The following is a 369,200-nucleotide window of genomic DNA, read 5'->3' as shown; positions in this document are numbered from 1 at the left end:
TCAATTTACTAGCAAAGATCACTCTTCGTCATCTTCATAAACATCTTCATAAACGAGTTCGGTGATAATCTTAGTACCACATTTTACACACTCGCCTTCGATCCAAGCACGATCACCCGCTTCAAACTCTTGTGGGTTCTTCATCCCTAGATCCATTTCCATACACTCGTTACACCAAGTCTGCTGTAAGAAGTCTTGTTGCTCTTCAACTGGTCGAGCATAGAAGTCTTTTAACACTGGCTTCGGTTCGGCTTCATTGGTCATTAGTTACTACCTTTACCTACATATTGATATTCAACCGCTGGCGCTAAATCTGGTGTCATAGCGATGACTGGCTTAGGCACCAACATGCTGTTTAACGCGACACTGTTTCTAAATTTATCAGCCGTGCCATTCAACACGACATTAAACACCACTTGCCCATCAACAATGCTGTTCAACTGAATCTGTTGCACTACCCCAATAGACGCTAAATAGTTTTTCAAAGCAGCCATGGCTTGGTAATCATGCACACCATCGACTTTGACATTCAATTCACTTTGCGCTGTGGTTCTAATCGATGCGTATCGTTCAGACAACATAGCAGAGAGGCCCTTAAGCACATCGTGAATAGCTTCATTCTTACTGCCACGGGTTGCCGAAATAGTACGAGACGCTTGATTAGCTGATAGCAACATGGCCTCAGCAATGGCATCGCCACGGTATTCACTTAGACGTAGCGCTAATACCACATCCGTCTCATAACGCTGACTGGCATTTAAAATATCACTTTCAAAGAAGCCCCATAAGGCGCTGCCATTCAACGCATTACGATCTACATCGTCCACTAATGGCGCATAGACCGGCAACCCATAGCGCTTAGCTTCATCAAAAACAACAGACAACTCTCGTGCTGGGCGATTGGTGCCCAACATTTGTCTGGTGCCAGTACTGTCATCAATCATCCACACCAAAATACTTGGGCGTTCATTGCTCCAGACTGGCAAGCCTTGCTCAAATAGAAAGCGATCCACAGACTCTTTATAGAAGGTAACATTGACCTCTTTAGTCGCTTCTACACCCTCTAACACGTCTTTCACGGAATGCTGAGCGACCCAACTGGCTGCCGAATTGTGCGCCATATTCAGCACACTACTAGACAATTGATTCTCTTGACCGGAAACGCGCACCAAGACATCGTCAATCGCTTGACTAAATGCTCGATTCAACAATTGTTGATCGCCCAGACTGGCTGGCACCTGCACTACTGACGAATATAAATTGGAGACCTGTGCCGCGTGACCGAGCGAGGACAGCATTAACAGCCAAAATAAGAAAATACGCTTCAAAATAATCCCCTTGCTTGTCGTATTTGCTCTATTCTACTGTCTTCTATGCAAAGAACCATAGCCCTTATTCTCCACTGTGTTAAAATGCCGTTTTTCCCACACCATGATAAGGCTTAGGCAATGACCGAATCGAAAAAAACCTCGATTAGTTACAAAGACGCAGGCGTAGACATTAATGCCGGCAACGAACTTGTTGAGCGCATTAAAGGCGTCAGTAAAAAAACACGCCGCCCTGAAGTACTAGGTGGGCTTGGCGGCTTTGGCGCGCTAACTCGTCTACCACAAAAGTACAAAAACCCAGTATTGGTTTCAGGTACTGACGGCGTGGGCACTAAATTGCGTTTGGCAATGGATCTAAACAAACATGACACAATCGGTATCGACCTTGTGGCAATGTGTGTCAACGATCTAGTGGTTGCAGGCGCAGAACCTCTACTTTTCCTTGACTACTACGCGACTGGCAAACTAGACGTAGATGTTGCGGCTGACGTTGTAACCGGTATCGGTGAAGGCTGTCTACAATCTGGTTGTGCACTTGTGGGCGGCGAAACAGCTGAAATGCCTGGCATGTACCACGATGGCGACTACGACCTAGCAGGCTTCTGTGTGGGTGTAGTTGAAGAAGATCAAATCATCGATGGCAGCAAAGTTGAAGCTGGCAACACCTTGATCGCGCTAGGTTCATCTGGCCCGCACTCAAACGGCTACTCTTTGATCCGTAAAATCCTAGAAGTAAGCGGTGCGAAGCTTGAAGAAGAAGTTGGCGGCGTAGCTCTTAAAGATGCCCTAATGGCTCCAACGAAAATTTACGTTAAATCTATCCTTAAATTGATGGAAACAGTCAACGTAAATGCTTTGGCACACATCACGGGTGGCGGTCTACTAGAAAACATTCCTCGTGTATTGCCAGAAGGCGCGGCTGCTTACATTGATGCAGCAAGCTGGACTCGTCCTGCGATCTTCGACTGGCTACAAGAGCAAGGCAACGTTGAACAAGAAGAAATGTACCGCGTGCTAAACTGTGGCGTAGGTATGGTTCTAGCAGTTAACGCAGCTGACGTTGATAACGCACTAGCTATTCTTACCGCTGAAGGCGAAAACGCTTGGGTAATCGGTGAAATTCGTGAGAAATCAGGTAAAGAGGTTGTAATCTCTGACCTTGAGGCGTCTGCATGAGTTTTCCCGTCGTTGTTTTAATTTCAGGCAGCGGCAGCAATTTGCAGGCTTTGATTGATCAAAGTCTGCAAGGTAATCTCGATATCGACATCAAAGCCGTGATCAGCAACAAGGCGTCCGCTTACGGGTTGGAACGCGCGAGTAATGCTGGCATCACAACGCATGCATTAGATCATAAGCAGTTTGAAAGTCGCGAAGCGTTCGATCAAGCTCTGATGGCTCTAATTGACCAGTATCAGCCTAAGCTGGTTGTACTTGCGGGCTTTATGCGTATTCTAACGGAAGAATTTACGCGTCACTATGAAGGTCGTATGTTAAACATCCACCCTTCATTGTTGCCAAAGTACAAAGGATTAAATACTCACCAGCGTGCCATTGACGCGGGTGAAGCGGAACATGGTGTGTCCGTTCATTTTGTTACTTCGGAACTGGATGCTGGCTCTGTGGTCTTACAGGCAAGCACCGAAATATCGTCAGATGAAACTGCTGACTCGCTGGCTCAGAAAGTTCATGCACTTGAGCACATCATTTATCCCCTAAGCGTTAAATGGTTTAGCTCTGGTCGCTTAAGTCTAGAAAACGGTCAAGCCGTACTAGACGGAGAACCTTTACCTGAGTCAGGTGTGCGTTATACAACGGATTTAAGCGAACACTAGGAAATATTAAGATGGGTATTATCAGAAACCTTACCGCAATCGCATTATTATTTCAGATAATACCCTCTTACTCAGCCACGACTGAGCAATTGGCTCACACTGCTTCAAAACCCGCTACTAAGACAGCCACTGCGCAAGCAACAGTTGCTAAAAGCACTGAGTTTTTCAGCCCATACCGCGCCGTTTACAGCACTGTCTACAAAAAAGGCATTACTTTAAAAGTAGAAGGTAAACAGACGCTTACCGAAACTGCTAACCATCAATATAAGTTTGATTTTGTAGTCGATACCTTACTTGCCAGCCTTAAAGAGTCGAGCCAGTTTATACTGCAAGGCGATAGTCTACGCCCGACAGAGTACCACTACGCTTCCAGCGTGCTGGGCAAGCGCAAAGATGTCATAGTTACGTTTGATTGGGACGATATGAGTGCCATCAATACGGCTAAAGGCAACTCTTGGTCAATGCCCATCAATGACATCACTCTTGATCGGCTGACACTACAACTGCAACTGAGATACGATTTAAAAAGCCATCGCGAGCAACTCGATTACAATATCGCCGATGGTGGTAAACCTAAGCTGTATTCGTTTGAAAAGCGTGATCAAGAGACGATCAACACCAAGCTAGGTCAGCTTGAGACAATCAAAGTCGTACGTACCGACAATCTAACGGACAAGCGCCATCAATATTTCTGGTTTGCCCCTAAGTACGACTACTTGCTGGTAAAGATGGAACACTTTGAAAAGGGTGAGTCCTACACACTTAACCTAGATAAAATCACTCAACTAGCCACACCTACCCCAAAACAGTAACTAAGGCTCTAGTTGCTCGAGATAGTTGATATTGACTAACTCTTCGTCCTTGTCCCAGTGAACTGCATTTCTACCGATTAATTTATAAAAACTCATCACGCCATAATACTCAGCTTGCGCTAAGAATTCCGGTAAGTGTTGTTTAAGCGCCGCCACGGGCAATACCGCATGCAACGGCTGAGGCCCTGACTCCGTTTCAATAAAGTGAACACGTTCCGGAAACTGCTCTGCAGTGACCAATAAATGTTGCAGAGCCGCTGCAGAAAAACGCGGGGTGTCACAGGGTAATAACAACAGATGACTGGTATTCAGTTTATCCAACGCGGCATATAAGCCGCCCAGAGGTCCGATACCCTGCCATGGAGCAACATCTGTAATGACATCATCAACTAACGTTTGGTAACGCTCAAGGTTACGGTTAGCACTGATAAATTGCTGTACGGACACTGGTTTTACTAATGTCATCATGCGCTCGATTAGCGCTTGCCCCGCGAACAACTGCCAACCTTTATCCACTCCCCCCATGCGCTGGGCTTCACCGCCCGCTAATACCAACGCCGTCACATCAAACTTGTCGCTCATGCCTTTCTAAATTGCCTTCCAGTACCTAAGATAATCTCGCTGACGCTCATCCCAGATTTTCTGCGCTAAGTTTAGGCAATAAATCTGATCGTCTACGTCGTAGATCAATCCTAACACGGAGGCCAGAGTCTGTAGCACCGCTTTTTCGCCAAACGGATCACTTTGCTCACCGGTCCAATGCTCAATCATACGGCGTAACGACAAATTACTCTTATTACGGGTATGGTCCTGCCCAATGCGACGCCACTGCTCCCAATGCAGAGTAGAATGTTTGACCTTGGCTAAGGTCACTTCTCGTTCAGGATTCACCTCGGCCTCGCCATTGCCACCGCGAAAAATCAGTACCGAGGGATCATTTAATTGCAAACATGAGTGGGCATGAAGATCATCGTAGCCCTTATGAAACACTCCATGGACACTGTGTGCCGCTTGATAAGGGTTCATCATGCGCACCACAGTATTCACCGGAGAGCGCAAGCCAAGGATCAATTTTAAGTCCATCATTTGCGCCAAAGGCTGACTAATCGTTTCCAATGGTACATACAAAAAATTATTACGCGCCAAATACTCATCCACGCGCGCGCCATTGATCTTAGGTAAATAGGGTAAGCTCAGGGACTTTACGACCTCATCCACATAGATGCGGTCCTCTCCTTTAAAGGAATGACCATGCATCACGACTTTGTAGCCCGCATCCGCCAGAGCTAAGGCAGCTAATAAGAACCAAGGGAGCTCATTGCGTTTCCCGGCATATGCAGGCCAATCAATATCAATTTTTGTGGTGATGGGATTTTGTTGTTTAAGAAAGGCCCGCACGGCTCGCGTAAAGCCGACGGTTTCTTCGACCGTTTCCTCACGAATACGTATCAGCATCCAAAACGCCCCCACCTGCTCTGGTGCGGCTTCCCCATGCAACATCATAGTCATGGCTATTTGCGCTTCTTCAGTCGTCAGTGGACGTGAGCCTTTTTTACCTCGCCCCAAAATTTGTACAAAACGCGAGAAGAATTCACTCATAACACCACCTCCATCACTGGGATAAATTGTTTGATTTCAGGAATGCAGGAACCACAATTAGTCCCGCACTTTAAAGTCTTACCTAACTCACTGACTGAGCTGGCTCCGGCATTGACGGCTTGCTCGATCTGCTTTGCTCCCACTTGAAAACAGGAGCAGACAATGGCGCCCTTGTCCTCAACATTCACCGCTCGACCTGCGAGCAAGGCCATGCGCTGCATTTCAGTCATAGCGCCGCAGCTAAACAGCTGCTCTTCTAACCATGTCGAAGACGGTAATTGAGGAGAAGGCTGTAGCAAGACAAAGGCCACCACTTTTTCATCGACGATATAAACGCGGCGCTGCTGTTGTTTTATGGGATTTTGATAGCTGAGCCACTGCCCCGGCGGCCACTGATGTTCGATTTGTCGGCACAGCTGTTCGATCATGGAAGGCTGACGGCAAGCCACTTCTAGGCGCTCGCCTTGCTCCAGGGTGACTCGACACCAGTAATCCAATTCGGGCATATCCGGCAGTTTTTTAGAGACCACATAACCATACTGTAAACCTTGAATGGCATTCACATTAACGATGGCATGTTTGGATTCTGGCTGGCCCGATAAAGCATCACAGATTTGCGGGATTAATGACGAAACGATGGACTGGCTGGCAAACTGGCGTGTCCAATGAATCGGCGCGAATAGATTTTTCGGTCTCACTTGAGCGGATATTTTCGCCCTTAATTTTATGCTTTGCAGTGAGGACGAGACTTGCACCAATGCATTGTGCTGAATCTTAAGCTCAGCAGCATCCTCTGGGTGAATTTCCAAATAGGGCTCGCTAATATGATTCGCCAGAATGGCAGCATCGCCCGTTCGGGTCATGGTGTGCCATTGATCACGCACACGCCCCGTATTGAGCACAAAGGGGAATTCCTCGGTAGTGTTCGCAACCGGTTTTTCTGGACAAATAGGCACAAAGTTCGCCTTACCGTCCAAGGTAAAAAACTGACCATCGCCAAACATCCGAGCACTGCCGTGAGGCTTTTCTTTGGTCACCGGCCATTGAATCGGCGCTAACGCTTGGTACGCCTCAGCGCTGATTTGACTGAAATAGCTGATATCAAAATCGCGCTTGCCGTTATTTTCAAAGCCAGATAAAGCCGCATGTTCACGGAAAATGTCATCTACTGAACGGTAAGCAAAACCGCTGTGATAGCCCATCGCTCGGGCGACTTGGCAAATCGACCACCAGTCTGGCTTGGCTTGCCCAAGTGGTGGCAACAGCCCACGTTGACGTGAAATACGACGTTCTGAATTTGTAACTGTGCCATCCTTCTCACTCCAAGGCAGTGCTGGCAAGAGTACATCCGCGTAGGCCGTGGTATCCGTATGGGCTTTGCAATCACTGACAATCACCAATTCACACTTTGCTAACGCCCGTCGCACTTGCTCAGTGTCTGGCAGGCTCACCAAAGGATTGGTCGACATAATCCAAAGCACTTTGATTTTACCCGCCTCAATGGCTTGAAACATATCCACGGCTTTGAGGCCATTTTCTGTCGCCATGTTCGGTGCCTGCCAAAAGCGTTGCACCAGATCTATCGCACCAGGTGTGGCGAAATCCATATGGGCTGCCAGCTGATTCGCTAGCCCGCCCACTTCGCGCCCCCCCATCGCATTCGGCTGGCCCGTGATGGAAAATGGTCCCGCACCTTCTTTACCGATGCGCCCCGTAGCCAAATGACAATTAATAATGGCGTTACATTTATCCACCCCAGAAGAGGACTGATTCACCCCTTGGGAATAAAAGCTGACGGTTTTTTCGGTGTGACACCACCACTCGGACAGCCTTGCTAAATCCGCTTCAGAAACATCACAAAACTTGGCCACGGCGGCAATATCAGGCTGATGCTTTTGTGCCGTCCACAGGGCGTTAGCAAAACCCTTGGTATGCTTTTTAATAAATTTCGCATCGAGGATTTGCTGGCGCTGTGACTCCAACAATAGGAAGTTAAAAATCGCCGCATCACTACCAGGCTCGATCGCCAGATGTAAGTCGGCAATATCACAGGTCGCGGTTTGTCGCGGATCAATCACTACCACTTTCATCTCAGGACGCTTGGCTTTCGCTGCAGCAATGCGTTGGAACAGAATAGGATGCGTCCAAGCCGCGTTCGAGCCAACCATGATCAATAAGTCACAAAGCTCTAAATCTTCATAACTACAAGGCACGGTATCCGAGCCAAACGCTCGCTTGTAGCCCACCACGGCAGACGCCATACACAGACGTGAGTTGGTGTCGACATTGGCGGTGCCAAGAAAACCTTTGGCAAACTTATTGGCCACATAATAGTCTTCGGTCAGGATTTGGCCTGACAAGTAGAAGGCAAAGGCATCTGGTCCGTGTTGGGCAATCGTTTGCGTGATTTTCTCGGCAATATGATCCACCGCATCCTGCCACAACACGTCTTGACCGTGTATTTTCGGCTGTAACAAACGATCCTCTTGAACGAGGGTTGCCGCCAAGTTACTGCCTTTGACACACAGTTTGCCAAGGTTCGCTGGATGACTGTCATCACCTTCTAAGCGGGTAAAACCTTTAGCAGGATCCTCAGCGATCGTCACCTTGACGCCACAGCCAACACCACAGTAAGGACAGGTTGTTTTTGCGATCATACTTTCCTCTACCCATAAAAAAAGCCCTGCCTCCCATCTTGCTTACAAGAGGAAAGTCAGGGCTACATTGCCAATCACCAGATACCCAACACTGGATAGTCTGAGGTAAGTTAACTACTGCAAATTGCAGGCCAGCTTATAAGGGCTAATTCCGGTGAAAGGCCATCCAATTCAGCAATTATGTGCGCTAACATGAGGCTAAACGCACCATTTCAGAACACTTACGCACTAGAGTGCGATATACACCTCGTTATCCACCATCTTGGCAGACCATACTTTTAAGGCAATGTCCTGTTCCAAGCATTGGCCTGTGGCGAGATTAAAGTGCTGCTTATACAGTGGGCTCGCAACCACCCATTGGTCCTGTAGGTGTGCCGTTAGTCCTCGCGACATGACATTGGCTTTGCCAATCGGATCCCAGTTGCTCACCGCGAACACCTTGTCTTCCGCTTCAGGTAAAAAGAAGATCGCCACCTGCTCGCCATTGACCATGGCCGCAACGCCGGCGTCTTCCACTAAATCGTCTTTGCTACAAATTAAATTCCAATTCATGGGATGCTCCTAACCAGCTTTGGCAATCAGTGTTACTTTCTCTTCATCGGTAGCTGGGCGAATTTGATTTCGCTCTTCGACAAAGACCACGTTTTCGTCTTGACCATCATGATTTACAAACTGACGGAAGGTCTTAAGGGCTTTCTCATCATTAACGGTCGTTTTCCATTCACACTGGAAGGTATCGACGACATGCGCCATTTGCTGCTCAAGCTCCTCACAGATGCCTAATGCATCATTGATTACCACGTCTTTTAGGTAATCAAGCCCCCCTTCTAAACCGTCCATCCAGACCGAGGTACGCTGCAAGCGATCCGCTGTTTTCACATAGAACATCAACACACGGTCAATGTATTGAATCAGTGTTGCATCATCCAGATCGGTGGCAAATAAGTCCGCATGGCGTGGTTTCATACCGCCGTTACCACAGACATAGAGATTCCAACCGCCTTCGGTGGCGATCACACCAATGTCTTTGCTTTGCGCTTCGGCACATTCACGGGTACAACCGGATACGGCAAACTTCAATTTATGGGGCGAACGCAAGCCTTTGTAGCGATTCTCTATCTTGATCGCCATGCCGACACTGTCGTTCACGCCGTAGCGACACCAGGTACTGCCAACACAGGATTTAACAGTACGAACCGACTTACCGTAGGCCTGACCGGTTTCAAAGCCTGCATCAATCAGACGTTTCCAGATCTCAGGTAGTTGCGGCAGGGTCGCACCAAATAGGTCGATACGCTGACCGCCGGTGATTTTGGTGTAGAGATTGTAATCTTTCGCCACCTGGCCAATCACAATCAATTTGTCAGGCGTGATTTCACCGCCTGGAATGCGTGGCACCACAGAATAAGTCCCGTCTTTCTGCATATTGGCCAAGAATCGATCATTGGTATCCTGCAAACCGATATGTTCTTTGGCAAGCACATAGTCATTCCAAACCGAGGCTAAGATAGAGCCCACCGCCGGTTTACAGATTTCACAGCCATGACCTTTACCATGTTTATGTAAAAGCTCTGAATAGGTACGAATGCCTTCAACTTTGACAATGTTATAAAGGTCTTGGCGCGTATGAGGGAAATGCTCACAAATGTCGGTGCTGACTTCGATGCCTAACGCGGTCAGCTCATTGTCCACGACCTTCTTCAGTAACGCCGCACAACCGCCACAGCCCGTCGCCGCTTTGGTGGCACTCTTAACATCACCCACGGACATAGCGCCCGCCGCTACCGCATCCGCGATACTTTGCTTGGTGACGTTATGACAGGAACAAATAGATGCCGTAGCAGGCAAGGCATCTACCCCAAGACCAACAGATTCACCATTACTAGCCGGCAGAATCAAGGCTTGCGGTTGTGCCGGTAAATCAATGCCGTTTAAGTAGTATTGAATCAAGGTATCGTAGTAGCTGTTATCGCCCACCAAGACCGCACCAATGACTTTCTTGCCATCTTCGCTCACCACCAACTTACGGTATTCTTGATTCATCTGGTCTTGATAAACAAAGCAGCGTGCCCCTTGGCTAGTGACATGGGCATCACCGATCGATCCCACATCACAACCCAACAACTTCAGTTTTGTACTCATATCGGCACCGGTGAAGGCGGCCGCGGCATTTCGCATAAGATGCCCCGCCACCGTTTTCGCCATCATGTAACCTGGTGCCACCAAACCAAAAATTCGACCATCCCACAGAGCACATTCGCCAATCGCATAGACACTGTCATCACTGGTGATACATTGGTTATTGATCACGATACCGCCACGCTCACCCACTTCAAGCTTGGCTTGGCGCGCCAATTCATCCCGTGGACGAATCCCAGCCGAGAAAAGAATCAGATCCGTTTCCAAGTGCGAGCCATCAGCAAAATTCATGCGATGGTGAGCCGATTCACCATCAACGATCTCATTGGTAGCCGTCGCGGTCAGCACCCTTACCCCCAAACCTTCGATCATTTCACGCAGCAAGGCACCACCGGTTTCATCCAGTTGCACCGGCATTAAACGCGGAGCAAATTCCACCACACTGGTTTCAAGACCTAGGTTTTTCAATGCGTTGGCAGCTTCCAAACCTAGCAGACCGCCCCCCACGACCGTACCTGTCTTAGCGCTTTGCGCGCAGGCTTTGATCGCATCAAGATCTTCTAGTGTCCGGTAAACAAAGGTATTGCCGCGGTCATGACCAGGCATAGGCGGCACAAATGGATAAGAACCCGTCGCCAGCACCAATTTGTCGTAAGCCAGCTGCTCCCCATTTTCAAGGGTTACCACTTTAGCGTCACGGTCCAGCACCACTACTTTGCTACAGGTATTAAAGGCAACATCATGCTCTGCATAATATGCGCTAGTGGTCATAGCAAGATCCGCAGCGCTTGCGCCATTAAAGTAGTCGCTCAAATGAACTCGGTCGTAGGCTAGGTTCGCTTCTTCACCAAATACGGTGACGCGGTATTCGTCCATACCACCAAGCTCAATCAGCTGCTCGACAAAATGATGGCCAACCATGCCATTGCCGACCACAATAATGTGCTGTTTTGTCTCATCGTTTGAATGTGTAAATGACGTCATCATGTTCCCCTTTCTAAGCCTTGCGGCCAGCAACATCTGACGTTGGAGTTCTAAGCGTTAACAGACTGGCAGTACGCTTCGCCAAAGGCCAGACACTCCAACATTTCAGAAATATTGGTTTGGTTCTGAATCAGCTGGTGATACCAGCTGCCATCGGCGACGTTGCCATAAAGAATTGCGCCCACCAGTCGGTCACCATTGACTACCAGTTTGCGATAATGATTAAGACCAGGATCCAGTAATGTAATTTCTTGATCCGGTTCGGCGTTGATTTGCCCCACCGAGTAGAGATCAACACCCGAAACTTTTAACTTGGTGGGTACTGGTTTGATATCAAACTTAGCCTCTTCGCCAAGTAAGGTGTGCACCAGTACTTCCAATTGATCCCAAATAGGAGCGACTAAACCAAAGGTATGTTGGTCAAATTGACTGCATTCCCCTAATGCATACACATCTTCAATCGATGTCTGCATGTTCGCACTCACTAAGATCGCTCGGTCAACGCTCACACCCGCATGCTTAGCAAGCTCTACTTCCGGTGTAATCCCCGCAGCGACCACCACCATATCGACATCGATACAGCCTTTATCAGTCACCACGGCACTTGCACGTTTACCGTCTTGATCCATTGAAATCTGCACAGGTGAAGTCTCGGTTAAAAACAATACACCCCTGCTTTCAAGATTCTCCTGCAAGTACTGTGCCGATACTCGATCAAGCTGACGGTTCAAAATGTATTCTGAGCGCTGAATCACCACCGGTTGATGGCCATTTTTCGCCAACCCCACCGCTGCTTCAAGCCCTAATAAACCACCGCCAATCACCGCTACCTTTGCCCTAGAAGGCAGTGATAGCAAGGCTTTCACATCATTCCAATCGCGAAACCCCACCACATTGTCAGCTCCGACTTGAGCCCACTCAGGTAAGAATGAACGCGCCCCCGTAGCAAACACTAAACGATCGTAACAAAGCTCTGCACCACTGGCTAAAAACACTTGTTTGCATTCTGTGTTAACGCTCACAACCGGATCACTGGCGATGATGTTTGCACCATTCTGTGTCATAAAAGACACATCTACTAGGGCGATATCTTGCTCATCCATTTCCTTAGATAAAACAGAGGACAACATGATACGGTTATAGCCCACCTGTGCCTCTTCACCGACCAAGGTCACATCAAAAGGCGCTGATGGCAAAGATACCAAGGCATGGGCCAGCTTTGAGCCCGCCATCCCCGCGCCAATAATGACAATATGCTCTTTGCCCATATCTATACCCTATTAACCATTGACTGCCAGTTTCGGCTCTTTGCTTTTGCTGTCAGCCGTTGACTTAGAAATCGGCTCTACCTTGCGTTGTTTTTCATACAAGAAGGTCAGCACTTGAGCACGGTAGTCCACGTATTTTGGATCATCCGCTAGCGCCAGACGGTCGCGAGGACGCTCTAGATCCACCGTTAAAATTTCACCTACCGTTGCGGCTGGGCCATTGGTCATCATCACAATCCGATCCGACAATAAAACAGCTTCATCCACATCGTGGGTAATCATAATCACGGTATTATTAAGATCTCGCTGAATCTCCATTAGGGAGTCCTGCAGGTGCGCACGAGTCAGGGCGTCCAACGCACCAAACGGCTCATCCATCAGAAGCACACTTGGCTCCATAGCCAAAGCACGGGCAATACCGACACGCTGTTTCATACCACCGGAAATCTCAGAGGGACGCTTATCAGCCGCATGAGTCATGTGCACCAGCTCAAGGTTATGCATGATCCAATCGTGCATTTCTTTCTTAGACTTCTTGCCCTTGAACACCTGTTTCACCGCCAACTCAACATTCTGGTAAGAGGTTAACCAAGGCAGCAAAGAATGGTTCTGGAACACCACCGCACGCTCAGGCCCCGGTCCACGAACTTCTTTTCCATCTAACAAAACCCCCCCTTCAGTGGCATCATAAAGGCCAGCGACAATGTTCAGCACGGTCGACTTACCACAGCCTGAGTGGCCAATCAGCGAAACAAACTCGCCTTTGGCGATTTTTAGGTTTACCCCATCGAGCGCCTTGAAGCTTCCCTTTGGGGTCGGAAACTCAATTGAAACCTGACTGATATCTAAATGTGTCATCGTATCGCTCCTAATTAACGAAGAATCTGAGTTTTGTCCCAAGAGAAGTAACGCTGCGCAAACAGCATGGCACGATCTAATAAGAAACCAATAAAGCCAATCATCAGCACCGCCACCATGATACGTCCAAGTGAATCCGAGCTGCCGTTTTGGAATTCATCCCAAACGAATTTGCCAAGACCAGGGTTTTGCGCCAGCATTTCTGCTGCGATCAACACCATCCAAGCAATCCCTAGCGACAACCGCAGACCGGTAAACATCATTGGCATCGCCGATGGAATGACGATCTTCAGCACGTGGGTTAACCAGTTCAGGCGCAGCACTTTAGAGACGTTTAATAAATCCTGCTCAATCGCAGCCACACCCACCGCGGTGTTAATCAAGGTTGGCCACATGCAACACATGGTCACGGTAAACATGGAGGTTAAAAAGGATTTCGAAAACATCGGATCAGCAGATACATAGGTCGCACTGACCACCATGGTCACCAATGGCAACCACGCCAACGGTGACACGGGTTTGAAGATCTGAATCACCGGATTCAATGCGCTGTACACCATGCTATTAAGGCCTACCAAGATACCCAACGGAATAGCAATCAAGGTTGCCAAGCCAAAGCCCGCTAACACGGTATAGAGACTGGTAAAGATCTGATCAAAAAAGGTTGGCTTGCCGGTATATTCACGGATTTTAGGCTCATAATTCGGGTCTTTTGCTACGCGATCTGCATTACGTTCATCCTGGCGCTGGTAGAAAGTCGCTTCTTTGTCACGCTCGCGCTGATGATCACTGAGCAACCCTTGCCACTGTTCATACACGGCAACAGGACCTGGAAACTTACCCAATGACGTATCGATTCGATCCGCCCCTACCTGCCAGATAAACAGGAACACTATGATGCCAAGCATTGGCATCAGCAGATTCTTAAGACGAAACTCTGACAGCTTCTGTAATCCAAAGGATTTCATTGATAGCACGATAGCGCTCATAATCCATTCTCCCATTTCGCGGGAAGACACTGTGTCCTCCCCGCTGTGTCTAACGCGAAACACTGTTACAGTGTTTCATCACCTTTTAAGCCGATTGCGAAGCTATTGATGTAGTCATTTGGCTTATGACCATCGAACACCACGCCATCAATAAAGTCCGATTGCGGGGCTTTGAAGCCATCTTCTTTTGTGAAATCAGGGAATTCAGATGCCGCCATCACACCGTCTTCAATTAAGGATTTCGCTGCTTCAGCGTAGATATCTGGACGGTAAACCTTCTTAGCCGTTTCCATGTACCAGTCGTCTGATTTGCCTTCCGCAATCTGCCCCCAACGACGCATTTGTGTCAGATACCAGATGGCATCGCTGTAGTATGGGTAGGTCGCGTTGTGACGGAAAAAGACGTTGAAGTCTGGCACGTCACGTTTATCGCCCTTCTCGTATTCAAAAGTACCTGTCATCGAGTTAGCAATGACGTCGGCGTCCGCTCCCACATACTCAGAGCGAGATAAAATATCAACCGCCTCAGGGCGGTTGGCATTGTTGTTTTCATCCAACCACTTCGCCGCGCGAATCATGGCTTTCACCACACGGATATGAGTATTTGGGTACTCATCGGCCCACTCTTTACTCACCCCAAACACTTTCTCTGGGTTGTTTTTCCAGATTTCGTAATCGGTAATGACTGGCACACCAATGCCTTTAAAGACCGCTTGCTGGTTCCAAGGCTCACCCACGCAGTAACCGTAGATAGTACCGGCCTCAAGGGTGGCTGGCATTTGCGGTGGAGGCGTCACCGAAAGCAATGCATCGGCATCTAGCTGACCACTGATGTCGCCTTTTGCTGGCGCGTAATAACCTGGCTTAATCCCCCCTGCGGCTAACCAGTAGCGCAACTCATAGTTGTGTGTAGAGACGGGGAAAACCATGCCCATATTGAACGGTTTTCCTTGGGACTTATAAGAATCCACTACCGGTTTTAGCGCCGAAGCCGAAATCGGATGTACCACCTTGCCGTCTGGCCCAACAGGGATGTTCTTCTTCATTTCTTGCCAGACATCGTTGGAAACTGTGATGCCATTGCCGTTTAAGTCCATGCTAAAAGCAGTAATGATGTGAGCTTGAGTACCAAAACCAATAGTCGCACCCAGCGGTTGGCCAGCCAGCATGTGCGCACCATCTAGTTGGCCGTCAATCACACGATCAAGCAGCACTTTCCAGTTGGCTTGAGCTTCCAAAGTGACATACAGGCCTTCATCTTCGAAATAACCCTTTTCATATGCAATCGCTAAAGGCGCCATATCCGTCAGCTTAATAAAGCCAAACTTCAGCTCTTCTTTTTCTGGGTAGCCCAGTTCTGCAAAAGCGTGAGTCGCCAATACAGAACTTAGTGCTACCCCCAAAGTCGCTACTTTGACTGCACCCATTACCTTAGATAGTCCAAGTTTTGTCTCAAATACTGCTTTCATTCGCCGTTACTCCAATCCCGTTTATCAAGCCCAGAAACGAAAAAGGCGCCTGCAGCGATGAAGCTGCAGGCGCCTTTGCCATATCTTTCTAATTGATTAAGCCAATCCTAAATACCACGCCATTGCGGTAAGCATTGATTAGCTAAATTGATAACCATTATAAAGCATATCCTGTGCCAACTTGGAAAAATAACGTTAAATCAAAGAGTTATATGAAATATTAGGAGGCCTTAAGAAAAAGCGAGGCGGCTAATCGCACAAAAAGTGTTCACACCACATAGGGCATGAACCTTTTTAAGGCGATTTATTAGGAATTTGCGAGGGCGTCGTCCGCCTCAGATGGGCCGCGTTGCACTAATAACGCCAACGCTAGGCGATCTTTGATATGTAGCTTTTTAAAGGTCGCAGTTAAGTGCGCTTTAATCGTACGCTCGGTTACATCTAGTTCACGGGCAATCTCTTTGTTAGAAAGACCTTTGGCAACGCGATCAACCACATCCAATTCACGTTCGGAAAGCAGATCAGCCCCAGTAAAAGCATGGATGTCAAGTTTCACTTCTGACTGATTGGCAGATCGTTTAATCAGTTGTTGTATTAACTCTTTACCGCCCCAGATTTCGCCTGAATCCACCACAGACAGCACCAACCCCAATTGCTCTTTGGCAATATAAGGCGAACACTGTGCATTAACCCCCATAGACAACATACGGATTGCAGCAGACTGACTGCGCAAATAGGGGAAAGCGACAATTTTTATATCGGAGAATTTTTCACGCAATTGAACGACGAGTTCAACTCTCTCAGAGAAGGCATCGTTATCAAGGTAGACAAAGCAATAGTCAAAAGAGCCACTAGCCAACTGGCTAAGCGTTTCTTCAAACTCCTCGCTTTGGACTAAGCTTGCACCTGACGGAGCAACCTTCTTCCAATGTTCGAAGACTGAACCATTTGCGTTCCAGCACAATACTTTCAAGATCCGCTCCTTAACATCTAACGATACAGAATAGTCATTCAATTATATTAGTGCGACCTAATGGCAATCGTTAACTTTTGTAAATAACTTCCTATCTAAATCAATGATTTGTAACTACCTTTCACGAAGAGCATTCTGTCGAGCTTTGAAAATTGGTTTTAGTATGTAATCTAGTATTGTCTTTTTACCGGTGATGATATCCACCGATGACTGCATACCTGGAATGATAGACAACGGCGAATCGTCAGAACCCAAGTGACTTTTTTCCGTCCGAACCCTAACGACGTAGAAGCTATTGCCCTCTTCATCAAGAATAGTATCCGCCGAGATATTTTCCACCTTGGCTTCTAAGCCACCGTAGATTGAAAAGTCATAAGCCGTCAGTTTTACCACTGCAGGAAGCTCTGGTTTAATAAAGCCAATGTCTTCTGGGCGTATCTTCGCTTCAATTAATAAAGAGTCTTCTACTGGGACAATTTCCATCAGGCTCATACCAGGCTTAATTACACCACCTACGGTATTAATTTGTACTTGCTTTACGATCCCTTTGACTGGTGAGCGCACCAGGGTACGTTCTACTTTATCCGCCAATGAGACGCTGGCTTCTCTTATCTGATCGAGCTGTGAACGCACATCGGTCAGCTGCTCTTGAGATTCGGCACGAAACTTAGCTGTACTCTCTGCCAGTTTGGTACGAGCCTCTTCTAGCGCAGATTGAGCCCTTGGCAAAGCTAAACGCGTCGCCTGTAAGTCACCCTGTAATTGGTTAACTTGTCGTTCCAACTGCAGTAATTCCACGCGTGATACAGCGCCTCGCTCAAAGGCAGGACGCGTTAATCTTAACTCTTCATTAGCCAATTCATAGCTGTCTTGGAAGTTGCCAAGCTTGGCACGTTGTTCGACGATTTCTTGCTGTCGCTGGGCAATTTGCTGCTCAAAAATCGCCTGATTCGCACTTAGAGAAGCCAATCGGTTACGATACAAATCCATTTCACGATTGATTACCTCTGGGTAATCTTTCTGGATAAATTCAGCAAAAATAGGTTCTTCACCATTCGCTTCAGCATCCAAGCGCGCCGCACGGGCCATCAAATTGGCACGCTCTACCTGACGCTCTCGCAACGATGACACCGCTTCCGTATTCTCGATGGTCATCAGCAATGCGCCCTGAGCGACAACTTGTCCGACTTTGACATTGATCTCTTTGACGATCCCCCCTTCCAAGTTCTGAATGACCTGAACTTGGCTAGAAGGAATCACCTTACCTTGGCCAACCGTCACTTCATCAATAGAAGTGTAATGGGCCCATACTAAAGCACAGATAAGGAAAGCAAATACCCCCCAGAGAATAATTCGCCCTCCTTGAGGTGCTTTCAACATAATGGCGGCGTTGCGATCTGTGAGAAATTCCAAATCTGCCTGATCAACTTTATTACGTTCGTTACTTCTAGACATCATTAGCTCACTTTTAATTTACCTTGGCGCAATGCTTCAAACACATGCTCTTTCGGTCCGTCAGCTACGATACGGCCGCTATCCATGACAATCAGGCGATCCACTAGATCCAACATCGACGATTTATGAGTAATTAGGATTAGGGTTTTATCATCGATAATTTTCGCTAAGCGACGGCGCATTCGTGTTTCCGTGGTGTTATCCATGGACGCAGTTGGCTCGTCCAGCACAAGGATATTCGGATCAAACAAAAGCGCTCGAGCAATCGCTACGCTTTGGCGCTGTCCACCCGATAAATGAAGACCTCGCTCACCGACAATACTGTCTAATCCTGCAGCTCGTAGGTTAGCGAACTCAGAAACCCCCGATAATTCCGCGGCACAAACAATGGCCTCATCTTCAATATAGGGCACTCCAAAACAAATGTTTTCCTTGATAGAACCATAAAACAAGGTTACATCCTGCGATACTGCACCAATACTTCGCCTTAAATCGACAGGGTTAATTTGTCGTAAATCAATGCCATCGATGCGTACTGATCCTTCTTTTGGCTCATACAAGCCCATCATCAATTTACCAACTGTGGTTTTACCAGAGCCAATACGACCGATAATGGCGACTTTTTCACCAGCCTTAATCTTTAGATTAATATGAGAGACCGCCATTTGGTCTTGGTCTGGGTAGCTAAATGCTACATTCTCAAATTCAAAGCTGCCATCAAAGCGGTCTCGATGAACAAACTTGACATCGTCAGGTTGTTCTACTGGCGAGGCCATAATCGCATTTAAGCCATTAAATGCAGACTTAGCGTGATTATAACGAGCGGCTAATGCCGCAAACTGTGCCATCGGTCCAAGTGCTCTGCCGGTCAACATGACGCACGCTACCAATGCACCCATACTCATTTCCCGTTCAGAGATCATATATACCCCAAACACTACCATGGCCACAGTGGTCATTTGCTGCGCGACCATGGCAAAAGAAGAACAAGACTGCGCCAACTGACGAGTTTTCAACCCCCAATCAGCAATGTTGCCAACCGCTTGCTCCCACTGTTGCTGCAATGCGCCTTGAGCATTATTGATTTTGACGCTCTCGGCATTGGATAAGCTTTCTATCAGCACCGCATTTTTCTGGGTCGCGGTTTTTTGGCCTTCTTCAATAGAACGTTTCAATGGTTTCTGAATCGCGAATGAATACACCAGTACCGCTAAAATCGTAACAATTGGGATCAAGCCTAACGGACCACCAATCAAATAAATCACTGCCACGATCAAAAACATAAATGGAATATCGACCAAGGTAGTAATAGACGCCGAAGTAATAAAATCACGAATACTGTCGAAGTCTTGTAGATTCTTGGCAAAACCACCGACGGAGCGAGGACGAGACGCCATGGTAATATTGTTAACCTTGGCAAAGATGTTCGAGGAAATCAGTATATCGGACTTTTTACCGGCTATATCGATAAAATAAGCGCGCAATATTCTTAGCAAGAAGTCAAAGAAGTAAACCACACTGACACCAATCGCCAGCACCCAGAGGGTTTCAAAGGCATTATTGGGCACCACTCGGTCATACACGTTCATCACAAACAACGGGCTGACTAAAGCAAATACGTTAATCAGTAATGAGGCGATAAATACATCACGATAAATGCGCCAAGAGGCTGATAGCGTCCCCCAAAACCAATGTTTATGGTCTTCTTGTGAGGCGTCAAAGTCTGAACGCTTATCAAAACGAAATTGAGGGCGAATAAAGAAACAGTAACCAGAGTACAGCTCTTGCAAGCTAGACAAAGGCAAGGTGACTTCACCATCACCGGATTCTGGCATCAAGACAGTGGCACTGTCCGCTTGATGATCAATACTCAACAACACACAGGCGCTTTTACCCTTTAGTAAAAGTACGACTGGCATCAATTCTTGGGCAATTTTATTGATTGGGCGTTTCACAAATCGTGACACAAAACCAATACGTTTGGCGGCGCGAGTAAACACTGATGGTGTCATGCCCTCACTAGAGGTCGGCAAGCCAGACAAAATACCTTCTGCCGTATAAGGGTTATTATAAAACTTTGACAGTAATACCAAGCAATCTAGTAAAGGATCAACGCTGTCTAATTGATCGGAATAATCTTTCCAAGAAGACCCATCTCGGACTTTCGAATCTTGCTCTGGTGCTGACTCAAGCTCCGCTTGATCATATTGTTGATGCTTAGTTGAATCATGATCTTCAGTATCTGAAGCCACTGTCGCTCCTTTGATTGTTAATGTGGATGTATTTTTTGGTTTAAACTCATTATTGGCTGAAGCGATTCTAGAAACATCCTTGCTATCTTCAACATGTGAGTCTGTATCCAAATTACGAGCGGCTTTGCTCTCAACAAAAGCTGTTTGGGGGGAGTGTAATGACTCGGATTGAGTCTTCTGATCAAGATTGGCTTGTTTCAAATGTTCTTGTTGCAGCCATACATTCGCATTTTCCTTAATGCGGTCATCCTGTGACACGTTTTGCCCCCTATCGCTGTGACTCTTACTTTTCCGAAATAGTGGCATAAAGAAAGACTCTCTAAAAGACTATATCCAGCTGAACTTAGATAGATAAAAGACAACATAAATATAATACTATGGTTTAAAATCAGCCAAAGCGCTCAACAATTCGAGGAATTATTCATGCTCTATGCAAAAGTTAATGAATTAGGTGACATTATTGATGTGGCACCCTACCAAAATAACGATTACAAGACGCTAGTTTCACCGAACGACCCGCATGTCGCTGAAATTCTTGCTCGGAAACTCGATCATGACTCTTCTCAAGAACTGCTTTCCTCATCTGATCAAGAAATGATGCGCGTTCTAGAAGACTTGATTGATCTTCTGACTGAAAAACATCTTATCCATTTTACTGAGCTACCGATGGCCGCTCAGAAGAAACTACTTAGCCGTAAATTCGTACGTGGCATTCACTCTGGTAACAATGACATTCTAATCGGTGACATTCGTGACGATGACGCTTTAATTTAAGCGTCATCGTTGCAAACCTTACTCCCCAAACGCTACTGGACGCCCAACCCCGTAACCTTGTACCCCACTGATATCAAAACGTTGCAACACTTCCACTTGTTTGTCCGTTTCAACACCTGTTGCGATGACATCAATATTCAAGCTGTTAAACATTTTACACAGCGTATGCATAAAGAAAGATTCGGAATCTTTACCCACAGCTAGTTTTGTATAAGACGGATCTACTTTGACATAATCAGGCATCAAGGTTTGTAAATATTGGAAAGCAGAGAACTGCTTCCCTACGTTATCGATACCAAATTTCACTTGGTGTCTTTTCAAGGTTTGTACCAGTAAAAACGCATGATCTTCAGCCGCAAGCACACTTTGCTCAGACACCTCAAACGCTAGCTGTTGTTTCACTTTATCCGGCAGACCCTGCAGTAATTTGTCCAACCAACTTACAAATGACATCTTGGCATAGGCAGATGTCGACAAGTTGACCACAAAAGGTCCCGCCAGATTGGTGGTCTTAATGGTCTCAATAACGTGTCGAATAATGACTTGGTCAACCTGTTCACCTAAGTCAAATTGCTCCGCCAAACCAATAAAGTAACCAGCGTGATATTGCTTACCTTCAAATTCTAGACTGGCGAATAATTCTTGTTGTAACAATTTGTTACGATCATTCGCCGCCGCCACTGGTTGGCGTCGTAGAACGAAACTACGATGCTCTATGGCATATTCCAACATCTCTTTCCAAGCGATACGACCAATCGCCATTTTTTGACCGGTTTCAGAATCGAACACACTAAATTGGTTCGCACCGGCTTGCTTCGCCGAACGTAGCGCCGCATCGGCCTGGGCCATGGCATTGGAACGATCCACAGTCGCATCAATCACCACCGCACCAATATTGGCGACGGCTTCGGAATAACTAGCCCGAGCACTGGCGAGATCTTGAAGATCCAGCATGGCGCCAGCCACTAGTTCTTTCAGGCGAGCTATTTCAATATTTGGGACCAAGGCGACAAAGTCCGCACCACTTAAACGGGCTAACGTGGCATGTGGAAAACTGGACAAATGAGTTTCCAAAATGTTGGCGGTACTACGAATAAAGTTATCCGCCGCTTCATAACCCATTTCATTATTAAGTTTGGCCAAGTCAATCAAACTCACCAGCATCAAACCATCGAACGTTCGGTCTGACTCTGCGAAGTGAGCTGAGGCTTGGCTTTCGAAAAAGTTACGATTGCCTAGGCCACTGACAGGATCTTTGAAGGCTTTGGCCTGCAACCACTGAGCCGTTTGCGCTTCGGCGGCGAACTCTCGCTCTAGATTGGCCGCCATACGGTTCATAGATTCAACTACCGACTTCAACTCACGGGTTTTAGGTAGTTTTTTCATTTGAATAAAGCGGCGCTGTTGAATAGCTTCTGCTTGTTTTTCCACCTCAGAAAGGGGCTTAAACAACCAACGCAGTAATAATCCGCCCAATAAAATCGAAACAGCACCAATTGCAAGGAAAGACAGCAATAGATCTCGGCTTGCTAACCACAATTGGTAATAGCCATAACCTGCACTACCTGTGATATAGACTTGCCCCAATTCATTCCAACCGTTGGAAATTACAGCATTGGCGGTTGGCACATCAAAATCAATGGCACTAATGAACCAATTTGGTACCCCTGAAATCTTGGTAATGTTAGAACGTGCAATGTCCTGATCTGTCGCATAGGCATGCACGCGCACTTCGGAAAAGTAACCACTGTCAAACACCGCATTGACATAGCTTTCTACCGAGACGTAATCATTCAGGGCCATGTAATCTGACACCTGCATACTTAACGAGGTAGCAGAGTCTTGAGTGGTTGAGCGTAACTGTTCAATCAAATAACTCTTGGTTGTTTGAAAGTTAATCAGCATAACCACCATGAGCATGAGAGACAGCAGCAAAACAATAGTCAAAAGTAATTGTCGGAATAGTGTCACAGTAAGTCTCCTAGCCCTCTAAATCCGTTAATCGGTTATTTAAGTCCGTCCATAAACTCAGACGAGATGAGCCCCCTACTAGCTGACCGCGACCTTTTTCTTTGGCCAACCATAAGTTCTCTGCGTTAAATGAGTATATCGGTAATAAATCGTTGCGCTGAATCGCTGGTTTGATGGTTTTATCGAGGTTATCCAGCAGCACAGGGACAGACGTCGGTGTATGGTAATAAGCCAGCACCATATGGTGTTGATTCAATCTTAGGGCTTTAACGTACACTAACCTCAGTTTTGCATCGGGCACACCCAGCTCTCGTAAGGCAAAATATTTAGCGATGGTAAAATCTTCACAGTCGCCACCACCAGTGCCCAGAAACTCAATAGGCGTTGCCCAGTAATCGTTCTTGCCCCAATGAATTTGGTCATCAACAAACTGCATCATGTTGAAAAAGTTATTAATATTCTGCAGTTGCTGCTCAACCGCGAGTCCTCTGGACTCCTCAATGGTACGGCGCCAAGCCATAATGCGCAGTTCGGCGCGGGGGCCGTATTTTGCGCCCACACGCTTCGCTAAACTGACGTATTTTTCAGAAATATCGGCGATGAGCCAAGAAGATGCCCCCATTGTGCTAAGCAAAAGGGAAAGCGCCAGCCCGTAACCAAGCCAGTAGCGCATTTTCCTTAACACCAATGGGAACTGTTTGAGCATGACATCACTCAGCAGGTGCGTTTTTCGCGAAATCAGCCAATTGTTCAGAAGTCGCCTCACGCTGATACTTAGTTTTCCACTCTGCGTAAGGCTCTTTGTAGATCACTTCACGTGCTTGTTCGTAATCCATTTCAACACCACGCTCTTGAGCGGCTGCTGCGTACCATTTACTTAAACAGTTACGGCAAAAGCCCGCTAGATTCATCAAATCGATGTTTTGTACATCTTTACGCTCATCCAGATGCTCCACCAAACGACGAAAGGCCGCCGCTTGAACTTCCAATTCTGTTTGCTTATCCATAATAACCTCAATTAAGAGCGATGTTTGTGCTCTTCTGGTTGCTTAGACCATTGTAGTGCGATTGCGTTACTAAAAAAGTGTCTAATGTTAGAAATTTGTAAATTACCCAAACATTCTAAGGCATACACGGCCGCTTCGAGGGTCGATAATGCCTCGCCGTTGGGGGATTTACGTATTTCGTATTGCGAACTGGGTGCATTGGCAAACTTGCCCTGCTCAAATTGCGTTAAGCGCTCATCGACGAGCAACATTTTCTTTGCCTTGGGCCAAGTGCCATCCAACAACACCAGATGTTTAATTACGGTTCGCTCCGGTGGCGTCAGTGCCTCTAAGGCAACAGCCTCTGCACTGGGATACAGCAATAAAGTACTTGCAGGATCCAGCTCCGCAAAAAATGCGGACATTTGCACTGCATCGGCAAAGCACACAATACGAGTGTTGTCATAGCATAAAGCAAATAAACGCGCGCTATTCTTAGCGTGCTTCGCTTCCTGCTTATCTTGGATCACCCAAACCGTCACCTCACCTGATACTTCTTTAATCAGATGACAGACACACTGCCCAAGTGGATAACGGCAGTGTGTACACAGTGATCGTTTTATAAGCAGTTGGCTCAAGCCAACTGCTCCAAGTATTTCTTCACCACATTGTCCCAGCCAAATTCTAGCGCTTCTATAGTCAAAGCATGGCCGATCGACACTTCAGTGATACGCTTTTCACCACACAGTAAACCCACGTTATCAAGGTCTAGATCATGTCCAGCGTTCGCTCCTAAACCGGCATCAAGGGCAGCTTGCGCGGCTTCTTGATAAGTAGCATTTACTTGATCACGTTGTTCCGTATGGTAGGCATTGGCATAAGCCTCAGTGTACAGCTCAACACGATCCGCACCGATGTTTTTCGCTAACGCCATATTCTCCGCCACAGGATCCATAAACAGCACCACGCGGATGCCCTTCTCCTGAAGTTTAGCAATGACTGGGCGTAATGCATCTTGATCACGGCCAATATTCCAACCATGGTCAGACGTCAGCTGGTTTGGATCGTCTGGTACCAAGGTACATTGATCTGGTTCAACTTCGAGCACTACTTCAAGAAATTTTGCATCTGGAAAGCCTTCGATGTTCAGCTCACGACCTGGATATTGCTTTAACAATTCTTTTAAATCGTAGGCATCGCGGTAAGTAGCATGACGTTGATCTGGACGTGGGTGAATTGTAATACCAAACGCACCAAGCTCTAGGGTACGTTGTGCCATGGTCAACATATTTGGGTAATCACGGCCACGAGAGTTACGTAACAGGCCGATCTTGTTTAGGTTTACACTTAGGTGGGTCATGGTACTTCCTATCAGTAAATTTACCCTCAAAGTATACGCGATAGCCCCCTAGAACTTTAAGAATTAAATTTGACGGATCAACCGCATAGCTCGAGCTATGTTACAATTGCGACCTAGTTAAGGAGCTTATTGTGACCTACGAACCTTTTGACCATATTTATCAACGAGCGGTCACGCGCTTTCATAGCGAGTCACTGCTTAAAGCCAGTTTAGCTACCCCAAAAACGACGCAAGAGCTCTCGAGCATTGGCGATGATCGCTGGCTCGCGGCATTCACCCAAAAAGTGTTTCAGTCCGGTATGACTTGGCAGGTGGTACGCAACAAATGGCCCAATTTTGAAACCGCCTTCTTTGGTTTTGATGTGGAAAAGATGCTCTTGATCCACGATGAAATGTGGGAAGAGAAAGCCAAGGACCCAAGCATTATTCGCCACCTTGGCAAAGTCATGACCATTCGCGATAACGCCATTATGATGGCAGAAGTGCAAGCCAAGCACGGTAGCTTTGCTAACTTCGTCGCCCAGTTCCCAAGCGATAACATTATCGAGCTTTGGCAATACTTGAAAAAGCATGGCGCCCGCTTAGGCGGCAACACTGGTGCCTATACCTTACGTATTATGGGCAAAGATACTTTTTTACTCAGCAAAGACGTGGAAGGTTACTTGCGCCATCAGGGCATTATCAGCACTGGGCGCGATACGCAAGCCGCACTAAAAGCTGCCCAACTCGCCTTTAATCATTGGCACGAACAATCTGGCTTGCCCTACTGTCAAATCAGTCAGTGCATCGCCTACAGCGTTAATTAACGGAGACATTATGGCCGATTTAACCATCGATATCGTTGCAGACCCAGTATGCCCTTGGTGTTACTTGGGCTACACACGTTTAAAAGCTGCTATGGAGCATTTGGGCGACGATTTCCGCTTTGATATCCACTGGCTGCCTTTTGAATTACACCCTGAGGTCGCTAAGGCAGGCGTTTCTCGTTCCCAGTACCTGGGCCAGAAATTTGGCAGCCAAGAGAAGCTGAATGAAGTAACCCATGCGCTACAAAACGTCGGTATTGAAGCGGGGCTTGAGTTTAACTTTTCTGATAAAGATGTAATCCCGAATACCAAACTGGCGCATCAGTTTATTGCTCAAGCGAGCCGTATGAACCTTGCTACACCTATGATGATGGCGCTGTTTTATGCTTACTTTACTAAAGGCGAAAACATCGGTGATCAAGACATTCTGGTGCGTATTGCCAAAGAAGTCGGTTTGCAAGAAGAAGACATTGAAGACGCTCTATCACGTGAAGCCGAGCTGCTGGTAGAAGAGAAAATGGAGCGTTTAGCCAAGCTTCAGATTCAATCCGTGCCTACCTACATCATCAATGAGAAGTTTTTGGTTCAAGGTGCTCACCCACCAGAAACCTTCGCCGAAATCCTTACCGATATCACCAAAGAAGATGGCGCTTAAAGCGCCATTTTTATTCTACTTTAGCAAACACTTATTTATTAGAGAAAATCTATTAAAGACAACACTTAAATAAATAATATTTTGTTGATAACCATTATCACTCCACATAAAATCGATATCAAATCGAATTGAGAGTGATTTTCATTTTATGTACGTTTGTCTTTGTAGTGCTGTATCAGATAAAGCGATTAAAAAATCCATCGCCAATGGTGCCACCACCATGCGTGACCTTTACCGCGAGCATAATTTGGGTAACCAGTGCGGCAAATGCTGTAAAGATGTGAAGGGAATTCTAAACGAGGAGCTAATCAAACTAGCGGACGAACTCCTCGTTCAAGTGGCTTAGTCGATCGACGACTCGCCCATTTGTGACTGTAGGTAGTTCTGAAGACCTGCAGTCTGAATCAAACTCTGTTGCGTTTCCAGCCAATCAATCTGCTCTTCTTGCTCGTCTTGGATCTTCTCCAACACATCACGACTGATAAAATCTTTCTTCGCCTCACAAATTTTGATGCCCGCTTGTAAATCAGGCAAGGTCGCCATTTCAAACACTAGATTTGAATCGATCATCTCTTGAGCATCTTCGCCGATACGCAGACGACCTAGATCTTGTAGGTTTGGCAAACCTTCTAGAAACAAAATACGCTCGATCAAACGATCGGCATTTTTCATCTTTTGGATAGAGGTTTTGTAGTCCGCTTTATCCAGTAAATCAAAGCCTTGGTCTTTGAACATACGCGCATGCAAGAAGTACTGGTTAATACCTACCAATTCATTTGCTAGTACCTTATTCAGACTAGCAATAACGTCACGATCACCTTTCATGATAACTCCTGCTTACATTTGTGATTGAATGTAGTTTTGCTCACCGATGGTATCCATCAGACGTAGCTGCTTTTCCAACCAGTAAACGTGATCTTCTTCGGTATCAAACAGCAGTTTCTCAAGCATCTCACGAGTTTGGTAGTCACCTTCTTGCTCACAAGTAGCGATCACATCGCGTACCGCTTCCACGACTTCAAGCTCTAGGGTTAGATCATTTTGCATGATCGAACGAACGTCTGTGCCCACCAGAATATCACGGCGCTTCGTTAGACATGGCGTGCCTTCTAGGAACAAAATACGCTTGATCAACCAATCACAATGATCTTTTTCTTCGTCCATTTCATGGTTTAAGCGCTCGTACAACTTACTCAAACCCATGTCTTCATACATACGAGAGTGAATAAAGTATTGATCGATGGCTGCTAGTTCGTTTTCCAATAGCGCGTTCATGCTATCAATGACTTTTTGACTACCTTTCATTGGGGTATTCCTCTTTTTTGTAATAGCTACTTATAACGTAGCATGAAAATATTTCTATGCGAGTTGCGCTTAGTAAAGCTTACGACTCGCTTGCCTTCCCTTCGCCCACTTTTACTTCAAGCTGGTCAATACGCTGGAAACCGCGTGGCAATTTCAGACCACGGCGACCACGTTCACCAATGTAGTCATTCAGCTCTTTCTCAGTAAACGAGGTAAATCGCTTACCGCTGTGCGCCAGTAGCAGATCCTCTGGCTGTACTGAGGCCATGGCACACACCCATTCCTCACGATCTTTAGCTCGTGCGGCCGAGATGCTGAGCATCTTATTGCCCTTACCTTTCGCCATCTGTGGCAAAGAAGCCACATTAAAGGCCAGCATACGCCCTTCATTTGACACAACAATAGCACGCGCCGTTTCTGGGTCAGCAATTTTCACTGGCGGTAATACTTCAGCATTGGCTGGCAAGCTCAACGTCGCTTTACCGGCTTTGTTCTTCGCATGCAGGTCGCCCAATTTCGACACAAAACCGTAGCCAGCATCGGAGCCTACCAAGTAGTAGGCGTCATCATTATCCAATGCCGCCGCAACAATATGGGTACCCTTTTCTAAACTGATACGCCCAGTAATGGGTTCACCTTGGCCACGAGCAGACGGCAAGGTGTGCGCTTTTACGGAATAAGTACGGCCATTGGATGCAAACAATACTAGGGTTTGGTTAGAGCGCCCTTTGGTCGACAATAAGAACTCGTCACCTGACTTATAACTCAAACCGCGCTCATCAATATCGTGGCCTTTCGCAGCACGAATCCAACCTTGTTTCGATAGCACCACCGTAATCGGATCATTCGATAACAGATCTTCTTCACTAAACGCTTGCGCTTCTTTTCGCTCAATGATTGGTGTGCGGCGATCATCACCAAAGTCGTTAATCGCTTCTTCGATTTCACCAATAATCAATTTTTTCAATTTCGCATCGGACGCTAGGTAAGCTTCCAGCTGCTGACGTTCTTTCTCTAGCTCGTCTTGCTCAGCACGAATGCGCATTTCTTCAAGCTTGGCCAAGTGGCGCAATTTCAGCTCAAGAATAGCTTCCGCTTGGGTGTCCGTCAGGCTAAAACGCTCCATTAACACCGGCTTAGGCTTGTCCTCGTTACGGATAATTTCGATCACTTCATCGATATTCAGAAACGCGATCAATAAGCCTTCTAGGATATGCAGGCGGTTTAACACCTTGTCCAAGCGGTACTGAATACGCTTGCGCACCACTCCAATGCGGAAACGTAACCATTCGCTGATAAAGGTGGTTAGCGGTTTCACTTGTGGCAAACCGTCCAAGCCGATCACGTTCATATTAACGCGGTAAGACTTTTCTAGATCCGTGGTGGCAAACAAGTGCGTCATCACACCTTCCACATCAACACGGTTGGATTTCGGTACGATCACTAAACGCGTTGGGTTCTCGTGGTCTGACTCATCGCGCAAATCCACCACCATTGGCAGTTTCTTCGCCTGCATTTGTGCCGCGATTTGCTCTAGGATCTTGCTGCCCGACACCTGATGCGGCAATTCGTAAACAACGATTTCACCTTCTTCGACCTGATAGCGCGCACGGGCTTTTACTTGGCCTTTACCGGTTTCGTAAAGCCTACGAATGTCACTGCGTGGGGTAATGATTTCACCACCGGTTGGAAAATCAGGGCCTTGCACATATTCTAAAAGATCATCCAGCTCCGCTTTAGGATGCTTCAGCATATGGATACAGGCTTGCCCCACTTCACGCAGGTTATGGGGCGGAATGTCCGTCGCCATCCCCACAGCGATGCCTGTGGTGCCGTTTAATAATAAGTTCGGTAAGCGCGCCGGTAATACAGAAGGTTCATCTAGAGTACCGTCAAAGTTTGGCACCCAATCAACCGTGCCTTGATTAACTTCCTTTAACAGAACATCGGCATATTTTGATAGGCGCGATTCGGTATAACGCATCGCTGCGAAGGACTTCGGATCGTCTGGTGCGCCCCAGTTACCTTGACCATCGACTAATGGGTAACGGTAAGAGAATGGCTGCGCCATTAAGACCATGGCTTCATAACAGGCACTGTCACCGTGTGGGTGGAATTTACCCAACACATCCCCGACCGTACGTGCCGACTTTTTATACTTAGCGGTGGCTTTTAAGCCCAGCTCACTCATGGCGTAGACAATACGTCGTTGTACAGGTTTCAATCCATCGCCGATATGCGGTAACGCTCGATCCAGAATGACGTACATGGAGTAATTTAGATAAGCTTTCTCGGTATAATCTTTTAGCGAAAGCGTTTCATTGGCTTCAAAGTTTGTCATGTCACTCAAAAGCGTGGTCCTTTCTTAAACGGGGAAGTAGGCGAAAAAGCCTAAACATTTCGATAACTTAAATATTGCCACCTACTATAATCAGGCACCTTTTAGCCTGCAACCGTTGTGCGAGATGAAATACAGATTAGTCGTTTTTTTCTTTCCGATATACACTGATTGGTATCAGTGTTAAGACAGGACACGTCAATGAAAGCAACGCTTGGTAAAGACAGCTGGCAAAAAATCGTACATCACTCGGATATTTTGCGCGTCTATGAGGTGCAGCTCGCGATGAATGAGCATGCCAATCACAACTTTTGTTTTCCTTTTGACAGTCTACTCACCGTCACGGAAGGACAGGTATTTCTCGAATCCCCGCACGAAGAAACTAGTTTAAAGGCCAACCAAGCCGTATGGCTCAGCCACAATCAGGCGATTCGCTGTGTGGCAGTGTCTCCTATCGCCCATGTCTTTGTCGTGGTGTTTATGGGGCAGAGTATTCGTCAACAAGATCGCTTTGAGCGTTTCGCTAGTGGTACCGAGCACAAACATGAATGTTCCAGCGGCGTGACCCACTGGCGGGTCGATAACAAAGATTTTGCCAAGATTGAATGGGTCATGTTACCAGCGCAATACCATGAACCTACTTACTATGTGAAAGAGTCGGAAGAGTTTATTCTGCCGCTAAATCATGATCACTCGTTGTGCATCGCCTTTGAAGAAAGCGAGTTAGCAGCCATCGGTGAAAGCGGCTTGGTAGTCACACAAGGCCGCTCTCGCAGCCTGGTTAACACAGCCAATAAACCCATCACCTATTTGAGTGTGGTGTCGCCCTACCCGAAACACAGCCGCATACTAAAGTTAAAGGCCCATCATTCTTAAATTAGCGCAGGGTCAGTGCCGTGAGGACATGGTCTTCCCACTGACCATTGATCTTAAGATAGTTGCGCGCCATGCCTTCTTTCTCGAACTTTAACCTTGCCAATACAGCAGCGCTCTTTTGATTACGCGGCATATAACAGGCCTGAATACGATCGATATTCAGCTCTTTGGAAATGTATTCAATCCCTGCTTTGAGGCATTCCTGCATATAGCCTTGTCCCTGAAGATCTTGCGCCAAGCTATAGCCTAATACACAAGATTGAGACACGCCGCGGGCAAACTGCGAATAGTTGCTGTAGGCCAGCATGCGTTCCTGTTTTGGATCGAGCAAACACAGCACACAACCGCGATCTTCAATGAAGTCTCGACGCATCTCTTTGATACGCAGTCGACAGGTATCTTCGCTGTAAAAGTCTTCAGTACGCAGGGGTTCCCAAACCGCCAAATGCTCGCGCTGCTCATTCACATAGGTTTTAAGCAACCCAACATCATCGTGATCTAATAGTTTCAGCACTCCCCTTGGTGTTTTAATCATGGGAAAGCGAGCGTTATCGCGCCAACCTTGAGGATTCAAAACCACCTTCTCCTTATGCACTTCCATCAATTTTAAACTGTAACGATCAAACCAGAATTGACTACCAATCGACAGGGTTCGGTTCATCATGGTGTGATGCATCCATGCTTCTGCCTGAGATTTTTCACGCCAGTAAAATGCCAATCTAGAGGCTTCTTCCGCCACCCATTCGTAATACAGAAAGCCATCTTGCTCTGCCGCCAGCTCAATAACTTTCTCAGTCATTACACGATACATAACATCGTCACGTAGAACCGATGTATCAATACAGACCGCGTAATATGGGGTCGCAAATTCATTGCCCATCTAGCCATTCCCTTAAACACTTTATAAATAATAAACCCAGACTCACCAAGCTTGACTATACTAAAACAAGCTGAGAATAAGGATAGTGAGCTAAGTCTCAGCTCAGGCTGACACCTAGTACAGTATGTTTGTTACAGCCTCGGATTCAGGTTAGCTCAATCATGCATTCGGCGCTTACTCCCCTTAGCGCCAAATACGGATAGCTTTTCAGCCCGCCTAAACAATCAAGGCGGGCTTTTTTATGCCTTCATTTCAATAAGATACAAAAAAAGCGAGGTGTTTGACACAACCTCGCTTTTATTAAGTCCAGATAGCCTGACTTACGACACTCGCTCACCGTGCGCTTGCTTGTCGGCATGGTACGAAGAACGTACTAGCGGACCACAGGCAGCATGTTTGAAGCCAAGTTCTTTTGCCACTTGTTCGTAGCGCTCAAACTCTTCTGGATGCACAAAGCGATCCATCGGGAAGTGATGTTTCGAAGGCTGCAAGTATTGACCGATAGTCAACATATCTACGTTATGGGCACGTAGGTCTTTCATTACTTCAACGATCTCTTCAAAAGTTTCACCCATACCCACCATCAAACCAGATTTAGTCGGTACGTCTGGGCAACGCTCTTTAAATTTCTTCAATAGGTCTAACGACCACTGGTAATCAGAACCTGGACGAACCTGGCGGTACAAACGCGGAATCGACTCTAGATTGTGGTTGAATACATCTGGTGGTGCCACTTCAAGAATGTCTAACGCCACATCCATACGACCACGGAAGTCTGGCACTAGAGTTTCGATTTCAATGTTCGGGCTTTGCGCACGTGTTTCGCGGATACAATCAACAAAATGCTGAGCACCACCGTCACGAAGGTCATCACGGTCAACCGAGGTGATCACTACGTATTTCAAACGCATGTCGCGAATAGCAACCGCTAGCTCTTTTGGCTCATCTTCACTTAACGCGTTTGGTCGACCGTGAGCCACATCACAGAACGGACAACGACGGGTACAAATATCACCCATGATCATAAAGGTCGCTGTACCGTTAGAGAAACACTCGCCTAGGTTCGGACAGTTCGCTTCTTCACAAACGGAAGCCAGTTTATGCTCACGCAAAGTACTCTTGATACGAGCGATCTCTGGCGATGCAGGCATGCGCACACGCAACCAATCCGGTTTACGTGGAATTTCTTCCGTTGGGATAACCTTGACAGGAATACGTGCCATCTTGTCGGCACCACGAAGTTTTTCACCCTGTACAACTCGCTTTTGCTGAGTAGTCATTCTTATTCACCCTTGTTGGATAATCGGATGAGAGTATCCGAGACGTTCAGCCAATACGTTTGCCAGCTGAACTTTAACTTGCGCCATCTTGGTTTCAGGCTGCAAGCGCTTCATATCAATCATCTGTAGACCTTGATAGCCACACGGATTAATGCGCAAAAATGGGGACAAATCCATATCAACATTTAATGCCACGCCATGGAACGAGCAGCCTCTTCGTACTCTCAACCCTAAAGAGGAAATCTTCATACCATTCACGTAAACGCCCGGTGCATCCGGCTTGGGGTAAGACTCAATGCCGTGCTCTTTACAAACATCGACGATTGAGTTTTCGATAAGTGTTACCAGATCACGTACACCGATGCCCAGACGTTTAAGGTCAATCATGATGTAAGCAATCAATTGCCCTGGACCGTGATAAGTCACTTGACCACCGCGGTCGGCTTGAACCACGGGGATATCCCCCGCGTCCAACAAATGCTCTTCTTTACCAGCTTGTCCCTGCGTGAATACAGGTGGGTGTTCTAGCAGCCAAATTTGATCAGGATCGTCTTTGGTTCTCACTTGAGTGAAGTCTTTCATCTTCTCCCAAGTGGATTCATAAGGCACCACGCCAAGATCGCGGCACAGGATAGTTTCTGGCATCGGTTACATAACCATTTTAACCGCTTCAACCACCATTAGGTCTTTGTGCAAGCGAGCCAATTGGTCTTCACTTTCAGCATTGATGCGGAAGCTAAAGCTAACAAAGCGTCCTTTAGAAGACACATTTTTACTGATCAAGGATTCATCGAAGTCAGGTGCGTGCTTAAGCACGCACTCAACTACGCGAATGTGGGTATCATCAGCATCCATCGCCACAACTTTAATCAGGTAGTTGGCGCAAGGAAACTCGATTTTAGGGGCATCAGGCGCATCCTTGGCAACAACACCTTGTTTATTAATTAAAGTCATATTTCTTGAATTACCGTCTTTTAAAACAAGTTCATAAAGAACAATTTAACTTTGTCGAATAGGCGCTTAAAGAAACCGCCTTCGGCAACTGGCTCAAGTGCCACCACATCACGCTCTAGTAGGATATTGTCAGGCGTACCAACAATAATCTTACCTAGCACATCGCCCGCATTGATTGGGGCTTCAATTTCAGATTTCAACTCTAGAGAAGCTGGAATTGAATCTGCGTTTTGACGCGGCATAGTGACCAACACGTCTTCCGCAAAGCCGACTTTGACACTATCAGCTTCACCGCCCCAAACTTGGGCAGTGCTCAGCACCTGTCCAGCGCTGTAAAGCTTACGTGTTTCGTAGTAACGGAAACCGTGGTTTAACAGTTTCTGCGTTTCAGAAGCACGGGCTTCATCTGAGCTTGTACCCATTACCACAGCGATCAAACGTGTGCCGTTGCGTACCGCAGACGCTGCTAGACAGTAGCCTGCTGCTTCCGTGTGGCCTGTTTTTAGGCCATCAACGGTGTCATCGCGCCACAATAGCTTATTACGGTTTGGCTGACGGATATCGTTGTAAGTAAAGTATTTCTCAGAATACATTTTGTAGTTTTCTGGGAAATGAATAATGGTCGCACGAGCCAACAAAGCCAGGTCATACGCACTTGAATAGTGATCTTCCGCTGGGAAACCCGTTGAGTTCATAAAGTGCGAGTTATTCATGCCTAGCAGCTTGGCGTGTTGGTTCATTAGATCAGCAAATGCCGATTCGCCACCGGCGATGTGTTCCGCCACAGCGACACTAGCATCGTTACCTGATTGGATAATAATACCGCGCATCAGATCTTCTAGATCAACTTGTGTGCCTTCACGAATAAACATTCGTGAACCTTCCATACGCCAAGCTTTCTCACTGATGGTTACTTTATCATCCAGTCTGATGTTGCCTTTCGCCAACTCAAACTCCGTGATGTAAGCCGTCATCAGCTTAGTCAAACTCGCTGGAGGTAATTCCTCACGACTATTATGTTCAACCAATACATCACCGGTGTACGCATCCAATAGCACATAGCTGCTGGCTGAAAGTTGCGGTGGTGCTGGAATCAATGAAGGTGCGGCGTGCACCAAGGAAGTCATTAAAGAAATAGTAAAAATAAAAAGTGATAACAGTCGTTTCATAGTTTTAAACGTCTTAGTCAAATCCGTGAGGCCTGCATGATACTAAAGGGAGCTTCGAATCTCTAGCCTAGTTAAAGTTTACTCTAGGGAGCTAACGCGACTTTTACACTTTTGCCAAAGCCCGCTTGTTCCAATTTCTGTTGCCAAGTTTGTAGCATTTGATCGTTTTCATAAGGACCAACCACTACTTTATAGAGTCCATCCGGAGCATGCACTACTTCGATGTTGATCGATGTGTCAAAGTTTTCAAATAATCTTTTCTGCAAGCTACTGGCCGATTCTTGTTTTGAAAAAGCCCCTAATTGCAAATGACTAAACAATAAGTCATTTTCGGGTGCCGATACTGCAATAGGTTTGACTGCTACAACTGGCGCTGGAGTCGGTATTACGACTGGTTTTATGGGGGTGGTTTTAGTCGCATTGGAAGCCTGATAACGCTCTCCTGGCTTGGGCGTAATCGCCTCCACCCGTACCCGTGCTAAACCCTTTTTGTGGTAGCCCAGTCGCGCGGCCGCGGCATAAGATAAGTCAATCAGACGATCACCGTGAAACGGACCACGATCGTTAACTCGGACAATCACTGAGCGCTGGTTATCAAGGTTGGTTACCTTCAAAAAAGTAGGCAACGGCAGAGACTTATGGGCTGCTGAAAACGTATACATGTCATAAGTTTCCCCATTTGAAGTTCTGTGACCATGAAACTTCTGACCATACCAAGAGGCCGTGCCTTCTGCAGCATACCCCTCAGCCGAATCCATTACGTAGTACTCCTTGCCCCAAACTTCATAGGGAGACTTATTGCCGCCACGACTCTTCGGCTCGTATCTCGGAATCAAGTCAGGTAGATGATCTACCTTTATGTCACCGCTTGGCGCATGATCCTGCAAAATGCTGTAACGCCCACCACCCGATGCTTTGTCATAGTCGATCGAATTTGTATGATCAGTGCTGGCACAGCCCGTCAAACCGACGACTGCAATTACTCCCAGCCACTTAGTCACCTTCATGCTGTGCAATCCTATTTGCTAATTCTAAAACGGACATAGCATAGCGGCGACTTGGGTTGTAATCCATGATGGTGAAGAAGTTATCATAGGCTAACCAATAATCCACTTCCGTTTCACTCTCACGCAGCCCTATCAGACCCGCTTTGCCGGCATTGTAATTTGTCGTTGCCCAAACGCCCTTGTCACCCCATTCATTCATAGTATGTAACGGGGCACGGCCTTTGTTGACTAACTCTTTTACCGCCTCAGGTTGATCGACTCGTGCCGTTACCGCAGCAGTCTGTTTATACTGCCAACCATGATGACGTAAGTAGTTGGCAATGCTACCAATGGCATCCGCTTCGGACTTCCAAAGATCAATACGTCCACTTTGGTCATAATCGACTGCCAACTTGATATAGTTACTCGGCATGAACTGCACCATGCCTAGCGCACCACTGTACGACCCTTTGGTTTCGCCAACTTGCCAACCTTGATTACGAGCTAACAGCAGATACGCTTCCAATTCACTTTTGAAGTAACTGCCACGACGTGGGTAGTCAAACGACAAGGTGGTTAAAGACGTAAACACGTCGCGATTACCGGTGACCTTACCATAAGCGGTTTCTACACCGATGAGCGCCACAATAACCTGCCAATCAACGCCGTAGTCTTTTTCTGCTCTGTCCAACCACTGTTTATTACGTTTGGCAAACGCAACCCCTTGTTTGACACGCACAGGGTCAATAAAGTTCGCGCGATATTTGTGATATGGCACTAATACTTCAGGTTGATTATCAGATTTAGTAATCACCTGCTCACGCTTGTAGGTATTGGAAAACATTTGCGTGAGCAGTGTACGATCGTAGCGGTGTTTAGATTCCATCTCATCGATGAACTGACGCACTTCTGGAAGCTCAATATAGGGCACCGCTTTAACTGCTTTTGTGACCGTCGGCTTGGCTTCTACTTGATCACCAACGCTAGAACATCCATACAACCCTAACGCCAAACCTATGGCTAAAATTCTTGGAAACATTACCTTGCCCTTTTATGAGTTTGAATCGACATTAAGATCCCGAATGTCGCCATGATGGTGATGATTGAGGTGCCACCATAGCTCACAAGAGGTAACGGTACACCGACAACCGGCAAGATCCCAGAGACCATGCCAATATTTACAAACATGTACACAAAGAAGGTTAAAGTAATACTTCCGGCCAATAAACGTGCATAGTTATCTTCCGCATTCGCCGCGATGTATAAGCCTCGGGCGATAACCAGTAGATACGCACACATCAACAAGCCACAGCCCAACATGCCAAACTCTTCTGCCAATACGGCGATGATAAAGTCGGTATGACTTTCAGGTAGGAAGTCCAGTTGTGCTTGGGTCCCTTCAAGAAACCCCTTACCATAGAGGCCACCTGAACCAATGGCTGTTTTGGATTGAATAATGTTCCAACCCGACCCTAATGGGTCACTCTCAGGGTTCAGGAACGTCAGTACCCGCTGCTTTTGATAGTCGTGCATCACATGCCACAAGCTATATGCTGCGGCCGGTGCGATGGCTGCCGCGCCTAGGATATAACGCCAGCCAATACCCGCTAAGAAGAGTGCAAAGATACCCGAAACACCCACCAACAATGCCGTACCCAAATCCGGTTGCTTCGCCACCATCAATGACGGCACCGCGACGATCACTAATACCGTGACAATTTCTTTTAATGTCGGTGGCAATGGGCGGTTAGCAAAATACCAAGCCACCATCATCGGCATGACAATTTTCATTAATTCCGAAGGCTGAAAACGCGGACCGCCCGGAATTTGTAACCAGCGCTGGGCACCTTTCGCCCCCACACCGAACAACAATACGCCAATCAGCAAGGCAACAATTACAGCAAATAAGAATGGCGAGGCACGACGCATGTATTTGGGGGGCAATTGGGCGAGTATCAAACACACCACCATACCCACACCTAAACGAAATACCTGACGCTCAACCATTTCAATATCTTGGCCGGATGCTGAGTATAGAATGGTTAACCCACCCGCCATGAGGAGCAACAGCGCCATCAGCAATAACACATCGACGTGTGTTAAGCGCCATAATCGGGCATTGGTAAAAGCGATGATGCGCTCATAAATCGGCATATTCATCGACCTTGCTCCTTAAAGTAATCGTACTCAGCAGGATAATTGTCATACAGGTAGGCATCAAACAGTGCCTTAGTCAGATCGGCTGGCTTTGAACTACTACCACCGTTTTCAAAGATGGCAAACACCGCAATTTTCGGTTTATCTGCTGGCGCAAAGCCGATAAACAAGGCATGGTCATGTAAACGCTTATCTAGATTATCCGCATTGTATTCTTGGTCATCCGCCAAACTGAATACCTGCCCAGTCCCCGTTTTACCGGCAATTTGATACTCAGTGCCCTGTAAACGTCGCCCTGTACCATGGGCATCAGTGACGACCTTTTTCATTGCATTGATCATGCGCTCCCAGTTGCGCTGATCCTTTAAGGTGATCTTATGCTCCACACCCTCATTATCCTCAAAGGTAGCGGGCAGATCATTGATGGTTTGCACCATGCGCGGGTAATACATATGGCCACGAGCCGCCATCGCCGCATTCGCCGTGGCAATCTGAATCGGTGTCGCCACCATAAAGCCTTGGCCGATCCCTACGTTGACGGAGTCTCCTGGGTACCAAGGTTCTTTATAACGGGCTTTTTTCCATTCATTAGAAGGCAGCAAACCTGGGCTGGCGCCATTAAGGTCCAAAATCGAGTTTTGCCCATAGCCAAATTTTGACAAGAAAGTATGAATCGGCGTAATGCCCATTTTATGAGCTAACTGGTAGTAGTAGGTATCGACCGATTCAATAATGGAGCGTTCTAGATCAATCATGCCATGGCCGCCACGCTTCCAGTCTCGGTAACGACGTCCATTCGGATTAATTTGATAGAAGCCACGGGCATAGTATTTTTCAGTCCAGGAAGAGAAACCGTACTCAAGCCCCGCTAAGCCCATAAAAGGCTTAATGGTAGAAGCAGGTGGATAACCGCCGCGTAATGCGCGGTTAAACAAAGGCAGGCGCTTGTCATCACGTAGCTCTGCATACTGATCAAGGGAAATACCGCGGACGAACAAGTTGGGATCAAAGCCTGGCTTAGACACCATCGCCAGTACGCCACCATTGTTAGGATCAATGGCCACTACTGAGCCCTTATAAGTGCCCAACAAATCGTAGGCGTACTGCTGTAGCCGCGCATCCATATACAGATGCAAATCTTGTCCAGGCGTCGGGTTCTGGCGTTCGATTTCAGACATGATGCGGCCACGGGCATTCACTTCGACTTTTGAAATACCAGGTTTACCGAATAAGGTGGATTCGTAGTATTCCTCAACACCCGTTTTACCGATAAAAAGCGCCCCTTGGTAAGACAAGCGGTCAACACGCTCTAAATCTTTTGCGGTAATGCGCCCCACGTAACCAATCGCGTGAGCGAAGGCTTCGCCATAGGGGTAATAGCGTGTTAATTGAGCTTCAACTTGCACACCGTCAAGCTTGTACAAATCCACCGAGACACGAGACCACTCCTCATCAGAGAGCTGCGTTTTCAAGGTAAGCGATTGATACGGACGACGATATTCTTTTAGGCGATCTTCATAGTCCGCCCACTCCTCGTCGCTAATGTCGATCAAAGGATTGAGCAGCTCTTTCAGCTCAGGCAGTTTCGCCGCACGTTCCGGAATCACCGTTAAACTGTGTATGGGACGGTTATCCGCCAACACCACACCATTGCGGTCATAAATCAGTCCCCTTGGGGGCGGTTCAGTGACCAGCATGACGCGGTTATCATTGGCCTTGGTTTGATAGAGCTCAAACTCCATCACCTGCAGATAGAATAAACGCGCCATCAATACGCCCACCAACAACAACACGAAAATGGCGGCAACGATTACCCTACGCTTAGTTAGGGCATGTTCCTGACGGTAATTACGAAAGACCTGATGATGCTTGCCCAAAACAGAACCCTAGCGGTGGTATGGGTGATTATTCATTAGGGTCCAAGCACGGTAAATCTGCTCGGCCAAAAGAATGCGTACCATAGGATGAGGCAAGGTAAGCTTGGACAGTGACCAAGCTTGATCTGCGCGGGCAGTACAGCGTGGATCTAAACCATCTGGACCACCCACTAACAGGGAGATGTTGTGGCCATCCATGCGCCATTGTGCAGTTTGCTCAGCCAATTGCTCGGTACTCCAGGTTTTACCCAGTACTTCTAGGGCAATCACCTTGTCTCCTGCGGGAATCGCCGCCAACATCGCATCACCTTCCTTTTGGATGGCCTTGGCAATATCGGTATTCTTACCGCGAGGTGACATTTGAAGTTCAACCAGCTCTAACGAGAAGTCTTTGGGCAAACGTTTGGCGTACTCTTCGTAGCCTTCCGTCACCCATTTTGGCATTTTCGTACCCACTGCAATCAATCTAACGCGCATGTCTAAACCTTAACGTTTCTCTGGTTTGATATCCCAAAGTTTTTCAAGGTCGTAGAATGAACGAGCTTCTTCAGTCATCACATGAACAACCACGTCATATAGGTCAACAAGAACCCAGTCGCTGCCCATATCACGACCTTCACTGCCTAGTGGCTGAAGACCTTTGCTTTTCGCGTGTTCAACCACGTTTTGACCCAGAGAGTTCACGTGACGCTTAGACGTACCCGTACAGATGACCATGTAATCCATCATGTCAGTTAGTTCGCTAACGTTAAGTACCGTGATGTTATCGCCTTTAATATCCTCTAGTGACTCGACAGCAATTTCGAGAATTTGATCGGCAGATAATTGAGTTTGGCTCATAGTTTCGGATAACCCTATTTATATAAAGAATGTGCTTCGATGAAGCGTTGTATTGTTTCTGGAACCAAGTAGGCTATAGACGCGTTTTTGCGGCAAAGGTTTCGTACTTGGCTAGATGAAATCGCAAGAGGCGTGAAGCTCTGCATCCAAATCTTACCAGCGGGCGCGGATTGTAACTCAGCCGCGCTCTCGGCTCGATGTTTTTCATAAAAAGACTCTAGCGTAGAAATAAAATCAGGTTCCCACCCAGGTCTTGAGATCACTAAAATGTGCGCCACGTCGAGCAACTCCTGCCAACGGGCCCAGGTTGGTAAAGACAAGAAACTGTCCATACCCACCACCATGATCAGTGGTTCCTCATCCCCCAGCTCTTCACGCAGCTGGATCAAGGTATCAATGCTGTAACTACGTCCTTCCCGAAGTATTTCCCGCGCGTCGACACTTAAGCGTGAATCCGCTTGAATACCAAGCTCCACCATTTTTAGGCGTTGCTCAGCACTAACACTCGGCTCCCCTTTGTGTACCGGTTGGTAACAAGGGATCAAACGTAGCGTTTCAAACTGGAAATAATCGAGGATATCGACCGCAGAACGCAAATGGCCGTGGTGAATGGGATCAAATGTCCCCCCCATCACGACCGTTCCTTTTTTTGCTGTATTTGACAACTCAGTTGTCACGGGTGTGACCATCCCCTAACACCACGTATTTTTGGCTGGTCAGACCAATCAGACCCACAGGGCCACGGGCATGAATTTTATCAGTAGAAATACCAATTTCTGCCCCTAGACCGTATTCGAAACCGTCGGCAAACGCTGTTGAAGCGTTGACCATGACGGAAGACGAATCCACTTCTGCCATAAAAGCACGTGTTTTCGAGTAGTTCTGTGACACGATAGCATCAGAGTGATGAGAGCCGTATTTATTGATGTGGGCAATCGCCTCATCCATATCCGCGACCACTTTAATCGACAACTTCGGTGCTAGGTATTCCGTGTACCAATCATCTTCCGTTGCTACCGCGGCATCAATAATGGCGCGAGTTTGCTCACAGCCTACTAGCTCCACCCCTTTTTCAGCCAAGGCATCCGCTAAGCGAGGAAGGATGTCTGCTGCCACAGCAGCATTCACCAGCAATGACTCCATGGCGTTGCAGACACCGTAACGACGAGTCTTTGCATTCATAGCAATTTTAAAGGCTTTGTCTAGATCCGCTTGGTCATCAATGTAGACATGACAGTTACCGTCTAGGTGCTTGATGACTGGCACACGTGCATCTTTACTAATACGCTCAATCAAGCCTTTACCACCACGTGGCACAATCACATCAACAAACTCAGGCATCGTAATTAACAAACCAACCGCTTCACGATCGACCGTATTGATCACCTGCACCGCATCTTCTGGCAAACCCGCTGTTGCAAGACCAGACTGAACCGCTTCGGCAATGGCTTGGTTTGAGTAAAAGGCTTCACTACCACCGCGTAAGATAGTTGCGTTGCCAGACTTCAAACATAGACTCGCCGCATCAATGGTTACGTTTGGACGTGATTCGTAAATGATACCAATGACACCCAGTGGCACTCGCATTTTACCCAGCTGAATACCCGATGGACGGTACACCATATCAGTGATTTCACCGACTGGATCTGGCAAGGCTGCTACTTGCTTAAGGCCTTCGATCATACCGTCGATGCGCGCATCGTTCAGTTCAAGGCGATCCAATAAAGCCGCATCTAGCCCTTTTTGCTTACCATTTTCTAAGTCCTTAGCATTCTCTTCTTTCAATCGAGGTCGTGCGTGCTCCAAAGCATCGGCCATGGCAAACAAGGCTTTGTTCTTTTGCTCAGTGGTAGCACGAGTCAATTGGCGTGACGCAGCACGAGCCTTTTGACCAACTTCGTTCATGTAAGATTCTAAGGACATTCGTTTCTCTCTTCTTTATCCAGCGATGTCTTTTCCCTTTATGGGACGCTATAAAAATAGATAAGCGGTATACTAACACATCTTATTCAATCTGATTCTCAAATATTCAACGTCCTAACGATTAATTTACCCATGACCAGCACCTTTCAATTTCAGCAAATCGGCGTCGTTCACTCTTGTTACAAACAGAAATTTGGCATTCCTCGCCAACCAGGACTGGTCACCGAAGCTTCAGCCTCAATTGAGCTATTACCACCTTTCAACCGTCTTGATGTACTCGACGGTTTGGATGGATTCTCACATATCTGGGTTCATTTCATTTTTCATGAGTGCATGACCGACAACTGGAAAGCGAAAATACGCCCACCACGTTTGGGCGGCAAAGAAAAAATGGGGATTTTTGCGACGCGCGCCACGCACCGCCCTAATCCACTAGGCTTATCAGTCGTGGAAGTCAAAGGCGTACGCAAAGAAGGTAATCGTGTCTTTATCGACATTATTGGTGCTGATTTACTGGATCAAACGCCGGTGGTCGACATCAAGCCTTACCTACCTTACGCCGATGCCTTGCCAAACGCTAAAGGTGGCTTCGCCCCACTCCCCACTACGCTAAAATCCGTGCACTTCTCAGAACTAGCGCTGCAACAGGCCAACAGCTATAAAGAAACGTATCAACGAGATTTAATGCCACTGATTGAGCAAGTTATTGGTCAAGATCCACGCCCGTCTTATCTGGTTGGCTCAGAAGGTCGTGACCACGGCAATCAACTGTGGAATGCTAATATTAAGTGGACCGCGAAAGAGGATTACTTTCTCGTGACGCAAATAGAATTTCCAATAGGTGAGTCCAATGAACAAGTCAAAGATGCTTAATGCCTACAAGACTGTGAATAACTTGAAAAAGACTCAGGCAAGTGAGGTCGACTCCAGCCAAAATAGTCCCAAACTGTATCGCTCGGAATACGATGAAAAGTTGATAAAAGACTACCATTTTGCCAAATTTCAAAAGAATTTAGACCAGATTCAAAACAACCCTGATCTGACTGAATTACTCGAAAAACCTGAATGGAATGAAGAAGATATCAAAACACTTTTAGCCAATTTTCGCTAACCTAAGAGCTATACCCACGTTTATCCACATCTTCTGTGTATAGTTTATTTGTCAATCCGATCTTAAAAAAAACATAAAAAAAGCGGACCCAAATGGGTCCGCCTTTTAAAACATATTCTATTAAGCGTTAGCTCAATAAAACTTAGTTTTGGTTCTCAAGTTGAGCTTTGATTAGGTCACCGATTGTAGTCGGACCGCTAACTTCAGCTTGTTGCTTCTCAGCGTGAGATTTAAGAGCAGCTTTCTCTTCAGATGCATCTTTCGCTTTCACAGAGATAGCGATAGTGCGTGCTTTACGATCAACGTTAGTGATCGCAGCTTCTACAGAGTCACCTTCTTTAAGTACAGAAGTCGCATCTTCTACACGGTCACGGCTGATTTCAGAAACTTTCAAGTAAGCTTCAACGCCTTCAGCTAGAACAACTGTAGCACCTTTCGCGTCAACTTCAGAAACAGTACCGTTTACGATAGCGCCTTTGTCGTTTTCAGCAACGAAAGCAACGAATGGATCTTGCTCAAGTTGTTTAACGCCTAGAGAGATACGCTCACGTTCAGCATCGATAGAAAGAACAACAGTTTCTAGAACGTCACCTTTCTTGTACTTACGTACGGCTTCTTCACCAGCTTCATCCCAAGATAGGTCAGATAGGTGAACAAGACCGTCGATACCACCGTCAAGACCGATGAATACGCCGAAGTCAGTGATAGACTTGATTGCGCCAGAGATCTTGTCGCCTTTGTTGAAAGAAGTAGCAAACTCTTCCCATGGGTTCTGAGTGCACTGCTTGATACCTAGAGAAATACGACGACGCTCTTCGTCGATGTCTAGGATCATAACTTCTACTTCGTCGCCGATTTGAACAACTTTAGATGGGTGGATGTTCTTGTTCGTCCAGTCCATTTCAGACACGTGAACAAGACCTTCAACACCTTCTTCTAGCTCAGCGAAGCAGCCGTAGTCAGTTAGGTTAGTTACGCGTGCAGTAACTTTAGTACCTTCTGGGTAACGAGCTTTGATTGCTACCCATGGATCTTCACCTAGTTGTTTCAGACCTAGAGATACACGGTTACGCTCACGATCGAACTTAAGAACTTTAACGTCGATCTCGTCACCTACAGCGATGATTTCGCTTGGGTGCTTGATACGTTTCCAAGACATGTCAGTGATGTGTAGAAGACCATCAACACCGCCCAAGTCAACGAACGCACCGTAGTCAGTAAGGTTCTTAACGATACCTTTAACTTCTTGACCTTCTTCAAGGTTAGCAAGAAGAGATTCGCGCTCAGCACTGTTAGTAGCTTCCATAACAGCACGACGAGAAACAACAACGTTGTTACGTTTTTGATCAAGCTTGATAAGTTTGAACTCAAGTTCAACACCTTCAAGGTGAGATGTGTCACGGATAGGACGAACATCTACCAAAGAACCTGGCAAGAAAGCACGGATGTTAGCGATATCAACAGTGAAGCCACCTTTAACTTTACCGTTGATAATACCTTTAACGATTTCACCTTCTTCGTATGCTTTTTCAAGCACAGACCAAGTTTCAGCGCGCTTAGCTTTCTCACGAGAAAGTTTAGTTTCACCGAAACCGTCTTCTACAGCATCAAGAGCAACTTTAACTTCGTCGCCGATGTTTAGAGTGAATTCGCCGCTCTCGCTTAGGAATTGAGAACGTGGGATAACGCCTTCAGATTTAAGACCTGCGTGAACAGTTACCCAGTCGCTATCGATGTCAACAACGATACCAGTAACAATCGAGCCTGGCGCCATTTCTACGCTTTTTAGGCTTTCTTCAAACAGTTCTGCGAAGCTTTGAGTCATTGTGATTCCTATATACATGGAACAACTAAATGTTCCCTACCACATCGCCAGCTTATGTGGGGTTAATTTGCATTGATTGCGACTTGGCAAGAGCTGGCGCCAAATCGACTTGTTTAATCGATCTATTTTAGCACAAAGTTTGAACATAAATACAGATCAAACTGCAATGTATGATGCTTTTGCTGCTTCCGTCATAATCACGTCGACAACTTGATCAATGGTCATATCGGTACTATCGATCACTAGCGCACCAACGGCCGGTACTAATGGGGCAACCGGACGGTTAGCATCGCGCTCGTCACGCTCTTTGATGGTTTTGACTAACTCATCCAGCTTCACTTCATCGCCCTTTTGCTGCAATTGCATCAGGCGACGTTGAGCGCGCTCTTCTGGGCTAGCGGTTAAAAATACTTTTATGCTCGCTTCTGGGAACACCACTGTGCCCATATCACGACCATCGGCAACTAATCCTGGCGTTTGCACAAAGGCACGCTGGCGTAATAAAAGCCCGTCACGAACATCTGGAATCGCTGCCAATTTTGAGGCTTGATTACCAATAATTTCAGTACGGATCGCTTGGGTAACAACTTCCCCCTCCAATACAATCTCGACTTCATTAGTATCCGCTTGCAAGAATTGGATATCTAAGTGCTCTGCCAATACTTTGAGCGCTTCCACATCATCCGTTTGAATACCGTGATGAGAAGCGGCCAAAGCCAATAAACGATAAAGCGCACCACTATCAAGCAAATGCCATCCCAGCTTCTCGGCGACCAACTGACTAACTGTACCTTTACCGGCACCACTTGGGCCATCAATCGTAATAACTGGGGCTTGATTCATCATAACTGTTCCTCTTATTTAGCTATGCACTGAACACTTGAGGCCCAGCACAGTCGCAATTTCTTCTAAGTTTGGAATTTGCGCTAACAATTTTTGACAATCCCTGACTGTCGCACCATTGCGGCAACGTGCTGCAAGTAGTAGAAAAGCTAATGCCACTAACTCGTTCCCTGCACTGTCCAAATCCCCACCCTGAGGGGGACATCCTTTTATTATTAGTGTTCCGGCCTGCCACTCAATGGCACCACCGATATGATTCACACCATCCATCAATGTGGTGATGCGATCTTCGTAGAAATAAGGCAATTGAGGAATACCCTCGAACTGACTTTCACCTTCCGCATACACCGCTAGAACCGCCAAAAGAGAGACGAATTCACGCAACTCATAAGATTGTTCCGCCGTTAATGCAAAGGCTTTTAAAGGCGCGAAACTGACTCGCAACGTTTGAGTATTAAAGACCCCTAAAGGTTCACCCAACCAGACAAACTTAGCGCCCGCCTGCTGCAACACCTTCAGCAGAACATTCATGCGCCCATGACGCGCCACACCTTCTAATTGCAAAGCAGAGCCCGGTAAAATGGTGGCTAGCAAGACACTCCATAGCGCCTGTTGCATATCCGCCGGTAACTCAAGATTAGCCCCCACAATACTTTCATGATGCACTGTAAAGCTTGCCTCACCCTTAACCTGCACCCCAAAAGATGCAAACAGCGCTCGCACTTGTTCATCAAAAGGCAGTGCAGACTCAAACTGGCCATCTTGATCAGCAAACAAACTCACAATCACCGCCGAAGACATGAGGCGCGAGGACGCTGGCCCAGGCAATGTCGTTGACAAAGGAGATAATTGAGCAGGCGCAAATTTAAACGGCAAACAATCCGCCGCCGCCGACACCACATCAGCATCGACACTTTTCAGCAAGGCCAATAGATGTGTGAACGGGGTATTGAGTAAAGAGTCTTCACCGACTACCTCAACAGGGAATGTCTGCCCTGCTAAAACTGGCGCCAACAAATACAAGCTGGTGGCAGAGTTATGGACATTGATTGGCGCGATCGGAGCACGCAACCCTTTGCGCCCCACACCATGCACTCGCACTGAGCCATAGCCGAATTCCTCGATCACTACCCCCATATCACGCAGGGCTTGCATGGTCACTTTTACATCACCAGCTAGATCGATATTAACTAATTCACTGACGCCATGCGCTAGGGCGGCCATTATAAGCGCTCTATGTGACAAAGATTTGTCACCGATCAACTTAACGTCACCGTTAATCGCCGATGCAGGGCTCACCGAAATCGAAACTTGCTTTTCTTGGGGCTTACCTAAGGTACGCTGCTCGAGCAAACGCAAGAAGTGATCACGAGCCGACTTAGCACGAGTAAATACACCGTACATAGAGGCTCCATCGCCATCGACGATAGCCTGACGCATCTCCGCCAAACGATCTGTAAACAGGTCTAACGTCGTCAAGGTCGCGTCTTTATTGGCCAAGAACACATCACGCCACATCACCGGATCACTCGACGCAATACGGGTGAAATCACGGAAGCCACCGGCCGCAAAACGGAAGATATCTTGACTGCGTTCCGCATTCGCCAAGGCATCCACTAAGGTGTAAGCCAACAAATGAGGCAAGTGACTAGACGCCGCCAACACATGATCGTGATGATCCACATCCATACTCACGACATCCGCACCTACAGCACGCCATAGGCGGTGCAGTCGGTCGAGCAATTCAGGATCGGAATAAGGCAATGGCGTAATAATCGCCATATGCTTTTCAAATAAATGAGGGTTGGCCGCCAGTACGCCGCTTTTCTCCGCTCCGGCAATGGGGTGCCCAGGAATGAAATTAGCAGGCGCCTCACCAAATACTTTGACCGCAGCGGCCACCACACTACCTTTGGTAGAACCGACATCGGTCACCAAAGTAGTTGGCTTAATAAATGGTTTAATTTCAGATAACACAGACTCCATGGCGCGCACTGGCGTCGCTAGGATAATAATGTCCATGTTTGAAATAGTCGCTTCATCCAGCTGAGCAGGATGATCAATTACGCCGGTCGATACCCCCAGCGTCAGCTCTCCCGCGCGACGATCCGCCCCATACAAGGTCGCCAGACCTTGTTGCTTTAGACTTTTCGCGAACGAGCCACCAATCATGCCCAACCCAACGATTAGAACATTACCAAACTCTTTTTTATTGTCTTGCATAGTAAGCGCCTTATAACCGAACAAACTTAGCGCTTACAGCACTGCAACCGGGTAAGAACCCAGCACTTTCACTTCCGATGCACGTTCACGCAGTTCATCAATCACGGTCTTGCAAGCACCCTCTTCACAATGCCCCCAAAAGTCGATGTAGAACACATAGCCCCACTTACTGATCAAAGAAGGACGAGTTTCAAGGCGTGTCATATCCACACCGTGACGCTCGAATGACTCAAGCAAACGGTACAGAGCACCTGGCTCATTCTTAGCGCTGACCAATAAAGAAGTTTTATCTTTACCGCTTGGTGGCGTCTTCTCGTTACCGATAATCAAGAAGCGCGTGGTATTTTCTGGGTGATCTTCAATGTTCGCCGAGACGATTTCTAGATCGTACAGCTGACTGGCGATCTCGCCAGCAATGGCCGCAACTGCTTTACCATTGCGACCCGCTTCAGCCGCTAGACGCGCACCTTCCGCATTTGAACTCACGGCAACACGCTCTGCGTGGGGCCAGTAACGATCCAACCAGGCACGACATTGCGCTAAAGACTGCTGGTGCGAGTAAATATGCGTGACATCATCAGGATTGATATTTGGCGCCACCAACAAGTTGTGGTGAATACGAACCTCGACTTCACCACAAATTTTCAAACGTGAACCACGGAAGCTGTCTAGCGTGTGATTGACCACACCCTCGGTAGAGTTCTCAACCGGAACCACACCGTAGTTGGCTGCACCCGACTCCACTTCGCGGAACACTTCATCAATGGCCGCCATCGGCGCACTGACAATCGACTGACCAAAGTGCTTTAGCGCCGCTTGCTGTGTGAAGGTGCCTTCCGGACCCAAGAAAGCGATGCGCATTGGGCGCTCAAGTGCTAAGCAAGAAGACATGATTTGACGGAAGATCTTCGCCATCTCTTCATTGCCTAGCGGACCTTTATTACGCTCCATCACACGACGCAATACTTGGGCTTCACGCTCCGGACGATAAAACACGACTTTCTCATCACCTTGCTCGGCTAGCTTTACCTCAGCTACCTTTTGCGCACAAGCTGCGCGCTCATTTATCAAATCTTGAATCTGCGCATCAATTGCATCGATTCGATCACGTAGCAGAGGCAACGTCATCGGGATAGTATCGTTTTTTGTCGTCATAGAGCGTGTGTCCTAATTACAATTAGCCGTAGCGTTTTTCGAATGCTTGCATGAAGTCTACCAATGCCTGCACACCTGCAAGAGGCATAGCATTGTAGATACTCGCACGCATACCACCGACTGAACGGTGACCCGCAAGGGTACGAAGCCCGACTTCTTCTGACTCTTTTAAGAAAGTCTTTTCAAGTGATTCGTCCGCCAATACAAATGGCACGTTCATACGTGAACGGTAACGAACATCGATTGGGTTGGAGTAAAAGCCGCTGTTATCAATCGCGCTGTATAACAACTCAGCTTTTTCAATATTTAGTTTTTCCATAGCTGGAACGCCGCCTTGAGCGTCCAACCACTCAAACACCAAGTCTGCCAAGTAAATCGCAAACGTTGGCGGCGTGTTAATCATGGAATCATTTTGTGCAAGGCTTTCGAAAGACCACACACTTGGCAACACATCATTATTACTGCGCGCCAACAGATCTTTGCGAATGATATTAATCACCACACCGGCTGGGCCAATGTTCTTTTGTGCTCCGGCATAGATCATGCCGTACTTAGACACGTCCAATGGACGAGACAAGATAGTCGAAGACAAGTCCGCCACAATTGGTAAATTTGTTTCCGGCAGATCCGCAAACTCCAAACCACCAATGGTTTCGTTAGGCGTTAGATGCAAGTAAGCCGCTTTTTCATCCAGATTCAGTGTCGCGAAATCTGGCACCGTGGTGTAGTTCACATCTTTTGATGAGCCAGCCACCACAACATTGGTGTATTTCTTCGCTTCTTTTAGAGCCTTGCTCGACCAAGCACCGGTATCTAGGTAACAAGCCGACGCAAAACCATTGCTTAGGTTAGCCGGAATTTGTGCGAAGGACGTGGAAGCACCACCTTGAGTGAAGACAATTTCATAATCATCAGAGATATTCAGTAGCTTGCTTAGACGCGCTTTAGCCGATGCTAGGATCGACATAAACTCATCGCTACGGTGGCTCATTTCCATCACTGACACACCGGTTCCGTGCCAATCAAGAAGTTCTGCTTGCGCTTTTGCTAGTACAGCTTCTGGAAGCGCGGCGGGACCAGAACAAAAGTTGTAAACTCGGCTCATTCTGCCTTAAACCTCATTTAAAAATGTGTCTTACAACACAAAAGAAGGCGCACTCAAGGTGCGCCTAGGATTTTATTCTTCAGAGCTTGGGGGATTGCTCGTCAGTTCATCCGTTGTGTCGACTTGCTCAACGCCCACATCAACCTGCTCGGCTTCTGCTTCCGCATCATCGTCCTCCACAACACGTTCAACACCGACCAAACGCTCACCGTTTGATAGACGAATCAATGTCACACCTTGAGTGTTTCGACCTTGGCATGAAATCTCAGAAACGCGCGTACGTACCAAGGTACCCATATCGGTAATCAAGATCACTTCGTCCGACTCTTCAACTTGCGTCGCACCCTTAACTGGGCCATTACGCTCGGACACTTGAATACCAATCACACCTTGACCACCACGACCGTAAACTGGGAATTCACTGATCATAGTACGTTTACCGTAACCATTTTCACAAGCCATTAGTACCGCTGTATCTTGGTCTGCGCTTGGCACAATCAGAGACACCACTTTGGCATCTTCAGCCAGCTTGATACCGCGCACACCCGCTGCGGTACGACCCATTGGACGCACATCCGTTTCTTTAAAGCGGATCGTCTTACCTGAGCTCGACACCAACATGATGTCATCGTTACCAGACGTTTGTGCCACACCAACCAGTGCATCACTTTCATCCAGTTTCAACGCGATCAGACCACTTGTACGTGGACGAGCAAAGTGCTCCATGGCCGTTTTCTTAACGGTACCGTTGGCCGTCGCCATAAAGATGTAGCTGCTTGCAACAACGTCGTCACCGTCTTCTACATCCACTTCCACATCGCTGTCTACATCGGTTTTCTCTGGCGCAGTCAATGGTAATAGCGCAGAGATATGCTCACCTTCTGCCAATGGCAATAGGTTCACGATTGGACGGCCCTTAGACGCTCGGCTACCAACTGGAATTTCAAATACACGCAACCAGTACACTTTACCGAAGTTACTAAACAGCATCACGGTATCGTGACTGCTGGTTACCAACAAGTGACTGATATGGTCTTCATCTTTCATACCCGATGCTGACTTACCACGACCACCACGACGTTGAGCTTTGTACTCTTCTAGCGGTTGAGTCTTGGCATAACCGGTATCAGAAATGGTCACTACCATGGCCGCTTCATCAATCAAGTCAGCAATGGTTAGATCTTGCTTAGAAGTTAGAATTTCTGTGCGACGTGCATCGCCGAACTGATCACGCGCTTCTTCAAGCTCTTCACGAATCACTTCCATTAGGCGGTCAGGGTTGCCCAGAATTTCTAGCAACTCAGCAATCAAGTCGATCAAAGACTTGTATTCGCCTAGTAGTTTTTCGTGCTCAAGACCTGTTAGGCGATGTAGACGAAGATCAAGAATCGCTTGCGCTTGCTCTGGTGACAAACGGTAAACACCGTCATTGAAACCATACGCTGCATCTAGGTCATCTGGGCGACAGGCATCCGCACCAGCACGCTCAAGCATGGCCATAACATTGCCAGGCTCCCACGTCTCAGCGATCAGTTTTTCTTTCGCTTCTGCTGACGTTGGCGACTGACGAATCAACTCGATCACACGATCAATGTTAGCCAAGGCAACCGCTAGACCTTCAAGAACATGGCCACGTTCGCGGGCTTTACGCAGTTCGAAGATAGTACGGCGAGTCACCACTTCACGGCGGTGTTTGACGAAGCACTCAAGTACTTGTTTTAGGTTCAACAACTCTGGGCGACCATCTACTAGGGCCACCATGTTGATACCAAACACAGACTGTAGCTGAGTTTGCGCAAAGATATTATTCACTACCACGTCAGCATTTTCGCCACGACGCAGTTCGATCACGATACGCATACCATCTTTATCAGATTCGTCACGTAGCTCGCTAATACCTTCGATTTTCTTCTCTTTTACCAACTCAGCGATTTTCTCGATCACTTTTGCTTTGTTAAGCTGGTAAGGAATTTCAGTAAAGACGATCGCTTGACGATTGCCTTTTTCCATGTCTTCCACATGGTGGCGGGCACGCATATAAATACGGCCACGGCCAGTCTTGTAGGCTTCAACAATGCCTGCACGACCGTTAATAAATGCGCCTGTCGGGAAGTCTGGACCAGGAATGTGCTCCATCAGTTCATCGATGGTCACTTCTGGGTTATCAATGACATTCAAACAGCCATCGATCACTTCACCTAGGTTATGAGGTGGAATATTGGTCGCCATACCGACCGCGATACCCGCAGAGCCGTTAACTAGCAAGCCTGGGATACGTGTTGGCAACACTTCCGGCATAAACTCTGTACCATCATAGTTAGGTACAAAATCCACCGTTTCCTTTTCCAAATCCATCAGCATATGGTGCGACATACGCGCCATACGAATCTCGGTATAACGCATAGCTGCCGCGCTATCGCCGTCAACCGAACCGAAGTTACCTTGGCCGTCGACTAGCATGTAACGCATTGAGAATGGCTGCGCCATACGGACGATGGTTTCGTATACAGCAGAGTCACCATGAGGGTGATATTTACCGATCACGTCACCGACGATACGAGCGGATTTTTTGTAGGGCTTATTCCAGTCGTTCTTAAGTTCGTTCATCGCGTATAAAACACGACGGTGAACCGGTTTCAAACCATCTCGAACATCAGGCAATGCACGCCCGACGATTACGCTCATCGCGTAATCAAGATAAGAACCTTTCAGCTCATCTTCGATACTGACGGGAATAATTTCTTTGGCTAATTCACCCATAGATACTACCGTTCCTTATGTTTGGAGCGAGGCGACATGGCAACACGCTCCGGCCATCTTTTTGTAAGCGCGGCATTATACCACAAGCAAATCCTGAACACCCATCATCTATCGCGCTTTTATTTTTCGACAAACGTGCCACAGACACTGCACAAAATTCACGCAAGCTCTTGGTTACGATCAAAATTACGTAAAAAGCGACTCAGCATTGCAGTTCCGAGTTTGTCGCCAACAACAGAATCGCTATAATGCTTTGATCCACTTAGCGGCGATCGCTCGAATACTAGGAATAGACCTAATCGTTAACGCAGTAGCCACGATACAATAGGAAAAAGAGATGACCTCAAACCAGAACAACTCCACCAATGTCGATTTAGATGAAGTCGCTAAATTTGAAGCCCTAGCAAGCCGCTGGTGGGACAAGAACAGTGAGTTCAAACCTCTTCATGACATCAATCCACTACGCGCTAACTACATCAATGAGCGTGCTGCGCTGAACGGTAAAAAAGCCATTGATATCGGCTGCGGCGGCGGCATCTTGTCCGAAGCCTTAGCGCAAATGGGCGCGACCGTTAAAGGTATCGACATGGGCGAAGCACCACTGGCGGTGGCAAAACTTCACCTAGAAGAAAGCGGTCTTGAAATCGACTACGAGCGCATTACTGCAGAAGAAATCGCTGAGCGTGAAGCGGAACAATATGACGTCGTCACCTGCCTAGAAATGCTTGAGCACGTACCTGATCCTGCTTCCGTTATTCGCGCATGCATGAAACTTTGCAAACCTGGCGGCCACGTATTCTTCTCAACCATCAACCGCAACCCGAAGGCTTACCTGTTTGCCATTGTCGGTGCGGAATACGTCCTAAAAATGCTGCCAAAAGGCACCCACGATTACGCTAAATTCATTCAACCAGCGGAGCTTAGCAACTTTGCCCGCCAAGCAGGCCTTGATGTCACACACATGACCGGCATGACCTATAATCCATTAACTAAGGTTTATAAATTGAATGACCGTGATGTATCCGTTAACTACTTGATGCATACACAAAAACCGTCACAAAACTAGGAGGTCTACGATGCTGGATTACCAAGCACCGAGCGATTTATTGCAAGACAAAGTTATCCTAGTCACTGGCGCCGGAGACGGCATTGGTAAGCAAGCAGCGTTAAGCTACGCGGCTTGCGGCGCCACAGTGATTTTATTGGGACGTACGACCAAGAAACTGGAAGAAGTGTACGATGAGATCGAAAACCTAGGCTATCCACAAGCGGCAATCGTACCGTTAAACTTGGACACGGCGGTTGAGCACGATTACATCGACCTAGCCAACACCATTGAAACAGAATTTGGCCGTCTTGATGGCATTTTGCACAATGCCAGTATGCTGGGTGCTCGTACACCGCTAGCTAATTTTGAACCCAGCACCTTCGAGCAGGTAATGCGCGTCAACGTAACGGCAGCGTTTTTGTTAAACCAAGCTCTTCTGCCTCTACTACAAAAAGCCCCTAGCGCATCCATCATTTTCACTAGCTCAAGCGTTGGCCGCAAAGCCAAAGCTTACTGGGGCGCGTATGCGGTTTCAAAATTTGCTACAGAAGCCATGATGCAGCTATTGGCCGATGAACTGGAAAATATCTCCAACATTCGCGTCAACGCCATTAACCCTGGCGCTACTCGCACCAATATGCGTGCCCACGCCTACCCAGCGGAAGACCCCAATACACTCAAAACCCCAGAGGACATCATGCCACTTTACCTATACCTAATGGGTGAAGATAGCGTAAAAGTGAACGGCCAATCACTTGATGCTCAAATCAAATAATTAAAGGGCTTGCACTTCATCATGGGATCAGGCTAATCTGTGCCCATGATTAAATTTCGACCAATATTTCGCCCCCCATTCCTAGCGCAAATTTTATTAATTTGCGCTTCGTTTATTAGTCTTTCTGCTATAGCTGTACCCATGCAACTTATCCTAGGTAAAGGTCAATCAGACCAACACGAATACGCACGCCTCACTCTCGATAACGGCCTCACTGTCATTTTAGTTTCGGACCCGATGGCAGAGCGCTCTGCTGCGTCTTTGGCCGTTAAAGCAGGCAGCTATCAAGATCCTAGCAAGCACCTTGGCTTAGCCCACCTGCTTGAACATATGCTATTTTTAGGCACAGAAAAATACCCTGAAGCAGGAGCCTATCAAGAATTTATTCGTCAAAGCGGTGGTTCACATAACGCATTTACTGGCGCAGAGATCACCAATTACTACTTTGATACGCTCCCCGTGTCGTACCCAGAAGCATTGGATCGTTTTGCCCAGTTTTTTATTGCTCCGACTTTGGATCCGCAATACATAGAGCGTGAAATCAACGCCGTAGATTCTGAATATCGCGCTAAATTAGACGATGAAAGCCGCCGTAGTAATGAAGCCATCAAAACGCTTTACTCCGACGAACATCCTGCTGCGCGCTTTACCGTGGGCAATAAGGATACGCTTGGCAACGTTCCCGCAGAGCAGCTGCAGGACTTACTTTTAGGCTTTTACCATCGCTACTACACACCAGAAAACATGGCGCTTACCTTAGTCGCGAACCAACCATTGGAAACATTGGCCGCCTACGCACGCAACTACTTCGATGCGATTGAGCAACGCTCTACAGCAGAAAAAGCACCGCTACCAATGATTACAGCGCAAGCTGGCAAGGTGCAGTTATTCAAAACCCAAACCGAGAAAAACGTCGCCAAATTCTCATTCCAGATTCCTAGCCAGACCCTTAACTACGCCACGCAACCGGCACGCTACCTATCCTATGTACTAGGTGATGAATCAGAGAATTCACTGTTTGCCAATCTAAAGCAACAGCACTGGGTTCAAGCTCTTCACGCAGGCACCAATCTAGACGATGGTCAGCACGCCTTCTTCACCATCACCATGTCGCTAACAGAAGATGGCGTAGAGCATCGCGATGAGATTCTTGAGCGTCTCTTTAAAACCATTGCTAACTTGCAGCAAGCCCCTATTTCTCAGCAATACCTAGCAGAAACCAAAACCCTAAGCTTGCTAAACTTTGAATATCACGACTACCTGCAGCCAGTAAAACTGGCGCAGATTCTGTCTGGTCGTGCATTGGAAATTCCGGCTGACCAACTTATGCAAAGCTTCCACATTGCAGAGAACGCCAGCGAACAGGACATTCGTGGCCTGATGAATTATCTGCAGCAAGACAACCTAATTGTCCAGTGGCTAAGCGATAAACACTTCCCGAGTGATTGGATCTCTGGAGAGATTAACTGGTCAACTGAGCCTCTTTACGAGAGCCAATATGCCAACGGTGAGATGGCTTTTAAACAAGCTGACTTGGTGGCACAGAGCACTCTGTCTTCGGATTTTGGCTTACCGAATGCCAACCCATTTATGCCAGTCAACCTTGACCTGTACGCGCAAAACAAGAGCGCTGAGCCAAGCAACATTGACAGCAAAAAGGGCTATGACTTCTGGTACAAACCAAACACGCAGTTCGACAAACCGACCGGCATGATCTTTGGCTACTTCGGCTTCCTAAAGAATCCGGATAATCGCGATCGCCTACTGCTACAGCTTTGGGCGCGCCTATTCAATGACGCCGCAGGTGAAAGCACCTACCAACCTTATATGGCGGGATTGGGTTATGAATTGTATGCCCACAGTAACGGCCTGACGCTGCGCACCAGTGGCTATAACGATAAACAAAGCGACTACTTCTACTCACTTGTCGATAAAATGATGACGTTTCGCGCATCCGATAAACGTCTTGAGATTGCCAAATTAGATGTATTGAAAGGCCTGAACAACCTAGACAGCCAACCACCTTACGCCCTAGCGCGCCATTACTTTAGTCAAACGGCGATTAAAGGTAATGCACCTGTAGACGTGTTGCAGGGCTTGATTGCTGACATTTCCCTAGACGAAGTAAACGCCTTTATCGAGCAACACGTCACACGCTTCCAATACGTCGGCTACATGACGGGCAACTTCAGCAAAGACGATGCCCAGTTGCTGTCCGCCAAACTTGGGGACAAGGTAAAAACCTGCCTTGAAAAGCACTCTTACCGCCCAGTGGAACTAAAAAACTTTGGTTCGCAACAGAACTATCTGTACAACTTTGATACACGCAGCGCTGACAACACAGTGCTATACAGCCTGATTGCAACGGATAACAACGACGCTTCTTATACTCAGCGTGCCTACGTACGAATCTTAGCGCAGTTATTGGGCGCCAAGTTCTACAACGAATTTCGCACAGAGAAGCAGTATGGCTACATCGTAGCCGTTACCAACCAAACCATTGAACGCACACCAGCGATTGGCTTCTTAGTGCAATCTCCAAACACCAGTACTCAAGTACTGGTAAGCGAGATCGAGCGTTTTATTCAATCCACCAAATGGGGCGAGCAAGACGTAAGTGACAAGGAATTTGAACAAGCTCGTCAGGCGGTGTTGGCCGCTTACATGAAGCAACCTAACAACCTAAAAGAAGAAGCGCTAGAAGAATGGCCACATATTGTGGAGCCTGATCACAACTTCAATGACCGCAAAGAATGGGTCATAGCGCTTGAAGAGCTAAGCAAAGCTGATTTCTTGGCTTTTATGCGTGAGAAGATCGAGCAAAACAAAGCGGCACGCCTGCTAATCACCAATAACTGGCAGGACACTAAGGCATGGACCGCTTTACATATTGAATAATGAAGGAAAGGTTAACCACCAATGAGCTGTTCTAATTTCTGCTCATTGGTGAGTTCCGCTTGATTCACCGGTGCAGTGGCAGTGTCAGGCGTTTGAGCAGCTGGCTGTGCCGCAGAAGGCTGGATACGATTCCCCGGCACCACTTCCGTAAATTCACCTTCATCCAAAGCTGAATTATTCTCGGGATGCAACGCTGATTGATCCTGCTCTAACTTATCCTTTTGATCTCCGAAGATACCGATTTCTGGCATCATGCTGAGACGCTTCTGCTGAATTTCTTCTGGGATATGGCCGGTAAATAGCACCGTAAAAGGCGAATCTTTGGTGCGCTGATTCACTTCGCGATAGATTTCTTGCTCACGTTTAGCAATGGCCGATTCTTCTAAATAAGACAACTTTTTGGGATTGGCCGATATCACCATATTGGCAAGCATATTGTTCTTAGGCTGTTCTGCGGGAATGATGGTGACATCTTCAGGAGAGCTGAGTACAACCTGATGTTCACCATGATAAATCTGATTACCATACATTATCTCCACCGGCTCTACTCGCACCGTTTGCGCATATACAGGCACAGCCACAGAAGATACGGTTAACATACTAACAGTCGTGATTTTCTTTAAAAACATTCAAGCGCTCCTAAGACTTCCACCACTATAGAAGAATCTTTAAACAAAAAAAAGGAGACCTATGGTCTCCTTTGTTTATCGTCATGTTAACGAATGTCTTAAAGTGTAATTACGTCAAATTCCACTTGCGGGTCAACTTCCGCTTCGTAATCCACACCGTCTACACCAAAACCAAACAACTTCAAGAACTCGTCTTTGTAAAGTTGGTAATCAGTTTCAGCAAATAGATTTTCGTCTGTCACTTGTGGCCATAGGTCGCGACATGCTTGCTGCACATCATCACGAAGCTCCCAGTCATCTAGACGTAGACGGTTTTTGTCATCGACCAATTCCGCTGGATTGTTGTCGTTGTATAGACGCTCAGCGAACATGCGGTAGATTTGGTCCATACAGCCTTCGTGTAGACCTTTCTCACGCATTACCTTAAATACCATAGATAGGTAAAGCGGCATCACAGGGATCGCAGAAGACGCTTGCGTCACTACTGACTTCAGCACCGCAACGTTAGCACCGCCACCCTGCTTAGCAAGTTCAGCGTTGATAGCGTGAGAAGCACGATCCAAATCTTCTTTTGCTTTACCTAGAGCACCGTGCCAGTAGATTGGCCAAGTGATGTCAGAACCGATGTAAGAGTAAGCAACCGTACGTGCACCCTCAGCAAGAACACCTGCTTCAGACAGTGCAGACATCCATAGCTCCCAGTCTTGACCACCCATTACCGTCACCGTTTGAGCCACTTCTTCTTCGGTTGCCGGTTCGATTTCCGCATCGATGATCACATCACGGTTTGTATCAATCGCGGTTGAACGGTATGGTTCGCCGATTGGCTTAAGCACTGAACGAATCACTTCACCAGACTCAGGCATTTTGCGCACAGGAGATGCTAGGGAATAAACCACTAGGTCAATCTCGCCTAGGTCCGCTTTGATTAGCTCAATGACCTTGTCACGGGCTTCGTTAGAGAAGGCATCGCCGTTGATGCTTTTCGCGTAAAGACCTGCTTCGTGGGCCGCCTTATCAAACGCCGCCGCATTGTACCAACCCGCTGTACCTGGCTTCTTATCAGTGGCCGGTTTTTCAAAGAACACACCAATGGTTGCTGCGCCAGAGCCAAATGCAGCAGCGATACGAGAAGAAAGGCCGTAACCGCTTGATGAACCAATCACCAATACTTTTTTCGGGCCGTTTTTGATTTCGCCGTTAGCTTTCGTTTTAGCAATCTGATCTAAAACGTTTTTCTCACAACCAGTTGGGTGAGTAGTCGTACAAATAAATCCACGAATTTTCGGCTTAATGATCATAGTTAAGTCTCAACGTCATGTTTCCATAGCATGCTGCTGCGTCCTGTAGATGGGCAACAACACAAAGTTGGCGCCCATGATACAATACCCTGCAATACTTGTCCCTTTTCTTTATTTCTCTATAGATCAATCACTCGCCTTCTATGAATATTTTAATTATTGGTTACGTTTGGCCTGAGCCAAACTCCTCCGCGGCAGGCAGTCGCATGATGCAACTTATCAAAACCTTTCGCGCCCAAGACTGGCAGGTTGAGTTTGCTTCCCCTGCTCAGATCAGCGAACACATGGAAGACTTATCTCAATATGGCGTGAGCACTGCCGCGATTGAGCTCAACAGTGATAGCTTTAATGAGTATATTGCCGCATTGCAGCCAGAGATGGTGGTGTTTGATCGCTTTATGATGGAAGAGCAATTTGGCTGGCGGGTGGAAAAATTTGCACCGGACGCGCTACGGGTGCTGAATACCGAAGATCTGCACTCTTTACGTGATGCGCGCCACACCGCAGTCAAACAAAGCCGCGCCTTTGCACAAGCGGATATGTACAGCGATCTGGGAATTCGTGAAATTGCGGCGATTTATCGTAGTGATTTGACCCTGATGATCTCGGAATATGAAACGGAACTGTTAAAAACCGAGTTTAACGTCCCCGAGACACACGTTATGCATTTGCCGTTTATGCTCGACACACAAACCCTCAGTGCCAAGCCTTTTAGCGAGCGCCAAGACTTCGTCATCATCGGCAATTTCCGCCACGCGCCAAACTGGGATGCGGTATTACAGCTAAAACAAGTGTACTGGCCGAAGATACGTCAACGCTTACCCGAGGCAAAACTTAACATCTACGGCGCCTACCCGCCGCCGAAAGCCACTCAGCTACACAATGAAAAAGAAGGCTTCCTTGTCAAAGGCTGGGCAGACAATGCCTTTGAAGTAATTGAAAACGCGCGCATTATGCTCAGCCCGGTTCGCTTTGGTGCTGGCATCAAAGGTAAATTAGTGGAAGCCATGCAAGTGGGCACACCGAGTGTTACCACTTCAGTGGGCGCAGAAGCCATGCATGGTGCACTGCCTTGGAATGGGGTTGTCACAGATGATGTAGAAGAGTTTGTTAATGCTGCTGTCAGCTTGTACCAAGATCAGCAAAGCTATGAGCTGATGCAGCATAACGGGCATGCGATAGTAAAACAGCGTTATGAGCAAACACACTGGCAAGAAAAGCTGGTGGCACGATTAAAAGTTCAACAGCAGTTAAAACAGCGCTTACGGGAACACTTTTTCTTAGGCAAACTGGTGCGCCATCACTCAATGAAAAGCACCCAGTATATGTCTCAATGGATCACCTTAAAAAACGGCCAAGCGGTTAACACCAGCACTGAAACACAAGATTAATTCACAAAGCCACTTTCGCTTTCACGCTGGCGGACCTTATTCATCACCGCCAGCTGTTCCTCACGACTCATCTTGCCCCAGCGGCTAATTTCCTGTCCGGTGCGGTAACAGCCGACACAGACATTATCATCATTCAGTTCACAGATATTAATGCAAGGTGAACGGACCGCCTTTTGTTTGGCGGTGGCTTTTTTACGGTTCGTGTTTTTCATCTTGATTCTCGCTGGAGGACTCTGACTGAGTAACGGCTTGCAGCGCCTGCTGCTGAGCGTTCCATTCACGCAACGCTTCATTATAAGTATCCCAAACACATGGGCAGCACTGGCTTTCACAGCATTCCCAGTCTTCTGGTGGAATTGGCTTATTTTTCATGAGCTACTCCTAAAACAAAAAATCCCCCGTATCATTGATCATACTGCCATAGCAGCACCATCTAACACGGGGGATTTCGCGACGGACGATTAGAATTCAGCGTTGTGGTATACGCGCTGCACGTCGTCTAGGTCATTTAATAGATCAAGGAAACGTTCGAATTGATCAACGTCTTCACCTGAAATTGCAGTCGTCATTTGTGGGATAAATTGAATTTCATCCACTTCAAAGTCAACGTCACCGAACGCATCGATGATGGCTTGGCGAGCTTTACCGTATTCCGTGTTAGGCGTGAATACTGTTACTTTGCCATCTTCAGACTCGATATCAGAAACATCTACGTCTGCTTCTAGTAGCGCTTCCATTACCGCATCTTCGTCTGCCGCAGCAAAAACAAAGATCGCAGAGTGGTCAAACATGTGTGACACACTGCCTTGAGTACCGATTTTGCTCTTAACTTTGTTGAAACAAGTACGAACATCACCGAAGGTACGGTTTGGGTTATCAGACAGACAGTCCACGATCACCATGGTGTTACCTGGGCCAAAACCTTCGTAACGAGCCGTATCGAAGTCTTCACCGCCGCCGCCTTTAGCTTTATCGATGGCTTTTTCGATTACGTGCGTTGGTACCTGGTCCTTTTTAGCGCGTTCGATCATGCTACGCAGTGCTAGGTTACCCGCTGGGTCAATACCACCTGATTTTGCACATACATAAATTTCACGTCCGTACTTACTGTAAACCTTGGCTTTTTGATCCGAGGTTTTCGCCATGGACTCTTTTCGGTTCTGAAAGGCTCTGCCCATTAGATATTCCTACTCTATTAAGTCGTTTAGAAAGCGGAAATTCTAACGCTTAGCGCACACTTAGGAAACTCCCTAAACCCTTTTTCACGAACATTTACCTTGTTTAGTTCACCATTTCTGCTATGCAACACATTACAATGGCACCAACAAAGAAACTTTCCGTAACAGCTGATCTTAGCAAAGCATTCGTGGTATGATATTTTTTATTAAACACTCATTTAATAAAAATCATTCTGCGTAAACATTAACATTGGAGATACGCGATGTCCCAAACCCTGCATAAATGGCTGCCTTGGCTTACTTTTGTTAATAGTTCCAACGTAAAGGCAGATTTCATTGCGGGGATTACCTGTGCCTCCATGTCGATTCCACAGGGCATCGCCTTTGCCGCCATTGCAGGCTTACCAGCAGAATACGGTTTTTACAGTGCGATGGTAGCGCCCATCATCGCCGTTTTGTTTGGTTCCTCATGGCACATGGTATGCGGCCCAGCCACGGCCATTTCTGCCTTGCTGTTCTCCTCACTTTCGGGGCTATACGCACCGGGATCGGCAGAGTTTATTCAGGCAGCACTTGCTATTACCTTCTTAGCTGGACTGATACAGCTGGCGCTAGGGCTTGCGAAACTTGGCAACCTGACCAACTTCGTTTCCCATGCGGTGATGGTCGGCTTTATTACCGGGGCCGCATTCTTGATCATGCTAAGCCAAATACAACACGCCTTAACCGCTGACCTGCCGCGACCAGAAAACCTGCTGAGCTTTATCAATGCATTGCTTCATGTGGGTTCTCAGGTCAATTTATACTCTTTGGCGATCTGTGCCGTGACCATTGTTTCAGCCATCTTGATTCGCCAGATATCCAATAAATTGCCCCATTATTTGTTGGCATTAATTGCAGGCAGTGTGTTCGGCTACTTAATGCAAGCAGGTAGCCATGGGGTGCCCTTGGTGGGCGAATTAAACGAAGCCATTCCGCCGTTTGCACTGATTGAGCTATCTGGAACCACCTTACGAGAATTAGCACCAGGAGCAGTCGTATTGGCTCTTATTGGCCTTCTAGAAGCAGCGTCTATATCCAAAGCGATAGCCCTAAAAACCCATCAAGAAATCGATACTAACCGCGAGTTTATCGGTCAAGGTATGTCCAACGTGGTGGGCAGTTTATTCTCAAACTACATGAGTTCAGGCTCATTCACACGTAGCGGCATTAACGTTGAAGCCGGCGCGCGCACGCCGCTTGCGATTATTTTTTCAAGTGTCTTTCTACTATTGATCTTAAGCCTGATCGCGCCACTCTTCTCGCATCTGCCCATCCCTGCTATGGCTGGGATCATTATGTTGGTCGGTTGGCGTTTAATTGAATTCAAAGAGCTGGTTCATTACGCCAAAACCAGCCGTGCTGAAATCAGCATCGCTTTAGTGACTTTATTCAGCACCATTGGTATCAGTTTAGAGTTCGGTATTTTGGTGGGGGTGGGTCTAAGTCTAGCGCTGTTTTTAAACCAAACCGCCAAACCTAATGTGCGCATCCTCGCACCCATGGACACTGAGGAAGGTCGCTACTTCCATAACATCATGCACTTTAATTTGGAAACCTGTCCGCAGATTCACTTTATCCGCTTGGATGGCCCGCTGTACTTTGGTTCCGTGGATTACATGGCGAAGCAATTCCAAAACATCGAGCATGACCTACCCCATAAAGACCATTGGGTCATCTTATGTCGCGGTTTATCAGCCATCGATATGCAAGGGGCGCACTTCCTCAAACAATTAGTTGATCAGCGTCGCGAGTCAAATACTCAAGTACATCTAGTCGTTCGTTATTTATGGCAACTAGAATTGCTCAAGCAATTTGGCGTGCTGGATAAAGTGGGAGCAAGCCATACTTACCCAGGCAAAGGCATAGCGATTGAAAAAATTGAACGGGACATGGATATGTTGCAATGTGCTCAATGTGACAAGAACGTATTCAAAGAATGTCATAGCCGCAAGCAAAAAGGCTTCGATCTCATTGCCAAGGAACCGCTATCAAAGGATGGAAACTAATAGTTACTCCTCATTATTTACTAAGGTAATGAATAGTCACCATCTTGTTATCATTATACTATTATCAAACGATAGGTTAGATTTCATATAACTCTTATGACAATGATGATCCGTACTTTATGATTGGTGCAAAAGGTTTTCAAATCCGACACAAGTTATTCCTCGTGTTTGTGTTGAGTAACATTTTGTTGATCGTCTCCATGTGGCAAGTATTCCAATGGAGCTTCGACCGAGGCTTTGTTACTTACGCAACCGAGCGTGACCGCGACTTTTTGCAACAGATGGCGAACCGCACCGCCAATCTCTATATTTATTACGATGATTGGTATTTTCTGGTTCAAGAAAGTCGTCTAGAAAAAGAATGGCAACAAGCCAAGCTGGAAAATATCCGCGACCTTATTCCACCGCCAAGCACGCCGAATTTGGATTTGATTTATCCGTCGCAATATTACCGTCAGCGCTTCTTACTCTTCAGTAAGGACAAGTTACCGCTGATTGGCGATATCAAGTTTGATGATGCGGAAACCCACGCGGTGGTGGTAGACGACAAGCTCGTAGGTTATGTGGGGCTACGCTCTATGCGAGCACTGGTACAAGACCAGACCTTGCGCTTTGTACGTCAACAGGGGGAAGCCTTCCTATTGATTTCGGCCTTTATGCTGACCATCGCCGCACTGCTAACTTGGCCTTTGGCCCAATGGTTAAGTCGCCCTATTTGCACCGTTCGCCAAGCCACTAAACAGCTGGCGGCGGGAGAGTTTGAGACTCGCATCAAGATCAAAGGCACCGATGAGCTAGCCGACCTAGGTCGCGACTTTAACAACCTAGCGTCCACCCTTGAGCACATGCGTGACGCACGTAAAAAGTGGGTTGCGGATACTGCCCATGAATTGCGTACGCCAGTAGCCATCTTGCGTGGGGAAATCGAGGCCATGCAAGACGGTATTATCAAGGTCACCGACAACTCACTGGCTTCGCTACAACAAGAAGTGGTGCACATTGCGCGATTAATTGATGACCTTAACCAACTATCCATGCATGATATGGGCAGTTTGAGCTACCGCATGGAAGAAGCAAGCCTTAACGAGATTCTTGAGCAGACCGTTTCCTCTATGCAGCTGCCTTATGACGAAGCCGGTTTAGAGTTGGAGCTTGTAATCGACAAAAAAGCACCAATTATCATTACCGGTGACCATGACCGATTGCATCAACTGTTTGCCAATCTCATGAATAACACACTGAAATACACTAACGCGCCAGGCAAATTGACCGTGACCCTGACCCGTGAAGGTAAAACCGCTGTGGTCTTATTAGAAGACACGCCGCCGGGTGTCAGTGACGAAGACATTAAACATATATTTGAACAATTTTTCCGCGTGGAAAACTCACGCAACCGTGCGACTGGCGGGCGTGGCCTTGGCCTTGCCATCTGTACGAATATTGTCGATGGACATCAAGGCTCTATTTCCGCTTACCACTCTCCTTTTGGTGGGTTGGGGATACGTGTGGAATTCCCTTTAAATTGATATGGAATCGATAACTATGAGCAAAGTACTGATTGTAGAAGACGAACCAAAATTAGCTGAGTTGATGGCAGCTTACCTAGAGCAAGCTGGTTACGAACACCACCATATTGATCGTGGTGATCAGGTAATTGATTACTTAAAAAACAACCAAGCTGATCTAATGCTGCTAGACCTTATGCTTCCTGGTCTAGACGGCGTTGAAGTATGTAAACAAGTTCGTCAGTTTAGCGGTATGCCAATCATCATGGTTACAGCAAAAGCTGAAGAAATTGACCGTCTGATCGGTCTAGAGATGGGTGCTGACGATTACGTATGTAAACCATTTAGCCCACGTGAGATCGTAGCGCGTGTGAAAGCAAACCTACGTCGCGTTGAACTAGACCAAACAGAAGCGCCGAAGACTGATGGCTTCGACCTTGATGCTGACCGTCTACGCGCAACTTACAAGGGCGAGCTGATCGATCTGACGACGGTAGAGTTCCAATTGCTACAACTATTGATCAAAGAACCAGGCCGTGTATTTGGCCGTGATTTGATCATGAAGAGCATCTATACCGATAGCCGTGTAGTCAGTGACCGTACTATCGACAGTCACATCAAGAAGCTACGTAAGAAAATCGCAGCAGTTGCACCAGAGCTTAACGTAATCCATTCGGTTTATGGTGCAGGTTACCGCTTCGAAAATAACGACTAATTTTATTAATCGTTACGTTTTATATTTGTTTGAAAATTAGGCAGTTCTCATGGACGACTTTTTAGCCGTAGTGGAGTTTTCACTCTCCATTACCGCCCCGATCTTTCTAGTGCTTATCGTTGGTGTGGTATTAGAAAAAATTGGCATGATCAATGACAACTTCGTTGAAGTTGCCTCTAAGATCACCTTTAACGTGTCCATGCCTGCCTTAATTTTCATCAATATGACACAGCGCAGCACAGATCCAGGTAATCACCTGTCGTTGATGCTGTATGCGCTATTTGCCACATTAGTCACCTATTTTATCCTTGAAATTCTTGCTGCTAAGCTGATCAAAAAAAGAAGCGATCGCGGCATTGTTATTCAAGGTGCCTTCCGTTCTAACATGGCCATTATCGGCCTTGCTTACTGTGTTAACGCCTATGGCGATGAAGCCCTTGCCGTTGCCTCCATGTACCTAGGTGGTGTCATGGTGCTGTACAACGTACTGGCGGTGATCACCATCAACCGTTCGATGAATGCCAATAAAAGCATCGGCGATTCGCTAAAAGCGATTGCGAAAAACCCGCTGATTATTGCCATTGTCGTCGCTTGGATCGCGAATCAGGTCAACCTGCAGCTACCAGAAATTGTCACCCAGGCCGGTAACTACTTTGCGCGTATGACACTACCGTTGGCACTTTTATGTGCCGGTGCCTCGTTACGCTTTAAAGAGCTGAAACAAGACATCACACCTTCACTTTATGCCACACTGGGCAAACTGGTGGTGATTCCTTTCGCACTGACCTTCGGCGGCTATTTCATTGGTTTTAGAGGCATCGAGCTTGGCGTACTGTTTTTATTGTCCTCTGCTCCGTCTGCATCAGCTGGCTACATTATGGCACGCGCCATGAACGGCAATGCTGTGTTGGCCGCTAACATCATTGTTTTAACCACGCTTTTCTCACTGCTCACTACCAGCCTTGGTGTCACTATTTTGCGAGGCTTAAACCTCATTTAAAAATAATTTCACTTTTTAAATGAGAAGCACTTGCATTTAAGAATCAAAGGCTTTTAAATAGTAATCATTCTCAGGATTGAACGGATGATTACTCATGATCGTACAAGCAAGCCAACTTTTTGAAGCCAACGGCATGACCGACCAAAGCTACGCCTATTGGTTATCCGGTCGTCAGCAGGTACAAAAGCCTCTGCTTGGCGTTCATCTTATCCAACAACAGCTGCATGTGTTCGAGCCAGTGACGATTCAAGAACGCGTCCGCGCCGGTGTCTACGTAACGTTTAACAACACAGCTAACCCTGAGAAATCACAGAATAGCTCGCCTATCCAAGTACTCCCCGTTTACGAAGACGCGCAGGTGGATTGGGAAGTCACGCAACAAGCACAATTCAATTGGACTCAGCTATACATCAGCTGGGATCAGCTTGCGGCGATCACCGGCGAGGGCGAGCAACAGGTACAAGCCTTCTTCATGCGCCATGTGAGTAAGCAAACTGGCACACCTCTAACGCTAACGCTGACCACGACACTAAGTCATGAATTTCAGCAACTGATCAAGCGTGAAGGCAAACAGTTAGCGCTGGTTGGCAAGCTGTACAGCATCATTTTGCAAACCATTGAGCATGTACAAATCCAGCAGCATATCAGTCAATGCGATGACTGCCAGAAAAAATTATATGCCAGCCAAAATGCCATCGAAGCAGAGCAATTCAGTAGCACTGAAGCCCTAGCGCGAAAGGTTGGACTTACGCAAACCGCATTAGAACTGGGCTTTACCGTCATTACCGGAATGAGCATTGCGGAATACCAAATTGAAGTGGCGTTTCGCAAAGCGCTGGCGCAACCACAAACAGGACAATCTCTGGCCACTCGTCTCAACGCAGACACAGGTTGGAGCAAACAAGACATTGAAAAAGCCTGCCTAAAGCGTTTTGGGGTGATGAGCCACCAGCTTGGCAGTATGCAGTAACCTCGAGGAATTTATGAGCAATAGCATCGGCCTGTTTTATGGCACAGATACATCCAATACCGAAATGATTGGCCAAAAAATTCAGCAGCAATTCGCTGAGTTAGGCAGCACGGTCGAACTACACGACGTAAAAGACACAGACATTCAAACCCTGTTGGATTATGAGTTTCTGATTCTTGGTATTCCAACTTGGGATTTTGGTGGCATTCAAAGTGACTGGGAAGACATTGGTGACGCCCTGTCTGAACTTAATCTAGAAGGCAAAGTGATCGCCTTTTATGGCCTAGGTGATCAATTTGGCTACGGCGATTATTTCGTCGATGCCATGGGCTGGTTGCACGAAAAACTATTGAATACTGGCGCTACCTTTATTGGCCAATGGTCAACAGAAGGCTACGACTTTGAAGCCTCGCGCGCCGCGAATGAAGATAAATCGGAATTCATCGGCCTTGCCATCGATGAAGACCAACAGTTTGACCTAACTGATCAACGTGTTGAACAGTGGGTGATACAGCTTTATGCAGAGCAGGCACTGGCAGCCGCCTAAGGTTAGATAGACTGGCTCACGACTTTGCACACGACTCGTTTGGCTTCCACTCATTCGCTGCCCCGAATGACCAAATTCGTGCAAATAGTGATTAACCAAAGGTTAATTTCTGCATAAAACGCGCTTCCCCTTTCTCTCTCCTGCTTTTGGGGAAGCGTGTTTTCTTTTTTTCCATCCTTTTGTAAGCTTGCTGATCTAGCCAAACGATGACACAGCATGAATCTCACACTTCTCGATACCACGCTTATTTTTATTACCTTTATTCTGGTCCTGCTGATCTGGCAGCATTTTAAAGTACGCGAATTCACACTGCGGCGAGTGAAACAGCAGTGCGAAAAAATGGAACTACAAATGCTCGACGATTCTATCTATGGCAGTTACTGGTGCCCAGCCTTTGTTAATGGGCAAGTAAAGGTACGTCGACGCTACCGTTTTTATTTTACCTCAACCGGTGAAGGGCGCTATGAAGGGGAAATTGAAATGCTAGGTATGCAGCAAACACATATCTATTTTGAGCCTCATGCCTTTTAAAGCATAGGCTTTCACTTACAATAAAAAACAATTCCCCCCTTTTTCGCCCAGCTATTTACAAAAGTTACATTACGTTAAATACTCTAAGCTCAATCAGGGTATTGCCTGAAATAACTATAAATATAAATAATCATAGGTGGAATAACATGCTGGCGAATCTAAGTTTTAGAGCCAAATTATCGGTATTACTGACGTGTGGCGTATTGGGTTTTGTCATCGTTACCGTTGTTGCATTAAACGGTATGAGTGCCCAAACTTCAGCGTCTGAACGCTTTGAAGTGATGTCCAAAGTTCAAAATGACCTCTCCTCTTTGGTCATTTCTAATATGACACTGTATGAAAAGCTCGATCGTTTGAATAACGACTCCTATGGAGCTTTTGTCAGTGAACTCAATCAGAATCAAGAAGACTTTTCTAGCTTAATTCAGCAGGACCTTGAAGCGGTTGATCAAGCAGAGATTAAAACCGCGCTTTCTAATATCAATAGCTTGTTGGAACAATATTCTTCAACGCTTTTAGAGCTGGTCTCTCTTAACCAAACCCTTGGCTTTACCGCGAACTCAGGTTTAAAAGCCGATATTGGTCTAGTGGGTGAAGACGTGGTCGAAAAGGTTTCCTTTTTGAGTCTGGTTAAACAAGAATTTTTGCCGGTTCGCGAAGCAGAAAAGAACTTTTTGTTTGAACCGACTGCCGCCAATAAAACCGTGTTTGAAGAGCGTTATGAGAAGTTTTACCAACGCGTGGTGAACTTCGGTTTAGAAGAACGCTTTGCCGATGTCATTAAAAGCTACCACAGCAAGGTACAAGAGTACGATGTCGTCGTAGCAAGCTTAATTACTCAACAACAGAGCTTTGATTCACTGCGCGCAAATTACAATCAGGCCACTAACGATACGCAAAAATTGCTAAAACAAGCGGTCACCAATGCTCGTCAGCAAGCCGCAAGCCAGTCTCAAAAAGCCAGTGTCAGCGTAATTGTCGTGAGTGTGATTGTGGCTGTGATTGCCGGTCTAATGATGATGTGGATCGGCCGCAGTGTGAACACCACACTAAGCCAAATCATGCGCGATCTTGGTAAGGTAAAAAGCGGTGATTTGACCGCTCGCCTGTCAATCAACCACAAGCGCAATGACGAGTTCGACGCACTGTGTGGCTCTGTTAACGAAATGACTACTGGGCTAGGCTCTGTGATTGGCGACGTGGTCTACACCACCAACGATGTTAGCAACATGGTGAGTAAGCTTAATAGCGCAGTAGTCAATATTGCCGACAGTAACCGCTCAGTGAGCGAACAAACTAACTCTCTTGCAGCGGCAACCGAACAGATTTCCACTACCATCAGCAGCATTTCTCACACCACTGAAGAACTCAGTGAACAGTCGAAAAATACCTACGAGTCAGCGCGCGTCGGCGCCGATACCATTAAAGGTGCGCTATCTAACTTAGGACAAACCATTGAAGTGGTGAACCAAACGGGGCGTCAACTAAACGAGCTAGGACAGCTGTCTAAAGACATTGATAATGTGATTGGCATGATCAATGACTTGGCTAACCAAACTAACTTGCTTGCTCTAAACGCGGCAATTGAAGCGGCTCGTGCCGGTGAGGCAGGTCGCGGCTTCTCAGTAGTCGCGGATGAAGTCCGTTCATTAGCAGAAAAAACCGTGGACGCCACGGCCAAGATCACTGATATCGTGGGCACCATTCAAAGCTCAACTCAATCCGCTATTTCCACTATGAGCAGTGGCCAAGAAAACCTTCGCTCGATTGAGGAATACAGTGAAAAAGCGGAATTAGCGATTCGTGAGATCGAACAGAATGCACGCACCAGCTCGGCATCGTCTGTCGACATGGCGCGTTCGATTCAAGAAGTCGCGAAAACTGCGATTCATATGAGTGAAGAGATGGACCGCATTGCCCAGCAATTACAGCGTGACAGCTCGGACATCGGTAGCATTGAAGGCAACACACGTCATATTCATGACCAGGTTTCCACGCTTGAGAAGAAAACCAGCGTGTTCACCACTCAAGCCTAATCTGATACCCCATAAAAAACCGGCCATTGGCCGGTTTTTTTGTGTTTGCTAAAAGCTTAGAGATTTTTAAATCGCAGACCTTATAGCTCAGCGAATTCTTTTTCCCAACGCTTGGCTTCTTTCTTAGACGGACCACCCATTTCATTCACCGCATGGCGAAGACGGGCACGGGTCATATCTGGACCAAGAATGCTCATAGAGTCAAACACTGACACAGACGCTGTCGTTCCCGCTACTGCAACAAACAAGGGTGCAAAGAAGTCTTTTGGTTTGATATCCATTGCTTGAGCAAGGGATTTCATTTCAGCGAAGATCTTGTCTTTTTCCCAAGAACGCAGCGCTTCCAGTTTCCATAGGGCGAACTGCAATGCCTTACGTAGCGTCTCTTCTTCCATCTTGATCTCAGCAAAAGACGCAGCGGTCACGTTTAGTTGACCTTTGAAGAAGAAACCAGCGACGTCTGCCACATCAGAGAAGGTATCAATACGTGGAATGATCAATGGAAGGATCGCATTCACGTATTCGCTGTTTAAGCCCCACTCAGCAAACTTCTGTGCAAAATCCGCTACTGATAGGTCTTCACGAATCCAAACGCCGTTCAGCCATTTCAGTTTTTCAACGTCAAATACTGGACCGCCCAAGGAAACACGTTGGATGTCAAAGTGCTCAATCATTTCAGACAAGGCAAACTTTTCACGCTCATCTGGCATTGACCAACCCATACGGCCTAGGTAGTTGATCACTGCTTCTGGCAAGAAGCCCATGCGCTGGTAGTACAGAATAGACGTTGGGTTCTTACGCTTAGACAGTTTAGATTTGTCTGGGTTACGCAACAGCGGCATGTGGCACAGTGTTGGCATTTCCCAACCGAAGTATTGGTACAACAAAATGTGCTTCGGCGCGGAGTTGATCCACTCTTCACCACGGATCACGTGAGTGATTTCCATTAAATGGTCATCGACTACGTTCGCTAGGTGGTAAGTAGGTAGACCGTCTGCTTTTAACAGAACTTGCTGGTCAATTTGCGCCCAATCGATTTCGATGGTGCCACGCAACATGTCTTGTACCACACAGGTACCTTCTTCAGGCACCTTCATACGAATAACGTATGGCACCCCCGCTTCCAGCTTAGCTTGCACTTCTTCTTGAGTAAGCTTTAGGGCACGGCCGTCGTATTTCTGCGGTAGACCTTGCTCTTTTTGCTCGGCACGCATTTGGTCTAGTTCTTCAGGTGTTTCAAAAGCGTAGAACGCATGGCCTTTTTCAACTAGCTCTAGAGCGTAATCTTTGTAAATGTGGCCGCGCTCACTTTGACGGTATGGGCCGTGTGGACCGCCGACATCTGGACCTTCAGACCATTCCAATCCCAACCAACGCAGAGCATCAAGGATCATCTTCTCCGATTCTGGGGTACTGCGTGTTTGGTCAGTATCTTCGATACGTAGAATAAATTCACCGCCCATTTTTTTGGCAAAAGCCATGTTAAACAGTGCGATGTATGCAGTACCAACGTGAGGGTCGCCAGTTGGAGAAGGCGCAATACGAGTTCTTACCTCAGACATATCCTATCTCATTAATCGGGTGAATAATGGTGCGTATTATATGCCTGTTAACCAGTATCGGTAAGGGCTATTCACTATCTTTTCTGCGTTAGCATGCAACTAATAAGATTTTCCCGCTGTGCACCAATTCAAATCACCACCAGCACTGGCATTGCACACAATGTGCACATTGAGATTCCACTGTTCTCCTCTTAGCATCGGATACAAGCGTCTAAAAATATTTTTATATCATTGATATTTATTGACTTTATCAAGTATCCAAGACGTTAACGAAGCCTTACATTCGCACCCAGCCCTCTGGCCTAATTGTTGCTAAATCATTGAAAACACTAATAACAAAACACGCTTTGCCAATCCATAGAGGACCCATCGGATGTTACTAACACCAGGAACCTTACTGATCTCAGTACTGCCCTATTACGCTCGCTTAGCCCTGTTTCTTTTACTTGGAAGCATTGGGCTCATCAGCCTTTTCAGCTTACACAATTCCCCCTTTCTAACCCCCATACTCAGCAGCAGTTTGCTGTTACTGACTTACCTAAGCCTGTCACACATCACCTTGACCAAACTTCGCATTGAAGAAGTGCTAACCATCGAAACCGCTGATTCAGACAATAACTTACATCTGTCTCACAGTGACCGAGAGTTTAATCATGTTGCCAATCTGATCAATTCCTTAAAACGCGCCATCGGCGTTAAAGAAGAACTGCTAAAAAGCTGTGCCACCGAAGCCCAATACACCGCCAAAGAATTACTTAGTTCTTCCGATGAAGTGGCCCAAGGTGCTAAGAAAGAAGCCGCTGCGCTAGATGAACTGGCCTCCACCAGCGAGGAAATGAGTGTCACCATCAATGATATTGCCACTCGCTTAGGCACCACCACAGAGATGGCCGTTCAAACTTTGCTACGTTCAGACACTGGCTCCAAAGCATTGTCAGAGCTCGCGGATAAAATCGAGCAAATGAATCAGGCGGTTTTGAATAACCAAACTCAAATGCAAACTCTCACCCAAGCATCCGCCAACATTTCCGCCTTTGTCGCCCGTATTGGTGACATTACCGAACAAATTAACTTGTTGGCACTCAACGCTGCGATTGAGTCGGCACGGGCAGGTGAAGCGGGCCGAGGCTTTGCTGTCGTGGCAAACGAAGTACGCACTTTGGCCTCAAATACCGAAACTGTTACTCAAGAAATCTCAGGCCTAGTAAAAACCATGAATGAGCAAGTTAGCCTGTCTAGTCGCAATAGTGATGCCATGATTAATGAGGCTCATATGGCGCGGACTTCATTGCAAAGCGCCCAAGCAATGCTGGGAGAGATTGCTGATGCTGCGAAACAAACACAAGAGCAAATGGAACAATCGCGCAGCACAGTGTTTGAATTTCAGTCCGCCAATGACGGCCTTTGCCAGCGTTTACAAGAGATCGCCAATGTCAGCGAAAAGCAAAATCAAAACAGTCAAAACGCTAAAGATATGGTGCGCTACCTAGAGTGGCTGTCGACACGCTTAGCGTCTTCGGAGATGTAATATGCTGATGATTATAACCTGTGTGGCCTTATGTATTCTGTTATCGGGCATTGCCACGACTAGATATTACTTTGCAATGAAGGCCTCCAGAGCCATGAGTATCAGAGGACTAGATGGCTTACGACAACTGCTGGAGATTATTAAGTTAATCCAACAACACCGAGCTTTGCATGGTGGCTTCATCAATGGCAACCATGAGTTTGCCCAGAAGCTGAGTCTACTTGAAGCAGACTTAAACCACCGTTTTAACCAATTAGAGCAACTGCAAGCCCAGTCCAACCTGCCCTACGAATTGGGCACAAAATCCCTAAACGCCAAATGGCAGCACCTGCTTAACAGCTCTTTTCAATCCAGTGAACAAAGCTTTGCCGCTCATTCCACCCTGATCAGCCGCGCTCTAGACGGCCTTTGGGAAATTGCCGACAAATTCTCATTAACCACTAGCCAAGACGACGAAGTGAGAAATTTATCCAGCCAAATGGTAAAAGCACTGCCTGAATTGACCGAGTCTCTAGCACAAATTCGAGGACTGTCCGTGCAAGTAGCCGCGCGCCATGAAATCAGTGCCGATAAAAAGCTGCAACTCATGTATATCCTCAGTCGGATTGATGAACGCTTATCAGCCCTGCAGCATTACTTTCCCGAAACCAATCAGCAGCAACTTAACGCCTTTTTAAACATTATTCGTTCGGGCACGGAAAATGCCAACTTGGGTGATCAAGACCCCGATTATTTGTTCAAAGAATCGACCCAGGTGATCGATAAACTCTACGAGTGTATGTTAGAAGGCTTCCAAAACATCCATCGAAAAGTCAGTGCTTAAGCTGTAGTTGAGATAGGCGAATGCCTATCTCAACATCTAATTTAAGCGTCACCATGGTACGAGCAAACTGGCAATGCTCTAATTGTCCATCGAGTAATTTCTGGAACTTTTCTGGATAGACAGATAAGTCCGAAAACACCTCTTCAAGGCTCTGTTTATCTTTTAAAATCTCGACCGAGGATTTAGGGCCTATGCCTTTGACACCTGGAATATGGTTGGTGGTATCCCCGACTAAGGCCCAATAATCTGGCAATAACTTGGGTTTTACACCGTACTTTTGCTCCACCCAAAAAGCGTCGTAGCCAAGCTTAGCAAAATAGTCGTATTGCAGGATATGCGGGTACTGCAGTAGCTGGGTATAGCCTTTATCGGTGGAGATAATCATGGAAGGAATATTATGCTGGCTCGCTTTAAAGGCCAGAGTGGCCACCAAATCATCCGCCTCCCAACCGGTTAAGCGCAAACATGGCCAGCCATTAAAACGAAATACTTCAGCAAAGCGTGACATGGACTCGAGCAAGCTGTCGTCCATCGGCGCTCGGCCAAGTTTGTATTCTGGAAACACCTGATGGCGCCAAGTTTTCGCGGGCGAATCAAACACAATCGCCATGTAATCAGGTTCAAACTGATGTACCAGCTTAGCCAAGGCATCAATACAGAGACTCTGGGTGCGTTCAATACGTCTAACATCGTCGCTTTCACTGTCCAGTGCTGCGTGTAAACGTCTTATCAAGTTTAAGCCATCAATGAGTAAAAGCCCGTTTTGCACTGCTACCTTCCACTTTGTGTCCTACATATAGCGATACATTCTACGTTATTCTCAAATTGAATTGGGAGTTTGCAAGCCCACGTATTCCATGTTCAACAGAGGAAAAGTTATGGACACTAAAACAATTCTAACCAGTGCCACTGTCACTGGGTTGCTACTCACCTCCATGTCTACTCTCGCCGCACCAGAATCGATCGTGATTGAGCGCGATGGCAGCCAAGTGACCGAAAACCTCAGTAAAGCAGCAGAACTCAGCTTTACTCCCGTGGCTGGTTCCATCATTCCGATTGGCAAAAACTACGCACCATTTCAATTACCAGAGCTTTACAATACTGAACGCCGTAATTGGAGCGATCATTTGGGTCAACCCGTGCGTGTTGAGCATAGAAGCCGCGATCTATCCTTAGAAGGTACCCTAGAAGCGGTCAATGATCGTTACTTTACTTTGAGTGTAAAACGCGTATCAGCCGATTATCCACTGAGCGACTTCTATTTGGTGCCCACATTAGCCGCCTCAAAAAGCCGCACTAGCTTAAATTATCAAGGCCTGCTGACTTACCAAACGTCAGACATTCTTTGGCAACCAGAGCTGACCATGATTATCGATGATCAGGACATTACCTTGGTGCAGCAAGCAAACATCCAAAATAACTCTTCCATCGATGTCGACCTTGATTCAGCGCTGCTGCACTACAGTCAGAATCCTAATGTGATTCGGCCGATGATGATGAAAAGCGCCATGGCCAGCGATATGTCTATGGAACGCAGTGCCCCTGCGACAGAATATAACAACAGTGAAATCAGCCTTGAGTTGAATAAACTGGCTCTACCCGCTGCATCGCAAACTTTGGTAGACCTAGGTAAAACCAATAGCCGCATTAGCAGTCGCAGTAACGTCAGCTCGGTATACAGCTACCCATCTTCTTCCAAACTGAACCTCAGTTTTAATCAGCAAATCCGTTTTGACAACCCAAAAGATTTGATTCCTGGCGTGTACCAAACCCTGTGGCATAAAAAGCCCTATTATCTACAAGGTAATCCGGTAACCTTACAAGACACCCGTGAAGGCGCGGAAGTCGAGGTAATGCTGAACCGCAGCTTGGATTTGACGGGAGATATTACTTTGATTACAGCATCGAAAAGTAATCAAGGGGCTACTCAGACTTGGGAACTGACGTTAAAGAACCTGTCAAAACAGCCGCAAAACTACGCCATTACTCACCGTTTAGACGCGCCAATTCGAGAGCTGTCGTTACGTTCGCTTGAACAAATTGATGCGCAAAGTGTCGCGTTAAAAGGCACTATTGCCCCGAACACCACTTATCAAATCCGCTATACCGTGGAGCTGGATCAAACTCGATAAGCCGCTCAATGCCTCTTTACCACCTAGAGCTCAGGTGCGGGCTCTAGGTCCCATATAGAATTATTTACACAATAGGTCAGGTCGTTTTTGTGAATGGGTATGATATGGTCAGTAGTCATACAAGATATAACAAAATTGACAGTATTCAGTGTTTGCACCCTCAGGTAATATAAATTTATTTCATATCGAGGCAGAAAAGGAACCTATGAAAAAGCAAATCATCGCATCGATTATTGCGACAGCGGCGACCCTACCCGTTGCGCAAGCAGAAACCCTAAGTCAAGTATACGATCTAGCCAAAGCACACGATCCAAGCCTACGAGCAGCCAATGCATCGTACCGTGCGGACAAAGAACAGGTTGATGTAACCCGTGGTAACCTGTATCCAAACATCAGCTTCAGTGGCAACTTGGGCTACACTAATACCGACCCAGACAATGGTGAATCGTTTAACAACAAGCAAAACCAGCTTGCCCTAAACCTAGATTACCCGATCTATTCTCCAGCGTTAAACTACGGCGTTGACGCGGTAGAACTGACCTTCAAAAGTTCTGGCGTAGCATTTGAGCAAGCACAAGAGCAACTTATCTTCAACACTTTGAACGATTACTTTGCGGTCCTAACCGCACAAGCGACGTTGGATACCACTCGCTCACAAGTGAAGAGCTACGCAGGTCAACTTGACCGTGTGAAGAAACAATACGAAGTCGGCCTAGTATCGATTACCGATTTGCAAGACGCACAAGCGGCTTATGACTCTATCCTAGTAACGGAGCTAAATGCCGAAGCCCAGCTTACGATTGCACTAGAAGCGCTTTACCAGCGTACTGGTAAGAGCATCGAAAGCATCCCGCGCTTGTCTGAAAACTTCCCTATTCAAGTGGATCCAAACTTGAATGCGAACGACTTGATTCAACGTGCGATGACAGCGAACAAAAACGTGCGCATTCTGGATCTTTCGGTTGAATCCGCACAAAACAACATCAACATTCAAAAAGCCAGCGGTCGCGTTCCAACGGTTGCCATCACTGGCTCCCTTGCACGTACGGACAACGACTACTCGGTGGAAACCTCGTCTCGTACAGATGGCGTAACCAATACTTCTTCGATTGGCCTAGGCGTGAACATCCCACTGTACAGTGGTGGTGCGATCAATGCCTCGGTTCGTCAAGCGACGGCGAGCGCCGAAGCAGCGGTAGAAACACGTGCTAACTCAATCCAAAACATTGAGCTAAGCATCCGTAGTGCGGTACTTCAGTTGAAGACCCTAGCGGCTCAGGTGAAAGCTCAGAAGCAAGTAATCGTTTCTTCTGAAAGTGCCTTAGAAGCCACTCAAGCAGGCTACGATGTGGGTACACGTAACATCGTTGAATTGCTAGACGCACAGTCGACTTACTTCGATGCGAAGAACACTTACGAGCAACTGCGCTACAGCTTTGTACTACAGCAAATCACTCTAGATCAGCTAACTGGCGATCTGGATGAAGCGGACATTGCTGCCTTGAACCAATGGTTGATCTAATCAGCACGATTTAATCAAGCAGCCATAAAAAATGCCCAGCCTAAGCTGGGCATTTTTGTATGCATTTACGACGCAGGCTTTACTTCGTAATTAACTGCTCACGCTTGGCAAATTCCACTAGGATTTTGTACAGGTTAAAGGCATCGACACTGCCCGCTAGCTCACGGATCGAGTGCATCGCGAACGTTGGCAAACCGATATCTAGTGTCGCCACCCCAATCTCACCTGAGGTGATGGGACCAATGGTACTGCCACAAGCCATATCACTGCGCACGACGAAGGTCTGAGCTGGTAAACCAAGTTCGTTAGCAATGTCTTTATAAACCGCGGCTGTCTCGCTGTTGGTAGCATAACGCTGGTTATTGTTTACCTTAATCACCGCCCCTTGGTTAATCAAAGGCGCATGCAATTGATCATGCTTGATGGCGTAGTTCGGATGCATCGCGTGAGCATTGTCCGCTGAGATCAACATCGAATGCTGCACCGTTTGCGTGTATTGCTCTGGAATGGGCGTTAGACGACGTAGCACGTCCTCTAGGAAGGGACCATTGGCGCCACAGGAAGACAAGCTACCCACTTCTTCATGATCAGTACAAATCAAGAGTGTTGGTCGACCTGAATCCGCGTTTAATAGGGCTTGCATGCCCACATAACAGCTCAATAGGTTATCCAAGCGCGCAGCGCTAATGTAGTCACCATGTAAGCCCGTAATCGCGGCTTTTTGCACGTCGTACAGGCTTAATTCAAAGCTCAACACAGATTCCACAGTCACATCGTTATGTTGACGCAGAATTTGCTCTGACAGCAGTTTCTCCAATTCAAAGGTGTGCTCCACACCGCATAAAATCGGCAGGATTTCCTCTTGCGGATTCACTTTAAAACCATCCGTATTCACACCACGGCATAAATGAATCGCCAAGTTTGGCACTACTGCAATCGGGTCTTTAAAGTCTACTAGACGGCTTTTTAACTCACCGCTTTGGGTTTTAAAGGTGACGCGACCAGCAATGGATAGATCGCGGTCTAGCCAAGTATGCAACAACACACCGCCGTACACTTCAACCCCCAATTGGTGATAGCCAAAGCGCTCCACATGGGCATTGGGCTTCAATTTTAAGCAGGGACTGTCAGTGTGCGCACCAATCATGCGAAAACCCTGATGGGCGAAATCCAGGGTTGGCGTGGTGAAGGCAATGATGGAGGAATCATTACGGGTGACGAAATATTTGCCACCTTCGCTGATCACCCACTCTTGTTGTTCATCTAACGCTTGGTAACCTGCGGCCAGCAGATCACGCTTCATCGTCGCAACGGCGTGAAAAGGTGTGGGGGAATCATCAAGAAATGACAATAAAGAATGATTAAAGCTGGCTTGATTCATATTTTCCTGCTGAGTCAATAAGATAAAAAACGACTTTTTCACCACTGGACTGGTCTTGTCGATACGAGTCTAATATGATTTTAGCAATCACAGACAAATCAGTTTAAGGGAACCAATCGCGGATGATCTACAAACGCCTGTTGTTAAGTTTACTTCCAAGTATCGCGTTAGCCAGCGGTTCCGTTTCGGCGTATGAAAAACTCGAACCACCACACGATTACGACCAAGTCGCACAAGAAATCGTATCAACACTGGAAAGCGTTCACTATAACAAAACTCTGATCGACGATGAAATCTCAGAGCAAGCTTTTGATAACTACTTAGATGCGCTCGACCCATCCCGTAGTTTCCTTTTGAAAAAAGACGTGGAAGGCCTATCTAAATATCGTGATGCCTTTGACGATGCCTTGCGCAACGGTAATTCGCAAGTTGCCTACGATATCTACAACCTTTACCTAGAGCGTGCTGAAACACGTCTAGAGAAAGTCCTAGCAGGCATCCCTGAGATGGTTAAGGGCTTTAAATACGATGTGAATGAAAGCCTCAATGCGGACCCTGACAAACTGGTTTGGGCTGAGACCGAAGCCGAGTTGGATGACTACTGGCGTAAGCGCATCAAAAACCGCGCACTAACACTGAAGCTTAATGGTGAGACGCAAGAAGACATCATTGATGCCATCGAACGCCGTTACAAAAGTCAGCTAAAGCAAATCGACCAAACTAACGCAGTGGATGTATTCCAGAGCTTCGCTAACTCAGTGACGGCAGTACTCGATCCACATACCAGTTACTTTGCTCCACGTGCATCCGAAGCCTTTAATATTAATATGAGCTTGTCACTGGAAGGCATTGGTGCTGTGCTGCAAATGGAAGATGACTACACCAAAGTGGTACGTCTCATCCCTGGCGGTCCAGCTGAAGCCAAAAACGAATTGGCACCGAATGATCGTATCATCGCCGTGGGCCAAGAAGGCGAACCCATGGTGGACGTGATCGGTATGCGCTTAGACGATGTGGTCGATATGATCCGTGGTGAGCGTGGTACCAATGTCATTTTGGAAATTATTCCGGCTAACAGCAGCTCGCAAAACAGCAAAAAAATCACCATTACCCGTGAAAAGGTAAAGCTGGAAGATCAATCCGCACAAAAGAAAATTGTTGAAGTAACACGTGGTGGCGAGACCTTCAAAGTAGGCGTAATCGAACTGCCCACCTTCTACTCTGACTTTGCTGCGATTCAGCGTGGTGATCGTGATTACAAGAGTTCGACTCGTGATACCAAAAAGCTGATTGAAGAACTGCAAGCAGAAGGCATTACCGCACTGATTCTTGACCTGCGCAACAACGGTGGTGGTTCGCTACAAGAAGCCAACTCACTGACAGGCTTGTTTATCCCAGCAGGCCCTGTAGTACAAATCCGTGATGCCTCTGGCCGTGTCAGCATTCTAGGGGATCAGGATCGTGACGTGACCTATAGCGGTCCAATGGCGGTGATGGTTAACCGCATGAGCGCTTCCGCGTCAGAAATCGTTGCCGGTGCGTTGAAAGATTACGGCCGTGCCATCATTGTCGGTGACCAGACCTTTGGTAAAGGCACTGTGCAAGTGCTGCAAGAGCTGGATAAGGGGCAATTGAAGATCACACAAGCCAAGTTCTACCGTGTATCCGGTGAAAGTACCCAGCATAAAGGTGTGATGCCGGACATTAACTTCCCTTCCTTGATTAATACTCAAGAAGTGGGTGAAAGTGCCTTGGAAAAACCATTGCCATGGGACAAGATTCACGAAACACGTTACCCAGTGTACTGGAACTTTGACGAATACGTGGCGGATCTAACGTCACTGCATGAAAAACGCATTAAGCAGGATGCCAACTTTGTTGCCCTAGAAGATCAGATTGCTTACGTCAAAGAGCAAACGGAAAACTTCAAATCCATTTCATTGAACGAGAAGACCCGTGAGCAACAGCGCGAGCAAAACGAGCAACAGGAACTGGATCGTGAAAACAAACGTCGCAAGGCGCTAGATCTGCCGACGATCGATAACGTCGACGATATTGAAGCCCCTGAAGAAGATGTTTATGCCCACGAAGCCGCAGAAGTCATCCTAGACTTCATCGGTCTTTATCAGCAAAACCACTAAAAATCGGACATCTGTTTAGACTATCTGGTGATAGTCTAAACAGATCCGCCAAGAATTAGCTCAATCACCACACCTTTTAGCACAAAAGCTAGCATTCCAAGGCCCAAACCGCCGATAATAATAAAGGTGCCCAGTTTTCCGGCATTCGATTTACGAGCTAAGTCCCACATGATGAACAACATAAATAGGCAAAAGCCTGTAATTAGCACCGTCATCATAATGGATTCAAATTCTTCTATTTCCATTTACCACCTACAGATTAGATATTCGATTTAAGTTATGGCTAAAGCTTCTTCTGACCGCAATACCATTGACCTATTTGGCACGGTTCGCGGCCGCCCCCGTACTCACCCACTGCCACGTAAAGACCAACTTAAGGCCAACAAACGCGCGCAGCGTGTAAAAGAAAAATCGCTAGGGATGAAGCGAGTCGAATTAGTTGTCGACGAGGATACCGTAAAAAAGCTCGATGTGCTGTGTGAAATGTCAGGTATTAAGCGCGCAGATTGGTTAACCATGCAAGTGGCCTTGGCATTCAATAAAGCCAAAGTGCCCAACAAAGAAGGCTAACCCCCTGATGGCAAAGCTCTACTACTATTATTCGGCAATGAACGCGGGCAAATCCACGACCCTACTTCAGTCAGCCTACAACTATCAGGAACGTGGTATGAACACCTTGCTTCTGACCGCTGCACTGGACGATCGCTACAACCAAGGTAACATTACCTCCCGCATTGGCATTGCTGCAGCAGCAGAGCTTTTCCATGCCCACACCGAGCTGTACCAGCTGATCGAGCACAGCCACCAACAAGCCCCTCTTGGCTGCATCTTGGTGGATGAAGCGCAATTTTTAACCAAAGAGCAAGTCTATCAACTGTCCGAGGTGGTAGACCGCTTACACATTCCCGTATTAGCCTTTGGCATTCGTACCGATTTTCAAGGGGAATTGTTCCCCGGCAGCCAAGCCCTATTGGCTTGGTCTGATAAACTGATCGAACTAAAAACGATCTGTCACTGTGGTAGCAAAGCCACCATGGTTATTCGAGTCGACAGTGAAGGTCATGCAATCAAGGAAGGCACGCAAATCGAAATCGGCGGTAATGATCGATACATTTCCGTGTGCCGCAAACATTTTAAAGATGCGATGAAGGACTGATACATGTGGTTTAAGAACTTACAAATATTCCAACTCAAAGACACAGAAAACTTCAGTAGTAACGATTTGATTGCCAAGCTTCCAGAGTACCCACTGCGTGAATGTGGCTCTCAAGAAGAGTTTACCTTTGGCTGGATGCCATTAATTCGTAACAGCGAACAATGGTCAGTGGCCAGTGACCTGTGCCTACTGATTCGAGCGGGTAAAGAAGAGAAAGTCCTCCCTAGCGCTGTGGTGCGTGAAGAACTCGAAGCCAAGGTGGCTGAGATCGAAGTCGTCGAAGGTCGTAAAGTCGGTCGCAAAGAGAAAGCCGACATCAAAGACGAGTTGGTATTCAGCCTGCGTCCTAGAGCCTTTGCCAAACGCACCGACATCTGGGCCTACATTGATTTAAAAGCAAAATTATTGGTTCTCAACAGCACCAATGCGGGCATGACTGAACAATTGTTTAAATTGCTGCAAACCACATTAGGTAGCTTCCCCATGGTGCCGCTGCAAGCGCAAGTCTCCCCAGCCATGATCATGACTGACTGGCTGATGAAAAATGAAGTGCCTGCAAGCCTTGAAACCGGCGATGAATGTGAGATCGAAGACTCGTCAGAGGACAAAGCCAAAATCCGCTTTAAGTCCCTTGAGCCACTGTCTGAAGACGTGACGCGTCACCTTGAACAAGGCATGAGTGTGAAAAACCTTGCCCTGCGCTGGACCGACAAAATGTCCTTCGTGCTTAACAGTGACTTAACCTTGAAAAAGGTAAAATTCGACGACACCCTCAAAGAGTCGGCGTTTAATGATTCACAAGGTGGCGCCTTGTCCGACATGGACGCCAACTTCTCACTTATGTCGTTAACCATTCGTGAGTTTTTTGAGTCATACAAATTGTGGTTTGAGATCGTCGACGAATAACAGTTTTCCACAGTTTGGGTGGATAACCATGGGGAGAACGATGGCAATGCTAGCATTGGTAAGCACCCACCTTCTTTCTCCCCTAACAAGGCTTTATTTGAGCTAACAAACTAGACAAGGTTAACCCCGCGTAGGACTCATCTTCATGTCAAGAATGCAACAAGAAAAGGAAATAGCTCAACGAGTTACCGTCGTCGGAGCGATCTGGGACACCTTGCTCGGCATTGCCAAGATCATTGCTGGCTGGCTTTCTCAGTCACAAGCTTTGGTGGCCGATGGCATCCACTCATTATCGGATCTGGTGACCGATGTATTCGTGGTGGTGGCGTCCAATAACGCTCGTCAAGCGCCTGATAAAAACCATCCTTACGGGCATCTACGTTTTGAAACCCTAACCACGGTTATTCTCGGTATCGTGTTGGTGGTGGTCGCCACTGGCATTGTGTTTGAATCTTTCAACAACGAAAGTTCACCGACCACCACTTGGTACGGTGTGACCGCGGTTATTCTGACGATTGTCATCAAGGAAATCATTTTCCACTACACCAAACGTGCGGGGGAAGAGATCGGTAGCAAACTATTGGTTGCTAACGCTTGGCACAGTCGTAGTGATGCCCTGTCATCGGTGGCGGTATTGGCAGGCTTAATTGGCGTGTATTTCGGTTACGCTTGGGCGGACCGTGTGGCGTCTGTGGTCGTAGGCTTTTTCATCGGTAAAATTGCCGTGGAAATGATCTGGGATAACTTAAAAGAGCTGGTCGACACGGCTCCCGATCCAAAAACCATTGAACAAATCCGCGAAACGGCTGCTGGCTTGAAAAACATTATGGCGCCGCACGATATTCGTGCACGCTCCATGGCCGGTAAGATTTTCCTTGATATGCACATTCACGTGCCAGCCCACGCTACCGTTAGCGAAGGCCACTATCTAAGTGATTTGGTGGTGTACACCATCAAAAAAGCCCATCCGCAAGTGCAAGATGTGATGGTGCACGTGGATACCGATGATCATATCCAAGCGGAAGATACCTTGGATCATGAGCACACCGGCCGACCACCCGCGTTACAACTGCCAGCTCGCGATCAAATCTTGGCAGATTTAGGCTTTATGCTGCGCACACACCGCGACTACTTAGACCTTGAGCTAACCCAGCTACATTATCTGAATAAGACGCTAAACATCCATATCATTGCCAAAGCCTCAAAAGCGCCAAGCACGGACTTAAGCAAGGTGACGCAAAGCATTTTGTTTGACCTACAAAACATTCCTTACGGCAAAGACCATAAGGTACTGTGGCTGCAGGACTAGTCCTCAGCCTCATCACTAAAGTCTTGATCGTCTTCTGGGAGCGCCAATTGTTTGTTGGTTTTCGCTCCCATAAGACGCAAGCGCTCAGCACGACTCAGTAAATTCCCGCGCCCTACGGTAAGCTTCTTCATCGCCTGCTCGTGAGTACGCGATAACGCATCAATACGCGTGCCGATCTCATCCATATCCTGCACAAAACCCGCGAACTTGTCGTACATGGCCCCTGCTTGGCGGGCGATTTCCAAGGCGTTTTGACTTTGTTTTTCATTACGCCAAATGTTTTGCACGGTGCGCAAGGTGGCCAATAAGTTCGACGGTCCAGTAATAATAATGTTGTGTTCAAAGGCCTCCGAGAACAGACCATTTTCCGCTTGCAAGGCTAGGCCGTAAGCCGCTTCAATCGGGATAAACATAATCACGAAATCCAGCGACGTGATGCCTTTCAAATCATGGTAGTTCTTCGCACTCAGCTCTTTCATATGGCGGCGAATGGCCTCCAGATGCTGACGCAAGGCTTGTTGTTTCTGCTGTTCGTCTTCCGCTTCCACATAAGCCAAATAGCTGACCAACACCATTTTTGAGTCAATGATGATTTGCTTGCTCTCAGGCAAGTGCACGATCACATCGGGCTGATAACGCTTACCTTCTTCGGTATTGAGCGACACCTGCACTTCGTATTCACGGCCTTTCTCAAGTCCTGAACGCTCCAAAATACGCTCGAGAATCACCTCACCCCAACCACCTTGAATTTTATTTTGACCTTTTAGCGCTTCAGTCAAACTCATGGCATCGTCGCTGATGCGTTGGTTAAGCATTTGTAGATTTTTAATTTCTTTGACGAGCGAGAAGCGCTCGCGAGCTTCTTGATCGTAGCTTTGCTCCACACGCTGCTGGAATTCATGGATTTTTTGACCCAGCGGCGTCAGTAAAGCATGCAACTGACGTTCGTTTTCATTAGCCAAGCGAGCCCCCTGTTGCTGCATGATGTCTTGCGCGAGTTGCTTAAACTGCACCTCATTCTGACGCTTTTGCTGCTCTAAGAATTGCTCTTTTTGTTGCCAGATTTCCTGCGCTGCAGCGAACTGCTGCTCCAGAGTCAGGGCCTCTTTTTCTAACTGATGTACTTCTTGCTGTGAACGTTCCAAAAGCTGTCGCGTTTGAAGCAATTCCTGCACAGAATTTTCATGCTCAGCCTGCCACTTACGCTGGATTCTCTGTACAATACTTGCCGCGATGGCGGTCGTGATGGCAACACCTACAACACATCCCAAAGCAATCCACACAGATTGTTGCAACCAGTCTGTCATTTTATTCAACCCGCCACTTTACGTTTAAAAACAATCGCTAAGCGAAGTTTACATGGATTACTACCAGAGCCCAACACACGAACAGCGCTTTGATCTGGAAATTAAAAATAGCCAGTTCATCACTACCGTGCGCCGCACCCGTGGCCGCGAGGAAGCCAAAGCGTTTATTGAAGCAATGAATCTGCGCTATCCAGACGCCAACCATAACTGTTGGGCGTTTGTCGCAGGCGCGCCGAATAATGTGCACTTGTGGGACCAAAGTGACGATGGTGAGCCTAAGGGGACCGCCGGAAAGCCGATGCTGAACGTATTACAGCATTCTAACTTTGGCGAAATCACTGTGGTGGTGACCCGTTATTTTGGGGGAATTAAGCTGGGCGCTGGCGGTCTGGTGCGAGCCTACAGCCAGGCGGTGGTGGAAGCGCTAGACAAACTTGAATGGCAAGAAATTTACCCACGTCAAACCGTTTTCATCAAGATCGCCTATCCTTTGTTAGGTAAGGTGGACTATTGGTTAGAGAACAGTGACATCGATGTGGATGACAAACAATTTTCCGAAGACATCGAAATAACGCTCGCGGTAATCGAGCGTACTTGGCCAGAACAAAGACAGGCTCTGATCGATTTATGTCAGGGCAACATTAAGATTATTGAAGACGACAAAGAGTAGTTATGTACCAAATTGGACAACGTTGGAGCAGCCGAAACGAACCTGACTTGGGGATCGGCATCATTATTGAATTACAACCTAAATCTTTTGTCTTATATTTTTCCGATGCTGAAAGCGAGCGTAACTACGCCGTTTCACAAACCAGTTTAGTGCGTCGCACCCTAACCCCTGGTGATCAATTAATTTTTGATGGGGAAGCACACACCGTTGAGGAAGTGCGCGAATTTGATTCCTTGATGGAATACAAAATTGGCGACGAATGGGTCGACGAATCCGAAATCCAATTCCCGCGCAATGACAAAAACGAATTGGATTCTATCTTGGCGTTGTCCCCAGCCCGCCGTATGTGGTTTGACCTGCGTCGTAAAACCCTTGAGCACCAAGCAGCTCATTCCGCCAGCCCAGTGCGCGGTTTAATGGGTTTGAAAGCAGAACTGCTACCACACCAAATTTACTTAGCTCATGACATTGCCAACCGTCCTGCGGCGCGTGCCTTATTGTGTGACGAAGTGGGTATGGGTAAAACGCTGGAAGCCGGCCTGATCCTGCACCATCGTGTGCTCAATGGCTTGTCTGAGCGTGCTTTGATTTTGACGCCAACTAACCTTCAGCACCAATGGTTGGTGGAAATGCTACGCCGTTTCAACCAGCCGTTTACGCTGATTAATGAAAGCGTGTACGAAGACTACATGGATGGCGACGACAATCCATTTGAAGGCCAACCATTTGTGATCGCGCCAATCGACTTTGTTTCCAACAATGGCAAGGTAGCGAAACACATGCTATCGGCGGAATGGGACATGGTCATCGTCGATGAAGCCCATCACTTGGCTTGGGATCCTGATACTCCAAGCATTGCTTATCAATTAGTGGAACAATTGGCGCACACTTCCGAGTCGCTACTGCTATTGAGCGCCACCCCAGAACAAACCGGTGAACGTGAACATTTCTCGCGCCTGCAACTGTTGGATCGTGAGCATTACCATAGCTTTGAAGTCTACCAAGCGCAGCAAACTGAGTTTAAACGTGCTGCGGAATTGGCGGAAAAGATCCTCCCCTTCACCGAAGTGAACGCAGACATTGCGCAACCGGATTGGAGTGAAATCTTTGCCGACTACTTCCATGATGTGCAGTCAAAAGATTGGTTCTCTGACCTGATTTCGGGCCAGCAAGACAAGCTTCTAAGTGCCGCCCAAGACGCCGTAAACTGGCTGATTGACCGCCATGGTACTGGCCGTGAAATGTTCCGTAACACACGTGCAGCAATCGGTGGTTTCCCTGAGCGTCAGTTAAACGCTTACCCATTGATGAACAATGAAGCCTTTGCCAGCGCTGAGCGTCATATCTTGCCAGAGTATGAAGTTGACCATGGTTTCTGGGAAGCGGACCCTCGCTGGCATTGGCTAAAAGAATTCTTAGGCGATCAAAAAGCCAAAACTAAGGTGCTGGTGATCTGTCATACCGCTGACACGGCACGCTGGCTAAACGATCAGCTAACCTTCGCTGGTTTCCAAAGTGCGGATTTCCATGAGCAAATGCCACTGATTCACCGTGACCGAGCAGCGGCTTACTTTGCCGACCCAGAAGGGGCGCAGGTGTTGGTCTGTTCTGAGATCGGCAGTGAAGGTCGTAACTTCCAGTTCAGCCATAACTTGGTCATGTACGATCTACCTGAACACCCAGATCTGCTAGAGCAACGTATTGGTCGTTTGGACCGTCTAGGCCAAACCAGCACAGTACAAATTCATGTGCCTTACATCGAAGGCAGCGTACAAGAACGTTTGTACCAGTGGTACCACAATGCCCTGAATGCGTTTAACCGCACCACAGGCTCAGGCGACAAGGTAAACTCAGCTTTCAGAGAACAGCTGCAAGCCTTCTTGTTTGGCAACGATGACGACAAAGCCCTGCTAGAAGAAGCCTACATTTACCATGAAGCGCTGTTAAAACAGATGGAAGAAGGCCGTAACCGTCTATTGGAAATGTCTTCTTGTCGTCCAACAGTGGCCAAAGCCTTGATCGATCAAATCAATGAACAAGCGACTCACGGTCTGCATAATTACATCGAGCAAGTGACCCATGCATTCAATATTTACGCGGATTGTGTCAATGATGTAGCGGAGCAAGGCGCGTGGTTTATTCGTCCGTCGACGGACATGATGCTAGAAGCACTACCAGGCATTGAAGAAGAAGGCAAAATGCTGATGCTGGATCGTCGTCAAGCGAGCCAGCGTGAAGACGTAGCCTTTGCCACGTGGGAACACCCGTTGATCACCATGTTGATGGATGAAGTACAAGGCTTCGATTCCGGTAAGCTCACGTCTGCGATCCTGCCGATTGCAGCACTGCCAGAAGGCACCGTATTGGTAGAAAGTATGTTTGTGATTGAGGCAACCGGTCACCCACGCTTGAAGCTGGCGCAAACCTTGCCGCTGACACCTATTTGGCAACTTTCAGATGCCAACGGTAAATTCTTACACGGTCAATTTACTGCCGACAAATGGGCGGAAAAGCTAAAAGGTGTACCAAACCGCGTCGCGGAGCAATGGGTCGCAGCCCTGCGTTCTCAGCTACTGGATATATTGCAAGGCCACCAGCTAAAGGCTCAAGACCAAGCGCGCCCGACGGTGCATGCAGCAAAAGAAGCTTACCAGCGTAAATGGCAGGCAGAGATTGATCGTCTACGTGAATTACAACAGCAGAACCCTGCGATTCGAGATGAACACATCGCCGAATACGAAAGCTACCTAGCGGAAGGTCTGGTACGTATTGATGAACACCAAATTCGCTTGGATGCGATCCGTATCATCTTGACCACGAAGCCAGAGTAATTTGCGTACGTGTTAAACATTCTCTATGAAGACCAATGGCTGGTAGTCGTCGACAAACCAGCCAAGTGCCTATCAGTCCCCGGTCGCGGGGCTGATAAGTATGATTCAATCGTGGCTCGGGCGGAGCAGCTGTATGGCGAAGCCCATGCCATCCATCGATTGGATTACGCTACTTCCGGCCTGATTTTGATTGCCAAAGACCTAGAATGCCAAAAGCGTATGTACGCGCAATTCCGCGAGCGTCATGTGCAGAAGGAATATCGCGCCATTATCCGCGGAGAAATCAAAGGTCAATGGGGCGAGGTACGCAAACCACTGCGCTGTGATTGGGAACGACGCCCACGACAAATGATCTGCACGGAATGGGGCAAAGATGCCATCACGCAATGGAGGCCTTTAGGTGTTGAAAATGGTCACACGCGAGTCAGTTTAAAACCCATTACCGGTCGTTCGCACCAGCTACGGGTGCATATGCAGAGTTTGGGACATCCGATTTTAGGAGATGAGTTTTACGACTTTGAGCCAACCGCAGAGGAAGAGCGCCTGCTACTGCATGCTTATCGGGTAGAGTTCTATCATCCTTTTACCAATGCCTGGGTCAAGTTCGTCGCGCCCTGCCCGTTTTAGCCCCTCAGCGAGATAGGATTCACACTAGATAGCCTCGATTATCTAGTGTGAACTTAACGACTACAACTTCTTAGCCACTTCAAAAAAACTGTTCAAATGACCATCGCTCGAAGGTGCTTTTGCGTGCACTCGCTCTCCTTGTTGCGCCTGCGCTTCTAACGCTACGCACTGTTGGCAAATGCAGGCTTTGCCACGAGCGGCTTGGGGAATTTTCGCCAGCAAGGTTTTATCAATCACAATATCCGGCTGATGACACCAGCAGGTGGAAGGATCTTGACCTAGGGTCACGGCGCAATGGTTGTCTTTGCCGCACAAAGGGCAACGGGTTGGATCGATCGAGCTCATAGATTTACTACTCACACCAATTAGTCTTAATGAGTATATCGTTACCTTGAACAATAAATTTAGCGTTATAAGCAACAAAATCTGACAAAAGCTTATTTAATAAACAATTACAAAACCGTTTGTAATGTTATGTTACCAAATTGCTTTATACTAGAAGGCCATTTGTGACAACAAGGCAACTAGGACGCTATGCTTAAAAACACACCGATCGAAAAACCTTGGGAACTTATTCAGTTAGCTCGTGCCATCGTTCCTCCTCTGGGTATCGCAGGTGTCCTATTTGGCTTAGTCGCGCTAATTGGCTACGGTTCTCGCATAGAAGTGCTGTATCGCCCCTTTACCGACGGTCCTGCCACCCACCCTCTTACAGCGTTATGTATTTTGCTCATTGGCCTCAGCTTTTGTTTAAAGAACACTAATGCCAAGCTGTTGCAGTTAGGCTTGGCTTGTATTGTTCTTCTAATCACAGCTACGCGTTTTGCTGACCTAGGCCTGCACACAAATCTAACCGAGCTAGTTTCACCTTTTCACGATCAAGTTTTGCTCGATATCGAACAGGGTCAAAACAACAGTATGGGGCTCAATACGGCGATTATGTTTTTCTTTATTGCCCTGAGTCTGCTGTTGTATAGCCGCAATGTCTTAGCCTTATCGCAAGTTGTCGCTTCGATTGCCGTTGCCATTCCAACCATTTCCCTGACCGGCTACGCCTACAACCTCACGAGCTTTTATGGACAAATGTCGATGCTCACCACCATTGCTGGAGGAGCATTGGCGATTGCGGTGCTTTGCTTAACCTCACACTATGGTGGGTTAAGAGCCATTTTAAGTCCTTATTTAGGCGGTAAAATTGCCCGCAAGCAGACCATTGTCGGGTACTTAGTGCCCACCGTGTTTGGCTTTATGGTGGCGGAATCTTTTGCCGCGAATAAAGCGAATGAGTTTGGCATATTCGTCGTCGCCATCTGTTGGTTTATTATTATCATGGTCAGTGTATCCGCTATTTATCAGGAACGTATTGATAGCAAGCGCCGCGCTAGTGAGCGCATGTTAGTGCAAGCCGCCCTTAACGACCCACTCACCAATCTTCCCAACCGCCGCATGTTTAATGACTTTGCCGAGGCTGAGTTAGCACGAGCGCAAGGTCAAGCGGAGACTTTTTGGCTGCTGATTCTGGATATCGATCACTTTAAGAACATTAATGATACCGCTGGGCATGATATGGGCGATGAGGTTTTGGTGGCTTTAGGGCAGTGCCTTAAAGATTCGGTTCGAGAGTTAGACCTCGTCTGTCGGATGGGCGGTGAAGAATTCTCGATTATTCTATCTGGTAACTCACGCCAAGAAGCAGAAGTCGTGGCTGAGCGTATCCGACAGAACGTTGAAAAGCTTGATGTTAAAGGCTGGACCGATCTACACAGCCCTATTACCACTTCAATCGGCTGTGCAACTAATGGCACTCAAAGCACACTAGAAGACATGATTAAAAAGGCCGACTCAGCCTTATACAGGGCAAAACAGCAAGGGCGAAATCGAGTGCTATTCGCTTGAGCACCCTGGGAAGCATTGCACACAAAAAAGCCGCACCCAAGGGCACGGCTTGATCAAATATCTGTGCAGCTTACTGCTTTAGCGTGGCAATAAACTGATTCGATTCATCAATGGCTTTACTCATATCGCTGATCAGACCAGAGATGTCTGTTTTAAGGTTGGCAAACTCACCCTTAATGGCACTCACCGCTGCGGCATTCAAATTATGTTTCAAGTACAACACATTGTCATTCAAGGTTGCTAACACAGGCGCCATTTTCGATTCCGCCTGATGCATACTACGTAGCATCTGGTTGAACTGACGTTTGGTTTCATTCAATTTAGTTTCGCTGGCACGACGTAATTTGGCATTGGTGTACTGATCTAGTTCAGCTTCCCATTCATCAAACAGGTCTTCGGCTACTTCTTCAACATCATCAATGCGCTGTGTGACACGATCGGCAGCACTCTTGCTACTTTCATAATCACTGGCAAGATCATCGTATACATCCTCTAAATCACCGCCATCAAAATCGGTTAGCATCACCAAACGCTGGTAAGCACTTTGAAACTCTTCTTGGCTGTCTTGTTGACTATCACGCACATTCTCTACTCGATCCACCAAGATATCGCGTTTATCAATCCCGATCTTCTCCATGGCACCGTAGTAGGCAGTTTGACACCCGGCCAGAGACATGAGTAAAAGCGCACCAGCGGCTTTGATTGCCAGAGACTTCATATTGGCTTCCTTATAAATGATTCGACAAAGCCTTCATTTTTGCGGCTGTTGCTTAGGATTACAACCTTAACAAGCGAGATCCTTGTGAAAAAAACACCGGACATAAAAAAGCCCCACTCAATCGAGCAGGGCTTAAAGTTTGGGACGGCTCATTGCATGGCTTGGGCAAACCAATCTTCTAATTTGGCTCGCTCTGAAGCTTGCTGCTTGCTCTGGCCTATTTGCTGAATACTTCGCTCTAGCGCACCATCCAGTTCTTCTAGCCGGTTTTGGTAATCGTCTAATAGCGTCAGCGCTTCCTCTAACAACATTTGATCAGACATCACAAAGGGCTTCTTTTGCATATCTATCTCACCTTGATTAGGGGTTAAAGACTTTGAGGTTTTCATCACACATCCCTCCCGCTGGCAGTCAAGTAAGCTTAGCAGGCAATTTTTAATTGTGTTAATGGCTAAAATTCAAACAATCAAGCTGTTGCGCTAAATCAATTTCCTTTACTCAGCGAAAAAACCTATAAATCAATGTTATACCTGACGACAGCCACGAATGGGTTTATGCTGATGAGAATTTCTACTGATCAATGAGCGTTACATGAAAAAAGTTGCCCTGTTTGTCGATGTACAAAACATTTACTACACCACACGACAAGCCTACCAAAGCCATTTTGACTACTACGCCTTTTGGCATCAAGCGACCGATCAAAGACAGGTGGTACAGGCCTTTGCCTATGCCATTGATCGTGGTGACGCGAAACAAAAGGCGTTTCAGAGCATCTTGCAGAATATCGGTTTTGATGTGAAAACTAAGCCTTATATTCAGCGCGCCGACGGTTCAGCTAAAGGAGACTGGGATGTGGGCATCACGTTGGATGTCATGGAATACGCACCCGATGTTGATGTGGTGGTGCTGGCATCAGGAGACGGTGACTTTGATTTGTTGGTGCAAAAGGTACGAGAAAAACTTGGCAAGTCCGTTGAGGTCTATGGTGTCCCCACCTTAAGCGCCAACTCACTGATTCAAGCCGCCAGCCAATTTATCGCAATCGACACTACGCTGCTGAGACGCCAAAAATGATTCGCTCCCTCAAATGAAATATTAACCGCCCATGCAAAACATTAGATTTGCATAATATTTCGTAATGTGATCAATTTGTCATGTTAACTGTCTAATATTGCGATAGTTTTTCGTTCCAACAACATAATAACAAAAGGATTTGCGGTGCAGGTCGAGAACATTTTTAACCATTTAGCGCTCCATTCAGACAAAGAGCACTTTGCAGACTTAGTTAAAGCAGAAAATATTCGTATTGAAAGAATCGTCTCACCCGCCAACTGCGCATTAAGCAGTGAATGGTACGATCAAACGGACAATGAGTGGGTAACCGTAGTACAAGGCTTTGGCGTGATTGCATTTGAAGATGCACGCATTGTAAAGCTAGAAGCCGGCGATCATCTGTTGATCAAAGCCCACGAAAAACACCGAGTCATCAAAACGTCGACGCTAGAAACCACCATTTGGCTAGCGGTCTTCTTTTAGAGTACAAACTAGACTTTTATATCAATCAAGGTGCCAAGCATATCATCCGCGGCACCAATGACTTTGGCACTGGCCTGTTGCAGAGTATCTTGGCTACGCTGTAAACCAAGTTGACCATAGTAGGCGCTACTGCCGCTAGGAATTTGCATGGATCAATACCTCAATTACGTTTCATCAATAGGCCAATAGTAGTCTTGTCTGAGGGCATGTCTACGATCTTTGCATTCTAGATACAAATTGCTACCTAGCCTTACGCGCTTGCCAAACCTCACTGGCAGCCTGATGTAGCAAACTGTGGCGCATGGCCACTTTGCGATGATCATGGTCGTAGCCACCACCAATCACACAGGCAATCGGCACATCTACCGCCATCACTTGATCAATCACATAATGATCTCGATCCAAGATGCCCTGATCGCTTAATTGCACATGTCCTAATCGATCGTCTCGATGCACGTCAGCACCCGCATCATAGAGAACAAAGTCGGGCTGATGCCGCGCGAGCAATGTCGGAATATGGGACTGCAACAGGTCCAAATATTCAGTGTCATTGGTGCCATTGGGCACGGGAATATTAATGCCCCCAGACTGCTTCGTCATGGGGTAATTATCGTCACAATGAAACGAAACAGGGATGACACTGGGATCCTGATCAAAGAAGGCAATGGTGCCATCTCCTTGATGTACATCGCAGTCAATGATCAGCACCTTCTTCGCTTTTCCAGAGTGCACTAACGATTTAGCAGTCACAGCCAAATCATTAAAAATACAGAAGCCTGCGCCTCGATCGGGAAAGGCATGATGCGTTCCGCCGGCTAGATGACAAGCTAAACCATACTCTAAAGCGAGATCCGCGGTTAACAAGGTGCCAGACACCGCACGCAAGGTTCGCTCGACCAGCCATTCGCTCCAAGGCAAACCGATGTCTTTTTCTTCTTGTGAAGTCAGTTGCCCACGAATAAAGCGATGCACATATTCAGGGTCATGGGCTTGCATTAAAGTCTTGAGCGATAAGGGAGCCGGCTCATAGCAATTGCTGTCTTGCAATAATCCGAGCTCACGCAAATGTTCCGCGAGCAGACGAAATTTTGCCATCGGAAAGCGATGGCGTTCAGGAAAAGGAATGCTGTAATGGGGGTGAAAAACCAGAGGTAACTTCAAAATAACCGATCTTGCTTGGTAAAACGTTGCCTTACCTTAGCGCTAACGACGTTTGGCGACCAGTAGTTTTCGCACCGCACGGTTAAAGGCATCCACTAAGTGCGGCGGTAAACCTTTACCACTTTCAGAATTGACCTTTTGAATGGCGCGCATGGCGCTTTTCTTATACTCATCACCGGATTTGCCCCAGACCACGTCAATAAAACGCACCGCCATGGACAACACAAAAGCGCCTTGCGGAATCATGCCACCAACTAGACCTTCAGGGTAACCCGAGCCATCAAAACGCTCTTTATAGGTAATCACCATTTCTGAGGCTTGATCCCAGCCATCGTGCTTACTCAGTAACTGTGCACCCACCATAGGATGGTTATGTTCAGCACGCTGTTTTGCCTCTTCGTCATCACCACATTTTAGAATCATGGCCATGCCCATATTGTGCATGTACGCCGCTGCCGCAAGCTGTGCCTTGTCGACAGGATCAGAGCATTCTTGGTTAATCAGCTGACTCAGCTTTAGGATGCGCTCGCCGCGCTCTGGGGAATAACCGAGTAGTTTATTTAAACGATAACTAAGCTGACGAAAGTGTTCGATGTCCTGTTGCTGACGTTCATCAAACTCTACCTTGACGACCAAGCTCTCTGGCTCTTGCTTGGCTTTCTCTTCCTCTGCCGCGTCTTTGTCGTTCATTTTGGCTAAGAAACTTTCTGCGTGCTGAATGCGCAACGCGGGATCTTCTTCCCCATAGATTTGATCAAGATAAGCCTGTAAGAAATTCAGTAACGCCGTATCAGCACCATGAAATTGATGCAGCTGTCGTAAGAGGTGCAGGATTTTATCCAGCACTAGGTTAATTAATTCCCCCAATACCGAATCATAGGCGATGTAGCCGCCGCGCATACCGTCGACAATTTCTTCTAATCGATGCAAGGCATCCACCAAGGGATCCAGGAAGCAGACCGAACAGTTGCCTTTCATACTGTGCAAGGAACGGAACAGGTTATCGAGTTTCTCATGGGAAAAACCCGACGATTCGATGTTATTGACGATCGCTTCGATTTCTTGCTGCGCTTCTAGGTAGCACTCCAACAAGTCATCTTTGAGTTCTTTATCCAATCCGGAAAACTCTTTACAAGCAAACTGCCCCATATCTCTTCCAACCACACTCATACAAGGGTTATTCATTAATACTCTGAATTGTAGAGGCTAACCTTGGCTTAATGAATAAAATCTATGTATCTTTCTGCAACGTCCACCACTGAAATAATGAGGAAACATGGCTGTTTGGTTAATGAAATCTGAGCCAGATGAATTTTCAATTAACGATTTGAAACATCGAAAACAGGAAAATTGGGATGGCGTGCGTAACTTCCAAGCACGAAACTTTATGCGCCAAATGGCGCTTGGGGATACGGTGTTGTTTTATCACTCCAGCTGCAAAGTGCCTGGCATTGTCGGTACAGCAACCGTCTCAAAAACGGCACACCCAGATCCAAGCTGCTGGAACCCTGAGAGTCAGTATTTTGATGAAAAATCGACGGCGGACAAACCACGCTGGGACCAAGTGGAGCTGACCTTTGCTGGAAAGCTGAAGCGCCCTATTACCTTGACGGTTTTAAAAGCCATGCCAGAGTTGGAAGGTTTTGCTCTGGTACAAAAAGGCAGTCGTTTGAGCGTCATGCCAGTAGATGAGCTCTACTGGCATGCCATTCAAGGAAAAATGCAGTTTGAATAACCGCGATTAGGCGCTAGTGAAAGAAGCGGTCACGCTCTTTGATAGTGAAGCTACGGTCAAAGTAATAACGTAACTCCGCACCTAAATAAGGAAAACCAGCGCCCTTGCCATCACGGAAGATGGCGCCGTATGCCACCCGCTGCTCAAGTGTTTGCGGTTGCATAAATGCCTCCACACGCCAGCCCGTACCACGCTCTTGATCTTCGGCGTACAGCGCCAAGCTGCGATTGTCATCAGGGTACCAAACCGCCCCTAATTCCATCGACACGGCGCGATCAAAGTCTTCGTTGTAGTTGGCATAGTTCCAATTCAAGGTCACATCATCCCAGTAATAGGCAGCCAACAAATGACCTATGCCGACACGATCAGAGGCGAAGGAATCATCGCGTGATTCTTTTTCCAACACGCCAAAACCACCACCAACACGCCAACTCTGTTGACGATAGAAACCAATGGCGTTGAATTCAGAGGTGGAGTAGTCCTCATAAATTGGGTCATCAAAGACATAATCACTGTCTAAGTTGATCTGAGCTGAGAACCGTTCCGATATCGGAATATTAATCGTCAGGTCTATATTGAAGGCCGGTTCATCTTTTGCGATACCACCACCTAATGCCACCTCAAAATTGGGCAAGTCTGTGTCCGCATACAAATTCGGTGTTAAGGCCACCAAGCCAACTAATAGAGAGGATTTTAGGTACTTCATAGGTTACTTTTGTCTCTGTGAATACACTCAAGCATCAATAAAACGCTACTTTTTAGCGCTTGCGATCTGCCATAGATTTAGAAAATCCTATGGCTGCATTTCGACACCCTATGGGAATCGAGTCAAAACCTCAATATAATGTGCGCCAAAGTCACACGACGCACAAATTTATTAGGTTTACTTTTTACAATGGCGAAAAAACTCTTTATCCAAACGCACGGCTGTCAGATGAACGAATACGACTCATCTCGTATGGCTGACCTACTTGGCGAATCCCACGAAATGGAACTGACGGATAACCCAGAAGAAGCGGACGTTCTTCTGCTTAATACTTGTTCTATTCGTGAAAAAGCGCAAGACAAGGTTTACCATCAGCTTGGCCGTTGGAAAAAGCTTAAAGAGAAAAACCCAGATCTTAAGATCGGTGTGGGCGGCTGTGTTGCCTCTCAAGAAGGCGATAACATTCGTAAACGTGCTAAGCACGTCGACATGATCTTTGGCCCGCAAACCCTGCACAAACTTCCAGAAATGGTGGATGCCGCAGCCAAATCGATTCCAATTACCGATGTTACCTTCCCAGAAATTGAGAAATTCGATCACCTGCCTGCACCAAAAGTAGACGGTGCCGAAGCCTTCGTTTCGGTGATGGAAGGTTGCAGCAAGTACTGTACTTTCTGTGTGGTGCCTTACACTCGTGGTGAAGAAGTGAGCCGTCACTTTGAAGACATCATGAAAGAAGTGGTGCAACTGGCAGAGCAAGGCGTGCGTGAAATTCACCTACTTGGCCAAAACGTAAACGCTTACCGTGGTGAGAACGAAGACGGCGATGAAATGGATCTAGCAGATGTGATCCATGCAGTAGCTCGTATTCCTGGGGTTGAGCGTATTCGTTTCACTACCTCGCACCCTGTAGAATTTACGGACAGCCTGATTGAAGCGTTCCGCACGGAGCCGAAACTGGTAAGTCACTTGCACCTACCGGTTCAAAGTGGTGCCGATGCTGTGTTGTCCAACATGAAGCGTGGTCACGACCGTCAGTTCTACATCGACAAGATCAACCGCATTAAAGAAGCGCGTCCAGGTATCAGCTTGTCTTCAGACTTTATCATTGGCTTCCCAGGGGAAACTGATGAGGACTTTATCGATACCATGAACCTGATCCAAGAAATCGGCTTCGATCACTCTTTCAGTTTCGTATACAGCCAGCGTCCGGGCACACCAGCTGCGCAGCTAGAAGACACGACACCAGAAGAAGTGAAAAAAGAACGTCTAGCGATTCTTCAGCGTCGCATCATCCAGCAAGCTTACGACATCAGTTTGAGCATGGTGGGTAACATCGAGCGTATTTTGGTCAGCGGTTACTCTCCGCGTGATCCAGGCAAGCTACAAGGACGTACTGAAAATAACCGTATCGTCAACTTCCCAGCGGACAATCCAGCGCTGATCGGTAAGTTTGCCGACGTCGTCATTTCAGATGCTTACCCGAACTCATTGCTAGGCGAATTGGTCGGCTCTGAGTTGGACGCAGATTTCGAATTAACTAAATAAGGTCTATTTTGGACACATCATCTGTAATTTCTCAACAAATTCGTCTGGAGCCTGCGGAGGCTCCAGCACTGGCGGCACTGTGCGGTCAATTCGATGAACATCTAAAGCAAATCGAACAACGCCTAAGTGTGACCATCTCTCACCGCGGTGAACTGTTTGAAATCACTGGCGAAGACAACGAGCGTGTTGCAGCGACCAAGGTGCTACTTGAAAGCATTTACCGTGAAGCCCTAGCGCAAAAAGAAATCACCAAAGAAGCGATCCACCTGTACCTTCAAGAAAGTGCCATCGAGTCCCTTTCCAAAGGCAAAGCGGATAATGGCCAAGTGGTGATCAAGACCCGTAAGGCTTACATCAAACCTAAGGGTAAGAACCAACAAAGTTACGTGCAGCAGATTCGCAAGCACGACATCAACTTTGGTATCGGCCCTGCGGGTACGGGTAAGACCTACCTAGCGGTAGCCTGTGCCGTTGAAGCTCTAGAAGCCGATCGCGTCGAACGCATCATGCTAGTGCGCCCTGCGGTAGAAGCGGGTGAAAAACTGGGCTTCTTACCAGGTGACCTATCACAGAAAATCGACCCTTACTTACGTCCTCTATACGATGCCTTGTACGAAATGTTGGGCTTTGAATTGGTCGACAAGCTGATCGAAAAGAACGTCATCGAAATCGCTCCTTTGGCGTTCATGCGTGGTCGTACGCTGAATAACTCTTTCATCATTTTGGATGAAAGTCAGAACACCACCCGCGAACAGATGAAGATGTTCCTGACCCGTATCGGCTTTGGTTCAACCGCCGTGATCACCGGTGATAAGACCCAGGTCGACTTACCACGCGGCACCAACTCTGGTTTAGCACATGCCATGCATGTACTAGACAACGTAAATGGCATCAGCATGACTCACTTCTCCTCTTCTGACGTGGTGCGTCACCCATTGGTGCAACGTATCGTGGAAGCCTACGACAAGTTTGAAGAAGAAGCGGAAGCTGAGCGCAAAGAAAAAGAAGCGCAACGCCGTGCTGAACGTGAAGCTCAACAAAACGAGCAAGGTCAATAATCGTGGCAGAACTGTTTTTAGATCTTCAAATCGCAACTGAAAGTGAAGCTGGCCTCCCAAGTGAAGCTGACTTCGAAGCTTGGGCACAGGCCGCCTTACCAGACCAAGGTGAGTTTGAGATGACCATCCGTTTGGTGGATGAAGCCGAAAGCCATGAGCTTAATCATGAATACCGTGGTAAGGACAAACCAACCAACGTGTTGTCTTTCCCATTTGAAGTGCCAGAAGGCATTGACCTGCCCTTGCTAGGCGACCTGGTAATTTGTCGTCAGGTGGTTGAGCAAGAAGCAGCAGAACAACAAAAACCCTTACTGCATCATTGGGCACATATGGTTGTACACGGCATATTGCATTTACGCGGTTATGATCATATAAAGGATGATGAAGCAGAGGAAATGGAAGCGTTAGAAACGCAAATTCTGGCGTCGCTTTCCATTCCTGACCCTTATTTTGTTAACGAGTGAGTTTCACCACTATGAGCGAAGACCGATCGGGAAGTTCTAACGATCAACAGAAATCTTGGTTTGAACGATTAGCACAAGCCTTTCATGACGAGCCACGCAACCGTCAAGACATCATTGAACTACTGCAAACAGCGGTAAAATCAGAAGTCATTGACCGCGATGCCTACACCATCGCCGAAGGCGCATTGGAAGTCTCTGAAGTTCAGGCCCGTGACATTATGATTCCACCATCGCAAATGGTGGTGATTAAGTCAGAAGATGATCCTAAAACGTCCATCCGTAAGGTAATTGATTCTTCTCACTCACGTTTCCCTGTTGTCGGGGAAGACTCTGACGAGATTTTAGGCGTCCTACTAGCGAAAGATTTGCTGCCTTTGCTATTCAAAGAAGGTGACATCACCTTAGAAGACATTCTCGACCGTCTGCGTCCAGCAAACTTCATCCCTGAAAGTAAACGTCTGAACGTACTGCTGAATGAGTTCCGTACTAAACGCTATCATATGGCTATTGTTTTGGATGAATATGGCAGTGTCTCGGGTCTTGTGACCATTGAAGATGTCCTAGAGCAGATCGTTGGTGAGATCGAAGACGAAACCGATCGTCTGGAAAACGAAAACATTCAAACGACTACTCAAGAAGGCGTTTACCTAGTGCCGGCATTAGTCTCTGTCGAAGATTTCAACGAATACTTCCATGCGAATATCAGTGAAGAAGAATTCGACACTATCGGCGGTATCATAGTGCAGCAGTTCGGCCACGTACCTTCACGTGGTGAAGAAATCACCTTCGAAAACTTCCATTTTAATGTAGTGAAATCCGACGGACGTCGCGTCAAAACACTACAGGTTTCCAAAGTAAGCGAAGACTCAAGCCTTTAATATGACCTACAACGCCACCTTAACAACGGATGTAACGGGGTGGCGTTTACGCCTCCTACAATCGTTTGCAAACCGCCCCGCTCTGCATTGCCTTGGTTTACTAATCGCAGGCGCATTATCTACCCTGAGCTTTGCCCCCTTTTACATCTGGCCGATTTATATTCTGGCCGCAAGTTACTTAATGCTGGCTTGGCAAGGCGCAAACACCACTAAGCAGTCTTTTGGTTTTGGCTTTAGCTTTGCTCTAGGACTGTTTGGCAGTGGCATTTCTTGGGTCTATGTCAGTATTGCCAACTTTGGCCAAGTCGGCATTGTCATCTCCCTATTGATCACCTTAGGCCTGATTGCCGTTGCCGCCTTGTATTGGGGATTGGCGGGCATCGCCTACAGCAAGCTACGCCAGCACTTGAGCCTAGGCTTTCGCATCCCTTTATTTGTTGTCTTGGTCTTAGTGTTTGAATGGCTAAGAAGCACTTTATTTACCGGCTTCCCTTGGCTACTCCCAGGCTACATTGTCGAGAAAAGTTGGCTGTTTGAAATGTTGCCCATTGGTGGCATTTGGTTTACCAGTGCGTTAGTTGCTCTTACCTCTGCCGTATTTGCTATGACAGTGCTGATGAAGAAAGATTTTCGCTACTTTGCGCTTGCCGCTCTGTTATGGCTAGTTGCTGGTATCTTGAATATCAACACACCGAGCTATGTCACGGAAAAAGAAACCCACAGTGTCACTTTAATCCAAGGTAATGTGGCGCAAGATGTGAAATGGCTTCCGGAAACCGCCGCACCAACGCTGACCTATTATCAGCAAGCGACCTTTGAAAATATCAACAGTGATATTGTAGTCTGGCCAGAAACGGCCATTACCTATGTGCTGCACCAAGTAGAGCCTTATCTAAAGCCTTTTTCTGAAGACTTAGAAAAGCAAGGCACTACGGTCATCACAGGGGTGCCTGTATGGGATAAACAACGCAACAGCTATTTCAACAGCGTTTGGGCCACGGGCAATGGCTTTGGTGTGTATGAGAAACAGAAGCTGGTACCATTTGGTGAATACGTACCGCTCGAAGAGTGGTTTGGTCCTATCTTTGATCTGTTCGGTATGCCCATGTCCCAGTTCCGTAAAGGTCCAGCCAATCAGCCGACGCTGCAAGCAGGTGAACTGAGCATAGCGCCGTTTATTTGTTATGAAGTGGTCTATCCTGATTTGGTGCGCTCAATGGTGCGTGACAGCGATGTGTTACTGACCATTAGTAACGACGGCTGGTTTGGTCACTCGATTGGCCCGTTGCAGCACCTACAAATCGCACAGTTTCGCGCTAAGGAAGCTGGCCGCTATATGATTCGCGCCACCAATACTGGAGTAAGCGCCATTATTGATAGCAATGGCCAGATCGTTAGTGAATTGCCGCAGTTTGTACGCGCCACTTTAACCGGCTCTATCGCTACCGTGGATGGCAACACACCGTATGTAATGAATGGCAACCTAGCCCTTTGGCTATTGCTGGCTTTATTGATCGGTCTTGGCGTATTGCCAAGTTTCACATTATTCAAACGTAAATAACATCTAGTCGTACGACCCGATTCCAATCGGCGATGCAATGCTTTATCGCCATCAGGAGATGGCTCGTACGACCTGATTCCATTGGGGATAAAAGTCTCTTACTCGCCTTGGTAGTACATAACACCGTAATGACAGACTTCACAGGTGTTCAACATGCCGCCTGCGTGGCTGTTTTCATGACCACAGTCCATACAAATATAACGCCCTGCTTGGGCCTCTTTGCCAGCAACCACACATTTCTCTAGCGGTACTGGGTTGTTGTTGGCGTGGTTAATCAACCAAAGCAAGGCAATGTCTTCTTGCTCGTCCAGATCTTCTACCAGCTCTTCGCTCTGATCCATCACTAAATGCCAGTTAGCATCGACCCAAGCTTCCATATAGCCCATTTTGTCGTGCCAATAGGCTTTCATTAGCTCGACATCTTCTAGCAGCCAATCTTTGGCCCCAATTAGGGTTTTCTTGGCTTCTTCCACTAAATCTAGGTCTTGATCAGTATCTTTTTTCATAGATTGTACAACTCCATCGTTATGCGCCTTCTATTGTGCGCCTCATCTATATAAAATAGCGGATATTTCATTTTTCTGTTGGCGAAACTCGCAGCAAAGCGATGTACAGTATTGATTCGCCAAACAAACTTAACGCCTATTACGGGATGATCAAAGCACATGCAAGAACAATATAGTCCGCAGCAGATTGAAACCGCTGCACAAAGCTATTGGGATGAAAACAAAGTATTTAAAGCGGTAGCGGATTCGTCTAAAGAAAAATACTACTGCCTATCCATGTTCCCTTACCCAAGTGGTCGACTCCACATGGGCCATGTGCGTAACTACACCATTGGTGATGTGATCTCTCGCTACCAGCGTATGCTGGGTAAAAACGTAATGCAACCAATGGGTTGGGATGCATTCGGTATGCCAGCAGAAAACGCTGCGATCAAAAACAAAACTGCACCAGCAAAATGGACCGATGAAAACATCGCCTACATGAAAGGCCAGTTGAAAAAACTAGGTTTTGGTTACGACTGGGATCGCGAAATCGCGACCTGTAAACCAGAATACTACAAGTGGGAACAGTGGTTCTTCACGCAACTAGTCGAAAAAGGCCTAGCGTACAAAAAAACCTCTGCCGTGAACTGGTGTCCAGAAGACCAAACCGTTCTTGCTAACGAGCAAGTAGAAGACGGCGGCTGCTGGCGTTGTGGTACACAAGTGGTACGTAAACACATTCCACAATGGTTTATCAAAATCACGGATTACGCAGAAGAGTTGCTTAACGATCTAGACAAACTAGACGGTTGGCCAGAAAAAGTGAAAGCCATGCAACGTAACTGGATCGGTCGTTCTGAAGGCCTAGAATTCAGCTTTGGCGTGGAAGGCAAAGAAGAACGTCTATCGGTTTACACCACTCGTCCAGACACTGTAATGGGTGTCACTTACGTGGCAGTTGCGGCAACACACCCACTTTCTCTAGAAGCGGCTGAGTCTAACGCTGCACTGGCCGACTTCATCGAAGAAAGTAAACACACTTCTACTACGGAAGCAGACCTTGCTACTGTTGAGAAGAAAGGTATGGACACTGGCTTTAAAGCCATTCACCCAGTCACGGGCGAATCTGTACCCGTTTACGCGGCCAACTTTGTATTGATGGATTACGGTTCAGGCGCCGTGATGTCTGTACCAGCTCACGATCAACGCGACTACGAATTTGCTGCGAAATACGGCCTACCCGTTAAGCAAGTGATCCAGCCAGCCGGTGACGAAGCCATTGATCTAGCCAAAGAAGCCTTCACAGAGAAAGGCATTCTTTGCAACTCAGGTCAATTCGACGGTCTAGACTTCACAGCAGCCTTCGATGCCATTGCAGCCTTCATGACTGAAAAAGGCATTGGCGAGCGTAAAGTAAACTACCGCCTACGTGACTGGGGTGTTAGCCGTCAGCGTTACTGGGGCGCGCCAATCCCAACCATTAACCTAGCAGACGGTTCTGTGGTCACAACACCACATGATCAATTACCAGTGGTTCTCCCAACTGATGTTGTCATGGATGGTGTCAACTCACCTATTAAGAACAACCCAGAGTTCTCGGCAACGACTTACAATGGTGAGCCAGCTGAGCGTGAAACAGACACCTTCGACACCTTTATGGAATCGTCTTGGTACTTCGCACGTTACTGCTGCCCTGAGTCTGACGATGCCATGCTAACGGAAGAAGCGAACTACTGGCTTCCAGTTGACCAATACATCGGTGGTGTTGAGCACGCGATCCTACACTTGTTGTACGCGCGTTTCTTCCACAAATTGCTACGTGATGCGGGCCTAGTTAAGTCTGATGAACCATTCACTCGCCTACTAACTCAAGGCATGGTGAATAAAGACGGTACTAAGATGTCGAAATCTAAGGGCAACACGGTTGACCCACAAGAGATGATCGAGAAATACGGTGCCGACACAGTACGTTTGTTCATCATGTTCACTGCGCCACCAGAGCAATCACTAGAATGGAACGATGCCGGTGTAGACGGTGCGTCACGTTTCCTACGTCGCCTATGGTCTTTGGCTTACCGCCACAATAATGCTGGCACACCAGGCAAACTGGACGCAGAAGCATTGAATGGTGATCAAAAAGCGCTGCGCCGTAAAACGCACGAAACCATCAGCAAAGTAAGTGATGACATTGAGCGTCGTCAGACTTTCAACACGGCAATCGCTGCAGTGATGGAACTTTGCAATGAGATCAGCAAGTTTGAAGACAAGTCTGAACTTGGCCTAGCGGTTGAGCGTGAAGCCCTAGAAGCTGCAGTACTATTGCTGTCGCCAATCGTGCCACACATTTCTCACCAACTATGGAGTGAGCTGGGTCACGGCACTGATGTTATCAATGTACCATGGCCACAAGTGGACGAAGCAGCTCTAGTCAAAGACGAGCTAATCATCGTTGTTCAAGTACTAGGTAAGAAACGTGCTGAGATCACAGTATCAGCGAGCGCTGATGACAAAGAAGTGGAAGCTCAAGCACTGGCAAACCCGAATGTTCTAAAATTCATCGAAGGTAAAACAGTCCGTAAAGTGATCGTGGTACCAGGACGTTTGGTCAACATCGTTGCTAACTAAGTGACACAAGGGGTGGCTTAGGCCATCCCTTTTTGTATGGAATTGATATGATTTTGCACGCACGTACTCTTTGGTTTATTCCGGTTCTGATTTTGGCATTATTACTGTCTGCCTGTGGTTTTCAGTTACGCGGCCAAACTCACGTCCCACCACAATTGCAATCCTTGACCTTGGCACTGGGTACTGGCTCCCAGGACTTTGATCGTGATTTACGCATCGCCTTGGCGCAAGCTGGTATTCATATCGTGGAAGGTAAGCCAAGCGAGAACTTGTATGAACTTAAGGTCAATCCTCTGGAAATGGATGACACCGTTATGGCCCGTGCGGCCGACAACGACATTACTCAAGTGGAACGTCGCATCAGCGCCACTTACTTTATTCGTAATGAACAAGGTAAAGCCCTTTGGGGCCCACGCACTATCAGCCTATCCATCATGCTGAATAACCAAGACGCGGAACAAAGCCTTAAATCCGCTTACAATGCGGAACAAATGCAACGTGCCAGTAGTCAGCTTGCGGACGAATTAGTCTACGACCTGAACTACGCATCGTTCTAATCATGAAAATCCGTCCCGATCAGCTAACGCAGTCCTTAGAGAAAGGACTGCAACCCATCTATATTGTTTCCGGCGATGAAGTACTTCTGTGCCAAGAAGCTTGTGACAGTGTCCGCCGCTTTGCCATGCAACAAGGCCTAGATGAGCGCTTACGCTTTGTCGCCGATGCTCAGTTTGATTGGCAAGAAGTGATCAATGAAATGCAGGCCTTATCTCTGTTTTCGTCGCGTCGTTTGTTTGATATCCAAATCGATAAATTGGGCGAAAAGCACAGTAAAGCCCTCGCACAAGTCGTGCAATTACTAAGCCTAGATAATGTGGTGTTGCTGTCATTACCGAAAGTAGATGCCAAAACACAAAAAGCAAAATGGTTCAGTGCCCTCGAGCAAGCTGGCGCGTTTGTACAAGTCTGGCCAATTGAGAGCAATCGTCTACCCGCTTGGGTACAACAACGAGCCAAATCGTTAAACCTGACCTTATCACGTGAAGCAGCGGCGATTATGTGCGAACGGGGTGAAGGTAACCTACTTGCCCTGTCACAAGAACTGGAAAAACTGCTGCTCAGTCATGGCCCAGGTGCACAGCTGGACGAACAAACCATCGCTGAAAGTGTGGCCGATTCTAGCCGCTACTCCATTTACGATTTAAGCAATCGCCTGTTAACCGGCAAGCTTAAAGACGCCCTACACTGCTTGAGCCAACTTCGTGCCGAAGGGGTCGAAGACAGCATCATGTTGTGGCTGTACAACCGAGAACTGACTTCTTTAGTTCAGCTAAGCCAGTTAGCTCAACGCCAAGGCCTGCGCCAAGCTTGCCAGCAACTGCGTATTTGGGATAAACGCATTCCTATTTACGAAAGTGCTTACCAGCGTTTACCACTAAATAGTTTGGCATACATGCAGCGCTACATTGCCTTGCTAGATCAGAGCATTAAAGGGCTTGATGGCCCAGATATTGAGCTAGGCTTTCGTAACCTCACTCTGATGTTCTGTGGTATCAAACCGGTTACAACCGAGTTAGATTTCGCTTAACCAAGCCCCATATTTGATTCGTATCAAAAAGCCACCTAAGTTTACACAAAGCTTATAGGTTTAGCTTTTCGTGACTCGTACACTGAAATAAAAGTTTTACTTATATCAGGATGAGCAAATATGGCTTGGTTTAAACGCACTTCACTAGTTGAGCAGCAAACATCGAACAACGAGTTCTCCAATTTAGTCCAGATTTCTTCACACCAAATCAGTCATGAAGCCCTGGCTCCTTTAGCGTTTAAAAGCGCCCAAACTCAATTAATCATTGCTTACATTTCGCCACATATTAATTTTGAGTCTACTGTAAACAAAATAAAGTCTGCTGCCCCCTTCTGCTCAAAAATCGTCGGCGTCATGACCGCGGGCGAGCTGAATAGCTGCAAAGCGAATATGTATCAGGCCGCTGACAGCAGCTGGGACAACATTGTGCTACAAAGCTTTAGCAGTGACCTGTTTGAAAGCGTGAGTATTCATTCGGTACCTTTACACTGTGAAGACCTTCGCTCCGGCAATATTAAACTTTCCAAAGAGCAGCGCATTAAAGCCATTCAAAATGAACTGACTAAAGTAAAACTGCCTTTTCCAGTTCATTTCAATAACACCATCGCACTGACCTTTATTGATGGTTTATCCTCATCCGAAAACTTTTTCATGCAAGCCATGTATGCCACGGATGAGTTTCCATGCCACTTTTTAGGCGGCTCTGCTGGGGGTAAATTAGACTTCCAACAAGCCCTAGTTCACGATGGCAGCAAAGTTGCCCATAATTGTGCCGTCATTGCTTTTGTAAAAATGAAAGAAGACGCTCGCTTTGGTATTTTAAAAACCCACAACTTTGAAAGCACCAATGAAGCCTTTGTCATTGCCGAAGCGGATGCCATGCGCCGTAATGTACGCAGCATCATCAGTAAACAGACTGGGCAGTTAGTCAATATTGTCGATCATCTCAGCCGTTACTTTCACTGCCAGCCCCACGAACTCGAAAGCAAATTAGTGGGCCACACCTTTGCCGTTAAAATTCGTGGCGAACTCTTTATCCGCTCCGTGGCAGCCATCGATACCAACGAAGGCTTAATCCATTTCTTCTGCGACTTGGATTTCGGTGACGAATTGATTTTAGTGAAATCCAAGGACTTTGCAGGCTCCACTGAACGTGCGTTCCAAGATTTTATGCGCGATAAGCCTTCAGCACCGGTTGCCATGATCGCGAACGACTGTATTTTACGTCGTTTAAATAACCCAAAAGAGCTCAATAAGATCACCAGTTTTAAAGACATTAAGGCCGCAGGCTACTCAACCTTCGGTGAGATTTTGGGCATTCATATGAACCAGACGCTAACCAGCTTGTTCTTCTTTAAAGTGGCAAAAGGACAAAGCTTTAAAGATTATTTCGTCGACAAGTTTCCTGTGCATTACGCAAATTTTCGCGAGTACTTCCTGCTCACTCAGCTGAACAGCAGTCAACAGCTGAATAAGCTTCAAGATAATTTAATCAATCACCTCTCTGAATACCGTCCTCTTTTACAGGAAGTGACCGGCAGTTTTGAGCGTGTCACTAACTATTCGGGATCGACTCAAGCGGTGGTTTCAGGGGTGACTTCTGAGTTTTCGAGTTTTAGCCAAGCCATTCATGCTCAAGAGAAAGATAGAGCCGAAATGGTCGCCAATGTAAAAGAACTGAAACAAAATGCCGATCGCGTACTGAGTATTTTGAAAGTGATTTCCGGCATTGCCGATCAAACCAACTTACTGGCTTTAAACGCAGCTATTGAAGCCGCTCGTGCAGGCGAAGCTGGTCGCGGCTTTGCCGTGGTTGCAGACGAAGTACGTCAGTTATCGCAAAATACGCAACAGAGCTTAAATCAAACTGGAGAAACCATTCACGCGGTCGACGCATCGGTGGGTTCGATCGAGAAAAGCATTGAGAAAATTGATGCCTTTATGAGCCATTTATTAGACAGCACCTCGACGTTGTCCGCTCAGATCAGTAGTTTGAGTGATACCTCTGCGATGGCCAGCCAAGATGTTCAAAGTAGCATCGCCTCAATTCAGAGCATGAGTGATCGTGTAGAAGAAATTAACAGTGAAGTAGATATGATTGAACGCTTAAAAGCGAATAACAATCTGTCCATCTAAGCGTTGCAGGTGAAATAAAAAAGGGAAGTTAAAAGGCTTCCCTTTTTAGCTACTGAACACATAGACAAATGAAGCAAATGCTATAACTCGCGCTCAGACTCACTACTGTACACCTGGATCAAGTTATCACCGTCCCAAGACTCCACTCGCACATCGAAGCCCCATAGGCGCTTAAAATGTTTCACCACTTCAACGGTGTCGTCATTCAAAGGACGTCCACTGTCCATGGTATGCTTCAAAATCAAGCTACGATCACCATATAAGTTGACCCTTTGTACTTGGATATTCGGCTCACGATAACTTAAGTTGTATTGCTGAGCGAGACGCTGACGTAAGCCTTGGAAGCCGCTGTCATCATGGATTTCTTTGATTTCCACGTAAGGTTCTAGGACATCGTTTTCAATACCAAAGAAACGAAAATCCCGCATTACCTTGGGCGATAGGAACTGCAAAATAAAGCTCTCATCTTTAAAGTTACGCATGGCAAAATCGAGCACTTCCACCCAAGGTTTGCCAACAATATCAGGAAACCATTCACGGTCTTCGTCGGTTGGGTTTTCACACATCCGCTTAATGTCGGAATAGATCGCAAACCCTAACGCATAGGGGTTAATTCCTGAATAGTAAGGGGTATCAAAACCTGGCTGATAGACCACATTGGTATGTGACTGCAAAAACTCCAAGATAAAGCCTTCGTCCACTTTACCTCGGTTATACAGTTCATTCATCAGGGTGTAATGCCAGAATGACGCCCAACCTTCGTTCATCACTTGAGTCTGACGCTGAGGATAAAAATACTGCGCCATCTTACGCACAATGCGAATGATTTCTCGTTGCCAAGGTTTTAGCAAAGGCGCATTTTTCTCAAGAAAGTAAAGTAAGTTTTCTTGCGGCTCGCTCGGGAAAATTCGCTCCTTTTTCTTCTCGACTTCGGCATGATCCATTACCGGTATGGTACGCCACAAGTCATTTACCTGCTGTTGCAGCACTTGCTCGCGTTCATCTTGGCGGGCTTTTTCTTCAGTCATTGAAATGGGCACAGGACGCTTATAACGATCCACCCCAAAGTTCATTAACGCATGGCAGGAGTCGATGGTATTTTCAACTTCCTCAATGCCGTATTTCTCTTCACAATCGAGGATGTATTTCTTTGCGAACACCAAATAATCAATAATGGCCGTCGCATCGGTCCAAGTACGGAACAGGTAGTTACCCTTAAAGAAAGAGTTATGACCGTAGCAAGCATGGGCAATAACCAACGCCTGCATCATCATATTGTTCTCTTCCATCAAGTAAGCAATACATGGCGAAGAGTTAATCACAATCTCGTAGGCTAGCCCCATACGACCGCGCTTGTAATTCTGCTCCACCTCTAAAAATTGCTTACCATAAGACCAATGATGGTAACCCAAAGGCATACCGACCGAGGCGTAGGCGTCCATCATTTGCTCAGAGCTAATAATTTCAATTTGGTTCGGATAGGTATCTAAACCGAATTCAGCGGCGATCTTACCGATCTCTTCGTCGTACTTTTGAATAAGGTCAAATGTCCAATCCGGACCATGAGACAGATAGTCGGTTTTCTTGCTAATTACTCGACTCATGTGGCCTCCTTTGGAATAAATCTCGGAATACTGGATAAATATCTCCGACTTCCACTATATGACGCATGGCAAAACTTTTAGGATGATTGGCCTGAACTTGCTCATAGGCGTGCCACAAACTCTGGTGGTCCCGCGGCGTGATTTCTATGTAGGTAAAATACTGCACCAAATCGACCAACTCTTCTTCCATCAACTTACGACAGATACGAGAATCATCATCCCAGTTATCTCCATCTGACGCCTGTGCGGCGTAAATGTTCCACTGATCTGGGGAATAGCGATCTTTGACGATCTTTTCCATCAGTTTCAAGGCACTGGACACTATGGTTCCGCCCGTTTCTCGAGAATAGAAAAACTCCTCTTCGGTCACCTCTTTGGCACTAGTGTGGTGGCGAATAAACACCACATCGATCTTTTCATAATTTCGATTTAAGAACAGATATAAAAGAATGAAAAATCGCTTCGCCACATTCTTAGTTTCTTGTGTCATAGAGCCAGATACGTCCATAATGCAAAACATCACTGCTTTACTACTGGGACGAGGTTCTTTGACATGATGGTTATAGCGCAGATCATAGGTGTCTAAGAAAGGGGTGCGCTCAATTTTCTGCTTCAGCAATTCAATTTGCTCGTCTAACCAAGCCAATTTCGCCTTATCTTCAGGGGTTGCCGAACCGTCTGCTAAAATGGCATCCCGCTCAGCTTCCGCCTCCGCGAGCTTCTTTCGCGAACCACTGCTCATCACCATGCGACGCGCATAAGCATTGCGCATCGAGCGCACGATATTCAATTTAGAAGGGGTACCTTCTGATACGATCCCTGCATGTTTAAGGTTAAATTCTTTGATTTCTTTGAGATCTTTGCGCACCAGATTCGGTAAAGCTAAGTCCTCAAACACAAAATCTAAGAACTCTTCTTGGGAGATTTGGAAGACAAAATCGTCTTCCCCTTCCCCTTGATTGGACGCATTGCCCTGACCAGAGCCTTGGCCACCGCCACCATCCGGCTTAGGAACTCTATCGCCGGTGGTGAATTCCTTGTTACCGGGATGAACGACTGAACCAATTCCGCCTTTACCATGGCCAAAGTTCGGTTCATGGATATCACGTTTAGGGATCGTGATTTGCTCACCACGATCCAGATCTTGAATACTGCGTTTGTTGACCGCTTCTTCGACAGCTTTACGAATATGCTCTCGATAGCGGCGTAAAAAACGCTGACGGTTGACGCTACTCTTGTGCTTCCCATTCAGGCGGCGGTCAATTATGTAAGACATGCTCGCACCTCCTCTCTCAACCTATTTAGGTAACTGCTTAACTTCTACCTACTGGGATTTACGCACACGTAGATACCATTCTGACAATAAGCGCACTTGTTTTTCAGTATAGCCGCGCTCAACCATTCGTTTCACAAACTCGTTATGTTTACGCTGATCTTCTTTAGAAGATTTCGCACTGAAGGAAATAACCGGTAGTAAATCTTCGGTGTTAGAGAACATTTTACGCTCAATCACCACACGCAATTTCTCATAGCTTAACCAACTAGGGTTGGAGCCATTGTTGTTCGCTCGAGCACGTAACACAAAGTTCACCACTTCATTACGGAAGTCTTTTGGATTACTAATGCCCGCTGGTTTCTCGATTTTCTCCAGCTCATCATTAATCGCTGAGCGGTTTAGAATGTCGCCCGTTTCTGGATCTCGATACTCTTGATCCTGAATCCAGAAATCCGCATAGGTAACATAACGATCAAAAATATTCTGACCGTACTCGGAGTAAGACTCTAAGTAAGCGGTTTGAATCTCTTTACCAATAAACTCCACATAACGTGGCGCAATGAACTCTTTCAGTGCTCGCAAGTAGCGGTCATGACGTTCTTGATCGAACTGCTCTTGTTCAATCTGCTGCTCTAGTACATACATAAGGTGCACAGGGTTAGCCGCCACTTCGGTTGGATCAAAGTTGAACACGCGCGATAAAATTTTGAAGGCAAAACGGGTTGATAGACCGTCCATCCCCTCGTTCACCCCAGCCGCATCCTTGTACTCTTGTAGCGACTTCGCCTTAGGATCAATATCTTTCAGTGATTCACCATCATAGATACGCATTTTTGAGAAGATGCTAGAGTTTTCTGGCTCTTTAATACGTGACAACACTGAGAACTGCGCCAACATTTTCAATGTGTCTGGAGCACAAGGAGAATGATTCAACGAAGAGTTTTCAAGCAGCTTTTGGTAGATGCTCATTTCCTCTGTGACACGAAGACAGTAAGGCACTTTCACTGTGTAAACACGGTCAATAAAGGCTTCGTTAGTCTTATTGTTTTTAAAAGACTGCCATTCGGATTCGTTAGAGTGGGCCAAAATAATTCCGTCAAATGGGATACCACCTAGGCCTTCAGTACCGTTGTAGTTACCTTCTTGGGTGGCGGTCAATAATGGGTGTAACACCTTAATCGGCGCTTTAAACATCTCCACAAATTCCATCAAACCGCGGTTACCACGGCACAGACCACCAGAGTAACTGTAAGCGTCGGCATCGTTCTGTTCAAAGTACTCCAATTTGCGAATATCAACCTTACCGACTAATGCTGAAATATCTTGGTTGTTTTCATCGCCCGGTTCCGTTTTTGAGATGGCGATCTGTTTGATCGCCGATGGGTAGACCTTGACCACACGGAACTGCTGAATATCACCGTTGTATTCTTTAAGGCGTTTAGCCGCCCATGGGGACATCACACCTTTTAGGTAACGTCTCGGGATACCGTACTCTTCGGCAAGTATGTCTCCATCTTCATTGACGTCAAATAAGGACAATGGTGACTCGAACACAGGTGAGCCTTTGATGGCATAGAAAGGCACGGTTTGCATCAACTCTTTCAGTTTTTCCGCCAAAGAAGACTTACCGCCGCCGACCGGACCTAGCAGGTACAGCACCTGTTTCGATTCCTCGAGACCTTGAGCAGCATGGGTTAAGAAGGACACGATGCGCTCGATCGCCTCTTCCATGCCGTAGAAATGCTCAAACGTTGCATAACGTTTGATGACTTTATTAGAAAAGATACGGCTACTTCGTGAGTCTTTGGACGTATCGACGACTTCTGGCTCACCAATCGCCATCAACAAGCGCTCTGAGGCAGAAGCGTAAGCTGAAGGGTCTTCTTTACAAAGGCTTAGGTACTCGTCGAGTGACATTTCTTCTTCTTTTTGAGCATCAAAACGAGATTGAACATGATCAAAAATACTCATCGCGGTATCCCCTTATATACAGTCTATGGGCACGCACAAGTCGCAACGGCCACCCTGGATGTCAACCAGACGTTCTGGTCATTAAGCAGTAAAAAGTCATAGAAGATTATTAAGGTGTAGCATAGTCTGGCGACTACTCAAGTAAGAATGAGCAGGTTTTACAAAAATAAATCTTTGCTAAAACAAAGTGATAAAAGTTTAACTGACTGATAATTAAACAATTCAAATGGGGATTTTTGAAAAAAGGATTTTCAGCCAAAAGCAAGGCATCGCAAAGTGCTTGCGCTCACCTTAAGTCCGTAAAAATCTATTGTTAGACGAGAATCGGCCTTTCCCAGCACGGGATGTTTATAGTAATTTAATTACATCAATGCGGCTTTTTGGACGACTAGTGCCGCCCCTGAATCGATGTCTCTGGGAATAATTTTTGCATCCACTACTAGACGTCACCACGCACATCAAGTGCTGCTGTCATTCACACTGTCATAATTTTAGATCAGTATGAATAACGATTTTTTTAACGCCAACACTCGTCATCAAGGTGGTTTAATGGATTTATCGAACTATGTGAGCGCACTTCCTTTTATGGATAAAGCCTCAAAGCAGGTCATTCAAACCCTTAATGAGCTTGCCCAGATCAAGGAACTTAGTGCTGGTGAAATGCTGGCGCAACAATTTGAAGTCGGTCACTCGCTGTATATTTTAATTTCCGGTGAAGTCTCTATTTCTATCCCATTACAAGAGTCAGGCAAGTCCTATCATGTGGGGCTTATTAATCGTCAATATACTCCGATTGGCTGGTCAGCTTTTCGCCAGACCTCGCGCTATGCCACCAGTTTTCAAGCCACCAAAACTACCGAGTTAATAAGCTGGCCAATCACAGAATTACAAAAACTCCTCGATGACGATGTCGAGTTTGCCGAGCATTTTCTAGCCTTTGTCTATCGAGAATCTTTACCGGTCCTCACGGGCATCCAGAACCAGACACGCCCTTTCTTTGCTAACGAGTCATTAGCGTTCGAAGAAACACGTCCACTCATTGAGCCTGAGCTGCAAAAACAATCCATAAAGCAATCGGTAGCACTCTTAGCAAATACGGCTTTCTGTGAAGGCTTCACCCAAAACGAGATGCATGCCATGGGCAAGCATGCACATATTATTTTGGCGCATCAAGGGGACATTCTATCGCAGCAGGATCAACCCGAAGATGGTTTGTATTTCTTAGTAAAAGGTAAAGCGGTGGTCAGTTATCAAACTGAGGCGGGCGAAATCATTACCACACGCACCATTTCTCGATCTGGTACTGTGCTGGCTTGGTGCACCAATGGCGTTTCGCAACGTAATCGCTCCACCATCATCAGCTCCCGTGATACTACTGTGCTCTTTATCTCACGGGATGACTTATTGTCTTTGTTTGAAGAGATGCCTAAGTTCGCCATCAAATATTGGTACCGCTTAATTTGGCTGGTGGGCACCCACCTGGTGTCGGCTCGCATGCGTTATCTATCTCAAATCGCCAGCGATGAAGTACTGGCAGTAAACAGCATGATCGAGCAAAACGCAGCCGTCTTGCCCGTCAGCTCACCGTTGTACAAGGTAGGCGCTTTACTAAAAAATGCCGTGACCACCGATGAAGCCTTTGGTGTTTTATACCGCAGCTTGCACTATGGTACTCGTCTGGAGCGCACCATCTCGGGGATGAGCTTAGATATTCTCAAAGACCTGCAACGTGAAAATGCCTTCTATCGCAAGCTGGCACATATATACGATGCGGTCAGCACTCTGCCCACGGAACTCAATTCCACTGATGTTCGACGTTTCGCTACCGAGCAATTTACGCAAGCTTTCAAACAGGTGCCCTACATCATCAAGGGCATGGAGAACCTACCGAAGAAGCAAGGCTGTTTGTTTATTTACAATCACCTCCTTGGCTCGTCTAGTAACCAACTTGCCAATGGTTTCCGCTTCTCTTTGGATGCCCAATTTATTAGCTCGATGATCATTTACAAGCAATACGGGATTGCAGCACAACGTGTGGTGCGCCGTAGTAAAAAATTCGAGTTCTGGCGAGATGCCTATTATGAGCGCTTCGGAAATATTTTTGTCGATAGCTGGAGCGCGCTACAAGCGGGCACGGAAGCTCATGAAAAGTTCTTAAAAGATGGTCAAGCAACGTTACGTGCCGATATGCCGCTGATCATTTCGCCAGAAGGGAAAAGTTTCGCTACCAATGAATCACCTGGAGAGTTGCTGCCCTACGTCTTTGAGCTTGCAGGATCATTAAAAGGACCCGACGAACCTTGGATCGTACCGATTGCGGTGGCGAATTTTGATAAACGCGCCGATCACAATATCTATACTGCGGTAATCAAACCAGCGTTCCGCATTTCTGATCGTGTTGACATCGAAGATCCTGAAGCTGTAGCAAAATTCTTAATGGAATACCAAGAGGAATTCCGCCAGACCGTAAAAGAAGCCGAAGAGCTGGCGCAAGAAATTAAGAAATACCCTGTACTCAGTCGACGCCAAGGCTGTATTTCCAACGTTCGTAGCGTGAACCAGATCGACGTCGAATTTGAATCCGATGTACGTGAGCTGGAGTTCCGCCAAGCCTACCGTCGCTTTGACAATCGTCCGGTCGCCTTTTATGGCAGCTCTACGATCAAAAATTGGGCCGATTACGAGGCGCCATTTGATAGCAAAGACACCGTCAACCTAGGCTTTAACGGTGCTACCATCGACGCCTGCGTGTATTACTTCGAGCGAATTGTCTTACCCTACAAGCCGCGCTCACTGGTGCTCTATGCGGGTGATAACGACATTGGTAACAAGCACAGCAGTAATAAGGTCATCGACCGTTATGTGAGTCTGCTGGAAAAAGTTGACCGTCATTTGCCTGGTATCCCAGTGACGATTTTAGGCGTCAAGTTGAGCCCTACTCGCCAGAGCATGCGCAATACCGTGGACAGCACTAATAAGATGCTGCAACAGCTGGCGCGAACTCGCCCAAATACTATCTTCGTCGATAGTAACGAGATCCTGTCGGATAAACAGGGCAACGTCGATGAGAGCTTCTTTGAAGACGATCGTTTGCACTTAAATGAAAAAGGCTATCAAAAGCTTGGCGACACCTTATCTAAATACACCGATCACATCTATACCCAGCACTGACTGTTGATCATTCATAAAAAAGCTCACTGAATTTCAGGGAGCTTTTTCTTTTTTAGCGGTCAAGTAAACACTTCGTCTAGCCATCTTATTTCTAGACCTCCCGCCTATGATCAAGATAGCGACAGATACCCACCAACCATCATTCATTTCGCTTATTGTTGTGCTTGGGCCTGCAGTGGGCGCAGGTAGTAACTTTCGATATCTTGGGCACAATGGGGACGGGAAAAGAAATAGCCCTGCAAATACTTACAACCAAAGGATTGCAGCATTTCCCATTGATCCTGTGTTTCTACCCCTTCGGCCACCACATCCATCGACATGCTTGAAGCTAAGGCAATGATGGCCTTGGCTACGTCCCGATCGGAATGATCATAGGTAATGCCATCAATAAAGCTACGATCAATTTTAAGCGTATTGGCATTCAGTTTTTTTAAATAGCCCAAGGAAGTATAGCCCGAGCCAAAATCGTCCACCGAGGCTTTAATGCCCCAAGCGCGCAAGGTATTTAACACCACCGTGGCTTGGTCAGGGTCTGCCATGATGGCGGTTTCCGTTAACTCAATCTCTAGGCACTGCGCTAAATAAGGGTACTCATCGAGTAAACTGCGGAATAAATCCACCAAACCAAGACGCGTCACATGGGCCGCAGAAACGTTTACCGATACTTCCAGTAACGGTAGCCCGAGCTTACGCCAGTTGCTCATTTGAATCGCCACAGCATTTAGCACCCAACGATCCAACTCAATGATGAGGTTGGACTCTTCCGCAATGGTAATAAAACGGTCAGGATACACTAGACCAAGACGAGGATGATTCCAACGCACTAAGGCTTCCAAGCCATACACCTTGCCAGAATCTGCCTCGACTTTGGGCTGGAAGTGGAGCACCAACTCATCTTTTAAAATCGCTTCGCGTAACTCTGACTCTAGTTGTACCCGCTCTGGCGTCGAGCCTTTTAAGAACTCCCGCTGCCAAAATACGTAGCAACCTTTGCCTGATTTTTTCGCTTCGTATAAGGAAATATCGGCATAACGCATGGCCGTCACTCGATCACTGGCATCACTAGGCAAGTTCACCACACCAATACTGGCACCGATGTAAACTTGCGTATCAAGCACCGTAAACACTTCCGACAGTTGCGCAATCAAATGCTCAGCGATTTGCTCTTGCTGCGAACGATTAAGCTGTCCCGTCAATAACATCACAAACTCATCGCCCCCTTGACGTGCCACTAAGGTCGCATTCGGCACCGCGGACATTAGCCGTTGACCCACTAAATACAACAGCTGGTCACCTGCATGATGGCCTAGGGAATCATTAACAAACTTAAAGCGATCCAAGTCCAAATAGAACAAGGTCATAGGGTGATTAACGATGTTGGGAGCGGACAGTTTTTGATTTAAAAATTGTTCAAATTGGAAACGGTTGGGCAAAGCCGTTTGCGAATCAAAATACGCCATATGATGCAGTTGCTCTTGGGCATTTTTCGACTCAGTAATGTCATTGAAGATGGCAATGAAGTTGACCACCTTACCTTGGTTATCGCGTAACGCCTCCAACGATAACCAAATGGTTTTATCAACCAGTTCGGGACAGGTGAAATACACTTCCCCCGCCCAATGGTTGGTTTCTATGACCGTACGCCAAATGTCATTGATTGACATCTCGTGGGTCCACGCAGTCGCCAAACGCTCAGTAATGCGCTGCGAGAATTCCCAAGACGACAATTTGAAAATACCGCAAGCCACATCGTTGAAGTCTAGAATCTCTCGATGACGCCCCATCAGCACATTGCCCTGCATCGACGACTGGAAAAAGTGTGACGATATTTTCACCAGATGCTCTGAGGTACGCAAATCGGAAATATCCTGTAATACCCCTTGGATCACGTCGACTTCACCATTGCTACCCACTTTTAGGCGACCACGCAAAATAACGTAGCAATCCCGTCCCTCAAAGATAAACTGTAGCTCCGCTTGTATCGACTCACCGTATTTTTGGCATTTGTAAAATTGGCGACGCACATCACTTCTGTGCTCGTCATCTAGCACCTCTAGAAAGCTCTCTAGAGACAAGTATTTGTGATCCTCTGATAGACCAAACAGCTCAAGGGTATCATTTGAAAAGGTGAACGTCTGCTGTGCACAGTCAAACGTCCACTCGCCCATTTTGGCTAGCTCATGGGCGTGTTTTAACTCTTGTTTGAAGTCAGCTATTTGACGCTCGGCTTGTTTCTGACTGGTGATATCTGCCAGCGTCCAAAGACGCCCTACCATCTCACCGCCACGCACAATCGGCTTCACATGATAGCGTAGCCAACGTCCTGCTTTGAGAAGTAACTCACCATCGAAGGACAGATGATTGTCATGACTATGGCGTAAAAAGCTAAGGAAGTTTTCTGGATGCTCTAGCTGGCTCGATAGGTTGGCAAGAAAGTCTGTCATTCTTATTTCGCCATCAAAGCCGCTAGGAATAGTCAATAATTCACCCAGCGCAGCATTGTAACGTAACAGCTCTTTTTGGAAGTCAACGATTAACAGGGCTTCCGAGGAGGAGCTAAACGTCTTCTCAAACAGCTCTTGATGTTCCGCCGCCACATCCTCACGTTCCGACATGGCATCCGATGCCAAATCGATAGAACGCTCTAGCAGCGTAATTTCATTTTCTTGCTGTCGAAACATGAGATCCAGTTCTGACGCCAACATTTGCAGTTTGCCCGTCCTGGTCTCTTCTGGAAAATGTTTATCGAGTAACTGTTTAATCTTTTGATGCATAGAATCATTCTAACCGCATGTTTCAACGTAATTTTTAGCCGAAGCTGAGGGAAATTTATGCTAATGAATTTCCCCTTTAATTACTAATCAAAATGCCGTTAATTGCATATTGACTATGGCCTAAAAAACCTTCAGCATGACATAAATCGTTTTTACTGAAATAGACATTCCGAAATGAACACATTTGCATTCACGAACAAGCGCAACGGCGATAAACGTAAGGGTAAGAAACCTTGCGACGCTGGCGTGTGGATGTAACATTAACAAATCCCCCGGCAGCATGTTTGCCGATGGGGAAGCCTCCTTCTTGCCGAACATGTTGCTGATACCAAACTAGAGGTAACAGTATGTTCCAAGGCGCCATTACAGCTCTGATCACACCTTTTGCAAACAATCAGCTCGACGAAGCTGCACTGCGTCGTATCGTGCGCTGGCAAATTGATTCTGGCATTAACGGTCTTGTCCCTGTAGGTACCACAGGTGAAAGCCCAACCCTTAGTGAAGCTGAACATAAACGTGTGATTGAGATTACGGTTGAAGAAGCCAACAAGGCTGTACCGATCATCGCGGGAGCAGGCTCTAACAACCCCATCGAAGCGGTTGAATATTCACAACATGCCGCAGAAGCAGGTGCTGATGCCACTCTGCATGTGGCAGGCTACTACAATCGCCCGAATCAGCGCGGTCTGTATGCGCACTATGAATACGTGCACAACCACACTGAGCTACCGATCATTGTTTACAATATCCCGCCACGCGCAGTGGTGGGTGTAGAGGTCGCAACAATGGCTGAACTAGCGAAGCTAGAACGCATTGTCGGTGTTAAAGATGCCACCGGCGATCTAACACGCCCGATTCGTGAACGCGCCGTGATCAACAAACCTTTTAGTTTCCTAAGCGGTGATGATGTGACTTGTGTGGCCTATAACGTTAGTGGCGGTAACGGCTGTATTTCGGTGACATCTAATATTGCGCCAAAACAGGTCGTGGAAGTTCATCGCCTGTGCCGTGAAGGTGAATACGTGGCCGCGGCAGCCCTGCAAGACAAATTATTTGCGCTGCACTCAGCGCTATTTATCGAGCCAAACCCAGCGGGTCCTAAATACGCTATGTCGCTCTTAGGTTTCTGTTCTGAAGAAGCGCGTCTTCCTATGATGCCTTTGCTCGACAGCACCAAAGAAACCATTCGCAACGCTATGAAAGCGTTAGACTTAATCTAATCTGAAGGATTTAGTCATAAAAAAAGCAGCTCACTCGAGCTGCTTTTCATTTTCAAATCAAAGCAAGTAACCTACTCGCCAATATGCCAGCCGTTGGTAATAGGGTAACGGCGGTCACGGCCAAAACCACGTTCTGTCACACGCACGCCTGTCGGAGCTTGACGACGTTTGTACTCATTTAGGTCTACTAAACGAAGCACTCGGTAAACGGTTTCGCGATCAAATTCGTTAGTCGCAAGGATGGCTTCTGCACTCATATCTTTTTCGATGTACATGTGCAAGATTTTGTCCAATACATCGTAACTTGGCAAAGAGTCTTCATCCACTTGGTCTGGTGCCAATTCCGCACTAGGTGGTCGGGTAATAACACGCTCAGGAATCGCATAGCCCAACGTATTGCGGTAACGACTTAGACGGAAGACTAGGGTTTTGAACACGTCTTTCAACACCGAGTAACCGCCGACCATATCACCGTATAGAGTTGCATAGCCCACCGCCATCTCACTCTTATTACCCGTGGTCAGCACCATGTAGCCCTTCTTATTAGAAATGGCCATCAAGGTCACGCCGCGGGTACGAGCTTGTAGGTTTTCTTCCGTTGTATCACGGGCGTAGCCTTCAAACTCTGGTGCCAAGGTATTCATGAATGCCGTCACCATAGGCTCAATTGGCAGCACGCTGTATTCAACGCCTAGCAATTTGGCTTCTTCTTCCGCATCTTCCAAACTCATGGAAGATGTGTAGGTGTAAGGCATCATTACAGCCTGTACACGATCCGCACCGATGGCATCTACCGCCACTGCCAATGACAGAGCTGAGTCGATACCGCCGCTTAAGCCCAACACGATACCTTTGAAGCGGTTCTTCTCAATGTAATCACGCAAGCCAGTGACCATGGCTTGGTACACACTGGCTTCCACGTCTAGCGTTGGCGCAATCTCACCCGCTAATACTTCTACACGTTGCTGACGATCTTCTGCCACCGTGAAATCGACGCAGTACAAACCGGTTTCGTACCAAGGTGCCTGACGTACTTTATGGCCTTGGGCGTTCACCACAAATGAGCCACCTTCATACACTAGCTCATCCTGCGCGCCCATGTAGTTCACATACACAATCGGCAATTGGTTTTCGCTGGCACGACGTTGTAGCAACTTCTCACGTACGCCCATTTTTTCTATATGGTAAGGCGATGCGTTTAGGTTCAAGATTAGCTCAGCACCCGCTGCTTTTGCTTGCGCAATCGGCTCTGGATGCCAGATATCCTCACAGATACTTAAACCAACTTTGGCACCTTTGATGTCGACGATACAAGGCGTGTTGCCCGCTTGGAAGTAACGCTTGTCATCGAAGACTTGGAAGTTTGGCAGTTTCTGTTTGCAGTATTCACCGAGGATTTTGCCTTGGTAAAACACACCGGCGCAGTTAAATAATTCGCCATCAATTTCACGTGGATAGCCTACGACCACATAAATGTCATGAACTTGGTCTAGAATATTTGCCAAGGCCGCTTCGATGCGTGGCGTCAAACTTGGACGAAGTAGAAGATCCTCTGGCGGATAACCGGTTAGGGTCAACTCAGGAAAGACGATCACATCTGCTTTTTGCTCGTCTCTTGCAAGAAGAGACTGTGCAATCACAGATTCCGTGTTATTTTTGATGTCGCCAACCAGCATATCCAGTTGGGCCATGGCTACTCTAATAGTCATTACGTTGCTATCTCAGACACTCTGTTAGATGATATGGGTGTTATTGTCGTGGAATTACAAGGCTAAGGTAAAGGGCATGATTGTACGTTTATTATTTTTTATTCTGGTTTTTGCCATTGGCTGGATAATTTATCGACAATTTGCCAAGGCGATCATGGCAAAATCCAAATCCGTGAAGAAGCAAGATAATAAGCCGCATGAAGAAGCTATGGTCAAATGTGCCACCTGCGGTACCTTTGTTCCGACTAGTCATGCAATCTATGATCAGAATCAGACACCGTTTTGCTGCGTTGAACACAAACTAGAGCATAAGCCATAACTTCGCTAATACTCTAACCACAGCATCGTTTGCTCGCCGCTATCAAAATGCCACCAGCAGAGCACCCGCTGCTGGTCTCGGGTAGCGCACCAACGCTCAACTTGGAGCAGGTCAATTCTTTGTTTTTGCAGCCAAGCCACGCCCGATGCAAATTGTTGCATCTGCCAGCCCCCATTTTTCGGATCGCAAAAACCCGTGCAATCAGGCTTATCTCCAGCGACTGCCGACATGCTAGATAAGTGTTGATAAATTTCCTGCCAAATAAGCTGGGGTTGTTGCAAGGCTCTTTGGGTCTGCCATAAATGCTCTTCACTCAGTGATCGCTGATGACGCACCAACAGTACACTCAGCATCAGCACCATTAAGAGCACGGGAACCGACACCCATCCATGATCACGCCTCATTGCTGTTTACCTACCGAAGTAAGCAGCTTCCCCACTTTAAGACACACGCCATCATAGAGCCATTGATCCCCTCTTAAGGTCTGATAAGACTGAGGTTGAGCATCTAGCTCACAGCCTGCCGCACCGTATAAATACTCCACCAGAATCCCCACCACCTGCGGCGTGGGCACAGCGCCATAACGGACAAAGATTTCATCGGCTTCACCGTCTAGATCGCGATCCAATACGGGGTAAAAACGAACACGCTCTAATCCAGTCATTAACTCTAGGGCATTGCCTGAAGCTTCAGGTCGACGCCAAAAGGCGTTGCTGGCCGACTTGCCTAGTTTCACAAACCAGTAAAAGTCCTCGACACTGTACACCAAGACTTCACCGGTTAATTCAGGGCCAGAATGCCAGGCTTGCAACACACCATTATGGCTCGATAAAACCTTGGCTGGCGTATTTTGCTGACAACTGCTGACATAGACAGTATCTCCCACATCAAGACCATCGCACGCCATGCGAACCTCCACAGTTTGTGCCGCTGACCAACCGTAAGCGGCGCATGATCCAGCATCCGTGCCGTATAGCCAATCAGAACCAGCGTCAAGCTCATCCGCATGTAAACGAGTTGGCTTTGACTGGTGATTGCCTACCAGCAAGTGGGTTGTTGCACTGAAACAGCCGACACTGCCCAAACGCTGGAACTGCGCTTGAAACTGATCCGCTAAGGATAAATCCTGCGCCATTAACTCCAGCATTCGCTGGCGCTTAGCCAAACTGCTTTCCATACTTTGAATAAATGGGATTACAATGCCAATCAATGCGCTCAGCACAGCAATAGCAATTAGCGCTTCCAGTAGCAAAAAACCAGATTGAGCCGACTTCACCATTGGCTTAACTCGTAGCGTAGCACTTGTTGCAGTTGTGCGCCTCGACATTGCTGACAGTTCGGTGGCGAAACCTGTGTCACACTAACACTTGGCGTCTCAGCAAAGACCTTACTCATTTGCTCTTGTAAGGCTGTCTGTACCCCTAGTTGATGCTCGGTCTGCAATTCGAGCATTTGTTGCGTCAGTTGATTAAGCTGGTATTGCGTGGCACTGAGCACAAACGCTACACACACCATGGCCAGCATCGCTTCTAGTAACAGCCAGCCGTGCTGAGTACTGCGTTTCATAAGCACTCCTTAGCATCGTAATATTGGCCATCTAGATAGGCACGACCACTTTGATTGACCAAGATGCGCATGGCTTCCGCTTGCGCTCGGCAAAGATAAAAGGAACCATTTTGATAATTCGATAATCCGTTAGGCAGAAATTGCAGATAGGCGCGCTGGGTAGGAAAACCACGCCAAATAATCGAAGTGTCAGGGGAGAATTCTTGGAGATCTAAAATGCCATTGTTATTGGCAAAACGGATAAATGCCTGTTGCTGCCAATCCCCATTACAATCGGCACCACCGCACAGCATAACAGGTTGCTCACTGCGCATGGCTAGGCTTCTGGCGCGGGAAATCAGTGTTAATAAGGCACTGACATCTTGTGATAAGACATTACGCGCTTGCCAGCGCTGGTAATAATCCACCACTCTCGAAGAAAGAAAAGCCGAAGAGACAATTGAGATCATAGCGATCACAACCAGCAACTCCGGCAGGGAAAACCCCTTGCAGGAATTCATGACACACTCCTTATGTCATTGACGGCCAGCATCCGTGCCAGCCAATCATTAATGCTATTCTAATTAGCTGTTGCTAGGGTTCGGCTCAGCATCAGCCGTACTGGCATCTGCTACTGCATCATCCGGTCCATTGATCATATCTGACGTAGTCTGCGTTTCTTCCGGCATCAACCACTGACTGATGCGATCGATCATCTGTTGTTGATATTCAAACACCTGCTGCATATCCGCCATTTTTTGCGCTTGCTGTTCACGCATGGCCATAATATCCGACATGGTGCTTTCCACTACTTGTCGATAATCATCAAACAACTCTGAGGTTTTCTTAACCGCTTCTTCTAGCGCTTGGCGATACTCACCTAATGGCGCTTGAATAGAACGCATCCCTGGATTCTGGCCATAAGCCGACACCGCTTGTGAGGACTTCATTGTTTGACTGGTTTGTAGCGTCATCGAGAAGCTGGCCAGTTGCGAGGCATCAAAGCCCATATCGAACCCTTTTTGCAAGGCACCGGCAATATCGCCATCGTAAAACAGATCCGATACTTTGCCGACCGACTTCATCATGTCTTGAATGGCGGCTAACTCATCATCGTTCAAATCGCCCTCGACACTAAAATCAAAGGCGAAAGATTGGCTCGAACTCTCATAACGAGAGTAAGTCAGACCATTTTCACTCATACTAGCCGACTCTCCCTGAGAGCTAGCATTAAGCGAATACAAATTCAATTTCACCACGTCCCCTTGCTGGGTGGTCATTTGAATTTGCGAGTAATCTTCACGGCGATAGCTCATTTCTGAAACCATGGACACTTGCGACGCTGCATTTACATTCGCAGGTTCAAAAAAGGATTGCCTTAATGCTTCAAAGCCTTCGTCTAACAGACTCTGTGTTTCATCAATTCCTTCTTGTACGCCACCGTTCATCAACCAACCGAGCGCATCTAGCTTTTCTTTGGCATCATCCATGCCTTTTTGCACGGCTTCTTTCGCCGTATCAAACACTGCCGCTAAGCGTTCGTCATTGGCGCCATTCTTCTGCAGCTTTTCCATGTAATTGCCCACATGGGACATAATTCGTTGTGCAACTTTTTCTGGTGAGAAATCATTGTCGCTTTTACTGGTCGCTGTCGTGGCTTGCTCTGAGGCCTCAGCATTAGGCGCGCTAAAAGAAGCCGCTAGCCTTGCTGACAAAGACTGCTGAATAACGCCCATGGAGCGATAAGAAGACGAAGAAGGCACATAACCATCCGCGCCCCACTGCTTCGCCGCTTGGGCTTGATCAGTTGATGAAGTTTGGTTGTGGTTATTCGCTCTAAATGAAGGCATGGCATGACCAAGGCCTTTTAATGGATCAGACATACTCCTTCCCCGTTTAAAAAATTCACCGCTGTATAATTATCGACCAACAAAATTAAAACTTAAGCAAAAATTTCATCTTTTTATGCAAACCAAGCAGACAGGTACTTAGCGATCTGACGAGGCTTTTGAAATGGCAATGAATGATCACAACCAGTCACCACCTTATGCTGCCAACCCGCTCGCTGTTGCGCCAATTCATCATAGTGGCTGCGCAGTAGTTCGTGACTCAATTCTCCAGATAATAGAAAAACTTGATCCGCTTGTGCCAACATCTCATCTCGTAGGGCAACATCTTTCGATACACGTTCCACCCAGTCGGTCACCGCATCTAACGCATAACTAAAACCAATCGGGCGATGGGCTAAGCGGCTTTGCGTGGTGGCTTCCGCAACCGGGTGCTTACGTCGATTGGGGGCCACACCATCCATAAAATGGGCGATGCCCAGCTCGACATCGCCAGTTTCACGAATGGTTTCTGACGCCACGCGATAGCGCTGACGTACTTCCGCTAAGGTATCAACACACTCGCGCTCTAAAGAAGCCGGCTCCATTAACGCTAAACGATGAGTTCTAGCATGCTTACGCTTTAATTGGGCATTCAGATGCAATGCCACCAAGCCCCCTAACGAATAGCCGATAATATCGAACGCTTGCCAGGACAGGTGCTCAAGTAGCTGCTCAATTTCTGCCGACAATTGATCAATGCTGAGTGGTGCCTCTTGCTGACCGTGGAAAAATGACTGTCCCATACCCGTCAGATCTGGAATCAAAATCCAACGCCAATGATCCAAATACTCTAACATCGGAGCATAGGTCAGCTCCCCAGCAACCCCTGCCCCATGGAGCATTAAACAAGCGCCATCGGTCTTACTATTGGGCACTTCAATCAAGCGATAGGCCAGCTCGGTGTTGGCTAATGGCAAAATTTTTGTCTCGAACACTTTAATTCTTCCTACTCGTTCCCACATTTCAGGGTAAAATAGCGCTATTAAACGCTTGAAAACTCTTTAAATATACGTGGTTCCTAATTATGGCAGAAGTCAAACTCATTAGTTTGCCTTATGAAAGCACCCTAACTCGTCTGTTCCCTAAGTTCAGCGATCTTCCTTACCCAATTCTGTTCGACAGTAACTTTGAGTCATTCTCTGACACTCGCTGGGACATTTTAAGTGCGGCACCACTGGCGGTACTGGATGCACAAGCGCAGAAGTTTGCACTGAATTGGTCGGTTGAACCCTTGTTTGACACTCAAGTAACGGACAACCCAATGGTGCTACTAAGCGAGCTGGTGGACATTCTGACCAGCCAACCTTGGGCAGACGATAGCAGCTTGGTCTTTAATGGCGGTCTATTAGGATACTACGCTTATGAAGCGGGTCGTTATGTGGAACGCCTGCCAGAAAACGTGATTGAAGACGTCCAGCTACCCACCATTCTATTGGGACTTTACGGCTGGGCCATCGTCACAGACCATCTTAAAAAAACCACCTCTTTGGTGCTTACGCCATGGTGTCAATTCAGTGAGTCTGAGCTTCTAGAGCGCTTAGCTCAAGAGGACGATCCGGAACTGGCCAAAACGTTCAGTTTAGAGGCGGTTTTTGAAGCCAATATGAGTGCTGAAGGTTATGCAGAGCGCTTCTACAAGGTTCAAGAATACATCCAAGCAGGTGACTGCTATCAAGTAAACTTAACGCAACGCTTTAGCGCGCCTTACAGTGGCCAAACTTGGCAAGCGTATCTAGCCGTTAAAGAAACGTGTCCAACTCCTTTTGGCGCTTACTTTCAGCTACCCGATGGCCGCGCCGTGTCTTCACACTCACCTGAGCGCTTTATCTTATGCGATAACGGCCGTGTCGAATCCAAGCCCATTAAAGGCACTCGTCCTCGTGGATCGAACCCTGCTGAGGACCAAGCCTTTGCCGACGAATTGATGGCCTCGGAAAAAGACCGTGCAGAGAACTTGATGATCGTTGATCTTCTGCGCAATGACCTCGGTAAAAACTGCATTACGGGTAGCGTTAAAGTGCCTAAGCTGTTCGATTTAGAAAGCTACGCCAATGTGCATCATATGGTGTCCACGGTGGAAGGCCGCATTGACAAGAAAAGTGATGCGTTAAAAGTCTTTCAAGAAAGCTTTCCAGGCGGTTCCATTACTGGTGCTCCGAAAGTACGTGCCATGGAAATCATTGATGAACTAGAACCTCACGAGCGCAGTGCTTATTGCGGTTCTATGATCTATTTCGGCTGTAATGGTCAAATGGACTCCAGTATCATGATTCGTACTTTGATTGCCGACGGTCAAAAGATACACTGTTGGGCAGGTGGCGGCTTGGTTGCGGACTCGGATTGTGAAGAAGAGTACCAAGAAACCTTTACCAAAATTGGCCGCTTAACCCATACTCTAGAGAAGGAATTCCTCAGGTAGTGACTTATGGTGGACGTCTCAACATTTTTAGAATCACCCCCGATAACGCCGACCATCGATGAAATTCGCGCGGCGTTGGATAATGAGACGTCTGCGCAGATTTACAATCCGGATCAGGACATTGCGCCCCATGCTTATCGACACGATTACCGTGCCGCGGCCGTTTTGATCCCCATTTACAACTGTCCGATCGATGAGGAGCTCAAAGTCTTACTGACCCAACGCTCCTTACACATGCGTAATCATCCGGGTCAAATCGCCTTTCCTGGTGGCAAACACGATCCCGAAGATGCCAGCATTCAGTACACGGCGTTACGTGAGACTCTGGAAGAAGTTGGTCTTGCTCCAGATTGTTTTGAACTGCTCGGTGAGTTGGGTGAATACCGCTCTATTTCCGGCTTTTGCATTAAACCCGTGGTGGCAGAAATGACACGAATGAGTGAACTCAGCATCAGCGAAGATGAAGTGGAACAAGTCCATTGGGTGCCGTTAAATCACCTTCTTAACCCGCAGAATTTCACTTACGTGGAACGAGAAATTGGCGATTTAAAACGTGGCTATTTCGAAATCTCTTACCATGGTTTACGCATCTGGGGGGTCACCGCGGGCATTATTTTTGGACTCTACCAAGCGATTGAAAATCATTCTCGCAGATAATGGGATTGCATTATAAGGTTAGGCGGCATTTGTATTTTATATCCCGCCTTGAACTTGCTATGGTACAGCCAAATTTGATCAAGACTAGGATAGGAAACCATGTCCAACTTTGACCTAGAAGCCTTTATCAACAGCCACAAGGCGGATGAAGCTCAAAAGATTATTCACAGCGCACTAAAAGAATTTGACAACATTGCTATCTCTTTCAGTGGCGCTGAAGACGTTGTACTGATCGATATGGCCGTGAAAGCCAAAAAAGATGTGCAAGTCTTTTCTCTCGATACCGGTCGTCTGCACCCAGAGACGTACAAGTACATTGAAGCAGTACGCAAGCATTACAATATCAAAATTGACATCATGTCACCGGATGCTGAAAAGCTAGAAGCCTTCACTAAAGAAAAAGGTTTGTTCAGCTTCTACGAAGACGGTCACAAGGAATGCTGTGGCGTTCGCAAAGTGGCGCCGCTACGTAAGAAACTGGCTACATTGGATGCTTGGATCACTGGTCAGCGTAAAGACCAGAGCCATGGCACACGCAACCATCTTGATTTTGCTGAGTTGGATGGTGCTTTTGGTACCGAAGAAAGCCCGCTTTACAAGTTTAACCCACTGGCAAATTGGTCTTCTGAAGATGTATGGAACTACATCAAGGTGTTTGAAGTACCATTTAACGAACTGCATCAAAAAGGCTTCACCAGCATCGGCTGTGAACCATGCACTCGCCCAGTACTACCAAACCAGCATGAACGCGAAGGCCGCTGGTGGTGGGAAGAGTCAGAACACAAAGAATGTGGTCTGCACATCGGTAACCTAATTCCGACTAAACAAGCTTAATAAAAGCGCCTAAAGAGAACTCTTTAGGCGCTTTTTCTTGATGGGCTTGCCGTCTCTTTGTGAGCTACATAGCTCTGCCATTGACTAACAAACGCTTCGTAGCAGTTACCTAAATCCTGTACATGCTTGTACAGTACTTCCCCCGCTTCAGTGAGTTCTGTCGAGCGCCCATGACGAATCAATAGAGGCTCACCGAGTCCTTTTTCTAGCTTTTGAATATGCTGACTTACCGCTGGCTGAGTGAGCCCCAGCTTACGGGCCGTCTGCGTGAAACTTCCTGTTTCGACTAGCGTTCTGAATGTGATGAGATGTTGAGTATTTAGCATAATGTTTCCTTATGATGGTGAACATTATGCCCCCTACCGATGAGTCAGGCATTGACCTACATCGTATTTTAATGAAAGACTCAAAAGACAGTATTATCAGAGCAGTAAAGCATGATGAACGACAAATTTGATCTAGCCACTTGGATGACACGCCGCTCAGGCCCTCGTACCGAACGCAGCAATGATCACCGTGATGTGTACCAGCGTGATCGGGCGCGTATTATCCACAGTGCCGCGTTTCGCCGCTTACAGTCCAAGACGCAAATCCTTGCTATCCGGCAAAATGATTACAGCCGTACACGCCTCACCCACTCCTTAGAAGTGGCTCAAATCGGCGGCGGGATTGTTTACCATTTACAGTCCTCGCACCCCTCCGAAGCAGGCTTTCAACCTTGGCTTGCCAGTGACTCCCTAATGGAAACCATTTGTTTAAGTCATGATATCGGTCACCCACCTTTTGGCCATGGGGGCGAGGTAGCCCTCAACTTTATGATGACGGAATACGGCGGCTTTGAGGGGAATGGGCAGTCGTTACGAATCCTCGGTAAACGGGGCTCTTATTCAGAACACTACGGCATGGATGTTTCCCGACGCACCATGCTTGGGGTATTAAAGTACCCGGCCCTACACGACACAGTGGTGGGTCAGTATCCAGAGAAGCCCACTAGCCTGCGTCAATTTAAAGCACAGGACTGGCACCCACCAAAATGCATTTACCAGGAAGAAGCGGAACTACTCGACTGGATTCTAGAACCCTTTACAAAAACTGATCGAGATACCTTAACCACCGTCAACCGAACCAAACCCAGTGCCCACGGCCGAACGCAGCATTCGGGCTTTGATACCTCCATTATGGATTTGGCAGACGACATTGCTTACGGCGTACACGATTTAGAAGACGCTATTGTGCTGGGTATGGTGACTCGGGATATGTGGCAACAGCATTTGCAACCTAAACTCAACGCCCTCGATTGCGATTTTTTAAATGAGAATCTTGAGCGGCTAGAAACCCAGTTATTTAGTAAGCAAAGCCATCTACGCAAAAAAGCCATAGGTGACTTAGTCAGCTGGTTTATTACCGCCTGCTTTGTCAGTGAAAAGTCTGAATTCGAGCATCCTTTATTGCGTTATCAAGCTTCCTTACCTGAGGCAGAGCGCGCTGCACTGGACATTTTAAAAGCCTTTGAGATGCAACATATCATCATGCGCCCAGAAGTGCAGATGCTGGTCTACAAGGGGCAGCAAATGTTGCTAGAAATGTTTGAAGCGGTAGCCGCCGATCCGGCGCGTTTACTGCCAAAAGACCTCGCTAAAGAATGGCTGAAAGCCTCACAAAGCGGGCTCAACAGCCAGCGCATCATTTGTGATTACATGGCTTCTATGAGTGATGACTACGCCAGCCGTATGTACAAAACGCTGTTTGTACCAAGCTCAGGCTCTGTGTTCGAGCCCATCTAGCTATTCTTTGGCTATCTCAGCTAACTTAATTGGCGACCAAGCAATGCGAGGTCGCCTTGTACGCCACCACTTCTAGCGATCTTAGGTAAACGCCCCCACGGCTCAAAGCCATTCTTTAAAAAGAACGCATGACTCTTCTGATTGGCCATTAAGACGTACGCCACCAAGGTATGTATTTCCAAGCGACTAGCCTTGTTAGCCACATAATTCAATAACCAATGACCACAGCCTAAACGCTGGTAAGATGCTTGGATATAGATGGCGATTTCCACTGCCCCATCAAAAGATGGCAGACCGTAAAAGCTTTCAAGCGAGCACCAACCAACCACAGTCTGATCGTGTTCCAATACCCACAGAGGACGCAATGAGGTCGCGTTTTCAATCCAATCCATAACACTGATTAAATCGATACCGCTTTTAAAATCGGCTTGAGCTTCCGATTCAAGGAAAATAGAGAGGATCATCGGTGCGTCCTCTAACTCTGCAGGACGCACCGATAAAGACAAAGGCTGCATATTAGCCTTGTTCTAGCAACCTGATTAGGTCGATCATTTGCGCGTTAGCACGAGACATGTAAGAAGCCATGACCAACGAGTGGTTAGCCAACAAGCCGAAACCACTGCCGTTTAGAATCATTGGCGACCAAACCGTTTCCTGAGTCGCTTCCAATTCACGAATGATTTGACGCAGGCTTACTAACGCGTTTTTGCCTTCTAGCGTGTAAACAAAGTCCAATTCAACTGCTTTAAGGATATGCAGCATGGCGTAGCTCGCGCCACGTGCTTCGTAGAAAACGTTGTCCACTTGAGTCCAAGGTGTTTGTACGTTCTGAACAGCGGCAGCATCGGTTGATTGACGTGCCGTCGTATCACCCGCTAAATCTGTGTTTTCACGTTCTTTAGCAACACTTGCTGATAAACGCTGAGATAGGCTACCAAGACGTGTCGACATATCAGACAGATAATCCGCTAGGTTATCGGCACGGGCATAGAACTGTGCGTTGTCGTCTTTTTTCGCTAAACGATCTAGGTATTTAAGCAACTCAGCGTTACCACGGCGGTACTCGCTTTCACTAGAAGGTAGCGCCCAGCTACGAGTATCAAAGTTGTACTGTGGCTCGGCAAGTTTTAGGTTTTCGTCTTCCGTTGACTGAGACTGGCTACGGCTAAACTCTTTACGCAGGGCACGGGCTAAATCACGCACTTGCACCATCACGCCAAATTCCCAAGACGGCATGTTATCCATAAACACACCTGGCGGCATGATGTCGTTAGAAATAAAACCACCGTTCTTTTCCAACATGGTATCGACTAGCGTGTACAAAGTGTTGGTCATGGTGTAACCCGTCACCAGCTGCTTGCTGTTGTTCAGATAACCACGATCCTCCGCGCGCGCTTTGGCTTCCGCCACCACATCAAATTGGTCTGGTTCAGTGTCCCAATATACGCCTAAGCCAAACAAGAAGATGACCAGTAATACCACTGCAACCGCAACAGACTTGCCCATTTTTGGTAAGCCTGGCAGAGAGAAGGCTATCTTATCGAAAAATTTCGCCATTGATGTGTTCCCATGTTAATTAACTTTAACTTCAATTAAGCGTCGAGAGCTGTTAAATGTCATTGCTCTGACCCGAAAATCAGGCGTTCTGCTGTTGATAATCTGATACAGCAGTCGACCTTCCTTATCATTCGGCCAATAGATCTCAAGCGAACCTTTGGTCAGTTCTACTCGATCAATAATAGGCTGAATTTGCGCGAGAATCTTCTCTTCACTCAATTGAAAAAGATTATCGGACAAATAAAACAGATTTCCCGAATTCATTGGCTGTGTTGCGACCGCGATTTGTTGACGCTTGCTTTGTGCTTGAATCTGCTGAATACGAGCTTCAGTTTCTCCAATTAAAGGGTCTCGTGGATTAACCTGTTTCGCCGCGGCAATATAGGCCTGCGCACCCGCAATGTTTTGTGCGTTGGCTGCATTGACCGCCCAAGTCAGATAACGTTCCACAATTGTCGCAATGCCCATTGTCGCCTGATAGTTACCAGGATCTCGTCCTAACGCCGCCTGGAAAAACAAGTTGGCATTATCGCCTTCTGGTTTTAACAGACGATTTTCAGACAGAGCGATGAGACCCATTTTCACCAGATCCGCGGTGACGGGATCTGCAACAGTTCTCAACTGACGCGACACGCCGACATTATTGTCATGTGTCTGCTGGATTGGTGCTTGCCTATGTGCGTCATTTTGGTTTTGCTGGGAGGGCATGGGCTCATCAATATGCCACCAGTTTGGCCCAGATATAGTCGTACAGGCTGACAAAAACATTGACGAAGTAAGTAAGAAAAGCGCTTTTTTTATCAAGAGAACTCCTAGGCATTTGGAAACTTTCACCGGCGTTGGTAGTCTATAGCGCCTTTATTCCCGAAGAAACCATCGTCGCACAAAACGAGCCTTGCCATATGATGCGATTCATCGCTGCGTTATTAATCCTTATTTCTACAAGCTACAGTTTGGCGTTCAACTTTAGCTCGCCTTTTAACTCTGAGCCTGAGTTTCTTCCAGTCGATCAGGCATTTAGCTTGTCGGTAAACAGTGACGCTGCAGGCCAAGTATGGGCAACATGGCACATTAGCGACGGCTATTATCTGTACCGTCATCAACTAAAAATCGATAGCCAAGAAGAGCCATCGTTAGTGTTTGCCGACATCCCTGAAGGGGAGATTAAACAAGACCCTTATTTCGGCGAAGTAGAAGTGTATCACCACCTATTAAAACTGCCATTACAGGTCAGTGATAACGAGCTTCCTAAGCAAATTAATTTCACTATCCGCTACCAAGGCTGTGCGGAAAAAGGCTTATGCTACCCGCCTCAGGCCGTGCCCATGTCAGCTGAGTTTAGCAAAGTGATCAGCTCACGCTTAGAGAATGACGTCGAAGCATCAGCCCCAGCGACGGCTTTTAAACCCTCTGAAGCACAGCAAGTTACCAACCTAATTAGCCAAGCCACTTTTACAAAAATGTTAATGGTGATGTTTGGCCTTGGCTTACTGTTGTCCCTAACGCCCTGTGTCTTACCCATGATCCCCATTGTCAGTGCCATCGTAGTGGGTAGCAAAGCCAAAGGTTGGAGTGGCTTATACTTGTCAGCTGTCTATGTGCTGGCCATGGCGCTAACTTATGGCTTAATTGGCGCCCTAGCAGGCTGGTTTGGTACGCAATTGAATTTGCAAGCCGCACTACAAGATCCGATTATTTTACTATTTAGTGCCGCCCTTTTCGTCACGCTTTCGCTAGCCATGTTTGGCGTGTTTGATCTGCGTTTGCCGAGCTCCCTACAAACGCGCCTCGATGATCTATCTAACCGTTCGCAAAACAGTCATTCTAAAATTCTAGGTATTTTTCTAGCCGGCATTTTTGCCACGCTGGTTGTATCACCCTGTGTTTCTGCACCACTGGCTGGTGTAGTGCTTTATATCAGCTCCACTTCGGATCCACTTTACGGTGCGGCGGCGCTTTTTAGCATGGGGCTTGGCATGGGCTTACCGCTGCTTTTGGTCGGCGCTTTAGGTAGTAAGGTTCTCCCCAAAAACGGTGCTTGGCTGGAAGATATTAAAAAGCTGATGGGCTTTGGCTTGCTTGGCCTTGCCGTATGGCTGGCGAACCGCTGGTTAGCAGAAGATTATCACCTATGGCTATGGGGACTGCTGAGCTTAGGCATTGCCTCCTACTTCTTACATCGCACTTTGACTGGGCATTCCCACCCAGCCCGTTGGTTATTGGCGTTGAGCGCCATCATTATTGGTTTTGTCGAAATCATAGGTGCGGCTTCGGGTAGCTATACTCCCATGACGCCTTTAAACCAGTTATCACTCAATAACTCGGAAGCAGCTAACCCTCGTGCAGAAATCCCCTACTACCGCACCATTGGTTCGCTAGAAGAGCTAAAGCAGATTCAAAATCAAAGCACACTACCTGTGGTCATCGATCTTTACGCGGATTGGTGCATTAGCTGCAAAATCACTGAAGAAGAAGTTTTTAAACACCCTGATGTGCTGCCACTCTTGCACCAAATCACCTTTGTGCAAGTCGATGTGACCGATAATACCTCTAGCAATCAAGCCTTCTTGCAGCACTTTGGTTTATTTGGTCCACCAGCCATGCTGTTTTTCAATCACCAAGATGACTTATTAGACAACTATTCCCTAGTCGGAGAGCCGACCAAGGAAGAGGTAGAAGCGCGTTTACAGGCCTTATTGTCAAACGACAACAATGAAAAAGTTTACTAATGAGTGTTTTTTAAACTCATTTTCCAGTTATAGGTTTTTTATCTACAAAACTGGACAATTTCGCGGTTTTTACTGATAATTTCCGGCTAATTGGATTTCCAACTGGCTATCAATGGATGTGTAAACATACTCTTTCATAGCCAGTACCGCCTGCTAACGAAAGTTTCGCTAGCAGTTACAGACTGAATACATAGACAGAAAAAGAGAGTCAACATGGACATTCGCAAAATCAAAAAGCTTATCGAACTACTAGAAGAATCTAACGTTTACGAGATCGAAATCAAGGAAGGTGAAGAGGCAGTTCGAATCAGTCGTGGCGGAGCTCCAGTAGCAGCCCCTCAGGTTTACGCGGCTCCAGCACCTGTAGCAGCACCAGCTCCTGCAGCGACTCCAGCAGAAGCAGCACCAGCGGAAGCAGCAATTGTTGGTCACACTGTTAACTCTCCAATGGTTGGTACTTTCTACCAGTCTCCAGCACCAGGCGCGAAATCTTTCATCGAAGTTGGCCAAAAAGTAAACGTTGGTGACACTATCTGTATCGTTGAAGCGATGAAAATGATGAACCAAATCGAAGCTGACAAAGCCGGCACAATTGGCGCCATCCTTGTATCTGATGGTGAGCCAGTAGAATTCGACCAACCGCTTGTTACTATCATTTAATTCACAGCCAAAGGTTTAATCATGCTAGATAAAGTATTGATTGCTAACCGAGGCGAAATTGCACTGCGTATCCTACGCGCTTGTAAAGAACTCGGTATCAAGACAGTTGCGGTTCACTCTAAGATTGACCGCGACCTACTACACGTGCGCCTTGCAGACGAATCGATCTGTATCGGCCCTAACCCATCAAAAGACAGTTACCTGAACATTCCAGCACTGATCAGTGCGGCGGAGTTGACAGATACGTCTGCGATCCACCCAGGTTACGGTTTCCTTGCGGAAAACGCTGACTTTGCAGAGCAAGTTGAGCGCTCTGGCTTTACCTTCATCGGTCCAAAAGCTGAAACAATTCGCCTAATGGGTGACAAAGTTTCTGCGATCAAGGCGATGCGTGAAGCAAACGTACCAACGGTTCCTGGCTCAAACGGCCCAGTACCTGCTGACCCAGAAGAATGTATGCGCATTGCTCGCGAAATCGGTTACCCAGTCATCGTTAAAGCGGCAGCAGGCGGTGGTGGTCGTGGTATGCGCGTTGTACACAACGAGGGCAGCCTACTGAAATCAATCAGCGTTACGCAATCTGAAGCAGGTTCTTACTTCGGTGACAGCACGGTTTACATGGAGAAATTCCTAACTAACCCACGTCACGTTGAAGTTCAGGTTCTTGCCGATGGTCAAGGCAACGCTATCCACCTTTACGACCGTGACTGTTCACTACAGCGTCGTCACCAAAAAGTATTGGAAGAAGCACCAGCGCCACTACTAGATCCTGATGCACGTGCACAGTGCCTACAAGCCTGTGTTGATGCATGTATCAAGATTGGTTACCGCGGTGCAGGTACATTCGAATTCCTATACGAAGATGGTCGTTTTTACTTCATCGAAATGAACACTCGTGTTCAGGTAGAACACCCTGTAACGGAAATGGTTACTGGCATCGACATCGTTAAAGAGCAACTACGCATTGCCAGCGGCCTACCTCTTTCTATCAAACAGGAAGATGTGAAGATCAAAGGCCACGCGGTAGAAGCTCGTATTAACGCGGAAGATCCAAAGACCTTCATGCCAAGCCCAGGTAAAGTAAACTACTTCCATGCACCTGGCGGCATGGGCGTTCGAGTTGACTCTCACCTATACAGTGGCTACTCAGTACCACCAACGTACGATTCCATGATCGCGAAAGTGATCTGTTTTGCGGACTCTCGTGAAGGCGCTCTAAAACGCCTAGAAGTGGCGCTAGATGAAACCTTCATCGACGGCATCAAAACTAACATCGAACTACAAAAAGATTTAGTGACTGATACCAATTTCATTGCTGGTGGCGTCAACATCCACTACTTGGAAAAGAAACTGGGCCTATAATTGCGCTCAATTACTACACCTCCGCTCGGAGGTGTAGTACCCTCCTTCTAATCGCATTAACCCGACTTTCTTGAGTCATAATAGGACTTTATTCCCATGCCTTGGCTGCAAATCCGCGTTCATACCACGCCAGATCACGTCCCTGCATACGAAGATGCCATGCTTGACTGTGGTGCATTGGTCGTCACCTTCGAAGACGTGCACGACGATCCGGTTTACGAACCAGACCTAAACACCACACCACTATGGAAACATACTCGTGTCACAGGTCTATTTGAGGCCGACGCAGATCTAGAACTGATTCGCAGCGTCATTGAGCACAAGGCGGAGCACCTTAGTGAACCCAATATCGATCTGAAAATTGAGATTCTTGAAGATAAAGATTGGATTCGCGAATGGATGGACAGTTACCATCCCATCCAATTTGGTAAGCGCCTATGGGTTTGCCCAAGCTGGCGTGAAGTCCCAGACGCCAATGCCGTCAACCTGATTCTTGACCCAGGTTTAGCGTTTGGCACTGGCACTCACCCCACCACAGCACTGTGCTTAGAGTGGCTAGATTCTATCGATTGCCAGAACAAGAGCATCATCGATTACGGTTGTGGCTCTGGCATCTTAGGCATTGCAGGTTTGTTATTAGGCGCTAACAACATGGTCGGCATCGATATTGACCCACAAGCAGTTGAAGCTACTCAAGCCAACGCTGAGCGCAACAGCATTGCGCCAGATCGTTATGAAGTAAAACTGCCACCGTATGAAGGTGACCTGCAGGCCGATATCGTAGTAGCAAATATTCTGGCAGGTCCGCTAGCAGAGCTTGCAGACACCATTTCAAAGCTGGTAAAACAAGGTGGTATGCTGGCACTTTCTGGTATTCTAGAAAGCCAAGCACATTCCGTTGTCGAAGCCTACAAACCTTGGTTTAAAATCGAATCCATCGTAGAGAAAGAAGAATGGGTTCGTATTGTGGCGAAAAAGTTGTAGCCCATAAGGAAAATTACGGCTTATGTCAGAAAGCATGATCACGCGTTGCCCTAAATGTTCAACCACTTTCCGCGTCACGCAGGAAGTGCTTAATATGGCCAAAGGCAAGGTACGCTGTGGTCAATGCTTTCATATCTTTAGCGCCAAACCTGCTGCCAGCACTCCAGAGTCAAAGCCTAAGACAGATAGCCCTACTAGCCAGCCAGCACAACCAGCTGCGACCAGCAAACCAGAGACACCTAAGCCGACAATCGCTGTAGAACAACCCACGACAACACAACCTTCAGCCGCACAGCCACAAGAGCAGGAAACGCCGCAACGCCCCGCTCAACCAGCGCCTGCTGCCGAGACTATTCAGGAAGATGGTAACGTTAACCCAGAGTGGTTAGACACCCTCTTTAACGAAGAAGATCTAGAGCCTTACACGCCACCAAAGGACAGTAGCGCACGCTTTATTGGCAGCCCGATTGACGATGAACTGTTCGACGATTTAGACACGCCAGCACAACCAGCTGCACCACAAAAGCCTACGCCACAAGTTGCTCGCCCAGCTCAGACGCCACGCCCCAACCCGGAGCCTACACCTGAACCGATCAAGCCAGCAAGCACGGAAGAGCTAGCACCATGGGAAGTCGAATTAGCGGAACTGGAAGCGCAATTTAGTGAACAATCACCTGAGTCTGAGCCGATTTTCAGCGAATCACTCACAAAAAAGGCCAACAAACCAGAACGCCCAATCATTAAGCCTTATTCTAACCCTCTGAACAAACCATACGCACCTGAGCCAGAAGAAGATGATGATGAACCTGACTATATGCAGGCGCTTCACTCCTTAGCACAAGATGTGTCGAAACACGGCAGCCTAAGCGATGCGGACTACTCCTCCCAAGAGTCCATGAAGCAACTAGCGGCTGAGTATAGCCTCGCCACCCTAACGGGATCAGACCAAAAGCCGAGCAAACGTGCTCGTAAAAAAGGTAGATTCACCTGGCTCTGGACGCTAGCCTCGTTACTGGCTTTCGTTGCCCTAGCCGCGCAAGTGGCCACAGGTTACTTTGAGCAAGGCAGCCGTTCACCGGAGTTTCGCTCCTTTTACAAGGCGGCTTGCTCTTACTTAAGCTGCACTCTACCAGCCTTTGAAGACGTTACTGCCGTTGAAATTGAGCACGTGCGCATTCAAAGTCACCCTTCACTCGCCAATAGTTTGCAAGTAAATGCGATCATGACCAACCGCAGTAGTTTTGCGCAAGCCATGCCAAAGCTTGCGCTGGAGTTCTACGACTTAAACGGTCGCCCTGTGGCCGCACGCCTGTTCGCACCACAAGACTATTTACATAAAGACTTCTTAGACATCACCTTTATGCCACCCAACACCCCGATTCACATCGTGATTCCAATTCAGGATCCTGGCGCACGGGCAGTAACACATCAAATTAAAGTCTTTGCCAACAATACTCAGTCGTACTAAATGTGCATTTATTGAACATCCTGTAAATAAGCACAAATTTTAGCCAATTTCTGAGTTGTCAAGACTTCAAAAAACCGAATCCCCTAGGTATTATTCACGCCCGCTCGACGGTGTAGCAGATCTTTAACAACAGATTCGGTATTTAGACACATCATGGCCTTTAGTATTGGCAATTACAGCATCGAAAAGCCCGTTATTCTTGCTCCGATGGCAGGCGTAACCGACTTACCCTTTCGACGCCTTTGCCATCAGCATGGTGCCGGTTTAGTAGTCTCAGAAATGGTCACATCTGATGTGCGCCTATGGGACACCAACAAAAGCCGCATGCGCCTAATCCATGATGCGGAAGTGGCACCTCGATCCGTACAAATTGCTGGCTCAGACCCTACTATGATGGCCCAAGCGGCCCGTCAAAACGTAGAACTTGGCGCTCAAATTATTGATATCAATATGGGTTGCCCCGCTAAGAAAGTACTCAACAAAGCCGCTGGTTCCGCTTTGTTGCAAGATGAGCCCCTCGTTCAGAAAATACTCGAATCCGTCGTTAGTAGTGTTGATGTTCCGGTAACGCTAAAAATCCGCACCGGTTGGTCGCTAGATCAGCGTAACGGACTCGCGATAGCGAAAATAGCCGAGCAGTCTGGCATTCAAGCCCTCGCTGTGCATGGCCGCACACGTGCTTGTAAATTCAAAGGCGAAGTAGAATACGACACCATTGCTGAAATTAAACAGGCGATCTCCATTCCTGTGTTTGCCAATGGTGACATTCAAACTGCCGAACACGCCAAGCAAGTATTAGATTACACGCAAGCCGATGCGGTAATGATTGGTCGCGCAGCTCAAGGACGTCCATGGATCTTTCGGGAAATCAATCACTACCTAGAGCACAACGAGCTTTTAGCGCCTCCAGCAACGGATGAGGTCAAGACTATCGTAATCAATCACGTTAAGGCGTTACATGATTTTTACGGCAGCTTCATGGGAGCAAGAATTGCTCGTAAGCACGTTGGCTGGTATCTGCAAACACTGGCAGACACAACGCCGTTTCGTAGCCAGTTTAATCGCATCGACGATGCACAAGAACAGCTCGATCTGTTGAATGAATTCTTTGTTTCTTAGCATTTTAAGAAGCATTTCTGGTACCTGAATGAGATTGCGAGATTACCCATCTCACGCACGTCTATTCAAAAATGGTTAGCTTTAAAATAGAAGGTTACTCTGTGGTAGATCAAACACATACTCAAACGTTTCAAACAGCTTCAACTGAGCAATCGCAAACCCTACGCGACAATGTTGAAAAAGCATTGCAGAACTACTTTGCTCACTTAGACGGCCAACCTGTTACTGATTTGTACCAACTAGTGTTAGCTGAGGTCGAGGCACCTTTGCTAGAGTCAGTCATGAACTACACTAAAGACAATCAAACCAAAGCATCCGCGATTCTAGGTCTAAATCGTGGTACGCTACGCAAAAAGCTGAAGCAGTACGGTATGCTGTAAGTAAAAAAGGGCGCCCTCGCCCTTTTTTCGTTTTACCCGTTCCCCAAACTTTATAAAACGTTAATCACATTGCGAGAAGCATAATGGCAAACACAACTCCAATTAAACGCGCTCTTATCAGCGTTTCTGACAAAACTGGCATTGTAGAATTTGCACGCGAATTGGCTAGCCAAGGCGTTGAAATCCTGTCTACTGGCGGTACTTACAAACTGTTGCTAGAAAACAACGTAGCAGCGGTAGAAGTATCTGACTACACAGGCTTCCCTGAAATGATGGACGGTCGCGTTAAGACCCTTCACCCGAAAGTACACGGTGGTATCTTGGGTCGTCGTGACATCGACGGTGCGATCATGCAAGAGCATGGCATCCAAGAAATCGATATGGTTGTGGTGAACCTATACCCATTTGAAGCAACCATTGCTCGCCCTGATTGTGATCTACCGCTAGCGATTGAAAACATCGACATCGGTGGCCCAACAATGGTTCGTTCTGCTGCGAAAAACCATAAAGATGTAGCGATCGTTGTAGATCCTGCAAGCTACCAAGGCATTCTAGCGTCTTTGCAAGCAAACGGCGGCCTAACCTACGATCAGCGTTTCGATCTAGCGGTGAAAGCATTCGAACACACGTCTAACTACGACGGCAACATCGCTAACTACCTTGGTAAGAAAGTAGAAGGCGGCAGTGAAGATTTCCCACGCACGTTCAACTTGCAATTCAACAAGCAAGAAGAAATGCGTTACGGCGAAAACCCACACCAAAAAGCAGCGTTCTACGTTGAAGCTAACCCACAAGAAGCCTCTATCAGCACAGCGAAACAGCTTCAAGGTAAAGCCCTTTCTTACAACAACATCGCTGACACTGACGCAGCGCTTGAGTGTGTGAAGAGCTTCCAAGAGCCAGCTTGTGTGATCGTTAAGCACGCCAACCCATGTGGCGTTGCAACGGCAGCGAACCAACTTGAAGCTTACGACCTAGCGTTCAAAACAGATCCAACTTCTGCGTTCGGTGGCATCATTGCTTTCAACCAAGAGCTAACGGCTGAAACAGCACAAGCCATCGTTGATCGTCAATTCGTTGAAGTCATCATTGCGCCTAAAGTGAGCGCAGCAGCACTTGAAATCGTTGCAGCTAAGCAAAACGTTCGTCTTTTAGAATGTGGCGAGTGGTCAACTAACAAACCAGCTGCGCTGGATTACAAACGCGTAAATGGCGGCCTATTGGTTCAAGATCGTGACGACGGCGCTATTGAACTGGGTGATCTTAAAGTTGTTTCTAAACGCCAACCATCTGACGCAGAGTTGAAAGACTTACTATTTGCTTGGAAAGTAGCGAAGTTCGTGAAATCTAACGCGATCGTATATGCTAAAGCAGGCCAAACAATCGGCGTGGGCGCAGGTCAGATGAGCCGCGTTTACTCTGCTAAGATTGCAGGCATTAAAGCGGCTGATGAGAACCTACAAGTAGAAGGTTCTGTTATGGCATCTGACGCATTCTTCCCATTCCGTGACGGCATCGATGCAGCGGCTGCGGCGGGCATTACGGCAGTGATCCAACCAGGTGGTTCCATGCGTGATGACGAAGTCATCGCTGCAGCAGACGAAGCGGGTATGGCGATGGTATTCACTGGCATGCGCCACTTCCGTCACTAAGATAGGCATAGGAAACAAGCATGAACGTTCTTGTAATTGGTAACGGCGGGCGCGAACACGCGCTTGCTTGGAAAGCAGCTCAATCTGCCGACGTAGAAACCGTTTACGTTGCTCCAGGCAACGCTGGTACTGCGCTTGAAGCAAAAGTTGAAAACGTAAACATCGGCGTTGAAGACATCGATGCCTTGGTTGCTTTTGCAAAAGACAACAACATTGGTCTAACCATCGTTGGTCCAGAAGCACCCCTTGTGATTGGTGTCGTGGATGCATTTGATGCGGCGGGTCTACCTATCTTTGGCCCAACCAAAGCAGCAGCTCAACTAGAAGGCTCTAAAGCCTTCACTAAAGATTTCCTAGCACGCCACAAAATCCCAACGGCTGGCTACGGTAACTTTACTGAGATCCCAGCGGCAGTTGAGTACATCAAACAGCACGGCGCACCCATCGTTGTTAAGGCTGACGGCCTAGCAGCAGGTAAAGGCGTTATCATCGCTGAGACAGAAGCCGAGGCGATTGCCGCAGTGGAAGACATGCTAGCAGGCAACGCTTTTGGTGATGCAGGTTCGCGTGTTGTGATCGAAGAATTCCTAGTGGGCGAAGAAGCAAGCTTCATCGTAATGGTTGACGGTGAAACCGTTCTACCAATGGCTTCAAGCCAAGACCACAAGGCGCGTGATAACGGCGACACTGGCCCTAACACGGGCGGCATGGGTGCCTACTCTCCTGCTCCTGTAGTCACGCCAGAAATCCATGATCGCATCATGAACGAAGTGATTATGCCGACAGTGAAAGGCATGAACGCAGAAGGCAACCGTTACCGCGGTTTCCTATACGCAGGTGTTATGGTAGCCGCTGACGGCACACCAAAAGTACTTGAGTACAACTGCCGCTTCGGTGATCCAGAAACACAACCAATCATGATGCGTCTACGCTCGGATCTAGTGTCCATGTGTCTAGCCGCCATCAATGGTGAACTTGACTCTGTTGAAGCAGATTGGGACCCACGCGCAAGTCTAGGTGTTGTGCTAGCCGCAGGTGGTTATCCAGCGTCTTACAACAAAGGCGACGTGATCTCTGGTCATGATGCAGCACTGCCTGCACACCAGAAAGTGTTCCACGCGGGTACCGCTTCAAAAGATGGCAACGTTGTCACGAATGGCGGCCGTGTACTTTGCGCGGTATCACTGGGCGATACAGTGGCTGAAGCGCAAGCGGGTGCGTACGAAGTGGTTAAACAAATCTCTTGGGATAAAGTTTACTTCCGTACCGATATCGGCCACCGTGCTGTATCACGCGAGCAAGCAAAATAAGTTAGCGTCTCAATTAGAGCGTTAGAGCAAAAAGGCCACAGATGTGGCCTTTTTTATGCGTTAAATAAATGACTATTTTTTACCTAAGCCCGCCTGCTTCTTATCCAGCCAAGCTTTAAACTTCTTACCGACTTCCAATACGATCAAACCGAAAATTACTCCGCCCATCCAATCTAAATCCAACAGAAAGCCTAGCGCACCGAGCATGGCGTAACCGTATAAAAAATTACTGCGCGTTTGCCCCTGATGCACACGGGTAAACCAAGTCACCACTAATAGTGCAAGACACCACCAGACATAATATTCCACCAAGATTGGATATAGCATTTCACACCCTAACTAGTTAATAATGTAAGCCTCATGGAGGCCGCTTTGATAAAACACAGCATACGAACGCTCATTTTACTCACTATCATGCATCTGACCAACATCGCCTATGGCGCACAGATGATGGCGTTGCTTGATGAAGAGAACCATAGCGTAAACATTGGCAGCGTCGGCAGTTACTTTATCGACGAAACCAGCCGTTTAACGCTGAGAGACATTGACTCTGAGCAGCTACGTAAGCGTTTTGTTCCCCTAAAACGAGAGTTTCCACAGTTTGGCCTCGTCAAAGGTAATATTTGGATCCGTGTCGAAGTGGCTCAGCGACTCCCTGCCGGGGAATCAGCTGCACTCCATATCAAGGCACCTCGTGCGCAGGTTGTCGATGTCTACACTCCGAATCTATTAAACAATCAAATCTTTTCTGAAATGGGGGATGCTCGCCCCTACCGTAATCGCATCATTGCTTACCCAGACTACATTGTCCCACTGCCCAGTTCCGCTCCACCGCTTTATACCGTGTACATTAAGGTTAGCTCACGCCTGCCGGTTAACTTATTTATGGAGGTGAAAACCTTCTCAGAACTCACCAACGACATTCAAAAAGACACCTATATTACCGGTTTCCTAATGGGGGTTTTGCTGCTATTACTGGCCAGCAATGTGTTCTTCTTTGTACGCACACGACACCCCATGTATTTGCTCTACAGCACCTTATTAGTCGGCATTGCCTGTTTGCACTTTGCACTGCACGGTTTTGTCTATCAACTGTTTCCAAGCTTAATGGGCTTACAGGAACGGGTATATAACTTCTCAGCCCTAGCCTGTGCAGCGTTAATTACCTATTTCACGCGCTTCTACATTGATACCAAGGAAAACTTACCTAAGATCGATAAGTTATTGCTATTAATGATCCTCGGTAATGCTTTCTTAGCCGTTATTTACGCCCTAGCACCGCAAGAATTAAACATTGCCTTTCTCAGCATCAGTGCCGTCAGTACCTTACTGGTGCTGCTTTTTGTCGCCATTTATAGCGTTTACAAAAAAATCCCTTACGCCTTTTACTATCTCACTGCACGACTGACTCTGACCGTCGGCCACAGTATTTGGATTCTCGCTACCTATGGCGTACTCTCTTTGCCATTCTGGTACGAATGGGGGCTGACCACATCAATTATTTTAGAAGCCCTAGTCCATTTTAGTGGCATTATTACACGCCATACACCGACTCATCTCCACACCAGCAAAGCCGATGATATGCCGCGCTACGAGCTGCTGACGGAGATTGCTTCACGTATTAAACGCCAAACCGCCGTCATTGATCATCAGTACAGTCTGAACGAGCCCAGAGCCGATGAGTTGAAACAGGCCTATAAAAACCTGTCCAACATTGCCGAACGCCTCTCTTTTATGCAAAGTTTGCAAAGCAAAAACGCTTATCATCGCACGAATGCACCTACTAACTTACAGCTGCTTATTGATCAAGCCACGATCGACTTTTTTACCCTTGATCAAAGTGATGCCGAAATTGAAATGCAATACGATCAGACCGTGGGGTGGGAGCTGCTCTCTAACAGCTATATGATCAAGCACCTCTACCAAGTCATTATGGAGGAGCTGCATCACCACACTGACCAAGTCCTGAACATTGAAAGCGATGTAGTGATTAATGAGCGTGATGGGCAGCGCCTATTGCATATTCGTGTCTACCCTATGCCAAGCTCCATCAGTCTTGAAAAGGAACATTATTTCGGGCCGCGCTACCTACGCGATCTCGTTGAGGCTTTAGAAGGGGAAATCACGATTTCAGGCGAGGGTCGCGCCCGCGCCTTGAGCTGCCGTATTCCGGTAAACATCAAACAAATCGAAGCCAGCGAACTGGCTAAGCAAACTCAGCTAGAAAACATCATTCTGGTGATCATCGGCCATCAGGATTCAGAGCTGATTGAGCGCACCAGTAACTTCCTTCACACCCGTTTATTTGCCCTGACTCATATCGATTCGGTGACAGACCTTCATACCCTTCTCAATCAGCGCAATGGCAAAAGTCGTTTTGTGATTTTGCTGTTTGAGGATGAGAAAAACTTCGGGGCATCGGATTTAGCCAGCTTTGTCAGTGCGCTACATGAAACCGATTCATGCCTACTGATTTCAAACAATGTTAATATGTCGCAAGAATATGCCAGCGCACTGGGCTTTCATGACTTTGTCTACAGCTCGCAAATTGAAACCAAGCTATTACCCGACATCGAACAGTTACAACGTGAAACACCAAGCTCGATGTTGCCTAAAATCAAGAGATACTCTCAATCCACTTGAGATTTATGAACGTAATTAAAATAATGAACACCGCTATAGGAGACTTTAATGGACTGTTTATTTTGTAAACTGGTCAACGGTGACATCCCGGCCAAAATTCTTTACAAAGACGATGATGTCATCGCCTTTGAGGACATTGCACCTCAGGCTCCTACTCATTTTTTAGTGATTCCAAAGCGCCATATCAGCACCCTAAATGATTTGACGGCTGAAGATGCCGCGTTAGTGGGTAAACTTCCTATTACGGCCGCTAAAATTGCTAAAGAGCTAGGCATTGCTGAAGACGGTTTCCGTGTAGTGATGAACTGCAATGAAATGGGTGGCCAAACGGTTTACCACATTCACATGCACGTACTTGGCGGTCGTGCCATGACTTGGCCACCAGGCTAATAGAAGGTAGCAACGATGCTTCTAACAAAACTTGATAAGGCGGTCATGCAATTTGATCGTGCATTACAAACGCTGGTTCCTAAAGCGGCCAAAGCGGCACGCCCGTCCCCAGCATTACAGCATCCTGAAGCCTCATTAGAGTCGGCAGAGAAACGCCATGCTGTTGGCTTAATGCGCATCAACCACACAGGTGAAGTCTGCGCCCAAGCGCTGTACGCAGGGCAAGCCACCACAGCCAAGCTAGAAACAGTGCGAGCTGAAATGGAACATGCAGCCGATGAAGAAATTGACCATCTTGTGTGGTGCGAGGAGCGTCTCTACGAGCTTGGCAGCCGTCCAAGTGCGCTAAATCCTTTGTTTTATGGGGTATCATTCTGCATAGGCGCTGGTGCAGGTCTTATCAGCGACAAGCTTAGCCTAGGCTTTGTCGCTGCGACCGAAGATCAGGTGTGTTTGCATCTTGATAAGCATATGGCCGCGCTACCTGAGCAAGACCAACGCTCTCGTGCCATTTTAGAACAAATGCACATCGACGAAGCTAAACATAAGCAAATGGCGCTGGATTCAGGTGGCTATGAATTTCCGCAGCCTGTCATGCGCGTCATGACATTAGTTTCTAAAGTAATGACTCACTCAACTTACCGGATCTAACTTATGAATCGTGACCTACAATCACTTCGCCGTGATTATCAATTTGATGACCTGACCGAAGAAAAAGCTGGCTCAGATCCGTTGGCACTGTTTGATGCTTGGCTTGGTCAGGCGATTGAAACCTGCCCAGATGATCCAACAGGCATGCTGCTCAGCACAGTCGATGCAGACAACAAACCGCACTGCCGTACGGTTTTACTAAAACAACGGGACGCTGGCACTTTTACCTTCTTCACTAACTACAACAGTGACAAAGGCCAAGACATTGCCAACAACCCAAACGTGTCATTAACCTTTTTCTGGGCACCACTTTCACGCCAAGTACGTATTGAAGGCGTTGCTAAGAAGGTTTCCCGTGAAGTGTCTGAAGCCTACTTCGCGACACGCCCTAAAGGCAGTCAAATTGCCGCAAGCGTTTCTCGTCAAAGCCAAGTAGTGGCTTCACGTGATGTTTTGTCAAAGGAGTTTGCAGAGCTTGAGCAGCAATACCTAGACAGCGATGTTCCTTGCCCTGAAAACTGGGGTGGCTACGCGGTAGAAGCTTCCTCTATTGAATTCTGGCAAGGTCGCCCAAGCCGTTTACACGACCGTATTGTGTTTACCTTAGACGACCAAGGTACTTGGCAAGCAGTGCGTAAAGCGCCTTAGCCGCCCTTAAGTCATATTAAAAAGCCATCGTTGCGATAGCCTAGCCTATTCGTAGCGATGGCTTTTTTATTGTTGAGCAGAACTTTATATGCCCTCGTCCCAAGCTCGATTTAACTTTCTCGATAGCTATCGCGGCCTCGCTGTGGTGCTGATGATCCTGTTCCACTTTTGTTGGGATTTAAGAGACTTTGGCTTTGTCACCTTTGATGACCGCAGCGATTTTTGGCTGAACTTTCGTAGCCTTATCGTATTTATGTTTGTCAGCGCGGTGGGCTGGTCCAGCTACTTAGCCAGACAAAACAAGCAGCCTCTAAAACGCTTTAGCAAGAACCAAGCAAAGGTCGCTTTTGCAGCGCTGCTTATCTCCCTTGGTACCTACATTGGCTTACCGGAACAATGGGTGTTTTTCGGTATCTTGCACTTTATCTTTGCGGCGGGGTGGATCGTTCGCCCCCTATCAGTGCACCCTTTTATTTCTTGTGCATTGGGTCTTGGTCTAATTGCCGTTAGTCAGTTTTATGGCATTAATGCAATGGCTGCACACCGCTGGTTTATCCACACCTTTTCCGCACCCAGCGCAACCTTAGACTTTATAAACCCTCTGCCTTGGTTAGGTGTGGCACTGATTGGCCCGATATTTGGATACCTCAGGCTACACACCGTCATATTGCCTCAAAATTTCGGTGTTAACCTACTGGCATTCTTAGGTCGACATGCACTGTTAGCCTATTTAATACACCAGTTGATTCTCTACCCGATCGTCATCGGCGCTTACTTTTTGTGGCACTAGATGACAAGTGATCACTGAGCAATCAACCGTAGCCAGTAAACAAAATTTCTTATTTTTGTGTTGCAATTACGCATTCAAGAACTTTTGGGCATGCTCACGTAAGTGATCACTTCAGGGATTGATAAGGCGCAAAATTTTGAATTTTTCAAGCCTTGATTTTCATCCATATGAGCACTATTGTTCGTGCCATCAAATACAAATTACACTACATCTAGTATCAAGCAGTACCTCGAAATACTATATACAGTATATCCACAGGTTTTACTGCAGAAATGGGAATCTAAGGCATGAGCACTCTGACAGTTACCAAGCGGAACGGCAAAACCGAGAAAATTAACCTGGATAAAATCCACAAGGTTGTCACTTGGGCTGCTGAAGGTTTAAACAACGTTTCCGTTTCTCAGGTAGAGCTTAAAGCTCAAATTCAGTTCTTCGAAGGCATCCGCACCACGGACATCCACGAAACGCTAATCAAATCTGCGGCAGATTTGATTTCTGAAGACACGCCTGACTACCAATACATGGCTGCGCGTCTAGCGATCTTCCACCTGCGTAAGAAAGCCTTCGGTGAGTTCGAGCCACCACACCTACACCACCACGTACGTAACTTGGTTGAGCAAGGCCGTTACGACAAAGAGATCCTAGACAACTACAGCGCAGAAGAGTTGGATGTGATCAACGGCTTTATTGACCACTCACGCGATATGAACTTCTCTTACGCGGCAGTGAAACAGCTAGAAGGTAAGTACCTAGTTCAGAACCGTGTGACGGGCCAAATTTACGAAAGCCCTCAGTTCATCTACATCTTGGTAGCGGCTTGCCTATTTGCCAACTACGATAAACAAACACGACTTGATCTAATCAAGCGTTTTTACGACGCGGTCTCTCAGTTCAAACTGTCTTTGCCAACGCCGATCATGTCGGGCATTCGTACCCCAACACGCCAATTCAGCAGCTGTGTATTGATCGAATGTGGTGATTCCCTAGACTCGATCAACGCGACGTCTAGCGCGGTCGTTAAATACGTGAGCCAACGTGCAGGTATCGGTATCAATGCTGGTGCCATCCGTGCCCTTGGTAGCCCAATCCGTGGTGGTGAAGCGTTCCACACGGGTTGTATCCCATTCTACAAACACTTCCAAACAGCGGTTAAGAGCTGTTCTCAAGGTGGTGTGCGTGGTGGTGCGGCGACTGTGTTCTACCCAATTTGGCACTTGGAAGTTGAAAACCTTTTGGTTCTGAAAAACAACCGTGGTGTCGAAGAGAACCGCGTACGTCACCTAGACTACGGCGTGCAATTCAACCGTTTGATGTACCAACGTCTTATCAAAGGCGGCAACATCACATTGTTTAGCCCATCAGACGTACCTGGCCTTTACGATGCCTTCTTCGCAGATCAAGAAGAATTCGATCGTCTGTACGAACTATACGAAGCGGATGAAAGTATCCGTAAACGTACTATTAAAGCGTCTGAACTATTCACTCTGTTTGCGTCTGAGCGTGCCAGCACGGGTCGTATCTACCTACAGAACGTTGACCACTGTAATACACACAGCCCATTCGATCCAAAAGTCGCGCCGGTTAAACAAAGTAACCTGTGTCTAGAGATCGCTCTACCGACTAAACCACTGAACCGCATTGACGATCCAGAAGGTGAAATCGCCCTATGTACACTGTCAGCGTTTAACTTGGGTGCACTGGAAAACCTAGACGAGCTAGAAGAGCTGTCTGAGCTGGTCATTCGAGCCCTAGACAGTCTATTGGATTACCAGAACTACCCAATCTTAGCCGCTCAGCGTGCGACAGAAATGCGCCGTACTTTGGGTGTGGGTGTGATCAACTACGCCTACTACCTAGCGAAGAACGGCGTACGTTACTCTGATGGCAGCGCCAACGAACTGACACACAAAACATTTGAAGCGATTCAGTACTACCTATTGAAAGCATCGAACAAGCTAGCGAAAGAGTTTGGCCCATGTAAGGCATTTAACGAAACCACGTACGCTCAAGGTATCCTACCAATCGATACCTACAAGAAAGAGCTAGATAACGTTGTTTCGGCTGAACTGCAATACGACTGGGAAGCGCTACGTCAAGAAATCAAACAACACGGTCTACGTAACTCTACTGTGACCGCGCTGATGCCATCTGAAACCTCGTCTCAGATCAGTAACGCGACTAACGGTATCGAGCCGCCACGTGGTTTCGTATCAGTGAAAGCTAGTAAAGACGGCATCTTGAAGCAGGTTGTGCCAGAGTTTGAACGTTTGAAACAGAACTACGAGCTACTATGGACCATCCCTTCGAACGATGGTTACCTACAACTTGTGGGGATCATGCAGAAGTTCGTTGACCAAGCCATCTCTGCCAACACAAACTACGATCCATCGAAGTTTGAAGCGGGCAAGGTACCAATGAAAGTCATCTTGAAAGACTTGTTAACCGCTTACAAACTGGGCGTCAAAACACTGTACTACCACAACACTCGTGACGGTGCAGAAGACAAGCAAGACGATATGGTTGATGATTGTGCAGGCGGCGCTTGTAAGATCTAAGTTACAATGCCCTACGTACTCGTGACGTAGGGCTTTTTACCCTATTCATGTTTTTATCTATTCGCGATCATTAAGGATCCTTTTCGGCAATGAGTTACTCTACTTTTAACCGCAAGCAATTTGACAGTCTGCAAGAACCGATGTTTTTCGGGGAAAACGTGAACGTAGCGCGCTACGACCAACAAAAACACCCTATTTTTGAAAAGCTAATCGAGAAGCAACTGTCGTTTTTCTGGCGCCCAGAAGAAGTAGATTTATCCAATGACCGCAAAGACTTCCTAAAGCTGGAAGAGCACGAACAGCATATCTTCCTGAGCAACTTGAAGTACCAAACGCTACTAGACAGCGTGCAAGGTCGTTCACCAAACGTTGCCCTACTACCAATCGTGTCGTTGCCAGAGTTGGAAACTTGGATTGAGACATGGTCCTTCTCAGAGACGATCCACAGCCGCTCTTACACGCACATCATTCGCAACATCGTTAACGATCCTACGAAGGTGTTCGATGACATCGTCGTCAACGATGAAATTGCAAAACGTGCCATCAGCGTGTCGAAATACTACGACGATCTAATTGAGCTAGTGAACCTGTACAACACGCTTGGCCTAGGCACTCACCACGTGCCAGAGCGCGGTGAAGTGGTAGTGTCAATGAAGACACTGAAGAAAGCGCTTTACCTAACATTGGCATCCGTAAACGTACTGGAAGCGATTCGTTTCTATGTTAGTTTTGCCTGTAGTTTTGCTTTTGCTGAACGTACCCTGATGGAAGGTAACGCTAAGATCATCAAACTGATCGCCCGCGATGAAGCCTTGCATCTAAACGGCACACAACACATGTTGAACCTAATGATGTCAGGCCGTGACGACCCAGAAATGGCTGAAATTGCTCAAGAGTGCCAGCAAGATGTAATCAACATCTTCGTTGAAGCGGCACAGCAAGAACGTGAGTGGGCGCAATACCTATTCAAAGACGGCTCTATGATTGGCTTGAACGCACAAATCCTAGGCCAATACGTGGAATACATCACCAACGTGCGCATGCAAGCCATCGGTCTTGAGCCTCAGTTTGCCACTAAGAACAACCCAATTCCTTGGATCAACGCTTGGTTGGTGAGCGACAACGTTCAGGTTGCGCCACAGGAAGCAGAGATCAGCTCTTACTTGGTAGGCCAAATCGACAACGATCTAGACGGAGCGGATTTTGACGACTTTGATCTCTAAAACTGAGCATCAAGATCGAGAAGTTCACCGAGTATTGTTGGGCAAAAAGCAGATTCTCGTTACTGAAGACGAGCCTCTGCTGCCACAACTCGAGCGAGCTGGCGTACAGGTGGAGTACCAATGCCGTGAAGGCTACTGCTCCTCCTGTATGATCAAACTGTTATGGGGCAAAGTCAGCTACCCTGTGGAGCCCTTAGCTTGGGTTAACAGTGGCTATATGCTGACCTGCTGCGCCATCGTTAAAAGTGATATTGAGATAGCCATGCTCTAACGAGCCGTTATTTGCTGCTAAGCATCCTGTAAGCGGCAAACACTCTCGTCGCTGTAGTAATCCAGCACAACCCGCCAAACACCACAGCCAACAACACAAACTGACTTGGCAATAAACACATCAATACAAAACAGGCAATGGTCTCACTGCCTTCGGTGATGCCGCCTAAAAAATACAGTGATTTCTTACCGTACTCGAGCTGTTCGATATTGTGCTTGGCCGCCATGATAGCAAAAGCCAAAAAGCTACTTCCCGTGCCAATAAACGACCAAATCAAAAACGCCGCCGCCAAGGCATTCTGCTCGGGGTTCGACACGGCAAAGCCGAATACCACTGCAGAATAAAAGATAAAGTCCAACACTATGTCTAAATAGCCACCCGCATCTGAACTGGTTTTGGTCGCCCGCGCCACAGCACCATCCAAGCCATCACATAAGCGATTTAGCACAATCCCAACTAAGCCCAACACGTAAAAACCGCCCGCCAGTGCCAGCGCTGCCAGCATCCCCATCACAAAGCCCGACAGAGTGATTTGATTGGCCGTCACTCCTCGTTTGATCAATGGCTGAGCCAGCTGCATTAAGGGCGCCTTTATGAGCGGAATAAAAAACTTATCAAACACAAGAGCTCCTCACTGACGATTATCTGGGCCGACTTTACTTATACGATCACTAGTCGTTGTTTGTTACTATAGCCAACAGATTTATTGGCTCGATAAAGGAAAGACTTCATGATCCATGCAAAGCAGTACGGTGAAAATCTGCCACCACTGGTTGTTATTCACGGTTTATTTGGCAACGCCGACAACTGGCACTCGATTGCACAGAAATGGGCAGAGAATTTTACTGTGTACTGTTTGGATCTGCCCAACCATGGTCGTTCATCCTACTTAGAGCCTGTTACCTTCCCGGCTATGGCTGATGCCATTAACCAATGGCTAGAGGAAAACAACCTCAGCAATATCTACCTGCTTGGTCACTCTATCGGCGGTAAAGTTTCGATGCAACTGACCAGCGATCACCCTGAAAAAGTTGCCAAGTTGATTGTGGCAGATATTGCCCCAGTAGATTACCAGCCCAGCCATAGCGAGATATTTAAAGGCCTACAAGAAATCAATCGCCAAAAGCCTGCCAGCCGAAAAGCGGCTGATGAGTTACTCGCCCAATATGAAAGCAATATGGGCGTGCGTCAGTTCCTATTAAAAAACTTAAAACGTACCGATCAGGGACATGTGATTGATTTAGGGCTGGAACAACTGCTCGCTGGCTACGACACTATTCTACGTAAACCAGAATTAAAGGATGGCATTCAGACGCCAACTTTATTTATTAAGGGTGAGCATTCCGACTACATTCTGCCAAAGTATCAAGATGTATCACTTCAGCACTTCCTTAATGCCAGCGTGAAGATGATTCCTGAAACAGGCCATTGGCTGCATGCAGAAAAACCGACCACCTTTGCCAGCCTAGTTAAGCGTTTCCTCACAACCTGATTCAGGGCACAGACCAAACTCACTCAATAGAAAGCGATCGGTCGGCAACACCAGACCGTACATGCGAATCAGGTACGGGTTAAAGCCGATACGTAAAGGCGTCGGATAAGTCGGTGGCATCAAGGTGCCACTGGCTTCATAGACTTTGATATAGGAAGTCACCAACTCGAGCTTTTCTTGTGACGTGCTGTACAGGGCAAACAGAGCGCCCGCTCTAACTAATTGCAGTGAATGTGCAGCTAAGGCTTTCTTCTTATGAAACATGAGACGAATGGCGTCTTTGGAAAACTGCGTATCAAACAACGCTGAGTCATACAATGACATGACTAAGTTAGAGCTTTCCAACACATCCGTTAGCTGCTTCAGCTTTTCCTCGCGCCCTTCTTCGGCGACTGGATAAGAATACACTTCAACATCTTGTAGCTTTGCTAAACGCAGGCTGCGCTCGCTGAGCGATAAAGCGTCGCTGTGAACGATAGCGATCGGCGCTCGATCTTCCCAAAACGACTGCAACACCTTCAAGCGAAGATCTAGCGGTGCCCCAGAAAAAACCGCCGTGCTGGGTTTAGAGCAGTGCGCACGCGCAACGTCAAATTCTTCTTCCCCCAAAAACAGCGTGATAATCGACACCTTGGCAGGACTTTCACAGATGCGCGTATAGCTATGCTGGCCAACGGTAATCACCAGATCACCGTCTTTCAACTGGGTATTAGGATTATTTAAAACAGGTACCTGATACGACGAAGACGCCGACAAGGACATAGATAACACCCGTGAGACCGTTTCTCGCCCATCATGGAATACGAAAGTGCCGGCTTGAACCAGCACGCTCGCAAGTAATCCAATGATGAGCAAAAAAATCCGTTTCATAATGAGTGCAATACAGAGTTAAAACGACAGGTTAGCAAACATAAAATAGCTGGTTTTCTTTTCAGTGACGTTATTCACTCGAATATAGGGCTCATTATCTAAGCGAACATTCGCTCCCAAGCCAGCCGTCAATGTAGTCGGTCCCGCCACGCGGCGATATGTCAGCCAAAGTCCTAAGGCTTCATAGTCGTAAGTGGCCACTTCTTTACCATCAATATAGCGACTATTTATAGAAAAACTATCGTTTAGTGGTGTGCTAACAAACAAGGTCGTGATAAAAGGCGCCACACTCTCCGAGATATTTTTATCATCCGCCTGAGTATCTTGATACGACATGGTCGCACGCACCAAGGTATCTTTCGCTGAGCGCCAATCCAGCTCCGCCTCTACCCCTTCAATGGTGGCGGTTAAACCAGAATCTGGTGTCAAAATGCCACCGTCCTCAATCGCATCAGTATATTTTTTATTGGATGCCACTAAGTTGGTTAAGTTCTCACGGTAGGCAGACAAATCAAACGACAACCCTAATGTCGGAATGTTTTGATAATAACCCACTTCATAGGAAGTGATCTTTTCTGCTGGTACGCCCGTTGAATAGGCAGGAATCGAGCGAAGGCCATTGAACACATACGACCAGCTGGCCTTTTGGTCATACAAATCCGGCACTCGATAGGCCTGAGATATGTTGGCACGCACCGATGACTGCGGCGTTAGCTTGTAGGTCGCACCAACCTGTGGTGAGGTATAATCGCCAGCAATCTTGCTACGCTCATACATCAGGCCCGCATTGATGATCAAAGGATCCAACGCTCGGTAACTTAAGTTAGTGGACACTCGTGCCAGCTCATCTTTGTAGTCACCATCGAAATACGTCTTTGAATGCACTGAGTCTTGACGGTAGGACACGGCATTGACCCAACGGTAATCTGAATTTGGTGTCCAAATACTTTGCAGCTCAATATCATGACGCTGCTCGTCTAAGTCTGACGTCAGATGCCCTTCAAATACTTCCGTATCAGGTAGGCTTTGTGCAAATAATTGATTCAGCACCTGACCATAAACATCCACATCATGGTCTTCAATACGTTCCGAATTATCGAAGTAGTATTGAAGTTTCACCGTATGTGTCGGGGATTGCTCAACTTCCCAACCCACTTTGATGTGCTCACGATCGCGTTCCAATGTTGGACGCGTACCGTCATAGCTCACACCAGGGACTTCGTAAAACTCGACGTCAGCGTCTAGGTTAGTCGCACCGATATCAATATCTAGTTTTTGCCCAGGTTCTTCATAAACAAAAAACATATTGCCCGACGTTTGCGTATGGCCATCGTTACGCGGATCCCCATCGCCTTTGAGATCATAGCCATCGACAGTGCCACGGGAAGCCGATACTCGATAGCTCCAATTATCCGATAAGCCACTGTATTGTCCATACATACGACGGTTACCCTGATCATCGGAGGTGACATACACATCATTACCTAAGGTATCTAATGGACTGCGAGTAATGATGTTAATAACAGCTAAGAAAGAGTTGCTACCGTAGCTGGATGCATTGGGGCCACGGTTGATTTCGACACGTTCCACATCTTCGATATTAAGCGCCAGACTTGGCCAATCCACACGAGCATAAACTGAGCTATAGACCGAACGGCCATTGACGAGCACCTGAATCCGACGGAAACGGTCCAGCTCCGTACCGTGATACGCCACTACTTTACGGTAGGAGTTCCAATACGGGCCGACAAAGAAGCCAGGGACATGAAACAGTAAGTCTTCAACATACTGAATATTAGAGCGGCGAATAAACTCACCAGATAACACCGACAAGGTAGAAGACACTTCAACTCGGGGCTGAGCCACACGAGCAGGAGTCACCACCGCAGGAATGTCACCTAGCAGCATATCATCTAGCCCTGCTAGCGAATCATCAACGCTGTCAGCGTTTGCTATACCAACATATGTTGTCAGTAATGCGCTGGTTATGAAACGAATCATAAAATCCTCACTTTCGGAAGTCATCCGCATAATATGTCCCTAGTATGCGTACTTCCTCGGAAAAGAATCGAAGCTCCTCTAGCGCTGCCTGCATTGCTGGAGATTGAAAATGGGCTTCTACATCAACGTAAAATTGGGTCGCCGTAAATTGGCCATCAAGCATGTAACTTTCAAGTTTGAGCATGTTGATACCTTGGGTAGCAAAGCCCCCCATGGCTTTATACAGTGCTGCGGGAATATTGCGAACCTTAAACAGAAACGAAGTAATATAGCGCTGCTCTGGCTCAAAGGTTGGCATTTTTTGCTGCTGAGCAAACACCAGAAAGCGCGTGGTATTCCCTTCAACATCATTAAAATGCGGCTGTAGTATCGGTAGGCCATAAAGATCTGCTGCCAAGGAGGATGAGATCACCGCTAAACCCGCTTGCTTGGATTCCGCTAGATGCTTGGCCGCACCTGCTGTGTCGTACATGGCAACTGGCTTTGCCGCAAGCTTTTTGATGTTTCGATCACATTGAGCCAATGCCTGAGGGTGGCTACCCACACTTTGCACGTCTGCTAAGGTCATACTTGGCGTGCCAATCAAACAGTGGTTAACAGGCTCGAAGTGCTCTTTGACCACATAGAGCTGCGTTCCCTTAAGCTCGCGGTAGATCTCTTCTACTCGTCCAGCGGTCGAATTCTCGACAGGGATCATAGCGTAATGGGCTTCACCGTTTTCCACTTTTGCCAAAGCTTGGCTAAAGCTGGCGCAGTTCACCATTTGCCAATCTGGGAAACAATGCTTGCAAGCGAGGTGGGAATAGGCCCCAGGCTCCCCTTGATACGCTACAATATGATCGGCATTGATCGAAACGCCAGATTGGGTCATGATGCTCACACCATTTATTGAATATAAAAGACTCTGAACCTTACCAATTTTTGGCGTTTTCCAACACTAAAATTGACAGTCAAAGCCAAAAATCATCCGATCAGACGAGTTTTATGAAGCAATTTTTTATCAAATTTATTCGTTTCTATCAGTATCTACTGAGTCCGTTGCTGGGCAATAACTGTCGCTACTACCCGACTTGCTCAGCCTATATGATTGAAGCGATTGAGCGCTTTGGTGTGATCAAGGGTATTTGGTTAGGCTTGAAGCGCTTAGGACGCTGCCATCCTTTTCATGAAGGAGGGATCGATCCGGTGCCGGAGAAGAAGTGCGACTCACACAAACACCATGAGCCGCATAATAAAGAGCGCTAGTTAAGCTGCAAATTAAGATCGCTAACCACCAACACCGCCTGCGTACGGTTATTGATGTTTAGTTTACGAAAGATCGCGGTAATATGTGCTTTGACTGTAGCTTCTGAGATATTCAGTTCGTAAGCAATCTGCTTGTTTAATAAGCCTTCATGTAAATAACACAACACCTTGTATTGTTGTGGTGTCAGTTCTGCCACACGGCGTTGCATATCGAGATCTGGCGTCGGTTGCTGCTCTAATTGCTCAGACATGCCATCTGGCAACCAAGTATCACCATCTAAAATCGCGCCGATGGCCTCTAAATACACGGCTGGTTCGCTGGTTTTAGGGATAAAGCCTAAAGCACCCGCTTCAATGACATTGGCTACCACAGCCAGATCATCACTGCCCGAAATCACCGCCACAGGAATATCAGGGAAGTCTGAGCGGATACGTATTAATCCATATAAATCACCGCTGCCTGGCATATTTAAATCCAGAAGCAACAAATCCACATCAGGATTCGCCTTGAGGCTTCCCAATGTGGATTCGAGGTCATGTGATTCTTGGATCTCTACTTCACCGAGTTGATCGCGAAGCGCCCCCGTGAGAGCGCTGCGAAATAAAGGATGATCATCAGCGATAAGAAGTGAAATCACTAGGTTTCCTTAGCATGAACGTATGATTTACTTATTTAACCTGTTATCGATCAAATCATCAACCACACTTGGATCTGCTAATGTACTCGTATCACCTAACGCATCATGTTCGTTCGCGGCAATCTTACGCAAAATACGGCGCATAATCTTACCAGAGCGCGTTTTTGGTAGACCCGTTGTCGCCCAATGCACTAGGTCTGGCGTCGCAATTGGCCCCACTTCCTGGCGCACCATCATCTTCACAGACTTAGTCAGCTCGTCATCAGGTTCAACGCCTGCAACCGGAATAATGTAAACGTAAATACCCTGGCCTTTTAGATCATGTGGGTAACCAACGACTGCCGCTTCCGCAACTGCTGGATGCGCCACCAAAGCACTTTCAATTTCAGCTGTACCCAAACGGTGACCGGATACGTTTAATACGTCATCCATACGACCTGTGATCCAGTAAGCACCATCAGCATCGCGACGGGCACCATCACCAGTAAAGTATTTACCTTCGAAGGTGCTGAAGTAAGTCTGCTCGAAACGTTCATGGTCGCCATAAACGGTACGTGACTGGCCTGGCCAAGAATCTAGAATCACTAGACCGCCTTCCACTTCAACGCCCATTTCAGTGATCAGATTCCCCTCAGCATCCACCAATGCTGGCTGAACACCGTACAGAGGCGCTGTACAGGAACCTGGTTTTGGATTGGTTTCCGTCACACGTGGCGTCATCATTAAGCCACCTGTTTCCGTTTGCCACCAAGTATCAACGATTGGGCACTTACCGTTACCGATGTTCTTGTGGTACCAAACCCATGCTTCAGGGTTAATCGGCTCCCCCACACTGCCTAGTACACGTAGCGAATCACGTTTGCTCGTTGCGATTGGCTCATCACCTTTCGCCATCAAGGCACGGATTGCCGTTGGTGCAGTGTACAACTGAGTAACATTGAACTTATCGACTACGCGACCGATACGGCCAGAATCTGGGTAAGTCGGTACACCTTCAAATAATACGCTAGTAACACCATTCGCTAATGGTCCATAAACCATGTAGCTGTGACCTGTGATCCAACCCACGTCAGCCGCACACCAGTACACATCATCTGGCTTAATATCAAATACCACTTCATGGGTAAGCGAAGCATACACTAGGTAACCACCGGTAGTGTGCACAACACCTTTTGGTTTACCGGTTGAGCCAGACGTGTACAGAATGAATAGCGGATCTTCTGCATTCATTGGCTCTGGCGCGGCTTCTGTGCTTTCTTGCGCAGCCAATTCTGCCCAATCTAGGTCACGACCTTCTACCCAATTCACATCAGCCTTGGTGTAGCGGTACACCACGACTTTTTCAACCGATGGGCAAGCATTGTTGTCTAGGGCTTTGTCGACGTTGTTTTTCAGCGGCACTAGGTTGCCGGCACGCTTACCTTGATCTGCTGTTAGGACCAGTTTTACTTCACAGTCATTGAGACGGTCCGCGATCGCAGAGGCAGAGAATCCACCGAAAATAACACTGTGAATGGCACCGATGCGAGCACAGGCCAACATGGCATAGGCCGCTTGAGGAATCATTGGCATGTAGATGGCAACACGATCACCCTTCTGCACACCTTGTTTGCGTAGCACGTTGGCAAGACGACCCACTTCATCGTGAAGTTCTTGGTAAGTCACCACACTGTCGTTGCCTTCCACGTCCCCTTCCACATAGAACGCCACTTTATCGGCTTTTTCGGGTAGATGACGATCAATACAGTTGTAAGCCGCATTCAATTCGCCGTCTTCGAACCATTTAATGCTGACATTGCCACGTTCAAAGCTGGTGTTCTTCACTTTGGTGTAAGGTTTTGACCAAGCCAAACGAAGACCTTCTTTGCCCCAAAATGCATCTGGGTCAGTGATCGATTCTTGGTAACGTTGTTCGAATTCGGCTTGGCTAACATTGGCGTTGGAGTAGGTGTAATCCATCTGCTCCGTGTATTCTGAATGTGACATGACTCGCTCCGTTGTTATTTTTTATAAGGATGCTGAAACTTACTATATCGCTTGCTCTAGGACAGGCTATCCCACTTTAGTCTAACCCTCTGATAACACTCAGTTATCAAATGAGCCCGCGTATAAGAAAAATGGTAGACGCGCCGGCACCTTTTCTAACGGGTTTTTCCAGACATATTCGATTTCTTTCTCCGCCTCTTTAATCATGAAATCACCATGTTTTTCCATCATGATTTGTGACGCCGACCAAGAACGCATAAAGGCAAAGGCCTGGGACATGGTCCAATGGCATTCCAGCTCAAAAGTTGGCGTTTCGATGGCGGTAAACGGAAATTCAACCGCGCTATATTGACCACGCAGCAAGGCGGTTTTTTCCGGCCAGTAAGGCTGTAGAATCGGTAAAAGATGCTCTTTGATGGCTTGATCTAGAGTGTTGTCGAATTGCACCCAGTTATAGCCCCAAATAAAGAGTTTACCTTCTGGCTTAAGTACGCGGCGCACTTCTGCCCAAAAACTGTCTAGGTCAAACCAGTGCAAGGCGTGCGCGACACACACGGCATCGAAATAGTTATCAGGGAAATTGGTGTGCTCTGAAGGCTGTACCGAGTAATTCACCTTGCGATGGGGCGTGGCTTTAGCAATTTGTGCTTCAGAAATGTCCGTGGCTTCCACTTGATTGAAGTAAGCAGCTAAATCAATAGAGGCCTGCCCAGTGCCACAGGCACAATCCCAAACTCGCTCGGTTTGTTTGACTTGGTGACTCAGCCAGTAATACAACTCTGGTGGGTACGTTGGCCGAACTCGAGAATAATTGGCCGCCGAGGAGGGATCGAAAGTACGCATATCTCTTCCAAATTGATTTGCACAAAAGAATAGTATCTACCTAATTACCCCATATGTATAAAGGATTTCTCGTGCACTTGCGATACCTTTGACTTGTTCCGCTTGTATCCCTTTTGTAAGCGCCCCTTCAACATTAACTCGATTGTCATCTAAAAACAGGATTTCCTCTGGCTCAACACCTAACTCATTGACCACATAGTCGAAAACTTCCAAGTCAGGTTTCACCAAGCCCATTTGATGAGAGGCAAAGTAGCTGTGAAACAAACCTGACAACTTCATCTCATCCATTAATCGCCCCCAATGAGCATCATTGGTATTCGATAATACGGCTCGATGGTAATGAGAAGGAATGCTTTGCACCAACTCGATCGCCCCTTCAAATAACCCTTTTGGCCAGCTGATAAAGTTATCCTTAAAACTCTGCGGATCTACTTCACTACCGGTTTCTTTTAATAGCCGATCAACAAACACTGGCAACGGGATTTGACCGCTGTCGAAGGCCTTCACCGACGGTGATTTAAGCCACATTTCCCACAGCTGCGACTCACTGCCCGCTTCGACTTGGAACACCTTAGCGAAATCTGCTTGTGTGCCAAGGTCAACCAATACATTGCCTAGGTCGAAAAGCACTACCTTGATCATTGACCATCCTCTAAAACTGATATAAATCAAACTTACTATTTGACACAAAAATTACTTACTAGGATTGAACAAGCCTCTTATAACATGGTTAACTGATGTTAACTTTGCAGTTAAATATTTCTGGCAGACTTTTAAGAAGAAAATTTAGAAAAAGTTAATCTCCCTAAAGGTCACATCAAAAGTGCCGCTAAACGATTTGTGTAATTACATATTAAAAGGAATACACATGAAGAATTTTCTTAAACTTTCAAGTTTAGCTACCCTGGTAGCATTGTCGGGAAATTATGCCTTAGCAGAAACTGCGACAGGTACGGCTTCAGTGACCGTATCGAATGCGTTTACACTGGCACAAACAACCCCTTTAACTTTTGGTACCATTCGCGCTCAAGTATCCAGTACAGACGGTACTCCAAACGTTGTCACTATGACTCTGCCAGCAAACGGTACTAACCCTAGTGTTGCTGAAACGGTTGCGGGTACAGGTAACACGACGGATGCCAGCATTAATATTATTACTCCTGGAACACCTGGAACGTTTAGTGTTTCGGCGGCTGCACCAAACTCCGTATTGACTATTACCTTTCCGGCGTCTGCATTTGATTTAACAACGGCATCAGGTGGCGCTACTTTCTCAGCCGCCATCAACGATGCTTACATCACTTCTGGACCAAATGCGAACAGAACTTACAATGCAACAACCGACCCATTACTAACAGATGGGACTGGCGCAGTCACATTCAATGTTGGTGGTACACTGTCAACACAAGCTGGCGGCTTCGCTACAAACTACCGTGACCAGACTTATTCTGGCTCCTACACCATGACCGTCAATTATTAATCTGCCGTTAGTAATGCGATCAACAAAGAAGTTATTTCTTTGCTGCACTACTCAAGCTCTTACTTTTGCATCATTCAGCAACCATGTTATTGCCGATGTTGTAGAAGCTAGGAGCTTGAGTTTTGGTTCTATTGCAATCATTTCCAACGACAGCCAAGAGTTTGTCAGAATTTCCCATACCGGAAATGTAAGTACGTCTACCCATGTTATGGTCGTTACTCCCCCGGTTACAGGCGAATTCATCTTGTCTAATTTTCCTGCTAATCAGCGCTTAAGCATTTCCGGTCAGGCTATCTTACCTTCAAGTATCAGCTCTCAGTATTCATCGGAGCAATTTAGTTTAACGGACGTTGATGTTCCCAGTGTCATCTTCAGTGATGCCAGCGGTTCCGCTATATTGCCAATTGGAGGTACGCTTAGCACTTCTGGTTCAGGAAGCAATTCTTATATCGATACCGATTACACCATCCGATACCAAATCTCGATTAATTATTAAAACGAAGATACCTATGCCCACACTTTTTTCTCGATTTTTGATTACTGCATTTGCCTTTTTTTTATCCTTCAACTCATATGCAAACCTACTGATCTCACCGCTGAGAGTTGTGCTAGACAGTCAACAAAGATCAAGTAGTGTCACTTTGATTAACTCAGGCAATGAAACCAGAAGCTACCGAATCAGTTGGTCGCAAAAAATTGCCCTGTCTCAAGGTGGATACCGAGATTTAACCGAAGTCGAACAACAGAACTATGCTGGATTAGAGAGAATTGTTCGAATAAGTCCTAAGCAAGTAACCCTCTCTCCTGGTCAACGCCAGTCGGTGAAACTATTATTGCGAGACCCTGGCACGCTCCCGAGTGGAGAGTATAGATCACACCTAACTTTCACCGCCTTGCCTGTACAACAAAATGGGGGTGAACAAAATAGCTCAGGTCAAACAGGGATCAATATAAATGTTTTGATGGGATATACCATGCCTGTCATATATAGAACTGGTGCCGTAAATATCGCCCCTATAATTAATGATTTATCTCTGGTGACCATTAAGGAAACTGGAGCTACTTTTATCAAGGTTCAACTATCACATAATGATTTATTTAGTTCATCTGGTCGCCTAGTCGCCTATTGGACAGCTAACGGCCAACAGCCCCAGCAAGTTGGACTGTTAAATGGATTTAACTTCTATCCTGAAACAAAGACTGCCGAAGTCAAAGTTCCTTGGAATAACTTTAAATTAGAAGCAGGAACACTGGAAGTTCGCTATGAAGGACAACAGGAATTTAATGGACTACTATTGGCTCGACAGATTCTGGAAATTACCCCAGCAATGGTTCGTTCAGTTCAATAAGGTGATCGCCTGATGCGTTTAATTCTTATTAGCGCTCTAGTACTGAGCGCTAATTTTTCTTATGCTAATGAAATTCTTGATCGTCTTAAAGCACGCTATAAAGCGATTGAACAAGGCGAAGTTGCACTGCCTAATTTAAAGGAGTCCCCCAAAGCCCCATTACCCACCTCGACAAAACCAAGCGACGTTATTCAACTAGATTCTTCTGATGTGCTCATACCCACTGGCGAAGAATTAATTGTCACACTGTATTTTGACAAATATTCGCTTGGCGATATTTTTGGCGTAAAAACCGATTCCGGCGCTGCATTTAGTCTTGCGGACATTGCAACCGTATTAGACTTTCCAATCACAACTCAAGCAGAAGCACCTCAAGCCTATGGCTGGATTCGCACACCGGAAAATACATTTGATCTGACCATAACCGATGGTAAGGGCACAGTTTCATTCGCAGAACAAAGCTATCCTATAGATAAAAACGCAATTGTTAATATCGATGAACTTTATGTTGATCAGACCGCTTTAGAGCAGTGGTTTGACATAAAAATCGACATCAATTACCAAGAACTGAAAGCCTATATTTCATCTACCACCCCCTTACCTGTGCAAGAAAAGATCGCACGTCAAAGCAGGTCGGGCTTGATTCAAGCAACAGCCAACGTGGCGCAAAAACCCTTGGCAAAAAATGAATACACTCCACTTTCGCTTCCGCTAGTTGATGTTCAAGCGTCAACTAGCTGGGCGCAGAATCGAAGTCAGAGCAGTAATCTATCGGTATTAGGCGGTAACGATCTCGCCTACTTTAATACCCAATACTATTTAGCAGCTAACTCTGAAATTGGCCTAACGGGAGCACGCTTTCAAGCCAGTAAAACAGCCTCAGACGCTAGCCTACTGGGGCCTCTAAACGCCAGCGTTCTTGAAATAGGCGATATTCGTGCGACACGAATAAGCAGTACCTTAAACTCAAGTAACGCTGTTGGTATGCGAATCAGCAATGAAAAAATTGGTACCGTAAATAACTCCACCATTGATCTATTTGGTGACATCCAACCAGGATGGGACATTGAAATCTATCGCAACAATTTGTTGATCGCTAGCGATACCAATATTGAGAATGGTCGTTATAGCTTTGATAACTTACCTCTTGTGTTTGGCGCCAACACGGTCGAAATCGTTTTCTATGGGCCGCAGGGCCAAGTCGAACGTGAAGTAGAGAACTACTATATCGATAACACTGGACAAAGTGCTGGCAGCTTCACTTATGACATAAGCCTTTACGAAGATGGTAAAGAGCTGTTTGATAGCTTCTTGGACAGCCAAACCGAAAGTCAGTCCTATGGCACGACCCTCGCGGGTCGAGGTGTATTAGGCTTAACAGATTGGATGAGCATTAACTTTGGCCAACAAACTCACCTAGACAATGAATACCGTGAATACGATCGGCAATCTGTCGGATTCACCACCTCTATTTTCGGTCAAGCGCTATTCTCAAGCGATTACATAGTAGCGCCTGACAGTTCATCTACTGAAGAGCACAGTATTGCCACCCAAATACTTGGTCAATCACTTGATTACTCTATTTCAAAGAGCACATTCCGTGATGAGTCAACCCAAGAATGGCGTAATAGCCAATCAGATGAGCTCACCCTTTCTGGTAGGGTTGCCCCTCTTAATCTCTCCTACCAACAAGATATTGAGCGCAGAGAAACAGAAGGTAAGACCGATTACCAATATAGAAACCAAGTCTCAACCAGCATTAAGGATATCTACCTTAACCATGAGCTCGAATGGGGATCGCTTGATGACTCTAAAGAAGGCCGCTGGCAGCTACAGAAATATATTGATGGTTATTTTGTTCGGGTAGGCAGCAGCTATACAATCAACCCAAACTTTCATACCAATGGCATTTCTACTGAGATCAGTGGTGCGCCTTTTGAAAACATACAAGCCCAAGCAAGCTACTCTAGAAACCTAGACACTAAAGTAAATAATATTGCTTTAGCCACAAGTTGGCGTCCTAACGACTTCAGCTTACGCTCTCGGATCGCCTACAACGATCTTCTAGGTTGGAGTGCAGACCTATCAGGCCAAGTCAGTATTGGACAGATACAACAGGGCTACTTTATCTCAAACCGATCATTGGTTAGCCAAGGATCTTTGTCTGTTTTTGTCTATGAAGACATCAACAACAATGGCATTTTTGATAATCAAGACAGAGCGCTTCCTGAAATTGACATTCTGAGTAAACAAAGTTTTCGACGCGCTAAGACAGATAAAAACGGCATAGCGGTCTTAGAATCACTACCAAACTATCGCCAGACTGATATTGAAGTAGATGAAGGAACCGTACCTAACCCATACTTAATCCCAAGGGGCAAAGGTGTCTCTGTCATCCCTCGCTCAAGTGTGGTTCAACATATTGAAATCCCAATGATCAACTCTATTGAGATTGAAGGCAAAGTAGCTGAGCTCACCTCAGATAATCAAACACGCCCAATGGCCTTCGTTCCAGTTCAGTTACTGGATGAATTTAATAAAGTGATTGATGAGGTCAACACCGAGTTTGATGGCTACTTTGTCTTTACCAAAGTAGCGCCTGAGCCGCATTCCATTCAAATAAAGCCGAATTATTTGGAGCAAAGAAGCTATTTACCCCAAACTGCTAAGAAAATTGATCAAACGCTTGCGGTGGACAACCTCATTCTTGGAGAAAATTTATTTATCCGAAAAAGCAACGAGATCAATGGCTTTAGCAGTGAGATTAGAAGCTTTACTTCATTGGGGGCATTAAGAAGCTATTGGAGCATACTGAGAAAAAAACAACCTCAAGTCATCAACTACAGCTACTTCTATAAGCAAAACAACCAAGATTACACTCTATACATAGGCTTTTCTCCGGATCAAAGGCAAGCCCAAACCATATGCGGTGAATTAACATCCATAGGCTTAGATTGTAACGTACGGGCCATCACTCGCCGCTAGTCTCATTGACTAGCGGCATTCTCACTACAAGGATAGGAAAGGATCCCCCTTATAACGGGTTACCAAGCAATCGTGCTGCATCTGTTTTAGCTTATTACAAAAATCGACGCTGTAAGCTTTTTTCAAAAAAGGCCCGACGATGAGCTGGTAGTAAGTTTTGCCCTTCACTTGGTGACGGTTAATCAAAGGTGCTGTATCGGCGAACTCTTCAGCGTATCGCTGAGTGATGGACTGCCAGCCTTGGATCGCTTGGCTCTCAGAACCATAGGCGGCCAACTGAACGCCATAGTATTGAGCATTGGCACTGGCATCCGCTTTAGTTTTAGTGCCACCTTGGAACTCAGCCGTCACGGCATTACTCGGTGGTGCTTGACGAAAAGGTTTATCAGGACGAGCCGTTGAGGAAATAGGAGCGGTTGCCATCGCTGGTTTTGCATTAATGTCTGCCAATGCGGCAGATGGCATTACGGGGGCTTGATTGGCTCGTTGTGCGGCTTGCGCAGCAGGCGCCATTTCTTGAGTTAAGCTTTCGCTCGACTCAGGTACCATATCCAGTGTTTCCACCAACAGTTTTAAATCGGACTCAAGAGCAAGGATGCGCTGCAGCTGGGGCTTCATGTCCTCCCATTCTTGCTGCTGAGTTTGTAACGCTTCCTGCAACTCGGCATTGGTCATAGTGCCTTTTTTCTCAGGTGTTAGAGTACAACCCGCTAACCAAAGCGCCCCTATACAAACCACTAATAACTTCAGTCTCATACATCCCCTCCATCAATTGAGACATCTTACGATAACACTAGGGCGTTTGTCCCCCAAACTAATACTCCGTAGCGTAGGCATTTTCCGAGCAATATCCAAAGCGCCGACGACAGCCAATGTAGCCTTGCCACACCCGCCGCCAAACACAATGCATCGCCCACAATCGGTAACCAACTGAATAATAAGATTGGCTGACCAAACCGCTGGATCCACTGTTGTACCTGATGTAAACGCTTCGGCGCCACCGGAAACCAACGTCTATCCTGAAAATGCAGCAGGTATTTGCCCAGCCACCAATTGGTCATGCCACCTAAAGTATTACCAAGTGAAGCGGTTCCCCAACCTAATAACGCTAATTCAGGATAACGGGCGACAAATCCTAGCAACAGTAACTCTGACCCCAGCGGCAACAAGGTCGCCGCCAGAAAGGCAATAAAAAATAAGCCGACTAACTCAGGTGCCGCCTCTAATACTATATTGATATGAATTCACCTTTACATCACGCTTTACGTAAAACAACCGAGATACACATTATTAGGCCTCGGTTTTGCGTCCCGAACATAGTACTTTTAATGGTTATCTAACATACATTTTTATGACAGCCTAACAAGATACTGTCATGAAACCTGAGTATACTGCTTATTACTATTAAGGCCTTAAAATTGCATAAGCAAATAAACGCTCTCAGCCATAAAAGGGATCTTTTATATGCCGTTTGATATTCCAACCGAGCTCGACTCCCTCTACCATCATATTGATAAGGTAATCCTGTCTCGACAACACCCTGTGACTGGGCTTTTTCCGGCCAGCACCAGTATTAATACCCACGGCGATTACACTGACGCCTGGGTTCGAGACAATGTCTATTCCATTCAAGCGGTTTGGGCCCTTTCACTGGCCTATAAGCGTGCCTCAAATCCGAACAACCGCGCACATGAATTAGAGTATGCCTGCATTAAAATGATGCGTGGTTTGTTGTTTGCCATGATGCGTCAATCCCATAAGGTGGAAGCCTTTAAAGACTCTTTGGACCCCAAAGACGCCCTGCACGCTAAATACGATACCAAAACCGGATTAGAGGTGGTGGCGGATGATGCTTGGGGACACTTGCAAATCGATGCGACTAGCTTGTACTTGCTGACCATGGCACAAATGACCAAGTCCGGTAGCAGCCTGATTTACTCGCGCGACGAATTTAATTTTATCCAGAATCTGATTTACTACATTTCACGAACCTATCGTACCCCTGACTTTGGTATTTGGGAGCGTGGTAACAAGGTCAACAACGGTAAAGCGGAAATCAACGCCAGCTCAGTGGGTATGGCCAAGGCCGCCTTGGAAGCCCTTGATGGTTTAAACCTGTTTGGTGAGGACGGTCCAGAATGGGCGGTCGTGCACTCGTTCGCGGATGCAGTGGCACGTGCCGGCTCAGTATTGGAGTCTTTGCTACCCAAAGAATCTCGTTCCAAAGAAGTAGACGGCGCCCTATTAAGCATCATCAGTTACCCTGCTTTTGCCGTAAACGACGAAAAATTAAAACGCAAAACACGCCAAGAAATTCTCGACAAATTGGGCGGTAACTACGGTTGTAAACGCTTCCTACTCGATGGCCACCAAACCGTGATTGAAGACCACAGCCGTATTTATTACGAATACGACGAATTGATCAATTTCGAACACATTGAGTCCGAATGGCCGCTATTTTTCACTTACCTCTACATTGACCGTTTATTTGCTCGAGATTGGGAAAGTGCCAACTACTACCGTTATCGTCTAGAAAGCCTGATGGTGGAAAAAGACGGTGAACGCTTATTGCCTGAGCTGTATTACGTTCCAGAAGAGCACATCCTCGCGGAAAAAGCGGCTCCGGGCACCCAAGCTCGGGTTCCAAACGACAACTTACCCTTGGTATGGGCGCAAAGTCTTTACCTTGTTGGTCGCATGCTCGATGACGAGCTGATCACCACGGAAGATTTGGATCCGTTAGGCTTGCACAAAAAGCAGCATATCCATCGCAATGTCAATATTTCCCTCGTGGTGTTGGCCAAGAACAACAAGATCAAGCAGCAGCTACTCGATGCCGGATGCCTATGCCAAACAGTGGATGAAATCGCACCGATTCAGATCGTCACGTCGGAGCAATTAATTGAGCTGTATCGTAATGTAGGTGCTTCAAAAGCACTCGGCTTAAGCGGCCGTCCGAGCCGTGCGCTCAACAGCCTCGCCATTGCGCAGCCGTTTGTGGTCAACGATCAACGCTGTTTATGTCTGCCTTGGTTCCAAAATGCTGACCGCGACTACCGTAAAGCTGATCCGGCCTTGTTTGAGCAACATATTCGCAACGAGTTATCGGTGATTTCGGAAAGCTGGTACTACCCTGCTAACGCGGTATTTGCCGTGTTAATTGATGAAGCGCTGGCGGAAATGAAAGGCGCGGCCAAGCTGTTTGAATTTTTCCGTGGTTTGCAAAAGCGTGAATTCAGCGAGTTTCGCGTGATTCCACAATCGGCGAAAAACGCTTTTAAATCCGGCAGTCGTCGCCTGATGAACTTTGACATGCCCCATGGCTATAAATTGGGCACTCAGCTGCCGGTCTATGAAGCGCCATGGCCGATCTCAAGTGTGGTTGATCAGACCATCTATGACTATCAGCATTGGAGCATCAGTCAGCTGATGCAACATTTACAAGAACTGCCAACGCTAGAAGATGCCACAGAGATTCTGCTGCAGCTGGGCCGACGTCACGCGCTACATGAGCAAGTGACTGAAAAGAACGGCGAGCCGATCACGGTACGCAATGTCTTGGATTCGGTGTACACCAATGCCTTGATTCACCGTAATTGGTATTGTGTGCGCCAACTGTACTCACTGATGCTCAAGCCCACCACAGATATGGCGACTCATGCCGCGGAAATCACCGTGCGTCAACGGGTATTGATGATCGGTCAGCGTTCAGAACAGCAAATGAGCATCACCACGCCATTGCATCACAAAGATGTGTTTAAGGCGATTGCACAAAGCTCAGACTCGCTGTTGGCGCAAGTGGTTTACCATGAACTGCTTTCCATCACCGGCACCTTGATGAAAATCCATCCCGAGTATTTTGCCGGTGTGCGAACCATTCGCTTACATAACTTAGGTTTGCTCTGTGCCCATAAGTTTGTTGAGGATGACGAGTGTGACAACATCGATGTCATTAAAACCCTCGCCTCGCGCTCGCCCATGGCGCTGTACGAAACACTGCGTCGCGTTTTGATTGAGAAACACAAGGAGTTTACTCACGTGGTCGCCAGTGTGCGCTACCACCAACGAGTGGATTCTCAAGCGGGGCGCACCAAAGACATCGATTGGTTTGAGTGGCGTACTGGCCAAGGCCTGATTACCAAGCTGCCTGAAGCCATGTTGCTACAGCTATGGGACAGTCTCGCGCAAACCAACCACATTGTATTTGGTGACCCGCAAAGTAATACCATTCTCGACTGCAAACGTACGCTGAGTTCAATGACCCCTGGGGAAGATACGTTTGCGCATTTGATTGAGTCCCTGACCTTTGATATTTCGCCAAGCTGGTATAAGTGCCTAATCTTTGAAGGTTTGTATGCCTTTATCCAATTTTGCCAGAAACATCCGGACGGGGATTTTATTGACGAAGTAAATTTACCAGTTTTGGTTTCCAAAGCAGCGATGGATCATGTAAAACAATATAAGACAGACCACCCTGAGGTGGATAACTACGACATGGCCTTGGATGAATTTGCCCAGTTAACCCCCAACAAAGTGAATCATTACTTAAGTTGGGCCGTTACCAAGCTCCACAGTCAGCAACGTCATACATTAAAAAAATCGTAATTGGTTGGAGAAGTAAATGGATCTTCTGAACGACGTCATCAACGCTCGCTGTTCCGACCCCTTTAAATGTCTTGGTTTGAAACCCAATCAAGACAAAGGACTGACATTAACGGCATGGCGTCCCGACGCCACCAAAGTCGAAGTACTAGAAATTGATTCTGATACGCTTATTGGCACCATGAGCGCAAGTAAAGACGCTGGCGTGTTTCTGTTTGAATGGCCAGCTAAACGCGCGCAAAGTCACTACCGCCTAAGAGTGTATTACGACGATACCCACTTCACCATCGTCGACCCTTATCAATTTGCGGAGGCGACCTTTGCCGATCCGGACTACCACAGCGCTAGTCTTTACAACAAAGAAGGTGCCCTGCTTCGCTCTGCCCAGGTAAACGATACACTGGCAATCAAAGGCACACGTTTTGCCGTGTATGCCCCAGCAGCGCGTTCTGTATCTGTGGTTGGTGATTTCAACAACTGGGACGGTCGCTTACATCCTATGTCGAGTAATGGGGACGGGGTTTGGCGACTTTTCATCCCAGATGTCATTGCTGGCGCACGCTATAAATATGAAATTCGTGCCAAGAATGGCGACATCCTGCCGCATCGAACCGATCCATTTGCCAAAACCATTGAGCAGTTTCCCTCCTTTGCCAGTGTGGTCTGTGACAGCTCTTATACTTGGCAAGATGAGCCATGGACCAGCCGTGAGATCCAAGATATCTACGAACAGCCAATGAGCATCTATGAGGTGCACCTTGGTTCTTGGAAAAAACAAGTCGATGGCAAATCCCTAAGCTATGCCCAATTGAAAGAGCAGCTGGTGCCATATGTGGTAGAAATGGGCTACACCCACGTAGAACTATTACCAGTGATGGAATTCCCATTTGATGGTTCTTGGGGTTACCAACCGATTGGCTTATTTGCGCCCACCTCGCGTTACGGCACCGCCGATGATTTTCGTGCGTTAGTCGATGCTTTCCACCAAGCAGGCATTGGCGTGATTATGGACTGGGTTCCAGCTCACTTCCCAACCGATAGCCACGGTTTGGCCAACTTTGATGGGACCAAACAGTACGAATATCCAGATCCGAAAAAAGGCTGGCATACGGAATGGAACTCACTGATTTATGACTTTGGTAAAGATCATGTAGTCGATTATCTGATCAGTAATGCCAATTACTGGTTAGAGGAATTCCATATCGACGGTCTACGGGTGGATGCGGTGGCATCTATGCTGTACTTGGATTACTCACGCAAAGACGGTGAGTGGGTCCCTAACGTCGATGGTGGTAACCACAACTACGAAGCGATTGAGTTTATCCGTAAACTGAATGAAACCATTTATCTCAATCATCCTCGCTGCTTTACCGTGGCTGAAGAATCGACCGCCTTCGCTGGCGTATCTAAACCAACCTATATGGACGGCCTAGGATTTGGTTTTAAATGGAACATGGGCTGGATGAATGACTCGTTAAGTTACATCAGCAAGGATCCAATTTACCGCCAATATCATCAAGGCAATCTGACCTTTTCTATGGTCTATGCCTACGACGAGCAGTTTATCTTGCCAATTTCCCACGACGAAGTGGTACACGGCAAAGGCTCAATGATTGCTAAAATGCCCGGCGATGCCTGGCAAAAGTTTGCGAACCTGCGCGCTTTTACCAGCTACATGTATTTCCATCCAGGCAAAAAGCTTAACTTCATGGGTAATGAGTTGGCACAAGGCCAAGAATGGAGCCACGAACGCTCTCTCGATTGGCACCTACTCGATGTGGACTACCACGCAGGCCAGCAACGAGTGACCAAAGCGCTAAACCATTTGTACAAAAATGAACCAGCACTACACCTAGACCACTCGGCAGGTGGCTTTGAGTGGATTAGTTTAGATGACAGCGCCAACTCAACCTTAGCCTTTGTTCGTCGTGAGAAAGAGTCCGCAGAGCATTTGCTGATTCTGGTGAACTTCACCCCCACCCCACATGGCAATTACCGCATTGGCACGCCACAAAAGGGTCGTTATGAAGTGGTGTTTAACTCGGATGAAACTGGCTATACCGGCAGCGGCTATCCGATCAAAGACAGCTATAAAACCGAGTCGATCAGCAATCACGGTAGAAAGCAAAGCATTGAAGTGCAACTACCACCGCTGAGTACCATTGCCTTGAAATGGCATGAAAAATAATGGTTAGGAGCAAAGTATGACCCGTAACTGGCAGATCAATGTGGGCTTCCCGCTACCGCTAGGCGCCACACCGACTCCAGATGGGGTCAACTTTGCGGTGTTCTCTGAGCACGCCCAACAACTGTTTCTGTGCTTATTCAATGAACATGGGGACGAGCTAGCGCGTCTCCCTTTTCAAGAGAAGCATCGTGGTATCTGGCATATGGAAGTGGTGGGGCTCAAGCAAGGTCAGCACTATGGTTTACGCGCTGAAGGTGCTTTTGATCCCGCCAACATGCTGTTTTTTAACCCAAATAAATTGCTGCTTGACCCATACGCCAAGCAATTGAGTGAGCGTTTGGTGTTCCACGAAGAGCAAATTACTCTAACCGCGGACGGACAAGCTGACCCGCGCGACTCAGCGGCCTTTGTGCCCAAATCCGTGGTAGCCTTACCTCAACCCCTGCCGCATAAGCGACCGAGCAAACCTCGTGGTGCCCAGCGCAGCTTGTATGAAATGCACATCAAAGGCTTTAGTCAGCAGTTAGACATTGCGCCTGAATTACAGGGAACCTATCTCGGGGCTTGCAGTGATGCCGCCATTGAGCATCTGCAACATCTTGGCATTTCTACGATTCAGTTAATGCCTTGCTTTGCCTTTGCTGATGAAATTCACCTGCAAACCAAAGGCTTAAGCAACTATTGGGGCTATAACCCTATCAACTTTTTTACCCCAGAACGCCGCTATGCTCTAGAAGATCCCGTGAGTGAATTTCAGCAGATGGTGGCACGCTTTCACGAAGTGGGCTTCGAAGTCATTCTCGACGTGGTCTACAACCATACGGCAGAAAGTGAATTGGATCACGGCACCACCTGTTACCGAGGTCTGGATAACCAAGTTTATTACCGTCACCAAGATGGGCAGTACCTGAACTACACCGGCTGTGGTAACTGCGTAGATACTTATCATCCAGCAACGGTACGCCTTGTTTGTGACAGCATGCGTTATTGGGTTGAAGTGATGGGGATTGACGGCTTCCGCTTTGATCTAGGGGTTGACCTTGGCCGTGAGCAACACGATTTTTCCCCGACCGCACCGTTATTACAGGCGATCCTACAAGACCCCGTTTTAAGCCAAACCACCTTGGTAATGGAGCCTTGGGACATTGGACCCAATGGCTATCAAGTGGGTCATTTCCCGCGTGGTTTTTTAGAGTGTAATGATAAATATCGCGATACCGTAAGACGCTTTTGGCGCGGCGATGCCAACACCATTCAAGAGTTTGCTACCCGTTTGATGGGCTCACGAGATCTGTTTCACAAGGGCCACAAGTGCGCCTTACATTCGGTTAACTATATTACCTATCATGACGGTTACACCTTGCATGACTTGGTGGCCTACCACCGTCGCCATAACCTAGCTAACCTCGAAGACAACCGTGATGGCCATACGGACAATATCAGTCAGAACTTTGGTGTCGAAGGGGAAACCGATGATGCTCGCATTCTCGCTGCGCGTTTAACGCAACAAAAATGCTTTATGGCAACACTGCTATTTAGCCAAGGCACGCCGCATATTCTTGGCGGTGATGAGCTGTCTCACACGCAACAAGGCAACAACAATGCCTACTGCCAAGATAACGAAATCACTTGGCTAAGTTGGCAGGCATCGGACGAACGCGATACGCTGACGGGCTTAATTAAAGATGCTCTATCATTGCGCCAGCGCTACCCGATTCTAGCGGAAGCCTTTCTGCCTGATGATCCACTTTACCAACATAAAACCAGCGATACGGTGAACTGGTTTAACGAATCAGGTTTACCCATGTCGATTGAGGACTGGCAGCATCCAGAGCGAGACTATTTGTCATTGCAACTAACAGATGCCAGCAATAATGCCAACCTTTGGTTAATTTTCTACCGTGAGGATCAACCTATTAGGGTGCACTCTCCTAATGGCTCTCGGATCAAAAGCGTGTTATTTTCAACCGACGAGACAAATCAAATTCAAGGACAAGAATTTGATCTGAAAACGCGCTCGGTGGTGCTGTTGGAGCTTCAGTCCTAGCGTTGATGCCCGTTTAGGCGGGCTTGAGTTATAAAGGAGTAACTGTCTAAGTGGCTGATATTAGTGTTCCTGACTTTAAAAAAGTCGAATCCCCAAAAGAAACCTCGCGAGAATCTCTTGCTAATAAACGTGTTTTGATTGTTGATGACATTGGCGAGATGCGATTCATGCTCAAGTCGCTGATGACCAGCTTAGGCTACAGCAAAATCGACATCGAATCCGCGGGACAACCCGCGTTAAAGCGTATCCTAGCGGGTCACTACGACATCGTACTGTCCGATTACAACCTTGGTGGCAGCATTGATGGTCAACAACTGTTAGAAATCACCCGCAAAACTTACGCTCTCGATCACTCAACGATCTTTATGATGATCACTGCGGATACGGCCTATGAGGCCGTGGTGAGTGTGTTGGAATACCAGCCAGACAGCTACTTGGTGAAACCCTTCCCGCCAGAAGCTTTTATGCGCCGTTTAGGCCGCGTGATTCAACAGAAAAAGGCCTTTCATAACTTGAACCAAGCACGCCGCCGTCAAGATTGGGATAAGGTGATTGAAGAAGCCAAGTACATCATGTCAAAGCATGCGCCTTACGCCAGCCTTTGCCTGAAATCCATTGGTGAAGCCTTGTATGCTAAAGGTGAATACAAGCAGGCTAAAACCCACTACATGCTCGTGACACAAAAGCATAAGAACTTGGCCTGGGCTTATTACGGCATCGCCCAAGCAGAAATGGCCCAAGGCCAATATGGTGGTGCGGCGAAAAATCTTGAAACCACCATCAGCTTAAGTCGCCATTTCCTGTCGGCTTATGACTTACTAGCAGATGCTCACGAGCAAATGGGCAATCTTAACTTAGCGCAGAACACACTTCGTGCGGTTTTGGATGTCTCACCGCGCTCGCCGGAGCGCAGCAAACGTTTGGGTGACATCAGCATTAAATTGAAAGATTGGGCGAGCGCAGAACAAGCCTATGCACGTATCATTCGTCTCGAGCGGGAAACCATTAACGAAACGGCTGATATGTACTACGATCACTTGCAGGCCATTACCAACCTGATTGCCTCAGGCCAAGAAAGTGATAAGACTCTGAATGAAAAATTTAAACGCTCGCTAACGCGTTTACGTATCATCGGCAAAGAAAGTCCCATTGTGGTCACTAACTCGTTTCGAATTGAAGTACAACAATACGTGACACGTAATCATCTTGGCGAAGCCATCAAGGCATGGCAGAACTGGCACCGCCTGATTCAACAAGGCAGAGCTTCGCCGCTCACTGAAGCCCAAGAATACACTCTGAAAAAGCGTCTTGGTCTGATTTAATTTTTTATAAGTACCTTTATGTCAACTGACTCCAGTCTCCACCCTTACAGCACCCTAACACCAGACACCATCATGGATGCAGTAGAAAGCTTAGGCTTCTACTGCGACCATCGTCTGTACCCACTGAACAGTTATGAAAACCGCGTCTACCAAGTCGGCGTTGAAAATTCAGCGCCTTTGATTGCTAAGTTCTATCGCCCGAAACGCTGGACAGCTGAACAAATTCAAGCAGAACATGATGCCACCCTAGCGCTGAAAAAAGCCGGTGTAGACGTGGCAGCCCCCTTAGTGATTCGGGGTAAAAGTCTGTTTCAGCACCAAGGATTTTTCTTCTCTTTAACCCCTAAAGTGATGGGTGAAGCGCCAGAACCTGGCAATCTAGATCAGCTGTTTCAGATTGGCGAAGTCATTGGTGCCATGCACCAAGCATCAAAAGACTGGCAAATAGAGCAACGCCCTTATATCTCGGCCGATGCGCGAATAGAGCGTGCCAGTCAGATCGTGGTCAACAGCCCCTATTTACCCAAGTCCATGCGTGTTGCCTACGTCAAAGTAATTGAACAATTACAGCTACGCATTCATCAAACATTAAAGTCCCATTCGAATAACAGCATCCGCTTTATTCACGGCGACTGCCATCGCAGCAATATTATTGCTCATGATGGCAGCATGACCTTATTGGATTTTGACGATTGTCGCATGGGCTATGCGGTACAGGATTTATGGCTACATGTGAGTGATGCCAACGAAAAACGCGCTCAGCTCAGTGAGTTGATTGAAGGTTATGAAAGCCAGTGTGATTTTGATACCCGCGAGCTCGATTTGATCGATGTGATGATGGCGGATCGTACCGTGGTTTATACCGCGTGGATCGCTGAGCGTTGGAATGACCCAGCCTTTCCAACCATTTTCCCGCACTTTACCGGGGAGGAATTTTGGCGTCAGCACATCCAAGACTTAAATGACATCTTGGCCACATGGGGACAATGGCGTTAGTGCTTCAATAGGGCTTTTTGCTCTTCACTTGAATCAGATTACGGTCCAAGTCATACATCAAAAATAGGACGTAGTCTCCTTGATCCACCGGCCCTTCGAGTAACTCTACCTGTAGTTGCTCGAAGTGCATAATCAGCTGTTCAGCCGTTAAGTCGCTGAGCAAAGAAATATGTCCAGAGCCTTCCAACGCATGGTGGCGCAATTCATCGCCAATCTGCTGAAACATGATTTTCTCATCGCCAAACGACACACCTATGCCCAATTCAAGCGGTAAGGGTTCCATATTAAAAACCGTTTTATAAAACGCTTGGGAACGAACCACATCGGCCACCGTAAGAACAATCAAATCAAAACGTTTTATCATTCCTTAACCCTATTTCTCGACAGACTGGCTTAACTCTTGGTCTTGGCTAACGGTAAACAACTCTGGAAACAGCTCAGCGAGCTGCAATGAGCCTAACACCAATTTATCCTTAGTACGACGCGGCAGTCGTTTCACACGGTACTCTAATTGCATCGCTTGCTGTTTGCTGCTGACTGACTGATGCCAAACCAAGGTCAGTGGCGCTTTACCACGTAAATAACGCGCTCCTTTGGTTTTGCTCTGACAATGCTCAAGAAAACGACGCTCCACATCCGTCGTCACCCCAGTATACAGAGTATCTAAACGGGTTTTGATCATGTAAACAAACCAAGGTGATATCATGTCACTCAACTTACAAAACGCCCATTAAGCCGCTTTTAACCTATCTAACTGATCTAGAATATACCTTACTAAACAAGGTTTTAACCACCCATCAAAGCATTTATCTAGGCGTCAAGAAAAGATTTTGTGCGCTTCATAAATCGGTTATGAGACTATGTAAATCTATGCAAAGACCATAGTCATTGTGGGCGCATTCATTAATATTCGATTACATTCTACCTTACTTATTTAACGGACAATCGATGATGCTCTGTTCGAGGTTTTTCCCTCTTCTCATCAGCACCTGTGTGAGCGCAGCTTTAGTCGGCTGTAGCACGCCTGCAAGCGAGCAGCAAGCTTATTACCAAAACGCCGACACACTACTCAGCACGGAAAACCAACGAGTGTTCTCCACTGCAGGACAGCAGCAAGCCAACATTCAGCTACTGGATTTGATCCCAGATCCAACCCTTGCGGCACTGATCCAAACAGCCCTATCAGGCAACCCAAGCCTACAAAAAACGGCGTTATCTCTAGAGGCAAGCCGCTTAAGCTTAACCAATGAACAAGCAGACCGCTTACCACAGGCCAATCTAGGGCTTTCTGCCAGTGACTCCGAAAATGGCAATGGCCAATTCTCCGCCAATGCCAACATCAGCTGGGAACTCGATTTGTGGGCACGTTTAGCCGATGCGCAAAACGCCGCTGAAAAAAACGTCGCCAGTGAATACGAACTGTTTCGAGCGAGCCAAGCCAGCCTTGCTGCCAGTGTGATGAAGAACTGGTTACAGCTGGTCGCTGATCAGCACTCAATTCAAATTGAGCAACAGCGACTGGCGCTATTGGAAACCAACGAGACCCTGATCATGCAACGCTTTCGTAATGGCTTAGGCACACTCGAAAGTCTTGATGAAGCGAAAACGTCTACCTCTCAATCACGAGCCGATTTAGCGCAATATCGTGAAGACTTGGCCAGCAATCTTAGAGCCTTGCGTCTGTTACTTGGCGACAATCAAGCAGCGCAAATGCCACTACCTGAGCAATATCCAGAGGTCTGGTTAGACCTAACGCAACTGCCTAACCAAGATCTTGCCCTGCGCCCTGATTTACGCGCTGCGTATCTTGACATCGAAGCAGCGGATTACGAAGTCAGCGTAGCTTACAAAGATATGCTGCCATCGTTTGATCTAAGCGCCAGCCTAAGCGATGCCAGTAGCAGCTTGCGCGATGCCCTGTTTGTATCGCCGGTATGGTCTTTATTAGGCCAACTCAGTGCGCCCATTTTTCAAGGTGGTCGCCTAAAAGCCAATCACGAGATTGCCAAACTCAATATGGCTCAAGCCTACCAAGATTATCGTGAAACCCTACTAACCGCGGTAAACGAAGTCGAAAACGCCATCGGACAAGAGTCCGTTTTAGGACAACGTCGTCAACACATCAACAATGCGTTAAACAGTGCCGAAAGCAACCGCCAACAATACGAGCGTAAATACCGCTCAGGCCTGGTCGAATTAAGCGACCTAATCAATGCCCAGCAGGCGGTGTTCAACCTACAAGCTGAATTGGACAATTTGCAATTTCAACAACTGAGTAACCGTATAGATTTAGGCCTAGCCCTAGGATTAGGAATCGCACAACCATGAAACGATCATTAAATTGGATTTACTTCGGGCTTGCCGTGCTCATTTTGATTGCGGTGTTGGTATACATCCAATACGCCATGGCCGCCAATGAAGCGGCCGTAAGCCAACAGCGTCCAGCCACTAAAGAAAGCGCTTTAGATGTTTCCGTAGTCAAAGTCAGCTCAGGAGCACATTCAGCTGCCATTCAAGCGGTGGGCGTTGCCAACGCCAATCAAAATCTAGCGCTTACGACTCAGGTAAGCGGTGAAGTGATTGAGCTATCCCCCAGCTTCGAGGTCGGCCAGCAAGTCAAAAAAGGCCAACTGTTGTTACGTTTAAAGAACATCAGCGTGCAAGCCGATCTAGCCAGTGCGAAAAACACCCTAGCCAATGCTGAATTAACCTTGAAAGAAGAACAACGCCAAGCGGATCAGGCCAATGCCGAATGGCGTGCCGCTGGTTTAAGCGGTGATCCTGCTTCCGACTTAGTGCTTCGTGCACCACAATTAGCCGCGGCTAAGGCCGATCTCACGGCGGCGCAAGCGGCGCTAGCCCTAGCCCAAGACAACGTTAAACAACTTAGCGTGCGCGCCCCATTTGATGCCATCGTCGTATCCAAAGACATTGCCTTAGGCGCTTACCTTGGTAGCAACACTCAAGTAGCGACTCTGTACAGTACTGATCAGGTGGTGGTGGAACTGCAACTGAGTTTGCTCGATTGGCAAAAGCTTCCTAGCGCCAACACCATGTTAAAAGAGCATTGGCCAGCTAAGGTGAATTCCGTTAACAGCTCAGACGTTTGGCAAGGTTATGTCAAACAAGCGGGCTTGCACGTGGACAGTGAATCAGGGCTACGTAGCCTGTTTATTGCTGTCGATCAGCCGCTGCAGCAATCTCCAGCCTTAATCCCGGGTAGCTTTGTCAAAGTGCACCTCGCGGGTGCAACGCTTGAGAACCTGTGGCAGCTGCCTAACTCCGCCTTAAGCCAGAAAAGTGAAATCTGGTATGTGGATCAAGACCATCGTTTAGCCAATTTTGATGCCACACCCAAATTTGTCGACCAAGAGTTTGTCTACATCGAAGTGCCAAAATCACTTCAAGGCACAGCTCAGCAAGTGCTGACACAGCCTTACAACAGTTACCTAAAAGGCATGTTGGTCAATCCTCAAGAACGAGGTAATCCATGAACACGGAACAAGCTCGCGGCATTATTCCTTGGTTTGCCAACAACCCCGTGGCGGCCAACCTGTTATTGGTATTAGTGATTTCCCTTGGCGTCATCAATATGGACGGCCTTAACAAGGAAGCCTTTCCTAGCCTGACCCCCAACCAGGTATCGGTGTATATTGAATACGACAGTGGCTCAGCTCAGGCCAGCGAAGAAGGCGTGGCCATTCCGGTTGAACAAGCCTTACAAGATGTCTTAGGCATCAAAACCGTGACCACCACGTCTAACTCCCGTGGCGTCAATGCGCGCATTGAAATGCAAGACGGTTATGACATTGATGCGTTACAAAAAGACATCAAAGATGAACTCGATCAAGTCACCTCGTTCCCAGACGAAGCGGAGCCTCCGGTGGTCACCAAAGCCATGCGTGAAGAGCATGCCATTTGGATTCAGCTCTACGGCGATACCGACCGTCGCACGTTGCAGACCTTAAGCAAAGACCTAGAGTCCGATTTGCTTGAGCACCCGAACATTAACTCAGTCAAAATCACCGGCTGGCTCGATCCAACTATGTTGATTGATGTCGACAAAAGTAAGCTGGAAGCCTACGGTCTCACCTTGTCCGATGTGGCCAGCGCCATTAACAATGAGTCCAGCCCAGAACGTGTCGCAACGCTGCGTAACGAAGACATTTACCTACACGTACGCGCATCGCAACAGGCTTATGTAAAGCAAGCCTTTGCCAACATCCCGATTCGCAGCAACAGCTCTGGTTCGGTATTACGCTTACAAGACATTGCCACCATTACCGATGCGTTTGATGACGATGACTTTATGCTGTCACGCTTTAACGGTGAATCGAGTCTTGCCCTGCAAGTCATCACCACCGGCCGTGACGACATCAGTAAATCGGCCGAAGCCGCAAAAGGCATTGTTGAGCAGTGGAAACAAAGTGGCCGTTTACCACAAGGAGTTGAGCTCGATACCTGGTACGACCGCAGTGAATCGATTAATGGTCGTTTGTCTCTAATGGTGACCAACGCCATCACCGGTATCGTGCTGGTGTTTATCATGCTGGCCATTTTCCTCAACTTAACGGTCGCGTTTTGGGTCGCGATGGGCTTGCCGTTTATCTTCTTCGGCACCCTGTTTGTCATGGGACTCGACAGTGTCGGCCTGACCCTCAACCTATTCACTACCTTTGGCTTTATTATGGCGTTGGGTATTGTGGTCGATGATGCCGTGGTGATCGGGGAAAGTGTTTACAGTGTGCGCTCCAAGGAAGGTGATACTCTAGCCAATACAATTAAGGGCACCATGCGTGTCGCCGTGCCCACCTTATTTGGTGTCTTTACCACCGTAGCGGCCTTTTGGGCCCTGTCTAATATCGAGGGTCGTTTAGGTCAACTGTACGCGCAATTTGCTGCTGTCGTGGCCATCTGTTTGATTCTGTCGGTGATTGAATCCAAACTGATTTTGCCAGCCCATTTGGCGCACCTAAATACCCATCGCAAGCCACGTAAAAACTTACTGGCCCGCGCTTGGGCTAAAGTTCAGCATGGTGCGGATGCCTCACTACAATGGTTTAATGAACGTGTCTACGCCAGTTTAATCGAGCGTGCTATCGAGTTTCGTTACGCAGTCTTGGTACTCTTTATCGCAGTGTTTGCGCTAGTGATTTCCATGCCTATGACGGGAGCGATTCGTATGAGCTTCTTCCCGAACATTCCTGGAGATACCATTCGCGCCACCCTAACCATGCACAGTGATGCCAGCTACGGCCAAACTCACCGTGTACTGACACTGTTGGAAAATACCGCTCGAGCAACCGATAAAAACTTAAGCAAAGGGACGGATATTCAAGGTATCGACCATCTTCAAGTCACCGCCAGTGGTGATCAGGCTGGTAGCCTGCGCATTGAGTTATCTGCCGATGCCCCCTACACCGCAGCGGATTTTGCCCGCACTTGGCAGCGTTTATCTGGCTCCCCAGAAGGCGTGAGCAATCTGCGTATTCGTAGTGCCCGTGAGTCAGTGGACGCACTACGAGTGGAGCTGCGCGGTCGTGACAACAATGTTTTAGATGGAGCCATGGAAGAGCTGATCACTAAACTTGGCTCAGTGCCAGCGGTGCGAGGCATCGAGCAAAGTGATTCCGCCAGTGAATCGCGTCTGGTGCTTCATCTCAATGAACAAGGTCGCGCATTAGGACTCTCAACTAATACTCTAGCATCACAAATCATGGGCAACTTTGATGGTCAAGTGGTGCAAAAGTACCAACGTGACAACGCGGAAATCGAAGTCCGCATTGGTTACCCGGATGATCAGCAAGAAAGCCCAGCCAATATCCTTGGCACCTTGATCACCCTCGACAATGGCAGTCGTGTGCCGCTTTCTTCGGTGGCGAGCCTAGATCAGGAGATTGCGCAAACGAAGGTAACGCGCATCGATGGCAAACGTTCCGTGTATTTATCTGCGGAAGTGGACAAGGATCAGATGTCCTCCACTGAGGTAGTAGAATACCTGAAAAGCGCCATTGAACCAGAAATGAAGCAGCGTTTCCCTTCGGTTGATATGTACTACTCTGGTGAGGCGGAAGAGCGCGAAGAAACACAATCGTCGATGATTCAGATGTTCGGCATTGCCATGTTAATCATTTATGGCTTGTTGGCGATTCCGTTGAAATCCTACAGTCAGCCGATCATCATTATGATGGCGATTCCGTTCGGCATTGTCGGTGCCCTGTTAGGTCACTGGTTTAATGGTTTGGCTCTGGGTATTTTCTCACTCAATGGCATCATTGCCCTCTCGGGCGTAGTGGTAAATGACAGTCTACTGCTCACCGCGCGCTTTAATGAGCTACGCCGCGAAACCAAACATTTGCACCGCGCGGTTATTGAAGCCTGTCAGACCCGTCTTCGCGCGGTGCTACTAACGTCGATCACGACCTTTGCAGGCTTGATTCCTATTCTTTGGGAAACCTCACGCCAAGCTCAAGTCATGGTGCCTGCGGCCATCTCCTTGGCTTACGGAATTTTATTCGCCACCGTGATCACGCTGATCTTGATCCCAGTGCTATTGATGATCCAAGAAGACATCAAATACCTGGGGCGTCGTATCAAGGCCTTGTTTAGCGACAACGAAACCGAGTTAGCCACTAAGACATTGGACTAATTTATTAGTGCTTTGCAACAATAGCCTCTTTTAAAACGCCAGAGACTTACTGACTCTGGCGTTTTTTATTGCCCATAAAAAACTTACGTTTGGTGTTTTTTTGTACTCTTCGACTAAAGTCGCAATTCTTCTTTACATGCACACTGCTACATTCAATGTGCAAATAAAAATAACAAAGGAGTCGACTATGTCGGATCATACTCAAAACCAAGAAAACTACTGGAAGGCGAACGTCAGATTAATTTTTGGCTGTTTGATCGTATGGGCACTGGTGTCCTACGGTTTTGGCATTCTTCTTCGTCCTATGCTTGCAGGGATTGAAGTCGGGGGGACAGATTTAGGATTCTGGTTTGCTCAACAAGGTTCCATTATTAGCTTTATCATTTTGGTGTTCTTTTACGCTTGGCGTATGAATGCTTTAGACAAAGAATTCGGCCTTGAGGAGTAATCATCATGAGTCAATTTACGATTAACTTGTTGTTTGTAGGGGCGTCCTTTGCCCTCTACTTTGGTATCGCAATCTGGGCTCGTGCAGGCTCTACTAAAGAGTTCTACGTTGCCGGTGGCGGTGTCCATCCTGTAATGAACGGTATGGCGACGGCCGCTGACTGGATGTCTGCAGCGTCTTTCATTTCTATGGCGGGGTTGATCGCTGCTGGTGGTTACGCTAACTCTACCTTCCTAATGGGTTGGACTGGTGGTTACGTATTGCTAGCCATGTTGTTGGCACCTTACCTACGTAAGTTCGGTAAATTTACTGTGCCAGACTTTATCGGTGATCGCTTCTATTCACGTACTGCGCGCTTAGTGGCGGTTGCGTGTTTGATTATTGCCTCTGTGACTTACGTAATCGGTCAGATGACTGGTGCTGGTGTAGCCTTCTCTCGCTTCCTTGAGGTAGACAACAACACAGGCCTTATGATCGCAGCCGTGGTGGTATTCTTCTACGCTGTACTAGGTGGTATGAAAGGTATCACTTACACTCAGGTGGCTCAGTACTGTGTATTGATCGTGGCCTACACGATTCCAGCGGTATTTATCTCTCTACAACTAACTGATACTTTCATTCCAGCGATTGGTTTGTTCTCAGAACACACTCAATCTGGCATGCCATTGCTACAAAAACTGGATGAAGTAGTACGTGAGCTAGGTTTCCGTGATTACACGGCTGACGTAGACAATAAGGTAAACATGGTGCTGTTTACTCTGTCTCTAATGATCGGTACTGCAGGTCTTCCGCACGTAATCATTCGTTTCTTCACTGTTCCTAAGGTAGCTGATGCCCGTTGGTCTGCAGGTTGGGCGCTAGTTTTCATCGCTTTGCTATACCTAACTGCGCCAGCAGTAGCATCTATGGCGCGTTTGAACCTACTGACTACTATTTACCCAGACGGTCCAACGGCTGATGCCATCAATTACGCTGAGCGTCCAGACTGGATCCAAACGTGGGAACAAACAGGTCTAATTCAATACGAAGATAAAAACGGTGACGGTCGTATCCAGTTCTACAACGACACACCAGCGTTTGCTGAAGAAGCAACAGCACGTGGTTGGGCGGGTAACGAACTGAAAGTTAACGGCGACATCCTAGTATTGGCGAACCCTGAGATTGCTAACCTTCCAGGTTGGGTAATCGGTCTAATCGCAGCAGGTGGTCTAGCGGCCGCACTGTCTACTGCAGCGGGTCTACTACTAGCGATTTCATCTGCGGTAAGTCATGACTTGATCAAAGGCTCCATTAACCCTGACATTACAGAGAAAGGTGAATTGTTAGCCGCACGTATCTCGATGTTTGTTGCCATCGTTGTAGCGACTTACTTGGGTATGAACCCACCGGGCTTCGCAGCACAGGTAGTAGCATTAGCCTTCGGTATCGCGGCAGCGTCGATCTTCCCTGCATTGATGATGGGTATCTTCTCGAAACGAGTGAACAGTAAAGGTGCGGTACTAGGTATGCTAGCAGGTCTAGGTTCTACTCTAGTGTACATCTTCACTTACCTAGGCTGGTTCTTTATCCCAGGTACCAACCAACTTGCGAACACACCTGATAACTGGTTGTTCGGTGTGTCACCGCTATCATTCGGTGCCATCGGTGCAGTAATCAACTTCGCAGTTGCCTTCATCGTGTCAAGCATGACCGAAGAAGTGCCACAAGATGTACAAGACCTTGTTGAAAGCGTACGTTACCCTAAAGGTGCGGGCAGCGCGATCGACCATTAATCGTTAGCTTAGCTAACCATGGCTAGCTCCTTTGGAGCTAGCCAACTTAATTCAACAGAATTCGCACAATACAATAATAAGAAGGTGACTTTATGCTTTGGGAATTAATCGCGACCATCTGTGCAGGCCTAGCTGGTGCGGGTATCGCCCTATTCATCCGCAAGCTGTCGTTAAAGAAAGCACCCAAATGGCTGGTTCCTGCTTTCGCAGGTATCGGTATGCTTAGTTTTCAGATTCAAAGTGAATACAGCTGGTATTCCCACCAAGCTAGCTTATTACCAGAAGGCGTGGTGGTGGTAAAAACCGTAGAAGAGCAAACCCCATTACGTCCATGGAGCATGGTCTACCCACAAACCACTCGTTTTATCGCAGCTGACATTAACAACGCGGCGCAAAATGACCTGAACAAAGATGTTTACCTAGTTGACCTGTATTTCTTTGAACGCCGCTTATCCGCAAAGCGTGTCACCCAAGTGGTTCATTGCGGTGCCAACGCACGCACTAATTTTACCAACAAGCTAGATCTACCAACGGGAAATCAAGTGGATTCACGTGAATGGGTTTCCCTATCCGGTAATGACCCATTAATTGAAGCAGTGTGCCATAGCCACACTTCTTGAAAGTCGCTCAACTTCACGCGCTAAACTGTATTTGCGCTGTGTTATTTTTTTACTGACAATACGGGGCTCTAAATTCGGAGCCCCGTATGCATTTTCAAGCCCATCATCGTGACGCCCTATACGATATTATTTTTAACCGCCGCGATGTGCGTCGAGACTTCTTAGCAACACCCGTTCCTGAAGATGTGATTCAACGTTTGCTCACCGCTGCACACCACGCGCCGAGCGTAGGCTTCATGCAACCATGGGATTTTATTGTGATTAAAAATCCTGCCACACGCGCCAAAATTAAAGACGGTTTTCTTGCTGCCAACGAAGCCTCAGCCAAGATGTTTGAAGGCCAACGCCAAGAGTTATATCGCTCTTTGAAGCTCGAAGGAATCGAAGAAGCCCCGCTGGGCATTTGTATTACCTGCGACCGCTCACGTACTGGCAGTGTGGTATTAGGGCGTACCATCAAGCCCGAAATGGACCTCTATAGTGCTGTCTGTGCAGTGCAGAACCTGTGGCTTGCGGCCCGTGCGGAAAACCTTGGCATGGGTTGGGTGAGTATTTTAGAAGATCAAGTACTGTATGAGGCGCTCAACATTCCAGAGCATTTAGACATCATCGGCTACTTCTGCATTGGCTATGTAGAAGCCTTCCAAACCACCCCCGATTTAGAGCAATTTGGCTGGCAAAACCGTCGTCCGCTAGAGCAAGCGATTCATTATGAAGGCTGGTAGCAAGATAGTTGAGTTTTTCTCAACTGACCAGAGAATTTATATCGTTTGTGGTTCTAAAGCTCCCTACCTATCATAGGTACTGTAAGTTAAATCTTTGAAGGAGCTACATTATGAAAGCCAAAACACTTATGGAATTACTAGAGTCTGTTGACACTTCTTACCTAACTGAATCAGAAAAAGCCGAAGCCATCGCTCGTGCTCAAGCCTCTGAATACACAGTAGAATTGATTGCTTCAGCTTTTGCTTGGGTGAAAAAAGTTCTAGTGGGTAAACGCACAGTAATGAATACATCTAATCACTCTCACGCTTAATCCGCTCCGGCTTAACGATTAGGTTATAGGCGCTGAAAATAACATAAAAATGCGCTTACCTAGCCTCTTCTGCTTTTCTCTCCTTGCTCTAAAATCTCAAGTTTTTTCCCTGTAATATCGCTTTCTCAAGCATCTGTTCTAACTATTGAAATTCTCAGGCATAAAAAAAGGCCACCTAATTCGGCAGCCCTTCTTATTGATCCTAGGATCTTAGTGGTGGTGACCACCTTCGCCGTGTACGTGACCGTGCTGAATTTCTTCTTCAGTTGCTTCACGAACGTCAACGATTTCAACTTCAAAGCTTAGTGGCTTGCCCGCTAGAGGGTGGTTACCATCTAGTACGACACCATCTTCTTCAACGCCAACTACAACAACTGGCTGTTGGCCGTTTGGTGTTTGCGCCATGAACTGCATGCCAACTTCGATAGTATCAACGCCTTGGAAGTTTTCACGTGGCACTTTTTGGATCAGTTCTTGGTGAACTGGGCCGTAACCTTCTTCTGGAGTTACGTCTACTTTCAATGCATCGCCAGCTGATTTGCCTTGTAGAGCGTTGTCTAGACCATCAATGATGTTGCGCGCACCGCTAAGGAATACTAAAGGCTGTTGACCTTGAGATGAATCTAGAACTTCACCTGATTCATCAGTCAAAGTGTAGTGCATGCTCACAACTGTGTTTTGTGCGATTTGCATTGTTTTCTCCTAAGTTTGATTTCAGGAACAAAGGTCAGCTAAAGCAAGGCTATACCTGCCTTAACAACTCTTTTGAACCCTAAGTTTAAATACTCCACCATGGTAACGAAGCCAAACTTAGATGACCACCATCTAGGGCGTTTTCTCTTTAAATTCTGCAGATTTGCTTAGCTTTTAGGCAAAAATTGGCGGATATCTAACTCATGGCACTTACCTAACCACGACGCCCCTTGAGTATGGTCGTACAATTCATCGCCACTTAGCGGATGAAACAGTACATCTAGATCGCCACGGTTCACCATCAGCCAAGGAATCACCTTATCGAAGACATCTGCATTGAAGGCAACTTGCACACTCCACATGGGGTGTGGACCGACCTTTTTCTCATGAAAGCGACCTACTACCACGTCATATAAAGAGGACAACTGCTGCGCAATTTTTTGTGCAAACGCACGCCCAGCTTGATCATCGTAATATAGGTGAGCATGGTACGCTTTAATCTCTTCTACCTTCATAGTCATCTCTTCTCAATCCAACCTTTCTGACGCTTCATGACTCCATTTTAACATTGTCTTTAGATGAAACAGACTAGGGAGCTCGCAACTCAGTATTTCACTTACTGAAATGTTAAAGTCACGACCATAGTCTAAAGGCAAGGTGCCGCGGCTGTGCTAAATTAAGCGCAATATCATTTAGTTACTGACGATAAGAGTGCCAGCATGACGGCTTTTTGGGTAATACTCGCGATTCTTTATATTTTAGGTCTGTTTTGGATTGCCAATTGGGGCGACAAAGACAGCCCGATTGCTAAGCGACTTACTCGTCATCCATTGGTGTATAGCCTTTCGCTTGCTATCTACTGTACCGCTTGGACCTTTTACGGTGCCATTGGGGAAGCCACTCGTTCCGGCTGGAGCTATTTACCTATCTTGCTTGGGCCCGTACTGCTCTATCTATTTGGCTTTGGCCTGCTGCGAAAAATGATTTTTGTTAGCCGTCGTCAGAACATTACCTCGGTGGCTGACTTTATCTCCTCCCGTTATGGAAAACGTCCATTGACGGCCCCAGTCGTCATTCTAATCTGTATGTTAGCGGTGATTCCCTACATCGCCCTGCAACTTAAAGCGATTGGCTCAAACTTCGCCCTATTCGTGAACCAAGATGAGAGCTCCGCAAGTCTAGTAGTATTTATCGCCACGGTTTTAATTGGCATTTTCGCCATGCTGTTTGGTACACGAAAAGTGGAAGTCACGGAATACCGCTCCGGCATGATGCTGGCGATCGGTAGCGAGTCCCTATTTAAACTGATGGCCATTATTGCCGTCGGCATGGTGGCGATTTTCGCCGTGCCTCATAGTAGTTTTACTGAGTTTATTGCCGATGCCGATTTAGAGGTGTGGAGCAGTGACACCTTCTCTTCATTCCCATTTATCATGCAAACGCTGATGGCCGCCGCTGCGGTGATCTGTTTACCTCGTCAATTCCACGTGACCGTGGTCGATCATCAGAATGAGCGCCAATCTAATACGGCACGCTGGGTCTTTCCGCTTTATCTCGCTATCTTTGCCATGCTGATTCCGCCCATTGCGATCGCGGGCCAAAGCCTGTTTAGTAGCGATATCAATGGCGATACCTATGTGATTCAACTGGCCTTGGAATCAGAGAATTTGCCCCTGCAAATGCTGATGTTTTTAGGCGGTATGTCTGCCACCACGGCCATGGTAATCGTCGCGACCTTCGCCTTAAGCATTATGATCAGCAATGATGTGATCCTGCCCCTGATGCTGGCGCGCAACAACAATCAAAATCAAGGCTTACCCACTTACAACCGCAAAATCTTACTGGTACGACGCATCGCCATGTTGGGGATTTTGGCCCTATCGTTTGTGTATTACCAAGAAATGGCCAACAGCGAATCCCTATCCAGTACCGGTCTGATTGCCTTTTCGTTGGTCTTCCAACTGGTGCCGGCGGTTATCGGTGGCTTGTATTGGAAGCGCGGCCACGCCTACGGTGTTTACGCTGGGCTGACGTTGGGCTTTTTATGTTGGTTCCTTTGGATGCTATTACCCATAACAGGGAACTCTGAGCTAACCTTAGGCAACTACGAATCCCGCGCCGAGTTAATTAGCTATGGGGCCTTAATCAGTCTAATCGCTAATATTATTGGCTATGTGTTTGGCTCCTTGCTGGCAAATGAGCGCTTGGTCGATCGTATTCAAGCCACTGCGTTTGTCACGCCCACCTCGGAAGTAGAAAACCGCTTCTTTAAACCCAAAAGCAAAGCCATCAACAGCGATTTATTTGTCTTACTTGAAACCTTCTTAGGCCAACAAAAATGCGCTGAGGTGATTAATAACTTTAAGCAGAACTACGCCGAAGAATTACCCAATAACCAACGTCCCACACGACTCTTTATCGAATACTGTGAACGGGTTCTCGGTGGCGTGTTGGGGGGCTCGTCTGCTCGCACCATCATTAACTCTTTGCTAGTCGACAAGCAAATCAAGGTCGAAGAGATGGTGACCTATTTGGATGAAGCCACACAGGCGATCCAATTTAACCAGAATTTGCTGTTTATCTCCTTGGACAATCTCGACCACGGCATCAGTGTGGTCGATAAAGAGCTGCGCATGGTGGCTTGGAACAAGACCTATACTTCGCTCTACCCCTACCCAGAAGGTATGTTAAAAATCGGTCTGCCGGTAGAGGAATTGATTCGCTATAACGCCGTTAACGGCGAGTGTGGCGTGGGCGAGCTGGAAGAATTGGTCAACAAACGACTTGAGCATTTGCGCAAAGGCACCGGCCACCGTTTCTTACGCCGCCGTGCTAATGGTCGCGTGATTGAGATGGTCGGCAACCCGCTCGCCAATGGCGGCTTTGTTACCAGTTTCACCGATGTCACTGAACACATTGAAAGCCAGCAAGCCTTGAAAGATGCCAACATTGATTTGGAAAAACGTGTGGTGGCACGCACCCAAGAAGTACAAGGCATTAACCAAGAGCTGATGCAGGAAATTGAGCGCCGTGCCCAAGCTGAGCAAGAATTGATGGATGCCAAAGCCGAAGCTGAGCGCGCCAACGCCTCGAAAACAGAATTTTTGGCGTTAGCCAGCCACGATATTTTGCAACCATTGAATGCCGCCAAACTTTACCTGGGGGCATTACAAGACAGTGACTTTCCCGAGGACTCAGCGAAAACCCTGAATAAATTAAGTGACTCATTAGAATCCACCGAGACACTGATTTCGACCCTGTTGGAAATTGCTCGACTTGACCAAGGTGCGATCAAACCCACGCTAGTGGACACAGACATACAACCCATTATCGAACCGATTGTGGCAGAGTTTGGTATGATCGCTGAAAGCAAAGGTCTCAAGCTGAGCACTCATATTCGTCCCAGCCGAGTGCACAGTGACCCGATTTATCTGCGCCGGATTATCCAGAACTTTGTCTCTAATGCGGTGAAATATACGGAGAAAGGTCGCGTGCTGATTTCCGTGCGCCCAACAAAACAACATGTACGTATTCAAGTCTGGGATACTGGGGTCGGTATTCCTGCCGCGGAGCAGCAAAAGGTTTTCGACGACTTCTACCGCTGGGAAAATAACCGTGAACCAGGCATGGGCTTAGGCTTAGGCTTGGTACGCCGTATGCAAAAGCTGCTGGGCGTTTCTACCCAAGTTCGCTCTAAACCACATAAAGGTAGCTGCTTCACAATTCTGGTACCGCATGCGCGACAAAATGCCCAACCTGCGACTAAGCCTGAGACCATCACCTTAACAAAGATTAATAAAGCCTTGGCCATGTGCCATATTTGGTGTGTTGATGACGATCCCAATAACCTAGAAGCCATGAGTGCCTTGCTGGATAAATGGCACTGTACCTACCGAACCTTTAGCCGTTACGAAGATGCCTTGGCGGCCGAGGACGAGACCATCCCAGAATTGTTGTTAATGGATTATCAACTCAATGATCAACAGGATGGCGTGGAATTGATTGAACGCTTACGTCAGCGTTTCCAGCACGATATTGCCGCGGTACTGATTACCGCAGTGCGTACCGATGAGTTGGCGGAGTTGTGTGAGAACAAACAGATTTCCTATATGCCAAAACCAGCAAAGCCCGCAAAATTACGGGCTTTGGTACAGCATATTATTACGCAGAGAAGCTAAGCCGATTAGGCTTGGCGCACTGGTGGTGTTAAACCACAACCACGTAGAATGATTTCGCTTAAGGTATCCCCGACACGATGTAGATCTGCTTCGTCGTATTGCTCTTTACCTGTCAAAGCAAAGATCTGGGCCTCGAAGTCCGCGTAATGCTGGGTTGTTGACCAAATCATAAAGATCAAGGCGACAGGATCCACCTTACGCATTTTGCCCGTATCGATCCATTGCTCAATCACACCGACACGAGATTGCAACCAAGGGCGCAGATCTTCTTTTAGGTAGTCGCCAATGTATTGCGCACCTTGAATGACTTCTTGGGCAAAAATACGAGAAGAGCGACCATTTTCAAAACTTTGGCGAAGCTTGGTGCGTATAAAACTGTCTAACACCAGCGCAGGATCGTCACTGGCCGTGGCTTTATCAAACAAGTCATTCCAGCTGTCAGCGATGTTATTTAACACCTGCTTGTACAGATTCGCTTTGGAGTGAAAGTAGTAAACGATATTCGGCTTAGGCAACCCAGCTCGCTCTGCGATGTGCTGCAGACTCGCTCCACCAAAACCTTTCAGCCCAAATTCAATTTCAGCCGCTTCTAAAATACGCGAAAACACTTCTTCACGGTTGGCTTGACGCTTACTCATGAGTCTTCATATTCCTTCGATTTAACCACGTATAGGATCTAACTGATCCGATACGAGTGTGTTTGGAGCCAGCTCATAGGCTCGCCCGAAACCTTTAACAAAACGCCCACTACGTGGACTTAGCTTAAACATTTGAAAGTCACCCAATTGCAGCAGCTGGGCTACAATGTCACCGTGACGCTGCAACAGTGCTTCTCCAATGATTTGCCAGTGTTCGCTATCTCGAACCACAGACTCGACGACCATGTCGTACTGTAAACGTCTTCTGGCGTATACAGTATCGCAATCGGCTTCATCAGCAATGATCAAGACCGACGCATTGTTAGCATTTCCCAATGCTGCAGTGTGATGCGCGAGCGCACTCACCAAAATATAGAGGTCCCCTTGGTGCGCCACAAATGGCGCGTAAGAAGCGATCGGTAAACCTTGCGCATCAACTACGGCTAACATCAGAGACCGCTTGGCCTCTAAAAATGCCGCTATCTCTTGCTCTAATTCCGTCGCCAAGCGCTGATTTTTCAAAGTTTACCTCACCCTAGTTAACTCAATCTTAGGCGTCGGCTAACAGTGCCTTTAATTCAGCCGCACTGCTTAACTTGCCTTCATCTTCAATGTTTGGGAACACAGCGATAGTGATGTTGTCTTGCTCTAGACTTGGCAACCACATGCTCTGGAAGGTTTCCAATGACACCTCTACTGGCTCGCAGTCATCCCATTCGTCAATCGCCCATTGCGCGGCAAAGTCCGCATCCGGCCAAACCATGACGCAATCGCCTTCATCGGTTTCTACCATGACAAAGCCGTCTTCGTTACTCAAACTCCAAACAACCTTGCTGTCTTTCACACTATTCACAAAATACTCCAAACGTACATCATCTGGAGAGGCTAATAGCTGAATTCGTTGATCTAGGCTTAATTCTTCGCTCATTTTGGGGTCTCTAATCAATAGTATTAAATCAATGTATCGGCTTAAAACAGCGCCACTTCGTCTGCCGTTAGCGCTCGGTACTGGCCTTCTGCTAAATCACCTAGCGCCAACTCGGCAATCGCCTCACGGTGTAAACGCTCAACCTTGTTACCAGTGGCCGCTAACATACGCTTCACCTGATGGTATTTGCCTTCACTAATGGTCAGTAAGATCTCATTGCTGGCGATACGCTCGGCTTTAGCAGGTTTGGTTAAACCTTCTTCGCTTTTTAACTGAACGCCCTGCTCCAGTTCGGCTAGCGCGGCATCACTGACTTCCTCAGCGGTCCAAACACGGTAGCGTTTTGGGCAATCGCTCTTGGGCGAGGTAATGCGGTGCAACCATTGACCATCAGTGGTCAACAGCAGAAAGCCTGTGGTATCCATATCCAAGCGGCCCACCACGCGTAGATCCTTTTGCTCATGTGCCGCGATCAAATCCAATACCACAGGATGCTCACCATCTTCCGTGGCACACACATAGCCTGCAGGCTTATTCAACAAGAAGTACTTTTCTTGTGGCCAAGCTAATAGCTCATCACGACAATGAATAACATCCGATTGTTGCACTGAATGGTTGGCTTTTTTGACTTGCGCGCCATTAACGCTTACCTGGCCCTTGCCAATCATTACTTTGGCTTCTTTTCGGGACAGACCTAGGGTATGGGACACATAAAAATCTAAACGCACAACGGCATCGGTGAAAGGTTTTGACATAGGAATTTGGCTGGCTCATTCGATTGGAATAAAAAATAACGCGCGTTTGCTGCACGCTAAGCCGCCATAAAGCGACGTTGCGAGCCATAACGGCATGATGACCATCATACCTGACCCGCAACGTTTAAGAAATGAAGATTAGAAAAGCTGTTTAGAAGCTGACGCTGTAACGACCTGGCTTATGGTTCATCACCAACATAAAGTTCAGAATCACAGCCCCTAGAATCGAAATCGCCAGCAGTTCAAGGTCTACGACAAAAATAGAGGCAAATACCACGGAACAATCGACCGCCATCATGAATTTACCAATCGGTACACCACGGGTTTGGAACAGGTAGCGCGCTAGGATATTCAAGCCACCTAGACTGGCGTTATGACGAAACAACACCACAAAACCCACCCCAATCAAGAAGGCACCGGTCACCGTCGCATAGACAGGATTGATATCCTGTAATTGCAAGAACATCGGCGTCAGATCGGTAAAGGCCGAAACTAAGAACACTGATGCAAAGGTTTTTAAGGTAAATTCCCAGCCAATACGGCGAATCGCCAACCAGTAAAACGGCAGATTGATGACAAAGAAAATCTGACCAAAGGTAAACGACGTCAGATAATTCAATAGGAACGCAATCCCCGCTGTGCCGCCCGTCACTAAGCCGACTTGATTGTAAAAGTTAATCCCCAACGCAATCAGCATAGTACCGGTGAGGATACCTTGAACATCTTCTAACTTAGTATGTCGCTGAATATTCGCCACCGCTGATGACATGGAAACCTCACACTCAATAAATCAATAGAGTGTGTATTTTAGTCGCTGCCATGTCCCTACTCTATGGGCTGTAGATTCTGAAAAGGAATCGGCCATCACAAAGTGTCTACATTTATGTACACCTTAATGTGATTGGAGCAAACACCAGACCTGCCAGCAGAGCATGGCGCCTAGCACCAACATTAGCGCATCAGTAACCATAACTGACCTGCCATTCTGGTGCTGGTTGAGTCCGCTGTTTCAGCCAGTTGATTCGATGGCTGCGTTTTGCCACGGCCAGTTTATTGCCGTAAGTCTGTGAGAACAGCTCCCATTCAAAACGAATATGGTTGGCCGTTTGCTCGATAAGATCACGATGCTCCGGCTGAAGATTGGGAGTGACTATGATGCTTTGCAAAAAATGAACACCTTGCTCAAAGTATTCATTGGCTTGCAGCCACTCTTTCATAGAAATGGATGTTTCCGCTAGATTCAAGTAACTGACAATCACAGCAGATACAGCAGACTCAGCATCGTTAGCAAAGTCATCTTTAAAGGTCGCTTCGGCGCAGGCTAACGCTTTGCGCCCCAGCTCTAGGGCATCGGAGTATGCGGCACGAGAATGTGCTGCATTTGCTTGACGAGTTAAATGCTGCCAGTAAATCATGGAATCCTCCTTCCCTATTGATAGGAATGATTATCATCTAGAAAAGAAGAGAAGTCCAATTAAATGAGAAATATTCTCATTTTACCATTCAATACCTGGTTGTGCTTTTACGCCAGACTCAAACGCATGGCGCTCGTTAGCGATTTTGCTGTGGGTATCAACACTGTCTAATAGCTCTCGTGGAGCGGTGCGGCCTGTCATCATCACGTTTTGATGAGCTGGACGCTGGGCTAGCGCTTGAATCAAATCTGCTACTTCAAGATAGCCGTACTTGTACATGTAGGTAATTTCATCCAGCAGTACAAAGTCGATGTTCTCATCCGCTAGGGCCTGCTTTGCGACTTCCCAGGCCTGATTGGCGGCCTGTTGCTCTAACTCTGGATCACGGGTTTCCCAAGTAAAGCCATGGCCCATCACATGAAAATCGACTTGCGGGTGCTGGCCGAAAAACAGCTGCTCACCGGTTTCCTTACGGCCCTTGATAAACTGCACCACGGTCGCTTTGTGGCCATGACCTAACGCACGCGCCATAGTGCCAAACGCGCTCGAGCTTTTACCTTTGCCATTACCGGTTAGCAAAATCGACACGCCACGCTCTTCGGTGGCCGCGGCAATTTTCTTATCCACCACTTCTTTTTTCTTCAAGCGCTTGGCCATCTCGATTTGCGCTTGCTGTTCTGGGGTTCTCTCCATTGTTATGAATCTCTTTTTTTGAATAGTAACCAGCTTGGATAATACAAGCCTTTATGAATCGCGAGGATTCTCAGTATAAAGATAAGGAAGGTGGCGTAAATCGAGTTATATTCATGCCAAGGCAGATTTTGTTCCAGTAGCACCACCAACATGGCCCCTAAAAACGCAGGCGTGGCGTAGAACTCTTTACCCAAAACGAGCGGCGCACGGTCACTCAGTAAATCTCGAATAATCCCACCGGCGACACCCGTAATCACCCCCATGGTAATGGCGATAATGGGGGAAAATCCCTGGCTTAATACCTTCTCCGTGGCGACCACCGTAAATAGCGCCAAACCGAAGGAATCGGCATAGTGGAACACGCGCTGACGGTTCTCAATCACTCGCACGCCAAAGAAGGCAAACATCGACGAGACGATCGCTACCCATAAGTAAGAGGTGTCCTCGACCCAATATACCGAGTCCATTCTTAGCACCACGTCTCGAATGGTACCGCCCCCTAGAGATGCCACCATCCCTAATAAAACGATACTAAAGATGTCCATATTGCGCCGCCCGGCCGAAATCACGCCGGTGATGGCAAACGCCGCAATACCAATCATGCCCAGCATATAGAGCAACATATTAAGCTCCTATTTTACCCAGTCCCCTGCGCCTAAACGATTGAGCATGGCATAGCCGTCGCCAATGTCCAGCTCAGTAATGCTTGAATAACTAGGATTGAAACGAAAACATTGTGCTAACGGCATGTCACACAAAGACGCGACCAATACCTTAATCACCCCTGAGTGAGTGACCAATACCGTGTCTTGGTCAGCCTGCTTAATACCTTCAAACCAAGTCATCACTCGCGCTAGTAACTCGACCAAGCTTTCTCCTTGATAGGGCGCCCCATCCACTAACGCCTCTAGCCAAGCATCAATCTCCGCTTTTGGAATATCACTCCAAAGGCGATTTTCCCAAGTGCCAAAATCCACTTCTTTTAACGCATCCACTGGCGCTGAATCTGGATTCAGCGCCTCTGCCAGCAATCGCGTACGCTGCAACGGACTATGGTAAAACTGCCAAGACTTTTCCGGAAACTGCTGCGCCAACCAAGCCTGAATCGCCTCAGCATCCTGCTGCCAATCGGTCACCAGCGGCACATCCGTTTGACCATAACATAAGCCTTGTTCGACATTCGGCTTCGGATGACGCAACAGCAACAACTTCATTAAGCTTGCCATCCTAGCAAGGTAAACAATACCAAGATCTCGCCAATTTGTTCCACTGCGCCCAAGGTATCGCCGTTATAGCCATTGATGCGACGCCACAGATACAAGCCACAGGCAAAGCCAGCCATTACCAATACCGACAAAATAGAGAACCAGGCACTGATACCAATGAGCGTGATAATGAAAGCCATCGATAGGGCTATCCAGACAGCTCCGCGAATGTTGATATCAGCAATCATGGACTGTGCTTTGCTCTGCCCTAAACTGACATAATTCATCGTGGTCATGATGCCTAACGGCAACCAGCGCGCGGCCACATGCACAGTGATCCAACCGAGTAACACAAACAACATGCCGTCTTGCCAAAGTGACTTGGTAATCCACTGACTCAGTAACCACCATTTGATGGCGAAACAGAAGATGCCCGCCAACACACCGTAACTGCCCACGCGGGAGTCTTTCATAATGGTTAAGCGTTGTTCTTGATTCCAGCCACCGACTAAGCCATCACAGGCATCCATCAAGCCATCTTCATGAAATGCACCCGTGAGCAGCACCGCGCTTAGCATCATCAGTAGTGCTTGGAATTCTGGCGACCAGCCACTAAACAACAGTGGCCAAGCGCTGAACAGTGCTACCCAAGCGCCCACCCATGGCAAAAAGCACACGCTTGGCGTGTGCTTTTTAGTGGTATCCCAATCGATGTTTAATGGGATTCTCGTGTAGGTCGCCAGTGATCGTTTAAAGCCTTGCCAATCCAGATCAAGACGCATTACTCACTCCTGCTGATTCAAAACTGGCCATTTCATTAAAGAAGGCCACGGCACTTTTGATAATCGGATAACTTAAGATGGCACCTGAGCCTTCCCCTAAACGTAGATCCAATTTCAGAATCGGTTCCGCGTTAAAGTACTGCAACAAGGCTTGATGGGCCTGCTCGTTAGATTGATGGGCAAAGATGGCATAATCCGTTACCGCCGCCTGTAATTTACTAGCAAACAACAGCGCCACGGTACAAATAAAGCCATCCACCACAAACGGCTTACCCAGCTCCGCTGAACGCAGCATGGCACCTGACATAGCGAGGATTTCTAAGCCCCCCACCTGTGTTGCCACTTCCCAAGGTGCCCACTCACCCACCGGTTTGTTTAGCGCTTGCTCGGCACGCTTAAGAGACGCAGCGATAATCTGCGCTTTTTTTGACACGCCCGCTTCATCTAGACCGGTGCCACGACCTGCGGTTTGCTCTGGCTGGGTGCCAGTGATTGCACTCATCATGCAAGAAGACACGCCGGTATTACCAATGCCCATTTCACCGAACAATAAAATATCGGCGTTTTGACACGCATCGACTTCCTCAGCCCCTGCCGCTAACGCTTGATTCACTTCATCGAGCGTTAAAGCCGCCTGTTCGGAGAAATCTTGGCTGGCGTAAGCAACCTTACGCTTTGACAGCAAAGGATGATCGGGCATATCGACTTTCACACCCACATCCACCACTTTTAGCGCCACATCATGTTGACGACAAAATACGCTCACCGCTGCGCCACCGGCTAAAAAGTTCGCCACCATCTGTGGTGTCACTTCTTGTGGAAAGGCACTGATGCCTTTGTCCACGGCACCGTGATCTGCGGCGAACACCAGCATTTGTGCTTTTTCAAGCTTAGGCACAAGTGTTCTTTGGATGCGCGCCATTTGAAAAGCGATGCGCTCTAAGCCACCTAGAGAACCTGGGGGTTTGGTTTTGAAATCGATTTTGTGTTGGATATCTTGGTCTAATTCACGGCTCAAAGGAGCCACTTGGAAGGCTTTTAACACAGGCACCTCACAAAGGTTTCAGACATAAAAAAGCAGGTTATAAACCTGCTTTTACCGCACGCTGACGCACAACTTCATAGAGACACACACCGGTGGCAACCGATACGTTTAGACTTGTCACTACCCCTGCCATTGGCAGCTTAATCAGGTAATCACACTGCTCACGAGTCAGACGACGCATACCATCGCCTTCTGCGCCCATAACAATCGCCGTAGGAATCGTTAAGTCTTGCTCATATAGCGTCTGCGTGGCTTCCCCTGCGGTCCCGAAGATCCATACGCCAAGGTCTTGTAACATTTTCATGGTACGAGCCAAGTTGGTCACCGAAAACACTGGCATGCTTTCCGCGGCACCACAAGCTACCTTGCTTACTGTCGCGTTGATCGATGCAGATTTATCTTTCGGAATCACCACCGCATGGGCACCCGCTGCATCGGCACTACGTAGACAAGCACCTAGGTTATGAGGATCGGTCACACCGTCCAAAATCACAATCAAAGGCACAGCATCTAGGTTTTTCACCAAACGCTCTAGATCTTTCTCATCACCAGTTTTGGTGACTTCTGCCAGAGCTACTACACCTTGGTGGACAATGCGTTCTTTGCTTTTGCTAAACAGCTGATCCAAGTCGCGACGTGGCACCTGATTAACACGAATTTTCTGCGACTGACACAACTTGATAATGCGTTGCATCTTTTTGTCGTCGCGCCCTTCCTGTAGGCGCACTTCCTTCACTTTACCATCTTGGCCTAGCGCGTTTTCTACGGCATGAATGCCGTATACCCAATCTAAATCTGCCATTTGGCTAACACACTCTTTCTATTGGTCTAATTAATCGCGAACACGCGCTTTGGCGTTACTCTTTTTCTTTTTAGCCTTAGGCTTAGCATTTTTAGCTTTGGTGCCAGTCGCCTTCTTAGCCGTAGCAGGTTTTTTACCTGCTGACGCCGAAGCTTTAGAAGACTTCTTAAAGCGCGGTTTCTTGCCTTTGCCGTCGTCTTTTTTCTTACCTGACTTCTTCGGCTTATTGCCCCACTCTTCGTCCGCTGGCGCCTTTTGACCTTCACGATCTGGGCGAGTTTTCGGCTTCACGCGGCCGCCTAATTCCATCGGTGGTAATTGTGCTAGCTGCATTTCTAGCTCAGACAACTCGTCGCGATCCATACGTTTTTTCGGCGTTGGACGGCCTTGTAGCATTTGCAAGTCAATCTTGCGTTGCTCAAGGTTCACACCGGATACCGTAACACGCACTTTTTCGCCTAGACGGAAAACTTTGCCGGTACGCTCACCAATCATGGCTTGATGCTCAGGGTCGTGGACAAAGTAGTCATCCCCTAAACCGGATACGTGCACTAGACCGTCAACGTATAGACCACCTAGTTCAACAAACAAACCAAATGGCGTTACCGCGGTCACAATGCCATTGAACTCATCACCTAGATGTTGCTCAACGTACTGACACTTCAACCAAGACTCCACATCACGGGTGGCTTCGTCAGCACGGCGTTCCGTTACCGAACAGCTGTCGCCCAACTCATCCATGGCCGCTTCGTCATAGCCGTAGATCTTGTTCGCTTTTAACGTCACTGAGCCAGGTACTTTGTAAGCTTGAGCCACTTTTGGCGCGCCGTCACCACGAATCAAATAGCGAATCGCACGGTGTACCAATAAGTCAGGGTAACGACGAATCGGTGAAGTGAAGTGGGTGTAAGCATCGTATGCCAGACCAAAGTGGCCAACGTTATCAGGCTGATACACCGCTTGCGACATAGAACGCAGCAACATGGTTTGAATACTGCGGGCATCGGCACGATCACGGATTTTATCAGCAAGGTCAGCGTAATCTTTTGGTGTGGGTTTCAAACCACCGCCTAACTCAAGACCGAGCACAGACAAGTAAGTGCGCAGAGCTAACAGCTTCTCTTCACGCGGGCCTTCGTGGATACGGAACAAGGCTGGCAAGTTCGCTTTCAACAGTAGTTCAGCGGAAGCGACGTTGGCGCACAACATACACTCTTCGATCAGCTTGTGGGCATCGTTACGCTCAATCGGCACGATTTGCTCAATCTTAGCGTTCTGATCGAACACCATACGGGTTTCCACCGTATCGAAGTCCATCGCACCACGCTCTTCGCGAGACGCACGCAGTACTTGGTACAGGCCGTAGAGATCATCAATATGAGAAACGATATCTTTGTAACGCTCACGTAGCTCAAGGCCTTGATCATCAGGCTCCGCTTCAATCATCTTGGCTACTTTTGAGTAGGTCAGACGAGCGTGGGAGTTAATAATACCTTCGTAGAACTTGTAACCACGCATCTTACCGCGAGTGGTCAAAGAGATTTCTGCCACCATGGCTAGACGATCCACGTTCGGATTCAATGAACACAGACCGTTCGATAGTACTTCTGGCAACATTGGTACAACGCGACCTGGGAAATACACCGAGTTACCACGCAAGATGGCTTCTTCGTCCAATGCAGAGTTTTTCTTCACGTAATGCGATACGTCAGCAATGGCAACAAACAGCTTCCAGCCACCCGGTGTTTTTTCACAGTACACCGCATCGTCAAAGTCACGAGCGTCTTCACCGTCAATGGTCACAAATGGCGTTTGACGCAGATCAACACGATTCAACTTGTCTTCTTCCGCGACTTCAGTGGTGAAATGACTGACCTGCTGCAGCACTTCTTTTGGCCATTCATTCGGAATCTCGTATTGATGAATCGCCACATCGATCTCAAGACCTGGCGCCATAAAGTCACCTAAGATCTTTTTCACGATGCCTTTCGCGGCCACATGACGCTCGGCATAAGTGACGATCTCCACCAAGACATATTGACCATGCTTCGGTGATAGACCAGAAGACTGTTCGATCATGATGTCTTGGGAAATGCGTGGGTTCTCTGGCGTCACAAACGCTGAGCCGCTTTCTTCGTAGTAACGGCCCACCAGTGTGCTGTGCTTACGCTCTTTGATTTCAACAACGACACCGTCCAAGCGACCCTTGATGGTTTTGCCCGATAGGCGAACGACCACAAGATCGCCATCCATTACCGATTGCATTTGGCGTGGTGATAAGAAAACGTCGTCGGCGTCTTTGCGTAATAGGAAACCATGGCCATCTTTTTGGCCTTGCACGTAACCTTCGATCAAATCGCTTTCTACGATAGGAGAATAAGCATCATCAAAATTGCTGACCAGCTGATGATCACGGCACATGGCAATTAAACGGCGACGCGCAGCTTCGATGGAATCTTCATCTTTTAAGCCAAACGCTTCACAAAGTTCTGGGTGAGTAACAGGACGACCCACCGAGGCGATGTGCTCTAGTATGTATTCGCGACTCGGAATGGGATTGTCATATTTTGATGCTTCCCGATCTCGAAATGGGTCTTGAATGTTGTTTTTACTCAAACGGTACCGTCCTATTAACAGAAGCACGTCATTGCGCACTTCTTATTGTGTGTTTATTAATGCGGGTAAGTATAAGTTATTCTTAAAAAATACTCTCTAACCAGCATGACAATCTTCATCATAGCTGCAACTTCAATCAAGGATCATCTTGGTAATAACACTACAAAACCGCGATATCCGTGTCACTCTTACCTGATCGAGCCCTATCTAAAGGCGCTTTCTGCTACGGTTTTATGACTAAAAACATTTAATTTAGATCAGAAAACACTCAAAACAGCCGATCAATCAACTTCTTCGATAGATTAAGCCCTCTTTGGCCTAGCCGCGATTTCGGCTTAAATGCATCTCAGCCATGATTCTGGTGGAAATTTCTTCCACCGACAGCCTGGTGGTATTCAAAAATGGGATGCGTTCTTGGCGATAAATGGCTTCTACTTCGTCCAATTCATAACGACATTGGCGCGCTGAGGCGTATTTAGTGGCCGCCATACGTCCGGTACGAATTTGATGCAACCGCTCGGGATCAATGGTCAAACCAAACAACTTATGTTTATGGGGTTTCAACACTTTGGGTAAGCCTGCGCTATTGAAGTCGTCTTCCGTTAAAGGATAGTTAGCCGCCTTAATACCGTATTGCATCGCCAAATATAAACTTGTGGGGGTTTTACCAGAGCGCGACACGCCTAACAGAATGATTTCCGCTTCATCATAATTTTTAACCGACGCCCCATCATCATTGGCTAAGGCGTAGTTAATGGCGTCGATACGGCCGTCATAAATCCCCTCTTTAATACCATGGGCTTTTTGCGCGTTGGGCTGCGCGGGCACCCCTAACGCTTTCTCAATTGGAGACAATAAATCACCAAAAATGTTGTAACAATGGCTTTCACAGGACTCTATCACAGCGCGAATTTGCGGGTCGGAAATGGTGAAAAACACCAAGGTATTCTCACCTTTGTCCGCTTCTTCTTGTAATTGCTGACAGAAGCCATGGGCCTTATCTAGGGTCGATAAAAACGGCACACTTTGCTGTTTAACTGCCACATCAAAGAAGGACAGCATGGCTTGGCCAAACACTTCCGCCGTGATTGCTGTTCCGTCGGACACAAAATAAACCTTCACAAATCACCTCCATTTTGGTGTAAAGCAACTACATTAAAAAAGCTGATTGAAATAAAACAACATCGAATAATCGATTTTATTCATTGATCCGCCTCTTCTTACAATGAATTCACTTGCTCGGTTTTAGCAAGTGAATAACAGCGACTCGATAATAATTTTAATGTAACAAGCTGAGGTACACTGTGAGCAATTTTATTAAGTGGTTTAGTGATCTGCGCCTTGATGATGTAGGTGAAGTAGGTGGAAAGAACGCGTCTCTAGGTGAGATGATTTCCAACCTTTCCGATTTAGGTATTCAAGTTCCTAATGGTTTTGCAACGACCGCTTATGCTTATCAATCCTTCCTTGAAGAAAGTGGTCTTAACCAAAAAATCCACGATTTGCTCGACACACTAGACGTGGACGATGTGCACGCTCTAGCACAAGCAGGCAAGCAGATTCGTACCTGGATTGAAGAAGCCCCTTTCTCTGACGAGTTCAATCAAGAAATCGAACAAGCTTACGCTCAGCTTGCTAATGACAACCAAGGCGCATCTTTTGCGGTACGCTCTTCTGCAACCGCTGAGGATTTACCAGATGCCTCTTTCGCCGGTCAGCAAGAAACCTTCTTAAACGTGCAAGGCTTAGACAACGTCAAGCTGACCATCAAGCAAGTGTTTGCGTCGCTGTTTAACGATCGCGCCATCTCTTACCGCGTCCACCAAGGCTTTGAACACAAGGGTGTTGCCCTATCGGCAGGCATTCAGAAAATGGTGCGCAGTGATATTGGCGCTTCTGGCGTGCTGTTCACCCTAGACACTGAATCAGGCTTTAACGATGTGGTGTTTATTACCGCCGCCTACGGCTTGGGGGAAATGGTGGTACAGGGCACCGTCAATCCAGATGAATACCATGTTCATAAAGGCACACTAACAGCAGGCCGACCAGCCGTCGTGCGTAAAACCTTGGGCAGTAAAGCTCAAAAAATGGAATACGCTGAAGCTGACAGTGACGAATTCGTGAAGATAGTACCGGTCACCCTTGACCAGCAAAATCAGTTCGCCTTAAGCAATGACGAAATTGAAGATCTGGCACGTCAGGCGATGATTATTGAACAGCATTACCAGCGTCCGATGGACATCGAATGGGCCAAAGATGGCATCGATGGCAAACTTTACATCGTGCAAGCGCGCCCAGAAACCGTGCGCTCACAAGCCAATACGCAAAGCATGGAACGCTACAACCTGAAAGACACTGGCCCAGTGCTAATTACGGGCCGTGCCATTGGTCATAAAATTGGCTCAGGTAAAGTGAAGGTGCTTAGCTCCATTACGGAAATGGACCGCATTCAAGAAGGTGATGTTTTGGTTACCGATATCACCGACCCAGATTGGGAACCGATCATGAAAAAGGCATCGGCCATTGTTACCAATCGTGGTGGCCGAACGTGTCATGCTGCCATCATTGCCCGCGAACTAGGCATTCCAGCAGTGGTCGGTAGCGGCGATGCCACCAGTACGCTAAAAGACGGTCAAGAAGTCACCGTTTCTTGTGCCCAAGGGGACATGGGCGTGGTTTTCCAAGGCGCCTTGGCATTTGATGTGGTGACCTCAGAAGTGGGCAATATGCCTAAACTACCGGTTAAAGTGATGATGAACGTAGGGAATCCGAACCGTGCCTTTGACTTTGCCATGCTACCGAATGCTGGCGTGGGTCTGGCGCGCCTTGAATTCATCATCAACCGTATGATCGGTATTCACCCTAAAGCACTACTGAACTTCGACAAGATGGATGCGGGCTTAAAAGAAGAAATCACTTTCCGTACCGCAGGTTACGCAGGTCCAGTTGAGTTCTACGTGGATAAACTGGTAGAAGGCGTGGCAACTTTGGCTTGTTCCTTCGCAGATAAGCCTGTAATTGTGCGCTTGTCCGACTTTAAGTCTAACGAATACCACAACTTGGTCGGTGGCCCACAGTTTGAGCCTGACGAAGAAAACCCGATGTTAGGCTTCCGTGGTGCGGCGCGTTACATCGATGAATCGTTCCGCGATTGCTTCGCTTTAGAATGTCAGGCCATGCGCCGTGTGCGCGATGAAATGGGCTTTACCAACGTACAAATTATGATTCCGTTTGTACGTACTCTGGAAGAAGCGGAACAGGTGATTGAGCTGCTAGCGGAACATGGTTTGGTGCGCGGCGAGAATGGCCTAAAAGTCATTATGATGTGTGAATTGCCATCAAACGCTCTGCTTGCCGATGAATTCCTTGAATTCTTTGATGGCTTCTCAATTGGTTCAAACGATTTAACTCAGCTAACGCTTGGCTTAGATCGTGATTCTGGCTTGATCGCCGATAAGTTTGACGAACGTAACCCAGCCGTTAAAAAGCTACTGAAAATGGCCATTGAAGCCTGTAAGGCAAAAGGCAAATACGTGGGGATCTGTGGCCAAGGCCCATCCGATCATGCGGACTTTGCTGATTGGTTGGTAGCACAAGGCATCGAAAGTGTTTCACTCAACCCAGACACCGTGGTTGAAACATGGCTGCATCTTAATGAAGTAATCACCAAGAACGCTTCATTGAGTCAGAACGCTGTTTAATCGCAGCACTCTCTAGGTTCTTTGCCCCGCTTCATGCGGGGCTTTTTTTTGCAGGCAATAATATTAACGTAGCTGACTATCTTTACTGCCGCTACGGTTGTACATGCTTTGGGCTTTATCGTGGTTTTCAAATTCAGATTGACAGGCAATGCATAGACGTACGCCAGGGATCGCCTGACGACGGCGCTCAGGAATCTCAGCATCACACTCTTCGCAAAACTCTAGGCTATCACCGACTGTCAGGCGGCTACGAGCACGCTCGACCGCTGAGTTTACTGTTGCGTCAATTTGATCTTGTACCGCGCCATCATGCGCCCAACCACTGGCCATATGCTCTCCAACACTGACTTAAAAATGAAACATCTTATCAGTATAGAAACTGATCACTCCAGCGGCAATAGCCAGTATTGGGAAGCCAATGTTCAGGCAGATTGACCTTTAAATGCGTCGGATTTAAGCAATTAAAGCTAAAGAAATCACTGGCAAGAGAATAGACAAAATAGACATAGCCATTTTATGTAAGCCAAGGTTAAGCTGACATTTAAGGGCAATTAGAAGAAAAGAAGGGATTTACCTGGAGCAAGGAGATACTTGATTTAAATGGAGGCCGGAGTCGGAATCGAACCGGCGTACACGGAGTTGCAGTCCGCTGCATGACCACTCTGCCATCCGGCCTCTATAAAATCATCTAGCCTTAAAAATCAAAAAGGCACCAAATGGTGCCCGGGACCGGAATCGAACCGGTACGATATTTCTATCGCAAGATTTTAAGTCTTGTGTGTCTACCAATTTCACCACCCGGGCTAGACTCTACTGAAATGGAGGCCGGAGTCGGAATCGAACCGGCGTACACGGAGTTGCAGTCCGCTGCATGACCACTCTGCCATCCGGCCTCAATCAGTAAATCTTTAGAGAATGGAGCGGGAAACGAGGCTCGAACTCGCGACCCCAACCTTGGCAAGGTTGTGCTCTACCACTGAGCTATTCCCGCGTCTCAAAAGATGGAGCGTATTCTATAGAAATAGATCGATACGTCAAGGGATTATATTAAATAAATTCTTCTCTCAGTCACTTTTATTGAAATTGTACAAATAGCGACCGAGAGAGATTATTCCTTATACAACAATAACTAACCTTTGCTGGAATCGTTCGATGTCAGCTCTGGCCAAGCGGCTTTCAGATAGATGTACATGGACCAAAGTGTTAGCAATGCGGCGATCACTAAAACGAATAAACCAAGGTATGCCCAGCCTGTATCAGGTGCGTTGGATAACAAAATAAAGATCGCGACCATTTGCATGGTGGTTTTGACTTTGCCGACAAAGGACACCGCGACACTGGCACGTTTGCCCATCTCAGCCATCCATTCTCGCAACGCCGAAATCACAATTTCACGGCCGACAATCACGGCACTGGCCAAGGTCATTAATACACTGTCGTACTCAGCCACCAAGACCACTAACGCCACTGATACCATGACTTTGTCTGCCACAGGGTCAAAGAAGGCTCCAAAAGGGGTAGTTTGATTTAAAGCGCGGGCCAGAAAACCGTCCAACCAATCAGTGATCGCCGCGATACCAAAAATGGCCGCACTGGCATAAAAGCGCCCTTCCCAAGGTAGGAAATACACCACCACTAACACGGGAATCAGGAAGATACGTAATGACGTGAGAAAGTTTGGAATGTTCATTAAAAGCCTTTTTAAAAAGAATGCCCAACACTTAAAGATGGGCTTAGCTTAACTTTTATGAAGGTAGAGGTATATCTCTTGCGCTTTATTTCCACCGATACCTTTGACTTTAGCGATATCCTCTTGCGAGGCCGCTAACAATTCTTGATAACCGCCAAAGGCGGTCAATAGATCTTTACGGCGTTTGGGACCAATACCTGGAATATTTTCTAACGCCGAATGGCGGCGTTTTTTATCACGACGACGGCGGTGATTTTTCACTGCAAAACGGTGCGCCTCATCACGAATATGCTGAATCAAGTGCAAAGCGGATGAATCCGGCGGCAATACCACTTCGTCTTCTTTAGACCCTATGTACAGGGTTTCAAGGCCTGGCTTACGGGTATCCCCTTTCGCTACCCCTAATAAGAAGATATCGACCAAGCCAAGCTCTTTTAACACCGCTTCGGCTTGTGACAACTGCCCTTTACCACCATCAATCAGCAACACATCGGGTGCCGGAATCTCACCCTCTTTAACGCGCTTATAACGGCGCGTTAACGCTTGATGCATGGCACCGTAATCGTCCCCAGGCTCAACACCTTCGATGTTGAAAGAGCGGTAACGTTTCTTGTCTGGACCATCAGGCCCAAACACCACACAGGACGCCACGGTAGCTTCACCACTGGAGTGGGAAATATCGAAACATTCCATATGCAACGGCGGTTCTTTAAAACCCAACACCTTTTGCAATGCGGTAATGCGACTAAAATGATTACGCTTGTCAGTTAAGCGCGCCTGTAGGCCCTGCTCAGCGTTTAGCTTGGCCAAATCTAACCAACGGGCTCGCTGTCCACGCACATTACTGGTGACTTCGATTTTCTTTTGTGTGGTTTCCAGCAAGGCATTTTCAATTGCTTCTTGGTCTTCAATCTCATGACTTAAGATAAGAGACTTAGGTAATTCTTGAGAGCCACCGATATATAGCTGTGCGATAAATGAAGACAACAATTCTGATTCATTTATCTCAATCGGCATTTTCGGGTAATGGCTTTTGCTACCAATGACTTTGCCTTGGCGTACCATCATCACATGTACACAGAAACCGCCCGGTTGAATCAAGGCCGCAATCACATCCGCATCACCCGTTTGGCCATAGACATGCTGCTCTTCTTGTACGTGCTTTAACTGAATGATTTGATCACGCAGCGCCGCCGCGCGCTCAAACTCCATATCCGCTGCTGCGGCCGACATTTGCTCTGTCAATTCCGACGTCAATTCTTGGTTTTTGCCCTGCATAAACATGTGCGCGTGACGCACGTCTTCAGCGTAATCCGCATCACTAATCAACGACACACAAGGGGCGGAACAACGCTTAATTTGATATTGCAAACAGGGGCGTGTGCGGTTGGCATAAACAGAATCTTCACACTGACGCACCCGAAATACCTTTTGCATGGCAATCAGGCTTTCCTTGACCGCCACACCGCTTGGAAAGGGGCCGTATAATTTGCCTTCTGTGCTTTTAGCACCACGACGGAATAAGATCGCCGGATGCTCATGATTAGAAATGAGAATATAAGGATAAGATTTATCGTCACGCAGCAAAATATTGTAGGGCGGACGATGTTGCTTAATCAAAGTCTGCTCAAGCAACAAGGCTTCGGTTTCGCTTTTTGTCACCGTGATTTCGATGGCATCAATGCGACTCACCAATGCCATCGTTTTAGTCGTTAACCCTGTAGCACGAAAATAACTGGACACTCGATTTTTGAGGTTTTTTGCCTTACCAACGTATAGCAATTCTCCTTTGCCATACATTCGATAAACGCCAGGGCGTGTTGTGAGGTTTTGAACGAAGTGTTTAGGATCGAAATCTTGGGACACTAATTTACCTTTATACGAGGCCTAAAACGTTATAGCGCATGGCTAAACGTGCTAGTTCAACATCACTTTGGATGTCTAATTTTGTAAAAATACGCTTACGGAAGGTACTGACGGTTTTATCGGAAACGTTTAAACGATCGGCAATTTCTTTGGTTTTGACACAATCAACGATCATTTGTGCCACTTGCAGCTCACGCTCAGACAGCTCACCGAACGGCGAATCACTGCCATTTTTAGAGGTTTTCGCCAGCGCTACTTTTTGTGCCACAACACGGGATAGGTATTGTTTGCCTTGGAACACGGTTTCCAATGCTTCTACCAATTCTGATTGGTCAGAGCCCTTGGCCACATAACCACTCGCGCCCGCTTCCATCATTTTAGCTGGATAAGGAGCATCGTCAATCGCAGACAACGCAATCACTTTGGTATTCGGGTGTAAGCGCGCAATTTCTAAGGTAGCCCCCAGTCCGCCGATCCCAGGCATATGTACGTCCATTAAAACAACATCTATGTGCTCCTGACGCAGCACCTTCAGGGCTTCTTCACCACTGTGTACACTACCCCACACTAGTACCCCTGGAATGTCTTCAATGACACGCTTTATCCCTTCACACACCATGGTGTGATCATCGACGATCAGAACCTTACGCATCTTTACCTCATTTAAAGCATGAAACTCAACACACAATTTTATCGTTTACGAATCTTTGCGAACAGTAATAATCTCTTACTTAAGGTAGCTATTTGTAAGAGATAACGACAGAAAATTGCTCTTTACGCTAACCCCTCAGATTAACTCAAGATCGCTTTGTAGTGTTTTGTTAAAGTCATAACCAAAAGCTTATATCACCCTAGAAGCTTTATGCTTTTTCTAACTAGGTAAGTTCCCTTTGTACCCCAATTTTGCCAACGCTTCTAACGCACGTTCACGGTACTGCGCACGGATTTTTGTACCCTGTGTTTTATATAAATAGTACAAATGTGGTGCTACATCACTTTCACTTACTTGCAATGCATCAGCAATCTCTGCAAGTAATGACTCCAATACCGGTGCAGATTTATCTTCGATCATCACAGGTTTTGGAATCACCAGTTTCTCGCCATTAATGACTTTATCAACATAACCGGTGTAATGCTTTTCAAAAACTGGCCACGAAGTGCGCTCATCTTCCGTACTTAAGAAATGCCAACCGGTTTCTGCGCCGGCAAAATACACTGCAGGATGAGACCAAGCTTTCTCCTGAGGCTTATGACGACAACTGCAGGCTTCCATATAGGCCTGACGTGGCTCAGGTAGACCATAAGCGCGATAGGCGGTTTGGATCACCGATAAAAACTCAGATATAGTTGGCGGCCAGGCATACTTTTCTTTCGTGCGCTCTACCGCATAAGCCAATAATGGTTCTTGAAAACCTTTTAATGCAATCGCCCACTCTCTCTTAGCAAGCTTTACTTCTTCCGTCGTAGCATAAGCCGAGGCAAATTTATGGGTATAAATCGCCTTAAAACGCGCAAACAGCATATTCACCAATACACGAGTACGCTGCTCTGCCTCCTGCGCGGCTTGGTTTGGTTCGCGCTCACTACCAGTCTGTGTCGTGGATGTTGGTGAGGGCGTTGCTAACTTGCTCGCGATTGGATTTAGTATTTGCTGAATAGGTTGCGGTTCCTTCATAGGATTGACGATCCGATTGCTTGTATTGCCATTGACGTTTTACGTATTTGAAAAATTCACTGTTCCAAGTACGAACATTTTTACGCTGTTCTTTTATGCGTAACAAAAACTCAGCGAGTAAGGATTCTGCAAAGGCTCGCTCAATACCCGCCTGCTGAATTTGCTCAAAGGTAGCGTCTTCTGGAAGCCATTGATCAGGCTGACGCGTACGCTCCTTTGCTTCTAGGTATAGATCAAAATCCGATAATCCTCGACGATCCTGTGCTGACGAAGGCATCACTGGTGTCGGAGCTTCTGCCATCGTCGATGTACGTGAGCGCTGAGTAAACTGTGCTTGCGGTGCACTGGCTTTATCTGACGCTTCGTTTTGTAGACGAGACAGTTTACTCATCAGCTCATCATTTTGTGGACTTGTCGCTTGTTGAGGCGCCTCGACGTTGCGAGTACGCGCTGTCGACGGTGCGGCTGAACGTTGCCCTTCCTGTTGCTCTAGCAATATTTCTAGACCAGTTTCTGTACGACGGAACTGTAACGCTTGCGCCATTTGCAAGCTGCTCAAGAGACGTACTACATAAGGAGAAGTCCAAAAAGGCAACATATCGACCAATTCTCTATGAGAAATTTTCATCTGGCGATTACCAAGATGGTGGGCTTTTTGTTGCAAGTAGGTCAGTAAAACACTTTCCTCAAGGCCAAGTTCACAGGCTAAGTTAAACGAGACGGGTAACAGAAAATCTGGGGCAGCCATAGATACGACCATTTCATTCGGGGTTATTCAGTTTACCAAACGGCAAAGCTTTTAGCACGATAACTCGCTTTTTAGGCATGAATCAAGCGCAAAAAATAGGACTTTCACAAAACTATGACAGGCACATTTCTTTACAATGAAATCCTGTTGACAGGGAATTTTTAGACTCCTATGCTGGAAATGTGCCGCGAAGTTAGACGCCTTTCTGGCTTCAACAATCGGCCAACTTTACTGAGGAGAAAGTTGTATGTATACAATAAATATTACTGGTCACCACGTCGACATCACTCCAGCTATCAAAGATCACATCAATGAACGAATGAGCAAAATTGCTAAATTGAGTGATCAGATCACTTCAGTCAACGTGACGCTTATTCAGGACAGTAAAGAACAGAAAGCAGAAGCACGAATACACTTGCCAGGCAAAGAACTGTTTGCCACTGCTTCATCTGAAGATCGTTTGTTCCATGCAATTGATGGCATGATTGAGAAACTTGCCCGCCAAGTGGACAAACACAAAACCAAACAAGCCTCAGGTAATCATAAAGCGGCTGTCGCTTCATAACATTGATTCATTTAACAAATTTCCCTACACGCCCGCTTTTTGCGGGCGTGTTCGTTTGTGAGACAGATTTATTGATTGAACTTTGGAACTTACGCCCGCATAGTCTGTCATAGGTTTCAGGATAATCTAACTAGGAGAACCTTTATCATGCGCTACACAGATGCCCTTTCGACACATACGTCCCAAGCGGCCAATAAAACGCTGCGCAATACGTATGGCTTACTATCGCTGACTTTGCTTTTCAGTGCCTTCACTGCCGGTATTAGCATGGCGTTTAACTTGCCACACCCAGGCTTGATTCTCACTTTAGTGGGTTTCTATGGTTTGCTTTTCCTAACTTACAAATGTCGCAACAGCGCAATGGGCCTATTGTGTGTGTTCGCGTTAACCGGTTTTATGGGCTTAACCCTTGGCCCAATCCTAAATGCTTACCTAAGCATGTCCAATGGCGCAACGTTAATCATGAGCGCATTAGGCATGACAGGTTTGTCTTTCCTTGGACTTTCTGCCTACGCACTAGTCTCTAAGAAAGATTTTAGTTTCCTTAACGGCTTCTTAACAGTCGGCTTTTTTGCTCTATTGTTTGCCATGATCGCTGGCTTCTTTATCCAGCTACCAGCACTACAGATCTTTATTTCGGTTGGCTTTACGCTGTTCTCTGCAGCGGTGATTTTGCTACAAACCAGTGAGATCGTTCGTGGTGGTGAAACCAACTACATTATGGCAACCGTGAACCTTTATGTTGCTTTGTACAACATGTTCCTAAGCCTATTGTCACTGTTTGGCATGGCAAGCGACGATTAATCGCTCCTCCTGTTTTAAAAGGCCGCAGACTGCGGCCTTTTTTATGTGTAAAATTTGCTTTATTTACTCAAGAACAGCATGAACTACTCTCTTTTTATTACCGGTAGCCCCACCGCCAGCCGTGCTTGCCATACAGCACTCGACTTCGCTGAAGCGGCAATCTCAAATGGGCAGCACAGCATTCAAGGTATTTTCTTTTACGAAGAAGCCGTTGCGATTGCCAACACCCTTGCCATGCCACCACGAGATGAATGCAACATTCGCACAGAATGGGCTGATTTTGCCAAGCAACACAATGTCCCGCTGTATGTTTGCATTGCTGCAGCACTGCGTCGCGGTGAACTTAACGAAGCCGAAGCCAAGCGCCATGAAGTCGAGCACTTCAATCTAGCCGATGGTTTTCAATTAGAAGGTCTTGGCAGCCTAATTAGCCTCACTTTAGAGTCCGATCGCGTGCTGAGGTTTAAATAATATGAGCACTTTAATTTACCTATCTAGCTCACCTTATGGCAGCACGACTCTCAAAGAAGCGTTAGATTTAGCGCTGGTGTTTGGTACTTTCGAGCAAGCCATCAGCATTGCCGTTACAGGGGATGCCTTGGCACTTCTTATCGAACAGCAACAACCTACTGCTCGACAAGGCAAGCATTTGCATAAACTGCTGGATGGCCTTGAGTTTTACGATATCGACAAGGTGTATATCAAAACTGAAGAAAACCCTTCCTCAGCGTCGTTATGGTCAGGAGTCACAACTCTTAACTCAGCCGAGTGGCTCGATATGCTTGAACAACACCAACATATTTATCGCTTTTAGGGGGTACCATGAAGCTATATCAGATTAACCAAAGCCAATACCCTAGTAGTGTTGAACAGGATTGGCAGGCATCACTTAAAGCTGGTGATGCCGTGCTACTTTTAGAAGCAGGTATTATGCGTGCTTTGTTACAACCTGAGCAGCTAAAAACCTTACAAGCGCAGCAAGTCAAAGTATGTTTGCGACAAACAGATCTCAGCGCTTACGGCATTGAATCTACTATCGGCGAGGCTATTTCCGACTTACAGTGGGTTGAACTCACACAACAATATTCCAAAATCGTCGCTTGGTAAGGTGCAATATGGCAACCATAGAATTTGATGAAGAAGGTTACTTACTAGACTTAAGCCAATGGAGTGAAGCCCTAGCGGAAGAAATCGCCGCTAAAGAGCAACTTGAGTTGACCGATGCCCATTGGGAAATACTGCGTGTGCTACGTGGGTTTTATGAGCAATTTGAGGTATCGCCCGCGATGCGACCACTAGTCAAAGCCGTTACCAAAGAGTTGGGCGCAGATAAAGGCAAAAGCATTTATTTGATGAAACTTTTTCCTGGCAGCCCACCAAAGTTAGCCGCCAAGATCGCAGGGCTACCCAAGCCCGCTAACTGCCTATAACAGGCGCTTAAACAAGACACAAAAAAGGCAGCACACGCCGCCTTTTGCACTCTTTTAGATCACTATTTGCCAAACCAAGACAGCTTTTTCTGCAATGTAACCACTTCACCAATGATCAACAAGGCCGGCGATTTCACTTCATTGTCTAAAGCAACTTGATGAATGTCTTTCATAGTGGAAGTAAACACGCGCTGATCTTTCGACGTGCCCTTCTCCACAATCGCTACCGGCATAGAAGGACGCATACCAAAACGAATCAAAGACTGACTGATTGATTCCAGCCCCGTTAAGCCCATGTAGATAACCAAAGTCTGGGCTGGATGCACTAACTCATCCCAAGGCAGCTCAGTGGTACCATCTTTTAGGTGGCCCGTTAAAAAGCGTACCGATTGCGCGTAATCACGGTGCGTGAGAGGAATTCCGGCATAGGCGGCACAACCGGCGGCAGCTGTGACCCCCGGTACCACTTCAAACGGTACGCCTTCCATCACCAGCTCTTCTAGCTCTTCACCGCCACGGCCAAAGATAAATGGATCACCGCCTTTCAAGCGCACCACTATCTTGCCTTCTTTGGCTTTTGACGCCAGCAAGGCATTGATTTCTTCTTGTGGCAAACTGTGTAACGACTTCGCCTTGCCAACATACAGCTTTTCAGCGGTCTCAGGAATCATGGCAATGATTTGTTCACCCACTAGACGGTCATAAAGCACCACATCCGCTGCAGTTAATAAACGATGCGCCTTCATCGTCAACAAGTCCGGATCCCCTGGCCCTGCACCGATTAAATATACTTTACCTGTCATATTTTTCTTATCTCAAATAGAAAGGCCCCGCAAGCGGAGCCTTTGAATGCATATTGCACAACCGAATTAACCGATCAGCGTCTTGCCACCCATGTATGGCACAAGCGCTTCTGGCACTGTCACAGTACCATCGGCATTTTGGTAGTTTTCAAGGATGGCTACCAAAGTACGGCCTACCGCTAGACCAGAACCATTCAATGTATGTGCCAACTCTGGCTTGCCTGTTTCAGGGTTACGCCAGCGCGCTTGCATACGACGCGCTTGGAAATCCCACATGTTTGAACAAGAAGAGATTTCACGGTACTTCTGCTGACCCGGTAGCCATACTTCGATGTCGTAGGTTTTGTGTGAAGAGAAACCAAGGTCACCACCACATAGCACCACCGTACGGTAAGGTAGGTTTAGCTTCTGTAGAATGGTTTCTGCATGGCCAATCAACTCTTCTAGCGCTTCGGTAGAACGATCTGGACGACAGATGTGCACAAGCTCTACTTTTTCAAACTGGTGCTGACGAATCATACCGCGCGTATCGCGACCGTAGCTGCCCGCTTCACTGCGGAAGCATGGCGTATGCGCAACAAACTTCTGGTGTAGATCAGCATCGTTCAGAATCTCATCACGAGCAATGTTCGTTACTGGCACTTCCGCAGTTGGGATCAAGTATAGATCACTGTTGCCACTGTCTTTATCAACCGGCACTTTGAACAGGTCTTGTTCAAATTTTGGCAGCTGACCTGTACCACGCAGTGACGCTGCGTTGACTAAGTAAGGTACGTAAATTTCAGAGTAGCCGTGTTCTTCAATGTGTGTGTTCAACATAAATTGAATCAAGGCGCGGTGTAAACGTGCTAGGTCAGAGCGCATCACGGCAAAACGAGAGCCAGTGATTTTAGCCGCCATTTCAAAGTCCAGCATACCCAATGCAGCACCCACATCCACATGATCTTTTACTTCAAAATCAAATGTACGTGGCTCACCCCAACGACGAATTTCTACGTTGTCGTCTTCGCTTGTGCCTTCTGGCACAGACTCATGCGGAATGTTTGGAATACTTTCTAGTAGCGCGTCCATTTGTGCCTGAACGTCATCTAATTGCGCTTTCGCCGCAGCCAGATCATCGCCTAGGGTTGCTGTTTTCGCTTTCAGCTCTTCCGCTAGCGTTTTATCACCAGCTTTCATCGCTGCCCCGATTTCTTTGGAAGCCGAGTTGCGGGACTGTTGCAGTGTTTCTGTTTCAATTTGAATTGCTTTACGACGCTCTTCCAAACTAGAAAAAGCCGCCACGTCTAAATCAAAGCCTTTTTTCTTCAATAATACGGCAACCGCTGCTGGGTCTGCCCTTAGAGCTTTAATGTCTAACATTGCTGCAACAAAACCTTATGTAATTAAATAATTAAAACTGCTTTGAGTTGGTCTTAAAAGGCACGCGCTAATCCAATACCAGCGGCCAACGCCAAAATCCCTAGCAAACAACTTAATGATAAATAGCTTACGGCACTTAGCCAAGCCTGCTGATTCATTAGAGAGACAATTTCTAAGGAAAAAGTCGAGAAGGTCGTAAAAGCCCCCAGAAAACCAATCATAATCAGCGGCCTCAGGGGTTCTAAACTCGGTACTCGCTCACTGATCAGCACAAATGCCATGCCCATCAAGAAACTGCCCACCACATTGATAGATAAAGTGGCCATCGGAAACTGTGCTTGCCAAAAGCTATTCACCCACTTGCCCACGGCAAAACGCGACAACGCCCCCAGCCCGCCCCCTAAGGCAATCATAAAATAGATCATTACCAACTTTCCTCGTCTTGATAGCGTTTTAACGGACTCATTTGGTCCTGCTGCTCAAGCCAAGCAAGCTTCTCGCCAATTTTCTTCTCTAAACCACGATCTGTTGGAATGTAGTAGCGTTCATGAGCCAGTTCGGGGGGCAAGTATGACTCCCCTGCCGCATAGGCATTCGGCTCATTATGGGCATAGCGATAATCTTCGCCATGACCCATGTCTTTAGCAAGGCTTGTCGGTGCATTACGCAGATGATTTGGCACTTCCAGACTGGGCTGCTGTTTCACATCACTCATGATTTGGCTAAACGCTCTGTACAAGGCGTTACTTTTCGGTGCACAGGCCATATAAACCGCCGCCTGAGCAATGGCGCGATTGCCTTCATAAGGACCAACGCGCTCGAAAATATCCCAAGCGTTTAAGCCGATTTGCAAGGCTCTAGGGTCGGCATTACCAATGTCTTCGGAAGCGATCGCCAACAGGCGCCTTGCTATATAAAGCGGATCGCAACCGCCATCGAGCATGCGTGCCATCCAATACAAAGCACCGTCTGGTGACGAGCCGCGCACCGATTTATGAAACGCTGAAATCTGATCATAGAAGACATCACCGCCCTTGTCGTAACGACGAATACTGCCACCTAGTACATCTTCTAGCTGTTTATCGGTGACCGTTGCGCCATCTTCAACAAAATCCGCTAGTATCTCTAGAAAGTTAAGACTACGACGCACATCCCCATCGGCCGCTTGCGCCAGAATACTTAAATGGTGATCACTGACTTGAATATTGTGTTGCCCCAGCCCACGTACTGGATCTTGCAGAGCGCGCTTCATGGCCTCCAACAAATCTTCAACCGTTGGCGTCTGCAGCCGATAAACACGTGCTCGGGATAAAAGAGCTGAATTCAATTCAAAGGCGGGGTTTTCAGTGGTCGCGCCGACAAATAAAAAGGTGCCATCTTCAATATAAGGCAAGAAGGCATCTTGCTGAGACTTGTTAAAACGATGCACTTCGTCGACAAACAATAAGGTGGCTTTTTGTGTCATCAGACGCCACTGCTTAGCATCATCCACCGCGGCACGAATTTCCTTTACACCAGACATCACCGCCGATAGCTCAATAAACTTGGCGTCCAGTGAGTTGGCGAACAGCTTGGCAAAGGTGGTTTTTCCAATGCCAGGCGTGCCCCACAAAATAAAGGAGTGCCCCTGACGACGCTCAACCATTTTGCGCAATGGTTTACCTTCACCCACTAGGTGCTGCTGACCCACATATTCATCTAGGGTTTGCGGACGCATGCGCGCCGCCAAAGGTGCCATTGGGTTGATATCATCCGAGGCAAACAAGTCATCCATTTATTACTGCTCAATCATCAAATCAACGGACTCAGGTAAGTCAACATTGAAGTTTTGCTCTGATACGCCATCATGTCCCGCTACATTAGAGAACTCGATAACGGTTGTTTGCCCTAAAACATCTTTTATGCTCATGGCACTGATATGATCCTTAACAAACGATAAGGTTAAGGTATCAAACAAATCTTCTTGCTCTTTTGGCTCCAACTTAAAGCTATCACGGCCAGTACTGGACACTTTGTAGTGCTCTAAAGCATTGTCTGCGGAACTGCCTAATAAGGCTGCCGGCGAATTCCCGACAGAACCAGCAAAAGGTTTACGAGTGGCTTGCTCTAAATCCACATCCCAAATAGTGACCCACTTGCCATCGGAAATGATTCGTTGTGGAAATGGAGTAACAGTGTCCCAGACAAAACGATTAGGTGCCGCCAATAAGAAGACACCTTCACTGTTTTGAACCTTGTCACCTTTCTCGTTGTAAGTGACCTGCCTAAACTCCCCTTCTACATTACGGTTATTGTCTAGTAAGTGACTTAATTGTTCTGCTGGCGCATCCGCCCACGCGTTAAATGCCACCAACAACCCTAAGCTATAAATGATACGCGCCATAAATACTCCTAATTGAGCCGATACCTTATTCTGGTATCAGAATCTCACGTTGACCATTAGTTCCCATTGGTCCGACTAGTCCAGCAGATTCCATTGCCTCAACCAAGTTTGCAGCTCGGTTATAGCCAATTTTCAAGCGGCGCTGAATAGAGGAAATAGAAGCTTTACGGGTTTCTAGCACTATTTTCACAGCTTCATCATAGAGTGGATCTTGGTCTTCACCGCCACCGGAGGTCAGCTCCTCTGCGCTTACCGTAACATCGGTAATGTACTCAGGCTCACCACGGGCTTTCCACTCTTCTACCACCGCATGTACTTCTTCATCCGAAACAAAAGCACCGTGAACGCGAATCGGCGTCGGCAAACCAGCAGGGAGATACAACATATCACCCATGCCTAGAAGTTGATCCGCACCGCCTTGATCCAAAATGGTTCGCGAGTCAATTTTAGACGATACCTGGAACGCCATACGAGTTGGAATGTTGGCTTTGATCAAGCCTGTAATAACATCCACCGATGGACGCTGGGTTGCCAAAATCAAGTGAATACCTGCCGCACGGGCTTTCTGAGCAATACGAGCAATGAGCTCCTCAACCTTTTTGCCCACGATCATCATCATGTCGGCAAATTCATCGACGATGATAACAATGTACGGCAGCGGCTCTAGATATGGCACTGTGCGCGCTACACCATCCTCGGAGAACATGGCCATTTCCGGTGTCCACAATGGATCTTCAATCGGTTGTCCAGCCGCTGCTGCTTCCCGCACCTTCTTGTTAAAACCAGCAATATTACGCACGCCAAGCTTAGACATCAGCTTGTAGCGACGCTCCATTTCATCCACCGACCAACGTAAACCATTGGCCGCATCTTTCATATCCGTGATAACAGGGGTCAATAGATGTGGAATGCCTTCATAAATAGACAACTCCAACATTTTAGGGTCCACCATGATCATACGTACTTCGTCAGGTGTCGATTTTAGCAGCATGCTCAAAATCATGGCGTTGACCCCCACCGATTTACCCGACCCAGTGGTACCTGCGACTAACACGTGCGGCATTTTCGCCAAATCCACCACCACGGGCTCACCAGAGATATCATGCCCAAGTGACAAGGTTAACGGTGACGTGGCATTGTCATACATAGGTGTATTGATCACTTCCGAGAAGTACACCGTGTCGCGGTGTTGGTTGGGAATTTCGATACCGATGGTCGATTTCCCTGCAATCACTTCGACCACACGCACACTCATTACACTGAGTGAGCGCGCTAAGTCTTTGGCTAAGTTGGTGATACGTGAAACTTTCACCCCCGGCGCAGGTTGGATTTCAAAACGCGTAATCACCGGGCCTGGGTTCACTTCTACCACTTCCGCTTTGACACCAAAATCCAGTAGGCGCTGTTCTAATAAGGCAGATAAATCCAGCAATTCCTCTTCACTATAGCCACCTTGTTTAGGCTTAGGCTGAGTCAACACACTGCGATCCGGAAGTGTATAGGCTGCTTCGCTTCGCTCAATTTCAGTCGCAGGCCCTCCCAAACCATCTAAGCGCTTCGCTTCAGATAAGGTTTTTACGGCCGGTTTATTAGCCTGCATATCAGGCAGAGGTTGAGAAGCTTTCGGGGCGACTGGTCTACTTGGAGCCGGCGCTATTGCTTCATCAAACGTATCATCAATGTCATCAAAATCGTATTGCTCTGCTGATACCGTCACTTTCTCAGTAGCAACTACTGGCTGCGATGGCTGAACAGCAGGCTTCATAGCTTTATTCACAGACTCAGAACGATTTATCGGTTGAGCTGCCTTAGTCTTGGGAGTCGGCTTATCCCAAACCTCATCAAAACTAATCTCTTGTGCATCGTCTTCTACGTACAGCGTATCGCTGAAATTAAATTTATCGTCATCAAAGGCTACGTCCAATCCGCCAAAACTAGGTTCTTGATGACCAGAACGGGACTTAACGGGCGTTTCTATGTCGTCTTCATTGGGTTGACGAGAAAATTTACTTTTAACTTTCTGCCACAAAGACACTTGCTCTGTATCGTCTTCGTCAAAGAACTCATCAGAAGCCGCTTCTTCTTCAACCTCGTCCACTTTCTTTTTCTTACGGAAAATGGCTGGTTTCTCTAGATCGTCTTCAAGGGACTCTTGAGCTTTTTTCTTGGAGGTGGCTTCTTCTGCTGGATCATCTTCAGTTCCGCCCAATTTCTGAGCTAGCCAAAGGTAGGACGATTCTGCTTTCTCACCTATAAATTCTAACAGTTGCGACCAATGAATCTGCGCCAACAAGGTAACCGCCAGTACCAATAATGCTAGGCTAACTAAGGTCGCACCGTCGTAGCCAATCCAGAGATATAACAGCTGACCTAAAGACTGCCCTAAAATCCCCCCTGCGCCAAATTGCAATGTCGTACTACCCACGGTGTGCAGGAAACAAAGCGCAGCCCCGAAACTTAAATACAAAATACTCCCCACACAACTCAAAATGGCGTTATTTAGAGGAATCATTTGATGAGGGTTGCGCCATAGAATGTAGGCAACTAATAAGAATAGTAGCGGCAATGAGTAGAATAGATTACCGAAAAATGCGGATAGCAGGTCCGATAGCATGGCCCCCACTGGCCCCATGGAATTCTGCGTAGCATTACCACTGCCTGAATAAAACCAACCTGCATCGTCTGGGTTGTAGGTATAAGTCGCGAAAGCAAAAAAAAGAAAAAATAAAATGGCCGCGATAAAAGCCGCCTGCTTCGCAAAAGTTCCCCAGACCAGTGATCGTACAGACTCACGCTCTGCTGCTTGTGTCAAAAGCCACCTTCCAATGTTATTAACCAATGTTTAGGCTGCAAGCTTACCATAAAAAAAGCCAGCCCGAAGGGGCTGGCTTTCGCTTTTACTAAAATTGGGAAATCTTAGAAGTAAGCTTTAACACCAAGGATGTTCATTTCGTCGTCGAAAACACCGTTGTAGTTTTCGAAGTAGTAAGTTAGGTCGCCAGCAGCGTATTCAGCGATGAAGTAAGTACCGTCGTCATCTGCACCGTTAGCTGCTTCTAGGTCTTTAGCGTACTGAAGAGTAAGCGTTAGCGCATCAGTTGCAGCGAATTCGATACCGAAACCAGCTTCTTCAACATCTACAGTAGTATCAGTGATATCAGTACCTTGCTCACCTGTACCGTAGTTTACAGAGATAGTTGCTGGACCAGCGTTGAATTGAGCACCAACGTTAACAGCATTCGCATCACCTAGAACACCACCAGAAATACCTAGCTTAACGCCACCTAGATCAGCGATGTAAGAGATAGCACCACCAACTTCAGAATCTTCAGTACCAGCATTTGAAGATGCTTCTAGAGCCACAGTTAGGCCTGGAGCAACTTTGTAACGGATACCAGTGTTGTCAGTATCGCCTTGACGGTAAGCTGTAGCACTAGAACCATCTACCTTACCAACGTTTAGATCGATACCGTCAGCGATCTCATCCATACCCATGAATGCGCCAGCTGATACAGAACCATCAAAACGACCGAAAGATACTGCACCTTGTTTTACATATAGTTTTTCGAAGTTGAAGTCTGTGCCTTCGTCTTTACCATCAGTTTTCACTTCAAGTTCAGCGTAAACCACACCAGTGTCTACAGAAAGTTCGATCTCACCTAGATCAGTACCATCTACTAGATCACCAGTATCTTTAGAATCACCGTAGTAGTTTACGTACTCGATGCCCGCTTCACCGTGGAAAACTGGCTCAAGTGCAAAAGTAGATGTAGATACAGCTGCAGCAACTGCAGATACCGCGAAAACAGAAGCTAGTTTAATCGCTTTCATTCAAGATTCCCCTTTAATTATATATGTTCGGTCTCAAGACCTTTTTGAAAGGTTTTATGCCCTTTTCAAAGAAACGCTGATAAGTCAACGACAGGCATACTAAAACCATTCAATTTCAGTTTTGTGACAATCACACAACACCGAAAAATTTTTAGTCCGTTGTTTGCAATGAGTTTCTTTGTTGCGCCACTCTGGACTGACACCGATTAAAACCAAGTTTTCCTTGGCTGGTCAAGCACTATGAACACTTTTTTTGAATTTTTTTTGCATTTTTTTCTTTTTTTTCATGTCTAAAGCGACCTTTTATTATATCAAAGCGTAAATACATGCGGCTTAATGACACTTTGTGTACGTTATCGTCACAAATAGATTAGAAAGAGTGCATATTATCCACTAGCACTAGCCAGATAAGGCAAAAAATATGGATAATAAAGACACAAATGCACGTAAAGACAGTACCCATCATGCCCAAAAACAGTACAAATGAGACTAAAGACTTACCCGAGTTAATTCTGCTCACGGAGTCTATTTTTGACACGCCAGACCCCTTTAAGGCCTTGCATGATCCCGAAGGTTTATCCGCTATTGGCGGTGATTTAAAGCCGGAGCGCTTAATTCATTTGTACCAACATGGCTTCTTTCCTTGGTATAGCGATCCAGATCCGATTCTCTGGTGGCATCCACTAGAGCGCTGTACCCTAAGCCCTACAGACTTTCATGAAAGTCGATCCCTGCGAAAAGCCCTAAAACGCGGCGGTTGGAACTGGAAGATCAATGCAAACTTCCCGCAAGCAATCAAAATTTGCCGAGAGTTACGCGCAAATGCTGAGGGCACATGGATATCAAATGATGTGATCAATGCTTATTGCGCACTGAACCAGCAAGGCTACGCATTTTCCATGGAAGCCTTCCTTGATGGGGAGCTGGCGGGCGGATTTTACGGTGTTGCTATGGGCAAGATGTTTTTCGGTGAATCTATGTTTTCCCTGAAGGACAATGGCTCTAAAGTGGCTTTGTGGCAATTCTGTCAGTTAGCACCAGAGCTTGGGATTGAATTAATCGACTGCCAAGTTTATTCTGAGCACCTAACATCCCTTGGGGCGCAGATGATGTCCAAAGCAAGCTTTGTCAAAGCCTTGCAGGATCTGATCCCTAATCCAACCCGAAACAATGAGTTGATCGCGTTGGCAAACCATGAAAGGGCCTTGCCAATTACTAATATTGCGGTCTAAATTTGCTTTTTCGGGCCATTTTGGGCAAAATACGCCGAAAATTTTAGCAAACTCGCCAATCACAAGCCTATTTCTAGCCTAAATAGCGAGATCATGCTTAACCTTAATTAAGAACAGGACACTGATTGTGGCAAAAGAAGACAGCATTGAAATGGAAGGTACGATTGTCGATACCCTTCCAAACACTATGTTCCGCGTAGAACTTGAAAACGGTCACGTTGTGACGGCGCACATCTCTGGTAAGATGCGCAAAAACTACATTCGTATTTTGACTGGCGACAAAGTAAAGGTTGAACTAACACCTTACGACTTGTCGAAAGGTCGCATCGTTTACCGTTCTCGTTAATTTAAAACCAGAACGCGATAACAAAAAGGCCGCTTAACCCATAGGTTAAGCGGCCTTTTTGCATGTTAGGCAGTAGGACATCCATAGATGTCCTACTGTGGATTTAGCAGCTCACAGCCTCTTTACGAACAGAGAACGCCAATTCGTCCTTCTCTTCATCCAAAGACACAGATACCACACCACCCTCAGTTAGGTCACCGAACAAGATCATGTTCGCCAGTGGTTTCTTCAGATGCTCTTGAATCACACGAGCCATTGGACGAGCCCCCATTTGACGATCATAGCCTTTGTTAGCTAACCAACCTCGAGCTGTATCAGAAACTTCAATCAAGACACCTTTAGCGTCTAACTGTGCTTGCAGCTCTACCAAGAACTTATCAACCACATTGAAGATCACTTGCTCATCCAACTGTTTAAATTGAATGACAGCGTCTAAACGGTTACGGAATTCCGGTGTGAAGGTTCGATTGATCACCTCCATACCATCGGTTGAGTTATCTTGCATTGAGAAACCGATCGAACGTTTCGCCAACAGCTCAGCCCCCGCGTTCGACGTCATAATCAGAATCACGTTACGGAAATCCGCTTTGCGGCCGTTGTTATCTGTGAGCGTACCGTGGTCCATCACTTGCAGTAACAAGTTAAAGACTTCTGGGTGTGCTTTCTCAATCTCATCCAGCAACACCACGCTGTGTGGATTCTTGGTCACCGCTTCGGTCAATAGACCACCTTGATCAAAACCCACGTAACCTGGTGGCGCACCAATTAAGCGCGACACCGCATGACGCTCCATGTATTCGGACATATCGAAGCGAATCAACTCAAGACCAAGGATTTTCGCCAGCTGACGCGTCACCTCAGTTTTACCTACACCAGTTGGACCCGCCATCAAGAAGGAACCGATTGGTTTCTGCTCGGCTTTTAGGCCCGCACGAGACAACTTAATCGCATCAGACAGTGATTCGATCGCTTGATCCTGACCAAACACCACCATTTTCAAGTTGCGCTCAAGATTACCGAGTAGTTTACGATCATCGGAGCTGGCCGCTTTCACCGGCACACGAGCGATTTTAGACACTATGTCTTCGATATCTTCAACGGTAATGGTTTCTTTACGCGTCGCTTCTGGCTGTAGGCGCTGATAAGCACCTGCTTCGTCCACAACATCAATCGCCTTATCCGGCATATGACGATCCGGCACATAACGCTGAGCTAACTCAGAGGCCGCTCTTAGGGCTGCATCCTCGTATTTCACCTTGTGGTGTTCTTCGAAGGAACCAATGATGCCTTTCAAAATTTCGTAGGTATCTTCCACACTTGGCTCATTGACATCGATTTTTTGGAAGCGACGTGCCAAGGCATGATCTTTTTCGAAAATGCCGCGAAACTCTTGGAAAGTAGTGGAACCAATGCAACGTAATTGGCCAGAACTCAGGGCTGGCTTCAACAGGTTCGACGCATCCATCACACCACCAGACGCCGCACCGGCACCAATAATGGTATGGATTTCATCAATAAACAAAATCGCGTTGGGCAATTTTTTCAATTCACCAAGTAGGTGTTTTAAACGTTTTTCAAAATCGCCACGGTATTTGGTACCCGCCAACAAAGCCCCTAGATCCAACGAATAAACAATACCGTCAGCAATCACATCTGGCACTTCACCATCGACGATGCGTTTGGCTAAGCCCTCAGCAATGGCTGTTTTACCAACACCGGATTCACCCACTAGTAGCGGGTTGTTTTTACGACGGCGCGATAGGGTTTGCACTACGCGCTCGACTTCGTATTGACGGCCGATTAAACGATCGATACGCCCCGCTTTCGCTTCTTCATTTAGGTTTGTGGCGTATTTTTGCAATGGCGCTTTTGCAGTATCTTCGCCATCCTCGTCTTCTTGCTCCACCGAATCATCCGGCGCAGCACCACCTAGTTTAGAGATGCCATGGGCAACAAAATTCACCACATCAATACGCGCCACATTATGACGACGTAGTAGGTAAACCGCTTGGCTTTCTTGCTCGCTAAAAATGGCAACTAAGACATTCGCGCCAGTGACTTCACGTTTGCCAGAAGACTGCACGTGAAACACAGCACGTTGCAATACTCGTTGGAAGCCTAACGTAGGCTGCACTTCACGCTCTTGATCGTTTTCTGGGATAAGGGGTGTTGTGCTGTCTACGAACTCTTCTAACTCCTTGCTCAAGATTTCTAATGTTACACCGCACGCTTCAAGCACTTTTGCTGCGGCCGCATTGTCGATCAAAGCCAATAAAAGGTGCTCAACGGTCATAAATTCATGACGTTTATCACGAGCGGCTTTGAAAGCACTGTTCAAGGTTTGTTCTAGTTCTTTGTCTAGCATCGCTTATCCCTCACTATAAATCAGTCAACCCTTTGCAGGTCGCACATTAGGGGGTGCTCGTTTTGCTCTGAAAACTGCTGCACCATAGCTACTTTGGTTTCAGCTATACCGTAGGGGTAAATTCCACATACACCTTTACCCTTGGTATGAACTTCCATCATTACATGCTGAGCTTTCTCTGCATCCATATTAAAAAAGCGTTGGAGAACAAACACGACAAAATCCATTGGCGTGTAATCATCATTAAAGAGCACCACCTGGTACATAGAGGGTGGCTTAAGCTCAGTCTCATCTGGTGCAATCGCTACCGATGAATGGTCGTTATCATCGTCCTCTAAATTTAGACTAATTTGCTTTGATGCAAACATCCCGGACCTCAAACACTACAAATATTCACGTTAATACGTATTTTCTCAATCCCTGACTTACCAGAAAGTGGAAAACAATAAGAAATTTTACAAATCCACAATAGAGTTCTACTCTCAACTACATGCGGTCAAAAGTTAGACAGTTCAACCCTTGTGCTTTCGTCGCTTGAGTTTAACAGATCTTTGATCTCATAGATTGTACCGAATTCATTATCAGCGTTTATTTGCGGTTCGGCTAATCGAGCCATAAGAGTATTTAAGGAGTGACTCATGCATCGTGGATCCGTTAAATGGTTTAACAACGCAAAGGGCTACGGCTTTATCGTTTCAGACAGCTTTGAAGAAGATTTGTTCATCCACTATTCTGCGATCAATGTCGAAGGTTATAAGACGCTTAAAGCAGGTCAATCCGTGACATTCGATGTCACCCCAGGAAAACGTGGGCTGCACGCTACAGACATTACTCCTGTTGCAGCCGAAAGCAAAGCCGAGCAAAGCGACGCTCAATCCGCGTAACGGCACTAAACGCAATTGCCTCAACATTCTCTGGGCACCTTTGATATGATTGATCATCTCAGAGGTGCTTTTTAGCATCCAAAACTTATCGTTTTGAAGATTCGCACACCATGCTATTGCTACTAAACAAACCCTTCCAAGTACTCAGTCAATTCTCTGCCGAGGGCGATAAAGATACCCTAGCAAGCTATATTGATGTGCCGGACGTCTACCCTGCAGGTCGCCTTGATTATGATTCAGAAGGGCTCTTACTACTGACCGATCAAGGCCCATTGCAGCATCTGATCGCTTCCCCTAAGTTCAAAATGCCCAAGACCTATTGGGTGCAGGTAGAAGGCGAGATAAGCGAGCACGCCATTCAAGCCCTTATCAAAGGGGTTGAACTCAAAGATGGTATGACCAAACCCGCTCAATGTCGTCTTATGGAAGCGCCAGATGTATGGGATCGAATACCACCTATTCGTGAGCGCGCCAATATCCCTACCAGCTGGATTGAGCTCACCATTAGCGAGGGCAAAAACCGCCAAGTACGACGTATGACAGCTCACGTTGGCTTTCCGACCTTGCGTTTGATTCGCGCCAAAATTGGCCCCTATTCGGTTGAAAATGTTCCACCTGGCTCCTATGTAGAAGTAAAGCTCACTGACACATTAGCGGAACAGGTAAAAGATTTTGAACGAGAAAAAGCGCGAAAAACTTCCCCATCTCACCGTCGCAGCCCTCATCGCGGACAAACACCGCTACCTCATGGTAAAAGAAATGCAGGACGGTCAGATCGTTCTCAACCAACCAGCGGGGCACGTGGAAAACGGGGAAACACTGCAACAAGCCGTCATTCGCGAAACCCTTGAAGAAGCGGGCTGGCAAGTGACCCCAGAAACAATTCTGGGTATTTACGCCTTCACCCCCTTTGCAGGCGCCGATACCTATCATCGCGTCTGTGTCATCTGCCGTGCAGAACAACATATTACGGATGAATTAGATCCCGATATCTTAGGCGCTGACTGGTTTACGCGAGAGCAAATTGAAGCGCTACCGCAGCGTAGCCCCTTGATTTTGCAGTGCATCAATGACTATGAAAAGGGTCAGGCACATGACCTAAATATGATTAACAATCGCCATATCGATCCGAATTAAAGACCTAGCCACGACCTTCAGCTACAATACGTCCTTACATTCTAATGACGGGCCTTTACCCCGTTTTCATTATTAGAGAGAGATCATGAGTAAAGATAACCCAAACGCATCAATTAAAGTCATCGTTGGCATGTCCGGCGGTGTGGATTCCTCTGTTTCTGCCCTACTTTTGCAACAACAAGGCTACCAAGTGGAAGGCCTGTTTATGAAGAACTGGGACGAAGATGACGGAACCGAGTACTGCACCGCAAAAGAAGACCTCGCCGACGCACAAGCGGTCTGCGACAAATTAGGTATCCATCTGCACACCGCTAACTTTGCGGCAGAATACTGGGACAATGTGTTTGAACACTTCCTTGAAGAGTACAAAGCCGGTCGCACACCTAACCCAGATATCCTTTGCAACAAAGAGATCAAGTTCAAAGCATTTCTAGAATACGCCCTTGAGCTTGGTGCAGATTATATTGCCACAGGCCACTATGTGCGCCGTGGTGAGATTGATGGTCAGCCAGTGCTACTGAAAGGATTGGATAACAACAAAGACCAAAGCTACTTCCTCTATGCGGTGGGTAAAGATGAAATTGGCCGTACCTTCTTCCCTGTCGGTGAACTGGAAAAACCAGAAGTACGCCGTCTTGCCGAAGAATTCGACTTGATCACCCACAACAAGAAAGACAGCACAGGCATCTGTTTTATCGGTGAACGTCGCTTTAAAGATTTTCTTGAGCAATATCTGCCAGCTCAACCAGGCAATATTGAAACCTTAGATGGCGACATTATTGGTAAGCACCACGGCTTGATGTACCACACCATTGGCCAGCGCCAAGGCTTAGGGATCGGCGGTTTATCTAACTACCCAGATGAGCCATGGTACGTAGTGGAAAAGGATCTACAGCGCAATGTGCTAGTGGTGACTCAAGGCGGCCAGCATGAGTCTTTATTCAAGACGCACTTGATCGCCGACAATTTTGACTGGGTAGCGCGCGAAAAACCAAACATGCCTCTGACCTGCATGGCGAAGTGCCGTTACCGTCAGCCAGACCAAGAATGTACCATTTCTGAACTAGCCGACGGTCGCGTAGAAGTAAGCTTTAAAGAGCCGCAACGTGCGATTACTCCAGGACAATCTGTGGTGTTCTACCTCGGGGAACACTGTCTTGGCGGCGGCATCATTAACGTAGCTTTTAACAAGTAACCATTGCGCCCTAAGCGGAGGATTTCATGCAGCATGATGTAAAAGAGCAAGCCATTGCCTTGGCCGCGATCTTTCAAGCCGCAGAACTGGTAGCGAACTTAGCGCGCAAAGGCACTTTGGATACGAATTACGCCAAGCCTTTGTTAGACAGCATTCTAGTGGTCAACGCCAAAGCGACCGAAGACATCTATGGTGGTGCATTCGACTGTCAAGGCAATCTCGCCTTAGGTCGACGTATTGCCAAAGAAGTCATGGGCAAGAACCGCGATGCGGTCAACCCAGATACTATTCGTTATGCTCTGAGCATGATTCACCTTGAATCTAAACTGCGCAAAGAACCCGACATGCTGTCCGCCATTGGCCAGCGCCTAGGGCAACTCGAACGCCAGTTAGAGCATTACGACGATGTCATGCACGAGAATGTGGTAGCAGGCATTTCAGGTATGTACCAAGATACGTTGAGCAAGCTGTCATTTCGTATTCAGGTTCATGGCGACAGTCGCTTCTTACAGCAACCACACATAGCGCACCAAGTGCGTGCCGTACTGATGGCTGGCATTCGTGCCGCTATGCTGTGGCGTCAAGTGGGCGGCAAACGCTGGCATTTGATCTTCAAACGCAATGCCCTAATGAAACAACTGGAAAATCGCTTCTAAATCCCCCTTTTTCCAGTAAAGCAAGTAGGCAAATCAACATTGCCTTCTTGCTTTTACCCCCCTACATTCATGACAATCATTCAGATCAATCTTGACTATATTCGACGTCAATATTTCTCAAGGCCCTTCTTGGGGTAGTATATTGACCAAAATTTTAATCAAACTCGATTTGATTACAGAGAATGGCGGCCAAAAGTCACCTTCTATCCAAGCGGCTAACTTAGCCAAAATGTTAGGGGAATTACATGTCAAAACAAACGATTTACTACACGTTGACAGACGAAGCACCGGCACTTGCAACAGCTTCTCTTCTGCCAATCTTTAGTTCATTTGCGAAAGAAGCAGACATCGAGCTACAACTTACGGATATTTCTTTAGCAGGCCGTATCCTTGCAGCTTTCTCTGATCGTCTTCCTGAAGATCAACGCGTAGAAGATGGCCTTTCTTTCCTAGGTGAATTGACGGCTGATCCAAATGCAAACTTCATCAAACTACCAAACATCTCAGCTTCTATTCCTCAGCTAACTGCTGCAATCAAAGAGCTTCAAAGCCAAGGCTACGATGTACCTAGCTACCCAGAAGTTGCTGAAACAGAAGAAGACAAAGAAGTTCAATCACGCTACGCGAAACTTCTAGGCAGTGCGGTAAACCCTGTACTACGTCAAGGTAACTCTGACCGTCGTGCACCCGCGGCAGTAAAAGCCTACGCACGCAAACACCCACACTCTATGGGTGAATGGAAGAAAACTTCGCAAACCCACGCAGACTACATGCGTGACGGCGATTTCTTCTCTTCTGAGCAATCTGTAACAATGGACAAGGCACAAGACGTGCGTATTGAGTTCGTTGACCAAGCAGGTAACGTAGAGCTTAAGAAAACACTGCCAATGCTTGAAGGCGAAGTGCTAGACAGCATGCGCATGAGCGCTGGCAAACTACGTGACTTCTTCGAGCAATCACTACAAGAAGCCAAAGAAGCGGGCATCATGTGGTCTCTACACGTGAAAGCGACCATGATGAAGGTGTCTCACCCAATCGTGTTCGGTCACGCGGTAACCGTATTCTACAAAGAAGTATGGGATAAATTCGGCGACGTATTCAAAGAGATCGGCGTTAACCCTAACAACGGTCTAGGTAGCGTGCTTGATAAAATCAAAGTACTACCTCAGTCTCAACAAGACGAAATCCTACAAGCGATCCACGATTGCTACGAGCACCGTCCTGAAATCGCGATGGTAGACTCTGTACGCGGTATCACTAACCTACACGTACCTTCTGACGTAATCGTAGACGCTTCTATGCCTGCGATGATCCGTAACTCAGGTAAGATGTGGGGCCGTGACGGCAAGACTAAAGACACTAAAGCAGTAATGCCTGAGTCAACTTACGCGCGCATTTACCAAGAAGTGATCAACTTCTGTAAAACTAACGGTGCATTCGATCCAACCACTATGGGTACGGTACCAAACGTTGGTTTGATGGCGCAAAAAGCAGAAGAATACGGTTCACACGACAAAACATTCGAAGCGAAAGCAGACGGTGTTATGCGTGTAGTTGATGCGGCTGGCAATGTCCTAATGCAACACGATGTTGAGAAAGGCGATATCTGGCGTGCATGTCAAACCAAAGACGCTGCGATCAAAGACTGGGTGAAACTAGGTGTTACTCGTGCTCGTAACTCTAACACGCCTGCCGTGTTCTGGTTAGACGAAGAGCGTGCACACGACAACGAGCTACGCAAGAAAGTCGCACTGTACCTACAAGACTACGATCTTGAAGGTCTAGACATCCGCGTTATGTCTTACAACGAAGCGATCCGTTTCTCTATGGAGCGTATCATCCGTGGCCAAGACACCATCTCGGTAACTGGTAACGTTCTTCGTGACTACCTAACTGACTTGTTCCCAATCATGGAACTTGGCACGTCTGCAAAAATGCTATCTATCGTACCTATGTTGAACGGTGGTGGCATGTACGAAACAGGTGCGGGTGGTTCTGCTCCTAAGCACGTTCAGCAGCTTCTAGAAGAGAACTACCTACGTTGGGATTCTCTAGGTGAATTCCTTGCGACAGCGGTTTCTTTTGAAGAGCTTGGCATTAAGCAAAACAATGCTAAGGCAAAAGTACTGGCAGCCGCTTTGGACAAAGCCACTGAAAAACTGTTGGACAACGACAAGTCACCTTCTCGCAAAGTAGGCGATATCGATAACCGCGGCAGCCACTTCTACCTAGCTATGTACTGGGCTCAAGAATTGGCAGCACAGACAGAAGACGCTACATTGGCAGCGAAATTCGCACCACTAGCCAAAACTCTGACTGAAAACGAAGCGACAATCGTTGCCGAGCTAAACGCTGTTCAAGGTTCAGCTGCTAACCTAGAAGGTTACTACCACATGAACCTAGAAGACGTTGCTAAAGTAATGCGCCCAAGTGCGACATTCAACGCGGCTCTAGCGTCACTATAATTAGCTGAATAGCTAACAAAGCGATACCCAAAAGCCACTCGATGAAAATCAAGTGGCTTTTTTATTGCCGCTTATTTCAAAACGAAACACTCAATAACACGCGTGTTTTGTAAGCACAAAAAAGGGAGTCTTATTCAGACTCCCTTTTTTATGACAATCACCAGCTCTGATGATTAAAGATTACATCGCAATTGAACCAAAGCTTGGCTCAGAGTGTGCGTTGTTTAGCGCATGGGTTGAATGCGGCATGTATACCAAGCTGCCAACACCTTGCTCAGCTGGTGTTATGTTACCCATCCAAGCTACTTTACGTTCGTCACGTGGAGAAATCCCCAAATGCTTACGGTAACAACGGCTAAAGTGTGGTGTCGAGATAAAACCACAAGCTGCCGAGATTTCCACGATGGACATACTAGATTGTTTCAACAGCTGACGCGCACGATCCAAACGTAAACGTAAGTAGTAACGCGATGGTGAACAGTCTAAGTACTTGTGGAACATACGCTCAAGTTGACGGCGTGATACGTCAACAAAAGCTGCCAATTCGTCTAGATCGATTGGTTCTTCCAAGTTGTTTTCCATCAATTCAATGACGTCCACAAGCTTAGGTTTGCAACCACCTTTGTTTAGCTGACGAAGAGGAACACGCTGTTGATCGAATTCACTACGAATACGATCACAAATAAACATGTCTGAAACAGCACCAGATAGCTTAGCACCGTGCTCACGAGCAATGATGGTTAAGAACATATCTAGTGGTGCACTTCCGCCTGTTGCGGTAAAGCGACCTTCATCCATTGAGAACAGACGATTATTGCAACGCACTTTCGGGAAGCTTTCCTGCAAAGCAGTCATACATTCCCAATGAACACTACAATTGTAACCATCCAACAAACCTGCATGTGCAAGTACGTACGCTCCTGTACAAATACTTCCTAGCGTAACTCCTTTACGCCCGCGCTGCTGAAGCCAGCTGACTTGTTTTGAAGTAAAGGCACGTGTGATATCTAAACCACCCGCAACAATAATCATATCAAGCTCTGGGCATTCGGCGATTGATGTATCGGCAGACAAACTCAAACCATCACTGGCAACCACAGGTTCACCAGATTCGGAAATCATATGCCAGTTGTACAGCTCTTCTCCATATAGCTGGTTAGCCATACGCAGTGGTTCAAGAGCTGACGCCAATGCAATCATTGTAAAATTGTCTAACAGAAGGAAACCCACACGAGTGATTTTCTTTTTGCTAGTCGCTGTAGTAGGGGAAGATGAGACCATGAATGTGCCCTCTTATACGTGATATATAGCGTAAGCAATTAACAGGCCAATTAAGCTATAAACACCATTTTTATTATGACGGACCGACAGTAGCTGTTGGGTGAACGCCTCTTCACTTTCATTTTGTTTTGAGACATAAATTGCCTCAAAACGAAACCCGTATATTAATTGACCTTTGCGTTATGAATATCACAGCAACGACAGCAATAAAACCTTTTTTAACAAAAAACGACAAATGATTTTTCTGACCAAAACGACAAAAATAGTCGTATTTGGTATCAGTAAAGTTAAAAAATGTCCCGTTTACGCCAGGATTGCCTTTTTTTGGTGCTATTATCAATCACTTACGCACCATTAATGAACCCGTTTGGCACTCACCCGTTAGGTTATTGCCATAATTCTGTAACAGGTGTCGTTTCTGGAAAACGGTATCGAACTTGTGCCTGCAACAACTCCGCCGTTGCAATCGCATCGGTCATGGCACTGTGCATATGATATCTAGGTAAACCGTATCTTAGCCGGCTATCCACTAGACGAATGGAAGGAAGTTTAGCACCAAACAGACGTTTTAATTTACAGCGCCACCCAGAGCGATGCTGTTGCGCTTCAATATGCATGGTATCCATCATCGGGAACCACATTTCTTCGCCCAGCTCTCGCTTCACTGCGCTATTGAGAAACTCACTCTCAATATAGCGATAATGAACCACCACTATTTTACCGTTCAACTCCTGAATCACCTCTTCCAGCACTTCGGCAATCGGAGGTGCATTCATGATCTCGGAATGGGTAATCCCGTGAATGACGATTGAGTCGTCTTTTAGCTGACATTTAGGACGCACAATCCAGTGCTTTGCCTTGGCCACCTTAATACGCTGCATGGTGAATGGCACCAAACCAATGCTAACAATTTCGTCATTTAGCGGATCTAAACCTGTGGTTTCAAAATCCAAGGCAACGAACTCAGCCTGCTCCAGGGTCAACTCTTCAGGAAAATCCTGAGAAGCAAAGAAATCTTTTAACAGAGGAATTTGGCTATCCATTGCCTGCTCACGCAGATACTCATGCCAAGAAAACGAATCAACAACACGAGCCATGTGGTGTTCTCACGAAAATGGGTAACGGTATTTAAGGAAGCGCTGACTGTTATTTAGCACATTGAACGCTTCCTTAAGGTTGCGACGCTCAATGTCTGACAAGGTGTCAGGCTCAATATTATTATCTGGTTCACGATTTTCTTCGACATCTTCGACCTGATGACGGATACGCACCATCGCCAAGTATTCCATGGCATATTTCAACTCTTGGCCACGTTTATCCGGCAGGATGCCTGCCTTAATCACATCATCAAGACGATCGATCGAATTCCGTGAGGTCGAGCCAATCGCCAAAGCGTGTACTCGAATCAAGTCCGCAAGCGGTGCAGTACCACGGCGTTTTAAGTTAATGGTACGACGGTGCTCGCCATCTTGCTCCATCACGAATTCTTTGAAGAACCCCAGTGGCGGCGTACGTAACAAGGCATTACGCGCCAAGCTAGCAAGGAATTTCGGTGTATTTTTAGCGCGATTTGCGATAAAGCGGTATAGGTCTTCTGCCCACTCTACTTTGCCGTAAACCCCTTCAAGATCGAAAAATACAGAACTGTGTAACAAGGCATCTGGGTTGGGATTATCGATCCAGTCAGCAAAACACTCGCGCCATTCCGTAATGGTTTTACGCCAACGTGGGTTCGTTGCCATAATACGACCGGTACAGAATGGATAACCACACTTATCCAAGCCTTCCGAGACAAACTCAGCTAACGCTTCAAAGTACTCGCTGTGCTTAGCGGCATCGTATTCGTTCGATAATATCAACGCATTGTCTTGATCGGTGATCAGTAACTGCTCATCACGAGCCATAGAACCTAATGCCAAGAAACAATAAGGCACTGGTGGTGGGCCTAGTTTTTCTTCAGCAATTTCTAGTAAGCGTTGTTTGAAACTACGCCCGATCACAGACATGGCACTGCCAACCATCTGCGCGTTGGATTCTTGTCGCACCATACGCACAAAACATGACTGAACATCTTTAGATACAGTGATCAGGTCTTCTACTGTGTGCTGACGGTGAATCAAGCCAACAATAAATAAACTGTTTTTCGACTCGTAACGCACGATATCTGAAATCGCGATGACACCCAAAGGCTCGTCATTTTCGACCACTGGCAAGTGATGCAAATTGAAGCGCAGCATGGTGAGCATGGCTTCAAATACATAGGTTTCTTTATCCAATGTTTTCGGCGAATGAGTCATCACTGACGACACAGGCTGATCGAGGTCAACGCCCTGAGATACAACGCGAGTACGCAGGTCGCGATCGGTCAAAATACCGACCAATTTGTTACGGCAATCACCGTCATCTTCTAGCGGCGCTTCTTCGTCGACGATCAATAACGATGACACTGACTCGTGAGTCATTTTTAACGCGGCTTGACGAATGCTAGCATCGGTCGAAATCATGACTGGCTTACGCACAATCAAAGAGGAAACTTTCACACTAGAAAGAGCACTTTCCTCACGCTGTTGCTGAATCTCTTTGTTCATTTTGCGCTTGTCGTCAATCTCGACAAAGTAGGCAAACTCTTCAAAGTTGTCACACAACTCGTTAAAGACCGCTTCAGGAATGAAATAAATCAAAGAGTCTTCTAACGCACGTGAAGGCAATCGAATACGGTTCTTCATCAGCAAGCCAAGCTGACCAAATACGTCACCGACACTTAGTCGGTTGTACAAGTTTCCGTTTCGACGATAGATCTCGATCGAACCACTTCGAATCACACATAGGTCGTGAATTTCATCGCCAAATCGGTACACATCTGCACCTTGGCGGAAATAGGTAATTTCAACCGATGTCGCAACACGATGAAGTGTTTTTTCTGGTAGGAAAGAAAATGGGGGATAGCGCCCTAAGAATTCAGCTATCTCGATTTGTTCTGCTTCCATTAGGGCGCCCTTCTACTAAAGACTAGTATTCAATTACTACGTCAGATTTAGCCACTGTACAGCAAGATAGTACGTAACCTGCTGCTACGTCGTCATCCGTGATACCACCGTTGGCATCCATTTGCGTCTCACCTTCTTTAACCAGTACTTTACAAGTACCACAGATACCCATACCACATGCTTTTGGAATATGAAGGTTTAGTTTCGCTGCGGCGTTGTGAAGCGTCTCACCTGGTGCAACTTGAACACTCATGTTCATGCCATTGCTGTGTACTTCTACGCGAAGCATATCTTCTGAAGTTAGTGCATCAGCTGCTTCTTGAGCCACTTCTGCATTTTCAATTGCTTCTTCTTTAATGTCTGCAGGTGTTGGACCGAATGCTTCTTCATGGTAACGAGACATATCGAAACCTTTTTCCTGAAGTAGCTTCTTAACCGCTGACATGTATGGCGTAGGACCACAACAGAATACTTCACGATCCATGAAGTCAGGCGCAATCATTTCAAGTTTGATCGCATCTAGGTAACCACGGTAACCGTGCCAAGCTTGACCGTTTTCAACACGCTCAACGATTAAGTTAAGGTTGAAGTTGCTGATGCGCGACGCCATGTGATCAAGTTCACGAGCGTAGATCAAGTCACGTGGAGTACGTGCACTGTGAATGAACACCATGTCCACTTCACCGTTTGTATCAAACCACCAACGCGCCATAGACATCACAGGAGTGATACCTACACCACCAGAAAGAAGCAACACTTTATCATTTGGGAAATCGATACAGTTGAAGTTACCCACTGGGCCATGAACCGCTAGCTCATCACCTTCTTTCATATTGTCGTGTAGCCAGTTTGAAACCAAACCACCTGGCGCACGCTTAACAGTGATAGAGAAGCTGTAAGGAACAGAAGGCGAACTAGAAATGGTGTATGAACGCATTACTTGCTTGCCGTCGATCTCTAATTCCAACGTCACGAACTGACCAGGTTTAAAGAAGAACATTACTGGCTGCTGAGCCATAAAGCAGAATGTGCGCACATCCCAAGATTCTTGGATAACTTTTACACAACGTACGTTGTGGCGGCCATTTACCCAAGTCTGAGTGTTTACAGGTGCTAAGTAGTCTGCACCTTGTGCGACTGATGATGGAGTAGTCATGGTTATTCTCTCTTAGATGGCGTTGACGTTTCACCGATTTGAGCAATTGTCGTTCGACTGCTAGTATTTCAGTTGACCTTTTACGACACCAAGTTGCTCATAGAAACCAAGAAAATAGCGCTAACTATCTGATGTAGCAAGAAGAGTCGATTTATGTATGTGATAATGTCGCAATTGGTCATTTCGCTAAACTAAACTTGGGTGAGGATAGCGTCATTATTACAACGACAACGGGCAAGCTAAGACTTACCCACATATGTTGCTCCGACGAGGGAAACAACATCAACTCGGCTTTTGTTATTGAGGATCACTCAAATGAATCAAAATGATCTACTAAACATGCGTTACTCTACTATTCAAGAAGCGCGCACAGAAATGTCTAACCTGCTAGAAGCTCGCCCAGCGAACTACTCTCTAGACGCGCCTCTGTACAACGACCCACTTATGTTCCGCGTGGACGTAGAAGAAGTATTCCAAAAAGAGTGGTTGTTCGTTGGTATGACTAGCGAAATCCCTAACCGTGGCGACTACTTCACTGTAGAAATTGCGCAAAACCCAGTTATGGTTATCCGTGACGCTGACGGTTCTGTAAACGCATTCCACAACACTTGTCGTCACCGTGGTTCACGTATCTGTCTTGAACACCGCGGTAAAGTAGCTAACCTAGTATGTCCTTACCACCAGTGGACTTACGACCTTAAAGGTAATCTACTATTCGCTGGTACTGAAATGGGCGAAGGTTTTGACAAGTCTCAACACGGTCTTAAGAAAGCACACTGTAAAACTGCAGGCGGCTTCATCTTCGTTAGCCTAGGCAAAGAAGAGCCACAAGGCGATTTCGATCAATTCCTAGCAACTCTTGAAGAGTACATGGCTCCATACGACGTGGAAAACACGAAGTTGGCTGTTGAGTCTAACATGTACGAAAAAGCTAACTGGAAACTTGTTATCGAAAACAACCGTGAGTGTTACCACTGTGCCGGTAGCCACCCAGAGCTACTAAACACTCTTCTAGAGTGGGATGACACAAATGACCCACGTGCACCACAAGACTTCCTAGATCACTACGCTGATCAAGCTGCTAAATGGGACGCTGAAGGCATTCCACACGAGCACAAAAGCTTCGGTCCTGGCAAACGTAACCGTATCGTTCGTATGCCACTGAAGAAAGGCGTTAAAGTAATGACGCTTGACGGTGAAGCAGGCTGTAAGAAGATGCTAGGTCGCATCCAGAACCCAGAACTAGGTTCTATGCGTATCCTTCACCTTCCAAACTCTTGGAACCACATGCAATCTGATCACTTCATCGTGTTCCGTGTACTACCAATCTCTGCTCAAGAGACTATGGTTACGACTAAGTGGTTCGTACACAAAGATGCAGTTGAAGGTGTAGATTACGATCCAGCTCGTCTACGTCTAGTATGGGATGCTACTAACGACCAAGACCGTATCCTTGGCGAGCAAAACCAACTAGGTATCAACTCTGTAGGCTACCAGCCTGGTCCATACTCTGAAACTTACGAGTTCGGTGTTATGAACTTCCTAGAGTGGTACACAGACACTATCCAGAAAAACCTTAAAAAATAAGGTTAATCTGTAGCGCTTAAGTTTAAGCAAAACACTAAAAAGCCAGCAAATTGCTGGCTTTTTTTTGTTTTTGAAATTTTAAAAAAAACACATAAGAATGCCACCTAACAAGGTAGCATTACCCATGCTATTAATGGCTCAACATAGCCATCGTCATTCTTAAATTCGCGATACCCTTTTGATAAAGCAGCACCTAACAAGTAGAAACAACCTTCGAATTGAGTAATTTGCGAATGCCTTCCCTGCTCCAATAAGTGATCCAAATCGATATTCGGAAAGAACATTTGTCCGACTTCGTATTGTTCAACTGTGCTCGAAATAACCTTCCCTTGATCATCGGTAAACACAGCAAAAGCGCCTTCTAGATTCTCAGGAAGCACATCTTCTAAAATCGCTTTAAACTCCAGCGATGCATCAAAAACAGTGCCCACGCCACCTAAGACTTGCCCTAAATTTTGCGGGTTACGAATGGCGCCGTTATAAATGTAGGTTGCTTTACCTTCATAGCACTCGAAATTTAAAAAACTTGACACAGAATATTGCTGTACGCTGTTTAAGCGCAGGGTCGCACAAGAGCCAGTATTTTCAGCCACCAGCTGACCTAATAGCAGATTATTCAAAGAAGAAACAACATAACGACACTGATCATCGAAGACATACAAATCATGATAAACGGTATATAAGCCATGAATGGATTGCAGAATATTTTGTATGTTCAAGACATTCACAGGGGTTTCTAGCAAAGCTTCAGCAAGTCTAGGATCTAACGCCCACCAGCGACAGTCATTTGCTCGCTCATATAAGTTGCGGTCTAGAATATCAACCGCCAACTCGGCCTTAAGACTTACCTCATCCAATTGACTGGTCAAAATGGTAGAAAATAGCGACTCAATAGAGTTGGCAAACACGGAATCAATATCACGGCCAATATTCTTAATTGCTTCTAATACTGGCATAAATTCAGCCGAATCATTTCTCGCAGCGGTAATCACACCATTTAAAACGATCAGCTCCAAATCATTGTTAATCAGCGTGGAACGATCACGTATGTCGAGTAACTCTTTTGAAAAAATTCCGCTTAGGCTTTTCACTGGAGGTAATCTGGAAAAATCTAGGCTATGTCTATTTTTAGCTTTAAACACTGAAACAGGAACCAGTGCACAGGCACGCCAACCAGAGGGGCCAGAGTAGCCCTGATAAGCCTCCCCAGCCGAGCTGATCAAAAGCATTTCCGCCCCTCCCAAATGGAAGACGTTAATACCATCGGCTAAAGGAATTTTACTAACTGTCAAACCACGCTCTGCCGCAGTTTGAAAGATAACCCGCCCCATTTCATCAGCAATCAGATAAACCGTCGCATCCTCATGACTACTTAGTGTGTCAAAAATTGCTGTCAGCTCATTAGTAAAGCGAAAGCACAGCGCAATAACACCCAACACCCTGCCATTTTCGACAACAGGATTTAAATAAAAAAGATGCTCTTTACCATCATCAAGCAAATCTGATTTGGCAAAATACTCTTTGTAGGCAGTGGGGCTAACAAGTAGATCATCTACAATCGTATCTCGAATTTCTCGACGATACTGATGATTACTAAGCTGAAATAACACTTCTTTATCAGGAGAAATGATCACGGCATCTTGATAAACCGTATACTTATCGACGTAACCTTGCATGATTTGATGCATAGCCAGTAGATCATCTTTATCGTGTCTATCCTGCTTAAGGAAAGCCTTAACCTGCGGATCATCACTGAGAAAGCCTATATCCGCTGTACGCTCAAATAAATTACGGATAAGAACATTAATGGCCATTTGGCAACGAGTTTGGTGGTATAGAATTACCTTTTTGAAGTGCTGCTGAATCAAGCTATCGATCAGATTACCTTGAAGATTATGAAACTGAGAACGAGCACTGTCCATATCATCCAAGATGGTTGCAGCGACATCCAAACTATTAATCTTTCCAAGCAGTGCAATACGCCCCCACCAACTGCTCAATGACTTCAAACTCTTTTCGTAGTAGTTAACGTCGTAAATAACCGATTTGAGTTTCTCTTGATGCAAGGATAAGAATGCTTCCATGGTACACCTATGTTTTTAGCCTCGATAAAAACATAGTGCAAGCAAACACCCTGCCATCAGTACAAGCAGAGAATCAAATAAACCCTTTAAATATCAACAGCATACAAAAAATCACAGGGCATTTACATTTGGAAACAGCACCAAAATTACACGCTTAATAAATCCAATATAAAAAATGCACCAGCAAAATGCACTCAATCAGAAATAATAAAAAACAGAAAGTGCGCTGGTACTATCAGACTCATGATCAAGCCTTGAATATTGATAAGATGCGCGCCACTGCCAATCTTTTGCAAAGTTATAACTCATACCAACACTTGATTCTTGTCGCTCAGAATCATGTTTATTCGGGTTAATCAAATATTGGTAGCTCAGTTCAGCATTTGCCTTTTCACCATTCCAAAGCCATTTCAGCTCTGGCCCAGTTTCCGCAAGATAGCCTTTCTCGTAGATATCCGCCAAAGACAAGCGGCCATTCCAAAGTCCGGCAAACAAACTATTTTTAGTTAACTTTGTTGTGACGCCTGCACCACCATGTAAACGAAACACCAATTCATCTTGATACAGCTCATCACGCAGTAAGCTGGCATTGATATGCCAAGACTTAGGCGTCATCAATGCGTTTTTTGGGGCCATGGAATGAATATTGACAAAGTTAAAGTGATTCAGCTGTAGCGTATCGTGGAAACGTAACGAACCGCTGAACATGGATAACTCGGCACCGCGTAAATACCCCCCTTGTGGATCTAGCACATCATGATACGAAGGGCGGTAATCAATCACACCGTACTCTTTCCCCTGCTGATGCTGCACCGCAACGCCGATCCGCGATGTACTATGTCCTTGATCATCTCGTAAAGCAGGCGCCAATACTGGCGCAAAGACATTCTCTACTTCCAGCTTACTGCGTAAAGACAGCAGTTGTATGGAGCGCGAGCTAAGATGTGCGAGTTTGGATTTCTTTCGTGCTGACAAATAGCGGCTGTACTCATAGGCAACATCCAGCACCTGAGCTTTTGATAAGGGGTCAAGTTGCTCAAGCTCGGTTAAATCTAACTCACTTGGCTCCACCAAGTTGATGGCTATCGTCACTTGCTGATCATTTACTTGAGCTAGCATATTCTCAATTTTATTCAGCGACGAAGGACGATAGGTGGCAGCGCCTAACACGCCCTGTCGATTAATCTCGCGAACCGTATCTGCAGGGATCGCCCAAACGGAGAATTCACGCGCTAGATTCAGGCGTGAACTTGAAGCATCCAGCATAGTTAACAATTGATAAGAGCAATTCTGAGAAAAGAAATAATACGGCATGGAGACACTTTTCATTTCCCAAATATGGCGCACAAACTGCTCAACCTCCTGCTCGGTCAAAGACAGTTCGTAGTCCCACATATCCCGATTTTCAAGAAAGTTATATTCTTTGACCTTCTGATAGTACGGCATGACCGAAAAAACACCAGGATAACCACCCGACAGACCTTTATAGCTAAACACTAATTGGTTATCGGTTGGATCAGTATTGGCTGCATAGTTGACAGCATAATCCAGCAACGGAGTATCATTGCCCTTTTTCTTAACTCGAAACAGCGTATGCCCGTACATGGAAGAAGGACTATTTAAGTAAGCTGCCGGAAAGACTAGATACACCTTTTCCGCATTGATCTTTGCCTGCCATTCTTCAAATTCTGGACACACCAATGCCACCATGCCATCGCTGCCAGACTTTTCTGCAAGCCAAGCAAATCGAGCTGGAAAACGGCATTGTGCCGATGCATTAGGATCTATCGTATGACTTTGCTGAGAAAAAGCCTCAATAGTTGCAATTAATTCAGCTTGGGCAGAACTTTGCCCCAGAGGCGATAAGAAAAACGAATCATCTTGCACCAGGCTACCATGCTGCCTAACAACACCAATCTGATCATAATGTAGCATACTCAACCACTGAGGATCGGATGCCAGCTCAGATATTTGCTGAGAGCTAAAGGCTAGACTAGTTGAGCTAAAGGAAAGTAGGCACAAAGAAACACAAGAGGAAAACGGCAAAGATCGCATAAAAATCCATTTCAACAAAAAGAGCGGACAAGGCCGCTCTTTTATTCATTAAGATATCTGGCTGTCTTAGCCTAGGTATTTAGCTAGAACTGGAGAGTGCTCCATTACTTTAACGATATCTTGGTAAGCTGTTTCAGAAGTCACGTTTGCAGAAGCAAAAATCACGTCAAAGTTTGACTGCATTTCTTGGTTGAACGCTGCTTTATCTGCTGCTTCCACACCAATCAGCTCCGCTAGAGCATTCAATGTCTCACCTTCACCTTTGGCAGAATCAACTGCTAGTGGCTCTAGATTATCGTTGATGAAAAGTGCTACACCGCCAGCTAGTGGCGCGTCAGGAATATCACAACCCAATGTACCAGACGTCATACCAAATGTTTGGTTACCAGAAGTACCGTTAGTAGTTGCCGCAAGTACATGCTCATGCCATTCATCAGCATTTTGGAACACTACTGCTGTACCTAGACCACAACCAGCTGGGCCGTAAGCCGCGAAAGATGACACTGATGCAGTTGCCAACATGGCAGACAAAATGATTTTTTTCATAGAAAAATTCCTAGAATTCCTTTCAATAACAAGTTTTATTAGCATCCAGGCTACTCCATAAGAGCTCCCCAAAAGTGCTCCCTCATTATATCGAGTCATTCATGTAACTGAAACATAACTGATCTAATTAATATGCATCTAATACATTAATCTACAATGAAAAAAGCCGCGTTAACCTAAGTTAACGCGGCTTCCTTTTAAAGATTACTAATTAAGCTTGAGGCTTAGCTTAGTAAAGCTCTGAACGTAGACCTTTGTAGATGCTTACACACATCAATAGAAGGATTACTGTGAATGGTAGACCAGTTGTTACCGCACCAGCTTGTAGAGAGCTTAGTGCTTCAGAGCCACCACCGAACAGTAGAACACCTGCAATTAGACCTACCATAGATGCCCAGAAGATACGCTGTGGCACTGGAGTCTCAACTTTACCACCAGCAGTGATAGAGTCGATTACAAGCGAACCAGAGTCAGAAGAAGTGATGAAGAACACTAGTACCAACACGATTGCAACAATTGAAGTCAATGCGCTTAGTGGTAGGTTCTCAAGCATTTGGAACATAGCGCTTGAAACATCACCTAGACCGCCAGCTAGCTGACCGATTTGACCTTGTACTTGATCCAATGCGTTACCACCGAATGCAGACATCCAGATGATAGATACAACAGTTGGAACTAGAAGCACTGCAGTCATGAACTCACGTACTGTACGACCTTTTGATACACGCGCGATGAACATACCTACGAATGGCGACCAGCTTACCCACCATGCCCAGTAGAACACAGTCCAGCCTTGGAAGAATTTATCGTCATCACGACCAATCCAGTTACTTAGTGGGAAGATGTATTCCGCGTAAGAAACTGTTGTATGTACTAGGTGACCGAAGAAGCCGATCAACGAACCGAAGATCGCAACGAACAGAACCAAAGCACCAGCGATGATCATGTTGATGTTAGATAGGACTTTTACACCGCCATCTAGACCACGCATTACAGACATTACTGCAATACTTGTTACAACAATGATGATACCTACTTGTGTCGTGATGTTGTTTTCAACGCCGAACAGGAAGTTAAGACCACCAGCCGCTTGAGATGCACCAAGACCTAGAGACGTCGCAAGACCGAAGATAGTCGCGATAACTGCGATGATATCGATCACGTGACCAATAGGACCCCAGCAGCGCTCACCCAATAGAGGGTAGAAAGCTGAACGGATTGTTAGCGGTAGACCCTTGTTGAAAGAGAAGAATGCTAGCGCTAGTGCAACGACGCCGTAGATTGCCCATGGGTGTAGACCCCAGTGGAACATCACCGCACCCATTGCCGCGTCAGCCGCTTCTGGAGTGTTCGCAGGAACGTTTAGTGGAGTACCCCACCAGTCTGTGTAGTATGCAACTGGCTCAGCTACAGACCAGAACATCAGACCGATACCCATACCTGCTGCGAACAGCATAGAGAACCAAGAAACAGTAGTGAACTCAGGACGTGCATCAGCACCACCTAGACGAACTTTACCTACTGGCAGAAGAATCAATGCAAGACAGAACACAACGAAAATGTTACCGCCAATCATGAATAGCCAATCAAATGTTTCAATCGACCAACCACGAGCACCGACCAACCATTCCTTGGCTTGCGCAGGAAAGATAAGTGCTAACGCAATAAATGCAATAATCAACACAGCACTAGTAGTAAATACTGGGTTGTTGACGTCCATACCAAGGATTTGGACGTTATCCTGTCCCGCCTTGTAGTCGGACGTATAATCCGTCGACTTAGGACGTTTTTTAGTTTTTTGGTCCATACTGTTACTCCACCTAGTTTAAGTCAGCAACCGCTCACCTAGACTCGCCAGAAACCCAGCCTAGGTGAACAGTCATTGTACAATCTAACATTTAAATCCAACGATAGAACAGTGCCCTATCATTGTTCGGGCGCACATTTTTTGCACCGTCCAATGATAGTACGACGACTATTTGCGCATTTGATGTCCAATAGCGACAGCTATCGAGCCTATTCTAACCACACACGACAAATATTGATTTTAAGCATAGCAGAAAAAGAAAGAGGGAAAGAAACTTTTACTAAAGTGCTAGATATTGGCGCACGCACACCAAATTGAGGCAAGCATTATAAGCACTTTTGCGCTAAATTAATGCACTAAAAACAAAGGGTTATAATAAAGACAGTATATTATTAAAGGCATATTTAATTAAAACTGATATGCCCTTAATGAATATAAGAAAAAGCTTATCCAGACGGAAAACAATTTATTATTTTTGCAACAATTGCTTAATCACGTCATGAACATCAGGAAGAATTGTCGCACCTGTCGCCTCTAGCTCTTCACAAGCCGATTTTACTTCAGGTAAATGCTCTGGATTTTCATCCAACCAAGCCAGTAGAACTTCTGAAACCGACACCAAAGTTTGGCAATCTTTGAGCGGAGCACCGATGCCAAGCATCTTCTCTTTGAAGTCCACCTCATCGATCAAGTCAACGATCATCATAAGAAAGGGTAACCTCTATAATTTCAATAATTAACACAAAAATCGTTAAGAAATGTAACGTAAAAAAGGGGGAATTAACAACCGTTAATTCCCCCTCTTTGTGAGTCTTAGGAAGACTATTCCTTAACGAATCACTTTCTCTTCAATCAACAAATCAAAGATAGCTTGCGCTTTTTCTTGCGCAGATTCGTTCTTCATCACTTTACCAGATCCGCCCTGTGGCTTAGCTGTTGCAGCTTTGAAACGGTCTGCAGCAGTTTTCGCTTTCACGACTTTCAAACGCTTAGGACGAGCTTTAGCAGGCGCTTCACTCCAGTTCACACGTACTGAATCATCTTCAGTTGAACCAGACTGAGCAGCCATCTTAGCACGTAGACCTGGACCAAACGCGCTCTGACGAGCCGCTTGAGCCGCGTTATCAATCGATGCAATAAACGGCAGCTTAACCGTTACTTGACGACGCTGACCACGTGGAAGCGCAAGCAGAACCTGCGCTTCACCGTCTTTAATTTCAACAATGTCAGCTACACGAGCAACGATTGGCCAACCTAGCTGCTCAGCAAGAAGGTAAGGCGTCATACCAGATGACTCACCACTTTCTGCACGCACACCGGTCAATACGATGTCCGCTTGTTGAGCTTTTAGGTAGCTTGAAAGTGCAGGCAATGCGTCTGCGCTGTCCGCTTGCTCCAAAACCGTCACTTTTGGTAGACCCATACCAGCGTATTGACGCAGTACCGGTTCTTCTGCATTACCAGCATGAACCACGTCTAGGTCTGTACCCGCAAGCTTTAGGCCAAGCTCCACAGCACGGCTGTCCTGGTCTGCACGACGAGAACGGCCAGATTGTGGATGACGACCAACAGAGATTAAAGAAATGACTTTATGCGGCATTACTATTCTCCTCCGCTTGATCGCTTAGGCTTGTTTGCTTGTGTTCAGCAACTAGCTTCATCAATTCAGCAAGAATTTCTTCACTGTCACCGATAACACTCAAAGCAGCACGTTTAACCATGTCACAGCCAGCGTCAGTGTTGATAGCAACAACTTTATCTACTTGACCGATACCCTGCATGTGCTGGATCGCACCAGAGATACCCACTGCCACGTATACTCGCGCTGTAACCCAAGTACCCGTTGCACCCACCTGACGTGAACGCGGCATAAAGCCATCGTCTACCGCCACACGGCTGGCACCTTCCGTTGCACCCAGTACTTTTGCAGCTTCGTGGAACTGATCCCAGTTGTGGATACCGTTACCTGCAGACAAGATAAACTCGGCTTCAGCCATTGGGATCGCGTTTGGATCCACTGCCATCAGACCTTTATCTTTGATTGTCGCTGCTGCAACAGATACATCATCAAGAGACATTGGTGTCGCTTCATGACGAGTTTCGTCAATGGCGTCAGCACACTCTTCAAGCAGCATAAGAATCTTAGGCGTCTTACGGGTAATGTCCAAGCTCGCAGAAGCACCACGGCTTACTGTTTGCTCAGCATTGACTTGCCATGCTTGAGTCGCTGGACGCTCACCTAGACGAGCAGCCAAACGAGACGCTAGATCACAACCACCGTGGATGCTGTCTGGGAATAACCAGTGCTTAACAGTGTATTGTGCTTCCACTTTAGCCAGTGCTTGTACACGAGCTTCAGGAGCGTAGCCTTCAAATGCTTCACCTTCGATATGCAGCACACGGTCAACACCGGCTGTATCGAAGTGTTCTTCTTTCACTTCACCGAAGCACACTGCAACAACGGCACCGTTGCCACCTTGCTCTGCGATCAGCTTGTGCGCAAGACCTAGGATATCTTTATCGTGGCCTGTTAGACGACCACCGACCATATCCGCAACCACCATGATGTAGTAATCAGGGCTGTCCACTTTGTGCAGAGGCAATTGAACCTCTTGCGCTGCAGCAGAACGCTTACCTTTCGGCGCAGTTGAGTTACCTTTAAGACGGTCGATACGTTTAATACCGTTAGGACCGATAAAGCCAACTTTATGCGGGAACTTACGAATCAAGCCAGATGGGCCGCGAACTTCGCCACCCTCTTCTTGACTTGCGTATTGCTCATGCAGTGGGTGCAGACGGTTACGCATAATCCATTCTGCACGTGGGTCACGACGAATGATGTCACTCATTAGTGAACCTCCTCAATCAATTGATCCACTAGGATTTCAGAGATGTCTTTCACTTGTGGACGAGGTTCAACAACACCCTCAAGCATGGCTGTACATTGCTGACAACCTACTGCCACAAGCTCAGCACCAGTAGCGCTCGCATCTTCCATACGCATGTCTGCGATACGGCGTTCACCTGGGATATCAGTGATAGGTGCGCCACCGCCACCGCCACAACAACGTGAGCGGAAACCAGAGCGTTCCATTTCAGCGATTTCAATACCCAAAGAACGTAATAGATCACGTGGAGCTTCGTACTCACCGTTGTAACGACCTAGGTAACAAGGATCGTGGTAAGTCACTTTGCCGCCTTTGAAAGCGTCAAGTTTAAGCGCGCCAGACTGAACTAATTGGTTCAAGAATGTAGTGTGGTGCAAAACTTCAACACCTGCCAATGCACCGTCTTTATCAAAGTCAGCGTATTCATTACGTAGACAGTGGTAAGCGTGTGGATCGGTTGTCACAATCTTGTTGAACTTGTACTGACCTAGAGTTGCCAAGTTACGTTTAGCAAGGCTTTGGAACGTTGCATCATCACCTAGACGACGAGCTACGTCACCGCTATCACGCTCTTCGTCACCAAGGATCGCTACATCAACGTTAGCAGCTTTCATTAGTTTAACGAAGGCACGTAGGATACGCTGACTACGCATATCGAAAGCACCGTCAGACACCCAGAATAGAACGTCGACTTCTTTCTTGTCTTTCATTACCGCAAGGTTTTGGTCAGCAGCCCAGTTAGTACGGCTACCAGGAGCGTAACCACCAGGGTTGTCTGTTGCGATGATGTTTTCTAGAACTTCAGAACCTTTGTTTGGAGTCTCGCCTTTTTCCATGGTTAGGAAACGACGCATGTCAACGATGGCATCTACGTGCTCGATCATCATTGGACACTCTTCCACACAGGCACGACAAGTGGTACATGACCAAAGGGTTTCTTGGCTCACAAGACCCGCTGTGATGATCTCGTTTGGACCACCTTTCGCGTGACCAACTTCTTTGCCTGGGTACGGGCTACCTGCGTAGTTCGCATCAGTACCACCAGCAAGACCAACCACCATATCTTGGATCAATTTTTTCGGGTTCAGCGGCTGGCCAGCTGCAAACGCAGGACACATTGCCTGACACTTACCACACTGTACACAGGCATCAAAACCTAGTAGCTGATTCCATTTGAAGTCGCTTGGCTTAGCCACACCTAGAACATCACCATCAAGGTTCGCAGGCTTAAGACCTGTTGAACGGCCACCACCAAAACGCTCTGGGCGACGGTGGAAAGCTAGGTGAAGTGCACCAGCAAAAGCGTGCTTCATTGGACCACCCCAACCCATGCCGAATAGCAATTCGCCAAGGCCGATGATCACACCAATGCTTAGAACAACGATTAGTGCTGCACCACCTGTACCTTCAGGCAAGATGCCTGCAGCAGGAAGCGTCAAAACGATGAACGTTAGAGCAAAAGTGATCAAGCTTTTTGGCAAACGCATCCAAGGTCCTTTAGATAGGCGCTCAGGCGGATTAAGACGACGCTTGAATACAAAGAAGGCACCAACAAGCATTAGCAGAAGCGCGCCTAGCAAAGCCCAAGCAACGATTTGCTCTTGTACTTTGAAAACGTGTACGACTAAAACCAGCACCATAGATAGGACAAAACCACCACCCGTTGCAACGTGAGTCTTCGACATGTATTTGTCGCGTTCTACCACGTGGTGCAAGTCTTTAAGGTAGCGCCCTGGCATCGCCATTAGACCAGCGATGAGATTGACTTTTTCTGGTTGTCCCGCACGCCATAGGCTGACGCGGCGTAACATGCCGATAACAGCTAACAGCAACAGAACAACAATAAGAATTGAAGGTAACCAGTCGATAACCATCATTCACCCTCGTATAGCATGAAAGAGGCGGCGTAGAGCCGCCTCTTGGGTTCGTTTTTTTGGTTTAGTTTTGAATGGCTAAACGATTATAGGTCTTTACATAGACGCAGTGCATCGTACATCGCAGCGTGAGTGTTACGCTGAGACACACAGTCACCTAGACGCCACAAGATCATGCCTTCGCCGCTTTCAGAAAGAATTGGCTGAGGTTTGATATCGAATAGAGCTTCAACATCAAGTTGACCTTTGTTACGAGACTCTTCTTTAAGAGCGTAGTATAGCTCTTCGTTTGGACGAATGCCGTTTTCAATAACTACTTGGTCTACAACACGCTCTTCATGCTGACCTGTGTACTCGTTTTCAAGTACTGCTACTAGGTTGTCACCTTCACGGTAAACTTTCTCTAGTAGGAAGTCAGATGTCATGATGACTTCTTTCTCGTATAGAGAACGGTAGTAAGTCGGGAATGTTGTACCACCGATACCAACACCTGGTTTGATGTCGTCAGTTACGATCTCAACCAAAGAACCTTTAGATGCTAGGTAGTCAGCTGCAGACAAACCTGAGAATTCACAGATTGTGTCGTAGATAAGAACGTTCTTACCTGGCTCAACTTTACCGTTTAGGATATCCCAGCTAGATACTACTAGACCTTCTGCTGCACCCCATGCTGGGTTTTGATCTACGAATGGACGACCACCAGTAGCCATGACACACACATCAGGTTTCAGATCGCGAATCATTTGTGCATCAGCAGTTACGCCAAGACGAACATCAACGCCTAGACGATCCAACTCCATTACCAACCAACGAGTGATACCCGCGATTTGGTCACGCTGAGGCGCTTTCGCAGCGATAGTGATCTGACCACCAAGCTCTTCGTTACGCTCAAGTAGTGTTACTTTGTGACCACGTTCTGCAGCAACACGTGCCGCTTCCATACCACCAGGACCACCACCAACAACAACTACGTTACGGATAACGCCTTCAGTCTTCTCGATGATGTGAGGAAGACCCATGTATTCACGAGAAGTTGCCGCGTTTTGGATACATAGAACGTCAAGACCTTGGTACTGACGGTCGATACAGTAGTTTGCACCCACACACTGACGGATTTGGTCAACTTGGTCCATCTTGATCTTCGCGATGAAGTGAGGATCGGCGATGTGAGCACGAGTCATACCAACAAAGTCAACGTAACCAGCTTCGATGATACGTTTTGCTTGGTTCGGATCTTTGATGTTCTGTGCGTGAATTACAGGAACACTTACTACTTCTTTGATACCAGCTGCCAAGTGTAGGAATGGCTCTGGTGGGTAGCTCATGTTTGGAATTACGTTTGCTAGAGTGTTGTGCGTGTCACAACCAGAACCTACTACACCGAAGTAGTCGATTAGGCCAGTGTCATCGTAGTACTTAGCGATTTGTTTCATGTCGTCGTGGTTAAGACCGTCTGGGTGGAACTCGTCACCCGTGATACGCATACCCACAACGAAGTCTGGACCTACTTCTGCACGAACGGCTTTAGCTACTTCTAGACCGAACTTCATACGGCCTTCAAAAGTACCACCCCATTCGTCAGTACGTTTGTTTACACGTGGAGACCAGAATTGGTCGATCATGTGCTGGTGTACTGCAGAAAGTTCAACACCGTCTAGACCGCCTTCTTTCGCACGACGCGCAGCTTGTGCGAAGTCGCCGATTACGCGCCAGATTTCTTCCACTTCGATTGTTTTACAAGTCGCGCGGTGAACAGGCTCACGGATACCAGATGGAGACATTAGGTTTGGCCAGTTTTCACCGTCCCAACGTGAACGACGACCCATGTGAGAAATCTGGATCATGATCTTACCGCCGTGCTTGTGCACTGCATCAGCAAGATTTTGGAAATGAGGAATGATGCGGTCTGTCGATAAGTTAACAGAGCTCCACCAGCTTTGTGGGCTGTCGATGGAAACAACACTTGAACCACCACAAATACAAAGGCCACAACCGCCTTTCGCTTTTTCTTCGTAGTATTTAACGTAGCGATCAGTGGTCATACCACCATCAGTTGCATAAACCTCTGCGTGAGCCGTACTTACGATACGGTTACGAATGGTTAATTTATTAATGTTGAGTGGCTGAAACAGCGAATCAAACTGGGACATAGTGGAACCCCGCCTTTTTTAAACGATAGACTGACAAATTTTAATAATAATTAAAGCGGTGTTACTTCGAAGTAACCCACATCACAACCTTCTTCGGCTGCACACTGTGTTTGCTCTGCTTTAGTGCGAACAGCTAGACCCTGCGCTTCCGCGATTTGGTCAAGTGCACCAGCAAACCAACCAGTAAACATGTAATCGATTTTACGATTTACTTTTTTACCGTGAATTTTTTCGTAGTGGTATACGAATGCAGAGTTTTCAAGACGTACTTTAGCCGTACCTTTCTCGATATCTAGTTCTTCAGTGATGAAGAAACCCCAACCACGCTGAGATAGACGTTTTAGGTAGTGGTGCCAAACATCAGCGCCAGAGATACCGTGACATGCTGCTTCTTGTTCACACCAGAAGTAAGCTGACTTGTAACCTGCTTTGTAAAGAATCTCTGCGTAACGTTCTGCGCCGATCTCATCTTCGATACCCATGTGGTTGTTTACGAAGAAGTGACGTGGAACGTAAAGCATTGGCAACGCATCCGTTGTCCATACGCCTGTTTCGTCATCTACTTGGATTGGCATTTCTGGAGCATGTGAACCCATTTTTACACCTCAAATCTATTTAAAGCTCGGAACGCTTCGCGTTTCCTAAAATCCTATTAAAACAAAGTTGAAGCCGATAGACTTTGCAGTTATCGACTTCAACTTCGCGCTATAAGCCGTTTTTCGGCATAAACGTAAAAAATTACTCGCCCCAAACCTCAGCAAGTAGGTTAACCCAGTTTTCACCCATGATTTTAAGAACTTGACGCTCTGTAAAGCCATGACGAAGAAGAGCTTCCGTTAGGTTAGGGAATTCACCCACAGTACGGATACCTTTCGGGTTAATGATCTCACCGAAGCGAGTTAGACGACGTGCGTAGCCTTTATCGTGCGTTAGGTACTCGAAGAAGTCTTCGCCGTGACCTTGAGTGAAGTCTGTACCGATACCGATAGAGTCTTCACCAACAATGTTGTAAACGTATTGGATCGCTTCAACGTAGTCATCGATTGTTGCGTTAACGCCAGCACGTAGGAATGGAGTAAACATAGTCACACCAACGAAACCACCGTTGTCCGCAATGAACTTAAGCTCTTCGTCAGAACGGTTACGTGGGTGTTCTTTTAGACCAGATGGTAAACAGTGAGAGTAAGCAACTGGCTTTTTAGACTCGATAATAACTTCTTTAGCTGTGTTGGCACCAACGTGAGAAAGGTCACATAGCACACCAACGCGGTTCATTTCTGCAACGATCTCGCGACCGAAACCAGAAAGACCACCGTCACGCTCGTAACAACCTGTACCTACAAGGTTTTGTGTGTTGTAACACATTTGCGTGATACCAACGCCTAGGTCTTTGAAAACCTGTACGTAGCCGATTTGGTCTTCGTACGGATGAGCGTTTTGGAAGCCCATCATAACGCCAGTTTTGCCTTCTTCCTTAGCACGCAGGATATCTTTGGTGGTACGAACTTTTATTAGAAGATCGTTGTTTTCATCGATCATCTTGTTCATATCAGCAATGTTTTGAACTGCACCTTCGAAATTTTCCCAGAACGACATTGTACAGTTCGCTGCGGTAAGCTTACCTTTAGCCATGTCTTCAAATAACTCGCGATTCCAGTTCGCACAAATCAAGCCATCGATCACAATAGCCTTATCATGTAATTCCGCTGCATTCATCGTTCTTTTTCCTTTATATCAAATATAGGATTACGTGGAAGAAACACCTTCCGATGAGCTCAGTTTATGACTATGCATAAAACTATTAGTCGCTGGAAACGACTTTAGCCATACCAAAACCGACATCAATTGCGACACCAGCCTCATCAGGATGTTACAAATAAGGGTGCCAATGGGCACCCTTAAAAAGCATAGTCTAATTAGCGCTAAACGCGGTATGAAGAAACCATTTTTCTGAGCTCAGAAGCTTGTTTTTGTACCGTCAAACTGGCTTGGTTGGTCTGCGTAGCATTGGCACTGGTAGTCATTGCCTCATCACGTATCATACGTATACGACCATCAATGGTTTCCGCGGTCATCGCCTGCTGCTCCATCGCCGCAGCAATCTCAGTGGCTTTAGCCGACATACCACTGATAGAAATAGAGATTTTACTCAAGGCTTCGCTGGCTTGGTTAGATTTAGCAACCGTTTCCTCGGCCTGCTGTCGGCTACCACTCATTACTACAACAGCCTCATGTGCACCCGCTTGTAGCTTAGTGATCATCTGCTGAATTTGTTCAGTAGATTCTTGCGTTCGTTGCGCCAAGGTACGTACCTCATCCGCCACCACCGCAAAGCCACGTCCCTGCTCCCCAGCACGCGCCGCTTCGATGGCAGCATTTAGGGCCAACAAATTGGTTTGGTCAGCAATGTCTCGAATCACATCCAAAATACTGCCCACATTACCCGTTTGACTCTCTAGTGATTGCAAGGCATCGGCGGCTTTATCGACACCCTGCGCCAAACGCGAGATCGACGCCGCGTTATCATTAACGATGCGCGACACTTCTTGGGCATACTGATCCGACTCTTTGGCCGCATTCGCTGTTTCGTCTGCACCTTCTGCCACATAGCGAATCGTGCCCTGCATTTCTTCGATAGCACCAGCAATACCGAGGGTTTCATTTTGCAGCTCTTCCATACCGGAACGAGTGCGCTCGGAAGCGGACAGCATTTGCTCACCCACACTGGAAAGCTCTTGGGATTGATTTTGAACAGTACCAACAAGGGTATTCAAGCTGGCAATAAAGCGGTTAAAGCTTTTCGCCACATCGGCCAATTCATCATCACCGGCTTCATCCAGACGCACAGTTAAATCTCGCGCCCCTTGGGCAATATCATGCAATGAATGCTCAAGCTTACGAATGTCAGGCAGAGTTTTTTGGCGAAGTACTAAAAGTACGCCAACCACTAGCACCGCAGATGCCAACGCGGCAAGCAATGATACCCACTCGGTTTCATCAATTTTTTGAATGGTCTTCGTAGAGCTTTCTTTTAGACGTGATTCAATCTGCCCCGCCACATCATCCAAGGCATCGGCAAGCTGAATTGACGATTCATCTAGACCTCCGGCGCCTTTCATTAGTGTATTACCGGCTTCAGTCCCCTCATTAATGTAGGCAAGCGCCATTTTGTAACCAGAGTTATAGAGTTGATCCAAGCTTTTCTTTAGTGCAGATACTTGATTTGAATATTCAGGAAGGTAGTTCACCAAGGCATCTAAACTCTGTTTCGCTCCCGCTAGACTTGCCTGCGCCTCTGGTAACGCATCATCACCACGCGTAGCCCCCATATCAGTTAGAAACTGCTGTACTTGGACTGTGTAATAGCGAGCGTCTTTCATGGTCGCCATGGCATTAACAAGGTTTATTTCTTTGCGGATCGCTGCCTGATTATTAGTGAGACTGTATTCCGTAATGGCATACAGAGCGCACAAAATACCTAAAATTACGCCAATTACTAACCCATATAAACGGCTAATCGTCATACCTTTCCCTCTATCGATTTTTATTCTTCAAAACACATCCTTGCATGGTAATAAAACTAACCAAGCATATAAAAAAGTATAATGTAATATTTTGTCGGTTTGACAGGCTTTAATTACAAACCGTTAACGTAGCGCCCACCACGGCTTTCTACTATAATAGCCGCTCCCTGAAAAACCATGTTCGAGGCGTTTACTCAATGCAATTAACCAGCTTAAATGCGATTTCCCCGATCGACGGTCGTTACGGCTCTAAAACGAACGCGCTACGCCGCTCTGTTAGTGAGTACGGCCTACTACGTATGCGTGTTATCGTGGAAGTACGTTGGCTTCAAGCGCTAGCTGCGCACCCTGAAATTACTGAAGTACCAGCACTAAGTGCTGAAGCAAATGCGATCCTTGATGATCTAGCGGCAAACTTCTCTGAAGCTGACGCACAAGCCATCAAAGACATCGAAAAAACCACCAACCACGACGTTAAAGCGGTTGAGTACTTCATTAAAGGTAAAATTGCCGACAACGCTGAGCTGGCAGCGGTCTCTGAATTCGTACACTTCGCTTGTACGTCTGAAGACATCAACAACCTGTCTCACGCATTGATGCTAAACGAAGCCCTAGCGGAAGCCATCATTCCTGAGATGAAAGCAGTGCTTACTGCGATCGAAGACTTGGCGATCGAACATGCGGAACAATCCATCCTATCTCGTACTCACGGCCAAACAGCGTCACCAAGTACAGTAGGTAAAGAAATGGCGAACGTTGCAGCACGTCTTGCGCGCCAGATCAAACAAATTGAAGCCGTTGAGTTCCTAGGTAAGATCAACGGTGCAGTAGGTAACTACAACGCTCACCTTTCTGCTTACCCACAAGTTGACTGGCAAGCACACGCAGAGAAGTTCGTGACTTCTTTGGGTCTGACGTTCAACCCATACACGACTCAGATCGAGCCACACGACTACATCGCTGAACTATACGATGCGATCTGTCGTTTCAACACAATCCTGATCGACTTCGACCGTGACGTTTGGGGCTACATTTCTCTAGGTTACTTCAAGCAGAAGACCATCGCTGGCGAAATCGGCTCTTCAACCATGCCGCACAAAGTTAACCCAATCGACTTCGAAAACTCTGAAGGTAACTTGGGCATCGCTAATGCCATCATGGGTCACCTAAGTGCTAAGCTACCAATCTCTCGCTGGCAGCGTGACCTAACGGACTCTACGGTTCTACGTAACCTAGGTGTGGGTCTTGCACACAGCTTGATCGCTTACCAAGCGTCTCTAAAAGGCATCAGCAAACTAGAAATCAACGCTGTTCGTCTGAACGAAGACCTAAACAACTCTTGGGAAGTATTGGCTGAGCCAATCCAAACCGTGATGCGTCGTTACGGCATCGAAGCACCATACGAGAAGCTAAAAGAGCTAACTCGTGGTCGTACGATCAACCAAGAAATCATGCAAGAGTTTGTTGATAAGCTTGAGCTTCCAGAGCAAGCGAAAGAAGAGCTTAAAGCACTAACACCTTCAAATTACATTGGTAACGCTGTAGCGCAAGCGAAAGCGATTCGCGGCTAATTCAGCAACCAATGCTATTTCTTATACACAAAGAGCCGTTTTCTAACGGCTCTTTTTTTTGATGAGAATTTATTATGAATATCGATACGCCCCTAACCATCCTAGCTGGTATGAGTGCCAAAACCTTCTACCAAGACTATTGGCAAAAGAAACCTTTGCTGATTCGCGGCGGTGCAAAAGACATCGAGCTACCAATTAGCGCTGATGAGTTGGCTGGACTTGCCATGGAGGAAGAAGTCGAATCCCGTATCGTTATTGAACAAGGTGAAACACCTTGGCAATTACTGCAGGGCCCCTTTGATGAAGATACTTTTGCCGAACTGCCTGAGCAAGAATGGACCCTACTCGTACAAGCGGTGGATCATTGGGTGCCTGAAGTACAAGCCTTAAAAGAACGCTTTAACTTCCTACCAAGCTGGCGTGTTGACGATGTCATGGTGAGCTACGCCACTGAAGACGGCAGTGTTGGCCCACACTATGACCAATACGATGTGTTTCTCGTACAAATGGCGGGCAAACGCCGTTGGCAGGTGCTGGCACCAGAGCAATACCAAGATTCTAATATTGCAGACATCAAACTTCATATCCTAGATAACTTTGATGTCGATCCCGAGCAAGACTACGAATTGGAAGCCGGCGATATTTTGTATTTGCCACCCAACTTTGCTCATAACGGCCGAGCTCTAGATAGTGAGTGCATGACCTTCTCGGTTGGCTTTCGCGCACCATCGGTGCAAGCAGCCCTACAAGGTATTACTGACAAGGTTTGCGAAGAGATCAATGAGAAGAACCGCTTTGCTGCCCCAGAGCCACTAGAGCGCGATCACCACGCACAGATCCAAGCCAGCGATATTGAGCACTTGAAACAAAAGTTAATGGCATTGATCGACTCGCCAACCTTGCTGGCAAATTGGCTTGGTGAAACCATGAGTGAAAGCAAGTACCCAGAATACAGCGCCCAGCTTAATGAAGACGAGCTAGAGGAAACCTTCGTCCAAGCACAAAACGGCGACACCTTTATCCGCCCGGGTGATGCGCGCTTGTGCTACTACCTCAATGAAGCAAAATCTACTTGCACACTATACTGTAACGGCAACACTCTGGAACTGGATGCAGAATTAGTCGACTTTATTCAAGCCATCTGTGATCAAGAAGAATTTGATTTTAGTGGCCTAGAAATCGACAAACACCCGCAATTGGAAGAAACCCTACGCTTCCTATTACAGCACCAAGCACTGGTAGCGCTACCCTACGAGGACGAGTAACGGCATGAAAGTACTGACATCTGACTGGAATAGCAGCAAGGCACAGCTTAGCTTCGTTCGACGCCAAGTGTTTATTATCGAGCACGGTATCGATGAACAAGATGAATGGGATGGCAAAGATGAAAGCGCAGTACATTTTGTCGCCTTTGGCACCACTGCGGTTCCAGTTGGTGTTTGTCGATTGACTAAGGACGGTCAAATCGGTCGTTTAGCGGTATTGCCGAACTATCGCCATCAAGGCAACGGTACCCTATTGCTACGTAAAGCGATTCAGGTCGCACGCGAAATGCAGCTTACTCAGGTGTATCTACACGCCATGGTGGATGTGCAACTTTTCTATCAGACCCATGGCTTTAAAACGGACGGTAAAATTTTCCTAGAAGCAGGTAAACCCCACGTAAAAATGGTACGTGATATTTAATCTGCACTTTGAATTTTTTAGAGACAAAAAAAATAGGAGCCGCTGGCTCCTATTTTTCTTTGTCTTAGCAATTAAACGATGGCGATTAGCTCAACGTCGAATACCAATACAGAGTGTGGCTTGATCAATGCGCCAGCGCCTTGAGCACCGTAAGCTAGATCAGAAGGGATAGTGAAACGGTATTTCGCACCCTCTTTCATTAGCTGAAGACCTTCTGTCCAACCAGCAATAACGCCAGCTAGCGGGAATTCAATTGGCTCACCGCGAGCGATCGAGCTGTCGAATACTTGACCGTCTACTAGACGACCTTCGTAGTGAACACGAACGGTTGAAGACGCAACTGGTTGGTTACCTGTACCTTCTTCTACTACTTCATATTGCAGACCTGAAGCCGTTACTTGAACGCCTTCACGTGCTTGGTTTTCCACTAGGAACGCTTCGCCAGCAGCAACCGTTTCCGCTGCAGCAGCTTTAGATTTTGCTTCCATCTTTTCTTGAAGCTCAGCAAATGCAGCTTCTAGCTCTTCACCAGCTACCGCCATTGGCTGCTCGTTTAGCGCATCTTTGATGGCTGCAAAAAGGTGGTCTAGTGATAGTTCACCTAGATCGCTACCACGTAGTTGATCACCGATCTGGCGACCGATACCGTAAGCGATTTTCGCTTCGTTTGTGTCAAAAGACAGTTCAGACATGATGTTATCTCTTTGGTGTCGTTTAAATTCGCTGGCAAGGATATCACAACCAAATCTTATTGCCGACCTCAGCAGCAGAATCTCACACTAGACCGCCAAAATAAAAACAATTATCATTAACTTAAATTCCATTTTAGGAGTGTCTTATGAGTAAGCTTTTAAAAGCCCTAGCCACACCCTCTGAGCAACAACAAAAATGGCAAAACATTCTATTTGTTGCTGCTATTTTAACCATCGCCGCCTTTGGCTTCTTAGTGGACGGCTACGTAGACGGTATAAATGCTGCTAATATTCTATAAGCATTCCTGAAAATTGATTTGCGTCACATCGTCGTAGTATGGAAGGATTAGACTAAGTAATCATCCTGATGAGGAGAAAAGTGATGTTACCGAAAATCCGTACTATCTTGTACGCTTGCGATTTAGAGCCTAGAACTAATCAAACTATGGAAATGGTATTGAATCTAGCGATTACTAACCAAGCTAATATTGTCTTGTTGCATGTCATGGAGCCCATCAGTGCTCAGGCTGCGAACATGATCAACAACTACATCTCTGATACTACGATCAAAGAGATGCGTGAAGAAGCAGATCGCTCAACCCTAGAACGTATGCAGACTTACCTAGGTCAATTCATGGAAGCGCATACACAAGAAGTTAGCCAACTACCTGCTGCACCAAAAATCGAGTTAGCACACGGTGTCCCTTCAGAAATGATTGAAAAAGTAGCCGAAAAAACTGGCGCGGATATGATCGTTATGAATAGCCGCACGCACAGTAAAATTGGCCAAATGGTGATTGGTTCAACGGCTAACAAAGTCGTTCACCACAGCCGCGTACCGGTAATGGTTGTGCCAATTCTTAAGTAAGCACCACCGTTAATAGACTTGGATGCACAAAATACTGTATAAATAACCATATACACATTCTACTTTTTGTGCATCCATGATTCTTTATATTGCTGAAAAACCCAGTCTTGCTCGCGCTATTGCCGCAGCCCTACCTACTCCACAAAGAAAACACGATGGCTACATTGAATTGCCAAACGGTGACTGTATTTCTTGGTGCATTGGACACCTTTTAGAATTAGCAGAGCCTCAAGATTACAACCCAGCATTTAAACAATGGAATCTTGATCACCTACCGATTATTCCATGTGACTGGCAGTGGAACGCCAAAGCCAATACCAAAAAACAACTCGCCGTCGTTAAGAAGCTTCTTAAAAGTGCGGATCAGATTGTCCATGCAGGAGACCCAGACCGCGAAGGTCAACTACTGGTCGACGAAGTCCTGCATTTTGCTAAAGTGCCGAAATACAAGCTAGAGCAAACCCAACGTTTATTGGTTAGCGACCTTACTCCTGCAGCAGTCAAAAAAGCGCTCAACAAACTACGCTCCAATAAGGAGTTTGCCGCCTTGTCGCGTTCAGCATTGGCACGCTCAAGAGCCGACTGGCTGTATGGCATTAACCTAACTCGTGCTTACACAGTCAAAGGACGCCAAGCGGGTTACAACGGCGTACTTTCCGTGGGCCGCGTGCAAACTCCCGTATTAGGTTTGGTGGTGAGACGAGACAAAGAACGCGAAGCCTTTGTCTCGAAAGATTACTTCCAAGTCATCGCGCACTTAGCAAGCGACAGCTTGCCATTTCAAGCTAAATGGCTACCAAGTGATGCCTGTGCGCCTTATCAAGATGAAGAAGGCCGCGTACTCAGCCGAGCGCTGGCTGAAAACGTTGCGCGACGCATTACAGACAAACCCGCCTTGGTTAAAGAGTTTGATAAGACACCTAAAAAACAAAGCGCCCCCTTGCCCTATAACCTATCAGCCCTGCAGATTGACGCGGCCAAAGCTTTTTCAATGAATGCACAGAAGGTACTGGATATTTGTCAGGCACTGTATGAGCGTCATCAGATCATCACCTACCCGCGTTCCGATTGTCGCTATTTACCGACGGAACAGTTTTCTCAAGCCAGCAGCATTGTCAGCAAACTAAAAGGACTGGGGTTGAGCTTTCAAGCCGCCGCGCAACAGGCCGATCCAACGCAAAAGAGCAAAGCCTGGAATGACAAGCAAGTGGGCGCGCACCATGCGATCATTCCCACGCAACAGCTAAATGCCTTCGCTAAGCTCAACCATGATGAAAAGAAAATTTTTGAGCTGATTGCACGTCAGTATCTGATTCAGTTTATGCCCGCCTATGAATATCTGGCGACCAAGATTGTAGTTGAGATTGAAGGTGGCTTGTTTAGTACCCAAGGCGTCACCGTGCTAAAAGCAGGCTGGAAAGCCTTAATGCCACAACAGAAAAAAGAAGAGCCCGAATTACCGCAACTGACGGTGGGACAACAGCTCCATTGTCAGCAAGGTGAAGTACTCGCCAAACAGACCACGCCACCTGACGCCTTTACTGATGCCACACTGCTAGCGGCCATGACCGGTATTAGCCGCTTTGTCAGCGATAAGGAAATTAAAGCGATCCTGAAAGAAACTGATGGGCTTGGCACTGAAGCGACTCGAGCAGGCATTATCGAACTCTTATTTAAGCGCAGCTTTCTTACTCGTGAGGGCAAGCAAATTCACGCCACGGCCACCGGCAGAGCGCTGATTGAAGCCTTGCCAGAAAGCACCACAGTGCCGGATATGACCGCAAAATGGGAAGCCATGCTGAACGATATCAGCCAGAGCGCTCTGCCCTATCCGCAATTTATGGCAGAGCTCCAGCAAGCGCTAGAGCAATTGATTGTTGGGGCACGACAAGGCTCTATGAGCCAATTTTCCAATCTACCTAAGACCCCAGTGAAAACGGGATTTAAACGAAAGCGTCGTAGCACCAGTAAAGCATCTGGTACGACGCGCAGCAAACGAGCTCCGCGCAAAAACCAAGCGACTGGCTAGCCTAAGGCTAGCCAGATGCCGACACCAATCATTAGGGTACCCGCAATGCGATTCATGATGCGCACATTGCCACTTTTCATCAACATGGAACGCATGGTACGACCACCTGAGGCATAAATCAGCAAACAGCAAAACTCTAAGGTAAGAATGATAGCGATTAGGCTAACCAGCTGATGCGCCAAAGGAAGTTCTGGATTTAAGAAAGGCGGTAATAGCGCCACAAAAAACGCCCACCCCTTAGGGTTAGCAATGGCGGTAATAAAACCTTGTGAAATCAATTCAAAGATACTGGCTTGACGCCCGTCATCATCGGCTTTGATGGCCATCTTGCCGCGCGACAACCACATCTGCACACCAATGTAAGCCAGATAGGCTCCACCGATATATTTGAACAAAATAAAGATGGTCGGGTAGTTTAGCAATAATGCTGCGACCCCCACCGCCGATAAGGTTGCCACCAACCCCACTCCGGTAAGCTCACCAATCATCATCCACAAAGAACGTCTCACACCGATGGTCATGCCCAGCGTCATCGCCAAGGTCATACACATACCAGGCGTAATCGAGACAAAGAAAAAGGTTGGAACAAATACAGAGAGTAAACCCAAGCTCATATGTCATACCCGAAGATAATATCTAGAGCTCAAAAATTGCCAGAGACGCCCGTGCTTAGCAATGGCAAACTAAGGGAATTAAAAGGAAGCCAATGGAATGACTTAGAAATGTTTCTTTTTCTGAAACTCACCTTCTTCCATGAACTTTTGCCATTCATTGTCCAGCTCGCCTTCCGCTTCCGCATCGCCAGCTAATTCCGCCTCAAGCTCTGCTTCACGTTGCTGCAACTCTAGATCATCATTGATCTCTTGAATGGCTTCTTGATACTTGACAATCAACTCCGCAGCTTCGGTTTTTTCCTCAACCGGCTTCAGCTGATTAATCGCTTCATTGTATTCACTAATGGCATCACCCATTTTGTGGGTTAAAAAGAATTGGCGCGCCAAGTAATAATGATGATCCGCATTCACCTTGTAGCGATACCAATTGATCAATTCATCAAAATGCGCAAAGGCTTCTTCAGAGATTTGTTTATTGGCTTTCGCTGAAAGCAGATAACCATGGAAGGATTCAAACAATCGTTTCAGCTCCATGATCTGAATTTCATCCACCACGGGCTTTGGACGACGCTTTTCTTTACTGTTTTGAAACTGAATCATTTCCTCATTAAGAAAACGACGACGACGGGATAATGGCTCATCAGGCTGCACCGCGAGTAATTCATCGCAAATGCCAATTAAACGCTGGTACAGCCATAATCGTAGGTCTTTTGGCTGGTACTGAGCAGGCATTTCATCTAAATAACGACGCACCTGACGCAACTGATTGTTGAGTAACGCTGCTTTACGCAAACGCTCAATCCTAGCTTGTTCTTTCAGTTGTAGGTAGATAGCGAACGCTATAAAACCACCGATAGCCAGCAGCAGTAGCGTCACAATAATTGCCGTCATAGATTACGTTCCGCAGTGACGATTCTTTTAATAGGTTTATAAAGTCATTTATGCCTTATAACAGAAGGACTTAGCTTGCTCTAGAACTTTTTCCAAATAATTCATTTTCAATGCGCTCAATGGTAGCGTTGAGCTTACTGATCACCACGGCCGATTCGTTATAGGTGGCCACTTTTTCCATTTCTGCGAGGGCCTGTCGCAGCTTCTCCAGCGCCCCAGCTTTTTTATCCAATTCATAACTGACCATGGCTTCTTTGACTAACAAATCATGGTGCGCAAGACAAAAAGAGAAACGCACCAAGGCCACCTGATCTTTCGCTGTGGCTTTATCGATGAAGTTACTGCTCACCAAGCCGCGCAGCAATAAGGGTACCGCTTGTAGCGCTTGCTGCGCCTGAGACAGTTGCACGTGGGTTTGAACTTTGTCATTGATCGAAGCTTGATGGCCAGCTTTAAGCTCTCCTAGCAGCCGCTCGTAGCCTGGTAGCATGGCTTCCAAATCACTTACTAAATTATGTCGGTTCAAAAAGTGAATACTTGAAATTAAGTACTCCACTAACACCTGCTTAGAAAGCAAAGGCAGATAGCGGTCCGATAGACCCGTCAACAAATCCACTACGCGATAACAACGGCGGCTCAGCTGTTCAAGCTCCTGCTGTTGGCGTTCCTGACGCTCCTTATAAAAGCGCAGCAAGGCAATCGCTATAATCGAAGCCGTACCACCGATAGCAACGGCAATAATAATTGTTACTAAAAAACCACCAGTCACAGGAAGTTCCGCCAATGTTAAGAGCCTATTAGAAAGCTAAGCATATAAAAAAACCGATCATTATGCATGATCGGTTTTTCAAAACTCTCTAATATTCGCGCAATTAAGCGACAGAGAAGCCTAGTAGTGCATAGAAGATGACCGCAGCCAACAATGCCGAAGCAGGAACCGTGATCACCCATGCGGCAGCGATACGTAGTAGCGCGGAACGCTTAACCAACTCTTTCTTAGTCGCTTTCTTAAGACTCTTACGCTCTTCTTTACTGATTGGTGCAGAAGTCTGTAGCGATTTCACTTCACGTAAGATCGCACGCTTTTCTTCTACATCCGCCATTTTAAAGCGCTCAACGAAGGCGTGTGTATCTTCTGCACCCAGACCCGAGTTTTCAGAGTGCTTCTCGATCTGAGCCAATTTCTTCTCGTAAGAAAGCTTCAAGTATTCACGTAGGAAGCCCACACCGAAGATACCACCTACGGCAATATGAGTAGAACTTACTGGTAAACCAAGCTGAGAAGCGATGATTACCGTAATCGCAGCGGCCATCGCAACACAGAATGCGCGCGTTTTATCAAGCTCAGTGATTTCAGAGCCTACCGTACGAATCAGTTTTGGACCAAATAGCGCTAGACCGATGGCAATACCCAAGCCACCCACCATCATTACCCATAGAGGAATCGCTGCTTTAGAAGCCATACCGCCATGCAATAGAGCATCATTGATTGCAGCCAATGGACCAATCGCGTTGGCTACGTCGTTGGCGCCATGAGCAAAACTTAGCAACGCCGCAGAAACCACCAAAGGAACAGTAAACAGATTGTTTACCGCATCTTTCTCACTGGCAGCTTTCTGAGCTGCACGGTCGATAAGCGGACGAACCACAAAGTAAGCAGTGATCGCTAGACCAAGACCAATCAATGCCGCGGTAACAAAGTCTAGCTTCCAGATATGTTTCAAGCCTTTCATTGCCAAATAAGTTGCGAACGCCCATACCATGAAGGCTACTAGCATTGGCACAACTTTCTTCGCAGCTTCGATCATGTCACTCTTGTAAGTGATAGAGCGCTTAATGTAGATCAGGAACGAAGCCGCAATCACACCACCCATGACTGGTGAAATCACCCAGCTTGCAACGATAGCTCCTACTTTATCCCAGTTAGCAATATCCCAACCACCGGCTGCGATACCTGCTCCCATTACACCACCGACAATCGAGTGAGTCGTCGATACTGGAGCGCCTAGGTAAGTCGCAAGGTTCAACCAAATAGCGCCGGCAAGCAAGGCCGCCATCATCACCCAAATAAAGGTCGCAACATCAGGCAAAGCATTAGGGTTGATGATGCCATTTTTAATGGTACCGACAACGCTACCACCAGCAATCAAGGCACCGGCTGCTTCAAAGATCGCAGCAATCAAGATCGCGCCCGTCATCGATAGGGCTTTTGAACCTACCGCAGGGCCAACGTTGTTGGCAACGTCGTTAGCACCGATATTCAGTGCCATGTAAGCACCAAATGCCGCTGCAATCGCTAGGATAGAGACATTTGAAATGCCTTCGCCATGGGTGTAAGCGTAGTAGCCTGCGATGACAACGAAGGCCAACGCAACTAGGATACGAACGATTTCACCACCGCGGGTAGTTTTTGTGTCTGAGCCGTAGTTTGCTAGATCCATAAAAGATACTTCTTAGGTAATTAAACGACACTGGTTGGCAAAATTGCCGCGCTGCCTTTTCCCAAGGCACTTAACCAGCTCTTCAAATTAATCCGTCAAATTTCATTAAATTGAAACGCGCGACATTCTACACTTAGATCTTTTCTATAAAAACCCAAAGTAGACCGAAACTTGACACAATCACTGCCCCAAGCGCCTTACATTTCACTTGAGTGACATTTATATGACCTTTATGTGACAGCAATATTACAAGCGTAGTCACAATTAACAATTTGACCATTTTAGCCATAAAAAAAGGCCCCCGAGGGGGCCAAAAAATAGAATTGGGGGGGCCAATTCTCAGGGTAAAATGTGCGGCTTAGAAGAAGCCTAGCGGATTGATGTCGTAGCTAACCAACATGTTCTTAGTTTGTTGGTAATGATCTAACATCATCTTGTGGGTCTCACGACCAACACCTGATTTCTTGTAACCACCAAACGCCGCATGCGCTGGGTACTGGTGGTAACAGTTCATCCATACACGGCCCGCTTGGATGCCGCGGCCCATACGATAAGCAAGGTTAGTATCGCGTGTCCAAACACCCGCACCTAGACCAAACTCAGTATCGTTGGCGATCGCCAGCGCTTCCGCTTCGTCTTTAAAGGTAGTCACTGCGACCACTGGGCCAAAGATTTCTTCTTGGAAGACGCGCATGTCGTTCGAGCCTTTCAACAAGGTTGGCTTGATGTAGTAGCCATCGTTAAAGCCGTCAATCACTTCTGAGTCACCACCAATCAGCACTTCAGCACCTTCATCACGACCAATTTGTAGGTAGCTCATGATCTTATCGAATTGCTCTTGGGAAGCTTGCGCGCCGACCATAGTTTCAGTATCCAGCGGATTGCCACGCTTAATCTGACCAATACGCTCAACCACAAGCTTAATGAAGTCATCGTAGATGTCTTCTTGTACCAACAAGCGTGATGGACAAGTACACACCTCACCTTGGTTGAAGAAGGCCAATACCGTACCCTCAACACACTTACTGATGAAGGCGTCTTCTGCATTCATGATGTCGTTGAAGTAGATGTTTGGCGATTTACCACCAAGCTCTACGGTCGATGGAATGATATTTTCCGCGGCACATTTCATGATGTGCGAGCCCACAGGCGTCGAGCCCGTGAAGGCAATTTTGGCAATACGCGTGCTGGTTGCTAGTGCCTGACCGGCTTCAGCACCGTAACCATTGACAATGTTCAACACACCCGCTGGTAGTAAATCTTTAATCAAATTGGCTAGCACAAGGATAGACGCAGGAGTCTGCTCTGCTGGCTTAAGCACAACACAGTTACCGGCAGCCAAGGCTGGTGCCAATTTCCAAGCCGCCATCAGTAATGGGAAGTTCCATGGAATGATTTGACCGACCACACCTAGTGGCTCGTGGAAATGGTAGGCCACTGTGTTTTCATCGATCTCACCAATTGAGCCTTCTTGAGCACGGACACAGCCAGCAAAGTAGCGGAAGTGATCAGCACTTAGTGGCACGTCAGCCGCTAAAGTCTCACGAACGGCTTTACCGTTATCCCATGTTTCAGAAACGGCTAGGGCTTCTAGATTGGCTTCGATACGGTCAGCAATTTTTAAAAGGATATTAGAGCGGGCTTGAACGGATGTTTTCGCCCAAGCATCTTTGGCAGCATGGGCTGCATCTAGTGCGAGGTTGATATCTTCTTCGGTAGAACGAGGAATACGACAGAATGGCTTACCATCCACAGGACTTACATTGTCAAAGTACTGACCTTTCACTGGGGCAACCCATTCGCCACCAATGAAGTTTTCATACTGTTCGTTAAAGCTTACAACACTGCCTTCAGAACCTGGTTTAGCATAAATCATACTGTTTACTCCGTTATTTTTGTTTTGGTAGCAACTTAATTACAGTCCATTCAATGTAGTCTCATGAAAACAACAGTTCTTGCCTGACAGTCTAAAAAAGTTGTCTGTCAGTCCATAAAAGTTGACCCTGACCTATAATCTGGGGTAAAGATTAGACAATTCACTCTGCACCATCATCCAACAAGAATTAAAGAGGTGTGTATGACTCATCATTTAGCAAGCTTAGGGGTGTTACGTCAGCCCACCGAGCTTGTTGAGAATCGTGTTTGCTTTGCCGGTCCACAGGCAGAACTCAGCATTTACGACACCTACGAACAAGCCAAAAAAGTCAGCCTTAAATCCGACTCATTGCTGTACTGTGGTATGGTGACTGGCGCGAAAGTCATGCATACCAAGAATGCTCAAGACATTCCCTTTTTGCCTCATGAATCCTTTATTCTGGCGCCTAAAGAAGAAGTCTTTATCGATTTTCCAGAAGCACAGCTTGATCGACCAACCACTTGTTTGACGGTAGAAATCTCGCAAGAGCGTATTGCACAGATTTGCGATCGCATGAACGATGTCACCAACATGAACGGTTTGGCGCCAATAGATCCGAATAAGCCGCTGCATACTCTACATACCCAAGGCACACAGCAAGTGATCGATCGCTTGGTCAGTGATTTTGTGCAGAATGATCCCGACCGAGATCTATTGGTGGATTTTGGCGTGAGTGAATTGGTCACTCGCATTTTGCGTCACCACGGACGCGAAGCTCTGCTAAAGTTCACGCAACTGATGCCGGATGCCAACGGATTGACCAATGCCCTGATGTTTATTGAGTCCAACCTATCACTGCCGTTAGATATTGATTCACTAAGTAAGCTGGCGTGCATGAGTCGCAGCCGCTTTTATCAAGAATTTAAGCGCCATCTTGGCTGCACGCCAAACGAATACCAACATCAGCGCCGTATGAATGCCGCACTGGAATATCTCAAGCAACGACGCTCGGTTACCGAAGTCAGCATGGAGCTCGGTTACCAGAGCTTGAGCCACTTTAGCCGCCGCTTCCACCAGCATTTCGGCGTATCCCCGCGACAGATCCAAAATCAGCTAAATTAGAACTCAGCTCAATTTGGATAAAGGGCGCAAGACTTCGATCTCCCTTAGTGTTGTGAAAGGTTAGTTGATAAACTCTACTAACCTTTCTTTTATGTCTAAAAGGACTTTCATGTCGAGTATCCCAGCGTCTCTGCTACAGCAGCGTAACTTTGTTCACTTCTGGGTCGGACAAATTGCCTCTTCATTCGCCTTCCAGATGTTAACCGTCGGCATTGGTTGGCAGGTCTATGACTTGACCAATAGTGCCATGGCACTCGGCTTAGTGGGCTTGTTTCAGTTCCTACCACAATTGCTGCTGACACTAGTGGTAGGCCATGTGGCCGATCGCTATAACCGTCGTATCATCTGTGTCTGCACTCGCTTAACCATGGCCTCAACGGTTGCGATTCTTGCCTACGGCAACCTAACGGATACCATCTCAGCCAATATGATTTACACCTGTGCGGTCATGCTCGGCACCGCGCGTGCGTTTGAGATGCCCGCCGCACAATCCATCTTACCGAATCTCATTCCTCCCGCCTTACTATCCCGCGCAGTCAGCGCTATCGCGTCCGCCCGCGAGATCTCCGTGATCGCAGGCCCTGCACTTGGGGGCGTGATTTATTTACTCGGCGCACCCACCTTATATTTCACCAGCATGGCCTGCTTCCTAGTGTCTTGCTGCATTCTATTTTTCCTACACTACGACTATGTGGCGAAGGGCAAACAGCCAGTGGACTTGCATCACTTACTCGGAGGCTTGCGCTTTATCAAAAACAACAAGCTGATCTTGGGCTCGGTATCGCTGGATATGTTTGCCGTCTTGCTAGGTGGCGCTACTGCTCTACTCCCCATTGTCGCTAAAGACATTCTGCACACAGGTCCTTGGGGACTGGGGCTATTACGCTGCGCGCCTGCACTAGGTGCCCTGCTGATGTCGCTCTACCTAGCACGCCGACCACTGACTCACAGCGTCGGCAAGATCATGTATGCGGCCGTGGCAATCTTTGGTCTCGCCACCATTGCCTTTGGTTTATCCGAAAACTTGATTTTGTCGATGGCCGCTCTGTTTGTTCTTGGCGCTTCCGATATGATCAGTGTGGTAATTCGCTCGACTCTGGTTCAACTTGAAACACCAGATGAAATGCGAGGCCGCGTCAGTGCCGCCAACTCAGTATTTATCGGCAGCTCGAACCAGCTGGGTGAATTTGAATCCGGCGCAACGGCCGCTTTGTTTGGTACTGTACCAGCGATTGTCTTAGGCGGTTTTGGCACCATTGCCGTGGTAGGACTGTGGATGATCTTGTTCCCAAGTTTGCTACAGCGTAACACGTTAGAAAATACAGATAGGTAGTTAAGAACAAACCGATTGCTCACATGGCTGGATTTGTTTCCAGCTAGGTGAACATTTGATAAATTTCAGGCATAAAAAAAGCCGATCTAAATAGATCGGCTTTTTTAAATTTGGTGCGGAAGGAGAGACTCGAACTCTCACGCCGTGAAGCACTGGAACCTAAATCCAGCGTGTCTACCAATTCCACCACTCCCGCAAGGAATGACGCGTATTATAGAGATACGCTTACTTTGGTCAAGAGGCTTTCGAAAATATTTTCAGCCAACCTTCTGGCAGAAACTCTTTATGAAACAATTATTTATTTTAGGCAATAAAAAAGCCGATCTATTTAGATCGGCTTTTTTAATATGGTGCGGAAGGAGAGACTCGAACTCTCACGCCGTGAAGCACTGGAACCTAAATCCAGCGTGTCTACCAATTCCACCACTCCCGCAAAAGAGTGTTTTACATCGTGTGTCGATGTCGGTTTAAGCAATTAAACCAAATTCATTGCCAACAACCAAAGCCTTAGATGGATATAAATCAACATCTGAGACAATAAAAAAGCCGATCTCAGATCAGCTTTTTTAAATTTGGTGCGGAAGGAGAGACTCGAACTCTCACGCCGTGAAGCACTGGAACCTAAATCCAGCGTGTCTACCAATTCCACCACTCCCGCAAGGAATGGAGCGTATTATAGAGATCCCCTTTCTACGGTCAAGGGTTTTATTTCAATTTTTTAACGTATTAGTGAATATTTTTAAAATAGCTTTCCATGCAAACATTAGTAAACCACCTTTCTTCAAGTGGTTTACTGACAATCATACACCCCGACCTTATAATGCCTGCTCAATTTATGGAGACTGTCTTCTATGTGGATTTTATTGGCCATGACTGGCCTATGGGCTTTTTCATTTAGCTTGATTGGCGTGTATTTGGCGGGGCAAGTAGACTCTTGGTTCTCCGTTCTGATGCGCATCACTTTGGCGATGCTGGTATTTCTGCCCTTCATTAAGTTTCGCCAAACACCCAAAGCTCTGGCACTAAAATTAATGGCCATCGGCGCTTGTCAGCTCGGCATTATGTACGGCTTTTACTATCAGTCCTTCTTGCATTTGTCAGTGCCTGAAGTGCTGCTGTTCACCGTGATGACACCGATATACATTGCCTTGATCAATGATATTTTGGAGCGTCGCTTTACTCCTGGCTACATCATCAGTGCTTTAATAGCAGTAGCCGGTGCCGTGGGCATTCGTTATCAAGGCATCGATGAAGGCTTTATTCAGGGCTTTTTATTGGTCCAAGGTGCCAACCTTTGCTTTGGCTTAGGGCAAGTAGCTTACAAACGCCTGATGGCCAACAACCCAACCGACTTACCGCAATTAACGTTATTTGGTTGGTTCTTTATTGGTGCCTTCATTGTCGTGGTGCCTTGCTTCTTATTACTTGGCAATGTCGACAAACTCCCCACCACTAACTTGCAATGGGGTATTTTGGTTTACTTGGGTGTCATTGCCTCAGGCATGGGCTACTTTGCTTGGAACAAGGGCGCGACCATGGTCAACGTTGGCGCCTTAGCGGTGGCTAACAACCTATTGATCCCGGCTGGCATTTTGGTGAACGTATTGTTCTGGAACCGCGATGCGGACATTGTTCGACTAGCGATCGGCGGTGCCGTGATCATTTTTGCTTTGTATTTAAATGAATGGTTTATCAAGCAAAAAGAACGTGCCAAGCCGATTGCCGAACAGGCTTAGAGGCAAATCTAGCACAATAAAAATGGGAACCCTTAGGTTCCCATTTTTGTTTGCGTCTATCGAGGCGTGCTTAGATCGAGGCGCGCTTAGTTGGCTAAGAACTCACTGCGAGTCTTATCACTACGCTTAAACAGACCGCCTAATGCCGTTGTCTGTGTTGAAGAGCTAGCATCCATCACACCACGCGCTTTCACACAGTAGTGAGTCGCACTGATGCTAACGGCAACGTTGTCCGTTTCCAGCAAGGTTTGTAGCGTCACTAGAATCTGCTGTGTTAAACGCTCTTGCACCTGCGGACGTTGGCCGAAGAAACGCACAATACGGTTGATCTTCGACAAACCGATGATTTTATTCTTAGGCAAGTAAGCAACTTTAGCAAGACCATCAATGGTAACAAAGTGGTGTTCACAAGTACTGGTAAATGAAATGTCACTAACCTTCACCATCTCATCCACTTTCATCTTGTTTTCGATGACCGTGATTTTTGGGAATTGGCCGTAATCCAGTCCAGAGAAAATCTCTTTCACATACATCTTGGCAATACGGTGAGGCGTTTCTGAAAGGCTGTCATCGGTAAGATCTAAGCCCAATGTATACACCACGTCCTCAAATGCAGATTTGATGCGCTGGTACTTTTCTTCAGTCGACAAACCGTTGTCGATCATTGGTGTTTCAAGACCGTGCTTAATGAGGGCATCACGAACACGAGCCGCCTCTTCAGAAAGCGCAATATTGCTCACTTTACTGGTTTCTGCCATTGCAGTTGTCATATCAATACCTTGTCTAGCTAATTCGTTCATTCATGATGCCTAGAGCGTCGCAGCTTCCATTCAAGCTAAGTGACGACCTCCATCCAAAGCCAAAGTGCGCCCGGTCATGTAACGACTACTGAGGAGGTATTGTACCGCTGCAACCCCTTCCTGTTCACCTGGTTCTAGGCATAATAACGATTTTTTTAATGCTTTCTGCTGATATTCCTTATTATCGCTCTCATGAAACATCAATAGAGAGGGCGCAATCGCATTAACTTTTACCTTTGGTGCCAACTGGCGAGCAAAGGATAAACTCAAATTGGCCAAGCCTGCTTTACTAGCAGCGTACGCGATATGCTTATCGCTGCCCTTTTCCGCCACAAAGTCGGTCAAGTGGATTATATCGGTCGCTTGATCCAAATCATTAGCTGCGCATAATAACAGAGTTTGCAACGTCATGTTGAGTTGATATGGCACGGCCACATGAACCTGCCACATACGCGCCATCAGTTCCGTTAAATCTTCATTGTCCACTTCCGAGCCCCAATCTGACGCATTGTGAATAATACTTCTTAGTCCCTTATATTCTGCCAGAATGGTATTGATCATCTTGGTGACACTCTCAGGCTGCGTAAAATCCGCACGAATACAATGCACACCGAGCGCCATCAGTTCCTCAATCACTGGCGTAAAGGTTCGATAACTCATCACCACCCGATCACCTTGTGCCAGCAAGGCATGGACCAGCGCCAATCCCAAACGCCGACCGCCTCCGGTAATGAAATGTGGGTAGACATACTCTTGCTGCATCATAATCTCCAAATTATTCGAGCGAAAACGATCCATTAACCATCCGAATTGTTAAATAATACGTATTCAAAGCTAGGTTGGTTCAACAAATTAGTCTAACTTTTAAGCAGTCCTTTAAGACTCTTTAACATTCGATGGAGCGTACTATGAGTAACAAAGAACCGTTGCCTTTGATTCCGCAGGTGGCATTTGATTGGTATGACGAATATGCCCATGGCGATATCGACCGCCGCACCTTTATTCGCCGTCTGTCCACGCTTGGGGTGGCAGGCATCACCGCCACGGCCGTTTCCGCAGCACTACTACCAAACTATGCCCTTGCTGAGCAAGTCTCCTTCAACGATCCAGATATCAGCGCACGCTACGTAGAAATTGATGCTCCCAGCGGACATGGCAAAGCGCGTGGCTACTTAGTTGTTCCTGCTGGCGTTAACGCCGACAACCCTGCTGCTGGGGTGATCGTGGTACATGAAAACCGAGGTTTGAACCCGTACATTGAAGATGTGGCAAGACGTTTAGCCAAAGAGGGTTTTGTGGCATTTGCACCCGACGCCTTATTTCCTTTGGGCGGCTATCCTGGCAATGATGATGAAGGTCGTGCGATGCAAAAGACCTTAGACAAGGATAAGATCTTAGGGGATTTCAGCGATGCGGCAACCTTCCTCAAATCGCACTCACTGACCACCAATAAACTAGGTATTGTCGGCTTCTGCTTTGGAGGATATGTATCTAACCAAATGGCCGCCTCTTGGCCAAATATGATTGACGCCGCCGTGCCTTTCTACGGCACACCACCAACCTCAGACCTACAAAACCTAAAAGGGCCGTTATTGTTGCATTTCGCCGAACTAGATCAGCGCGTCAACGATACTTGGCCGGATTATGAAAACGCCCTAAAAACCATGGGGGCGGATTATCAAGCGCATATGTACGAACGCGTCAATCACGGTTTCCACAATGACTCCACCGCACGCTATGACGAGCCAAGTGCAGAACTAGCTTGGCAGCGCACCATTGCCTTTTTCAAACAACACCTCGCTTAACCCCTTAAAGCAAAAAGGCCTTCTGTTGAGAAGGCCTTTTTCATGAAGTGTTCGCTCACTATGCCGTTGCCGGCACAATATCATCTTTGCAAAAATAGACACCGTTTGTCGGCAGCACATGTTGCCACAGTTGCTGACTCAATTCTTCGACTGGTGTTTTAGCACCTGCCGCAATCCACTCAGCAATGCCTTTGGCCACATTCGGATAGGCGACGCGAACCACTTTCGAGCCATCTAGCCATTCCTGAATAACCTCTGAAGAAAGGGTTTTACTGGCTTTGGCAAAGCCTAAACTCTCTAGCGCCACCACATTGGATAACTGCTCCACTTGCCCATGTAGCGGCTTCACCATAATACGGCGCCCCATATGCAAGGCTTCCGAATTCAACTCAAAGCCAGCATTACATAGCACTGATTTACATTCATGCAAATTCTTTTGGAAGCCATCACGACTAAATGGAAACACTTCGATATTGCCGTATTTACCTGGCTCAATGTCCTTACAGTGCATGCGGAACTTGTAGGAAGGTACGCCTTCCAACCACTCCATCACATCTTCACTGTTTTCAAACGGCAAATACACCAACACCTGATCGTCTTGCGCCACGCTCTTATGTTCTGCATGCTGAATAATCGGCGGCAGTATTGGTTCGCCAAAATGATGCCAATGAACACCAACCCCTTGGCTTACTGGTGCAAAGCGCGACATGATCCAAGAACCAATAGCATCGCCCTTGTATTTCGGAATATCGTATTGAAAAGCATACTGGTGACCAACTCCGATACAAGGTTTGCCTTGTCGTTTAGCGGCCCATGCGGTAATCGGCTCGAAATCCGTTAACACCAAGTCGTACTCCGACACATCAAAGCTGGCGATGTCTTTCAATAATCGCAAGACTTTCGCCTGACGGTAGGTTGCCCACATACTAATTTGGCCATTTTTGGCAACAAACGATAAACCGTTAAAAGTACGGTAATTGCCAAAGCCTTCCATATCAAAGTAGTCATTCGCATCACGGCCAGAGAAGACATAATCCACTTCAATACCAAGACGCGCAAACTCCACACTCATGGCACGAGCGCGCGTGATATGACCATTACCGGTGCCTTGCACGCCATATAAAATCTTCATGCCAACACTCCAAACGACAGCATCGCACATGTGGTGCCGAGCAAGGCGCCCATAGCGGTATCTGTTGGGAAATGTACCCCCAGAAAAATACGCGACATGGCCACCATGGCAGACCAGCTGTAGAAGCTTAGATAGAACTCTGGGAACCATTCACTCAAACAGTACGCCATGAAAAACGCGCCAGAAGTATGCCCAGAAGGAAACGAGAATTTGTCAGAAGGACGAATAAAGCTGGTGAAGTCTTCCAAAATGTCCGCTGGGCGATTGCGCTTAAAGCTCTTTTTCAGGATCAAATAGAGCACACGCTCTAGGGCAAAGCCGCCCATAATGATGTAAGCCCATGTCTCTAAGCCAAACGACCAAAATGCTAACGCCAAGACAACATACAATGGCCCATCAGCCGACATCGAAATCACTCGACTCACTCGAGTCATTAACTGGCGATGCTTACGCGCCATCAGCCAGTAAAATGTTGTCACGTCCATGTTGTGAATGCTGTTAAGTATGTTCATAACGCCACCTCTACACGTCTTCTATCGTTTCAAAATAGAAAATTTGGGTGTCATTTTCGTGGCAGGAGGATGATGCTTTTATGACAAGCAAGCGCTCACTAGGAGCGCTTTTGAAACCAGAATGGTAAGGTTGTTGATTGACAGCTGAGCAGTAGACTACAGCCAATTACTCAACATAAAGCCGATACCGAATGAGCGTGTGTAGTTATCGTAATCCAGCAACGACTGTCCGTAGCCTTCAAAATATTGGGCATAACCACGCACCTTGCCCCACATAGGGAAACTCACCCCCAAACGCACTGCGCCATGGTTCTCCGAGAAATCAAGGTTATTACGTAGCAGCACATCCACGGTGACATCATTGATCACATGCACCACGGTGATTTCACCATGGCCCAAGTAATCTTCGATATCGGAGTTATCATCGTTGTCCCCTGATTCAGGAATACGATACCAAGGCTTGATCGACACTACCGTATTTTGATGCTCGAAGATAAAGTCGGCGTAGACACGATTCCAAGAACGAGAAATTGGTTCACCACGGCCATTCGATTGGTGCACGACCCCGTAGTTTAGGTGGGATAACTTAGCGCCAAAAAAGCTGAAATCCAGCTTCGGCTCAGTGGTGATAAAAGCCTCTGGTTCATAATTGGTATCACGAAATGGGGCTGAGATTTCGCGATTGTAAGCTTGCCAATAGGATTCTTGGGTATAGGCAAACCACAGCTTTGAATTACGACCTAGCACCCCTTTCGCCACCGGAAATTTTAAACTGACCTGAAACTTAAACTCGGTGTCTTGCAGCTGATCTGAATCGACATTGTTGTAAGAGCCGCGATCTCCAGATTTACCCGTGTAATAAATAGGCAGGAAGTAATTCGGCTTGTGGGCCGTCAAGACAAAGGGATCGCCCGCGGAACGCTCTTCATATTGCACCCGCTGCTCGATCATGCCATTGGCTTTTCGAGCGCGTTCGGCTATCGGCTCTGGCGACTCTGGCTCCATTGAAACTGACTCTTCAGTTTCAATCTCCTCCAGTGTCACCGGAGCAGTTTCTGCCATGCTGACACCACTGTAGAGCCCAAGGCCAATTAAAAGCACACTTACCTGTTGCCAATTCATGGCCATCTCCTTTGACAATCGATCGGGTTATGAATCAAGAAGCGTTACGCTGGGATCACCTTACGCAGATAACTTGCATTATCCATTTCGATGATTTCTACCGATAGGCTAACTTGTTTCACCGCAAAGCTGCACAAAGCATCAAGGACAGACTGTGAAAGTTCCGATTTCTGTTTTGTACTACGCCCGCCCAACATGCGCACACTGACATGGACAAAAGCATCTTGCACACCATTGGTAATAAAGTGCTTACAGGCAAAAGCGCGCAATTTAATATCTGCCGGTTGAAACAGGCCAGAGTCGAGACATGCTTGCTGCACCGCTTCCATCCAGTCTAACGGCGGCACTTCTTGTTCAAGATTTTGGCTGTACTCAATGATGCAATGGGGCATAAGGACGTCCTTCTAGTTATTTTTAATGGAAAGAGTTTACTCAGTAACCAAGCAGGGTATCGACTGTTTTGGGTAATAGACTTAAATGACGATAGTTACGAATATTTTGCGCCACGATCTGCGCAGCACTGTGCAGCGTGGTCGGAGCCGAGATATGTGGTAACACAGTAATATTCGGATGGGTCCAAAAAGGGTGTGAACGAGGTAACGGTTCATACATAAACACATCCAGTACCGCGTGCTTGATACGGCCAGTGTTCAGCTCATACAAGAGCGCATCTTCATCGACAATTTTACCGCGGGCAAAGTTAATCAGCTGAGCACCCGGTTTTATCTTAGCCAGGTTTTCACTGCTAAGCAGCCCTTCCGTCATGGCCGTCAGCGGTAATAAACAAACGATGATATCGCTCTGTCCAAGCAGTTGCTCTAACCCTTGATCGCCAGACAAGCAGGCTACCTGTTCGATACGTTTTTCAGTGCGACTCCAACCCTGCACTTGAAAACCTAGCTTGACCAAGGCCTGTGCGGCACTCTGCCCTAATTCCCCCAGTCCCAATACTCCGACAGTACGATCTTTGGCTGCCAGATAAGGTAGCGGTTGCCATAAGACTTTGCCTTGCTGATGGGCATAAGCTGGCATTTCACGATGTAAAAACAGGGTCCACGCGATCACGGCTTCTGTCATAGCGCGACTTAATTCTGGATCCACTAAGCGCACAATACTGTAACGTGGCGGCTGTTTTTGTTGCAGCATTTTCTCCACACCCGCCCAAACACTATGCACCCAAACCAAGTTGGGTAAGGTCAATAAATCATTTGGATCGGGGTTGGCGACAATGGCCACATCGGCCATTTTGCGCTGATTTTCAGTGAGTTTACGCAGAGGCAAAACGGATTCATCAGGCATGGCTTTAGACAGTACTTCTAGCCACACGCTTTCTTCCGCTTCGTCTAGGGTACTGATAAATGGAATGGTGGAAGTTAAGAGCATAGTTTGCGTACCTCTCAAAAAGGCTTTAAATCCCTTCTTCTAACTTAGGGTTTATCATGAAAGAGGTGTTGGTTAGGTCAAGCCATGTGGCTTGCCTTTAAAAATCTCTGGGCAAAATCGGAAGCATTACAAGGTCTACCAAAATAATAACCTTGATAAGTTGAACAACCCATTTGCTGCAACTGTTTAAAATGTTCTTCGGTTTCAACACCTTCCGCGAGAACCTTCAATGACAAAGCGTTGGCCATGGCAATGATTGCCAGCACAATGGCGTAATCATCTTTATCGGTAATCAGGTCACGTACAAAGGACTGATCAATCTTCAAGCGATCAATGGGCAGATCTTTTAAATATTTCAACGAGGAATAACCGGTACCGAAATCATCAATCGATAAGCTGATACCCAGTTCACGAATTTGCTCCATAATATTTAGGGCACGCTCAAGATCCGACATCAAAGCCGTTTCCGTGATTTCAATGTCCATCATAGTGGCTGGCATTTCGCTCTCTCTCAATGCCTCAGCAATATCCTGTAACAAATTCGAGTAAGAAAACTGCATCGGGCTAACGTTAATGGATATGCGCCAGTTGTTTTGCCATAAGCCTTGTTGATGCCAGCTCGCCACTTGCTGGGTCGTTTGCTGTAATACAAAACGTCCTAACTCATGAATCAAACCGATGTCCTCTGCGATCGGGATAAATTCCATCGGTGGCACAAAACCACGCTCACGATCATTCCAACGCAGTAAGGCTTCTGCGCCAATCACTTCACCATGTTGGTTGTTTTGAGGTTGGTAGTAGACCTCAAATTCACTTTCTTTTAGCGCGCGATAGAGGGACTTTTCCATTTGCAAGCGGGCATCGGACAGTGACTGCATGTCCTCTTGGAAAAAGGCAAAGGTATTACGGCCCAGCTCTTTGGCTTTGTACAAGGCCGTATCCGCTTGGCGCAACACAGTCGCCGTCGACTCTTCCGAGCCATTAAAGAAAGACACGCCCATACTGCCAGTAACGTGTAAGTCATGGCCTTCCACATGCTTTACTTCCGCGCACTCCCTTAAAATGCGCTGCATAAAGTTCACCACTGCCACGTTGTTTTCATTCATTGAGCCGCGAACATTGCCCCACAAAAAGACAAATTCATCCCCGCCCATGCGTGCGAACGTTGTGTCCGGTGGTACCAAAGGCACTAATGAGTCGACGACTTCTAAAAGCAGCTGATCACCGACGTTATGACCTAAAGCATCATTGATGGTTTTGAATCGGTCAAGGTCGAGAATAATCAAGACACCAAAACGCCCAGACTCCATTTCATCCATGGCTTTTTGCAGATGATCGATCATTAGAGCTCGGTTCGGCAGACGGGTTAACGAGTCATAGTAGGAAAGACGGTTAATACGTTGTTGCGCTTCTTTACGCTCGGATAAATCGCGCATCAGCAGCACCACTTCGGTTTCACCCTGCACCACATATTTGTTGATACGTATTTCAACTGGCACCAACCCCTTATGGTTGGACAAGGTGGTTTCCGCCGTCATCACCTGATCAACGGCCAAATCCTGCAATGACAACTGTAAAGACGCCCAGAAACTGCCGCCTGGAAGCTGGGTCAAAGGCTGATCCGCGAGTGCTTCAGCTTGCATATTCACTAATTTTTCCGCAGCTTCATTGACCACACGAATATTGTAGCTTTGATCCAGCACTATGATGCCATCTGCCGCATGGCTAATCATGGCTTTAGAATGCTGATGACTACGCTCTAAGGCATCTAGCGCTTTACTTAAGCGCAGCCATAATTCATTAAAAGTACCTTTGAGTCGCCCCAGTTCATCATTTTGATGGTGCTTATCAAATGCCGCAGGAACGGAGACTGCACGGTTATTGTCCAAGCGTGTTAAGGACCAAGTCAGTTGTTTTAACGGACGAGTCACCATGACGTAGAACAACAGGGATAAAATCGACGCCAGTAACACGTCTTTCATGAGATTTTGAACAAACAGCTGGCTATTGAAGCGAATGACCTGCTCTACCAAATAACGTCGATCCAACTCTAAATCCACTTGACCAAGAGAGATCTCAATACCGCTAAAGTTCAATTGCCGTGAAACAGCCAAAGTATCTTTGATAAGGTAATTAGCAACATCGCTGCTTAACGATGGCTCAATAAAAGGGGCACTAGCTTGGGCGAAAACATGACCATTTTCATCATAGATGGTCACTTTATGAATGGCAGGATTGTAAAGCAAACTCTCTGCCTGCTGTTGTGCAAAGACGCTATCTAAGCGAAATAATGCTTGGGCTAACGGACGCTCAACAATCGATAAAGTATCGTTGAACTCCTTTTGAATTCGGTAGGGTTCTTGTTGGATACTTTGATAAGCCTGAAAGAAACTGAGTACGACACTCAGAATAATTGCCAACAACAGTGTTGCAATAGACTGTTTAATGTACAGAGATCGATTAAGCGCTGATACCATTATTACCCTACTGCTCAGTCTCGATGACGACAATATAAAGCACCTGCCCCATACAAATGCTATAGCAAATCATCCGATGACTATACAGGGTTCATCTACGTATGAAAACTCCGCCCACCTGACAAATCTCATCCTCCGGCAGATATCAAGACTTTCAATAACTCATTGGTTTTATAAAAGCTATTAGATGCTCGAAACAGCCGAATTTAAGCCATTGGCTAAATGCGAGGAATGCCTCCTAGCCAATAATAAGGTCACCATAAAGACGCCCCCTAGCACTACCCAAGATCCCATTACTACCGCTGACCATCCCCCCATTTGCCAAAATGGGTCAAGGTAAAAGCCACCGATGCTCGCGCCCAAGTAATAAAACACCAGATAGAGCGAGGACGCACTGGCTTTAGCCTGCTTAGCGTTTTTGCTAACAAAACTACTGGCTGTAGAGTGACATAAGAAAAAGCCAAAACAGTTGATAAATAAACCGACAATAATCGCCAGCAAGGATGATTGCAGCGTCACCAAAGAACCCAGCATCACAATCCCTGTGCCCAGAGACATTATGCGCGGTTGTGACATACGCGTAGCCAACTTACCTGAAAACGCTGAGCCAACGGTGCCGCTTAAATAGGTTAAAAACAGTAAGCTGACGTATTTTGCCGACAACGAATACGGCGCCTCTTCCAGGACAAAGGTGATGTAGCTGTATTGGTTAATAAAAATAAAGAAGTTAAAACCACCGATTAAATAACACATCAGCAACAGCGGATTGCGCAAATGCATCGAGACATTGGTGGCAAGGGTCTGCACACGAAAGCGCTTCGCTTCAAAATGACGAGAGTTTGGCAATAACACCCAGAACAGCGCAAAGCAAATAAGGCTGACCACAGCCATGGTCAGAAACGCTGCCGAAGGTCCTTGCCACTCACCGATAAAGCCACCGATCAAGCGGCCGCCGATGCCGCCCAGCGTATTGCCACTGATGTACAACCCCACCGCAATGGCCATAGCATGAGGGCTGTATTCATCCCCTAAATAGGCCACCGCAATGGCCGGTAATCCCGCTAAGAAAAAGCCTTGCAACGCTCTTAAGAACAGCAGCGAACTGTAATCACTGGCAAAACTTAAGGCAAAAGTGGTTAAGGTGACACCAAACAGGGTCATCACCATGATTTTCTTACGCCCTAAAGCATCCGACAGTGGGCCATAAAATAATAAGGATAAGCCAAGCGTTAACGTGGTGATGGTAAAGCTACTCGCCGCCTGCAGCTCATTGATGGCGAAATCCCGCGCAATCATTGGTAACAGTGGCTGCGTCACATAGACGTTTGCAAACACCATAAAAGAGCCAATAATTAATGCAAGGGTACCGCGCCAAAAGGCCCAACCACCAGTTTCAATCACTTTGGATACTCCAGTCTGAATCAATAATGAAGAAACTATACGCTCAGACTTTTTATCAATAAAATATATATAAATTATAGATTGGATAAGAAACTTTGATAGAAATAAAGCCGCTTCGCTACTTTATCACCGTCGCCAACGAGCTTAGCTTTACCCGTGCGGCCGAGCAGCTGCACATCGCTCAGCCAGCGATCAGCATGTCGATTAAGAAGTTAGAGCAAGATCTCGGAGTTAAGCTGTTTCATCGTCACGATCGCCAAATCAGCCTCACTGACGAAGGCCACGTGCTACTCGAACACGGCAAGCGCCTGATCCAACAAGCCGATGAAACGGAACTCGCCATGCAAGAACTTAGCGGTTTAAGCCGTGGCGAGGTGCGTGTCGGCATTCCCAGTATGCTGGGGTCTTACTACTTCCCACCGATTCTGATGGCATTTCGCCATCGTTACCCTAACCTCACGCTTCAAGTGATCGAAGGCGGCACTTGGAAGCTACAACAAATGCTCGAAAGCGGTGAGATCGACTTAAGTGTCATTGTGGCGGAAACGCCGAGCGAGTTATTAGAAACTCGCGCTCTAATCAAAGAACAAATGCTGGTGACCGTGGCCAAGGAGCACCCTTTTGTCGAACTAGAGAGCATTCCACCGGAGCTGTTTTTTAAGGAAGAGCTGGTGATGTTCAAAGAGGGTTATTTCCATCGTCGCGTCATTGACCGCTTAGCCCAGCAACAAGGCATCAAACCCAACTTTGGTTTTGAAACCAACCTGATCCCTTTAATCAAATCTATTGTGAAGAATGGTTTTGGTATCTCAACGCTGCTAGGCATGGTGATTGAAGAGGACGATGGGCTGGTAACACGCCCCTTTGCGGAAGATATTTGGCTCGATATCAATATTGCGTGGCGCAAAGATGGTTATTTATCCAAAGCCAATCAAGCCTTTCTTCAGTTTGTTATCGATGAAACGGAACGAAAAAAGCCAGCTTAATCAAGCTGGCTTTTGCTAACGTCAAAGCAGATAGAGCGGATGGCTATTTGGCTTGGTACAAACGAGCTTCCACCCAAGGGGTGCCTTGCAGGCGTTTGAAGGCCTTCGCCCCCGCCAGAATCCCCAAGTCAAACAGCGGCTCAAGCAACACCACACTGAGGTACGCCATGCCAAAGGTTGCCACTGAGCTAAGGTTTTCCACGCCAAGGCCTTGACCGTAAAACGCCCAGAAAGCAACCCAAGCAATAATACCGCCTTGGTAAGTCAAAGACAGGCGTAGCGCTTGACTGTATTGAATGTCCACATACGCCGTGCGCTCAGAGATGGTACGACGCGCCACCGCAGACATAGCAAACAGCGGTAACAACAAAGTCGTCACATTCATACCGTATTGCGGCAAATCAAATGGCGCAAAAAAGATACCTTGCACGAGTAGACCCGCACTTAAGCCCATGGCCGCCGCAGCGGGACCAAAGACTAAAAACAATGTTGAACCAAGAATAAAGTGTACTTCCGAAACGCCCACAGGCTGCTTCGGAAAGACTTCGAAGAAGATGAAAACAAGTAATGTCGACATGACAGCACGCATTAATAGACTGGTCAGACCGTCTTTTTTAATGGTGTCTAGAGAGGATTTCGCCACAAGGCCAAAAGCCAATATTGCGGTTGCGTAACTAAGTCCTAGCTTTGCGCCGGTAACAACGCCTGGTTCGATGTGCACAGTGTGCCTCCTTATCGTTTATTCATACCACCCGTATGAGATGAGCAACTAAGCTGAATGGCCGGTCTCCGGACTCGGTAACGCTTATCGCTTCCTTCCCATATAAGATAGTGAAAAACGACTGTGCAATCCTTGCTGTTACCTACCGTTGCGGGGGCAGTATAGGATCATTGGCATTAGCCAACTCCCTATTTCCCGTTTCACTTCATAAGAAGCACCGTTCAACGAGCGAACTGTAACAGCAAGCCAATAAGAATAGAACTGAGTGGAGTTAATGATCTCCTTTATTTGATTCATCTGAGCGCGCAAACAACAGTTCTGATAAGCGGTTACGACGCCCCATTTTTTGCTCAAGATCACGGAAGAAGTCGGTGCGATGAAAGATGGTGCCACCGATAAAACCCAGCACACTGCCGAGCACGATATCGATTAGGCGATGCTCCAATAATAAAGTCGCATCCACACCACTCGAGGTAATCTCCGCCATAATGACGGTTAGTGGCGTAATAAATATCACCGCGAGGCCGTAGTTTTTAACGATCAACATTTCCACAATGGTTTGCAGCACGCAGACACAAAGAGCCAATACCAACGCCGAAGGATGAAATGAGAAAATCGCACTGGCCAAGAACATACCGATAACCGTACCTGCAATACGATGCACATTACGGTGCCACACCATGCGGAAGGTCGCCCCTTGCAAAATCGCGGCACAGGAAATTGGCACCCAATAGGGGTTACTTAATTCCAGCAATAAGGCAAAACCATAGGAACCAGCGATACATAGGCTTAAAAACAGTGCTTCTAAGATAATCGCATTAACACGCTCATCCACTTGTACTGGCTCAGTCACGGTTTTATGAGCACCCGTTAATAGGCTGTAAATAAACGCCATCAACACGGCCCACATGCCACCTATGGCAATCAAGCCAACCCGCTCAGGCGTGGCAGCCATATCAAACGGCATTGCCATAGCAATACAAGAAGCCAAAATAAAAAAGAAACTACCAGGAGGTGGCAGGCGGTAATAACGGGTAATGACAATGACCGTAAAGGCAATCACAAACAAGGCAAAGGGCGCCAAACCAGGCACCGAAACCGCCAATGTCGCTAACGTCAAACAGGCCATAAAGCCAAAGGTACACAGAATCATGGTCAGCATGCGGGATGAGGTCCGCGTGGGACTCATGTACAAAAACACCATCGAACCTAAGCTTGCAATCATGGCTTCAGCAAAGGTGTCCGTTAACGCCCCTAATACCGCTGGCGCACCAATAGTAATGCCTGCTGCGACCGGTAAATGCCATGGCCGACTCACATTATTCAGAGCAAACAATCCTTTAAAAGCCGATTTGAAACTCACTGTTCATACGCCTCGTAGAAAATAAATATTTACTAACGCTCGCTTACGTTAATAACTTTGCCATCATTAGTTGCTATAACTGATTGACTAGATTGTTAAGTTTTGTACCTTAGGAAAAGATACCGAGTGTTCATAGTATATCACCCAGGTCTAAGGACATTAGAAAAAAGGAATACAACATGAGTCTCTCGTTGCAGAGTAAAATCACCCTTCAAAGCATTCTTGCGACACTACTGGTTAGCGTCGCCGTCGCTTGGCTAGCCTTTAGCAAGTTTAATAGCACCAGCCAAAACAGCATTCAATCAGAATCCGCCTCGCAGGCTTCCGCCATCAATGTTTACCTTAGTAATTGGTACAACGATCGCGAACAAACCATGGCGACGGTGCGCCTCCACCTCGAGGCCTCATTAAATCAAGGCACAGAAAATGAAGCAGAAATCTTAGCCATTCTTCAGCAAGCACAAGCCAGCCTTGGTTTTGGTATGACTTTTCTAGGCCTCGAAAATGGCCACATGTATCGTCATGATCCAAGCTTAAACAGTGCCGATTATGACCCACGTGTGCGCTCTTGGTACAAGGATGCCAAGGCCACACAACAGACCTATGTGACCGCCCCCTATGTCTCTGCCTCAACACAACAACTGTCAATGACCTTTGTCGAGCCTGTGGTAGTGAATGGTAAGTTTATCGGTGCCATCGGCGGTTTGGTGTTCCTTGATGACCTATTGAATCGCTTATTGGAGCTCAAAGTATTGGGCCAAGGGGAGCTAATTTTGTTGGGGCACTCTGGTGAAATTCTGGCGCATCATGATAAATCACTGATCCAAAAGAACATCGCTGAGTCAACTTATCAGATTAGCGCTGGGGACGTAAGCCAAGCCCTGAATGGCTCTGTGTATAAGGAAATTAATGCCAACGGAGTAGCTAAATACTTATACCTACAAGAACTTGGCAAAACTAATTGGGTCCTGGCTTTGGTGATGGATAAAGCCACCTTAATGGCACCGATCAAAGAATTCGCTACTTCCGCCTTTTTATTTGTCGCCATTCTACTGGTCGTGATTGCCCTACTTGTTTTCAAAGTCTCGCAATGGTTGTTAAAGGATCTGAAAAACGTAACCTCGCGCTTGCAGGACATCGCCCATGGTGATGGTGATTTAACCGCACGACTGACAAACCACAGCAAAGACGAAGTGGCCGAGCTGGTCAATGCCTTCAACCAGTTCGTCGAACGCTTACAAGGCACCATCAATAACATTAAGGCAATTGAAGGTCAGCTCTCGCAACAAGCCAAGTCCATTGATTCGACCTCTAGCCATAGCCACGACCGCCTGCAAGCTCAACAAAACAGCATCACCATGGTGGCGACAGCAGTCAATGAAATGGCCCAAGCGACTCAAGAGATCGCCGATAATGCCCTAGACACTGCCCACAATGCCGACAATGCCGTGTCCTCAAGTGAATTTGGACAAGCACAAATCGATGCCAGCCAACGTAGTATTCAGCAGTTGGCAACGGACGTCAGCTCGGTGTCAGAGGTGATTCAACGCGTTAGCCAAGATGCGGAAAACATTAATTCTATTTTGAACACCATTTCAGATATCGCCGAACAAACGAACTTATTAGCGTTAAACGCTGCCATTGAAGCGGCCCGTGCCGGTGAACAAGGCCGAGGTTTTGCCGTGGTCGCAGACGAAGTACGTGTGCTGAGTCAACGCACCTACAGCTCGATTGAAGAAATTCAAAAGATGATCGAGAACCTCCAACACAGTAGTGGCAATGCGGTCACACAAATCCAGCGTAGCCATGAACAGGCAGAACGCAGTGTGCAAGACATCCATACCGCTCGCGAAAGCTTTGACGAAATTAAACGCCTGATCACCAGCATCAGCGACCGTGCGACACAAATTGCCAGCGCCACAGAAGAGCAAACCAGTGTCAGCAAAGGCATTAGTGAGAACACCAGCGAAGTGGATGACGGCGCTCGAGAGATGGTGACCTTTGCCCATGAAAACGCTGAGACCGCTAGCCGATTGGCCCAGTTAACCAGTGAGTTAAAAGAGAACGTACATTACTTTAAAAGCTAATCAGCATTCGCCCGAAACAAAAATGCCCAGTAAACACTGGGCATTTTTGTTTCATTCACATTTACACAGCAAACGGTGCGACGCCGATCAGCAAGCCATGCAAATAAAATGCGACCAATGCATAAGCAAGCACACCGACCACCAGCGCGATGATATCGTATTTGAAATCTGGTGCTTCGAACTTCACGCCTTCGGCCTTAAAGCGACGGCGAGTAATAATAAAATTCAATACCGCCCACACTAAAAATGAGCCAAATAACAGCACATCGGCGCTGGTGCCATTACTGATTAAATGAGCCAATGCCCACAATTTAATCCCCACCACCATAGGGCAACCGACACGCGCTTTGATCTTTGAATAAGGCATGGCCGCAGCGGCAATATAGATAAAAGCAAACAAGACTAATAGCGCCGCAATATGACGTGTCCACACCGGTGGGTACCATAACCACTCAGCACTGTAACGGGCGTAGCCATAACCCATAATCAAGGTTAATAAACCGACAATTGCCACCGCTGCATGTAGCATTTTCCAGTTGCTTTTTCCGAGCTGTTGCATCATAAATACACGCCATTCAGGCGCAAATAATCTGATCGAGTGAATCCCGATAAATAACACCAAACCAACCAATAACAGCGCCATGAGTTTCTCCTATCCGAGTTTTGTGAAGGCCGTTAACTTTATTGCCCAGGAACAGTGCACAGAAACATAAAATGATGTGTGAGCCATCTATATTTCAGTGGCATTTCCTATATTATTCAGTCAATTATACAGTCTTTACAATCTATGAATGCGACTACTCTATATTTCGTTTTGTTTGCAAAATCTCGACACCAAAACCACACTCTTGTAGGCATTAATCATTATCATTAATTCTGATCCATAAACCTCAAGCAAACTCATCGCTTGGCTCATAATTTAATTTCTGTTGGACAAAGATCTAATTTTTCTATGCTTAAATTTACGACGTTTACATTACCGCTTCTGACGGCTCTATCATTGCCTATCCAAGGGATGGCTGAAGAAAGTGTCCCGACTCAAGAGCCGACCAATACTAAAGTGGTTGCAGACGCCTCATCTGAAAACGCTGGCTATAGTTTTAGTCGACAAACTGTGATCGATCTAGCGCAACAGTTAGCGCAATCACCCATGAAAGCGCCAGCAAGAGCTCCCGAAGCGCTCAACAACCTGGATTACGAAACCTATCGAAAAATTAACTTTCAACAGAACCAAGCCGTTTGGGGAAAATCGCCAACACAATTTTCTATTCAGCTATTTGCTCCAGGCTTTCTTTACAAAGACCTAGTCGAAATTGATGCGGTGGAAAGCGGGCGCGCGTTTCCTATTGAGGCGACCAAAGATTCCTTTACCACTCCTACGGATGAAATCGATCAGCTGATTGCTGATTTAGGTAAGTTCGCTGGCCTACGCCTGCACTACCCGCTCAATAAAGCCGATTACAAAGATGAGTTTATTGTCTTTCAAGGAGCCAGCTACTTTCGCGCGGTGTCGAAAGGACAAGTTTACGGTGTATCAGCCAGAGGTTTAGCGGTGGATGTGGCGCAGCCAACCGGAGAAGAGTTCCCAATGTTCCGCCATTTCTGGATTGAGCGCCCGTCTTCGACACAACAAGCAATCGTGGTGCATGCGCTTTTGGATAGTAAAAGTGTGACTGGTGCCTACCGTTTTGGTATTTTCCCAGGCTCCCCTACTCGAATCGATGTGGAAGCGACCTTGTTCCCACGCCGAGACTTAGCTCATATCGGCTTAGCTCCACTGACCTCCATGTATATGTTTAATGGCAGCTTGGATTACCCAGAAATCGAAGACTATCGTATCGCCGTGCATGACTCAGAAGGTTTGCAAATTCAAACAGGGCGCGGTGAAATGCTATGGCGTCCACTACAAAACCCTGAGACATTGCAAATCAGTGCTTTTATGGATCACTCCCCTCAGGGCTTTGGTTTGGTTCAGCGCAATCGCAACTTTAGCGATTACCAAGACTTGGAGGCCAATTATCAGTCACGACCATCGATTTGGGTTAAACCGCTTAATGACTGGGGCCCAGGCCATGTCGAGCTGGTGGAAATCCCATCGAACTCAGAAGCCAACGATAATATCGTGGCTTACTGGCAACCGTCGCAACCTCTGAAAAAAGACGAGCCTTTCAACTATTCTTATCGTTTAACACTGACCAATGACACGCCAGTTTTGTCAGGTAAAGCACACGTGGTGCGCAGTGCGAAAGGACAGAAACTGGCCTCAGAGCATGCTCAAGTAGTGATTGACTTTGATAACATCGAAGTGGAGAACCTCAGTTCTATCACAGTAGATGCGAGCATCAGCAGGGGACAAATACTAGAAGCACATATTACTCCAAACCCTTATGAAAAGGGGGTTAGAGCATTTGTGACATTCGATCCTGGTAATGCCGATTCCGCAGAATTACGTGTCCAGCTCAAGCAGGATGACACACCGCTGGCAGCGACTTGGTTATACCGATGGTTAGGTGAATAATGAAACAAACAACACGTAAATCTGGGCTTTACGCTCTGCCCGATGAAGCCACACTGGACATGCCTCGTCATGACGTAAACGAAGCTCGTCAAGCGGCGAAAAAGCAACATCAGAGTTTCTTTATGACGACCCTGCTGTCACGTCTATTTGTCCTGTTCGGGACCTTAGGCATGTCAGCTTATGGCGCCAAAGAAATGTATGAAGTGCTAAGCACTAACCATATTACTTGGTTACAGTGGTTATTCTTAACCCTGTTCTGCATTAACTTTACTTGGATTTCGTTTGCCTTCACCCAAGCTACTTTAGGCTTGCTGTTTAAGTTGTCTCCGTTTAAACGTAAACGCAAAGAGAGCGAAGCTGAAGGCGTGACCGCCATCCTACTGCCGGTTTATAACGAAGATCCTGTGCGTATCCGTGCCAGCATTGAGGCGATGCACGAAGATCTAATGGAAAAAGCACCGGGTAAATTTGCGTTTTTCATTTTGAGCGATACCAACCGTGCCGAAAACAGCATTAAAGAGAAGCACACCTTCTACCCTATTCTGAATCAAGACAGTGCTGGTTGCCCTATCTACTATCGCCGCCGTTTGAACAATGCAGAGCGTAAAGCTGGTAACGTTGCCGAGTGGGTCACCCGATTTGGTAATGACTACGAGTGCATGATCGTGCTCGATGCGGATAGTTTAATGAGCGCAGAATGCTTGTTGTCTATGTCACGACGCATGGCAGCAGAACCTTCTCTCGGTTTGATTCAGACTCTGCCAACCATTATCCGTGCTGATACCCTGTATAGCCGCATTCAGCAGTTTGCTAACCAGTGCTTTGGCCCGATTTATGCGGCTGGTCTAACCACCTGGCATGGCAATGCCTCCAACTTTTGGGGACATAACGCCATCATTCGTACCAAGGCTTTTGCTGAAGCCTGTGGTTTGCCAATCCTACCAGGTAAAGCGCCGTTTGGCGGTCACGTGATGAGCCATGACTTTATTGAAGCCGCCCTACTTCGCCGAGCGGGTTGGGGCGTTCGCTTTGATACAGACTTAGAAGCATCATACGAAGAAGCGCCGCCATCATTGATTGACGTGATGGTTCGAGATCGTCGTTGGTGTCAGGGTAACTTGCAGCACAAAGCTTTCGTCAATGCCAAAGGGCTGCACTTCGTCTCGCGTATGCATTTGATGACGGGGATCTTTTCCTATTTCAGCGCGGTATTTTGGTTTGCTTTGATTGCCGTTGGTTTCGCGCTTGCGGTTCAGGCGCACTTTGTCCGCCCTGAATACTTTACCAACCTGTCCTTGTTCCCAACTTGGCCGGTATTTGACTTCGAGAAAGCACGTTCGCTGTTTATCGTTTCTATGGCGTTGGTGTTAGCACCGAAACTTTATGGCTGGTTAAGTGTGCTGCTACATTGGCGTCAGTGCTGGAAGTTTGGTGGTCCCATCATGCTAACACTGGACACCTTGCTAGAGATTTTAGTATCGGCGCTATACGCCCCGATTCTGATGTTCTCACAGTTCCTTGTGGTGATGGACGTACTGAAAGGTCGCGACAGTGGTTGGAAACCGCAATCGCGCGATGACGGTGCCAACAAGTGGAAAGAAACCGCACGAGCACACATTTACCACACACTGTTTGGTATTGCTTTAGCGCTAAGTGCCAATTACCTAAGCCCACAACTGTTCTACTGGTCACTGCCGATTACCTTTGGTTTGGTGTTTTCAATTCCATTATCTTGGTTAAGTGGTGGTTCAAAACGTGGCAACCTAGTGCGCAAGCTTGGTTTGCTAAAGGGCCCTGAAGAGCGTCGACCTTCAGAAATCGTACAGCGTTTGGAAAGCAAATTAGCGCAGTCTGATGTGCAGACAGCCACGCTGCCCAACACGCCGCTACGCGCTTACATTGAGAATGTCGATTTCTATACTTGGCATCTGGCGCAATTACCCGAGCACGAAAGCCAACAACTTGATCGCCATAAAGTCTGCGCTGCATGGCTAATTGAAAACAGTGAAACCATTGACGAATTGGTGACACATCTTAATGAACAGGAGCATTTAGCGATTATCAAATACCGCTCGCTGTTTTTAAGACTCAGTAAGTTCTTACCGGAGAACATCTCCGACGCCAGCTCAAAGGCGTATGTCTAATCTTTTCCAAAGCCGCTTGTCATAGCGGCTTTTTTCTCTCTTTCGCGTCAGCTCTTTGCTAAAAAACCATTGAGCAAAATAGAAACTTACGCGCCAGATTCTCGCACCAGTCGATTACTTTACGCTTCTTGCACTCTTCACCTACTCTTTTCATGACATAGATTAATAAAAATATCTTATATAACGCACACATCCCCCAAAAATTGACCTAGGTTAATTTTTTTTTTTGCTAGAAGCGTATTGTTGCCACATCTTATTTGCATCCACTAGGAGACATCGATATGAAATCAGTAACTAAAATCGCTCTACTTTCTGCAGCAATCGTAAGTGCACCATTGGCAATGGCTCATGAAGCAGGCGATATGTTTGTTCGTGGCGGTCTAATCAATGTAATGCCAGATGAAAGCAGCACTGGTCTAGATCTTGGCGTTGGCAACGACCTACAAATCGGTCTAACTGCGACTTACATGTACACTGATAACATCGGTATGGAGCTTCTAGCGGCAACACCTTTCACTCACGATGTAACACTAGCGGGTGCTGGTAAAATCGGTGAAGTGTCTCACCTGCCACCATCACTAATGGTGCAGTACTACTTCGGTCACGCTGACAGCGCAGTGCGTCCATATGTAGGTGCTGGTTTGAACTACACAATCTTCTTTGATGAAAAAACTGAAGGCGCGATTGCCGGTGTTGATCTAGAACTAGAAGATTCATTTGGTGTTGCAGCGCAAGCGGGTGTGGACTTTAACATCACTGACAACCTATTTATCAACGCTTCGGTTTGGTACATGGACATCAACACTGACGTTAAACTAGACGGCGTTAAGTCTGCTGAACTAGACATCGATCCAGTGTCATTCATGGCAAGCGTTGGTTACACTTTCTAAGCGAAATCGCAAACGAACTGTACTCCACTGAGGAGCCCCGCTGGATAGGGAATGTCTAGCGGGGCTTTTTTTATGCCCAAAACAAGCGTAAAGAATTCTTAAACTCGTGCTCTGTTTGACAACATCAAGCACGCAAGCAGAACCAACCGCACAGCAAACATGGAGATACAGCTTGCTGTATTTACTCCCTGAGACTTACGGACAACACTGGAATGGTTCCAAACAAAACGGTCACAAGGAGTAATACAATGAAAAAAGTCATGCCGATTTTAGCCAGCAGCCTTGCCCTAACAGCTTTTGCAGGTGCTGCTCAAGCACAGGATTGGAGTACTCACGACAGTGGTCTATACGTGGGTGGTAACTACGGCTATCTCAAAGTAAATGGTGACGATGGCTTCGATGATAATAATGATGTTTGGCAGGGATTAGTGGGTTACCGCTTTAACCAGTTTTTCGCCCTTGAGGGTGGTTACACTGACTTCGGTTCCTATGGCGATGGTATCGCCCATGCGAAAACAGATGGTTACAGTGCCGCTGTCAAAGGTATCTTGCCGTTAACCGATTCTATCGAGTTTTTCGCTAAAGCAGGTCAGCTTTGGTACGACACAGACTACTCTGTGGCAGGTTTAGGTGGCAGCTCTGATGATGAAGCGCTGTTTGCCGGCGCGGGCTTAAACTTCAAATTGTCTGAACAGCTGCTGGTGAATGCGCAATACACTTGGTATGACGCTGAGTTAAGTGTGGATGATGTGGACGAAAACACAGATTTCGATACTAACTTTAACCAAGCCAGCGTCGGTGTTGAGTACCGCTTCTAAGCGTTTTCACAAAGCTAGCAACAGCCCACTGATATCAGTGGGCTTTTTGATTCAAAACCAAGACCTGCCGATAAAGACTGAATCCTGCGACACAGCCAATCACCGCGAAGCCCAACCAAATCCATTCTCTTGGCACTGAGGGCCAGGATAACAAGGCGCCCACGCCAATATTGCCGACAAAGGCCGCAATACCCCCCATACAAGAATACAGACCATAGTAGCTACCAAGTTCCGACTTATCACAAAACTTAGGCACATAAGATCCTAGCAATGGCAACACCAGCATAGAGCCAAGGCTAAACACCATGGCATAGATAACAAAATTCAGCCCAACCAGAAGGTTGAACTCCATCAGAAACATCAGGTAGGAACCACCCATTAGGGAAATTCCCATCCCCATCGCCTTAGCACTGCCAATGGTATTGGCGACCCAACGGCTGATCGGCAGCTGCAGCAAGATACCCATAATCGAAGACGTCATAAACACCCAAGTAATCACCTCTGAGTTAAGCTGACGCGACGCCACTTCATCAGGTAAGGACAAATACAATTGGTGAAAAAATAAATGGAAGGCACAGGCACAACAGATAAATTTCACAAACGCGCTATTACGTAACATGCTGTGCCATTGTTGCCAAAAGCGTGTTTCAGAACCGCCACGTTTTTGCTGCTCCGCTAACTCAGGCAAGTAACGCCACTGCACGAGAAACAGCAGCATAAATAAACTGGCCGCCCCGACACCGACCCAAACGAATTCAAAACTCAGCAAAGCAATGCCCAGTAACGGGCCTAAGAACATGCCAGCTTCACTGGTCCAATTTTGCATGGCAAAGATTCGGTCACGTCGAAGTTGATCTGGGGCTTCATAAGCTAAGTAAGCATTACTGGATGGGGTAAATAATGCTCCGGCAAAACCCGTAAGGAAGGCTCCTAACAGTAACAAGGGAAAATTGCCTGCCAAGCCTAATAAGGCAAAGCCCGCCACACGCACCAAGCAACCCAATAAAATCAAACGCTTGTAGCCTAAATAATCGCCCAATGTACCGCCAATCAGGAACATGCCCTGCTGACTTAAGACACGCAGACCAATCACCAAGCCTACGTGCCATGGGCTGAGACCCAAATTACGTTGCAAGTGATCTGCCAAATACGGCAGCAGCATGTAGAAACCTAAATTGAAGCTAAAGCCGTTAATGACCAAGACACGACTAGCGGCCGACAGCTGACGCCAATCGGCCAAAAAGTGATTTGCATTCATAGGGAGGGGTTACTTCAGATTATCTAGAATCAGATCGACACGTTCTGGATTAAGGGCGATTTTGTCACGCAGCTCAGGATACTTGGCGTCAATGACGTCTTTATTGATCGCATCACCTACTTGGATTACCCCGACCATGCCCATCATTAAATGGGGCGGACAGTAGTACAGATTGACACCCTCATGCTCCAGCGTCACTTGATAAGTCTCGTTATATTTTGATGCCCAAGCTTCTTGGCCCGCGGCAGTGACATAGGACTGCACATGATGGCCAGGCTGTGTCGGCACGAAGGTCACGGTATCGCCCACTTGTGCCTGAATAAAATCCGGTTCAAACACCATGGGGCCCTTTTCACCAAAGCTCAACATCTGCACTTGCCAATCTTTGGCCGATGCAGTGGTGCTTGCAGCAAGGGCCACAAGCAGTATGTAGACACCTTTATTAAGCATATTCTGCTCCTGTCTCAAGCTGATTTAGTGAGGCTTTCAAATTTGAAAAAGCCTTGGCAGCGCGCCTTTGGGTTCGAATAAACGGCACGCCAAAACTGTCTAATTGCACGTCCGCTTTGACACCGTAGACTTGCTCCACCATTTGCGGGGTAATCACCGCACTGGGTGCGCCCTGCGCCACCACTTTACCGCCTTTTAGTACCAATAGATTGTCAGCGTATTGCGCTGCTAAATTCAGGTCATGCAGAATCATCACCGACACCCAGCCCTTTTGCTTGGTCTGCTGATCCAAATGATCTAACAAGACCTGCTGGAAGTGCAGATCCAACGCACTAACCGGCTCATCCAACATCAAAATTTCTGGCTTGCGCATCAGCGCTTGGGCGAACAAGATCATCTGACACTGACCGCCACTTAAGGTTCGCACATCGCGGTTAGCCAGATGCAATAAGCCAATCTGATCCAACGCTTGCAGGGCTTCTTCTAGCAAACTATCGCCGAGTTTCAACGACAAAGCATTCAACTGGCCAAGCAAGACCACTTCCAGCACACTCAAGCCAACGTCTAAGCGGATATCTTGCGGCATATAGCCAAACTGCTTGCGCCACTGGGGCAAAGTCGCTTTGCTCAGTCGTTGGTTGTTAAACAACACTTCCCCTGCTTGCGGCTGTACATCTCCAAACAGCATCTTTAACAAGGTACTTTTGCCAGTACCGTTGGGACCTATGATGACATGGGTTTTGCCCGCTTCGAGGGAAAAGCTCATGTCATCGGCCAGCACCAAATCATCGTAGGCCAGAGAAATATCTCGAACTTGTAGCATGGTTAGCGCCTCTTACCGATAATTAGCCAAAAGAAGAAAGGTACCCCAATGATGGCGGTAACAATACCAATCGGAAACAAAGCGCCTGGAACAATCACTTTGGACAGCACCGAAGCACTGGATAACAGAAAGGCACCAACAATAAACGACAGTGGCAAAAAGTAACGCTGATCTTCGCCCACCAACATACGCGCAATATTCGGCGCGACAATGCCGATAAAGCCAATGATACCGACAAAGCTGGTGGCAGTGGCGGTCATAATTGCCACTAGAATTAGGGTTTTTAAACGCAAGCGGGTGACATTTACGCCAAGGCTTTTAGCGCGTTCTTCCCCTAAACGTAACGCCGTCAGCTTCCAGGCATCCTTCATCAAGATCAGCACACAAACGCCTGTGACCAGCGCCGTAATCGACACATTGGTCCAGGTCGCCTTAGTCAAGCTACCAAACAGCCAAAACAGAATCTGCTGGCTCAGTTCAGGTGACGAGACAAATTGCACCAATGACAACAATGACTGGAACAAGAACAGCAAGGCGATACCCGCCAAAATAAGCTGGCCCGAGGAAATATGTCGCATCATCGCCAAGCCAAACAATAAGCTTGCCGAGAGCATACAACAGATAAAGGCGCCAATTGGCACGGCAATTTGTGAGTTCAAGCCCAATGAACCAACATACAGCATCAAGGCTGCACCAAAGCCCGCCGCCGCAGCCATGCCCAAGGTATAAGGACTCGCCATCGGGTTATTCAGTAGCGTTTGCATTTCCGCTCCACCCACCCCCAGCGAACCGCCGACGATCAGCGCCATCAGAGCAATAGGTAAGCGTAAGTTGGTAACGATCACTTCAGTGGTGCGTGCCACTTCAACGGGCAAGCCAAGCCAATTTAATAGCGCATGCACCACATCTTGAAGGCTCAACATGGATGGGCCTGTGGCAATGTCGAAGATGAAGGACAATAGCAGAAAAGACAGTAGTGCCGCCAACACAAGCCAGCGGCGCTTTTCGTGACGTCGCTGGGTTTCGAGCGCCTCAGCGATCATAGTAGAAGTTTGCATGAACAGTGGGTCTAAATCACAAATATGCCAAGCATGACCTTGGCAAAAGGTTGTTTGTAACGCTATGCATAATGCTTACACATATCGGCGAATGATAATGATTTGCACAATCATTTTATGTAACTGTAGAATAGCTCACAAGGATTTATTGCGAATAATGGCTCAACGGACCTGATATTATCGACTTCACTTAGGAAAATTCTATGCTGCCTAAAATTGCGGCCTTAACGTCTCTTGTTTTTGCAACGGGGCTTAGCTTTGCCCAAGATGTCACCCTTACCGATGTGCTGGACCGCCAAATCACCTTTGATGCGCCTGCGCAGCGCGTGATAGTCGGTTTTTACCCAGAAGATTACATGGCCATTGGCACCGAGGCGGCTTACGACCATGTGGTAGGCATGTCCAAATACATCTGGCAAGCACGCCCTGCCAATTGGGACATGTACGTTGCGCACCGCCCTTCTCTAGATGAGATCCCAGGCATTGGCCGCGTTGATACGAAAACCTTCTCAGTTGAAAAAGTCATCAGCTTAAATCCTGATTTGATTATGCTGGCGGACTGGCAATATAAGGGCCTGGGCAGTGATGTTGAGCGTCTTGAAGCGGCTGGCATTCCCGTGGTCGTGGTGGATTACAATGCACAAACCCTTGAGCGCCATGTGAAAAGTACCGAGATTATCGGCGTTATCACCGGTCAAGAAGCGCGCGCGAAGACCATCGCCGATGAATACACGCAAAACTTGCAGATGATTCAAACCCGCCTTGAACAAGCCAATTTACCGAAACCTACGGTCTACACGGAATACGGCGCGGCGGGTGTCAATGAAGTGGGCTACACCTTCGGTAAGAACATGTGGGGCGCCATCTCTACCATGGCCGGTGGCGATAACATTTCTGCGCCATACGTAGAATGGTGGGGCAAGCTGAACCCTGAACAAATTCTCGCCGCCAATCCTGATGTGATCGTGATGACCGGTTACGAAAGCAGCACCAGTGATGATGGTATGCTCATGGGTCAGAACGTTAGTAAAGAACAAGCACAGCAACGTTTAGAGGGCTTTGAGCAACGTACTGGTTGGTCGTCTCTCAATGCGGTGCAAAATGATCGCATGTATGCCGCCTACCATGGCGCGGTACGTTCCATCTTGGATGGCGCCATGATTCAATTTTATGCCAAGGCCCTATATCCAGAGCTTTTCAAAGATCTAGACCCGCAAGCGGCTTACCTTGAGTTTTACCAAAAGTATTTGCCTGTTACACCAAGTGGCACGTTTGTATTAGGTCAATAAAACCTAAACGCGCTGAGCAGGCTTTTGCTCAGCGCGTTTTTCAGCTTAAGCTATTTGGTTGTGGCGCAATTCGTAATGTGATGCCATAAAGGTTTCAAATGCATCTGCTTTCAAACATTTTGAAAAGTGAAACCCTTCTTGTAAGGTGCATCCGAGGCTATGCAGCAACGTTAATTGTTCTGGTGTTTCGATCCCTTCTGCAATCACTTGTATCCCCAATTGCTTCGCCATACTCAGAATGCCTTCGACTAGGATAACGTCTACTTGGTTAAACATAACCGAGTCGACTAAGCTTTTGTCAATTTTTAGCATACTGAAGGTGTAGTCCTTCAAACAACCTAAAGATGAATAGCCCGTTCCAAAGTTATCTATAGCGACTTGTATTCCTAAACTTTCATAATGATTTAAAATCGCCATCATCACCTTTGACTGCTGAATCAAGCAACCTTCAGAAATCTCAATAATTAGATTTTGCCCTTGCAAACCATATTGATGGAGCTTACTTAGCAACTGTTTCGTACATAGCTCTTTGTCAATGAGGTCATACTGCGACTGATTGATCGACATCTGAAAATCTAAGCCATATAAGGTTGTCCAACGGGACAGCTGATCCATTGCCATATCCATGACTAGATCATCTAGTTCGCGGATTAAACCAAACTTCTCAGCAATAGGAATATACAAGTCCGGCTCAAGAACACCATGTATTGGATGCTCCCAGCGAACCAATGCTGCTACTTTTTTAATGCTACCCGCTTCAACATCAACAATAGGCTGATAAACGAGGCTTAACGCTTTATTCTGAACCGCCTCTTTCAATGCGATGGCGATTTCTTCCTCACCTAAATACTGCTCTTGTAGCAGACCCGAAAACAACTTGATGGTATGACTTCCACTTTGTTTAGCGCAAAATTGAGCGTGGTCTGCACGGGTAATCAAGGCTTGGGTACTGTGGCCATCATCAGGAAATACGGCGACACCAATACTGGCTGAAATGGAAACAGGCACATTCATTACAGTCGTAATGGTAGAGATGGATTTGGCAACTTTGTTTGCGGAAGTCTCAATATCTTTTTGGCTAGCAAGTCCCATTAAACAAATCTGAAAGTCATCTTGCCCAATACGAGCACATTCATCCGAGCTTCGTATGGCTTTACGAATACAATGACCAATGGCTATCAATACTTGATCTCCAAAAGCAAAGCCATACTGCTCATTAAACTTTTGAAAACCATTAATATTGAGATTTAACAATGCGAACTTCTTATTTCGAATATGCGACATATGCAGTAATTCTTCCATACATTGCATCATGCCATACTGATTAAGTAAGCCCGTTAGACCGTCATGACTTGTGTGGTTTACCAGTGCAGATTTGTCTTTGAATTCATGGGTAATATCACGTGCAATCGTTGATACTCCAGACATTTGCCCACGATCATCAAAAATCGGGGATAAGGAAATAGATACATAAATTAGAGACTCATCTTTTCGCACTCGGGTAGTTCTAAAGTGACGAACTACTTCCCCTTTTCGCAGTGCCCTCATCAGCTTTGCTTCTTCCTGGATGCGATCACCAGGAAAAATTAACGTAATATGTTGACCTACTGCTTCATCTGCTAAAAAGCCAAACATTCTCTCTGCAGCAGGATTCCAAGTTTGAATGAAGCCGTCTAAAGTCTTACTGATAATGGCATCTTCGGTGGAAACAACCAATGCTTTAAACTGAGCCGATTGCTGCTCTATTAGCACTTGCTTGGTAATGTCACGCGCAATCTTAGACGCACCGACAATGACTCCATTTTGATCGCAAATAGGAGATACCGTTACCGATACATCTATATAATGACCATCTTTGTGCAACCGTTTTGTTTTAAAATGCTCAACCTGTTCACCACGCATTACTTGATTCAGAATAGCTTGCTCTTCATGTAATCGATCAACAGGAAAGAGTATAGTGATGGACTGACCTAACATTTCTTGCTCACTGTAGCCGAAAATTTTCTCTGCACTCCGGTTCCAACTGGTCACAATACTGTTAAGGTCTTTGCTGATAATCGCATCATCAGACGACGCCACAATCGCTTCGAAATGATTGGTAAAGGTTGCCATTGTAGAGTTCCTCAAACAGAGCTAGTGAAAACAGCGAATGCAAATAGGTAGGATGATTCCCTATACGAACGTGCTGTCATTATTCTTATGGTTAGACCTTAGTACGTAAGTAACCGAGAATAAGTTTAATTTTTGTAGCAATTTGCAAGTAAAGTCCGCGCTAAAAGAGACTAACAACTAGGTGGCTTTTATAAATCTCCTCTCGAATTCAGTGTATAGCCGTCATCATTTTGACATTTAAATCACATACAACTGCAAACTCCCGCCGCTAAGTTATTTCCAATTTTTATAACTTATTGATGGAGATAGTCATGTTAGCAACCACCTTTCGCCGTACGCTTTTAGCAACTTGCCTTGCAGGCGCCAGCCTAGCGGCTCAAGCGGATGCTTTTAACCGCATTGCTAGCTTCCCTGTTGCGAAAAACCTAGGCAACCAAGCCGTTGAAACCGTAAGCTCAGCCGAAATCATTACTGCGACAGCCGATGGCAACACTCTGATCTACTCAGACAGCCCACGTGGCGGTATTGGTTTTGTCGACATTAAACAGGCTAACCAACCTAAAGCACTAGGCTTCCTAGACCTTCAAGGTGAACCAACTTCTGTAGCCAGCGTTGGTAAATGGGTAGTAGCTGGAGTGAACACCTCTGAAAGCTACACCAATCCAAGTGGCTACCTTGCCATTGCTGATGTGGCGTCACAAAAAGTGATGCAGCGTTGTGACCTAGGCGGCCAACCAGATTCTGTGGCGGTTTCAAAAGACGGCCGTTACATCGCCGTGGCGATCGAAAACGAACGTGACGAAGAACTAAACGACGGTGCTTTGCCACAAATGCCGGCGGGCTACGTGGTCATTATTGAATTCGACCAAGCCACTGGCGAATGTAACAAAACCCACACCATCTCTTTGGCAGGCCTTGCGGACATTGCACCAAGCGATCCTGAGCCAGAATTCGTTGCCTTCAATGACAACAACGAAGTGGTCGTGACGCTACAGGAAAACAACCACATCGTCGTCATCAATGCTGAGCAAGCCAAGGTAATGCACCACTTCTCTGCCGGCACCGTAAACCTATCGCAAATCGATGTGAAGAAAGACGGTGCGCTAACCTTCACCGCGTCTCAATCTGATCTCAAACGTGAACCGGATGCGGTGAAATGGTTGGACAATGAGCGTTTTGTGATTGCCAACGAAGGCGATTATCAAGGGGGGGCCCGCGGCTTTACCATCTTCAATAAAAAAGGTGACATTCTGTTTGAAAGCGGTGCCAGCTTTGAACATGAAGTGGTGCGCGTGGGTCATTACCCAGAAAAACGTTCTGGTAAAAAAGGCGCTGAGCCAGAAGGTCTAGAAGTAGCGACTTTCAATGGCCAAACCTACATCTTCGTGATGTCTGAGCGTGGCTCTGTAATGGCAGTCTACAAAGACACTGGTGCTGCGCCAGAGTTCGTGCAAATGCTGCCATCTGGTATTGCGCCAGAATCTGCGATTGCCATCCCAGGTCGTAATTTGATTGCGACCGCAAACGAAGAAGACTTGGTAAAAGACAGCGGCCCACGCTCTCATGTGATGCTGTACCAATTAGAAGACAAAGCACCCGCTTACCCACAAATTCGCTCTAACTTGGACGCACAAGGTGCACCGATTGGTTGGGGCGCCTTGTCTGGTTTGGCTGCTGACCTGAAGCAGGCCGGTAAACTTTACGCCATCAGTGATAGCTTTTACTCTAGTCAACCCGCGATTTTCACCATTGATGCGACTAAAACACCTGCGCAAATCACCGATAAACTGGTCATCACGCGCGATGGCAAACCTGCTGAAAAGCTAGACCTTGAAGGTATCGTGATGGATCCGAAAGGTGGCTTCTGGTTAGCCTCTGAGGGCAACGAGAAGAAAGAAGTGCCACATGCCTTGTACCATGTACAGGCGAACGGTGAAATTGATCAAACCATCGATTTCCCTGCTGAGCTTTTGAAAAACCAAGAACGTTTTGGTGCGGAAGGTATCACGCTAGTGGACAATACCCTTTGGGTGGCCATCCAACGCCCTTGGAAAGACGATGCCAAAGATCAAACCAAACTATTGGCCTACGATCTAGCGGCCAACACTTGGAGCGCCACACACTACCCGCTTGAGAAAGCGGAATCTGGTTGGATGGGACTCTCTGAAATTACTGCGCACAACGGCAGCTTGTATGTGGTAGAGCGTGATAATCAACTAGCCGAAGCTGCTAAAGTAAAACGCCTCTACAAGGTGGACTTGGCGAATGTCAAAACTGCCGCTCTAGGTGAAACGCTACCAACCGTGAGTAAGCACTTGGTGTACGATTTCCTACCAGAACTTAAAGCTCAAAACGGTATCGTGGTCGATAAGATTGAAGGCTTTACCATTGATGCCAGCAACACAGGTTATGCGGTAACGGATAACGATGGTGTGGACGACAGCACGGGTGAAACCTTCTTCTTCAAAGTCGGTGAATTCAAATAAGCCTGATCACGGCCAACAAAAAAAAACGGCGCCAACTGGCGCCGTTTTTTATTTGAATGATTAGGCTCTAAGCATCACATCCAGCTGGTCAACCACCTCCGACCAGTCGGCATCATCGGCTTTCATTTGCTTTAACGCTGAGGCTTGGGCTTCTGTCCAGATCGGCGCATCCCAAATTTGGACATTACTTGGAATCGGTGCCGTCGTCACCACAAACTGCTCAATTCCCCGTTTACTTCCGTCTAACCCCAACTGCTCAAAGAGTGAATTAATTGAATGAACATGAGTCTCCATAAAATCCTCCTGAGAGTGTTGATGAGAAAAACAACCGCCTTTTAAAGACTAGATGAAAGGATAAAATTCCGCTATATCAGCAACCGCTAAAATGCATTCACCCTGAGCGACTTTACTCCCCCCAAAAAACGTTGGCTATGTCACCTATGTCTTCGCTTGCCAGTATGACTATCCATTAAAGCAGAGGCGGTTATGAAGCTTACGTAAGAAAAAATAAAACTATATGGAGTCCGATCCGGTAATGTAAAAATAATGAAGCCGCGCACTGCGCGGCTTCATTTCGAGGAGCGAATACTGTTTATAACTTAAAGCGTGATACTACACTTTCCAATTGATGGGCTAACTCAGAAATTTCGTGGCTTGATTGAGAATTCAAACGCACCGCTTCACTAGTATCCATGGTGATTTCTCGGATCGTCACCACATTGCGATTGATTTCATTGGCAGCAATGGATTGCTGCTGAATCGCGCCCGCCACTTCACGGGCCATATCGGCAATGTCATGTACCTCTTGCGTGATGCGTCCTAACACATCACCAATCACCGCCGACTCTTCACTGCTGCGTAAACCGTCTTCACTGCACTCTTTCATAATGCTGACGATGCCTTGGGTACGACTCTGTAACGAATCAATGATGCCAGAGATTTCCAATGTGGCATCATGAGTACGACTTGCTAAAGCACGTACTTCATCCGCAACCACGGCAAAACCACGGCCTTGCTCACCAGCACGTGCTGCTTCAATTGCGGCGTTCAACGCCAATAAATTGGTCTGCTCAGCAATGTCCTGAATCACATTTAGCATGCTGCCAATGCTTTGGCTTTGCTTCGCTAGCTCTTCCGCGGAACCCATGGCGCCTTCTAGACGTGACGATAAATGATGCACACGACTGACTGCATCAGAGACTCGCGCTTGGCCATCAGTGGCACTTTGTTCGGTCGACTGGGTTTTCTCTACTGCCACCGCCATATTTTGTGAAATGTCCTCAATAGTGCCCACCAACTCAGACACGGATGCCGCCACCATATCGGTTTCATCGCGCTGACGCTCTGCATCATTAGCAGTGCGCTCCGCGGTTTGAGACAACTGTCGAGTTTGTTGATTCATGTGCAACACAGAGTCATTCACCGATAGCACCACCGCTTGAAAACCCTCTAACATTTGATTGGTACTACGCGCCACATCGCCAATTTCATCTCTGCCATCGTACTCTATGCGTAGACTCAAATCGCGGGTGCGGTCGACTTTAAGCACTGCCTCACGAATCAAGGCCAATGGACGATTAATAGAATGACTGATGCGCCAAGCAATGACGGTCGCTATGATCGCCACTAACGCAAAGACTAGCGCCATGGTGATTTCAATCTCACGCAATAACACATCCGTTTGGCGTGTCATGCTCTGATCCATCGCGCTTAATTTATCTTCGGTTTGCTGAATGGTACGGCGCATCTCACCCATTAATCCCTGATCAGAATCGAGTCCAATCAGACGCTGCTGATTAACATAATCGGTAAATTTTGCTTGATAAGTATCCGCTAAAATAAGTAAACGTTTCTGCTCTGAGATGTCCATCTCAGCGGACTGAACTTGCTGTTTCAGTTGCTGCAAGGTGCTGGCAAATCGTTCAGGGTACTTTGCATCAAGGCGCAGCATAAAATCTTTTTCATGACGTCTTAATTGCAGCATGGTCACCAGGATACTCGGCATATCTAAGTCTTTCAGCGCACTTTCAATATCATGCACTGCGCCACGCAATTGTCCTTCCAAGCCTTCTTCTGGCGTCAGGCCCATGGCTTGTTCAGCCTTCACCAAGGCATTGAATTTTTGATCGTATTCTTTGAACAGAGGTAATAAGCCAGCAAAGCTATTACTGTTTACGCCTAACTCGATAAACAATTGATCAAGGGTAGCTTGCTGCTGGGTTATGCGTGTCATCACTTCTGCAAAACGCTGCACATATTTAATGTCTTCGCGTGCAAGAAAATCCTTTTCATGACGTCGCAGTAATAACATTTCCGACTCTTGGCGCTGAGCCAACTCTTTACCCACGATGAGTTCTTTTAATCGGTTTTCTGCAAACAGGAATGCGATGACTAGAGCAACCATCGCAGCGATCACAACGCTAGTGTTCAGAATGAGCTTTTGCTTAATTTGCACGGTGCAATACCTTCAACTTAGGAATGACTATCCCTGCTAGGCACTTAGAAAACTCCTAAGAAGTAAGTGTAGCAAAGACCGTAAATCTCGATAGCGAGACACAATATGAAGGTTTTATGACAGAAATGTTACTAACAATTTAATTAGTATAACTATGATTTATTCTTTCACAATTGAGCGTGCAGTTGTTCACTTCCTAGTCAAACCGCCCAACGTTTAAGTAGTAGTAAAAAACTAAAGTCTGGTCATGGTTGCACCATATTTGCAGCAAAATCGAATCCTTTTATCCCATTTATTATCAGATGCCTTAAACAAAGTAACGTAAAGGCATTTATCACAAAAACTGTTCAGAACAATTCTTAGTAGTTGAAACCTACTTTTTTAAGGAGTCGTTACAATAACTTTAACTTTTACGAATATACAAATTTGATCGAACATTATGAAACGAACACCCCTTCTAGGCGCCGCATTACTCACCCTGCTAAGTGCCAACCTCTACGCTGGTAGCGGTATTGCCAGCCTAACGCTGGACAATGACTATTTCATTCACCGTGATGACGGCTACACTAATGGTCTGTACTTTACTTTGTATGATCGCGGCGGCATTCCCGCGATGGACGATGGCAGTGTGGCCCCAAAACATGATTTTTGGGTCGCCCCACTAATGTGGAGTATGCCCACCGATACAAGCTATGGTGCGGTCAATGCCATCAAGCTAGGACAGTCCATGTACACCCCATCGGACCTAACCTTGGTCAACCCAGACCCAAATGATATTCCTTACTCTGCGATGATCAGTCTGACCAACTCGTATCTAGTACTTAACAAAGATCACGCCGATGTGGCCAGCACCAGTATCGGTATTGTTGGCCCTGCGGCATTGGGTAAACAAACTCAGAAACTGGTACATCAGGTACTGGCATCAGACGATCCGCAAGGTTGGGATTCGCAGCTGCATAATGAGCTGGTATTCAAAGTCGGGCGTGGTCGCCTTTGGCGCAACTGGGCATCAGAACTGGATACGATGGATGTGCTGACGTCGGTAAAAGGCAGTGTCGGTACCCTACGCAGTGCGGCCAGTTCCAGCGTTATCTTTCGCTATGGCCGTGACTTAAAACGCTCGTTTGGCAGCTTCTTACTGCTGGATTCTCGCACCACTAACCCAATTGCCGTCAGTGGCGAATGGTATGTTTATGCCGGCCTACAGGCAGAGTATGTGTTTAACGAGATTTTTATGGACGGTAACACCTACCGCGACAGTGCCTCGGTGGATTATGATCACTCTTTTGTCGGGCTGAACTTTGGTGCCGCCTACTCGTGGGGCCGCAGCTCACTTACTTTCGCAGTGAATCACTCAAGCTTACTACAGCCAAGTAATAGCCAATACACCGATGAAACTCAATACGGTACCTTGACTTACTCTTGGCAATTTTAGGGGCCTGCAACAAACCAGTCTTTAGGAATCTTCTCTAAAGACTCTTGTAAAGCTTCAAAGCATCGTCGGTCGATCGCTGTGTCTAGATTCTCATCCATGATGGCTAACACTTTAGAGACCGGCATGGCTGCTCGATAGGGGCGTTCTGCCGAGATGGCATCAAATATATCGGCGGTGGTGATGATGCGTGTGATGAGAGGGATGTCGGCCTCTGACAACCCTCGCGGATAACCCGTACCATCTAATTTCTCATGATGTGAGGCAGCAATTTTAGCCAGCTCTTTTAAGGGAGTGATTTGCTCGAGGATCAACTCTGTATTGGCGGCGTGCTGTTGCACTGCAAGCCACTCATCTTGATTTAACTTATCCGGCTTATCGAGGATCTGATTACTGACGCCTAACTTGCCAATGTCATGCAACAGAGCCGCTCGGCGAACCCAAGTGCATTCTAATTCAGAAAGATTCAATTGCTCGGCGATTAACGCAGCATAAACCCCTACTCGCTGACTGTGGCCAGCAGTGTATGGGCTTTTGGCATCGACAATTTTACCAAAGGCCCCAACGATGCAATCAAAGTAGTCTTCATCTAACAGCACATGTGTCTGAGCTGGCGCCAAAGACATGACGTTATGACGAATGTCGGGGTGTTGCAGCCCTTCAAGAAACGAACTTTCTTGTAGCAGTGCTTCGAAGTGCTCCACCAGCATAGGGTCAAACCATTCACCCGAACGATGTTTTACTTCCTTTAGCGCCGTTGGCAAATCATGCTCCACATGAAACACATCCACCACTTGTGACAGTAACGCTATTCTCGAATAAAGAGGGATCGCTTCTTGGGCAATTTGCTGTGGTCGCCCTTTACCATTCCAGTGCTCGTCTAGGCTGGCAATGCCTAAGGCTACAGCTTCAGAGAAGCGCAGTTCACGGGCAACATCAGCCCCTCGACTACAGCGAGTTTGAATCAACTCTTGCGCATACTCAGTACCATTTTTGAGGATATCTATGGTCGTCGAAATACGAGAGAGCCAGTTTTCGCCTTTACCCGCATTGCGTACGACAAAGTTGATAACACTGGTTAAGCTGGTACCGACGGTTTTGAAATCTTTCTTAAAAGCACGATCATCGGTTATATATAACTCACAAATACGAGCGGCATTGCTGCTGCAGCCAGCGTCTTTAAGCAACAAGGTGTAAAACAGATCATGTAGCTGTTGCTCAGTTAGCCCTATTCGGCGCCCAAGGTGCATACCAATCCAACAGCAGCGAATACAATGCTCAGGCGGTTGCCCCTCGGTCATATCTAGCGCCGTGGTCAGTGATAGCACCAACTCAGAAAGCGGAATTTGCGCATTCAGTAAGGACATCTTCATCAAGAGAATACCTTTACGTTTTTCAATAAGCCTAACACATGACCAATAAATCGAAACCACTTACGCCAGATACAAAAAGAGCTACCTTCTTAGTAGCTCTTTCGATTATCGAACGATTAGAGTTCTCTTGACGCTAAAAACTCGTCATAAGTGCCTTGGAAGTGCTCGATCTTGTGATTCTTAATATGCAGAATCTCAGTCGCCAATGAGGATACGAACTCGCGGTCGTGGCTGACGAAAATAAGCGTACCAGGGTACATTTCCAACGCCATGTTTAGAGATTCAATCGATTCCATATCCAAGTGGTTGGTTGGCTCATCCATCAGCAAAACGTTGGTTTCTTGCAGAATCAATTTACCAAAGATCAAGCGGTTCTTTTCACCACCCGAACAGACCTTGGCTTTCTTATTAAAGTCATCCGATGAGAACAACATACGACCAAGCGTCGCGCGTACCACTTGATCGTCATCCGATGGTTTACGCCACTGAGTCATCCACTCAAACAGTGTCATGTCATTATCAAACAGATCATTGCTGTCTTGTGGGCAGTAACCTAGGGTCGCGTTTTCCGCCCACTTAACCGTACCTTCTTGCGCTTCCAGCTCGCTCATTAGACAGCGCAGCATGGTGGTTTTACCCACCCCGTTTTCACCTAGCACCGCCAGACGTGCACCCGCTTCAAGAATCAGGTTGCCACCTTGGAACAGTTTATCGCCCTCAAAACCATGACCTAGGTTCTCTAGCACCAATGCCTGACGGTGTAGCTTCTTCTGCTGGGTAAAACGAATAAATGGGTTTTGACGGCTAGACGGTTTAATGTCTTCCAACTTAATTTTATCCAGCTGACGAGCACGAGATGTCGCTTGTTTTGCTTTCGAGGCGTTGGCAGAGAAACGCGCAACGAACTGTTTTAGATCGGCGATTTGTGCCGACTTCTTGGCGTTGGCCGCCATCATGGATTCACGAGCCTGCGCCGATGCCAACATGAAATCATCGTAGTTACCTGGGTAAACACGTAGCTCACCAAAGTCGATGTCCGCCATGTGGGTACATACAGAGTTTAGGAAGTGACGGTCGTGGGAAATGATCACCATGGTCGACTTGTACTGGTTCAGCATGTCTTCCAACCAGCGGATCGAGTCGATGTCCAAGTTGTTGGTCGGCTCGTCCAATAGCAGAATATCTGGCACCGAGAACAGGGCTTGCGCCAATAGCACACGCAGCTTCCAACCCGGTGCTACTTCGCTCATTGGGCCAAAGTGCAAAGACTCATCAATACCTGCACCTAAAAGGATTTCGCCAGCACGACTTTCCGCACTGTAACCATCCATTTCCATGAACTCGCCTTCCAGTTCAGCGACTTTAATACCGTCTTCCTCGCTCATTTCTGGCAAGCTGTAGATACGGTCACGCTCTTTTTTCACTTCCCACAGCTCTTTGTAACCCATGATTACCGTATCGATAACCGAGTATTCTTCAAAAGCGAACTGGTCCTGATTCAATTTACCCACACGAATATTTGGGCTCACCGAAACGTTACCCGATGTTGGAATCAAGCTGCCGTCTAAGATTTTCATGAAGGTGGATTTACCACAGCCGTTGGCGCCGATTAGGCCGTAACGGTTGCCATCACTGAACTTAACGGAGATGTTTTCAAAAAGAGGTTTGCTACCAAACTGCATGGTAACGTTAGAAGCTACGATCATGGGGTATCCAGAAATTGAGAAAGCCCCAATGAAGGGGCTTAGTGATTGATGGGCGTACTATAAAGCCTGTGTATAAAAAGTCTATGGCATTGATGAAAAAGTCATCATTTTTCACAGCCAAGCGACATTTCTCTACTTCAATTTTTTATTGATCTTTTCCATCAAGGCATCGATTTCCTTATGACGACCTTGGTCCGCCAGCGGACGATCTGCACGAGGCGCCGCCTGCTGTGCCATATTTAGGTATTTCTGAGCTTCACTGTACTGCTTATCGTCGTATAAAAACTCCGCATAGAAGTAGTTGCCATCAATGCCTTCTGGGTTCAGTTTCAATGACTCTTGCAGCAATTTCTTCGCTTCTTTATCGCTACCAAAGCCAATCGGCCAACCTGGAACCTTGTGGTACAGTACGCCTAAACTAGTGTAAGCCGAGCCTTGCAAAGCATTTGGGTCTTGCTTGATGGCTTGCTCAAAACTAGCCTTGGCCGCCTTGGCAAACGACAGTGCCCCTAAGCCGCCTTTAGCGCCCGCAGTGCTGGATTGAATAATCCCCAACCAAACACGGTATTCGGTTTTATCTGGCTCTGCCTGCACCATTTGCTCCGCTTGGCTGATCAGTTGCGTAAAGGCTGCTTCGCGCTCCTCAGCTGGCATCAGATAGTTAATTTCGGCCCATGTTTTTTGTAGTGTGTGCAAACCTTTGTCTGCCTCTTCCGCCCAAGCTTGGGAGAACATGCCGGCACAAATAAAAGCTGCTGATAGAATCTTTTTCATAGTCGCTTCTCCAGAAAAGTTGGTGCGATAAAGCGTTTAATAATGGGCAATTTCTTTAGTAAAGCCTTGTCGACAAGGCTTGGGAAAGCGCCATTGATTTTGACAAACAAGCGCTCGGGAAAGCCAATAAAAGCACGGTTGTGTGAACTTTCTAATAACTCGATAAAATGTTTTGCCACCACATCCGGCATATCCACTTGGTTACCTAGAGCCTCGTTCATGGCGTTGGCCACATCGCTGTTGATCGCGGTCGCGGTCGCACGTGGAGCAAGATACGACACACGAATATTGCTGTCCGCCAATTCGCGCATCAGAGATTCGGTAAAACCACGCAAGCCAAACTTGCTGGCGCAGTAAGCACTTTGACCGGCAAAGCCAATGCTGCCAAACGCCGAGCCGATATTGACGATTTGCGTTGCTTTGTCTTGTTGCAACAATGGCAACAACGCCTGAGTCAGCAACATAGGCGCCACAAGGTTCGTCTCGATCACTGACTCAATGGTGTGGCTATCAGTATCTTCCAGCATGGACAAATGACTGACGCCGGCATTGTTCACCAGCATGGTTAAGCCACCTAACTCAGATACCTTTGTCACCAACGCAGTGCGCTCTTTGGCAGCAGATAAATCGGCGCAGATCACATCGTGGTAGCCGGGCAGGGTGTCGGCTAAGGCATGCAATTTCATGCTATTGCGCCCTACCAAAATCAGACTTACGCCCTTGTCAGCCAATGCTCGAGCAATGGATTGGCCGATGCCACCTGAGGCACCGGTCAATAAACAACGTTGATTTTCCCAATTCATATTTTCCCAACTCATAGTCACCTCACTTAAGCCGCTTGCGCTGCGCTATGACTGTCTAGGGAGCGGAAAATATTGGCGTACAGAGTAAAGAACATTTTCGCGCTGTGGATAATCAGATCCTGCTCTTTAGGGTCGTCGATCTTATTCATCAGATTCTCAAAGAACACGATATGCTCTTGATCCAAGGCACCGTGTGAGCGCAGGTAGCTAAAGGCTTTGTCGGTTAAGCCCAACTTGTCTTGAATATGTTGCGCGGCGTTATCCGCCAGCGCTGTGCTGGTGCCTTCGAGCACAAACACCATGCCAAAGAAGCCAAGTGGATTGACTCGATTGACCATGTCATAGGCGTAAGCCACCATCAGTTCCGTTGCCAGGGCAGGTTGGCTAGCGCGCACCGCTTCTTTATCGGCGCCACAAGCAGCGATGTCGTTTAGGATCCATTCTTGGTGACCCATTTCCTCTTCAATATATTCACCTACCGCTTCTCGTAGCCATTCTTTTGACTCAGGCAAACGACTGCCCACCGCCATCAGCAAAGGCACCGTGTGCTTAACGTGATGGTAGGCTTGTGATAAAAATGCCACGTAATCCTCTAGGCAAATTTCGCCTTGGAAACAACGTTGAATAATAGGAGCCGTGACCAAGTATTGGCGTTCCATTTGTGTTTCGTGCTGTAGACGTTGGTACAAAGACATCTTCATTCTCCTAGTAATTTGCGCATGGGGTCATGTCGTACATGGTCTGAATACGATCATCAAAATGCGCCAAAATATGGTTGCGAACTGGCTTGCCCGTGGTGGTAACCAGCCCTTCAATCTGTTCTAACGGCTCAGATGAAACGAGCCAGTCGCCAATTTGGGCGTAATCCGGTAAACCAGCGTTGACCTTATCAATAACGGCTTGAATCATGCTCTGAGGCATATCCGGTTTCAGTAACACTAACAGCGCGCCACAAAAGGGTTGCGCCTCGCCAAACACCACTACCGTGCGAAAACACTGGGTTGCCATCAACTCAGCCTCAATCCATTCAGGAGAAATATTGCGCCCAAACGAGTTGATTAGGACATTCTTACGACGCCCTTCAATGTATAGGTAACCATCCTCTAACCGCACTAGATCCCCAGTGGCAAACTCAGTCGGATAAAAGCTCTCCGGCTGGTTCATATAACCGAGAAATAAGTTGCCCGATACGATCAGCTCGCCATTTTCAATACGCGCTTGTGAATGGGGGAGTAATTGACCTGCACTGCTGGCTTGATCCGCCTCACTGGTGTTCAGAGAGACCACCGAAGCACATTCGGATAAGCCGTAGCCTTGAAATACAGGTAGTCCTAACGCGCGCGCTTGCTCGATCAAGGAAGCGGAAACCTTACCGCCGCCGACGGCGATAAACTTTAAGGATGCGGGTGGTTGCCAGCCCTGATGGCAGGCTAACACCATAAAGGACAGTAATTCAGGGACTAAAATAACGCTGTTCGGTTGCTGCTGACTGATCAAAGCCAACATGGCTTGTGGCTGCGTTAAACGGCTACCTTGGAAACCACGCTCAGCTTGGCTGGCAAGGTAAACCGTTCCGCCTACCATCAGAGGTGCGTAAATGCCAGCAATGTTTTCCAACAAGGTTGCCAGTGGCAATAGACATAAATGCTTTACTTGCTCTAGACCGATACTGCTGGCAAGAGAACGGGCTACCGTCAATTGTGACTCGGTACTTAGACAGACCCCTTTTGGTGTCCCAGTTGTGCCTGAAGTAAAGGTGATTTTTTGCGTACCCGCTGGCAATTGCGGCTCACTTGCAGGCTGTAATCGCTGACTATAAATCGAGCCAAAAGGTGTTTGCTCACTCGTCTGCGCTAACATCTCGGTTTGTTCTTGGCCAAGGATTAAAAGCTCAATGGCGCTGGCGTGCAGTAAATATTGGGTTTGCTGTGCACTAAAAAACACTGGCACTGGCACGCAGCAGACATTGGCTTGCTGACAGGCCAAATCAAACAGCGCCCATTCAATGGTGTTGTCCATAAACAGCGCCACTCGACTGACTTTCTGCTCATCGAGCCAAGCACGACGAGCTTCTACCGCGCGTTCCAGTTGAGCGTAGGTCAGCTGATTCTGAGCATCTGCTAAAGCAACATTTTGCTGCCATGTCGAGGAAAAGTACCACATTATAAATCCCTCAATGAGGCCAATAAATGATTGGCGTTGTTTTGCACAATGGCCAATAAGCCATGCAGTTCTTTACGTTGGTAAGCCACACGAATCGAGGCTTCGATATCCAGTACCATGACTTCGGGTTCATTATCGTAGTAGCTGCCCCATTCAGAGGAACTCTGTGCAATACATGCAGAAGAAGCTGGTGCTAGATAGGTCATAGGAAAACCCATGGCCGATAACAGTTGGCGAACCTTTTGCGTACCGGAAAATACTAGGTGACGCACATCGGTCAAATACAGCCCCATCACCACCGTCATGATCAACGGCAAAGTAAACCGCGGGCTTTGTGAATAAAGGTTACCCATTTCAGCGATTTGATGACGGCTCGCTTCAATACCCACTTGAGACAGGGCTTGGGTAATAGAGATTGGCAGATATTGCTCAACAAACAGAGGCGCATCGGCGCGGCGCACACCAACCGCAGCACGCAGCTGTTTTGTTTTAATGCCCAACAATAGCGGTAGGAAGGTATGCAGGTTGGCATCGTAGCATTTGGAAAAGCCTTCTCGGATAAAGGTTTCCAGCTCATGACGGGGCGGGGCATCCTGCTCAGCCGTGACGAATTCAAAGACCTGTTTCGGTCCTTGAAGTCGGTTGACCTTGATGGGTTGCTGTAACACTAATGGCTCTTGCATAGTCTGTCCCTCATACTGGATAAGTTCAGACTAGTCGCGCAACCTTATGGAAAACTTATGTGCTTTTTAAGTTTTCTTACTTTATGAAACGTTTTGTAATTTACCGAGATTCGCTTGATAAATGATCTTTCAGTTCAGCGATTTGGCCTTTGTCACGCTGCAGTAATGCATAGAAATCACGATGATGCAGTGGCTTAGAGTAATAGTAACCTTGATATAAGCGACAGCCGCGATCATCCAGCAGCTGTTTCTGCACCGCGGTTTCAACACCTTCGGCAATCACTTCAAGGCCGAGTTTTTTCGCCATTAACAAAATCACATCAATTATCGGCGTGTCATCAGCAACGCTTTCGATATCGTTAACAAAACTTCGATCAATCTTGAGCACGTTAATCGGTAGCTGGTTGAGATAGCGTAGCGAAGAATACCCAGTGCCAAAATCATCAATCGAGAAAGAAATCCCCTTCTCTTGTAATAGCAACATGGTATCAATGGCTTGGCTAAAGTTATTGATTAACAGGTTTTCGGTAATTTCAAACTCGATGTTAATACCCGCGACTGGATAGCGTTCTAAAATAGGCAAGACCCGCGGGATAAAGTCCGCTTGCATAAAGTGCGCAGGACTAATATTGATCGATAAGTGGCGCAAGGTTGCGGGCAAGCCTTTTTGCTGCCATTCAGATAAGGTACGCAAAGATTCTTCGAGTACCCACTCTTCAATTAAACTGATTTGGCCAGATTCTTCCGCGACGGAAATAAAGTCTAACGGCGACACCATGCCTCGCTCCGGATGACGCCAACGTAGTAATACCTCAGCCCCTGAAATTACCCCTTGATTGGTGACTTGCGGCTGCAGCCAGATTTCCAACTGCTGACGCTCAATCGCTTTATGCAGACCTTCTTCTAGCTGCCAACGATGTTGAGCTTGGCGCTGCATACTGACATCGAAGAAGCGGAAGCCATTGCGTCCTTCTGCTTTCACTCGATACAGGGCGGTGTCAGCTCGACGCAGCACCTGATTACTGGAATCTTTTTTCTGTGGGAATGTGGTCAAGCCAATACTGGTCGAACAATGAATCAAATTACGGCCGATTTGTACGGGTACAGAGACCATCTCAATGATGGTCGCCGCAATTGCCATCGCAGCGTTTTCTGCCTGACTCTCATCTTGATCCAGCTCTGGCAGCATGATGACAAACTCATCGCCCCCGAAACGAGCGATGGTGGCCGTATTTGGTAAACCACCCTTTAAACGTTGAGCTAAAGTCATAAGCAGCTGATCGCCCACTTGATGCCCTAGGGAGTCATTGATGGTTTTAAAACGGTCAATATCAAGATATAACACCGCCCCAAACCAACCGTTTGGCTTAGCAATGGACGAATCAATGCGCTCAATAAACTTACGTCGATTGGCCAACTCAGTAAGCGGATCAAAATACGCCAGCATTTCTACTTGGCGACTAGCATGGTCCTTTTTCTGCCAAATCTGTGCAACGCTTTGCACCAACTCGCCGAGTTCATCGGTTTTGCTGTAGGGAGAGTTTGAATCGTCTTTTTCGCGCTCTTTATCGAGATCCGAAACCCAGCTGGAAATCTGCTGAATGGGCTTAGATAGCACAAAGTAAAACACAACAAATAAGATCAAACTTAATAATAACGTGGAGATAAGCCCCGACAGCGCCAGTGTAATGGCGCGGTTTGTTAGTCCTGTGGACACGACCCGCTTATCGAGCCAGACAATTAACCGAGCACTACGCCCTTGGCTATCGTGTATCTGAATAGGTCGCTCAATCTGCTCAGACAGACCTAATATTTTAAAGCTCAAATCAATCAGAATTGACTGGCCATCGTCCACGCTAATTTCTTTTGTCTCTGCAACCTTGTCGCCAAAATCATCATAGATCTGTACTGCTGAAAATAAAGAGTCGCTGACCAAAGAGCGAGCAATGATCTGTGTATGATTGGCGTCCAGGTTATAGATGGCTTCTTCTAAATTCGGACGATACAGTTCGATCGAGCGCTCGATACTTTCCTTCAAACTGTCTCGTACATGATTAAGATCTAAATAGAACTGAAATAATGCGGAAAGACCACCTATAAAGAATGACGTTAATAGGATGATCTTTGCTTGGCGGTAAGCGATCCTCTGCCCCAATTTCAAAGTAATAATCCCTTAACTCTAATTCGACTGTAAATAATAGGAGCGGATCTGTTCATATTCACCGCTTGCTTTAATGTGCTGCAGGCCATTATTCATGGTGTTTAAAATGACATCCGCATTGGGGTAATGTTTGCTAATGCAAAGATAGAGCGGTAACGCTTCTTCGTCAGGAATAGGAGTGACTTTTAAATCCTGTCCCACTTCCAGCTGGTTAATGTAATACAGCGCTGGATATTCAGCCATATACAGTAGATCTACATTTCGATAGCGTACGGCTTTAATGGCACTGGCAATATCCGGTGCGGTTTGATGGGCAAGATTCAGGCTCTCTAATTGCTTCTGCATGCCCCATCCTTCAACACTCACCAATGAGTAGTTAGCCGCATCTGCTAGCACATGAATTTGACTCACATCCAAAGACTGCTTACTCACTAGAGAACGTGCGACATTTGAAATGCTTTCACTAAACAGCATGTACTCTTGTCGATCTGGTCGCTGCGAGCAGGAAACGGTTCCGGCGATTAGCCCTTGCTCCATAGACTTCACCACACGGGGCCAAGGCATAATTCGAAACTGAACTTGTACACCTTGAGAAGCAAACGCCGCTCGTGTGACATCCACATCGATGCCTTGGACCTCAGTCGTAGCATCCTCCGCCAAAATATAAGGAGGGTAATTGACCACGTAGAACGTCAGATCTTCTTCAGCCTGCACTGATTCAGCGGCCCAAGTACTCAAGCAAGCAACCAAGAGAGTAACCAGCGATTTATTATTCAGAGGCATGCCAAAAATGAACCATTCACATTAATCTAAAAATTATGTCACCAATATTTGTGACAAAGATAACACAGCGACTGAACCTAAGGGCACAGTATAACGTACATTATTTGATCAGCCTATCTTTTCAAGTCGAAAGCTTTGCTGCATCGCTTTGCGCTACGACACAATTTCGGCCTTGACGTTTGGCCACATACATACGCTGATCAGCCATCACAATAAGATCGTTTTTGTTTTGCACTTCATCACTGACCGCTAAACCAATGCTCACCGTGACCGAAACTTTTCGTTCACCGATCACAAATACTTGGCTCGCCACCGTTGCCCGAATCAACTCAGCTTGCGCCTGCAAGGTCGCCTTATTGCCATGCAGCAAGATACAAAACTCTTCCCCACCATGGCGAAATAACTGATATTGCGGTGAAGTATTAACAATGCATTGGGTTAACTGACGTAATAATTCGTCCCCGACATCATGACCAAAGTTGTCGTTAATTTCTTTGAAGTGATCAATGTCGAGCATCATTAAACCAAACATTGACTTCTGCTGAGCAAACTTTGCGAAGTACTGTTTAAACGCTAATCGATTCTTTACACCAGTCAGCGTGTCTGTGATCGCTAGGTTTACTAAGTCCTGTTCTATGCGCAAACGGTTGCGCTCATAGACATGAGAAACTCCCATAATCGATAAGTAACAAAAAAAGAAATTTAGCCGAGGGGAAATAGTATTTTGTAGGCCTTCCATATTAATTTTGATGGTTAAGAGGATCAACATTATTACTAAGGTGATTCCTGACACAATAAGACCAATACGGATACCAAGGGTTAAATAACATAGAATAGGGAGAAACAGCGGCCAGACAATTAGGCCATTACTAAGCGGACGGGTCCAAACGGCATAAACCACCAACAAGCAAAACAGCGATAAATACAAATACTGCTGCCAAGTGATTTTGGACCATTTCTTTACATTCAAGAAAATATAAATAGAAAAGCCCGTCAATACGACTTCAGCAACGGCAAGAGACAAGGCGTTGGTATTAAAAAAGAAATTCCAGACTGCCAGCAAGCCTGCAAGCACGCCAAGAATTGAGCATAGTCCCTGCCAAACTTTATCCCGTAAGCGTTTGCTTATCGAAATATTTACATCTTGCACATTACCACTCCAGGAAGACTTTCTAACTGAATGATTTGTAGTAAGTATTTTGAACTCTAATTATGCAAATAATACTGACGCCTTTTAATAAAGCAATGTCTAAACTAGCACTGCAAAATATAAAAGCCCCAAGTTTAAGCTTGGGGCTTTTCACTATTCGACTATCACAGCGACCTACTGACTCGATCTAAAACGACTTACCATTGACTGCAACTCGTTAGCAAGCTCATTTAGAGAAGCTGCTGTATGAGACACTTGTGACGCTAAATCATTGGATTCATTTGCGCCATCGTGGATCACCAACACATTGTTGTTAATCTCTTCTGCCACCAAATGCTGCTCCTCCGCGGAGGCACTAATTTGAATCATCATGTCTTTGATGGTCAGAACAGACGCCAGAATTTGTTCAAACACTTGGTAAGTCTGTGCCGCAAGTTCAACCGAGCTGTTGGCTACCGCAACACTGTTTTCCATCTTGCCAGCAACAATGTTGGTTTGCTGTTGCAAGCGCGTTAGTAGCTTATCAATCTCATCGGTTGACTCAGAAGTACGACCAGCCAGTGTACGTACTTCATCAGCAACCACGGCAAAACCACGGCCCTGTTCACCTGCACGTGCAGCCTCAATCGCAGCATTCAATGCTAGCAAGTTGGTTTGCTCGGCAATCGCCTTAATCGTATCCAAGATACCAACAATGTTATTGGACTCTTGTTCTAGGGTCACCATAGACTCATTGGAACTGTTGATCTCAGACTCCAACTTATGCAACGAATCCATCGTTTGCTGAATCAAGCGGTTACCTTCTTGTACCTGCTGCTCACTGTGTTCCGCAGACGCGGCCGCTGAACTACAGTTAGACGCCACTTCATTGGCCGTTGCCACCATCTCATTAAACGCCGTCGAGAGATGATCTACGGAATTCGCTTGTTTCATTACGATGCCACTTAGATCTGCGGACAGAGTTTCCGAGTGATGCGCTACTTTACCGATCTCATTACAGGAGTTTTTCGTACGACCAACAATGCTATCAATCGACTCAACGAACTGGTTGAAGGCTTTCGCCATCTGCCCTGATTCATCGTTTGAATTGGCTTGCAAACGCTGCGTTAAATCCCCTTCCCCTTGGCTGATATCAGTAAGACGTTCCGCCATGACTTTCACTGGCTTGATCACCATAGAAGACAAGAATGAACCAATCACAACAAAGATCGCCACCATGATCACAGAGATAATCACGATATTAGTAATCAAACTATTGGCTTGCGCATAGACCACACTACTAGGAATCAAACCAATGAATTTCCAACCTAACGCTTTTGAAGTGTAAACACGTGCGAACCACTCTTCGCCATTAATGGTCAATGACTGTACCGCATCACTGTTATCTAGCGTGGCATAAGGGCGTGATGCATCAGAGATGTTTTTGAAGTTATTGTCAGGATCAGCAGGATCGGCCAAGATGGTATTGGTGTCTTCTACCATCACCACGTAACCTTCGCCACCGAATTTAACAGTCGCCAATAGCTCTGTCAGTTTCTTCAGGGTCACATCCACGCCAACCACACCGACGGCACCGTCTTTACCCTCGAAACGCTGTAGATAATCTACCAGAGGAGCACCCGTAAAGGTGTCTCGGTAAGCCGGAATACGTACTGGCTTAGTGGCATTAATAGATTGAGTGTACCAACCTTTTTTGGTTGGATCGTAGTTTTCACCGCTGTTGCCGTGTGGCCACTGTAGGTAACCTTTATCGGCTGTTCCCACCCAAATGTAGGCAAGGTCAGGGTGTGTATCACCAAAATCTTGGAACAATGAAAAGGCCGCTTGTTCCTCAGCAGAGTTCGACTCTGGGGTCATTTTTTTCACTGGCTGGTTAGCGTAACTTTCAATGCTTCCTGGCGTGATATTTTTAATCACATCCGCACGCGCAAAAAACGCCGTGTTTTCAGCCAGATTGTTTAAGTACATGGAAAACAAAGAATCTACGTAAAAGATTTCAGATTTACTTTGATGGCCAAATTTCTCAACCGCATCCGTTCGCACGCTGCTGATAATAACTAACGACACCAGCAATACGGGTAATATTACCCCGGCTGCAACCAGTGCAATGATCTTTGCACGAACCGTCATGTTTACCTCACAAAAAAAGCATTCGGGGTGTTCCCCAATTATTAGAATAAAATGCCTGACCAATGCTCTCGACTGCTTTTATTCACTCGATCAGACAGTTGCCCTGAACATCCTTGTGACTTAATTAAGCTCAAACAGCAGTAATGCTCTGCCGTTTTTACTCCATAACTAAATTCTGCCAAACTAAAACACATCAATATTAGATTTATCTTAACTAAGGGCAGAACTTCCCCCCTTTGCCAAACTAACTAGCTAAGGATTGATTTAGATCGCGTAAGAAACCGGTTACTGCAGAACTCTCAACCACACTCGCTCCATAAGTGTATGCAAAGACTGCTTAATTTGCTGAGTTTCGGCGATCAAATCACGTTATTTTTATTGCTAAAAATGTACTGATATGAAACGACAAGTAACTTTTCTACTTCCTTTTAAGGCAATGCTGCCAATGACATAGCGCGATCAGAGGTGAATCCCCCTTAAGGCTATATTTGAGTTCAAACAGGTGAGATCCGTATTGAAAACTACTTTACTAAGATTGGTATTTGAATGAGTACCCCCAGTTGAATTAAGGAGTCTCATTTGAAAACTAGATGTTATCAAATGCAGAATCATTAACTGCATTTATATACTTAATCCTTATTTCTCAACCAATTAGCAACACATATCTATCACGTATTAGGCACTACTTATAAAAAAAACACGTGCTCAAAGCAACATCTTATTGCCTTATTACGACAAATTGTGCCAGATAGCGCTAGTTTCTATAGCGCTATCTGTTGCTAATTTAAAACGTAAACTGCGATTGCTTAGGCACGGAAAGTGTAGCTCAAAATGTCTGCCACCTTGCGATCAATGTCGATGCCAACGGCAGCGATGTCTTCACGAGTTACCTGATACAACAAGGGTTTCATTTCACGTAACTTGACAATGGCTTTCGGGTCTTCAGTGAGCAACACTGCCACATAGGAAAAGGCATCGTAGTAAGCAAAGCCATTATCTTTCAAAGCATTCAAATAAGAGTCTAAGGTCTCTTCGCCAAATACTTGTTTAATGGCTGTCACCGCACCATAGATAGCCGTTCCTTCACTTAAAGCAGTCGCTGAATCCTGACTGTCTTTGCCTAACGGATACAGTGCGCGAACAAGTACCTGAATCAGATCCGCCAGTAACATCACATCGTTAGTAAAACTGCGCGCAGGCATCTGGATGCGGTAGTGAAATGGCTGATCTGAGGAGTCAAATACCAGCTCAGGTTGGGCGACATCAGCGTCGATAACAAAGCCATTAAATCGCGCTTGTTCAAAAGCAGGACCAAATAGAAACTCAACCGCTGGCAACCATGCCTGACGAATTTTCTCTAATTTCTGAACCTGTGTTAGCTGAGACTCGGACACCTGACTACCCCGTTTATCGATCACATTACGTCGAGCAATTGGACTGACGTTTCTGGGCATGAACCATAGCACAGTGTCGCTCTTAGTGACTAGAAACAGCCCCCTCTCTATTGTTTTAAATAGACTCGATCATAGATTCAGAGGAATAAATAACATATCGATTTTTACCAGAGGACTTGGCTTGGTACATGGCCTCATCCGCCAAATGAATCAGGCTTTCTGAGTCCATCCCAGCTTGAAGTAGACTCACGCCAATACTCGGTGAGCAAGAATGCTCAAAACCGTCCAGTTGATAAGGTTGGCCAAGACTTTCTAAGATTCGTTTTAACAAACGTTCAAGCCAGTGCTGATCTGCACCTTTTCGTGCAGCTGGCCCAAATAACATTAAGATAAACTCATCACCACCAAAACGAGCGGCCAGATCAGACTCTCGAATTAAACCATTTAAGCGTTCTGCCACCTGTTTAAGTAACTGATCACCAGCCTCATGCCCCTTATTATCATTTAAGGGTTTAAAATTATCTAAATCAATAAACACCACAGCAAGCTCTTGCTGAGTATGCTGAACTTGTGCACAGGCAGCAGCCAAAGAACTGTAGAGTAAGCGACGATTTGCTAAGCCAGTAAGCGCATCATAATAGGCCAAACGATGAATCTCTTGCTCTGCTTCCTTGGCTCGAGAGATGTCTCGAGCAATTTTTGAAGCCCCTATCACTCGACCATTTAGGTCATAAATGGGTGATATGGTGACCGATACGTCTACTAGGTGACCATTTTTATGTACCCTCTGAGTTTCAAAATGATCTACTTTTTCGCCGCGGCCAATCTTTTTCAGAATGTCAGGTTCTTCGTGTTGACGCTCTTCAGGAATAATATCCGCCATTGGTCGACCAATCATATCTTCTGCGCTGTAGCCAAACACTAACTCCGCCCCACGATTCCAGCTCGAAATTACCCCATTAATGCTTTTACTGATAATCGCATCATCAGAGCAATCCACAATGGCACGAAAGTGAGCCAGGTTTAAATCCGCCAATCGTTGCTGTGTTCTTGCCAGCCAGCCCAATACACTGTGGTGATTTTTCTCTTTCAGCTCAATCCTAGTAAGAAAGTCACCTTTCCCCAAACGCTCAATGGTGCTTTGCAGGTCGGAAATCGAGCACCCTAAAATTCGTTGCAGTTGACGCCCTACCAGTGCAATGAGAAACACCAATGCGACACAGAGCGATGCCACGATAAAAGTCACAACTCGTACATTACTCTTGGCTGCATCAACATATTTTTGCGTTCTTGACACAATCATTTCTTCAGCAGCGATGATGGGCTTCATAATGTCAGCCTTGGCATTAATAAAATAATCATCTGCCAACATCGCCAATGCCAAGTCACGTTTTTTTAAATTCACCGGAAAGTCTTCATCGATCAAAGACATGGCCTTTAGCTCAATCTCCACTAAGGCATCTGAGTTTTGCTTAGCTTTTTCAACCAGCGCCAACTCATTGTCGGTTAGACCAGCTTGGTGTAATAAAGTGAGTAATGGGGTTGCCTGATCATACTCTTCACCATCGTGATGATGATTACTGACATGTAGATCCCAATAAGCGAGGGTGTAATATTTTGGCCGAGGCATGTCACCATTACGAATAGCAACAAGTTCAAGAAATAGCTCTTTATAGATAGGCTCTTTGGTATTGAGGTAATTATTGGCTAACTTGGCGAGATCCGTTGAGGATTGACGAAGCTCTTCGACTAAACGTATCGAATGTTCACGATTGGAAACGGCATCTTGATAACGACGCTGCTCAATCAATAATCCGGTTAAACTCACTGCTAACACCACCACAATAGTCAGCATCAGCATCAGATAACGCGTAAATTTGATTGAATGGTCGCCCATAGTGCTCCTTATATAATGCGCTTCGCCTCGTCTTATCGCCCATTAGATTAGATAAAGCTAAATTAGATAAAAGTAACTTTATGTGTTGTCTCGTAAGAAAGATTTACATGTAAAGCCAATTTAAAGGGAACACAATGAAAGGGGAACAGTTGCCCTGTCCTAAAATGAACAGGGCTTTGGGGGGATTAACGCTGGTGAGCTAATGCGGTTTTATTGCAATCGCCATCCATGCGCTCTTTTTCTTGCTCGAGGATTTCGTCCGTGAACTGTCCCATAAAGCAACAACAGATACCTTCGCCGATCATGGTACGGGGGCCCATTGGGTGACCAATATGTTGGTACACACCATGGTGATGATGGTGACCTTCTCCATGGGAATGTCCATGATGATGGTGTCCATGGGAATGATCATGACTGTGCGAATGGCCGTGGCTATGGGAGTGTCCATGTGCATGATCATGGCTATGTGAATGCCCATGGGAGTGATCAAGCGCTTGAATGGTACCAAAGGTCATTGCATGCTTTTTATCCGACTCCGACAGGCCTTGGGTGTCATCTTCAGGATCCACGTATTCGGCGTGGTGATGATGCACATCCACTTCCCCTGCCGCGAGGCGACGTTTGAACGAGCTCATTAGGGTTTCATCGGCACTGTTAAACAATGAACCGTCCATGATTTCATTGACGCGGTTTTCAAACGCATCGATCACGCGCTCATGATCGCTCAGGTAATGGGCTTGAATAAACTCGATACTAGGGTTCTCTTGCGCGACTTTATCTACATAGCCTTGGATACGCTTAATGAGACGACCGGTAAATAGGAAGTAAGGCGCTACCACGATACGTTTAAAGCCAAGTTTGACTAGCTTCTCAAGACCGACTCCCACAGATGGATAAGTCACACCAGAGTAGACCGTATCGGCCCAACCAAAGCCCATGTTCTCATTCACAATGCGTGTTAGCTTAGCCGCTTCGGCGTTAGCAGAAGTATCCGATGTACCACGGCCAACCACCACCAACATGGTGTCATACAACTCAGCGGGTGGGTTGTTTGGATCTAGACCAAGGGACTCGTATATACGCGCTTGGAAGGCTTCGATCATGTCTTCTTGAAGGCCCAGCTCACGACCGTAGTGCACCTCTAGGCCGTCGCTCTTTTCTTGGAAAGTGGTCAATACTGACGGAATATCATTCTTAGCGTGGGTCGCAGCAAACAACATACCTGGGATGGCGTAAATATCGTTCACGCCCTGTTTGATCAGACTGTTTAGACCCATGTGAATGTTTGGCGCGGAAAATTCCAGAAAACCGTACTCAACCGGTAACTCAGGGAAACGGGCTTTTAGTCCTTCGGCCACCAAGCCAAACTCACGTTCTGCATCCTTATCGCGGCTACCATGACCACAAATCATAATGCCTTTCTTTTTCACTGGGGTTGAATGATTCATATCTCTCTCTGGATAAATTTACGCTTAAGGCGCTTATATTAAAGGGTTAAATCGGATAGACAAGGTTAACTACCTTGTGCTTCTTGGCGCTGATCTATCTCAAGCAATAGGGATTGGATCTTTTCTGAATAATCGCTGGGGTCAGACCACATACCGCGCTGAATCGCTTCTAATAAACGTTCGGCCATTTCTAACTGTGCATGAGGATTATTACGCTGCATAAACTCTTGGTTCGTAGGGTCAAGTAATAACGTATCGGTCACTTGCTTGTACTGATAATCGGCGATCAAATCCGTTGTCGCATCGTAGGCAAACAGATAATCCACCGTCGCCGTCATCTCAAACGCCCCTTTGTAGCCGTGCTCTTGCATGGCAGAGATCCATTTTGGATTCAATACGCGACCGCGAATCACGCGGTTCAGTTCTTCTTTTAAAGTGCGAACTTTGGGCTGACTCGGATTGGAGTGATCGTTGTGATAGACACTGGGCGCTCGACCGCTTAATTGAGTCACAGCGTTAGTCATGCCCCCTTGGAATTGGTAATAGTCATCTGAATCCAATAGGTCGTGCTCACGGTTATCTTGGTTTTGCATCACGACTTCTAATTGACCTAGACGGTTAGCAAACGCTTGCTTCGCTTCGACCCCATCACGCAAGTCACCATCGTAAGCGTAACCGCCCCAGTTTAAGTAAGCTTCAGCAAGATCCGCTTGGGTATCCCAACAACGCTCATCAATTAAGCCCTGCAACCCCGCACCATAGGCCCCCGGTTTACTACCAAATACGCGATATGACGCTTGGCGTGCAGCGTCTTCAGGGCTTAAGCCTTGGCTGAGAAGCTCTTGCTTGCGCGATTCCACGTTGGCACGAATGGTGTTGCCATTGCCTGGCTCTGCAAAGTTAGTAATCGCTTGCACCGCCGCATCATAGAGTCGCATCACATTGGCAAATGCATCACGGAAAAAACCCGACACGCGCAAGGTTACGTCTACGCGCGGTCGACCTAATTGCATACAGGACAAAACCTCAAAATCGGTCACACGATTAAAGCCTGGTGCCCAAATAGGACGTACGCCCATTAATGCAAAGGCTTGGGCAATATCATCGCCGCCAGTTCGCATGGTGGCCGTGCCCCATACCGACAAACCCAAGTTAGTAGGGTAATCACCATGCTCTTGTAGATGACGTAATACCAAGGCTTCGGCGGACTTTTGCCCGATCGCCCACGCGGCAGGAGACGGAATCGCACGATTATCCACCGAGAAAAAATTACGCCCGGTTGGCAGGGTGTCCAATCGACCGCGGGTCGGCGCACCACTTGGCCCCGGTGGTATAAACTGGCCGGATAAACCTTTTAGCAAGGCTGCAATTTCATCGTGAGCACTTTGCTCAAGTGCTTTCGCCAATGTCTGTTTAGCATGCGCCAATAACACTGACGTGTTAGGCAATTGTTGAGAGTCGATGGCTTGTTGTTTGATTAACGAAGTAAGTACTAACTCTTTCGCTAACAGCTCCAAACGCTCTTTGGTATCCGCATGAGTACGCCACACTTGATCAGAAACTTGCGCTAATAACAGAGGCTTAGCACCGCGCCACTCTTGGCGTGAGGCTTCCATGGGATCAAACTCTGGTTCTTGAATCCCCAGATCTTTTACCAAGGCATGCAAAATCCCCATGCTGGTAACACTTGAACCACGTGGCAGACGTAACAAGGCCACCAGTGTATCCGCCAGCTTATCGGGCTCAGGCAACTCCCCTAATCGATGAAGACCATGGCGAATCTGAGACTCCTTGATTTCACAGAGGTAGGCATCCAGCTCCTCTAATACAGAATCATCGTCATCAGCTTGAACGCCGGTGAGTTCTTCTAGTAAGTGGCTGCTTTTCACCTTTTCTAAAATCGAGTCACGCAACCATGCTTCGCGGCGAGTATCCATGCCTAACGCTTGGTAATACTCATCGACCAAGGTTTCCAGCTCCGCCATATCGCCATAGCTTTCGGCACGGGTCATGGGCGGCATTAAGTGGTCGATAATCACCGCTTGGGTACGACGCTTAGCCTGAGCGCCCTCCCCCGGATCATTCACGATGAACGGATAAAAATGCGGCGTTGGCCCCATGGCGATGTCTGGCCAGCAATTTTCGGATAAAGCCGTACCTTTGCCCGGCAACCACTCTAAGTTGCCATGCTTGCCCACATGGACAATGGCGTCCACTTGATAGACATGACGTAGCCAAAAGTAATAAGCCAAATAACTGTGGGGAGGAATCAAGTCGGGATCGTGGTAATTGGCTGCCAGATCCAAGTTAAAACCCCGAGCAGGCTGGATACCAACAAAGGTTTTGCCCAAGCGAATCCCCGCCAGCATCATGCGCCATTCGCCATCGACAGCGCGGCATTTATGGTCCTCTTCCGGCGCTCCCCAACGATCCCACACCGCGTTTTGCGCTTCGATCGGCAGTTGATAGAAATGTTCTAAATAGTCATTAAGACTCAAACTTTGCCAACAACCGCGCTGATGTAAGGTATTAGGGTTATTGGTGACCGCACCCAATAAGGTTTCGATCAAAGCATTGCCATCTTCTGGGATGTCTTCGATCGGATAACCCGCCTGCTCTAAGGCACGCAATAAATTAACGCTGGAAGCGGGAGTATCTAAGCCCACACCGTTGCCAATGCGGCCATCTTTAGTGGGGTAATTGGCGAGGATAAAGGCTATTCGCTTTTCGCCATTTGGTAAGACATGCAAGCGGGCATAACGCTTAGCCAGCTGTGCCACAAAGGTCGCTCGTTCAGGGTGTAATTCATAACGCAATAAATCGATCTGCGCTTGTTCGTGAAAATGAGACAGGGCTTTAAAGCTCACCGCACGAGTAATCACTCGTCCATCCATTTCCGGTAAGACAATCTGCATCGCCACATCGCGACTGCGAAGGCCCTGAGTTTGTGCCAGCCAATCTTCTTCAGTACTACCAGATAGAATAAGCTGCAGCACTGGCAAAGGATGGTCAAACGCAGACTGAAAATCGGTCGGCTCTGAGGCCAAATCAGGACTGCCGGCACGGTTTGCGGAAAAACCAGTGCAATTCAGAATCACTGTCGCTTGCGAGCGTTCAATAAGCGTATTGACCAATTCAAGACTGATGGGATCTTTTAGCGATGACAGGGCGATTTCTAAGGGCACCACACCCTGCTCAAGCAAGATGTTCGATAAATCTGAGAAGACCTGCGTGTTGCCACTTTGAAAATGTGAGCGGTAATACAGCAGCAAAGCAACCGGATAACCTTGTGCTAACGCCGCTTGATAATGGCGCTGCCAAGACTGCAAATCGGTCGCTTTACCGTCCAGCACCATGAGTGCATTGGGGATAGCAATCGGCTCCACCCAATTCTCTTCACCCGCGAAATAGTGATGTGCTAGGAAACGAAACAGGTGCTCGACATTGACCTGCCCGCCTTCCCGTAAATAGCGCCATACACGCTGAACAGTGGTTTGATCCGCAGAAGACGCCTGCATGATGTCAGGATCGGCACTGTCATCGCCCGGCACAATAATCAGGTGACGGTTGCGCTTGGTTTTAGCCCAAGCTTGCAGACGTTCAAAGCCGTAGGGCCAATAATGTTGGCCACCTAACAGAGATAGCACCACCACTTGCGCGCGACCTTTTTGCGTGGGTTTGTCTAAAACAGCATCTTCGTAAAGATCGTAAGCGGCCGGTTTGACCAACTGCATCCAGTTGGCCAAACGTACAGTTGGAGAGTCGTTCCCTTGCCAAGTATCTAATGCTTGGCCAAGAGCACTAAGGAGCGAGTCGGCAGCCGCCAACACTATAATGTCAGCAGGGCTTTGCCCCAAATCGATGATGCCTTCATCGTCAACAAAGCCACCCGGTTTGGCTGCCAGTAAATGCACAGTATTGCTCGCTTAGGCGGTCAGGGCCGCATTTAGTTTGTCTTCAATGTCGTCTTTGCTGATGCCTTTGCCAATGAACACAAGCTGCGTTTGGCGTAGCTCATCGGGTTGCCATAGACGATCAAAGTAGCGCTCAAGACGAGTGCCGACGACTTGGAATACTTGACGCATTGGCTTGCCATTGACCGCGGCAAAACCTTTCACGCGGAAGATATTATTCGCCTCAACAAGGTCCTCTAGAGCATCTTGCAAAGAGTCCGCATCCACTTCCCCTAACTTCACGACAAAGGATTCAAAATGGTCGTGTGCGTGATCGTGCTCATGGCCATGAGCGTGATGGTGATCGTGGTGGTTATGTACATGGTCGATACGGGCTTCGCTCTCCGATTCAAGACCCAACAACACATCCAGCGCCGCTTCACCGTTTTCGATGTAAGCAATCTTAACGCTCGATTCCACTTCATTTTCGATCACTTGCTTCACACGTTCACGCTGACTGTCGTTGAGCAAATCGTTTTTGCTCACCACCACTAGATCCGCGGCACTCAGCTGATCATCTAATAGCTCTTGTAGCGATGGATCGTGATCTAACGACTCATCCGCTAGACGTTGTGCTTGAACCTTGTCTTCATCATGAGCAAAACGGCCAGCGGCGACCGCTGGACCATCGACCACGGTAATCACCGCATCAACGGTACAATGCTCTTTAATACCTGGCCAGTTGAAGGCCTGTACCAACGGTTTTGGCAGCGCCAAGCCACTGGTTTCAATGAGGATGTGGTCGATGTCATCACGGCGCGCTACCAGCTGCTGCATCACGGGTAAGAACTCTTCTTCTACCGTGCAGCAAATACAGCCGTTCGCCAGTTCATAAAAACCGTCTTCGCCACGCTGCGCAGTACTTTCGTCTTCACAATCTAGCGGGCAAGAACGTAGCAAATCCGTGTCGATGTCTAATTCACCAAACTCGTTAACGATCACGGCAATACGTTTGCCTGCCGCTTGCTTGAGTACATTCGATAGTAAAGTGGTTTTACCGCTGCCCAAAAAGCCGGTGACAACGGTAGTTGGAATTTTATTCAGTTGCATTAGGGTTCCTCACGCACCATCGTTTTTTCGATGGATTTTGCGGTAAATATGAGCCTGTGACTTGTCGTATAAGTACGAATCGGCGAAGTCTTCCGTGTCGAGCACGTGTCCCACCAAAATTAAACTGGTGCGAGTAAACTTCTTCGCACGTACCTTCTCTACGATGTCCTTTAACGTGCCCGTCACGTAATCTTGATCGGGCCAACTGGTGCGATAACACACGGCAACAGGGCAATCCTCACCATAGTGTGGCAACAGTTCTTCGACAATTTTGTGTATACGGGTCACCCCAAGATGGATCGCTAAGGTCGCACCACTCTTGGCAAGGGTGGGTAAACGCTCACGCTCGGGGAAAGGCGTCTTGCCCTCGTAGCGGGTCATAATCACGGTTTGCGAAACACCCGATAAAGTCAGCTCTTTTTTAAGCATGGCCGCGGAGGCTGCGACAGCACTCACCCCAGGGATCACTTCATAGTCGATGTTTAAGGCATCGAGACGACGCATTTGTTCCCCTATTGCACCATACAACGCCGGATCACCGCATTGTAAACGCGCCACATTTTTGCCTGCAGCGGCGGCTTGGCGAATGATCTCGGTGGTTTCATCAAGATTCAGTGACGCTGTGTCATAAATCGCTTCTGCACGATCACGCACGTTATCGATCACTTCCACCGGAATCAGCGAGCCCGCGTACAAGATCACTGGACAGCGTTCCATGGTTTTTAGCGCTTTAACCGTCATTAAATCCGGATCACCGGGGCCAGCACCAATAAAGTAGACCGTCATGGCTTAAGTCCTTTTTCAATCGTTAAAGCTTTTTCGAGTAACCGCGCGGGGTGTAAATCCAGTGTTTATCGCCGTTGACGATATGGCGCGATTCACTGTTACCGACACTGACCATGGTAAACATATCCACGTCTTTAGCATCCAACTCACCCAATGTTGTGAAGGTGATGTTTTCTTCTGGACGGGTTAGCTGGCGGCCAATCATCACTGGCGTCGAAGCGGGACGATATTGCAATAGCACATCGCGAGCATGGTTTAGCTGCCAATCACGTTTACGAGACACAGGGTTATAGAAAGAGATAACAAAATCCCCTGCCCCTGCCGCATGTATGCGCTTATCGATGTTTTCCCACGGCGTCAACAAATCGCTCAAAGATACGGTACAGAAATCATGCCCAAGCATGGCACCGACACGGCTAGCACCGGCTTGCATGGCAGAAATACCTGGGATTACTTCGATTTCTACGTCCAGCCACTCTGGGTGGATTTCTTTGCCTTGCAGCTGCTGATCAAGCAGTTCAAACACCAAGGTCGCCATGGCGTAAATACCAATATCGCCACTTGAGATCAGTGCCGTGGTTTTACCTTGTGCAGCGAGGTCTAGCGCCAAACGCGCGCGGCCAATTTCTTCACCTAACGGCAGGTCGTGAAAGGTTTTACCTTCACTTAACTCACCCAACAGTTCAAGGTAATAACCGTATGCGACCCAATCGCTACAAGCGGCTAACGCTTTGGTGGCATTCGGCGCAACCAATCCTAGGTCACCTGGGCCCATGCCCATGACAAATAATTTGCTCATTATCTACTACTCAAACAATTTCGCTAAATTGTACTCGTTCTCACGCCACAAAGGCATGAAAAGGACAGTAAATAAAATGAAGGATACTCAGGCGGGATTAGGGAGTATCTAGTCGTAAGCAGTCGAGCTTGCGATCGCTACTGTACACTAACTGAGCTGTTTTACCGCGATCCCAAAAGCTGAGAATGTCACCATGGTAATAAGAGCCGCTGGCGGAAAGGACTAAAGGCAGGATGTAGGTGTAGTGGTTAATGATTACATGTGCTTTGCCTGGCTCATAGGCAACCGTTACTTTCAGCCCACCACAAGCGTATTCGTGGGTGTTCTCCGCCACGTAGGGATGTGAATAGTATGAGTACGCAGGGTAAGACAGTAACAAGCCCAGCGTGCACAGCAGTCGTTTCATTAGCGTCCATTCATTTATGACAAAGCAATCAGGCCGCTCATTCTAATCAAGCGGCCTAAACTTGTCTTGCCAAATAAACTGACTAATTGATCAGGTTTAAATTTTACTCATTTGTTGTTGCAGCTCTGACATGCGCTCTTCGGTCATCTGATTGACCCAATGAATCACCTGCTCGCTGCCTTCTTCCGCTAAGCGCATGGCATCAACAATGTCATTACGTAACGATGCTTGGGTTTCCCAACTAGAGTTCATCTTCTCAAGCGCCAAATGTACTGATTGGTGTACCTGTTGATGTGGCTGCTCTAGATGTTTAAAGGCAGCAGACTTAGCCACTGACGTTTGCCGCGCGTCGCCATAATACCATTTGCCCATACGACACGAATGATGATCCACTTGCGCCGCTTGATATTCACTGTCCTCAGGCTTCGCGTGTAACGCCACATAACCATTTTGTTTATAGATCACATGGTCGAGCTTAATTAACGAGTGATAGATTACGGTGCCCACACCATCGACACTTAACGCCGACATACGTGAAGAGCGCGCCAGCTGATTAAACTGCTGTTCAAAGCCTCCCACTAACTCTTGCATATTGGCACTCAGAGCTTTTGATTCTTCGGTAATACGGCTGACTTCATTCACTTGCTGACTCAGAGCCGACAACACCTGATCTACGGATTCCGCGGTTTCCTTAGTGCGGTGTGCCAATTGTTTTACCTCGTCTGCCACCACGGCAAAGCCACGTCCTGCCTCACCTGCACGGGCAGCTTCAATCGACGCATTTAATGCTAACAAATTGGTTTGTTCTGCAATGTCTTTAATCGTCACCAATGAAGCGGTCACTTTATTGGAATCTCTACTCAGGGCCGCGACCACGTCCGCGACCTTAGTAATGGTATCGCTGACGGTATTGATCGAATAACGAATTTGTTCAACCGCTCCCAAACTTTGTTCTGCAGAACCTGCATTTTCAGAGGCCTGCGCACCGATGCGTCGGACTTCTTCATCCACTCGCATCAAGTCCGATTGCGCTTCGCGCAGATTACCAATTAGGTTTTCGGTATTCAGTTCATGCAGCTTTGAGGACAACTCATTGCGATTGATCAGTGAGACATTGGCGTGCATGGCCTCGACCGACTTTTGTACGGCACTGATGGAGCGTTTCATATTGCCCGGCAAGCCCACGCCTAAGGGACTGCGATGAAAGTCCCCTTTGGCCACGTAAGCAAAGCTGGTATCCAATTCTTTAAAGTAGGTCTCAATACGATCCAGTAGGTCGTTGAGTTCCCATGCCACCATCCCCAGTTCACCCAGACCTTTGGTATTGGTGATACGGTGATGCAGCTCGCCTTTGCTGCACGCTGAAATGGTAAACGAAAGACGCCCTAAGGTTTCCACCAAGCGCATTCCCTGCCACACCATAATCGCGAAACACACAGCGATTAACGTGGAGGCACAGAAGTTAAAAGCAAAGCTTTGCCATAAAAAGTGGTTACCGAGCATGGCTAGTAGCAATAGCAATGCAAACAGGCCTAGCGTAATAAATTGCGTACGCAGGAATGGAATACTGCGGCTGATATGTTTTTTCTGCATCTGACTATTTCCCCTGCTGATACAAGGCAATCATGGCTTCATTAAACGAGGGCGCTAACGCTTCTACCTGCTCTAGCAGCCAGGTCATGGAGCGATTGACACCATCATTGCCAGGGTGGCGCGCTTCAATATCGCGCATTTTTCGGTACAACTCTTCGCAGGTTGGTAACGCCGAACGGGGAGGCTTACGACGTACCGAGAAATAGCCTTGAGCTTCACCATGTTCGTCTAAGTCGACTGTGACGTTGGCAAACACCCAGTAATAACTGCCGTCTAAGCAGCGGTTTTTAACAAAGGCAAAAAACTCCTCACCTTCTTGCAACATCTTCCACATCAGTCGAAAGGCACCGCGCGGCATATCCGAATGTCGAATTAAATTATGAGGTTCACCAAGCAACATTTGTTCGGAATAGCCGGAGATCTGCATAAAACTGCGATTGGCGTAGGTGATCTTTCCTTTCTTGTCCGTTTTACTAACTATTAAATCGTCGTCCTTGAGCGTTACTTCTTTTTCCAAATTTTTCGTTTGGTCGGCACCCATTGTCTTACATCCTTAAATTGCCTAAGAGGAAACGATTTCGTTGCGCCGAGTGTACCCCTCTAAAAAATCAAACAGGTGTCCTAGATCAACAGGTGCTATAAGGGCAGATTATTATTGGTAACTTTATGTTCGTTTTTGTACAAGTTTTTGACCTTTTTATCTTTGACAGGTAGGCCCTATTGCTAATACAGTAACGCCGTCGCTTAGGCGACTTCGTTCTCGGGGCGGGGTGTAATTCCCCACCGGCGGTAATGAGAGTTTCTCAAAGCCCGCGAGCGCTTTCTTGATGACCTATTGAGGGGAAGAGAAAGGTCAGCAGATCTGGTGTGATTCCAGAGCCGACGGTTATAGTCCGGATGATAGAGGACGGCGTAGACAAGATACTTCTATACAGACTTTGAACTCTTCAAAGCGGTTTGGCTTGCCTCCCGTTCGCCCTGATTCAGCATTTTTTTGTGGAATACAACCTTATGAATCAGAGCTCAACGAATTCTCAAACATTCAATCCAACAACTAAACGTGTAGCATTTCTTCACGCGTCTTGGCACAGTGACATCGTTCTACAGTGCTGGGAAGGCTTTAAAGAAGTGATGCTGTCGCACGGTTACAGCGAAGACAACCTTGAGTTGATCGCTGTACCAGGTGCTTACGAAATCCCGCTACAAGCTAAACTTTTGGCGAAAACGGGTAACTACCACGCCATTGCGGCCAGTGGTCTAGTGGTTGACGGTGGTATTTACCGTCACGATTTCGTAGCTCAAGCGGTGTGTAATGGCCTAATGCAAGTACAACTTGAAACAGAAGTGCCAGTACTAACAGCGGTACTAACACCACACAACTTCCATGAGCACGATGAGCACTCTAGCTACTTCAAGCGCCACTTTGTGAAGAAAGGCCAAGAGCTAGCGGAAGCAGCAAACCGTACTATGTTGCTGACTGAACTAGCGAAAAGCTAATCAGCCAACGTTTAAAAAGGCAGCCTCGGCTGCCTTTTTGCATTCTGTGGTCGTTTACCAAACTAAGTTCATGCCCGCGACAAAACCACTACCCAAGCGCTGCTCATCAAAATCATCGGTGATAATACTGTCGTGAAAATAGTGGCCATAGAGACCAATGTTCTTCATGACATGCCAATCCACACCGACTTTCAGAGCCAACTCGGTCAGCACTTCATTGTCCCAATCCACCGATAAAAAGGTCGGGCGCAGATCACCGCCGATAAACCAAGTCATACGTTCCGCCAAGGGCATAAATAAGGTCGCCTTAGCACTCAAGCCAGTACGCTTGTAGTCGCCATGCTCGGTTTGACTGATGCCCATGGTGATGTCCGCGCCACGCGGATCTGCCGAGGTGCCTTCGACACTGAAACCACGAAAGCCCAGCAGTTTAATATCGGTACCGATGCCATGATCGAGCTCGACTTGCTCGTAGTATAACCCGCCAAAACCTGGACGATTATTCTCCGGCTTAATACCAATGCCCACGCCAAATTGTGTGTAATCGACACCGGCACTGCCTTCTAGCAATAGAGTGCCCACTTCATTCTCAACCGTGTTGGTGGCTGCACTGGCCATGGAAGCACACAACGTCAGTCCTAACATTCCCAATATTTGCTTCATGATCGTCTCTCTCTTCGTCTTCCCTTTAAAAATCCCGCTCTTCCTGAGCGACTGGTTTGCTATAGAGTAGGGAGATTTTTACCATGAAACAAATAAAAAAGCCCTGCTTGTCTGATCTGGCACAAGCAGGGCTTTACCGTCCTTCGAGCTAATTAACGTGGTAAGGCTTTAAACTCTAATCGACGGGCATGAAGCAAGGGCTCAGTGTAACCATTAGGCTGTTCTTTACCTTTGAACACCAAATCACAAGCGGCTTTAAACGCCACCCCGTCAAAACTTGGCGCCATAGCAATATAAGCAGGATCGTTTGCGTTTTGTTGATCCACTACTGCCGCCATGCGTTTCAATGACGCCATCACCTGTTCAGCGCTGCAAATACCGTGCTCTAGCCAATTGGCCAAATGCTGCGAAGAAATACGCAAGGTGGCGCGGTCTTCCATCAAGCCGATGTTGTTAATGTCCGGTACTTTAGAACAGCCAACACCTTGGTCAATCCAGCGCACCACATAGCCCAAAATCCCCTGTGCATTGTTATCCAATTCAAATTGGATCTGCTCGTCACTCAGACTGGTCGGATCTTCCAAAACAGGAATCGTCAAAATATCCTCAAGGCTAGCACGCTTACGCTGAGCTAATTGCGCCTGACGCTCACGTACATTGACCGTGTGGTAATGCGTCGCATGCAAGGTAGCGCCATTTGGTGACGGTACCCAAGCGGTGCTTGCCCCCGCTAAAGGATGACCAATTTTCTGCTCGAGCATAGCGGCCATTTCATCGGGCATGGCCCACATGCCTTTACCGATTTGCGCTTTGCCTGGAAGTCCACATTCGATACCAATATCCACGTTCCAGTCTTCGTAGGCCTTAATCCACGCTTCTTGCTTCATGGCAGTTTTGGGCACAAATGGGCCCGCGAGCATCGAGGTATGAATCTCATCTCCGGTACGATCCAAGAAGCCGGTATTGATAAACACCACACGCTCTTGGGCTTGGCGAATACACTCTTTTAAGTTCACCGTTGTGCGACGTTCTTCATCCATAATGCCGACCTTGATGGTATTACGATCAAGGCCTAGAGCTTGCTCAATACGCTCGAACAGCTCTACGGTAAAGGCCACTTCTTCTGGACCATGCATTTTAGGTTTTACAATATTTACGCTACCAGCACGGCTGTTTTTGCGCTCTGTATTACCCTGTAAATCGTGCATTGCCGCCAAGACGGTAATCATGCCATCCATAATGCCTTCCGGAACTTCCTTGCCATTGGCATCCAAGATCGCAGGATTGGTCATCAAGTGGCCCACATTGCGAATAAACAGCAAACTACGACCATGCAGTGAGAAGCTATTGCCAGATTTATCAAGGTACACTCGGTCTGGGTTCATGGCGCGGGTGATGGTTTTGCCGCCTTTGTCAAAGGACTCTTGCAAGGTGCCTTGCATTAACCCCAACCAATTGCGGTATACCTCGACTTTGTCCTCTGCATCCACGGCAGCGATCGAGTCTTCACAATCCATAATGGTGGAAACCGCCGCCTCTACCAGAATATCTTGCACGCCAGCCTGATCGTATTGGCCGATAAAGCCCGCTGCTTCAATTTGAATCTCTAAATGCAGCTCGTTGTTTTTCAGCAAAATCGCCGTTGGCGCATCCGGCTTACCTTGATAGCCGACACATTTTTCAGTGTTTTGCAGCTGTACCACATCGCCATTTTTCATGGTCACGGCCAGTTCACCGTCAACGATCTGATACTGCAACGCTTGGGCATGTGAGCCCTCTACTAACGGCGCCGCTTGATCTAAAAGCTGACGACCGAAGGCAATCACTCGATTGCCACGCACTGGGTTGTAGCCACCACTGCGCTCAGCACCCTCTTCTTCTGGAATCGCATCAGTACCGTATAAAGCATCGTATAAACTGCCCCAGCGAGCGTTGGCGGCATTTAAGGCAAAGCGCGCATTCTTAACTGGTACCACCAACTGAGGCCCGGCTTGCAAGGCAATTTCCGCATCGACATTTTGGGTGGTCACTTTGAAATCTGGCCCTTCAGGTAGCAGGTAACCAATTTCGCTTAAGAAATGCTGGTAGGCTTGCATATCCTGCGGTTGACCGGAGCGCGCACGATGATAGTCATCAATCTGTTGTTGAATTTCATCCCGCTTGGCCAGCAAGGCGGCATTTTTAGGCGCTAAATCCGTGACGATTTCTTCAAAGCGTTGCCAGAACACCAGCGGATCCATGCCAGTGCCCGGCGCAATCTGCTCGTTAACCAAATGAAAAAGGCTGGATGCGATCTGTAGACCGCCTTGCTGAATTCGTTCTGTCATAGCTCTTTCCTTCCAAAGACTGGCTTATCGGCCAGTTTATTTATTGTTGCCGCTTTTAATCGCCCAACCACACATATTTATTTTATGAATGATTATAAAAATAAATATGAATAAATGAATTCTGAAATCGCCTTACCATTTGGTAATTCACTTTCATAAGTCCATAAAAAGCGTTTGAGACTTCACTATGGCCAGTTTTCACAGAAAAATCACATTCACAAAAAATATGATCACGATAACCAATATAGATTAGATAAATCACAAAAAGCATCGCAGACTGAAATGGTGATCAAGAACTGCACCACCTGCAAACAAGCGGTGAAGCGACCAAACCATGAAAGAGGAATCTGCAATGTCACATTACAAAAACGATATCGACGCAACAGCTACCCTAATCGCTCAACATGGCACACCTTGGGCAGCCATTAATCCTGAATACGCGGCCCGTATGCGTGCTCAAAACCGCTTCAAAACAGGCTTAGACATTGCCCGTTACACCGCTAAGATCATGCGTGCTGATATGGAACGCTACGACCGCGACCCAAGTCAGTACACACAATCTCTAGGTTGCTGGCACGGTTTTATCGGTCAGCAAAAAATGATCTCGATTAAAAAGCATTTTAATTCTACTGACCGTCGCTACTTATACCTATCAGGCTGGATGATCGCCGCGCTGCGCTCTGAGTTTGGCCCACTGCCAGACCAATCTATGCATGAGAAAACCTCTGTACCAGCCTTAATTGAAGAGCTGTACACCTTCTTGCGCCAAGCGGATGCCCGTGAAATGGGTGGTTTATTCCGCGAGATGGATACTGCTCGTGAGGCCGGCGATGAAGTCAAAGCGGCGGCGATTCAAAAACAGATTGAAGAATACCAAACTCATATCGTGCCAATTATTGCCGACATTGACGCAGGCTTTGGTAACGAAGAAGCCACTTACCTACTGGCGAAAAAGATGATCGAAGCCGGTGCTTGCTGTATCCAGATTGAAAACCAAGTGTCTGATGAAAAACAATGTGGTCACCAAGATGGCAAAGTAACCGTGCCACACGAGGACTTTTTAGCCAAGATTCGCGCCGTACGTTACGCCTTCCTTGAGTTAGGAGTGGATGACGGTGTCATCGTTGCCCGTACCGATTCTTTGGGCGCAGGTCTAACCAAACAGATCGCGGTATCTACCACACCAGGTGACTTAGGTGCCCAATACAACGCCTTCCTAGATGTTGAAGAAGTGGACATGTGCACCGCCAATGAAAGCGATGTACTGATGATTCGTGATGGCAAACTGGTTCGACCAAAACGCTTACCAAGTAACCTGTTCCAATTCCGTAAAGGCTCAGGCGAAGACCGCGTGGTACTGGATTGTATTACCTCTTTGCAAAACGGTGCCGATCTACTGTGGATCGAGACGGAAAAACCACACGTTGGTCAGATCAAAGGTATGGTGGATCGCATTCGCGAAGCTGTGCCTAATGCTAAGCTGGTGTACAACAACTCACCGTCTTTCAACTGGACGCTAAACTTCCGTCAGCAAGTATTCGATGCTTGGCAAGATCAGGGTCGAGATCTATCTGCCTACGATCGTGCTCAGCTGATGAGTGTCGAGTACGACAGCAGTGAATTGGCTCAAGAAGCGGATCAACGTATCCGTAATTTCCAAGCCGATGCGGCTCGAGAAGCGGGTATCTTCCACCATTTGATTACCTTGCCAACCTACCACACCGCAGCGCTGTCTACGGATAACTTGGCGAAAGAGTACTTTGGTTCAGAAGGTATGCTGGGCTACGTGAAGAATGTACAGCGTGAAGAGATTCGCCAGAAAATCGCCTGTGTGAAACACCAAAACATGGCAGGCTCTGATATGGGCGACGATCACAAAGAGTACTTCTCTGGTGACGCGGCACTGAAAGCCTCAGGCCACGACAACACCATGAACCAGTTCGCGTAATCCTTTTAAATGCGGCTGATCTATACTCCACAAGAGTGATCTATTCCCCCCGCGTTGGGCCACTTCGGTGGCCCATTTTTTTGCTACCTCATTTGACGCCCAACCAATCCCCATTACACTGAACGTTAGTGCTGTCATGGATTGTTCATTATTAATACGACAAAATGATCGAGGGAACTAATTAAGAAAATAAACCACCAAGTTTATTAAAGAATATTGAGGGGTAAAATGATGACGGATATCTATGATATTAGGGTGAAGGACATCGATGGCAACGAGATGACCCTGGAGCCTTTCTGTGACAAAGTTCTGCTAATCGTTAACGTAGCGTCTAAATGTGGTTTGACACCTCAATACGAAGGTTTGCAGTCCTTATACGAACACACTAAAGATCTAGGATTTGAAATCCTAGGCTTCCCTGCCAATGACTTTGCTGGCCAAGAGCCTGGTACCGAAGCTGAAATTAAAGCGTTCTGCGAAGAGAAGTACCATGTGACCTTTCCTATGTTCAGCAAAATTGTCGTCACGGGTGAAAACAAGCATCCGTTATACCAATTCTTAACGGAAGAAGCGCCGATTGCAGTGCATCGCGCCGAAATGGAAGAAAACCTACGCGGTTACAACATTGAACCAACACCAGAACCCGAAGTGGTTTGGAACTTTGAAAAGTTTGTCATCAGCCGCTCCGGCCAAGTGCTAGGACGATTCTCCCCGCATACACCACTTGATGACATTAACCTAGTTAATACCATTCGCGTTGCGCTCGCAAACGGTTAATTGAGCAGATCGCTTGGCCGAGACAGCCTATTAAAAAGATTCTGTCTCGGCCAAATGATTCAAATAGAGCGACTCAATGTAAGTGATCGCTTACTTCTAAGTATTACCACAAGTTTAGAATAGACAAAATACAAACCTAATTGCGTAAACCATACCCACCAAGCCGACCATAGGTTATGGCTGAAAAAGTGCGCGCCTCGCATCACTTGACCAAAGCCCATCAGTAAACCTAGGCACAAAGCCAACAGCGCCACCATCGTTGCCCACTTTTTCGAGTAGGGATAGACAATAAACAGCAACCCAAGTAGCGCAAAACCACCCGATGCATGTCCGCCAGGGAAACAGCCGCCCTTGCCAGCCACATCCGACACAGGCCCAAGCAAAGGATACTCAAAGCCATCGCCACCATAACGTACCAAATCCCAAGGACAGGAATGAGTACTGACTGACTTCAACGTACTGACGACTAAAGGTCCAGCCATCATAATCAGGGCAATGATCAACCAATCATAACGACGTTTAATCACCCCTACTAACATAATACCTAGCGAAAAAGCGATGATCGCATTTTTCACATAGACATGGTTCACCACCGCTAACCAGTAGTTATCAATCAAAGGAAAGCTTTGGCTTTGTGGACTGAACCACATATCGCTAAGGTAGATATCTAACGCTTGATTACGAGAAATCAGTAAAAATACCAAGCCTGTTAAACCTAGTAGCCAGCACTGCTTAATATAAAACGATTTTGAAAACTGATACGGCATACGTTTTACTCTTAATGAAAGTGGAAAATACGCTGCGACACAGCACGGAATTTTTGAATCAGCAGATTATTAAAGCCTTGTACGCGATGCGCGCAGTAATGCATAAACAGGACACTCCACAGCGCGGATAAAGCGTACGCGGCAAGTACGTCAAATGGATAATGCACCCCTGAAAACACCCGTGCCCAAGCTGTTGCAGCAGACAATCCAAGTAAGCAAGCCCCTAAACATCGGGAATGCTTATTTAGGTATAAACAAAAAGCGATGCAAGCCAAAAAAGTCACATGATCACTAGGAAAAGAGGAATCCGGAACATGACGAATAAAGGTCATCCCCAGATGATCCACAAAAGGTCGGTTATGGGGCCAGATTAATGAAATAATAAAGTTCACTAAGAGTGCAAAACTGGTCACATAGACCGTATTCAGCACCAGCGATTTACTCAAAGAGTCCTTTAGCCACAGTAACACTAGGCAAAGGAGTGCGAAATAAACCGGTACTTGTGCCAAGAATTTGGTCAGACCTAACACAGCAACATTAGGTTGATGGCTGGCATTGATGAGCAGAAAGAGACTCTGATTTAAAGGTTCCATAAGACCGCTACAACTTAAATTTGTAGCACAATCTATCGCGTAAACCTTAGGAGAAGATTATGTGATTTGGTTAACCATAGAGGGTTTTAAGGGGGTAACCTAATTCAAGTGCTGAACGTTGTTGTTTGGTCAATCCTTTTAACACCATGGCATAGGAATGATCGACCATACGACACAGCTCACCCAGTGGTAGTGAGCCATCTAAAAATACGCTGTTCCAGTGTTTCTTATTCATATGATAACCAGGCTTAACCGCGTCAAAAATACTGCGCAGCTCTAAGGCATGGTTAGGATCACATTTCAAGTTAATGCGTTTGACGCCTTCAGCTTCAGTGACCAACGCAAACATTTTGCCACACACCTTATAAACCAGAGCGTCCGGGCCAAATGGATACTCGGCTATGGCTTCAGGTTTGCTAGCAATATAGTGAATTAGTTCATCATACAGATTCATACACTTGTTCCGTTTTAAACATCACCGCCGCGTCCTCACCGTAACAGGCAGCGACCGTTCGCGGCAACGACTTAAAACCAAGCCGTTGCCAAAATGGCACACTGCCCTGAACAGACACTAAGCGAAATTCTAGCCAGCCAAGCTGATCTGCTCGAGCAAGTAAATGTTTGGCTAATTTCGGCCCCACACCCTGCCCCTGACACTCAGGGGAAATGGCTAAGTCGTGCAGAAAGACATACTGCTCCGGTACATTTTTAGCTAATGCAACGCCTAGTTCAGGCAGTGCTTCCCCCGCCCAAGTATGAGCCAATAGGTAACCACCGATACGCTCAGGATTGGAGTCTGAGCAATAGACAAAACATAACTTTGATGAGCGCTGCCATTTGCCTTGCATCACCTCTAAAGGTTCCGGTGTGACATCATGATACACCTGTGACTGGATCGACATAATGTGCGGCCAATCGGTTAACCTAATTTCTCGAATCATGCGCTTTGCCTTTCTAATTTTGTGGAGAGCCATTTCGCTAATAAGGGCCCCACAATCATCACTAATAGGAAGCGTGATACCTGCATGGTCATAACAAACCCGGTATCCACAGGAATATTGGCCGCAATAATCGCAACTGAGTCTGCGCCACCTGGGCTGGTCCCTAAGAAGGCCGATAAGAAATCGATGTCTATCCAGACAACCAGCAGCCAAGCAACAAGGGCATTCATTAACAGCAAAAAGAAGATCGATAATAAAATAAATGGAAATACCTGTAGGGCATGTCGTACCACAGCGGGTGTAAATCGAAATCCGATTCCCCACCCCATGACGGCAAAAGCAATCATTAATAATGACTCAGGCAACTCAATTACCACGAGATTAAACGATTGCAGCACAAAACCAATAAACATGGGGAGCAGCAAAAAACCACCCGAGATACGTGCTTTACTCGACAGTAAAAGTGACAACAGGATTAATCCTAAGGTGGCCACGAAATCCTGCCAATTAGAAACAAACCAATGTACCGAGCTACTTTGCAACGCGCCAGTGTCCACCAGTAAACTCGCCGTCAACATAGCAGCCAAGGCACAAAACGCCACGCGAGTGTATTGCATCACAGCAACCAAGCGCATATCAGCACCATAGGACTCACTCATAATGGTCATCACGCCCGCCGCACCAGGAGAGGTCCCCCAAATTGCCGTGGTACCCGGCAACAAACCGGATTTAGTCAGCACCACGCCAACGACACCTGATGCCAAAATCGTCATGGTGGTGCCAAATAAAAACACATGCCACTGCTGAGCCATATCAGCAAAGGTCGACAAAGGTAAGTGAGAGGCCATCATCAGACCTACGATCACTTGCGCTAGACGAAAAGGCAATGTATGCAGTGTCATAGGATGATCTGAGACGACTAAAATGATGGCCGCTAGCATGGGGCCTAAAAGAAAGGCCGCAGGCGCATGAGCCAACTCAAGTCCTGTTACAAACAGGCCGGAAAGCAGTAGCAATAGACACCAATGTTTGGGTCTATTGGAAGCTTTGTGGGCAGAATTGAACGCTATGGGTGAATCGTTTTGAGAACCAGACATCGCTTATCTTTTATGAAATCCATTCTCAAACATCTTACCACCAGCGACTAAGAAGGACTTCATAACAAAAGAGATTTCAAATCCAGAGATCTCTACATTAGAAAAAACAAAAACCTAGAGCTGGATCAATATATTAATTTGATTAGAAGCAATACACTGGGTGAGATTGTAAGTTTTTACACATTCTTCACAGGTTAAGAGGCAAGCTGTCTATGCATCAGTACATCTCCGTTCGTTGGAAAATTTTATTGCCGATGGCTGGCATCCTGATTTTTATTATTGCCGCACTTAACTTGTATTCCTCCCATCAACAAAAAGACCAACTCTTGGATTTGACGCAGCATCAGCTGGTCGACATTGCCAACGGCTACATGGACAGTATGAACGCGCTAATGTTTACCGGTGCCATGGCCAGCCGAGAAATGCTACGCGATAAAATTTCTCAACGTGAAGGCATTGCCGGAGTGCGCATGCTACGCGGTGACGCGGTTAGCAATATTTACGGTCCAGGCCTTGAGCATGAAAAGCCTCAAGACGAGTTAGATCGTCGCGCCCTAGCTGGTGAAACCATCATCAATGTTGACACTGTCGATGGCGATCGCCATATCACCTTATTGCTACCGTTTGCAGCCAGCACTGATCGACACGGCACCAACTGCTTAACCTGTCACCCTGTTGCCGAAGGTACTATTTTGGGAGCTGCGCGCATTACCTATTCCATGGCAGCACGAGACCAAGACATAGAAAGCGCCATCCTAAAAAACTCTACTATTAATTTTATTGCGATCTTACTAGGCCTTGTGGTGATTTACTTCATCATGCTTAAAGTACTGATCCAGCCGTTGAACCGCTTGAAAGATACCATGTCTGTGATTGGTGAAAATGCGGATCTACGTCCACGTATCCAGTTAGGCGCCAACGATGAATTCCGCAAAGTGGGTGAAGCTACCAACAACATGTTGGATCGTTTCCAACCGACCATTCATAGCCTCACCAAAACCATGGACAACCTTAGTGCTTCCGCGGATCAACTAGCTTCTGTAACCCGTGAAACCAGTGAAGGCGTCGATAAACAGAAAAACGAAAGCGTATTACTAGCTCAATCAATCCAAGAGCTTTCCAATGCGGCAGAAGAAGTGGCGCAAAATGCGGCCAATGCGGAAGTCGCGGCCAGTGATACCAAACATCTTGCTGATGATGGTAAAAACATGGTGTTGCATGTGGCTCAAACCAACTCTGAGTTAGCTCAAAAAGTGGAATCAGCCACCGATGTGGTGAAGAAACTGGCCGAAGGTGCGCAAGGCATCGGTCGCGTGTCACAAGAAATCAGCGACATCGCAGAGCAAACCAATCTACTAGCACTGAACGCTGCGATTGAAGCAGCCCGCGCAGGCGAACAGGGTCGTGGCTTTGCCGTGGTAGCCGATGAAGTGCGTAGCCTGGCCAGTCGTACGCAACTGTCTACCGAAGAAATTCGCAACATCATTGAAAGCTTATCAAGCATTTCCAAAGAAGCGGTCAGTGCTATGGAAAGCAGTAAGGCTCAAGCAAACGACAGTGTTGATGACGCCAATAAAGCGGCCCATGCCTTAGAAGATATTGCCGTCAGTGTGGAGCAAATCCGTGAAATGAATACCATGATTGCCGCTGCTGCTTCCGAGCAAAGCGCCGTGGTCAATGAAATTAACAACAACATTCATGCGATTAGCGCCATCTCGGAACAAACGGGTGCGGGCTCTCATAAAACCCTGATTCAGAGTGAAGAGATTGCCAAAATTTCACTATCACTCGATAGCACCATCAATCAATTTAAATCTTAAGTTCCCATCCTTATGCTGCCACATCGCTACGGCGATGTGTGCAGTATTGATTGACCAATAACACCCACAGCATTCCCAATAACCACCCTGCGATCACATCCGTTGGCCAATGTACGCCAAGCATGATTCGACTGATACCAACCAATAAGGCGCTAAAAACAGCGCTGGCTATTAAGAATCGGCGGGCACTAATTGACGACCAATCTCTTGAAATGATCAAGGCGCTACCTAAAAAGCAGACCATCGACATGGTGGCATGTCCCGAAGGGAAACTTGGTGTATAAACCTCAATCAAATGTGGCACCAGCTCTGGACGTGAACGCTCAAACACATACTTCGCCCCCATACTCAGCACGACACCACCCAAAGTCATCAGCGTCATTTGTCCAGCGTCGGAAAAACGTCGCCCGAGCATTAGCGCAACCGTTAAGATAGCCATGCCGTACAGTAGCACCCAATTACTGCCCAAAGCGGTGACATCTCTTACAATCACAGCTAACCACTCGGGCCCTGCTAGCGCTAACGAATCCTCTCGAAACCACAATAATCCCGCACGATCAAACACTGTGGTAGGCCCCAGCGCTAGCCAGGTAATCACAGCTAAGGCGCCTAATAACATTAAGTAAGTAATACGAATTCTCAAAATGCTCTCCATCCCTTAGCACAACTATTGCAATAATAAGTAAATATACCTGCCTAGATTGTAAAAGTGGGTGTTTACGCGTAGTTTCCACCTTCTTTTGACGCTGTAGAAAAAGCTTCTCAATATCATTTTCATCAAGGGATTTGCCATGCAAGCATATCAATGGGGTGTTTTTGCCCTAGCGCTAGGTGCCTTCGGAATCGGCACCACCGAATTCTTTCCAATGGGGTTATTGCCCACTATCGCTGAAGGTGTTGAAGTTTCTATCCCTACCGCAGGGCTATTGATCAGTGCCTACGCCGTCGGTGTGATGTTTGGCGCACCACTGGTAACACTCTATATGACCCGTTTCAGTCACAAGGCCTCATTGATCGCGCTGATGGCGGTATTCTTTGCTGGTAACCTGCTGTCTGCCATTGCCGTGGATTACACCACGCTGCTGATTTCTCGCGTGGTGACCAGTATGTCACACGGTGCCTTTTTCGGTATCGGTGCCCTAGTAGCCATGAAACTCGCCCCAGTTGGCAAACAGGGCTCCGCCGTAGCATCCATGTTTTTAGGCTTAACCATTGCCAATATCATTGGCGTACCTATTGCTACTTGGCTTGGTCAAAGTATTCATTGGCGAATGGCGTTTGCCGCCACTTCAGCACTTGGCTTAGTCGCCATGATTGGCCTGCTGCGTACGCTACCGGTCATGGAGAAGCCTAATCGACCGAATGTGAAACAAGAGTTGCAAGCGATTATGCAACCCGCAGCCCTACGTACTTTCCTAACGACCGTATTGTGCGCCGGCTCTATGTTTACCCTGTACACTTATGTCACACCGATTATGCAGACTCTTGCCCAAGTAGCCGATGGCTACATTGCTTACCTGCTGATGATCGCAGGGATTGGCTTTACTATCGGCAACTACGTCAGCGGTAAACTGGCTGATAAATCACCGGATTTGTCTTTGACGGTTTCCCTCGTGGGACAAGTGATTATTTTGGCTGCGTTTAGCTTTGTCACGGTTAATCTTATGACGGCTGGCATCACGATTTTCTTGTGGGGTGTGGTGAACTTTATGATTGGGCCACCACTACAGATGAAGGTCATGACCATTGCTGACAAAGCGCCTGGTCTAGCCTCTTCCATTAATATCGGCGCGTTTAATCTAGGCAATGCCCTTGGCGCAGCATTAGGTGGAGCGGTCATTACCGTTGGCTTAGGCTACCAATGGATCCCCGCATCGGCAGCAATCTTATCCCTTGCAGCGTTAATCTTATTGGGTATTAATCGTAAACTGGTCGCTAAAGGCGCTTAATTTCATAGTTTAGGAAGGCTAACAATGGAACAATTGGTCTCCATGATGCTCGATGCTGGTAAGTCCGGCTTAGACATGGCGTTGTATATCTTGCTGCCCATTATGGTCATCATGTTAGCCTTCATGAAATTACTCGATGCCAAAGGCGTGCTCACTTGGCTATGTAACAAGGTCGCGCCTGTTTCGCAAATATTTGGCATTCCTGGGCTTGGTGTATTTGCCGCGTTAAAGCTTACTTTTGTGAGTTTTGCCGCACCGATGGCGTCTTTGTCTATTATGGACACTAAGCGTTTTAACAAGCGCCATATTGCTGCCACCCTGGCAATGATCTTTACCATGTCGCAGGGCAATGCCACTTTTCCCATGCTGGCACTGGGCCTCAACCTGCCTGTGCTCTTAATCAGCTCCTTAATCGGTGGCCTGCTATCGGCCGCGTTTACCTATTACCTGATGACCAAAAACTTGTCAGACGAAATGAGCGTCGAACCCGACACCATTGCCCAAGCAGAGGAAAAACAAAGCAAGACAGTGATGCAAATCTTGTCTGAAGGTGGCATGGAAGGCATGAAGATCGCACTCAATATGATCCCTATGCTGATTCTGGCGCTATTTCTAGTGAACGTGTTAGAAGCCCTGCACGTCATAGACCTACTCACCTCCGTACTCGGTCCCGTGTTAGCCCTGATTCATTTGCCTGAAACTGCCGTCTTACCTTTGGTGACCAAATACATTGCAGGTGGTACGGCGTATATGGGGATTATGTTTGATCTAGTGCAGCAAGGCGTGATCAGCGTACGCGAGATGAATATGATGGCAGGTTTTGCCACCAACCCATTTGATGTGGCAGGCGTTGCCCTGTTTGCCGCCACCGGCAAACGGGTGGCTGATGTGGCGCGCTATGCCTGTTATGGCTGTCTGATTGGCATTATCGTGCGCGGCATCATTCATATTGCCGTGTTCTATTAATAGCTCCCCCTTGAAAAAACAAAGCGCCCATATGCGGCGCTTTGTGGCTTTTAAAGAACACTTTTTATTCGACGCGATAGCGGCCCAATCTTTGATTAAGTTCAGCCGTTAAGCGACTCACTTCTTCACAAGAGCGCATGGTCTCATTCGAGTAACTAATACTCTCCTCGCCGGAATGTTTAATCGATTCTATGTTCTGGCTCAATTCATTCGATACCTGACGCTGCTGATTCGCTGCACTGGCAATCTGAGTGTTAAATTCAGAAATCTGCGCCACAGACTCCAGTACCGCGCTCAGCATCTGGCCAGCTTGTTTGGCACTTTCCACACTTGCCAATGCACCACGCTGGTTATGTTCCATTTGCACAGAGGCTTCACGGCCACCACGTTGTAAGCGCTCAATCATGGTGCGAATTTCTTCCGTAGACGCTTGGGTGCGGCTTGCTAAAGAGCGCACTTCATCGGCTACTACGGCAAAGCCTCGGCCTTGTTCACCCGCTCGCGCCGCTTCAATCGCCGCATTCAATGCCAGTAAGTTGGTCTGTTCGGCGATATCACTAATCACTTCCAAGACTTTGCTAATGTCTTCACTGGCATTGATCAGCTCCTGCACGACCTTACTAGAGGTTTCAATCGAAGTGGCTTGCTGCTCAATACTGTGAATGGTGCTGGACAAGGTGTGATTGGCTTCATGGACTTTATCATTGGCACTCAAGGCCTGTTGCTCTGCAGCCGCCGCATTTTGTGAGACGTCCTCCGCCGCAATACTCATTTGATGAGTCGCCGTAGAGACCTGGTCGATATCATCCGCTTGAGCCGCAACAGCACGTGTAGATCGTGTCGAGGTATCCGCCAACACTCTTGAAGAGTCGGATAATTGCTGTGAGGCCAACTTTGCGTCACGAATCGTTTTCTGTATACGATCCAGCAGAGTATTAAAACCTTTTGCCATAAGGCCAAGTTCGTCATTTGTCTTAGCGTCAAAACGGGTGGTTAAATCGCCCTCACCGCGCGCGATGTTATTAATCGCTTCCACATAACGGCGTAACGGCTCACCCACTAGGAATTTCACCAGTAAGCTAATGACTACAATTAGAATCAAGCCGCTGATAATCACAACCAAGGCCGCTTGCAGTGCACGCCCCGCGGCAATGTCACTGACCTCATCTTGGTTATAAGCCAGCACTAGATCATAGCCCCACTTTTCATAAGGTACGACGGTATAAACCCAATTCGTTTCCGCTCCTGAAACCACGCTATTGATTTGCTCTGCGGATGAATGAGAAGAAAACATACGAATATTGCCTTTGCTATCACGCAATGCCACAAAACCGCTATCTAGGATTTTTGATTTGCTGATAACTTGTTCAAGCTCTTTCAAATCAGCGGAATAACCTACATACCAGATGCCAATGGTTTCGTTACCATTTTTAATCGGCGCGTAGCCTGTTAAATAAGGCCGGCCAAGAATGTCGACTTGACCGAAATAGGCTTGCCCCTTGTTAATAGCCTGAATAGCTTTTCCGCTAGGAGATAGAATGGTCCCTGTGGCACGTTTACCGTCTTTGATAACATTGGTACTGACACGAACATAATCTGCGCCATCACGACTAAATAAAGTGGCCGTCCCACCCATAATGCTGGTCAAATCATCTACCAGATCATAATTATTGGCCTGTGCTTGATCGCCTAGTAACAGGTTGGGGGGTCTTTTATCTCCAACAACGATCCGCTCACCTTGCGAAGGCGCACCAATCGCTAAGCCACGTAACATCAACAATTTCATGCTACTTTGTACCTGTGCCGAGACTAAACTGTCTGTGACATCCAGCAAACGCAGCATGTCTTCACTAAGACGGTTCTTATCTCTTTCAACCTCTGCGCGAATAAGCGTATTGGTTTGATTAACTGCAATTAGCACCATCACCACAGCGGCAAGCGTAATAATTCCAGTCATAATAGCGATAAATTTTTTCTGTAAGCTCATCGATCCAGCTCCATCTTGGTTAATATCTTTGTTATTTAACCAGTTGATCCCTCAACCGTTCGCTTAACTATAAAGCGAAGCTCTGTAATTGTATGTATAAGCTTTGCAGAGTTTGGTCAGCGTTTATAAGTATACGGAAATAAATAATCTAGGCGGATTGATGCATACTTGATAAATATTGCGAAAACGCACTCTGAGCAATTGATTAGCCTGCTAGGCTTTTTCTAAAATACCTAGCAGGCTAATTAATTGAGTAATCACATGGATCAAAATATCGGCTGGAACCTTACCCGTGCAGCAAACAGTTGGCGTCATGTTGTTGACCGCTATATGTCGGACATTGGTTTTACCCAATCAAAATGGATCGCCTTGATGCATTTAAATCGCTTGGGACAAGGCTGCACACAAAGCGATCTAGCCAGCAATATTGGTATCGAACAACCTTCTCTTATAAGAACTCTAAATCAACTGGAAGCATCAGGTTTTATTGAGCGACGCGAATCCCCGAATGACGCTCGCTGTAAAACCTTATGGTTCACTGAAGAAGGGCAACAACAGCTCAATGTCATGCAGAGCATTGCCGAAAAAGGAAGCTCTGAATTGCTAATTGGCCTCTCGACCGAACAACGCGCACTGCTCGATGACGCGCTGCTCACCATTATCTCTAACGCCCAACAAATGAGTTCGAAAGAGTAACTATGACTCCTGATGTACATTTTAATCGCTGGATGAAACGCGCCATCATCCTGTTTTTTGTTATTTTCGCGTACCTAGTCATTGCGGATATGACCATTCCTATGACCAGCTATTCAACCGTGCAGCGCCCTGTGTTAAGCATTGCGCCTCAGGTTTCCGGCAAAGTCGTTGAAGTTGCCGTACACAATAACCAACAAGTCAAACAAGGGGATCTGCTATTCAAAATAGAAGATACCGATTACCGTTTAGCTGAGCGTCAGGCAGAGTTGGCACTGCAGCAAGCTTTCCAAAGCAACGCCACGCTGAAAGCGAATATTGCTGAAGCCGATGCAGAACTCGCCTCAGCGAAGGTTTCCCTACAAGAAAGTGAACGTGAATACCATCGCTTAACCAAACTTCGCGGCCAAGACCTAGTCAGTGAACAACAGCTCGACCAAGCGCAGACCCAGATGCAAGCCAGTCGTGCCAACCTAAAAGCCATTGAAGCACGTAAAAGTGCCATATTGATCGAATTGGGCGAAGACGAAAACAACAATATCGACGTAAACAACGCTCGTAATGCGCTGGATAACGCTCGTTTAGATTTGGCTCGTACCGAAATTCGTGCGCCGCAGGATGGTGTTATTTCCAACATGCAGTTAGTACCCGGCATGGTGACGCAAAGCGGCCAAGCCCTGTTGTCTTTGGTGGTGACAGGTAAAGACCGTATTACGGCAGACTTCCGTGAAAAGAGCATAACCGATGTTCAGCCAGGCACTGCAGCTTTAATCGTTTATGATGCCTTCCCTGGTAAATTGTTTGAGGGCGCATTAGTCAGCCGTGACTTTGGTATTGCTCAAGGCCAAAATATGGCCAATGGCGTCCTAGCGACTCCAGATGACAGTGATCGCTGGGTGCGCGATGCGCAACGCATTCGTGTTTATGTCAAACAACAAGGTGAATTACCAGAGTCGCTAGTCAGTGGCTCCAAAGCAACCGTGATGGTGGAATCGACGGATTCTTCGATTTTCCGTTTTATCGGTCATATTCAAATGCGCATTGTGAGCTTATTGCACTATGTTTATTGAGATGCAGGCTAACGAAAAACGACGCCTGCTGCGCATTGCCATCGGCACCACCATTGGTTTTGCCGTGTGCAAGCTGATGGATTGGCCTTATGGCGTGTTTTTCACGGTATTCCCAATGTTACTTCTGGGTATGGTGCCTACCTTTAACCGTACCCTTGCCATCGAGTTTATTGTCGGTGCGTTTATCAGCGCCGCCGAGATGTGGGTGCTACAGGTGATCTTTAAACCTTACCCAACGGCGATGTGGTTTGTGGTGCTGTTTATCTTTGGTTATCACTTCCGCTTTATGCTGACCACACGCTACTTTTTAATGTGGGCGTCCGGTCTAATCACCTTGTCCACTTTACTCAACTTCGGTAGCTATGATGCGGGACAAGCGACCGATATGGTGGTCGCTACTGTATTAGCTTCGTTATTATCGGCAGCCAGTGCATATTTACTCTATTGGCTATTACCAGATTTGGAGCCCTTCAAAGGCAGTCCGCCACCGCCACCGACAGCGGCTCAAGTCAATCATCGAACAATATTAGGTGCGTTACTGGCAACCGCCTCCTTTACAGTATTCCAAATGTTTGACTTGCGTGACTCCTTATCAGCACAAGTAGCGACCATGCTGATTCTATTTCCTATGACTTACCAAGGTTCCATCTCGAGCGCCAAGAAACGCTCCAAGGGCGTTGCCTATGGCTGTGGCTTGGCATTGGTGATGCAGGTGCTGATGTATACCCTGATTGGAAACTTCTTCTTGGTGTGTATTTCACTGTTTATGACGGTGATGATTACTGCTTACTTCCACTTAGTAGAACGTTCAGGTTCTGGTATTGGCTTTGGCGCCTTAACCACCATCGGCATCCTTTATGGACAGTATCTGACCCCCCATAACGATATTTTTTACAGTGCCGTTTATCGCTTTAGCTCAGTAATAGTAGCTATGTTTTTAGTGCTAATGCTGGCCTACGTAATTGACTATGCTTTGAATAAGTTTGAAGTCACCAGCAACTACGCTTAGCGACCTCCCCTTTAGTGAAGAGATAAAGGCCACATCGTATGTGGCCTTTTTACTATGGAAAATAGGTAACAGATTGGGATTCATCCCAGGCAGGAAATTTAGTCATCACTTGCTGAAACCGCTCGCTGTTTAAGAAATCATTCAGCCAACATTTCAAGTGCGGGTAATCACTCTGCTCAAACCACTTCGCATTCACCCCTGCAAATTGGCGAATAAAGGGAAACACACCAATATCGGCAATCGTCATTTGCTCACCCAGAAGATAACGAGAACGCTGTAGGCGAAGATCTAAACGCTTTAAAAACCGCTCCCCCTTTTCCCGATAATAGCTTTCCGACAGCTCGGGATGACGATCCGCATATTTATAGCGGTCTAGCCAAGGCTTAAAGCAATGATCATTAAATCCTAACCATGCTCGAATTTTCGCTTGTTGGCGAGCTTCAGCGGGCCAAAGTTGATCAACAATCTCGATATTTTGTGAGTGATTTAGTGCCCAAAAGATGATATCAAGACTTTCAGGGTAGCGTTTATCACTCGTGATAAGCTGTGGCACAGTGGAACGACCGCCTAGGCTCAGTAATGCGGTAGGCTTATTTTTCAGGACGACCTCACGCAATTGCACAGTTAACTCTAATGTCGCCAGCGCATAGCGCGCACGAATTGCATAGGGACAACGGCGGAAACTGTACAAAATAGCAGACAAGGCTCTCTCCTGATCAATCAGCTAAAAGATGGACATTATAATTAAAGCTCTGGTTACGATGAAGTAATTCTCTTTTTGAGCCATTTCCAACAATACGACTAATGACTGCCCATTTGCGACACCCTGTCTATTGAATAAGCAACAATGTTCATAGAATGCGTAAATATTATAAGCGTTTAACATCACAAAAGGATTCATAATGAAAAAGCTTACTAAGTTCTTTTCTGCTCTAGCGTTTGCACTGCCTCTAACGATCCAAGCTCAGACGGTTGATTTAACAACCATGAACTGGCCACCATTCTACGGTGACAGTCTAGAGCGTGGTGGTTTCATTACGGCTATCGTTGATGAAGCGCTAGCTCAATCAGGCTACGAAACGACGATGGAATTCACCGCTTGGCAAAACGCTCTAGACACTGTGAAAAGCGGTGAAAAAGATGCCATCGTAGGTGGTTACTACTCAGAAGAGCGTGCGCAAGAGTACTACTTCTCTATTCCAATCTACACAGTACTAGCGGGTCTAATCAAAAAGCCAGACTTCCCACTAAACAACTATGACTCATTCGAATCTCTTGATCAGTACAAGATCGCCAAAATCAAAGCGACTGTAATCGGTGAGTCTTTCGATAACTTCCCATTCTCAAACCTAAAAGAATACCCAGAAGTTAAAGATGCTGTAAAAGCACTGGATGCAGGCGAAGTTGACCTTTACGCAGACAGCCTAGCAGTAGCAAAAGCAGCCGCTGAAAAAGAAGGCGTTGATGGCTCTCAACTACAGATTCTTCTTCCACCACTTGAAGAAAACGATCTATACCTATTGATCTCTAAGTCTATTCCAAACGCAGAAGAACTACGTGACGCGTTCAACAAAGGTTTGATCGCAATCCAAGCTTCTGGCCGTTACGACCAAATCCTAGCTGAGTTCAACCAGCAGTAAGATGCTTAACCTGTTCAATAGAGCAGGCAAAGAGTATGCTAATAAGGCTCACAGGTGCTGCCTGTGGGCCTTATTTATTTCCGGACAAAGAATACGGAGCATGGAATGTTCTCTCCTAGTACCATCACTTTAGTCGCTACTCCTCCTCGCCTTAGTGACTACGATACCGCTTCAGACGAATACTCGCTGAAAGATAAAGATCAATATCATAAGAAACTGAAGAAAGCCCAAGAGCTAATGCTTCAGGTACAGCAAGCCTATTATCATCAAGGCAAGCGCGCGATCATTGTGTTCCAAGGCTGGGATGCAGCAGGTAAAGGTGGGGCTATCCGTCGTATTACGGAAAAACTAGACCCACGTGGTTACCGTGTGCATCCTATTGCGTCACCAACCAAAGATGAGCAAGGCCGTCATTACCTCTATCGTTTTCAAACACGCCTGCCGAAACCTGGTTCTATCGCCATTTTTGACCGCTCTTGGTATGAGCGCGTATTGGTTGAACGCATTGAAGAATTTGCTTCGCCTAATGAGTGGCAGCGTGCCTATCAAGAAATTAACGAGTTTGAGCGCATGCTGACCGACGATGGGGTACGCATCATTAAAATCTTTATGCATATCTCTAAGGATGAACAGCTAAAACGTTTTGAAGAACGCCTGAATAATCCTGTTAAGCAGTGGAAACTAACCGAGGAAGATATCCGTAATCGTGCCAAATGGGAGCTTTACGAAGGTGCTACAGATGAAATGTTCCAACGCACTTCAACCATCTCAGCACCTTGGCATATTATTCCAGGCAATAAGAAATGGTTTGCCCGAGTGGAAGTGTTAAATACCGTGATTGAGGCTTTATCTAAAGAAATGGATTTGTCGCCACCACCAGTGGACGAAGCCGTTGTGAAAGCCGCTCGAAAACAGCTGGGCATAGAAATAAACGACTAGACACATTATAGAAATAAAAAGGGTCGAATAAATCGGCCCTTCTTGTTTTCTTACCACATCAAATCATCAGGGATTTGGAATTCAGCATACGGATCATCTTCATCGATATCCTCTGTTTTAGAGGAGGTATTCAATACCAGAATCATGTCCGGCTCTTTCTCTTGTACCTTCTCGGCAATACCTTTTGGCACGATCTCGTATTGACCTTCTAGCTTAGCAATCGCTAGACGTCCTTCTGATAAGTCTTTATGCATCTTCTCTGACACATACAGCTTCTTCACTTTCTTCTCATCAGTGAAGTTGTAGGCAATCTCACCGTCTTCTTTTGCAACGCGGTTTTGAATAATGATTTGACGGATCTGCCCTAGAATGGCTTTGTACTCAATCTCCGCTTGGCGCTTAAGATTCAGCTCTTTATCGCGTGCTACTTTCTCTTCTTTCTGACGCTTTAGCTCAGCCTGACGGGCTTCTTCTGCAGAATTGTCTAGCTGCCCCTTCTTCATCTTTTGCTTTGTTTGCAGCTTCTCAGCTTTGATCTTATTCGCCTTTTTCTTATCGACGATACCAGCACCTAACAGCTGTTCTTGTAAGGACTTAGCCATGTAAAACCTCTAATCAACGCGTATCAATAAACTGCGTGCATTATAGCGTTTTTAAAGGGTAATGCCCTGCCCTTTTTTAGCTCAGGGATCAGATCCCTGTATGTACATCAGCTTCCAAGCACTGCCATCTGTTAAGGGATCTGACCCCTTTGCTAAGCTTGCAAATTTTTCTTCAGACGTAAAAAAGCCCTGACAGCTTGAGCT

328 protein-coding genes, 7 tRNA genes and 2 riboswitches are annotated in these 369,200 nt (G+C 47.0%); of the genes, 137 read left to right on the top strand and 198 right to left on the bottom strand.

Features of this window, described 5'->3' with window-relative positions:
* Positions 1–18: 18 nt before the first annotated feature.
* Both ACOSVP_RS10320 and ACOSVP_RS10315 read right to left on the bottom strand, forming a co-directional pair.
* Complete coding sequence (locus tag ACOSVP_RS10320; protein WP_487347412.1) at positions 19–264, bottom strand: hypothetical protein; 246 nt, start codon at positions 262–264, stop codon at positions 19–21.
* A complete protein-coding gene (locus ACOSVP_RS10315; protein ID WP_487347411.1) occupies positions 264–1,328 on the bottom strand; it encodes a hypothetical protein in 1,065 nt (354 codons plus the stop codon). The genes ACOSVP_RS10320 and ACOSVP_RS10315 overlap by 1 nt, the downstream gene beginning before the upstream one ends.
* Before the next feature lie 120 nt (positions 1,329–1,448).
* Between ACOSVP_RS10315 and purM the strand changes: the two genes are divergently transcribed.
* Genes purM through ACOSVP_RS10300 form a run of 3 tightly spaced genes read left to right on the top strand, consistent with a single transcriptional unit; the run spans position 1,449 to position 3,972 of the window.
* Positions 1,449–2,504, top strand: a complete 1,056-nt coding sequence (gene purM / locus ACOSVP_RS10310; RefSeq protein WP_487347410.1) for a phosphoribosylformylglycinamidine cyclo-ligase — start codon at positions 1,449–1,451, stop codon at positions 2,502–2,504.
* A complete protein-coding gene (gene purN / locus ACOSVP_RS10305; RefSeq protein WP_487347409.1) occupies positions 2,501–3,160 on the top strand; it encodes a phosphoribosylglycinamide formyltransferase in 660 nt (219 codons plus the stop codon). The genes purM and purN overlap by 4 nt, the downstream gene beginning before the upstream one ends.
* Positions 3,161–3,171: 11 nt before the next feature.
* A complete protein-coding gene (locus ACOSVP_RS10300) occupies positions 3,172–3,972 on the top strand; it encodes a DUF3108 domain-containing protein (protein WP_487347408.1) in 801 nt (266 codons plus the stop codon).
* Here ACOSVP_RS10300 and mobA read toward each other — a convergent pair whose 3' ends face one another.
* The 12 genes from mobA to ACOSVP_RS10240 all read right to left on the bottom strand — a co-directional run bounded on the left by mobA (position 3,973) and on the right by ACOSVP_RS10240 (position 20,615).
* Positions 3,973–4,554, bottom strand: coding sequence for a molybdenum cofactor guanylyltransferase (gene mobA / locus ACOSVP_RS10295; RefSeq protein WP_487347407.1), 582 nt, complete (start codon positions 4,552–4,554; stop codon positions 3,973–3,975). It abuts the gene before it with no gap.
* Positions 4,555–4,560: 6 nt separating this feature from the next.
* A complete protein-coding gene (locus ACOSVP_RS10290) occupies positions 4,561–5,571 on the bottom strand; it encodes a glycosyl transferase family protein (protein ID WP_487347406.1) in 1,011 nt (336 codons plus the stop codon).
* Positions 5,568–8,228, bottom strand: a complete 2,661-nt coding sequence (locus tag ACOSVP_RS10285; protein WP_487347405.1) for a nitrate reductase — start codon at positions 8,226–8,228, stop codon at positions 5,568–5,570. The genes ACOSVP_RS10290 and ACOSVP_RS10285 overlap by 4 nt, the downstream gene beginning before the upstream one ends.
* A 228-nt stretch (positions 8,229–8,456) precedes the next feature.
* On the bottom strand, positions 8,457–8,780 hold the full coding sequence (gene nirD / locus ACOSVP_RS10280; RefSeq protein WP_487347404.1) for a nitrite reductase small subunit NirD: 324 nt from the start codon (positions 8,778–8,780) through the stop codon (positions 8,457–8,459).
* Between the two features lie 9 nt (positions 8,781–8,789).
* The gene (nirB, locus tag ACOSVP_RS10275) at positions 8,790–11,351 is read right to left on the bottom strand and encodes a nitrite reductase large subunit NirB (RefSeq protein ID WP_487347403.1); all 2,562 of its coding nucleotides are present in this window, start codon (positions 11,349–11,351) and stop codon (positions 8,790–8,792) included.
* A 50-nt stretch (positions 11,352–11,401) separates the two neighbouring features.
* Entirely contained in the window at positions 11,402–12,619 is a 1,218-nt protein-coding gene (locus ACOSVP_RS10270) for an NAD(P)/FAD-dependent oxidoreductase (RefSeq protein WP_487347402.1), read from the bottom strand.
* A 12-nt stretch (positions 12,620–12,631) separates the two neighbouring features.
* On the bottom strand, positions 12,632–13,477 hold the full coding sequence (locus ACOSVP_RS10265) for an ABC transporter ATP-binding protein (RefSeq protein ID WP_487347401.1): 846 nt from the start codon (positions 13,475–13,477) through the stop codon (positions 12,632–12,634).
* A gap of 14 nt (positions 13,478–13,491) precedes the next feature.
* Positions 13,492–14,466, bottom strand: coding sequence for an ABC transporter permease (locus ACOSVP_RS10260; protein WP_487347400.1), 975 nt, complete (start codon positions 14,464–14,466; stop codon positions 13,492–13,494).
* Between the two features lie 65 nt (positions 14,467–14,531).
* Positions 14,532–15,893 (bottom strand): CmpA/NrtA family ABC transporter substrate-binding protein, encoded by a 1,362-nt coding sequence (locus ACOSVP_RS10255; RefSeq protein ID WP_487347418.1) that lies wholly within the window; start codon positions 15,891–15,893, stop codon positions 14,532–14,534.
* A 349-nt stretch (positions 15,894–16,242) separates the two neighbouring features.
* Positions 16,243–16,908: a response regulator transcription factor gene (locus ACOSVP_RS10250; protein ID WP_487347399.1), complete on the bottom strand. Its 666-nt coding sequence runs from the start codon at positions 16,906–16,908 to the stop codon at positions 16,243–16,245.
* A gap of 114 nt (positions 16,909–17,022) precedes the next feature.
* Positions 17,023–18,366 carry an HlyD family type I secretion periplasmic adaptor subunit gene (locus ACOSVP_RS10245; protein ID WP_487347398.1) on the bottom strand — a complete coding sequence of 448 codons (1,344 nt, stop codon included), beginning with the start codon at positions 18,364–18,366 and terminating at the stop codon, positions 17,023–17,025.
* Complete coding sequence (locus ACOSVP_RS10240) at positions 18,366–20,615, bottom strand: type I secretion system permease/ATPase (RefSeq protein WP_487347397.1); 2,250 nt, start codon at positions 20,613–20,615, stop codon at positions 18,366–18,368. Before ACOSVP_RS10240 ends, ACOSVP_RS10245 begins: the two co-directional genes overlap by 1 nt.
* Before the next feature lie 423 nt (positions 20,616–21,038).
* On the opposite strand from ACOSVP_RS10240, the gene ACOSVP_RS10235 reads away from it, so the two are divergent.
* On the top strand, positions 21,039–21,389 hold the full coding sequence (locus ACOSVP_RS10235) for a hypothetical protein (protein ID WP_487347396.1): 351 nt from the start codon (positions 21,039–21,041) through the stop codon (positions 21,387–21,389).
* A gap of 18 nt (positions 21,390–21,407) precedes the next feature.
* Here ACOSVP_RS10235 and ACOSVP_RS10230 read toward each other — a convergent pair whose 3' ends face one another.
* The 5 genes from ACOSVP_RS10230 to ACOSVP_RS10210 are packed head-to-tail and all read right to left on the bottom strand — an operon-like array spanning position 21,408 to position 25,706.
* Positions 21,408–23,360, bottom strand: a complete 1,953-nt coding sequence (locus ACOSVP_RS10230) for an EAL domain-containing protein (protein ID WP_487347395.1) — start codon at positions 23,358–23,360, stop codon at positions 21,408–21,410.
* A 10-nt stretch (positions 23,361–23,370) separates the two neighbouring features.
* Complete coding sequence (locus ACOSVP_RS10225) at positions 23,371–24,033, bottom strand: transglutaminase-like cysteine peptidase (protein ID WP_487347394.1); 663 nt, start codon at positions 24,031–24,033, stop codon at positions 23,371–23,373.
* Positions 24,034–24,070: 37 nt separating this feature from the next.
* Positions 24,071–24,367 (bottom strand): DUF1244 domain-containing protein, encoded by a 297-nt coding sequence (locus tag ACOSVP_RS10220; RefSeq protein ID WP_487347393.1) that lies wholly within the window; start codon positions 24,365–24,367, stop codon positions 24,071–24,073.
* Positions 24,368–24,378: 11 nt separating this feature from the next.
* On the bottom strand, positions 24,379–24,984 hold the full coding sequence (locus ACOSVP_RS10215; protein WP_487347392.1) for a tRNA-uridine aminocarboxypropyltransferase: 606 nt from the start codon (positions 24,982–24,984) through the stop codon (positions 24,379–24,381).
* Positions 24,981–25,706, bottom strand: a complete 726-nt coding sequence (locus tag ACOSVP_RS10210; protein WP_487347391.1) for a pyridoxine 5'-phosphate synthase — start codon at positions 25,704–25,706, stop codon at positions 24,981–24,983. The genes ACOSVP_RS10215 and ACOSVP_RS10210 overlap by 4 nt, the downstream gene beginning before the upstream one ends.
* A gap of 131 nt (positions 25,707–25,837) precedes the next feature.
* Here ACOSVP_RS10210 and ACOSVP_RS10205 point away from each other — a divergent pair, with 131 nt between their 5' ends.
* The 3 genes from ACOSVP_RS10205 to ACOSVP_RS10195 all read left to right on the top strand — a co-directional run bounded on the left by ACOSVP_RS10205 (position 25,838) and on the right by ACOSVP_RS10195 (position 27,513).
* Positions 25,838–26,512 carry a DNA-3-methyladenine glycosylase I gene (locus ACOSVP_RS10205; RefSeq protein ID WP_487347390.1) on the top strand — a complete coding sequence of 225 codons (675 nt, stop codon included), beginning with the start codon at positions 25,838–25,840 and terminating at the stop codon, positions 26,510–26,512.
* Between the two features lie 10 nt (positions 26,513–26,522).
* The gene (locus tag ACOSVP_RS10200) at positions 26,523–27,167 is read left to right on the top strand and encodes a DsbA family oxidoreductase (protein WP_487347389.1); all 645 of its coding nucleotides are present in this window, start codon (positions 26,523–26,525) and stop codon (positions 27,165–27,167) included.
* A 148-nt stretch (positions 27,168–27,315) separates the two neighbouring features.
* On the top strand, positions 27,316–27,513 hold the full coding sequence (locus ACOSVP_RS10195; RefSeq protein WP_487347388.1) for a (2Fe-2S)-binding protein: 198 nt from the start codon (positions 27,316–27,318) through the stop codon (positions 27,511–27,513).
* Here ACOSVP_RS10195 and bfr (ACOSVP_RS10190) read toward each other — a convergent pair.
* The 3 genes from bfr (ACOSVP_RS10190) to parC form a co-directional block, all read right to left on the bottom strand.
* On the bottom strand, positions 27,510–27,992 hold the full coding sequence (gene bfr / locus ACOSVP_RS10190) for a bacterioferritin (RefSeq protein ID WP_487347387.1): 483 nt from the start codon (positions 27,990–27,992) through the stop codon (positions 27,510–27,512). The two genes, ACOSVP_RS10195 and bfr (ACOSVP_RS10190), sit on opposite strands and share 4 nt — an antisense overlap.
* Positions 27,993–28,004: 12 nt before the next feature.
* Positions 28,005–28,472 (bottom strand): bacterioferritin, encoded by a 468-nt coding sequence (gene bfr / locus ACOSVP_RS10185; RefSeq protein WP_487347386.1) that lies wholly within the window; start codon positions 28,470–28,472, stop codon positions 28,005–28,007.
* Between the two features lie 79 nt (positions 28,473–28,551).
* Complete coding sequence (parC, locus tag ACOSVP_RS10180) at positions 28,552–30,822, bottom strand: DNA topoisomerase IV subunit A (RefSeq protein ID WP_487347385.1); 2,271 nt, start codon at positions 30,820–30,822, stop codon at positions 28,552–28,554.
* A gap of 189 nt (positions 30,823–31,011) precedes the next feature.
* Here parC and ACOSVP_RS10175 point away from each other — a divergent pair, with 189 nt between their 5' ends.
* Positions 31,012–31,686, top strand: coding sequence for a hypothetical protein (locus tag ACOSVP_RS10175; RefSeq protein ID WP_487347384.1), 675 nt, complete (start codon positions 31,012–31,014; stop codon positions 31,684–31,686).
* A 1-nt stretch (position 31,687) separates the two neighbouring features.
* On the opposite strand, the gene ACOSVP_RS10170 is transcribed toward ACOSVP_RS10175, so the two are convergent.
* The 13 genes from ACOSVP_RS10170 to ACOSVP_RS10110 form a co-directional block, all read right to left on the bottom strand.
* Positions 31,688–32,566, bottom strand: coding sequence for a GNAT family N-acetyltransferase (locus ACOSVP_RS10170; protein ID WP_487347383.1), 879 nt, complete (start codon positions 32,564–32,566; stop codon positions 31,688–31,690).
* A 320-nt stretch (positions 32,567–32,886) separates the two neighbouring features.
* Positions 32,887–33,846 carry a lipoyl synthase gene (lipA, locus tag ACOSVP_RS10165; RefSeq protein WP_487347382.1) on the bottom strand — a complete coding sequence of 320 codons (960 nt, stop codon included), beginning with the start codon at positions 33,844–33,846 and terminating at the stop codon, positions 32,887–32,889.
* Between the two features lie 6 nt (positions 33,847–33,852).
* Complete coding sequence (gene lipB / locus ACOSVP_RS10160; protein ID WP_487347381.1) at positions 33,853–34,491, bottom strand: lipoyl(octanoyl) transferase LipB; 639 nt, start codon at positions 34,489–34,491, stop codon at positions 33,853–33,855.
* A 3-nt stretch (positions 34,492–34,494) separates the two neighbouring features.
* Positions 34,495–34,800 (bottom strand): YbeD family protein, encoded by a 306-nt coding sequence (locus tag ACOSVP_RS10155; protein WP_487347380.1) that lies wholly within the window; start codon positions 34,798–34,800, stop codon positions 34,495–34,497.
* Between the two features lie 20 nt (positions 34,801–34,820).
* Positions 34,821–35,969, bottom strand: coding sequence for a D-alanyl-D-alanine carboxypeptidase family protein (locus ACOSVP_RS10150; protein WP_487347379.1), 1,149 nt, complete (start codon positions 35,967–35,969; stop codon positions 34,821–34,823).
* A gap of 83 nt (positions 35,970–36,052) precedes the next feature.
* Complete coding sequence (locus ACOSVP_RS10145) at positions 36,053–36,976, bottom strand: septal ring lytic transglycosylase RlpA family protein (protein ID WP_487347378.1); 924 nt, start codon at positions 36,974–36,976, stop codon at positions 36,053–36,055.
* Positions 36,963–37,994: a lytic murein transglycosylase B gene (gene mltB / locus ACOSVP_RS10140; protein ID WP_487347377.1), complete on the bottom strand. Its 1,032-nt coding sequence runs from the start codon at positions 37,992–37,994 to the stop codon at positions 36,963–36,965. The genes ACOSVP_RS10145 and mltB overlap by 14 nt, the downstream gene beginning before the upstream one ends.
* Positions 37,994–39,109 (bottom strand): rod shape-determining protein RodA, encoded by a 1,116-nt coding sequence (gene rodA, locus ACOSVP_RS10135; protein ID WP_487347417.1) that lies wholly within the window; start codon positions 39,107–39,109, stop codon positions 37,994–37,996. The genes mltB and rodA overlap by 1 nt, the downstream gene beginning before the upstream one ends.
* A 2-nt stretch (positions 39,110–39,111) precedes the next feature.
* Positions 39,112–40,989: a penicillin-binding protein 2 gene (mrdA, locus tag ACOSVP_RS10130; protein ID WP_487347376.1), complete on the bottom strand. Its 1,878-nt coding sequence runs from the start codon at positions 40,987–40,989 to the stop codon at positions 39,112–39,114.
* Between the two features lie 9 nt (positions 40,990–40,998).
* On the bottom strand, positions 40,999–41,466 hold the full coding sequence (gene rlmH, locus ACOSVP_RS10125; RefSeq protein WP_487347375.1) for a 23S rRNA (pseudouridine(1915)-N(3))-methyltransferase RlmH: 468 nt from the start codon (positions 41,464–41,466) through the stop codon (positions 40,999–41,001).
* A 9-nt stretch (positions 41,467–41,475) separates the two neighbouring features.
* Positions 41,476–41,829 carry a ribosome silencing factor gene (rsfS, locus tag ACOSVP_RS10120; protein WP_055461353.1) on the bottom strand — a complete coding sequence of 118 codons (354 nt, stop codon included), beginning with the start codon at positions 41,827–41,829 and terminating at the stop codon, positions 41,476–41,478.
* Between the two features lie 14 nt (positions 41,830–41,843).
* Complete coding sequence (nadD, locus tag ACOSVP_RS10115) at positions 41,844–42,518, bottom strand: nicotinate-nucleotide adenylyltransferase (RefSeq protein ID WP_487347374.1); 675 nt, start codon at positions 42,516–42,518, stop codon at positions 41,844–41,846.
* Complete coding sequence (locus ACOSVP_RS10110) at positions 42,496–43,752, bottom strand: glutamate-5-semialdehyde dehydrogenase (protein ID WP_487347373.1); 1,257 nt, start codon at positions 43,750–43,752, stop codon at positions 42,496–42,498. Before ACOSVP_RS10110 ends, nadD begins: the two co-directional genes overlap by 23 nt.
* A 132-nt stretch (positions 43,753–43,884) precedes the next feature.
* Here ACOSVP_RS10110 and tsaA point away from each other — a divergent pair, with 132 nt between their 5' ends.
* Together tsaA and ACOSVP_RS10100 are read left to right on the top strand one after the other, a co-directional pair.
* Positions 43,885–44,625: a tRNA (N6-threonylcarbamoyladenosine(37)-N6)-methyltransferase TrmO gene (gene tsaA, locus ACOSVP_RS10105; RefSeq protein ID WP_487347372.1), complete on the top strand. Its 741-nt coding sequence runs from the start codon at positions 43,885–43,887 to the stop codon at positions 44,623–44,625.
* The gene (locus ACOSVP_RS10100; protein WP_487347371.1) at positions 44,603–44,863 is read left to right on the top strand and encodes a hypothetical protein; all 261 of its coding nucleotides are present in this window, start codon (positions 44,603–44,605) and stop codon (positions 44,861–44,863) included. Before tsaA ends, ACOSVP_RS10100 begins: the two co-directional genes overlap by 23 nt.
* 142 nt (positions 44,864–45,005) lie before the next feature.
* Here ACOSVP_RS10100 and rpsA read toward each other — a convergent pair whose 3' ends face one another.
* The 6 genes from rpsA to gyrA form a co-directional block, all read right to left on the bottom strand.
* Entirely contained in the window at positions 45,006–46,688 is a 1,683-nt protein-coding gene (rpsA, locus tag ACOSVP_RS10095) for a 30S ribosomal protein S1 (protein WP_487347370.1), read from the bottom strand.
* Positions 46,689–46,844: 156 nt separating this feature from the next.
* Positions 46,845–47,534 (bottom strand): (d)CMP kinase, encoded by a 690-nt coding sequence (gene cmk / locus ACOSVP_RS10090; protein ID WP_487347369.1) that lies wholly within the window; start codon positions 47,532–47,534, stop codon positions 46,845–46,847.
* 15 nt (positions 47,535–47,549) lie between these two features.
* Positions 47,550–49,754: a prephenate dehydrogenase/arogenate dehydrogenase family protein gene (locus ACOSVP_RS10085; protein WP_487347368.1), complete on the bottom strand. Its 2,205-nt coding sequence runs from the start codon at positions 49,752–49,754 to the stop codon at positions 47,550–47,552.
* 33 nt (positions 49,755–49,787) lie between these two features.
* Complete coding sequence (pheA, locus tag ACOSVP_RS10080; RefSeq protein ID WP_487347367.1) at positions 49,788–50,909, bottom strand: prephenate dehydratase; 1,122 nt, start codon at positions 50,907–50,909, stop codon at positions 49,788–49,790.
* A gap of 22 nt (positions 50,910–50,931) precedes the next feature.
* Positions 50,932–52,014 carry a 3-phosphoserine/phosphohydroxythreonine transaminase gene (gene serC, locus ACOSVP_RS10075; RefSeq protein ID WP_487347366.1) on the bottom strand — a complete coding sequence of 361 codons (1,083 nt, stop codon included), beginning with the start codon at positions 52,012–52,014 and terminating at the stop codon, positions 50,932–50,934.
* Between the two features lie 72 nt (positions 52,015–52,086).
* Entirely contained in the window at positions 52,087–54,774 is a 2,688-nt protein-coding gene (gene gyrA / locus ACOSVP_RS10070; RefSeq protein WP_487347365.1) for a DNA gyrase subunit A, read from the bottom strand.
* Between the two features lie 337 nt (positions 54,775–55,111).
* On the opposite strand from gyrA, the gene ubiG reads away from it, so the two are divergent.
* The 3 genes from ubiG to ACOSVP_RS10055 all read left to right on the top strand — a co-directional run bounded on the left by ubiG (position 55,112) and on the right by ACOSVP_RS10055 (position 59,495).
* Entirely contained in the window at positions 55,112–55,840 is a 729-nt protein-coding gene (gene ubiG, locus ACOSVP_RS10065) for a bifunctional 2-polyprenyl-6-hydroxyphenol methylase/3-demethylubiquinol 3-O-methyltransferase UbiG (protein ID WP_487347364.1), read from the top strand.
* Between the two features lie 10 nt (positions 55,841–55,850).
* Positions 55,851–56,597, top strand: a complete 747-nt coding sequence (locus tag ACOSVP_RS10060; RefSeq protein WP_487347363.1) for a YciK family oxidoreductase — start codon at positions 55,851–55,853, stop codon at positions 56,595–56,597.
* 141 nt (positions 56,598–56,738) lie between these two features.
* Positions 56,739–59,495, top strand: a complete 2,757-nt coding sequence (locus ACOSVP_RS10055; RefSeq protein ID WP_487347362.1) for an insulinase family protein — start codon at positions 56,739–56,741, stop codon at positions 59,493–59,495.
* Between the two features lie 11 nt (positions 59,496–59,506).
* On the opposite strand, the gene ACOSVP_RS10050 is transcribed toward ACOSVP_RS10055, so the two are convergent.
* Both ACOSVP_RS10050 and fabV read right to left on the bottom strand, forming a co-directional pair.
* A complete protein-coding gene (locus tag ACOSVP_RS10050; protein WP_487347361.1) occupies positions 59,507–60,124 on the bottom strand; it encodes a hypothetical protein in 618 nt (205 codons plus the stop codon).
* A 98-nt stretch (positions 60,125–60,222) separates the two neighbouring features.
* Positions 60,223–61,425, bottom strand: coding sequence for an enoyl-ACP reductase FabV (fabV, locus tag ACOSVP_RS10045; RefSeq protein ID WP_487347360.1), 1,203 nt, complete (start codon positions 61,423–61,425; stop codon positions 60,223–60,225).
* A 143-nt stretch (positions 61,426–61,568) separates the two neighbouring features.
* Here fabV and ACOSVP_RS10040 point away from each other — a divergent pair, with 143 nt between their 5' ends.
* A complete protein-coding gene (locus ACOSVP_RS10040) occupies positions 61,569–62,816 on the top strand; it encodes a glycosyltransferase (protein WP_487347359.1) in 1,248 nt (415 codons plus the stop codon).
* Here ACOSVP_RS10040 and ACOSVP_RS10035 read toward each other — a convergent pair.
* From ACOSVP_RS10035 to ACOSVP_RS10025, 3 genes are all read right to left on the bottom strand, one after another.
* Complete coding sequence (locus ACOSVP_RS10035) at positions 62,813–63,028, bottom strand: DUF1289 domain-containing protein (protein ID WP_487347358.1); 216 nt, start codon at positions 63,026–63,028, stop codon at positions 62,813–62,815. The two genes, ACOSVP_RS10040 and ACOSVP_RS10035, sit on opposite strands and share 4 nt — an antisense overlap.
* Positions 63,009–63,188, bottom strand: a complete 180-nt coding sequence (locus ACOSVP_RS10030) for an oxidoreductase-like domain-containing protein (RefSeq protein WP_487347357.1) — start codon at positions 63,186–63,188, stop codon at positions 63,009–63,011. Before ACOSVP_RS10030 ends, ACOSVP_RS10035 begins: the two co-directional genes overlap by 20 nt.
* A gap of 89 nt (positions 63,189–63,277) precedes the next feature.
* Positions 63,278–63,994: a YebC/PmpR family DNA-binding transcriptional regulator gene (locus ACOSVP_RS10025; RefSeq protein ID WP_487347356.1), complete on the bottom strand. Its 717-nt coding sequence runs from the start codon at positions 63,992–63,994 to the stop codon at positions 63,278–63,280.
* Positions 63,995–64,257: 263 nt separating this feature from the next.
* Between ACOSVP_RS10025 and ACOSVP_RS10020 the strand changes: the two genes are divergently transcribed.
* The 8 genes from ACOSVP_RS10020 to ACOSVP_RS09985 all read left to right on the top strand — a co-directional run bounded on the left by ACOSVP_RS10020 (position 64,258) and on the right by ACOSVP_RS09985 (position 73,346).
* Positions 64,258–66,042 (top strand): SulP family inorganic anion transporter, encoded by a 1,785-nt coding sequence (locus tag ACOSVP_RS10020; protein WP_487347355.1) that lies wholly within the window; start codon positions 64,258–64,260, stop codon positions 66,040–66,042.
* Between the two features lie 119 nt (positions 66,043–66,161).
* Positions 66,162–67,568, top strand: a complete 1,407-nt coding sequence (locus ACOSVP_RS10015) for an ATP-binding protein (protein WP_487347354.1) — start codon at positions 66,162–66,164, stop codon at positions 67,566–67,568.
* 16 nt (positions 67,569–67,584) lie between these two features.
* A complete protein-coding gene (locus tag ACOSVP_RS10010; protein WP_055461375.1) occupies positions 67,585–68,262 on the top strand; it encodes a response regulator in 678 nt (225 codons plus the stop codon).
* Positions 68,263–68,311: 49 nt separating this feature from the next.
* The gene (locus ACOSVP_RS10005) at positions 68,312–69,262 is read left to right on the top strand and encodes an AEC family transporter (RefSeq protein WP_487347353.1); all 951 of its coding nucleotides are present in this window, start codon (positions 68,312–68,314) and stop codon (positions 69,260–69,262) included.
* A gap of 94 nt (positions 69,263–69,356) precedes the next feature.
* Positions 69,357–70,232 carry a hypothetical protein gene (locus tag ACOSVP_RS10000; protein WP_487347352.1) on the top strand — a complete coding sequence of 292 codons (876 nt, stop codon included), beginning with the start codon at positions 69,357–69,359 and terminating at the stop codon, positions 70,230–70,232.
* Between the two features lie 13 nt (positions 70,233–70,245).
* On the top strand, positions 70,246–70,779 hold the full coding sequence (fldB, locus tag ACOSVP_RS09995) for a flavodoxin FldB (protein WP_487347351.1): 534 nt from the start codon (positions 70,246–70,248) through the stop codon (positions 70,777–70,779).
* Positions 70,780–70,995: 216 nt separating this feature from the next.
* On the top strand, positions 70,996–71,310 hold the full coding sequence (locus ACOSVP_RS09990; RefSeq protein ID WP_487347350.1) for a DUF3301 domain-containing protein: 315 nt from the start codon (positions 70,996–70,998) through the stop codon (positions 71,308–71,310).
* 146 nt (positions 71,311–71,456) lie between these two features.
* Entirely contained in the window at positions 71,457–73,346 is a 1,890-nt protein-coding gene (locus tag ACOSVP_RS09985; RefSeq protein ID WP_487347349.1) for a methyl-accepting chemotaxis protein, read from the top strand.
* Positions 73,347–73,426: 80 nt separating this feature from the next.
* Here ACOSVP_RS09985 and gltX read toward each other — a convergent pair whose 3' ends face one another.
* On the bottom strand, positions 73,427–74,908 hold the full coding sequence (gene gltX, locus ACOSVP_RS09980; RefSeq protein ID WP_487347348.1) for a glutamate--tRNA ligase: 1,482 nt from the start codon (positions 74,906–74,908) through the stop codon (positions 73,427–73,429).
* Positions 74,909–75,281: 373 nt separating this feature from the next.
* On the opposite strand from gltX, the gene ACOSVP_RS09975 reads away from it, so the two are divergent.
* A complete protein-coding gene (locus tag ACOSVP_RS09975; protein WP_487347347.1) occupies positions 75,282–76,436 on the top strand; it encodes a methyl-accepting chemotaxis protein in 1,155 nt (384 codons plus the stop codon).
* Between the two features lie 94 nt (positions 76,437–76,530).
* Positions 76,531–77,259: a nitrate- and nitrite sensing domain-containing protein gene (locus ACOSVP_RS09970; protein ID WP_487347346.1), complete on the top strand. Its 729-nt coding sequence runs from the start codon at positions 76,531–76,533 to the stop codon at positions 77,257–77,259.
* Here the strand turns inward: ACOSVP_RS09970 and xni are convergent.
* Entirely contained in the window at positions 77,249–78,028 is a 780-nt protein-coding gene (xni, locus tag ACOSVP_RS09965) for a flap endonuclease Xni (protein ID WP_487347345.1), read from the bottom strand. The two genes, ACOSVP_RS09970 and xni, sit on opposite strands and share 11 nt — an antisense overlap.
* Positions 78,029–78,137: 109 nt before the next feature.
* On the opposite strand from xni, the gene ACOSVP_RS09960 reads away from it, so the two are divergent.
* Positions 78,138–79,391 carry a hypothetical protein gene (locus ACOSVP_RS09960; protein ID WP_487347344.1) on the top strand — a complete coding sequence of 418 codons (1,254 nt, stop codon included), beginning with the start codon at positions 78,138–78,140 and terminating at the stop codon, positions 79,389–79,391.
* A 205-nt stretch (positions 79,392–79,596) separates the two neighbouring features.
* Positions 79,597–80,913, top strand: a complete 1,317-nt coding sequence (locus ACOSVP_RS09955) for a TolC family outer membrane protein (protein ID WP_487347343.1) — start codon at positions 79,597–79,599, stop codon at positions 80,911–80,913.
* A 79-nt stretch (positions 80,914–80,992) separates the two neighbouring features.
* Here the strand turns inward: ACOSVP_RS09955 and ACOSVP_RS09950 are convergent, their stop codons facing one another.
* Complete coding sequence (locus tag ACOSVP_RS09950) at positions 80,993–82,294, bottom strand: M18 family aminopeptidase (RefSeq protein ID WP_487347342.1); 1,302 nt, start codon at positions 82,292–82,294, stop codon at positions 80,993–80,995.
* A 122-nt stretch (positions 82,295–82,416) separates the two neighbouring features.
* Here ACOSVP_RS09950 and ACOSVP_RS09945 point away from each other — a divergent pair, with 122 nt between their 5' ends.
* On the top strand, positions 82,417–84,435 hold the full coding sequence (locus ACOSVP_RS09945) for a carboxy terminal-processing peptidase (protein ID WP_487347341.1): 2,019 nt from the start codon (positions 82,417–82,419) through the stop codon (positions 84,433–84,435).
* Between the two features lie 35 nt (positions 84,436–84,470).
* On the opposite strand, the gene ACOSVP_RS09940 is transcribed toward ACOSVP_RS09945, so the two are convergent.
* The gene (locus ACOSVP_RS09940; protein WP_487347340.1) at positions 84,471–84,680 is read right to left on the bottom strand and encodes a DUF2788 domain-containing protein; all 210 of its coding nucleotides are present in this window, start codon (positions 84,678–84,680) and stop codon (positions 84,471–84,473) included.
* 34 nt (positions 84,681–84,714) lie between these two features.
* Here ACOSVP_RS09940 and ybfE point away from each other — a divergent pair, with 34 nt between their 5' ends.
* From ybfE to ACOSVP_RS09920, 4 genes are all read left to right on the top strand, one after another.
* Complete coding sequence (gene ybfE / locus ACOSVP_RS09935) at positions 84,715–85,005, top strand: LexA regulated protein (RefSeq protein ID WP_487347339.1); 291 nt, start codon at positions 84,715–84,717, stop codon at positions 85,003–85,005.
* A gap of 7 nt (positions 85,006–85,012) precedes the next feature.
* Positions 85,013–85,591, top strand: a complete 579-nt coding sequence (locus tag ACOSVP_RS09930) for a thymidine kinase (protein WP_487347338.1) — start codon at positions 85,013–85,015, stop codon at positions 85,589–85,591.
* A gap of 3 nt (positions 85,592–85,594) precedes the next feature.
* A complete protein-coding gene (locus ACOSVP_RS09925) occupies positions 85,595–86,497 on the top strand; it encodes a recombination-associated protein RdgC (protein WP_487347337.1) in 903 nt (300 codons plus the stop codon).
* Positions 86,498–86,642: 145 nt separating this feature from the next.
* On the top strand, positions 86,643–87,806 hold the full coding sequence (locus ACOSVP_RS09920; protein ID WP_487347336.1) for a cation diffusion facilitator family transporter: 1,164 nt from the start codon (positions 86,643–86,645) through the stop codon (positions 87,804–87,806).
* On the opposite strand, the gene ACOSVP_RS09915 is transcribed toward ACOSVP_RS09920, so the two are convergent.
* Positions 87,803–89,113, bottom strand: a complete 1,311-nt coding sequence (locus tag ACOSVP_RS09915) for a DNA recombination protein RmuC (protein ID WP_487347335.1) — start codon at positions 89,111–89,113, stop codon at positions 87,803–87,805. The two genes, ACOSVP_RS09920 and ACOSVP_RS09915, sit on opposite strands and share 4 nt — an antisense overlap.
* Positions 89,114–89,165: 52 nt before the next feature.
* Between ACOSVP_RS09915 and ACOSVP_RS09910 the strand changes: the two genes are divergently transcribed.
* From ACOSVP_RS09910 to ACOSVP_RS09900, 3 genes are read left to right on the top strand one after another with little or no spacing between them, the layout of a single operon-like run.
* A complete protein-coding gene (locus ACOSVP_RS09910) occupies positions 89,166–89,783 on the top strand; it encodes a YigZ family protein (RefSeq protein WP_487347334.1) in 618 nt (205 codons plus the stop codon).
* Between the two features lie 2 nt (positions 89,784–89,785).
* Positions 89,786–92,614: an RNA polymerase-associated protein RapA gene (gene rapA / locus ACOSVP_RS09905; RefSeq protein WP_487347333.1), complete on the top strand. Its 2,829-nt coding sequence runs from the start codon at positions 89,786–89,788 to the stop codon at positions 92,612–92,614.
* 9 nt (positions 92,615–92,623) lie between these two features.
* Entirely contained in the window at positions 92,624–93,241 is a 618-nt protein-coding gene (locus ACOSVP_RS09900) for an RluA family pseudouridine synthase (RefSeq protein WP_487347332.1), read from the top strand.
* A gap of 60 nt (positions 93,242–93,301) precedes the next feature.
* Here the strand turns inward: ACOSVP_RS09900 and ACOSVP_RS09895 are convergent, their stop codons facing one another.
* The gene (locus ACOSVP_RS09895) at positions 93,302–93,601 is read right to left on the bottom strand and encodes a cysteine-rich CWC family protein (RefSeq protein WP_487347331.1); all 300 of its coding nucleotides are present in this window, start codon (positions 93,599–93,601) and stop codon (positions 93,302–93,304) included.
* 174 nt (positions 93,602–93,775) lie between these two features.
* Here ACOSVP_RS09895 and ACOSVP_RS09890 point away from each other — a divergent pair, with 174 nt between their 5' ends.
* The gene (locus ACOSVP_RS09890) at positions 93,776–95,137 is read left to right on the top strand and encodes a diguanylate cyclase (RefSeq protein WP_487347330.1); all 1,362 of its coding nucleotides are present in this window, start codon (positions 93,776–93,778) and stop codon (positions 95,135–95,137) included.
* A 70-nt stretch (positions 95,138–95,207) separates the two neighbouring features.
* On the opposite strand, the gene ACOSVP_RS09885 is transcribed toward ACOSVP_RS09890, so the two are convergent.
* Both ACOSVP_RS09885 and ACOSVP_RS09880 read right to left on the bottom strand, forming a co-directional pair.
* Complete coding sequence (locus ACOSVP_RS09885) at positions 95,208–95,855, bottom strand: DUF2959 domain-containing protein (RefSeq protein WP_487347329.1); 648 nt, start codon at positions 95,853–95,855, stop codon at positions 95,208–95,210.
* A gap of 149 nt (positions 95,856–96,004) precedes the next feature.
* Positions 96,005–96,199 carry a hypothetical protein gene (locus ACOSVP_RS09880; RefSeq protein ID WP_487347328.1) on the bottom strand — a complete coding sequence of 65 codons (195 nt, stop codon included), beginning with the start codon at positions 96,197–96,199 and terminating at the stop codon, positions 96,005–96,007.
* Positions 96,200–96,446: 247 nt separating this feature from the next.
* Between ACOSVP_RS09880 and ACOSVP_RS09875 the strand changes: the two genes are divergently transcribed.
* Positions 96,447–96,929, top strand: a complete 483-nt coding sequence (locus tag ACOSVP_RS09875; protein ID WP_487347327.1) for a LabA-like NYN domain-containing protein — start codon at positions 96,447–96,449, stop codon at positions 96,927–96,929.
* A gap of 144 nt (positions 96,930–97,073) precedes the next feature.
* Positions 97,074–97,391, top strand: coding sequence for a cupin domain-containing protein (locus tag ACOSVP_RS09870; protein WP_487347326.1), 318 nt, complete (start codon positions 97,074–97,076; stop codon positions 97,389–97,391).
* An 8-nt stretch (positions 97,392–97,399) separates the two neighbouring features.
* Here ACOSVP_RS09870 and ACOSVP_RS09865 read toward each other — a convergent pair whose 3' ends face one another.
* The 3 genes from ACOSVP_RS09865 to ACOSVP_RS09855 all read right to left on the bottom strand — a co-directional run bounded on the left by ACOSVP_RS09865 (position 97,400) and on the right by ACOSVP_RS09855 (position 99,737).
* Positions 97,400–97,540, bottom strand: coding sequence for a hypothetical protein (locus ACOSVP_RS09865; RefSeq protein WP_487347325.1), 141 nt, complete (start codon positions 97,538–97,540; stop codon positions 97,400–97,402).
* A 91-nt stretch (positions 97,541–97,631) separates the two neighbouring features.
* Entirely contained in the window at positions 97,632–98,552 is a 921-nt protein-coding gene (locus ACOSVP_RS09860) for a histone deacetylase family protein (RefSeq protein ID WP_487347324.1), read from the bottom strand.
* A gap of 42 nt (positions 98,553–98,594) precedes the next feature.
* Positions 98,595–99,737, bottom strand: a complete 1,143-nt coding sequence (locus ACOSVP_RS09855; RefSeq protein ID WP_487347323.1) for an HD domain-containing phosphohydrolase — start codon at positions 99,735–99,737, stop codon at positions 98,595–98,597.
* 91 nt (positions 99,738–99,828) lie between these two features.
* Between ACOSVP_RS09855 and ACOSVP_RS09850 the strand changes: the two genes are divergently transcribed.
* Positions 99,829–100,287, top strand: a complete 459-nt coding sequence (locus tag ACOSVP_RS09850; protein ID WP_487347322.1) for an EVE domain-containing protein — start codon at positions 99,829–99,831, stop codon at positions 100,285–100,287.
* Positions 100,288–100,300: 13 nt separating this feature from the next.
* On the opposite strand, the gene ACOSVP_RS09845 is transcribed toward ACOSVP_RS09850, so the two are convergent.
* Entirely contained in the window at positions 100,301–100,993 is a 693-nt protein-coding gene (locus ACOSVP_RS09845; protein ID WP_487347321.1) for a hypothetical protein, read from the bottom strand.
* A gap of 189 nt (positions 100,994–101,182) precedes the next feature.
* Here ACOSVP_RS09845 and miaB point away from each other — a divergent pair, with 189 nt between their 5' ends.
* Genes miaB through lnt form a run of 5 tightly spaced genes read left to right on the top strand, consistent with a single transcriptional unit; the run spans position 101,183 to position 106,502 of the window.
* Positions 101,183–102,541 (top strand): tRNA (N6-isopentenyl adenosine(37)-C2)-methylthiotransferase MiaB, encoded by a 1,359-nt coding sequence (gene miaB, locus ACOSVP_RS09840; protein ID WP_487347320.1) that lies wholly within the window; start codon positions 101,183–101,185, stop codon positions 102,539–102,541.
* Between the two features lie 8 nt (positions 102,542–102,549).
* Positions 102,550–103,599, top strand: coding sequence for a PhoH family protein (locus tag ACOSVP_RS09835; RefSeq protein ID WP_487347319.1), 1,050 nt, complete (start codon positions 102,550–102,552; stop codon positions 103,597–103,599).
* Positions 103,600–103,601: 2 nt separating this feature from the next.
* The gene (gene ybeY / locus ACOSVP_RS09830) at positions 103,602–104,063 is read left to right on the top strand and encodes an rRNA maturation RNase YbeY (protein WP_487347318.1); all 462 of its coding nucleotides are present in this window, start codon (positions 103,602–103,604) and stop codon (positions 104,061–104,063) included.
* A gap of 11 nt (positions 104,064–104,074) precedes the next feature.
* Positions 104,075–104,941, top strand: coding sequence for a CorC family transporter (locus tag ACOSVP_RS09825; RefSeq protein WP_487347317.1), 867 nt, complete (start codon positions 104,075–104,077; stop codon positions 104,939–104,941).
* 1 nt (position 104,942) lies between these two features.
* Complete coding sequence (gene lnt / locus ACOSVP_RS09820) at positions 104,943–106,502, top strand: apolipoprotein N-acyltransferase (protein ID WP_487347316.1); 1,560 nt, start codon at positions 104,943–104,945, stop codon at positions 106,500–106,502.
* Positions 106,503–106,600: 98 nt separating this feature from the next.
* Here lnt and ACOSVP_RS09815 read toward each other — a convergent pair whose 3' ends face one another.
* Complete coding sequence (locus ACOSVP_RS09815) at positions 106,601–107,008, bottom strand: hypothetical protein (RefSeq protein WP_487347315.1); 408 nt, start codon at positions 107,006–107,008, stop codon at positions 106,601–106,603.
* Between the two features lie 159 nt (positions 107,009–107,167).
* Between ACOSVP_RS09815 and leuS the strand changes: the two genes are divergently transcribed.
* From leuS to ACOSVP_RS09795, 4 genes are all read left to right on the top strand, one after another.
* Entirely contained in the window at positions 107,168–109,615 is a 2,448-nt protein-coding gene (gene leuS / locus ACOSVP_RS09810; RefSeq protein WP_487347314.1) for a leucine--tRNA ligase, read from the top strand.
* Between the two features lie 47 nt (positions 109,616–109,662).
* Positions 109,663–110,172, top strand: a complete 510-nt coding sequence (locus tag ACOSVP_RS09805) for an LPS-assembly lipoprotein LptE (protein ID WP_487347313.1) — start codon at positions 109,663–109,665, stop codon at positions 110,170–110,172.
* Between the two features lie 2 nt (positions 110,173–110,174).
* Positions 110,175–111,203: a DNA polymerase III subunit delta gene (gene holA / locus ACOSVP_RS09800; RefSeq protein WP_487347312.1), complete on the top strand. Its 1,029-nt coding sequence runs from the start codon at positions 110,175–110,177 to the stop codon at positions 111,201–111,203.
* Positions 111,204–111,323: 120 nt separating this feature from the next.
* Positions 111,324–113,339: a methyl-accepting chemotaxis protein gene (locus ACOSVP_RS09795; protein ID WP_487347311.1), complete on the top strand. Its 2,016-nt coding sequence runs from the start codon at positions 111,324–111,326 to the stop codon at positions 113,337–113,339.
* 80 nt (positions 113,340–113,419) lie between these two features.
* Here ACOSVP_RS09795 and ACOSVP_RS09790 read toward each other — a convergent pair whose 3' ends face one another.
* The 3 genes from ACOSVP_RS09790 to ACOSVP_RS09780 are packed head-to-tail and all read right to left on the bottom strand — an operon-like array spanning position 113,420 to position 118,190.
* Positions 113,420–114,943 carry a SpoVR family protein gene (locus tag ACOSVP_RS09790; protein WP_487347310.1) on the bottom strand — a complete coding sequence of 508 codons (1,524 nt, stop codon included), beginning with the start codon at positions 114,941–114,943 and terminating at the stop codon, positions 113,420–113,422.
* Positions 114,927–116,219, bottom strand: coding sequence for a YeaH/YhbH family protein (locus ACOSVP_RS09785; protein ID WP_487347309.1), 1,293 nt, complete (start codon positions 116,217–116,219; stop codon positions 114,927–114,929). The genes ACOSVP_RS09790 and ACOSVP_RS09785 overlap by 17 nt, the downstream gene beginning before the upstream one ends.
* Positions 116,220–116,267: 48 nt before the next feature.
* Positions 116,268–118,190, bottom strand: a complete 1,923-nt coding sequence (locus ACOSVP_RS09780; protein WP_487347308.1) for a PrkA family serine protein kinase — start codon at positions 118,188–118,190, stop codon at positions 116,268–116,270.
* 501 nt (positions 118,191–118,691) lie between these two features.
* Between ACOSVP_RS09780 and ACOSVP_RS09775 the strand changes: the two genes are divergently transcribed.
* A complete protein-coding gene (locus ACOSVP_RS09775) occupies positions 118,692–121,361 on the top strand; it encodes a cyclic nucleotide-binding domain-containing protein (protein WP_487347307.1) in 2,670 nt (889 codons plus the stop codon).
* A gap of 152 nt (positions 121,362–121,513) precedes the next feature.
* On the opposite strand, the gene ACOSVP_RS09770 is transcribed toward ACOSVP_RS09775, so the two are convergent.
* Complete coding sequence (locus ACOSVP_RS09770) at positions 121,514–124,135, bottom strand: sensor domain-containing protein (protein ID WP_487347306.1); 2,622 nt, start codon at positions 124,133–124,135, stop codon at positions 121,514–121,516.
* A gap of 347 nt (positions 124,136–124,482) precedes the next feature.
* On the opposite strand from ACOSVP_RS09770, the gene dapA reads away from it, so the two are divergent.
* Positions 124,483–125,355 carry a 4-hydroxy-tetrahydrodipicolinate synthase gene (gene dapA / locus ACOSVP_RS09765; protein ID WP_487347305.1) on the top strand — a complete coding sequence of 291 codons (873 nt, stop codon included), beginning with the start codon at positions 124,483–124,485 and terminating at the stop codon, positions 125,353–125,355.
* A 71-nt stretch (positions 125,356–125,426) separates the two neighbouring features.
* Here the strand turns inward: dapA and ACOSVP_RS09760 are convergent, their stop codons facing one another.
* Positions 125,427–127,064: an NAD+ synthase gene (locus ACOSVP_RS09760; protein ID WP_487347304.1), complete on the bottom strand. Its 1,638-nt coding sequence runs from the start codon at positions 127,062–127,064 to the stop codon at positions 125,427–125,429.
* Positions 127,065–127,140: 76 nt separating this feature from the next.
* Here ACOSVP_RS09760 and ACOSVP_RS09755 point away from each other — a divergent pair, with 76 nt between their 5' ends.
* A complete protein-coding gene (locus ACOSVP_RS09755; protein WP_487347303.1) occupies positions 127,141–127,383 on the top strand; it encodes a PP0621 family protein in 243 nt (80 codons plus the stop codon).
* 5 nt (positions 127,384–127,388) lie between these two features.
* On the opposite strand, the gene ACOSVP_RS09750 is transcribed toward ACOSVP_RS09755, so the two are convergent.
* From ACOSVP_RS09750 to ACOSVP_RS09725, 6 genes are all read right to left on the bottom strand, one after another.
* Positions 127,389–127,787: a hypothetical protein gene (locus tag ACOSVP_RS09750; RefSeq protein WP_487347302.1), complete on the bottom strand. Its 399-nt coding sequence runs from the start codon at positions 127,785–127,787 to the stop codon at positions 127,389–127,391.
* Positions 127,784–128,662: a type II secretion system protein gene (locus ACOSVP_RS09745; RefSeq protein ID WP_487347301.1), complete on the bottom strand. Its 879-nt coding sequence runs from the start codon at positions 128,660–128,662 to the stop codon at positions 127,784–127,786. Before ACOSVP_RS09745 ends, ACOSVP_RS09750 begins: the two co-directional genes overlap by 4 nt.
* Entirely contained in the window at positions 128,656–128,949 is a 294-nt protein-coding gene (locus ACOSVP_RS09740) for a hypothetical protein (RefSeq protein ID WP_487347300.1), read from the bottom strand. Before ACOSVP_RS09740 ends, ACOSVP_RS09745 begins: the two co-directional genes overlap by 7 nt.
* A complete protein-coding gene (locus ACOSVP_RS09735) occupies positions 128,946–129,449 on the bottom strand; it encodes a GspH/FimT family pseudopilin (RefSeq protein WP_487347299.1) in 504 nt (167 codons plus the stop codon). Before ACOSVP_RS09735 ends, ACOSVP_RS09740 begins: the two co-directional genes overlap by 4 nt.
* Before the next feature lie 63 nt (positions 129,450–129,512).
* Entirely contained in the window at positions 129,513–130,811 is a 1,299-nt protein-coding gene (locus ACOSVP_RS09730; RefSeq protein ID WP_487347298.1) for a DUF5610 domain-containing protein, read from the bottom strand.
* Positions 130,812–130,891: 80 nt separating this feature from the next.
* On the bottom strand, positions 130,892–131,752 hold the full coding sequence (locus ACOSVP_RS09725) for an alpha/beta fold hydrolase (protein WP_487347297.1): 861 nt from the start codon (positions 131,750–131,752) through the stop codon (positions 130,892–130,894).
* An 89-nt stretch (positions 131,753–131,841) separates the two neighbouring features.
* On the opposite strand from ACOSVP_RS09725, the gene pabB reads away from it, so the two are divergent.
* From pabB to ACOSVP_RS09710, 3 genes are all read left to right on the top strand, one after another.
* Positions 131,842–133,236 (top strand): aminodeoxychorismate synthase component I, encoded by a 1,395-nt coding sequence (gene pabB, locus ACOSVP_RS09720; protein ID WP_487347296.1) that lies wholly within the window; start codon positions 131,842–131,844, stop codon positions 133,234–133,236.
* A 6-nt stretch (positions 133,237–133,242) separates the two neighbouring features.
* Positions 133,243–133,893 (top strand): CoA pyrophosphatase, encoded by a 651-nt coding sequence (locus tag ACOSVP_RS09715; protein WP_487347295.1) that lies wholly within the window; start codon positions 133,243–133,245, stop codon positions 133,891–133,893.
* Positions 133,894–133,992: 99 nt separating this feature from the next.
* The gene (locus ACOSVP_RS09710) at positions 133,993–134,727 is read left to right on the top strand and encodes a phosphoadenylyl-sulfate reductase (RefSeq protein WP_487347294.1); all 735 of its coding nucleotides are present in this window, start codon (positions 133,993–133,995) and stop codon (positions 134,725–134,727) included.
* 23 nt (positions 134,728–134,750) lie between these two features.
* On the opposite strand, the gene ACOSVP_RS09705 is transcribed toward ACOSVP_RS09710, so the two are convergent.
* Entirely contained in the window at positions 134,751–135,053 is a 303-nt protein-coding gene (locus ACOSVP_RS09705) for a LysR family transcriptional regulator (protein ID WP_487347293.1), read from the bottom strand.
* A 111-nt stretch (positions 135,054–135,164) separates the two neighbouring features.
* Between ACOSVP_RS09705 and ACOSVP_RS09700 the strand changes: the two genes are divergently transcribed.
* The gene (locus ACOSVP_RS09700; RefSeq protein ID WP_487347292.1) at positions 135,165–136,511 is read left to right on the top strand and encodes an anti-phage deoxyguanosine triphosphatase; all 1,347 of its coding nucleotides are present in this window, start codon (positions 135,165–135,167) and stop codon (positions 136,509–136,511) included.
* A 20-nt stretch (positions 136,512–136,531) separates the two neighbouring features.
* Here ACOSVP_RS09700 and ACOSVP_RS09695 read toward each other — a convergent pair whose 3' ends face one another.
* From ACOSVP_RS09695 to ACOSVP_RS09685, 3 genes are read right to left on the bottom strand one after another with little or no spacing between them, the layout of a single operon-like run.
* Positions 136,532–137,026, bottom strand: coding sequence for an N-acetyltransferase family protein (locus tag ACOSVP_RS09695; protein ID WP_487347291.1), 495 nt, complete (start codon positions 137,024–137,026; stop codon positions 136,532–136,534).
* Position 137,027: 1 nt separating this feature from the next.
* Positions 137,028–138,068 (bottom strand): DUF2333 family protein, encoded by a 1,041-nt coding sequence (locus tag ACOSVP_RS09690; protein ID WP_487347290.1) that lies wholly within the window; start codon positions 138,066–138,068, stop codon positions 137,028–137,030.
* A gap of 15 nt (positions 138,069–138,083) precedes the next feature.
* Positions 138,084–138,872 (bottom strand): hypothetical protein, encoded by a 789-nt coding sequence (locus ACOSVP_RS09685; RefSeq protein WP_487347289.1) that lies wholly within the window; start codon positions 138,870–138,872, stop codon positions 138,084–138,086.
* Between the two features lie 98 nt (positions 138,873–138,970).
* Here ACOSVP_RS09685 and dsbD point away from each other — a divergent pair, with 98 nt between their 5' ends.
* The 9 genes from dsbD to purD all read left to right on the top strand — a co-directional run bounded on the left by dsbD (position 138,971) and on the right by purD (position 149,732).
* A complete protein-coding gene (gene dsbD, locus ACOSVP_RS09680; RefSeq protein ID WP_487347288.1) occupies positions 138,971–140,797 on the top strand; it encodes a protein-disulfide reductase DsbD in 1,827 nt (608 codons plus the stop codon).
* 213 nt (positions 140,798–141,010) lie between these two features.
* Positions 141,011–141,457 (top strand): acetyl-CoA carboxylase biotin carboxyl carrier protein, encoded by a 447-nt coding sequence (gene accB, locus ACOSVP_RS09675; RefSeq protein WP_487347287.1) that lies wholly within the window; start codon positions 141,011–141,013, stop codon positions 141,455–141,457.
* A 21-nt stretch (positions 141,458–141,478) separates the two neighbouring features.
* Positions 141,479–142,819, top strand: a complete 1,341-nt coding sequence (gene accC / locus ACOSVP_RS09670; protein WP_487347286.1) for an acetyl-CoA carboxylase biotin carboxylase subunit — start codon at positions 141,479–141,481, stop codon at positions 142,817–142,819.
* Positions 142,820–142,915: 96 nt separating this feature from the next.
* Positions 142,916–143,803 (top strand): 50S ribosomal protein L11 methyltransferase, encoded by an 888-nt coding sequence (prmA, locus tag ACOSVP_RS09665; protein ID WP_487347285.1) that lies wholly within the window; start codon positions 142,916–142,918, stop codon positions 143,801–143,803.
* 22 nt (positions 143,804–143,825) lie between these two features.
* Positions 143,826–145,271 carry a zinc-ribbon and DUF3426 domain-containing protein gene (locus ACOSVP_RS09660; RefSeq protein ID WP_487347284.1) on the top strand — a complete coding sequence of 482 codons (1,446 nt, stop codon included), beginning with the start codon at positions 143,826–143,828 and terminating at the stop codon, positions 145,269–145,271.
* A 153-nt stretch (positions 145,272–145,424) separates the two neighbouring features.
* Positions 145,425–146,390 carry a tRNA dihydrouridine synthase DusB gene (gene dusB / locus ACOSVP_RS09655; RefSeq protein WP_487347283.1) on the top strand — a complete coding sequence of 322 codons (966 nt, stop codon included), beginning with the start codon at positions 145,425–145,427 and terminating at the stop codon, positions 146,388–146,390.
* Positions 146,391–146,491: 101 nt separating this feature from the next.
* Positions 146,492–146,770 carry a DNA-binding transcriptional regulator Fis gene (gene fis, locus ACOSVP_RS09650; protein WP_055461630.1) on the top strand — a complete coding sequence of 93 codons (279 nt, stop codon included), beginning with the start codon at positions 146,492–146,494 and terminating at the stop codon, positions 146,768–146,770.
* An 83-nt stretch (positions 146,771–146,853) separates the two neighbouring features.
* A complete protein-coding gene (purH, locus tag ACOSVP_RS09645) occupies positions 146,854–148,422 on the top strand; it encodes a bifunctional phosphoribosylaminoimidazolecarboxamide formyltransferase/IMP cyclohydrolase (protein WP_487347282.1) in 1,569 nt (522 codons plus the stop codon).
* Between the two features lie 20 nt (positions 148,423–148,442).
* The gene (gene purD / locus ACOSVP_RS09640; RefSeq protein ID WP_487347281.1) at positions 148,443–149,732 is read left to right on the top strand and encodes a phosphoribosylamine--glycine ligase; all 1,290 of its coding nucleotides are present in this window, start codon (positions 148,443–148,445) and stop codon (positions 149,730–149,732) included.
* A gap of 72 nt (positions 149,733–149,804) precedes the next feature.
* On the opposite strand, the gene ACOSVP_RS09635 is transcribed toward purD, so the two are convergent.
* Entirely contained in the window at positions 149,805–150,059 is a 255-nt protein-coding gene (locus ACOSVP_RS09635; RefSeq protein ID WP_487347280.1) for a hypothetical protein, read from the bottom strand.
* A 45-nt stretch (positions 150,060–150,104) separates the two neighbouring features.
* Here ACOSVP_RS09635 and ACOSVP_RS09630 point away from each other — a divergent pair, with 45 nt between their 5' ends.
* From ACOSVP_RS09630 to yfaE, 8 genes are all read left to right on the top strand, one after another.
* Positions 150,105–152,375 (top strand): 7TMR-DISM family protein, encoded by a 2,271-nt coding sequence (locus ACOSVP_RS09630; RefSeq protein WP_487347279.1) that lies wholly within the window; start codon positions 150,105–150,107, stop codon positions 152,373–152,375.
* A gap of 48 nt (positions 152,376–152,423) precedes the next feature.
* Complete coding sequence (locus tag ACOSVP_RS09625; RefSeq protein ID WP_487347278.1) at positions 152,424–152,765, top strand: histidine triad nucleotide-binding protein; 342 nt, start codon at positions 152,424–152,426, stop codon at positions 152,763–152,765.
* A 15-nt stretch (positions 152,766–152,780) separates the two neighbouring features.
* Positions 152,781–153,416, top strand: a complete 636-nt coding sequence (gene coq7, locus ACOSVP_RS09620; protein WP_487347277.1) for a 2-polyprenyl-3-methyl-6-methoxy-1,4-benzoquinone monooxygenase — start codon at positions 152,781–152,783, stop codon at positions 153,414–153,416.
* 3 nt (positions 153,417–153,419) lie between these two features.
* Positions 153,420–154,064 (top strand): pyridoxamine 5'-phosphate oxidase, encoded by a 645-nt coding sequence (pdxH, locus tag ACOSVP_RS09615; protein WP_487347276.1) that lies wholly within the window; start codon positions 153,420–153,422, stop codon positions 154,062–154,064.
* 88 nt (positions 154,065–154,152) lie between these two features.
* Entirely contained in the window at positions 154,153–154,854 is a 702-nt protein-coding gene (locus ACOSVP_RS09610) for a heparan-alpha-glucosaminide N-acetyltransferase (RefSeq protein ID WP_487347275.1), read from the top strand.
* Positions 154,855–155,141: 287 nt separating this feature from the next.
* Positions 155,142–157,409 carry a class 1a ribonucleoside-diphosphate reductase subunit alpha gene (gene nrdA, locus ACOSVP_RS09605; protein WP_487347274.1) on the top strand — a complete coding sequence of 756 codons (2,268 nt, stop codon included), beginning with the start codon at positions 155,142–155,144 and terminating at the stop codon, positions 157,407–157,409.
* 89 nt (positions 157,410–157,498) lie between these two features.
* The gene (gene nrdB, locus ACOSVP_RS09600; RefSeq protein WP_487347273.1) at positions 157,499–158,632 is read left to right on the top strand and encodes a class Ia ribonucleoside-diphosphate reductase subunit beta; all 1,134 of its coding nucleotides are present in this window, start codon (positions 157,499–157,501) and stop codon (positions 158,630–158,632) included.
* On the top strand, positions 158,613–158,903 hold the full coding sequence (gene yfaE / locus ACOSVP_RS09595; RefSeq protein WP_487347272.1) for a class I ribonucleotide reductase maintenance protein YfaE: 291 nt from the start codon (positions 158,613–158,615) through the stop codon (positions 158,901–158,903). Before nrdB ends, yfaE begins: the two co-directional genes overlap by 20 nt.
* Before the next feature lie 7 nt (positions 158,904–158,910).
* On the opposite strand, the gene ACOSVP_RS09590 is transcribed toward yfaE, so the two are convergent.
* On the bottom strand, positions 158,911–159,525 hold the full coding sequence (locus tag ACOSVP_RS09590) for a CDP-alcohol phosphatidyltransferase family protein (RefSeq protein ID WP_487347271.1): 615 nt from the start codon (positions 159,523–159,525) through the stop codon (positions 158,911–158,913).
* Positions 159,526–159,633: 108 nt separating this feature from the next.
* Here ACOSVP_RS09590 and ACOSVP_RS09585 point away from each other — a divergent pair, with 108 nt between their 5' ends.
* Positions 159,634–160,395: an alpha/beta fold hydrolase gene (locus ACOSVP_RS09585; RefSeq protein ID WP_487347270.1), complete on the top strand. Its 762-nt coding sequence runs from the start codon at positions 159,634–159,636 to the stop codon at positions 160,393–160,395.
* On the opposite strand, the gene ACOSVP_RS09580 is transcribed toward ACOSVP_RS09585, so the two are convergent.
* From ACOSVP_RS09580 to ACOSVP_RS09570, 3 genes are read right to left on the bottom strand one after another with little or no spacing between them, the layout of a single operon-like run.
* Positions 160,369–161,223, bottom strand: coding sequence for a hypothetical protein (locus ACOSVP_RS09580; RefSeq protein WP_487347269.1), 855 nt, complete (start codon positions 161,221–161,223; stop codon positions 160,369–160,371). The genes ACOSVP_RS09585 and ACOSVP_RS09580 overlap by 27 nt on opposite strands.
* A 60-nt stretch (positions 161,224–161,283) precedes the next feature.
* Positions 161,284–163,266: a TonB-dependent receptor plug domain-containing protein gene (locus tag ACOSVP_RS09575; protein WP_487347268.1), complete on the bottom strand. Its 1,983-nt coding sequence runs from the start codon at positions 163,264–163,266 to the stop codon at positions 161,284–161,286.
* Between the two features lie 7 nt (positions 163,267–163,273).
* On the bottom strand, positions 163,274–164,137 hold the full coding sequence (locus tag ACOSVP_RS09570) for a prephenate dehydratase (RefSeq protein ID WP_487347267.1): 864 nt from the start codon (positions 164,135–164,137) through the stop codon (positions 163,274–163,276).
* A 113-nt stretch (positions 164,138–164,250) separates the two neighbouring features.
* On the opposite strand from ACOSVP_RS09570, the gene yidD reads away from it, so the two are divergent.
* A complete protein-coding gene (gene yidD, locus ACOSVP_RS09565) occupies positions 164,251–164,511 on the top strand; it encodes a membrane protein insertion efficiency factor YidD (RefSeq protein WP_487347266.1) in 261 nt (86 codons plus the stop codon).
* On the opposite strand, the gene ACOSVP_RS09560 is transcribed toward yidD, so the two are convergent.
* From ACOSVP_RS09560 to ACOSVP_RS09545, 4 genes are all read right to left on the bottom strand, one after another.
* Positions 164,508–165,149 (bottom strand): LuxR C-terminal-related transcriptional regulator, encoded by a 642-nt coding sequence (locus ACOSVP_RS09560; protein ID WP_487347265.1) that lies wholly within the window; start codon positions 165,147–165,149, stop codon positions 164,508–164,510. The genes yidD and ACOSVP_RS09560 overlap by 4 nt on opposite strands.
* A gap of 27 nt (positions 165,150–165,176) precedes the next feature.
* The gene (gene acs, locus ACOSVP_RS09555) at positions 165,177–167,135 is read right to left on the bottom strand and encodes an acetate--CoA ligase (protein ID WP_487347264.1); all 1,959 of its coding nucleotides are present in this window, start codon (positions 167,133–167,135) and stop codon (positions 165,177–165,179) included.
* 99 nt (positions 167,136–167,234) lie between these two features.
* Positions 167,235–167,978, bottom strand: coding sequence for a class I SAM-dependent methyltransferase (locus ACOSVP_RS09550; protein WP_487347263.1), 744 nt, complete (start codon positions 167,976–167,978; stop codon positions 167,235–167,237).
* A gap of 36 nt (positions 167,979–168,014) precedes the next feature.
* Complete coding sequence (locus ACOSVP_RS09545) at positions 168,015–168,620, bottom strand: HAD family hydrolase (protein WP_487347262.1); 606 nt, start codon at positions 168,618–168,620, stop codon at positions 168,015–168,017.
* 271 nt (positions 168,621–168,891) lie between these two features.
* On the opposite strand from ACOSVP_RS09545, the gene ACOSVP_RS09540 reads away from it, so the two are divergent.
* From ACOSVP_RS09540 to ACOSVP_RS09525, 4 genes are all read left to right on the top strand, one after another.
* Positions 168,892–169,458 carry a hypothetical protein gene (locus tag ACOSVP_RS09540; RefSeq protein ID WP_487347261.1) on the top strand — a complete coding sequence of 189 codons (567 nt, stop codon included), beginning with the start codon at positions 168,892–168,894 and terminating at the stop codon, positions 169,456–169,458.
* A 115-nt stretch (positions 169,459–169,573) separates the two neighbouring features.
* Complete coding sequence (locus ACOSVP_RS09535; protein WP_487347260.1) at positions 169,574–169,954, top strand: DUF4402 domain-containing protein; 381 nt, start codon at positions 169,574–169,576, stop codon at positions 169,952–169,954.
* A 13-nt stretch (positions 169,955–169,967) separates the two neighbouring features.
* Positions 169,968–170,807, top strand: a complete 840-nt coding sequence (locus tag ACOSVP_RS09530) for a fimbrial biogenesis chaperone (RefSeq protein WP_487347259.1) — start codon at positions 169,968–169,970, stop codon at positions 170,805–170,807.
* A gap of 12 nt (positions 170,808–170,819) precedes the next feature.
* Complete coding sequence (locus ACOSVP_RS09525) at positions 170,820–173,792, top strand: SPOR domain-containing protein (protein WP_487347258.1); 2,973 nt, start codon at positions 170,820–170,822, stop codon at positions 173,790–173,792.
* A gap of 24 nt (positions 173,793–173,816) precedes the next feature.
* On the opposite strand, the gene ACOSVP_RS09520 is transcribed toward ACOSVP_RS09525, so the two are convergent.
* Positions 173,817–174,548, bottom strand: a complete 732-nt coding sequence (locus tag ACOSVP_RS09520; RefSeq protein ID WP_487347257.1) for an SPOR domain-containing protein — start codon at positions 174,546–174,548, stop codon at positions 173,817–173,819.
* A 26-nt stretch (positions 174,549–174,574) separates the two neighbouring features.
* The gene (locus ACOSVP_RS09515; protein WP_487347256.1) at positions 174,575–174,934 is read right to left on the bottom strand and encodes a YqaA family protein; all 360 of its coding nucleotides are present in this window, start codon (positions 174,932–174,934) and stop codon (positions 174,575–174,577) included.
* A gap of 322 nt (positions 174,935–175,256) precedes the next feature.
* Here ACOSVP_RS09515 and ACOSVP_RS09510 point away from each other — a divergent pair, with 322 nt between their 5' ends.
* From ACOSVP_RS09510 to ACOSVP_RS09490, 5 genes are read left to right on the top strand one after another with little or no spacing between them, the layout of a single operon-like run.
* Positions 175,257–178,397 (top strand): phosphorylase b kinase regulatory subunit alpha/beta, encoded by a 3,141-nt coding sequence (locus tag ACOSVP_RS09510; protein ID WP_487347255.1) that lies wholly within the window; start codon positions 175,257–175,259, stop codon positions 178,395–178,397.
* A gap of 16 nt (positions 178,398–178,413) precedes the next feature.
* Positions 178,414–180,582 (top strand): 1,4-alpha-glucan branching protein GlgB, encoded by a 2,169-nt coding sequence (gene glgB, locus ACOSVP_RS09505; protein WP_487347254.1) that lies wholly within the window; start codon positions 178,414–178,416, stop codon positions 180,580–180,582.
* A 16-nt stretch (positions 180,583–180,598) separates the two neighbouring features.
* Positions 180,599–182,629, top strand: a complete 2,031-nt coding sequence (gene glgX, locus ACOSVP_RS09500) for a glycogen debranching protein GlgX (protein ID WP_487347253.1) — start codon at positions 180,599–180,601, stop codon at positions 182,627–182,629.
* A gap of 50 nt (positions 182,630–182,679) precedes the next feature.
* Positions 182,680–183,951, top strand: coding sequence for a response regulator (locus tag ACOSVP_RS09495; RefSeq protein ID WP_487347252.1), 1,272 nt, complete (start codon positions 182,680–182,682; stop codon positions 183,949–183,951).
* 18 nt (positions 183,952–183,969) lie between these two features.
* Positions 183,970–184,947 carry a serine/threonine protein kinase gene (locus ACOSVP_RS09490; RefSeq protein WP_487347251.1) on the top strand — a complete coding sequence of 326 codons (978 nt, stop codon included), beginning with the start codon at positions 183,970–183,972 and terminating at the stop codon, positions 184,945–184,947.
* Between the two features lie 4 nt (positions 184,948–184,951).
* On the opposite strand, the gene ACOSVP_RS09485 is transcribed toward ACOSVP_RS09490, so the two are convergent.
* Positions 184,952–185,311: a VOC family protein gene (locus ACOSVP_RS09485; protein WP_487347250.1), complete on the bottom strand. Its 360-nt coding sequence runs from the start codon at positions 185,309–185,311 to the stop codon at positions 184,952–184,954.
* A 9-nt stretch (positions 185,312–185,320) separates the two neighbouring features.
* On the bottom strand, positions 185,321–185,629 hold the full coding sequence (locus tag ACOSVP_RS09480) for a GIY-YIG nuclease family protein (RefSeq protein ID WP_487347249.1): 309 nt from the start codon (positions 185,627–185,629) through the stop codon (positions 185,321–185,323).
* 311 nt (positions 185,630–185,940) lie between these two features.
* Between ACOSVP_RS09480 and ACOSVP_RS09475 the strand changes: the two genes are divergently transcribed.
* From ACOSVP_RS09475 to ACOSVP_RS09440, 8 genes are all read left to right on the top strand, one after another.
* Positions 185,941–187,275, top strand: a complete 1,335-nt coding sequence (locus tag ACOSVP_RS09475; RefSeq protein WP_487347248.1) for a TolC family protein — start codon at positions 185,941–185,943, stop codon at positions 187,273–187,275.
* Positions 187,272–188,441: an efflux RND transporter periplasmic adaptor subunit gene (locus tag ACOSVP_RS09470; RefSeq protein WP_487347247.1), complete on the top strand. Its 1,170-nt coding sequence runs from the start codon at positions 187,272–187,274 to the stop codon at positions 188,439–188,441. The genes ACOSVP_RS09475 and ACOSVP_RS09470 overlap by 4 nt, the downstream gene beginning before the upstream one ends.
* Positions 188,438–191,596, top strand: coding sequence for an efflux RND transporter permease subunit (locus ACOSVP_RS09465; protein WP_487347246.1), 3,159 nt, complete (start codon positions 188,438–188,440; stop codon positions 191,594–191,596). Before ACOSVP_RS09470 ends, ACOSVP_RS09465 begins: the two co-directional genes overlap by 4 nt.
* A 187-nt stretch (positions 191,597–191,783) precedes the next feature.
* Positions 191,784–192,044 (top strand): DUF4212 domain-containing protein, encoded by a 261-nt coding sequence (locus tag ACOSVP_RS09460; protein ID WP_487347245.1) that lies wholly within the window; start codon positions 191,784–191,786, stop codon positions 192,042–192,044.
* Positions 192,045–192,049: 5 nt separating this feature from the next.
* A complete protein-coding gene (locus ACOSVP_RS09455) occupies positions 192,050–193,816 on the top strand; it encodes a sodium:solute symporter family protein (RefSeq protein WP_487347244.1) in 1,767 nt (588 codons plus the stop codon).
* Positions 193,817–193,908: 92 nt separating this feature from the next.
* Positions 193,909–194,436 (top strand): hypothetical protein, encoded by a 528-nt coding sequence (locus ACOSVP_RS09450; RefSeq protein WP_487347243.1) that lies wholly within the window; start codon positions 193,909–193,911, stop codon positions 194,434–194,436.
* Positions 194,437–194,522: 86 nt separating this feature from the next.
* A complete protein-coding gene (bluB, locus tag ACOSVP_RS09445; protein ID WP_487347242.1) occupies positions 194,523–195,161 on the top strand; it encodes a 5,6-dimethylbenzimidazole synthase in 639 nt (212 codons plus the stop codon).
* Between the two features lie 110 nt (positions 195,162–195,271).
* The gene (locus ACOSVP_RS09440; protein ID WP_487347241.1) at positions 195,272–195,472 is read left to right on the top strand and encodes a hypothetical protein; all 201 of its coding nucleotides are present in this window, start codon (positions 195,272–195,274) and stop codon (positions 195,470–195,472) included.
* A gap of 210 nt (positions 195,473–195,682) precedes the next feature.
* Here ACOSVP_RS09440 and ACOSVP_RS09435 read toward each other — a convergent pair whose 3' ends face one another.
* Both ACOSVP_RS09435 and ACOSVP_RS09430 read right to left on the bottom strand, forming a co-directional pair.
* On the bottom strand, positions 195,683–196,165 hold the full coding sequence (locus ACOSVP_RS09435; protein ID WP_487347240.1) for an FKBP-type peptidyl-prolyl cis-trans isomerase: 483 nt from the start codon (positions 196,163–196,165) through the stop codon (positions 195,683–195,685).
* A 167-nt stretch (positions 196,166–196,332) separates the two neighbouring features.
* The gene (locus ACOSVP_RS09430) at positions 196,333–196,680 is read right to left on the bottom strand and encodes a DOPA 4,5-dioxygenase family protein (RefSeq protein WP_487347239.1); all 348 of its coding nucleotides are present in this window, start codon (positions 196,678–196,680) and stop codon (positions 196,333–196,335) included.
* A 204-nt stretch (positions 196,681–196,884) separates the two neighbouring features.
* Here ACOSVP_RS09430 and ACOSVP_RS09425 point away from each other — a divergent pair, with 204 nt between their 5' ends.
* Positions 196,885–200,343 carry a hybrid sensor histidine kinase/response regulator gene (locus ACOSVP_RS09425; RefSeq protein WP_487347238.1) on the top strand — a complete coding sequence of 1,153 codons (3,459 nt, stop codon included), beginning with the start codon at positions 196,885–196,887 and terminating at the stop codon, positions 200,341–200,343.
* A 5-nt stretch (positions 200,344–200,348) separates the two neighbouring features.
* On the opposite strand, the gene ACOSVP_RS09420 is transcribed toward ACOSVP_RS09425, so the two are convergent.
* From ACOSVP_RS09420 to ppsR, 14 genes are all read right to left on the bottom strand, one after another.
* The gene (locus ACOSVP_RS09420; protein ID WP_487347237.1) at positions 200,349–200,981 is read right to left on the bottom strand and encodes a TetR family transcriptional regulator C-terminal domain-containing protein; all 633 of its coding nucleotides are present in this window, start codon (positions 200,979–200,981) and stop codon (positions 200,349–200,351) included.
* A 21-nt stretch (positions 200,982–201,002) separates the two neighbouring features.
* Positions 201,003–201,503 carry a HugZ family pyridoxamine 5'-phosphate oxidase gene (locus ACOSVP_RS09415; RefSeq protein WP_487347236.1) on the bottom strand — a complete coding sequence of 167 codons (501 nt, stop codon included), beginning with the start codon at positions 201,501–201,503 and terminating at the stop codon, positions 201,003–201,005.
* Between the two features lie 28 nt (positions 201,504–201,531).
* The gene (locus ACOSVP_RS09410) at positions 201,532–201,909 is read right to left on the bottom strand and encodes a DUF2750 domain-containing protein (protein ID WP_487347235.1); all 378 of its coding nucleotides are present in this window, start codon (positions 201,907–201,909) and stop codon (positions 201,532–201,534) included.
* Positions 201,910–201,950: 41 nt separating this feature from the next.
* Positions 201,951–202,664 (bottom strand): pseudouridine synthase, encoded by a 714-nt coding sequence (locus ACOSVP_RS09405; RefSeq protein ID WP_487347234.1) that lies wholly within the window; start codon positions 202,662–202,664, stop codon positions 201,951–201,953.
* A 151-nt stretch (positions 202,665–202,815) separates the two neighbouring features.
* A complete protein-coding gene (locus ACOSVP_RS09400) occupies positions 202,816–203,433 on the bottom strand; it encodes a YitT family protein (RefSeq protein ID WP_487347233.1) in 618 nt (205 codons plus the stop codon).
* Positions 203,434–203,623: 190 nt separating this feature from the next.
* Positions 203,624–204,079: a DUF2753 family protein gene (locus ACOSVP_RS09395; protein WP_487347232.1), complete on the bottom strand. Its 456-nt coding sequence runs from the start codon at positions 204,077–204,079 to the stop codon at positions 203,624–203,626.
* A gap of 81 nt (positions 204,080–204,160) precedes the next feature.
* On the bottom strand, positions 204,161–204,772 hold the full coding sequence (gene cobO / locus ACOSVP_RS09390) for a cob(I)yrinic acid a,c-diamide adenosyltransferase (protein WP_487347231.1): 612 nt from the start codon (positions 204,770–204,772) through the stop codon (positions 204,161–204,163).
* 2 nt (positions 204,773–204,774) lie between these two features.
* A complete protein-coding gene (locus ACOSVP_RS09385; protein WP_487347230.1) occupies positions 204,775–205,395 on the bottom strand; it encodes a trimeric intracellular cation channel family protein in 621 nt (206 codons plus the stop codon).
* Positions 205,396–205,404: 9 nt separating this feature from the next.
* Positions 205,405–205,986 carry a histidine phosphatase family protein gene (locus ACOSVP_RS09380; RefSeq protein ID WP_487347229.1) on the bottom strand — a complete coding sequence of 194 codons (582 nt, stop codon included), beginning with the start codon at positions 205,984–205,986 and terminating at the stop codon, positions 205,405–205,407.
* On the bottom strand, positions 205,986–206,759 hold the full coding sequence (locus ACOSVP_RS09375) for an adenosylcobinamide-GDP ribazoletransferase (protein ID WP_487347228.1): 774 nt from the start codon (positions 206,757–206,759) through the stop codon (positions 205,986–205,988). Before ACOSVP_RS09375 ends, ACOSVP_RS09380 begins: the two co-directional genes overlap by 1 nt.
* Positions 206,749–207,786 (bottom strand): nicotinate-nucleotide--dimethylbenzimidazole phosphoribosyltransferase, encoded by a 1,038-nt coding sequence (gene cobT / locus ACOSVP_RS09370; protein ID WP_487347416.1) that lies wholly within the window; start codon positions 207,784–207,786, stop codon positions 206,749–206,751. Before cobT ends, ACOSVP_RS09375 begins: the two co-directional genes overlap by 11 nt.
* Before the next feature lie 55 nt (positions 207,787–207,841).
* Entirely contained in the window at positions 207,842–208,606 is a 765-nt protein-coding gene (rlmB, locus tag ACOSVP_RS09365) for a 23S rRNA (guanosine(2251)-2'-O)-methyltransferase RlmB (RefSeq protein WP_055461491.1), read from the bottom strand.
* Between the two features lie 30 nt (positions 208,607–208,636).
* Complete coding sequence (gene rnr / locus ACOSVP_RS09360; protein ID WP_487347227.1) at positions 208,637–211,222, bottom strand: ribonuclease R; 2,586 nt, start codon at positions 211,220–211,222, stop codon at positions 208,637–208,639.
* Positions 211,223–211,540: 318 nt separating this feature from the next.
* The gene (gene ppsR, locus ACOSVP_RS09355) at positions 211,541–212,344 is read right to left on the bottom strand and encodes a posphoenolpyruvate synthetase regulatory kinase/phosphorylase PpsR (RefSeq protein ID WP_487347226.1); all 804 of its coding nucleotides are present in this window, start codon (positions 212,342–212,344) and stop codon (positions 211,541–211,543) included.
* Between the two features lie 182 nt (positions 212,345–212,526).
* On the opposite strand from ppsR, the gene ppsA reads away from it, so the two are divergent.
* Positions 212,527–214,923, top strand: a complete 2,397-nt coding sequence (ppsA, locus tag ACOSVP_RS09350; protein ID WP_487347225.1) for a phosphoenolpyruvate synthase — start codon at positions 212,527–212,529, stop codon at positions 214,921–214,923.
* 63 nt (positions 214,924–214,986) lie between these two features.
* On the opposite strand, the gene ACOSVP_RS09345 is transcribed toward ppsA, so the two are convergent.
* The 10 genes from ACOSVP_RS09345 to ACOSVP_RS09300 all read right to left on the bottom strand — a co-directional run bounded on the left by ACOSVP_RS09345 (position 214,987) and on the right by ACOSVP_RS09300 (position 220,902).
* Positions 214,987–215,253, bottom strand: a complete 267-nt coding sequence (locus ACOSVP_RS09345; RefSeq protein ID WP_487347224.1) for a DksA/TraR family C4-type zinc finger protein — start codon at positions 215,251–215,253, stop codon at positions 214,987–214,989.
* Between the two features lie 271 nt (positions 215,254–215,524).
* A tRNA-Cys gene (locus tag ACOSVP_RS09340) sits at positions 215,525–215,598 on the bottom strand.
* A 42-nt stretch (positions 215,599–215,640) separates the two neighbouring features.
* Positions 215,641–215,727: transfer RNA gene (locus ACOSVP_RS09335), tRNA-Leu, on the bottom strand.
* Between the two features lie 15 nt (positions 215,728–215,742).
* Positions 215,743–215,816, bottom strand: a tRNA-Cys gene (locus ACOSVP_RS09330).
* Between the two features lie 23 nt (positions 215,817–215,839).
* Positions 215,840–215,914: transfer RNA gene (locus ACOSVP_RS09325), tRNA-Gly, on the bottom strand.
* 138 nt (positions 215,915–216,052) lie between these two features.
* Positions 216,053–216,613: a CDP-diacylglycerol--glycerol-3-phosphate 3-phosphatidyltransferase gene (gene pgsA, locus ACOSVP_RS09320; protein ID WP_487347223.1), complete on the bottom strand. Its 561-nt coding sequence runs from the start codon at positions 216,611–216,613 to the stop codon at positions 216,053–216,055.
* 48 nt (positions 216,614–216,661) lie between these two features.
* A complete protein-coding gene (uvrC, locus tag ACOSVP_RS09315; protein WP_487347222.1) occupies positions 216,662–218,479 on the bottom strand; it encodes an excinuclease ABC subunit UvrC in 1,818 nt (605 codons plus the stop codon).
* A 10-nt stretch (positions 218,480–218,489) separates the two neighbouring features.
* Positions 218,490–219,131, bottom strand: coding sequence for a response regulator (locus ACOSVP_RS09310; protein WP_487347221.1), 642 nt, complete (start codon positions 219,129–219,131; stop codon positions 218,490–218,492).
* Positions 219,132–219,350: 219 nt separating this feature from the next.
* On the bottom strand, positions 219,351–220,154 hold the full coding sequence (locus ACOSVP_RS09305; protein ID WP_487347220.1) for a replication protein P: 804 nt from the start codon (positions 220,152–220,154) through the stop codon (positions 219,351–219,353).
* Positions 220,063–220,902, bottom strand: a complete 840-nt coding sequence (locus ACOSVP_RS09300) for a DnaT-like ssDNA-binding domain-containing protein (protein ID WP_487347219.1) — start codon at positions 220,900–220,902, stop codon at positions 220,063–220,065. Before ACOSVP_RS09300 ends, ACOSVP_RS09305 begins: the two co-directional genes overlap by 92 nt.
* A 247-nt stretch (positions 220,903–221,149) precedes the next feature.
* Here ACOSVP_RS09300 and hpf point away from each other — a divergent pair, with 247 nt between their 5' ends.
* The 6 genes from hpf to ACOSVP_RS09270 all read left to right on the top strand — a co-directional run bounded on the left by hpf (position 221,150) and on the right by ACOSVP_RS09270 (position 223,701).
* Positions 221,150–221,467: a ribosome hibernation-promoting factor, HPF/YfiA family gene (hpf, locus tag ACOSVP_RS09295; RefSeq protein ID WP_055461501.1), complete on the top strand. Its 318-nt coding sequence runs from the start codon at positions 221,150–221,152 to the stop codon at positions 221,465–221,467.
* 147 nt (positions 221,468–221,614) lie between these two features.
* The gene (locus ACOSVP_RS09290; protein WP_487347218.1) at positions 221,615–222,271 is read left to right on the top strand and encodes a Bax inhibitor-1/YccA family protein; all 657 of its coding nucleotides are present in this window, start codon (positions 221,615–221,617) and stop codon (positions 222,269–222,271) included.
* 78 nt (positions 222,272–222,349) lie between these two features.
* Entirely contained in the window at positions 222,350–222,742 is a 393-nt protein-coding gene (tusD, locus tag ACOSVP_RS09285) for a sulfurtransferase complex subunit TusD (protein ID WP_487347217.1), read from the top strand.
* 1 nt (position 222,743) lies between these two features.
* Positions 222,744–223,085, top strand: coding sequence for a DsrE family protein (locus tag ACOSVP_RS09280; RefSeq protein WP_487347216.1), 342 nt, complete (start codon positions 222,744–222,746; stop codon positions 223,083–223,085).
* Between the two features lie 8 nt (positions 223,086–223,093).
* Positions 223,094–223,378 carry a DsrH/TusB family sulfur metabolism protein gene (locus tag ACOSVP_RS09275; RefSeq protein WP_487347215.1) on the top strand — a complete coding sequence of 95 codons (285 nt, stop codon included), beginning with the start codon at positions 223,094–223,096 and terminating at the stop codon, positions 223,376–223,378.
* Positions 223,379–223,386: 8 nt separating this feature from the next.
* Complete coding sequence (locus ACOSVP_RS09270) at positions 223,387–223,701, top strand: TusE/DsrC/DsvC family sulfur relay protein (protein WP_487347214.1); 315 nt, start codon at positions 223,387–223,389, stop codon at positions 223,699–223,701.
* Between the two features lie 62 nt (positions 223,702–223,763).
* Here ACOSVP_RS09270 and cobA read toward each other — a convergent pair whose 3' ends face one another.
* From cobA to ACOSVP_RS09235, 7 genes are all read right to left on the bottom strand, one after another.
* Positions 223,764–224,504, bottom strand: coding sequence for a uroporphyrinogen-III C-methyltransferase (gene cobA, locus ACOSVP_RS09265; RefSeq protein WP_487347213.1), 741 nt, complete (start codon positions 224,502–224,504; stop codon positions 223,764–223,766).
* A 66-nt stretch (positions 224,505–224,570) separates the two neighbouring features.
* Complete coding sequence (gene serS / locus ACOSVP_RS09260; protein WP_487347212.1) at positions 224,571–225,866, bottom strand: serine--tRNA ligase; 1,296 nt, start codon at positions 225,864–225,866, stop codon at positions 224,571–224,573.
* 53 nt (positions 225,867–225,919) lie between these two features.
* On the bottom strand, positions 225,920–226,291 hold the full coding sequence (crcB, locus tag ACOSVP_RS09255) for a fluoride efflux transporter CrcB (protein ID WP_487347211.1): 372 nt from the start codon (positions 226,289–226,291) through the stop codon (positions 225,920–225,922).
* Complete coding sequence (locus ACOSVP_RS09250; RefSeq protein WP_487347210.1) at positions 226,291–227,640, bottom strand: replication-associated recombination protein A; 1,350 nt, start codon at positions 227,638–227,640, stop codon at positions 226,291–226,293. Before ACOSVP_RS09250 ends, crcB begins: the two co-directional genes overlap by 1 nt.
* 3 nt (positions 227,641–227,643) lie before the next feature.
* A complete protein-coding gene (gene lolA, locus ACOSVP_RS09245; protein ID WP_487347209.1) occupies positions 227,644–228,249 on the bottom strand; it encodes an outer membrane lipoprotein periplasmic chaperone LolA in 606 nt (201 codons plus the stop codon).
* A gap of 25 nt (positions 228,250–228,274) precedes the next feature.
* Positions 228,275–231,061 (bottom strand): FtsK/SpoIIIE family DNA translocase, encoded by a 2,787-nt coding sequence (locus tag ACOSVP_RS09240; RefSeq protein ID WP_487347208.1) that lies wholly within the window; start codon positions 231,059–231,061, stop codon positions 228,275–228,277.
* A 104-nt stretch (positions 231,062–231,165) separates the two neighbouring features.
* Entirely contained in the window at positions 231,166–232,080 is a 915-nt protein-coding gene (locus tag ACOSVP_RS09235; RefSeq protein WP_487347207.1) for a hypothetical protein, read from the bottom strand.
* Between the two features lie 464 nt (positions 232,081–232,544).
* Here ACOSVP_RS09235 and aat point away from each other — a divergent pair, with 464 nt between their 5' ends.
* Both aat and infA read left to right on the top strand, forming a co-directional pair.
* Positions 232,545–233,312, top strand: coding sequence for a leucyl/phenylalanyl-tRNA--protein transferase (gene aat / locus ACOSVP_RS09230; RefSeq protein ID WP_487347206.1), 768 nt, complete (start codon positions 232,545–232,547; stop codon positions 233,310–233,312).
* A 127-nt stretch (positions 233,313–233,439) separates the two neighbouring features.
* Entirely contained in the window at positions 233,440–233,658 is a 219-nt protein-coding gene (gene infA, locus ACOSVP_RS09225) for a translation initiation factor IF-1 (RefSeq protein ID WP_055461515.1), read from the top strand.
* Between the two features lie 103 nt (positions 233,659–233,761).
* Here infA and clpA read toward each other — a convergent pair whose 3' ends face one another.
* Positions 233,762–236,023 carry an ATP-dependent Clp protease ATP-binding subunit ClpA gene (clpA, locus tag ACOSVP_RS09220; protein ID WP_487347205.1) on the bottom strand — a complete coding sequence of 754 codons (2,262 nt, stop codon included), beginning with the start codon at positions 236,021–236,023 and terminating at the stop codon, positions 233,762–233,764.
* Between the two features lie 20 nt (positions 236,024–236,043).
* Complete coding sequence (clpS, locus tag ACOSVP_RS09215) at positions 236,044–236,391, bottom strand: ATP-dependent Clp protease adapter ClpS (protein WP_487347204.1); 348 nt, start codon at positions 236,389–236,391, stop codon at positions 236,044–236,046.
* Between the two features lie 270 nt (positions 236,392–236,661).
* On the opposite strand from clpS, the gene ACOSVP_RS09210 reads away from it, so the two are divergent.
* The 6 genes from ACOSVP_RS09210 to ACOSVP_RS09185 all read left to right on the top strand — a co-directional run bounded on the left by ACOSVP_RS09210 (position 236,662) and on the right by ACOSVP_RS09185 (position 242,360).
* Positions 236,662–236,907, top strand: coding sequence for a cold shock domain-containing protein (locus ACOSVP_RS09210; protein WP_487347203.1), 246 nt, complete (start codon positions 236,662–236,664; stop codon positions 236,905–236,907).
* Between the two features lie 110 nt (positions 236,908–237,017).
* A complete protein-coding gene (locus tag ACOSVP_RS09205) occupies positions 237,018–237,758 on the top strand; it encodes a pseudouridine synthase (protein ID WP_487347202.1) in 741 nt (246 codons plus the stop codon).
* On the top strand, positions 237,655–238,044 hold the full coding sequence (locus tag ACOSVP_RS09200) for an NUDIX domain-containing protein (protein ID WP_487347201.1): 390 nt from the start codon (positions 237,655–237,657) through the stop codon (positions 238,042–238,044). The genes ACOSVP_RS09205 and ACOSVP_RS09200 overlap by 104 nt, the downstream gene beginning before the upstream one ends.
* 85 nt (positions 238,045–238,129) lie before the next feature.
* Complete coding sequence (mnmA, locus tag ACOSVP_RS09195) at positions 238,130–239,239, top strand: tRNA 2-thiouridine(34) synthase MnmA (RefSeq protein ID WP_487347200.1); 1,110 nt, start codon at positions 238,130–238,132, stop codon at positions 239,237–239,239.
* Positions 239,240–239,265: 26 nt separating this feature from the next.
* Positions 239,266–239,895, top strand: coding sequence for a high frequency lysogenization protein HflD (hflD, locus tag ACOSVP_RS09190; protein WP_487347199.1), 630 nt, complete (start codon positions 239,266–239,268; stop codon positions 239,893–239,895).
* Positions 239,896–240,140: 245 nt separating this feature from the next.
* The gene (locus tag ACOSVP_RS09185) at positions 240,141–242,360 is read left to right on the top strand and encodes an NADP-dependent isocitrate dehydrogenase (RefSeq protein WP_487347198.1); all 2,220 of its coding nucleotides are present in this window, start codon (positions 240,141–240,143) and stop codon (positions 242,358–242,360) included.
* 180 nt (positions 242,361–242,540) lie between these two features.
* Here the strand turns inward: ACOSVP_RS09185 and gbdR are convergent, their stop codons facing one another.
* From gbdR to ACOSVP_RS09165, 4 genes are all read right to left on the bottom strand, one after another.
* Positions 242,541–243,641, bottom strand: coding sequence for a choline metabolism transcriptional regulator GbdR (gene gbdR / locus ACOSVP_RS09180; protein ID WP_487347197.1), 1,101 nt, complete (start codon positions 243,639–243,641; stop codon positions 242,541–242,543).
* Between the two features lie 386 nt (positions 243,642–244,027).
* Positions 244,028–244,738 (bottom strand): 3'-5' exonuclease, encoded by a 711-nt coding sequence (locus tag ACOSVP_RS09175; protein ID WP_487347196.1) that lies wholly within the window; start codon positions 244,736–244,738, stop codon positions 244,028–244,030.
* A 9-nt stretch (positions 244,739–244,747) separates the two neighbouring features.
* The gene (locus ACOSVP_RS09170; protein WP_487347195.1) at positions 244,748–246,628 is read right to left on the bottom strand and encodes a DUF294 nucleotidyltransferase-like domain-containing protein; all 1,881 of its coding nucleotides are present in this window, start codon (positions 246,626–246,628) and stop codon (positions 244,748–244,750) included.
* Between the two features lie 22 nt (positions 246,629–246,650).
* Positions 246,651–247,784 (bottom strand): FAD-binding oxidoreductase, encoded by a 1,134-nt coding sequence (locus tag ACOSVP_RS09165; RefSeq protein WP_487347194.1) that lies wholly within the window; start codon positions 247,782–247,784, stop codon positions 246,651–246,653.
* Between the two features lie 315 nt (positions 247,785–248,099).
* Here ACOSVP_RS09165 and ACOSVP_RS09160 point away from each other — a divergent pair, with 315 nt between their 5' ends.
* Positions 248,100–249,371, top strand: coding sequence for an aromatic ring-hydroxylating oxygenase subunit alpha (locus tag ACOSVP_RS09160; RefSeq protein ID WP_487347193.1), 1,272 nt, complete (start codon positions 248,100–248,102; stop codon positions 249,369–249,371).
* Positions 249,372–249,475: 104 nt separating this feature from the next.
* Here the strand turns inward: ACOSVP_RS09160 and ACOSVP_RS09155 are convergent, their stop codons facing one another.
* The 12 genes from ACOSVP_RS09155 to ACOSVP_RS09100 form a co-directional block, all read right to left on the bottom strand.
* On the bottom strand, positions 249,476–251,455 hold the full coding sequence (locus ACOSVP_RS09155; RefSeq protein WP_487347192.1) for a hypothetical protein: 1,980 nt from the start codon (positions 251,453–251,455) through the stop codon (positions 249,476–249,478).
* Between the two features lie 198 nt (positions 251,456–251,653).
* The gene (locus ACOSVP_RS09150) at positions 251,654–253,510 is read right to left on the bottom strand and encodes an Lnb N-terminal periplasmic domain-containing protein (protein WP_487347191.1); all 1,857 of its coding nucleotides are present in this window, start codon (positions 253,508–253,510) and stop codon (positions 251,654–251,656) included.
* A 66-nt stretch (positions 253,511–253,576) separates the two neighbouring features.
* Positions 253,577–254,056 (bottom strand): DUF3015 domain-containing protein, encoded by a 480-nt coding sequence (locus ACOSVP_RS09145; RefSeq protein WP_487347190.1) that lies wholly within the window; start codon positions 254,054–254,056, stop codon positions 253,577–253,579.
* A 229-nt stretch (positions 254,057–254,285) separates the two neighbouring features.
* The gene (locus ACOSVP_RS09140) at positions 254,286–255,863 is read right to left on the bottom strand and encodes a BCCT family transporter (protein WP_487347189.1); all 1,578 of its coding nucleotides are present in this window, start codon (positions 255,861–255,863) and stop codon (positions 254,286–254,288) included.
* A gap of 469 nt (positions 255,864–256,332) precedes the next feature.
* A complete protein-coding gene (locus ACOSVP_RS09135) occupies positions 256,333–256,569 on the bottom strand; it encodes a hypothetical protein (protein WP_487347188.1) in 237 nt (78 codons plus the stop codon).
* Between the two features lie 123 nt (positions 256,570–256,692).
* Positions 256,693–257,463, bottom strand: coding sequence for an electron transfer flavoprotein subunit beta (etfB, locus tag ACOSVP_RS09130; RefSeq protein ID WP_487347187.1), 771 nt, complete (start codon positions 257,461–257,463; stop codon positions 256,693–256,695).
* Complete coding sequence (gene etfA / locus ACOSVP_RS09125) at positions 257,453–258,712, bottom strand: electron transfer flavoprotein subunit alpha (protein ID WP_487347186.1); 1,260 nt, start codon at positions 258,710–258,712, stop codon at positions 257,453–257,455. The genes etfB and etfA overlap by 11 nt, the downstream gene beginning before the upstream one ends.
* Entirely contained in the window at positions 258,712–260,625 is a 1,914-nt protein-coding gene (locus ACOSVP_RS09120; protein WP_487347415.1) for a (Fe-S)-binding protein, read from the bottom strand. The genes etfA and ACOSVP_RS09120 overlap by 1 nt, the downstream gene beginning before the upstream one ends.
* 86 nt (positions 260,626–260,711) lie before the next feature.
* Positions 260,712–262,775: a dimethylglycine demethylation protein DgcA gene (dgcA, locus tag ACOSVP_RS09115; protein WP_487347185.1), complete on the bottom strand. Its 2,064-nt coding sequence runs from the start codon at positions 262,773–262,775 to the stop codon at positions 260,712–260,714.
* Between the two features lie 50 nt (positions 262,776–262,825).
* Positions 262,826–263,371 (bottom strand): DUF5943 domain-containing protein, encoded by a 546-nt coding sequence (locus ACOSVP_RS09110; RefSeq protein ID WP_487347184.1) that lies wholly within the window; start codon positions 263,369–263,371, stop codon positions 262,826–262,828.
* Between the two features lie 142 nt (positions 263,372–263,513).
* Positions 263,514–264,491 (bottom strand): dipeptidase, encoded by a 978-nt coding sequence (locus tag ACOSVP_RS09105; protein ID WP_487347183.1) that lies wholly within the window; start codon positions 264,489–264,491, stop codon positions 263,514–263,516.
* 206 nt (positions 264,492–264,697) lie between these two features.
* A complete protein-coding gene (locus tag ACOSVP_RS09100; protein ID WP_487347182.1) occupies positions 264,698–266,299 on the bottom strand; it encodes a methyl-accepting chemotaxis protein in 1,602 nt (533 codons plus the stop codon).
* Between the two features lie 197 nt (positions 266,300–266,496).
* On the opposite strand from ACOSVP_RS09100, the gene purB reads away from it, so the two are divergent.
* The 3 genes from purB to ACOSVP_RS09085 all read left to right on the top strand — a co-directional run bounded on the left by purB (position 266,497) and on the right by ACOSVP_RS09085 (position 269,556).
* A complete protein-coding gene (gene purB / locus ACOSVP_RS09095; protein ID WP_487347181.1) occupies positions 266,497–267,870 on the top strand; it encodes an adenylosuccinate lyase in 1,374 nt (457 codons plus the stop codon).
* A gap of 74 nt (positions 267,871–267,944) precedes the next feature.
* Positions 267,945–269,135: a ribosomal protein uL16 3-hydroxylase gene (locus ACOSVP_RS09090; protein ID WP_487347180.1), complete on the top strand. Its 1,191-nt coding sequence runs from the start codon at positions 267,945–267,947 to the stop codon at positions 269,133–269,135.
* A 4-nt stretch (positions 269,136–269,139) separates the two neighbouring features.
* Complete coding sequence (locus ACOSVP_RS09085; protein ID WP_487347179.1) at positions 269,140–269,556, top strand: GNAT family N-acetyltransferase; 417 nt, start codon at positions 269,140–269,142, stop codon at positions 269,554–269,556.
* 71 nt (positions 269,557–269,627) lie between these two features.
* Here the strand turns inward: ACOSVP_RS09085 and bamJ are convergent, their stop codons facing one another.
* Complete coding sequence (gene bamJ, locus ACOSVP_RS09080) at positions 269,628–270,248, bottom strand: BamJ family beta-barrel-assembly machinery protein (protein ID WP_487347178.1); 621 nt, start codon at positions 270,246–270,248, stop codon at positions 269,628–269,630.
* A gap of 146 nt (positions 270,249–270,394) precedes the next feature.
* On the opposite strand from bamJ, the gene ACOSVP_RS09075 reads away from it, so the two are divergent.
* The 3 genes from ACOSVP_RS09075 to ACOSVP_RS09065 all read left to right on the top strand — a co-directional run bounded on the left by ACOSVP_RS09075 (position 270,395) and on the right by ACOSVP_RS09065 (position 273,145).
* Positions 270,395–270,547 (top strand): hypothetical protein, encoded by a 153-nt coding sequence (locus tag ACOSVP_RS09075; protein WP_487347177.1) that lies wholly within the window; start codon positions 270,395–270,397, stop codon positions 270,545–270,547.
* An 83-nt stretch (positions 270,548–270,630) separates the two neighbouring features.
* A complete protein-coding gene (locus ACOSVP_RS09070) occupies positions 270,631–271,116 on the top strand; it encodes a universal stress protein (protein ID WP_487347176.1) in 486 nt (161 codons plus the stop codon).
* A gap of 76 nt (positions 271,117–271,192) precedes the next feature.
* Positions 271,193–273,145 carry a DNA topoisomerase III gene (locus ACOSVP_RS09065; RefSeq protein ID WP_487347175.1) on the top strand — a complete coding sequence of 651 codons (1,953 nt, stop codon included), beginning with the start codon at positions 271,193–271,195 and terminating at the stop codon, positions 273,143–273,145.
* On the opposite strand, the gene ACOSVP_RS09060 is transcribed toward ACOSVP_RS09065, so the two are convergent.
* The 5 genes from ACOSVP_RS09060 to exaC form a co-directional block, all read right to left on the bottom strand.
* Positions 273,142–273,759, bottom strand: a complete 618-nt coding sequence (locus ACOSVP_RS09060) for a LysE family translocator (protein WP_487347174.1) — start codon at positions 273,757–273,759, stop codon at positions 273,142–273,144. The two genes, ACOSVP_RS09065 and ACOSVP_RS09060, sit on opposite strands and share 4 nt — an antisense overlap.
* Before the next feature lie 102 nt (positions 273,760–273,861).
* A complete protein-coding gene (locus ACOSVP_RS09055) occupies positions 273,862–274,650 on the bottom strand; it encodes a hypothetical protein (protein WP_487347173.1) in 789 nt (262 codons plus the stop codon).
* Between the two features lie 70 nt (positions 274,651–274,720).
* A complete protein-coding gene (locus ACOSVP_RS09050; protein WP_487347172.1) occupies positions 274,721–275,419 on the bottom strand; it encodes a hypothetical protein in 699 nt (232 codons plus the stop codon).
* A gap of 103 nt (positions 275,420–275,522) precedes the next feature.
* The gene (locus tag ACOSVP_RS09045) at positions 275,523–277,091 is read right to left on the bottom strand and encodes an inorganic phosphate transporter (RefSeq protein ID WP_487347171.1); all 1,569 of its coding nucleotides are present in this window, start codon (positions 277,089–277,091) and stop codon (positions 275,523–275,525) included.
* Positions 277,092–277,449: 358 nt separating this feature from the next.
* A complete protein-coding gene (gene exaC / locus ACOSVP_RS09040) occupies positions 277,450–278,967 on the bottom strand; it encodes an acetaldehyde dehydrogenase ExaC (RefSeq protein ID WP_487347170.1) in 1,518 nt (505 codons plus the stop codon).
* Positions 278,968–279,168: 201 nt separating this feature from the next.
* Between exaC and ACOSVP_RS09035 the strand changes: the two genes are divergently transcribed.
* Positions 279,169–280,068: a helix-turn-helix domain-containing protein gene (locus ACOSVP_RS09035; protein ID WP_487347169.1), complete on the top strand. Its 900-nt coding sequence runs from the start codon at positions 279,169–279,171 to the stop codon at positions 280,066–280,068.
* A gap of 109 nt (positions 280,069–280,177) precedes the next feature.
* Complete coding sequence (locus ACOSVP_RS09030; protein ID WP_487347168.1) at positions 280,178–281,401, top strand: MFS transporter; 1,224 nt, start codon at positions 280,178–280,180, stop codon at positions 281,399–281,401.
* 111 nt (positions 281,402–281,512) lie between these two features.
* Here ACOSVP_RS09030 and ACOSVP_RS09025 read toward each other — a convergent pair.
* The 3 genes from ACOSVP_RS09025 to ACOSVP_RS09015 all read right to left on the bottom strand — a co-directional run bounded on the left by ACOSVP_RS09025 (position 281,513) and on the right by ACOSVP_RS09015 (position 282,059).
* A tRNA-Leu gene (locus ACOSVP_RS09025) sits at positions 281,513–281,597 on the bottom strand.
* 152 nt (positions 281,598–281,749) lie between these two features.
* Positions 281,750–281,834: transfer RNA gene (locus ACOSVP_RS09020), tRNA-Leu, on the bottom strand.
* 140 nt (positions 281,835–281,974) lie between these two features.
* Positions 281,975–282,059 (bottom strand) — tRNA-Leu (locus ACOSVP_RS09015).
* Positions 282,060–282,252: 193 nt separating this feature from the next.
* On the opposite strand from ACOSVP_RS09015, the gene ACOSVP_RS09010 reads away from it, so the two are divergent.
* Positions 282,253–283,137 (top strand): carboxylate/amino acid/amine transporter, encoded by an 885-nt coding sequence (locus ACOSVP_RS09010; RefSeq protein WP_487347167.1) that lies wholly within the window; start codon positions 282,253–282,255, stop codon positions 283,135–283,137.
* Between the two features lie 86 nt (positions 283,138–283,223).
* On the opposite strand, the gene folE is transcribed toward ACOSVP_RS09010, so the two are convergent.
* Both folE and folM read right to left on the bottom strand, forming a co-directional pair.
* Positions 283,224–283,907, bottom strand: coding sequence for a GTP cyclohydrolase I FolE (folE, locus tag ACOSVP_RS09005; RefSeq protein WP_487347414.1), 684 nt, complete (start codon positions 283,905–283,907; stop codon positions 283,224–283,226).
* A 60-nt stretch (positions 283,908–283,967) separates the two neighbouring features.
* A complete protein-coding gene (gene folM / locus ACOSVP_RS09000) occupies positions 283,968–284,735 on the bottom strand; it encodes a dihydromonapterin reductase (RefSeq protein ID WP_487347166.1) in 768 nt (255 codons plus the stop codon).
* A 110-nt stretch (positions 284,736–284,845) separates the two neighbouring features.
* Here folM and ACOSVP_RS08995 point away from each other — a divergent pair, with 110 nt between their 5' ends.
* Positions 284,846–285,742: a dienelactone hydrolase family protein gene (locus ACOSVP_RS08995; RefSeq protein ID WP_487347165.1), complete on the top strand. Its 897-nt coding sequence runs from the start codon at positions 284,846–284,848 to the stop codon at positions 285,740–285,742.
* Positions 285,743–285,800: 58 nt separating this feature from the next.
* Here the strand turns inward: ACOSVP_RS08995 and ACOSVP_RS08990 are convergent, their stop codons facing one another.
* The 7 genes from ACOSVP_RS08990 to ACOSVP_RS08960 all read right to left on the bottom strand — a co-directional run bounded on the left by ACOSVP_RS08990 (position 285,801) and on the right by ACOSVP_RS08960 (position 293,769).
* On the bottom strand, positions 285,801–286,874 hold the full coding sequence (locus tag ACOSVP_RS08990; protein ID WP_487347164.1) for an MJ1255/VC2487 family glycosyltransferase: 1,074 nt from the start codon (positions 286,872–286,874) through the stop codon (positions 285,801–285,803).
* Positions 286,871–287,386: a phosphatase PAP2 family protein gene (locus ACOSVP_RS08985; RefSeq protein ID WP_487347163.1), complete on the bottom strand. Its 516-nt coding sequence runs from the start codon at positions 287,384–287,386 to the stop codon at positions 286,871–286,873. The genes ACOSVP_RS08990 and ACOSVP_RS08985 overlap by 4 nt, the downstream gene beginning before the upstream one ends.
* Positions 287,387–287,542: 156 nt before the next feature.
* Positions 287,543–288,508, bottom strand: coding sequence for a phospholipase A (locus ACOSVP_RS08980; RefSeq protein ID WP_487347162.1), 966 nt, complete (start codon positions 288,506–288,508; stop codon positions 287,543–287,545).
* Positions 288,509–288,552: 44 nt separating this feature from the next.
* Entirely contained in the window at positions 288,553–288,900 is a 348-nt protein-coding gene (locus tag ACOSVP_RS08975; RefSeq protein ID WP_487347161.1) for a 5-carboxymethyl-2-hydroxymuconate Delta-isomerase, read from the bottom strand.
* A 40-nt stretch (positions 288,901–288,940) separates the two neighbouring features.
* Positions 288,941–289,891 carry a 2-hydroxyacid dehydrogenase gene (locus ACOSVP_RS08970; protein WP_487347160.1) on the bottom strand — a complete coding sequence of 317 codons (951 nt, stop codon included), beginning with the start codon at positions 289,889–289,891 and terminating at the stop codon, positions 288,941–288,943.
* 77 nt (positions 289,892–289,968) lie between these two features.
* Complete coding sequence (locus ACOSVP_RS08965) at positions 289,969–292,368, bottom strand: putative bifunctional diguanylate cyclase/phosphodiesterase (RefSeq protein ID WP_487347159.1); 2,400 nt, start codon at positions 292,366–292,368, stop codon at positions 289,969–289,971.
* Positions 292,369–292,551: 183 nt separating this feature from the next.
* Positions 292,552–293,769, bottom strand: a complete 1,218-nt coding sequence (locus ACOSVP_RS08960; protein ID WP_487347158.1) for an MFS transporter — start codon at positions 293,767–293,769, stop codon at positions 292,552–292,554.
* Positions 293,770–293,867: 98 nt separating this feature from the next.
* Between ACOSVP_RS08960 and ACOSVP_RS08955 the strand changes: the two genes are divergently transcribed.
* A complete protein-coding gene (locus tag ACOSVP_RS08955; protein ID WP_487347413.1) occupies positions 293,868–294,755 on the top strand; it encodes a LysR family transcriptional regulator in 888 nt (295 codons plus the stop codon).
* A 43-nt stretch (positions 294,756–294,798) separates the two neighbouring features.
* On the opposite strand, the gene ACOSVP_RS08950 is transcribed toward ACOSVP_RS08955, so the two are convergent.
* Both ACOSVP_RS08950 and ACOSVP_RS08945 read right to left on the bottom strand, forming a co-directional pair.
* Positions 294,799–295,476: an energy-coupling factor ABC transporter permease gene (locus ACOSVP_RS08950; protein WP_487347157.1), complete on the bottom strand. Its 678-nt coding sequence runs from the start codon at positions 295,474–295,476 to the stop codon at positions 294,799–294,801.
* Positions 295,477–295,518: 42 nt separating this feature from the next.
* Positions 295,519–295,713: riboswitch (cobalamin riboswitch) on the bottom strand.
* A 34-nt stretch (positions 295,714–295,747) separates the two neighbouring features.
* Positions 295,748–296,839, bottom strand: a complete 1,092-nt coding sequence (locus ACOSVP_RS08945) for an FUSC family protein (protein ID WP_487347156.1) — start codon at positions 296,837–296,839, stop codon at positions 295,748–295,750.
* Between the two features lie 179 nt (positions 296,840–297,018).
* On the opposite strand from ACOSVP_RS08945, the gene ACOSVP_RS08940 reads away from it, so the two are divergent.
* Positions 297,019–298,926: a methyl-accepting chemotaxis protein gene (locus ACOSVP_RS08940; RefSeq protein WP_487347155.1), complete on the top strand. Its 1,908-nt coding sequence runs from the start codon at positions 297,019–297,021 to the stop codon at positions 298,924–298,926.
* Between the two features lie 61 nt (positions 298,927–298,987).
* Here ACOSVP_RS08940 and ACOSVP_RS08935 read toward each other — a convergent pair whose 3' ends face one another.
* Complete coding sequence (locus ACOSVP_RS08935) at positions 298,988–299,569, bottom strand: NnrU family protein (protein ID WP_487347154.1); 582 nt, start codon at positions 299,567–299,569, stop codon at positions 298,988–298,990.
* Positions 299,570–299,878: 309 nt separating this feature from the next.
* Here ACOSVP_RS08935 and ACOSVP_RS08930 point away from each other — a divergent pair, with 309 nt between their 5' ends.
* From ACOSVP_RS08930 to ACOSVP_RS08915, 4 genes are all read left to right on the top strand, one after another.
* A complete protein-coding gene (locus ACOSVP_RS08930) occupies positions 299,879–301,444 on the top strand; it encodes a glucan biosynthesis protein G (RefSeq protein ID WP_487347153.1) in 1,566 nt (521 codons plus the stop codon).
* A complete protein-coding gene (gene mdoH / locus ACOSVP_RS08925; protein WP_487347152.1) occupies positions 301,444–303,588 on the top strand; it encodes a glucans biosynthesis glucosyltransferase MdoH in 2,145 nt (714 codons plus the stop codon). Before ACOSVP_RS08930 ends, mdoH begins: the two co-directional genes overlap by 1 nt.
* A 281-nt stretch (positions 303,589–303,869) precedes the next feature.
* A complete protein-coding gene (locus ACOSVP_RS08920) occupies positions 303,870–304,478 on the top strand; it encodes an OmpW/AlkL family protein (protein WP_487347151.1) in 609 nt (202 codons plus the stop codon).
* Positions 304,479–304,726: 248 nt separating this feature from the next.
* Positions 304,727–305,296 (top strand): porin family protein, encoded by a 570-nt coding sequence (locus ACOSVP_RS08915; protein ID WP_487347150.1) that lies wholly within the window; start codon positions 304,727–304,729, stop codon positions 305,294–305,296.
* A 34-nt stretch (positions 305,297–305,330) separates the two neighbouring features.
* On the opposite strand, the gene ACOSVP_RS08910 is transcribed toward ACOSVP_RS08915, so the two are convergent.
* From ACOSVP_RS08910 to ACOSVP_RS08895, 4 genes are read right to left on the bottom strand one after another with little or no spacing between them, the layout of a single operon-like run.
* Positions 305,331–306,554 carry an MDR family MFS transporter gene (locus ACOSVP_RS08910; RefSeq protein ID WP_487347149.1) on the bottom strand — a complete coding sequence of 408 codons (1,224 nt, stop codon included), beginning with the start codon at positions 306,552–306,554 and terminating at the stop codon, positions 305,331–305,333.
* Between the two features lie 9 nt (positions 306,555–306,563).
* On the bottom strand, positions 306,564–307,004 hold the full coding sequence (locus tag ACOSVP_RS08905; protein ID WP_487347148.1) for a plastocyanin/azurin family copper-binding protein: 441 nt from the start codon (positions 307,002–307,004) through the stop codon (positions 306,564–306,566).
* Positions 306,997–307,827, bottom strand: coding sequence for an ABC transporter ATP-binding protein (locus tag ACOSVP_RS08900; protein WP_487347147.1), 831 nt, complete (start codon positions 307,825–307,827; stop codon positions 306,997–306,999). Before ACOSVP_RS08900 ends, ACOSVP_RS08905 begins: the two co-directional genes overlap by 8 nt.
* Positions 307,828–307,829: 2 nt before the next feature.
* The gene (locus ACOSVP_RS08895; protein ID WP_487347146.1) at positions 307,830–308,885 is read right to left on the bottom strand and encodes a FecCD family ABC transporter permease; all 1,056 of its coding nucleotides are present in this window, start codon (positions 308,883–308,885) and stop codon (positions 307,830–307,832) included.
* Positions 308,886–309,088: 203 nt separating this feature from the next.
* Between ACOSVP_RS08895 and ACOSVP_RS08890 the strand changes: the two genes are divergently transcribed.
* A complete protein-coding gene (locus tag ACOSVP_RS08890) occupies positions 309,089–310,174 on the top strand; it encodes an ABC transporter substrate-binding protein (RefSeq protein ID WP_487347145.1) in 1,086 nt (361 codons plus the stop codon).
* A gap of 45 nt (positions 310,175–310,219) precedes the next feature.
* Here the strand turns inward: ACOSVP_RS08890 and ACOSVP_RS08885 are convergent, their stop codons facing one another.
* A complete protein-coding gene (locus ACOSVP_RS08885; RefSeq protein WP_487347144.1) occupies positions 310,220–312,286 on the bottom strand; it encodes a putative bifunctional diguanylate cyclase/phosphodiesterase in 2,067 nt (688 codons plus the stop codon).
* Positions 312,287–312,597: 311 nt separating this feature from the next.
* Here ACOSVP_RS08885 and ACOSVP_RS08880 point away from each other — a divergent pair, with 311 nt between their 5' ends.
* Entirely contained in the window at positions 312,598–314,772 is a 2,175-nt protein-coding gene (locus ACOSVP_RS08880; RefSeq protein WP_487347143.1) for an esterase-like activity of phytase family protein, read from the top strand.
* Between the two features lie 60 nt (positions 314,773–314,832).
* Here the strand turns inward: ACOSVP_RS08880 and ACOSVP_RS08875 are convergent, their stop codons facing one another.
* Together ACOSVP_RS08875 and ACOSVP_RS08870 are read right to left on the bottom strand one after the other, a co-directional pair.
* Entirely contained in the window at positions 314,833–315,066 is a 234-nt protein-coding gene (locus tag ACOSVP_RS08875) for a DUF2789 domain-containing protein (RefSeq protein ID WP_487347142.1), read from the bottom strand.
* A 298-nt stretch (positions 315,067–315,364) separates the two neighbouring features.
* A complete protein-coding gene (locus ACOSVP_RS08870; RefSeq protein WP_487347141.1) occupies positions 315,365–317,227 on the bottom strand; it encodes a methyl-accepting chemotaxis protein in 1,863 nt (620 codons plus the stop codon).
* 439 nt (positions 317,228–317,666) lie between these two features.
* Here ACOSVP_RS08870 and ACOSVP_RS08865 point away from each other — a divergent pair, with 439 nt between their 5' ends.
* On the top strand, positions 317,667–318,662 hold the full coding sequence (locus tag ACOSVP_RS08865; protein WP_487347140.1) for a lipid A deacylase LpxR family protein: 996 nt from the start codon (positions 317,667–317,669) through the stop codon (positions 318,660–318,662).
* Here ACOSVP_RS08865 and ACOSVP_RS08860 read toward each other — a convergent pair.
* From ACOSVP_RS08860 to ACOSVP_RS08760, 21 genes are all read right to left on the bottom strand, one after another.
* Positions 318,659–320,032, bottom strand: a complete 1,374-nt coding sequence (locus ACOSVP_RS08860; protein WP_487347139.1) for an HD-GYP domain-containing protein — start codon at positions 320,030–320,032, stop codon at positions 318,659–318,661. The genes ACOSVP_RS08865 and ACOSVP_RS08860 overlap by 4 nt on opposite strands.
* Before the next feature lie 116 nt (positions 320,033–320,148).
* Positions 320,149–321,738 (bottom strand): ABC-F family ATPase, encoded by a 1,590-nt coding sequence (locus ACOSVP_RS08855; RefSeq protein WP_487347138.1) that lies wholly within the window; start codon positions 321,736–321,738, stop codon positions 320,149–320,151.
* A gap of 132 nt (positions 321,739–321,870) precedes the next feature.
* A complete protein-coding gene (locus ACOSVP_RS08850; RefSeq protein WP_487347137.1) occupies positions 321,871–322,512 on the bottom strand; it encodes a tetratricopeptide repeat protein in 642 nt (213 codons plus the stop codon).
* Positions 322,509–323,330, bottom strand: a complete 822-nt coding sequence (locus ACOSVP_RS08845) for an SDR family oxidoreductase (protein WP_487347136.1) — start codon at positions 323,328–323,330, stop codon at positions 322,509–322,511. The genes ACOSVP_RS08850 and ACOSVP_RS08845 overlap by 4 nt, the downstream gene beginning before the upstream one ends.
* An 11-nt stretch (positions 323,331–323,341) precedes the next feature.
* A complete protein-coding gene (locus ACOSVP_RS08840; RefSeq protein WP_487347135.1) occupies positions 323,342–324,010 on the bottom strand; it encodes an iron-containing redox enzyme family protein in 669 nt (222 codons plus the stop codon).
* Between the two features lie 10 nt (positions 324,011–324,020).
* Positions 324,021–325,478 (bottom strand): AMP-binding protein, encoded by a 1,458-nt coding sequence (locus ACOSVP_RS08835; RefSeq protein ID WP_487347134.1) that lies wholly within the window; start codon positions 325,476–325,478, stop codon positions 324,021–324,023.
* Complete coding sequence (locus ACOSVP_RS08830; protein WP_487347133.1) at positions 325,478–326,161, bottom strand: thermostable hemolysin; 684 nt, start codon at positions 326,159–326,161, stop codon at positions 325,478–325,480. Before ACOSVP_RS08830 ends, ACOSVP_RS08835 begins: the two co-directional genes overlap by 1 nt.
* Before the next feature lie 100 nt (positions 326,162–326,261).
* Positions 326,262–328,199 (bottom strand): putative bifunctional diguanylate cyclase/phosphodiesterase, encoded by a 1,938-nt coding sequence (locus ACOSVP_RS08825; RefSeq protein WP_487347132.1) that lies wholly within the window; start codon positions 328,197–328,199, stop codon positions 326,262–326,264.
* A 141-nt stretch (positions 328,200–328,340) separates the two neighbouring features.
* A complete protein-coding gene (locus ACOSVP_RS08820) occupies positions 328,341–329,060 on the bottom strand; it encodes a substrate-binding periplasmic protein (RefSeq protein ID WP_487347131.1) in 720 nt (239 codons plus the stop codon).
* Positions 329,061–329,226: 166 nt separating this feature from the next.
* A complete protein-coding gene (locus ACOSVP_RS08815) occupies positions 329,227–330,255 on the bottom strand; it encodes a GGDEF domain-containing protein (RefSeq protein ID WP_487347130.1) in 1,029 nt (342 codons plus the stop codon).
* Positions 330,256–330,429: 174 nt separating this feature from the next.
* Entirely contained in the window at positions 330,430–332,385 is a 1,956-nt protein-coding gene (locus tag ACOSVP_RS08810; RefSeq protein ID WP_487347129.1) for a methyl-accepting chemotaxis protein, read from the bottom strand.
* A gap of 806 nt (positions 332,386–333,191) precedes the next feature.
* Positions 333,192–333,851 carry a hypothetical protein gene (locus ACOSVP_RS08805; protein WP_487347128.1) on the bottom strand — a complete coding sequence of 220 codons (660 nt, stop codon included), beginning with the start codon at positions 333,849–333,851 and terminating at the stop codon, positions 333,192–333,194.
* 43 nt (positions 333,852–333,894) lie between these two features.
* Positions 333,895–335,676: a diguanylate cyclase domain-containing protein gene (locus ACOSVP_RS08800; protein ID WP_487347127.1), complete on the bottom strand. Its 1,782-nt coding sequence runs from the start codon at positions 335,674–335,676 to the stop codon at positions 333,895–333,897.
* 185 nt (positions 335,677–335,861) lie between these two features.
* Positions 335,862–337,124 carry a sirohydrochlorin chelatase gene (locus ACOSVP_RS08795; protein WP_487347126.1) on the bottom strand — a complete coding sequence of 421 codons (1,263 nt, stop codon included), beginning with the start codon at positions 337,122–337,124 and terminating at the stop codon, positions 335,862–335,864.
* Between the two features lie 65 nt (positions 337,125–337,189).
* Positions 337,190–341,038 carry a cobaltochelatase subunit CobN gene (gene cobN / locus ACOSVP_RS08790; protein WP_487347125.1) on the bottom strand — a complete coding sequence of 1,283 codons (3,849 nt, stop codon included), beginning with the start codon at positions 341,036–341,038 and terminating at the stop codon, positions 337,190–337,192.
* 12 nt (positions 341,039–341,050) lie between these two features.
* Entirely contained in the window at positions 341,051–342,127 is a 1,077-nt protein-coding gene (cobW, locus tag ACOSVP_RS08785; RefSeq protein ID WP_487347124.1) for a cobalamin biosynthesis protein CobW, read from the bottom strand.
* Between the two features lie 9 nt (positions 342,128–342,136).
* Entirely contained in the window at positions 342,137–342,913 is a 777-nt protein-coding gene (gene cobM / locus ACOSVP_RS08780; RefSeq protein WP_487347123.1) for a precorrin-4 C(11)-methyltransferase, read from the bottom strand.
* Positions 342,914–342,935: 22 nt separating this feature from the next.
* Positions 342,936–343,712, bottom strand: a complete 777-nt coding sequence (cobJ, locus tag ACOSVP_RS08775; protein WP_487347122.1) for a precorrin-3B C(17)-methyltransferase — start codon at positions 343,710–343,712, stop codon at positions 342,936–342,938.
* Between the two features lie 97 nt (positions 343,713–343,809).
* On the bottom strand, positions 343,810–344,118 hold the full coding sequence (locus tag ACOSVP_RS08770; protein ID WP_487347121.1) for an MliC family protein: 309 nt from the start codon (positions 344,116–344,118) through the stop codon (positions 343,810–343,812).
* Positions 344,119–344,214: 96 nt separating this feature from the next.
* Positions 344,215–345,711, bottom strand: a complete 1,497-nt coding sequence (locus ACOSVP_RS08765; RefSeq protein ID WP_487347120.1) for a methyl-accepting chemotaxis protein — start codon at positions 345,709–345,711, stop codon at positions 344,215–344,217.
* Between the two features lie 4 nt (positions 345,712–345,715).
* Positions 345,716–346,252: a PAS domain-containing protein gene (locus tag ACOSVP_RS08760; RefSeq protein WP_487347119.1), complete on the bottom strand. Its 537-nt coding sequence runs from the start codon at positions 346,250–346,252 to the stop codon at positions 345,716–345,718.
* A gap of 211 nt (positions 346,253–346,463) precedes the next feature.
* Positions 346,464–346,624, top strand: a riboswitch (FMN riboswitch).
* Between the two features lie 98 nt (positions 346,625–346,722).
* Between ACOSVP_RS08760 and ACOSVP_RS08755 the strand changes: the two genes are divergently transcribed.
* Positions 346,723–347,208, top strand: a complete 486-nt coding sequence (locus ACOSVP_RS08755) for a 6,7-dimethyl-8-ribityllumazine synthase (protein ID WP_055461594.1) — start codon at positions 346,723–346,725, stop codon at positions 347,206–347,208.
* Positions 347,209–347,262: 54 nt separating this feature from the next.
* On the opposite strand, the gene ACOSVP_RS08750 is transcribed toward ACOSVP_RS08755, so the two are convergent.
* Together ACOSVP_RS08750 and ACOSVP_RS08745 are read right to left on the bottom strand one after the other, a co-directional pair.
* Positions 347,263–347,871, bottom strand: coding sequence for a hypothetical protein (locus ACOSVP_RS08750; RefSeq protein WP_487347118.1), 609 nt, complete (start codon positions 347,869–347,871; stop codon positions 347,263–347,265).
* A gap of 152 nt (positions 347,872–348,023) precedes the next feature.
* The gene (locus tag ACOSVP_RS08745) at positions 348,024–350,198 is read right to left on the bottom strand and encodes a malate synthase G (RefSeq protein ID WP_487347117.1); all 2,175 of its coding nucleotides are present in this window, start codon (positions 350,196–350,198) and stop codon (positions 348,024–348,026) included.
* Between the two features lie 352 nt (positions 350,199–350,550).
* Between ACOSVP_RS08745 and ACOSVP_RS08740 the strand changes: the two genes are divergently transcribed.
* Together ACOSVP_RS08740 and ACOSVP_RS08735 are read left to right on the top strand one after the other, a co-directional pair.
* Positions 350,551–352,146 (top strand): isocitrate lyase, encoded by a 1,596-nt coding sequence (locus ACOSVP_RS08740; RefSeq protein WP_487347116.1) that lies wholly within the window; start codon positions 350,551–350,553, stop codon positions 352,144–352,146.
* 228 nt (positions 352,147–352,374) lie between these two features.
* The gene (locus ACOSVP_RS08735; protein ID WP_487347115.1) at positions 352,375–352,923 is read left to right on the top strand and encodes a glutathione peroxidase; all 549 of its coding nucleotides are present in this window, start codon (positions 352,375–352,377) and stop codon (positions 352,921–352,923) included.
* Between the two features lie 59 nt (positions 352,924–352,982).
* On the opposite strand, the gene ACOSVP_RS08730 is transcribed toward ACOSVP_RS08735, so the two are convergent.
* The 5 genes from ACOSVP_RS08730 to ACOSVP_RS08710 all read right to left on the bottom strand — a co-directional run bounded on the left by ACOSVP_RS08730 (position 352,983) and on the right by ACOSVP_RS08710 (position 356,321).
* Positions 352,983–353,690, bottom strand: a complete 708-nt coding sequence (locus tag ACOSVP_RS08730; protein ID WP_487347114.1) for a phosphatase PAP2 family protein — start codon at positions 353,688–353,690, stop codon at positions 352,983–352,985.
* A gap of 11 nt (positions 353,691–353,701) precedes the next feature.
* A complete protein-coding gene (locus tag ACOSVP_RS08725) occupies positions 353,702–354,283 on the bottom strand; it encodes an undecaprenyl-diphosphatase (RefSeq protein WP_487347113.1) in 582 nt (193 codons plus the stop codon).
* A 70-nt stretch (positions 354,284–354,353) separates the two neighbouring features.
* Positions 354,354–354,737 carry an MmcQ/YjbR family DNA-binding protein gene (locus ACOSVP_RS08720; RefSeq protein ID WP_487347112.1) on the bottom strand — a complete coding sequence of 128 codons (384 nt, stop codon included), beginning with the start codon at positions 354,735–354,737 and terminating at the stop codon, positions 354,354–354,356.
* Positions 354,724–355,224 carry a GNAT family N-acetyltransferase gene (locus ACOSVP_RS08715; RefSeq protein WP_487347111.1) on the bottom strand — a complete coding sequence of 167 codons (501 nt, stop codon included), beginning with the start codon at positions 355,222–355,224 and terminating at the stop codon, positions 354,724–354,726. Before ACOSVP_RS08715 ends, ACOSVP_RS08720 begins: the two co-directional genes overlap by 14 nt.
* Entirely contained in the window at positions 355,221–356,321 is a 1,101-nt protein-coding gene (locus ACOSVP_RS08710; RefSeq protein ID WP_487347110.1) for an AbrB family transcriptional regulator, read from the bottom strand. The genes ACOSVP_RS08715 and ACOSVP_RS08710 overlap by 4 nt, the downstream gene beginning before the upstream one ends.
* Before the next feature lie 212 nt (positions 356,322–356,533).
* Between ACOSVP_RS08710 and ACOSVP_RS08705 the strand changes: the two genes are divergently transcribed.
* The gene (locus ACOSVP_RS08705) at positions 356,534–358,141 is read left to right on the top strand and encodes a methyl-accepting chemotaxis protein (RefSeq protein WP_487347109.1); all 1,608 of its coding nucleotides are present in this window, start codon (positions 356,534–356,536) and stop codon (positions 358,139–358,141) included.
* Positions 358,142–358,151: 10 nt separating this feature from the next.
* Here the strand turns inward: ACOSVP_RS08705 and ACOSVP_RS08700 are convergent, their stop codons facing one another.
* Positions 358,152–358,784, bottom strand: coding sequence for a phosphatase PAP2 family protein (locus tag ACOSVP_RS08700; protein WP_487347108.1), 633 nt, complete (start codon positions 358,782–358,784; stop codon positions 358,152–358,154).
* Positions 358,785–358,932: 148 nt separating this feature from the next.
* On the opposite strand from ACOSVP_RS08700, the gene ACOSVP_RS08695 reads away from it, so the two are divergent.
* Positions 358,933–360,090: an MFS transporter gene (locus tag ACOSVP_RS08695; protein WP_487347107.1), complete on the top strand. Its 1,158-nt coding sequence runs from the start codon at positions 358,933–358,935 to the stop codon at positions 360,088–360,090.
* Positions 360,091–360,114: 24 nt separating this feature from the next.
* Entirely contained in the window at positions 360,115–361,056 is a 942-nt protein-coding gene (locus ACOSVP_RS08690) for a nucleoside recognition domain-containing protein (protein ID WP_487347106.1), read from the top strand.
* A gap of 64 nt (positions 361,057–361,120) precedes the next feature.
* On the opposite strand, the gene ACOSVP_RS08685 is transcribed toward ACOSVP_RS08690, so the two are convergent.
* Positions 361,121–363,043 carry a methyl-accepting chemotaxis protein gene (locus ACOSVP_RS08685; RefSeq protein ID WP_487347105.1) on the bottom strand — a complete coding sequence of 641 codons (1,923 nt, stop codon included), beginning with the start codon at positions 363,041–363,043 and terminating at the stop codon, positions 361,121–361,123.
* 261 nt (positions 363,044–363,304) lie between these two features.
* Between ACOSVP_RS08685 and ACOSVP_RS08680 the strand changes: the two genes are divergently transcribed.
* From ACOSVP_RS08680 to ACOSVP_RS08670, 3 genes are read left to right on the top strand one after another with little or no spacing between them, the layout of a single operon-like run.
* Positions 363,305–363,739, top strand: a complete 435-nt coding sequence (locus ACOSVP_RS08680) for a MarR family transcriptional regulator (RefSeq protein ID WP_487347104.1) — start codon at positions 363,305–363,307, stop codon at positions 363,737–363,739.
* A gap of 2 nt (positions 363,740–363,741) precedes the next feature.
* Positions 363,742–364,806 (top strand): HlyD family secretion protein, encoded by a 1,065-nt coding sequence (locus tag ACOSVP_RS08675; RefSeq protein WP_487347103.1) that lies wholly within the window; start codon positions 363,742–363,744, stop codon positions 364,804–364,806.
* A complete protein-coding gene (locus ACOSVP_RS08670) occupies positions 364,796–365,815 on the top strand; it encodes a DUF2955 domain-containing protein (protein ID WP_487347102.1) in 1,020 nt (339 codons plus the stop codon). Before ACOSVP_RS08675 ends, ACOSVP_RS08670 begins: the two co-directional genes overlap by 11 nt.
* 52 nt (positions 365,816–365,867) lie before the next feature.
* Here the strand turns inward: ACOSVP_RS08670 and ACOSVP_RS08665 are convergent, their stop codons facing one another.
* Positions 365,868–366,518, bottom strand: coding sequence for a glutathione S-transferase (locus ACOSVP_RS08665; RefSeq protein WP_487347101.1), 651 nt, complete (start codon positions 366,516–366,518; stop codon positions 365,868–365,870).
* 199 nt (positions 366,519–366,717) lie between these two features.
* Here ACOSVP_RS08665 and ACOSVP_RS08660 point away from each other — a divergent pair, with 199 nt between their 5' ends.
* Together ACOSVP_RS08660 and ACOSVP_RS08655 are read left to right on the top strand one after the other, a co-directional pair.
* Complete coding sequence (locus tag ACOSVP_RS08660; RefSeq protein WP_487347100.1) at positions 366,718–367,455, top strand: substrate-binding periplasmic protein; 738 nt, start codon at positions 366,718–366,720, stop codon at positions 367,453–367,455.
* A gap of 105 nt (positions 367,456–367,560) precedes the next feature.
* A complete protein-coding gene (locus tag ACOSVP_RS08655; RefSeq protein ID WP_487347099.1) occupies positions 367,561–368,394 on the top strand; it encodes a polyphosphate kinase 2 family protein in 834 nt (277 codons plus the stop codon).
* A 50-nt stretch (positions 368,395–368,444) separates the two neighbouring features.
* Here the strand turns inward: ACOSVP_RS08655 and ACOSVP_RS08650 are convergent, their stop codons facing one another.
* Positions 368,445–368,996 (bottom strand): DUF2058 domain-containing protein, encoded by a 552-nt coding sequence (locus ACOSVP_RS08650; RefSeq protein WP_487347098.1) that lies wholly within the window; start codon positions 368,994–368,996, stop codon positions 368,445–368,447.
* Between the last annotated feature and the right edge of the window lie 204 nt (positions 368,997–369,200).

This window comes from Marinomonas sp. HM11-D (assembly GCF_057626615.1).
This window is presented reverse-complemented; position numbering and strand designations above follow the sequence as displayed.

Coding starts and splice junctions, on each gene's coding strand:
- ACOSVP_RS10320 (WP_487347412.1), bottom strand. CDS start 264: ATGACCAATGAAGCCGAACCGAAGCCAGTGTTAAAAGACTTCTATGCT.
- purM (WP_487347410.1), top strand. CDS start 1,449: ATGACCGAATCGAAAAAAACCTCGATTAGTTACAAAGACGCAGGCGTA.
- purN (WP_487347409.1), top strand. CDS start 2,501: ATGAGTTTTCCCGTCGTTGTTTTAATTTCAGGCAGCGGCAGCAATTTG.
- ACOSVP_RS10300 (WP_487347408.1), top strand. CDS start 3,172: ATGGGTATTATCAGAAACCTTACCGCAATCGCATTATTATTTCAGATA.
- mobA (WP_487347407.1), bottom strand. CDS start 4,554: ATGAGCGACAAGTTTGATGTGACGGCGTTGGTATTAGCGGGCGGTGAA.
- ACOSVP_RS10290 (WP_487347406.1), bottom strand. CDS start 5,571: ATGAGTGAATTCTTCTCGCGTTTTGTACAAATTTTGGGGCGAGGTAAA.
- ACOSVP_RS10285 (WP_487347405.1), bottom strand. CDS start 8,228: ATGATCGCAAAAACAACCTGTCCTTACTGTGGTGTTGGCTGTGGCGTC.
- nirD (WP_487347404.1), bottom strand. CDS start 8,780: ATGAATTGGAATTTAATTTGTAGCAAAGACGATTTAGTGGAAGACGCC.
- nirB (WP_487347403.1), bottom strand. CDS start 11,351: ATGACGTCATTTACACATTCAAACGATGAGACAAAACAGCACATTATT.
- ACOSVP_RS10270 (WP_487347402.1), bottom strand. CDS start 12,619: ATGGGCAAAGAGCATATTGTCATTATTGGCGCGGGGATGGCGGGCTCA.
- ACOSVP_RS10265 (WP_487347401.1), bottom strand. CDS start 13,477: ATGACACATTTAGATATCAGTCAGGTTTCAATTGAGTTTCCGACCCCA.
- ACOSVP_RS10260 (WP_487347400.1), bottom strand. CDS start 14,466: ATGAGCGCTATCGTGCTATCAATGAAATCCTTTGGATTACAGAAGCTG.
- ACOSVP_RS10255 (WP_487347418.1), bottom strand. CDS start 15,893: ATGGGTGCAGTCAAAGTAGCGACTTTGGGGGTAGCACTAAGTTCTGTA.
- ACOSVP_RS10245 (WP_487347398.1), bottom strand. CDS start 18,366: ATGATGTCTAGAAGTAACGAACGTAATAAAGTTGATCAGGCAGATTTG.
- ACOSVP_RS10235 (WP_487347396.1), top strand. CDS start 21,039: ATGCTCTATGCAAAAGTTAATGAATTAGGTGACATTATTGATGTGGCA.
- ACOSVP_RS10225 (WP_487347394.1), bottom strand. CDS start 24,033: ATGCGCTACTGGCTTGGTTACGGGCTGGCGCTTTCCCTTTTGCTTAGC.
- ACOSVP_RS10220 (WP_487347393.1), bottom strand. CDS start 24,367: ATGGATAAGCAAACAGAATTGGAAGTTCAAGCGGCGGCCTTTCGTCGT.
- ACOSVP_RS10210 (WP_487347391.1), bottom strand. CDS start 25,706: ATGACCCACCTAAGTGTAAACCTAAACAAGATCGGCCTGTTACGTAAC.
- ACOSVP_RS10200 (WP_487347389.1), top strand. CDS start 26,523: ATGGCCGATTTAACCATCGATATCGTTGCAGACCCAGTATGCCCTTGG.
- ACOSVP_RS10195 (WP_487347388.1), top strand. CDS start 27,316: ATGTACGTTTGTCTTTGTAGTGCTGTATCAGATAAAGCGATTAAAAAA.
- bfr (WP_487347387.1), bottom strand. CDS start 27,992: ATGAAAGGTGATCGTGACGTTATTGCTAGTCTGAATAAGGTACTAGCA.
- bfr (WP_487347386.1), bottom strand. CDS start 28,472: ATGAAAGGTAGTCAAAAAGTCATTGATAGCATGAACGCGCTATTGGAA.
- ACOSVP_RS10175 (WP_487347384.1), top strand. CDS start 31,012: ATGAAAGCAACGCTTGGTAAAGACAGCTGGCAAAAAATCGTACATCAC.
- ACOSVP_RS10170 (WP_487347383.1), bottom strand. CDS start 32,566: ATGGGCAATGAATTTGCGACCCCATATTACGCGGTCTGTATTGATACA.
- lipA (WP_487347382.1), bottom strand. CDS start 33,846: ATGACTACTCAGCAAAAGCGAGTTGTACAGGGTGAAAAACTTCGTGGT.
- lipB (WP_487347381.1), bottom strand. CDS start 34,491: ATGCCAGAAACTATCCTGTGCCGCGATCTTGGCGTGGTGCCTTATGAA.
- ACOSVP_RS10155 (WP_487347380.1), bottom strand. CDS start 34,800: ATGACTTTAATTAATAAACAAGGTGTTGTTGCCAAGGATGCGCCTGAT.
- ACOSVP_RS10150 (WP_487347379.1), bottom strand. CDS start 35,969: ATGAAACGACTGTTATCACTTTTTATTTTTACTATTTCTTTAATGACT.
- ACOSVP_RS10145 (WP_487347378.1), bottom strand. CDS start 36,976: ATGAAGGTGACTAAGTGGCTGGGAGTAATTGCAGTCGTCGGTTTGACG.
- mltB (WP_487347377.1), bottom strand. CDS start 37,994: ATGTTTCCAAGAATTTTAGCCATAGGTTTGGCGTTAGGGTTGTATGGA.
- rodA (WP_487347417.1), bottom strand. CDS start 39,109: ATGCCGATTTATGAGCGCATCATCGCTTTTACCAATGCCCGATTATGG.
- rlmH (WP_487347375.1), bottom strand. CDS start 41,466: ATGCGCGTTAGATTGATTGCAGTGGGTACGAAAATGCCAAAATGGGTG.
- rsfS (WP_055461353.1), bottom strand. CDS start 41,829: ATGAGCCAAACTCAATTATCTGCCGATCAAATTCTCGAAATTGCTGTC.
- nadD (WP_487347374.1), bottom strand. CDS start 42,518: ATGGTCACACCCGTGACAACTGAGTTGTCAAATACAGCAAAAAAAGGA.
- ACOSVP_RS10110 (WP_487347373.1), bottom strand. CDS start 43,752: ATGTCCTTAGAATCTTACATGAACGAAGTTGGTCAAAAGGCTCGTGCT.
- tsaA (WP_487347372.1), top strand. CDS start 43,885: ATGACCAGCACCTTTCAATTTCAGCAAATCGGCGTCGTTCACTCTTGT.
- ACOSVP_RS10100 (WP_487347371.1), top strand. CDS start 44,603: ATGAACAAGTCAAAGATGCTTAATGCCTACAAGACTGTGAATAACTTG.
- rpsA (WP_487347370.1), bottom strand. CDS start 46,688: ATGACTCAAAGCTTCGCAGAACTGTTTGAAGAAAGCCTAAAAAGCGTA.
- cmk (WP_487347369.1), bottom strand. CDS start 47,534: ATGATGAATCAAGCCCCAGTTATTACGATTGATGGCCCAAGTGGTGCC.
- ACOSVP_RS10085 (WP_487347368.1), bottom strand. CDS start 49,754: ATGCAAGACAATAAAAAAGAGTTTGGTAATGTTCTAATCGTTGGGTTG.
- pheA (WP_487347367.1), bottom strand. CDS start 50,909: ATGACGACAAAAAACGATACTATCCCGATGACGTTGCCTCTGCTACGT.
- serC (WP_487347366.1), bottom strand. CDS start 52,014: ATGAGCCGAGTTTACAACTTTTGTTCTGGTCCCGCCGCGCTTCCAGAA.
- gyrA (WP_487347365.1), bottom strand. CDS start 54,774: ATGGGTGAATTAGCCAAAGAAATTATTCCCGTCAGTATCGAAGATGAG.
- ubiG (WP_487347364.1), top strand. CDS start 55,112: ATGACCTCAAACCAGAACAACTCCACCAATGTCGATTTAGATGAAGTC.
- ACOSVP_RS10060 (WP_487347363.1), top strand. CDS start 55,851: ATGCTGGATTACCAAGCACCGAGCGATTTATTGCAAGACAAAGTTATC.
- ACOSVP_RS10055 (WP_487347362.1), top strand. CDS start 56,739: ATGCAACTTATCCTAGGTAAAGGTCAATCAGACCAACACGAATACGCA.
- ACOSVP_RS10050 (WP_487347361.1), bottom strand. CDS start 60,124: ATGTTTTTAAAGAAAATCACGACTGTTAGTATGTTAACCGTATCTTCT.
- fabV (WP_487347360.1), bottom strand. CDS start 61,425: ATGATCATTAAGCCGAAAATTCGTGGATTTATTTGTACGACTACTCAC.
- ACOSVP_RS10040 (WP_487347359.1), top strand. CDS start 61,569: ATGAATATTTTAATTATTGGTTACGTTTGGCCTGAGCCAAACTCCTCC.
- ACOSVP_RS10035 (WP_487347358.1), bottom strand. CDS start 63,028: ATGAAAAACACGAACCGTAAAAAAGCCACCGCCAAACAAAAGGCGGTC.
- ACOSVP_RS10030 (WP_487347357.1), bottom strand. CDS start 63,188: ATGAAAAATAAGCCAATTCCACCAGAAGACTGGGAATGCTGTGAAAGC.
- ACOSVP_RS10025 (WP_487347356.1), bottom strand. CDS start 63,994: ATGGGCAGAGCCTTTCAGAACCGAAAAGAGTCCATGGCGAAAACCTCG.
- ACOSVP_RS10020 (WP_487347355.1), top strand. CDS start 64,258: ATGTCCCAAACCCTGCATAAATGGCTGCCTTGGCTTACTTTTGTTAAT.
- ACOSVP_RS10015 (WP_487347354.1), top strand. CDS start 66,162: ATGATTGGTGCAAAAGGTTTTCAAATCCGACACAAGTTATTCCTCGTG.
- ACOSVP_RS10010 (WP_055461375.1), top strand. CDS start 67,585: ATGAGCAAAGTACTGATTGTAGAAGACGAACCAAAATTAGCTGAGTTG.
- ACOSVP_RS10005 (WP_487347353.1), top strand. CDS start 68,312: ATGGACGACTTTTTAGCCGTAGTGGAGTTTTCACTCTCCATTACCGCC.
- ACOSVP_RS10000 (WP_487347352.1), top strand. CDS start 69,357: ATGATCGTACAAGCAAGCCAACTTTTTGAAGCCAACGGCATGACCGAC.
- fldB (WP_487347351.1), top strand. CDS start 70,246: ATGAGCAATAGCATCGGCCTGTTTTATGGCACAGATACATCCAATACC.
- ACOSVP_RS09990 (WP_487347350.1), top strand. CDS start 70,996: ATGAATCTCACACTTCTCGATACCACGCTTATTTTTATTACCTTTATT.
- ACOSVP_RS09985 (WP_487347349.1), top strand. CDS start 71,457: ATGCTGGCGAATCTAAGTTTTAGAGCCAAATTATCGGTATTACTGACG.
- gltX (WP_487347348.1), bottom strand. CDS start 74,908: ATGTCTGAGGTAAGAACTCGTATTGCGCCTTCTCCAACTGGCGACCCT.
- ACOSVP_RS09975 (WP_487347347.1), top strand. CDS start 75,282: ATGTTACTAACACCAGGAACCTTACTGATCTCAGTACTGCCCTATTAC.
- ACOSVP_RS09970 (WP_487347346.1), top strand. CDS start 76,531: ATGAGTATCAGAGGACTAGATGGCTTACGACAACTGCTGGAGATTATT.
- ACOSVP_RS09960 (WP_487347344.1), top strand. CDS start 78,138: ATGGACACTAAAACAATTCTAACCAGTGCCACTGTCACTGGGTTGCTA.
- ACOSVP_RS09955 (WP_487347343.1), top strand. CDS start 79,597: ATGAAAAAGCAAATCATCGCATCGATTATTGCGACAGCGGCGACCCTA.
- ACOSVP_RS09950 (WP_487347342.1), bottom strand. CDS start 82,294: ATGAATCAAGCCAGCTTTAATCATTCTTTATTGTCATTTCTTGATGAT.
- ACOSVP_RS09945 (WP_487347341.1), top strand. CDS start 82,417: ATGATCTACAAACGCCTGTTGTTAAGTTTACTTCCAAGTATCGCGTTA.
- ACOSVP_RS09940 (WP_487347340.1), bottom strand. CDS start 84,680: ATGGAAATAGAAGAATTTGAATCCATTATGATGACGGTGCTAATTACA.
- ybfE (WP_487347339.1), top strand. CDS start 84,715: ATGGCTAAAGCTTCTTCTGACCGCAATACCATTGACCTATTTGGCACG.
- ACOSVP_RS09930 (WP_487347338.1), top strand. CDS start 85,013: ATGGCAAAGCTCTACTACTATTATTCGGCAATGAACGCGGGCAAATCC.
- ACOSVP_RS09925 (WP_487347337.1), top strand. CDS start 85,595: ATGTGGTTTAAGAACTTACAAATATTCCAACTCAAAGACACAGAAAAC.
- ACOSVP_RS09920 (WP_487347336.1), top strand. CDS start 86,643: ATGTCAAGAATGCAACAAGAAAAGGAAATAGCTCAACGAGTTACCGTC.
- ACOSVP_RS09915 (WP_487347335.1), bottom strand. CDS start 89,113: ATGACAGACTGGTTGCAACAATCTGTGTGGATTGCTTTGGGATGTGTT.
- ACOSVP_RS09910 (WP_487347334.1), top strand. CDS start 89,166: ATGGATTACTACCAGAGCCCAACACACGAACAGCGCTTTGATCTGGAA.
- rapA (WP_487347333.1), top strand. CDS start 89,786: ATGTACCAAATTGGACAACGTTGGAGCAGCCGAAACGAACCTGACTTG.
- ACOSVP_RS09890 (WP_487347330.1), top strand. CDS start 93,776: ATGCTTAAAAACACACCGATCGAAAAACCTTGGGAACTTATTCAGTTA.
- ACOSVP_RS09885 (WP_487347329.1), bottom strand. CDS start 95,855: ATGAAGTCTCTGGCAATCAAAGCCGCTGGTGCGCTTTTACTCATGTCT.
- ACOSVP_RS09880 (WP_487347328.1), bottom strand. CDS start 96,199: ATGCAAAAGAAGCCCTTTGTGATGTCTGATCAAATGTTGTTAGAGGAA.
- ACOSVP_RS09875 (WP_487347327.1), top strand. CDS start 96,447: ATGAAAAAAGTTGCCCTGTTTGTCGATGTACAAAACATTTACTACACC.
- ACOSVP_RS09865 (WP_487347325.1), bottom strand. CDS start 97,540: ATGCAAATTCCTAGCGGCAGTAGCGCCTACTATGGTCAACTTGGTTTA.
- ACOSVP_RS09855 (WP_487347323.1), bottom strand. CDS start 99,737: ATGAATAACCCTTGTATGAGTGTGGTTGGAAGAGATATGGGGCAGTTT.
- ACOSVP_RS09850 (WP_487347322.1), top strand. CDS start 99,829: ATGGCTGTTTGGTTAATGAAATCTGAGCCAGATGAATTTTCAATTAAC.
- ACOSVP_RS09845 (WP_487347321.1), bottom strand. CDS start 100,993: ATGAAGTACCTAAAATCCTCTCTATTAGTTGGCTTGGTGGCCTTAACA.
- miaB (WP_487347320.1), top strand. CDS start 101,183: ATGGCGAAAAAACTCTTTATCCAAACGCACGGCTGTCAGATGAACGAA.
- ACOSVP_RS09825 (WP_487347317.1), top strand. CDS start 104,075: ATGAGCGAAGACCGATCGGGAAGTTCTAACGATCAACAGAAATCTTGG.
- lnt (WP_487347316.1), top strand. CDS start 104,943: ATGACCTACAACGCCACCTTAACAACGGATGTAACGGGGTGGCGTTTA.
- ACOSVP_RS09815 (WP_487347315.1), bottom strand. CDS start 107,008: ATGAAAAAAGATACTGATCAAGACCTAGATTTAGTGGAAGAAGCCAAG.
- leuS (WP_487347314.1), top strand. CDS start 107,168: ATGCAAGAACAATATAGTCCGCAGCAGATTGAAACCGCTGCACAAAGC.
- ACOSVP_RS09805 (WP_487347313.1), top strand. CDS start 109,663: ATGATTTTGCACGCACGTACTCTTTGGTTTATTCCGGTTCTGATTTTG.
- holA (WP_487347312.1), top strand. CDS start 110,175: ATGAAAATCCGTCCCGATCAGCTAACGCAGTCCTTAGAGAAAGGACTG.
- ACOSVP_RS09795 (WP_487347311.1), top strand. CDS start 111,324: ATGGCTTGGTTTAAACGCACTTCACTAGTTGAGCAGCAAACATCGAAC.
- ACOSVP_RS09790 (WP_487347310.1), bottom strand. CDS start 114,943: ATGAGTCGAGTAATTAGCAAGAAAACCGACTATCTGTCTCATGGTCCG.
- ACOSVP_RS09785 (WP_487347309.1), bottom strand. CDS start 116,219: ATGTCTTACATAATTGACCGCCGCCTGAATGGGAAGCACAAGAGTAGC.
- ACOSVP_RS09780 (WP_487347308.1), bottom strand. CDS start 118,190: ATGAGTATTTTTGATCATGTTCAATCTCGTTTTGATGCTCAAAAAGAA.
- ACOSVP_RS09775 (WP_487347307.1), top strand. CDS start 118,692: ATGAATAACGATTTTTTTAACGCCAACACTCGTCATCAAGGTGGTTTA.
- ACOSVP_RS09770 (WP_487347306.1), bottom strand. CDS start 124,135: ATGCATCAAAAGATTAAACAGTTACTCGATAAACATTTTCCAGAAGAG.
- dapA (WP_487347305.1), top strand. CDS start 124,483: ATGTTCCAAGGCGCCATTACAGCTCTGATCACACCTTTTGCAAACAAT.
- ACOSVP_RS09760 (WP_487347304.1), bottom strand. CDS start 127,064: ATGACTATTAGAGTAGCCATGGCCCAACTGGATATGCTGGTTGGCGAC.
- ACOSVP_RS09755 (WP_487347303.1), top strand. CDS start 127,141: ATGATTGTACGTTTATTATTTTTTATTCTGGTTTTTGCCATTGGCTGG.
- ACOSVP_RS09750 (WP_487347302.1), bottom strand. CDS start 127,787: ATGAGGCGTGATCATGGATGGGTGTCGGTTCCCGTGCTCTTAATGGTG.
- ACOSVP_RS09745 (WP_487347301.1), bottom strand. CDS start 128,662: ATGGTGAAGTCGGCTCAATCTGGTTTTTTGCTACTGGAAGCGCTAATT.
- ACOSVP_RS09740 (WP_487347300.1), bottom strand. CDS start 128,949: ATGAAACGCAGTACTCAGCACGGCTGGCTGTTACTAGAAGCGATGCTG.
- ACOSVP_RS09735 (WP_487347299.1), bottom strand. CDS start 129,449: ATGAATTCCTGCAAGGGGTTTTCCCTGCCGGAGTTGCTGGTTGTGATC.
- ACOSVP_RS09730 (WP_487347298.1), bottom strand. CDS start 130,811: ATGTCTGATCCATTAAAAGGCCTTGGTCATGCCATGCCTTCATTTAGA.
- pabB (WP_487347296.1), top strand. CDS start 131,842: ATGGCAGAAGTCAAACTCATTAGTTTGCCTTATGAAAGCACCCTAACT.
- ACOSVP_RS09715 (WP_487347295.1), top strand. CDS start 133,243: ATGGTGGACGTCTCAACATTTTTAGAATCACCCCCGATAACGCCGACC.
- ACOSVP_RS09710 (WP_487347294.1), top strand. CDS start 133,993: ATGTCCAACTTTGACCTAGAAGCCTTTATCAACAGCCACAAGGCGGAT.
- ACOSVP_RS09705 (WP_487347293.1), bottom strand. CDS start 135,053: ATGCTAAATACTCAACATCTCATCACATTCAGAACGCTAGTCGAAACA.
- ACOSVP_RS09700 (WP_487347292.1), top strand. CDS start 135,165: ATGATGAACGACAAATTTGATCTAGCCACTTGGATGACACGCCGCTCA.
- ACOSVP_RS09695 (WP_487347291.1), bottom strand. CDS start 137,026: ATGCAGCCTTTGTCTTTATCGGTGCGTCCTGCAGAGTTAGAGGACGCA.
- ACOSVP_RS09690 (WP_487347290.1), bottom strand. CDS start 138,068: ATGGCGAAATTTTTCGATAAGATAGCCTTCTCTCTGCCAGGCTTACCA.
- dsbD (WP_487347288.1), top strand. CDS start 138,971: ATGATGCGATTCATCGCTGCGTTATTAATCCTTATTTCTACAAGCTAC.
- accB (WP_487347287.1), top strand. CDS start 141,011: ATGGACATTCGCAAAATCAAAAAGCTTATCGAACTACTAGAAGAATCT.
- accC (WP_487347286.1), top strand. CDS start 141,479: ATGCTAGATAAAGTATTGATTGCTAACCGAGGCGAAATTGCACTGCGT.
- prmA (WP_487347285.1), top strand. CDS start 142,916: ATGCCTTGGCTGCAAATCCGCGTTCATACCACGCCAGATCACGTCCCT.
- ACOSVP_RS09660 (WP_487347284.1), top strand. CDS start 143,826: ATGTCAGAAAGCATGATCACGCGTTGCCCTAAATGTTCAACCACTTTC.
- dusB (WP_487347283.1), top strand. CDS start 145,425: ATGGCCTTTAGTATTGGCAATTACAGCATCGAAAAGCCCGTTATTCTT.
- purH (WP_487347282.1), top strand. CDS start 146,854: ATGGCAAACACAACTCCAATTAAACGCGCTCTTATCAGCGTTTCTGAC.
- purD (WP_487347281.1), top strand. CDS start 148,443: ATGAACGTTCTTGTAATTGGTAACGGCGGGCGCGAACACGCGCTTGCT.
- ACOSVP_RS09635 (WP_487347280.1), bottom strand. CDS start 150,059: ATGCTATATCCAATCTTGGTGGAATATTATGTCTGGTGGTGTCTTGCA.
- ACOSVP_RS09625 (WP_487347278.1), top strand. CDS start 152,424: ATGGACTGTTTATTTTGTAAACTGGTCAACGGTGACATCCCGGCCAAA.
- coq7 (WP_487347277.1), top strand. CDS start 152,781: ATGCTTCTAACAAAACTTGATAAGGCGGTCATGCAATTTGATCGTGCA.
- pdxH (WP_487347276.1), top strand. CDS start 153,420: ATGAATCGTGACCTACAATCACTTCGCCGTGATTATCAATTTGATGAC.
- ACOSVP_RS09610 (WP_487347275.1), top strand. CDS start 154,153: ATGCCCTCGTCCCAAGCTCGATTTAACTTTCTCGATAGCTATCGCGGC.
- nrdA (WP_487347274.1), top strand. CDS start 155,142: ATGAGCACTCTGACAGTTACCAAGCGGAACGGCAAAACCGAGAAAATT.
- nrdB (WP_487347273.1), top strand. CDS start 157,499: ATGAGTTACTCTACTTTTAACCGCAAGCAATTTGACAGTCTGCAAGAA.
- ACOSVP_RS09585 (WP_487347270.1), top strand. CDS start 159,634: ATGATCCATGCAAAGCAGTACGGTGAAAATCTGCCACCACTGGTTGTT.
- ACOSVP_RS09575 (WP_487347268.1), bottom strand. CDS start 163,266: ATGATTCGTTTCATAACCAGCGCATTACTGACAACATATGTTGGTATA.
- ACOSVP_RS09570 (WP_487347267.1), bottom strand. CDS start 164,137: ATGACCCAATCTGGCGTTTCGATCAATGCCGATCATATTGTAGCGTAT.
- yidD (WP_487347266.1), top strand. CDS start 164,251: ATGAAGCAATTTTTTATCAAATTTATTCGTTTCTATCAGTATCTACTG.
- acs (WP_487347264.1), bottom strand. CDS start 167,135: ATGTCACATTCAGAATACACGGAGCAGATGGATTACACCTACTCCAAC.
- ACOSVP_RS09550 (WP_487347263.1), bottom strand. CDS start 167,978: ATGCGTACTTTCGATCCCTCCTCGGCGGCCAATTATTCTCGAGTTCGG.
- ACOSVP_RS09545 (WP_487347262.1), bottom strand. CDS start 168,620: ATGATCAAGGTAGTGCTTTTCGACCTAGGCAATGTATTGGTTGACCTT.
- ACOSVP_RS09530 (WP_487347259.1), top strand. CDS start 169,968: ATGCCCACACTTTTTTCTCGATTTTTGATTACTGCATTTGCCTTTTTT.
- ACOSVP_RS09525 (WP_487347258.1), top strand. CDS start 170,820: ATGCGTTTAATTCTTATTAGCGCTCTAGTACTGAGCGCTAATTTTTCT.
- ACOSVP_RS09520 (WP_487347257.1), bottom strand. CDS start 174,548: ATGAGACTGAAGTTATTAGTGGTTTGTATAGGGGCGCTTTGGTTAGCG.
- ACOSVP_RS09510 (WP_487347255.1), top strand. CDS start 175,257: ATGCCGTTTGATATTCCAACCGAGCTCGACTCCCTCTACCATCATATT.
- glgB (WP_487347254.1), top strand. CDS start 178,414: ATGGATCTTCTGAACGACGTCATCAACGCTCGCTGTTCCGACCCCTTT.
- glgX (WP_487347253.1), top strand. CDS start 180,599: ATGACCCGTAACTGGCAGATCAATGTGGGCTTCCCGCTACCGCTAGGC.
- ACOSVP_RS09490 (WP_487347251.1), top strand. CDS start 183,970: ATGTCAACTGACTCCAGTCTCCACCCTTACAGCACCCTAACACCAGAC.
- ACOSVP_RS09485 (WP_487347250.1), bottom strand. CDS start 185,311: ATGATAAAACGTTTTGATTTGATTGTTCTTACGGTGGCCGATGTGGTT.
- ACOSVP_RS09480 (WP_487347249.1), bottom strand. CDS start 185,629: ATGATCAAAACCCGTTTAGATACTCTGTATACTGGGGTGACGACGGAT.
- ACOSVP_RS09470 (WP_487347247.1), top strand. CDS start 187,272: ATGAAACGATCATTAAATTGGATTTACTTCGGGCTTGCCGTGCTCATT.
- ACOSVP_RS09465 (WP_487347246.1), top strand. CDS start 188,438: ATGAACACGGAACAAGCTCGCGGCATTATTCCTTGGTTTGCCAACAAC.
- ACOSVP_RS09460 (WP_487347245.1), top strand. CDS start 191,784: ATGTCGGATCATACTCAAAACCAAGAAAACTACTGGAAGGCGAACGTC.
- ACOSVP_RS09455 (WP_487347244.1), top strand. CDS start 192,050: ATGAGTCAATTTACGATTAACTTGTTGTTTGTAGGGGCGTCCTTTGCC.
- ACOSVP_RS09450 (WP_487347243.1), top strand. CDS start 193,909: ATGCTTTGGGAATTAATCGCGACCATCTGTGCAGGCCTAGCTGGTGCG.
- bluB (WP_487347242.1), top strand. CDS start 194,523: ATGCATTTTCAAGCCCATCATCGTGACGCCCTATACGATATTATTTTT.
- ACOSVP_RS09440 (WP_487347241.1), top strand. CDS start 195,272: ATGAAAGCCAAAACACTTATGGAATTACTAGAGTCTGTTGACACTTCT.
- ACOSVP_RS09435 (WP_487347240.1), bottom strand. CDS start 196,165: ATGCAAATCGCACAAAACACAGTTGTGAGCATGCACTACACTTTGACT.
- ACOSVP_RS09430 (WP_487347239.1), bottom strand. CDS start 196,680: ATGAAGGTAGAAGAGATTAAAGCGTACCATGCTCACCTATATTACGAT.
- ACOSVP_RS09425 (WP_487347238.1), top strand. CDS start 196,885: ATGACGGCTTTTTGGGTAATACTCGCGATTCTTTATATTTTAGGTCTG.
- ACOSVP_RS09420 (WP_487347237.1), bottom strand. CDS start 200,981: ATGAGTAAGCGTCAAGCCAACCGTGAAGAAGTGTTTTCGCGTATTTTA.
- ACOSVP_RS09410 (WP_487347235.1), bottom strand. CDS start 201,909: ATGAGCGAAGAATTAAGCCTAGATCAACGAATTCAGCTATTAGCCTCT.
- ACOSVP_RS09405 (WP_487347234.1), bottom strand. CDS start 202,664: ATGTCAAAACCTTTCACCGATGCCGTTGTGCGTTTAGATTTTTATGTG.
- ACOSVP_RS09400 (WP_487347233.1), bottom strand. CDS start 203,433: ATGTCATCAGCGGTGGCGAATATTCAGCGACATACTAAGTTAGAAGAT.
- ACOSVP_RS09395 (WP_487347232.1), bottom strand. CDS start 204,079: ATGATTTACTGGCAGCATTTAACTCGTCAAGCAAATGCAGCACATTCT.
- cobO (WP_487347231.1), bottom strand. CDS start 204,772: ATGGAGAGAACCCCAGAACAGCAAGCGCAAATCGAGATGGCCAAGCGC.
- ACOSVP_RS09385 (WP_487347230.1), bottom strand. CDS start 205,395: ATGTTGCTCTATATGCTGGGCATGATTGGTATTGCGGCGTTTGCCATC.
- ACOSVP_RS09380 (WP_487347229.1), bottom strand. CDS start 205,986: ATGAAGTTGTTGCTGTTGCGTCATCCGAAGCCGAATGTCGAACAAGGC.
- ACOSVP_RS09375 (WP_487347228.1), bottom strand. CDS start 206,759: ATGCGTCTTGATCTGGATTGGCAAGGCTTTAAACGATCACTGGCGACC.
- rlmB (WP_055461491.1), bottom strand. CDS start 208,606: ATGGCAGATTTAGATTGGGTATACGGCATTCATGCCGTAGAAAACGCG.
- ACOSVP_RS09345 (WP_487347224.1), bottom strand. CDS start 215,253: ATGGCCAGTGGTTGGGCGCATGATGGCGCGGTACAAGATCAAATTGAC.
- pgsA (WP_487347223.1), bottom strand. CDS start 216,613: ATGAACATTCCAAACTTTCTCACGTCATTACGTATCTTCCTGATTCCC.
- ACOSVP_RS09310 (WP_487347221.1), bottom strand. CDS start 219,131: ATGCGTAAGGTTCTGATCGTCGATGATCACACCATGGTGTGTGAAGGG.
- ACOSVP_RS09305 (WP_487347220.1), bottom strand. CDS start 220,154: ATGAAGGAACCGCAACCTATTCAGCAAATACTAAATCCAATCGCGAGC.
- ACOSVP_RS09300 (WP_487347219.1), bottom strand. CDS start 220,902: ATGGCTGCCCCAGATTTTCTGTTACCCGTCTCGTTTAACTTAGCCTGT.
- hpf (WP_055461501.1), top strand. CDS start 221,150: ATGTATACAATAAATATTACTGGTCACCACGTCGACATCACTCCAGCT.
- ACOSVP_RS09290 (WP_487347218.1), top strand. CDS start 221,615: ATGCGCTACACAGATGCCCTTTCGACACATACGTCCCAAGCGGCCAAT.
- tusD (WP_487347217.1), top strand. CDS start 222,350: ATGAACTACTCTCTTTTTATTACCGGTAGCCCCACCGCCAGCCGTGCT.
- ACOSVP_RS09280 (WP_487347216.1), top strand. CDS start 222,744: ATGAGCACTTTAATTTACCTATCTAGCTCACCTTATGGCAGCACGACT.
- ACOSVP_RS09275 (WP_487347215.1), top strand. CDS start 223,094: ATGAAGCTATATCAGATTAACCAAAGCCAATACCCTAGTAGTGTTGAA.
- ACOSVP_RS09270 (WP_487347214.1), top strand. CDS start 223,387: ATGGCAACCATAGAATTTGATGAAGAAGGTTACTTACTAGACTTAAGC.
- cobA (WP_487347213.1), bottom strand. CDS start 224,504: ATGACAGGTAAAGTATATTTAATCGGTGCAGGGCCAGGGGATCCGGAC.
- serS (WP_487347212.1), bottom strand. CDS start 225,866: ATGTTAGACATTAAAGCTCTAAGGGCAGACCCAGCAGCGGTTGCCGTA.
- crcB (WP_487347211.1), bottom strand. CDS start 226,291: ATGATCTATTTTATGATTGCCTTAGGGGGCGGGCTGGGGGCGTTGTCG.
- ACOSVP_RS09250 (WP_487347210.1), bottom strand. CDS start 227,640: ATGGATGACTTGTTTGCCTCGGATGATATCAACCCAATGGCACCTTTG.
- lolA (WP_487347209.1), bottom strand. CDS start 228,249: ATGGCGCGTATCATTTATAGCTTAGGGTTGTTGGTGGCATTTAACGCG.
- ACOSVP_RS09235 (WP_487347207.1), bottom strand. CDS start 232,080: ATGAAAGCGATTAAACTAGCTTCTGTTTTCGCGGTATCTGCAGTTGCT.
- aat (WP_487347206.1), top strand. CDS start 232,545: ATGCCCAAAAACAGTACAAATGAGACTAAAGACTTACCCGAGTTAATT.
- clpA (WP_487347205.1), bottom strand. CDS start 236,023: ATGCTAGACAAAGAACTAGAACAAACCTTGAACAGTGCTTTCAAAGCC.
- clpS (WP_487347204.1), bottom strand. CDS start 236,391: ATGTTTGCATCAAAGCAAATTAGTCTAAATTTAGAGGACGATGATAAC.
- ACOSVP_RS09210 (WP_487347203.1), top strand. CDS start 236,662: ATGCATCGTGGATCCGTTAAATGGTTTAACAACGCAAAGGGCTACGGC.
- ACOSVP_RS09205 (WP_487347202.1), top strand. CDS start 237,018: ATGCTATTGCTACTAAACAAACCCTTCCAAGTACTCAGTCAATTCTCT.
- ACOSVP_RS09200 (WP_487347201.1), top strand. CDS start 237,655: ATGGTAAAAGAAATGCAGGACGGTCAGATCGTTCTCAACCAACCAGCG.
- mnmA (WP_487347200.1), top strand. CDS start 238,130: ATGAGTAAAGATAACCCAAACGCATCAATTAAAGTCATCGTTGGCATG.
- hflD (WP_487347199.1), top strand. CDS start 239,266: ATGCAGCATGATGTAAAAGAGCAAGCCATTGCCTTGGCCGCGATCTTT.
- ACOSVP_RS09185 (WP_487347198.1), top strand. CDS start 240,141: ATGTCAAAACAAACGATTTACTACACGTTGACAGACGAAGCACCGGCA.
- gbdR (WP_487347197.1), bottom strand. CDS start 243,641: ATGGTCTCATCTTCCCCTACTACAGCGACTAGCAAAAAGAAAATCACT.
- ACOSVP_RS09175 (WP_487347196.1), bottom strand. CDS start 244,738: ATGGCTCGTGTTGTTGATTCGTTTTCTTGGCATGAGTATCTGCGTGAG.
- ACOSVP_RS09170 (WP_487347195.1), bottom strand. CDS start 246,628: ATGGAAGCAGAACAAATCGAGATAGCTGAATTCTTAGGGCGCTATCCC.
- ACOSVP_RS09165 (WP_487347194.1), bottom strand. CDS start 247,784: ATGACTACTCCATCATCAGTCGCACAAGGTGCAGACTACTTAGCACCT.
- ACOSVP_RS09160 (WP_487347193.1), top strand. CDS start 248,100: ATGAATCAAAATGATCTACTAAACATGCGTTACTCTACTATTCAAGAA.
- ACOSVP_RS09155 (WP_487347192.1), bottom strand. CDS start 251,455: ATGGAAGCATTCTTATCCTTGCATCAAGAGAAACTCAAATCGGTTATT.
- ACOSVP_RS09150 (WP_487347191.1), bottom strand. CDS start 253,510: ATGCGATCTTTGCCGTTTTCCTCTTGTGTTTCTTTGTGCCTACTTTCC.
- ACOSVP_RS09145 (WP_487347190.1), bottom strand. CDS start 254,056: ATGAAAAAAATCATTTTGTCTGCCATGTTGGCAACTGCATCAGTGTCA.
- ACOSVP_RS09140 (WP_487347189.1), bottom strand. CDS start 255,863: ATGGACCAAAAAACTAAAAAACGTCCTAAGTCGACGGATTATACGTCC.
- ACOSVP_RS09135 (WP_487347188.1), bottom strand. CDS start 256,569: ATGATGATCGTTGACTTGATCGATGAGGTGGACTTCAAAGAGAAGATG.
- etfB (WP_487347187.1), bottom strand. CDS start 257,463: ATGCCGCATAAAGTCATTTCTTTAATCTCTGTTGGTCGTCATCCACAA.
- etfA (WP_487347186.1), bottom strand. CDS start 258,712: ATGAGTGACATCATTCGTCGTGACCCACGTGCAGAATGGATTATGCGT.
- ACOSVP_RS09120 (WP_487347415.1), bottom strand. CDS start 260,625: ATGGTTATCGACTGGTTACCTTCAATTCTTATTGTTGTTCTGTTGCTG.
- dgcA (WP_487347185.1), bottom strand. CDS start 262,775: ATGTCCCAGTTTGATTCGCTGTTTCAGCCACTCAACATTAATAAATTA.
- ACOSVP_RS09110 (WP_487347184.1), bottom strand. CDS start 263,371: ATGGGTTCACATGCTCCAGAAATGCCAATCCAAGTAGATGACGAAACA.
- ACOSVP_RS09105 (WP_487347183.1), bottom strand. CDS start 264,491: ATGAATGCAGCGGAATTACATGATAAGGCTATTGTGATCGATGGCTTG.
- ACOSVP_RS09100 (WP_487347182.1), bottom strand. CDS start 266,299: ATGACGATTAGCCGTTTATATGGGTTAGTAATTGGCGTAATTTTAGGT.
- purB (WP_487347181.1), top strand. CDS start 266,497: ATGCAATTAACCAGCTTAAATGCGATTTCCCCGATCGACGGTCGTTAC.
- ACOSVP_RS09090 (WP_487347180.1), top strand. CDS start 267,945: ATGAATATCGATACGCCCCTAACCATCCTAGCTGGTATGAGTGCCAAA.
- ACOSVP_RS09085 (WP_487347179.1), top strand. CDS start 269,140: ATGAAAGTACTGACATCTGACTGGAATAGCAGCAAGGCACAGCTTAGC.
- bamJ (WP_487347178.1), bottom strand. CDS start 270,248: ATGTCTGAACTGTCTTTTGACACAAACGAAGCGAAAATCGCTTACGGT.
- ACOSVP_RS09075 (WP_487347177.1), top strand. CDS start 270,395: ATGAGTAAGCTTTTAAAAGCCCTAGCCACACCCTCTGAGCAACAACAA.
- ACOSVP_RS09070 (WP_487347176.1), top strand. CDS start 270,631: ATGTTACCGAAAATCCGTACTATCTTGTACGCTTGCGATTTAGAGCCT.
- ACOSVP_RS09065 (WP_487347175.1), top strand. CDS start 271,193: ATGATTCTTTATATTGCTGAAAAACCCAGTCTTGCTCGCGCTATTGCC.
- ACOSVP_RS09060 (WP_487347174.1), bottom strand. CDS start 273,759: ATGAGCTTGGGTTTACTCTCTGTATTTGTTCCAACCTTTTTCTTTGTC.
- ACOSVP_RS09055 (WP_487347173.1), bottom strand. CDS start 274,650: ATGACGGCAATTATTGTGACGCTACTGCTGCTGGCTATCGGTGGTTTT.
- ACOSVP_RS09045 (WP_487347171.1), bottom strand. CDS start 277,091: ATGGATCTAGCAAACTACGGCTCAGACACAAAAACTACCCGCGGTGGT.
- exaC (WP_487347170.1), bottom strand. CDS start 278,967: ATGATTTATGCTAAACCAGGTTCTGAAGGCAGTGTTGTAAGCTTTAAC.
- ACOSVP_RS09035 (WP_487347169.1), top strand. CDS start 279,169: ATGACTCATCATTTAGCAAGCTTAGGGGTGTTACGTCAGCCCACCGAG.
- ACOSVP_RS09030 (WP_487347168.1), top strand. CDS start 280,178: ATGTCGAGTATCCCAGCGTCTCTGCTACAGCAGCGTAACTTTGTTCAC.
- ACOSVP_RS09010 (WP_487347167.1), top strand. CDS start 282,253: ATGTGGATTTTATTGGCCATGACTGGCCTATGGGCTTTTTCATTTAGC.
- folE (WP_487347414.1), bottom strand. CDS start 283,907: ATGACAACTGCAATGGCAGAAACCAGTAAAGTGAGCAATATTGCGCTT.
- folM (WP_487347166.1), bottom strand. CDS start 284,735: ATGGATCGTTTTCGCTCGAATAATTTGGAGATTATGATGCAGCAAGAG.
- ACOSVP_RS08995 (WP_487347165.1), top strand. CDS start 284,846: ATGAGTAACAAAGAACCGTTGCCTTTGATTCCGCAGGTGGCATTTGAT.
- ACOSVP_RS08990 (WP_487347164.1), bottom strand. CDS start 286,874: ATGAAGATTTTATATGGCGTGCAAGGCACCGGTAATGGTCATATCACG.
- ACOSVP_RS08985 (WP_487347163.1), bottom strand. CDS start 287,386: ATGAACATACTTAACAGCATTCACAACATGGACGTGACAACATTTTAC.
- ACOSVP_RS08980 (WP_487347162.1), bottom strand. CDS start 288,508: ATGAATTGGCAACAGGTAAGTGTGCTTTTAATTGGCCTTGGGCTCTAC.
- ACOSVP_RS08975 (WP_487347161.1), bottom strand. CDS start 288,900: ATGCCCCATTGCATCATTGAGTACAGCCAAAATCTTGAACAAGAAGTG.
- ACOSVP_RS08970 (WP_487347160.1), bottom strand. CDS start 289,891: ATGCTCTTAACTTCCACCATTCCATTTATCAGTACCCTAGACGAAGCG.
- ACOSVP_RS08965 (WP_487347159.1), bottom strand. CDS start 292,368: ATGGTATCAGCGCTTAATCGATCTCTGTACATTAAACAGTCTATTGCA.
- ACOSVP_RS08940 (WP_487347155.1), top strand. CDS start 297,019: ATGAGTCTCTCGTTGCAGAGTAAAATCACCCTTCAAAGCATTCTTGCG.
- ACOSVP_RS08935 (WP_487347154.1), bottom strand. CDS start 299,569: ATGGCGCTGTTATTGGTTGGTTTGGTGTTATTTATCGGGATTCACTCG.
- ACOSVP_RS08930 (WP_487347153.1), top strand. CDS start 299,879: ATGCTTAAATTTACGACGTTTACATTACCGCTTCTGACGGCTCTATCA.
- mdoH (WP_487347152.1), top strand. CDS start 301,444: ATGAAACAAACAACACGTAAATCTGGGCTTTACGCTCTGCCCGATGAA.
- ACOSVP_RS08920 (WP_487347151.1), top strand. CDS start 303,870: ATGAAATCAGTAACTAAAATCGCTCTACTTTCTGCAGCAATCGTAAGT.
- ACOSVP_RS08915 (WP_487347150.1), top strand. CDS start 304,727: ATGAAAAAAGTCATGCCGATTTTAGCCAGCAGCCTTGCCCTAACAGCT.
- ACOSVP_RS08910 (WP_487347149.1), bottom strand. CDS start 306,554: ATGAATGCAAATCACTTTTTGGCCGATTGGCGTCAGCTGTCGGCCGCT.
- ACOSVP_RS08905 (WP_487347148.1), bottom strand. CDS start 307,004: ATGCTTAATAAAGGTGTCTACATACTGCTTGTGGCCCTTGCTGCAAGC.
- ACOSVP_RS08900 (WP_487347147.1), bottom strand. CDS start 307,827: ATGCTACAAGTTCGAGATATTTCTCTGGCCTACGATGATTTGGTGCTG.
- ACOSVP_RS08895 (WP_487347146.1), bottom strand. CDS start 308,885: ATGCAAACTTCTACTATGATCGCTGAGGCGCTCGAAACCCAGCGACGT.
- ACOSVP_RS08890 (WP_487347145.1), top strand. CDS start 309,089: ATGCTGCCTAAAATTGCGGCCTTAACGTCTCTTGTTTTTGCAACGGGG.
- ACOSVP_RS08885 (WP_487347144.1), bottom strand. CDS start 312,286: ATGGCAACCTTTACCAATCATTTCGAAGCGATTGTGGCGTCGTCTGAT.
- ACOSVP_RS08880 (WP_487347143.1), top strand. CDS start 312,598: ATGTTAGCAACCACCTTTCGCCGTACGCTTTTAGCAACTTGCCTTGCA.
- ACOSVP_RS08875 (WP_487347142.1), bottom strand. CDS start 315,066: ATGGAGACTCATGTTCATTCAATTAATTCACTCTTTGAGCAGTTGGGG.
- ACOSVP_RS08865 (WP_487347140.1), top strand. CDS start 317,667: ATGAAACGAACACCCCTTCTAGGCGCCGCATTACTCACCCTGCTAAGT.
- ACOSVP_RS08860 (WP_487347139.1), bottom strand. CDS start 320,032: ATGAAGATGTCCTTACTGAATGCGCAAATTCCGCTTTCTGAGTTGGTG.
- ACOSVP_RS08855 (WP_487347138.1), bottom strand. CDS start 321,738: ATGATCGTAGCTTCTAACGTTACCATGCAGTTTGGTAGCAAACCTCTT.
- ACOSVP_RS08850 (WP_487347137.1), bottom strand. CDS start 322,512: ATGAAAAAGATTCTATCAGCAGCTTTTATTTGTGCCGGCATGTTCTCC.
- ACOSVP_RS08845 (WP_487347136.1), bottom strand. CDS start 323,330: ATGAGTTGGGAAAATATGAATTGGGAAAATCAACGTTGTTTATTGACC.
- ACOSVP_RS08840 (WP_487347135.1), bottom strand. CDS start 324,010: ATGTCTTTGTACCAACGTCTACAGCACGAAACACAAATGGAACGCCAA.
- ACOSVP_RS08835 (WP_487347134.1), bottom strand. CDS start 325,478: ATGTGGTACTTTTCCTCGACATGGCAGCAAAATGTTGCTTTAGCAGAT.
- ACOSVP_RS08830 (WP_487347133.1), bottom strand. CDS start 326,161: ATGCAAGAGCCATTAGTGTTACAGCAACCCATCAAGGTCAACCGACTT.
- ACOSVP_RS08810 (WP_487347129.1), bottom strand. CDS start 332,385: ATGACGGTTCGTGCAAAGATCATTGCACTGGTTGCAGCCGGGGTAATA.
- ACOSVP_RS08800 (WP_487347127.1), bottom strand. CDS start 335,676: ATGGGCGACCATTCAATCAAATTTACGCGTTATCTGATGCTGATGCTG.
- ACOSVP_RS08795 (WP_487347126.1), bottom strand. CDS start 337,124: ATGAATCATTCAACCCCAGTGAAAAAGAAAGGCATTATGATTTGTGGT.
- cobW (WP_487347124.1), bottom strand. CDS start 342,127: ATGCAACTGAATAAAATTCCAACTACCGTTGTCACCGGCTTTTTGGGC.
- cobM (WP_487347123.1), bottom strand. CDS start 342,913: ATGACGGTCTACTTTATTGGTGCTGGCCCCGGTGATCCGGATTTAATG.
- cobJ (WP_487347122.1), bottom strand. CDS start 343,712: ATGAGCAAATTATTTGTCATGGGCATGGGCCCAGGTGACCTAGGATTG.
- ACOSVP_RS08770 (WP_487347121.1), bottom strand. CDS start 344,118: ATGAAACGACTGCTGTGCACGCTGGGCTTGTTACTGTCTTACCCTGCG.
- ACOSVP_RS08765 (WP_487347120.1), bottom strand. CDS start 345,711: ATGCAGAAAAAACATATCAGCCGCAGTATTCCATTCCTGCGTACGCAA.
- ACOSVP_RS08760 (WP_487347119.1), bottom strand. CDS start 346,252: ATGGGTGCCGACCAAACGAAAAATTTGGAAAAAGAAGTAACGCTCAAG.
- ACOSVP_RS08755 (WP_055461594.1), top strand. CDS start 346,723: ATGAATCAGAGCTCAACGAATTCTCAAACATTCAATCCAACAACTAAA.
- ACOSVP_RS08750 (WP_487347118.1), bottom strand. CDS start 347,871: ATGAAGCAAATATTGGGAATGTTAGGACTGACGTTGTGTGCTTCCATG.
- ACOSVP_RS08745 (WP_487347117.1), bottom strand. CDS start 350,198: ATGACAGAACGAATTCAGCAAGGCGGTCTACAGATCGCATCCAGCCTT.
- ACOSVP_RS08740 (WP_487347116.1), top strand. CDS start 350,551: ATGTCACATTACAAAAACGATATCGACGCAACAGCTACCCTAATCGCT.
- ACOSVP_RS08735 (WP_487347115.1), top strand. CDS start 352,375: ATGATGACGGATATCTATGATATTAGGGTGAAGGACATCGATGGCAAC.
- ACOSVP_RS08730 (WP_487347114.1), bottom strand. CDS start 353,690: ATGCCGTATCAGTTTTCAAAATCGTTTTATATTAAGCAGTGCTGGCTA.
- ACOSVP_RS08725 (WP_487347113.1), bottom strand. CDS start 354,283: ATGGAACCTTTAAATCAGAGTCTCTTTCTGCTCATCAATGCCAGCCAT.
- ACOSVP_RS08720 (WP_487347112.1), bottom strand. CDS start 354,737: ATGAATCTGTATGATGAACTAATTCACTATATTGCTAGCAAACCTGAA.
- ACOSVP_RS08715 (WP_487347111.1), bottom strand. CDS start 355,224: ATGATTCGAGAAATTAGGTTAACCGATTGGCCGCACATTATGTCGATC.
- ACOSVP_RS08710 (WP_487347110.1), bottom strand. CDS start 356,321: ATGTCTGGTTCTCAAAACGATTCACCCATAGCGTTCAATTCTGCCCAC.
- ACOSVP_RS08705 (WP_487347109.1), top strand. CDS start 356,534: ATGCATCAGTACATCTCCGTTCGTTGGAAAATTTTATTGCCGATGGCT.
- ACOSVP_RS08695 (WP_487347107.1), top strand. CDS start 358,933: ATGCAAGCATATCAATGGGGTGTTTTTGCCCTAGCGCTAGGTGCCTTC.
- ACOSVP_RS08690 (WP_487347106.1), top strand. CDS start 360,115: ATGGAACAATTGGTCTCCATGATGCTCGATGCTGGTAAGTCCGGCTTA.
- ACOSVP_RS08685 (WP_487347105.1), bottom strand. CDS start 363,043: ATGAGCTTACAGAAAAAATTTATCGCTATTATGACTGGAATTATTACG.
- ACOSVP_RS08680 (WP_487347104.1), top strand. CDS start 363,305: ATGGATCAAAATATCGGCTGGAACCTTACCCGTGCAGCAAACAGTTGG.
- ACOSVP_RS08675 (WP_487347103.1), top strand. CDS start 363,742: ATGACTCCTGATGTACATTTTAATCGCTGGATGAAACGCGCCATCATC.
- ACOSVP_RS08670 (WP_487347102.1), top strand. CDS start 364,796: ATGTTTATTGAGATGCAGGCTAACGAAAAACGACGCCTGCTGCGCATT.
- ACOSVP_RS08660 (WP_487347100.1), top strand. CDS start 366,718: ATGAAAAAGCTTACTAAGTTCTTTTCTGCTCTAGCGTTTGCACTGCCT.
- ACOSVP_RS08655 (WP_487347099.1), top strand. CDS start 367,561: ATGTTCTCTCCTAGTACCATCACTTTAGTCGCTACTCCTCCTCGCCTT.
- ACOSVP_RS08650 (WP_487347098.1), bottom strand. CDS start 368,996: ATGGCTAAGTCCTTACAAGAACAGCTGTTAGGTGCTGGTATCGTCGAT.